This is a genomic window from Paenibacillus polysaccharolyticus (assembly GCF_023714295.1).
Lineage (GTDB): Bacteria > Bacillota > Bacilli > Paenibacillales > Paenibacillaceae > Paenibacillus > Paenibacillus polysaccharolyticus_A.
The window spans coordinates 461,372-922,744 of record NZ_JAMAUN010000001.1; the positions used below are offsets into that span (position 1 = coordinate 461,372).

At 45.4% G+C, this 461,373-nt stretch carries 449 protein-coding genes, 3 tRNA genes, 1 other RNA gene, 1 pseudogene and 1 riboswitch (2 of these 455 only partly in view); of the genes and pseudogenes, 366 read left to right on the forward strand and 88 right to left on the reverse strand.

The genetic code is table 11. From position 1 onward, the window contains the following. Nucleotides 1-897, forward strand: the 3' portion of a protein-coding gene (locus M3629_RS02240; protein ID WP_251502728.1) for a DRTGG domain-containing protein. Its footprint begins 438 nt before the window's first position; only the last 897 of its 1,335 coding nucleotides appear in the window; the start codon falls outside the window, past its left edge; it ends in the stop codon at nt 895-897. 283 nt (nt 898-1,180) lie between these two features. Here M3629_RS02240 and M3629_RS02245 read toward each other — a convergent pair whose 3' ends face one another. The 3 genes from M3629_RS02245 to M3629_RS02255 all read right to left on the reverse strand — a co-directional run bounded on the left by M3629_RS02245 (nt 1,181) and on the right by M3629_RS02255 (nt 2,432). Continuing rightward, nucleotides 1,181-1,501 carry a YtpI family protein gene (locus tag M3629_RS02245; RefSeq protein WP_251502729.1) on the reverse strand — a complete coding sequence of 107 codons (321 nt, stop codon included), beginning with the start codon at nt 1,499-1,501 and terminating at the stop codon, nt 1,181-1,183. A 92-nt stretch (nt 1,502-1,593) separates the two neighbouring features. Beyond that, nucleotides 1,594-2,082 carry a hypothetical protein gene (locus M3629_RS02250; protein WP_123067379.1) on the reverse strand — a complete coding sequence of 163 codons (489 nt, stop codon included), beginning with the start codon at nt 2,080-2,082 and terminating at the stop codon, nt 1,594-1,596. 20 nt (nt 2,083-2,102) lie between these two features. Next, complete coding sequence (locus M3629_RS02255; RefSeq protein ID WP_090920214.1) at nt 2,103-2,432, reverse strand: YtrH family sporulation protein; 330 nt, start codon at nt 2,430-2,432, stop codon at nt 2,103-2,105. 291 nt (nt 2,433-2,723) lie between these two features. Between M3629_RS02255 and M3629_RS02260 the strand changes: the two genes are divergently transcribed. From M3629_RS02260 to M3629_RS02295, 8 genes are all read left to right on the forward strand, one after another. Continuing rightward, a complete protein-coding gene (locus tag M3629_RS02260; protein WP_251502730.1) occupies nt 2,724-6,827 on the forward strand; it encodes a DNA polymerase III subunit alpha in 4,104 nt (1,367 codons plus the stop codon). A 508-nt stretch (nt 6,828-7,335) separates the two neighbouring features. After that, nucleotides 7,336-7,827, forward strand: a complete 492-nt coding sequence (locus M3629_RS02265) for a phosphatidylglycerophosphatase A family protein (RefSeq protein ID WP_251502731.1) — start codon at nt 7,336-7,338, stop codon at nt 7,825-7,827. A gap of 283 nt (nt 7,828-8,110) precedes the next feature. Beyond that, entirely contained in the window at nt 8,111-8,299 is a 189-nt protein-coding gene (locus M3629_RS02270) for a glutamate decarboxylase (RefSeq protein WP_090920220.1), read from the forward strand. A 339-nt stretch (nt 8,300-8,638) separates the two neighbouring features. Next, nucleotides 8,639-9,532 (forward strand): acetyl-CoA carboxylase, carboxyltransferase subunit beta, encoded by an 894-nt coding sequence (accD, locus tag M3629_RS02275; RefSeq protein ID WP_251502732.1) that lies wholly within the window; start codon nt 8,639-8,641, stop codon nt 9,530-9,532. Next, the gene (locus tag M3629_RS02280) at nt 9,533-10,636 is read left to right on the forward strand and encodes an acetyl-CoA carboxylase carboxyltransferase subunit alpha (protein WP_251502733.1); all 1,104 of its coding nucleotides are present in this window, start codon (nt 9,533-9,535) and stop codon (nt 10,634-10,636) included. Between the two features lie 107 nt (nt 10,637-10,743). After that, a complete protein-coding gene (gene pyk, locus M3629_RS02285; RefSeq protein WP_251502734.1) occupies nt 10,744-12,171 on the forward strand; it encodes a pyruvate kinase in 1,428 nt (475 codons plus the stop codon). Between the two features lie 102 nt (nt 12,172-12,273). Then, nucleotides 12,274-12,810, forward strand: coding sequence for an acyl-CoA thioesterase (locus M3629_RS02290; protein ID WP_435368190.1), 537 nt, complete (start codon nt 12,274-12,276; stop codon nt 12,808-12,810). A gap of 7 nt (nt 12,811-12,817) precedes the next feature. After that, nucleotides 12,818-13,216 (forward strand): FxsA family protein, encoded by a 399-nt coding sequence (locus M3629_RS02295; RefSeq protein WP_251502736.1) that lies wholly within the window; start codon nt 12,818-12,820, stop codon nt 13,214-13,216. A 108-nt stretch (nt 13,217-13,324) separates the two neighbouring features. Here the strand turns inward: M3629_RS02295 and ytvI are convergent, their stop codons facing one another. Then, nucleotides 13,325-14,443 carry a sporulation integral membrane protein YtvI gene (ytvI, locus tag M3629_RS02300; RefSeq protein ID WP_251502737.1) on the reverse strand — a complete coding sequence of 373 codons (1,119 nt, stop codon included), beginning with the start codon at nt 14,441-14,443 and terminating at the stop codon, nt 13,325-13,327. Nucleotides 14,444-14,938: 495 nt separating this feature from the next. Here ytvI and citZ point away from each other — a divergent pair, with 495 nt between their 5' ends. The 4 genes from citZ to M3629_RS02320 all read left to right on the forward strand — a co-directional run bounded on the left by citZ (nt 14,939) and on the right by M3629_RS02320 (nt 19,022). Beyond that, nucleotides 14,939-16,051 carry a citrate synthase gene (gene citZ, locus M3629_RS02305; RefSeq protein WP_251502738.1) on the forward strand — a complete coding sequence of 371 codons (1,113 nt, stop codon included), beginning with the start codon at nt 14,939-14,941 and terminating at the stop codon, nt 16,049-16,051. A 147-nt stretch (nt 16,052-16,198) separates the two neighbouring features. Then, complete coding sequence (gene icd, locus M3629_RS02310) at nt 16,199-17,491, forward strand: NADP-dependent isocitrate dehydrogenase (RefSeq protein ID WP_285888041.1); 1,293 nt, start codon at nt 16,199-16,201, stop codon at nt 17,489-17,491. Between the two features lie 28 nt (nt 17,492-17,519). Beyond that, nucleotides 17,520-18,461, forward strand: a complete 942-nt coding sequence (gene mdh / locus M3629_RS02315) for a malate dehydrogenase (protein ID WP_090920243.1) — start codon at nt 17,520-17,522, stop codon at nt 18,459-18,461. 135 nt (nt 18,462-18,596) lie between these two features. After that, complete coding sequence (locus tag M3629_RS02320; RefSeq protein WP_090920246.1) at nt 18,597-19,022, forward strand: hypothetical protein; 426 nt, start codon at nt 18,597-18,599, stop codon at nt 19,020-19,022. 276 nt (nt 19,023-19,298) lie between these two features. On the opposite strand, the gene M3629_RS02325 is transcribed toward M3629_RS02320, so the two are convergent. Then, complete coding sequence (locus tag M3629_RS02325; protein ID WP_251502739.1) at nt 19,299-20,858, reverse strand: histidine kinase N-terminal 7TM domain-containing diguanylate cyclase; 1,560 nt, start codon at nt 20,856-20,858, stop codon at nt 19,299-19,301. 420 nt (nt 20,859-21,278) lie between these two features. Here M3629_RS02325 and M3629_RS02330 point away from each other — a divergent pair, with 420 nt between their 5' ends. The 12 genes from M3629_RS02330 (at nt 21,279) to M3629_RS02385 (ending at nt 34,683) form a co-directional block, all read left to right on the forward strand. Next, nucleotides 21,279-22,151 carry an SDR family oxidoreductase gene (locus M3629_RS02330; protein WP_251502740.1) on the forward strand — a complete coding sequence of 291 codons (873 nt, stop codon included), beginning with the start codon at nt 21,279-21,281 and terminating at the stop codon, nt 22,149-22,151. Nucleotides 22,152-22,504: 353 nt separating this feature from the next. Beyond that, complete coding sequence (locus M3629_RS02335; RefSeq protein ID WP_154886735.1) at nt 22,505-22,849, forward strand: cupin domain-containing protein; 345 nt, start codon at nt 22,505-22,507, stop codon at nt 22,847-22,849. Nucleotides 22,850-23,014: 165 nt separating this feature from the next. Next, entirely contained in the window at nt 23,015-24,844 is a 1,830-nt protein-coding gene (gene pnpS / locus M3629_RS02340) for a two-component system histidine kinase PnpS (protein ID WP_154958178.1), read from the forward strand. Between the two features lie 141 nt (nt 24,845-24,985). Beyond that, complete coding sequence (locus tag M3629_RS02345) at nt 24,986-25,714, forward strand: response regulator transcription factor (RefSeq protein ID WP_090920260.1); 729 nt, start codon at nt 24,986-24,988, stop codon at nt 25,712-25,714. Nucleotides 25,715-25,864: 150 nt separating this feature from the next. Continuing rightward, nucleotides 25,865-27,061 (forward strand): methyl-accepting chemotaxis protein, encoded by a 1,197-nt coding sequence (locus M3629_RS02350; protein WP_251502741.1) that lies wholly within the window; start codon nt 25,865-25,867, stop codon nt 27,059-27,061. Nucleotides 27,062-27,313: 252 nt separating this feature from the next. After that, entirely contained in the window at nt 27,314-28,069 is a 756-nt protein-coding gene (pstB, locus tag M3629_RS02355; RefSeq protein ID WP_090920265.1) for a phosphate ABC transporter ATP-binding protein PstB, read from the forward strand. Between the two features lie 63 nt (nt 28,070-28,132). Further along, nucleotides 28,133-28,792 (forward strand): phosphate signaling complex protein PhoU, encoded by a 660-nt coding sequence (gene phoU / locus M3629_RS02360; RefSeq protein WP_251502742.1) that lies wholly within the window; start codon nt 28,133-28,135, stop codon nt 28,790-28,792. Nucleotides 28,793-29,039: 247 nt separating this feature from the next. Further along, a complete protein-coding gene (gene polA, locus M3629_RS02365) occupies nt 29,040-31,694 on the forward strand; it encodes a DNA polymerase I (protein WP_251502743.1) in 2,655 nt (884 codons plus the stop codon). A gap of 60 nt (nt 31,695-31,754) precedes the next feature. Next, nucleotides 31,755-32,582: a DNA-formamidopyrimidine glycosylase gene (mutM, locus tag M3629_RS02370; RefSeq protein WP_251502744.1), complete on the forward strand. Its 828-nt coding sequence runs from the start codon at nt 31,755-31,757 to the stop codon at nt 32,580-32,582. Between the two features lie 149 nt (nt 32,583-32,731). After that, nucleotides 32,732-33,496 carry a manganese efflux pump gene (locus M3629_RS02375; RefSeq protein ID WP_186809562.1) on the forward strand — a complete coding sequence of 255 codons (765 nt, stop codon included), beginning with the start codon at nt 32,732-32,734 and terminating at the stop codon, nt 33,494-33,496. A gap of 30 nt (nt 33,497-33,526) precedes the next feature. Next, complete coding sequence (gene coaE / locus M3629_RS02380) at nt 33,527-34,123, forward strand: dephospho-CoA kinase (protein WP_251502745.1); 597 nt, start codon at nt 33,527-33,529, stop codon at nt 34,121-34,123. After that, nucleotides 34,120-34,683, forward strand: coding sequence for a lytic transglycosylase domain-containing protein (locus M3629_RS02385; protein WP_090920282.1), 564 nt, complete (start codon nt 34,120-34,122; stop codon nt 34,681-34,683). The genes coaE and M3629_RS02385 overlap by 4 nt, the downstream gene beginning before the upstream one ends. Nucleotides 34,684-34,781: 98 nt before the next feature. On the opposite strand, the gene M3629_RS02390 is transcribed toward M3629_RS02385, so the two are convergent. Next, entirely contained in the window at nt 34,782-35,003 is a 222-nt protein-coding gene (locus M3629_RS02390) for an alpha/beta-type small acid-soluble spore protein (protein WP_017689472.1), read from the reverse strand. A 115-nt stretch (nt 35,004-35,118) separates the two neighbouring features. On the opposite strand from M3629_RS02390, the gene nrdR reads away from it, so the two are divergent. Beyond that, the gene (gene nrdR / locus M3629_RS02395; RefSeq protein ID WP_090920285.1) at nt 35,119-35,586 is read left to right on the forward strand and encodes a transcriptional regulator NrdR; all 468 of its coding nucleotides are present in this window, start codon (nt 35,119-35,121) and stop codon (nt 35,584-35,586) included. A 205-nt stretch (nt 35,587-35,791) separates the two neighbouring features. Further along, nucleotides 35,792-35,864: transfer RNA gene (locus M3629_RS02400), tRNA-Ala, on the forward strand. A 592-nt stretch (nt 35,865-36,456) separates the two neighbouring features. Here the strand turns inward: M3629_RS02400 and M3629_RS02405 are convergent. Together M3629_RS02405 and M3629_RS28590 are read right to left on the reverse strand one after the other, a co-directional pair. Continuing rightward, complete coding sequence (locus M3629_RS02405) at nt 36,457-36,615, reverse strand: hypothetical protein (RefSeq protein WP_251502746.1); 159 nt, start codon at nt 36,613-36,615, stop codon at nt 36,457-36,459. Between the two features lie 741 nt (nt 36,616-37,356). Then, the gene (locus tag M3629_RS28590) at nt 37,357-37,467 is read right to left on the reverse strand and encodes a putative holin-like toxin (protein ID WP_353056715.1); all 111 of its coding nucleotides are present in this window, start codon (nt 37,465-37,467) and stop codon (nt 37,357-37,359) included. Between the two features lie 800 nt (nt 37,468-38,267). Here M3629_RS28590 and M3629_RS02410 point away from each other — a divergent pair. The 4 genes from M3629_RS02410 (at nt 38,268) to M3629_RS02425 (ending at nt 46,140) form a co-directional block, all read left to right on the forward strand. After that, nucleotides 38,268-38,942: a hypothetical protein gene (locus M3629_RS02410; RefSeq protein WP_251502747.1), complete on the forward strand. Its 675-nt coding sequence runs from the start codon at nt 38,268-38,270 to the stop codon at nt 38,940-38,942. 592 nt (nt 38,943-39,534) lie between these two features. After that, nucleotides 39,535-44,250, forward strand: coding sequence for an AVAST type 4 anti-phage nuclease Avs4 (gene avs4, locus M3629_RS02415; RefSeq protein WP_251502748.1), 4,716 nt, complete (start codon nt 39,535-39,537; stop codon nt 44,248-44,250). A gap of 193 nt (nt 44,251-44,443) precedes the next feature. Further along, on the forward strand, nt 44,444-45,406 hold the full coding sequence (locus M3629_RS02420; protein ID WP_251502749.1) for a helix-turn-helix transcriptional regulator: 963 nt from the start codon (nt 44,444-44,446) through the stop codon (nt 45,404-45,406). A gap of 107 nt (nt 45,407-45,513) precedes the next feature. Continuing rightward, on the forward strand, nt 45,514-46,140 hold the full coding sequence (locus tag M3629_RS02425; RefSeq protein ID WP_154886718.1) for a type 1 glutamine amidotransferase family protein: 627 nt from the start codon (nt 45,514-45,516) through the stop codon (nt 46,138-46,140). A gap of 180 nt (nt 46,141-46,320) precedes the next feature. Here the strand turns inward: M3629_RS02425 and M3629_RS02430 are convergent, their stop codons facing one another. After that, a complete protein-coding gene (locus tag M3629_RS02430) occupies nt 46,321-49,962 on the reverse strand; it encodes an S-layer homology domain-containing protein (protein ID WP_251502750.1) in 3,642 nt (1,213 codons plus the stop codon). A gap of 400 nt (nt 49,963-50,362) precedes the next feature. On the opposite strand from M3629_RS02430, the gene M3629_RS02435 reads away from it, so the two are divergent. After that, complete coding sequence (locus M3629_RS02435; RefSeq protein WP_251502751.1) at nt 50,363-58,696, forward strand: immunoglobulin-like domain-containing protein; 8,334 nt, start codon at nt 50,363-50,365, stop codon at nt 58,694-58,696. Nucleotides 58,697-58,854: 158 nt separating this feature from the next. On the opposite strand, the gene M3629_RS02440 is transcribed toward M3629_RS02435, so the two are convergent. From M3629_RS02440 to M3629_RS02450, 3 genes are all read right to left on the reverse strand, one after another. Continuing rightward, complete coding sequence (locus M3629_RS02440; RefSeq protein ID WP_221786475.1) at nt 58,855-59,385, reverse strand: hypothetical protein; 531 nt, start codon at nt 59,383-59,385, stop codon at nt 58,855-58,857. A 169-nt stretch (nt 59,386-59,554) separates the two neighbouring features. Continuing rightward, on the reverse strand, nt 59,555-60,463 hold the full coding sequence (locus M3629_RS02445; RefSeq protein ID WP_251502752.1) for an FAD:protein FMN transferase: 909 nt from the start codon (nt 60,461-60,463) through the stop codon (nt 59,555-59,557). 42 nt (nt 60,464-60,505) lie between these two features. Beyond that, nucleotides 60,506-61,435, reverse strand: coding sequence for a LysR family transcriptional regulator (locus tag M3629_RS02450; protein ID WP_251502753.1), 930 nt, complete (start codon nt 61,433-61,435; stop codon nt 60,506-60,508). Between the two features lie 181 nt (nt 61,436-61,616). On the opposite strand from M3629_RS02450, the gene M3629_RS02455 reads away from it, so the two are divergent. The 8 genes from M3629_RS02455 (at nt 61,617) to M3629_RS02490 (ending at nt 72,069) form a co-directional block, all read left to right on the forward strand. After that, entirely contained in the window at nt 61,617-62,231 is a 615-nt protein-coding gene (locus M3629_RS02455) for an NADPH-dependent FMN reductase (RefSeq protein ID WP_251502754.1), read from the forward strand. Nucleotides 62,232-62,244: 13 nt separating this feature from the next. Next, nucleotides 62,245-64,695: a flavocytochrome c gene (locus M3629_RS02460; RefSeq protein ID WP_251502755.1), complete on the forward strand. Its 2,451-nt coding sequence runs from the start codon at nt 62,245-62,247 to the stop codon at nt 64,693-64,695. Between the two features lie 170 nt (nt 64,696-64,865). Further along, nucleotides 64,866-66,383, forward strand: coding sequence for a spore germination protein (locus tag M3629_RS02465; RefSeq protein ID WP_251502756.1), 1,518 nt, complete (start codon nt 64,866-64,868; stop codon nt 66,381-66,383). Continuing rightward, nucleotides 66,380-67,558, forward strand: a complete 1,179-nt coding sequence (locus tag M3629_RS02470) for a Ger(x)C family spore germination protein (protein ID WP_251502757.1) — start codon at nt 66,380-66,382, stop codon at nt 67,556-67,558. Before M3629_RS02465 ends, M3629_RS02470 begins: the two co-directional genes overlap by 4 nt. 16 nt (nt 67,559-67,574) lie before the next feature. Beyond that, a complete protein-coding gene (locus M3629_RS02475) occupies nt 67,575-68,699 on the forward strand; it encodes a GerAB/ArcD/ProY family transporter (RefSeq protein ID WP_251502758.1) in 1,125 nt (374 codons plus the stop codon). A 461-nt stretch (nt 68,700-69,160) separates the two neighbouring features. After that, nucleotides 69,161-69,970, forward strand: coding sequence for an alpha/beta hydrolase (locus M3629_RS02480; RefSeq protein WP_251504443.1), 810 nt, complete (start codon nt 69,161-69,163; stop codon nt 69,968-69,970). A 48-nt stretch (nt 69,971-70,018) separates the two neighbouring features. Next, nucleotides 70,019-70,537, forward strand: a complete 519-nt coding sequence (locus M3629_RS02485; RefSeq protein WP_090920366.1) for a MarR family winged helix-turn-helix transcriptional regulator — start codon at nt 70,019-70,021, stop codon at nt 70,535-70,537. Nucleotides 70,538-70,713: 176 nt separating this feature from the next. Next, nucleotides 70,714-72,069, forward strand: coding sequence for an FAD-binding oxidoreductase (locus M3629_RS02490; protein ID WP_251502759.1), 1,356 nt, complete (start codon nt 70,714-70,716; stop codon nt 72,067-72,069). A gap of 109 nt (nt 72,070-72,178) precedes the next feature. On the opposite strand, the gene M3629_RS02495 is transcribed toward M3629_RS02490, so the two are convergent. From M3629_RS02495 to M3629_RS02510, 4 genes are all read right to left on the reverse strand, one after another. Then, on the reverse strand, nt 72,179-73,579 hold the full coding sequence (locus M3629_RS02495; protein WP_251502760.1) for a prolyl oligopeptidase family serine peptidase: 1,401 nt from the start codon (nt 73,577-73,579) through the stop codon (nt 72,179-72,181). A 158-nt stretch (nt 73,580-73,737) separates the two neighbouring features. Next, nucleotides 73,738-74,034 carry a putative quinol monooxygenase gene (locus M3629_RS02500; RefSeq protein WP_251502761.1) on the reverse strand — a complete coding sequence of 99 codons (297 nt, stop codon included), beginning with the start codon at nt 74,032-74,034 and terminating at the stop codon, nt 73,738-73,740. Nucleotides 74,035-74,162: 128 nt separating this feature from the next. Continuing rightward, nucleotides 74,163-74,813 carry a nitroreductase family protein gene (locus M3629_RS02505; protein WP_090920378.1) on the reverse strand — a complete coding sequence of 217 codons (651 nt, stop codon included), beginning with the start codon at nt 74,811-74,813 and terminating at the stop codon, nt 74,163-74,165. A gap of 24 nt (nt 74,814-74,837) precedes the next feature. Next, a complete protein-coding gene (locus M3629_RS02510) occupies nt 74,838-75,257 on the reverse strand; it encodes a MarR family winged helix-turn-helix transcriptional regulator (protein ID WP_251502762.1) in 420 nt (139 codons plus the stop codon). Between the two features lie 452 nt (nt 75,258-75,709). Between M3629_RS02510 and M3629_RS02515 the strand changes: the two genes are divergently transcribed. From M3629_RS02515 to M3629_RS02540, 6 genes are all read left to right on the forward strand, one after another. Then, the gene (locus M3629_RS02515) at nt 75,710-77,284 is read left to right on the forward strand and encodes an AraC family transcriptional regulator (RefSeq protein ID WP_285888362.1); all 1,575 of its coding nucleotides are present in this window, start codon (nt 75,710-75,712) and stop codon (nt 77,282-77,284) included. A gap of 109 nt (nt 77,285-77,393) precedes the next feature. Continuing rightward, nucleotides 77,394-78,377 (forward strand): ABC transporter substrate-binding protein, encoded by a 984-nt coding sequence (locus M3629_RS02520; protein ID WP_251502764.1) that lies wholly within the window; start codon nt 77,394-77,396, stop codon nt 78,375-78,377. Further along, nucleotides 78,378-79,229 (forward strand): (2Fe-2S)-binding protein, encoded by an 852-nt coding sequence (locus M3629_RS02525; RefSeq protein ID WP_251502765.1) that lies wholly within the window; start codon nt 78,378-78,380, stop codon nt 79,227-79,229. It abuts the gene before it with no gap. A gap of 392 nt (nt 79,230-79,621) precedes the next feature. Continuing rightward, entirely contained in the window at nt 79,622-83,338 is a 3,717-nt protein-coding gene (locus M3629_RS28365) for a beta strand repeat-containing protein (protein WP_285888048.1), read from the forward strand. Nucleotides 83,339-83,709: 371 nt separating this feature from the next. Then, nucleotides 83,710-85,137, forward strand: coding sequence for an NAD(P)-binding domain-containing protein (locus tag M3629_RS02535; RefSeq protein ID WP_251502766.1), 1,428 nt, complete (start codon nt 83,710-83,712; stop codon nt 85,135-85,137). A 131-nt stretch (nt 85,138-85,268) separates the two neighbouring features. Then, nucleotides 85,269-85,775, forward strand: coding sequence for a hypothetical protein (locus tag M3629_RS02540; protein ID WP_251502767.1), 507 nt, complete (start codon nt 85,269-85,271; stop codon nt 85,773-85,775). Between the two features lie 87 nt (nt 85,776-85,862). Here M3629_RS02540 and M3629_RS02545 read toward each other — a convergent pair whose 3' ends face one another. Further along, on the reverse strand, nt 85,863-86,546 hold the full coding sequence (locus M3629_RS02545) for a G1 family glutamic endopeptidase (RefSeq protein ID WP_251502768.1): 684 nt from the start codon (nt 86,544-86,546) through the stop codon (nt 85,863-85,865). A 189-nt stretch (nt 86,547-86,735) separates the two neighbouring features. Here M3629_RS02545 and M3629_RS02550 point away from each other — a divergent pair, with 189 nt between their 5' ends. The 4 genes from M3629_RS02550 to M3629_RS02565 all read left to right on the forward strand — a co-directional run bounded on the left by M3629_RS02550 (nt 86,736) and on the right by M3629_RS02565 (nt 91,487). Beyond that, the gene (locus tag M3629_RS02550) at nt 86,736-87,482 is read left to right on the forward strand and encodes a DeoR/GlpR family DNA-binding transcription regulator (RefSeq protein ID WP_090920406.1); all 747 of its coding nucleotides are present in this window, start codon (nt 86,736-86,738) and stop codon (nt 87,480-87,482) included. A gap of 2 nt (nt 87,483-87,484) precedes the next feature. After that, entirely contained in the window at nt 87,485-88,396 is a 912-nt protein-coding gene (pfkB, locus tag M3629_RS02555; RefSeq protein ID WP_251502769.1) for a 1-phosphofructokinase, read from the forward strand. 76 nt (nt 88,397-88,472) lie between these two features. Continuing rightward, nucleotides 88,473-90,443: a PTS fructose transporter subunit IIABC gene (locus tag M3629_RS02560; protein ID WP_251502770.1), complete on the forward strand. Its 1,971-nt coding sequence runs from the start codon at nt 88,473-88,475 to the stop codon at nt 90,441-90,443. 255 nt (nt 90,444-90,698) lie between these two features. Next, nucleotides 90,699-91,487, forward strand: a complete 789-nt coding sequence (locus M3629_RS02565; RefSeq protein WP_251502771.1) for a class I SAM-dependent methyltransferase — start codon at nt 90,699-90,701, stop codon at nt 91,485-91,487. Nucleotides 91,488-91,667: 180 nt separating this feature from the next. Here the strand turns inward: M3629_RS02565 and M3629_RS02570 are convergent, their stop codons facing one another. The 3 genes from M3629_RS02570 to M3629_RS02580 form a co-directional block, all read right to left on the reverse strand. Continuing rightward, on the reverse strand, nt 91,668-92,807 hold the full coding sequence (locus tag M3629_RS02570; RefSeq protein ID WP_251502772.1) for a zinc-dependent alcohol dehydrogenase: 1,140 nt from the start codon (nt 92,805-92,807) through the stop codon (nt 91,668-91,670). An 80-nt stretch (nt 92,808-92,887) separates the two neighbouring features. Beyond that, nucleotides 92,888-94,051 carry an oxalate decarboxylase family bicupin gene (locus M3629_RS02575; RefSeq protein ID WP_154886651.1) on the reverse strand — a complete coding sequence of 388 codons (1,164 nt, stop codon included), beginning with the start codon at nt 94,049-94,051 and terminating at the stop codon, nt 92,888-92,890. A 178-nt stretch (nt 94,052-94,229) separates the two neighbouring features. Then, nucleotides 94,230-95,078 (reverse strand): SDR family NAD(P)-dependent oxidoreductase, encoded by an 849-nt coding sequence (locus M3629_RS02580; protein ID WP_251502773.1) that lies wholly within the window; start codon nt 95,076-95,078, stop codon nt 94,230-94,232. Nucleotides 95,079-95,212: 134 nt separating this feature from the next. Here M3629_RS02580 and M3629_RS02585 point away from each other — a divergent pair, with 134 nt between their 5' ends. The 4 genes from M3629_RS02585 (at nt 95,213) to M3629_RS02600 (ending at nt 99,209) form a co-directional block, all read left to right on the forward strand. Continuing rightward, nucleotides 95,213-95,650: a MerR family transcriptional regulator gene (locus M3629_RS02585; protein WP_251502774.1), complete on the forward strand. Its 438-nt coding sequence runs from the start codon at nt 95,213-95,215 to the stop codon at nt 95,648-95,650. Between the two features lie 62 nt (nt 95,651-95,712). Beyond that, a complete protein-coding gene (locus tag M3629_RS02590) occupies nt 95,713-96,621 on the forward strand; it encodes a LysR family transcriptional regulator (protein WP_251502775.1) in 909 nt (302 codons plus the stop codon). A gap of 64 nt (nt 96,622-96,685) precedes the next feature. Then, nucleotides 96,686-97,420 (forward strand): spermidine synthase, encoded by a 735-nt coding sequence (locus M3629_RS02595; RefSeq protein ID WP_251502776.1) that lies wholly within the window; start codon nt 96,686-96,688, stop codon nt 97,418-97,420. 166 nt (nt 97,421-97,586) lie between these two features. Continuing rightward, nucleotides 97,587-99,209: a sensor domain-containing diguanylate cyclase gene (locus tag M3629_RS02600; RefSeq protein WP_251502777.1), complete on the forward strand. Its 1,623-nt coding sequence runs from the start codon at nt 97,587-97,589 to the stop codon at nt 99,207-99,209. 71 nt (nt 99,210-99,280) lie between these two features. On the opposite strand, the gene M3629_RS02605 is transcribed toward M3629_RS02600, so the two are convergent. Next, a complete protein-coding gene (locus M3629_RS02605; protein ID WP_251502778.1) occupies nt 99,281-100,273 on the reverse strand; it encodes a Gfo/Idh/MocA family protein in 993 nt (330 codons plus the stop codon). 222 nt (nt 100,274-100,495) lie between these two features. Between M3629_RS02605 and M3629_RS02610 the strand changes: the two genes are divergently transcribed. Next, nucleotides 100,496-100,580 (forward strand) — tRNA-Leu (locus M3629_RS02610). A 65-nt stretch (nt 100,581-100,645) separates the two neighbouring features. Here M3629_RS02610 and M3629_RS02615 read toward each other — a convergent pair. Together M3629_RS02615 and M3629_RS02620 are read right to left on the reverse strand one after the other, a co-directional pair. Further along, nucleotides 100,646-100,837 carry a hypothetical protein gene (locus tag M3629_RS02615; protein WP_145329281.1) on the reverse strand — a complete coding sequence of 64 codons (192 nt, stop codon included), beginning with the start codon at nt 100,835-100,837 and terminating at the stop codon, nt 100,646-100,648. Between the two features lie 189 nt (nt 100,838-101,026). Next, a complete protein-coding gene (locus M3629_RS02620; RefSeq protein WP_090920440.1) occupies nt 101,027-101,623 on the reverse strand; it encodes a helix-turn-helix domain-containing protein in 597 nt (198 codons plus the stop codon). Between the two features lie 448 nt (nt 101,624-102,071). Here M3629_RS02620 and M3629_RS02625 point away from each other — a divergent pair. The 9 genes and pseudogenes from M3629_RS02625 to M3629_RS02665 all read left to right on the forward strand — a co-directional run. Then, a pseudogene (locus tag M3629_RS02625) lies at nt 102,072-102,464 on the forward strand (phage holin family protein); the annotation flags it as partial. 312 nt (nt 102,465-102,776) lie between these two features. Next, entirely contained in the window at nt 102,777-103,064 is a 288-nt protein-coding gene (locus tag M3629_RS02630; protein ID WP_251502779.1) for a Dabb family protein, read from the forward strand. A gap of 173 nt (nt 103,065-103,237) precedes the next feature. After that, on the forward strand, nt 103,238-103,693 hold the full coding sequence (locus M3629_RS02635; protein WP_251502780.1) for a DUF86 domain-containing protein: 456 nt from the start codon (nt 103,238-103,240) through the stop codon (nt 103,691-103,693). A gap of 17 nt (nt 103,694-103,710) precedes the next feature. Beyond that, the gene (locus M3629_RS02640) at nt 103,711-104,613 is read left to right on the forward strand and encodes a DUF4261 domain-containing protein (protein ID WP_251502781.1); all 903 of its coding nucleotides are present in this window, start codon (nt 103,711-103,713) and stop codon (nt 104,611-104,613) included. A gap of 183 nt (nt 104,614-104,796) precedes the next feature. After that, nucleotides 104,797-105,234, forward strand: coding sequence for a YtxH domain-containing protein (locus tag M3629_RS02645; RefSeq protein WP_251502782.1), 438 nt, complete (start codon nt 104,797-104,799; stop codon nt 105,232-105,234). 224 nt (nt 105,235-105,458) lie between these two features. After that, complete coding sequence (racE, locus tag M3629_RS02650) at nt 105,459-106,268, forward strand: glutamate racemase (protein ID WP_090920530.1); 810 nt, start codon at nt 105,459-105,461, stop codon at nt 106,266-106,268. Nucleotides 106,269-106,558: 290 nt separating this feature from the next. Continuing rightward, nucleotides 106,559-107,800 carry a M14 family metallopeptidase gene (locus M3629_RS02655; protein ID WP_435368166.1) on the forward strand — a complete coding sequence of 414 codons (1,242 nt, stop codon included), beginning with the start codon at nt 106,559-106,561 and terminating at the stop codon, nt 107,798-107,800. 320 nt (nt 107,801-108,120) lie between these two features. After that, on the forward strand, nt 108,121-108,423 hold the full coding sequence (locus tag M3629_RS02660; RefSeq protein WP_090920458.1) for a heme biosynthesis protein HemY: 303 nt from the start codon (nt 108,121-108,123) through the stop codon (nt 108,421-108,423). Nucleotides 108,424-108,444: 21 nt separating this feature from the next. Beyond that, nucleotides 108,445-108,666 carry a DUF1450 domain-containing protein gene (locus tag M3629_RS02665; RefSeq protein WP_090920463.1) on the forward strand — a complete coding sequence of 74 codons (222 nt, stop codon included), beginning with the start codon at nt 108,445-108,447 and terminating at the stop codon, nt 108,664-108,666. 54 nt (nt 108,667-108,720) lie between these two features. Here M3629_RS02665 and M3629_RS02670 read toward each other — a convergent pair whose 3' ends face one another. Beyond that, on the reverse strand, nt 108,721-109,167 hold the full coding sequence (locus tag M3629_RS02670; RefSeq protein WP_251502783.1) for a hypothetical protein: 447 nt from the start codon (nt 109,165-109,167) through the stop codon (nt 108,721-108,723). Nucleotides 109,168-109,326: 159 nt separating this feature from the next. Here M3629_RS02670 and M3629_RS02675 point away from each other — a divergent pair, with 159 nt between their 5' ends. Together M3629_RS02675 and M3629_RS02680 are read left to right on the forward strand one after the other, a co-directional pair. Then, on the forward strand, nt 109,327-109,608 hold the full coding sequence (locus M3629_RS02675) for a hypothetical protein (protein ID WP_221786508.1): 282 nt from the start codon (nt 109,327-109,329) through the stop codon (nt 109,606-109,608). Nucleotides 109,609-109,740: 132 nt separating this feature from the next. Beyond that, nucleotides 109,741-110,571: an aldo/keto reductase gene (locus M3629_RS02680; RefSeq protein WP_090920473.1), complete on the forward strand. Its 831-nt coding sequence runs from the start codon at nt 109,741-109,743 to the stop codon at nt 110,569-110,571. A 387-nt stretch (nt 110,572-110,958) separates the two neighbouring features. Here the strand turns inward: M3629_RS02680 and M3629_RS02685 are convergent, their stop codons facing one another. From M3629_RS02685 to M3629_RS02700, 4 genes are all read right to left on the reverse strand, one after another. After that, the gene (locus M3629_RS02685) at nt 110,959-111,693 is read right to left on the reverse strand and encodes a DsbA family oxidoreductase (protein ID WP_154958102.1); all 735 of its coding nucleotides are present in this window, start codon (nt 111,691-111,693) and stop codon (nt 110,959-110,961) included. Between the two features lie 88 nt (nt 111,694-111,781). Beyond that, on the reverse strand, nt 111,782-112,207 hold the full coding sequence (locus M3629_RS02690) for a cytidine deaminase (protein WP_251502784.1): 426 nt from the start codon (nt 112,205-112,207) through the stop codon (nt 111,782-111,784). Between the two features lie 60 nt (nt 112,208-112,267). Continuing rightward, nucleotides 112,268-114,310, reverse strand: a complete 2,043-nt coding sequence (locus M3629_RS02695) for an LTA synthase family protein (protein WP_251502785.1) — start codon at nt 114,308-114,310, stop codon at nt 112,268-112,270. Between the two features lie 269 nt (nt 114,311-114,579). Further along, nucleotides 114,580-115,731: a THUMP domain-containing class I SAM-dependent RNA methyltransferase gene (locus M3629_RS02700; protein WP_251502786.1), complete on the reverse strand. Its 1,152-nt coding sequence runs from the start codon at nt 115,729-115,731 to the stop codon at nt 114,580-114,582. A 296-nt stretch (nt 115,732-116,027) separates the two neighbouring features. Here M3629_RS02700 and M3629_RS02705 point away from each other — a divergent pair, with 296 nt between their 5' ends. Next, nucleotides 116,028-116,660, forward strand: a complete 633-nt coding sequence (locus tag M3629_RS02705) for an O-methyltransferase (RefSeq protein WP_251504482.1) — start codon at nt 116,028-116,030, stop codon at nt 116,658-116,660. Between the two features lie 40 nt (nt 116,661-116,700). Here the strand turns inward: M3629_RS02705 and M3629_RS02710 are convergent, their stop codons facing one another. Together M3629_RS02710 and M3629_RS02715 are read right to left on the reverse strand one after the other, a co-directional pair. Next, a complete protein-coding gene (locus M3629_RS02710; RefSeq protein WP_251502787.1) occupies nt 116,701-117,273 on the reverse strand; it encodes an imm11 family protein in 573 nt (190 codons plus the stop codon). A gap of 132 nt (nt 117,274-117,405) precedes the next feature. After that, nucleotides 117,406-118,617: an asparaginase gene (locus M3629_RS02715; RefSeq protein ID WP_251502788.1), complete on the reverse strand. Its 1,212-nt coding sequence runs from the start codon at nt 118,615-118,617 to the stop codon at nt 117,406-117,408. Nucleotides 118,618-119,036: 419 nt separating this feature from the next. Between M3629_RS02715 and M3629_RS02720 the strand changes: the two genes are divergently transcribed. Then, on the forward strand, nt 119,037-120,239 hold the full coding sequence (locus tag M3629_RS02720; RefSeq protein ID WP_251502789.1) for a cytochrome P450: 1,203 nt from the start codon (nt 119,037-119,039) through the stop codon (nt 120,237-120,239). A 68-nt stretch (nt 120,240-120,307) separates the two neighbouring features. Here the strand turns inward: M3629_RS02720 and M3629_RS02725 are convergent, their stop codons facing one another. Beyond that, nucleotides 120,308-121,528: an MFS transporter gene (locus M3629_RS02725; RefSeq protein WP_090924706.1), complete on the reverse strand. Its 1,221-nt coding sequence runs from the start codon at nt 121,526-121,528 to the stop codon at nt 120,308-120,310. A gap of 203 nt (nt 121,529-121,731) precedes the next feature. Here M3629_RS02725 and hemE point away from each other — a divergent pair, with 203 nt between their 5' ends. From hemE to M3629_RS02755, 6 genes are all read left to right on the forward strand, one after another. Next, on the forward strand, nt 121,732-122,796 hold the full coding sequence (gene hemE / locus M3629_RS02730; RefSeq protein WP_251502790.1) for a uroporphyrinogen decarboxylase: 1,065 nt from the start codon (nt 121,732-121,734) through the stop codon (nt 122,794-122,796). Beyond that, nucleotides 122,789-123,739 (forward strand): ferrochelatase, encoded by a 951-nt coding sequence (gene hemH, locus M3629_RS02735; protein ID WP_154960053.1) that lies wholly within the window; start codon nt 122,789-122,791, stop codon nt 123,737-123,739. Before hemE ends, hemH begins: the two co-directional genes overlap by 8 nt. Beyond that, complete coding sequence (hemY, locus tag M3629_RS02740) at nt 123,739-125,166, forward strand: protoporphyrinogen oxidase (RefSeq protein WP_154960054.1); 1,428 nt, start codon at nt 123,739-123,741, stop codon at nt 125,164-125,166. The genes hemH and hemY overlap by 1 nt, the downstream gene beginning before the upstream one ends. A 139-nt stretch (nt 125,167-125,305) precedes the next feature. Then, the gene (locus tag M3629_RS02745) at nt 125,306-126,709 is read left to right on the forward strand and encodes a CapA family protein (protein ID WP_251502791.1); all 1,404 of its coding nucleotides are present in this window, start codon (nt 125,306-125,308) and stop codon (nt 126,707-126,709) included. A 27-nt stretch (nt 126,710-126,736) separates the two neighbouring features. Then, nucleotides 126,737-127,489: a glycerophosphodiester phosphodiesterase gene (locus tag M3629_RS02750; RefSeq protein WP_251504485.1), complete on the forward strand. Its 753-nt coding sequence runs from the start codon at nt 126,737-126,739 to the stop codon at nt 127,487-127,489. A 75-nt stretch (nt 127,490-127,564) separates the two neighbouring features. Continuing rightward, on the forward strand, nt 127,565-128,197 hold the full coding sequence (locus M3629_RS02755; RefSeq protein WP_251502792.1) for a fumarylacetoacetate hydrolase family protein: 633 nt from the start codon (nt 127,565-127,567) through the stop codon (nt 128,195-128,197). A 148-nt stretch (nt 128,198-128,345) separates the two neighbouring features. Here M3629_RS02755 and M3629_RS02760 read toward each other — a convergent pair whose 3' ends face one another. After that, nucleotides 128,346-128,753 (reverse strand): hypothetical protein, encoded by a 408-nt coding sequence (locus M3629_RS02760; RefSeq protein WP_251502793.1) that lies wholly within the window; start codon nt 128,751-128,753, stop codon nt 128,346-128,348. A 235-nt stretch (nt 128,754-128,988) separates the two neighbouring features. Here M3629_RS02760 and M3629_RS02765 point away from each other — a divergent pair, with 235 nt between their 5' ends. The 4 genes from M3629_RS02765 (at nt 128,989) to M3629_RS02780 (ending at nt 133,550) form a co-directional block, all read left to right on the forward strand. Next, nucleotides 128,989-129,798 carry a DUF92 domain-containing protein gene (locus M3629_RS02765; RefSeq protein ID WP_251502794.1) on the forward strand — a complete coding sequence of 270 codons (810 nt, stop codon included), beginning with the start codon at nt 128,989-128,991 and terminating at the stop codon, nt 129,796-129,798. 14 nt (nt 129,799-129,812) lie between these two features. Continuing rightward, nucleotides 129,813-130,391 (forward strand): TetR/AcrR family transcriptional regulator, encoded by a 579-nt coding sequence (locus tag M3629_RS02770; protein WP_251502795.1) that lies wholly within the window; start codon nt 129,813-129,815, stop codon nt 130,389-130,391. Between the two features lie 81 nt (nt 130,392-130,472). After that, a complete protein-coding gene (locus M3629_RS02775; RefSeq protein WP_251502796.1) occupies nt 130,473-132,410 on the forward strand; it encodes an ABC-F family ATP-binding cassette domain-containing protein in 1,938 nt (645 codons plus the stop codon). 195 nt (nt 132,411-132,605) lie between these two features. After that, on the forward strand, nt 132,606-133,550 hold the full coding sequence (locus M3629_RS02780) for a hypothetical protein (RefSeq protein ID WP_251502797.1): 945 nt from the start codon (nt 132,606-132,608) through the stop codon (nt 133,548-133,550). A 174-nt stretch (nt 133,551-133,724) separates the two neighbouring features. On the opposite strand, the gene M3629_RS02785 is transcribed toward M3629_RS02780, so the two are convergent. From M3629_RS02785 to M3629_RS02805, 5 genes are all read right to left on the reverse strand, one after another. Continuing rightward, nucleotides 133,725-134,765: a M42 family metallopeptidase gene (locus M3629_RS02785; RefSeq protein WP_251502798.1), complete on the reverse strand. Its 1,041-nt coding sequence runs from the start codon at nt 134,763-134,765 to the stop codon at nt 133,725-133,727. Nucleotides 134,766-134,868: 103 nt separating this feature from the next. Then, on the reverse strand, nt 134,869-135,255 hold the full coding sequence (locus M3629_RS02790) for a LapA family protein (RefSeq protein ID WP_251502799.1): 387 nt from the start codon (nt 135,253-135,255) through the stop codon (nt 134,869-134,871). Between the two features lie 133 nt (nt 135,256-135,388). After that, nucleotides 135,389-137,179, reverse strand: coding sequence for an oligoendopeptidase F (gene pepF / locus M3629_RS02795; protein WP_251504488.1), 1,791 nt, complete (start codon nt 137,177-137,179; stop codon nt 135,389-135,391). A 258-nt stretch (nt 137,180-137,437) separates the two neighbouring features. Next, entirely contained in the window at nt 137,438-137,623 is a 186-nt protein-coding gene (locus M3629_RS02800) for a hypothetical protein (protein WP_090924720.1), read from the reverse strand. Between the two features lie 3 nt (nt 137,624-137,626). Continuing rightward, the gene (locus tag M3629_RS02805) at nt 137,627-137,860 is read right to left on the reverse strand and encodes a hypothetical protein (RefSeq protein WP_090924721.1); all 234 of its coding nucleotides are present in this window, start codon (nt 137,858-137,860) and stop codon (nt 137,627-137,629) included. A gap of 163 nt (nt 137,861-138,023) precedes the next feature. On the opposite strand from M3629_RS02805, the gene M3629_RS02810 reads away from it, so the two are divergent. Further along, nucleotides 138,024-138,221 carry a cold shock domain-containing protein gene (locus tag M3629_RS02810; RefSeq protein ID WP_056700251.1) on the forward strand — a complete coding sequence of 66 codons (198 nt, stop codon included), beginning with the start codon at nt 138,024-138,026 and terminating at the stop codon, nt 138,219-138,221. A gap of 110 nt (nt 138,222-138,331) precedes the next feature. Here the strand turns inward: M3629_RS02810 and M3629_RS02815 are convergent, their stop codons facing one another. Together M3629_RS02815 and M3629_RS02820 are read right to left on the reverse strand one after the other, a co-directional pair. After that, a complete protein-coding gene (locus M3629_RS02815; protein WP_251502800.1) occupies nt 138,332-139,504 on the reverse strand; it encodes an MFS transporter in 1,173 nt (390 codons plus the stop codon). 109 nt (nt 139,505-139,613) lie between these two features. Beyond that, a complete protein-coding gene (locus M3629_RS02820; protein WP_251502801.1) occupies nt 139,614-140,954 on the reverse strand; it encodes a multi antimicrobial extrusion protein MatE in 1,341 nt (446 codons plus the stop codon). A 180-nt stretch (nt 140,955-141,134) separates the two neighbouring features. Between M3629_RS02820 and M3629_RS02825 the strand changes: the two genes are divergently transcribed. Together M3629_RS02825 and pfkA are read left to right on the forward strand one after the other, a co-directional pair. Beyond that, nucleotides 141,135-142,214, forward strand: a complete 1,080-nt coding sequence (locus M3629_RS02825; RefSeq protein ID WP_251502802.1) for a tetraprenyl-beta-curcumene synthase family protein — start codon at nt 141,135-141,137, stop codon at nt 142,212-142,214. 53 nt (nt 142,215-142,267) lie between these two features. Next, nucleotides 142,268-143,239, forward strand: coding sequence for a 6-phosphofructokinase (gene pfkA / locus M3629_RS02830; RefSeq protein WP_123064288.1), 972 nt, complete (start codon nt 142,268-142,270; stop codon nt 143,237-143,239). 116 nt (nt 143,240-143,355) lie between these two features. On the opposite strand, the gene M3629_RS02835 is transcribed toward pfkA, so the two are convergent. The 4 genes from M3629_RS02835 to M3629_RS02850 all read right to left on the reverse strand — a co-directional run bounded on the left by M3629_RS02835 (nt 143,356) and on the right by M3629_RS02850 (nt 147,522). Next, nucleotides 143,356-144,705 (reverse strand): MATE family efflux transporter, encoded by a 1,350-nt coding sequence (locus tag M3629_RS02835; RefSeq protein WP_251504491.1) that lies wholly within the window; start codon nt 144,703-144,705, stop codon nt 143,356-143,358. A 280-nt stretch (nt 144,706-144,985) separates the two neighbouring features. Further along, entirely contained in the window at nt 144,986-146,176 is a 1,191-nt protein-coding gene (locus tag M3629_RS02840; RefSeq protein ID WP_251502803.1) for a putative glycoside hydrolase, read from the reverse strand. Between the two features lie 162 nt (nt 146,177-146,338). Beyond that, nucleotides 146,339-146,533, reverse strand: coding sequence for a hypothetical protein (locus tag M3629_RS02845; RefSeq protein WP_090924726.1), 195 nt, complete (start codon nt 146,531-146,533; stop codon nt 146,339-146,341). Nucleotides 146,534-146,700: 167 nt separating this feature from the next. Next, nucleotides 146,701-147,522: a YitT family protein gene (locus M3629_RS02850; RefSeq protein ID WP_145329385.1), complete on the reverse strand. Its 822-nt coding sequence runs from the start codon at nt 147,520-147,522 to the stop codon at nt 146,701-146,703. A 304-nt stretch (nt 147,523-147,826) separates the two neighbouring features. Here M3629_RS02850 and M3629_RS02855 point away from each other — a divergent pair, with 304 nt between their 5' ends. From M3629_RS02855 to M3629_RS02870, 4 genes are all read left to right on the forward strand, one after another. Further along, nucleotides 147,827-149,398, forward strand: coding sequence for a DEAD/DEAH box helicase (locus M3629_RS02855; RefSeq protein ID WP_251502804.1), 1,572 nt, complete (start codon nt 147,827-147,829; stop codon nt 149,396-149,398). A gap of 201 nt (nt 149,399-149,599) precedes the next feature. Further along, nucleotides 149,600-150,418: a YesL family protein gene (locus M3629_RS02860; protein ID WP_251502805.1), complete on the forward strand. Its 819-nt coding sequence runs from the start codon at nt 149,600-149,602 to the stop codon at nt 150,416-150,418. 51 nt (nt 150,419-150,469) lie between these two features. After that, nucleotides 150,470-150,660: non-coding RNA, 6S RNA (gene ssrS, locus M3629_RS02865), on the forward strand. Nucleotides 150,661-150,876: 216 nt separating this feature from the next. After that, a complete protein-coding gene (locus M3629_RS02870; protein WP_123064293.1) occupies nt 150,877-151,269 on the forward strand; it encodes a DUF1499 domain-containing protein in 393 nt (130 codons plus the stop codon). A 72-nt stretch (nt 151,270-151,341) separates the two neighbouring features. Here the strand turns inward: M3629_RS02870 and tpx are convergent, their stop codons facing one another. Next, a complete protein-coding gene (tpx, locus tag M3629_RS02875) occupies nt 151,342-151,860 on the reverse strand; it encodes a thiol peroxidase (RefSeq protein WP_251502806.1) in 519 nt (172 codons plus the stop codon). A 149-nt stretch (nt 151,861-152,009) separates the two neighbouring features. Between tpx and M3629_RS02880 the strand changes: the two genes are divergently transcribed. Both M3629_RS02880 and M3629_RS02885 read left to right on the forward strand, forming a co-directional pair. Then, nucleotides 152,010-152,636 carry a rhomboid family intramembrane serine protease gene (locus tag M3629_RS02880; RefSeq protein ID WP_251502807.1) on the forward strand — a complete coding sequence of 209 codons (627 nt, stop codon included), beginning with the start codon at nt 152,010-152,012 and terminating at the stop codon, nt 152,634-152,636. 72 nt (nt 152,637-152,708) lie between these two features. Further along, complete coding sequence (locus M3629_RS02885) at nt 152,709-153,620, forward strand: LysR family transcriptional regulator (RefSeq protein ID WP_145329400.1); 912 nt, start codon at nt 152,709-152,711, stop codon at nt 153,618-153,620. A 51-nt stretch (nt 153,621-153,671) separates the two neighbouring features. Here M3629_RS02885 and M3629_RS02890 read toward each other — a convergent pair whose 3' ends face one another. Then, complete coding sequence (locus tag M3629_RS02890; protein WP_251502808.1) at nt 153,672-154,352, reverse strand: zinc metallopeptidase; 681 nt, start codon at nt 154,350-154,352, stop codon at nt 153,672-153,674. 26 nt (nt 154,353-154,378) lie between these two features. Then, the gene (locus M3629_RS02895; RefSeq protein ID WP_251502809.1) at nt 154,379-154,807 is read right to left on the reverse strand and encodes a MerR family transcriptional regulator; all 429 of its coding nucleotides are present in this window, start codon (nt 154,805-154,807) and stop codon (nt 154,379-154,381) included. A 351-nt stretch (nt 154,808-155,158) separates the two neighbouring features. On the opposite strand from M3629_RS02895, the gene M3629_RS02900 reads away from it, so the two are divergent. Genes M3629_RS02900 through M3629_RS02910 form a run of 3 tightly spaced genes read left to right on the forward strand, consistent with a single transcriptional unit; the run spans nt 155,159 to nt 158,417 of the window. Further along, the gene (locus tag M3629_RS02900) at nt 155,159-156,556 is read left to right on the forward strand and encodes an ammonium transporter (RefSeq protein WP_251502810.1); all 1,398 of its coding nucleotides are present in this window, start codon (nt 155,159-155,161) and stop codon (nt 156,554-156,556) included. Nucleotides 156,557-156,597: 41 nt separating this feature from the next. Beyond that, on the forward strand, nt 156,598-157,683 hold the full coding sequence (locus tag M3629_RS02905) for a DUF294 nucleotidyltransferase-like domain-containing protein (protein ID WP_435368191.1): 1,086 nt from the start codon (nt 156,598-156,600) through the stop codon (nt 157,681-157,683). Further along, nucleotides 157,680-158,417 (forward strand): exonuclease domain-containing protein, encoded by a 738-nt coding sequence (locus M3629_RS02910; RefSeq protein WP_251502812.1) that lies wholly within the window; start codon nt 157,680-157,682, stop codon nt 158,415-158,417. Before M3629_RS02905 ends, M3629_RS02910 begins: the two co-directional genes overlap by 4 nt. Here the strand turns inward: M3629_RS02910 and M3629_RS02915 are convergent. Next, nucleotides 158,403-158,909, reverse strand: a complete 507-nt coding sequence (locus tag M3629_RS02915) for a Mov34/MPN/PAD-1 family protein (protein WP_251502813.1) — start codon at nt 158,907-158,909, stop codon at nt 158,403-158,405. The two genes, M3629_RS02910 and M3629_RS02915, sit on opposite strands and share 15 nt — an antisense overlap. Nucleotides 158,910-159,076: 167 nt before the next feature. On the opposite strand from M3629_RS02915, the gene M3629_RS02920 reads away from it, so the two are divergent. Continuing rightward, nucleotides 159,077-159,628, forward strand: coding sequence for a TlpA disulfide reductase family protein (locus tag M3629_RS02920; protein ID WP_251502814.1), 552 nt, complete (start codon nt 159,077-159,079; stop codon nt 159,626-159,628). 134 nt (nt 159,629-159,762) lie between these two features. On the opposite strand, the gene cimA is transcribed toward M3629_RS02920, so the two are convergent. Continuing rightward, nucleotides 159,763-161,382: a citramalate synthase gene (gene cimA / locus M3629_RS02925; protein WP_251502815.1), complete on the reverse strand. Its 1,620-nt coding sequence runs from the start codon at nt 161,380-161,382 to the stop codon at nt 159,763-159,765. A gap of 479 nt (nt 161,383-161,861) precedes the next feature. On the opposite strand from cimA, the gene M3629_RS02930 reads away from it, so the two are divergent. The 3 genes from M3629_RS02930 to M3629_RS02940 all read left to right on the forward strand — a co-directional run bounded on the left by M3629_RS02930 (nt 161,862) and on the right by M3629_RS02940 (nt 165,116). Further along, nucleotides 161,862-163,139: a DNA polymerase IV gene (locus tag M3629_RS02930; protein ID WP_251504494.1), complete on the forward strand. Its 1,278-nt coding sequence runs from the start codon at nt 161,862-161,864 to the stop codon at nt 163,137-163,139. Between the two features lie 120 nt (nt 163,140-163,259). Continuing rightward, the gene (locus M3629_RS02935) at nt 163,260-163,502 is read left to right on the forward strand and encodes a ferredoxin (RefSeq protein ID WP_251502816.1); all 243 of its coding nucleotides are present in this window, start codon (nt 163,260-163,262) and stop codon (nt 163,500-163,502) included. Between the two features lie 174 nt (nt 163,503-163,676). Then, on the forward strand, nt 163,677-165,116 hold the full coding sequence (locus M3629_RS02940) for a L,D-transpeptidase (protein ID WP_251502817.1): 1,440 nt from the start codon (nt 163,677-163,679) through the stop codon (nt 165,114-165,116). 86 nt (nt 165,117-165,202) lie between these two features. On the opposite strand, the gene M3629_RS02945 is transcribed toward M3629_RS02940, so the two are convergent. Further along, a complete protein-coding gene (locus M3629_RS02945; RefSeq protein ID WP_192895092.1) occupies nt 165,203-165,340 on the reverse strand; it encodes a hypothetical protein in 138 nt (45 codons plus the stop codon). Between the two features lie 253 nt (nt 165,341-165,593). Between M3629_RS02945 and M3629_RS02950 the strand changes: the two genes are divergently transcribed. From M3629_RS02950 to M3629_RS02960, 3 genes are all read left to right on the forward strand, one after another. Continuing rightward, nucleotides 165,594-166,691 carry a quinone-dependent dihydroorotate dehydrogenase gene (locus tag M3629_RS02950; protein ID WP_251502818.1) on the forward strand — a complete coding sequence of 366 codons (1,098 nt, stop codon included), beginning with the start codon at nt 165,594-165,596 and terminating at the stop codon, nt 166,689-166,691. 133 nt (nt 166,692-166,824) lie between these two features. After that, nucleotides 166,825-167,640 carry a GTP pyrophosphokinase gene (locus M3629_RS02955; protein WP_090924744.1) on the forward strand — a complete coding sequence of 272 codons (816 nt, stop codon included), beginning with the start codon at nt 166,825-166,827 and terminating at the stop codon, nt 167,638-167,640. Next, on the forward strand, nt 167,627-168,148 hold the full coding sequence (locus M3629_RS02960; protein WP_251502819.1) for a DUF309 domain-containing protein: 522 nt from the start codon (nt 167,627-167,629) through the stop codon (nt 168,146-168,148). Before M3629_RS02955 ends, M3629_RS02960 begins: the two co-directional genes overlap by 14 nt. A 110-nt stretch (nt 168,149-168,258) precedes the next feature. Here M3629_RS02960 and M3629_RS02965 read toward each other — a convergent pair whose 3' ends face one another. Next, complete coding sequence (locus M3629_RS02965; protein ID WP_251502820.1) at nt 168,259-168,807, reverse strand: thioredoxin family protein; 549 nt, start codon at nt 168,805-168,807, stop codon at nt 168,259-168,261. A 220-nt stretch (nt 168,808-169,027) separates the two neighbouring features. Between M3629_RS02965 and M3629_RS02970 the strand changes: the two genes are divergently transcribed. The 6 genes from M3629_RS02970 to M3629_RS02995 all read left to right on the forward strand — a co-directional run bounded on the left by M3629_RS02970 (nt 169,028) and on the right by M3629_RS02995 (nt 175,770). Further along, nucleotides 169,028-170,722, forward strand: a complete 1,695-nt coding sequence (locus M3629_RS02970; RefSeq protein ID WP_251502821.1) for an RsmB/NOP family class I SAM-dependent RNA methyltransferase — start codon at nt 169,028-169,030, stop codon at nt 170,720-170,722. Then, complete coding sequence (locus M3629_RS02975) at nt 170,719-171,480, forward strand: pseudouridine synthase (protein ID WP_251502822.1); 762 nt, start codon at nt 170,719-170,721, stop codon at nt 171,478-171,480. The genes M3629_RS02970 and M3629_RS02975 overlap by 4 nt, the downstream gene beginning before the upstream one ends. 22 nt (nt 171,481-171,502) lie before the next feature. Then, the gene (locus M3629_RS02980) at nt 171,503-172,306 is read left to right on the forward strand and encodes a Cof-type HAD-IIB family hydrolase (protein ID WP_251502823.1); all 804 of its coding nucleotides are present in this window, start codon (nt 171,503-171,505) and stop codon (nt 172,304-172,306) included. 130 nt (nt 172,307-172,436) lie between these two features. Next, entirely contained in the window at nt 172,437-173,525 is a 1,089-nt protein-coding gene (locus M3629_RS02985; protein ID WP_251502824.1) for a hypothetical protein, read from the forward strand. Between the two features lie 202 nt (nt 173,526-173,727). Then, nucleotides 173,728-174,276: a GNAT family N-acetyltransferase gene (locus M3629_RS02990; RefSeq protein WP_251502825.1), complete on the forward strand. Its 549-nt coding sequence runs from the start codon at nt 173,728-173,730 to the stop codon at nt 174,274-174,276. 369 nt (nt 174,277-174,645) lie between these two features. Next, the gene (locus M3629_RS02995) at nt 174,646-175,770 is read left to right on the forward strand and encodes a glycosyltransferase family 4 protein (RefSeq protein ID WP_251502826.1); all 1,125 of its coding nucleotides are present in this window, start codon (nt 174,646-174,648) and stop codon (nt 175,768-175,770) included. 68 nt (nt 175,771-175,838) lie between these two features. On the opposite strand, the gene catA is transcribed toward M3629_RS02995, so the two are convergent. Together catA and M3629_RS03005 are read right to left on the reverse strand one after the other, a co-directional pair. Beyond that, entirely contained in the window at nt 175,839-176,489 is a 651-nt protein-coding gene (catA, locus tag M3629_RS03000; protein ID WP_251502827.1) for a type A chloramphenicol O-acetyltransferase, read from the reverse strand. Nucleotides 176,490-176,636: 147 nt separating this feature from the next. Continuing rightward, entirely contained in the window at nt 176,637-177,695 is a 1,059-nt protein-coding gene (locus tag M3629_RS03005; protein WP_251502828.1) for a YkvI family membrane protein, read from the reverse strand. 204 nt (nt 177,696-177,899) lie between these two features. Here M3629_RS03005 and M3629_RS03010 point away from each other — a divergent pair, with 204 nt between their 5' ends. The 4 genes from M3629_RS03010 (at nt 177,900) to M3629_RS03025 (ending at nt 179,706) form a co-directional block, all read left to right on the forward strand. Further along, a complete protein-coding gene (locus tag M3629_RS03010; RefSeq protein ID WP_251502829.1) occupies nt 177,900-178,481 on the forward strand; it encodes a xanthine phosphoribosyltransferase in 582 nt (193 codons plus the stop codon). 98 nt (nt 178,482-178,579) lie between these two features. Beyond that, nucleotides 178,580-178,909: a hypothetical protein gene (locus M3629_RS03015; protein ID WP_110893402.1), complete on the forward strand. Its 330-nt coding sequence runs from the start codon at nt 178,580-178,582 to the stop codon at nt 178,907-178,909. Between the two features lie 116 nt (nt 178,910-179,025). Then, nucleotides 179,026-179,244, forward strand: coding sequence for a hypothetical protein (locus tag M3629_RS03020; RefSeq protein ID WP_251502830.1), 219 nt, complete (start codon nt 179,026-179,028; stop codon nt 179,242-179,244). Between the two features lie 132 nt (nt 179,245-179,376). After that, entirely contained in the window at nt 179,377-179,706 is a 330-nt protein-coding gene (locus M3629_RS03025; protein ID WP_123064515.1) for a carboxymuconolactone decarboxylase family protein, read from the forward strand. A gap of 100 nt (nt 179,707-179,806) precedes the next feature. Here the strand turns inward: M3629_RS03025 and M3629_RS03030 are convergent, their stop codons facing one another. Continuing rightward, complete coding sequence (locus M3629_RS03030; protein ID WP_251502831.1) at nt 179,807-180,271, reverse strand: C40 family peptidase; 465 nt, start codon at nt 180,269-180,271, stop codon at nt 179,807-179,809. Nucleotides 180,272-180,276: 5 nt separating this feature from the next. Continuing rightward, nucleotides 180,277-180,408, reverse strand: a riboswitch (cyclic di-AMP (ydaO/yuaA leader). 383 nt (nt 180,409-180,791) lie between these two features. On the opposite strand from M3629_RS03030, the gene pelA reads away from it, so the two are divergent. Together pelA and M3629_RS03040 are read left to right on the forward strand one after the other, a co-directional pair. Beyond that, nucleotides 180,792-181,745: a pectate lyase gene (gene pelA, locus M3629_RS03035; protein ID WP_251502832.1), complete on the forward strand. Its 954-nt coding sequence runs from the start codon at nt 180,792-180,794 to the stop codon at nt 181,743-181,745. 205 nt (nt 181,746-181,950) lie between these two features. Beyond that, nucleotides 181,951-182,035, forward strand: a tRNA-Leu gene (locus M3629_RS03040). A 125-nt stretch (nt 182,036-182,160) separates the two neighbouring features. Here the strand turns inward: M3629_RS03040 and M3629_RS03050 are convergent. Continuing rightward, nucleotides 182,161-183,846, reverse strand: a complete 1,686-nt coding sequence (locus tag M3629_RS03050) for a carbohydrate-binding protein (RefSeq protein WP_285888370.1) — start codon at nt 183,844-183,846, stop codon at nt 182,161-182,163. 629 nt (nt 183,847-184,475) lie between these two features. On the opposite strand from M3629_RS03050, the gene M3629_RS03055 reads away from it, so the two are divergent. Next, complete coding sequence (locus M3629_RS03055; protein ID WP_251502833.1) at nt 184,476-185,351, forward strand: divergent polysaccharide deacetylase family protein; 876 nt, start codon at nt 184,476-184,478, stop codon at nt 185,349-185,351. Here the strand turns inward: M3629_RS03055 and M3629_RS03060 are convergent. Then, entirely contained in the window at nt 185,326-186,075 is a 750-nt protein-coding gene (locus tag M3629_RS03060) for an N-acetylmuramoyl-L-alanine amidase family protein (RefSeq protein ID WP_251502834.1), read from the reverse strand. The genes M3629_RS03055 and M3629_RS03060 overlap by 26 nt on opposite strands. A gap of 192 nt (nt 186,076-186,267) precedes the next feature. Here M3629_RS03060 and M3629_RS03065 point away from each other — a divergent pair, with 192 nt between their 5' ends. Next, nucleotides 186,268-186,465: a YqzE family protein gene (locus tag M3629_RS03065; RefSeq protein ID WP_251502835.1), complete on the forward strand. Its 198-nt coding sequence runs from the start codon at nt 186,268-186,270 to the stop codon at nt 186,463-186,465. Between the two features lie 158 nt (nt 186,466-186,623). Here the strand turns inward: M3629_RS03065 and M3629_RS03070 are convergent, their stop codons facing one another. From M3629_RS03070 to M3629_RS03080, 3 genes are all read right to left on the reverse strand, one after another. Further along, entirely contained in the window at nt 186,624-187,577 is a 954-nt protein-coding gene (locus tag M3629_RS03070) for a hypothetical protein (RefSeq protein ID WP_251502836.1), read from the reverse strand. A gap of 129 nt (nt 187,578-187,706) precedes the next feature. Next, entirely contained in the window at nt 187,707-188,837 is a 1,131-nt protein-coding gene (locus M3629_RS03075) for a YqhG family protein (protein WP_251502837.1), read from the reverse strand. A gap of 5 nt (nt 188,838-188,842) precedes the next feature. Continuing rightward, entirely contained in the window at nt 188,843-190,603 is a 1,761-nt protein-coding gene (locus tag M3629_RS03080; RefSeq protein WP_251502838.1) for a DEAD/DEAH box helicase, read from the reverse strand. A 227-nt stretch (nt 190,604-190,830) separates the two neighbouring features. Here M3629_RS03080 and M3629_RS03085 point away from each other — a divergent pair, with 227 nt between their 5' ends. From M3629_RS03085 to M3629_RS03135, 11 genes are all read left to right on the forward strand, one after another. Further along, on the forward strand, nt 190,831-193,527 hold the full coding sequence (locus tag M3629_RS03085) for an adenosylcobalamin-dependent ribonucleoside-diphosphate reductase (protein ID WP_251502839.1): 2,697 nt from the start codon (nt 190,831-190,833) through the stop codon (nt 193,525-193,527). A 343-nt stretch (nt 193,528-193,870) separates the two neighbouring features. Next, nucleotides 193,871-194,047 carry a hypothetical protein gene (locus M3629_RS03090; RefSeq protein WP_167375840.1) on the forward strand — a complete coding sequence of 59 codons (177 nt, stop codon included), beginning with the start codon at nt 193,871-193,873 and terminating at the stop codon, nt 194,045-194,047. A gap of 23 nt (nt 194,048-194,070) precedes the next feature. After that, nucleotides 194,071-194,922: an ATP-binding cassette domain-containing protein gene (locus M3629_RS03095; protein WP_251504500.1), complete on the forward strand. Its 852-nt coding sequence runs from the start codon at nt 194,071-194,073 to the stop codon at nt 194,920-194,922. Then, a complete protein-coding gene (locus tag M3629_RS03100) occupies nt 194,919-195,635 on the forward strand; it encodes a hypothetical protein (RefSeq protein ID WP_251502840.1) in 717 nt (238 codons plus the stop codon). The genes M3629_RS03095 and M3629_RS03100 overlap by 4 nt, the downstream gene beginning before the upstream one ends. Before the next feature lie 493 nt (nt 195,636-196,128). Next, a complete protein-coding gene (locus tag M3629_RS03105) occupies nt 196,129-198,225 on the forward strand; it encodes an acyltransferase family protein (protein WP_251502841.1) in 2,097 nt (698 codons plus the stop codon). 294 nt (nt 198,226-198,519) lie between these two features. Then, nucleotides 198,520-199,833, forward strand: a complete 1,314-nt coding sequence (locus M3629_RS03110; RefSeq protein ID WP_251502842.1) for an extracellular solute-binding protein — start codon at nt 198,520-198,522, stop codon at nt 199,831-199,833. Between the two features lie 147 nt (nt 199,834-199,980). After that, a complete protein-coding gene (locus tag M3629_RS03115; RefSeq protein ID WP_251502843.1) occupies nt 199,981-200,862 on the forward strand; it encodes a carbohydrate ABC transporter permease in 882 nt (293 codons plus the stop codon). 15 nt (nt 200,863-200,877) lie between these two features. Continuing rightward, complete coding sequence (locus M3629_RS03120; protein WP_090924391.1) at nt 200,878-201,753, forward strand: carbohydrate ABC transporter permease; 876 nt, start codon at nt 200,878-200,880, stop codon at nt 201,751-201,753. Nucleotides 201,754-201,783: 30 nt separating this feature from the next. After that, entirely contained in the window at nt 201,784-203,601 is a 1,818-nt protein-coding gene (locus tag M3629_RS03125) for a sensor histidine kinase (RefSeq protein WP_251502844.1), read from the forward strand. Further along, the gene (locus tag M3629_RS03130; protein ID WP_154886498.1) at nt 203,598-205,199 is read left to right on the forward strand and encodes a helix-turn-helix domain-containing protein; all 1,602 of its coding nucleotides are present in this window, start codon (nt 203,598-203,600) and stop codon (nt 205,197-205,199) included. The genes M3629_RS03125 and M3629_RS03130 overlap by 4 nt, the downstream gene beginning before the upstream one ends. A 20-nt stretch (nt 205,200-205,219) precedes the next feature. Further along, entirely contained in the window at nt 205,220-207,799 is a 2,580-nt protein-coding gene (locus M3629_RS03135) for a beta-mannosidase (protein ID WP_251502845.1), read from the forward strand. A 106-nt stretch (nt 207,800-207,905) separates the two neighbouring features. Here the strand turns inward: M3629_RS03135 and M3629_RS03140 are convergent, their stop codons facing one another. Continuing rightward, nucleotides 207,906-209,036, reverse strand: coding sequence for an FAD-dependent monooxygenase (locus tag M3629_RS03140; RefSeq protein ID WP_251502846.1), 1,131 nt, complete (start codon nt 209,034-209,036; stop codon nt 207,906-207,908). A gap of 286 nt (nt 209,037-209,322) precedes the next feature. On the opposite strand from M3629_RS03140, the gene M3629_RS03145 reads away from it, so the two are divergent. After that, complete coding sequence (locus M3629_RS03145) at nt 209,323-209,805, forward strand: MarR family winged helix-turn-helix transcriptional regulator (RefSeq protein WP_090924395.1); 483 nt, start codon at nt 209,323-209,325, stop codon at nt 209,803-209,805. Nucleotides 209,806-209,900: 95 nt separating this feature from the next. On the opposite strand, the gene M3629_RS03150 is transcribed toward M3629_RS03145, so the two are convergent. Beyond that, nucleotides 209,901-210,200, reverse strand: a complete 300-nt coding sequence (locus tag M3629_RS03150; protein ID WP_251502847.1) for a hypothetical protein — start codon at nt 210,198-210,200, stop codon at nt 209,901-209,903. 208 nt (nt 210,201-210,408) lie between these two features. On the opposite strand from M3629_RS03150, the gene M3629_RS03155 reads away from it, so the two are divergent. From M3629_RS03155 to M3629_RS03170, 4 genes are all read left to right on the forward strand, one after another. Further along, nucleotides 210,409-212,439 carry a Na+/H+ antiporter gene (locus M3629_RS03155; protein WP_251502848.1) on the forward strand — a complete coding sequence of 677 codons (2,031 nt, stop codon included), beginning with the start codon at nt 210,409-210,411 and terminating at the stop codon, nt 212,437-212,439. Nucleotides 212,440-212,518: 79 nt separating this feature from the next. After that, nucleotides 212,519-213,310, forward strand: coding sequence for a polysaccharide deacetylase family protein (locus tag M3629_RS03160; RefSeq protein WP_251502849.1), 792 nt, complete (start codon nt 212,519-212,521; stop codon nt 213,308-213,310). Nucleotides 213,311-213,602: 292 nt separating this feature from the next. Further along, nucleotides 213,603-213,815, forward strand: a complete 213-nt coding sequence (locus M3629_RS03165) for a YwbE family protein (protein WP_251502850.1) — start codon at nt 213,603-213,605, stop codon at nt 213,813-213,815. After that, the gene (locus tag M3629_RS03170; protein ID WP_251502851.1) at nt 213,812-214,423 is read left to right on the forward strand and encodes a DUF4269 domain-containing protein; all 612 of its coding nucleotides are present in this window, start codon (nt 213,812-213,814) and stop codon (nt 214,421-214,423) included. Before M3629_RS03165 ends, M3629_RS03170 begins: the two co-directional genes overlap by 4 nt. On the opposite strand, the gene M3629_RS03175 is transcribed toward M3629_RS03170, so the two are convergent. Continuing rightward, nucleotides 214,416-215,831: a hypothetical protein gene (locus tag M3629_RS03175; RefSeq protein ID WP_251504504.1), complete on the reverse strand. Its 1,416-nt coding sequence runs from the start codon at nt 215,829-215,831 to the stop codon at nt 214,416-214,418. The genes M3629_RS03170 and M3629_RS03175 overlap by 8 nt on opposite strands. A gap of 515 nt (nt 215,832-216,346) precedes the next feature. Here M3629_RS03175 and M3629_RS03180 point away from each other — a divergent pair. The 20 genes from M3629_RS03180 to M3629_RS03275 all read left to right on the forward strand — a co-directional run bounded on the left by M3629_RS03180 (nt 216,347) and on the right by M3629_RS03275 (nt 245,972). Then, entirely contained in the window at nt 216,347-218,140 is a 1,794-nt protein-coding gene (locus tag M3629_RS03180) for a sensor histidine kinase (protein WP_154960103.1), read from the forward strand. Further along, on the forward strand, nt 218,115-219,728 hold the full coding sequence (locus M3629_RS03185; RefSeq protein WP_251502852.1) for a response regulator transcription factor: 1,614 nt from the start codon (nt 218,115-218,117) through the stop codon (nt 219,726-219,728). Before M3629_RS03180 ends, M3629_RS03185 begins: the two co-directional genes overlap by 26 nt. 181 nt (nt 219,729-219,909) lie before the next feature. Next, complete coding sequence (locus M3629_RS03190; RefSeq protein WP_186809556.1) at nt 219,910-220,896, forward strand: ABC transporter permease; 987 nt, start codon at nt 219,910-219,912, stop codon at nt 220,894-220,896. Nucleotides 220,897-220,913: 17 nt separating this feature from the next. After that, complete coding sequence (locus tag M3629_RS03195; protein ID WP_251502853.1) at nt 220,914-221,822, forward strand: carbohydrate ABC transporter permease; 909 nt, start codon at nt 220,914-220,916, stop codon at nt 221,820-221,822. Between the two features lie 143 nt (nt 221,823-221,965). Then, nucleotides 221,966-223,495: an ABC transporter substrate-binding protein gene (locus tag M3629_RS03200; protein ID WP_251502854.1), complete on the forward strand. Its 1,530-nt coding sequence runs from the start codon at nt 221,966-221,968 to the stop codon at nt 223,493-223,495. 175 nt (nt 223,496-223,670) lie between these two features. Then, nucleotides 223,671-224,369: a hypothetical protein gene (locus M3629_RS03205; RefSeq protein ID WP_251502855.1), complete on the forward strand. Its 699-nt coding sequence runs from the start codon at nt 223,671-223,673 to the stop codon at nt 224,367-224,369. A 506-nt stretch (nt 224,370-224,875) separates the two neighbouring features. Next, nucleotides 224,876-226,630, forward strand: a complete 1,755-nt coding sequence (locus tag M3629_RS03210) for a sensor histidine kinase (RefSeq protein ID WP_251502856.1) — start codon at nt 224,876-224,878, stop codon at nt 226,628-226,630. A gap of 27 nt (nt 226,631-226,657) precedes the next feature. Further along, a complete protein-coding gene (locus M3629_RS03215; protein ID WP_251502857.1) occupies nt 226,658-228,286 on the forward strand; it encodes a response regulator in 1,629 nt (542 codons plus the stop codon). A gap of 123 nt (nt 228,287-228,409) precedes the next feature. Next, nucleotides 228,410-230,101, forward strand: coding sequence for an extracellular solute-binding protein (locus tag M3629_RS03220; RefSeq protein WP_251502858.1), 1,692 nt, complete (start codon nt 228,410-228,412; stop codon nt 230,099-230,101). Nucleotides 230,102-230,385: 284 nt separating this feature from the next. Further along, nucleotides 230,386-231,276, forward strand: coding sequence for an ABC transporter permease (locus M3629_RS03225; protein ID WP_090924409.1), 891 nt, complete (start codon nt 230,386-230,388; stop codon nt 231,274-231,276). A 29-nt stretch (nt 231,277-231,305) separates the two neighbouring features. Further along, nucleotides 231,306-232,184, forward strand: a complete 879-nt coding sequence (locus M3629_RS03230) for a carbohydrate ABC transporter permease (protein WP_251502859.1) — start codon at nt 231,306-231,308, stop codon at nt 232,182-232,184. Nucleotides 232,185-232,216: 32 nt separating this feature from the next. Then, the gene (locus M3629_RS03235; protein WP_251502860.1) at nt 232,217-233,302 is read left to right on the forward strand and encodes a glycoside hydrolase family 53 protein; all 1,086 of its coding nucleotides are present in this window, start codon (nt 232,217-232,219) and stop codon (nt 233,300-233,302) included. 53 nt (nt 233,303-233,355) lie between these two features. Further along, on the forward strand, nt 233,356-235,428 hold the full coding sequence (locus tag M3629_RS03240; protein WP_285888078.1) for a beta-galactosidase: 2,073 nt from the start codon (nt 233,356-233,358) through the stop codon (nt 235,426-235,428). Between the two features lie 263 nt (nt 235,429-235,691). Then, nucleotides 235,692-237,131 carry an NAD-dependent malic enzyme gene (locus M3629_RS03245; protein WP_251502861.1) on the forward strand — a complete coding sequence of 480 codons (1,440 nt, stop codon included), beginning with the start codon at nt 235,692-235,694 and terminating at the stop codon, nt 237,129-237,131. Further along, nucleotides 237,131-237,796 carry an HD domain-containing protein gene (locus M3629_RS03250; RefSeq protein ID WP_251502862.1) on the forward strand — a complete coding sequence of 222 codons (666 nt, stop codon included), beginning with the start codon at nt 237,131-237,133 and terminating at the stop codon, nt 237,794-237,796. The genes M3629_RS03245 and M3629_RS03250 overlap by 1 nt, the downstream gene beginning before the upstream one ends. Before the next feature lie 309 nt (nt 237,797-238,105). Further along, complete coding sequence (locus M3629_RS03255) at nt 238,106-239,173, forward strand: FUSC family protein (protein ID WP_251502863.1); 1,068 nt, start codon at nt 238,106-238,108, stop codon at nt 239,171-239,173. Nucleotides 239,174-239,329: 156 nt separating this feature from the next. Then, nucleotides 239,330-239,791, forward strand: a complete 462-nt coding sequence (locus M3629_RS03260; RefSeq protein ID WP_251502864.1) for a pyridoxamine 5'-phosphate oxidase family protein — start codon at nt 239,330-239,332, stop codon at nt 239,789-239,791. A 271-nt stretch (nt 239,792-240,062) separates the two neighbouring features. Further along, nucleotides 240,063-242,438 carry an RNA polymerase recycling motor HelD gene (helD, locus tag M3629_RS03265; protein WP_251502865.1) on the forward strand — a complete coding sequence of 792 codons (2,376 nt, stop codon included), beginning with the start codon at nt 240,063-240,065 and terminating at the stop codon, nt 242,436-242,438. Between the two features lie 388 nt (nt 242,439-242,826). Next, nucleotides 242,827-244,629, forward strand: coding sequence for an adenine deaminase (locus M3629_RS03270; protein WP_251504510.1), 1,803 nt, complete (start codon nt 242,827-242,829; stop codon nt 244,627-244,629). Between the two features lie 413 nt (nt 244,630-245,042). Continuing rightward, nucleotides 245,043-245,972, forward strand: coding sequence for a hypothetical protein (locus tag M3629_RS03275; RefSeq protein WP_251502866.1), 930 nt, complete (start codon nt 245,043-245,045; stop codon nt 245,970-245,972). A 162-nt stretch (nt 245,973-246,134) separates the two neighbouring features. On the opposite strand, the gene M3629_RS03280 is transcribed toward M3629_RS03275, so the two are convergent. After that, nucleotides 246,135-247,070 carry an AraC family transcriptional regulator gene (locus M3629_RS03280; RefSeq protein WP_353056717.1) on the reverse strand — a complete coding sequence of 312 codons (936 nt, stop codon included), beginning with the start codon at nt 247,068-247,070 and terminating at the stop codon, nt 246,135-246,137. A 170-nt stretch (nt 247,071-247,240) separates the two neighbouring features. Between M3629_RS03280 and yicI the strand changes: the two genes are divergently transcribed. From yicI to M3629_RS03295, 3 genes are all read left to right on the forward strand, one after another. After that, a complete protein-coding gene (yicI, locus tag M3629_RS03285) occupies nt 247,241-249,559 on the forward strand; it encodes an alpha-xylosidase (RefSeq protein ID WP_251502867.1) in 2,319 nt (772 codons plus the stop codon). Nucleotides 249,560-249,675: 116 nt separating this feature from the next. Then, on the forward strand, nt 249,676-250,758 hold the full coding sequence (locus M3629_RS03290) for a phosphotransferase family protein (protein WP_251502868.1): 1,083 nt from the start codon (nt 249,676-249,678) through the stop codon (nt 250,756-250,758). Nucleotides 250,759-250,853: 95 nt separating this feature from the next. Then, on the forward strand, nt 250,854-252,233 hold the full coding sequence (locus tag M3629_RS03295) for an MFS transporter (RefSeq protein WP_251502869.1): 1,380 nt from the start codon (nt 250,854-250,856) through the stop codon (nt 252,231-252,233). 211 nt (nt 252,234-252,444) lie between these two features. Here M3629_RS03295 and M3629_RS03300 read toward each other — a convergent pair whose 3' ends face one another. Both M3629_RS03300 and M3629_RS03305 read right to left on the reverse strand, forming a co-directional pair. After that, complete coding sequence (locus tag M3629_RS03300; protein WP_251502870.1) at nt 252,445-253,791, reverse strand: MFS transporter; 1,347 nt, start codon at nt 253,789-253,791, stop codon at nt 252,445-252,447. A 29-nt stretch (nt 253,792-253,820) separates the two neighbouring features. Continuing rightward, nucleotides 253,821-254,243 (reverse strand): MarR family winged helix-turn-helix transcriptional regulator, encoded by a 423-nt coding sequence (locus M3629_RS03305; RefSeq protein WP_145329600.1) that lies wholly within the window; start codon nt 254,241-254,243, stop codon nt 253,821-253,823. Between the two features lie 210 nt (nt 254,244-254,453). Here M3629_RS03305 and M3629_RS03310 point away from each other — a divergent pair, with 210 nt between their 5' ends. Beyond that, entirely contained in the window at nt 254,454-254,927 is a 474-nt protein-coding gene (locus tag M3629_RS03310; RefSeq protein WP_251504518.1) for an RbsD/FucU family protein, read from the forward strand. A 10-nt stretch (nt 254,928-254,937) separates the two neighbouring features. Here the strand turns inward: M3629_RS03310 and M3629_RS03315 are convergent, their stop codons facing one another. From M3629_RS03315 to M3629_RS03330, 4 genes are read right to left on the reverse strand one after another with little or no spacing between them, the layout of a single operon-like run. Next, entirely contained in the window at nt 254,938-256,056 is a 1,119-nt protein-coding gene (locus tag M3629_RS03315; protein ID WP_251502871.1) for a GerAB/ArcD/ProY family transporter, read from the reverse strand. A gap of 17 nt (nt 256,057-256,073) precedes the next feature. Then, nucleotides 256,074-256,280 carry a hypothetical protein gene (locus M3629_RS03320; RefSeq protein ID WP_090924428.1) on the reverse strand — a complete coding sequence of 69 codons (207 nt, stop codon included), beginning with the start codon at nt 256,278-256,280 and terminating at the stop codon, nt 256,074-256,076. 48 nt (nt 256,281-256,328) lie between these two features. Further along, a complete protein-coding gene (locus tag M3629_RS03325) occupies nt 256,329-257,504 on the reverse strand; it encodes a Ger(x)C family spore germination protein (RefSeq protein ID WP_251502872.1) in 1,176 nt (391 codons plus the stop codon). Then, nucleotides 257,501-258,946, reverse strand: a complete 1,446-nt coding sequence (locus tag M3629_RS03330) for a spore germination protein (protein WP_251502873.1) — start codon at nt 258,944-258,946, stop codon at nt 257,501-257,503. Before M3629_RS03330 ends, M3629_RS03325 begins: the two co-directional genes overlap by 4 nt. A gap of 252 nt (nt 258,947-259,198) precedes the next feature. Between M3629_RS03330 and M3629_RS03335 the strand changes: the two genes are divergently transcribed. Together M3629_RS03335 and M3629_RS03340 are read left to right on the forward strand one after the other, a co-directional pair. Beyond that, entirely contained in the window at nt 259,199-259,708 is a 510-nt protein-coding gene (locus M3629_RS03335) for a GNAT family N-acetyltransferase (RefSeq protein WP_251502874.1), read from the forward strand. A gap of 53 nt (nt 259,709-259,761) precedes the next feature. Continuing rightward, entirely contained in the window at nt 259,762-260,382 is a 621-nt protein-coding gene (locus M3629_RS03340; protein ID WP_251502875.1) for a TraX family protein, read from the forward strand. 158 nt (nt 260,383-260,540) lie between these two features. On the opposite strand, the gene M3629_RS03345 is transcribed toward M3629_RS03340, so the two are convergent. Continuing rightward, the gene (locus M3629_RS03345) at nt 260,541-264,245 is read right to left on the reverse strand and encodes an amino acid adenylation domain-containing protein (protein ID WP_251502876.1); all 3,705 of its coding nucleotides are present in this window, start codon (nt 264,243-264,245) and stop codon (nt 260,541-260,543) included. 43 nt (nt 264,246-264,288) lie between these two features. Further along, the gene (locus tag M3629_RS03350; protein WP_251504521.1) at nt 264,289-266,034 is read right to left on the reverse strand and encodes a methyl-accepting chemotaxis protein; all 1,746 of its coding nucleotides are present in this window, start codon (nt 266,032-266,034) and stop codon (nt 264,289-264,291) included. 508 nt (nt 266,035-266,542) lie between these two features. On the opposite strand from M3629_RS03350, the gene rpiA reads away from it, so the two are divergent. From rpiA to M3629_RS03415, 13 genes are all read left to right on the forward strand, one after another. Continuing rightward, entirely contained in the window at nt 266,543-267,214 is a 672-nt protein-coding gene (gene rpiA, locus M3629_RS03355; protein WP_251502877.1) for a ribose-5-phosphate isomerase RpiA, read from the forward strand. A 34-nt stretch (nt 267,215-267,248) separates the two neighbouring features. Then, nucleotides 267,249-267,848 (forward strand): GNAT family N-acetyltransferase, encoded by a 600-nt coding sequence (locus tag M3629_RS03360; protein WP_090923940.1) that lies wholly within the window; start codon nt 267,249-267,251, stop codon nt 267,846-267,848. A 15-nt stretch (nt 267,849-267,863) separates the two neighbouring features. Continuing rightward, a complete protein-coding gene (locus tag M3629_RS03365; RefSeq protein ID WP_123064387.1) occupies nt 267,864-268,325 on the forward strand; it encodes a MarR family winged helix-turn-helix transcriptional regulator in 462 nt (153 codons plus the stop codon). Nucleotides 268,326-268,534: 209 nt separating this feature from the next. Next, nucleotides 268,535-269,623, forward strand: a complete 1,089-nt coding sequence (locus M3629_RS03370; protein WP_154983924.1) for a cobalamin B12-binding domain-containing protein — start codon at nt 268,535-268,537, stop codon at nt 269,621-269,623. Nucleotides 269,624-269,638: 15 nt separating this feature from the next. After that, a complete protein-coding gene (locus tag M3629_RS03375) occupies nt 269,639-271,402 on the forward strand; it encodes an ATP-binding protein (protein ID WP_251502878.1) in 1,764 nt (587 codons plus the stop codon). An 82-nt stretch (nt 271,403-271,484) separates the two neighbouring features. Beyond that, nucleotides 271,485-272,429: an alpha/beta hydrolase gene (locus M3629_RS03380; RefSeq protein WP_251502879.1), complete on the forward strand. Its 945-nt coding sequence runs from the start codon at nt 271,485-271,487 to the stop codon at nt 272,427-272,429. Between the two features lie 96 nt (nt 272,430-272,525). Beyond that, nucleotides 272,526-272,855, forward strand: coding sequence for a hypothetical protein (locus M3629_RS03385; protein ID WP_251502880.1), 330 nt, complete (start codon nt 272,526-272,528; stop codon nt 272,853-272,855). A gap of 42 nt (nt 272,856-272,897) precedes the next feature. Next, complete coding sequence (locus M3629_RS03390) at nt 272,898-273,611, forward strand: class I SAM-dependent methyltransferase (RefSeq protein ID WP_251502881.1); 714 nt, start codon at nt 272,898-272,900, stop codon at nt 273,609-273,611. 23 nt (nt 273,612-273,634) lie between these two features. Further along, nucleotides 273,635-274,072, forward strand: coding sequence for a GNAT family N-acetyltransferase (locus M3629_RS03395; RefSeq protein ID WP_251502882.1), 438 nt, complete (start codon nt 273,635-273,637; stop codon nt 274,070-274,072). 211 nt (nt 274,073-274,283) lie between these two features. Beyond that, nucleotides 274,284-274,739, forward strand: coding sequence for a MarR family winged helix-turn-helix transcriptional regulator (locus M3629_RS03400; RefSeq protein WP_154886426.1), 456 nt, complete (start codon nt 274,284-274,286; stop codon nt 274,737-274,739). Then, the gene (locus tag M3629_RS03405; RefSeq protein ID WP_251502883.1) at nt 274,739-277,906 is read left to right on the forward strand and encodes an MMPL family transporter; all 3,168 of its coding nucleotides are present in this window, start codon (nt 274,739-274,741) and stop codon (nt 277,904-277,906) included. The genes M3629_RS03400 and M3629_RS03405 overlap by 1 nt, the downstream gene beginning before the upstream one ends. Before the next feature lie 184 nt (nt 277,907-278,090). Further along, the gene (locus M3629_RS03410) at nt 278,091-278,753 is read left to right on the forward strand and encodes a GDSL-type esterase/lipase family protein (RefSeq protein ID WP_251502884.1); all 663 of its coding nucleotides are present in this window, start codon (nt 278,091-278,093) and stop codon (nt 278,751-278,753) included. Between the two features lie 86 nt (nt 278,754-278,839). Continuing rightward, a complete protein-coding gene (locus M3629_RS03415) occupies nt 278,840-279,955 on the forward strand; it encodes a phosphotransferase (RefSeq protein WP_251502885.1) in 1,116 nt (371 codons plus the stop codon). A 106-nt stretch (nt 279,956-280,061) separates the two neighbouring features. Here the strand turns inward: M3629_RS03415 and M3629_RS03420 are convergent, their stop codons facing one another. Next, on the reverse strand, nt 280,062-280,739 hold the full coding sequence (locus tag M3629_RS03420) for a tetratricopeptide repeat protein (protein ID WP_251502886.1): 678 nt from the start codon (nt 280,737-280,739) through the stop codon (nt 280,062-280,064). Nucleotides 280,740-280,842: 103 nt separating this feature from the next. Then, entirely contained in the window at nt 280,843-281,721 is an 879-nt protein-coding gene (locus M3629_RS03425) for an AraC family transcriptional regulator (protein WP_251502887.1), read from the reverse strand. Nucleotides 281,722-281,914: 193 nt separating this feature from the next. Between M3629_RS03425 and M3629_RS03430 the strand changes: the two genes are divergently transcribed. Further along, nucleotides 281,915-283,432, forward strand: a complete 1,518-nt coding sequence (locus M3629_RS03430; RefSeq protein ID WP_251502888.1) for a tagaturonate reductase — start codon at nt 281,915-281,917, stop codon at nt 283,430-283,432. Next, entirely contained in the window at nt 283,429-284,943 is a 1,515-nt protein-coding gene (locus M3629_RS03435) for a UxaA family hydrolase (protein WP_251502889.1), read from the forward strand. Before M3629_RS03430 ends, M3629_RS03435 begins: the two co-directional genes overlap by 4 nt. Before the next feature lie 128 nt (nt 284,944-285,071). Here M3629_RS03435 and M3629_RS03440 read toward each other — a convergent pair whose 3' ends face one another. Then, the gene (locus M3629_RS03440; protein ID WP_251502890.1) at nt 285,072-287,102 is read right to left on the reverse strand and encodes a beta-galactosidase; all 2,031 of its coding nucleotides are present in this window, start codon (nt 287,100-287,102) and stop codon (nt 285,072-285,074) included. 125 nt (nt 287,103-287,227) lie between these two features. Between M3629_RS03440 and M3629_RS03445 the strand changes: the two genes are divergently transcribed. From M3629_RS03445 to M3629_RS03515, 15 genes are all read left to right on the forward strand, one after another. After that, complete coding sequence (locus tag M3629_RS03445) at nt 287,228-288,061, forward strand: helix-turn-helix domain-containing protein (RefSeq protein WP_251502891.1); 834 nt, start codon at nt 287,228-287,230, stop codon at nt 288,059-288,061. Nucleotides 288,062-288,200: 139 nt separating this feature from the next. Beyond that, nucleotides 288,201-288,989, forward strand: a complete 789-nt coding sequence (locus tag M3629_RS03450; protein ID WP_251502892.1) for an alpha/beta hydrolase — start codon at nt 288,201-288,203, stop codon at nt 288,987-288,989. A 72-nt stretch (nt 288,990-289,061) separates the two neighbouring features. Continuing rightward, nucleotides 289,062-289,721, forward strand: a complete 660-nt coding sequence (locus M3629_RS03455) for an SGNH/GDSL hydrolase family protein (protein WP_090923924.1) — start codon at nt 289,062-289,064, stop codon at nt 289,719-289,721. A 14-nt stretch (nt 289,722-289,735) separates the two neighbouring features. Then, a complete protein-coding gene (locus tag M3629_RS03460; protein WP_251502893.1) occupies nt 289,736-290,617 on the forward strand; it encodes an SMP-30/gluconolactonase/LRE family protein in 882 nt (293 codons plus the stop codon). A 335-nt stretch (nt 290,618-290,952) separates the two neighbouring features. Then, nucleotides 290,953-294,027 (forward strand): X2-like carbohydrate binding domain-containing protein, encoded by a 3,075-nt coding sequence (locus M3629_RS03465; protein WP_251502894.1) that lies wholly within the window; start codon nt 290,953-290,955, stop codon nt 294,025-294,027. A 262-nt stretch (nt 294,028-294,289) separates the two neighbouring features. Continuing rightward, nucleotides 294,290-295,831 carry a response regulator transcription factor gene (locus M3629_RS03470; protein ID WP_251502895.1) on the forward strand — a complete coding sequence of 514 codons (1,542 nt, stop codon included), beginning with the start codon at nt 294,290-294,292 and terminating at the stop codon, nt 295,829-295,831. A 23-nt stretch (nt 295,832-295,854) separates the two neighbouring features. Then, nucleotides 295,855-297,624, forward strand: coding sequence for a cache domain-containing sensor histidine kinase (locus M3629_RS03475; RefSeq protein ID WP_251502896.1), 1,770 nt, complete (start codon nt 295,855-295,857; stop codon nt 297,622-297,624). Between the two features lie 330 nt (nt 297,625-297,954). Further along, nucleotides 297,955-299,250: an extracellular solute-binding protein gene (locus M3629_RS03480; RefSeq protein ID WP_251504524.1), complete on the forward strand. Its 1,296-nt coding sequence runs from the start codon at nt 297,955-297,957 to the stop codon at nt 299,248-299,250. Between the two features lie 130 nt (nt 299,251-299,380). After that, nucleotides 299,381-300,280, forward strand: a complete 900-nt coding sequence (locus M3629_RS03485; RefSeq protein ID WP_123064406.1) for a carbohydrate ABC transporter permease — start codon at nt 299,381-299,383, stop codon at nt 300,278-300,280. Continuing rightward, nucleotides 300,273-301,103, forward strand: a complete 831-nt coding sequence (locus tag M3629_RS03490; protein ID WP_251502897.1) for a carbohydrate ABC transporter permease — start codon at nt 300,273-300,275, stop codon at nt 301,101-301,103. Before M3629_RS03485 ends, M3629_RS03490 begins: the two co-directional genes overlap by 8 nt. Nucleotides 301,104-301,270: 167 nt before the next feature. Next, a complete protein-coding gene (locus tag M3629_RS03495; protein ID WP_251502898.1) occupies nt 301,271-304,321 on the forward strand; it encodes a glycoside hydrolase family 2 TIM barrel-domain containing protein in 3,051 nt (1,016 codons plus the stop codon). A gap of 235 nt (nt 304,322-304,556) precedes the next feature. Continuing rightward, nucleotides 304,557-304,862 carry a hypothetical protein gene (locus M3629_RS03500; protein ID WP_251502899.1) on the forward strand — a complete coding sequence of 102 codons (306 nt, stop codon included), beginning with the start codon at nt 304,557-304,559 and terminating at the stop codon, nt 304,860-304,862. 417 nt (nt 304,863-305,279) lie between these two features. Further along, nucleotides 305,280-305,714, forward strand: a complete 435-nt coding sequence (locus tag M3629_RS03505; RefSeq protein WP_251502900.1) for a hypothetical protein — start codon at nt 305,280-305,282, stop codon at nt 305,712-305,714. Nucleotides 305,715-305,994: 280 nt separating this feature from the next. Further along, complete coding sequence (locus M3629_RS03510; protein ID WP_251502901.1) at nt 305,995-306,276, forward strand: GyrI-like domain-containing protein; 282 nt, start codon at nt 305,995-305,997, stop codon at nt 306,274-306,276. 308 nt (nt 306,277-306,584) lie between these two features. Further along, nucleotides 306,585-306,905 carry a DUF3021 family protein gene (locus M3629_RS03515; RefSeq protein WP_353056718.1) on the forward strand — a complete coding sequence of 107 codons (321 nt, stop codon included), beginning with the start codon at nt 306,585-306,587 and terminating at the stop codon, nt 306,903-306,905. Between the two features lie 199 nt (nt 306,906-307,104). Here the strand turns inward: M3629_RS03515 and M3629_RS03520 are convergent, their stop codons facing one another. Continuing rightward, complete coding sequence (locus M3629_RS03520; RefSeq protein ID WP_251502902.1) at nt 307,105-308,343, reverse strand: tyrosine-type recombinase/integrase; 1,239 nt, start codon at nt 308,341-308,343, stop codon at nt 307,105-307,107. A 13-nt stretch (nt 308,344-308,356) separates the two neighbouring features. Next, nucleotides 308,357-309,292: a S24 family peptidase gene (locus M3629_RS03525; protein ID WP_251502903.1), complete on the reverse strand. Its 936-nt coding sequence runs from the start codon at nt 309,290-309,292 to the stop codon at nt 308,357-308,359. A 207-nt stretch (nt 309,293-309,499) separates the two neighbouring features. Between M3629_RS03525 and M3629_RS03530 the strand changes: the two genes are divergently transcribed. The 5 genes from M3629_RS03530 to M3629_RS03550 all read left to right on the forward strand — a co-directional run bounded on the left by M3629_RS03530 (nt 309,500) and on the right by M3629_RS03550 (nt 311,413). Further along, nucleotides 309,500-309,766, forward strand: coding sequence for an XRE family transcriptional regulator (locus M3629_RS03530; RefSeq protein WP_251502904.1), 267 nt, complete (start codon nt 309,500-309,502; stop codon nt 309,764-309,766). Between the two features lie 16 nt (nt 309,767-309,782). Beyond that, nucleotides 309,783-310,088 carry a helix-turn-helix domain-containing protein gene (locus M3629_RS03535; protein WP_251502905.1) on the forward strand — a complete coding sequence of 102 codons (306 nt, stop codon included), beginning with the start codon at nt 309,783-309,785 and terminating at the stop codon, nt 310,086-310,088. Between the two features lie 8 nt (nt 310,089-310,096). Continuing rightward, the gene (locus M3629_RS03540; RefSeq protein WP_251502906.1) at nt 310,097-310,852 is read left to right on the forward strand and encodes a BRO-N domain-containing protein; all 756 of its coding nucleotides are present in this window, start codon (nt 310,097-310,099) and stop codon (nt 310,850-310,852) included. A gap of 80 nt (nt 310,853-310,932) precedes the next feature. Then, nucleotides 310,933-311,094 carry a hypothetical protein gene (locus tag M3629_RS03545; protein WP_251502907.1) on the forward strand — a complete coding sequence of 54 codons (162 nt, stop codon included), beginning with the start codon at nt 310,933-310,935 and terminating at the stop codon, nt 311,092-311,094. Between the two features lie 13 nt (nt 311,095-311,107). Then, nucleotides 311,108-311,413 carry a hypothetical protein gene (locus M3629_RS03550; protein WP_251502908.1) on the forward strand — a complete coding sequence of 102 codons (306 nt, stop codon included), beginning with the start codon at nt 311,108-311,110 and terminating at the stop codon, nt 311,411-311,413. Here M3629_RS03550 and M3629_RS03555 read toward each other — a convergent pair. Next, entirely contained in the window at nt 311,406-311,648 is a 243-nt protein-coding gene (locus tag M3629_RS03555; protein WP_251502909.1) for a hypothetical protein, read from the reverse strand. The genes M3629_RS03550 and M3629_RS03555 overlap by 8 nt on opposite strands. A 98-nt stretch (nt 311,649-311,746) precedes the next feature. Here M3629_RS03555 and M3629_RS03560 point away from each other — a divergent pair, with 98 nt between their 5' ends. The 35 genes from M3629_RS03560 (at nt 311,747) to M3629_RS03725 (ending at nt 327,646) form a co-directional block, all read left to right on the forward strand. Then, on the forward strand, nt 311,747-311,896 hold the full coding sequence (locus M3629_RS03560) for a hypothetical protein (protein ID WP_251502910.1): 150 nt from the start codon (nt 311,747-311,749) through the stop codon (nt 311,894-311,896). Nucleotides 311,897-311,977: 81 nt separating this feature from the next. Further along, entirely contained in the window at nt 311,978-312,160 is a 183-nt protein-coding gene (locus tag M3629_RS03565) for a hypothetical protein (protein ID WP_251502911.1), read from the forward strand. Nucleotides 312,161-312,327: 167 nt separating this feature from the next. After that, nucleotides 312,328-312,534, forward strand: a complete 207-nt coding sequence (locus M3629_RS03570; protein WP_251502912.1) for a hypothetical protein — start codon at nt 312,328-312,330, stop codon at nt 312,532-312,534. A 59-nt stretch (nt 312,535-312,593) separates the two neighbouring features. Beyond that, nucleotides 312,594-313,154: a host-nuclease inhibitor Gam family protein gene (locus M3629_RS03575; RefSeq protein ID WP_251502913.1), complete on the forward strand. Its 561-nt coding sequence runs from the start codon at nt 312,594-312,596 to the stop codon at nt 313,152-313,154. A 2-nt stretch (nt 313,155-313,156) separates the two neighbouring features. After that, nucleotides 313,157-313,789 carry an ERF family protein gene (locus M3629_RS03580; RefSeq protein WP_251502914.1) on the forward strand — a complete coding sequence of 211 codons (633 nt, stop codon included), beginning with the start codon at nt 313,157-313,159 and terminating at the stop codon, nt 313,787-313,789. 2 nt (nt 313,790-313,791) lie between these two features. Continuing rightward, nucleotides 313,792-314,232 carry a single-stranded DNA-binding protein gene (gene ssb, locus M3629_RS03585; RefSeq protein ID WP_251502915.1) on the forward strand — a complete coding sequence of 147 codons (441 nt, stop codon included), beginning with the start codon at nt 313,792-313,794 and terminating at the stop codon, nt 314,230-314,232. Between the two features lie 20 nt (nt 314,233-314,252). Further along, a complete protein-coding gene (locus tag M3629_RS03590; RefSeq protein ID WP_251502916.1) occupies nt 314,253-314,579 on the forward strand; it encodes a hypothetical protein in 327 nt (108 codons plus the stop codon). Between the two features lie 11 nt (nt 314,580-314,590). Beyond that, nucleotides 314,591-314,932, forward strand: coding sequence for a hypothetical protein (locus M3629_RS03595; RefSeq protein WP_251502917.1), 342 nt, complete (start codon nt 314,591-314,593; stop codon nt 314,930-314,932). A 12-nt stretch (nt 314,933-314,944) separates the two neighbouring features. Beyond that, nucleotides 314,945-315,688 (forward strand): hypothetical protein, encoded by a 744-nt coding sequence (locus M3629_RS03600; protein WP_251502918.1) that lies wholly within the window; start codon nt 314,945-314,947, stop codon nt 315,686-315,688. Nucleotides 315,689-315,698: 10 nt separating this feature from the next. Then, complete coding sequence (locus M3629_RS03605; protein ID WP_251502919.1) at nt 315,699-316,064, forward strand: hypothetical protein; 366 nt, start codon at nt 315,699-315,701, stop codon at nt 316,062-316,064. Next, nucleotides 316,061-317,359, forward strand: a complete 1,299-nt coding sequence (gene dnaB / locus M3629_RS03610; protein ID WP_251502920.1) for a replicative DNA helicase — start codon at nt 316,061-316,063, stop codon at nt 317,357-317,359. Before M3629_RS03605 ends, dnaB begins: the two co-directional genes overlap by 4 nt. 12 nt (nt 317,360-317,371) lie before the next feature. Further along, nucleotides 317,372-317,518, forward strand: coding sequence for a hypothetical protein (locus M3629_RS03615; RefSeq protein ID WP_251502921.1), 147 nt, complete (start codon nt 317,372-317,374; stop codon nt 317,516-317,518). After that, nucleotides 317,496-317,771 (forward strand): helix-turn-helix domain containing protein, encoded by a 276-nt coding sequence (locus M3629_RS03620; RefSeq protein WP_251502922.1) that lies wholly within the window; start codon nt 317,496-317,498, stop codon nt 317,769-317,771. The genes M3629_RS03615 and M3629_RS03620 overlap by 23 nt, the downstream gene beginning before the upstream one ends. Further along, nucleotides 317,759-318,133, forward strand: coding sequence for a RusA family crossover junction endodeoxyribonuclease (locus M3629_RS03625; RefSeq protein WP_251502923.1), 375 nt, complete (start codon nt 317,759-317,761; stop codon nt 318,131-318,133). Before M3629_RS03620 ends, M3629_RS03625 begins: the two co-directional genes overlap by 13 nt. Nucleotides 318,134-318,154: 21 nt before the next feature. Further along, nucleotides 318,155-318,616, forward strand: a complete 462-nt coding sequence (locus tag M3629_RS03630; protein ID WP_251502924.1) for a hypothetical protein — start codon at nt 318,155-318,157, stop codon at nt 318,614-318,616. After that, nucleotides 318,613-319,068 carry a dUTP diphosphatase gene (gene dut, locus M3629_RS03635; protein ID WP_251502925.1) on the forward strand — a complete coding sequence of 152 codons (456 nt, stop codon included), beginning with the start codon at nt 318,613-318,615 and terminating at the stop codon, nt 319,066-319,068. Before M3629_RS03630 ends, dut begins: the two co-directional genes overlap by 4 nt. A 35-nt stretch (nt 319,069-319,103) precedes the next feature. Continuing rightward, nucleotides 319,104-319,250, forward strand: a complete 147-nt coding sequence (locus M3629_RS28595) for a zinc-finger domain-containing protein (protein ID WP_353056731.1) — start codon at nt 319,104-319,106, stop codon at nt 319,248-319,250. Nucleotides 319,251-319,448: 198 nt separating this feature from the next. After that, on the forward strand, nt 319,449-319,619 hold the full coding sequence (locus M3629_RS03640; RefSeq protein ID WP_251502926.1) for a hypothetical protein: 171 nt from the start codon (nt 319,449-319,451) through the stop codon (nt 319,617-319,619). Nucleotides 319,620-319,633: 14 nt separating this feature from the next. Continuing rightward, nucleotides 319,634-320,473, forward strand: a complete 840-nt coding sequence (locus tag M3629_RS03645) for a hypothetical protein (protein ID WP_251502927.1) — start codon at nt 319,634-319,636, stop codon at nt 320,471-320,473. A 112-nt stretch (nt 320,474-320,585) separates the two neighbouring features. Then, nucleotides 320,586-320,990, forward strand: coding sequence for a hypothetical protein (locus tag M3629_RS03650; protein ID WP_251502928.1), 405 nt, complete (start codon nt 320,586-320,588; stop codon nt 320,988-320,990). A 43-nt stretch (nt 320,991-321,033) separates the two neighbouring features. After that, on the forward strand, nt 321,034-321,336 hold the full coding sequence (locus M3629_RS03655; protein ID WP_251502929.1) for a hypothetical protein: 303 nt from the start codon (nt 321,034-321,036) through the stop codon (nt 321,334-321,336). A gap of 35 nt (nt 321,337-321,371) precedes the next feature. Further along, nucleotides 321,372-321,548: a hypothetical protein gene (locus tag M3629_RS03660; protein ID WP_251502930.1), complete on the forward strand. Its 177-nt coding sequence runs from the start codon at nt 321,372-321,374 to the stop codon at nt 321,546-321,548. Continuing rightward, on the forward strand, nt 321,545-321,895 hold the full coding sequence (locus M3629_RS03665) for a hypothetical protein (protein ID WP_251502931.1): 351 nt from the start codon (nt 321,545-321,547) through the stop codon (nt 321,893-321,895). The genes M3629_RS03660 and M3629_RS03665 overlap by 4 nt, the downstream gene beginning before the upstream one ends. Next, nucleotides 321,888-322,568, forward strand: coding sequence for a hypothetical protein (locus M3629_RS03670; protein ID WP_251502932.1), 681 nt, complete (start codon nt 321,888-321,890; stop codon nt 322,566-322,568). Before M3629_RS03665 ends, M3629_RS03670 begins: the two co-directional genes overlap by 8 nt. Nucleotides 322,569-322,760: 192 nt before the next feature. Beyond that, nucleotides 322,761-323,183: a BC1872 family protein gene (locus tag M3629_RS03675; RefSeq protein WP_251502933.1), complete on the forward strand. Its 423-nt coding sequence runs from the start codon at nt 322,761-322,763 to the stop codon at nt 323,181-323,183. 12 nt (nt 323,184-323,195) lie between these two features. Then, entirely contained in the window at nt 323,196-323,510 is a 315-nt protein-coding gene (locus M3629_RS03680; RefSeq protein ID WP_251502934.1) for a hypothetical protein, read from the forward strand. 86 nt (nt 323,511-323,596) lie between these two features. Next, nucleotides 323,597-323,911, forward strand: a complete 315-nt coding sequence (locus M3629_RS03685) for a hypothetical protein (RefSeq protein ID WP_251502935.1) — start codon at nt 323,597-323,599, stop codon at nt 323,909-323,911. A 150-nt stretch (nt 323,912-324,061) separates the two neighbouring features. After that, entirely contained in the window at nt 324,062-324,235 is a 174-nt protein-coding gene (locus tag M3629_RS03690) for a hypothetical protein (RefSeq protein WP_251502936.1), read from the forward strand. Continuing rightward, a complete protein-coding gene (locus M3629_RS03695) occupies nt 324,228-324,497 on the forward strand; it encodes a hypothetical protein (RefSeq protein WP_251502937.1) in 270 nt (89 codons plus the stop codon). Before M3629_RS03690 ends, M3629_RS03695 begins: the two co-directional genes overlap by 8 nt. 202 nt (nt 324,498-324,699) lie before the next feature. Continuing rightward, complete coding sequence (locus M3629_RS03700) at nt 324,700-325,143, forward strand: YopX family protein (RefSeq protein ID WP_251502938.1); 444 nt, start codon at nt 324,700-324,702, stop codon at nt 325,141-325,143. Then, nucleotides 325,140-325,424 (forward strand): hypothetical protein, encoded by a 285-nt coding sequence (locus tag M3629_RS03705; protein WP_251502939.1) that lies wholly within the window; start codon nt 325,140-325,142, stop codon nt 325,422-325,424. The genes M3629_RS03700 and M3629_RS03705 overlap by 4 nt, the downstream gene beginning before the upstream one ends. Then, entirely contained in the window at nt 325,421-326,215 is a 795-nt protein-coding gene (gene thyA, locus M3629_RS03710) for a thymidylate synthase (protein ID WP_251502940.1), read from the forward strand. Before M3629_RS03705 ends, thyA begins: the two co-directional genes overlap by 4 nt. A gap of 11 nt (nt 326,216-326,226) precedes the next feature. Beyond that, a complete protein-coding gene (locus M3629_RS03715; RefSeq protein WP_251502941.1) occupies nt 326,227-326,433 on the forward strand; it encodes a hypothetical protein in 207 nt (68 codons plus the stop codon). A 21-nt stretch (nt 326,434-326,454) separates the two neighbouring features. After that, nucleotides 326,455-326,976, forward strand: a complete 522-nt coding sequence (locus tag M3629_RS03720) for a sigma factor-like helix-turn-helix DNA-binding protein (protein ID WP_435368192.1) — start codon at nt 326,455-326,457, stop codon at nt 326,974-326,976. A 439-nt stretch (nt 326,977-327,415) separates the two neighbouring features. After that, on the forward strand, nt 327,416-327,646 hold the full coding sequence (locus M3629_RS03725; RefSeq protein WP_251502943.1) for a hypothetical protein: 231 nt from the start codon (nt 327,416-327,418) through the stop codon (nt 327,644-327,646). 84 nt (nt 327,647-327,730) lie between these two features. On the opposite strand, the gene M3629_RS03730 is transcribed toward M3629_RS03725, so the two are convergent. After that, on the reverse strand, nt 327,731-328,147 hold the full coding sequence (locus M3629_RS03730; protein ID WP_251502944.1) for a GIY-YIG nuclease family protein: 417 nt from the start codon (nt 328,145-328,147) through the stop codon (nt 327,731-327,733). Between the two features lie 215 nt (nt 328,148-328,362). Here M3629_RS03730 and M3629_RS03735 point away from each other — a divergent pair, with 215 nt between their 5' ends. The 42 genes from M3629_RS03735 to M3629_RS03935 all read left to right on the forward strand — a co-directional run bounded on the left by M3629_RS03735 (nt 328,363) and on the right by M3629_RS03935 (nt 355,262). Then, nucleotides 328,363-328,764, forward strand: a complete 402-nt coding sequence (locus tag M3629_RS03735; RefSeq protein WP_251502945.1) for a hypothetical protein — start codon at nt 328,363-328,365, stop codon at nt 328,762-328,764. Then, the gene (locus M3629_RS03740) at nt 328,765-329,760 is read left to right on the forward strand and encodes a hypothetical protein (protein ID WP_251502946.1); all 996 of its coding nucleotides are present in this window, start codon (nt 328,765-328,767) and stop codon (nt 329,758-329,760) included. Next, complete coding sequence (locus M3629_RS03745; RefSeq protein WP_251502947.1) at nt 329,757-330,431, forward strand: hypothetical protein; 675 nt, start codon at nt 329,757-329,759, stop codon at nt 330,429-330,431. Before M3629_RS03740 ends, M3629_RS03745 begins: the two co-directional genes overlap by 4 nt. Before the next feature lie 70 nt (nt 330,432-330,501). Then, entirely contained in the window at nt 330,502-330,942 is a 441-nt protein-coding gene (locus tag M3629_RS03750) for a hypothetical protein (RefSeq protein ID WP_251502948.1), read from the forward strand. Then, nucleotides 330,943-331,815: a collagen-like protein gene (locus M3629_RS03755; RefSeq protein WP_251502949.1), complete on the forward strand. Its 873-nt coding sequence runs from the start codon at nt 330,943-330,945 to the stop codon at nt 331,813-331,815. Nucleotides 331,816-331,940: 125 nt separating this feature from the next. Beyond that, complete coding sequence (locus tag M3629_RS03760; protein WP_251502950.1) at nt 331,941-332,135, forward strand: hypothetical protein; 195 nt, start codon at nt 331,941-331,943, stop codon at nt 332,133-332,135. Next, entirely contained in the window at nt 332,132-332,398 is a 267-nt protein-coding gene (locus tag M3629_RS03765; protein WP_251502951.1) for a hypothetical protein, read from the forward strand. The genes M3629_RS03760 and M3629_RS03765 overlap by 4 nt, the downstream gene beginning before the upstream one ends. Next, nucleotides 332,382-332,783 (forward strand): terminase small subunit, encoded by a 402-nt coding sequence (locus M3629_RS03770; RefSeq protein ID WP_251502952.1) that lies wholly within the window; start codon nt 332,382-332,384, stop codon nt 332,781-332,783. Before M3629_RS03765 ends, M3629_RS03770 begins: the two co-directional genes overlap by 17 nt. After that, nucleotides 332,770-334,029, forward strand: coding sequence for a PBSX family phage terminase large subunit (locus M3629_RS03775; RefSeq protein ID WP_251502953.1), 1,260 nt, complete (start codon nt 332,770-332,772; stop codon nt 334,027-334,029). The genes M3629_RS03770 and M3629_RS03775 overlap by 14 nt, the downstream gene beginning before the upstream one ends. A 20-nt stretch (nt 334,030-334,049) precedes the next feature. Then, entirely contained in the window at nt 334,050-335,513 is a 1,464-nt protein-coding gene (locus tag M3629_RS03780; protein ID WP_251502954.1) for a phage portal protein, read from the forward strand. Further along, nucleotides 335,510-336,628 (forward strand): minor capsid protein, encoded by a 1,119-nt coding sequence (locus M3629_RS03785; RefSeq protein ID WP_251502955.1) that lies wholly within the window; start codon nt 335,510-335,512, stop codon nt 336,626-336,628. The genes M3629_RS03780 and M3629_RS03785 overlap by 4 nt, the downstream gene beginning before the upstream one ends. A 10-nt stretch (nt 336,629-336,638) precedes the next feature. Next, the gene (locus M3629_RS03790) at nt 336,639-336,920 is read left to right on the forward strand and encodes a hypothetical protein (RefSeq protein WP_251502956.1); all 282 of its coding nucleotides are present in this window, start codon (nt 336,639-336,641) and stop codon (nt 336,918-336,920) included. 128 nt (nt 336,921-337,048) lie between these two features. Then, nucleotides 337,049-337,669: a phage scaffolding protein gene (locus tag M3629_RS03795; RefSeq protein ID WP_251502957.1), complete on the forward strand. Its 621-nt coding sequence runs from the start codon at nt 337,049-337,051 to the stop codon at nt 337,667-337,669. A 15-nt stretch (nt 337,670-337,684) separates the two neighbouring features. Further along, on the forward strand, nt 337,685-338,041 hold the full coding sequence (locus M3629_RS03800; protein WP_251502958.1) for a hypothetical protein: 357 nt from the start codon (nt 337,685-337,687) through the stop codon (nt 338,039-338,041). A 16-nt stretch (nt 338,042-338,057) separates the two neighbouring features. Then, nucleotides 338,058-339,101: a major capsid protein gene (locus M3629_RS03805; RefSeq protein WP_251502959.1), complete on the forward strand. Its 1,044-nt coding sequence runs from the start codon at nt 338,058-338,060 to the stop codon at nt 339,099-339,101. Between the two features lie 38 nt (nt 339,102-339,139). Then, nucleotides 339,140-339,445, forward strand: coding sequence for a hypothetical protein (locus tag M3629_RS03810; RefSeq protein WP_251502960.1), 306 nt, complete (start codon nt 339,140-339,142; stop codon nt 339,443-339,445). Beyond that, nucleotides 339,426-339,830: a DNA-packaging protein gene (locus tag M3629_RS03815; RefSeq protein WP_251502961.1), complete on the forward strand. Its 405-nt coding sequence runs from the start codon at nt 339,426-339,428 to the stop codon at nt 339,828-339,830. The genes M3629_RS03810 and M3629_RS03815 overlap by 20 nt, the downstream gene beginning before the upstream one ends. A gap of 1 nt (nt 339,831) precedes the next feature. After that, on the forward strand, nt 339,832-340,197 hold the full coding sequence (locus M3629_RS03820; protein ID WP_251502962.1) for an ABC transporter ATP-binding protein: 366 nt from the start codon (nt 339,832-339,834) through the stop codon (nt 340,195-340,197). Then, nucleotides 340,197-340,616, forward strand: a complete 420-nt coding sequence (locus M3629_RS03825) for an HK97 gp10 family phage protein (RefSeq protein WP_251502963.1) — start codon at nt 340,197-340,199, stop codon at nt 340,614-340,616. Before M3629_RS03820 ends, M3629_RS03825 begins: the two co-directional genes overlap by 1 nt. Nucleotides 340,617-340,620: 4 nt before the next feature. Beyond that, the gene (locus M3629_RS03830) at nt 340,621-341,052 is read left to right on the forward strand and encodes a phage tail terminator family protein (protein WP_251502964.1); all 432 of its coding nucleotides are present in this window, start codon (nt 340,621-340,623) and stop codon (nt 341,050-341,052) included. Next, nucleotides 341,049-341,252 (forward strand): hypothetical protein, encoded by a 204-nt coding sequence (locus M3629_RS03835; protein ID WP_251502965.1) that lies wholly within the window; start codon nt 341,049-341,051, stop codon nt 341,250-341,252. Before M3629_RS03830 ends, M3629_RS03835 begins: the two co-directional genes overlap by 4 nt. Beyond that, nucleotides 341,249-342,577, forward strand: coding sequence for a phage tail sheath C-terminal domain-containing protein (locus tag M3629_RS03840; RefSeq protein WP_353056719.1), 1,329 nt, complete (start codon nt 341,249-341,251; stop codon nt 342,575-342,577). Before M3629_RS03835 ends, M3629_RS03840 begins: the two co-directional genes overlap by 4 nt. A 12-nt stretch (nt 342,578-342,589) precedes the next feature. Further along, nucleotides 342,590-343,051: a phage tail tube protein gene (locus M3629_RS03845; protein WP_251502966.1), complete on the forward strand. Its 462-nt coding sequence runs from the start codon at nt 342,590-342,592 to the stop codon at nt 343,049-343,051. Between the two features lie 14 nt (nt 343,052-343,065). Then, nucleotides 343,066-343,473: a phage tail assembly chaperone gene (locus tag M3629_RS03850; RefSeq protein WP_251502967.1), complete on the forward strand. Its 408-nt coding sequence runs from the start codon at nt 343,066-343,068 to the stop codon at nt 343,471-343,473. A 230-nt stretch (nt 343,474-343,703) separates the two neighbouring features. After that, complete coding sequence (locus M3629_RS03855; protein ID WP_251502968.1) at nt 343,704-344,261, forward strand: hypothetical protein; 558 nt, start codon at nt 343,704-343,706, stop codon at nt 344,259-344,261. A gap of 60 nt (nt 344,262-344,321) precedes the next feature. Then, nucleotides 344,322-346,382, forward strand: coding sequence for a hypothetical protein (locus tag M3629_RS03860; protein WP_251502969.1), 2,061 nt, complete (start codon nt 344,322-344,324; stop codon nt 346,380-346,382). Next, nucleotides 346,372-347,043: a LysM peptidoglycan-binding domain-containing protein gene (locus tag M3629_RS03865; protein ID WP_251502970.1), complete on the forward strand. Its 672-nt coding sequence runs from the start codon at nt 346,372-346,374 to the stop codon at nt 347,041-347,043. Before M3629_RS03860 ends, M3629_RS03865 begins: the two co-directional genes overlap by 11 nt. A gap of 13 nt (nt 347,044-347,056) precedes the next feature. After that, a complete protein-coding gene (locus M3629_RS03870) occupies nt 347,057-348,022 on the forward strand; it encodes an XkdQ/YqbQ family protein (protein ID WP_251502971.1) in 966 nt (321 codons plus the stop codon). Then, nucleotides 348,022-348,282, forward strand: coding sequence for a DUF2577 domain-containing protein (locus M3629_RS03875; RefSeq protein WP_353056720.1), 261 nt, complete (start codon nt 348,022-348,024; stop codon nt 348,280-348,282). Before M3629_RS03870 ends, M3629_RS03875 begins: the two co-directional genes overlap by 1 nt. Next, nucleotides 348,279-348,680: a DUF2634 domain-containing protein gene (locus tag M3629_RS03880; RefSeq protein WP_251502972.1), complete on the forward strand. Its 402-nt coding sequence runs from the start codon at nt 348,279-348,281 to the stop codon at nt 348,678-348,680. Before M3629_RS03875 ends, M3629_RS03880 begins: the two co-directional genes overlap by 4 nt. Next, a complete protein-coding gene (locus tag M3629_RS03885) occupies nt 348,673-349,752 on the forward strand; it encodes a baseplate J/gp47 family protein (RefSeq protein ID WP_251502973.1) in 1,080 nt (359 codons plus the stop codon). The genes M3629_RS03880 and M3629_RS03885 overlap by 8 nt, the downstream gene beginning before the upstream one ends. After that, nucleotides 349,745-350,326, forward strand: a complete 582-nt coding sequence (locus M3629_RS03890) for a putative phage tail protein (RefSeq protein ID WP_251502974.1) — start codon at nt 349,745-349,747, stop codon at nt 350,324-350,326. The genes M3629_RS03885 and M3629_RS03890 overlap by 8 nt, the downstream gene beginning before the upstream one ends. Continuing rightward, nucleotides 350,323-350,610, forward strand: coding sequence for a ketopantoate hydroxymethyltransferase (locus M3629_RS03895; RefSeq protein WP_251502975.1), 288 nt, complete (start codon nt 350,323-350,325; stop codon nt 350,608-350,610). Before M3629_RS03890 ends, M3629_RS03895 begins: the two co-directional genes overlap by 4 nt. Continuing rightward, the gene (locus tag M3629_RS03900) at nt 350,610-350,873 is read left to right on the forward strand and encodes a phage tail protein (protein ID WP_251502976.1); all 264 of its coding nucleotides are present in this window, start codon (nt 350,610-350,612) and stop codon (nt 350,871-350,873) included. Before M3629_RS03895 ends, M3629_RS03900 begins: the two co-directional genes overlap by 1 nt. Then, on the forward strand, nt 350,874-351,182 hold the full coding sequence (locus tag M3629_RS03905) for a hypothetical protein (RefSeq protein ID WP_251502977.1): 309 nt from the start codon (nt 350,874-350,876) through the stop codon (nt 351,180-351,182). It abuts the gene before it with no gap. Then, nucleotides 351,182-351,616, forward strand: coding sequence for a hypothetical protein (locus M3629_RS03910; RefSeq protein ID WP_251502978.1), 435 nt, complete (start codon nt 351,182-351,184; stop codon nt 351,614-351,616). Before M3629_RS03905 ends, M3629_RS03910 begins: the two co-directional genes overlap by 1 nt. A gap of 212 nt (nt 351,617-351,828) precedes the next feature. Then, nucleotides 351,829-352,101, forward strand: a complete 273-nt coding sequence (locus M3629_RS28600; protein WP_353056732.1) for a ComEA family DNA-binding protein — start codon at nt 351,829-351,831, stop codon at nt 352,099-352,101. After that, nucleotides 352,101-352,466, forward strand: a complete 366-nt coding sequence (locus tag M3629_RS03915; protein WP_251502979.1) for a hypothetical protein — start codon at nt 352,101-352,103, stop codon at nt 352,464-352,466. Before M3629_RS28600 ends, M3629_RS03915 begins: the two co-directional genes overlap by 1 nt. Continuing rightward, on the forward strand, nt 352,467-353,144 hold the full coding sequence (locus M3629_RS03920; protein ID WP_251502980.1) for an N-acetylmuramoyl-L-alanine amidase: 678 nt from the start codon (nt 352,467-352,469) through the stop codon (nt 353,142-353,144). Nucleotides 353,145-353,146: 2 nt separating this feature from the next. Further along, nucleotides 353,147-353,425: a holin gene (locus tag M3629_RS03925; RefSeq protein ID WP_251502981.1), complete on the forward strand. Its 279-nt coding sequence runs from the start codon at nt 353,147-353,149 to the stop codon at nt 353,423-353,425. Between the two features lie 357 nt (nt 353,426-353,782). Further along, nucleotides 353,783-354,466 (forward strand): hypothetical protein, encoded by a 684-nt coding sequence (locus tag M3629_RS03930; protein WP_251502982.1) that lies wholly within the window; start codon nt 353,783-353,785, stop codon nt 354,464-354,466. A gap of 4 nt (nt 354,467-354,470) precedes the next feature. Continuing rightward, nucleotides 354,471-355,262 carry a hypothetical protein gene (locus tag M3629_RS03935; RefSeq protein WP_251502983.1) on the forward strand — a complete coding sequence of 264 codons (792 nt, stop codon included), beginning with the start codon at nt 354,471-354,473 and terminating at the stop codon, nt 355,260-355,262. A gap of 37 nt (nt 355,263-355,299) precedes the next feature. Here the strand turns inward: M3629_RS03935 and M3629_RS03940 are convergent, their stop codons facing one another. The 5 genes from M3629_RS03940 to M3629_RS28805 all read right to left on the reverse strand — a co-directional run bounded on the left by M3629_RS03940 (nt 355,300) and on the right by M3629_RS28805 (nt 357,399). Then, entirely contained in the window at nt 355,300-356,157 is an 858-nt protein-coding gene (locus M3629_RS03940; RefSeq protein ID WP_251502984.1) for an ATP-dependent DNA ligase, read from the reverse strand. Nucleotides 356,158-356,221: 64 nt separating this feature from the next. Then, the gene (locus tag M3629_RS03945; RefSeq protein WP_435368193.1) at nt 356,222-356,662 is read right to left on the reverse strand and encodes a NucA/NucB deoxyribonuclease domain-containing protein; all 441 of its coding nucleotides are present in this window, start codon (nt 356,660-356,662) and stop codon (nt 356,222-356,224) included. A 28-nt stretch (nt 356,663-356,690) separates the two neighbouring features. Further along, entirely contained in the window at nt 356,691-356,975 is a 285-nt protein-coding gene (locus M3629_RS03950) for a hypothetical protein (RefSeq protein ID WP_251502985.1), read from the reverse strand. Continuing rightward, nucleotides 356,972-357,130, reverse strand: coding sequence for a hypothetical protein (locus M3629_RS03955; RefSeq protein ID WP_251502986.1), 159 nt, complete (start codon nt 357,128-357,130; stop codon nt 356,972-356,974). The genes M3629_RS03950 and M3629_RS03955 overlap by 4 nt, the downstream gene beginning before the upstream one ends. 29 nt (nt 357,131-357,159) lie before the next feature. Beyond that, on the reverse strand, nt 357,160-357,399 hold the full coding sequence (locus M3629_RS28805) for a DUF7667 family protein (protein WP_251502987.1): 240 nt from the start codon (nt 357,397-357,399) through the stop codon (nt 357,160-357,162). A 124-nt stretch (nt 357,400-357,523) separates the two neighbouring features. On the opposite strand from M3629_RS28805, the gene M3629_RS03965 reads away from it, so the two are divergent. The 7 genes from M3629_RS03965 to M3629_RS03990 all read left to right on the forward strand — a co-directional run bounded on the left by M3629_RS03965 (nt 357,524) and on the right by M3629_RS03990 (nt 360,637). Next, a complete protein-coding gene (locus M3629_RS03965; protein WP_251502988.1) occupies nt 357,524-357,739 on the forward strand; it encodes a helix-turn-helix domain-containing protein in 216 nt (71 codons plus the stop codon). Between the two features lie 136 nt (nt 357,740-357,875). After that, nucleotides 357,876-358,163: a hypothetical protein gene (locus M3629_RS03970; protein ID WP_251502989.1), complete on the forward strand. Its 288-nt coding sequence runs from the start codon at nt 357,876-357,878 to the stop codon at nt 358,161-358,163. 12 nt (nt 358,164-358,175) lie between these two features. Continuing rightward, on the forward strand, nt 358,176-358,508 hold the full coding sequence (locus M3629_RS03975; RefSeq protein WP_251502990.1) for a YolD-like family protein: 333 nt from the start codon (nt 358,176-358,178) through the stop codon (nt 358,506-358,508). Between the two features lie 68 nt (nt 358,509-358,576). Then, nucleotides 358,577-359,284, forward strand: coding sequence for a hypothetical protein (locus M3629_RS03980; RefSeq protein ID WP_251502991.1), 708 nt, complete (start codon nt 358,577-358,579; stop codon nt 359,282-359,284). Continuing rightward, on the forward strand, nt 359,253-359,747 hold the full coding sequence (locus tag M3629_RS03985; RefSeq protein WP_251502992.1) for an accessory gene regulator B family protein: 495 nt from the start codon (nt 359,253-359,255) through the stop codon (nt 359,745-359,747). The genes M3629_RS03980 and M3629_RS03985 overlap by 32 nt, the downstream gene beginning before the upstream one ends. 4 nt (nt 359,748-359,751) lie before the next feature. Beyond that, nucleotides 359,752-359,883 carry a hypothetical protein gene (locus M3629_RS28370; RefSeq protein WP_285888117.1) on the forward strand — a complete coding sequence of 44 codons (132 nt, stop codon included), beginning with the start codon at nt 359,752-359,754 and terminating at the stop codon, nt 359,881-359,883. 4 nt (nt 359,884-359,887) lie between these two features. Continuing rightward, complete coding sequence (locus M3629_RS03990; RefSeq protein WP_251502993.1) at nt 359,888-360,637, forward strand: hypothetical protein; 750 nt, start codon at nt 359,888-359,890, stop codon at nt 360,635-360,637. Nucleotides 360,638-360,894: 257 nt separating this feature from the next. Here M3629_RS03990 and M3629_RS03995 read toward each other — a convergent pair whose 3' ends face one another. Continuing rightward, nucleotides 360,895-361,119 carry a helix-turn-helix domain-containing protein gene (locus M3629_RS03995; protein ID WP_353056721.1) on the reverse strand — a complete coding sequence of 75 codons (225 nt, stop codon included), beginning with the start codon at nt 361,117-361,119 and terminating at the stop codon, nt 360,895-360,897. Between the two features lie 613 nt (nt 361,120-361,732). Between M3629_RS03995 and rsmD the strand changes: the two genes are divergently transcribed. Together rsmD and coaD are read left to right on the forward strand one after the other, a co-directional pair. Continuing rightward, nucleotides 361,733-362,344 (forward strand): 16S rRNA (guanine(966)-N(2))-methyltransferase RsmD, encoded by a 612-nt coding sequence (gene rsmD / locus M3629_RS04000; protein WP_251502994.1) that lies wholly within the window; start codon nt 361,733-361,735, stop codon nt 362,342-362,344. 1 nt (nt 362,345) lies between these two features. Continuing rightward, the gene (coaD, locus tag M3629_RS04005) at nt 362,346-362,852 is read left to right on the forward strand and encodes a pantetheine-phosphate adenylyltransferase (RefSeq protein ID WP_251504537.1); all 507 of its coding nucleotides are present in this window, start codon (nt 362,346-362,348) and stop codon (nt 362,850-362,852) included. Here the strand turns inward: coaD and M3629_RS04010 are convergent. Further along, complete coding sequence (locus M3629_RS04010) at nt 362,830-364,164, reverse strand: nucleoside recognition domain-containing protein (protein ID WP_251502995.1); 1,335 nt, start codon at nt 364,162-364,164, stop codon at nt 362,830-362,832. The genes coaD and M3629_RS04010 overlap by 23 nt on opposite strands. 265 nt (nt 364,165-364,429) lie before the next feature. Between M3629_RS04010 and M3629_RS04015 the strand changes: the two genes are divergently transcribed. Then, entirely contained in the window at nt 364,430-365,470 is a 1,041-nt protein-coding gene (locus M3629_RS04015; protein ID WP_251502996.1) for a SepM family pheromone-processing serine protease, read from the forward strand. A gap of 315 nt (nt 365,471-365,785) precedes the next feature. Here the strand turns inward: M3629_RS04015 and M3629_RS04020 are convergent, their stop codons facing one another. Beyond that, nucleotides 365,786-367,030 carry a nucleotidyltransferase gene (locus tag M3629_RS04020; protein WP_251502997.1) on the reverse strand — a complete coding sequence of 415 codons (1,245 nt, stop codon included), beginning with the start codon at nt 367,028-367,030 and terminating at the stop codon, nt 365,786-365,788. A gap of 250 nt (nt 367,031-367,280) precedes the next feature. Next, nucleotides 367,281-368,516 carry an NO-inducible flavohemoprotein gene (gene hmpA, locus M3629_RS04025; protein WP_251502998.1) on the reverse strand — a complete coding sequence of 412 codons (1,236 nt, stop codon included), beginning with the start codon at nt 368,514-368,516 and terminating at the stop codon, nt 367,281-367,283. 510 nt (nt 368,517-369,026) lie between these two features. Here hmpA and M3629_RS04030 point away from each other — a divergent pair. The 19 genes from M3629_RS04030 (at nt 369,027) to trmD (ending at nt 387,056) form a co-directional block, all read left to right on the forward strand. Then, nucleotides 369,027-369,533, forward strand: coding sequence for a YceD family protein (locus tag M3629_RS04030; protein WP_251502999.1), 507 nt, complete (start codon nt 369,027-369,029; stop codon nt 369,531-369,533). 65 nt (nt 369,534-369,598) lie between these two features. After that, nucleotides 369,599-369,772, forward strand: coding sequence for a 50S ribosomal protein L32 (gene rpmF / locus M3629_RS04035; protein WP_090923906.1), 174 nt, complete (start codon nt 369,599-369,601; stop codon nt 369,770-369,772). Nucleotides 369,773-370,169: 397 nt separating this feature from the next. Beyond that, nucleotides 370,170-370,718, forward strand: coding sequence for a transcription factor FapR (gene fapR, locus M3629_RS04040; protein ID WP_240036837.1), 549 nt, complete (start codon nt 370,170-370,172; stop codon nt 370,716-370,718). Continuing rightward, nucleotides 370,715-371,710, forward strand: coding sequence for a phosphate acyltransferase PlsX (gene plsX / locus M3629_RS04045; protein WP_251503000.1), 996 nt, complete (start codon nt 370,715-370,717; stop codon nt 371,708-371,710). The genes fapR and plsX overlap by 4 nt, the downstream gene beginning before the upstream one ends. Nucleotides 371,711-371,718: 8 nt before the next feature. After that, nucleotides 371,719-372,708 carry a beta-ketoacyl-ACP synthase III gene (locus M3629_RS04050; RefSeq protein WP_251503001.1) on the forward strand — a complete coding sequence of 330 codons (990 nt, stop codon included), beginning with the start codon at nt 371,719-371,721 and terminating at the stop codon, nt 372,706-372,708. Between the two features lie 25 nt (nt 372,709-372,733). Continuing rightward, complete coding sequence (fabD, locus tag M3629_RS04055; RefSeq protein WP_251503002.1) at nt 372,734-373,672, forward strand: ACP S-malonyltransferase; 939 nt, start codon at nt 372,734-372,736, stop codon at nt 373,670-373,672. Between the two features lie 256 nt (nt 373,673-373,928). After that, nucleotides 373,929-374,678: a 3-oxoacyl-[acyl-carrier-protein] reductase gene (gene fabG / locus M3629_RS04060; RefSeq protein ID WP_251503003.1), complete on the forward strand. Its 750-nt coding sequence runs from the start codon at nt 373,929-373,931 to the stop codon at nt 374,676-374,678. Nucleotides 374,679-374,829: 151 nt separating this feature from the next. Further along, on the forward strand, nt 374,830-375,063 hold the full coding sequence (gene acpP, locus M3629_RS04065; protein ID WP_024630176.1) for an acyl carrier protein: 234 nt from the start codon (nt 374,830-374,832) through the stop codon (nt 375,061-375,063). Between the two features lie 174 nt (nt 375,064-375,237). Continuing rightward, nucleotides 375,238-376,476, forward strand: a complete 1,239-nt coding sequence (gene fabF / locus M3629_RS04070; protein WP_251503004.1) for a beta-ketoacyl-ACP synthase II — start codon at nt 375,238-375,240, stop codon at nt 376,474-376,476. Nucleotides 376,477-376,489: 13 nt separating this feature from the next. Continuing rightward, nucleotides 376,490-377,188 carry a ribonuclease III gene (gene rnc, locus M3629_RS04075; protein ID WP_090923901.1) on the forward strand — a complete coding sequence of 233 codons (699 nt, stop codon included), beginning with the start codon at nt 376,490-376,492 and terminating at the stop codon, nt 377,186-377,188. A gap of 189 nt (nt 377,189-377,377) precedes the next feature. Beyond that, on the forward strand, nt 377,378-380,947 hold the full coding sequence (smc, locus tag M3629_RS04080) for a chromosome segregation protein SMC (protein ID WP_251503005.1): 3,570 nt from the start codon (nt 377,378-377,380) through the stop codon (nt 380,945-380,947). Nucleotides 380,948-381,044: 97 nt separating this feature from the next. Continuing rightward, nucleotides 381,045-382,058 carry a signal recognition particle-docking protein FtsY gene (gene ftsY, locus M3629_RS04085; RefSeq protein WP_123064422.1) on the forward strand — a complete coding sequence of 338 codons (1,014 nt, stop codon included), beginning with the start codon at nt 381,045-381,047 and terminating at the stop codon, nt 382,056-382,058. A 136-nt stretch (nt 382,059-382,194) separates the two neighbouring features. Further along, nucleotides 382,195-382,842 (forward strand): PAQR family membrane homeostasis protein TrhA, encoded by a 648-nt coding sequence (gene trhA / locus M3629_RS04090; RefSeq protein ID WP_090923898.1) that lies wholly within the window; start codon nt 382,195-382,197, stop codon nt 382,840-382,842. A 269-nt stretch (nt 382,843-383,111) separates the two neighbouring features. Beyond that, nucleotides 383,112-383,462 (forward strand): putative DNA-binding protein, encoded by a 351-nt coding sequence (locus tag M3629_RS04095; protein ID WP_090923897.1) that lies wholly within the window; start codon nt 383,112-383,114, stop codon nt 383,460-383,462. 68 nt (nt 383,463-383,530) lie between these two features. Continuing rightward, the gene (ffh, locus tag M3629_RS04100) at nt 383,531-384,907 is read left to right on the forward strand and encodes a signal recognition particle protein (protein WP_251503006.1); all 1,377 of its coding nucleotides are present in this window, start codon (nt 383,531-383,533) and stop codon (nt 384,905-384,907) included. 54 nt (nt 384,908-384,961) lie between these two features. Then, the gene (rpsP, locus tag M3629_RS04105; protein ID WP_056700527.1) at nt 384,962-385,234 is read left to right on the forward strand and encodes a 30S ribosomal protein S16; all 273 of its coding nucleotides are present in this window, start codon (nt 384,962-384,964) and stop codon (nt 385,232-385,234) included. Nucleotides 385,235-385,257: 23 nt separating this feature from the next. Continuing rightward, a complete protein-coding gene (locus M3629_RS04110) occupies nt 385,258-385,488 on the forward strand; it encodes a KH domain-containing protein (RefSeq protein ID WP_123064426.1) in 231 nt (76 codons plus the stop codon). Nucleotides 385,489-385,780: 292 nt separating this feature from the next. After that, the gene (gene rimM, locus M3629_RS04115) at nt 385,781-386,293 is read left to right on the forward strand and encodes a ribosome maturation factor RimM (RefSeq protein ID WP_154886396.1); all 513 of its coding nucleotides are present in this window, start codon (nt 385,781-385,783) and stop codon (nt 386,291-386,293) included. Between the two features lies 1 nt (nt 386,294). Next, nucleotides 386,295-387,056, forward strand: coding sequence for a tRNA (guanosine(37)-N1)-methyltransferase TrmD (gene trmD / locus M3629_RS04120; protein ID WP_251503007.1), 762 nt, complete (start codon nt 386,295-386,297; stop codon nt 387,054-387,056). 88 nt (nt 387,057-387,144) lie between these two features. Here the strand turns inward: trmD and M3629_RS04125 are convergent, their stop codons facing one another. Continuing rightward, nucleotides 387,145-388,092, reverse strand: coding sequence for a polysaccharide deacetylase family protein (locus M3629_RS04125; protein WP_251503008.1), 948 nt, complete (start codon nt 388,090-388,092; stop codon nt 387,145-387,147). Nucleotides 388,093-388,495: 403 nt separating this feature from the next. On the opposite strand from M3629_RS04125, the gene rplS reads away from it, so the two are divergent. From rplS to M3629_RS04165, 8 genes are all read left to right on the forward strand, one after another. Further along, nucleotides 388,496-388,837 carry a 50S ribosomal protein L19 gene (gene rplS, locus M3629_RS04130; protein ID WP_024630190.1) on the forward strand — a complete coding sequence of 114 codons (342 nt, stop codon included), beginning with the start codon at nt 388,496-388,498 and terminating at the stop codon, nt 388,835-388,837. A 304-nt stretch (nt 388,838-389,141) separates the two neighbouring features. Next, nucleotides 389,142-389,762, forward strand: coding sequence for a signal peptidase I (lepB, locus tag M3629_RS04135; protein WP_251503009.1), 621 nt, complete (start codon nt 389,142-389,144; stop codon nt 389,760-389,762). A 37-nt stretch (nt 389,763-389,799) separates the two neighbouring features. Continuing rightward, complete coding sequence (ylqF, locus tag M3629_RS04140; RefSeq protein ID WP_090923891.1) at nt 389,800-390,663, forward strand: ribosome biogenesis GTPase YlqF; 864 nt, start codon at nt 389,800-389,802, stop codon at nt 390,661-390,663. A 413-nt stretch (nt 390,664-391,076) separates the two neighbouring features. Continuing rightward, a complete protein-coding gene (locus tag M3629_RS04145; protein ID WP_244159417.1) occupies nt 391,077-391,781 on the forward strand; it encodes a ribonuclease HII in 705 nt (234 codons plus the stop codon). 31 nt (nt 391,782-391,812) lie between these two features. Continuing rightward, nucleotides 391,813-393,918, forward strand: a complete 2,106-nt coding sequence (locus tag M3629_RS04150; RefSeq protein ID WP_251503010.1) for a DNA ligase — start codon at nt 391,813-391,815, stop codon at nt 393,916-393,918. Then, nucleotides 393,915-394,226 (forward strand): EscU/YscU/HrcU family type III secretion system export apparatus switch protein, encoded by a 312-nt coding sequence (locus tag M3629_RS04155; RefSeq protein WP_251503011.1) that lies wholly within the window; start codon nt 393,915-393,917, stop codon nt 394,224-394,226. The genes M3629_RS04150 and M3629_RS04155 overlap by 4 nt, the downstream gene beginning before the upstream one ends. Then, nucleotides 394,220-394,618, forward strand: a complete 399-nt coding sequence (locus M3629_RS04160; protein WP_251503012.1) for a YraN family protein — start codon at nt 394,220-394,222, stop codon at nt 394,616-394,618. Before M3629_RS04155 ends, M3629_RS04160 begins: the two co-directional genes overlap by 7 nt. Before the next feature lie 206 nt (nt 394,619-394,824). Further along, a complete protein-coding gene (locus M3629_RS04165; RefSeq protein WP_251503013.1) occupies nt 394,825-395,376 on the forward strand; it encodes a nitroreductase family protein in 552 nt (183 codons plus the stop codon). 272 nt (nt 395,377-395,648) lie between these two features. Here the strand turns inward: M3629_RS04165 and M3629_RS04170 are convergent, their stop codons facing one another. Further along, nucleotides 395,649-397,259 carry a YifB family Mg chelatase-like AAA ATPase gene (locus M3629_RS04170; RefSeq protein WP_251503014.1) on the reverse strand — a complete coding sequence of 537 codons (1,611 nt, stop codon included), beginning with the start codon at nt 397,257-397,259 and terminating at the stop codon, nt 395,649-395,651. A gap of 421 nt (nt 397,260-397,680) precedes the next feature. On the opposite strand from M3629_RS04170, the gene M3629_RS04175 reads away from it, so the two are divergent. The 64 genes from M3629_RS04175 to M3629_RS04490 all read left to right on the forward strand — a co-directional run. Further along, the gene (locus M3629_RS04175) at nt 397,681-398,136 is read left to right on the forward strand and encodes a MarR family winged helix-turn-helix transcriptional regulator (RefSeq protein WP_251503015.1); all 456 of its coding nucleotides are present in this window, start codon (nt 397,681-397,683) and stop codon (nt 398,134-398,136) included. A 250-nt stretch (nt 398,137-398,386) separates the two neighbouring features. Next, entirely contained in the window at nt 398,387-399,547 is a 1,161-nt protein-coding gene (gene sucC / locus M3629_RS04180) for an ADP-forming succinate--CoA ligase subunit beta (protein ID WP_145329739.1), read from the forward strand. Between the two features lie 63 nt (nt 399,548-399,610). Next, nucleotides 399,611-400,540 carry a succinate--CoA ligase subunit alpha gene (sucD, locus tag M3629_RS04185; RefSeq protein WP_251503016.1) on the forward strand — a complete coding sequence of 310 codons (930 nt, stop codon included), beginning with the start codon at nt 399,611-399,613 and terminating at the stop codon, nt 400,538-400,540. Between the two features lie 240 nt (nt 400,541-400,780). After that, a complete protein-coding gene (gene dprA, locus M3629_RS04190; RefSeq protein ID WP_251503017.1) occupies nt 400,781-401,911 on the forward strand; it encodes a DNA-processing protein DprA in 1,131 nt (376 codons plus the stop codon). 93 nt (nt 401,912-402,004) lie between these two features. After that, nucleotides 402,005-404,104: a type I DNA topoisomerase gene (gene topA / locus M3629_RS04195; RefSeq protein ID WP_251503018.1), complete on the forward strand. Its 2,100-nt coding sequence runs from the start codon at nt 402,005-402,007 to the stop codon at nt 404,102-404,104. Between the two features lie 17 nt (nt 404,105-404,121). Continuing rightward, on the forward strand, nt 404,122-405,465 hold the full coding sequence (gene trmFO, locus M3629_RS04200; RefSeq protein ID WP_373323193.1) for an FADH(2)-oxidizing methylenetetrahydrofolate--tRNA-(uracil(54)-C(5))-methyltransferase TrmFO: 1,344 nt from the start codon (nt 404,122-404,124) through the stop codon (nt 405,463-405,465). Between the two features lie 24 nt (nt 405,466-405,489). Next, nucleotides 405,490-406,032 (forward strand): ATP-dependent protease subunit HslV, encoded by a 543-nt coding sequence (hslV, locus tag M3629_RS04205; RefSeq protein WP_090923879.1) that lies wholly within the window; start codon nt 405,490-405,492, stop codon nt 406,030-406,032. Between the two features lie 116 nt (nt 406,033-406,148). After that, nucleotides 406,149-407,555 (forward strand): ATP-dependent protease ATPase subunit HslU, encoded by a 1,407-nt coding sequence (hslU, locus tag M3629_RS04210; RefSeq protein WP_251503019.1) that lies wholly within the window; start codon nt 406,149-406,151, stop codon nt 407,553-407,555. A gap of 1,003 nt (nt 407,556-408,558) precedes the next feature. Continuing rightward, nucleotides 408,559-408,966, forward strand: coding sequence for a flagellar basal body rod protein FlgB (flgB, locus tag M3629_RS04215; RefSeq protein ID WP_251503020.1), 408 nt, complete (start codon nt 408,559-408,561; stop codon nt 408,964-408,966). A 5-nt stretch (nt 408,967-408,971) separates the two neighbouring features. After that, nucleotides 408,972-409,424 (forward strand): flagellar basal body rod protein FlgC, encoded by a 453-nt coding sequence (flgC, locus tag M3629_RS04220; protein ID WP_251503021.1) that lies wholly within the window; start codon nt 408,972-408,974, stop codon nt 409,422-409,424. Nucleotides 409,425-409,479: 55 nt separating this feature from the next. Beyond that, nucleotides 409,480-409,794, forward strand: a complete 315-nt coding sequence (fliE, locus tag M3629_RS04225; protein WP_251503022.1) for a flagellar hook-basal body complex protein FliE — start codon at nt 409,480-409,482, stop codon at nt 409,792-409,794. Nucleotides 409,795-409,925: 131 nt separating this feature from the next. After that, nucleotides 409,926-411,512 carry a flagellar basal-body MS-ring/collar protein FliF gene (gene fliF, locus M3629_RS04230; RefSeq protein WP_251503023.1) on the forward strand — a complete coding sequence of 529 codons (1,587 nt, stop codon included), beginning with the start codon at nt 409,926-409,928 and terminating at the stop codon, nt 411,510-411,512. An 11-nt stretch (nt 411,513-411,523) separates the two neighbouring features. Beyond that, nucleotides 411,524-412,540, forward strand: coding sequence for a flagellar motor switch protein FliG (gene fliG, locus M3629_RS04235; protein ID WP_090923874.1), 1,017 nt, complete (start codon nt 411,524-411,526; stop codon nt 412,538-412,540). Next, on the forward strand, nt 412,533-413,390 hold the full coding sequence (locus tag M3629_RS04240; protein WP_251503024.1) for a FliH/SctL family protein: 858 nt from the start codon (nt 412,533-412,535) through the stop codon (nt 413,388-413,390). Before fliG ends, M3629_RS04240 begins: the two co-directional genes overlap by 8 nt. Then, nucleotides 413,377-414,696 carry a flagellar protein export ATPase FliI gene (gene fliI / locus M3629_RS04245; protein WP_251503025.1) on the forward strand — a complete coding sequence of 440 codons (1,320 nt, stop codon included), beginning with the start codon at nt 413,377-413,379 and terminating at the stop codon, nt 414,694-414,696. Before M3629_RS04240 ends, fliI begins: the two co-directional genes overlap by 14 nt. 10 nt (nt 414,697-414,706) lie before the next feature. After that, nucleotides 414,707-415,156 (forward strand): flagellar export protein FliJ, encoded by a 450-nt coding sequence (fliJ, locus tag M3629_RS04250; protein ID WP_251503026.1) that lies wholly within the window; start codon nt 414,707-414,709, stop codon nt 415,154-415,156. 43 nt (nt 415,157-415,199) lie between these two features. Continuing rightward, the gene (locus M3629_RS04255) at nt 415,200-416,138 is read left to right on the forward strand and encodes a MotE family protein (protein WP_251503027.1); all 939 of its coding nucleotides are present in this window, start codon (nt 415,200-415,202) and stop codon (nt 416,136-416,138) included. A 38-nt stretch (nt 416,139-416,176) separates the two neighbouring features. Beyond that, nucleotides 416,177-417,622 (forward strand): flagellar hook-length control protein FliK, encoded by a 1,446-nt coding sequence (locus M3629_RS04260; protein ID WP_251503028.1) that lies wholly within the window; start codon nt 416,177-416,179, stop codon nt 417,620-417,622. A 19-nt stretch (nt 417,623-417,641) separates the two neighbouring features. Further along, complete coding sequence (locus M3629_RS04265; RefSeq protein WP_251503029.1) at nt 417,642-418,202, forward strand: flagellar hook capping FlgD N-terminal domain-containing protein; 561 nt, start codon at nt 417,642-417,644, stop codon at nt 418,200-418,202. Then, a complete protein-coding gene (locus tag M3629_RS04270) occupies nt 418,199-418,582 on the forward strand; it encodes a TIGR02530 family flagellar biosynthesis protein (RefSeq protein ID WP_251503030.1) in 384 nt (127 codons plus the stop codon). Before M3629_RS04265 ends, M3629_RS04270 begins: the two co-directional genes overlap by 4 nt. Nucleotides 418,583-418,663: 81 nt before the next feature. Further along, entirely contained in the window at nt 418,664-419,479 is an 816-nt protein-coding gene (gene flgG, locus M3629_RS04275; protein ID WP_251503031.1) for a flagellar basal body rod protein FlgG, read from the forward strand. Between the two features lie 66 nt (nt 419,480-419,545). Further along, nucleotides 419,546-419,767, forward strand: a complete 222-nt coding sequence (locus M3629_RS04280) for a flagellar FlbD family protein (RefSeq protein ID WP_056700597.1) — start codon at nt 419,546-419,548, stop codon at nt 419,765-419,767. Continuing rightward, a complete protein-coding gene (locus tag M3629_RS04285) occupies nt 419,767-420,225 on the forward strand; it encodes a flagellar basal body-associated FliL family protein (RefSeq protein ID WP_251503032.1) in 459 nt (152 codons plus the stop codon). Before M3629_RS04280 ends, M3629_RS04285 begins: the two co-directional genes overlap by 1 nt. Before the next feature lie 39 nt (nt 420,226-420,264). Further along, nucleotides 420,265-421,263, forward strand: coding sequence for a flagellar motor switch protein FliM (gene fliM, locus M3629_RS04290; RefSeq protein WP_251503033.1), 999 nt, complete (start codon nt 420,265-420,267; stop codon nt 421,261-421,263). Beyond that, a complete protein-coding gene (gene fliY, locus M3629_RS04295) occupies nt 421,253-422,569 on the forward strand; it encodes a flagellar motor switch phosphatase FliY (RefSeq protein ID WP_251503034.1) in 1,317 nt (438 codons plus the stop codon). The genes fliM and fliY overlap by 11 nt, the downstream gene beginning before the upstream one ends. Nucleotides 422,570-422,597: 28 nt before the next feature. Then, nucleotides 422,598-422,963, forward strand: a complete 366-nt coding sequence (locus M3629_RS04300) for a response regulator (protein ID WP_090923862.1) — start codon at nt 422,598-422,600, stop codon at nt 422,961-422,963. An 11-nt stretch (nt 422,964-422,974) separates the two neighbouring features. Continuing rightward, nucleotides 422,975-423,511, forward strand: coding sequence for a flagellar biosynthetic protein FliO (locus tag M3629_RS04305; protein ID WP_251504540.1), 537 nt, complete (start codon nt 422,975-422,977; stop codon nt 423,509-423,511). Next, complete coding sequence (fliP, locus tag M3629_RS04310) at nt 423,508-424,263, forward strand: flagellar type III secretion system pore protein FliP (protein ID WP_123064459.1); 756 nt, start codon at nt 423,508-423,510, stop codon at nt 424,261-424,263. Before M3629_RS04305 ends, fliP begins: the two co-directional genes overlap by 4 nt. 25 nt (nt 424,264-424,288) lie before the next feature. After that, a complete protein-coding gene (gene fliQ, locus M3629_RS04315) occupies nt 424,289-424,558 on the forward strand; it encodes a flagellar biosynthesis protein FliQ (protein ID WP_251503035.1) in 270 nt (89 codons plus the stop codon). A 10-nt stretch (nt 424,559-424,568) separates the two neighbouring features. Next, nucleotides 424,569-425,357: a flagellar biosynthetic protein FliR gene (gene fliR, locus M3629_RS04320; protein ID WP_251503036.1), complete on the forward strand. Its 789-nt coding sequence runs from the start codon at nt 424,569-424,571 to the stop codon at nt 425,355-425,357. A 22-nt stretch (nt 425,358-425,379) separates the two neighbouring features. Further along, complete coding sequence (gene flhB / locus M3629_RS04325; protein ID WP_251503037.1) at nt 425,380-426,462, forward strand: flagellar biosynthesis protein FlhB; 1,083 nt, start codon at nt 425,380-425,382, stop codon at nt 426,460-426,462. 24 nt (nt 426,463-426,486) lie between these two features. Next, a complete protein-coding gene (flhA, locus tag M3629_RS04330; RefSeq protein WP_251503038.1) occupies nt 426,487-428,520 on the forward strand; it encodes a flagellar biosynthesis protein FlhA in 2,034 nt (677 codons plus the stop codon). Then, a complete protein-coding gene (gene flhF, locus M3629_RS04335; protein ID WP_251503039.1) occupies nt 428,517-429,881 on the forward strand; it encodes a flagellar biosynthesis protein FlhF in 1,365 nt (454 codons plus the stop codon). Before flhA ends, flhF begins: the two co-directional genes overlap by 4 nt. After that, nucleotides 429,878-430,765: a MinD/ParA family protein gene (locus M3629_RS04340; RefSeq protein WP_251503040.1), complete on the forward strand. Its 888-nt coding sequence runs from the start codon at nt 429,878-429,880 to the stop codon at nt 430,763-430,765. The genes flhF and M3629_RS04340 overlap by 4 nt, the downstream gene beginning before the upstream one ends. Nucleotides 430,766-430,797: 32 nt before the next feature. Next, complete coding sequence (locus tag M3629_RS04345; RefSeq protein WP_251503041.1) at nt 430,798-432,246, forward strand: chemotaxis protein CheB; 1,449 nt, start codon at nt 430,798-430,800, stop codon at nt 432,244-432,246. A 32-nt stretch (nt 432,247-432,278) separates the two neighbouring features. Next, entirely contained in the window at nt 432,279-434,351 is a 2,073-nt protein-coding gene (locus M3629_RS04350; protein ID WP_251503042.1) for a chemotaxis protein CheA, read from the forward strand. Nucleotides 434,352-434,393: 42 nt separating this feature from the next. Continuing rightward, a complete protein-coding gene (locus tag M3629_RS04355) occupies nt 434,394-434,855 on the forward strand; it encodes a chemotaxis protein CheW (protein ID WP_123064468.1) in 462 nt (153 codons plus the stop codon). Nucleotides 434,856-434,864: 9 nt separating this feature from the next. Continuing rightward, on the forward strand, nt 434,865-435,485 hold the full coding sequence (locus M3629_RS04360; RefSeq protein WP_251504543.1) for a chemotaxis protein CheC: 621 nt from the start codon (nt 434,865-434,867) through the stop codon (nt 435,483-435,485). Next, nucleotides 435,478-435,975, forward strand: a complete 498-nt coding sequence (locus M3629_RS04365) for a chemotaxis protein CheD (protein WP_090923851.1) — start codon at nt 435,478-435,480, stop codon at nt 435,973-435,975. The genes M3629_RS04360 and M3629_RS04365 overlap by 8 nt, the downstream gene beginning before the upstream one ends. Before the next feature lie 3 nt (nt 435,976-435,978). Then, nucleotides 435,979-436,416: a hypothetical protein gene (locus M3629_RS04370; RefSeq protein WP_251503043.1), complete on the forward strand. Its 438-nt coding sequence runs from the start codon at nt 435,979-435,981 to the stop codon at nt 436,414-436,416. Nucleotides 436,417-436,431: 15 nt separating this feature from the next. Then, complete coding sequence (locus M3629_RS04375; protein WP_123064471.1) at nt 436,432-437,220, forward strand: FliA/WhiG family RNA polymerase sigma factor; 789 nt, start codon at nt 436,432-436,434, stop codon at nt 437,218-437,220. 60 nt (nt 437,221-437,280) lie between these two features. After that, nucleotides 437,281-438,690 carry a DUF342 domain-containing protein gene (locus M3629_RS04380; RefSeq protein WP_251503044.1) on the forward strand — a complete coding sequence of 470 codons (1,410 nt, stop codon included), beginning with the start codon at nt 437,281-437,283 and terminating at the stop codon, nt 438,688-438,690. A gap of 51 nt (nt 438,691-438,741) precedes the next feature. Next, nucleotides 438,742-439,056: a hypothetical protein gene (locus M3629_RS04385; protein WP_251503045.1), complete on the forward strand. Its 315-nt coding sequence runs from the start codon at nt 438,742-438,744 to the stop codon at nt 439,054-439,056. 63 nt (nt 439,057-439,119) lie between these two features. After that, nucleotides 439,120-439,695, forward strand: a complete 576-nt coding sequence (locus M3629_RS04390) for a hypothetical protein (protein ID WP_251503046.1) — start codon at nt 439,120-439,122, stop codon at nt 439,693-439,695. Nucleotides 439,696-439,697: 2 nt separating this feature from the next. Then, complete coding sequence (locus M3629_RS04395; protein ID WP_251503047.1) at nt 439,698-440,324, forward strand: endolytic transglycosylase MltG; 627 nt, start codon at nt 439,698-439,700, stop codon at nt 440,322-440,324. A gap of 243 nt (nt 440,325-440,567) precedes the next feature. Then, on the forward strand, nt 440,568-441,266 hold the full coding sequence (rpsB, locus tag M3629_RS04400; RefSeq protein ID WP_024630243.1) for a 30S ribosomal protein S2: 699 nt from the start codon (nt 440,568-440,570) through the stop codon (nt 441,264-441,266). A gap of 117 nt (nt 441,267-441,383) precedes the next feature. Then, nucleotides 441,384-442,034, forward strand: a complete 651-nt coding sequence (gene tsf / locus M3629_RS04405) for a translation elongation factor Ts (RefSeq protein ID WP_056700641.1) — start codon at nt 441,384-441,386, stop codon at nt 442,032-442,034. A 231-nt stretch (nt 442,035-442,265) separates the two neighbouring features. Beyond that, entirely contained in the window at nt 442,266-442,994 is a 729-nt protein-coding gene (pyrH, locus tag M3629_RS04410) for a UMP kinase (RefSeq protein ID WP_090923844.1), read from the forward strand. Continuing rightward, the gene (gene frr, locus M3629_RS04415) at nt 442,994-443,548 is read left to right on the forward strand and encodes a ribosome recycling factor (protein ID WP_090923843.1); all 555 of its coding nucleotides are present in this window, start codon (nt 442,994-442,996) and stop codon (nt 443,546-443,548) included. Before pyrH ends, frr begins: the two co-directional genes overlap by 1 nt. A gap of 89 nt (nt 443,549-443,637) precedes the next feature. Next, entirely contained in the window at nt 443,638-444,405 is a 768-nt protein-coding gene (locus tag M3629_RS04420; RefSeq protein WP_251503048.1) for an isoprenyl transferase, read from the forward strand. Nucleotides 444,406-444,421: 16 nt separating this feature from the next. Next, a complete protein-coding gene (locus tag M3629_RS04425) occupies nt 444,422-445,216 on the forward strand; it encodes a phosphatidate cytidylyltransferase (protein ID WP_251503049.1) in 795 nt (264 codons plus the stop codon). Nucleotides 445,217-445,288: 72 nt separating this feature from the next. After that, nucleotides 445,289-446,428, forward strand: a complete 1,140-nt coding sequence (locus tag M3629_RS04430) for a 1-deoxy-D-xylulose-5-phosphate reductoisomerase (protein ID WP_251503050.1) — start codon at nt 445,289-445,291, stop codon at nt 446,426-446,428. 114 nt (nt 446,429-446,542) lie between these two features. Beyond that, nucleotides 446,543-447,814, forward strand: coding sequence for an RIP metalloprotease RseP (rseP, locus tag M3629_RS04435; RefSeq protein ID WP_251503051.1), 1,272 nt, complete (start codon nt 446,543-446,545; stop codon nt 447,812-447,814). A gap of 62 nt (nt 447,815-447,876) precedes the next feature. Further along, complete coding sequence (gene proS / locus M3629_RS04440) at nt 447,877-449,331, forward strand: proline--tRNA ligase (RefSeq protein ID WP_251503052.1); 1,455 nt, start codon at nt 447,877-447,879, stop codon at nt 449,329-449,331. 150 nt (nt 449,332-449,481) lie between these two features. After that, nucleotides 449,482-453,804: a PolC-type DNA polymerase III gene (locus M3629_RS04445; protein WP_251503053.1), complete on the forward strand. Its 4,323-nt coding sequence runs from the start codon at nt 449,482-449,484 to the stop codon at nt 453,802-453,804. Nucleotides 453,805-454,072: 268 nt separating this feature from the next. Next, nucleotides 454,073-454,534, forward strand: a complete 462-nt coding sequence (gene rimP / locus M3629_RS04450; protein WP_090923836.1) for a ribosome maturation factor RimP — start codon at nt 454,073-454,075, stop codon at nt 454,532-454,534. A 123-nt stretch (nt 454,535-454,657) separates the two neighbouring features. Continuing rightward, nucleotides 454,658-455,755, forward strand: a complete 1,098-nt coding sequence (gene nusA, locus M3629_RS04455; protein ID WP_090923835.1) for a transcription termination factor NusA — start codon at nt 454,658-454,660, stop codon at nt 455,753-455,755. Nucleotides 455,756-455,782: 27 nt separating this feature from the next. Continuing rightward, the gene (gene rnpM, locus M3629_RS04460; RefSeq protein ID WP_154983881.1) at nt 455,783-456,091 is read left to right on the forward strand and encodes an RNase P modulator RnpM; all 309 of its coding nucleotides are present in this window, start codon (nt 455,783-455,785) and stop codon (nt 456,089-456,091) included. Then, entirely contained in the window at nt 456,084-456,413 is a 330-nt protein-coding gene (locus M3629_RS04465; protein WP_186812280.1) for a L7Ae/L30e/S12e/Gadd45 family ribosomal protein, read from the forward strand. Before rnpM ends, M3629_RS04465 begins: the two co-directional genes overlap by 8 nt. Next, complete coding sequence (infB, locus tag M3629_RS04470) at nt 456,406-458,988, forward strand: translation initiation factor IF-2 (RefSeq protein WP_251503054.1); 2,583 nt, start codon at nt 456,406-456,408, stop codon at nt 458,986-458,988. Before M3629_RS04465 ends, infB begins: the two co-directional genes overlap by 8 nt. Before the next feature lie 25 nt (nt 458,989-459,013). Then, complete coding sequence (gene rbfA, locus M3629_RS04475) at nt 459,014-459,379, forward strand: 30S ribosome-binding factor RbfA (RefSeq protein ID WP_090923831.1); 366 nt, start codon at nt 459,014-459,016, stop codon at nt 459,377-459,379. 19 nt (nt 459,380-459,398) lie between these two features. Next, nucleotides 459,399-460,376, forward strand: a complete 978-nt coding sequence (locus M3629_RS04480; protein WP_251503055.1) for a DHH family phosphoesterase — start codon at nt 459,399-459,401, stop codon at nt 460,374-460,376. Beyond that, nucleotides 460,370-461,293 (forward strand): tRNA pseudouridine(55) synthase TruB, encoded by a 924-nt coding sequence (truB, locus tag M3629_RS04485; protein ID WP_251503056.1) that lies wholly within the window; start codon nt 460,370-460,372, stop codon nt 461,291-461,293. The genes M3629_RS04480 and truB overlap by 7 nt, the downstream gene beginning before the upstream one ends. 69 nt (nt 461,294-461,362) lie before the next feature. Continuing rightward, nucleotides 461,363-461,373 carry the 5' portion of a bifunctional riboflavin kinase/FAD synthetase gene (locus tag M3629_RS04490; RefSeq protein ID WP_435368173.1) on the forward strand. Its footprint extends 928 nt past the window's final position, so only the first 11 of its 939 coding nucleotides appear in the window; the start codon lies at nt 461,363-461,365; the stop codon falls past the right edge of the window.

Genomic DNA, 461,373 nt, shown 5'->3' on the forward strand with positions numbered 1-461,373 from the left:
ACGGGCGGTTTCGGTACGAGCAGGGATGTAAGAATTATGGCAGATGAACTGGGACTGCCGATTATTTCCTCCAGACATGACACCTTTACGGTGGCCTCGATGATTAACCGTGCGATCTTTGATCGGCTGATCAAGAAAAAAATCATGCTGGTGGAAGATATTATCGGCCAGAAACCTCGTCTGCAAGTGCTCAAAGTGACGAGTTCGGCTGCAGATTTTCATACGCTGGTGTCGGAGACAGGAGAGCACCGTTTTCCGGTTGTGGATGAATGGAACCGGGTCATCGGCATTGTGAGTCTGAAGGATGTGAGTGAACTACAAGCAGATCAAAGCATTGAAAAGTGCGTCGTTCGCCGTCCGATTACAGCATCGTTACAGACCTCCCTTGCTTCTGCTGCGCAGATTATGACCTGGGAAGGTATTGATTTCCTGCCTATCGTTGATCGAAACCGCAAGCTTATTGCTTCGGTTACACGCAAGGAAGTATTGCAAGCTATGCGTGATGCTCAGAAGCAGCCCCAGCTTGGCGAGACCTTCGATCATCTGATCTGGAACGGATTCGCGGAGGAACGTGGGGAGCAAAATGAACTGTTGTTCCACGGCTTCATTATTCCTCAGATGGCTACGGATTTAGGTACGATCTCGGAAGGCGTACTACTGAATGTGATGACACAGGCTGCTCGAAGAGCCGCGTGGGACGTCACAGGCAACGACCATGTGGTCGATAACGTAACGACGTATTTTGTCCGTCCGGTTCAGATTGAGGATCAGATTATGGTGCGTCCCATGATTCTGGAAACGAGCCGCAGAACATGCAAAATGGATATTGTCATTACCCGTGAGGGCAATGTAGTGTGCAAGGCCGTCATGACGTTGCAGTCCATAGATCATGCTTAGAATAAATGAATAAAACCTACTCAAACGATTGTCTGTAAACATATTCAGGCACATAAAAAGAGAGCGATAGCCCGGTCAGGGGAAAGAATGAGCCATTGTCTGCTATGCGGCATTGCACTTTGATATGTACGGATCAGTATGTACAGATCACAGCAATGCAGCAAAGTGCATACGGCCTACACGATTCGCCTCAAGATTGTTCGGGAGTGCTCTCTTTTTTTGCCGATATGTTTGTCCAAACCTGACTTGTACCGAAACGCTTCGGAATGTGTAATGTTTAAGCCTAAGCCGGCGTATTACTGGAATGCTGTTTACGTCTGGCGTAGTAACTGCGATTACGGATACCAGCAAACACATTGTAAGCTCCCATGATGAGGAAAAGCGCTTCCACAATGACAGATAGCGTAGAACCGGTAAAAACAAACATCAAGATCAGTGCGAGAATGATAAGCATGCAGCCCATCCAGATATTCGTCCAGGAGCGGTACAAACCGGCAACATGTTGGTCAGTCGTCCGGCGTGAACGAATGCTGTTCAGTGCAGAACAGATCATAGCGATGGCGAAGAGGGCGATTAGAATATACTTGAATACTTCGATCAACACGCAGAAGCAACTCCTTTTTTGAAAAACATAGACTGCCCTTATTGTAGCATGTGACTATGCAGACTTGGGCAGTTTTTTGCATTTTTCGGAGATTATGCCGGAACGTGCATGCGGATCTGTACCCAGACTTGTAAAACGCCTTCCATGACAAGCATCGTTTTGACCTGAACGGAATATTCTTTTTCTCTGACTTTATAAATTTTCTGATTAAGCATGATGCGTGTCATTTTGCTATATTCGTCGATGTTAAATACATCTCTTCCACGCAATACTTCAAGCTCATCCCCGAGTTTCTGTAACATCAGTTTTAGTGAGGCCTCATCCGGGCCTTTGTCCGATTCTTCGGCGCGAACTTTGATCTCTTTGATCACCGTTTGGCGCTTACTGTATTTTTTCAGCGTTTTTATATCCTCCTCGTTCTGGTGTAGTTGAAGTTGCAACTCCTGATTATTTAGCCACAGTTTGTTGTAACTGAGATGAAATACACCGTTATATACAACACATCCAGCGATCATTCCGAGCACAAATACGGCAGTCATACGCATCAACGGGCGGTAGCGGGAGAAGGGGGGGAGTCTCATACAGGGTCATCACGGGTCATCTAACCCCGGCCTCCGCCGCACACCCATTTCACCAGTTCGGTCCCCATATGTGCACCCATAAAGGCTGAGATCAGGTATAGGATTTGTTTTACTGCTGGTGACAGGTTGCCATCGAGAAAATTGCTCTCAATGACTCGCATCGGATCGATCGTACCGCCCACAGCGGCAGCGAGTGCCCAGATTTTGATTTTGCCAGAAATATCGAGCATCGTTTGTGTGGGAGGCTGAAGGGAAATGACAGCACCTATACCTCCAATCATCGCGCCGCCCAGCACGATTCCGAATGCAATAAAGAAGTCAAGAATGGCTTTGGATAAAAAAGTGCTCACCCACAACACCCCTTTCAGACCAGCAGCCTTCCGCCTGTTATGAGTCTGTGCAACAGGGGAAGCAGCTTGTACTTCTATTGTATGGGCGAGCCCCCTGACGTTATGATAAAATAGAATAATAAACTCTTTTATTTAGATAGGGAATTCAATTTTTTCGGGAACATTCATATAGGTGCATCATTACGCGGATTTCGATGATTCGGATTTTGCGCATTATAAAGTACACTACGGCGGCACACAGCATCAATGATGGGAGCTGCCACTGTAAGCGGGGAAAGGAAGTAAAAAGACATGAGTTCTTTTGTGCATTTGCATGTTCACAGTGAATATAGTTTGCTGGACGGCGCTGCGCGTATTCCGGATCTCGTGGATAAAGCCGCAGATCTGGGGATGACGACGCTTGCGCTGACCGATCATGGCGTCATGTATGGGGCTATCCCATTTTATAAAGCCTGCGTCGAACGGGGAATTAAACCAATTATAGGTTGCGAAGCATACATGACGGCAGGTTCTCGCAAAGAACGGGGAAGCCGGAAGGATCAACCGATATATCATTTGATTTTGCTGGCGAAAAACATGACCGGTTATCGGAACTTGATGAAGCTGTGTTCCATTGGACATCTCGAAGGCTTCCATTATAAACCGCGTATCGACATGGAGAGTTTGGCGGCACATCATGAGGGAATTATCTGTCTCAGCGCTTGTCTCGGCGGCGAAGTTCCCCAGCATCTGTTGCATGGACGTGAAGAAGAGGCGCGCCGTGCCGCGATACGTTACCAGAACATCTTTGGCTCCGACTTTTATCTGGAGTTACAGGATCACGGACTGGCTGAGCAAAAAAGAGTCAATCCGCAGCTGATCAAGCTCGCTGCTGAATTGGAAATTCAGCTTGTAGCAACGAATGATGCTCACTATCTATCCGAAGAGGATGCAGAACTGCAGGATGTCCTGATCTGTATCGGGACAGGTAAAACGGTAGAGGATGAGACTCGGTTGCGGATCGGATCGAACCAATTGTATTTGAAGAGCGGCGAGCAAATGGCTCGTCTGTTCCCCCATGTGCCGGAGGCTATCGCTAATACAGTCCGTATCGCCGATTCTTGCGAATTGAAGTTGGAATTTGGAAAATCCATTTTACCGGAATACCGTCCGTTGCCTGAAGGGGTGAGTCCATCTGCATATCTGCGTCAGTTATGTGAAGAGGGTATGAATGTCAGGTATGCAGATTCCGATCGGTGGAACGATACGGCGCTTCGTACAGAGCTGGAGCAACGGCTGGACTATGAGTTGCGCGTTATTGACAGCATGGGATTCTCGGATTATTTCCTGATCGTGTGGGATTTCATCGCTTATGCGCATAAGCAGGGAATTGTCACCGGACCGGGTCGGGGGTCGTCGGCAGGAAGCCTGGTGGCCTATACACTTCGTATTACGGATGTCGATCCGATGAAATATAACCTGCTCTTCGAGCGCTTTCTGAATCCTGAGCGGATATCCATGCCCGATATTGATATCGATTTCAGTGATGAACGTCGTGACGAGGTCATTGATTATGTGGCACAGAAATACGGCAAAGCTCATGTTGCCCAAATTATTACATTCGGAACCATGGCAGCCCGAGCTGCCGTCCGTGACGTTGGACGGGCGCTGAATGTGCCATATGGCGAAGTGGACAAGGCTGCGAAACTGATTCCTGCGCAGTTAGGCATCAACATTGAACGGGCAATGGAAGCTGCGCCGGAGCTGAAGGCATTGTATGAGACGAAACCCAAGACACGTGAGCTGCTCGATATGGCAATGAAGGTGGAAGGCATGCCGCGTCATGCTTCCACGCATGCTGCGGGTGTCGTCATTTCACGGGATCCGCTGACGGATGCCGTTCCATTACAGGAAGGAAGCGAAGGCACGGCCTTGACACAGTATTCCATGGAAAATCTGGAATCGATAGGTCTGCTTAAAATGGACTTTCTCGGCCTACGTACCCTTTCTATTATAGAACGCTGTCTGCGCTGGATTGGGGATCATGCGGAAGTTCCAGATTTCACACGAATTTCCGATGATGATTCCCTTACCTACGAGATGTTAGGCAGAGGGGATACGATGGGCGTATTCCAACTGGAATCCGCAGGTATGCGCCGGGTATTAAAAGAATTAAAGCCAAGTGTGTTTGAAGATATTATCTCCGTACTGGCCTTGTATCGTCCGGGTCCGATGGAGTTTATTTCAAAATATATTCAGGGCAAGCACGGGCAGATTGAAGTAGATTATCCCCATAGTGATTTGGAGCCGATTTTGAAAGATACGTACGGCATCATTGTATACCAGGAACAGATCATGCAGATTGCTTCGCGCATGGCCGGTTTTTCCTTGGGAGAAGCGGATTTGTTGCGCCGAGCCGTTTCCAAGAAAAAATGGGAAGTGCTCGATCTGGAACGAGGCCACTTTGTTCAAGGTAGCCTGAAACAGGGATATAGCGAAGCAGAAGCAGACCTCGTATACGATATGATTGTCAAATTCGCTAACTACGGCTTTCCACGCGCTCACGCAGCAGCGTACGGTGTGCTTGCGTTCCAAACGGCTTACTTGAAGGCGCACTATCCCGTGCATTTCATGGCTTCTATGTTAACCGCCGTTATGGGGAGCCATCGTAAGGTCGCAGAGTATGTAGTGGAATGCCGTCATATGCAGATTCATGTGCTGCCGCCGGATGTGAATGAAAGTGGTATTTTGTTTACGCCTGTTTTTGCTTCGTCTGCTGTGAAGGAGATGGGTGAATCAGGGCAATCGGTTGGTACGAAACAGGATAACCATAGTGAGCTTGCAGGTACAGGTGGACAACCCGAAAGACGTGAAGCTTCCGAAGACCGTGATGATGTTTCTTATGATAATTATGGAGAGCAACGGGAGTACGGAGAGGCACCTTTACCGGATGACCCCGGCCCTATGCCGGAGCATATCGAACATATAACGGAAATGGGGAGAAGTGGATACGGCGATGGTTGGCAGGCTGTATCCGCCAAGTCAGATTCGGAAGCATCCGGTCATCAGTTAGACCCGGGTCTGGTGAGAATAGCTGTATCGGATACTGTGCTTGGATCGGAACGGGTTCATGATAGGATGCAGGGCGCCGAGCATGCTCAGTCTGAGGATATGACGCACAACCGGAATCCCGATCAGGCGAATGGACAGATTCAGGAGAAGGTATCTGAATTAAGCGATGAGGACAGCGGAACAGTAACGATATGGTCTTCTGGAGCCATTCGTTTTGGGCTGGCTGCAGTGAAAAATGTCGGTACTCAAGCGATGGAAAGCATTATGGCAGTAAGACAGGAAAAACCGTTCGACAGTTTACTCGATTTTTGTCGCCGTGTTGACCTGAGAGTGTGCAACAAACGTGTTATTGAGTCACTGATTCAGGCTGGAGCATTTGACAGTCTGCCAGGACACCGTGCTCAATTGCTCGCAATGTTAGACGAGACTGTTGAAGCGGCTCTGAAATGGCGTAAAGAGCGTGAGGACTTGCAGATTCAGCTGTTTGACTTTGTGGAGACACCAAACTGGGAGATTGAATATCCGGAAATTCCGCCGTTCTCGGCAAGTCAACAGCTGGAACTGGAACGTGAACTGCTTGGTCTGTATCTGTCTGGTCATCCACTGGATGATTACGAAGATGTGCTCGCGTCGAGCGGGGCCGACCGGATCATGGAATTGACGGAAGCGGCTGACGATACGATGGCCGTTGCCGCAGGCATGGTGGTGTCCGTGAAGTCGATTACGACGAAACAGGGCAAGGCCATGGCGTTCATGGAGCTGGAAGACCAGGTCGAACGCTGCGAAGTGGTTCTCTTTCCCGAGGTATGGCGGCGAAGCCAGCAACATGTCGGGAAAGGTGAACTGCTCGTCGTGCGTGCCAAGGTGCAGCAGCAGGACGAGGGCTTTAAGCTGCTGGCCGAGGAGGTGTCGCCGTTGACACCGGCGGCACTGGAACAGCAGCTGCGCAGCCGCGACCGCCGCGGCAAGCCCGGCAGCGGCAGCGCTTCGCGCCCGGCGCAGGCGGCTTCGCCGCAGCGACCGGCGGGCGCGGGAGCCGCAGCCAGCGCACGCGCGGGCAGTGCAACGCCTGCGGCGGCGGGCGCGGCAGAGCAGGGCCGCGCGCCGCGTGGGGCCGAGCAGCGGGTGTTCGTGAAGCTCACCCCGCAGGCCGAGAAACCCGAGCTTCTGGCGCGCCTCAAAGAGCTGCTCCAGCAACACCCTGGCCCGGTAGCGACCGTACTTTTCTACGAGCAGCAACAGAAGCTGCTCGCCCTGAGCGACGCCTACCGGATCAAACCTTCACCGGCACTATTCTCCGAAATGGAGAAAATGCTTGGTGAAGGGACAGTCAAAATCAAATAAGGCTGAAGCAGGCTTTCCACCTTCAGCTTGGGATGTCCACCGTTTACAAGATCAAGAACGGTGGACATCCTTTTTTTCTATAACAGTTCGCTAATCATGTATCCCGTATGGTCAGCGTTAGTGTTCACCAATAGTCTTTGCGCGAACGTACACATTGCCAGCTGCCATGACAACGAGAACGGTTATTCCGGTGAAAAACGGCAAAATACGCCGGGAAATTCTATTTTATGAGGAATCGTGCCTGCTCCGTTTACCATGACTTCCGTCCTGAATTACAAACATCTCTAAAATGAAAATGAATGATGAGATAAGAACCTTTTTGAAATTTTTAGTCAAAGAACGCCAGATATACTTACATATGCTTGCCAATAGAAGATCGATGTGGCGTAACATCCGCTTGAGCGTGTACATTCGCACAATTTATGAACATTTTGGAAGTTCGCTGCATACACTTGAGAACACCGAAGAACCTTGAAGTTCTCGGGGGATTGATGCGGGAGGTCGAGATATGTCATATGAGATCGCGGAAGCTATGCTGGCCCGGCGAGGTGTACACATTGATGCTATCGCAGAAATTGTATATCGTTTGCAGAAAGGGTACCACCCGGAATTGACCATGGACGACTGTGTAACCAGCGTAAAATCCGTTTTGCAAAAAAGAGAGGTACAGTACACCCTGTATACTGGCATTGCGCTAGACGAACTGGCTGAAAAAAAGCTTCTGCCCCAACCGCTGCAAGCAATAATGGAAGCGGATGAGTCTCTCTATGGAGTGGACGAGACTCTGGCTTTAGGGATAACGCATGTGTATGGCATGATTGGTCTAACCAGTTTCGGCTATCTGGACAAGGAAAAAATAGGTGTGATTCATGATTTGAATGAACAAAAAACGGCAGTTCACGTGTTCCTGGATGATCTGGTTGCAGGTCTTGCTGCAGCCGCCTCCGCGCGGATCGCACACAAAAATATTAAAGCCAAGAAATACCCTTCCGACCTGTAAAATCCATTCATGCCAACGGAATGGCTATGGCTATCTATTCAACTTGTCCAATAGGATTAAGGGCGGCTTTGGCTGCCCTGGAAGGTTTTTGCCGAGTGGAAGAAGTCTGCGAATTATACCACATAACTATGACCATTTGGCTTGCCAAGCAGGGGGCAATGTCCCGAATCATCTGATTTTCTCCCGAAAGGTCTCTAACCCTTCCTTGCAGAAAAAAACGGAGGTATGGTATCATTAGTCCAATATACGGGCTCTGAACATTAGCTTAGGGGGCGGACATGGCATGTGGACGGTGATTTACATTGCGCCGACAGCAAAGGTTGCGGACAAAATCAAGACCAAGCTTTCGGAAGAAGGTTTTCTGGTACAGACCCGTCCCATCAGTTTATCCAAGCAGCAATATGAGATTCGCGTCCCTTCTGGGGAATTGGAAGAGGTTCAGGAAGTGTTGAATTCCATTCTGCATTCCTGATTCTCGATATCGAAGTGCCTTGGCAGATAACAAAAAGTACCACTGGTACATAAGGGACTGACCGCGGTAGCGGAAAGAGGAATCGACTTGCATGTGTGTAATGCTACTGTCCTTCCTTCTTTTTTTGTTAATCGGTTATTGCAGGTAACATCAATTGAGCGGAGAGCAGCCGTTGATTTTGCTTTGTATCAGAGGAATTTTGTTCTGAATTTTAGTTAAGGTATAAGTCTTTGCATGAGTTATAAGCGTAAGCGGTTCACCGCAGCATGCAGATCAAGCTGATTTTTACAGCGGACTGCAACCTGCGGCCATCAAATTATTGGCTGGAGAGGTGTAGTTGTGTTCAAAGATATATTCCAAAAGAAACGGAAGTACGCTACCATACCTTCCGAGCGTGCAATTCCAGGTGAACGTCAGGAAGCCGTCGAGCGTCCAAAACGTGAAATCCCTGAAGGACTAATGAACAAGTGCAGCAAGTGCGGCACCATTCAATATAGCAAAGAGCTGGAGAAAAACCTGAAAGTATGTCCTTCCTGCGGCTACCATATGCGTCTTAACGCTATGGAACGAATTGCAATGGTACTGGATGAAGAAGGTTTTGTTGAGCATGATGCCGATATGGTATCGGTTGATCCACTCGGTTTTCCAGGGTATAGCAACAAACTCGAACAGCAACGTCTGAAGTCTGGTTTGAAGGAAGCTGTCATTACAGGAGAAGGCACGATTGAAGGTCTGCCCGTTGTTGTCGCTGTGATGAGCTTTGATTTCTTCACAGGCAGCATGGGGTCCGTTGTCGGAGAGAAGATCACCCGTGCGGTTGAACATGCCATTGAGAAGAAGCTGCCTTTGGTTATATTCTCTACTTCAGGCGGTGCCCGGATGCAGGAGAGTATTCTGAGTCTGATGCAAATGGCTAAAACGAGTGCGGCTTTAGCACGCTTGGACGAGCAAGGCGGACTCTATATTTCCGTGATTACCGATCCGACGACAGGCGGGGTTTCGGCTAGTTTCGCGAGCCTTGGCGATATTATTATCGCTGAACCAGGTGCGGTATTTGGTTTTGCGGGCAGAATTGTTATTGAACAAACGATCCGTCAGAAGCTGCCGGACGATTTCCAGACCGCGGAATTCAACCTCCAGCATGGTCAGTTGGACATGGTTGTTCACCGGAAAGAACTTCGGGCAACCCTTGGCAAGCTGCTCGATATGCATAGTGAAAAGGGAGGGGTCTAAATGGCGGGAAGTTTGCCATATGAAGCGCCTCTGATTGAGATGCGCAAAAAAATTGAAGAACTCGTTCAGTTTGGACAGGAGAAGGGAATTGATTTCACCGAAGAGATCGCCCGTCTGGAAGAACGTTATCATAGACTAGAAGAAGAGATTTATACTGGCATAACGGCAGCGCAGAAGATGCACCTGGCTCGTCACCAGCAACGGCCAACCGCGCTCGACTTGATTCAGCTTATTTTTACCGATTTTACCGAATTGCATGGTGATCGTATGTTCGGCGACGACCTTGCGGTTGTTGGTGGACTGGCTAAGCTGAATGGACAGACCGTAACGGTACTTGGACAACAACGCGGGAAGGATACGAAGGATAACATCGCCCGCTTTTTTGGAAGTGCTCACCCGGAAGGTTTCCGTAAAGGACTACGCTTGATGAAGCAGGCTGACAAATTTGGTCGCCCGATTATTACGTTTGTTGATACTAAAGGAGCGTATCCGGGTAATACTGCAGAAGAGAGAGGTCAATCGGAAGCGATTGCTCGTAACTTGCTGGAGATGGCTAAACTCTCGGTTCCTGTTATTGTTGTTGTCATCGGCGAAGGTGGAAGCGGCGGTGCTCTAGCTATGGCTGTAGGTAACCGTGTGCTTATGCTCGAGCATGCCATCTATTCTGCAATTTCTCCTAATGGTGCGGCATCGATTCTATGGAAGGATGCATCCAAAGCAGATCAAGCCGCTGAAGCGATGAAAATTACGGCGAAAGACCTGCTCGAGATGGAAGTGATCGAAGAGATTATCCCTGAACCGCGCGGCGGAGCTCACCAGGATTATGATACAGCTGCAACAGCGATCTCCGAAGCTCTGGTTCGTCATTTGGATGAGATGAAAGGATGGAGTGCGGAGCAATTAAAGCAGGATCGCTATGAAAAATTCCGCAAAATCGGCTCAGTGACTTTCGAAGCACCAGCCTCTGCGGTAGAACCTACTGAAGAAAGAAAGTCTGCGGGTGAAGTTGAAGCAATTTCCGAGGCAGAATCTGTTCAGTTAGAAGCATCAGAACAGCCGCTGCAGGCAGAGCCTGTGAAAAATTTGTCGGGAAATGCAGAATGATGTGACGAAATTCCTATACAAATGATTAAAAGTATAGTAAATTTAATAGTTGGAAAAAGAAAAATAGAGATATAAAGTTAGACCTTTAAAATCGGAGGAAACCCAAAATGCGCAAAACGAAAATTGTATGTACGATTGGCCCATCCAGTGAATCCCTGGAGAATACGAAGAAACTGATTATGGCAGGCATGAACGTAGCCCGTCTGAACTTCTCCCACGGTGATTTCGATGAGCACGGCGGACGGATCAAAGCGATTCGCCAAGCATGTGAAGAGCTGAACAAGACTGTAGCAATCCTGCTGGACACCAAAGGACCGGAAATCCGCACAGGTAAACTGGAAGTTGAGCCTATTGAACTGGTTCAGGACGAGTACATTACTTTGACAACAGAAGAAATTCTGGGGACTAAAGATCGTCTCTCCATTACTTATGCAGATCTTCCTAAAGATGTTGAAGCGGGATCTACAATTCTGATCGACGACGGTCTGATCGGACTGACTGTGGTGGAAGTAGAAGGTACCGAGATCAAATGCCGTATCGTTAACGGCGGTACAATCAAAAGCAAAAAAGGCGTTAACGTTCCAGGCGTCGCGATCTCCCTACCGGGGATCACTGAAAAAGACGCTAATGATATCGTGTTTGGTATCGAGCAGGGTGTAGATTTCATCGCAGCTTCTTTCGTTCGTAAAGCAAGCGACGTGCTTGAAATTCGTGAATTGCTTGAAAAGCATAATGCAGGTCACATTCAAATTATCTCCAAAATTGAAAACCAACAAGGTGTTGACAACCTGGATGAAATTCTTGAAGTGTCTGACGGCTTGATGGTTGCTCGTGGAGACCTGGGTGTAGAAATCCCTGCGGAAGAAGTACCGCTGGTACAAAAACGCATGATCGAAAAATGTAATGTAGCAGGCAAACCGGTTATCACAGCTACACAAATGCTGGACTCCATGCAACGTAATCCGCGTCCAACTCGTGCGGAAGCAAGTGACGTAGCCAACGCAATCTTTGACGGCACAGATGCAATCATGTTGTCTGGTGAGACAGCTGCCGGTAAATACCCGGTAGAGTCCGTACTGACCATGTCCCGTATCGCAGAAAAAGCAGAATCTGCTCTGCCTTACCAAGAGTTGTACCTGAAACAACGTGTTGCACAACAAACAACGGTTACTGAAGCGATCAGTCAATCCGTTGCTCTGTCCGCTCAAGATTTGAACGCCAAAGCGATCATTACTTCGACGGAATCCGGACATACAGCACGTATGATCTCTAAATATCGTCCAGAAGCTCCAATCATCGCTGTAACGACAGAAGACAGAACTTCCCGTCGTCTGGCATTGGCATGGGGTGTAACTCCTGTTAAAGGCAGATTGGTTGATTCTACGGATGCTTTGTTTGAAAACGCAATTGAAGGTGGCGTAAAATCCGGTCTGGTTAAAGAAGGAGACCTGGTTGTGATTACAGCAGGTGTACCTCTGGGCCGCTCCGGTTCTACGAACCTGATTAAAGTAAGCCAAATTCCGAACAACGCTTAATTTTAGTACATGTTTGGGTTAGTAACACGAAAGAAGCAATGGGGCTTGATGTCCCGTTGCTTTTTTTCCATCTTCATGACACGATTCTGTAATTTGAAGCGTATGAATGGTAGAGCCAAGGAGGCTGAGAACGTGCAAAAGGAAAGTAATGGTAACTGGTATACTGCCCGTCTTCGTGTACGTTATCAGGAAAGCGACCAGATGGGGGTTGTCTATCATGCGAACTATTTGAACTGGTTTGAGATCGGTCGTACCGAGATGATTCGCCAAATGGGGTATACATATCGTAAAATGGAGGAACAGGGACTGCTACTTCCGGTAACTGGTCTGGATGTGAAGTATCACAAACCGGCACGGTACGATGATGAGATTATGATTTTTACACGAATTGCTGCCTTTAGCGGTTTGCGCTTGAATTATGAGTATGACATCAGACGCGTATCTGAAGTGCCTGATGCTTCACTTGCCGTAGGAGAGCGGGTCTGCTCACACGACGAATTACTTCCAGGTGAGCGACTGGTTACAGGCTCTACCCAGCACGTGTGGGTGAACGCAGACTGGAAGCCAGTTAGACTGGATAAAGCAGCCTCTGAGCTATATAGCGTGCTTGAAAAGGTGTGGCTTTCAGGAAAGGAGTAACGTATCAATGCGAAAATGGATGTGGGCTTTACTATTAATCATTCCGGTGATAGAGCTGTTTGGTTTCATTATGATGAGTGATTGGATCGGGGCCGGAAAAACATTACTTCTCATGATTCTCACGTCCTTGATTGGTATAGCGATGTTACAGTTTGAAGGGCGAAAGGTATTGATGGATGCCAAACAGGAGATGGAACGTGGCAAGGTGCCTGGGCGGAAAATGGTCGATGGTCTTTTTGTTTTTGTCGGCGGATTTCTGCTATTGATTCCCGGCTTTGTAACGGACCTAATTGGCTTTACGTTGGTATTTCCATTAACACGTCCGGTATATCGGCTGTTTTTCCTGGGCTGGCTGGAGAAAAAGATGAGAAATGGTAGCATTACATTTTATCGCCGTCCGAAGTAAGAAATGATCCAACAGCAATAGCGAAAAGTCTCCGCTTGTGCAGATAACTTCTGCGTTGGACGGAGACTTTTTTGCTTTTTCCACATTGAGCTAAAGTGTAAATCAGACTCATCGGACTCTGCCATTAATGATATAGGTCCTTAGGTCACGAAGCACATTGGCACGATTAAAGGCGTCGAGGATTACGAGACTCACGGGGCCGATAATGAGGCCTAGTACACCAAACAGCTTTAAACCAACAAACATGCCTACTAACGTTGCAAGTGGGTCTAACCCCACACTACTGGCGAGAACTTTCGGTTCAATGATCTGCCGGGCAATAAGCAGGATCAGATAGATTACACTAATACCAATGCCAAGATAAATATCCCCGTTCATGAACAAATACGCTGCCCAAGGCACCATGACCAGACCGACACCAAGATAGGGTAGCAGGTCGACCAGACCAATCAGGAGAGCGATCGTGAACGCTGACTTGACTTGAAGGATAAGTAGTCCAATCATGACGAACAGCGCTGTAATCGAGATCATGATCAGCTGTGCGCGTACATAACCAAAGAGGGCTTTTTTGAGATCATTCCAGATATCAGAGATCGGTTTACGAACCGCTGAAGGAACCCAGCCAGAGACTGTAATGCTATGACGCGTCCAGCCTTTACTAATGAAGAAAGTAGATAGCAGCACCACGATGAGAACCGCACCCATATTAGGCAGCGAGGTAAGCAGATTTAGAATCAGGTTGAAAAAACCAGTAACAAGGTCGCTTACTGCTGTTCCTACGGTCTCCGTTGTTTTGCTGATGTTGCTATTAATGGTTTCCTGATAGTTCGGATTTTCTTTGTAAAAATCGTTAATCTGCGCTATTAAGCTTTGGATCGTATCGTTCTGTGTCCATCGTACAAACGTTTCTTTGATTTCATCTACATGTAGATCAAAACTAGTGGTTAGTGAAATGACTTCTTTAACCATTCGAGTAACAGCCGCAGATAAAATTACAGCGATGGCTCCAAAATACAATAGGAGTGACAAGGTTACTGCTAGCCAGCGCGGAAAACGGAGCCTGTTCTGGAGCAACTTTACGAGCGGATTCATGGCATAAGCGATAATCCAAGCAATAACAAAAGGATATAACAGCGGGAATAATAGATATATGGCTACGGCGATCAGAAAGGTAGCTACAATGACCCATAGACCCCGAAGTAGACGTTTGAGAATGATTCGATCCAAGGTTCAACTCCCCTTTATTCAGTCAAGAGCTTATCTTATTAATATAGAGCAATCGTAAGTTTTTGAAACGCCAAAAAGAACAGTCTCCAACCGTGTGCCGGAATCCTGCTTAGCACATCGTCTGCCTAAAGTATGCCTGAGGTTTACAAATTATAGCAATAGATTTTGTGACTATATTTTTGTTTGATTTCGCTTATAACATGAATTGTTTAGTACACATTAAATGTCAATCTTGCTTGTGTAAAGGTTTTCAAAAATGCTTTATCACTCCGATAAATATGTTTGATGTGCGAATGAACTCTCATCATGTTCACATAAACGACAAAATCCAGTATGATGATATAAGTAAATACCGATTGACAGATAAGAAAACCGAATTTTGACAACTTAGGTCATTTTTAAAATGAAACGGTTTACAAAAGAGGTTAGGTGCACTTCGGCACTGATATGACTTAGAATGATTTCTGATTTCGCTTATTAAAGGAGAGATGTAATATGACAGCTACCAAAGGTCTGGAAGGCATCGTTGCAACAACCTCTTCGATCAGCTCTATTGTAGACGGTGTGCTTACATACCGTGGATACGATATCGATGATTTGGCTGAACATGCAAGTTTTGAAGAAGTTGCTTATTTGCTCTGGTTCGGCAAATTGCCAACAGCAGATGAATTGAAGTCACTTCGTAAAAGTCTGAGCGATTACGCGCCGATTCCAAACGAATTGATCGCCCAAATCAAGTTGTATCCAAAACACATCAGCACGATGGCAGCACTACGCTCTGCAGTCTCCGCTCTTGCGCTCTATGATGAGCAAGCCGACGAGATGACAGAGGCAGCAAACGAAAACAAAGCGGTGAAGTTGCAAGCGCAATTGCCAACCATTGTAGCGGCAATCTCACGTATTCGTAAGGGGCAAGAGCCTGTGACTCCAAAAGAAGGCGCTTCCATCGCTGAGAACTTTTTATACATGATGACTGGCGAAGAGCCGTCCGAAACGGCGGTAAAAGCACTTGATCAAGCGCTTGTTCTGCATGCAGATCACGAGCTGAATGCTTCGACGTTTGCTGCCCGCGTTACGGTAGCGACCCTGTCTGATATTTATTCAGGCGTAACTTCTGCGATCGGTGCACTCAAAGGCCCTCTGCATGGTGGCGCAAATGAAGCTGTCATGAAAATGCTGGACGAGATCGGTACACCGGATCGTCTGGAAGCGGCTATTCAGGAAAAACTGAATAACCGTGAGAAAATCATGGGCTTTGGACACCGCGTATACAAAAACGGTGACCCACGTGCGAAGCATTTGCAGAAGATGTCCAAAGAACTGGGTGAGATGAACAACGATACCCGTTTGTATGAGATGTCCGTGAAGATTGAAGAAATCGTGACCGGCCAAAAAGGTTTGAAGCCAAATGTCGATTTCTATTCCGCTTCCGTGTACACTCAACTGAAAATTGATCAGGAATTGTTCACACCGATCTTTGCGATCAGCCGTGTGTCCGGTTGGACAGCGCATATTCTGGAGCAACTTGCAGATAACCGCATTATCCGTCCGCGTGCCGAGTACACGGGCCCAACAGATCAGAAATACGTTTCCATCGATCTTCGCTAAACTTTAGCAAAAACAGTATAATCATATAGATGAGGCCAGGGGCTTGTGAATGCGAGGCTATACTGCCGAGTAGAGACAGCCCTTCCTTCCTGCAAAAATGTGGTATGCTTCATACTGTGAAACCAAAACTTAGGAGGAATTGTAATTATGAAATTGGAAAAATTTGCACTCCCAACTGAAGGCGAAAAAATTCAAATTGACAACGGTACGCTTCAAGTACCTAATAATCCAATCATTCCATTCATCGAAGGTGACGGTACAGGCCGTGACATCTGGAAAGCTTCTGTACGCGTTCTCGATGCAGCGGTAGAAAAAGCATATAACGGTACTAAAAAAATCGCTTGGTATGAAGTGTTTGCTGGTGAGAAAGCATTCAATACATACGGAGAGTGGTTGCCGAACGATACGCTCGAAGCGATTCGTGAGTACATCGTAGCCATCAAAGGACCACTGACTACGCCAATCGGCGGCGGTATCCGTTCCCTGAACGTGGCACTTCGTCAAGAACTTGACCTGTACACTTGCCTGCGTCCTGTACGTTATTTCAATGGTGTACCTTCCCCGGTTAAACGTCCTGAGCTGGTTGACATGGTTATTTTCCGTGAAAACACTGAGGATATCTATGCAGGGATCGAGTACGCTGAAGGTTCTGAAGAAGTGAAAAAAGTAATCCAGTTCCTGCAACAGGAAATGGGCGCTAACAAAATTCGTTTCCCTGAAACTTCCGGTATCGGAATCAAGCCGGTATCTTCCGAAGGTTCCAAACGTTTGGTTCGTGCAGCGGTTCAATACGCAATCGACCATAACCGTAAGAGTGTTACACTGGTACACAAAGGTAACATCATGAAGTTCACTGAAGGTGCCTTCAAAAACTGGGGTTATGAAGTAGCTGAAGAAGAATTCGGCGATAAAGTGTTCACTTGGGCACAATACGATGTAATCAAAGAAAAAGACGGTGCAGATGCAGCCAATGCAGCTCAAAAAGCGGCTGAGGATGCTGGCAAAATCATCGTAAAAGACGCAATTGCGGATATCGCTTTGCAACAAGTATTGACTCGTCCAGCTGAATTCGATGTAATCGCTACATTGAACCTGAACGGTGACTATCTGTCCGATGCTCTCGCAGCACAAGTTGGCGGAATTGGTATCGCACCTGGTGCGAACATCAACTACGTAACTGGACATGCCATCTTCGAAGCAACACATGGTACGGCACCTAAATACGCGGATAAAGATGTCGTGAACCCAGGTTCCGTAATCCTCTCCGGCGTAATGTTGCTTGAGCACCTGGGCTGGCAAGAAGCGGCTAACCTGATCTACAAAGGCATGGAAACATCCATCAACAATAAAACCGTAACCTATGACTTTGCACGTCTGATGGACGGTGCAACTGAAGTGAAATGTTCCGAATTCGCTGATCAAATCATTAGCAACCTGTAACAAAAACCTGTAAGGGGAGATGTGAATCGTGACTATTCAGCGCAAAAAAATCACAGTCGTTGGTGCCGGTTTTACCGGTGCCACAACTGCACTGATGCTTGCCCAGAAGGAACTCGGGGATGTTGTTCTGGTTGATATCCCTCAACTGGAGAATCCGACCAAGGGTAAAGCACTCGATCTGCTGGAGGCTAGCCCTGTGCAAGGGTTCGACAGTCATATCGTGGGAACTTCCAACTACGAGGATACAGCTGGTTCAGACATTGTGATCATTACAGCCGGAATTGCCCGCAAACCGGGCATGAGCCGTGACGATCTGGTGAATACGAATGCAGGTATTGTGAAGTCCGTGTGTGAAAATGTGAAAACATATTGCCCTGAGTCCATTGTCATTATTCTGAGCAACCCGGTAGATGCAATGACGTATGCAGCGTATCAGACACTCGGTTTTCCGAAAAACCGCGTGATCGGACAGTCGGGTGTTCTCGACACCGCCCGATACTGTACGTTCATTGCGCAGGAGTTAAATGTATCCGTAGAGGATGTGCGTGGCTTTGTGCTTGGCGGTCATGGCGACGATATGGTACCGCTCGTTCGTTATTCGAGTGTAGGCGGTATTCCAATCGATACCTTGATTCCAGCAGATCGCATTGATGCGATTGTGCAACGTACCCGTGTAGGCGGCGGTGAGATTGTTAACCTGCTAGGTAATGGCAGTGCATACTATGCTCCGGCAGCTTCACTGGTCCAGATGACGGAGGCCATTTTGAAGGACAAAAAACGCATTATTCCGGTTATTGCTTATCTTGAAGGTGAGTATGGATATCAGGATCTGTTCCTCGGTGTGCCAACCGTTCTGGGAGGCAACGGAATTGAGAAGATTTTCGAACTGGAGTTGACAGCCGAAGAAAAAGCGGCGCTTGATACGTCTGCCGATTCGGTGCGTAACGTCATTTCAATCGTTAATATTTAAGTTTTGAAGACTTTTTGAACATGAAAAGTGAGAAAACCTCCGTAAATACGGAGGTTTTCTTTTCTTTGGATAAGTTCCCCAGTATAATAAAATGTGATATACAGCACAGCGAATATGTTGAGGAGGATGAAAATTTTGACAATGATTATGTATTTGCTCCATATCGTCGGAGCACTGGCTATGGGATTTTATCTGATTTTGCCATTCGTGGTCGGTAAAATTCGCACATTGAGCTTGCCAGCACAGGAGGGAGCATTCGCGTCCCTTCGTTCCTTAAACAAAGTTGCACAGTATGCGCTTGTTATTCAGCTTCTTACAGGTGGCTATCTGATGACCAAGGGAGATTATTCCCACATCTGGATGGCTGTTGTCGTTGTAATTCTTCTCGCGATTGCAGCCATTGGCGGAATTATGGGTAAACCGTTACGTCTTGCCGCAGAAGGTGTTAAAAATAATAAGGATGTAACACCATACCAAAGCAAGATTCGTACGTTCAGCACGCTGCTTGCCGTGTTCTTGCTCATCATGGTGTACCTGATGGTGGACAGATCCATTTTCTAATAGGAGAATAAGAGGCTTCAGGGTCTAAAGTTGATTCTCAAACGATAACTATGAGTATAAGGTGAAGCGTTTGCACATGTTCAGGACAAGTGGTAGCGCTAAAAGCTATTGCTAATGAAACATGTACGCTTTTAACCATGTGGCGTGAGTAACGCCCGGTTTTATTGAATCAAACCGCACAGGTATACAAACAGACAGCCTACAAAGGCTGTCTGTTTGATTTGTGATCTTTTATTCTATGACTGCCGGGAACCTGAATAACCCCGCTACTCATCATTAGCTAACACTTGCACCATGAACTCGTACTGCATTTCGGCCGTTTCGTTTGGACTCATACAGGGCGTGATCGGCGTCTCGTAGCAAAGATTCCAGCGTATCCGACTCGCCACCGGTTTGGGACACACCAAAGCTGGCGGTGACCGGAATGGACTTGCCCTCTAGGTTGAGCGGTTGATTTAACAAAGCCATTCGCAGCTGTTCAGCAAGAGTATAAGCTTCCTGGAGTACCATGTTGGGCAAAGCGATAACGAATTCCTCTCCGCCGTAACGGGCGAATAACATTTCACTGTTTAAATAACGATTGCACACGGATACAACGTGAATGATGGCTTGGTCACCCGCATCATGGCCGTACGTGTCGTTGATACGCTTGAAATGGTCAATGTCAAACAGGATAAAAGAGACGGGGTGAAGATTAAGCCGGGCTTCTTGTAGGCATTCTCTTCCTTTGTTCAAAAATTGAGTCCGATTGTATATTTTGGTTAAACCATCGAAATAAGCTAGTTGTTTTAATTGTTCTTGTAAGAAACGTTGTTCGGTAATGTCGATTAGCATAATGAGAATACCGACAACTTGAGGATCTTTGTTAAATACATAAGACGTCCTGACTTGGTAACAGACGGTTTCTCCGTTTAATTGCCAGTATAAGTCGGTTTGCAGCCCTTCTCTTTCATATTCAACGGGAAAGGCCTCTCCTGCAAGACGAAGCCAGATGTCATTCAAGGGTTGTCCAACCATCGATGTTTCAATCTCAGGTAACATGAGTCTTAGGGATCTGTTGAAATCGACAAGACGATAGGAACTATCCAGCACGAGAACCCCTTCGCGCATACTTTCAAAAATGCTTTCTTTGGCGATCGGTACGATGGTTAACAGTCTGGAGGAGAGAATAGCCCAGATATACATAGCCGATGTAACACACATCAGTATGGGAACGGGGTCCAAGCCAAACGGAGTTACGCCAAGTAAGTATACGAATGCGGCAACCATCGGTATAATCTGTGAAACAATCAACGTAAGAAGTTGACGACGATACATCTTTTTGGTGTGACGCCATTGCCCAATTAGGATAAGGCCAGCACACAAAAGGCAGGAGAACGTAAATGCACCATGGACAACATACCATTGACCAATATCCATCGCCATGACGGGGACTGTGCTATCCTCACGTAACCATACTCTTTTGTAATAGAGATGATGCCAATCATTCGTAGCAACCAGAAAGACCGTAATGGAAGGAATGATAAATAAGGCTGATGTCAGCCATTTAGACAACTTTTTTCCGGTGTAATGAATCATGAGAAGCAGGCCAAGCGGCGCAGAGATCGGCATACCGATATACTGGACGATATTCCAGAACTTCATCTGTTCCAGTGTATTACTGGCGAGGCCAATGGCGTATCCGAAGGTATATACGGACAGGGAAGCCGTGTACAGGATAAAGATGTTGGCGTTTGGAAAATGGGCTCTTCTGAAGTACGTATACATACACAGAAACAGATTCAGCACGGCTGACGTGGTCACAAGTGTAATGTATGTAGTAATATGCGATTCCATGTTCAGATCTCCATGTCAAATTAGATTGTTGTCGTATTTAAACGAACGAGATGATGCTGCTAATCACGCTAGGTGACTGAAAAAAAAGATGAATATAATCTCCACACTGTACATTGTACATCAGCCATATCTGCTTAGGAACACTATTTGCATGATGAAACAGGTCAATTTCGAAAAAATTTCGAATATTCACAAATGCAGATGGTGACGAAATACAAAGTTTGGATTTCCATATATGTGGTAAATAAGGAATGACAGTAATTATGAGGGTTCGCATTGCTGTCCAGTAGAAGAATAATCTGGTCGGTTCATGCCATCCTACAGAATGAGACTTATGACGAATGAGAGACAAGGAAGCATGTTATTTGTGTCCAAGTCTTCTTAAAATCAAACATGTTCATTTTGAAAGGAGAAGGTACAATGTCAAGCACTACCCAGCAAAAACAACAAACGATGCCTGCACAACATCAGGATCAGCGTCCGGGGATTGAATCCAAGATGAATCCCAAGCCTGAATTCGAGAGGGCGCAGTATAAGGCAGCCGGCAAACTATTGGACAAAGTGGCTTTGATTACGGGAGGAGACAGCGGGATTGGACGGGCTGTTGCTGTGACCTATGCCAAGGAAGGCGCCGATGTGGCGATTGTATATTTGAGTGAGCATGAGGACGCCAAGGAAACGAAACGTCAGGTGGAGCAGGAAGGGCGCAAGTGTGTACTAATCGCAGGTGACATCGGAGATGTGAATTTTGCGAAGAAAAGCGTTCAACAAACAGTCGATGAACTTGGCAAACTCGACATTGTGGTTAACAATGCGGCTGAGCAACATCCGCAACAAAACCTGGAGGATATTACGCCAGAGCAACTGGAAAAAACGTTCCGTACCAACATCTTTGGTATGTTTTATGTTACACAGGCGGCTATGCCACATCTGAAACAAGGTAGCACCGTCATTAACACAACATCGATAACCGCTTATCGGGGAAGCCCGACGTTACTGGATTATTCGTCAACTAAAGGGGCAATTACATCCTTCACCCGTTCATTGTCGATGAATCTGATTGAGAAGGGGATTCGTGTGAACGCCGTAGCCCCTGGCCCAATCTGGACTCCCTTGATTCCTTCGACTTTCGATGAGCAAAAAGTAAGTGAATTCGGAGCCACGCAACCGATGAAACGTCCGGGTCAGCCGGATGAATTGGCTCCAGCCTACGTGTATCTTGCTTCCGATGACTCTTCTTATGTCAGCGGACAGGTGATGCATGTGAACGGCGGCGAAGTTGTTAACGGATAAGTGATGCACCGGGCAAATGGCATTGCGGAACGGGCGAGGATAGTCGCTGTATTGAGAAGAGAAAGACGGGACGCTAAAGCATAGTGGCGTCCCGTCTTTCTTTATATATTTTTTTCAAATAAGAAGAGGGTTCCGAACAGGGGAGGCAGGTTGAAGTCCTATCTATTGTAAGATGTGATTTACAAAAGTCTGTATCTGCGTTGATATATTTATGATACCTTATACAGGTCTGACTTTAAAGCAATGGGGTGAGTCAGAGGGGAAGAAGGCAGATTTATTGCTCATTTTACATGGAAAGATATCTCATTAGATGTGATATGATAAACCGGATAACATATTCGGGAGGCACTCATATGAAGATTAGCAAACAAGAGGCAGCGCATTATATATGGGGGACTCAGTGTGATGGTTGGCATCTGGTTCAGGGAGAGACACTTAGTGTGATTCATGAGCGAATGCCCGCAGGCACGACAGAAACAAGGCATGTACATGTGAAGAGTCGCCAATTCTTTTTTGTTCTTAGCGGTGAGGCTTGTATGGAGCTGAATGGAGAGACCTATGTGCTGGAAACACATGAAGGCATCGAAATCCCGCCGGGAGCACCCCATCAGATGCAAAATCGAAGTGCACAAGATGTGGAATTTCTAGTTATATCACATCCAACGACACGCGGTGACCGCAACGAACTAAATGGATAAATAATGGTTTGTTTTCATCATTTGAATTTACTCATTTACATATGAACGGTGAGGACAGAAAAAACCTGAAGATAACAGGGATTGGAAGGTTATTCTGTCATCAGAGTGGTTATGTAAATTGTCTTGTTGTTCAACGGACCAAAATATAACAGAAGGAAGAGATTAATGAGACCGTTTCGCATTCGCCTCGCTCTAATCATGATGGTACTCATTGGCGTATCCGTCATTGTAGCCGGATATACGATGGGCAGAGTTTTCAAGACTACTCATATCGCCGCACTGGAACAAACGATGGTGCGTGAAATTAATTTGTTAAAAGCGACATTCCCTTTTCATGACGCTTCCAATCCGACATCAGCGGAAACTCGGAAATATTACTCGGACCGAGCGCTGGAACTGGATCGTCTAACAGACTCGCGAGTAACTTTTATTAATAAAGACGGCATAGTCATTGGCGATTCCGAGAGCGATCCTGCAACAATGGATAATCACCTGAATCGCGAAGAGATCCGGACGGCTACGGAAGGAACTTTTGGACAGTCCATCCGATATAGTGCAACGTTAGGGCAGGACATGCTGTATGTCGCGCTGCCTGTTAATTCGGATCAAAGTGACATGATTGAAATGCCAAGTGGCAAATTCGACGGTTTTATTCGTCTGTCTATGAGTTTGCAAGCGGTGGATCAAGGACTCCAACGCGGATGGATGATTATGTTTGCTGCCCTGGGCCTGCTTTTTCTCATTGTGGCATTTGTCAGTTACCGGGTAGCTAGAGGTCTAACGTCGCCCATTGAGCATATTACCAAAGTGGCACACCGGATTACAAAGCTGGAGTATGATGCGCGAGTAAAAGTTACACGCAGGGACGAGATCGGCCAGCTGGGACTGGCGATTAACGGCATGGCAGATAGTCTGCAGTCCCAGCTCAAAACGATCCGAGACAATGAAGCATTGCTTCAAAGTGTGTTGGCGAATATGACGGGTGGGATCGTCATGATTGATGCAACGCAATCGATTGCACTGGTTAATCGGGAAGCGGAGCGTATGCTCGGCATTCAGGCCGTGAAGGTTACAGGAAGACCTTACACGGAACTCAAGCGGCATTACGAGCTGACACGCACGATTGAAGAGAGCGTTGCTAATCAGGAACGGATGCACGAAGAAGTAAGTGTATTTAACCCGGAAGAACGGTTGATAAGGCTGGATGGTGTACCGATGTCAGAAGACAATGGCGGATATCGGGGAATGTTATTCCTGCTACAGGATGTAACTGCGATTCGCAGATTGGAATCCATGCGTAGCGAATTTGTGGCCAATGTCTCGCATGAACTCAAGACACCTGTGGCAGCAGTGAAGGGATTTGCAGAAACCTTACTAAGCGGCGGTGTACAGGATAAGGAGACGGAACGTTCTTTCCTGCAGATTATTTATGATGAAGGTGATCGACTAAACCGCTTGATTGGAGATATTCTGGAGTTGTCCAAGATTGAATCGAAACGTGCACCGCTGGAATGTTCACCAGTTCATGTGCATTCCTTCTTCGAAATGGTGCTTGGAACTTTATCCAAGGTAGCGGAGAAAAAGCAGATTCGTCTGGAAATGAATGTACCGGAGGAACTGTATATTGAAGCGGATGAGGACAAAATGAAGCAGATTTTCATTAATCTGTTATCCAACGGCATTAACTATACACCTGAGGGTGGAAGGGTGAAACTCCAGGTGAAGATGGATCAGACGAGTGAGGAAGAGCAGGTGGTTTTCTCGGTGTCCGACACAGGAATTGGTATTCCCAAGAAGGATTTGCCGCGAATCTTTGAACGTTTCTACCGTGTAGACAAAGGCCGATCACGGAATTCGGGAGGAACAGGACTTGGACTCTCTATCGTTAAACACCTGGTGGAGCTTCATCATGGTAAATTGTCGGTCGAAAGTGAACTAGGGATGGGAAGCACCTTCCGGGTAATCCTGCCTTTAATTCAAGAAGAAGAAGTCTAGTTTTACTTTGGAAAGAAAAAGGTAGGCTTAGAGAAGCAAAATGTAAAATGAGCCATTTGCTTTACACAGCGTTAACAAATTAGTGCTATGATAGAAAAAGTGTTGTGGCAACAGACAACCTATGAAGAGAGAAGGGGTATCATGGCACAGCGTTTGCTGGTTATTGAAGATGAACCGACATTATCGAGATTACTTACGTATAACCTGACACAGGAAGGTTATGACGTAACGGCAGAGGATCATGGGTCAGCAGGATATGACCGGGCCTTGTCTCAGGATTTCGATTTGATTCTACTGGATCTGATGCTGCCAGGCATGAATGGTCTGGATATTTTGAACAAACTGCGTATTCAGGGAGTAAGCACTCCTGTCATTATTCTTACCGCCAAGAACGGTGAAGCCGAGGTTGTGCAAGGGCTGAAATCGGGTGCAGATGATTACATTACGAAACCGTTTGGTGTATCCGAGCTTTTGGCACGTGTAGATGCGGTACTCAGACGTTATTCGAATGGCGACGATTTACCGCAGCCTGAGGATAAAGACGGCTCACGTATTATTCTTGGTGAACTTGAAATTTATCCGTTGAAGTATGAAGTGACTCTGGGAGGGCAATCGATCAGCCTGCGTCCGAAGGAGTTCGAAGTCCTATTATATCTCGCTAAAAAACCTGGCGTGGTGCTCACCCGGGATGATCTGATGAATGCGGTCTGGGGTTTTGATTATATCGGAGGCCAGCGAACCGTAGATGTGCACGTCAGCTCATTACGTAAAAAGCTGGAACTTGACCCTGAATCCGTTCATATCGATTCCATCCGTGGCGTAGGTTATAAATTGGTTGTCAAAAGAAAAACTCCCCATCATTCTAGTTAAATGATCGGGGAGTTTTATTTTTACCTCCTTTTTACACAAAGGAAGATTTTTCTTCATTTATGGGGAGTAGGATGAGGTTATCCAAGTGATACTTTGTACCTAAAAACCCACCTTAGGGCGGAGCTAACACGTAAAGGAGAATGTGTAATTATGCCCATGTTGTTAGAAGCTAGACCTGAGAATCTGGATGTTAGTTTACAAAAAGGGGAAGAAACATCGTTCGTGCCTGAGTTGGAATCGGACGAATCAACAAGTGAAGTTCAGGAGGAACATGCCGTTTCTTTGACTGATTATTTCCGTCAGGTGCCTATAGCTAGGGGAGATACTACTTGCGGAGATGCTGCGGCGATGTTAAGTGATGGACTGGAGCATCCGTGTATTGTGCTCTGTGATGAACACATGAAACCGATAGGATTATTGATGCGTGAGAGCTTGTATCGTTTACTGAACGGAAGGTTTGCAGCGGACTTATTTTATCGTAAACCGATTATGAATGTAGCTAACGCATCACCGATTATTGTAGATATACATATGGAACCCGCAGCTATTATTGACGCCGCGCTTCGGCGGGACGAGGATCATTTTTATGACTGCCTGCTCGTAACGGAACAGGATCGCTTGCTTGGTGTACTCACGATCCGTGATGTGATGTCGCTTTCTCGTAAACTTCAGCAGAAGGCATCCGCAGATCGCATATGCACCGTGACGGAGAGTGGACAGGAAATTTCACGCATTCATGACGCTGTAACCAAACTGGTTCAAGCGGCGAATCAGACCGTACAGGAAGCAGGGCAAGTTATCCTCTTGTCCAATGAGGGAGAAGGGCGTCTGCGTCAAGTTGAGTCTTCCTACCTTCAGGTTCATGAGCATATGGGGGATCAGGGCAAACACGCAAGTCAGATGCTCGAATCCATCAAAACGGGTGCAGGCATGGCGCGTTCCATTCGAACGCTGGCGGATCAGAGCGGGCTTTTGGCACTGAATGCATCGATAGAGGCTGCGCATGCCGGAGAATACGGCCGGGGGTTCCAGATTGTTGCCGGAGAGATCCGGGCACTTGCCAAACAGACACGAGAAGTGGCTGGAAACATGACCGTATTGCTTCAGGATATTGAAAGTTTAACCCAGCAGACCGTATCCCTCATTCAGGCGAGTGGTACTGAAATCGATGAGAGTGCGCAGGTTGTGCAGGAAGGTGCGGCAGCGTTTGGGAAGTTAAATCATGCGGTAAAAGCTTTGTCCTGCATCGTGGAGACCATTGCTGCTGAAGGCGGGGAAGCTGGCAGGGTCGCAGAGAATATCCAGTTGAAGCTGAAGGCCATGATTACGGATCATTCCGAGCTATGAACTAAAGCACAACCGAGGCATAGCGTATAACGGAAATCGCGCAGATCAAAAAAGAGAGACCTGGGACGTTGAACTAACGGACTAGGTCTTCTTCAGGTGTTTTTACATTCCGTTAACATGAAGGTGGTACTGTTTTTACAATGTTACGTTAGGATATTAAAGATGACTGTGCTGATTGGTAGAGAATATGAACGCCGGTCTCAACGTAAAGGGAATCCGATGATCCCTGCAACGAAGGAGAAGTGAGCATCCATGAAAGACCTCATTCACATTGATGGACTTAATTTATACTATGATACGCATCACGCGCTTAAAAATATATCGATGGATCTGCCGGAGAAAACCGTCACAGCGTTTATCGGGCCGTCAGGCTGCGGTAAATCGACATTGCTCCGTACGTTGAACCGGATGAATGACATGATTCCGGGTGTTCGTGTGGAAGGACAAGTTATGCTGAACGGTTCGGATATTTACAGTAATGAAATTGAAGTGGAGACGCTGCGCAAACGGGTAGGAATGGTATTCCAACAGCCGAATCCTTTTCCAAAATCGATCTATGACAACGTGGCGTACGGACCACGTCTGCACGGCGTAACCCAAAAAGCAGAACTGGATAAACTCGTCGAACAGAGTCTGGTTCATGCGGCATTGTGGGATGAAGTGAAGGATGTGCTGAAAAAATCGGCGTTAAGCCTGTCTGGTGGACAGCAACAACGTCTGTGCATCGCACGTGCACTGGCTGTACAGCCGGATGTGTTGTTGATGGACGAAGCAACTTCGGCGCTGGACCCGATCTCCACGCTGAAAATCGAGGAATTGGTCAAAGAGTTGCATCATAAATATACCATCGTCATGGTTACGCACAACATGCATCAGGCCGCGCGAGTATCTGGACGAACGGTGTTTTTCCTGAATGGTGAAGTGGTGGAGGCAGCTGATACGGAGACGTTATTCTCCACACCGCAAGATTCCCGGACCGAGGACTATATATCCGGTCGGTTTGGTTAAGGCGAGCTGAACAGGATGATCCCGGCTTACCCGGAGATGATGGAGAAGGAGGACATGAAATCTATGATTCGCAGAAAAGAATTTGATCAAGAGCTGGAAGAACTGCGCTCCCTGCTGAAACAAATGGGGGAACATGTAGGAAATGCCTTGGACGGTGCGATTGAGAGTTTGCAGACATTGAATGTAGAGAAGGCTCAGGTCATCATTAAGAATGATGCGAATCTCAATGCCCTTGAGGACAAAATCATGGAGCTGGGCTCCAAGCTTATTATTACACAGCAGCCCGTTGCGAAGGATTTAAGACGTATTATCGTGGCCTTCAAAATCTCTAGTGACTTGGAGCGTATGGGCGATCTGGCCCTCGACGTGGCAAAGGTAACGATCCGTATGGAAGGTCAAGAGCTGATCAAGCCGCTGGTGGATATTCCACGTATGGCGGAAGTGGTGAAATCCATGATTGATGAGTCCATTGAGTCCTATTTGAAAGAAAATACCGATCTGGCCTATAAAATGGCACAAACCGATGATCAAGTCGATCAGTTGTACAGCAATATGATTCGTGACCTCTACACGTTAATGACTGAACATCCAACGAATGCATCTCAGGCTATGCTGCTCTTGATGGTTGGGCGTTACATTGAACGTATTGGTGACCATGCGACCAACATCGGTGAGAGCACGGTGTATCTGGTGACAGGTCAGCGTCCGGACCTGAACCAGTAAGTTGTTCCGGGCTAGCTCTGCTGCACAAGCGAGGAATATTAGACATACAAGATAAAATAATATGATCGAAATGGAGAACTTTCTTCCGGCTGGCCTGTGCACAGGCTGACTGGGAAGGAGGTTCTTTTTTTGCGGAAGAAATGTGGTGAAAAGGGGTGTGAAGTTTTTTTGATGTAGGTGGCAGGTATGGTATCATGAGAGTAGGTATGTAAGTACAGTCTGACCATATGATACGCGAGGTGCTGGAATGGACAAGTTTATTCTTATAGATGGAAATAGCATTATTTATCGGGCATTTTTTGCAATGCCACCCCTGACCAATTCGAAAGGTCTGCACACCAATGCGGTATACGGCTTTACGACGATGCTGCTTCGCTTGCTGGAAGAACACAAGCCTACACATGTGATGGTGGCGTTTGATGCGGGCAAAGTGACGTTCCGTCATGAAGGGTATCAGGAATACAAGGGTGGACGGGAAAAAACACCGCCGGAGTTGTCCGAGCAGTTTCCTTTGCTCAAAGAATTATTGCAAGGCCTCGGGATCGCGCAGTTTGAACTGGCTGGTTTCGAGGCGGATGATATTATCGGAACGCTGACCAAACGCGCGGATGATGCAGGCAGACAGGTTCTCGTTGTATCGGGTGACAAGGATATGTTGCAACTTGCTTCCGAGCATGTACATATCGGGCTGACGCGTAAAGGGGTTACGGAGATTGAACTGTACGACCCGGCTCAGATTAAGGAACGTTACGGTCTGACACCACTACAGATTATTGATCTGAAAGGTCTGATGGGCGATGCTTCCGATAATATTCCGGGTATTCCGGGTGTTGGGGAGAAAACGGCGCTGAAGCTGCTCCATCAGTTTGGGTCGGTGGAAGAGGTGCTGAACGGTACGGGTGAACTGAAAGGCAAGATGAAGGAAAAGATTGAAACCCATGCCGAAGATGCACGCATGAGCAAACAGCTGGCGACCATTCACCGTGAGGTTCCGCTCGAACAGACGTGGGATGATATGCAGTTTGATGGATTGAAAGAAGCGAGTGCAGGGCCTGCACTGGCTAAGCTGGAGTTTAAGTCATTGCTGGAGCGCTTGTCCTTTAGCGGTAGCGTGGCTTCCGAGCAAGAGGCTGTTCCAGCGGCTGAGGTTGAATCTACGATTGCAACAGAAGATAACATAGCTGATCTGATGGATATGTTGGATTCGATCGATGTGCTGCATGTGGAAACGCATGGTGACAATCCGCATCAGGCGAAGCTTGTTGGTCTTGCCGTAGGTGCCGGGGAGAAATATACGTTCATATCTCCGGAATTACTAAAGTCTGATGCGGCAACTCCTGTACGGGAATGGCTTGCAAGTGCCGATCAGCCGAAGCGTGGATATGATCTGCATCGTGTGGATTTGGCTTTGCATGCACATGGCATTGAATTCGCAGGTGCATCATTTGATGTGCAGCTTGCTGCTTATTTGCTTGACCCGACCGAGTCGAATCAGACAATCAGCGGGCTGACGTCCAAGTATGGGCTGCCTTCGCTGGTTGAAGACGATACCGTTCTGGGGAAAGGGGCTAAATACAAATTGCCTGATGCGGATGTTTTGGGCGATTTCCTATGCCGGAAAGCCGCTGCGCTGGCCGCGATTATCCCCCTTCAGGAACAAGCGCTGGAGAGCGATGAGATGAATTCACTGTTCCATGAGCTCGAAATGCCGTTATCTCGTATTCTCGCCGACATGGAGAAGCAGGGAATCAAGGCGAACACAGAAGACTTACAAGCCCTTGGTCGTGAATTTGAAGGACAGATCGGCAAGCTGATGGCCGAAATCTACAAGTTGTCCGGTACGGAGTTTAATCTGAACTCACCTAGACAACTCGGCGAGATTTTGTTTGACAAGCTGGGCCTGCCTGTCGTGAAGAAAACAAAAACAGGCTACTCCACCGACGCTGAAGTGCTGGAAAAGCTGGCTCCTTATAACGACGTGGTGCAGCATATTTTGCAATATCGCCAGCTTGCCAAGTTGCAATCCACTTATGTGGAAGGTTTGCTGAAAGAGATATCGGACCGGGATGGCAAGGTGCATACGTTCTATCGTCAAACCATTGCAGCAACAGGACGACTGAGTAGCCAGTTCCCGAACTTGCAGAACATTCCGATTCGTATGGAAGAAGGACGCAAAATTCGAAAAGTCTTTGTACCGTCCGAGCCGGGTTGGTCTATTCTCGCAGCCGACTACTCTCAGATTGAACTGCGTGTACTGGCACATATTTCAGATGATGAGCGTCTGAAGGAAGCTTTTGTACATGATATGGATATCCATACGAAGACTGCCTCCGATGTATTTGGCGTGAAGCCGGAGGATGTGGACAGCGATATGCGTCGTTCTGCGAAGGCGGTTAACTTCGGGATTGTATACGGCATCAGTGATTATGGTCTATCGCAAAACTTGAACATTACGCGCAAAGAAGCGGCACAGTTCATCGATCAGTATTTTGAAATATTCCAGGGTGTGCGCCGGTATATGGATGATATTGTGAAGGATGCACGCCGGGACGGTTATGTGAAAACGATGCTGGAACGCCGCCGTTATCTGCCCGAAATCAACGCGAGTAATTTTAATCTACGCTCCTTCGCGGAACGTACCGCGATGAACACACCGATCCAAGGTACTGCGGCTGATATCATTAAGCTGGCGATGGTACAGATGGACGAGGCGCTGCGCGAGCGTGAGCTTCAGAGTCGTATGTTACTTCAAGTACACGATGAGCTCGTGTTTGAAGTGCCGGCGGATGAACTGGAGCTGATGAAGGAGCTTGTGCCTTCGGTGATGGAAAAGGCGCTTCCGCTGTCGGTGCCGCTAAAAGCCGAAGTTAGCTTTGGTGAGAACTGGTATGAAGCAAAATAGATAAGAAAGGGTCCCGCTGAGCGTCATCTTCCGTTATAATATAAGGGAGGTGAGAACATCATGCCGGAACTACCGGAAGTCGAAACAGTCAGAAGAACGTTGAATCAACTTATTGTAGGTAAAACGATTGATTATGTTACCGTTAATTTGCCGCGGATTATTCAGCGGCCTGACGATATAGAAGCATTTGCATTGGAACTGGCAGGACATACCGTGATTGGTGTAGAGCGCCGGGGGAAGTTTTTACGGATTTTGCTGGACGGGCTTGTGCTGGTCTCCCATCTGCGGATGGAGGGACGTTATGGTGTGTACCATCAGCACGAAGAGGTGGAGAAACACACTCATGTCATCTTCCACTTCAATGATGGCACGGAATTGCGATACAAGGATGTTCGTCAGTTTGGAACGATGCATCTGTTCAGCGCAGGTGAAGAGCTGGTTTCGAAACCGCTCATGAAGCTTGGACTGGAACCACTGGATGAGGCTTTTACCGTGGACGCGTTCCGCGCTGCAGTGGGGAAACGTACGACCAAAATTAAAGCTGTATTGCTGAATCAGGCATATGTGGTTGGCATCGGGAATATTTATGTGGACGAGGCTCTCTTCCGTGCAGGCATACATCCCGAGACGATTGCGAGGACGCTGACCGAAGCACAGCTGAAGGTTTTGCATGAAGCCATTGTGGCTACGCTACAGGATGCCGTGAATGCAGGAGGTTCCTCGATCAAGTCATATGTTAATGGGCAAGGCGAGATGGGCATGTTCCAGCATCAGCTGAAAATTTATGGCCGTAAAGCCGAGCCTTGCCATACCTGCGGCACATTGATTGAAAAAAGTGTCGTTGGCGGACGTGGGACGCACTTTTGCCCGAATTGTCAACGACTTTGATCTCCCGAACCAGAACTGAATCAATGAAATGATGAAATCATAGCACCCTTGGATTCCTCCCTCCATATACTGATATGGCAGAAATAAGCGGGCATATACCCATACTGACATCATCAGTTGGCACGTACCGCACAGGGGAGGAATCCGGGGTGCTGCATCATTTTATTTCATTACTGGCGCTTGCTTTTGCAGTGAGTTTAGATGGTTTTGGAGTTGGAATTACATATGGACTTCGGAGGACCAAGATTCCGCTCTTATCCATTGCTATTATTTCGCTTTGTTCGGGATTGGTAATCGCGTTATCTATGCAGGTTGGTGTGCTCTTATCTCATGTTGTGTCCCCAGAAGTAGCTTCAATTGTGGGGGCTGTCATTCTCATTGTGATTGGTGCGTGGTCGCTTTTGCAACTGATCAGGCGGCGGGGCAAAGAACGTGAGGAAGCAGAGAGTGAATTGGTGCAGGAGAGATTGCTTCAAGAAAATGGAACAACGGAATCGGGGCTTTCATCCAGAAGCAAGAATCAATTAATGGTTCTGGAAGTGCAACCTTCGCCAACGGATGGTTCGGTGGAGCGCATGGTATTTACACTGGAATTGCGCAAGCTGGGTGTGGTTATTCAAATTTTGCGCAGCCCGTCCAAGGCGGACATGGATAACTCAGGCAGTATCTCCGCACAGGAAGCGATGTGGCTCGGAATTGCGCTGTCACTGGATGCCTTTGGTGCAGGTCTGGGTGCGGCATTGCTTGGATTCCCTACGCTGTGGACAGCACTGGTGATTGCTTTGTTTAGTGGGGCGTTTCTGTCACTTGGCATGAAGGTAGGATTACGGTTTGCAGCACAGCGCTGGATGCAGAAACTCTCAGTTCTGCCGGCCCTGCTGTTAATGATTATGGGAATATTCAAGTTGTTTTGAGGAGTAATAAAGCTGTTATGAGGTGAGACGATGAATATAGGCTTAACGGGCGGAATCGCAACAGGCAAAAGCAGTGTTTCCGCCTATCTGGCCAGTAAGGGAGCGCTGCTCATCGATGCAGATGTTATTGCCCGGGAAGTTATGTTGCCTGGGCATCCCGTTTTGGCTGCCGCTGTTCAGCGGTTTGGACAAGCTATCTTGAATGAGGACGGAACACTGAATCGGAAAAAGTTAGGGAGTATTGTTTTTCAGCACCCTGAGGAACGTAAAGCGCTTGAGGCCATCACTCATCCGGCGATCCGGAAGGAAATGCGTGAGAGAACGGCTGCATACGAATTGAAACATCCGGACAAGCTGGTGGTGTCGGATATTCCTTTGCTGTACGAGTCGGGCCTTGAGGAAGGTTTTTCGGAAGTTATGGTCGTATATGTACCTAGAGCAGTACAACTGGAGCGACTGATGAACCGGGATCAGATGACCCAGGCTGACGCCGAAGCACGCATTGCGGCTCAGATGGATATTGAACGCAAAAAAGAGCGGGCAGATATCGTTATTGATAACAGCGGATCATGGGCTCAGACGGAGAAGCAGCTTGAATTATTTTTAACGCATAAGGGTTTATTATGAAAATATTGCGTAAAAAACGTGTACTGCTGATCATGTTTGTTTCCTTTGTACTTGTGTTATTTCTAAATACGAACTGGATGGCCTGGTTTTATCCGATTGAATATAAGGAAGAGATTCGGGCGCAATCCCAAAGTTATGAGGTTGATCCGTTTCTGATCGCTTCGATTATCAGGGTGGAGACCAATTTCAAGACCAGTAAAGAATCCAAACGTGGTGCGATCGGACTGATGCAGCTCATGCCGGATACGGCGAACTGGATTCTGGAACAAGCCAAAATTCCGGATACTTCGCTGGAGGAATTGAAACATGAACCCGGGCGAAATATTCAACTGGGGACATGGTATCTGCGTAATCTGTCAGACCAGTTCGGTGGCAACGAAATTGTGATGATTGCCGCTTATAATGCAGGACCGGGGAAGGTCAGCAGCTGGTTGAAAAATGGTGTATGGGATGGCACGCTTGAAACGGTGAAGGATATTCCTTTTGGCGAGACACGCCACTATGTACAACGGGTTATTTACTATTATAATCAGTATGTGAAGATCTACGATACGTTCTAAAGCGATTGCTCGGAAAAAGATAAGGAGAAGCACTGAGCAGACCGGTAGTGTACCGGCCGCCCCATGCTCCTCTGTGTAACGTATTACGATGCAGATAATTATTGGTATTGACCTGCCAATTGCTGTTCTGCAATTGTTACCAGACGCTTCGTGATGTATCCACCGATCGAACCGTTCTCGTAAGAAGTCATGTTACCTTGGTACCCATCTTGTGGGATGCTGATTCCGAGTTCTTGAGCTACTTCATATTTCATTTGCTCCAGGGCTGCGGAAGCTTTAGTTACAACCAAGTTGTTGGAGTTACCGTTGCTTTGTGCCATTGCTGTTCACCTCCTCGCGGGTTGGTAAAAGTATTATGTGTCGCGAATGCGATTTTCATTACAAAATATGCTCAGGGAATATGTGGTAAAAAGTAAAAGTGGGAAGTGATCTAAGTTGAAATGTCCTTATTGTGGTTATTTAGGTACCAAAGTGTTGGACTCCAGACCAGCGAATGAATCGAAATCCATCCGCCGCCGTCGCGAATGCGAGCAGTGCGCGAGAAGATTTACGACCTTTGAAATGATCGAAGAAACCCCTTTGATCGTCATTAAGAAGGACGGCAGCAGGGAAGAGTTCAGCCGTGACAAAATTCTCCGTGGTTTGATCCGTGCGTGTGAGAAGCGTCCGGTCTCTGTAGAAACGCTGGAGATGATGGTATCTGAAGTGGAGAAGTCACTGCGTAACACAGCTGAAGCTGAAGTGGAGAGCCGCCAGATCGGCGAGCTGTTAATGGAGCAGCTGTTTCCGGTTGATGAAGTGGCGTACGTGCGATTTGCTTCTGTGTACCGCCAGTTCAAAGACATTAACATGTTCATGAAAGAACTGAAATCACTGCTGTCCAAAGAAGATCTGGAGGACTAATGTAGTGGGGGAAAAGGAGAAGAGCAATCCGGAGCTGCATCTGGTATATGCCATGCCGTGTGTGCCCGTAACATGAATGTTCTTCTCCATAGATTTCGGTGCTTCAGAAGGGTATTGACAGTCCAGAAGGGATTTTATATGATATAGAAGTCGCCTGTAAAAATTAGTTTTTAGCAGTGCTGGACAAGATGTAACATCATATCCTGGGGCCTTAGCTCAGCTGGGAGAGCGCATCGCTGGCAGCGATGAGGTCAGGGGTTCGATCCCCCTAGGCTCCATACTCGTAGAGAATCCGCTGATACAGCGGATTTTTTCGTTTGTCTAGACGTTGACTGTTACCGTGGACACCTCGCAGATATGCGCTCCACGCATCGCAGATATACGCGCCTAATCCCTCGTTTTCTTACCGTAATTATTATCGAAGGAGACGGTATGGAATGGATAAACGAAAAGGAAGAACAATTAAGAGCGAGCGCACATTGACGCGCTTACAACATTCGTTAGACTATTTGTTCAATTATTACTACCAGGCGAAGAAGTCAGAAGGGCGCGCGGAGAATACGTTAAAGACATACGTACAGAATTACAATTACTTTTGTGAATTTTTGGATGAGCGTAAGATCATTCGCGACATTCGGAATATCAACGTTGAAGTAGGACGTGATCACATAATTTGGTTACGCGATGAAAAGCGGAGATTTAGTGATAACTGTAACGTTCCGGAATCTGTTCGCACTGTGGGACTGCTTCCGAAATCAATTAACATACGCATTAAGATTTTCTTCGTTTATTTACCGCCGAGCGCTTCGCACGCATCTATTACATTCTTGAATGCCTTCTTTTCTGCACTCGTAATTTTGTGCGGTCATCTTAGTATTGTTGTCCGCTATAACGGAGTATGGCCTTGTCTGACGCGATAATTGTACGGATCATATCGAGATCATCCGCCGATGGAGTCACATCGTACCTTTCCCATATGCCTCCTACGTCGTAATCGCGGTCAACTCCAGAGAACCCTGGGGTGATCATATACTTATCGTTTCCAGACCGGAAAATGTATTGATGAAGAGCTAATCATCTGCGGCGTATTGTATTTTAAAACGTAAAAAGGGATCTTGACCTTCCTTGACTCCTATGTATAAGACGTTGTTAGTATTGACATACTTAGTTGTGGATTTGTCGTAATATTTACATAGTTGGACAGCGCCTTATTGATATTCGCTTCGCGCGTTTGTTCCGCTTTCTTGACTTCTGCGGCCTCCTTAGCGTTGGCTTCGTTTTGCTTTGCGTCAATCTTGGCGATTAGTTTTTTAACTTCATTGATTTCTTTGACGTCCGGGTAATCAAATATTAAGCTTTCTAAGACTTTCTTTGCGACTGTTCGTAACCATCTTTAATGTCTGTCTTTGCGCGCGCCAGTACAATAGCGGCATTTTCCTTCTTAATCTTCGATCGTTTCTAATTTTTGTTCTGCAATCGCTTGTTCCGCGGTGTTTACGACTGATTCAACGTCATTTTTGGTAGTCTGAGGTGCGGTTGTAGTTGCTGCGCATCCTGTCAGCAGTAACATTGCGAGTATAGTAGTCCATACTGGCTTCATTGCACGCCCCATTATAGGTAATATTGTCCGAATTATATTGGGTGTGTGGGAAGAACACAAGGAAAAAGACGCAGCCTGTTTTTGACTGCGCCGATGGTATTGCATGAATTGGCGGTAAAGGTTATGCTATTTAAGAATGATTGACACGGTAGCTACTCTTGGCGGGGGAGCTACCTCTTTTTTGCGTGTAAAAAGAAAATAACTGAAGTAATGAATGCCAACATTGCAAAAATTAATATTCCGAAGTTCAGCATTACATCAAGTGCTTCGTACGTGCTCATCTCATCACCACCTTTCTCGTAAATTAGTTTAACTGACCAATTTATATTCTGCTACAACTTTTAGTAGGGGGCTTATTTTTATTGACATTATCTAAAAAATATGGTATTAAAAAAGGCGGTTAACTGATTTAATTAAGTATATATCTGCTTAAACGCAGTGAATGAAATAATTATAGAAACTTTTTTGTTTTATTTTAAAATATTTTTAAAGTTTTTTTAATGCCATAGCTTCAAGACCTCCAATTCATTTCTAACCCTCAACACTTTTGTAGTATACATGGATAAAATTTTTCTTTCAAAGCGTAAATTAGGCGACTAAGTATTTTAACAACGATTGCTTACGATGCTCCAAGTTTGTTCAAATACTTCTTAAAGTTTTTAAAAATCTTTCTCCACTCAGCGAAGTGAGTTTATTTTTCCAAACATTTCAGCGATGTGCTAAACAGTCTCGAAGCAGTACGATCTTCTCGATGCTCTGAATTTCTTAGAATTTCATTCTAAGAATGATCTCGCTGATGAAAGGGGTCGAAAAAAGTGTCACATAAGCAGGGGATTTGCACCAATTTGTTGAAGTATTGAGAGGCGAAGGCACATCCACCCACAACGAAAGGACTGCGTCTAATAAATCCTCTAACCTCTGATACGCGCAAATGGACCGCACGCCTATCGTTATATTTATGGGCGCGGAGCTCGTTGGAAGCGGTGTGGATATAAAGGAGATGAGTTTTAAGATTAAGGGCGAGAAGTATTTGGGCAGAGTCTGTACGTTTAAAAATGCGAGATAAAGGGAGAAGGAACATTTGATAAACAAAGTTACAAAGTATTTATATATTGCTTTTTTGTCTTTAGCTAGTCTGTGTTTACTATGTCTACTTCTCGCACTGATTCGTCTTATTCTTCCGAAGGTCAGCTTAACAGATTGGGACCTTCTGGCTTTTACAGGGTCTATGATAGCTGCAGTAGTTACTTATATGGGTATCCGGGCTCCTATCCTATCGCAGCGTAAGGACCAGTTAATGACTCGTTATTCGTCAATTATTAAAGTACTGACTCTGTACTCTAAGAAGACACGCAGAATAATTTTCATGACCGAGTTTTACAATTCTCTCAAAGAGCACGAAATCACCAAGGAGAGATTACAGGAACAAGCCACTGTGATTAAGGAGTACATAGAAAATGTTTCTGATTTGTTTGCAGAAATTGTTAACGATGTAGACTTACTAACTTTTGAAAACATAGAGTTCAAGATAAGGTCTTTATATGGGTTTATCAATCACTACGAGGCTATTGATACTCACATACAAAACTATGATTCTGATAGCTTTTTCGTTTTTGATATAAAAGACTACCTTAAACAGTCAAAAGAGCTTGAGCAGTATTTAGTTGTTTACCAACAGAGTCTACTTGTTAAGTATAACGAGATCAGGAATAGATCAGTTTTCAGGCTAACGGACCCATTTAAGGATATAATTTAATCACAGAAATAACCGCAAACCCTACGTACGGACTGAGTTATTTCGCGTTCTCTCCGTCGATTCCTCTTGCAGAAGCCCCAACACGCTGACTCTACGGTAATTCCACGTGAAAAAGACGCAGTTTATAAGCCACGTCTAAAATTTTTGAAATGAATCAATTTTTAGAAGGAGCGGCTAGGATAAGCCCCAATTTTCTTCGAAGGTACTGATTACATTTTCATCCCATATTTCTATCCCAAACATTTCTTTATTAGAGATTTGTTCTATTTCTAAAGCATTATCTATGAAGGTATCGTACAATTGCTCTAACTCTGGATGCTCTCCAGCTATGGCTAACACAAAGTGAAAAGGAACACAGTATAAGAATACGGATTTCAGCTAACACAGAGTTTATATCTCTAAGTTCAATTTCATTTATTATTAAAAATTTGCTGTATGTTTCATCCTCGTTGAGAATATAGTACGCGTCAAAGTCGAATGGATACCCTAATTCTACTTCTGCTATGTTCCTTTTTCATAGACATTATTTATAATAGAAAGTAATTATTGGAATCATTATACTTGAACTAAAGACTATGATGGAGGGAATAATGTGATAACTAAACCGGATTGGAATATATTTAAAGCGAAGTTTAGTGAGAATCCGCAAAGTAATTTTGAATGGTTTTGTTACTTACTCTTTTGTGTTGAATTTAAATTGCCTTTAGGTATTTTTCGTTACAAGAATCAGTCCGGTATTGAAACTAATCCTATAATCCATGAAGACGAAGTGATTGGATGGCAGGCAAAATTTTATGAGACCACATTATCTTCGCACAAAGTTGATCTAATAGAGATGTTGAAAAAAAGCAAAGGTAGCTACCCCGATTTAACGAAGATTATCCTTTTTACTAACCAAGAATGGGGACAAGGGAAACTTCAAAGTGATTCTGAGGTAAAACTCGCGGTAGAGGAAGAAGCTGAAAAACAGGATATTCAAGTTGAGTGGAGAACAGCAAGTTATTTTGAATCCCCTTTTGTGACAATAGAAAATAATTTAATAACTCGTTACTTCTTCAGTCTACAGAAGAACATAATGGATACAATCACAGATATGAGGAGGCATACAGAGTCTTTACTGTTGGAGATCCAAACGTCAATTATTTTCAATGAGCACATTATAGAGCTGGATAGGAGCGAACTTCTGCAAAATCTGAATGCTGATTTGGAGCAAAACTCAATATTAGTCTTAAGTGGAGAAGGCGGGGTTGGAAAAACAGCAGTTATTAAAAAACTATACAGTGATTTTGGTAATAGTATCCCCTTCTATTTAATGAAAGCAAATGAGTTTGAAGTTGCCAACGTTGATTTATTATTTAGTAATACCAGTTTAAAGGATTTTATTGATGTTCATCACAATGATAGCAAGAAAATATTTGTAATAGACTCTGCTGAAAAGCTAATGGATTTAAATAATCATCATCCATTTAAAGAATTCCTTTCAGAAATACTTCAAGCTGAATGGAAGGTTATTTTTACTGCAAGAAGCCGATATTTGGTTGATCTGGATATTCATTTCATTGATCACTTCCAGTTAAGACCTTCTAGAATATATGTTAGTAAATTAAATCATGAGGAACTCGGATACTTAGCGGGAAATTATAATTTTGATCCTCCAAATGACTATAAATTGCTGGAGTTGATTACAAATCCATTTTATTTAAATGAGTATTTGAAATTTTATACTGAAGGCAGCAACATTGGATTTTTGAAATTCAAAGAACTCTTATGGAATAGAATAATTAAAAAAGCAAAGCCATCTAGGGAACAATCTTTCTTACAAATTGCGTTCAAAAGAGCAAACGAAAATCAATTCTTTCTGACATTGGATTCTAATGATATTAATATGGATGCTCTTGTTAATGAAGGAGTACTTGGTTATGAAGTGGCAGGATACTTTATTACTCATGATATCTATGAAGAATGGGCTTTAGAAAAAATAATAGAATCTGAGTTTACTAAAAAGGAAAGTAACATTAACTTTTTTGAAAAAATAGGTGATTCTTTTGCAATTCGTAGAAGCTTTAGAAACTGGATGTCAGAGAAGCTTTATCTTGAGAATGATTCTGTAAAAGAATTCATTGAAGAAATAATTGATGACGAGCAAGTAATCGGTTTTTGGAAGGATGAAGTAATGATTTCAGTATTACTTTGTGACTACTCCCAATATTTTTTTGGTTCGTTCAAGAGATTGTTTCTGGATAAAAATAAAGAATTATTGCAAAGAGTCTCTTTCTTGTTACGGATTTCTTGTAAAGAAGTAGACGATAGTTTTCCACAGATGGGCTCTAAGAATATCGATTTTTTATCTATTGAATATATCTTTACTAAACCGAAAGGGAATGGATGGAAAAGCCTGATTCAATTTGTATATGATAACTTGGACGAAATAGGATTAAAAAATGTTGGTTTTATATTACCTATTCTTCATGATTGGAATACAAAATTCAGGCAAGGAGATACTACGAGATTCTCAGGTCTAATCGCTCTTAAATATTATCAATTGATAATCCAAGAAAAAGTATGTATTTCTCGCAATGAGGATTTTAAAGATAAAATATTAGAAATAATTTTGTATGGTGCTGGAGAGCTTAAAGAAGAGTTAGCAAATATTTTTGATGAAGTATTAGCTAACAAGTTTAAAAATTATAGAGCACCTTACTATGATCTGAATGAAATGATACTGACTAAAACATTTGTGAATATTGAGGTTGTCAAAGCATTCCCAGAGTATGTGTTAAAACTAGGAAATTTGTTTTGGTTTCGTTCGAGTGAAAGAGATGACAGATTCCAATCGGATTTAGGTATTGAAGAAGATTTCGGGATTGATAAAAGGATAGATAATTATTTCCCAGCAAGCGCATACCAGACTCCAATATATTGGTTGTTAAAAACAGAATTTACTCAAACAATTAATTTTATTTTAGATTTTACTAATAGGGCAGTAGAATGTTTTGCGAAATCAGGACGAAATGAAGTTACAATTATCGAACTCCGTATAAGAGATTACAATAATGAACAGTTTTTTTGTGATAGGCTATGGAATGTTTACAGAGGAACTCAGGTCGCACCTTATGTTCTGGAATCAATGCATATGGCTTTGGAGAATGTATTTCTTGAGATGGCTAAAAATATAGATACTAAAGTATTGGAAGAATGGCTTTTTTATTTACTAGAAAACTCCAAATCATGCTCTATAACTGCAATTGTAGTAAGTATTGTTTTGGCATATCCGGAAAAAACATTTAATGTTGCAATCAATTTATTTAAAACTAAAGATTTATTTTTTTTAGATACACGTAGAATGGTTCTTGATCAATCTGCCAAATTTAATTATTCCATTGGATATGGATTAAACTATAGTTCTAAGCTTTATCAGGACGAACGTATTGAAACCTGTAATGCCAAGCATAGATCAAAGAGTCTCGAACATATTGCCCTTGAATATCAATTTTTCAGAACTGAAGGGATTGGTGAAGAGGAAGCAGAACAAAGACAAAATGCAATTTGGGATGTTTTAGATTCACACTACAAGGAATTATCTGAAGTATTAGTTGAAGATGAGTGTACAAAAACGTGGAGGCTTTATTTGGCGAGAATGGATAGAAGAAGAATGAGTCCTACTTTAGAGGAAAATGATGGAAATGTTATTATAAACTTTAATCCCGAATTAGAACCAGAGGTTCGTGATTATAGTGAAACTTCAATAAGGCAAAATTCTGAAAAGATGAAGTATACTTCGTTAAAGCTTTGGGCGCATTATAGAATTAAAAATGAAGATCAGTATAAGAAGTACATCAGTTATGAGGATGATCCTAAACTTGCACTTAAGGAAGTACGGGAGATTATTGGAGAGTTTGAACGGCTCTCTGAAACAGAGCATTATGAATATGAAGAATTCTTTCTAATGAATCATTCAATTCCTGCAGAGGCTTCTGCTGTGTTATTTAGGGATTTTCGTGATGTGCTTACTGATGAAGATAGGAATTTTTGTAAATTGATTATATTGGAAGCAGCCACTTCGTCGTTCAGAGAGGGCTACCAGTACCAGATTTCAGATGGAGTGGAATCTGCGATTTCAGTATTGCCTATACTTATGCAAGAATTTCCCAATGAAAAAGACGTTTTAAAATTTATTTTGTTAATGATACTTTTTGACCAGAATAGTATTGGTCAGTATGCTGACTTTTCAGACTTCTCCGTTAATGCAATTATAAAGGATTTGTGGGATTTGAGTTTCGAAGATGCCCACTCTATTTTAGTTGGGTATTTGTTTTTAGTACCCAAATATAATTCGGTTCGCGAAAAACTTCTTAAAGAAAGTCACAAACAAAATAGATATCGCCGTTTGAGTGAAAATGAAATAATTGAGATTTTGGCGTGTGATTTTGAAAATGATATAGAAAGAATTACAGCAAACAAAATTACGCTAAATGAACTGGAAGCAATTAACGAGTTAGATTTAAGCTACTTGATAACAGCTTTTCAATTAATCCCATTAGGAACTGATACTCCTGAACATATACAAATTGCACAAGATATAATATCTAAATTTGCAACAGAGGTAAAATCAGATAGAAGAGAGGATAGAATAGATTACTCTGTTAAACATGATTTTTTAGTCAAATTCTCAAACTTGGTTTTAGGCTCAGCTGAAACGCATATACCGTTGTATTTGAAGCCATTTATTGAAAATTTTAATAGCTCAAAGGTTTTCGCGGAACTGCTTGATCAGTTTATTATTGCTGAGGATACTCTTAATACTAAATATAATTTTTGGAAAGTATGGGATTATTTTTTTGGGAAAGTAGTTGGTATCGCTAAAAAGGGAGAAGAGTATTGGTATGCTGGTGATATAATAAAAAGCTACCTGTTCGCAAATGCCCCATGGAAAGAAACAGCAACGGAGTGGCGAACCTTTCGTGAAGAGGACAAAAGATTTTTTAAAGAAATCTGCAAAGAATTAGGCCACTGCCCCTCTACTTTATATGCACTGTCCAAGCTCTTAAATAGTATTGGCATCAACTACTTACTCCCAGGAGTAGTCTGGATTTCAGAAATGTTAAATAGAAATGAGGTGTTATGGAACTCAGAGTTAGATAAAAATACCATATTTTACCTAGAGTCTATCATGAAAAAATATATTTATAAACAAAGAGAAGACATAAGAAGAGGAAAGAAACAAAAGCAGGAGGTTTTAGTGATCTTGAATTTCTTGGTAGAAAAAGGTTCTGTCGTTGGCTATATGTTGAGGGAGAGAATTCTATAGGACAACACTTGTTCTTTGTTCTATAATCATATTTTTCATTGCCGCGGCGTACATTTCCTGGTCAGGAGTTCGATCCCCCTAGACCTCATAAGAATTTGATGAAAAACGGCAGAGATGTCGTTTTTTTTGTTTTTGTGAAAATCAATTGACGTATCTGGAATTCTTAATATGATGAAATGGAGGAGGATTGCTTATGCCAAAAAAAGATAATATGTTGGCCATTCTATGGATGTTGAATTCGGGAGAGAAATGGACTGCCAAACAAATATCCGAAAAGTTAGAAGTCAATATAAGAACCGTTTATCGGTACATTGATGCACTATGTTCTAGTGGAGTGCCCATCATATCCGACGCAGGCCATCATGGTGGATATAGTCTGCTGAATCATTTTATCAGAGCGCCTCTGCTATTTGATATGGAAGAAAAAAAGACACTTCTTCATGCTGCTGTTTTTGCAAAAGAAGCCGGATATCCATTGAGTGAGACATTAGAGAATGCGACAGCCAAGTTGAAAATGTATTCGAATGAGCAACAGGAGAGCACACTAAACCAACAATTATCTGGATTTGAAGTGATAAACCGCATGGCCAGCCCTTCGAGTCAGCTCGTATTAGCGGAATTGGAGCATGCTGTTGAAAAGGAAATCACTGTAGAGATAGATTACCGTACAAACCATGAAGAGATGCCAAAGAACAGGATGATAGATCCCTATGGGATCGTTTACTGGAACAATAAATGGCATACAGTTGCATTTTGCCACCGAAGAAATGAAATACGAAGTTTCCGGGTAGATCGGATTTTAATGATCAAGCGTACTCAACTAATCTTTACACGTCCTGAGGCTTTTTCTAGCCGTGACTTTTTTATGAAAAACCTGTTACCTGATCTTGTGGGGAAGGAAGGGTTAATTTCTTTAAAGATCGAAGGCAGGCAGGAAGCGTTAGACGAACTAAGCATGCATTGGTTTTTAGGCCATCATCTGCAAGAGCGAACATCTAATCAAGCCATCTTTTTATTTGAGGAAAAATCCATTCATAATTCTGTCCCTTATTTTCTTCTATCCTATGGTACATCCATTCGAATCATCGAACCCCAGCGTGTGAAAGACAGGCTTGTTGCTATTGCAGCAGAGTTAATGGAATATTATCAACAATAATAGCTTCACTGACAGCTGATGTCAGTGAAGCTATTTTATAATGAGATAGTCAGTGATTATCGATGCGTTGTAGTCCTTGATAGATAAGAAAAGGGGAGAAATTCAAAATGAAAAACACAGTATATCTTTATGTTTTTGACAGCATGTCCGATTGGGAGATAGGTTATTTAACTGCTGAGCTGAACTCAGGAAGATACTTTAGAAAGGGACTGGCTCCAGTACAAATCGTTACTGTTGGGCTCGAAAAGACTCCGGTAATTACAATGGGTGGGTTGAAAATAACACCTGATATTACAGTGGATGAGTGCAACATTACAAGCGTAGATGCATTGATTTTACCTGGGGGAAACACATGGACAGAGGATATTCACAGGCCCATATTAAAATTTGCCGAGATGTGTTTACAGGAAGGGATCGTAGTTGGAGCGATTTGCGGAGCTTCCATAGGACTTGCTCAAGCAGGCATGTTAGATTCCCGCTCGCATACAAGCAATGATCTGGCGTATCTTAAAATGATTTGTCCGTCTTACACAGGCGAAGAATATTACAAATTGGACGTTGCTGTTACGGATGGAAAACTGATCACCGCTTCCGGAGTAGCTCCACTTGAATTTTCTGTTCATGTTTTAGGAGCGCTAGATGTATTTTCTCCAGAAACATTAGATGCATGGTATCGTCTTAATAAAACGCATGAACCTCAATATTTCTACGCGTTAATGAATTCAATCCAATGACCGCTCCGTTCAAGAGAAACGCCATCACTTCGATGTGATGGCGTTTTTTGATGGATTGCTCCGTAAGTCTGTCTTCTTATCGGAAGTGAAAGAAAAGACGTGTTCTAAAATGGTCCTCTACAACGGAGGACTTTAGGTATGTTGCTTAGCCAGAAGGAGCGTATCATCCTGTACGCGCTTTCAATTATGCGAGTGTTCGATGAACCTTACAAAGAGAGTAGCTGCTTCGGAGCGGGTAGCAGTGGCTTTAGGAGCAAAGAGATTGTCCGAATTGCCTAATACAATACCGTTGCTCCGCATCACCTTAACGGCCTCCAATGCCCATGAGCTTATCTCATCCTCGTCGGTGAAGGACTTAGACTGGCTTTCAGGTATTTGATAGCCCTTGTACTGCATGTAGTTGTAAAGGATCACTAACATCTGCTCGCGAGTCATCTGAGAATTAGGGTCAAACAGATTGGCGTTTAAACCGTTGACTATGCCTTTTTCTGTCGCCCACTCGACTGCCGCCGTGTACCATTGTCCGTCCGTCACGTCGCTATAGCGGGAACTCCCATAGTCGGTATGTTTTACGTTCTCCAGATTGGCTAGTACCTGCACGAACATTGCACGTGTCATTCCGGTGCTAGGTGAGAACGATGTAGAAGTCGTGCCGTTGAAAAGGTTGTATGTGTAAGCGAAATTTACGTTACTGTAGAACCAGTCATCCATGGTGGTATCCCTAAAAGGATTGCCCGATCGCACGAGGAAGCCGAGTGAGGTGGTATCATCGAATGCAAGCACCGTAGCCTCACGGATGTTTAGCGACAAGCCGTTGTTTAAGTCGACTTTTGCTCCGTCCGGTCCTATCAATATGGTACCGTCGTCACGTATCTTTGATCCTTCATGGATGAGCAATTGATTGTCGTTTGGTAGGTTCACGTTGGCTACTTTGCCACCCACAGTGACCGTACCGTCTTTCTCGATTGTCGATCCACCAGAAATGATCACTGTGCCTTTGCTGCTAGGTAGCGTCACTTGGGCGATCTTGTCCGCCGGAATAGTCACCTTACCGTTAGAGTCTATCGTTGTACTCTCTGGTACCGTGATCTCGATCTCGCCTTTGGTTGAAATCTTGCCGCCACCGGGCAGGGTGGTAATTCCATTTTTGTCCGTGACAGCGGGTTTATCCTTCGGTGTATTCACAGTGTAGCTCGACCTTGATATTCCGTTATCTGTCCCGGTGCCCGTAATGTCGGAGTTGCTTGTGTTACCAATGTTGCTTGTATTACCGGTGTTGCCCGTACTGCCAGTATTACCGGAAGTTCCACCAGAACCAGGCACGGTAGGAGTTGTCGCCGCTGTTGGCATAGCCGTCACACTGATCTCAGCTCCATCGCCCTTCGCGTTCAACGCGATGATCTTGAAGCTGTAGCTTTGGCCGTTTGTCAGGTTATTGAAAGTATATTTGGTCTCCGCCGCATCCAATGTGACTGGCGGTAGGTTGCCATACCATACCTTATAGCCTAATATCGCGTTACCACCGTTGTCAGCAGGAGCAGACCAGCTCAAGGTGACCCGTCCGTCACCTACTGTCGCCTTGAGTCCACTCGGCGCACCGGGCGCAGCCGGTTTTCTTTGTGCGAACATCCAATCAAAGACATCTCTGTAGTCATTGTTCCAGGCCGGCAAGTTAGAGGATTGTGCCGTGGGAGCTATACTCCAAGTTCCCATCGTTATCTCGTTGTAGAGAACAGCCGCTTCAACTTCATGCGCTATATAATCCGCCAGAACAGGTGTGTTGGCAGGATTAGGTCTCAGATTAGGCTGATCAAATTGATTGTACGGCCACGTAAGTACCTCATTACTCTCAAAGCGGGAAGCTCTCGCGTTAATCATTTTTGGCATATTAGTATTGATGTAGTTATTGAGATTAGACTGGTAGCTACCAACATTATGAGCATTTAAAAACATCCAATAGGCCAGGTTGTTGTGAGCATCATTGGCGTTAGCGTTCGGTGAACCGCTTACCGGGGCCATCGGTGCGGCAGCAGCGAAGAAGCCGGGATAGCTGTTCACTAAGTTGTTCGTATACTGTCCGCCCCAGGAGAAGCCTGCTGCATAAACACGGTTAGGATCTACTTCGCCGCTAGCGATCAAGGCGTCAATGACCTTTTTAACATCCTGTGTGGATGGAACAGAAACGCCATTATAGGAAATATTCAGGATATGGCTGGCGTACTTTTCAGGATTCTGGGCCATTTTTTTCATTAGAGCGACGGAGCCGTTGGCAGATTTCATGGCCGCTTTTTGGTCCGCCGCAGCGTTTGTGCCGCCGCGTGACATGCCGTGGGTATACACATACAGCGGTAATCCTTTCATCACGTTACCATCTTCATCCTTGTGAAGGTAAAGCGAGCGATTGACTGAGTTATCCGCGAATGTTGTGAACTTATCAAGGATTGGATTCACAACTTTTTCCTGTTCAAAAACTACGTTTTGAAGCGGATTTCCTTCGGTCAGTACGATCTCACCCTTTGGGATGAGGGTGTAAATCTGTTTTGTAGAGTTACTGCTGCCATCCAGTGTTGTATTGCCGCCGCTTTGTGAATAAAACTCAGACTCAACGACGATGTAGCGGCCGCTCGCCAGTCCGTCCTGATAATCTGGCGAATTGCTTACCGGCCCCACATAGCCTCGAACCTTAGGTTCATCATTAGCATATACCCTTGTGATCTTGCGTGGTCCTTCTAAGGTAACCGCTTCACCATTCAGGGTAGTGTTCCTAGCCGATAAGGCGAACAAGTCCGGATTAAGCGCGGAGCCTAACGCCGTATTCCCCTCACCTAAGTCGATGATAACAGCCGTTGTGTACTCGCCACTGGCGAAGTTGTCATTCCATACGATAAAGGGGAGTATCCTCGCGTCCGGATCATTTTTGAATGTCACATGAATGATATGATCATCTTCAATATTCGTAAAGGTATAAGTGCCAGCAGAGGGTGTCACGATCTTGCCGTCAACCGTTACCGTATCCACAACTTTACCGGAATCGGGGGTAAAGGTTATTTCTTTGTCGGAGCCCCGATCCACTCTAAGCACCTCGCCGGGTGGGTTCGACATGATTGAGCCGCCTGGTCCGGCAGTTGCAGTGATTGTTAATCTAGTGTCCACTTCATTCGCCGGGATGAGCTGCAGGCTGTCTGTAAATGAGTCAGAGCTGGTATAAGCCGCGTCGGGAATTCCAAAAGAGGAAACGACTTCATAGCGGTCACCGCCGTTTTCTGTCGAGTTATTGATATAGACCTCGAAGGTAAGATTTCCCTCCTGTAAGTTCAAATCTCTTTTGGGTATTCTCATCTCCACGATATATCCGGTTTCCGTAATCTGGGTCCATGCAGCTCTGCCTGGAGCGGCCTGCCCTGAAAACACACCCGTCGCGCTGACACGCCATTGGTTCGAGCCACTGCTTCCATTACCAACATAAAACTCCAGACTGTCGTACCGGTGGTCTCCACCGGCTCCCTGATATAGATTACTGTCATTCACAACTACGCGGGTATACAGGAACTCGTGATCCCAAAGGATTCTGGCTGTGCCCGTGGCATGGGGTCTTGGGTCGGTGGGCACAGTGCTTTTGTTGATGTGATGCTCCATGGTTTGGCTCCAGAGGGGGTCGTTTGAACCAAGTTCGGGAGTACCAAAAATGGAGGTCTTTGTTTCATTCGCTTCTGCTGAGCTCTCAATGTTGTCACTGTCGGCAGCGTAGCTCGTAGGCATTAGCGAAGCCACCATTACCAAGCAACAAAGGAACGCGAGCATTTTTCTAAATCGTTTTGGCATAGATGCAATCCTCCTTATTTTTTGATCCGGTGCGCTCATGGTTTACTCGCATCCGTATTTGGAAGCGTTATCAAGTCGACATGCGCCCAACTATATATATTATGTTTATCCGGGGTTAAACCCTTTAATTTGAATGTAGAGTATATTTTGGAATAATAACGATTCCTTCGAGGTATAGGGACAACGTTTCAGTCCAAATCAAATTTCAAATTGAAATAAAAAAGTTCACGTTATTAACATGATAGTACATTGAATTGAAATATCGGAACACGTAATATGAAAAAATGTAAGCGTATTCATTTTGGGGTGATTCTCTAGTTTCATGAGTGAAGGGGTCTTGGTTTGAAAGCGAGCTATGGTTTTGTGTGCTTTTTGAATATTCAATGAGGGGAAGAATGCTATGCGAAAGCGAATGACAAACATCACTTTGGTTTTACTGCTGACCTTCAGCAGCTGTTTTAGTTGGGGTATGCCGTTTAACAATCAAGCTTCAGCTGACCCGATTACACCAAGGATGTTGGCGCATTATCCATTGCTTGAGGATGTATTGGATTCATCAGGCAATGGCAAGCATGGGACGGCTGTAGGCAACATTACGTATGACGATGGCCTTACTCTACCGGGAGGGACGGATAGTACTACGAACTACGTGCAACTTCCTACGGGCTTGTTTGATCATCAAGAAAACACAACGATCTCTGTATGGATCAAGAGTAACACTGGACGCGGGAACTACGCAGCCTTATTCTACGGTACGCCAGCAGCTGAAAATAAGTTGCCAACGAATTACTGGCTGTTTAATCCATCCAATCCAAGTGGTGAGTTTAAGTCCGTATTTACAGATCGCAACAATGTTGACCAGCCTTGGACGACGGAGTTAGGCGTATCAGGCCCTTCTACGTCACAGTACGAAGGTCAGTGGGTTCACTATACAACGGTCATCACAGAAGGCTCTATAACAGGTTACATTAATGGAGTAAGTATAGGCACTGTCGCCAAAGAGAAAACAACCGCAAGCTTTGGTACAGATTTGCAAGCTTACATCGGTCGCTCCAATTATTTAGCAGATGCTACTTTTGCCGGTAGCTTTCAAGATTTAAGAATTTACGGAGAGGCACTAAGTCGTGATGATATCGCTGAAGTATACCAACAATCGTTCGATGAAAAGCAAGTACAACAAAGCAAAAAAGAGCTAACGTTAGGTGATGTATCTGCCGTTACCGAATCACTTGAACTTCCTTCTACCAATACGTATGGCGCATCGATATCGTGGACTTCCAGTGATGAGAGTGCGATTAGTGCAGCGGGGGAAGTATTTTTACGAGAAATAGAGCAACAAGTGACGTTAACGGCAACCATTTCTTTAGGTGGAAGCCAAGCAACGAAGGCGTTTATCGTGACCTTGTTACCCGAGGATAGTTCTATTGAGCAGATCGACGTTAAAAGTGTTTCGCTCAATGAATCTACACTTCGTTTATCGGTGGGCGCCAGCGAGACACTACTGGCTACAATCTCACCTGCGAATGCAACGAATAAAAGAGTTATCTGGACATCTAGTGATTCCAGTGTAGCAAATGTCGATTCGGTGGGTAATGTTACAGCGGTTAGTGAAGGGACAGCTACCATTACGGTACAAACGGAGGATGGAGGCTATGTGGCTGAATCATCCATTACCATTACGGTTCAAGATAAGTCGCTAAATGATGATCTGATTCTTCATTACAACATGAAAACCACTGCAGAAGTAGATGGTCAACTCGTACTGAAGGATGTCGCCAACAAACAAGTTACATTTGATGGAATATTTAAAAATGCAAATAATGGACAATTCATTTCTAACCGTGAGGTTGGTTTTATTTCCTTCAATGGTGGAAGCTCTACATCGAATAGTGGATATGTTGAGATTCCTAAGGGCTCAAATGGAAGGGATCTATTGCAAGGTCTGAATGAGATTACCGTATCTTCCATCGTGAACTGGACGAATGATGGTACGAATCGCTGGATCTTCGGTTTGGGTACGGTGTTAACTCCAGAAACGAACAAATATTTTTTCGTAACCCCACGTCACGGTAGCGGATCAGGAAATATGATGGCTACAGGTATATCCAAAAATGGCTGGCCGAACGAAGCATTAGTCACAGGCAACGCAAACTCCAATCTGATCGCTGGACAGTGGAAGCATGTAACGGTGTCCTTCTCCGAAGCCAGCAACACGATCACATTATTTGTGGATGGAGTCAAGGTTGCTTCAGGTAATACGAAGGGACTCAAGCTGTCAGACATCATTAATCCAGATTCTACGTTCTCTGGATTTATCGGCAAGTCCATCTTCGCGAACGATCCATATCTTCAAGGAAGCATAGCTGATTTCCGAGTATATGACCGTGCGTTGACGGAGCAAGAAATGGGCGAGTTATATCAACAAGAAGCCGTAACTCACATCTCGAAAATACGTCAGCTTACTGTTGATGATGCAGCGAATCAACTTAGCATGGATCATTACTTGGACGAAGCAGATCAGAGTGCGGATAAGATAACGAAAAACGTTACTTTACCGACAAGCGGTAAAAACGGAGTGAGTATCACCTGGAGTTCCAGTCAGCCGACAGTTATTTCTAGCAGTGGTGCTGTACAACGTCCAAATGCTCAGTCAAGTGATGTTCAAGCAGAGCTAACGGCTACATTAACGTATCAAGGCGTGTCTACATCGGCTGTATTCCCTGTTACGATCTTGAAGCAATTTGATGACCAGCAGAAGGTTGATCTGGATGCTGAACAATTAGAGATCTACAATACAGATAATATTAAAGGCAACTTACGTCTTATGACTAAAGGTGTGCAAGGCTCCACTATTACGTGGACGTCTAGTAAACCTAATGTTGTTAAAGGAACGGCTGAAGCGGCTAGTAATACTACACAGCTAGGGTGGGTAAGCCGCCAAGCTACGGAGGTACCCGTTAAGTTAACAGCCACAATTACAAATGGCTCAGCTTCTAAAGAGCGTACGTTTGATCTTACCGTTAAAAAAGCAGCTGCGCCAGTACAGCTTGATGCGTACTTCTTTGCATACTTTACAGGTGAATATGAGGGTGGTGAAGAAATTTCCTTCGCTACGGCCGAAGATCCATTGTACTGGAAAGCGCTCAATAATGGGAAGTCGATCCTTCAATCGAATATGGGTGAAAAGGGACTTCGTGATCCATTCGTTATTCGTTCAGCAGAAGGTGATAAATTCTATATGCTGGCAACCGATTTGAAAATGGGTGAAAGTACGAATTTCGACCAGGCTCAAATTACGGGCAGTCATTACATGATGATCTGGGAGTCGGAGGATCTCGTCAACTGGAGCGAGCAACGAATGGTCAAGGTTGCTCCCAAGACAGGAGGAAATACGTGGGCACCAGAAGCGATCTATGATGCTGCAACCGGAGAGTATATCGTATTTTGGGCATCATCGATGAAAAATACAGAGACATACGGTGATTATAACGGGAGACCCGCAGGTCAGTACAATGTGATGTACTATGCAACAACACGAGATTTCTATAACTTTTCAGAGCCAAAGGTCATGATTGATGAGTCACTTCCAACCATTGATACGACGTTTATTGAGCATAACGATATGTTGTATCGATTTACCAAATCAGAAGTCAATACCAAAGTGTATGTGGAGAAAGCGCCAAATTTCTACTATGACAAGGACGGTATTGCTGCCAATGGCCTTCAATACGACGCTGTTCCGGGTACACGTGATAACAAACTTGGCTTGATCGGAAAAAATGGAAACAATGAAGGACAAACGATTTTTAAAGATATTCATCAAGACAAATGGTATTTATTCCTGGATTCATGGCCTTATCATGTACGATATACAACCGATTTGGATAGTAGCACGCAATATATAAACAATGTATTAAGCAGTGATCAATATGCACTTCCGCCAGGACCAAGGCACGGAACGGTGATTCCAATCTCACGTGCGGAGTATAATGCTTTGCAAGAGAAATATGCTTTGAAGGGACCCGCACCATCAACAGACCCGGTTGTACATTACTCATTCGATGCAAATACAGTGAATGGTACAACGTTGAACGACATTTCGGGAAACGGCCATCACGCAACACTGGTAGGTGGAGCAACGATTAATGAAGAGGATCACATCGGTAGAAAGGGCGCTTCGCTAGAGCTTAATGGATCTACGGGATATGTGAAACTGCCAGATAACCTGATTCAATCTTTGAATCTGAAGAAGGCTACGTTCTCTACATGGGTTCAAATGGACAAAAATCAAGCCAATCAGAGAATATTTGATTTTGCTTCCGAAACAGGCAGACAAGTTAACCGCAACACCATGTACTTGAGTACTCAAGGAGATACAGGTAGTCTGGAGTTCGCTGTCGTAACCCCTTTTACAGAAAAATTTAGCAATGACAGCACGAAACTCGGATCAGATTATAAATACGCATTGCGAAATACTGGACTATTACCAACGAAGACTTGGCAACATGTTGCCGTTACTATGGATGAATTTGAAGCAGTACTGTATGTGAATGGGAAAGAGGTTAAACGTAGCTCGACATTTAATGTTGAACCGAGAATGTTACTGCAAACAACGATGAATTACATTGGCAAATCCAGAAATAGTTCTGATCGTTTGTTTGTTGGTAAATTGGATGATTTCCGTATTTATAATCGTGCATTATCCGTTCAGGAGATTGCAGCATTAGCAGATGAAGACGTTACTCCTCCAGTAGAGCAGCCATCCGGAGCTGAGCTCATTCTGCACTACGATATGAATGATATCGATCGTGCGACTGCGACAGTAATTGACCAAGCCGGAAAATTCAACGGGAAATGGATGAATCCGTCTAAAGCAGAATGGATTCGTACAGATGATGCTGGTGTGCTGAGCTTTAACGGGGGCAGAACGGACTCCTATGTAGAACTGCCACAAGGAATTCTCGATGGATTAACGGATATCACGGTTTCATCGATTGTGAACTGGAGCGGTAAAAACGCTGCGGAGTGGTTGTATGCACTAGGAAGACCAAATAATAATACGCACTACACGTATTTCACACCACGTTATAATGCTAACGGTTTTGCCCGTCTAGGAATAGCAACGAATGCCTGGAATAATGAGTCTTCAACTTCTACCACGGGCTTGAAGAATAATGAATGGAAAGTAGTTACGACGGTTGTTTCAGGCAAGGATGGTACGCTAACCATTTATATAGATGGTGTTGCTGTTGCATCAGGCTCAACGAATGGAATGACGCTAGAACAAATAAAAAATACTTCAGGCAGCAGCGGATACATCGGTAAGTCATTTTATCCGGCTGATCCATACTTCGGCGGGTTAATTGCAGACTTCCAAATCTATAATGGTGCTATGACTGCGGCAGATATTACAACCCTTAAGGCTCGTGCGGATCAGAAAATTGCTTCAATGAAGGGCATGCTTGTATCGGCTGCGACAGAGAAATTAACAATTGATGAATTGCTTGCTTCGAATACATCCAAAGATGCGATTACAAGCGATGTAACCTTGCCCACTTCAGGTGCTTATGGCACAACAATAAGCTGGACAACGGATAAGAGCAATGTGATCTCAACTACAGGTGTCGTGACTAGACCAGATAACTCAACTGGTGATCAAGTTGTAACGTTAACAGCGGTATTTACAGATGGTACAGAGACAACGAACAAAACTTTTACGATGATGGTTAAAGCATTGCCGAGCGATGCCAATGCTGTAGATGAAGCAAAAGCGGCATTAGTTGTTCATAACATTCAGGATGTAAGAGGTCATCTCTCCTTACCGGCATCTGGATTATATGGATCAACGATTACTTGGACTTCGGCTCAACCAAACGTCCTTTCAAGGACTGGTGAAGTGCAACGTCCGATCCATGGTAGTGGAGATGTAGACGTGAAGCTTACAGCTACGGTTACCTTAAATTCAGCATCCACTACGAAGGAGTTTATTGCCAAGGTCAAGGAACGGCCTGCTGATGTAAAATATGCAGGATACTTCTTCACCTACTTCACTGGGGAAGGTACTTCAACTGGTGAGCAAGTTTATTTTGCACTAAGTAACGGTAATGATCCGTTGAACTGGCGAGAATTGAATGAGGGTAAACCTGTACTGACCTCTACCTTAGGGGAGAAGGGAGTACGTGATCCATTCATTATTCGTTCGCCTGAAGGCGACAAGTTCTACATGATCGCCACCGATCTCAAAATCAACGGTAATGGTAACTGGGGCAGAGCACAGACATGGGGCAGTCGTTCCATTATGGTGTGGGAATCGAATGATCTCGTCAACTGGACAGATCAACGCATGGTAGAGGTTGCACCGGAAGAAGCGGGTAATACCTGGGCACCAGAAATCATGTACGACAAGACAACAGGTGAATATATCGTATTTTGGGCATCAAGAATGTTTGATGATGCATCCCATACCGGTAACGCTTATCAACAAATGATGTATAGCAAGACAAGAGATTTCTATACGTTTACTGAACCGAAAGTATATTTGGATTATGGGTATTCCATCATTGATACCACAATGATTGAACATGATGGAAAAGTGTATCGTTTTACGAAGGATGAACGAGACAACGGAGTTACTGCTCCATTTGGCAAGATGATTTTCCAGGAGATGGGTGACTCGATCTTAGATCCAACCTTCAAGATGATTAATCAAGGTGTGGGTAACATGAAATGGGTTGAGGGGCCAACCATCTTCAAATCGAATACAGAAGAAAAGTGGTATTTATTCGTGGATGAGTTTGGTGGAAGAGGTTATATTCCATTCGAGACAACCAATCTTGCATCAGGCGAGTGGACATTATCTTCTATATACAACTTACCCGCTAGTCCGCGTCACGGAACGGTCATTCCGATTACACAAAGTGAGTATGATGCACTCAGTGGGAAGACGGTACCGGTTAGCGGAATTAGCTTGGACAAAACGACGTTGTCCATCGTAGAAGGTCAATCAGGGCAATTGACAGCTACGATCACACCGGCAAATGCAACGAAAAAGGCAGTAAAATGGAGCTCAAGTAATCCAGGTGTAGCGACTGTAAGTGCGACAGGTCGAGTAACAGCGGTGGCACCAGGAACAGCAAGCATTACAGTAACTACAGTAGATGGTGGTATATCATCCAGCGCTACAGTAACGGTGACACCACTGGTTGAACCGACTGCGCCAGGAGAAGTGACCGGAACAAGCGTAATAGCTGGTAATCAGAAGCTTACTTTGAAATGGAGTAATCCTGCAGAAAGCGATCTGGTCGCTATTAAGATTACAGGTCATGGAAATACAGAGTTTAAGACGGTAACGCTGAATCATGCGGCTAGCAGTTATGAAGTCACAGGACTTGCAAATGGCACGCGTTATGAATTCCGTATTACTACGATAAACGTAGCGGGGCAAGAATCCGCAGGGGTTGTGGTATCGGGAACACCACATGCACCAAGCAGTGGTAATGGAGATGGTGGCGGTAGTGGTAGTGTCGGTAACATCCCTGCACCTACAGTACCACCAGCTTCTACAGGTGGAAGTGAACCGGTGGTGATGGGCAACGGTCAGATAAACATTAAGCCAGTTGTTAATGAGAACGGTGCTTCTATAGTGAAGCTAAGTCCTGATACAGTGAAGCGTGCACTTGATCAAACGACAGGTGATAAGCTACAGGTACAACTTGAAGGAGATCAAAGCTTGAACGAGTTAAGCGTTGAGTTAGCGGTAGATCCCCGCTTAACAAGTGCAACTTCTAAGGTAGATCACATCGAGATTAACACAGGATCAGCAGTCGTAACGTTGGCTACCGAACGGCTTGGAGCAGAAACAAGCGCAGGGAAAACGTTAGGATTGTCGATCAAGAAAATAGCGGCTAATCAACTGCCAGTTGGTACACAAGTTAGGATGAATGGTGAGGTCGTATATGATATCAAGCTAACGATAGATGGTACGAAGCTTACGGCGTTTGATGGTAGAGATGATCTCGTGATTGCATTGCCATATACGCTGAAGGCTTCTGAGGATCCAAACAACATCATCGTATACGATGTAAAGGGCAACGGAGAGCTAAGAGTTGTGATGAATGGTAAATACAATGCAGGAACAGGTCAAGTAGAGTTCAAACCAACGGATCTAAGTAAGTATACGGTAGCGTATGTTGCAACGAGCTTTCAGGATGTGACCCAAGGCTGGGCGAAAGATGCGATCTCGGCATTGGGAGCAAGAGGAGTCGTAAAGGGTGTGGGCGATGGCGAGTTTAATCCGAAAGGTCAGGTGACAAGAGCAGAATTCATCACGATGCTGATGAATGTGTTGGAGTTATCGGATGAGAGCGAGGCGGCAAGCTTTAGTGATGTGAAACAAGGAGAATGGTACCATGGAAATATCGCAATCGCGCAGAAGCTGGGGATTGTGAACGGGAAACCAGATGGTAGTTTCGGAGTTCATGAGAAGATTACGCGTGAAGATATGGCCGTTATGGTATACAAGGCGATCCAATTGAAGCAACTAAAATTACAAGATCGTGAAGCTAGAGCTTTCAAGGATAAAGCAAACATCGCAAACTATGCGAAGCAAGCGGTAGAGATAATACAAAGAGCAGGCATCATAAACGGTATAGGTAACGATGAGTTTGCACCAAAGAAAACGGCTAACCGTGACGAAGCAGCCGTGATGATCTATAATTTATGGAGTTTGATGTAAGCTTGTTAAATATAGGGTATCTACGTGGACTCAAGACGAAGCGGTTAACCTACTAGGCTCCCAAATAAAAGGAACGCCATCACAATACGTGATGGCGTTTTTGATATAAAAATCGGGGAACTTAGAGTAGTGTACAAGTACCAACGAGTTTTCATCCCTTATTCGGAGGTACGCGCTTTTTGCCTTGTTTCAATTAAAGTGAATACTTCATCCATGTCGAGAGAAAACATATTGCTTTCATTTGTTACTGGCTGGAAGTAGAATTCAAGTTTTTCTTTGCTGAACTGGTTCTCCAGTTCTGTCCACTGTTCCGTAGATAATAAGAGATATGCTAACGTGTCGTTGCCTAAAGACTCCATAAACCATCGAATCTGATATCGGGGAGCAATCATTTCCTGCATCGCCCGAATCGCGCTGTCTCGATCAGTCCGATCATCGGCGAACGGAATTGTATGCTTTCGATCGTTCGAACTTAACACAATATCAACGCCTCTCGGCTTGTCGATGTCGATGATCTCACACTTGATCTGATCGGATTCCGGCAGTTGACCGTTGAAGTATTGGATGATGTCCCCCTCGTCTTCTCTCCAATCAATCCAGATTAATGGCTCGTGCTCAAAAAATTGTTCAACGACGTCTTCATCAGAAGAATGTTGCAAGACATGGATAATTGGTTGCAGCGTACTCATGATCATCCCATCCCTTATTCGAAGTTTATATATACTCTATATTATCTTATAGGGTGGGCAGGTCTGAATAGGGCAACGGACATACTTCTTTTCGGAGATTGGACGAATTCTAATCAAACGGTTACATGAGGATATTACGAAATGGAACTGGTTATCCCAGGCTTATTCATTAACTGGATAGTGGCTGGATTCTTCCCCGCAGACTTTCGGTGTAGGCCATCTCTCCATCGGTCGTAATCACGGCGGCTTCAATGTGCTCCATTCTGTTGACTTTATGAATAATGGAGGCCGCATCTAACCCGAATAATTCTGTCGTATAGATGTCACAATCGAGTGATCTATCCGCAATAATGGTCAAAGAAGCGACATTACTTACGATGGGATAACCTGTTTTGCTACTAAAGATATGATGGTACTGCTGTCCTTTCTTTTCTAAGACACGCTCGTATATGCCTGAGGTAACGACGGATTGCTCCCTGATACTGACGAGTGCTGCTGCATTGCCTCTGGGTAAAAAGGGATTCTGTATTCCCACATTCCAGTGACTCGAACCCGAAGGGGAGTCCCCATGAACAAGCACATTTCCGCCCATATCGACCATAGCTGAGATTACTCCGTTTTTCTTGAAAAAGGCCATCACCTGATCGGCAAAATAACCTTTAGCGATGGCTCCCAGGTCGATCTCCATCCCCTTTTTTAATAAATGTATGGTCTGGTGCTCATCATTGAGCTGTATATGTTCAGGCTTTAAGAGCGTCAGCACCTTCTTAATCTCTGCATCCTCTGGCACCTGTGCCTCGCGGAAACCGATTCTCCACAATTTGATCAACGGGCCAATCGCAATATTTAAAAAAGAATCTTCCTCCAGGCTATGTTCTTTGCCTATCTTGATGAGATCATACAGCTCCCTGTCGACTTGAAGCGGTTGGGAGGCGGCTTCTTGCTTCAGCATCGCGAGCTGTGAGTGATCACTGTTGGCGCTAAACACTTTCTCGTAACGGAACAGCATATTCTCTGCTTCCTGCGCGAGCTCTTCTGCATCCTCCCCCTCGATAAATAGAGAAATCTTAGTTCCCATGAGAGGGATCATTTTCGTAAAAGTATTTATGCGGATCTCCTCCTACACTGCACATTGTTGTCCATGATTCAGAAATGTATGGATAAGGTCATGATCCACACTAGACAGCTTTCTTTCGCTATGATGTGCTATAAAATAGTCCAGACTCATCTTATCAATCGGGATTGGGTAGATGTTGTATTCCGCAGGAGATTCGTCAATCCGGACACTTTCGGGAATGATTGTCAGGCCCATATTCTGTTTGGCAAGCTTCAACACCGTGTGAATTTCGTTGCTTTCCATCACGATATTGGGTTGTATCTTGTGCACGCTGAGTAGTTGGTCGATCTGTTTACGAACGGCAGATCCTTTGGACGTTAAAACGAGCTGTTGGCTCAGAATGGTAGGGATATCAAACGTACCCTCCGGGATGACGGCAACATTCTTCTGATATAGTTCACAGACGCGCGGAATAACAGCGCGGTAGCTGTGTTTGCCCCAACTAAACGCATTTAGATTTGGAGAAATACTGCTCGAATTTTGTCCAATCCAGAAGTCCAACTCAACATTTTGAATGCGTTTTTCATTTTTTTCAGGCAGATCCTCTACCAGATTAATCTTATAAGCAGGATGAAGCTTTAAAAATGCAGGTAAGAAAAGGGGTGTCAAATAGGAACCCAGGCTAGGCAGAATCCCAATTCGTAACACTTTGTTGCCGATATCCGAGGCATAGGAAATTTCCTTCATGAGTTTGGCATAACTATGTTCAAGCGAAGTTAAATATTGATAATAGATTTTTCCCTGTTCGGTTAATCGATACGGAAGCTTGTTGCGAGTGATCAGCTCACAATCCAACTGACTTTCGACTTTTTTGATGACCTTGGTCAGATAGGGTTGAGAAATATAAAGGGATTGGGCGGCTTTGCTAAAGTTACTGTATTTCAAAAGGCTGTCGATGTAACACAAAATATCCTGTGATTCTAATTTAGACATGTCACTCACCCTTTGTGAAAAAAATAACAAACTTTGAATTTGAGGTGATTATAACAAATTGGTTATCAAACTGCAATGAATAACTATTAGATCATTCCAGCTCTCGTATGTTAGAGTTATGCCGAAAGATCAAGTCTGACATTGACGAACATGATTTTCGAATGACAGAAAGGGGATTACCATGAATTATTTAGCTATCGTGGGTACCAATTCGGATGAATCAACGAACCGTACTCTGCTTCAATTTATGCAAAAGCATTTTGCAGATGAGGCTCAGATTGACTTGTTTGAAATTAAGGATCTACCTGCTTTTATTGAAAAAGATGAAATAGAAGATGCTGAAGTTGACATTCCAGAGAAGGTGCAGGACTTACTGGAGCAGATTTTTAACGCAAAGGGCGTCATTATTGCTACTCCGGAGTATGATCACGCGATCCCTGCTGTGCTCAAAAGTGCGCTGGAATGGATCAGTTATACTACTCAAACTTTGAAGGACAAACCTGTTCTGATCGTAGGTGCATCACACGGCTCACTAGGTTCTTCCAGAGCGCAGGCGCATCTGAGACAGATTTTGGATTCACCTGAGCTTGGTGCGAGATTAATGCCTAGTAGCGAGTTTCTTTTGGGAAAATCGCAGAGTGCATTTGATCATAGTGGCAGCCTGATCAGCGCAGAGAAAGTAGCGGAGCTTGAAGAGATTTTCAGGGAGTTTGTTTTGTTTACGGAGATCACGACGGAACTGTTGTCCAAAAGAACGTTGAAGCAAAAAACGAAAAAATTTTCCTGGCAAGAGTAGGAGGCCGACTACAATGAAAATCATAGCAATCGTAGGCACCAATGCAAAGAAATCGTATAATCGCAAGCTGCTTCAGTTCATGCAAAAACAATTTGAGTCCAGAGCAGCCATTGAAATTCTCGATATTACCGATGTGCCGATGTTTAATCAATCCGATAACCAGACGAACAGTGCCATTATACAATCGTTTAATGAGAAAATTATCGCAAGTGATGGCGTCATCATTGCAACTCCAGAATATAATCATTCCATCCCTTCATCCCTTAAGAGCCTGCTCGAATGGCTTAGCTTTGAAATCCATCCGCTGGCTGGGAAGCCCGTTATGATCATTGGAGCGTCACAGGGAACACAAGGTTCATCTCGTGCCCAGTTGCATCTTCGTCAAATTCTGGATGCACCGGGTGTTGAAGCTAATGTGATGCCAGGGTATGAGTTTTTGCTGGGGAGTGCACATAAAGCGTTTGACGAAGCAGGCAACCTGAATCATGAAGGAACGATTGATTTCTTGGAAGTATGTTTCCTGCGTTTCCTTCGTTTTGCCAAAATTTCTAATCAGTTGAATGAGGAAGAAGAGTTTACTTATAAACCGGGTGTGTATGAGGTCAATGCCATTGGTCACAGTGGGAATTTGCCGATGAAAGTGTCTTTTAGTGCAAACCGAATCGAGAGTATCGATATTGATGCAAAGGGGGAAACCGAGGGCATCGCCGATGTTGTTTTTGTAAGAATTCCGAATAAAATTATTGAAGGACAGACACTGAATGTGGATGCGCTCTCCGGTGCTTCTGAAACGAGCAATGCGGTCATCAACGGTGTTGCCAAAGCAGTTAAGCTTGCCGGCGTGAATCCGGATATTCTGAAAAGACGTGCAAAACCTGCCAGCAGCCAGATGAAAGATGATGAGGAATATACTTGTGACGTGGTCGTTGTAGGGGGAGGCGGCGCGGGTTTAAGTGCTGCTGCAACAGCTCTACAACACGGTGCAAGTGCGATTGTTCTGGAGAAATATCCAGCCGTAGGGGGCAACACGATCCGTTCGGGTGGTCCTGTTAATGCAGCTGATCCTCTATGGCAGCAACAGTTTAATGAAAATCCAGGTGAAAGACAGACCATTGAAAATTTATTAAGTACGGATGAGAGCTTAATTCATCCCGAATATATAGATGATTTCCAAGCTCTTAAAGAAGAGTTTACAGCATATCAGGAAAAGTTCGGAACACAAAAGGCTTATTTATTCGATTCCCCGCTACTTCACAGAATGCAAACGTATTTTGGGGGCAAACGAACGGATTTGAATGGCAATACGATCTATGGACAGTATGATTTGGTTAAAGTACTTACAGACCGTGCCCTGGAAAGTGTGCAATGGCTTGAAGATATCGGGGTCGAATATGATAAGAGCATCGTATTTGCTCCAGTGGGTGCCCTGTGGCGACGTGGTCATAAACCTGTCAAAAGTTATGGTTCTGCCTTTATCATCGCACTTAGCAAGTATGTAGAAGAAAATGGCGGTCAAATTATTACAGATAGTCCGGTTAAACAGCTCATCATCGAAGATGGAAAAATAGCAGGTGTTATTGCAACTGGAGTCAACGGACAGAAAATCACCGTTCATGCGAAAGCCGTTGTGCTTGCTAGTGGCGGTTTTGGTGCAAATACACAGATGCTCAAGGAGTATAACACGTACTGGAGCCACATCGATGATGATATCAAAACGACGAATTCCTATGCGATGACAGGGGATGGAATATCGCTTGGCAAGAGTGCAGGCGCGGCATTAACAGGCATGGGTTTCACACAAATGATGCCTGTAGCCGATCCGGAGACTGGCGAACTGTTCAGTGGACTGCAAGTACCGCCTGAGAACTTTGTCATTGTTAACAAAAAAGGCGAGCGTTTCGTTAATGAATTTTCTGGACGGGATGTCTTGACTAAAGCGGCCATCGAACAGGGAAGTTTATTTTATCTAATCGCTGACGACGAGATTAAGAAAACCGCAGCGAATACCAGCCAGGAGAAGATAGATCGGCAGGTTGAAGCGGGGACTCTGTTTAAAGCGGATACGATTGAAGAACTGGCAGTAAGAGTAGGGATGGACCCTCAGGTACTCAGAACGACAATTGATAAGTATAACTCTTATGTGGATGCGGGCTTTGATCCCGAATTCCATAAGGATACGTTTAGTTTAAAAGTAGAAAAAGCGCCATTTTACGCTACGCCTAGAAAACCTGCCGTTCACCATACGATGGGCGGGATCAAGATTGATACGGAAACCCGTGTATTGAATGAGAACGGCCAGCCGATTGCCCATCTATATGCTGCTGGAGAAGTGGCAGGGGGTATTCACGCAGGTAACCGTTTGGGCGGTAATGCCTTGACAGACATCTTTACGTTTGGACGAATTGCGGGTAAAACGGCTGTTGAAGAAATGAATCTTGTGGGCAATGTGAAAATAGAACGCTAGAGGTATAAATCCATCCGTAAACCACTTCATTTTGAAGTGGTTTATTTGCTGTTTTTTCACGCTAAAAGAATAAAAAATCCGATTGGGGAAAATATATCCTTACATTGAATTTTGCTACCAGGCTGTACATTGAACGAATAAACTATTTTTCCTATTTAAGGAGCGTTCAGATGGTCGACGTTTTGGATTACCGAACGATGCCCTTCAGCACCGTGCTTTCGGAGAATGTGGACATTGTTCAAACGATATACAACCATTCCACAGATATCAAAACCAGAACATTTCCGCTTGCGGGCAGCAGAGAAGGGTTTATGTTGTTTATTGACGGAATGGTCAATGAATCGTTGCTGGATTTGCATGTTTTGGCCCCGCTCTTACAAGCCCGCACGGACAAATCTCAGATTGACTTCGCATACATAGGTTCTATTGTGACCACAAGTCAGCTCACCATCGTGACAAGCTTTGAGGATTTGTTAAACCATATCGCTAACGGTTGTGTCGCATTGCTTGTAGATCAACTGCCGTTTGGTATTGCCATTGGGGTAGCTGGTTGGCAGAAAAGGGGCATTGAGGAGCCAGCAGCAGAATCGATTATTCGCGGGCCAAGGGAAGGTTTTACAGAGACACTCAGTGTAAACACTTCGATGCTACGCCGTAAAATTAAAGACCCTTCTCTAAAATTAGATCCGTTTCAGGTTGGGCGATATACAAAAACGTCGGTGCTTGTTGCTCATATTGACGGCATTGCTAGCCATGCATTAGTTGAAGAGGTTCACAGCCGCATCAAGAGGATTGATATTGACGGTGTGCTGGAAAGTGGTTATATCGAGGGATTGATCGAGGATCACCCCTATTCTCCGTTCCCGCAGATTCAGGTTACAGAGCGACCGGATGTAGTCAGCGCTTCTCTCCTTGAAGGAAAAATCGGCATTATGGTGGATGGCACACCATTCTGTCTCATTGCCCCGACGACTTTCTTTGCGATGTTACAATCACCGGAAGACTATTACCAACGTTATGTCATAAGCAGTTTCATTCGCTGGCTGCGATTTTTGTTCCTGATTATTTCGCTGGTGCTGCCTTCTCTTTACGTAGCCATTTTGACATTTCACCAGGAAATGGTGCCCACCTCATTGTTGCTTAGTATCGCGAAGTCACGGGAAGAGATTCCGTTTCCTGCGTTGATTGAAGCGTTGCTCATGGAGGTTTCCTTCGAGGCACTGCGAGAAGCTGGCGTACGTTTGCCCAAACAGGTCGGTTCCGCTGTCAGTATCGTTGGCGCGCTTGTTATTGGACAGGCAGCGACCTCTGCTGGTCTTGTTTCTTCCCCAATGGTTATGGTGGTTGCCATTACCGGTATCGCATCTTTTTTGCTGCCACAATATAGCGCGGGTATCGCTATTCGTCTGTTACGTTTTCCAATTATGTTTCTGTCAGGAATGTTTGGACTGCTCGGTCTGATGCTTGGCGTCATCGCCATCATTATTCATCTATGTTCCTTACGCTCGCTCGGTGTTCCCTATCTGCAGCCCCTTGCGCCAATGAAGTGGAGTGAAATGCTCGACAGCTTCATGGTGTCGCCAATATGGGCTAATCTCAAGAGACCAAGTTTGACAGGGCGAAAAAATGCAATTCGGCAACCCTCCAATAACCGTCCGGATCAAGAGGATGAAGGAGCCTCGCCATGAAGCCGTGGATGCGTTATTTTTGTCTAGTGTTGGTTGTTCTGTTATTCTTTCCACTGCTGGCTGGATGTTGGGATCGTAAGGAGATCAATGATCTTGCGCTTGTAACGGGTGTAGCCATTGATAAGGCAAGTGACAACTCGATTGAAGTGAGTATTCAGATTTTTATCCCTCAAGGTTCAACTCAAAGCAGTCAGTCTGGGGGAGAAGCAACGGGTGGAAGTGGCACAACGTTTGTGCAATCCGCTCAAGGTGTCAATATAGCAGATGCCCTGGCCCAATTGCAGATGAAGTTTTCGCGTAAAATTTTCTGGGGGCATTCCGAAGTCTATTTATTTGGTGCAGAAGAGGTAGAGCAGGGCTTAAAGGATGATTTAGACTTCCTCATGCGGGATTCCGAGCCGCGCGAACGCGCTTTTACTTTTGTCACCAAGGGAAAGGCCAGAGAAGTATTAGAAAAACATTCGATTCTGGAACGAAATACGTCTGAAGTTTTGCGTGAGATGGCCGTCAACAAAACGAGCATCAACTCGTCGATGGCACATTTAATGGAGATGCTGGAGGATGAGAGTAGAGCGGCTTTACTCCCTTGGGTCGAGATATTACAAGCTCCGGGACAAGATGACCCATCCAAAGGCATTGGTTACATTAACGGAACAGCGATCATGCACAACCATAAGTTGGTAGGTGTAGCGGATAACCGAATCACTCGTGGTATCTTGTGGGCGGTGGATGAGATGAATAATGCGATTATTACAATTCGACCCGAGCATTCGAAGGGAACCATATCGGTGCAACTGTTGAGAAATCGATCCAAGATTATACCGATGTACAAAAATGGAGAGTGGTCTATCAGAATTGATGTGAATTGCAAAAATCAGTTAATTCAGAACACAACAGAGACTAACATTGATCAGAGCATTGATAGCTTGGAGAATATTGAAAAACAGTTGGAGGAAAATATTGAAGAACGTATTCACCTGGCGATCCATGAAGCTAAAACCAAATATAAAGCAGATATTTTTAATTTTGCTGGTGCATTTCACCGTAAATATCCTCGTCTTTGGAAAAAACACGAGAAGGAATGGGACACTATTTTTCCAGAACTAAAAGTTACAGTAAATGCACAAGCGGATATTTTGCGTCCAGGCATGTTCAATACCCAACAGAAACAATAGGGAGAGGAGGGTCTTCATGTACAAGGAAAAAATCAGTGGTAATCAGGTTTTTTGGCTGATTTCCACGATGCAGATTGGTATGACCATCCTGCTTACGATTAATCCGTCCATTGCTGTTGCCAAGCAGGATGCCTGGATTTCCATATTACTCTCCAGTATGTTTTCCGTAGGACTTGCCTATGTGCTGACACGTATAAGCATTATGTATCCCAATGAGTCTCTTATCAGCTATGCACCTAAAATTATGGGCAAGTTTCTAGGGCATGTGATTATTTTGATCTATGTATTATATTGGTTTACAGTGCTAGGGATTATCTTGCGACAGTACGGCGATTTTATGATTGGTACCATCCTTCAATTGACGCCAGTCATCATCCCTATTATCGGCATGCTTATTGTTGCGGCTTATGTAACGTATGCGGGTATCGAGGTCTTGGCCAGATGCAGCGAGGTACTGGGCCCTCTCATCTTACTTGGTATTATGGTGCCCTTGCTCCTCAATATTTCCCAAATCCAACTTGATAACCTGCAACCGATTATTATGGACAATACGTTTTCCGTGTTGCTTAAGGGAGCATTGCCAACAGCCTCATTCCTAGGCGATAATATATTGCTCATGATGATTCTCCCCTTTGTGGCTGATCCACGAAAAGGGGTGAGGGGTGCTCTTTTAGGTTCTGTTGTAGCTGGTCTCTTCACGTTACTTTCAGCGATGCAATGTATTGCTATCTTTGGTTATTCTACGGCATCCAGACAGACCTATCCGTTTCTTAATCTGGTCCGTTTTATTTCCTTTGGTTTCCTGCAAAATCTCGATGCGATCGTCGTTGCGATCTGGATCATGGGGATTTTTATCAAGGTGTCTTTATATCTGTTTGCAGCATCTTACGGGACTGCCCAGTGGCTAGGGGTTAAACGTTGGCGGAGCTTCATCTTTATCGCATCTCCAATTGCCATCATACTATCTATGCTGCCACGGAACTTTGTGGATAGCTCTATTCTTTTTCCGAAGCTTGTAGCCGTACCGTTTAACCTGCCCGTTGTTTTTATTTTAATTCCACTGTTGTTATGGATTGTGGCAATGATTCGCAACAGGAAGAAAAAACATTCTCAGAAGCAACAACCTGAGGCAACAAGCTGAGCCCGAAATGAGAAGCCCCTGAAATAAACATCGAGATCATGCTGGGTGCTGTAGTGACTCCGATGAATTGCAGGGGATTTTTTAGGAAAATAAATTATGGTATAGCCTGTTCAGTAGCTGTAAGTGCCATTATTTTGCAAGCAAGCCCCGGAAGTGATCTTAAACAGAGGAAACTAACGGCGACTGTGCAGATAGCCAGTGTGAGATGAAGCCAAGTCGCATTGATCCACACAGGGAAAGCCAAGCTGATCGTTCCGAGTGCTAGAGAATAGCCCAGTATCATAACGGGTTCAATGAGTGAATTCACTCGTCGTCGTTGCAGGTCATAATGAGCATAAAAATTAATTGTAAACGCTTTAAAAATCCGTGGACAACGCTTCATAAGGATGGTATATTGTTTCTGTAAGAAACAAAATTATTTATAACGGACATAAAAATATGGGAAAAGGATGGGATACATGATGAGCATCATCGAAACAACACTTAAATCCTTTGACGGCACACAGCTTTATTTCAGCAAAAATTCAGTGGAGAATGCGAAAGCAGCCGTAGTCATTGTACACGGATTGGCAGAACATGCCAGCCGATATGATTATTTGACAGAGAAATTGAACGGCCGTGGTTTCAACGTATTTCGTTTTGACCATCGGGGTCATGCGAGATCGGAGGGCCAGCGCACATTTTACAGTGATTTTCATCATTTGATTGATGATGTTAATGCTGTAGTGGAGACGGCTTTGCAAGAGAGCGGAGATACGCCGCTGTATATTATTGGACATAGTATGGGCGGGTTTGCATCATCATCGTTTGGAACGAAGTATCCGGGAAAAGTAAAAGGCATTGTTTTGTCGGGAGCGCTTACTCGATTTAATACGAAAGTGGCTGGAGAACTGCCGATGGCTCTGCCAGCAGGCACATATTTTCCGAATGAACTTGGCAGCGGCGTGTGCAGCGTTCCTGAGGTTGTATCCGCTTACGCTAATGACCCGCTGGTAGAAAAGCAGATTTCCGTAGACTTGTTTAACAGTCTGGGGGATGGAGTAGAATGGCTGAAAGAACATGCGGAGCAATTCGTTGATCCGGTGCTTGTGTTACACGGAGCGAATGATGGGCTGGTTAGCGAAAAGGACTCCCGTGACTTCTACGGAGATATCGCTTCGACAGATAAAACGCTGAAAATCTATGCACATCTCATGCATGAAATTTTTAATGAAACGTCACGGGATGACGTGATTGAAGAAGCGATCTCATGGATTGAAAAACGAATCTGATTTCAGTAGAGTAGTAGAGAGAGAATTCGAAGAAGAAAGGGATTACGTATGAAATTAGATTGGATGGGTGACCATCGGGAGCTTGTCGAGAAAATCATCAAATACGGCAATGCTTACTCGAACACCTACAAGCTGCAACGAAGCTACGGAACAGATATGACATTCTCTGCAGCTCAGATTCAGACGCTTGAATACATTCTGGAAGCAGAGGATCAGGAAGAGAAGATGTCCGAGATGGCTGCTCGTTTGGGCGTTAGCCGCAGTACCTTTTCTAAAAATGTGAAAAATCTGACCGAAAAAGGACTGCTTGAAAAATATCATCTGAGTGGTAACCGCAAAGATATTTATGTCAAACCGTCAGCCAAAGGTCGAGAAGTATACACGAAGTACACCGCATTTGTTCGAGAGCTTTGTTTTGATGATATATTTAAGCTCGCAGATCAGATTACGGAAGCCGACAAAAAAAGCTTTATTCGTATCATGGATCTGTTCGCTGATGTGCTTGTCTGGTATGGTGAAAAAGAACAAGAACCGCGTAAACTCATTAAAATCGAGCCGGATAGTTGATGAAAATTACGAAATGATAATTAATTCCCTTACAGCGCGGTCTATAGGCTTTAAGGGGATTTTTTTGCGTATAGGACATTCTACAGCCCATGCCCTCCGCGAATGTCGTTCATACAGTATAAAATGCCTAATGCAGAAATGCTGTATAACGATGCTAAACGCAGGGAGTGGGATGTGTGAAAACCAACAGTAAAACAAAACTAACCGGACGTGTCATTTTTAAAGGGGACCCAGGGTATGAGGCAGCACGTAAAAACTGGGACCCGCATACCGACAGGTATCCTAAAGTCTTCGTTTTTGCTCAAAAAACGAAAGATGTCTCCAATGCCATCAAATGGGCTCGTGAGAACAACGTACCGATTCGGCCGCGAAGCGGAAGACATGCGCTTGAGGTTAATCTGTCACAGGTGAACGGCGGGATTGTCATTGATGTCAGTGATCTGAACACCATCAAGCTGAACAAAAAAACAGGAACCGTGGTTGTAGGAGCAGGTAATCGGGTTGGGCGAATTGCACATACACTCGCACGTCAGGGATTCATCGCTCCATTCGGGGATAGTCCAACCGTTGGTATAGGTGGTATTACGCTTGGGGGAGGGATCGGACCTCTTCAACGAACGATCGGTTTGATCAGTGATAATCTGCTCGAATTCGAGATGGTGGATGCCAACGGGAAAATCATTCGTGCGAGCAAAAAATGTAACGCAGATCTGTTCTGGGCATCGCAAGGTGGTGGAGGAGGAAACTTTGGAGTCTATACCCGTTACAAATTCAAAGTACGCCGGGCACCAGCTAGAGCCACAGTATATCGGATCACCTGGCCTTGGGCTCAGTTCGAGAAGGTACTCAAAGTATGGCAAAAGTGGGCACCTTCCGTTGATACCCGGCTGGGGAGTGAACTGTCCATAGGTCCCAAAAAAGGCGGCAATGTCAGTATGGAAGGTTTGTTTCTGGGTTCGAAATCCGAGGCATTGCGTTTGTTAAAGCCGATGACCAGCACGGGTACACCATCCCAGACGATCATACGTTCAGTGCCTTACACAGAGGCCGTTACTTTTCTTCTACCTCCAGATCCTGTACTTACTCAGAGGTACAGCAATCAATTTTCTTCCGGATTTGGACGAAAGCCGTTCCCGGATCGGGCGATCAAATCGATGCGAGCGTTTCTGGAAAATGTGGAAGGCGAATTCGCCGGATTCTTTTTCCTCAACTGGGGCGGAGCTGTCAGTCGTAAATCACCTACATCTACAGCATTCTACTGGCGTAAAGCCAAGTTCTATGTGGAATGGAACAGCTCCTGGACGAAACCGTCCCAGGCAGCCAAAAATATTGCCATTGTGCGTAACACACGCCAAAAATTACAGCCTTACATCGTCGGTTCCTACATTAATGTACCGGATCAAGGCATCAAACGCTCAGGTCCGGTGTACTACGGGGGGAACTACGCGAGATTACGCAGAGTCAAAGCCAAATACGATCCCCAAAATGTGTTCAACAACCCGCAAAGTATTCCTCCGGCACGTGGCCTATAGTTATATAAAAGGAAGCGGGATCGATCGAAATGGTCTAATCGAAAAAAAGGATGTAATAGAAAAGGAGCCGCTTGGTGCGGCTCCTGCGAAGTAGACAGGCACTGACCAGTTACTTTTTCTGGTTAGCCAGCCACTCCATAAGCGTTACGCTTTTACCTTTGATTTTCACAGGACTACCATTGAAGTCTTTGGAAATGTCATTGTTCAAAACAGGAATCCAGGACCAGTGTCCGTTGTACTCATATGACGTGTTATCACCGTTTCCTTTGGTGTATACCCCGCTCATATCCAGTACCTTATCAAAATAGGAGTAATGAGCATTTTTAGCTCCCGCAGCAATCAGGCGTTTGTAGGTAGCTGTTGACGTTTTCGACGTATCCACCGTCTGATCCGCTCCTGCAGCCGTGAACCAGATCGGAATATTTTTCAGTTTGGCAATATCCTGTTTGATCAACAAACGATCCTCGTACGCTTCTGCGGAAGGATAAGCGGCTGCAAAGTAATCCGGGTTCGCAAGTAGCATGTTCAGAGTCATAAATCCGCCATTGGAGCACCCACCAATGTAGATTCGGTCTGTATCAATGTCCGTAGCATGCTGTTTCACATATTGTTTGATCAACGCAGTTAACGATCTCGTATACATACTCTTTCCGTCTTTGGTATATTGCCCGGTTCCGTCATTCATCCAGAAGGTTGGAGTCTGGGGCACCAATACAGCGGCATCACCAAAATACTTCTGAATCGATTCATCGGCTAAAGCGGTCACTTTATTACCCAGCAGGGCAATTCGCGGATCCGTGCCTCCTTCACCGGCACCATGAAGCCAGATGACCAACGGTTTTTTCTTGCTGGTATCCGGCATATAGGAAGCGTACGTTAGATTAATCTGACCGAACTCGGAGTCCTTGTAACTGAATTTGCCGGAAGTATCAAACACGTCGACACCTTGTTCGATCATGGTATGCGGGGTGTCTGGCCTTGTAGTCAAATGCTCAACGGCATTGCCCATGGTATCTTGAAGGGATTTTTGCTGAACAATCGTATATTGAAGGTCAACATACTTATTGGTAAATGACTGCAGGTCAAACATAAACGGGCTTGCTGTCATTAGATCGGGATGGACTTTCATCTCCATCGTAATATATTGTCCTGTGGAGAGGGAGGTTTTATTGCCGTCTTTGTCCGAAAGATAAGCTCTCTCGATCGTTCTACTACTGCTGTCTGAGCCATCATACTTTTGCTGCGTTTGAAAATTAATCATTGGATAATTACGTTCCGCAAGAACCTTGAACGTGTCTTTGTTCAGTGTATTTCCTTGAATGGCTACGCCCGTATCCAGAATGATTTTGTAGATACCAGGACCCCAGTCATAACCTTTGGTTACAAGGGAATAGGAGAGAGGAGAGCGTGAATCGGTAGTATTGTTTGCGCTTACATTTGTGGATGCGAGAAGAGTGGAAGTTAAAGCCAGAGCCAGGAAACCTGAAAGTAGTCCTTTTTTCATTTTCATCAGCATATACCTCCGAAATATTATGTATGTCACCTATATCATTGTACCATTTCAGGAGGAACATGGGAATTGTTGCACCATTTCCTGCTGTTTAACATGCAAAAGAACCGCTTGAAAATCACCTCTGGGTGAGATCCAAACGGTTCCTTTTAGTTGTATTATTGTTTAACGGCTTCGCCGGCAAACACTTCAACGTTCATTGGTGCAGCCATGAATGCCGCAGCTTGTTGAACAAACGCTTGGAAGTGAGCACTAGAGTTGTGAGCAGCGGTTGCTGGCTCATCTTTCCACAGCTCGATCATCGTGTAGCTTTGCTCATGTTCTGTGCTTTTCACCAGATCATAGCTGATGTTGCCTTCCTCTTGACGTGTCGCAGCGATCAATTCTTTGGCAGCAGCCAGGAAAGCTTGTTCTTGAGCGGCTTGTACTTGCAAATGTGCGTGAATGATAATCATAGTTGTGACCTCCAGATAGTTGTATGTTTACAAATAGATTTAATTAATACAAGACAATAACGTTTCTGTGTTTCATCTTAAGAAGCAGTTTGAGCAATCTATAATAACACCTGTTAAACTTGCTTAGCTTAAGCCCAAGTTGTAATTGTATCTACAGGCAGACGGTATGATGGGTGACCTTCTTTTGCAGATTTACCGATCGAGATCAGCATAACCGGTTGATAACGGTCTTTATCCATGCCGAATGTTTCAGCGATTTGAGCTTTTTCGTATCCGCCAATTGGGTTTGTATCGTAACCGTGAGCACGTGCAGCCAGCATCAATTGCATGGAAGCCAGACCAGCATCGATCAGATTAACGTCACGCAGATCGGACGCAGGCATATTGTCGTAATAAGGTTTAACCACTTTAACTTGTTGTTCAGCGATTTCTTTTGGCATAAATCCATGCTCCACAGCTTTACCAAAAATCTCTTCCAAGTACTCGCCGTTTTTCATATCAATAAACACACCGATAACAGCAGCAGAAGTCAGCACTTGATTTTGGTTGAATTTTGCAAGTGGTGCGAGCTTTTCTTTTCCTTCAGGTGTATCAACAACAAGGAAACGCCAAGGTTGCATGTTTACGGAAGATGGAGCGCGAGAAGCTTCTGCCAAAATTTCAGTCATTTCTTCACGGCTGATTTTCACTTCTGGATCATACAATTTGACGGAACGACGACCGTACGTAATTTCGTTAAAATCATTTGTTTTTTGGAATTTGCTTTGTGTTGTAGACATGGAAATCTCTCCTCTATATATGGTTTAAAAATTGTTTTGCATACGTTCCAAGAAATCGGCCAGTGCCTGAATCTCATCTTCACTGAAACCATCCAGAATCTGATGGATATAATTGGTTTTCTCTGTTTTATATCCTTCAATTTGTTTGCGCCCATGATCCGTTAGACGAACAAAAGTTACCCGATTATCCTCAGGATTTTTACGTCTTGTAACCATCTGGTCCGCTTCAAGTTGTTTCAGGTGGCGTGTAATTGCTGCACTGTCGATGTTAATGATCTTCTGGAGCATGGATTGGTTGATCTCATCTACCTGATCCAGCTCGTGCAGAATTTCAAAACGAGAGGAACTGATCCCGGTACAGCGTTCGAACTTGGGACTGATTTTGTTCCCCAGCACATTCAGCAGGTTAATGATCTGCTCTTCTTTGGAAACCATACGTGTCATGACTAGACCTCCCGGGTGAATCCAATCAACAACGGCGTATGTTAACAAATAATTAAAGTTGCCAGTATACAATGCCATTGCTTCATGATTCTGTAGCTCTCTCAATCGTTGATGGATCAATAGTTGATATATCAATCATTGATGGCTCAATTAATATAACATGTCATAGATGAGAATGCAACAGGTTGAAAAAAAGAAAAAATGGATTTTTTTAAACGATTTTAACGTAGATGTTCATAAAAAGGAGAGGTTAATAATATAGGTTGTCCCTAAACGAATAATTTAACTCGGCATGAGTTTTGTTGAGAATTATTATCATTCAAACTATAATTAAATAAAAAAGTGTCGGATTTTGCTAATGAAAAGTAAATTACATAATTAATTTGGTGAGAAGTAGAGGCTTACCATATGGAAAGGGAGTTATCATGGAAAGGACTGACTGGATGAAAAGGATGGAGCAACTATATCTTTCTTCTGTTCACATCTGCCATTACGCGTGTATTTCAGGGGAACCACTGCACAGGATATGGAGAAGATTCACCGTATGCAGAGTAATGGATGGCAAAGGGACTTTGACAATTGATAACGTAATGCATACATTGTCCAGTGACGATTGGTTTGTGCTTAGTCCAGGCATGAACGTGGAGTTACAGACAGATATAGAAGCCCCTATCCGAGTTCAGCTCATTTTATTTTCCGGTGTTGAACTTGTCCGATCACACAATGTTTGGCACACGAAGCCATTTGATTTTCCTGTTACAGGCAAGCTTGAACTTTCATCCTATAGGCGAGATATTCAAGAAAGAATGGATCGATTAATGTATAGAAGCTTCACTGCAGCAGAATCAGACAACATAGGCAAGAAGTATCTTGTGCACGAGCTGCTAATTCAGTTGATGAATTCTGTTAAATCCTATGTTCAACCTCAGGTTGGAATGAACTTGGCCATAAATTATATGACAAATCACTATACGAAGGATATTCGAATGCATGACATGGCCCGCCTGGCAGGACTTAGTGTGAATCATTTTATAAGAACATTCAAACGTCAATTTGGGATGACACCGACGGACTATATACAGAAACAACGGATGACTAAGGCCAAACAGCTATTGTTTTCTACAGATAAGATCAAGATCATCGCGGAGAAGGTCGGATATAAGGACGAACACTATTTCAGCCGGGTGTTTAAGAAAAATGAAGGTGTAGCTCCAACATTGTATATGAAAAATAAAGTTAGCCGTATTGCAACATTATACTATGGGCTGGATGACGTTGTTCTAACCCTCGGGTTGAAACCTGTGTCTGCTTTATCTTATGTTCAGAGAGTGGCTCATCCTGCCCTGATGTCTGCTCATCCAGCAAGTTCTCCGCAAGGACTTATTCTGGACAGTTCCGGTCAGAACTATGATAAGTTGAGGGGATTGCAGCCGGATTTGATCATTACAAGTGATCGTATGGAGCCGAATGAATCTCTGCATCATATTGCTCCTACAGCAATCCTTAAACACACGAATCAAGTTGGCGAAAGCTTGCTGTATATGGCGGATATCATGGGACGGAATGAATATGCTATTCGCTGGATCGAACAGCATGCGAATTTAAGTCATGTTCTTCAAAAACGTATTCACTCCGAATGGGGGAAGCAGTCGGCAATGTTTATCCGCGTTTCCTCCGAATTCTATCGGATGTATGGATTGCATAATCAGACCGGTTCCTTGCTGTATGATGATATGGGATTACATATGCCAGAGAATTACCCAAGCGAACAGTGGGCTGTGGAGATGAACATCAATGATGTTCAGCTATACAACGCGGATCATCTATTTGTTATGGTGGATCCGACAGCAGAAGCGAGAACACAATTTCAACGTTTGTTAAAATCTGATGGATGGATAACATCCAAGGCTGTACAGGAAGGTCGTGTGTATGATGCAGGGGATATGTTCTTCCAAACGCTGGGTCCAACCGGGCGTGTAAGGGCTATGAAGTATGTGGCCAAGCAGCTTGGTGTTATCGTAGGGTGATATATTACACGTAAAGAGAGTGGAATAATCCATGGAAAGCTTGTTTGCTTTTTTCTACCATAATGATAATGATTATTATTATTAAGTAGAGAAGGGGAATTAAAACGAAATGCTAAGACAGAGAAGAGCCTATATGATCTTGTTGTCCCTGCTCATGCTCGTTCTAGTAGCATGTGGTAAGTCGACAACGGAAGCAACAGATGCAACATCTTCAAAACAGGCAACCACGGTGGAAGAGAAGAGCACACAAACAATTAAACACCTAAAGGGTACTTCGGTTGTACCCCAAAAAATAGAGCGTATGGTTGTGTTATCTGCTGCTTATATTGATCACATGCTTACCATTGGTGAGAAACCTGCTGGTGTTAATGTAGAAATACGCTACGGTGGAGATTACTTGCCTTATCTGGCAGATCAGCTTCAAGGGGTTCCAACGGTAGGTTCGGCAGATAGTCCCAATCTTGAAGCCATTGTTCAGATTGATCCGGATGTGATTGTAATTGAGAGTCGAACAGCTGAAAATTCATATGATCAGTTGGAGAAAATTGCTCCTACGATTGTATTAGGTGACGATTGGATGGATTACAACGGCGATACAGAGTATTGGACTCAAGATTTACTGACTATTGCTGGAATGTACAACAAGGTTGATCTGGCTAAAGAAAAAATCGCGGAAGTAGAGCAACAAGCGGATCAACTTAAAGCTAAAATAGAGCAATTGGATCAGAAAAAACTGGCTTACCTAAGAGTAAGGGAGAAGAACCTGCAGATTTATGCAGCAACAGGTCACCCAACCAACACGCTCTTGTATCATGATCTTGGGTTTGAACCTTCTGCAGTGACACCTGCAGAACAACGTGAGGATCTGTCTATGGAGAAGATAGCAGATATCGATGCCAATTATGTTGTGCTTGAAGCAGATCCCAATGCCCAGGATTATTTAAGTAAGATGAAAGAAAGCTCACTTTGGAAAAACGTCCCGGCTGTTGTAACTGGTCAGGTCTATCAAACCGATTCCTTCTGGTTGTTTAAAGGATGGGGAGCTATAGGACGAATCGAAATATTAAATGAAATTAAAGATATGATTCAATAGATGGTACTTTATTCAGGGAATGACCATGAACAGATGGTGGCTGTTTTGGAATCGTCTTTTGTGACGAGTATCCGTGGAGTAGATGAGACTCTCAAATATGCTTTTGGTGTCAGTGATTTGTTGCATGAAGAGAAGAGAGAACTGATACTGCAAGAACAAGCGATCCAACAAGGACTCGATCATGGCGGCACAGGAAGTGTGGCGGTAGGTACTCTATTTGCCAAGCGATATTCGGTATGGGTTATGGCTGTAATCGCAGCTTGCACTCTGTATGATACTCTTCTGAATATCAAGGATGATGTAGTCCGATTCGAAATGAATGGCACGGGCAGCATGCGCTATGAGACCCGGTTGGAAAGAAGTCTAGACAATGGTTCAGGACTGGGGCTTGGGGCAAATATAGCCCCAACTAGTGAGGTGTTGGCTCAGCGCAGGACAGAAATCAGTATGCTACGGGATCGTTTGCAGCTGCACCTGGGACGTATTTTCGAATCAGTTGCTGCGGCAACAGGAGCAAACACAAGGGTTATGCATGCACTGGTGGCACATAATGTACAACAATTGCTTACACGAGTGATCGAAGATCACGCGATATGGAAGACGGATAAGCGTCTTGAGCTCATTAAGCATGATGCACATGTATGGCTAGAGGAGTCAACCGATAATACATTTTCCACTCGGTTGCAACGCTTTGAACATCCGGAATGGGAGGGTCCTCCACTTTTGCTCCGCAGGTATTGCTGTCTGGCGTATCAAGTGGGTAGCGGCAGTTCTGCCCATGGCTATTGTAACACTTGTCCAAAACTAGATTCAGAATCGCGATGGCGCATGCTTTTGAAATCGGATGATTAAAAAACTTGGTTTATAAAAAATACAGTTACAGTCGGTGTATTTTACTCTCCGCAGGTAGCTGTTTTTTTACGTTAAGGGAAGGGCGCTCCAAATCCAAGGAATCCCTGTCAATTAGGCGGCTCACTTAGCCAGTCTTAGACATAAAGTATATAAATACAACAGCGGATAAGTACTTTTATGTAAGGGAGGGTTGTTTTGTGAGTGGTACATCTAAACAAGAGCGTAAGTTATCTTTAACTAACAGAGCACGGCGAAATGGTCAAAAGAAGTCAAAAGTAAGGTTGATGTTAGTAAAAAAAAGAAAATCTCATAGAAAAAATAAACATAAAGTTAAAAAGAAGAAAAGATGTGTCCCTCTTTATCTTAGGGGGCCGAGAGGCTTTCGAGGAAAGATGGGATTAAAAGGAGATAATGGAGCCACTGGTGTAACCGGACCGACTGGAGTTACAGGAGAAACAGGGGCAACAGGTGCTACCGGAGTTACTGGTGTGTCCGGAGCCACGGGAGAAACTGGCGTTACCGGGGTTACTGGGTTAGCCGGGGCCATGGGTGCGACCGGAACAACTGGAGTCACGGGAGAAACAGGGGTAACGGGTGTAACTGGGGTAACTGGAGTGACAGGTGCAACAGGAGAAGTCGGAGTAACGGGTGCGACGGGGCTGACTGGAGTCGATGGAGAGACTGGGGCAACAGGCGCTACTGGGGTTACTGGAGCGGCCGGAACCACGGGTGCGACCGGAATAACTGGGATCACGGGGGAAACTGGCGCAACAGGTGCAACTGGGGTAACTGGGGTGGCCGGAGCCACGGGTGCAACCGGACCGACTGGAGTAACAGGAGAGACTGGGGCGACGGGAATAACCGGGGTAACTGGGTTAGCCGGAGTCACGGGTGCAACCGGACCGGCTGGAGTTACAGGAGAGACGGGGGTAACAGGTCCAACCGGGATTAATGGATTGGCCGGAGTAACAGGAGCGACCGGACCAACTGGAGTTACAGGAGAAACTGGCGCAACAGGTGCAACGGGAATAACTGGTGTCACGGGAGAAACCGGTACAACAGGCGCAACTGGAGTAACTGGGTTAGCCGGAGCCACTGGTGCAACCGGAACGACTGGAGTTACGGGAGGGACTGGAGTAACGGGTGTGACGGGAACAACTGGAGTCACAGGAGAAATTGGTGCAACCGGAGCAACTGGGGTAACTGGAGAGGTCGGAGTCACGGGTGCGACCGGACCGACTGGAGTCACGGGAGAAACGGGTGCAACCGGAGCAACCGGAGTTACTGGGTTGGTCGGGGCCACGGGTACGACCGGACCGATTGGAGTCACGGGAGAAACGGGTGCAACCGGAGCAACCGGAGTTACTGGGGTGTCCGGGGCCACGGGTGTGACCGGACCGACTGGAGTCACGGGAGAAACGGGTTCAACAGGTGGAACTGGAGCCACTGGGTTGGCTGGGGTGACGGGTGCGACGGGCCCGACCGGAGTCACGGGAGAAACAGGTGTAACAGGAGTAACTGGAGCTACTGGAGAAGTCGGAGCCACGGGTGTGACGGGAACAACTGGAGTCACAGGAGAGACAGGGGTAACAGGCGCGACTGGGGTGGCCGGGTTAATGGGTACGACGGGACCGACTGGAGTCATGGGAGAAACGGGTTCAACAGGAGCAACCGGGGTCACTGGGTTGACTGGAGTTACGGGTGTGACAGGAACAACTGGAGTCACAGGAGAAACAGGTGTAACAGGAGTAACCGGAGCTACTGGAGAGATCGGAGCAACGGGTGCGACGGGAACAACTGGAGTCACAGGAGAAACTGGCCCAACAGGAGCAACTGGGGTAACTGGAGAGGTCGGAGTAACGGGTGCGACGGGAACAACTGGAGTCACAGGAGAAACTGGCCCAACAGGAGTAACCGGGGTCACTGGGGTGTCCGGAGCCACGGGTGCGACCGGACCGACTGGAGTCACGGGAGAAACGGGTGCAACAGGTGCAACCGGAGTTACTGGGTTGGTCGGGGCCACGGGTGTGACTGGATCGACTGGAGTCACAGGAGAAACTGGAGTAACAGGAGCAACCGGGGTAACTGGAGAGGTCGGAGCCACGGGTGCGACCGGACCGACTGGAGTCACAGGAGAGACAGGTGCAACAGGTGCTACCGGGGTCACTGGAGTAACCGGAGTCACGGGTGCGACGGGACCGACTGGAGTCACGGGAGAAACGGGTGCAACAGGTGCTACCGGGGTCACTGGAGTAACCGGAGTAACTGGGGTGTCCGGAGCCACGGGTGCGACCGGACCGACTGGAGTCACGGGAGAGACTGGTGCAACAGGTGCAACCGGGGTCACTGGGGTGACCGGGGCCACGGGTGCGACGGGAACAACTGGAGTCACAGGAGAAACTGGCCCAACAGGAGCAACTGGGGTAACTGGAGAGGTCGGAGTAACGGGTGCGACGGGAACAACGGGAGTCACAGGAGAAACTGGCCCAACAGGAGCAACCGGGGTCACTGGGGTGACCGGAGTTACGGGTGTGACAGGAACAACTGGAGTCACAGGAGAAACAGGTGTAACAGGAGTAACCGGAGCTACTGGAGTGGTCGGAGCCACGGGTGTGACAGGGTCGACTGGAGTCACGGGGGAAACGGGTGCAACAGGTGCAACCGGAGTAACTGGAGTGGCCGGAGTAGCGGGTGCGACGGGATCGACAGGATTCACGGGAGAGACTGGTGCAACAGGTGTAACCGGAGTTGCTGGGTTGGTCGGGGCCACGGGTGCGACCGGAACAACCGGAATAACTGGAGTGGCCGGAGTAACGGGTGCGACGGGATCGACAGGATTCACAGGAGAAACTGGCGCAACAGGAGTTACTGGAGCTACTGGAGCAACGGGCACGGCAGGAGTTACCGGAGCTACCGGTGCGACGGGCACGGCAGGAGTTACTGGAGCTACCGGAGCAACGGGCACGGCAGGAGTCACGGGAGAAACGGGTGCGACAGGCACGGCAGGAGTTACCGGAGCTACCGGTGCGACGGGCACGGCAGGAGTCACGGGAGAAACGGGTGCGACAGGCACGGCAGGAGTTACCGGAGCTACCGGTGCGACGGGCACGGCAGGAGTTACCGGAGCAACTGGTGCGACGGGCACGGCAGGAGTTACCGGAGCAACTGGTGCAACGGGCACGGCAGGAGTTACCGGAGCAACTGGTGCGACGGGCACGGCAGGAGTTACTGGAGCTACCGGAGCAACAGGCACGGCAGGAGTTACCGGAGCAACTGGTGCGACGGGCACGGCAGGAGTTACTGGAGCTACCGGAGCAACAGGCACGGCAGGAGTCACGGGAGCAACTGGTGCGACGGGCACGGCAGGAGTTACTGGAGCTACCGGAGCAACAGGCACGGCAGGAGTTACGGGAGCAACTGGTGCGACGGGCACGGCAGGAGTCACCGGAGCAACTGGTGCGACAGGCACGGCAGGAGTTACCGGAGCAACTGGTGCGACGGGCACGGCAGGAGTTACCGGAGCAACTGGTGCGATAGGCACAGCAGGAGTTACCGGAGCCACCGGAGCCACCGGAGCCACCGGAGCTACGGGTACAACAGGAGTCACCGGAGCGACTGGTCCTAATTTTGCAAGCGAAGGATTTTCGGCTTTTCTTGCCAATCTGACTACGTCTACAAGTACACAATTAACAAACTGGTCGACAGCCAGTCCGTTCTATAGTAGCCCCAACTTTAATGCAACAACAGGGAACTATACGATTCCAACGACAGGGAGATATTCAATTGAAGCCACAATTAACTATGCAACAACCGCGGCCATTGCTCTTTCTCTGGGTGCAGGAGTAAATCCGGCTTTTCTGGTTCAGAGAACATCGCCAACCGTCACAACATTAGTGAGTGGACTGTTGCCCGTTTTGAATGTAGCTGTTACGCTGCTCACCCTTAGAGCTGTGCTTGGTAGCAGTTCTGTTACATTGGCGGTGGAAGTGGCTTTAAATGCAGGTGACGTCATCGGGCTGTTCTATGCTGCGAACGGTCTGACCATTTCACTCAACATAGGTAGCGGTGCGACGAACGGGATTTTCTGGTCTGTTCATCAGATGACTTAGGCACGCCTATTCAAAATGTGATGTAAGAGGCAAATAGATAATTTGGCAAAGTACAATAAAGGGTAGTCATAGAAAAACAGGCTTGGAGCAGATCTGAGTCTGTCTTTTTGTATTCTCTCCCGTCATCTTCATTAAATAAAGAGTATCTTAGAGCAAATTTTAAACATAGTAATTTTCTTTAGTATGAGGAAACAAGTATATCCAACTTTTTTAGGTTGAATGACAATTACGTTTCTGTTAGCTTCCCCTACTGGATTTCAACTCATATAATAACGCTAATTCTATTCGGATATTGCAATGCAACCTGGAGATAAGTATGTATGAATGCAACGGAGCCTGTTCCAGATAGATCATGAAAGGGTTGGTGAAGTATGGGCCTCGAAGCTTTGAATGAACGTGTGAAGCATGATTTAGCGTATTTATGTTTTGGAGGTACCAGCTGGGTTCGTACAAGAGAGTACGCAGAGGGGCATGTCTATGATGTTGTTATTGTAGGCGGTGGACAGAGTGGCCTTGGGGCTGCATTTGGACTTTTGCGCGAACGGATCTCGAATATTCTGATCATCGACGAAAATGTGGAAGGGCAAGAAGGGCCATGGGAAACTTATGCACGTATGGTAACGCTGCGGACGCCGAAGCACCTTACTTCTATTGATTTAGGGATTCCATCGCTGACGTTTCGTGCATGGTGGGAGGCTCAGGAGGGAGTTGAGGGATGGCAGAAGATCGATAAAATTCCTCGCAGAGACTGGATGAATTATTTGCGTTGGTATCGGGAAATCCTGGACCTTCCAGTACAGAACGAAGTTAAGTTGAACCTCATTGAACCTGGGCAGGATGGAATTCATCGTCTACATGTAACCGAACAAGGAATTCGTGAAAAGCACATTTTGGCTCGGAAAGTTGTGCTTGCCACCGGTATTCAAGGAGGCGGCGAGTGGCATGTACCCTCACTAATCTCAGATCATCTGCCGCGAGAGTTATATGCCCATACTTCAGAAATGATAGATTTTGAACGGTTAAAAGGAAAAAAGGTTGCAGTGCTCGGCGGTGGAGCCTCAGCTTTTGATAATGCAAACCACGCGCTAGCCTCAAGTGTGGCTGAAGCTCATGTTTTTGTCAGACGTGAACAATTACCACGAGTCAATCCGATTCGCCAAATGGAACAATCCGGCATGATCGAGCGGTTTCACGCTTTACCTATAGCTGATAAGTATCAGGTGATATCTCACTTTTTCAAATTTAATCAGCCACCTACCAATGATACGTTCAACCGGGCCGCATCTTGGCCTGGGTTCGAGTTGCATCTGGACTCACCATGGTTAAGCGTGCAAGCTACGGATCAAGGAGCAAAGGTTGAAACGGCACATGGAAGTTATACGTTTGATTTTCTTATTGTAAGCACAGGTCTGCTCAGTGACCCCGCTCTACGCCCTGAACTGCAACTCGTAGAGCGGCACATAGCTCGCTGGCAAGATTGTTACGAAGCCCCGCTGGAAGTTCGGAATGCGCTACTTGATGCACACCCTTTTTTAAGCGCTGGATTTGCAATGACCAGTAAAAGTGAACAGGGAAAAGCGCTACTGCATGGTTTGTTTATATTTAATTATTCTGCTCTGGCTAGTTGTGGTCTCTCTGCTTCAGCGATATCGGGCACCAGAAGTGCCATCCCCAAACTGGTTGCAGGTATAGCCGATCAATTGTTCCTTGATGACCGGGAGGAGACACTTCGTGGGTTTTATGATTACAATGAGCTGGAATTTACGGAGACATGGGTGAAACGCCCAGTTCTTGGCTGAGGCAATCTTATAAAGTATTTCGTGCAGCAGGGATGCTGTACGTTTTTTTTGTTTTTTTACATTGTGACTTACACTCGGTGTCGATTTATTGTAAAATGTCGTTTGGATCATGTTAAAGGCAGGGATAACCAATGGAACAAAAGAAACAAATAAAACAAATGAATTATGAGCAATTCAGGGCTCATGTGAAAAAAGCATCACGTGTACGCAATGTACCTCTAACCAAAATTGTAGCTTTTCAAGAGAAGTTTATGAAAATTGAGGAAGTACAGTTCTATGATGTAGAGCAAAATTATATGAGTGTTCAAGCCTGTAACACGTTGTGGATGAATCTTGAGAACAAATCATTTCGCAATATGGTCTCTCAACCATTACAGGTCTATCGGCAGATGCCCAATCTTGGACGACTTTCTTTCGAGAATCTGATTCGTGAATTATATGATACCGCTGTACCCATCTTAATTGATTATAATCCAGATGAATATTACACCTTAGAACAGTTAATTGAGATTCTGGCAACGGATGAGGAGAAGCTGATCGAGCAACTGGAGATGGGAAGATTCAAGGGTGCTTTTATTAATGAAGAAGGTAAATGGCTCAAACCCAAGCCGGAAGTGGGAAGCGCGGAGTTATTGTAGAAAAGATCCGTATTATACTAAAACGTCAAAATCCTGCAGCACTGCCACCAGAAGCGGCGGTTGTTGCAGGATTTTTAATGACAAGCCTTAATGAGCACGACGAACTACAAATCCATCTCTGCAACAATTGGGAGATTCCGGTATCGATAAGACACGCTGGCCCTGAATCAGGATTCCTTTATCTCTGGTACAGAAGGCAGGAGGGCGGCCGTTCAGACGACAGTTACTGAAAGCAACTGGACTAAGACGAGACATGGAGGTAATAGAACCACCTACGGAGGGAGCCTCAACGATCCATTCGGCAGAGCTTTGAGGGCCTGTATATCGTTGAACGGTACGGTAAGTCCAGCCTTTAGTGAGGTTGGTCAAGGTAATACACCAGGAATGGCGAGTTAACTTCGTAATGATACCACGCATGCAGTCACCTGGGCTTACTGGGTTGGGAATCTTGGTTTCGGTTGCCGGGAGAATCTCCCACCAGGCATAATAGACGGGTTTCCTTTTTATCCAATCGTGGGCTGTTCCCGTCTGAATCAGATCTGTGTTCTCGAAGCCGTCAATGCCGATCCATGCAGAGGAATATGAATCGCGGGAGGAAGGCAGAACATAAGGTACAGTCCAATCAGCAGAAATCCGCCGATAGGGATGAGTTGTTTTTCTTTTTGCGTAACCGCTCCAATTGAAGGAAATCCAGCCCGAACGAAGGCGTGAGGATTCTTTGGTTGGATATAACACACAGGGTTTCCGTCGTTTGATCGTACGGACTGACATTGAAGTCATCACCTCTCCGTTGTAGGGACTAGGTTATCAGATGCGTGTTATGGACAATTGGATAGGGACACTTGGACAAGAAAATAAGTCGAACGATGAAAGTTTTTGAAGGTTTTTAAATTATTTTGAATGAAAATGATTGTTTTTTGCGTAATTTATGATACTATAGAAGCAGTTGGAGGAATGCATATGCTGACTGAAGAACGATATGCCGCAATTGTAGAACGCTTACATTTACAGGGCATTGTGAAGTTGCAAGAGCTTGTTGATGTGCTGGGTGTTTCTGAATCCACGATTAGAAGAGATTTGATCGATCTGGAAAGCCGTCAGATGCTCAAACGGATTCATGGTGGTGCTTCACTGGTGAATGAAAAGTCATTAGAACCAGGCATGGAGGAAAAAACGTTCAAAAACATTCAACAAAAGACAGTGATTGCCCGGCTGGCAGCGCAGGAAATCCAGAATGGGGAGTGCATTTATCTAGATGCCGGCACAACAACACTTGCTATGATCCCTTTTATAGAAGCCAGGGATGTAACCGTGGTCACCAATGGACTATCCCATGTGGAGGCGCTGGTAAGCAAACGAATTCGCAGTTACTTGCTGGGTGGCATGATGAAAATTCATACCAAAGCGGTGATCGGCAGCATCGCGCTGCAGAACATGGACAATTTCCGATTTGACAAGTGTTTTCTAGGAAGTAATGGAGTAGACCCAGAAATGGGGTATACAACTCCTGATCCAGAGGAAGCCTTGATTAAGAGGCGTGCACATCAATTGTCAGGGAAATCGTATGTGCTGGCTGATTCCAGCAAAATTGGGGATATAACTTTTGCCAAATTGTTTGATTTGGAGGAGGCCGATCTGATTACGGAGCGAATGCCTGAACATTGGCGTGCGGTAATCACCCAGAAAACTAAAATAATTGAGGGATAGCGATGATATATACGATAACACTCAATCCGTCCATTGATTACATCGTCGAAGTGGGCGATCTGAACCTTGGCGGACTTAACCGCATGAATCGGGATTTGAAATTACCTGGCGGTAAAGGCATTAACGTTTCCAGAATTCTGAATCAACTCGGTGCTGCGAACACAGCTATCGGATTTTTAGGTGGATTCACGGGACGTTTCATTAATGACAAGCTGCAGGAAGATGCAATTCAGACGGATTTTGTTACCATTGCAGATGATACTCGCATTAACATCAAGCTGAAGCATGGAGATGAGACAGAAATTAACGGTCTTGGACCAGTGATTCGAACAGAAGAGGCTGAGCAATTACTGAATAGACTGTCTTCTTTGCAAAAAGGAGATATCGTCATTCTCTCTGGCAGCGTTCCGCCGTCACTTGGTTCAGATTTCTATGATCGTCTCATTCATGTATGCAAGCAGACGGAAGCCGAGTTTGTTATTGATACAACAGGGCCTGCTCTGATGGAAGCACTCGTTCATCAGCCGCTGCTGGTGAAGCCGAACCATCATGAACTAGCTGAATTGTTTGGCGTAACCATCGAAACACGTGAGGAATTGGTTTCTTACGGACGTAAATTGCTCGAAGCAGGTGCCAAACATGTGTTGATCTCCATGGCTGGAGAAGGAGCATTGTTTATCACCGAGACGAATGTCTATCACGCAACTGTACCTAAAGGGACTGTAAAAAATTCCGTTGGTGCTGGTGACTCGATGATTGGCGGATTTGTTGGTACCTATGTGTTGCAAGGAGACTTGTTTGAAGCATTCCGTACAGGGGTAGCTTCTGGCAGTGCGACAGCTTTCTCAGATGACCTCGCTACACGTGAGTTTATTGACGAATTGCGTAATCAGGTGACGATTACAACGCTTTAATTACCTTAATTACCTTGAATAACTGATATAAGGCCTGCCATGTGCAGGCCGACCGAACTTAAGGGAGTGTTCCAAGATGAAAATCACTGACTTAATGATCCAGGAAACGATGATTATGGATCTGCAAGCAACAACCAAAGACGAGGCGATCGACGAACTGATTGCAAGTCTTAACCAGAGTGGACGTATTAATGATCCAGCATTGTTTAAAGAAATGATCTACAAAAGAGAAGCCGAGTCCAGCACTGGCATCGGCGGCGGTATTGCTATGCCACACGCAAAAACCAAAGCGGTCAATGAACCAACGGTCGTTTTTGCAAAAAGTAAACAGGGTTTGGACTTTGAATCGTTGGATGACGAGCCTGCTCAACTTTTCTTCATGATTGCGGCCCCAGAAGGCGCAGGCAATACACATCTCCGCACACTAGCGGCTCTTTCAAGGCTGTTGGTTGACAGCGATTTCATCGCTGAACTGATGAACACGAATACGCCGCAAGAAGTTAGCGCTTTATTTGATGCGAAACAAGCGGAAGCTGCGGAGAAGGAAGCTGCGAAAGAGAAAGCTAAAGCAGAGAAAGCGGCACAAGCATCCTCCACGGAAAGTGGTGCTAACAACGTGAGAAACAACTCCGGTGTCATTGTTGGAAACGCAAATACAGAAGAATTTGTTGTTGCTGTGACAGCTTGTCCAACAGGGATCGCCCATACGTTTATGGCGGAGGATGCTTTGAAGAAAAAAGCCCAAGAAATGGGCATCAACATTCGTGTTGAGACCAACGGTTCCGAAGGCGCACAAAACGTATTGACAGCTGATGAGATCGCTCGTGCCAAAGGGGTTATCATTGCAGCTGACAAAAACGTCGAGATGGCTCGTTTTGACGGTAAACCTGTGTTGCAAAGACCGGTAAGTGACGGTATTCGTAAATCCGAAGAACTGATCCGCAAGGCGGTTAACGGCGATGCACCAATCTATCGTAGCCAAGGTGGAAAAGCGAGCGATGAAGGTGCAGGCGATAGCAAGACAAGCGTGGGAAGCAAAATTTACAAAGATTTGATGAACGGGATTTCACACATGCTGCCATTCGTTGTCGGCGGTGGTATCCTGCTTGCGATCTCCTTCTTGTTTGAACAACTTGCAAGTCCTGACAATCCGATCGTGCAATTGCTGCAAACGATTGGTGGAGGAACAGGCGCGTTCCATTTCCTGATTCCTATACTTGCCGGATTTATTGCGATGAGTATTGGTGACCGCCCAGCCCTGATGCCTGGTATGGTTGGTGGATTGATGGCTGTAAACTCCAATGCCGGTTTCCTTGGTGGTCTAGCTGCCGGTTTCCTTGCGGGTTATGTTGTTATTGGATTGCGTAAAGCGCTGAAAGGTCTTCCAAAAGCGATTGATGGCTTGAAACCGATCCTGCTCTATCCGGTACTTGGTTTGCTGATTGTTGGTACGATTGCTTATTACATTTTTGATCCGGTTTTCGGAGCTCTAAACACCTGGCTTGTAGATGCACTGGGTAACCTGGGAACAGGTAACAAAGTATTGCTTGGTTTGTTGCTCGGCGGCATGATGGCGATTGATATGGGTGGTCCGTTTAACAAAGCGGCTTATACCTTTGCGATTGGTGTATTTACATCCAGCGGAAACACAGACGGGGCATGGATGGCAGCGGTTATGGCAGGCGGTATGGCTCCTCCACTGGCGATTGCCCTTGCAACAACGTTCTTCAAATCCAAATTCACGGAGCAAGAGCGCAAATCCGGTCTAACAAACTATGTACTCGGTCTTTCCTTTATTACAGAAGGTGCAATTCCATTTGCAGCGGCTGACCCACTTCGTGTACTGACCTCCTGTATTATTGGTTCTGCGGTAGCAGGTGGACTTACTCAGCTGTGGAGCATTAATGTTCCCGCTCCGCACGGTGGTGTCTTTGTAGCTCTCTTGGCTAACCACACCATTTTGTTCCTGCTCGCGGTTGTTATTGGTTCTGTCATCTCGGGTCTCATTCTGGGATTGTGGAAAAAATCACCTACACTTGTTAAATAATAAATAGGTTAATGTAAGTTCAGGTGAACTTGCTGTACCAATGGTGAAACGATTATCAACTCTAGGCATCTCTCCAGTGAAATTTTCATTGAAGGGATGCTTTTTTGTGTTTCTTGTTTCGTTTGGATAGGGGGTATGATATGATGATTCTAGATTAAATGAAACTTAGTTTCACTAAATGGAACAATAGAAGTGGCGAAAAGTAAAATCAATATTTATCTGAAGGAGATATGCAAAAGAAGAGGAGGAACGATCATGGAGAACGATCAGATCAAAAATCAGATGCGGAAGCAATTTTCTCAGAATGCCGAGCATTATGTCACAAGTGCAATTCATGCACAAGGTGAGGACCTCGCGCTACTCGTTGCATCATCTCAGGCGGCAGAACATATGAGTGTGCTGGATATAGCAACGGGTGGAGGACATGTCGCGAATGCGCTTGCTCCGCTGGTAAGTCGCGTGACAGCCCTCGATCTGACTGAAGGAATGTTAGAGGCGGCTGCACGTTTTATCCAGGGCAATGGTCATGAAAATGTGGATTTTGTAACGGGAGATGCTGAGCATATTCCTTTTCCGGACAATAGCTTTGATCTGGTGACCTGCCGAATTGCAGCACATCATTTTCCAGATGTATCCTCGTTTGTTTCCGAGGCTTATCGGGTGACCAAACCTGGTGGCCGATTATTGTTTATTGACAATGTGGCTCCCGAGCAGGATGAACTGGATCGTTTCTACAACGACATAGAGAAAAGGCGTGACCCAAGTCATGTTCGGGCATGGCGGAAAACAGAATGGATTGGACTTTTGGAACGTATGGGGTATCGGGTTGAAACGATGGTTTCTTTTGCAAAAAAATTTCATTTTGATGATTGGTGCACACGTGCATCCCTCTTTGGAGAAGGGCGGCTGGAGCTTGAAGCAAGAATGCTACATGCGACGGGAAAGGTGAGAAGTTATTTTAATATCGTGGAGAAAGAGCAGGATGAAATTCTCAGCTTTGAAGGAGAAAGTGTGTATATCCAGGCAATTAAGCGTGGAGTGTGAGAGGGGAAGAGGCACGGTTCATATCCTAAAGAATAAAGAAACTTCAAAAGCAAAAAGCAGACCTCTCTTGTAAGAGAAGCCTGCTTTTTATTTTTATTCCTGGTCTTGACGCCTTCATTGTATTGCCAAAAGAATGAGCCTGTAATGTAGTATCCATTACCGAAGCTTTCTTTCGTTCATTCAGGGTTTTAAAATAACCTTGGTGCATTCATCTTCGTGGTCATTAAATATCCGGTAAGCCTCGCTCGCGTTATCCAGTGATACACGGTGTGAGATAATCTCAGTTGGATCAAATTCACCGGCTGTAATTTTACGGAATAGTTCGGGCATATAATGAATAACAGGAGCTTGTCCCATTTTAATGTTGATGTTACGCTCAAACAGGTTTCCCAAAGGGAACATATTATAGGAGGAGCCATACACGCCTGTAAGCTGTAGTGTTCCAAACTTGCGCACGGCTTTCATGCCGATTTCGATGGCACTCAGCGCCCCGCCATGGAGTTTTAGCTTCTGACCGATCTCTTCCAGCATGGTCTTTTTGCCATCCATGCCAACACAGTCAATAACAACATCTGTTCCACCCTGAGTGATCTCGCGGATATGCTCACCCATATCATCATGCTCTTCAAAATTAAAAACCTCTACGTCATTCATACGTTTAGCCTTATCTAGTCGATAAGGCAGACGATCGACGGCAATAACCCGCTTGGCTCCTTTCATCCAGGCAAACTTTTGCGTCATTAGCCCAATAGGGCCACTGCCGAGTACGGTGACGGTATCCCCAGGATTGACGCCAGCATTTTCAACACTCCAGTATGCCGTCGGCAACACGTCGTAAAGGAACAATAATGCCTCGTCTTCCAGCTCACAGGATTCGGGAATGACAAATGGAGTGAAGTTGCCGTAAGGCACTCGTAGCAGCTCAGCCTGACCGCCTGGATGACCACCATATCGCTCGGTGAACCCGAAATAACCCCCGGTATGAATATCAGGATTTCCATTCGATTTGTCACATTGACTCTCCATATCGTGGTTACAGTAGAAGCATTGACCGCAAGCGATGTTAAAAGGCAGGACGACTCGATCCCCTTTTTTGACTCGCGTAACCTCAGGTCCGACCTCTTCCACAATGCCCATCGGTTCATGACCGATCACATAGTCTTTTGCAGCAGGTAGCGCGCCTTGATAGATATGCAAATCCGATCCACAGATCGCCGTTGAAGTAATACGAACGATAATGTCATCATGCTGTTGCAGTGCCGGATCTTCGACCTGTTTCACCTGAATGTCCTTGATGCCCTGAAACGTAACGGCTTTCATCTTCATATTCCTCCTTGGTCTATGTGGGGTTCTCTTCCTTTTACCCCATTTTCGTGCATATGATATAGGTTTATACTATTTTATACGACAGGCCACTTCACTTTCCGTAATGCATCCAGCAGTTCTGGAGGAGCATTCAGATTGTCTCGAACCAGATCACGCGGTGTTAGAGCCATCCATTGATTGAGAGAAACATCTTCAAACCGGTCACTTCGGAATATTTCCAAAAACCATAATGTGTCTTTTCCGGTATTTTGTATATAGTGCCCCATGGCAACGGGAACATACCCTACATCTCCGGCCCGGTAATCAAAGGTGCGTGCGATCCCATTGCCACCAAAGACGGTCATTCTGCCTTCACCCGTCAAATAGTACTGCCATTCATCGGCATTGGGGTGCCAGTGTAGCTCACGCATCGCCCCAGGTTTGATCTCGACTAGCGCTGCAGCGACTGTAGTGGAGATCGGAAAGTTGGTGGAATCAACGATGCGAACACTTCCTCCAGGTGTGATCAAAGGTTCCTGTGCAAGCAAACGATAGGTAAACGGAAGAGGAACGGTTCCGTAGGGGGATTGAACGCGCTGGCTTTCGAGTGAACCAGGTACATCATCTTGAAAAATATAAACCTGTTCCTTGGGCATCGATTGGAAGGCTGATTCAGGAACGCCAAAATTCAAGGATAGTACCTCTGGTGGCGTATGGGCAAACCAGTCTGAGATGGACAATGTATTCAGATCAGAGAAACTGCCATCATCGAATACCAATAAAAATTCACACCCGTTCTCCAACCCTTGAATCGAATGAGGAAGTCCTTTTGGGAAAAACCAAAGATCACCCGGACCGACATCAGCAATAAAATTTCGCCCGTTCTGATCCACAGAAGTGATCCGGGCTGTACCCCAGATCATATAAGCCCATTCAGATTGTTGATGCCAGTGCAGTTCGCGGACGCCGCCTGGAGTCAGGCTCATATTCACGCCGGCGAGCGTAGTGGCAACAGGCAGGTCACGTACCGTAATTTCACGTGACCAGCCGCCGTGATTGAGCTGCATATGGGTGTCAGAGAAGGACATCCTGAGGTTAGGTAACAAGCCATTATCTGTCTTAGGGGGGACAAGCATATCGGGATTTTGCTTGTCTCTTAACACATCTCTTGGTCCATAATCCGGGCCGCCTGCACCGTCGCTTCGAATAGGTTGGGGGATAATATACGGCTGAGCACTGGGTTGTTTTTCTTTACTCATTCTGATGTCTCCTTCCGATATCCGCTGCAATCCGCGTCATGTGGTTTACTCACCATGCTTACACCTATGAACGAAGGCTTGGAAAATATGAAGGACAAAGATAAAAAGACCTGACCTTATTCGGTCAAGTCTGGAATCAGACTTCTTCAGGGCGAGAGCGGTAAATTTCAAGCATGAATTAGGTATTCAGATAATTTTGCTCATAGATTTCATGCACACGTTGAAGTATGGTAGATCCTTGCTCATGAAAACGAAGGCGTGCTGCCTTATTATTAACCAGAAACGCACCAGAATCATGCTTCACGCTCCCGAGCACTGCGTTATGAAGCAGTGATGCACCTCGACTTGGATGAGAAAAGAATAATTTCATAACAGGTTTGATATAGAAGGGCAAACCGGATGTTTTGTTGCTTCTTAGCGTGTTGTTTCCACCCGGATCAACACTAAGAAGTCGAATGCCATCCGCCATAGCTTTGGATGCAGCCTCAGCTGTCCACAATGAGAGGGCGAGCTTGGACGCAGCGTAAGGACCAAAAAGCTTTTTGAAGGAAGCTGGCCGCTCCAACGTATCAAGGTCGAACGCTTTTAGCATGCGAAAAGCAGTCGAGGAGGTGTTCACAACGGTTTTCATCCTCCCTTGGCGGAGCGACTCATACAGCTCCCGATAAATGATATAAGGAACCACCGTCTGAAGCTCAAAATGCAACTCACGCCCCTGGTCGGAGTATTGGAGGGTAGAGGTGCTTCCGCCTGCATTGTTGAACAGGACGTCAATGGAATCCGTCTGTGATCGAATCTGGTCCAGCGCTGAGCGAAGGCTGGCATAATTCGTGAAATTGGCTTGAATGGATCGTAATTGACCTGAGCTTAATGCGGACTGAATTACACGATCATCTGCCGGGAACGCGGAGCGGTTAAGAGCGATAATCTCCCACTGATCCTTTAGAAGCTGTCTTGTTAGTTCCAGGCCAATTCCTGAAGATGAGCCGGTTATTACGGCTGTGTGAAGCGGATTTACTGGGTTCATTAAAATGACCTCCTCATGTGTTCGTGTCATTCTATAATTTGGAGTCGACTCCAAGTCAAGAGGGATATTTCAGGCTTGACTTGGAGCCAGCTCCAAGTTATATGATAGAGAGAAGTATGGGTATGGGAGGGCTAATGATGAGTGAGCAAAGTACGTTCTCCATTCATGAAACATCGGAGCGGTCGGGGTTATCCAAAGATACCATTCGTTATTATGAGAAGATTGGTCTGCTCCCCCGTGCGGAGCGTAAAGCAAGTAGCCACAGGGTCTATTCGGAACAGGACATCCAGACGATGAGTCTGATTACGTGTCTGAAGAAAACGGGCATGTCTCTTGAAGAGATGAAGCCATTTCTTCAGATGTCGCTGGAGTCGGATTTGAACGATTTCCCGGAGGAACGGAAGATGCTCGTCAATTATCAGAAAAAGGTAGAAGAGCAGATCACCTCTCTGCAGCAGGTCGTTGATTTTATTCAGAATAAGCTGGAGCAACGTAGTATGTTTCCTGAACGTTGTTCGCTGGAAGCAGAGAATCTAGTGACAGGAATCGCCCAAAAGAAAACTTTCTCTTGATGCAATATAACATGTGATGGAATATAAGATGTACGAGGGATATCGGAAAAAGGAGTCAAGTCATGACACTACAACAGCTTAAATATGTAATCGAGGTTGCCACACACGGATCGATGAACGAAGCCGCCAAACGGTTGTTTATCTCCCAGCCGAGCTTATCAAACGCGATCCGCGATCTGGAACAGGAGCTTCGTATTACCATTTTTGAACGGACCAATAAAGGCATTACTCTCTCCAAAGAAGGAGTGGAGTTTCTAAGTTATGCTCGTCAGGTTGTCGAACAAGCCGAACTGCTGGAGAATCGTTATCTGAATGCGAAGCCGTCTCCGCAGCACTTTTCGGTATCCACACAGCACTACGCTTTTGCGGTGAATGCATTTGTAAAGCTTGTCCAGCAGCATGGTCATGATGAATATGAACTTGCATTGCGGGAAACTAAAACGTATGAGATCATTCAGGATGTGAAAAGTCTTCGGAGTGAGATTGGCATTCTCTATCTGAACGAATTCAACGCCAAAGTCATCAATAAATTATTAAAGGATGCCGGACTTGTGTTTACAAGCCTGTTTACAGCGAAACCGCATATTTTCATCAGTGTGAACAATCCGCTTGCGAAGCAGGAGTCCGTGGCCATTGAACAGCTTCAGGATTATCCTTACCTGTCCTTTGACCAGGGGGAGTATAATTCTTTTCATTTTTCCGAAGAAATTCTGAGTACGTTATCTCATCCCAAAAGCATTCAGGTCAACGACCGGGCGACTTTATTTAATCTGCTTATCGGTTTGAACGGGTATACGATCTCGACCGGAGTGCTTAGCGCCGATCTGAACGGCAATGAAATTATTCCGGTTCCGCTTGAATGTGAAGAGTCCATTAATGTCGGGTGGATTTGTCATAAAAGCACGTCACTTTCCAATCTCGGTGTGGCTTATGTGCAGGCATTACACGAAGCGATTGGTTTGCAGGATTGAGTTCACGATTTCTTTGTAATATGGATTTCATAGGTTCAAAGGTTTATCTGAAGGGAGCAGGAAGTTGAGAGTACTTTACCGGAATAAAAGTGAGCAGCATGAATTGACGGTGTACGAGACGAAAAGGCTTTACGGGGAAAAAGGACATTTTCGCGTATTGCAGTTCTCTAATGATGCCGTACAGGGAGCGATCGATGTAGAGCAACCTTCCAGAATTGTTCTAGAGTACCCAAGGGCTATGTTACATCTGATGGAGCGAAATAATCCGCATTACAATCGCGTATTTGTCGTGGGGCAGGGTATTGGCACAATCCCTTCTTATTTGTCTGATCGACAAGTTAAGGTAGCGGAGTTGGATGCGGAGGTTGTGGAAATCAGTCAGCACTTTTTTGGATACAAAGGGTCGCCTGTCCTGGTGGGGGATGGACGAGAACTGCTGGAACGGGAGCAGGATGCGACGTACGATTATATCGTTATAGATGCATTTACGGCAACGGGCACACCAGAGCAGTTTACGAACCGTTCTTTTTTTAACATGGCAAAAGAGAAACTGTATGCAGGTGGTGCTGTGCTGCTTAATGTGTTTGGACGTTGTGGTAACGATCAGCTTGTCAACGCAATCTACACAACGCTTGGAATAGAATTCCCTTATGTACGTGCCTTTGCACTTCCGGCCGAGCCCAATGACGTTCAGAATCGCGTATTGATGGGAAGTCTTCGCCCAATTGATGTTCAGATGCGGTATATGGCGGGCTTTGTGGAGCAAAACCTGCAAGAGGGTTATATCATGGAAGGATAACTAGATGAGGAGGACTCGCAATTTTTCCCGGATGCATTATTTTGTCATAAATTCGTCAATCCTATAAATTCAAAGTTAAATATACGTCATTTCTTCATTGTTTCTTAACAACTTTATTATATGATGATATAGGTATGCTTTTTTATGAAAATCCGGGGGAAGCAAAATGATTGCAAATAAAAAAAAATCCAGATTGCGCAGAAAAGTAAAGAAGTTCAAAAAAGTCAGTCTGACCGCATTACTTGGTGGATTCGTTACAATCTCCGTATTGATGACGCTAACCATTATGGTGATTACCTCGTATACCACGCAGAAACAGTCTCTTATTAACAATACTCTTTCGGTTAACTATGCGAGTGCTGTACAGATGAGTCAAACGTTAAACTCCTTATTTGAATCCATGAAAAAAAGCTTGAAGTATGGAGCCGCACATTTTAAAAATGTCGATTTCGATGATAAGGAGAAACTGAACACTACGCTGGATCTCATCCATAATAGCAGTGATTATTTTAACGCTGTAGTCCTGGCAGACCCGATGGGGCTTGTGTTGTCAAGGTCACCGTATTCTCAGGCCAGTATTGGTACACATGTGAGCTCCGAGGCGGCCAAAGCGGCTATCAAATCCAAAGCCTCATACATATCAGATGCTTACGTGACACCGCGAACGAATCGTAGAATTGTTTTTCTCAGTGAACCAATTGTTGATCCAATGGGAAAATACAAAGGCATGATTAGTGGGAGTATCTATTTGCAGGAAAATAATATACTCGATTTGTCGTTTGGGAGTCAACTTAAAACCGACAACGGAACATACTTTTTTATAGTTGACCATAAGGGAACGCTGCTTTTTCATCCCAACGTCAGCCGAATTGGCAGAGATATTAGAGCCAATACAGTGGTGCAGAAACTGATCAAAAATCAGACGGGACAAGAGCAGTATACGAATTTGGATGGGGTTAATACGCTTGCCGGATATTACAAAGTTCCAGCAACCAACTGGGGAGTGGTTGTCGTATCTCCAACCCAAATCGTATATGATCAGTTAAACCGTCAGATCGGACTGTTGCTGCTATACATAGCGGTACCCTTTATATTGTTGACTCTAATTGTGTTAAGAGTTGCCCGGAAGCTGGTGCATCCGTTTGTATTCTTGGCTGATCTTGTGCAGCAAGTGGACAAAGGGCAGGTGGAGTTACCTGTCGTGAAGCCGCATTGGAACAGGGAAGCTGATCTGCTTACTCGAGCGGTGCTCGGGGCTATGACAAGTTTCAGAAACAAGACGGATCAGTTGGTGTATGATGCTAGAACGGACGTATTAACTGGTTTGAATAATCGCCGAACCTTTGAGGAAGTGATTCAGGCATGGACTCATGATGAGAATCCATTTGCGATCATTGTTCTCGATATAGACCGCTTCAAGTTAATTAATGATACCTATGGTCATTCGACCGGAGATGAGGTTCTGAAACAGATCGCGAAGTTGATTCAGATGTCTGTAAGGCCTGAGGATGTTTGTTTTCGGTTTGGCGGTGAAGAGTTTGTTGTACTGTTAAGGGATCACGATTCCAAGAAGGCGTATGAGATAGCCGAGCGCATTCGCATTTCAGTTGAAGAAAGTATATTGGCTGTTGATCGAACCGTTACGATATCTGCAGGCATTGCTGAGTTCCCAATGCATTCCCGCTCGGAAACGGAATTGTTTCATCTGGCAGATAATGCGCTCTATCTGGCCAAAGAAGAGGGACGCAATCGAACCGTCATCATTCAGACGGTGGAAAAAGCAAAATAGTAGCACAGAAGAACAGAGAAACGGAAGAATACGAACAGACCCTTATGAACAGGGTCTGTTTCTGTTTGTTTCTATATGAAAGATGACAGGATTCGGTCACATAAAGCCATTGTGCTAACATTATCGCGAGCGCTTGAGAGTGGAACGGCCCCCGTCTGGCAACAGGACATAAAGTGTCTCATTTCACCTACAAAGCCACGCAGATAGAGATCCCTATAAGCTCCAGACATTGGGGTGCCGGAAGGAGTATATAACGAATCGTGTTCTTCAAGAGACTTCCATGGAAGAAGATCCCCTTTATGAGATTCATGTATTGTAAGTTTGGTGATCTCATCGGCTAGAGCGAATCCATGCTCAAAAGTAACCAGCACACTTTCGCTTTCACGTGACCATGCACTCATCCCTGTAAAATAGGCACTGCCCGTGACACCTTCATCAAAAATCAAGGAAATACTCTGGTTCATATGTTTTCCATCTCTTACAGTCGTTCCTGTTACTTGCGTAGCTTCGCCAAACAAATAACGCATGAGATCCACCATATGTATGGCAGCAAGTTTCATAAACTGTTCTTCATTTTCACAAAAAGGCGTGCTATCTACAGCAAATTTCATCTGGAACGAGCGCACTTTACCGAGTGTTCTCTCATCAATGAGTGTCTTGAGTTTTTGATAGATCGGAGCATATCGTTTCATAAAACCGACCATGACCACAACAGCACCCTGATCTGCTGCTTGGGCCACCTTAGCGGCTTCTTCTGCAGTCCAGCCAAGTGGTTTGTCCACATAGACATGTTTACCTGCTTCAATGCATTCCAGCACAAGTTTGGTTTGATCCACTGGCTGAGCAACGACGACGACTCCGTCACAGGTTTCCTGCTTCAGCATCTGGCCGGCATGATCATAGGCTTGACCTGAACTGCCAAAGCGAAGCAGGGCCGCCCTAGATCGTTCAAGATTCCTTGTAGCCACCGCCTGAATGGTTGCACCCGCTTCGATCGCTGCGGGGTAAATATTCGTGGAGGCATGGAATCCGGCTCCGATAAAACATAGTTTTGAATTCAGCAAATGAAAGTCCCCTTCATTGGTATATGTGCTTTATGTCATTATAAGATTACTATTGATAAACATATGTGGTTTGAATTAGTGAGAAAAGGACATATGTCCCTCTAAGGGATTAAAAAAGTTGTTGCAATATAAAAATGTAACATGTATACTCTGAATTACGGTAAAACAAGGAATTGTTTCACCGGATATACTTTTCATCGATGATGAAGAGATACATAATATGCGGTCGTGGCGGAATTGGCAGACGCGCACGGTTCAGGTCCGTGTGGGCTAACCCCCCGTGGAGGTTCGAGTCCTCTCGACCGCATAACAAAAAGGTTTGTATGTTTCCCGATTGGGAAATGTACAAACCTTTTTTCGTTTGCTTTTTCCTTAATGCTCCTGAATCCGATTATACCAAATTTTACTGGTCAGCAGACCTGAGAGGATGCCGGCTAAACCGAATAGAGCAACACTGAGCATTAATTGAACGGGCGAGAAACGAAACAAAAACGCAATTCCACTACCAAAGGTGGTTCCAGCGAGAAAACCCAAGGCGACCCCCAGATGTTTGAATGACTTCATTGTATTCACCTGCTTCTAAAATAGAGTATGGAGTGGTCCATTTTTGTAATGCAATAATCCGCTCGCTACACAGTTTCATTTTGTGGTCTTTTCAGGTAAATTATGCATCGTTCATCGTTTTGGCGTATCCAACTAAAATAGGCTCTGGCCCCCAGGAGAGGGCGCAGAGCCTTTTGGCTGTTCGCTGTTTTATTGATTACGACGATCCTTAAGAATGACATCTGCGAACAGAATAGTTTTCGGGATGCGGAAAAATTGTTCCGCTTGTTCCTGAAACGCGGCAGAAGGCAGCGTTCCCTGATGCAGCCATTTGCGGAAAGTGCCGGGATGAACCCCGATCCAGTGGCTGACATCTGTCACCGACAAATCATGGACCATACACAGGCCTGTCAAAATACGGTTACTCACTGGAGAGCGGGTTACCGTCCGCTTCATAAAGCGGGAAGGCTCGGGTTGACAGATGACAGGACTGTTGCGCACGACCTCTTCATTAAAAAGAATATGTCGCGGGTAGCCAAGCAACTGACAAGTTTTGTCCAGATTGGTACTGCCGGGTATTCGCCCTTCATACACCCACGCGCTTACACTGCGTGAGGAGATCGAGAGGTCTTCAGCGAGCTGAGACAATTTAATATCGTTGGCCATCAGCACGGCAAGAAGAACACGATTGCGGATTTGACAGCGTGTCGGTTTGCGGAACCGTTTAACACGGACACCTTTTCCCAAATATTTACGGTTGATCAGAGACCACGCCTGGATGGAATGTTGTTCTGGTTGATTAGGCATATTTCCTCCGATTTTTTTAACCAAATACTACAATAAATAAAGGGGTACTTTCAAGTGCCGCAATTACTGGTTTGAAAACCGCTTGTGCGTCATTCTACATGAAAGAGGGAACTACGAACTAGACCTCTTGCGAAACACATCCTAGTATATTCCTAGATTACAATGATTCACTAAAAAAGATGGAATGAATTGTACGAGATTACAAATTAAATAGTTCTATTTACCCACTAATAGGTCTTTGGAACTTTTGTGTTATTTTTGTTGATTTCATGCTGTTTTTCCCCTGAACTCCTACTACATTTGTAAATCTGTTTTTGGTGTTCAAACCAAAAAAGTGCACAAATCTGAAATGATAAATCCGCATGTTCGACAAGACAGATGAACGGTCACAATCTCTCATTCTCACATATATTGTAGAGTACTCAAACCAAGAAAGAACAAGGGAGAGGTGAGGAACGTGAGCCCAGCGGTGAGTTCGGTTACTGCTATTTCGGGAGCGGTGGTGACGTTCGCTTTTGGCGGGTGGGATCAGCTGCTTAGTCTGCTTGCGATCGCTATGGCTATTGATTATGTTACGGGTCTGGCGGCGGCTGTGAGAACGGGAACGGGACTGAACAGTAACATTGGCTTCTGGGGACTTGCGCGTAAAGGGCTAATGCTGACCGTTGTTCTGCTTGCTCACCGTATTGATCTGATTATGGGAACCGATATTATCAAGGGAGGAGCTATTTATTTTTACTTGGTAAATGAGCTAATTTCGATAACAGAGAACTATGCCAAAATTGGGCTGCCATTACCTACCAAGCTGAGACAGGCTATCGCGGTACTTAAGAAACAGGAGGAACAAAGTAGTTTGCCTGACCGGGAATGGAACATGCCTCAGCCAACTTCTACTAGCCCTACCTCAGTAAATGAAGAGGTTCAAACCAAAAAAGATGTTCAAACTGTTCAGGGTGAGGATAAGGAGGCTGAGAATGAGGGAGTGTCATCGGATAAGTCGAAATCAACCAAGGATTAGCTTTAGATTTATTATTACTGTTCGGGAAACGCATACAAAGCATCCTTTCGTAATAGACGGTGATATGATATATTTTGGATACACGAAACATAGCTCATAGTTCTATTTATTAATTCAAACGAGGTGTTTACCCAGATGATTAAGCATATTGTCCTGTTCAAAATGAAAGATCGTTCCGCAGAAAGTATTGAGGCTGCTGCCCGAGTTCTGCGTAATCTCGAAGGTAAGATTGATGTTCTCATGTCGCTTGAGGTAGGTATCGATGTACTGCGTTCGGACAGATCGTTTGACATTTCATTGACGGCGGAATTCGCTTCGCTGGAAGATCTTCAAGCGTATCAAGTTCACCCGCTACATCAGGATGTTATCAAATATATGAATGAAGTCAGAGAACAATCCATTGCTGTTGACTATGTGATCTAAGGTTTTAGACATCTATTCTGGATTTGAAGGGGAATCTTCATGAGCGATTTAAGAGACGTTATGGAATTTCTATATATTTTTGTTGTGTTTCTGATCGCTTGCCCTGTCATGATCTTCTGGCTTAAGCGCAGAGGGAAACGAAATCGATAACTCACTGAACGGGAAGTGAATGAATGTATTATGTGAACAGGGAGCAGATCGCTCGCCGGCTTGACGCGATACCGGAAGTTACCGTAGGGCTCAGGCAGGTAGTGCAGGCCTGGGATGGAGGTCTGGTGTTGGGGATGGTGCAGGAACGCTGCCTGCATCTTGCCATTGAGATTGTGACTGACGTGGGAAGTTATCTCATTGATGGTTTCATTATGAGAGATGCGAGTAGTTACGATGATATAATTCAGATTAATTATGAAGAGAATGTTTTTGATGAATCAACGTACGGGATTTTGCGTCAGCTCGTTACGTTGCGTAAACCGCTTGTGCAAGATTATTACAGCTGGCAGCGAAACGTGTTGAATCCACTTAGCGCAGCCTTGCCGGATGTGCTGGAACAGTTCTCCGGCCAGGTAAGCGCTTATGTGGAAAAAGAACTTGGCCCTTTCCAGGGAAATGAAGGTCAATTGAAAGAGTAAGGAATGAGGGAAGTTGTATGGAGAAAGAGCCGAAAGGGACAGATCAAGGGAAACGCGAAAGCGATGAGATGTCTTCAGGTTTTCACCCCGTTTATATGGTGGAGTTCCTGTTTAATGACAAGCCAGATGTGAATCGGCATGTGTTACAGGAGGCGCTCATCCATCGAACGGGACAAGGGAGACTGGATGTAAAGCAGGAAGAGAAGGAACAGGGAACGCAGGAGATGATGGTGTTCTACCATATGGAACATAAGGTTTCCTTCCAGGAAGGTAGCATCCCCGCTCAGACTTGTTTTCTACCCGTACATGAAATTGTGGACCGTACGCGTTTTGCAGGGGCTTTGCAGCAAGCATGGCACTGGCCTGAAGCAGGACAAGCTATAGCTTCTGCCCGTTATTCCATTCGGATTCATGATATGTTTACTGCTGCCATGCCTCGTAAGCAGCGTCTGGACTTGTTTCAGAAAACGGTGCTGGCGGTGTTAGACACATTTAATTGTGATGCGCTTTACTGGTACGGCAGTGACAAACTGGTCGAATCCGAAGCTTATATACAATCTCAGGAACGTGAGGAGCATCTTTATGCGGCAATGAATGTGCGGATGTATCAAGCGGGAGGTACGGAGCAACAACGTGAACTGGTTATGGATACCGTAGGTTTATCCGCGCTTGGCGTGCCTGATGTGCAATGTCACTTTACTGGACTTGACCCCGATACGGTGGCTCAGACACTGCTCGGTGCTGCGTATTACATATTTGATCAGGGAGATGTGCTGCAGGATGGTCAGACCTTAGGCTCATCCGGTGGACAACGCTGGCGCTGTGAGCATCAGTCTGCTTTAATCGCACCAGGACGATATGTCGTAGATCTGAACCCTGGGGAAGAGCATGCTGTGCCCACGCCTCAGACAGTTCGGTAAAACAGGATGCCGGTGGGCATCTTAACCCAGAGAGGCATTTGTTCCGTTTTTTTAAATCCGGAGTGTCAGGTCAAGCCCGTCATGCTTATAATGCATTAACAGAGTAGGCATTGGCCCAGATGAACAGATCCTATCGTCGATTCATAAACCGATGTCTAATCCAATGAAAGGGAGAGATGGATCATGAAAGATTCGAACAAAAGCTTGTTGTGGGGGGCTTTAATCGGCTCCGTCGTTGGTTCGGTCACTGCACTGCTGCTTGCACCAAAATCAGGACGTGAATTGCGTCAGGATATTTCCGAGGGTGCTCGTCAAGTTACGGATAAAGGTCAAGAACTGGCTGTAAAAGTGGGAGAGCAAAGCTCACAGATCGTATCCAAAGTGAAGGAAACGGCGGATGTAGTTATTAAGGATATCCAGTCCTGGCGTTGTTCTTCGGATGGTAAAGAGATTCGGATTTCTGCTGCAATTGCAGATACGGAAAAAGCTCAGCCTGAGATTCGGGTTCAAGAGCAGGCTGATGATGCCGTGCAAACGCAAGGTTTGAAATTGGTGCCAACAGAGCAGGGGAACGAAAATACAGTCAATCTTACTGCCGATGAGTCCAAAGACGATAACTAAGTAATGTGGGTATAGCAGGCTTTCCCCAATTTGGTGGGAAGCCTGCTTTGTTGTGCGTTCATGCTCTGCATGACAACTGGACTCTTAACCTTATATTTGAACCCGGCGATGAAATCGGGTAAGATGTAGGTACCTTTTTGCCGGAAATTTCATAGGGTAGGTAGAAAGCTTTTTTTGATATGGCGTATCAGAATGAATTTAATGAAGAAGGAAGCGGTGTGTTCGTGCAGCAAGCTATTGCTATATTAGACTCCGGTGTAGGGGGATTGACCGTTGCGAAGGAAGTGATGCGTCAGCTCCCGCGGGAAAAGATCATTTATTTTGGGGACACTGCCCGGACACCGTACGGACCCCGTTCGTCCGAACAAGTGAAACAATTTACGGAGCAAATCGTTGATTTTTTGATCCAGTTTAATCCGAAAGTGATCGTGATCGCCTGTAATACGGCCACAGCCGCCGCACTGGAATATATCCGTACCAAGGTGGATGTTCCTGTCATTGGAGTGATCCATCCTGGTGCAAGGGCAGCCATTATGGCAACACGTACAGGCCGCATCGGTGTGATCGGGACTGTGGGTACGATCGGAAGTGGGGCGTATACGTCGGCACTCAAGCAGCTGTCTCCTTATGTCGATGTGGTCAGCCAGGCTTGTCCTGCACTGGTGCCGTTGGTGGAGAAAGGCGAATTTCGTTCCGAACACACAACGTATACGGTGGATCAAGCGCTCGGAGAAATTAAAAGAGAGCCTATTGACTGTCTGATTCTTGGTTGCACGCATTATCCGTTTCTGATGGATACCATTCAGGATGTCATGGGCCAGGATGTAAAGCTCATCAGCTCAGCTGATGAAACAGCGAGAGAAATCAGTACCATCTTATATGATAAACGTAAGCTGGCAAGCGGAGATGAAACGCCTGTGCATCAGTTTTTCTGTACTGGTGATCCGCGTATGTTCCAGAATATTACGAAACAATGGCTGGGAGAGCAAATTTCCAAGACACCTGTCGTCTGGCAGGTCACGCAGTTGTCGTAATCGCTGTCGGATGTATTAGTAATCATCATTATATGGAATAAAAATAGGACTAGTCTGAATTCATCTATGTAATTTTGCTTCAATGCCCGGACCTGTAAAGGTTCGGGCTTTTATTTTTTCTTAAGCACGCTACAATTCTGGTCTGCTCTGGTGGCTATAACATCCTAACATAGAATAGAAGTCTGCGAACGATGCCACATGACGGACAACCGTGCTCGCATACGATATTACAGATACGATAAGGCGAGAACCCCAGTAGGGAGAATTAGACCTGTGGAAGGGAGAACAACATGGAACTGCAATGGATTATCGTGAAAACAGGTGACACGTTACCGCGAATTGCTTCGGCATATCGTATGACTAGAGCATTGTTGTGTGCGCTTAACCCGGAAGCTGCAGCGCAGCCTTATCTGCTTGCGGGTCAGATGCTGCGCGTGTTGCCTGGAACCGGGCGCAGATATGCGGTTCCACCAGGAGAAACGGTGCAGGAAACGGCAGAACGTTTTGGGTTATCGGAAAACCAGCTTCGTGAGAGGAATCCCGAAATCTCCATGGTGAAGGATTGGGGTGGCTGCTGTATAAATATTCCTCAGGCTGGTGGGAAAACCATCGTGAACATTGAGGGTGAATATGGATATCGTGAATTGATCAGAGATATACAGCGATTGGAAGCGCGTTATCTCTGTGTAGAATCGGGGCAGATCGGTACAAGTGTGATGGGAAAAAAACTACCCTATGTGCGGATCGGGCAAGGCCCTCGTCATATCCATGTGAATGCATCGGTTCATGCCAATGAATGGTTAACCACGCCAGTTCTTATGAGGTTTATCGAAGAATACGCTGAGGCGTATTCCACGCATTCGCTGTGGCACAATTATGATCCGCAGCGCTGGATGCAGGAGACGACCTTATGGGCGGTGCCTATGGTGAACCCGGACGGAGTAGAGCTAGTTCAGGAAGGCGTAGTGAATCGTCATAAGTATGCTTCTGAATTACTTGCGTGGAATGGAGGACGACCACACTTTACACATTGGAAAGCGAACATCAGAGGTGTGGATCTTAATGATCAGTTTCCGGCTCACTGGGACGAAGAGGTTGCGCGCAGGAGTATTTCTTCGCCCGGACCGCGGGATTATGCGGGGAAGGCTCCACTGACGGAACCTGAGGCTCAGGCGCTTGCACAATGGACGCAGGAACATGCATTTTCCGCAGTTGTATCCTTGCACAGCCAAGGTCAAGAAATCTATTGGAATTATCGGGATCTGGAGCCGAGAGAGAGTGCACCGCTGTCGCGCAAGCTTGCCAAAGCGTCCGGATATAAAGCGGTAAAACTAGGTGGCAGTGATGCTGGTTATAAAGATTGGTTTATTCAAGCGTTTGGCAAGCCGGGCTTCACCGTAGAGGTGGGTCTGGGAGTGAATCCGCTACCTGTCGAGCAATTTGATGACATTTGCGTGGAAGTGGGCATGCTACTGGCAGAATTGTTATCCCATGGAGAGCGTGAAGCGGGTGCTTCGGGCCAGCATGCATGAAAATCCATTATTGTTCAAACGTATAACTGGAACGGGCGCCGAAGCGGCGCTCGTTTTTATCTTTTTAAATTAAATCGAAGCTCATGAACCCTGATTTTGATGAGTTGGTTTGTCAGCCGAGCTGAACGTAAGTATTTTGTGCTGGTGGAAAAGGTAACATTCTGAGGTCGCACTGAGGTCGTGTCGAAAATATGACTTCATGTCATTTTCGCATCAATGTTATTGCGATTAGCTGTAACTTTCTTTACAATAGATGCTGGAGTTTAAAATGAATGCTGAAATGGTTGAAACCAGCAATGATAATATAGGAGATGAATTGAATGAACTGCAAAATCACTCGTAACGCAGCGAAAGTGTTGAAGCTTGAACTGGACAAGCCGGAGAATGAAGGTAAACTATTGCGTGTTGTGATTACACATGCTCACGGCGACCATGCGCATTACGGACTTGACCTGGATACGCCAGGAGATAATGACACTGTAGTATCTACAGATAAAGGCATTGACGTTATTTTGGAAAATGGACAACCTATGCTCGATGGCGTAAAAATTGATTACCTCTACTTGCCACAAGAAGGATTTGTGATCACGAATCCATCCAAAGGCAACCACGGCGACCACTAAGGGAGCGAAGAAGGGGAAATCATGGCTAACGATATCCGCGTATGCGAAAAATGTAATCACATCCGATTGAAATCCATTGTGCCTAAGCTGGAGAAGATGGCTCCAGGCACAGAGATCAAGATCGGTTGTAAATCTTATTGCGGCCCATGTGCGAAGCGTGCTTTTGTTTTCATCAATGGCCGATACATCAGTGCTCCCACGGAAGAGGAAGTACTTACGAAGGTTTCCAAGTTCATCAAGTAACCGAATAGCTACCTGAAAAGGAGGGGCAGAAGCCTCTCCTTTTTGCGTTTTGTTTTAGCCCAAGTTTTGATGACGATCCTGATCCGAATGGAGCAGGAATATTCGGAAGGTGTTCTCCTGAATTTCGATGGCGATGCGAACCTCTGCTTTATTAAGAATATGCACATTGCCCATCCGCTCATCCTTCAGTTCCGTCCAACCAGCGTCATGCAACTTTTGAAAATAAGCTTCGGGTGGGTATAGTCCTTGTTCACCGCCGATGTGTTTCAGTTCATACGTTTCGCTTCGAGATTGCGTGGGGTGATCGGAATATGCTGCGGATTCAATGAGTCTAGCATTGGCAGGAACGGGAATATCCCTATGCAGTGCTGAAGAGACGTATCCTTTGATCTCATACGTGGAGTTTGTGAAGCGCTGTGTCCAAAACATAAAAAATAAGAGTAACAGAACGGATAGCAATGAAACGGTGAGGAGGCCTATACGAACCCCTTTTGTGCTCAACCAGCATTCCTCCTGTTGTTATTAATTTTAAAGTCTTTTGTTTTTTAACGTATCTTGCAAGCAAAAAGTTTGAACAAATTTTCAAAAAAAGAATAAGTCTTCTCTATGCAATCCATGCTAATGGGGTGACAGGAATATGATTCCGAGGAGGAATAACTCATGCCCAAGCGTTATGATTCCAGTTTGCAAGCGGGTACAACGGTATCTCAGGCGCAAAATGCGGTGAACAAGCTTCATTATGCTGTTTCCCAGGCCATGTCCCATCCGAATGCACAGACCATTGTGCAGGCAGAGCAGCGGCTGGCTCATACCGAGCAGGCGATGAAGCAAGCAGAGTTGTCACTGGGTGGACAGGGTTTCGAGTTAGCGCAGGAAATGTTCATTGAGGAGAAGCAGAGGTTACACTCGCTCCAGAATCAGCACAGGCAAGGGAAGAAATAAACTGTTCCTGTTACATCGTAACCTGCAGGCCGTGATGGTCTGCAGGTTTTTTTGGTTTTTTTCCAGCGCTTAAAATTCTGTCAGAAGGTTAATAGACCGAGAGCAGGCAAAAATCAATACGGGAGGTACAGGATGACTAAACATATTACAGATTGCACAATTCTGAACAACGGAGTGACAATGCCATGGCTTGGAATCGGGACTTATAAGGCAAAGGGTAAAGAAGTACAACAGGCGGTAGAGACCGCTCTGGAAGTAGGGTATCGCAGCATTGATACCGCGTCCGTTTATGGCAATGAGGAGGAAGTGGGACAAGCCATTGCGAGTAGTGGTGTAGCCCGTAATGAACTATTCGTAACGACGAAGCTCTGGAATGATGATCAAGGTTATGATTCGACGCTTAGAGCGTTTGAAACGAGTCAGAAGAAACTTGGTTTAAATGTCATTGACCTATATTTGATTCACTGGCCAGGCCGGGATCAATATAAAGAGACGTGGAGAGCTTTTGAACGTCTGTATAGCGAAGGAAGTGTGCGTGCAATCGGTGTGAGTAATTTTCAGGTACATCATCTGCGCGATCTTATAGATGAAGGCGGTACGGTGCCTGCGGTGAATCAGGTGGAACTACATCCGGGACTGATTCAGCAGGAACTGCAGGACTTCTGCGGGGCCCAAGGCATTCAACTTGAGGCATGGAGTCCCATCATGAAAGGGAAGTTAAATCAGGAATCTACCTTGAAGGGATTGGCTCAGAAGTACGGCAAAACACCGGCTCAGATTATTCTACGCTGGGATATCCAGAATCAGATTGTGACGATTCCCAAATCGGTGACACCTGAGCGGATTCGCGAGAACGCAGATATCTTTGATTTTGAACTGACACCAGATGAGTTGAGACAGATTGATGCGCTCGATTCGGACAAACGGACAGGACCACATCCGGATCAGCTATTCTGGGATTGAGGACGAAGCTCATTTTCCGGTTAAATAAGTATGAACGTTGGTGGGAGCTCCGGGGGGACGTTGGTGGAAGCTCCGGTGACGAATCGTTCTTTTGATCGCTGTTGTTTTTGAATTTCCTCGATTGAAATTTTTTAAAGGTTGAAATTCGAAAACAAAGGCGAACGCTCCGCTTCTACAGAATCGATTTCGCCCCCTCCGCAGCAACGTTGGACAGGAGAGTCACTGGAAAAGGAGCTTCGGAGTGCGAGGGCAGTGACAAAACGGAGGGCTTCGCTTCTCCGTTTTGTTCTGATTAGGTTGTTTGTTAGTGTGTAGAGGAGACGCTTGCAGTAAACATAAAAAAAGCAGCAAGGTCATGAGTATTTCCATGATCTGCTGCTTTTTATGTTAGTTAGAAGGTTTGTTCTGAGGAACCTCGCAACCTTCTTCTGTGCATACACCGTTACGATCTGATGCGGCATCGTTCGATTCAACAATGGTGAACGGGGAACGTTCATCCCATGCTTTTTGGAGAGCATCGAGGAAGACATCGTCGGGCTGTGCTCCGGAAACGGCAAATTTACGATCGAGAACGAAGAATGGAACACCTCGGATGCCGAGCTGTGCGCCTTCTGCCTGGTCGGCACGTACGTTCTCGGTATATTGGTCGCTAGACAGAACGGCAACGGCAGCTTCGCGATCCAAACCAACCTCCTGGGCGAGATCAGCGAGCACTTGAGGATCACCAACATGTTTACCTTCAATAAAGATGGCGTGGAACAAACGCTCACTCAGATCAAGGGCTTTACCTTGAGTATCTGCCCAGTGAGTCAGACGATGAGCGGCGAAGGAGTTTGTTGGGATCATGGCATCAATATTATATTCGAGCCCTGCTGTGCGAGCATTGGCATTCATCTGTGCATTCATCCCGCGAGCTTGTTCCTCACTGATATTGTACTTGGAAGTCAGATAATCTACATTCGTTTTTCCGCTGTTCACTTCTGCATTAGGATCAAGCTCAAAGCTTTTAAATTGCAACTTTACTTCATCCCGATGCGGGAATTTTTCCAGTACGTTTTCCAGACGGCGTTTACCGATATAACAGAAAGGGCACATGAAATCAGACCATACTTCAATATTCATTGGTTTAAAACCTCCATTATATTCCTAATTGAAACTATTATAGTTACAATTATAAAGTGACTTTCAATTTTTCGCAAGTTATTCGAATTTAATCGTTCGAGTAAGCTTTTGTCCAATGGTTTGGTTGAAGCTCATTTAATGTTTTAAAAATAAGCTGTCCGGACGGATCGTATATAGCTGCTTTGACGTCCCCTCCCCAATAAAAAAGGCGTTCCTGGCAGATTCCGCAAGGTGTAAGCACTTTGAATCCGGTATTTTCGTCATCGCGCGCTACACAGAGAGAGTGAGTTACCCGCTCATTTAATTTATGAGCTTCCAGATAAGCGCCTGTTTCCATGCAAAGATGCACCGCATCGTTGATGACCTCTGGAGCTACGCTGATGAGCAGAGAACCGGCGTCGGTATATACAGCGCCCGCCCCACCCCAACCTTGGGGGTACCGCTCTTTAACAAAATCGGTAGCAGCATCAAAGAGTTTTTGTTCAATTTCGTGTGCTTGGATGTTAGATGTCATAAGATGAGGCCCCTTTATAATAGAGTATGTCTAATATTTATTTCGTTTTTCTGTACCTGATTATTTTACCGAAGAACTCTCGGTTTCGTTTGCCGGACGTTCCTTCTCCTCACGGAATTGACGTATCAGATCGTAGGTAATGATCGTATCAGACACATGCAGACGTTTTGAGGCTGTTTCAAAACCAACCTTGCAGGCGTTAATATCCGTCTTTTCGTGAGTGGATTGGTCGTAACAGGCTCCGTTGGCATAAAGATAATCATCCGAGGGAATATAGAATACTTTACCGTCTGTAAACGAACCGTTGCGTAGCACTACCGTGCGTTCCGTGTCGTTGTACACATTGTTTCCCATGTGATAATAGGATTCATCCGATATCCCGAGCAAATGTAGCACCGATGGTGTAATATCCAGCTGCCCTGACGGTTTATCAAAGGTACCGGCTTCAGCTCCGTCAGGTAAATGTACCAGCAGTGGAACTTCGTTCATGATCTGTGCCATATCAAGGTCGTTTAGCCCACGGCCTAGAAACTTCTCATATTGAGCTTTGTCGGTAATCGAGTTGTCATGGTCACCGTAGAACATGAAGATAGTCTTGTCCCATAGTCCCCGATTCTTCAGATCCTCCACCATACCACCGAGTGCGGCATCTACATAGTGAACGGACTGCAGGTAGTTTCCGAACATGGTGCCCTGGAATTCACCCACATCCAGTTGCTGCTTCTCTTTAGGCAGAGAGGCGTAAGGGTGGTGGCTGCTAAGCGTGATGAGGAATGAATAAAAAGGTTCCTTCACCTCATTACTCATTTTCTCCACGGACTGCCGGAAAAAAGATACATCGGACAAAGACCAGCCAAGCGGGTCGTCTTCTATGAAATCATTTTTACTATAGAACTTGTCGTATTTCATATTCTGATACATCGTATATCGGTTCCAGAACCCGCTCTCGTAGGCGTGGAATACGTTGGTGCTATAGCCATGCTCCTTTAAAATGGAAGGTAACGAATCGTACATATGATCTGCGTATCGCACAAATGCTGAACCTACAGGAAGAGGGTGCAGAGAGATGTTGGCGCCGAAGTCGGCATCTGACGTTCTGCCCTGTCCAGTCTGGTGATAAAAGTGGCTGTAATACTGGCTTTCTTTCATCAGTTCATTGAAGTGGGGTGTGATTTCCTGCCCGCCAATGCTTTGTCCAATCATAAAATTCATAAAAGCTTCACCTTGCACGATAATGACGTTGCTATCTTTATATTTTCCGTATAAAGGCTGGTTGAGCTGTCCTGCATTCGACTTTTGTCGATCATCAAAATAAGCTTTAACTTGCTGAATATCGGCCGGATCGGCTTCGGGGCCGGAACCTATATTATTTTTGACATAAGAGTACGTATCATAGCCGTGAAAAGCGAGCAATCCGGTTACATTGTACATGGATACATTCCACCAATTGTTATCAAACAGCCCTTTAGCCCAGGTTTTGCTGTAATAATATATAGGGCCGGCGCCAAGACCCAATCCCAGAATGAGCGCTGTGGCACCTGCCAATAGACGGCGGCGGAGACGCTTTTTATGAGATATGGAGGAAGTGAAGGAGTAACTCCCGTTAGAACTGTTTGTGTACATCCCTGACGTTTGACCCGAGCGATAACGTCTACTGAACAGCATTAAGGCTGCACACGGAATAACAATGAATAAATCGGCAAAAAACCATATATCGCGGGCATAGATTAAAGTGGCAATGCTATCACCAAGTGCGTCTACCTGTCGTGCCTGTAAGAGCACAGGAATGGTAAGAAAATCCTGGAAGTAGCGATAATAGACCATATCCGCATAGATGAGTGCAGTAAGAAGTAAGTGAAGGATCGTAAGTGCAGCAATCATGCCCCTGCGAGGCAGCCACCAGACCCAGAAGGACAGAAGCAACAATGATCCAACCGCAATCACTTTGTCAAGCAGTCCCATGGTAATGTTATACGCGTGCAGATTGTGATGCAGGAACATCAGCTTAAGCAGGATCAGTATCGTGAAAATAACATATAGCGTCAATGGGTGACGCAGAAGCATGGGCGTTCTGGAACTTCGCATAGGCTGAGTGAAAACCATAATGTTTCCCCCTTTTTTATGTAGTTGTTCATGATTCGAGAAGCTATGGATTAAATATGTCGTTTATTTTGTTAACGGAATGTAAAAACAGGGCTTCATATATTATAGCGTGACCGCTTCGCATTTCAACTATGCTCATCATCATGCTCGCCTGTCATACAGCCTTTCTTATAAGGCAGGAAGTCTGCTTTTGTCGGCTGGCCGGTGATCAAACAAAAGAGAACCGCCCCAACCGTAAAGGTCAGAGCGGTTCTTAACCATAAGTGTCTTTAAGCTTGCGGTGTTTTGTTGCGCGGTGGAAATGGTCCCAAATATTGATAGTACTGGGTTTCGATCCGTCCATTGAACAGTTTGCGACGCTTGTCCGCTTTGTGTCCGAAATACTCTTCAAATGCTTTAGTAGAAGTGATGGCAAAAAACGACCATGTTGGCATATCCAGATAAGAGCGGCCGAGGGAACGGAGTAGCTTCTGCACTTCTTTTTCTTCACTCAGACGTTCGCCATAAGGTGGGTTGGTAATGATAACTCCATATTCTCCTTGAGGTCTGGCTCGGTGTGCTGGCAGCACGCTGACTTCGATATCTTTGGCAAAGCCCGCACTTTTGATCGCCGCTTGCGCAACCTCAATCGCTTCAGGGTCGATGTCGCTTCCTGAAATCTGCAGAGGCACATCATCACGCACGGCATCAAATGCCTCCTCACGTGCCTGTTCCCACAGTTCAGCAGGAATTACGTCCCAGTTCTCGGAGTTAAAAGTACGACGAAGTCCCGGTGCGATATTCCATCCAATCATGGCTGCTTCAATCAGCATGGTGCCAGAACCGCAGCATGGATCGTAGAACGGGCGGGAAACATTCCAGCGACTAAGCTGAATCAGAGCAGCTGCCAGTGTTTCTTTCAGTGGCGCTTCTGTAACCAGTTTGCGGTATCCGCGTTTATGAAGTCCTGGACCTGTTGTGTCCAGTGTAATCAGAGCGCGGTCATTCAACAAAATGACTTCGACCACATAACGCGCTCCATTTTCAGGGAACCATTCAGTGTGATGCGTCAGCTTCAGTTTTTCAACAATCGCCTTTTTGACAATACCTTGGGAAGCAGGCACACTGCTCAGCTGTGATTTCTGAGATCGCCCTTCAACCGGAAATTCACCGTTTGCGGGAATCCACTCTTCCCACGGCAGTGCTTTGGTGCCTTCAAACAATTCATCAAATGTGGTGGCAGGGAATTCGCCCATATTAACCAGCACACGGTCCGAACTTCTCAGCCACAGGTTACAGCGACAAATATCAATGTAATCTCCTGTGAAAAATACGCGGCCATTATCGACCTTGGCATCCTCATACCCTAACTGTTTCAGTTCGCGGGCTACAACGGCCTCAAGTCCCATCGCGGAGGTTGCAATCAATTGCAATCGAGCCATATGAATTCATTCAACTCCATTTCGAGCCGCAGCTGGCTTAAGCCTCTCGCGGCCAATATAGTAACGGTGCGGCCTTGCCGCTTTCCGTGAAAAAACTTAAAATGAGTAATGCGGTCTAACCCGCATACTTCAATGCAGATTATTCGTTTTTGTGTGTAGAGTACACTGCGTTGATACCAAACATTCATTATAAAACATTGGCATCCATATGAAAAGCTATCCAGGGTATTTTAGAGAAAGCCACCTGGGGGCATTGATATGGAAAGTAGTCCAAATGTGCAAGGAGGAACTTCGTGGTGAATTTGACCCCGGACGAATATGTAAATCAATTATTTCAAGAGGATGAGCTCCTGTTAAAAGTAAAAGAGGCCATTCGGGCAAATGGCATGCCGGAGGTTTCGGTGGCTGCGGCGTATGGACGCTTGCTGACCTTTCTGGCGAAAACTTCTAAAGCTGAGGCTGTGCTCGAAATCGGTGTGCTCGGCGGTTACAGCGGCATCTGCCTTGCTCGTGGGCTGAGCGAAGGGGGGAGTTTGACTTCCCTTGAGTTGAAAGAAGAATACGCGGCTATGGCTCGTGGACATCTGGAGGAAGGTGGGTTCGGCAGTCAAGTCGAGTACCGGATCGGGCCTGCGGCAAACAGTCTGGAGCAACTGGCACAGGAAGGGCGTACCTTTGATTTCTTCTTTATTGACGCAGATAAGGAAAACTATCCGGTTTATCTCGATTATGCAATTCGCCTTGCGCGTCCGGGTGCAGTCATTGTAGGTGACAACTGTTTCCTGCGCGGTCGCACGCTTAATCCGGACAAGCAAGGCCCGGCCGTGCTTGCTGTGCGTCGTTTCAACGAGCAGATGGCAAATGACCCACGTCTGGTTACAACCATGCTTCCGGACTATGACGGTTTGGCACTGGCTTGGGTGAAATAGGTCATTCGAAACTCCGTTGAAAGCTAATTTAAATGTCAAACTATATCGTAGCGACATGCAGTTTTAATGTATGCTTTTTGCATGTGTCGTACAATTCACTTGAGATGATCGGTTTCAGTAGTTGTACATGTGCCAGCATGAAGAAGTGGTGCCCGCCGATTTTGCCCGGATCAAGAACAAGTTTGGAAATCACTTTGACAAGTTTACGTGGTGGCTGGTGCACCGAAGCGGCAATGACCGCTTTTCGTCCGTATTCCGACCTTTCATAATCGAAGCAATCCACTTGTTTCAGGAGATGTGCGATCCAGTATGTCTTTTCAACGGGGCGGTCATTATGATAACGGACAACGGCGGGAATAAACTGCACGTTCGTTCCGGTTTCTTCCAACAGCGTTTTGAAAGCGTTCGATACAACACGGGTACCTGTAACGGTTTCGAAATAGTCTACCTTCAAGCTACGTACCGATGAAAAAAGTTCGACCTCGGCCTTTGTATCATCAGGCAACGGATAATCTATAGCCGAATAATTGGTATCCATTTCGGGAGTGAAGGTTGTACCTCCGCTGATGAATCCGGTACGGGGATACTGAGATTCGAGAAAATAGTAATCCATACGTGTTATGTTCCTTTCCGAATGTAAGCTATTATTCATTATAAAGGCTAGCAGGACGGGAAAAAAGGCCAAAGCAGGATGAACCTCTGCTTTGGCCTTTTCAATTACATCTGGCAATTATTTTTCACTGACTTATACTTCAGGGGTGCCGTATGTTTCAAACCATTTTTTAATCGTATCAAAATCATCGCTGAAAGACAGTCCGAGCATTAAAAGAATCCGTGCTTGCTGTGGACTGAGGTTATCCCCGGCAATAATACCTTTGCCACCTCCATACACGCTGCCTGAACCAGTTCGGGTTGTCGTGACGAAAATAACGCCTTCCTCAATAGCCTTCGTACGGGCTTGACCCATTGCCCTGGAAATTCCGCCTGCCCCTGTACCTGAGGTGACAATGCCTTTCACTCCACTCTTCACAAATCCTTCAATCGCTCCACCACCCGCTTCTTGATACGAGATGGCGATCTCAACTTTGGCAAGATCGGCTTTGGTAATTTTGCTAAGATCAAATGCAGGTTTCGCTGTGCCTTCCGGTTTCATCGCGCGAGCAGGAGCCCGGTAGATCCGGATATTCTCTTCATCAATATAACCCACAGCTCCAAGCATTGGGGTTTCAAAGGTATCTGTACGGTAGTCATTGGTCTTGGTTACCCCGCGTGCAAGCTGGATGGTATCATTCAGCATCAAGACGGTGCCGAAAGATTTCGTGCGACCGCTGCCAGCCAGCTTAATGGCATTGTAGAGGTTCGCCTGAGCATCAGAGCCGATTACTGTCCACGGTCGCATCGATCCCGTGATAATAACGGGTTTATCGCTTTGTACGGTCATATCAAGGAAATAAGCGATTTCCTCCATCGTATCTGTACCGGTTGTTACCACGACGCTGTCATACTGAGCTAACGCCTTATCTACCGTTTGAGACAAGTCGTACAAGTCTGACATTGTATAGGAGCCTGAACCGGAATTGCCGAATTGGAGTGTGCTCACATCCGCAATTTTCTGTTTGTCCGGCAAATCTTTGACCATATCAGCAATAAGAAGTGTACCCGCCTTATAGTTCTGGAAGCTGGTTGCGTCTTCCGATTGTCCTGCAATCGTTCCGCCTGTACCGATCACAAGCACATTAGGAAGTGTGGATTGTTTGGAAGCTTCAGGTACTGCGGGGATGGTGGTATTACGTGTAGGCGTGGCTGGGGAGCTCTGAACCGTGCCGACCGTACCTTTTACCTCTACTGTAGCTGCCTTAGCGGCATAAGTTCCGATCGGGGACAGAGATAGGGTTAATGCGGTAAATGCGGCGGTGCTCCATACGGCCCAAGGGCGAAGGTTAGATGTTTTTTTCATGCTGACACACTCCTTCAAGTGATTTTTGTGTGAGGTATTCTGTTTTTTTTATGTAAGTAGATTGAGATAATATTATTTAATGTTAGGTAATATAACAAACATGATATTATAATGAAATAACGCTTACAATCAATGATTTCATTAGATAAATAGATGTTTAATAGGGAAAATGGTTGAATTCAAATTTTGTGTTTCCCAAATTAAAAGATGAATGGTGAGACAATCAGAGAAGAAAATGTTATTTAGTGTCATTTAAATTAACACAAATGTTTTTCGACATTAGAAGGGTAGTTGGTAGCATACGTTGGGACGAGAGGCTTATTTATGCTGAAATAGTTGGAATCGCTATCCAGTTGTGGTTATAATGGATATGAATCTTATATGTAAATAAATATATATTATTGATTGGAGGAAACACGATGAAACAAGCGCCCCGAAAATATGCCAATTACATTCCTATTCGGGAATTGCACAACAAGGAGCGACAATTATCTCCCTTCCAGGTGTATGCAGAACTTCGTGAGAACACTCCAGTCCGATATGATGAGCATCGTGAATGCTGGGATGTGTTTCGGTACGAAGATGTGCAGTATGTGTTAAAAAATCCGAAGCTGTTCTCTTCTGAGCGTAACCGTGCCGGTACCAGCATGTTAACCACAGATCCACCGAAGCATAAACAACTTCGTGACTTGGTCAATCAGGCGTTTACGCCCAAGGCGATAGAAGCTCTTGCACCACGTATTCAGGACATTACGGATGAGTTGCTGGCTCCACACTTGTCGGGTGGAAGGATGAACCTGATCGATGATCTTGCAACGCCACTACCCGTCATCGTTATTGCAGAACTGATTGGTGTTCCGGCTACAGATCGGCGTGAATTCAAAGAGTGGTCTGATGTGCTAGTGAAGGGTGCACGTGATGATAGTGAAGAGGCTTTTCAAGAGTTGGAGAAGGAAAAGCTGAAGAATATCCAGGAGTTATATGCCTATTTCACAGACATTATGGAACAGCGTCGTTTAAAGCCTCAGGACGATCTTATCTCTTTGCTACTAGATGCGGAGATAGAGGGCGAGAAGTTAACGGAGGAAGAAGTCGTTAATTTTTGCATTCTCCTGCTGGCTGCCGGGAACGAGACAACGACCAATTTGATTGCAAATGCAGTGCGCATTCTCTCTGAACAACCCGAACTGCAAGAGGAGTTGCGTGAGCATCCCGACAAGGTGGCAAGTGCCGTAGAAGAGACGCTACGTTATTATCCGCCGATTGTAGCCATTGGACGTGTTGCGAGGGAAGATATAGAACTAAGAGACAAAGCGATCAAGGCAGGTCAACAGGTTATATCCTGGGTGGGGGCTGCTAATCGCGATAGTGAACAGTTTGAGCGTGCAGATGAGTTTGTGTCCGATCGTAAACCCAACAGACATATGGGATTCGGGTTCGGAATTCATTTTTGCTTGGGTGCGCCGCTGGCACGTTTGGAAGCAAGAGTTGTTCTTCATGCGCTGCTTCAACGTATGGAGCAGATACAGCTAGTTCCTGAAACGGCCTTGGAACCGATTCAAAGCGCTTTTGTATTTGGTGTGAAGGAATATCCGATTCAATTCAACGAACGACGAGTGTAATGGAAAAGCCGCTCTCAGGCCAGTCATGGCACTGAAGCGGCTTTTGCTGTTTATTTCCGTTAGAAAATTTAGGTTGTCTTCGATTCTTTAATGCGGACAGGTGTTTTGTAAAGTTTGAATCGGACCCATACCATATTGAGTAATAGTAGGCCGCCGGATACGATAAACAGGCCCTCAATACCGATGAAACCAGCGAGGAATCCGCCAATGACTGCGCCCAGCATATTACCGAGAGCAAGTGTGCTCGTGTTAAAGCTGAATGCCCGGCTGATCATACTATCTGGCGAATACCCCCTAATTAGCGCATTTACGCTTGGAAGCAAGCCGCCCATAAATATCCCCATCATAAAGCGAACAAGAATGAGTTGCCACACCGTTTGCACAAAAGCTTGCGGAATAAGCATGAGTCCGGTTCCGATCAGTGAAAAAGTGAGGACGCGGTGTGATCCGATCCGGTCACTGAGTTTTCCGAGTACCGGAGACATCGCCATATTGGATATCCCTGTAACTGCACCAACCATACCTGCCCAGAACGCCACGTCAACTGCGGTTCCATGCAGTTTTTGTACATATATAGGCAAGAGCGACATCGGACTGATCATCGCAAATTGCAACAGGAACGTCACAGCGAAGAGTGCAGGTAGCTGAGGTGATTTGCTGAGCTCCTTCAATCCGGATAATACCGATTGATCTGGCAATTTTGCAGCTTTTTCACGGTCAAACGTCTCTCTTACAAGGAACATTGCAAGCATAGAAGCTGCAAAGATGAGCCCGCCTGTAATGTAGAAAATAGGACGGAACCCCACCGCATCTGCAAGCAATCCGCCGATAAGTGGACCCAAGATCGTACCTGCCACCTGACCGGACTGGCTGATCCCCATCGCAAACCCCATACGATCCTTTGGGGTTGTGCCTGAGATCAGAGCGACAGCTGCAGGGTTGAAGCCGGAGATGGTTCCGTTCAGCAAGCGCAATAAGAGAAGTTGCCAAGGGTTTTGTACCAGACCCATCAATGCGATAACAACAGCCATACCGAAGCCCGAGCGAAGCAACATAATTTTTCGTCCGTATTTATCCGACAACTTGCCCCAGAGCGGCTGGAACAAAAACGAGGTGAGGAAATTGGCTGCAAAAATAAATCCGGCCCAAATTCCAATTTCGTGCTCACCTACAACGCCCAGATCTCTGGCAAGAAACAGCGACAGGAAAGGCGTGATCATGGTCATGCCTGCATTGACCAAAAATTGTCCAAACCAAAGCACAATGAGATTAACTTTCCACGTTTTCAAAGTGCTTTCACTTCCTTTCAAAGATTTTTCTGTAATTCTCAAAAAAAGCGATTCTTTTATTATATCACAAATGGCATATCCATGAGGGGTGTAACGAATGTCATAGTATTGTCACTTGGAACACATCCCCATATGGTTGTTACGGCTGTTTAAAAAGGGCATAATGGTAGTTATGAGTCCAAAAACTATTGGAGGCTTCTTACATGAGCTATAATGATCGACTGATTCGGGCTAGTTTCAAACAGCAAGTAGACCGTGTGCCGGTATGGTATATGCGTCAGGCTGGACGTTACGATCCTGAATATCGCAAAATTAAAGAAAAGTACTCCTTGCTTGAGATATGCCAGCAACCTGAATTGGCGGCTGAAGTTACACTCATGCCTGTACGTAAACTGGGTGTGGATGCGGCTATTTTGTACTCCGATATTATGAATCCGGTTGCTTCACTTGGCATTGATTTTGACATTGTGAAAAATATAGGTCCGGTAATTGATAACCCTATTCGTTCGGCTGCCGATGTAGATCGTCTTCGTCCCATCGACGTGGAAGGGGACTTGTCTCACATTCTGGAAACCATTCGCATTCTGGACAAGGAACTTGACGTTCCGCTAATTACATTTGCAGGGGCTCCGTTTACGATTGCAAGTTATCTGATTGAAGGTCAACCTTCCAAAGGATATATTCGAACCAAAACGATGATGTACAGTGAGCCGGAAGTGTGGCACAAACTGATGCAGAAGCTTGGTGATATGGTCATTACATATATTCGTGCTCATATCGCGAATGGCGGTAAGGCATTTCAGTTGTTTGACAGCTGGGTAGGGGCGCTCTCTCCCAAAGATTTCAAAACGTACGTGCTGCCAACGATTACTCGTATCTTTACCGAATTATCCGATTTGAATGTACCGAAAATCTATTTTCCTGGAGTGGCCTCGGGTGAGTTGTTGCCAACTCTGCGGGATTTGCAGGCGAATGTTATCGGACTGGACTGGAGAGTTTCCGTATCAGAAGGACGTAGGCGCTTGGGCGGTAAATTTGCGGTGCAGGGTAATCTGGATCCGTACATCCTGACTGCGCCAATGGAGTTAATTAAAGAACAGGCAAAAGTCATCATAGATGAAGGGATCAAGGACCCGGGTTATATTTTCAATCTGGGACATGGTTTGTTCCCTGAAGCTTCTCTTGATAAATTAAAAGAACTGACAGCATATATTCATGAATATTCAACAGAAGCTTTGAAGACGGGAGTGACGGTAAGTAATGACTAATACTGTAGGCGTACTGGTGATGTCATATGGCACACCTGAAAATATGGAGAGTGTTGAGGCGTATTATACGCATATCCGCAGAGGGCGTCCGCCTGAGCCGGAACAACTGAAAGAGCTGACAGATCGCTATGAAGCAATTGTTGGCGGTGTTTTCCCGCTACGTGAGAACACGGATAACCAGGTGAAAAACCTTCAGGAGACGTTGCAAAAGGATGAGCGGCGAGGCGAGGTCGAATTCCGCTGTTATCAAGGATTGAAACACGCTTATCCTTTTATTGAGGATGGTGTGGAACAGATGGCGAAAGATGGAATTCAGACCGCTATTGGCATTGTGCTTGCGCCTCATTTCTCCACCATGAGTGTGGGCAGTTACATCAAACGTGCACGAGAAAAAGCCGAAGAACTTGGTATCCAGATGTCCTTCATCGAAAGTTATCATTTGCATCCGAAGCTTATTCAGGCTCTTTCTACACGGGTAAGTGCCAAGCTTGATGCATTCGAGGAAGCGGGAGCGAAACGCGGAGATGTGAAGGTACTGTTTAGTGCTCACAGTTTGCCCGCCCGCATTGTTGACATGGGAGATCCTTATCCGAATCAATTGCTGGAAACTTCCGAGGCCATCGCTTCTCGAGTGGGGATTGGGAACTGGCAGTTCACTTGGCAAAGTGCTGGACGAACTGCTGAGCCTTGGCTCGGCCCAGACATCCTGGACACACTCCAGGAGCTTTCGCGCGAACAAGTGGAAGATGTACTTGTGGCTCCAATTGGCTTTGTTTCAGATCATCTGGAAGTGTTGTATGATCTCGACATTGAAGCCAAAGCGATTGCTAAAGAAATGGACATGCGATTGATGCGCATCGATTCGCTTAATAGTGACCCGTTGTACATGGAGACATTGAGCGACTCTATTATTAGCCAATGGCAGCAAGGGTCTGATAACTAATGGAAGACAAGAAAAGACGTATTGTTATTGTCGGCGGGGGCCTGACGGGCCTCAGCGCGGCATTTTATATCCGCAAGCATTACAGGGAAGCTGGTTTTGAACCTGTGATTACCTTGCTTGAGAAGAGTTCGTCTATGGGCGGCATGATCGAAACGTTGCATCGGGACGGATTTGTAATCGAGAAAGGCCCTGACTCTTTCCTGGCTCGCAAAACAGCGATGATTGATCTGGCAAAGGAACTGGAGATGGATCATGAACTCGTCAGCCAAAACCCGGAGTCGAAGAAAACATATATTATGCAGCGTGGTAAGCTTCATCCCATGCCAGCCGGTTTGGTGTTAGGTATCCCGACAGAACTGAAACCTTTTCTGAGAAGTGGGCTGGTCTCTCCGGCAGGCAAGTTGCGAGCACTGATGGATTTTATAATTCCGCCTAAACGTACAACAGAGGATGAATCTCTCGGTTATATGATTGAGCGCAGGCTTGGCCCGGAAGTGCTGGAAAACCTGACTGAGCCGCTTCTGGCGGGTATATATGCAGGAGATATGCGAAAGCTCAGCCTACAAGCAACCTTCCCGCAGTTCGGAGAGGTGGAGCGGGATTATGGCAGCTTAATCCGAGGCATGATGACAGGGCGTAAACCGACCGAGACACATACAGGCACCAAACGGAGTGCGTTTCTGAACTTTCGTCAGGGGTTGCAAAGCCTTGTGCATGCGCTTGTCCATGAGCTTCATGATGTGGATCAGCGTTTGAATACAGCCGCCCAATCCTTGGAGCGTGTGAATGCACAGAACGCCAGATATCGGGTTGAACTCGATAACGGACAATTTTTGGAAGCAGATGACGTTGTAATCACTGTGCCGACCTATGTGGCTTCTGGGCTTCTAAAACCGCATGTGGACACATCGGCGCTGGATGCAATCAATTATGTATCTGTTGCTAACGTCGTTCTGGCTTTTGAGAAAAAAGAAGTGGAACATGTCTTCGACGGTTCAGGGTTCCTGGTGCCACGAAAAGAGGGACGTAATATTACGGCCTGCACGTGGACATCTACCAAATGGTTGCATACCAGCCCGGACGACAAAGTCTTGCTTCGTTGTTATGTTGGCCGCTCTGGCGATGAACAGAATGTGGAACTTCCCGATGAGGCACTTACGGAGCTAGTCATGAAAGATCTGAGAGAAACGATGGGTATTGAAGCAACTCCGATCTTCTCCGAGATTACTAGATTGCGTAAATCGATGCCACAGTATCCTGTCGGCCATCTTCAGCATCTCGCTAACCTTCGTAAAGAGCTTGGAGAAAAAATTCCGGGTGTTTACATTGCAGGTGCTGGTTATGAGGGTGTTGGGTTACCGGACTGTATCAGACAAGCGAAAGAAATGTCTATACAGGCCTCCGCACAGCTGAGTTCGACGAACTAAGATTATGAATTATAGATCCGCCGTCTCCAATGTAGCAACATCTACAGAAGGGACGGCCTTTTTTATAGGGATGTACATCCAGAATATGCTTGATATAATGGTATGCATATGGATTTATTGTTAAGAAGAGGAGTTGCTTATGTATCCCCCAAGATCACAGCGAAGCTCAGAAAAGAAAAAAGTAAGACGTACCCGTAATACAAAAATCAGGATTGTAAATGTAATATTAATTGTAGCTATTGGTCTTATCGCCTTATATTACCTCTTGAACACACGTGAACAACAACCGTCCCAGCCTGCTAATTCAGAGGTCGTGCAACAGGAGCCGCCTTCAGGAGTGGACGATAAGGGTGGGGATGCATTGAACCAGCCCGAGTCTGATGCTGATTCAGCTGAAGCACCGGATAAAGATGCAGCTTCGGTAGATGGGAAGCCAAATGCAGAGCCAGATGATGATGTAGATAACTCGGGATCTGGTACCGATGAAACTTCGGGGGCAGGCGGTGATAAGCCGACAACGGGAACAAAACCTGCCACTACTGGAAAAGGAGCCTCGGGTAAGGCAGATAGCAATAAGGGAATCTCAACATCTGATTCATCCAAGGATGTCACCATTCATTTTGTCGGCGATATTCAATTTTCCGGAAAAGTTGCAGAATTGCTGGAGAAGAACGGATATGATTACCCCTTTGCCAAGCTTGGCTCTATGTTTCAGAATGACGATCTAACGATTGGTAATTTAGAGACCCCAGTGACCCATGGTGGTACGGGCGCTGCAGATAAAACCTATGTTTACAAATCCTCCCCTAAAGCGTTGCAAGCGATGTCTGCAGCGGGGTTTGACGCCGTTAATCTGGCAAACAATCACATTCTGGATCAAGGCGTGGAAGGGCTGGTCGATACGTTAACGTATCTTAATGATTACGGTATCGCACATGCTGGCGCGGGTATGAATGGTACCGAGGCTTATGAACCTGCCTATTTTGAGCGCAAAGGCATGAAAATTGCCTTGCTTGGGTTCAGTCGGGTTGTTCCTGTGGCTAGCTGGAAGGCAGACGGGAATCGGGCAGGCGTAGCGGAAGCGTATGACTCCACAAGAGCGATCTCAGCGATTCAGTCGGCCCGTAAGAAGGCTGATCTGGTTATCGTCGTTGCGCATTGGGGGGAAGAGCGTGTAAGTACCCCGAATGCCGATCAAACGAGGCTTGCGCACGAATTTGTGGATGCGGGTGCCGATCTGATTATTGGCGGTCATCCCCATGTTTTGCAAGGGCTTGAGTACTATAAAGGCAAATGGATTGCATATAGTACGGGGAATTTTATTTTTACGAAATCGACGAATGAAGAAACGTGGAAAACAGCTGTCTTTCAGGCGCGTTGCAATCGCGAAGCGATATGCAGTATGAAAGTGATACCGTATGAAGCGGCTCTTGGGCAGGCTGTGCCAATGCTTGATGAGGCGAACCGACTTCTGCTGGAGCAGATGGCTAAGATGTCATCGGGTATCCGAGTGAATGCAGATGGAACTGTAGTACCTAACTAAGTAGTGTATTGCTGAGGAGAGATGATGATGAACAATCTGTGTGTAGCCCATCGTGGCTTTTCTTCCATTGCACCAGAGAACACGATGGCCGCATTTAATACGGCGATGGAGAGACCGGAAGTCCAGTGGATGGAACTGGATGTGCAGTTATCCCGGGACGGCGTGCCTGTAGTGATCCACGATTTCACACTGGAGCGTACGACGAATGGTAAGGGGCGAGTAAAGGATACCGATTGGTCTGTTTTGAAACAACTGGATGCTGGGTCTTGGAAAGGTAAGAACTACACGGGGGAGCGCATACCTTCCCTGAGTGAACTCTTGGATCGTTCCTGTGGCAAAGTTCGATTAAACATCGAATTAAAAACACAAGGAGACATGTATCCGGGTCTGCCTGCAGCGGTGATTCACGAAATTAGAAAAAGACATATGCAGCATGATGTTGTCATCACATCGTTTGAGCCATCCGCATTGGTTGAAGTGAAAAAACTTGCGCCTGAATTAGAAACGGGTCTCATCATTGATGCTAAACCAGGAGACCTGCTCGCAGCGTTGAAACAAATGCATTGTACGTTCCTTTCCATCGGATACACCAATGTGGACAAAGCATTAATGAACGGGATGAATGCTGCGGGCATTCGAGTGATGGCATGGACAGTAGATGACAAGGCAAGTATGAAAAAGCTTGCTGCTGTCGACCCGGATATGATGATCTGTACGAATCGTCCTGATGTTTGGGAAGATGCGTTTCAGGAGACGAGTAGCCGCTTTTTCAGACCTTAATCATAAACCTGTAGTTGAACTAACAAACGATGCGATGAACGAATTAATGAATCCAGTAAAGGTGGTTGCAGCTCTATGTTGACGAATATTCGTAATGTGTATTGTGTAGGACGAAACTATAAGCTTCATGCGGAGGAACTGGGTAACGCCGTTCCGGATGAACCGATGATTTTTATGAAGCCTTCTCATGCGGTTGTGCCATTGAATGGAGAAAGTTTAGAATTGCCAGCTTCTAAAGGCGAAGTTCATTATGAGGCTGAATTGGTGGTTCGTATTGGCCACGATTACAAGCCGGGAGTGCAAGTTGATGAACTGGTCGATGCCTATGCGTTTGGAATTGATTTTACGTTGCGTGATGTTCAGACCGTGATTAAGAAAAAGGGACACCCGTGGACGGCTGCCAAAGGGTTTAAAAACTCTGCACCTATCACGCCTTTTCAGACATTTCCTGGAGCAGCAGCGCTTCTCGAAAAAGATTTCACCTTGACCAAGAATGGTGTTCAGGTTCAGCGAGGTAATATCATCAACATGATCTTCAGTTTACAGGATATTGTGGATTATGTAGGTCGTCATTATGGCCTCGGGCCGGGGGATATCATTTTCACAGGTACACCTGAAGGAGTAGGCGCTGCGCAGCCGGGAGATGTGCTTGAGCTGGCATGGGCCGATGAATCATTAGGAGCATGTACGATCAAGGCAGCGGAGTAATTGAATCAACGCTATAATCCATAAGGTTTATGCCACCGAGCGCAAACAGAATCAAACTAGATTCGTGTTAACAGGAGGAGCGTGATTATGCGCTCCTTTTTTGCGTTGCGCTGCCTTGAAGTTTTTATAGATTGAAATGAAACGGGAACTAGATATATGTTTTGTTTGCACTTTCTGTAATCAACTCTGCAATCTCCATGGACTGAAGCGCGTGCTGCTTAGAACTGATACTTCCACTGGCAAGGCGCTCATCTAGTTGTGACTGAAGCTGTTTGATCTGGATGCTAATGGCCTTGGCAAAATCACCTCCGCTATTCTCTGCGATCGTGCGCAGTGAATGTCCCTGATACAGCTTCTCTGCCAGTTCCTCTTCGGAAGCCTGGTTTAGTGCACCTAGCAGTTCATCTTCTTCGTTCTCATTGCTGTTCTCCAGGTCGACAATAGACCATTTGGGCTCGGGAATAGGAGAAATGGTGGATTTACTCCATGCGGATCCAGCGAAAGACATGGTAACAATCATAGTACCTAGTATAAAAACTCTTTTCATATTCATCATTGTATAGTCCTCGTTTCTGTAGTGTGTATGAACCGAATAGAAGTAGTTCAGTTAATCTTGTAGTTTGAGCTAGATCAATTGTAACTCGGAAACCTGAAGTAAAACTTAAAAATAAATAAGGTTTTGTCTAGCCGCATGTTCAGTTTCTGCTTTAGTGTCAAACCGTGGTATAATTAACATTCAAAAATATATAAACGTCATGTGAACGATATACATTTCACGTGCAGGAGAACTTATGGATTGGATTATTGGTGCTGTGTGCGCTTCTCTGGTCGCGGGGGCCGCTTATGCAAAGAAATCGCTAACCCTGTCGGGATGCCTCGCCGCAATTCTGATGGGTACGATATATTACGGGGCAGGTAATTTGTTCTGGTTTGGCACGCTACTGTTGTTTTTTATCACGTCAACGCTTCTCTCCAGGTTTCGCAAAGACCGTAAGCAGGAGATGGAGAAGTCTTATGCCAAGACAGGTAATCGTGATGCCGGGCAAGTGATGGCTAATGGCGGTATAGGCATGCTGTTATGTCTGGCCAATTGGATCATGCCGCATCCATCATTTTTGTATGCTTTTATCGGAGTTATGGCAACAGTCACCTCAGACACTTGGGCAACCGAAATCGGAAGTCTTAGTCGCAAGCCTCCTCGCTCAGTACTTACATGGAAGATATTAACCCCCGGAGCCTCGGGAGGCGTTTCCGTGTTAGGGAGTTCGGCTGCTGCGCTCGGCGGTATTGTCATTGGTGCCTTTGCATTTGTTTTTGCGTCGATTAGCGGGTTGGAACAAACAGGCTGGTTTGGCTGGACCTTGATTGGGTTGTTTGGTGGGCTAGCAGGAGCGTTCGCGGATTCCTATCTTGGTGCAACCGTGCAAAAGATGTATCGTTGCACAGTATGTGGCCGGGAGGTTGAAGTTCATGAACATTGTGGACAGCCTACAATACAGGCTCGGGGCTGGACTTGGATGAGTAATGATCTGGTCAATGTGCTTAGTTCTGTGATCGGTGCATGTATAGCTATAGGCTTAGGTAGTATTTTGGCGTTGTAAGGAGGGGATACAGGTTGAATACGGTACAAGGAGACAAATCGGAGGCCATTCTGGATGCAGCCTACGGCATATTTGGATCGAAAGGGTTCTATGAGACTAAAATGTCCGATATCGCCGATGAGGCTGGCATTGCGAAAGGCACGATTTATTTATATTTTAAAAGCAAGGAACAACTATTTGTAGCAGTATCCAAGCGGGATTGTAACAGCTTTATCAGTCGTTTGGAGTATGCATTGCAAGCGCACGAGAACACGGGTGACAAGCTTGGCGCGATCGCTAAGACACATCTGACCTATTATTACGAACGACGCAATCATACAAAGTTATTTTTTATGGCTCCTAATAATGACCCGGATTTAATGAAATTTATGAAAGCTTTTATGAACGAGTATATGAGCATGGTATGCAAAGTTCTCGAAAGTGCAGGTGTACCTGAGCCCGCACTGTTGGCCGAAGCGTATATCGGCATATTGGACCGGCTGAAGATGGATATTATGCTAAATCCAGAGTTCAATGAACAAGATTTGAACAAACGAATCGCTTTTGCAGCAGCGCTATTTTTGGACGGATGCCGTTCCTTTTTGCGAGTATAAGTAGGTATGCGGGATTGTGTGTGTAGATGAGCACAGCAGGATAGAGCATTTCAAATTATAGAGAAGTGTGGGTAACGGGCAATGAATATAATGACTGTAGAACAGGTTGCAAAAAGTTATGGCGAGAAGATTCTGTTTAAGGATGCTTCATTTGGTATGGCGGATCAGGATAAAATCGGTGTTGTTGGTGTAAACGGGACCGGTAAATCGACATTTTTGCGCGTTATTGCAGGTATGGAGCCTGCGGACGAAGGACAGATTTCCATCGGCAACGATGTACGCGTGCAGTTTCTGGCACAGAATCCGGATTTTAATCCGAGTAATACCGTACTGCAACAAGTGTTTGAAGGTGACGGTGCCGAGATGAGAACCGTGCGTGAGTATACGGAAACGATGGAGTTACTTGAATTAAACCCGTCAGATACTGCGCTGAATGAACGCCTGATGCGCCTGAACCAACAAATGGAGCAACTTCAGCTTTGGCAGATGGAGAGTGAAGCGAAGAGTATTTTATCCAAGCTGGGTATACAGCAGTTCGATGCACTTATGGGGACATTGTCAGGTGGACAACGAAAAAGGGTTGCGCTTGCTTCCGCGTTAATCCATCCTTGTGAATTGCTCATTCTTGATGAGCCTACGAACCATATCGATAATGATTCTGTTGTATGGCTGGAGCAGTATTTGCAGAAACGCCGTGGCGCATTACTTATGATCACGCATGATCGTTACTTCCTGGATCGAGTAGCCAATGTCATGCTGGAGCTTGATCACGGGCGTTTGTTCCGATATGAGGCGAATTATACACGGTTTCTGGAGCTGAAGGCTGAACGGGAAGAACGGGAGTCGGCCTCAGAACAAAAGCGCAAGAATCTGTTACGAACCGAACTTGCGTGGATTCGCCGCGGAGCTAAAGCACGGACTACAAAACAAAAAGCGAGAATTGATCGCTTCGAACAACTGAAAGATCAGCAGGGTGTCCAACGCTCGGGCTCTCTGGAAGTGTCTGTGGGTTCTACGCGTCTGGGGAAAAAGATACTGGAGATTGAACATCTCTCCAAATCGGTTGATAACCGCAAGCTGATCAACGATCTCAGCTACATTGCTGTGCCTGGCGACCGCGTAGGCATTGTAGGTCCGAATGGTAGTGGTAAGTCTACTTTACTACAGATGATTTCAGGTCGATTGCAACCGGACGCTGGAGTAGTTGTTCTCGGGCCAACCGTGAATCTGGGTTATTTTACTCAAGAACATCAGGAGATGGATGAAACGTTGCGCGTGATCGAATACATCAAGGAAGTGGCTGAAAATATAAAAACAGCAGATGGTTCATTGATCACCGCTTCACAGATGCTTGAACGCTTTTTATTCAACCCAACCTCCCAATGGACACCGATTGCCAGGTTGTCGGGCGGAGAGAAACGTCGTTTGTATCTGCTTCGCATTTTGATGGCTGCTCCGAATGTACTGCTACTGGATGAGCCGACTAATGACTTGGATATTCAGACACTTGCTGTGCTTGAAGATTATCTGGATGATTTTCCGGGCGTTGTGTTCGTTGTATCGCATGATCGTTACTTCCTTGATCGTACAGTAGACAAAGTGCTGGCGTTTGAGGGGAACGGCGCTGTACGTGTGCACGTAGGTGATTATAGTGAATATGCGGAATGGATGCTGAAAAATGCCGCTGGGAATCAAGAGAGCGGTGCGAGTGCAGCCAAGAAACAGGTCACTGAGAAAAGCGTTGAAGCTTCGACTCCGGTTACAACGCAGGCAAAACCTAAATTGAAATTTAGCTTCAAGGAACAGCGCGAATACGATCAAATTGACGAAAATATCGAAAAGGCTGAAGCAAACCTCGTCCGGATTAACAAGGAGATGGAAGCTGCCTTTAGCGATTCAGCGCGTCTGCAAGAGTTAATGGCAGAACAGGCTGAGGTAGAGCGTCACTTGGACGAATTGATGGAGCGCTGGACTGTACTTAACGAGCTAGCAGAGCAGATTGAGCAAAACAAATCTTAATTTGGTTGACGTAAGCAAACAACCCATACTATACCATACCAATGCCTTTCTTCATCAGGCGGCTTAGTGCCGCTTTGGAGAAGGCATTTTTGCTTTAAATAACATAGATGAATCCGGACGTTGAACATAAAAGATGAAACGTTACCCTTGTTTATTACGTTTTATTAGTAATGAATTCCATAGAAGGGAGAGAGCGTGAAATTGATCAATAATGAAATCAATGAACAACTCGCCATGCTTAAGGAAAAAGGAAGAATCTACGAAAAATGGGCGAACCGCCTTCATAAGCTCCAAGAGGAGGAGAAGCAGTGGGAAGCGAAAGTGGAACATTGCACCGTAGCTCTTCAGAAGGAACAGAAGGACGTGGATCGGCTGAACGGCATGAGCTTGGCCTCATTTTTTTATGATCTGATCGGCAAGAAGACGGAACGTTTGGAGAAAGAAGAGTTTGAACTGCTGGAGAGCAAGTCGGCTTATGATACAGCTTGCCGAATGTTACAGGATGTAGAAGAGCAACGGATTCAAGTTGAGCGAGAGCTTCAAAGGCAATCAAAATATCGGTTCTGGGAGAATGACTATAAGGTTTTATGGGGGGAGAAGGAACAACATTTGCTGAGTAAGGATGAAGAACTGCAACAATTGGCCGAAGAACGGGAACATCTGGCAAGTGAGTTGCAGGAGCTTAACGAAGCTCTGAGAGAAGGAGATTATCTGGTATATGCGCTTGAACGTGCAGAAAAAGCATTAGATTCAGCTGGAAACTGGGGCATCTATGACATGATGGGTGGAGGGGCGATCTCCACACATATCAAGCGTAGTCGTATGGATGATGCGCAAGTGGCTATTATAGATGCGGGTAAGCACCTACGTCGTTTTCAGAAAGAGTTGGAAGATGTAGAGATGGCCGTCAGCGCCGATTTAAATTTGGGTGGTTTGCTGTCTTTTGCGGACTATTTCTTTGATAACTTCTTTGTGGATTGGATGATTCAGGATAAAATTCGTAGTGCCGAGAAACAGGTCAAACATGGACTTAGCATGGTACGTCAAACAATACAGGTTTTACAAGCGGAGATTAAGGATCACGAAGCCCGGCTTCAGGTTCAGGAACGTCATTATCGCGAGTATGTGGAACAGGCCTGATTACAATCGTATGTGTAGCTGCATAGTGCCAAAATAATAAAGGACACAACCTTCACACGCTGTTCATGCGTTGAAAGAATGTGTCCTTTTTGATAATGAGGAAGGCAATGAACTGAATAACATCAAGTAAACAAAACCTAGGGTTTGAATTATTAAGAGAGCTTAACGTAATCCTTACTTCGTAGTAATATAAGCAGTAAGTAGCTTGGCTGTATTGATTACCGCGCTTTTGTGCGTGCGCTCCATAGAGTGAGAAGCGTGAACGCCAGGACCAATTAAAGCAGCACGAATATTGTTTCCTGCACGTAAGGCAGCACTGCCATCAGAACCATATTGGGGATAAATGTCTACTGCATAGTTCATGCCATCTTGTTTGGCTAGTTCAATGAGGCGGCTTGTCATATCGTAGTCATAAGGACCGGACGAGTCTTTTGCACAGATGGATACATCCGTTTCTTTACAGCTAAGATCATCACCCATGGCACCCATATCCACTGCGATCATTTCGCTGATTTCTGCCGGGATATATGCAGCTCCGTGTCCAACTTCTTCATAGTTTGAGATGAGCAGAGAAACGTTATGTACGGGCTTCCAGCCTTCACGATGAGCGGATTCAAGGATGCCAAACAGGGCAGCTACACTGGCTTTATCATCCAGATGGCGAGACTTGATGTAACCGCTTGGTGTAATGACAGCCCGGGCATCAAAGGAGATAAAGTCACCTACACTAATGCCTAGTTTTAATACATCCTCCTTGGAGGATACAACTTCATCAATACGGACTTCCATATGGTTTTCCGAACGTTCAAACGTACGGGCATCAGGGTATACGTGCACGGAAGGATGTAGAGAAAGAATCGTTCCCGTATAGACGTTGCCGTCTCTTGTGTGGATAGAGCAATACTCGTTCTCGATGCTATTCATCGTAAAGCCGCCAACAGAGGTCAGTTTTAACGTGCCATAAGAGGTGATGGACCGCACCATGGCACCGAGCGTGTCTACATGCGCACTTAAAGCAATGGTTCTGGAAGGATCTTCACCGGGCAGTGTGAGCATAGCTCCACCTTTGTTGTTCAGTTCACAGGAGATGTTCAGGGAACTCGCTTCCTTGCGAATCATCTCTATAATGTGGTGGGTGTATCCGCTTGGACTGGGTGTATCCAGTAATTTTTTCAAAAAAGACAGAACGTAAGATTCATCAATAGTAAAACCCATCTTTATTTTCCTCCTATTTCTCACAGGCGCAGGTCAAATAGAATACAGCCTGTCTGGATGAATGCATGTCCATTCCGATCTACCAGCAGGCTATTTCTGATTTTTACAACGTACCTGTATTGTTGCCTTTTGGCTGAGTCTCGATTGAATCGTTGTGTAACTGGTGATCGTGTTCGGATTCATCCGAGCGGATGGAATCCATGGTATCGTACGAAACGGATGTAGTAGTGCTTGCTACAGAAGCTTCCAATTCAGCTACGCGCACATGCAGGCGTTTATTCTCCCGCTGCAGTCGATACTGACGGTAAATCCCGTAAGAACCTACAATAATACCACCAATTAAAGTACAGCCTAAAATCAGCAAAATCAATGGAACCCGAACCGTATTAAACAGCAGGTTAACCTGAACAGAATCTACATTGATGACTGCGAAAATCCCTGTCAGCAGCGCAAAAACAAGACCTGCGATAAGTGCCCATTGCATTTTCATGATGTTGCCTCCTTGTTGTGAACCAATTGAGAACTAGAATGCATTACCCTTTTTCGAGCGTACTGCATCTCGCTTGATTATAAAATCCCTTGCCCGCCTGGGGCAAGGGATTAGATTACAGGGGATCGCCACCTTATTTGGTTAGCTGTTCCATCTGCTCGATCAATTCTTTAAATACACTCATCGCTTCGCGAATCGGCTGTGGTGTTGACATATCCACACCCGCTTTTTTCAAAATATTAATGGAGTAGTCACTACCGCCACTCTTCAGGAATCCGAGATAACGATCAACTGCAGGTTGTCCTTCTTCCAGAATTTGCTTCGAGAAGCTGGTCGCTGCCGAGAAACCTGTAGCGTATTTATACACATAGAAGCTGTTATAGAAATGGGGAATACGTGCCCATTCCATCTCGATATCTTTGTCAACGACCATGTTTTTGCCATGGTATTGTACATTGAGATCATAATAAATTTCTGACAGTAACTGTGGTGTAAGTGCTTCGCCTTGTTCAGCACGCTCATGAATTATTTTCTCGAACTCAGCGAACATGGTCTGACGGAATACCGTAGTCCGGAACTGATCTGCATAATACGTAAGTAAATACAGTTTTTCCTTCGGATCTGTTGATTTATTCAACATGTAGTCCATGAGCAGTGCTTCGTTTGTCGTTGAAGCTACTTCTGCAAGGAATATCGTATACTGTGCATCACGATAAGAAAGGGTTGTATCCGAATAGTATGAATGCAGCGCATGACCCATCTCGTGTGCCAGTGTGAACATGCTGTTCAGATTATCCTTATGGTTGAGGAGTACATACGGGTGAGTACCGTAAGCACCCCACGCATATGCACCTGAGCGTTTATTCTCATTTTCATATACATCAATCCAGCGATTATCATACCCAGCCTGAAGTGCCTCTGCATACTCCTTGCCGAGCGGAGCCAGACCTTCTTTGACTGTCTTTTTGGCTTCGTCATATGTGATGTCCATCTTGTATTCATCCACGAGTGGAGCGAATAGATCATACATATGCAGTTGGTCCACTCCAAGCAATTTTTTGCGGAGATCCATATAACGGTGTAAGAGTGGAAGACTTTCATGAATCGTGTCTACCAGATTGTTATAAACATCCGTTGGGATGTTGTCACCATACAGGTTCATTTCCATAACTGAAGGATACTTCCGCACGTTGGCATAAAACATATTTTTGGTTACGTTGGCATTCAGCGCTGCGGCAATCGTATTTTTTTGTTTCGCATAGGTTTCATATACTGCTTTGAAAGCACGTTCCCGAACTTCACGGTTTGGATTCTCCAAAAACTGAATGTAGCTACCATGTGTAAGTTCGACTTCTTTTCCGTTCTCATCTTGAATACGGGGAAACTTAAGATCCGCATTGTTCAGCATGCTGAAGATGGTCTGCGGTGCTTGAGACAGATTGCCGACCTGTGCAAGTAGTGCTTCTTCCGCTTGGCTTAGCACGTGGGCCTTTTCCCGTTTCATCTCTTCCAAGGTAAAGGTATATGCGGAGAGCTTCTCATTCTTAATAAGGGCGTCAAGCTCTGGATCCGGCAACGAAAGAATCTCAGGTGTGACAAAGGAAAGAGCTTCGCCTACCCGTACTCCGAGTTTCTGGGCTTTTTGAGAAAGGCTTTGATATGTAGGGTTAGCTGTGTCTTCATCCTGATGCATGCGGGCGTATACGAAAAGTCGTTCGAGTTTGAGTCCGATTTCGTCTTCAAATTCGAAGCTGGCTTTAAGTACGTCAGGCTGATTCAATTTACCTTGAAATTCGGAGGCCTTTTTCATCATAGAAGATACTTCTTCATACTCCTGATCCCAAGCCTTCTGATCGGCATATAAATCTTCCAGTTTCCATGTATGCTCGGCTGGCACCTCGGAACGTTTCAATAATTTACTCATGGGAATCCTCCTTTGATTATGTGCTGAAAATACGGGCATAGCCGCCTTCGTCTCCTGTGCAAGTGCAGCAGGAGACGAAGGAACCAGACTAAGAGCCAGAAGAACAGATAGCGATTTTTGATATTTCAATAGCCTTCCTCCTTACCATGCGAATAACTCAGAAAAATGAATTCCCGATAACTTCGTATAGTATGGCCTGGGCACAACCGAAATATTTGAGCGCCTTGAATCGCGTGTAAACACGTTCAGAATCTTGTATCAGGCTCCCATGTTAACGAGGTAATATACGATGAGGAAAAAGGCAAAACAAACGAGCAACGTAGCGATTAGCGCCATTCCTCTTCTTAGACGATCCGGGACGGAATTACGTCCTAAGATCAGCGCAAACCCCAGTGCGAAGGCAAGGATAATGAAGATAACAACATTGCCTGAATCAAGCTGCATCGATTAAACTCCCTTGAAGGCAGCCATTAGCGCACGCCATTCCTCTTCACGATTTTCAAAATCCTCTTTCGGAAAACGACGCTCGGCCCAATGCATTAAGGCAGGACGGCTAAGGAATGTGTGGCATTCTTCGCCCCATTCTTCTGATATTTCCCGCAGAACGAGATACTTGCCTTGGACTTCTACAGTCATCATATTCCACTTGTCTGTTTTGTATATTTCGTGTTTTTTTATCATAGGTAGTCTCCAAACTAACGGTTTTGGTAAAATGATACCGTACCCTACGATGCAAAGCAAATTTTTTCATCAATTATGGAAAAGATAAATTGCAAAATGGAAGCCCATACAGTATAATGAGGGTATTCGCCATAGATGGCGATATTTTTAGGAGGTTGTTCATTTGAAAGGTACAGTTAAATGGTTTAACGCAGAAAAAGGCTATGGCTTTATTTCAGTTGAAGGCGGCGAGGACGTATTCGTACATTTCTCCGCAATCCAAGGCGACGGCTTTAAAACATTGGAAGAAGGTCAAGCGGTAGAATTCGAAATCACTGATGGAAACCGTGGTCCTCAAGCAGCTAACGTTACTAAATTGTAAGATTTTTCCGTCTTACACGGACTTCTTATAAATGATCGATTATAGCTGAATATCACAAACACAAGCACAGTCCCCATTTGGAGACTGTGCTTTTTTTGGTTTTGCGGCGCTCAGGTGGAACGATGCGTTGTCGTGCGTAACAATTGAAAGCCGAAACCAATCAAGGCGGCCAATGCAAAGCTCATCGCAGTAAGATAGAACGTCTGACGTCCTGTAAGCTCTAATAACAAGCCACCCAAGGTGCCGCTTAATAGTCCAGAAGCGCTAGACCACACAATTGTAAATAACGCCATCCCTGTTGCTCGAAAATCATCAGGGACGAGTCGGGTTACATAACGAACCGCAGTGACATAAAAAATACCGAAAGTTACGCTATGCATCGTTTGAATTAGAACAACGGCTGCTGGTGTATGCGAGACAGACATGAATAATAATCGAATGGTATACATCAAGGCTGCTAAGGTAAGAAGTGGTAGTTCCTTATATTTGTTCCCGTATTTGCTTAGAAGTAAAAATATCGGGATCTCACTCACAGAAGAGATGAGCAAGGACCAGCCGATTAATCCTTCACTGGCACCTAAATCTTTGAGTGTGATTGTCAGAAAGGCTTCGTTCATTCGATGGCCCATAGCCAGCAGAAACACACAGCCGAAAAATGCAAGAACATCTCGGCGTTTCAGGATCGCCCACAGCCCGGATAAATCCATTCGGCTACTGCCACCCGACGGCTGATCCCGTAATTGGAAACTGATCAGTAATGTAATCGCTGCAAGGCTGATGCAGATCCACATCGTCCATTCGGAACCAAAAGAGCCAAGGACATAACCGATGCTAAGGGCAAAAAAGGCATATCCGATGGAGCCGAACACTCGAATGGACGTGAAATTTCGACCATATTTATTCGCCGTTGTAATTGCCATTGTATCTGACAGTGGATAGACCGGATAATAGAAAAAGTAAAATAGTGTTACAAGGACAAACACTTCGCCAAAACTTGATGCATTGGCAAGCAGGATCCCGGTAATTAACTGGCCACCGAGCAACAGGATCATAACCTTCCGCACAGTCTTGTATTTGTCACTCGCCATACTCCAGAACATATTGGAGAATACAGAGATGAGCGGTCCGATGCCATACAGGTAACCAATCTCGGCAGGACTGAAGCCAAGGTGGCTGAAGTAAAGCTGGAAGTACGATACTACGAGTGCGGTAGAACCAAAGATGGTGAACATTAAAGCCCGTAGCCAGTTCTGATCTGGCCGGGCCGTATGACTTAATTTCATGATGAGAGACTCCATTCTTAAATCTGATTCAGGTTATTCGTTAATTTCAATGACTACAATAAATTCGAAAATTTTGCTTCAGAAGTATAATAGGGATTTCCAAAGTGGATCACCTTTTCAGGGATGAAGATCCGCGAGATGGCGGTATGGACATCGTTGGTTCTTTTTGCGTGCGCCGGATGACCAGCCAGACAATAACAAGCTCAGCAAGCAAACCAAGGGATTGGGCGGCTGCACCGATCATGCCGTTCCACGCCGGGAAAATGCTTACAAGAATAAGCAATACTATAATTGTGCAAATCGCATTGGCGCTCTGTGAACGAAACATCGTTTTGGTCTGACCGCGAAGCAGAATGAGACCATTGCTGAAGTCCAGAAAAGGAGAGATCAGCGGAAATAACACAAAGGCGCGAAGTGTCCAGAGACTTTGCTCCAGCAGCTGGCCTTGAACGCTCATAATATTTTCGAGTACCCATGGACCTAAAGGCGTATACGCAATGGAGACAGTCATCGCGAACGGTATAAAACCGGTAACGAGCGCAAATTTCTTAACGAGTTTGGCATCGATCAGATAGAAGTTGAGCACGATCTGATGAATATAAGTAAAAAAGCTTAACATGAGCTGCATCAGACTGCTGGCAACAGCAAAAGAAGAGATGGCCAACGCGATTCCGGTTGTTTTACCGAGCACAATGTTAATGACAGGACCTATAAACAGGGCTACAAAACTGGATAAAAGCAGTGGTTTGTAAAAGCGATACACATCTCCCTTGCTCTCAACGAGATGATCCTTAAGCTTGGCAGGCATTTTTCGCATAATGTTTCTGCCTTCCAAGTAGCTAACCAGAGCTTCAATCATCATGCCCACAGCAAAGATGATAGCGCCTACACGACCACTGTTAATGGAGTCTGTATAGATGAAGTAGAGGGATAACCCATACATACCTGCTAACCTGAATACCATTCCGATCGTGAGCCATTTGGTTCGGTTGTTCGTGATGATAATGCCTTGATAAATATTCCGGATGACAGAAAAAATACTAACGTACATTAGGATCTCGTAAACGTCGATCACTTTGCTCAGCAGATCCGGGCTGACGCCGAACAAATATTTGAACACACCGGTACCAACGGGTGAGTACACAATAAGAAATCCGATGAGTAGCACGCAGGCCAGAAATATTTTGGTCACGAACGTAAGAGCCTGAAAAGAGAGGCGGTCACGTACCAGCGCTGAACAAGTTTGGCGCAGTAAGGTGGAGGGACGTTCCGTGAGGGTCAGCAAACTTCCCGCAATGGCATAACTTGCAATCACAGTCTCCGGATGAGCAGAGCGTGCAAGCGTGCTGTTGATAATGACGTGCGATATGGTAACTAGAGAGGCGGAGATGCCAAGTGGCACAAAAAAAGAAAATAACCGTCTCCACGAAAGTGGTTCACCTGACGACATGTCAACGACTCCTTTGATGGATAGAAATATGCATAGTATATCATAAAGCTTTGGACGGGGATGCGATTTTTTACGCGGTTTATGCGGTAGATCATTTGTACAATTAAGGGGATCATATTATAATAGGAATGGTTAAAATCGCTCTAATACGTATTCAACCAAAGTGGAGGCACATTTATTTTGAGCCAATCAAATCGAAAACGACATCAGTACCCGCGAGGACCGCTGGCATTGATGAGAGGGGTGTACAAATACACCATTCCGGAAACGCGTAAGGCATTGGATGGATGGCGTGCTCAGGCAGAGACAATTCCCAATGAGGAATTACGTACTCAAGCACTTGCCAGCCTAAGGGATAAGCAATTTCACTGTGAAGGTGGAACGGTCTATGCATTAGCGGATATGTCCAATAGACATATTCTTATTCCGCTAATCGTTTCGTATCAAACCATAAGTGATTATTTGGACAATCTGTGTGACCGCAGCACCTCGATGGACCCGGCTGATTTTCGCTTGCTCCATCAATCTATGCTTGATGCGGTAGATCCCGAGGCAACACCTGTCAATTATTATGCGCTCCGTGAGGATCAGGATGACGGTGGGTACCTTCGGAATCTGGTGACGACATGTCAGGAGCTCACTCGTCAGCTACCAGGATATGTGTCAGCCAAGCCCCAAATACAGGATCTGGCAGGCCTATACACGGACCTGCAGGTATATAAGCACATCAAACCGGAACTGAGAGAAACGGCTTTGCTCGAATGGTGGTCGGAGCATCGCCACCGCACACCTCAGTTTCGCTGGAACGAATTTGCCGCTGCTACGGGCTCTACTCTGGGTGTATTTATGCTGTTTCTCGCTGCAAGTGACGATCAGCTGACCGAAGAGCAGGCGGTATCGATCCACACTGCCTATTTCCCGCACGTATGCGCATTGCACATCATGCTCGATTATTTGATCGACCAGGATGAGGATCGTGCCGGAGGGGATCTCAACTTCTGCAATTATTATGAGAATGTAGAGATGATGCTGGATCGAATTGCTTTTATTGTGGAGATGGCTCGCAGTGATGTGCAGAAGATTCCGGGAACTTCTTTTCACCGGATGATTATTGAAGGACTGATAGCCATTTACCTGTCTGATCCCAAAGTCAGCGAACAGCATGAAGTTCGCGTCGTGTCCAAACGCTTGATGAAGAACAGTCCAATGACACGTGTGTTTTTCTTCATTTTCAGTCGGTGGATACGGAAGCATATGTAAGTCAGGTGTATTGTTGCGGAGCCTGAAGTGAAACTAGAGGAGGAAGAAACATCATGACAGCAGTAAAGAAAATCGCAGTGCTAACGAGCGGTGGCGATTCACAGGGGATGAACGCGGCTGTTCGTGCGGTTGTTCGCAGCGGACTATTTCACGGATTGGAAGTGTTCGGTATTCAGCGCGGATACCAAGGACTTTTGAACAATGACATTTTCCCGATGGATCTGCGCAGTGTTGGGGATATTATCCAGCGCGGGGGAACTGTTCTGCAATCTGCACGTTGTAAAGAGTTTTATACCGCTGAAGGCCAGCAAAAAGGAGCAGACATTTTGCGTGCACGCGGAATTGACGGTCTCATTGTTATTGGCGGAGACGGTTCATATCATGGTGCAAACAAACTGAGCAAGCTTGGCATTAATACGATGGGTTTGCCAGGTACCATTGACAATGACATCTCATTCACCGATTATACCATCGGATTTGATACATCCGTTAGCGTCGTGGTTGATGCGGTTAACAAATTGCGTGACACGATGTCTTCCCATGAACGTTCTTCGATCGTTGAGGTTATGGGCCGCCACTGTGGAGACATTGCGTTGCATGCCGGACTTGCTTCAGGAGCGGAGACGATCCTGGTGCCGGAAGTGCCCTTTGACATGGACGAAGTGGCTGAGCGTATGAAAGCTAACTTTGCACATGGCAAGCGTCACAGTATCATCATCGTAGCTGAAGGGGTAGGCAAGGGAGAAGACGTTGCCAAAGAATTGATGGAACGCTGCCCGACGTACGAGCCGCGTGTTACCGTTCTCGGACACATTCAACGTGGTGGTACGCCAACACCGTTTGACCGTAACCTTGCAAGTCGTCTTGGTGATTTCGCAGTGCGTAGCTTGATTGCAGGCGAGACGGATAAAGGCTGCGGACTTGTCAAAGGTGAGCTCGTTCTGACCGATATTGATAAAGTGGTAAACACTAAAAAAGCATTTGATATGGAAACGTATGAGCTTGCACAACGCTTGTCTCAATAATTCCTTATAACAAAAAAAAGAGCACTATCCGTACGATTCGGAGCTGTGCTCTTTTTTCTGTTTTTATGCTCTCCTTCTTTACACGAAGAAAAGCATGCGACGGGATAGCGGTTTACTTATACGCGAAGGGAAGCTTGCTTCTGTACCTTGAACAGTCTCCACAACAGCGCAGTGGCTCCCACTGCAAGCCCGGCAATGAGACCAATCCAATATCCAAATGCGCCAAGTGAAGTATAAGTTGCTGTGAGATAACCAACGGGCAGGCCGATAATCCAATACGCGACAAAGGTAATGATTAACGCAGGATTGACATCTTTGTATCCTCGCAATGCCCCTTGTGTGGGTGTAGCAATGGCATCTGAAATTTGGAAGAAAATCGCATAGATCAGAAAATGCTGCGTTAGTGTAATTACTTCCTGTTCATTGGAGTAAATTCTCGCAATCGGCTCTCCGAACACCAGCAAAATAATCGCTGTAATCAATGAAAGGGCAATAGCTCCCCCGATCCCGAGCAGACTATATTGTTTGGCGCCTTTCAACCGGCCAGCACCATTCTCAAAGCCGACCAGAATAGTGAGTGCCATACAGATGCTCACAGGTAACATATAGAGCGTGGAAGCAAAGTTCAGTGCTGCCTGATGGGCGGCTATCGTGACCGTATCGAATCGGCTCATCAGCAAGGTAACTGCAGCGAAGATAGACGTTTCAAAAAAAGTTGCAAACCCAATGGGAACCCCGATGACGAGGAGTTCCTTCCATTTGCTGAGCGAGATCCGTGACCATTGACGGAAAATAGCATACTGAGCGAATGGCTCCATACGATGCGCGAAAAACAGGCTGATCAGAAAAATAAGCCAATATGTACATGCTGTGGCCACACCTGCACCAACACCGCCTAATTGAGGGAAACCCCATCGCCCAAAAATGAGCAGATAGTTTAGCAAAATATTAACGGGCAGCGAAACGAGTGTGATGAGCATGGTAACCCGTGTCTGTCCAAGTGCATCCATAAAACTGCGCAGCACCGTATATCCGAACAGGGGCATAATGCCAAAAGCAAGCGCACACAGAAAATAAAATGCTACATTTGCAACATGCGGCTCCAAAGGCATCCCGTTTAATATGGGACTTAGAAGCAACGCGCCTGCCCCTAACACAATAAGGCCTACGGCAATGCCCAGGTAAAGAGCCTGAATGACGCTCCGCCCAATCTGATCATGCTGCCTAGAGCCGAGCAGGTGAGAAACAACAGGGGTTATTCCCATTAATATCCCGCTAAGTCCGGTCTGGACGGGCATCCATAAGCTTGTACCTATAGCAACGCCTGCGAGGTCAGCTGGTGAAAATTTGCCGGACATATTCGTATCGAAGAACGACATGGCCGAAAGCGCAATCTGAGTCGTAAAAATGGGCAAAAATATGATCAGGAACTGTTTGATTTTCTGTGGAAAACTCGATGTGTTCATATTCACTGAAGAGGCCTCACGATCTATATCGTTATCATGCTGATGTCACATCAGACAGCTATTAATTGTAGAGGATTTTTACGGATTTGAATAGTGCAAACGGGAGAAAGAAAGGGGCATGAAGCGGGAGCATAGTACCTTAACAAATATTCAAGATGTTAAAATACAAAAAAACCTCGCTCCCGCTATAAACGGGACGAGGCTCGAGATTATGGAGTTCATGACCAAATCTGCGGTCAGATGAGTTCGAACGAATAAAATTCAATAAGTGCAAATGAAGTTATTTGTATTGCACGCCAGGCGTGTAGCGGTTAGATGCATTCCATAGCAGATATTCATCCACTCTCATTTCTTTCATCGCCTTAATCTGATCTTCAACCTGTTTCTTGCCGTATTTGATATAATGTCCGCTACCCAGCCAGCTTGCCGTAAAGTCTTGAATCCATGGACGAATGACCGGTTTGAGTTCTTTGGTAGGGTCTAGCTTCTTATGTGTATCCTTCATGGAACCTTTAATTGTGGTATAAGGGTCTTTGTCAGGGTCTTTGACACCGTACCAGCCAGTAGAATAATGACTGGGATAGACCATAGGCGAGATGACGTCCACGTTTTCCGAAATTTTCACAAAATCCTGACCAATGCCTTCGGCTGCTGGGACAGAGGCTGCATACCCAAAAATATCTACCGAAACTCGTACACCAAGTGGGGCGAGCTCTTTGCGTGCATATTGCACAAATTCGGCGACAACGTCAACGCGTGATTGATCGGTTTGTGCATACTTCAATTTATCTGCACGTGTTTCAAATCCCTCGGGAAAGCGCACGTAGTCAAACTGGATTTCCTTGAAACCGAGCTTCGCCGCTTCTTTGGCAATTTCAATATTATATTCCCATACCTCTTTGCTGTAAGGATTCACGAAGCTGTCTCCTTTCCCGTTGGCCCATACAGAGCCGTCTTGATTACGGAAGGAAAGCTCGGGGTTCTTTTTGGCAAGAATGGTATCTTTGAATACAACGATACGCGCAATGGGATAAACCTGATGTTTTTCTAATCGTTTCATCAAGGCGTCGATATCCCGAATGAACGACTTTGCTTCACCCATTTTGTTCACTGCTTTGTTTTTCGTGGGGTAGGTAATGTATCCGAGATCATCCTTGATATCAATAACCATAGCATTCAGTTCGGTTTGATCTGTCAGTTCTAGCAATTGTGCCATTCTTGCACCACCAGCGCTGTACGCTGTGACATATATGCCTTTAACAACAGGAGCATCAGGTTGCGGGTCGACTTTGGCAGGGGGATTGTCAGCATCAATGACGACTTGTTCTTTTTGCGACTGAATAATGGCTGTGTTAAAACTACTACTTAACAAGGGTAGTTGACTATTGTTGCTAAGACCCAGATCCGGAGCTACCGATGTTCCGCCGAAACTTCCCAAGGCCATTGCGAACAAGGTCCAAAGTATGTTCATCCTTTTCCACTCCCTTTATGTACATTCCATACTTGAATTATACAGCAAAGCCTCCGAGCTTTTAACCATAATAATCCTTTTATGAAACATGTGGAAAAAATGAAAACCGCTCCCTGACTGAGGAATACCTCGTCAAGAAGCGGCGTAAACGCTCTGAAAAAATTATTGAATATACACATCATTCTGATGCTCACAAATACTGTACTGAATGATTTCCATTGCATCTCCCTGTTCCAGGATGCCCAGACCATCCCGGAGAACAATCAGTGAGTCGAGTTCATTCGGTTTTAAGAAAGGGAGCATTTCCGGGCACCATTTGTTGACAATTTCAAACAGTTTTACCGTTTCCGTATCCACAATAATCACCCTTTCCTACTCGAATTCCAAAATGGTAAGTCATTCGGCGCGAATCGGGAAAGCATATGGCTTTGTGAAAAGTAAAGGTCGGAACCTGCTTACAACATATTTAAGAGCGGTGCACCATTATTATACCACAAACTTGTGAATTGTTAACGGGCAGATAACTAACTGCGGCGGAATGAGCCCATAACGCCTACCGTTTCCACGATGTTAACAAATGCTTTTGGATCGGTTTCTTTGATAATGCGTTTGATCTCAACCAGTTCGTAACGGGTGGTCACAGTCATTAACATATCCTTTTCAATGTCCGTATATGCCCCTTGCGTTTTAATTTTTGTAACACCACGTGGACGGGTCAACAGTTTTTTTAGCATCGCTTCGGTTTCATTGGTGATGATGTAGAGCGTAACCTTAACGTGACTGATATGGATGAGATCCAGTACTTTACCTGTAACATAGATCGATACCATGGAGGCCAGAGCGATATTCCAGTTGTTGTTCAGGTAACCCGCTAACAAAATGATTGCTCCGTTCATCCCCGCCATGACAGTACCGATCGGGAAATCACGATTTCTGGTGAAAATGGAGCCGACAATATCGAGACCTCCAGTAGAGCCACCGACCCTAAAGGAGACACCGGTACCGATGCCGACCAGAACTCCGCCGAACACACAGCTTAGAAGTGGATCAGTCGCTACAGCAGAAACCGGCAGCAGTCCAATAAACCAGGAAGTGGCCGCTACCGATACAATACTCAATATAATGAAACGTCGTCCAAGAATAAACCAACCTGCAATGAGCAGAGGGATGTTAAGAACAAAATACATTATACTAAGATTCAAATTGGTAAAATAACCTAAAAGCATGGAAATACCGGATACTCCACCGCTCAGAAGCTGATGGGGTACCAAAAACCAGTTAAAGCCGCAAGCAATTGCTGCAGCACCCAAAATGATCACCAAAGAGTGCCAAATTATTTTGGGCAATTTAATCACCTCATTTTTATTTAAAACCAGATTGCTGGTAATCTTGAATAGTTTTATGATATAATGATTTGTGGATATTCTTGAGTAGGAAACTTTTCCCAAATCGAAAGCTAAAATTTGAAATGTTTCAAACACGTGATTGTAGTTTTAGTCTTATGTTGGGGACCCATTCATGGAATTATGTTCGTTCGTGAAAATAATTCGTCCCGTTGGGATACCCTATAAATATTAACGCTACTTAAGAATACAGACAACAAAGTGGATTGTCCACCATGTCCACCATATAAAAGGAGTATGAATAATTTTGACAAATTTAAATTTCTCAGATTTCAATCTTGAACCACTGGTGTTGCAAGCCATCACTGAGCTCGGGTTTGAAGAAGCAACACCGATTCAATCCAAATCGATTCCAATTGCGCTTGAAGGTAGAGATTTGATCGGTCAAGCTCAAACAGGTACGGGTAAAACCGCAGCATTCGGTATTCCGTTGATCAGCAAAATCTCCAAAACGGATGATAAAATCCGCGCCCTCATTATGGCACCTACACGTGAACTTGCGATTCAAGTCGCTGAAGAGATCGAAAAACTTACTCGCTTCAAAGGTCTGCGCTCCCTGCCAATCTACGGCGGACAAGATATCGTACGCCAGATTCGTGCATTGAAAAGAAAACCACAGATTATCATCGGTACGCCAGGACGTCTCCTTGACCACATCAACCGCAAAACAATCAAACTTGATGATGTACAAACTGTTGTATTGGACGAAGCAGATGAAATGCTCGACATGGGTTTCATGGAGGATATTCAATCCATCCTGAAACAAGTTCCAGACGACCGTCAAACGATGCTGTTCTCTGCAACAATGCCTCCTAACATTCAAAAATTGGCTCAACAATTCTTGACTAATCCAGAACACGTTTCTGTTATTCCTAAACAAGTCAGCGCTCCGTTGATTGATCAGGCTTATATCGAAGTACCAGAGCGTCAAAAATTCGAAGCGCTTAGCCGTTTGCTGGATATGGAATCTCCAGAACTGGCAATCGTGTTCGGACGTACCAAGCGTCGTGTCGACGAATTGGCTGAAGCTTTGCAAAAACGCGGATATTCCGCTGATGGTTTGCATGGCGACTTGTCTCAAAACCAACGTGATACGGTAATGCGTAAGTTCCGTGATGGCAGCATCGATGTACTCGTTGCAACAGACGTAGCAGCTCGCGGTCTCGACGTATCTGGCGTAACTCATGTTGTGAACTTTGACCTTCCGCAAGATCCGGAAAGTTATGTTCACCGTATTGGCCGTACAGGTCGTGCGGGTAAAGAGGGTGCGGCATGGTCTTTCGTAACTCCGCGTGAGATTGATCACTTGCACTTCATCGAGCGTGTAACGCGTCACCGTATTCCGCGTAAACCGCTGCCTACGATGGCAGAAGCGGTTGAAGGAAAACAACGTGTAACGGCTGAACGTCTCCTGGAGATTGTACAATCCGGTGAGCTGAACGAATACAAAGGTATTGCCATTCAAATGCTGGAGCAATATGATTCCGTGCAATTGTTGTCCGCAGCTTTGAAACTCCTGACAGGCGACAAAAAAGATGCTCAGGTTGATCTGACTCCTGAAGATCCGATCCGTGCTAAACGTCGTAGACCAGATGTTCGTTCTGGCGGACGCAAGCCATCAGGTTACAGCGGTAACCGTAGCGGTGGTGGCTATAACCGTGATCGCAACAGCAGTGGCGGTGGACGTGGCGGTTATAATCGTGACCGCAACAGCAGTGGTGGAAGTGGAAGCAGAGAAGGCGGCTACAACCGTGATCGCAAACCGCGTCCAAGCAACAATGAAGGACGTCGTCCGGCTAGAGACAACTCTTTTGAATAAGTAAAACATTTAATGAGGATGGGGCAGGAAGCTGCTCCATCTTTTTTGCTTTGTAAAAGTTCGTAAACTTTCCATTTATTAGAACGCTCAAGGTTGTCGGCAATCATCTTCTTTCGGGAAGTGCTGGCTTTTCCTATATATAATAAGGTATATTAATATTAGAATTTAGGTTAGACGCAAGGTGTGGAGGAGGAGAAATGTTTGGAATTTAAAGGAGCTATGGGCGGGCTTTACCGGCTGACAGAATGGATCACAAGACTGGCCGCAAGCAATCTCTTGTGGGCGATCTGTTCGTCACCGTTCTTGTTTTTCATGATTATGAAACTGCTCGTCATGCAGCAGAATCTCGCGAACGAATCATTACAAATGAACTGGGCTATTGCCATTGTGGCACCGCTTACACTGTTTCCGGCGACCTCGGCTTTGTTCACGGTTGTTCGTAAATGGAATATGGGAGATACGGATGTGCCGATCTTTCGTACATTCTTTACAGGTTACAAGGAAAACTACAAACAAAGTTTAATTGGGGGCATTTTTTACACACTACTGTTCGCGATCATGTATCTGGACTATACGGTCTATATGACGCAGTTCCGTAATATGCAACTGGTTGGCATAATTATGCTCGTGTTGTTGCTGCTATTGTTTGTATCCCTGTTTAATTTCTTTTCTATGGTTGTACATTACCATATGTCGATCGGCCTTATTATCAAAAATGCAGTCCTGTTAACGCTGATTCGACCTTTCCGTGTGTTCTCCACATTACTGGGAAGCGGGTTGTTGTTCTATTTCGGATTACGTTATCCGGTGCTGTTTATCTTTTTCATTATGAGCATCGTGGCTTGGTTTGCGTTCTTTAACTTCTACGCTACCTATAACAAAATGCAGGAGCAGATGCAAAAGATTCAATTGCAGAAAGAAGAAGAAGAGGCTGCTGCACTGGCTGAGAAATCAGCTGAAGAGAACGAACCACAAACTTCTGAACATTCTGATAATAAAGATTTAACACAGCAAAAATAAAACATGTCTGTATGGCATTTACTTTTTACACAGTTAGGGATATAATAATGGTACATCCTGCGATGTACGTTTCGGTTATTCGTTGTTTTGAACCAATGATGATGTCTTCGGGAGATTAATACAAAGTGTTGCTGAAAAGCCCTGTCTATACGACATGGGGACTTCAAACGCATTTTTGCAGTCACCCACCTGCCAAGCAGGTTCATAAGACAATGTAGCCGGACGGCATAGGCGGGTTTCTAATTTTACCATGTACAGCACCCTGACTTTTCCTTCTTACAAGGAAGCCGGGGTGTTTTTACGTTGGTTCAATGATTGATCCGATAGATTAATCGGTTCGGTTATTGCTTATCTGTGTATTTTTGATGTTAAATATAATGCTTTCCCTTTTGTTACTACTTGAACAATGTTACACTAGAATACATAATGGAACGGTTACACTCAAAGGAGGAAGGGTCTTGACCTTAAAGAGAACGCTCGTCGGTATCATCCGAAGTATGGAGGGGACCAGCGATCGAGCCAAGGATCCCAAACTAAAAACACGCTATTACAATTTATCCAAAGAAAAAGCCTGGGAAGAAGTATCTTCGACACTTAAAAAAATCCCGGGTTATAAAGTGCTGCATGAAGTGCACTCGGTAGGCGAGATTATACTGGAGAAACGCACGACGTTTGGTCGTACGATGGATATTACAGTTTCCATTATTTCCGTAAGTCCTGTACGAAGTGCGGTGGATATGTATTCTGCTTCCCGTGGTTCGCTGGGGGATCTAGGTTCCAACTATCGTACGATTATGCACTTGTTCTCCGTACTTGATAAGAAGCTCAGTAAGTATAAGGTGAATGAGTGAAATAAATGATGAAATAAAAAAGCGAGAGAAGGATGACCTTCCTCGCTTTTATTCTGCAATACGAAACTTGTTTTACAGCAAAGCTTTAACTGCAGCAATGGCTTGCTCGAAGTTAGGGGAGTCTGTCATTTCAGGCAGGTACTCCACATATGTAATTTTGTCTTCGGCATCTAGGACAAAAATTGAGCGCATATCCAGTTGGAATTCTTTGATCAGAACGCCATAGTTTACGCCGAAAGAGCGTGTTTTGTAGTCAGAGAGTGTCACTACGCGGTCAACACCTGCTGCACCACACCAACGTTCCTGTGCGAATGGAAGGTCTACGCTGATGGTCAGAACAACAACGTTCTCACCAAGATCAGCAGCTTCAACATTGAAGCGGCGAGTCTGAGCATCACATACGCCAGTGTCCAGGGAAGGAACAACGCTGATTAATTTAATCTTGCCTGCGAAGTCTTTCAGAGATGCATCTTCAATCAAGTTTTTGCTCACTGTGAAGTCAGGTGCTTGATCGCCCACTTTCAATTCAGGTCCGATCAATGTGATAGGGTTGCCTTTAAATGTGGCTGCGCCTTTACGTTCTTGTGTCATAAATAATGTTCCTCCTTATAAATTGGTGATCCGTGCCAAAATCCATTATAATCTTTTATGAAAGACGTTGTCCAATCCGGGCATGTATTATTGTGATGGATTCAAGAAATAGGTCTGATTTTAACAGGGTGGAGTGAAAGTGAAAATCTATGATATTTATCCGTTATGAAAATTGGAAAGATTATTTGAAGTTCTTCCCTTTGACGTCGTTTTTTTTAATTGCGAATGTTGTTATGTTTATCGTATTAACGCTTAATGGCGGGGCAAGAAGTGTTCCGGCGTTGTTTCATTTTGGAGCATTGATTAATGACGGCGCGTATGTGAACGAGTGGTGGCGTTATGTAACAGCGATGTTCCTTCATGGGGGTTTTGACCATCTGTTGTTCAACAGTTTTGCGCTCATTGTATTTGCTCCTCCTTTAGAGCGATTGCTTGGGTCTGCGAGATATGGCGTATTGTATCTAGCGGGAGGTGTAGTGGGGAACATTCTGGCCATTGCATGGTACAAATCGATTGGTGAGCTTACCATTTTGTTAGGGGCGTCTGGCGCGATCTATGCCGTCTATGGTGCGTTTCTCTACATAGCGCTGTTCCAACGGAACATAATGGATGAGACTTCTCGCAAAACGTTGTATACGTTGTTGCTGTTCGGTATCATTTTTTCCGTTGCGGTTGCAAACGTCAGCTGGATGGCGCATTTGGGTGGTTTACTCGGTGGATTCTTTATTTATGGTTTGATTATTCGTTTATGGAAACCTCGGATTTTCAGGAAATAGGTAGAACGTTCTCGAGATGGAATGTGCGGTGAACGATATAGTAGGGTATAACAGATTGGAGCGATCAGGCAAGTGGAATTAAGACAGTTGCATTATTTTCTGAAAGTTGCTCAAAAGGAACATGTTACACAGGCGGCGGAAGAGTTGCATGTGGCACAGTCTGCGGTCAGCAGGCAGATTCATCAGCTTGAAGAGGAGCTTGGTGTGGATCTTTTTATGCAAAAAGGTCGGAATCTGCAGTTAACTGCGGTAGGCCAGCTTTTTTGCAAACGGGTAGAAGGTATTTTGAAGGATCTCGACAAAGCTGTAGGTGAAGTGCATGAGTTTCTTGACCCAGAGCACGGGGAGATTCGGATCGGCTTCCCACATAGTCTGGGGATTCATCTTATTCCTTCGGTAGTGGCGGCTTTTCGTCAGAAGTATCCGAATGTGAAATTCAGATTTAAGCAGGGGATGTACCCGACATTGATCCGGGATGTGTTGTCAGCGGAAGTGGACCTTGCTTTCATTTCGCCGTTTCCGGAAAAGCATGATCAGGTTGCTGGCGATATTGTACTGACTGAGGAGTTACATGCCATCTTGCCGCCAAATCATCCGCTAGCGGGAGAAGAGACGATTGCACTGGAGCAGTTGAAGGATGATAAGTTTGTCTTGTTTAGCAAAGGTTACTCCCTGCGGCCAATTGTATGGCATGCCTGCCTGGAAGCCGGATTTACACCGAAAATTGCCTTTGAAGGCGAGGAGACGGATACGATTCGTGGTTTGGTAGCGGCAGGTATGGGTGTAAGTCTGTTGCCGGAAATGGCTTTATTCCAGACGAATCCCTTGCAACCTGCGCATGTGGCGATCTCTCAGCCGAAAGTAACCAGAACGATTGGATTGATTCACCGTGCAGATGATAAGCTGCCGCTCGTTGCTCAGTCTTTCCGCTCGTTCTTGCTTCATTATTTTGGTTTACAGCAAAACAATACCCCATCTGAATAACGGTGGGGTATTGTTTTTATTTATTTAACTTTTCATGAGTGGCTGAAACAATTAATCCCGGCTGTTAAAGATCCCGATGTAACGAATCAGTTCAAGTAAAGAGATCAAAGCAGCGGCCACATAAGTCAAAGCAGCGGCGTTCAACACTTTGGCTACGCCTTTTTCTTCTTCGTTACGGATATAACCTTCAGATACCATAATCTCACGTGCTCGATTGCTGGCATTGAATTCGACCGGCAATGTGATCAACTGAAAGGCAACAGTAACAGAGAAGAAGATAATACCAATTCCGACCAAATTCATCGCGTTAAAGAGGAAACCTGCGATCAACAGGAATGGTGCAAGTCCGGAGGCGAAGTTCACAATCGGAAAAATCCGGTGACGCAATGCGAGCATAGGGTAACTTTCCTTGTGCTGAATGGCGTGACCTACTTCGTGACATGCAACGGATAATGCCGAGATAGACTTTTCGTAGTACACAGGTTCTGACAAACGTACAACCCGATTGATCGGATCATAGTGGTCAGAGAGTGAGCCGCGAACTGGTTCAATCGGCACATCGTGCAGGCCGTTGGCGTCGAGCATGTGACGTGCTGCATCGTAACCGGTCATTCCGTTCTGGTTGGGTACTTCGGACCAGCGTCTAAAGGTGCCTTTAACGCGAAATTGCGCCCACAACGAGAGCAAAAAGGCGATGATAATCAATATGAACATACCGTTATTAAAACTCATATCCATTCCTCCGCTTTCATAATAAGCTACATCATGGTGTTTTCTAGCAAGATTTTTAATGCCTCCATTGTACCAGCACTTTTGGTGAGAAGCCCTGCCATCATCTTGCGTGCTTGTACAGGTTTCATCTCTCCTAGCAATGGTTTGAGTTCATTGACCTCTCGCTCGAGTTGCTGCACATGAAGTTCAAGTGTTGTCAGTTTGCTGGCTACTTGTTCTTCTGTGCTAACCAGACGCCACTTTTCAAGAGATTGTTTAATCTCTTCGAGACTATACTTCTCTTGTTTCATCTGTACAATACGTTCAAGTCTGGTTAAGGTTTCAACACTATAAAGACGATAATTTTTTTGGGTGCGTTCTTCGGGAGCGATTAACCCTAGCTTTGTGTAATAGTCAATTGTCCGTTCGCTTACACCAGCCGTTTTGGCGAGTTCGCCAATTCGAAAAAGTTTCATATCCCCAATGATATTCACCTCGCTTGCAAGTTCAAATGTAGGGAAATGTAGTTTCCACAAGCGCCTCAATGTACACGCCCAATTTTTCTTACTAATAAGTATGATACATGATCATGAACCATACAGTCAAACGTTATGCTTTGATTGATAGCTTGCTTTATTTCTATATCTATGTACTCAAAGCGTATGAATATGTACTTAAGTGCAAGAAAAATACGTAAGACTTTATTCCCATAAATATTTTTTGGAAATGATAAAAATACTCTTGTCAACTTTCCTTACTTCTGCTTATAATGACATTAAGAGTTTCACGATATGTAAATAAACATAACACAAGAGGGAGTGGGGCAAATGAGAAAGAAATGGTTGGTTTCAATGTTAGCAATGCTTACTTTACTGGCTTTTCCGGTGAGTGCATTCGCTGCTGCGGAGGGCCCGAGTAATATTGAACTTCAAAGCGGTCTGAACTCCGCATTTACGTTTCTGGCTGTAGTACTGGTGTTCTTTATGCAAGGAGGATTTGCACTCCTTGAAGCGGGTTCGACACGAATGAAAAATGCAGGGCACATTGCGGGTAAGACGATCCTGACATTGGGAATTTCAGTTATTGCATTCTGGGGACTTGGCTTTGGCCTAGGCTTCGGTAACGGTAACGGATTCTTCGGAACAACCGGTTTCTTCATGAGTGGAGATAACATGGCAGCTTCTTTTGAATCGCTCGCTTTCTCCGATGTTCCACTAACGATTAAATTTGTTTTCCACCTTGCATTTGCGGCTGTCTCCCTGGCTATTGCCTGCGGTGGTATGGCAGAACGTGCAAAGATGAGTGTATATATCGTGTTTGGTACACTGTATACCATTATTATGTATCCGGTTGTTGCTCACTGGGTATGGGGCGGTGGCTGGCTCGCAGAGCTGGGCATGCAAGACTTTGCGGGTTCAACGGTAGTTCACTTGACGGGTGCAACAGCAGCGTTGGTAGCTACCATCTTGCTGAAACCTCGTATCGGTAAATATAACAAAGACGGCAAACCTAACATCATTCCAGGTCACAACCAAGTGTATTCCGTACTCGGGGTCATTATCCTCTGGATCGGTTGGTTCGGTTTCAACCCAGGTAGTACGTTGTCTGCGATGGGTGAAGGATTCTTCGGTTATGTGGCACTCACTACAAACGTGGCTGCTGCTGCTGGTGGTGTTGCCGCACTGTTGATCTCCTGGGCAGTTCTCGGAAAATCAGATATTCCTAGCATGTTGAACGGGGTGCTTGCTGCACTCGTAGCGATTACTGGTGCTTGTGCTTTCGTAGAACCTTGGGCTGCACTAGTCATTGGTGCAATCGCAGGTATCATTACATTCTTCACGGCTCAATATTTCGATCGCAAAGGTATTGATGATCCGATCTATGCGTTCTCTGTACACGGTATCGCTGGGATGTGGGGTGCCATCTCCACCGGTTTGTTCGCAACACCTGAACTTGCTGAGAAAGTTGGCGTAGGTCAAGCGGGTCTGTTCTATGGCGGTGGATTCCACCAACTGGGTGTTCAATTGTTAGGTCTTGCTGGCGCATTTGCCTTCGTACTCGTCATGTCCTTCATTATTCTCGGCGGTATGAAAGCTGTAATGGGTATTCGTGTCACGGAAGAAGAAGAGACAATGGGGCTTGATCTTAGTGAACACGGAACGTATGGATATCCTGAACAAATGAAACAAGCAGAATCCAAATCAGGTGGTACATTCAGCTCCTGAGGTAAATCAAGATTGAAATTGCTTCAAGGAGGTTGGATATGATGGAACCTATCTCAATAACAAACCCTTCCTGGTCTTATCAAGGGATTGATGGTGCAACTTCTGAACATGAACTGCGCCAGGCACGTGTTATTTTACAGAGAGAACTCCAGAAGTCAATGTCCGCTTCCTTGTCGCTGGTCGAATGGTACGAGATGGTAAATGAACTGCATGACCGCATTGCACGGAAAGCAGTAGAGTTATGCATTCAGGGGATGGTAGAGGAGGGCTTCGGCCAGCCTCCCGTCCCCTATGCCTTTATCGTATTTGGAAGCTCCGGCAGGGAAGAGGCGACATTATGGAGTGATCAGGATAATGGCATGATTATCAGCGATGCTCCGCATGCAACAAAAGAAGAATATTTTATGGAACTGGGAAAACGTATTGCGGATCTATTAGAAGGTCTGGGCTATGCCAAATGTGAGGGCAAGGTGATGTGCTCGGAATCTCTCTGGCGGAAAACGCTGGCGGATTGGCAAAAGCAATTATTCGAATGGAGTTCCGACTTGAACTGGGAACCGGTGCGTAACCTGATCATCGCTTCCGATATGCGTTTTATTGCAGGGGAAGCTAATCTGGCAGAGGCTTGGCTTACAAACTTTTATGAACAGTTCCGACGGGTTCCAGAGCTCTCTGATGCAGTGTTACGTAATACGGTAAAACATAAGGCCACATTAAATATACTGGGTCGTGTCGTTACAGAACGATTTGGTGAACATGCGGGTGGTTTTGATGTCAAATATGGCGTATATATTCCGCTCGTTAACAGCGCCAGATTTCTCGCTTTGCAGCATGGAATTCAGGAATCGTCCACGTTAAAACGAATGGAGAGGTTGACTTCACTTGAGGCCATTCCTTTTCAGTTAACGGACACATGCCAGCGTGCTTTTACGTCTGCTTTGAAGCTACGTCGAAATACACCGGTTGTTATACGTGAGGATTTGCAGCAAAGCAGTGGTTTTTTGGATGAGAAGCAGATGAAGCAGAAGCAAATTCATTATGAATTGAGAGAGACGCTGGGGCTGGTTAAGCGAGTGCATCGTGCTTTGCAAAGACAGTTGCGTTTTGCAGAAAGGAGGCGTCCATGAGAGAGCCGGCAAGGGGCAGTTCAGGGTTTTGGAATTCGCTGCGTCAGGGAGGGGTTCCTTCCGCCATCGCTTCCATTATGGGAGCCCCTACGGCGCAACATATGGCGTTTATCCGTTCGATGATGAGGGAACAACGTAGACCGGAAGTATTGCATACACCTCTGGGCGAACTGGATGCTGTTGTGTTTGATCTGGAAACGACGGGGTTTTCTCCCCAGCATGGAGATGAGATTTTGTCCTTCGGTGCAGTGCGTCTTCGAGGTGGCGTTATTCTCGAAGAGGAACCGTTTTATACACTTGTTCAGTCAAAAACGGCGGTGCCAAAGCATATTACCGAACTCACCGGTATTACGCAACAGATGACAGAAGAGGCACCTACACTGCTTCAAGGATTGCATGATTTCATGTCCTTTGTGGGTGGGAACGTACTGGTAGCTCACGCGAGTGCGCATGACCGGGCTTTTCTCAATGCAGCGTTGTGGCGAACCTCCAAAGTTAGGTTGACTCATCGTTTAATTGATACGATGATGCTCGCTCGCTGGCTTGAACCCTCGAGACCTGGATACGGGCTTGATGAACTGCTTGAATCTAGAGGCATTCCAATCTATGGACGGCACCATGCGCTTGAAGATGCTAAAATGACGGCGCAGTTATGGTCTTGTTATCTCGAAGATATGCAACGCGAAAAGATAGAAACCTTAGGTGACCTCTACACCCGTTTAAGTCATGCGTAACGTTAATGGTACTAAGTTGTAGGGGGATAGCGAAAACGAAGACTCGCTACGTTGGTGGGTTTCATCCGATATAATCTGATAAGCGTTCAGGAGCATAGATGATTCGCATTCTTTTGGAGCTGAAATCGAAAGATCAGGTGAACCAATCAGATATGTGTCTATCATGCCCGCAAAATTCGGGAGGGCTTGCAGGTCCTCTTGCGAAGGAATGGGCAATGTACGCGGATGGGTATGGAAAATACCAACGATCGTAACGTCGGAGAAAAAACATTGAATCCATTCCGATTGATCCAATGAGAAGTGATGCAGCGGGTCAGGCGCTACGTTACGAATGGGCTGAAACCGACTGATTCGTATGCCGCCCGCTGCGGATTCACCCAGCACAACCCCGCAGGCTTCTTGCGGCAGCGAAAGGTGCATGTGCCTGGACATTTCACGTTCCACCGAGCGAGGAAGGGTTAAGGAATTTTGCTGCCCGTGAAGTGCTGCCATTTGTATTCACCCCTCTCTCTTTTGGCTCCTGCTTGATGCAGGAGTCCTTTTTTATTGTATTTTGTTCGGTGCAGATTGTAAAATTTTAAGGGAAAAGGGTACAATATGAGAAAGGATTGATGTGATCCCGTTGGATACAAATTGAATGAACAAGAGGGTGGCGAGTGATGAAACGTAACATATACATACTGCTTGGAGCTGTCCTGCTTATTGGCATAGCCCTGGCTCAGAATACGGATAGTGGTATTGCCGCTGTTTTTAAACAGGAGCAGCCCATGCCAACAGAGACGGGGCCGAAGGCTGGGTTGCTGGCACCGCCGTTTACGTTGACTGGACTCGATGGCAAGACGTATAGCGTAGGCGGGAGGAAAGAAAAGGCAACCTTCGTCAGTTTCTGGGCGTCATGGTGTGAACCTTGTAAACAAGAAGCTCCTGAACTGAACCATCTGGCTGAGAAATACCAAGATAAGCTGGATCTGTACGGTGTGAACGTTACTTCATACGATAAATTGAAGGATGCCAAAGCATTTGTGGACGAGTACAAGTTGACATTCCCGATTCCCCTGGATGAAAAAGGAACTGTCTATGCCCAGTATAACGGCGTTGCGTTTCCGACGAATGTTCTAATTGACTCCCGAGGCGTGATCCAGGAGATCGTACTTGGCATCCTGCCAGAAAAAGAGTTGGAGAAAAAAATTAAAAAGCTGATCGCAAACTAAAAGAAAAGATTTTTTGCTTATCGTTTTGTATTGAAAAAGCTTCTGCTACCATCGTTAATGGCTGCAGAAGCTTTCTTTATTTTCCGGGAAATAAGAAGACCGATTATATTATAATAATTGATTGATTTAGATTTTTAGTGATTGATCAGACCTGGCGTTGGCATCGAAAGGGATTCCGGCTCATCCGAGATATTTTCCTGGAGTAGAGCATACCGGAAACTGTGTACAAGTGCTTCCCAGCTGGCTTCGATGACGTTCTCGGATACCCCGACCGTGTTCCAAGTATTCTCTGTGTTTTTGGATTCGATCAATACACGAACTTTTGCGGCGGTAGCATCCTTTTCATCCAGTACACGAACTTTGTAGTCCGACAGGTGCATATGAGCAAGAGAAGGGAAGTACTGCACAAGTGCTTTCCGAAGTGCATTATCCAGTGCATTGACCGGGCCGTTTCCTTCTGCTGCGGTATAGACACTTGTTCCGGCAACATTCAGTTTGACAAAAGCTTCGGATACCACGGATTTGCCTGCCGTTTTCTCAACAAGCATTTTGAAAGATTCAAAGGTGAATAGTTCTTTCATATCTCCGTTCGCTTCACGAATCAACAATTCCAGCGATGCATCCGCGCCTTCGAATTGATAACCTTGATGCTCCAAGTCTTTGATTTTTTCGATGATCTGACGGGAGTTCGCACTGCTTGGATCAAATTCCAGTCCCATTTCCTGCGCTTTGGACACGATGTTGCTCTGTCCAGCTAGTTCGGAGACCAGCACACGCTGCTTATTGCCGACCAGTTCAGGCACGATATGCTCATAGGTCCGGGAATCCCGCAAGATGGCGGATACATGGATGCCGCCTTTATGAGCAAATGCGGCATTACCCACATAAGGTTGGTTAATAGGCATATTCACATTCGCAATTTCGCTGACATAACGCGCAACATTCGTGAGTTGTTTCATGGAATCCTCAGAGACGCATTCGTAACCCAATTTGAGCTGCAAGTTCGGAATGATGGAAGCGAGGTTCGCGTTACCGCAGCGCTCCCCATAACCATTCATTGTGCCTTGAACCTGAAGAGCCCCGGCTTGTACAGCACTAAGCGTGTTTGCAACCGCCAGCTCGCAGTCATTATGGGTGTGAATGCCAAGATGTGCTTGAGGCAACGTCCGATGCATGGTGGATACGATCTCGTGAACTTCATGTGGCATCGTTCCTCCGTTGGTGTCACACATGACGAGCCAGTCCGCCCCAGCCTCGTGGGCTTTGATCATCACGGCTTGTGCATACTCTGGGTTGTGTTTTAATCCATCAAAGAAATGCTCGGCATCAAAGATCACTTCCATGCCATTTTGTTTCAAATATGCGATGGAATCATAGATCATGGACAGATTTTCTTCAAGCGTAGTCTGCAAGGCGGTATGCACGTGGAAGTCCCATGATTTTCCGACCAGCGTTGCTGCCTGTGCCCCGGATTCAATCATACGTTTCAAATTGGCGTCCTCGCTGGCGATGCTACCTTTGCGGCGAGTGCTTCCGAATGCAACAACCTTAGCGTTTAGTTTCAATTCCTTGACTCTTTTGAAAAACTCAATGTCCTTGGTATTGCTACCGGGAATTCCGCCTTCAATATAGTGAGCACCCAGGTCATCCAGCTTTTTGGCAATTTTGAGTTTGTCATCTGCCGATAAACTGACACCCTCTCCTTGTGTGCCGTCACGTAAAGTCGTATCGAAGATGGAAATGGCCTTTGACATGAAGATCCTCCTTTAAGGTAAAGCGCTTTTTTTATAAGTTTTGTTGGTATGGTTGAGAAACGGGTAGGAACGTTAATGGATAAATCCTTCGATGTAGCAACGCTACACTGTGTTAAATTAGTTTGATGGATTTGTCCCAAACTCGTGAATTTGTATAATTAATTATTATAGCATCATTGTAGCCAAATGCTACATAGAATTCGCAGGATGACGTAAACAATTACGATTTAAATGTGAAAAAGGGTCCGGGATATAGGAAGGCGACCTATGTTATAATTTTACCGATGAAAGGTAGGGATTAATAATGACTATCGTATGGGAGAATGTAGTTATCGCAGTTATACCTCTGATTGTCATTGGTCTGGTTGTGAGGGCCGTATTCAAGAAACAAAAATAGACCTGGATGAAAATAAAGCGAACTCCCGGCCGGGAGGAGAGAAAGGGTGGGGGGCGTGAAGTCTTCAGACAACAATCCTCCAATGAATGTAAGTGAGTATTATCCAGCGGCTGGCAGAGTGATTCTGCATGTCGATATGAATGCCTTCTATTGCTCAGTACATGAAGCAGAGGAGCCGGAGCTATATAAAGGAAAAGCGACCGCTGTTGCTGGCAGCAGTGAGTTGCGTAAGGGTGTTATTGTCACTTGTTCATATACAGCCCGAAGCAGAGGGATTTCAACTGGAATGGTCGTTCATCAGGCGATGAAAAAATGTCCTGATCTGATTGTCATTCGTCCAGATTTTCACCTGTATCGTCAATATTCCAGGGCGTTTATGCAGATCGCGTATAGTTATACGCCATTGTTGGAAGCAACCTCAATTGATGAATGTTATCTGGATATTACGGGTTCCAAACAATTTGGTACACCTATTGAAATCGCCGAACAGATTCAGCAGAGGATCATGGAGGAGCTTGGCTTGCCTTGCTCCATAGGGATTGCGCCGAACAAGCTACTTGCCAAAATGGCTTCGGATCTGAAAAAACCAAGCGGCATATCGATTCTACGGATGAGAGATGTGCCTCGCATTTTATGGCATAGACCGTGTAACGAGATGTTTGGCATTGGGAAAAAGACGGCCGAAAAACTTAAAAAGCTGGGCATTGATACGATTGGCCAACTGGCTAAATCGGACGAAAAAATGCTGACAGACCTGTTTGGTGTGAATGGTACATGGCTCAAAAATTCGGCTAATGGCGTTCATCACTCTCCTGTCGTGGCTGAGCGGGAAGCGAATAAATCGATTGGGCATACAACGACACTGCCAGCCGATGTTTCTGAAGTGGGGGATGTCCACCGGGTGTTTCTCAACATCAGTGATCAGGTAGCCCGAAGATTACGCAAACACGAAATGCTCAGTCAAGGCATCCAGATTACGATTCGTACGCCTGACATGAAAACGATCACGAGGTCACGTATGATGGATATACCTACAGAGGATGCGGCGGTCATCTATCGTGAGGCCTGTCAACTTTTTGCAAAACACTGGGGAAATGGAAAGCCTGTACGAATGCTTGGTATTACGTTGCAGACATTGATTCCGCGAGAAGAGTCGGCTGTGCAGATGGATTTGTTTGAATATGAAGAAAAGCCAAAAAAGGAAAGTTTAATTCGGATTATGGATCAGCTTCGGGACAAATTTGGTGAGAATGCGGTGGTGACTGCAGGTATGCTCGGGGATGACCCTTCCGTATTGCTTCGTAACCATAAGGTAAGGGGAACGTCACTTCAAAAAGATAACTTGCAAAGTTTCGACTAAACAGGGATAATATAAAGTTGTGGTTGTTGCAATTTGATTTGTAATTATTCAAACTTTGGTTTAATATGATTTTAGATAAAAACACGGTTCGTGGTGAATCCTAGGAGGAGAGATTGTACAATGACTAAATATACTTGGGTTGAAAAAGACACTTGTATTGCATGTGGGGCTTGTGGAGCAACAGCTCCAGATATCTATGATTATGATGATGAAGGTCTGGCAGAAGTAATTTTTGATGGCGATGCCAACCAGGGAATCAAGGCAATCCCTGAAGATTTGTTTGACGATATGCAGGATGCATGTGATGGTTGCCCTACAGATTCCATTAAAGTAGCGGACGAGCCTTTCAATAAAGAAGGTTAAATTTTTTATTACAAGTACATCAAAGCACATTTTTTGTCGTAGAGACAGAAGGTGTGCTTTTTTATATGTGTATATTTATATGGTTAGTACCAAGTACTGAAGTCCTATGCATATTTTGACGCTGGATGCCGATATATAACTCTATAAGCTTACGCCGGAATAGTGGAGGATTAGATGCAAAATACGGATCTAAGGTCATATGTCAAGAAACATCCAGATAATAAAATGGCATGGTATTTGTTAGGCAAAGAGTACCTTGGCGAAGGACAGGAAGGAAAGGCCAATTATTGTTTTCAGCAAGCGGGCGAAGTGTATGAAGCTTTCGAGCGGAGTAAAGCCCCTGCTGACATATGGATGGACTATCAGGATAAGTTAGTAGAGATGTCTGAGCTTAAGGAGAAAAAGAAACGCAGACGCAAAATGTGGCTGACTCTGTTAATGCTACTACTCTTAGCGGGTTTACCGCCTGCAGATGCTCCTGGTGCCCATAAAGGAGCGACGGATGCCCTATCTGAAGCCTTGGAGTCGGAGGAGGACACACTACATACACTGCCTGCTAAAGAGCAACAAGGGGTGAGCCCAGCGTCCATAGAGCAGAACAATGTATTCACTGCGGCCGGATTTGGCAATGGAAATGATGGAGGAGCTGCTCTTGCTGCGGCCTGGTCTGGATCAGGTGAAGGAAAGAATACGACGGCTGTTCTCGGCATGCAGAGATCGGAGAAATGGTCTGTCTGGAAGCGGGACATGCCGGTCAAATATATTATGAAGACCAATGAAAAAGGCAAGCTCACGGCCCAAAGTTATGATGCAGAACAATGTAACTGTGAACCGCCTAAAGTATCCTCTAAGATCAAACGTATGGCATCCGCGTGGACGGCTAAACAGGAGACAGCGGCAGCGTTGTCGAGTGCAATTATTTCCTATCATAAACAGCACAAAGCCTGGCCAAAGAGTGTCACAGCACTCGCTCAACCGTTTCCTAACAATATTTTGGGGGGGACTTCAGCTGAAATGAGCGAGATGTTTCCGCAGCTGTTAGCCACTCATCAAGCCAAGGCTCAAGAGGGAAGTTCTAACGGTAATGAGAAACAACAGGCTGCTGAGTCGTCCAAGACGCCAAAGGCGCCGTTTGCTGATACCTTAGGAGGACAACCTTTTTTGGAGAAGCCGCTTGAGATTGTGATCGACAAAAGTAACCACAGGTTGGCACTCATCAGCGGGGACACGATCATTCGGATATATGAAGTGGGTCTGGGCGGAGACCGGACGCCTGAGGGTTCATATGTCATTACGGATAAAGTAGTTAATCCAAATGGTCACTCTAACGGAGAGTTCGGAAGTCGAGGCATGCAGCTCTCGAATACGAACTATGCCATCCACGGGACTAATGAGCCTGATAGCATCGGACTTGATGAGTCCCTTGGATGTGTGAGGATGAACAAAGCGGATGTGGAGGAGTTGTTCGCTCTTGCTCCGCAAGGAATTCCGGTGCACATTGGTAAAGATCTGCTCCCAGAGCTGACATCTGTGCCAAAAGCCGAACAACGGTATAAGAACAAACTTGTTCCTCAGCAGAACAATCCAAACAAAACATATCACTGGCTAAATTGACTCTGCAGCTCTCTGATATAATCGTGGAAATCCCGTTGATCTCAGAGATCACTATATGTAAGTTCGGTTAGTGCATGCTGAATTAACTACATATTGGCAATAATAATCAGAGCACCAATGATAACGATCAGACCGCCAACGCTGGCTGCTGTCCATATGATGGCTTTGCGATTGACCTCTTCTTTTTTTTGCTGCAATGCAGGTGGTTTACGTTTCTGAGCCATGGATTTTTTCCTCCTTTATAGGTATCGAACTGGTCTAGGGTAACCATGATTTCATTGTAAAGAATTCAGCCTGCTATTTCCAGTAGGTGGGTTGATTTCTTATACATAGATCATCTGATTTGAAATTTGTTTGTCTATGCGTAAATGACTTTCTTTTTGAAGGAGAAACGGCTAGACTTGTGTGTAGAGTTTTTTACATATAGGAGACGGGGAGCGGCCATATGGCGTACCGAACCAGAACGGAGTGAATGATTTGTTATACAAAAGTCTTGCTAAACCTTTATTATTCAAAATGGACCCTGAACAGGCCCATCATCTGATTATTGGTGGCCTAAGCGGTGTAGGCAGTGTTCGTCCAGTTCCATCCGGACTTCGTGTCATGTACGGTGTGCGTGAAACCCCTGATCTGGTAGTAGACATGTTCGGTTGTCATTTTCCTACACCGGTTGGTCTAGCTGCTGGTCTGGATAAAAATGGACAGGCTGTAACCGGCTTCTCTTCGATAGGATTCGGATTTATGGAGGTGGGAACGGTGACACCGCTCGCACAGTCTGGTAATGATCAGCCACGTCTATTCCGTTTGCCTCCAGATGAAGCGTTGGTGAACCGGATGGGCTTTAACAATCTGGGTGCAGAAGCGATGGCAGGCGAGCTTGCCCGTCTTCAAGAACGTCGTATCCCTGTAGCAGTCAACATTGGAAAAAATAAAGTCACTCCAAATGAGGAAGCTCATCTGGATTATGCGAAGTGTATACAGGCGTTGTATACTTATGCAGATCTGTTTGTGGTTAATATCAGTTCACCAAATACGCCGGATTTGCGTAATCTGCAACATGGGAATGAATTGAAAGAATTGCTCGCTGCGGTCATGGAAGAGATGAATCGTCAACAGGCCAAGGCTGGCGGAGCAACCAAATCTGTGCTTGTCAAAATAGCGCCTGACGTGAATGATCAGGAACTTGAATATATGGTCAGTACGATTGCAGCAAGTGGGGTGTCGGGTATTATTGCGACAAACACAACGATTAGCCGTGAGGGTCTCTCGCATCAGCATGCGAAGGAAACGGGCGGGCTCAGTGGCAAGCCGCTGCGTGAACGTTCAACGGAAATCATTCGTCAGGTGTACAGACAGACCGAAGGCAAGCTTCCCATCATCGGCTCAGGTGGTATTTTTACAAGTGAGGATGCCTATGAGAAAATTAAAGCCGGGGCAAGTCTGGTGGAAATCTATACAGCGTTGATCTATGAAGGACCAGAAGTAAACCGCAGAATCCATGCTGGACTGCGTGAATTACTGCGTAAGGACGGATATCATCATATTTCAGAGGCGGTTGGTGCAGACCACCGTTAAAGAGCAATATACCCCCAGAACACGAATAATAGAAGCATGGGAGAGTGTATAATGGATCGGGACTCTTCCCCCCGGCAAACATCATGTATAATGGATAAGAACAGGGGATGCTATAGAGACAGGAGGCTTAACGATGGACGGTAGAGACTGGGGTACATTTTTACTTCCTTATGAACAAGCGGTAGAGGAATTGAAGGTCAAATTCAAAACGATGCGGGCCGAATTGAAGAAACGGGAAGAATATGCCCCGATAGAATTCGTTACGGGCCGTGTTAAAAAAATCTCCAGCATTCTGGAAAAATCAAGACGTCTAAATGTGGCACTGGATGATGTGGAGACGGGCATAGAGGATATTGCAGGTATTCGCATTATGTGTCAGTTCGTAGACGATATTCGGCGGGTGGCCGAATACATCAGAGCACGGAAAGACTTAACGGTATTGATTGAAAAAGATTATATAACCAATTTCAAAGAAAGCGGTTATCGCAGTTTTCATATGATTATTGAGTATCCCGTGCAGACGGCCTTGGGACAGAAAAAAGTACTTGCCGAAATTCAGATCCGGACGCTTGCCATGAATTTCTGGGCAACAATAGAACATTCACTGAGCTATAAATACCGGGAAAGTCTGCCGGAGGATATGCGAGCGAGACTGAAGAAAACAGCAGAAGCTGCTTTTGTTCTAGATAACGAGATGTCAGCGATCCGGCTACAGATCCTGGAGGCACAGAAGGCATTCGAGGATGACTCTAATATTGTGTCAAGAACGCTCAGCATCATTCAACAGCTGTATTTCTATCACCTGGTTCATGAGGCCATTGAAGCACAGAGACGATTTAATGACTGCTGGGAACGGAATGATATGGAGGGGCTTAAGGTGCTGCTGGACGATGTGAAGGAACTTCTGAACAACGCCAGAAAGGGCGAAAATCCAGATGAGCAGTTATGAACCACTTTACATTGATTATTTGATTTATTTTAATCGGGATCGGGATTATTTCGAGTGTCATGAGGTACTTGAAGAATTGTGGTTGGAACAAGACCGAGATCCGCTATATAAAGGCCTGCTGCAAATCGCGGTGGGACTGTATCATTACAGAAATCGTAATTTTCGCGGCGGACGAATGATGCTACAGAGTTCACTCGACTTGCTGGAATCATATCCTGATATCATTCTTGGTATTCATCTGGGAGAACTGAAAACGGACGTGCGCAAAATTGTAAACGAATTACAAGATTATGATCCTGAAACACTTGAGTATCGTGATCTGACTATCCTGATTGAGGATAAGGCACTTATAGAGCAGATGCAGGACAGGTCGCTGGAGCTTAAACCTAATGTTCCGCAGAGGCGAAGTCCAACCCGGGGAAGAATTTACGAAGAGAAAATGAAGGCGCTACAGCAGACGGAGTTACATGAGCACGACGAGAACGCTAATCATCATGCCAATAATTAGGACCATACATCCTATGTCTTGTATAACAAGACACCCCGACGATTCCGGTACAGGAATGATCGGGGTGTTTTTGGTTTATTGAATTTAGTTTTACTTAAAGTTCTTTGAAGTTAGCTTTTACTTGGAGTTGCACTGCCTTTATACTTATCAAAAAATTGCTTGTAGTCGTCAAGGGTATAACCGTTGTCGCTTCCGTTCTCTTTCAAACCGCCAACCATGCGGTCTTTCTCAACGCCATCTTGGTAATAAACAAGTGTAGGTGTGAATTCAATGTTGTAATCGGTCCAGCCGGATTCGAATTCACGCAGGTTAAACTGTGGAAGCTTAATTCCTTCACTGTCGACCAGCGGCATTAACTGCGGTGTCGTTGCACGGCAGTGTGAGCAGTCGGAAGCGAAGAAATAAACAAAGAAGCTATCCTTGTTATCGATTCTGGCTTTCAGATCAGCCGGCAGAATGATTTGTTGATAGTTGGGATCTTTGAGCAACTCTCTTGTAGCCGGATTAAGCTTGGAAGCTGCAATGCCATAAGCGTTCTCTACAGTATCCATCTGTTTCTTGGATTGTTGGTTCACGAGAACCAGCGCAGCAATCATGACGACTAGTATGCCGAGGAAGATAAGGATTGTGGCGCTTTTCTTTTTCTTCTTGGTATTCATTGTTCATCCCCCATTTTTCATATCGAGATAAAATTTGCAACAAAAATGCAGGCTGGGATAATATGCATAAACAACCGAATTTTTGCTGATAAAACAATCTATTAGCATTATACTACATTACACGCTGTAGTGGAATACACATGATAGGATAGGCAAGCAAAATCAGGATATGATAACATAGAGCAATATGTCATTTTAACAGGATAGGATGAGTGGAACTATGGCCGTACAGCTGCCTTTGGACTTCGCAGAGCGAATGCAACGTTTGCTTGGCGCTGAATTTGAATCTTTTATACAATCGTATGAACAATCCCCGCATGCCGGGCTCCGCGTAAACACGCTTAAAATATCAATGGAACAATTTAAAGAGATGGCCCCGTTTGACTTAAGACCTATTCCGTGGTGCGAAACGGGTTTTTACGTGCCTCATGGGGTGAAGCCTGGCCTACATCCTTATTACCACGCGGGTCTTTATTATATTCAGGAACCGAGTGCAATGGCTCCTGTGGAGCAATTAAATGTACAGCCTGGAGATCGGGTGCTTGATTTGTGTGCTGCTCCTGGAGGGAAATCAACCCAGATCGCTGCCAAGTTGCAAGGTAAAGGAGTGCTTGTCACGAATGATATTCATGCAGAGCGTACCAAAGCACTTGCCAAAAACGTGGAGCTGTACGGCGTGAGAAATGCCGTTGTGCTGAATGAGTCACCTGAACGCATTGCAGATGCATTTCCTCATTATTTTGATAAAGTGTTGATCGATGCACCATGCTCAGGCGAGGGCATGTTCCGTAAAGATGAAGACATGGTGAAATCCTGGGAACATCATTCTGTGGAGAAATGTGTGCTGATGCAGCGCGATATTCTCGAAACAGCGGCACGGTTACTGGCTCCGGGAGGTACCATTGTATATTCGACCTGTACCTTTGCGCCAGAGGAAAACGAAGCGATGATTGCGGAGTTTTTGAACATGAATCGTGATTTCTCAGTTGTTCATATTGCTGAAACCGCTGGATTTGCCTCTGGACGTCCGGATTGGGTACGCGAGATGCTGCCGGAGCAGGCAGCGGAGACAGAAGAAGTGTTAGATCAAACGCGCGGAACAGCCCGATTGTGGCCTCACTTGTTAGAAGGAGAGGGACATTATGTTGCTGTGATTAAACACTCTGATGAATCTAATCTAGAGGTAGCTCAAGAGTTACATGAAAAAAAACATGGTGCTGGACAACGTGTGCCTGAGTCCGGATTGTTGCATGAACCGAGTGAAGATCGTTCCTTTTTACGATCGGCTTCGCTTCCTATGACCAAAGCCGATCGTAAAAAGGAACGTCTGTTACGGGTTGAATCCAGAGAAAGCAATGACAAAAGCATACGGGGCGGTAAACCCACTGCGAAACCCGGCAAGAAAGGGAAAGAGGCTGGTGGTCGCAAGTCTGAGCGGGGGCAAGGACGAGGGGCGGATTCCAGCTCCGTTGATCCATTAGCGGTCTACACTCAGTTTGTACATGAAAATTTGGAGCTGCCGCTTGAAGGTGAAACGGTATGTTACGGAGAGCGTGTATATCAGTCAGCTGTAGGTGCTGCCCGGCTGGAAGGCTTGAAAGTGATCCGCCCCGGTTGGTTTATGGGCACGGTTAAAAATGGGCGATTCGTGCCTTCCCATCCCCTAGCATGCGCTTTACGTGCATCGGAGGCACATCGGAGTGTACATCTGGCTACTGATAATGGAGAAGCAGTGAGGTACTTGAAAGGGGAAACGCTGAATGTAGAGCAAGGACGGCTTAACCTTTTAGAAGGAACAGCACCTAAAGGTTACGTGCTCGTATGCTTGGATGGATATGCGGCCGGCTGGGGCAAATGGTTAGATGGAGTGCTGAAGAATGAATACCCTGCAGGTTGGAGGTGGACATCGGTATGAGTGGGAAAGGCAAAAAAACGCAGCGATTGGATAAAATTTTAAGCCACATGGGTGTAGGTACGCGTAGCGAGCTTAAAAAAATGGTGAAGCAGGGACGTATTCATGTGGATGGCAAAACAGTGAAGGACAGTGGTGTCCAGGTCGATCCGGCAATAAACCTCATTGAAGCGGATGGTGAGCGGATTGTCTACCGGGAAATGATCTATCTGATGCTTCACAAACCGCCCGGTGTTGTATCTGCTACGGAAGATGCACGGGATAAAACGGTGCTGGATCTGTTGCGCAAGGAAGATCGTGTCTTTCAACCGTTCCCGGTAGGAAGGCTGGATAAGGATACGGAGGGACTTCTTATTTTGACCAATGATGGACCTCTTGCTCATGATCTGTTATCCCCTCGAAAACATGTACCCAAAACATATGAAGCACGGGTGCTCGGAAAAGTAGATGAAGAGGATGTACAGCGTTTCGCAGCTGGCGTTCAACTCGATGACGGGTATGAGACCATGCCGGCGGAGCTGACTGTGTTGGGATATGAAGAAACAGATGAAGGTATCGTATCGCTTATTTCGCTTATTATCCATGAAGGAAAGTTTCATCAGGTCAAACGCATGTTTCAGGCTGTGGACAAACGTGTCATCTACCTGAAACGTGTAGCCATGGGAGAATTGAAGCTGGACTCCGATTTGGTAATCGGGAGTTACCGCGAGTTAACTGCAGAAGAGCTGTCTTGTTTACGAAATAACAATGCAGCCAACTAAACACAGATGGGATGAGAGGCATATGACATACAAATTGATTGCACTGGATGTTGACGGAACCCTATTGAACGATCATCATGAGCTGACTAAATGGACACAAGAAACGTTGATTCAGGCCTCCCGCCAAGGGGCGGAGATTGTGCTCTGTTCAGGTCGCGGCCCGGCTAACACAATTCCTTTTATGAGACAGATGGGGCTGGATGGGTATGTGATCACACATAACGGTGCCGTTACTGCGCAAGTGGAGACACGTGAAGTTATTCATCAATTTGCTTTGGATACCCAGGGACTTGAACCTATTATGACGTACTGCCGTGAAAATGATGTGCATTTTGACATTAATACTGCCTTTGGTCTATATGTGGATCAACCCGAAGGGTTGGAGCTGCAGGTAAGGCAGATGTATTACAATTTCCTGGCTGAGCCCCTTAAACTACCCCGGTGGGCGGATATGACTGAACCTCTAGCGAAGTTTACAGCGTTTGGCCCTATCGAGCAGATGGACGCTGTCCAGCGCAAATGGGCGTCCTGGAATTTGCCTTATTACATGACACGCAGCGGTGACTTTTTCATTGATCTGATGCATCCCGAAGCTTCCAAAGGAACGGCGCTCAAAAGGCTCGCTGATTCCAAAGGCATCGCGTCTTCTGAGATTATGGCCATTGGTAACTATTTCAATGATATTACGATGCTCACTTTTGCCGGTAAAGGGATTGCGATGGATAACTCTCCAGAAGAGGTGAAAGCCGCATCCGATGAAGTGACCTTGTCCAACAATGATGAAGGGGTTGCGCACGCGATCCACAAGTATATTTTGTCCATATAAATCTTTCGCTGCTTTCTTACTTGATCTACGGAAAAGGCTCCATCATCTTTCGAAAATGTATAGTGCCTCATAAACTACTGTCTCTAGGGGTATCCTAAGAGAATACCGTTAGGAATGAGGAGGACTGGCAATGATACAGATCGATTTGACGACGGATCTGCGAACAGCAAGTGGTGAAGTGCAAGATATTATGTTGGATGGCAGATACACAGGTTCGCTGTTACTGATCTACAGAGAAGGAGAGCGTCTGTCAGGAAGCCTTCAACTTGAACAGGAGTCTCTAGAAGAGGCAGTAGAGCAGCTCATTATCGATAAGGTACATGCTTATGTACGTACACTTGCAGATGCGGTGGCGGCATCCTACTATGAAGTTTTGGTGAGCTGTGGCACGTTGCATTCCGTCCTGCAACCAGAGGAACGAAGTGAAGAGGCGTTATGGTCTTCTGGCGGAACAGCGGTCACGGAAGACGAACTGAATGATGGAGAGAGCCGATATGGTGGTCATTTGCCGGGCGAGGCAAATATCATTCCCGGATCTCGGGATGAGTCGTTTACATATGAAGACCAGGACCATCTGCTGGAAATGGAGATGATCAGTGCCGGTCGTAACTTATCTAGCTATATATTCATTGATGTTGAAGGAGAAGAAGTTGCCGAGGCAACGCTGAAACAGTATGGAGCCGATGCACAGGGAGAGATACACTGGTACGAACAACCTGATGACACGGTACAGGAAGCCGCGGCAGAATTGCTTGTACGGGAATTGGATGAGGAGATTATCGATACGATTACCATTCGGATATGGCATCAGGGGAACGAATTGCAGACGCTAGAATGGATACATCGTGATTTTTCCGAGGAGCTGGAGGAAGATGAAGAAGAGCATAACTCCCTTGATTCAATCAGGGATATGATGGAGCCGGAAGAGGCGGAAGAGGCATGTTATGTCATGCCCAGGAACAGGGATCGGGAGTTCAGAATCTATGATCTTTTCGTTCAGGAGCGCGGAGGTCTGCCAGTGGGTACAGCAACCATCGATACGTCACATTCTGATCTGACAGGTTATATGGATTACGATGTACCAGGCACAAGCGAACAGCGTAAAACCCTGGTAGAAGTGCTAATGAGGGAGCTAAACAGAGAGATTGAATTCGACTCATTACATCTCACCATGCTGTACAGGAATCAAATTATTGATGAAGCGAGAATGGATGGGTAAGAGGCGAAAGCCTTTTATCCATTTTTTTTGTCTTTATGCTTTTTGGTTTTGATTTTGACGGAAAAAAAAATTCCCGTTATTATTACGACTAGTTCTTATAATTAATGCAGTGCGATGGTATCGAATAGGAGCGACTTTTGGATTTGGACGTAGTTCAAACCAAGGGAAGCGAGCAGTCGAAACCGGAGCATATAGGAGGGGCATGATGACCTACACATTCACCATTCGTAACGAGTTCCTTAATGATGGCTTTCAAGCTGTTCAAGCACGGCCAGAGGACACGGAAGAGGTACTTTCATTGCTTATAGAGACGGCATCCTGGTTGAAAAGCAAAGGCTCTTCCCAATGGAATGCATTGCTACAAGGGGAAGATTCTCATAATACACCTGCGGCCATTCGGCGAGGGGACGTCTTTGTTTTCAAAAAAGAAGCACAGGTCGCTGGAATGGTCATTCTCATGCAGAAGCCAAGTCCATGGGATCTCAAACTGTGGGGAGACAAGGCCCACGCGGAAGATGGAGCGCTCTATCTACATCGGCTCGCCATACGAAGAAAATATGCTCGAACAGGTCTAGGGAAATCCATATTGGAATGGTCAAGCCGTGGCATACAGTACGAAAATAAATCTCTCGTACGATTGGATTGCGGGGCTGACAATGTCACGTTAAACACTTTTTATGCAGGACATGGATTTCGTTATGCAGGGGCTCGCGATGGATTCAGCATTTACGAAAAACCGGTCGAGGTGTAGAAAAAATTCGTGGTGGCTTGGTTAAGGAGATCATGAGGTCGAGATGGAAACGGTCGATCTTGTCCGCGGTTTTACTTATGTTAAAACTCATCCCTTGATGAAGAGGGATAAGTGAATCACAGCTTCTGCATGTGGAATGGATTGAATATGTTGTATATACGACTCCATAATTTAATGATCAATGGTGGATGTTCAAGCTTTTCTATGTCATAATAAAAAGTAATGATATGCAACTAAATGCATGAAAATACATTTTTCGTGTATAGAACGGAGCGGGAGACTGAAGAGTCGCTTTACTGAACATATGTTCTGATATATCATAAATAAACGTGGTAGAAGAGAAACGAACTGGAAAGGGGGATTATAACGTTGAAATTGCTACAGGCTTTATTCTTTCCTCCAGAGCAGCCCGGAGGAGTATCCTCTATGATTCCCTATATGCAAGAGAGGTTCGCGAGCCCAAGATGGGAGATGGATCTGTTCTCTTTGCCTAAACGCATTCGTAACAAAGGGCGGGAAGAAGTGACGTTTGAAACATTTGATTGGACCATCTACCAAGATAGTCCTGTGGTACAAAAATATGTTCAGACCTACCGTGACTATTTATGGTGGACCAGGCTTCGCATTCAGAAGTCCTACGATCTGATACATGCGCATCATCCTATCGCAGGGCTTGCCATGAAGTCTGTGTTCCCCGAAGTTCCACTCATACAGACCGTGCACTCCAGTTACGAGAGAGAACTTATCCTGAATGGCCGTATAGAGCCTGATGGGTTGGAGCATCAATTTTTGCAGGCCGTCTATGGAGAGCTTGAGCATCGTGCAGAGCGTCTGCTCACGGTATCCGATTCGTTTCGTCGATATTTGAGCCCGTATGTGAAACATCCAGACCGCATCGGTATTATTCCGAATGGTTTTGATGAGAAACGCTTTAAGCCGATTCCCCATGACAATGCCGTTCCACAACTGGTAACGGTCTGCCGTCTTGTTCCCGCCAAAGGACTAGACATTTTGTTTAAAGCCTGTGCGGAGCTAAAAAGCAGGGGACATGATTATGTGCTTCACATTATTGGAGATGGACCGATTCGTCCCGATTTGGAAGAACTGGCACAGCGATTGGGAATCTATAACGAAACGATTTTTTATGGATATACGTTGCATCCTGAAGAGTTTATGCCGTTCTTTGATGTGTTTGTACTGCCATCGCGTGCAGAAGCATTTGGTTCAGTGTTTGCCGAAGCAGCACTGAGCTGTCTGGCGCTTGTAGGCACCGATGTGGGGGGAATACCCGAACAGATCGAAGATGGGGTGAACGGATTGCTTGTACCGCCTGAAGATCCATCTTCTTTGGCTGATGCCTTGGAAAAGGTCATGCTGGACCCGGCATATCGCTACGAACTTGCCCGTTCCGCCTGTGAAAAAGCCAAAACATTTTACTCGCTGGGAAGATCGGTGAATGATTTGAAAAAAATGTACTTGCAATTTCAAGCATAAGACTGGGAAAGCAAACGTATGAAACAAGCCGCTGTAGTTCTACAGCGGCTTTTGTGTATTTAATCAATTTACAACAGCCAATCCTCTGGACTGCTTGCTAAATCCTGAACAGCATTGATGAACAATCCCGCGTGGTAACCATCACAAACCGAGTGATGAACCTGGAGTGATAATGGCATAAATATGGAATTACCTTTATGGATGAATCCGCCTGCCGTAATGATGGGAAGAAGGTAACGGTCATTATTGTTAATATTTAGGTTGAATCCAGTAAATGATGTCCAAGGAATCATCGAAAGAGAAAACACATTTTCAGGTATAGGTGTCTTGGGAAACAGCTGGCCTGAACGTTTATAATTTTCTACATCGGTAATGTAGGCGTCATAAAACGTATTGAAATCATTGGCCACTCGAGTCCAGATGGCAGAGAACGACTCAGATGAATGATCAAAGATCGTATAAAGTGGTTCCACCGTATCCCAATAACCCAAATCTCCATCTTTATTGTAACCCGTTCTAAAAGCAGGATATGAATTAATCACATTTGTAATTAAAAAGATAAACGCAGGATAGAATCGATATTCGTTTTGTTTGCTGAGTTGATACAGAGCCGTTATATCTATTTCTTTGGTTAAGCTGAATGAAGTATTTTGGTTCATATAGTGATGGAATATGTCAGTTCTTTTCCAAGTGTTAAAATCAATTTTATTGAAATTCATTAGATGTGCCTCCTAAATTTTATCTAAAACGAATTTAGGAGGCCATGTTGTCTGCTTTTTTCATCAGAACCCATCCTTATTAAGATTTACTTTGTATTGTACCATAATACGATCCATTCCAACGGCTTCAACCTGTTATTTTCACCCTCAATTCACATTATTCCGACCGCGAAACGAGCCCCAGCGATCTCTGATAAGCTTACCCGCCCAAAAGAGTGCCATACATCCGAAAATGGGATAAAGAACGGATAAAAGGGAGCTGAATCCGAATTGGCTAAACGAGTAACATAACATCATGATGACTAGTGTAATCAACCGGGGATGAACATCGATATGTTGTCTAAGTTGCAAAGTCATGCCGTAGATGTCGGCAACAAACGTTGTAAATATCTCCATGAAAATCAATGAGACATATACAGATTGCACTATCCATCCCAGTTGAAAAGCGATACTTCCCATCGGGATTTCAAACTGTACGATGCCTGGCATCTGGGCCGACATTGCAAAATGGGCTGCCATCAGCATAAAACCTACGCCAATCCCGCCTAGAATTCCGCCCCATTTTAATGTATTGCGATGACGAATCTGATTGCCTACAGGTACAAGTACCGCTTGAGCGAGCGCAAGGTTAAATGCGGTGTAAAGTAATGGGGAAATCCATACCTGAAACGGATTGCTATCTGTTGTGAGTGTGACAAAACGAAAGACACCCGGATGATGTAGCGTACTGAAAATCATAAGCAGGGACAGCAGAAGCATCATGGGCACCACAATACTGTTCATTTGCAGAATGGCCTGCATTCCGCGTCCCAGAAGAAGATATGTACCGATCAAAGTGATGATCAAACCTGTTTGGTAGTGTAAACCCAGATGTTCCATAAAGACAGAACCCGCCCCGGCAAGCATCACGCTGTTTACACCGATCAGAACAATAAGAGTAATCCATGTAATCCATTTGCCAGCTGTGTGACCAAATAGATGTTTGTTGAGATCTTCATAGGAACGTGAGCGGGTATCATGAGCAATAAGCATCATCTTGGTACCGAGCCAGACAAAGAGCATGGTGGACAAACCGATAGTGATGGTGGCCCACTTGCCATACTGGGTAAAAAACTGCAATATTTCCTGTCCTGTGGCAAAGCCGGCCCCGACAACAGTTCCGATGTATGTGAATGCAATCTGGAGCACCCGGAATACCTGTTTCATGCGTTTCCCCTTTCAGGTCCCGGGATTGGTTGGACATGCGGGCACCATAGTACAGGTTATGCTTGACCCATGAAAGTCATGACTGGAGGGTGAGCTAACGACGCTGAATGGTCAGGTTATCTGACTTAGGGTTGATTTCGCTTGAACTTGTAGCTGAATATATGATACTTTATACCTCATAGGATAGGCTTGGGAGGTCAAATCATGGACGTATTAAAACAACGAATTTTACAAGAAGGTGTCGTCATCTCGGATCAGGTATTGAAACTGGATGGTCTTCTGAACCATCAGATTGATCCTGCTTTAACGATGGAGATGGGACGGGAGTTTGCTGCTCGTTTTCGCGAGAGCGGAGTAACTCGGGTGATCACTGTTGAATCATCAGGGATTCCGGTTGCTTTTGCAGCAGCTCATGAACTGGGGGTACCTTTGGTATTTGCCCGCCGCAAAAAAACGCTTCTGGCCGATCCTGACGCCTACTGCGAACGCGTACCTTCTTTTACGAAAGGGATCGTAACGGACATCATGGTATCTCGCGAATACATTCATGAGAATGACCGCATTTTGTTCATTGATGATATTATTGCAAACGGAGATGCCGCACGTGGGGTAATTAAAATTATTGAGCGTTCCGGCGCAGAGCTAGTGGGATTTGGTGTTGTGGTGGAGAAGTGCTTCCAGGCTGGGGCCCGCACCATCCGTGAACAAGGGATTCCGGTAGAAGCTCTTGTGCGCATTCGCTCACTAAATAATGGCACCGTGCAATTCGACGATAATGAAATGTGATTTTTTGAAGGAAATTGGGCCTAATTTTTGAAGTATGACTTTGCATGGCCTTAGATTTCCTTTATAATGGGGTTATGTTAGGGAGAGGAGGCAACACCATGGGGAACCAACCGGCAACAGACCAATTTTTTATTGATAAGCTGGCGGAATCGAAAGTTCATTTTGAACGTGCCCTGGATTGTAAACATACGGAATTCGATGACCTTTATCCCTATATGATTGAACATCCTCAATTTTTCTGGTACAAACGCTATGTTGCCTGGTCAGAATTACTGACGATTGTAGGCTTGTGTGAAGAGTTGTCCTTCTCTTGGAAAGAACAATTTACACCGCACCAAGTGGAGTACCTTGAAGAACGTGTGATGTCCGCCAAAGTGCTTGATTTTTGGTTCGAGAAGAACGACAGCAAAGAGCACGCGCAGCGGTAACTTTCAGTCGGGATATCTTTCGAATGACATGACAGTCCAATACAGTCACGTGAGACCTAAATGACTTTTCATTTAGGTCTCTTTTTGTAAAGAAATTTGAATATAGGAGTCTAGATATGATTAGTGATACAGAGTTGGATGCCCTGCGATTGTCAGGGGAAAAGGTAAGGGTGGTACGTGATGAGCTCGAGTCTAACGATGTAACCGGCATCGTAGTAGCCTGGGATGATGAACAGGTGTTAATCCGGAGGCAGAATCGCCGTGTCGTGAAGCTGGATCGGTCATACCGTTATCAGTTGTTCAGTGAGCCTCGTCAAAGTCTTCTTAGCGATTAAAGTAAGGGTACTTTGAAAACAAAATGTTTGGAATTACCATCAAAATCAGGCATATTTGCGACACACGCGAGAGAAGATAGGTACAGTGGAAAAATTCGCTGTATTTACAGCCGAAAGGGTGTGCTGCAAGCCATGACATTGATGAATGATAAAGTTCATGCCTATAAGGATCAGATTGGCGCATTAAGTGATGTTCTGCCGGAAGTGGTGAAATCGTACCATGAATTTACGGGAGAATGCTTCCAGCCGGGTGTGCTCGATGCCAAAACAAAACAGTTAATAGCGCTAGGTATCGGTTTGTTTGCTAATAATGAAGTCTGTACGTTCTATCATGTAGAAGAGGCACGCTCCAAGGGTGCGACCGATCAGGAAATCATGGAGACCGTAGCTGTCGCAGGAGCTGTTGGGGGTGGGCATGCCTTGTCACAGGGAGCCATGAGGGTACAGAAGGCGTTGCATTAGATTCTACATTTTCACAGGGAAAAGGAGGTCCCCGATTAGAGGGACCTCCTTTTTATTGTTACTGCTTATGTCGAAGGGTGATGGACTACTAGATGTCTGCTTAGATTTTACCTAACATCTTGTTGTACATAAACTGACCTGTCACTCTTCTTGCTGTTACATAACGATCATTGAAATAAGGGTTGGACATCTTGGTGATGCTGACACCTTTGCTGCTTGAAGCATGCGCGAATTGACCTCCACCGATATATACTCCTGTATGGGAGATGCCTTTGCCGGTTGTGTTGAAGAAGACCAGATCTCCTGTACGAATGCTTGCTTTGGAGACAGGTGTGCCGGCTTTTGCTTGTTGCTGCGACGTTCGTGGCAATTCAATGCTGTATTTGTTAAAAAGATATCTCATAAACCCGGAACAATCGAAGCCGGCCATGGTTGTGCCGCCCCATTTGTACGGGATGCCTGTCATATTGTTAACCACCGTATTAATTGTGCTTGCCTCTGTGCTTGTTGCCCCGGATGTAAATAGTACAGCAGCTCCAAAAATGGAAATAATCAGTTTTTTCAAAATCAATGTTCTCCCTTCGATGCCTACGGAGTTAGCTAAGGGTTCGGTAGAAGGTTCCCTATATTTCCTATGTATAAGAATAATTCACCCAAAATGGTTCCCCCGTTTTCAATCCTGAAACTCGGCAAATGAATAATTAAGTTTTTGTAACTATTTGAAACTATATTGCATAAATGCGTAATTGTCAAACCCGTTTAAAGCACTTCATTTAGCCTCAATGTTAGCGGAATTCTCTTTTTTCGTCATAATAGTGTGTAAAAGAGGGAGGTAAAGATTACAAAAAAGTCATCAATGTTTCATCTCAAAAAGAAGTGGATAATAAACGAGTTTGTCAAGAGTTAAAAGGGTGATTCCTACATGTTAAATTAGTGAGAAGTTATGAGTTCTGTTGCATATATTGACAAAATTAAATTTTTTGCATATTATACACTTATTAAATACAAATTTTGTATTTAAATTGTTTTCATTGGAATTTATATGATCAAGGTAATTAAATTTTTGATTGGGAGAGTGTTGTCGAGTGAAGGCAAAAAAATTAATAACATTTGTACTGGCCTGTTCTATGGTATTCTCCGTAGCAGGAATGGCGGTCCTTCCTGTACCAACGGTATCGGCAGCTGATGCATCCGGCACAACGGCGAGTATGTCCGATATCTTAAAAAATCAGCGCCCGGATGGAGGCTGGAGAAAAGACTATAGTCAAACGTCAGGTGAATGGGCCAAATCAACGATCGATAACAAAGCTACATACTCGGAAATCAGAAGACTAGCAAGTGAATTCAAAAAAACAAATGATCCTCGATACTCTGCGGCAACGATCAAAGGCATCAATTTTTTGCTTAATATGCAGTACTCCAATGGCGGTTGGCCTCAAGTCTATCAAAGTTCCGGCTATCATAAACATATTACCTATAATGATGATGCGATGATTAATGTATTGTACATGCTGGATGAAGTCGCAGGACGTAAGGGGAACTTCTCCTTTATCGACAGTTCCCTCGCGAATCGCAGTAAAAATGCGGTTTCCAAAGGAGTTGATGCCATCCTGAATACCCAGGTGGTAACCGGCGGGAAGTTAACGGCTTGGGGACAACAGCATGACTCCAGTTCACTTAGACCTGCGGGAGCCAGAATCTATGAAGTGCCTTCATTAACGGCGGGTGAAAGTGTAAACATTGTGAAGTTTCTAAAGACCAGACCGGCTAATTCCAGAATCACTGCATCCATCAAAGGTGCCGAAGCCTGGTTTAATAAAGTTAAAATTACAGGATATCGGTATGAGAGAGCGAACGGGGACAGCCGAATTATTGCTGATTCCAGTGCATCACCGATCTGGGCGCGTTTTTACGAACTCGGCACAGACAAACCGATCTTTGTTGGACGTGATGGCGTCGTGAAATATAAGTTGAGTGATATTGAGAAGGAAAGAAGAGGGGGTTATGCATGGTACGGTAACTGGCCGTCCAAGCTGTAGAAAATGGTTTATTTAATCGAATCTTCTAGAAGTCCGTTGCTGACTGATAACTAAGCTTACTCTAAATCAAAACTCGTAGGTGCGAATCGGGTACATATCTGAATCGCACCTATTTGTTAACGTATAATCGTGTGTATTGACATGTTATATTACGCGTGGTATATTATTTCTTGTCGCCGATAATAATTGGAAAGACACAATATATGCGGTCGTGGCGGAATTGGCAGACGCGCACGGTTCAGGTCCGTGTGGGCTAACCCCCCGTGGAGGTTCGAGTCCTCTCGACCGCATCAGATAGAAAAGCCCCTTAGGTTATGCCTAAGGGGCTTTTCTATCTGATGCGGTATGCTGCAATATGGGAGCTTGGCTATTTTTTGCCCAGCTAAAGAAGAAAAAAGGCTTACAATCAGATGACTTATGATGCTGCAGTCACCGTAATGTTATCAATGTTTGGCCCCTCTGTGCCGGTTGTTACGATTCGGAGTGTATTTGTACCTGAATTCATAGGCACTTGAATTGTTTTTTCACCCCAAGTTGACCAGCTTCCTGTTTGAGTAAAGGGTTCATTACTGAGTACTTTGGTGCCATTAACATAAATATCTAGAGTCCGCGTACCACTCTCCAAAGCGTAACGAAACTTTACATTTTTGGTGCCTGTGATTGTGTTGTTGATATCATTCCATTGAATTGCGGAGCCTGTATAGGCATTGAAGTTAACATATCCAGAACCAGTGAAGCCCGGATAAAGTGTTTCAATGGTTGCATCCGTAAGGGTTGTTCCTGTTTCGGCCTCATATGTGGTGCCCGTGCCTACATTGCCGCCGCTGTTGCCGCCAGTAATATTAGCAACAAATGTTGTCACACTCTGTGCCGGGAGTTGAGCTGTGAATGCGCCATTGGAAACGTTAATTGGTGCAAGACTTGCCAGATTACGACTGCCGTCTGTTACATACGAAGATACAGTGGTGGCATTACCATTTTGTAACACAAAGCGTTGACTTTTTGCCGAAGTACTACGGTTAATTGCTACGACAACGACCTTGTTATCCCCCTTGTAAGCAGACACGAAAGTGTTTGTATCCGGGTTTTTGGAAGCATCTACTCTGACATAGCCTGGGCGAACGAATTTGGAGAAATGAGCCATGTTGTATCCACGTTTACTGATCGTGCCATCTTCCTTCATTGGTCCGTAAGATCTACGGATATACCACCATACATAGGCTTGGAAATCGCCTTCAACCATTGCATTGTGCATGTGGTAGGAGATGTCTAGTGCTTCTGGCCAGCGGTCAGCAGAATTGTTGTCACTGTTCGGGTAATACACTTCGGTCATCCAGAGCTCTTTGCCGGCTCCCTTTTGTTTGAACAGAGGATAGGCAAAATTGCTGAATTGTGTTCCATACAAATGTGCGCCCAGAATGTCCATGTTAGCAAGAGCTTGCGGATCATTCAGAATAGGGTCAGATATGTTTTTCAGGTATTGGAAGGATTCTGGAGCCATGACTTTGGTGCCTTGAATGCTCCCTGCATTTTCTTTCATGAAACGAAGAATCTCTTGCGGTGTCCACCAAGTCCATTCATGAGCATAGTCCGGCTCGTTTTGAACGGAAATGGCATACAGGTTCACGCCGTTATTTTTCATATAAGTTACAAAATCATTCAGATGTTGCGCGTAAGCAGCGTATTTGTCATACCGTAATCGTTTTGCATTAGGATCACCGTTTCGATTAAATGTTTCAACCATGCTACTTGGAGGATTCCAAGGAGATGCAAAAACGATAGCTCCCTTTTCAATCGCACGTTTGGCTGTAGCCAATTCACGGGACCAGTTATTCCGATCCGGGTCAACCCAGATGCGGAGCACGGAGAATCCCAGTTGGTTCTGACCATTCCCGAAAGCGGTTTCACGTTGTGCCGCAGTTAAGTCACCGATCCAAGCGGGATGGTTGATACCGCCAAAGCCACGAATGACTTGTTTTTCTGAGGCTAGGTTAATGTTGGCATCACTTGCTGCAGATACGTTTGTTGGAGTTAACATCAGCGGTAGAGCCGTTAAACAGGCTAACAAAAGATTGACTGATTTTTTAAATTTAAACTTCATCTTCAATGTGTTCACTCTCCTCAATATAAGTGACTTGCGAAAGCTTGGACAAGAAAAATAAATTCCTCGACTTAACTTCGAAAAGGAGGGCATCACATCCTCTCGATAGATTCGCTCTTAGAGAGAGCTTGACGAAAGAAAAGTTTCGTTTTGTAAATTCTACTATATTATTCCTTCAAAAAAAACCCGATATATTGCAGTTCTTTGTAATTTTTTATAATTTTGTGACAGTCCTGACCTGAGGACATGCGAATTATCGGATACGATGATGTGAAATTGTTTCTCTACCGAATTCAAGATTGAGGAGTGTTCGTCAGCCGGTAGAGGAGATGGCGGAAAGGAGCATCAGTCTGGTTGAGCGGGAAACAACATAGAAGGGTGCTTTCTAGGAAGTATACTTCTGTTTGAAATATATGTTAACCAGTTGGCACTGGGCATGCTTCGGAGCACGTTGTTCCCAAGGCAACTAGCAGTCAGCGTATTCGAACCGAGTATACTCTTAAGCTTGATCTGATGCAGGCTTTTTTTATGTTTTGAAAGTCCTAGAATGAATTGGGAAAGGGAGCCTACATAGAACTGCAGCTGAAATCAAACAATGAGAACACCAAGTTTAAAGGAGGCTGCAGGGTATGATACGTAATCAAGCGAAAAAAGCCTATTCTGTAAAAATGAGGTTTCAAATGCGGGTCTTTCTGAGTTTCATCATAGCTGTCATTGGATCAGGAGGAACCGAAGTTTCAACTACACCTGCCATGGCAGCGGAGCCGGCTTTATCATCATCTTCTCAGCTCAATCGAATGGCTATCATTATTGATGATGTGGGCAATGATATGAGGGGCACGGCGGAGATTCTCGATATGCCTGTGAAGCTGACGGTGGCTGTGATGCCTTTTTTGCAAACAACGAAAAAGGATGCAATCGCTGCTCATGAGAAAGGCATGGATGTGATTGTTCACATGCCGATGGAGCCCAAGAAGGGCAAACCGGAATGGCTTGGACCAGGGGCCATTACATCCAATCTAACGGATGAGCAGGTTCGCGAACGGGTTGAAAAGGCAATTGATGATGTACCCTATGCGATCGGCATGAACAATCATATGGGTTCTAAAATCACTTCGGATAAACGCATTATGTCCGTTGTACTGGATGTATGTCGGGAGCGTGGTCTCTTCTTTGTGGACAGCCGTACGAATTTTCGTTCCGTGGTTGGCGATCTAGCCATAACCAAAAACATGCCGCCTGTGGGGAATGACATTTTTTTGGATGACCAGAATTCAAAGTCACATATCCGTAAGCAGCTTGATCTGGCTGCTCAGCGTGCGGTTGAGAAGAAAAGCTGCGTTGTCATTGGCCATGTCGGTCATACAGGCATGAATACTTCTGCAGTGTTACGGGAGTCGGTCTCCCGTCTGCAGAATCAAGTTCAGTTTGTAGGAATTGGCGATATGGTGCGAGATGTATGGCACTGGCAGGCAGCACCTACACTACCGAAAGATAATAAATAATCCCATCCGCAATCGATTGGGCAATTCGCTTTTGTTCTGCCGGGTCACTGATTCTGGCCCGGTCGGATGCATTGCTTAAAAAACCTGTTTCCACAATGACTGCCGGATGCTTCACATAATTTAGCATGTAAAACGGTTTGCCCCAGACGACTTCACGGTTGGTTCCGCATAAGCGATTCATGGCATCCTGGATAGATTGTGCCAGCAGATAGCTGCGTCCCTCTTTTTGATGAAGTACTACAGGGCCATGTGTTGCTGAACGCGGGCTCCAGTTCGCATGAATGCTAACGACGATATCGGTACTGATTTCCTCACTAAGGCTTTTGCGCTGTGCAAGATCTCTGATGTGACGTGAGCGGCTGTTTAACCAACGGTTTTCATCACTAAGTGCGTAATCACCCAGACGGTTAATCATGACGGTGTAACCTTTGCCGCGAAGCAGTAAATATATCTTTTGACTGATCGCTAAATTGATGTTTTTTTCCTGAATACCTGCTTCGGTTGTTCCTCCGTCAATACCTCCGTGTCCAACATCCAGTAAGATAACCGGTGCCGCAAAAGCATGATGGCTTGAACGATAGGAATCACCATCGGTAATTGGCATGATGGATGACTGATTGGCATATGGATCAGGGCGAACTAGCCCGGAGGCGGAAGAGTGACCGGAAAGAGAATAAACCGTAATTAGCAAAGCTGTAGAAATCGTCAGCAGTAGCTTAAACATCGAAATACACACTCCCTCAGGATATAGTATTGAAACAAATAGCGAACCAGGATGGATACCTTTGGCATTAGACTGTGCATTTTAAAGCATTTCATACGTCTCTTGCACAAAAAATGTTTAGTTCAGTCACGTCTTGCGCACAATAGGGATAACGTTAGATCACGAACGTGCGGAAGAAGAGGAGGCTGTAAGATGGCTAAAAGTGATGAACTGGTTAAATACATTACACAGCGTGTGGTGCATTACATCGACACACCGAAGGATGAGCGCAAGGAACGGAGAGCACAAAGCAGAAGGAAAGAACCCTGGTCTATGAAATGGTTTGGCATGATTCCATTTGCGGTATCCTTATGGGTAGACAAAAAGAAAAAAAGATCAGAGAAGAGTTAAACCGATCAACAAAAAAGGTGAACACGGATGTCAATTCAAGAAGACGCAATCCTGTAGTAGGATGCGTCTTTTTTATGTTTTTTTGGAGTTTAGAACTGCGGATTTACGCGAATAGAAAGGGAAAAATCGTTTCTATTGTCCCAAGAAGTGGTGGTGTACTAAGGATTAGTCTTGTAGAAATGTCCATCATGCAAAAGCTTGTTCAAGGGAATGAAGCGTTGTGTGGAGTTAAAACCACCAAGACCAACGTAAAGATCAAACGTTGAACCTGCAATACTCCATATCTGGTATCCGCTTACTGGCAAAGGACCACCGTAGAACAGATTCCATTCTTCTGCTGAGAAGACAAGGGCTTCTCTATAGTTCTGCTGGAGCTGTTGCTTCACTTGAGAGGGTTGCAGAGGTTCAGATGTCAGCCAGGTTAGTTGAGATGAAGGGTCAAAAGCAGGCTGTAGAATAACAGGACTCGTCTGCAATCTTGTTGTATCAAGTATGGGTATCTGTTGTTGCAACTCCTTTAACTCGAAAAATTTCGTTCCAGAGCCAGTCTCTACACGTTCTAACTGATCAACTGGCAACAAGTCTCCATTGGATGCATCGATGTACATCGCGGGATGATTTACACGTTCCACTTTCCAATAAGCCAAAAGAGGAGGAGCATATAGAAGTGTAAGCTTTCCGCCTGAGATTTGTAATGTTTTTACATCCAAACCCTGTCGTTCCAGAGCCTGTCCTAGTAGTTCGTTGTTATACAGGGATTGTTCTCCCTGACCATACTCACTGAGAAGGAGCTGCCCTTGCGGAGTTGTGGAAATAATCATATATCCAACGGGCTTGTCCTGAATCCTGGCATGCACAAACCAGCCATGGTTACCTGGACCTAATGGATAATATTCAAGTTTCGCTACAAGCCAATCTGGATTGGAGGTACCGAGTGCGTTCACTTGCAGTTGCGCGAATTGCTCTACAGAAGCGGGTGCAAACCTGTTAGTTGGTGCCGCTGCATGAGCCGTCGGCCAGATGGAGAGAAGAGCAAAGCAGATGATCATGCTCAAGAAGACCGATAGGCAATGCCTGATATTTCGTCGTTTTGACCGGGGCCGTTTTTTCATCGTAAACACCTTCTTCCTGACTTCATTGTAAAGTATAGGGGATGCAAAGGGTGATGCAACCTGTCGGTTCAATGGTTATGAATAAACACTACTTTTGCCAGCATTTGCAGGAAAAGTAGTGTCTTCGTCTTATCTTAAGTGAAACATGCCGCTACTTATGGCAGTGACCTTCACCTTCGGCTCATATTGCCAGATCATCTCGGTTCGCCTGTTCTCATACTGCAGTTTCATCGCTTCACGATCTATGACCGCCTGTTTTGCTTTTTCTTGCTCAGGGTCTACATCATCTTGCGTCTGTTGTATGGTAGATTCGGCGGCCAGTTCCACGTCAGCTGGGACCGGTTCTAATATGCCGCGAACCCGATTAAGAACAGGACGAACCGTTTCATCTTCAGTAACCTCAGTAACCTCAGGCATGTCTTCTCGCAGTACGGCTTCATAGTAGGCGTCCACCACATCGAGTTCGAGTTGCAGGCGTTCTTTCGCTTTTTCCGCCCAGCTATAATCGAGTCTGCTTAAGTGAGCGGTGAGATGTGATTCGAGTGCAGCACCTGCATCAGCGAGCGAAATTTTCGGTGACTGGGCATGCATATTTTCAGCCAGTCTTGGACTGAGATCACGTCGGCTCAGCTTGTTGCCAAACTTTTCGATGATTTCACCCGATCGCAGTGAGATACCGAGAAAGTGTAATTCCTCCCGTTTCAGGTCACAAGCAAACTCGACTTTAAAACAAACCCCTAGCCAAGGTTCATACACAGCCGGAGATGTGGCCCTGATCTGGCGTTTGGCGGCTTGTTCAAACAGGTTTACGAAGGCGCCACCTTCGCGGGCTGCGGCAAATATCTGCTGTAATCTGCGGCTACCATACACAACATCTTCTCGCAGAATGCGTCCGGGACCAAGCTGCGGCACGGAAGGCGTGATGCCAAAATAACGTCCGAGTATCGTTTCTTTCGGAGCATCAGGCTTCGCTTCAGGTGGCGTTTGAACAGGCTGAGACGCTTTGGCCTTGGCTTCCGCCGCCTCAGTGATCTGCTGATAAGCTTCCGGGTCAAAAACAAAAGTAAATGACATGGTCTCAGGCTCCACCCCTACACGCTCCACAAATCCCCAGTAATACGGACGGTTCGTTAATGCCTTGTCTGCTTCAGGTGATAATTTAACCGTCACATGAGCAGGTGACCGCTCCATGATCTGGCAATCCAAAGCTTCCAGATAGGTTAGGACGTAAGCTTGGATCTCATGCGGTGACATTGTCATGGATATCAGTTGCCCCCTTTGTGAAGATCAAGTTTGGTGATTAAAGGCACCTCGTCAGCAACTTCGCGCTGAATTGTGTTCAGCGACTGTCCGAGGGTGTCCATTTTACGGCGAATATCTTCTTCGTTCTGCGATTCCAGCATAATTTTGTACAGACTCTTTTCGATCGATTCCTTTTTCTCCAGCCGTTCGAGAATGACATCCAGTCCACCGATGACCATCTCGAACATATTAATTTTTTCATGCAACAGATGCAGGATATGTTCCTCAATCGTACCTTTCGTAGACAGGTTGAAAATGTTAACGTCATTCTGCTGACCGAGCCGATGAACCCGGCCAATCCGCTGTTCTACCCGCATCGGGTTCCACGGTAGATCAAAGTTAATCATATGGTGACAGAATTGCAGGTTGATGCCTTCACCACCAGCTTCCGTTGCAATCATCGCCTGAACACGGCCACGGAAAAGATCCATCATCCAGTCCTTTTTGCCTCGATTCATCCCGCCCCGATAGGGAACAGCCGTTAGTCCGTTATTACGAAAATAGTTCAGCAGGTATTCTTGCGTCGCCCGGTATTCCGTGAAAATAATGACTTTCTCATTCATATCTCGAATCAGTTCCATCGTTTTTTCGGCTTTTGTATTCTCTTTGATCGCCTTGATATGAGCCACCAGTTCCCAGATTTTATCTCGCAGTGGGGAATCCAGCGGCAACTTTTTGGACAGATTCACGAGTGTTACAAACACAGCGTCCCGACTGCTACAAACTTCCCGTTGCAACGTAACGAGCGAAAGCATGCTGCTAAGGTTGCCGCCTGCTTCCTTGTATTGATCTTTGACAAACGAGGTTACCCCGTCATAGAGTGCTTGCTCTTCAGGCGAAAGTTGCAGATCCACATTAGAGACGTTGCGTTTTGTAAATTGCACGGGGCCTTCGCCACGCCTGTTACGGATCATGACTTTAGACAGCTCATCTTTGAGCTGCTCCTGATTTTTGGGTACACGTTTGTCGACGACAAAGTTGGCGGCAAAATCGCCCTGACGACCAAGCTGACCGGGTTTCAGCAGGTTGATCAGATTGAAAAGCTCGCTCATGTCGTTCTGTACAGGCGTAGCGGTGAGCAACAGGCAGTATTTTTTACGTAATTGCAGCATGAATTGATAATTGGTTGTTTTTTTGTTTTTAAGTTTATGCGCTTCGTCAATGATGATCATGTCATAGTCCATACTTAGTAACATATCTTTGTGCGGGTCTCTCTTGGCAGTGTCCATAGAAGCAACAACAACGTCATTTTGCCAGGAATAAGCCTTTTTCTGTGCAACTGCCGGGATGCCAAATTTGGAATTAAGTTCACGTACCCATTGCAATACCAGAGAAGCGGGGACAAGAATTAACACTTTAGATACAAGACCACGAACCATATATTCTTTCAAAATCAGGCCGGCTTCAATCGTTTTGCCCAGACCTACTTCGTCGGCGAGAATGGCTCGGCCTGACATTTCAAATAATACTTTGCGTGCCGTATCCATTTGGTGAGGAAGTGGGGTCAGATCTTGCAAATGTTTCAGACATTGAATTTCGTCAAAGTTCGGAATGAGATTCGTTTCTTCCGCCTGAATACCAAGTTGAAAGAGTCGGTAATCCCCCCAAGGACCGCCCTTGTCCAAACGAGATTCAAGCTGTTCCAGCCAGCTTCGATCAAACTCAAGAGGAACAGGTAAGTCAGCTACAGGTTGATTCATATGATGCGGATGTTTCCGGTTCATGATGCTTCCTCTCCGTTCTTGTGTTATTCGTAGGTAATAGTATGGACGAAGGAAGGCAAGTTCATAACCCGTTTCAGAGGATCTATGATATAGATCACATAGAAAATCAACATACAGTGTAATATAATGGTTATAAATCACTATATGTAGTATCTAGGCGTAAATTATTCTCAAAGACAGCACTTGATTTAAAATGAACGGTTTATTCGGGGAGGTTGATTGCAGAGATGGCATCCAACAATACAGGAACGAACCAACAAGTGAAGCATCATGAGAACAAACATAAGCTGGAAGGGCTCAGCGAGAAAATATTTCTGGATCGGTACGCATGGAAGGACGCCGACTCAAATCATGCAAAAGTCGGAGATGTTGTACTTGTATTAACGAAAGATGATCCCAAGTTTCCGGTGAAGGAAGTCGGTGAGATTGTTGAACGGCAGGCAGAACTAGTTAAAGTGCGGACACGTAGCGATACGATCATTGAGACCGATGTGGAAAAGTTGACACTTACGATAGAGAAAACACCGGAAGAGATGTGGGATCGTCTTGCCCGAGCGATGGGAGCTGTTGAATCGACACCTGAACAACAGGCTGTTTGGGAGAAGAAGTTTCGCTTGGTGCTGGATGACTGGAAACTGGTTCCTGGTGGACGTATTGCTGCTGGTGCAGGGGCCAGTGATGAGTTGACGCTGTTTAACTGTTATGTCATTCCTTCTCCGCAAGACAGCCGGGGCGGCATCATGAAGACGTTGACCGAAATGACTGAAATTATGGCTCGCGGCGGTGGCGTGGGTATCAATCTGTCATCCCTTCGTCCGCGGCGGGCTGTGGTGAAAGGTGTGAACGGCTCGTCCAGCGGATCGGTATCCTGGGGCGGTTTGTTCAGTTATACGACGGGGCTTATCGAACAAGGCGGTAGCCGCAGGGGTGCGCTGATGCTGATGATGAACGATTGGCACCCGGACGTGCTGGATTTTATTACGGTTAAACAAACGATGGGGCAAGTGACCAATGCCAATCTGTCGGTCTGCGTAAGCAATGCGTTCATGGAGGCTGTGAAGCAGGACGGTGATTGGGAGCTTGTTTTTCCCGATACGAGTGACCCGGACTATGATTCGGAGTGGGATGGGGATCTGGGCAAATGGAAAGCGTCAGGCCGTAACATTATTCCGTATCGTACCGTGAAAGCACGAGAAATATGGCATCCGATTATTGAATCCGCCTGGAAATCAGCCGAACCCGGTGTGGTTTTTATGGAGTATTACAACCAGATGTCCAACAGCTGGTATTTTAATCCGATCATTTGTACTAATCCTTGTGGGGAACAGGGCCTTCCAGGCTGGGGCGTATGTAACTTGTCAGCAATCAATCTGTCCAAATTCTATGATGAAACAAACCACGATGTGGCATGGGAAGAGCTGGCGGAAACGACGCGCATTTCGGCAAGATTTCTGGACAATGTGATTGACGCGACGCCGTATCATTTTGAAGAAAATCGATTAAATCAGCAGCGTGAACGCCGGGTGGGGCTAGGAACCATGGGACTTGCGGAGCTGATGATCAAACTGCGTATCCGTTATGGCAGTCTTGAATCGCTAGATTTTCTCAATAAACTGTATGGATTTATGGCAAAGGAAGCCTATCTCGCTTCAGCGGAGATTGCCGCGGAGAAGGGTGCGTTCCCGGCGTTTGAGGCAGAACCTTACTTACAAAGTGGATTTATGAAACAGATGATTGCGACGTACCCAGAGGTTGGAGAAGCGATCCGTGAAAAGGGAATTCGTAACGTGACGCTGATTACTCAGGCGCCTACAGGAAGTACCGGAACGATGGTGGGCACATCGACTGGCATTGAGCCGTATTTTGCTTTTAAGTATTTTCGCCAGAGCCGTCTTGGGTATGATGAACAGTTTGTGCCGATTGCCGAGGAGTGGCTGGAGCAACATCCTGGTGAGTCCCTACCGGATTATTATGTGACGGCGATGGATCTTTCGGCCGAAAATCATATTCGCGTGCAAGCTGCCATTCAGAAGTGGGTGGACAGTTCGATCTCAAAAACGGCAAACTGTCCGGCTGATTTTACGGTGCAGGATACGGCAGAACTGTATGAGCTAGCTTTTGATCTAGGTTGTAAAGGGGTAACGATCTATCGGGACGGCAGTAGAGATGTTCAAGTACTGTCTACTTCGAAGAAAGAAGACACCTCAGCTATTGAGGTGCAGAATGCGGATAAAGAGGAATTCAACAGTCTGGTAGCTGAGTCCGTTTCGGTAGCAAATCCGGTGTATGCAGAGCGAGAGTCCAGCTTGCCAGACTTGGGAGAACAGACTACGGGTGTGGTGGATAAACAATATAAACGCCGTCCACAAGTATTGCGCGGAGCAACGTATAAGATGCATACGCCGTTTGGCATGGCTTACATTACGATTAATGATCTGGACGGAACACCGGGGGAGATTTTCCTCAACGTAGGCAAGGCAGGCTCCGACGTGTTTGCGATGGCGGAGGCACTGGGCCGGGTGTGCTCTCTATTCTTGCGATATGGCGATCATGGCCATAAGGTGGAGTTGCTTATTAAACATCTGAAAGGCATCGGAGGTTCAGGAGCCATTGGTTTTGGAGCTAATCGTGTGGAATCCATTGCGGATGCCGTCGCGAAAGCGTTGGAAAGCCATGTTCAGATGAATGAGGATATTGGAGTGAAGAATCCGAACAGTGCTAAGCTTATGAACAGCAGCAACAATACAAAGGAAGTTCTGCTGAACACGCAGACACCGACCTCACAACTGGACGATGCTGGAGGTGAGGGGCAAAAGACTTCTATGCAATCTATCGACTTATGTCCTTCATGCGGCTCGGCGTCCTTGATCAATGTGGAAGGATGTAAGACATGCAGTAACTGCGGATACAGCAAGTGTAATTAGCTATTGCAGAACAAGTCTGGAGTAGATAGAGTATTGCTCTAATGAGCCTGAACAAGGATGTTCAACCTAAAAAGTGTACAGACGAAGTGCTGACATACCAGCACTTCGTTTTTTGTGTTGCTAGACTTCAATTGAACTGCCTAGACGTCGATAGGTCTCTTTAGTCAACAGTGTACATTGAATCTAGTTTCATCTGAATTATTTATTCATTAGACATCCCATTAATCTTAAATATGTTAAAATAAGGACGGTGTTCTTACAAATCCAGTTAAAAGAGGCACATATTCCGTTTAAATGAATGTTCATGTCAGGTTCTGGACGAAGGAAGGAGGTAGCATCTATCATGAATAAACATTGGAAAAAGTACTTGTTTTTGTTTGCTCTGATCGTGCCGATCTCAGTAGGTACCATTTTTACGCTCCCATATCACCATCGATATATTGCAGTAGCTCTATTTCCACCTCTATTTTGGATGCTCTACTATTCATGGATCACATTAGAAAGAAAACGGGATCGTTAGTAAAGGGTGGTGAAAAGGTGACAATGAAGGCGTTATTAACATTAAAAGAAGCTTCTAAGAAATACGGCGGCCGAGAAATTTTAACAGATGTATCGCTTGCGATTAGCCAAGGAGATTGCATTAGTATAAGAGGAAACAATGGTTCCGGGAAAAGTACGATGCTCCGAATGGTGGGTGGGTTAATTCCGTTAACGTCGGGTCAAAGGCTACTTGAACATACGAATCTAGTGATTGGATATACCCCTGATCGATTATCTAAACTAAGAATGACTTCGGCGGAGTATCTGACACACATGGGCAGAATATCAGGTATGACTAAGAAAGAATTGAAAAAACGTATCAAGGAGCTACATGAGTTGTTTTGTCTTGAACAAAGTGATCAGTTGAAGATGAGTCATTTCTCGAAAGGAATGTTGCAGAAAACAAATGTAATGCAAGCTATGATCAAGAGTCCGGATCTCCTAGTATTAGATGAACCTTTCTCAGGCTTGGATCAACAATCAACGGGGCATTTGCTTCATTCTCTGAAGAAGATTAAGGACGAAGGTACAGCGATTTTGGCAGCCGTGCACGATCCGTTATTAGCAAGTCAATTGGAAAGCAACACATACTGGATTCATCAAGGAAGACTGAGTAAGGAGAGTATACATACGTCTTCTGAGCAGAAGGTTGTATATTTTGAGCTGGAAGGCAGCATAGATTTAAGCGTTGTTGATGAGCTTCTTAAATTTTTCCCCGATATTACATATAAAAGAAGCGAAAATGGTTATATGGTCATGACTTTTATGTATAAAGATTATAGTCGCTTTTTACCCGAATTTATAAATAAAGGCGGAGAGATTGTTAGCTTAACAAGAAAGGAGTTAGGCTCATGATCTCATTATTGTCATATTTACATACCTGTTTTATGCGTTCTTATCGCTATGGTCCAGCTACTTTTGTGTTTTTTATGGGAATCATTTTCGTATATAGTGTCGTTCCGAATCCTGTGATGGCTAGTTATGCGTTTTCAACAACATTTATTTTTATTATCTCTGCTGTCCTATGTTATGCATTGATTGATATGGAAACGACAAATCAGGAATCGGTGACGGTATTACATTGTGGCAGTCTAGTAAAACTATATCTTGCGAAATTGTTGTATTGCTGGCTTTTTACCATTCCACTCGCTCTATATGCCATTTCGTTTCCAGCCATTTTTCAAAAGTTTGATCGGAATCCGACTGTTGAAGAGCTAGTCATGGCCCTGTTATATCATATGGTTTCATCTTGGCTGGGAGTTGCTTTAGCCTGTTGGTTTAGTTCTAAGTTTATTCGTTCTCGCGTCATGTCTTTTTTAATGTTGAGTGTGCTCATTGTTATTACACTTTCAGTAAAAGGTATAGAAAATGTGTTGCCAGAGGGATTCAAACCCATGACTTTTTTATTGCCTCCTCTAAGTAGTACTATAGATACGTTAGTTAATTATAATGCACAAAGTTTATTCAAGAAGTGTTGGGTAACAGTTGTAGCGCTCGGATATGGTGTAATTACAACAGGATTATTTGTTTTCATGATTCACAGACGTAAGCTGGATTCAATGCATTGATTCTCCTGTTCCACCTCTAGAGTCCTAGGAAGGAAGAAGCAATTATAAGCAAAACTTTCAATCCGCTCAGAGATCGGTTTATAATGGATAGTGGCTGCTGAGCAAGTCGGCAGCCTTTTTCTATTGAACAGGCTCAGGTAATTATGTCCAGTCGATGAAAAGCACTATATTAAACGTTAAATATAGAGTATGATTTTACAGCTGATTATGCTGCCATAGAAGGTTACAGTGGTTAAACGGGTTTGTAACTATTCTTGTAAATTATGAAGTTGTTCTCACGCGTATAATGCTAAACGTAATCGTGACTGCACGAGAAAATATAAATCCGATTGACAATCGATACAACTAAATCAATAGGCAATTCGTCTTCTTTATGTTGTAAATGAAAGATGGAAGGTGCAATACGTATGTTAATAACAACTAGAATGAGCCAGTGTAACAGGATGCCCCGATCTCGATGGATGTGGACTCGCAGTAACAAGGAGGGGCGCGCATGTCACAATCAGTGAAAAAAAAGAGGCATATGAACGGACTGGATGGCTTACGAGCCATCGCGGTACTTGGCGTGATTGCTTATCATTTAAATTTGGATTTCATTCCGGGCGGGCTGCTTGGTGTAGGTATATTTTTTGTTCTGTCAGGCTATCTGATTACCGATATTTTGTTATCCCAGTGGCGGGAACATGGGCGCATTGCGCTTGGAGATTTCTGGTTAAGGCGGTTTAGGCGCTTGTTGCCTGGCATGCTAACCATGACAGCGGTTGTGATGCTCTGGCTGTTATGTACAGACTCGTCCCGGCTTGCTTCACTCAAAGGGGATATCTTATCCGGTGTTACGTACATAAGTAATTGGTGGTATATCTTTCACCATGTTTCGTATTTTGAAAGTTTCGGTCCGCCATCACCTTTTGGACATTTCTGGTCACTGGCTGTTGAGGAGCAGTTTTATCTGCTTTGGCCGCTTCTGTTAATTGCAGCGATCGTTTTGTTCAAAAGAAAGGGATGGCTGGTCGTCTCCATTGTCGTTGCAGCTGAACTTTCAGCTGGCGCCATGGCCATCATGTACAACCCGGATTTGGACCCGAGCCGTGTATATTATGGAACAGATACCCGTGCATTTGCCTTGCTTGCCGGGGCAGCGTTAGCTGTAGTCTGGCCAAGCCGGAAGCTGTCTGGCACATTGCCTGCGATGAATCGGCTCGTATTGGACGGATCAGGAATTGCTGCCCTAGCGGTGCTAATCTATATGATGCTGAATACGAGCGAATACGACTCGTTCCTGTATCAGGGGGGCATGGTGATACAAGCGAATGCCGCAACCCTGCTGGTGGCAGTACTTGCCCATCCTTCGTCTTTGCTGGCAAGGATTATTGGGGCAAAGCCATTGCGCTGGATTGGTGAACGTTCGTATGGAATATATCTGTGGCATTATCCGATTATTGTTCTGACCAGTCCTGTTGTAAATACAGGGGGTGCACATCCTGTACGTATGTTGCTACAAGTCGTTGCAACGGTTGTACTTGCATCGATGTCGCTAAAATATATTGAAAACCCGATTCGTTATAACGGTTTTCGGGATTCCTTGTCAAAACTGTGGGGAAGAGGGCGTACCTCTTTCGTTCCCCGTCAGGTATGGTGGAAACGAACAGGCCTGCTGATGACGTTCCTGTTACTATGTTATGCCATATCGCAGACGGTACTGCCAGTAGCAGCCAATTCAGATTCACATTCGGTGTCCCTGTCTACGGTGTTCAATGGCGAAAAGTCTGCTGAAGAAAAGGGTCAGGACGTTGTACCCGTTACAACAAAACCTTCGGATTCCGGGGAAAAGAATCCATCTGTTCAGTCAGGTACGGAGTCGACGTCAGACGGGAAAACGAATGGGAGTCACAAGCCTGGAACTGCATCTACAGATGGGTCTAAATCGGCCAAGCCGGACGATTCATCCAGCGATAGCCGGGATCAAGGCAACTCACCATCTAATCCTGACAATAATCCTGCTTCCAATTCGTCTGATTCAGGAAACAAAGAAACCGACCCATCGGGTTCGAAACCAGATGAAGGCACAACCGATGCAACGCATTCAGGGGCAACGGATAAACCTGCGACACCTGTCACTAAGCATGGAAAAGTCCAATATACAATTATCGGAGATTCCGTTATTCTGGATGCCAAGCCTTATCTGGAGCAGAGCATATCCGGTGTGTACGTAGATGGCCATGTCGGCCGTCAGATGTGGCAGGCTGGAGATGTGCTGAGGGATTTGAAGCGTAACAAGCAAATGGGCAATCAGGTAGTACTTGAGCTTGGAACGAACGGTTCCTTTAATTCCAAAAATTTAAAGTCCGTACTTGATGGATTGAAGGATAAAACACGGGTTTATCTTGTCACGGTACGTGTGCCGCGTCCTTGGGAGCGAACGGTGAACAAGGCTCTGACGGATGCAGCCTCCAGTTACAGTAATGTTTCTCTTATTGATTGGAATCAGGCTAGTGAAGGGCATGACGAATATTTTGAAAAAGACGGGGTGCATCTGACCGCCGAAGGTTCTGAAGCTTTTGCGGCATTGGTGAAAAACAGTCTTCAATAACCGAACGATTAACATGTAGAATCCTTTAATACGAACTTATCCAGCTATTATATCTTTGAATCATGCAATACATGTTCAGCACATGGAGTATACGTCCAATTTTAAAGTCCCTCCCTGAGAGCAATGGGATTGAAGTTAGTCTTGACTTCATGACATTGTCCAGGGAGGGCTTTTTTTGATATGTAAACAGGGAACCGATATTATTCACCCCTGCATCCGTGGATCGTCACCTTACGTTATGATAGCGTTACCATTTACAATACAGATATTAAGTGCTCAAGGGGGAGTATAACGATGTGGAAAAAATGGTTTTCAGGCATAGCGGCACTAACCTTATTCGCCGTCATTTTGGCAGGGTGCTCAAGCGGTGATTCTTCCGAAGGTGGTAGCGGCAGTGACAAAGTCACCGTGACCATCTGGCATAACTGGACAGGGCAAGACGCTAAAGCGGTAGCGATGCGTAAAATTATTGAAGATTTCCGTACCGCGCATCCAGATATCGAAGTGGTGGATGAAGGCTTGCCTACGGACGGTCTCAAAACAAGGTTACGTACGGTTGCAGCAGCCAATGAGATGCCGGATCTCTTCGTGATGTGGCCGGATGCAATGACCAAGGAGTTTGTAAAAGGAGATCTGTTGCAGCCGATCAACGCAGATCTGGATGCGAAGCCGGAATGGAAAGAGAATTTTATTCCGAATGCACTGGATGGATACACAGTAGATGGAAATATTTATTCCGTTCCGATGAATCTGGCGCCCAGCTCTTTTATTTATTACAATGAGGCACTCTTCAAAGAGAATAACGTAAAGGTTCCTGAAACGTGGGCTGAATTGGAACAGGCGGTTGCTTCGTTTAACGAAAAAGGAATCATTCCGATGGCTCTCGGTAACAAAACGAACTGGGTTGCCCAGTCTACCATTTTCAGTACGCTGGCTGATCGGGTGACGGGTACAGACTGGTTTTTGAAAGCCGTAGCTCAGGATGGTGCAAGTTTCACTGATCCGCAATTTGTTGAAGCGCTGAAGAAAATGCAGGAGCTTGGAAACATGAAGGCTTTTCAAGACGGATTCAACAGTATTGATGAAACCCAGATGATGCAACTATATTTTCAAGGGAAAACGGCGATGGTCATGAACGGTGGGTGGGCGCTCGCCAACCTCGTTAACAATGCACCGGAAGAGGTGCTGAAAAATACACATATTACGATTTTGCCTCCTGTGGAGGGTGGCAAAGGTGAACCAAGAACGACATCAGGTGTCGTTGGAACGGGTCTTGGTGTCAGCAAAAAGCTGAGTGGTGCTCAAAAAGACGCCGCGATGGAGCTATTCTACGCCCTGGCCGGTCCGAATGGGCAAAAAGCTACGCTGGATAGCAGCACACTTGTCAGCTACAAGATTGATCTGGATAAGTCTAAAGCTCATCCGTTGTTTGTGGAGTTGTACGATCTGATGCAGGAAGTGAAAATTACGCCGGTATACGATTCCAAGCTAGGATCGGCTACGGTTGAGGTGATTAATAACGGACTTCAGGAACTGCTGATGGGCGGCAAAGCGGAAGATATTGCAGGCCGAATTCAAGCAGCACAAGCGAATGCGATGAAACAATAGGTCGTTCCCTGCTGAAGGATGTCGATTAACCTAAATAAAGTAAAGCACAGTTCATTCCCCTTCCCGGCAGGGGAGGGGTTTTTAGATAAGAGATTAACGTCCGTTACCGGACAGATTAGAAAGGCAATACGAGGGGAAGTGAAGCCATTGAACGCATTGCAAAGTCGGCGTTTTATTATGCTGGGGCTTGCTCCGGCGGTTATTATCTATGCTTTGTTTGTGTTTGTGCCTGTTGTGTGGTCTGCATATTACGGCTTTTTTAACTGGTCTGGCATTGGTGCATCGACATATATTGGCCTCAGCAACTATGTGGAGATCTGGAATGATGCGATCTTTTGGAGGGCTTTGAAAAATAATGTCATTTTTGTGCTGGCTTCGGTGTTTGGTCAGATTCCATTAGCACTCATGTTGGCAGTTATGTTACACAAAAGCAACCCGCTGCAGCGCTTTCTGCGCTCGGCCGTATTTCTGCCGATGGTGTTGTCAACCGTTGTCATCGGCATGATCTGGCAGTATATCTATCATCCACAGATTGGTATCTTGAATTTCCTGCTGGATGCACTAGGGCTGGAGAGCTGGAAGCTGCAATGGCTGTCCGATGCAAAGATCGCGATATTTTCTCTTGTGCCACCTTTGCTCTGGAGCTTTGTAGGACTTTATCTGATTATTTTTATCTCTGCTCTGCAGAACATCCCGGGTGAAATCCATGACGCAGCCAAAATAGATGGCGCATCTGGAGTACGCAAACTGGTTTCCATCTCTCTGCCGATGATTTGGGGCACGGTACAAGTTGCCATTATCTTATGTATTTCAGGCAGTCTGAAGTCTTTTGATCTGGTCTATATCATGACAAAAGGTGGACCAGCTCACGCAACGGAGTTGCTGGCTACGTATATGTATAACTCTACGTTTACAACGTACCGATATGGTTTTGGTAGTGCGATCTCTACAACGATTGTTCTGATTTCCTTGTTACTCATCGGAACAAGCCAGTGGGTGACCAGTCGGAAACGTAAAGAAAACGGATAGAAAGGAGGCACGCTCATGCGAACAACACCTGTGACGATATCAACACCACGAGGCCATGCAGGGCATTCCATTCGGCAGATTCGTAAAGGAATCTTTTGGACGCTGCTGACGGTCTATGGTATTTTAACATTGTATCCGTTTTATTGGCTTGTGATTAGTGCGTTCAAAACAAATGAGGATTTCTACAGCAGACCTTTTGGTCTACCGGCACACTGGAATGTGGCCAATTTTACAAATGCCTGGGAAAGTTCGAAGCTCGGAACGGCCTTTGGCAATTCACTAACCGTATCGATTGGCTCGCTGATCCTGACGCTGTTTATCGCGGCGCTGGCTTCATTCATACTGGCACGATTCCAGTTTCGCTGGAAAGGGCTCATTATGACGTTTTTCGTTGTAGGCATGCTCATTCCTATTCATAGTACACTTGTTCCGCTGTTTATTTTGATGAAACAGATGTCCTTGCTCAACACGTATTGGGCTTTGATCCTGCCGTATACTGCGTTTGCTTTGCCAACGGCAATCTTTGTGTTGACAGCTTATCTAGTCAGTATTCCGCGGGATATTGAAGAGGCCGCTTTTATGGATGGAACCGGACTTTGGGGACTTTTTACCCGGATCATGCTTCCCATGTCGCTTCCTGCACTGTCTACGGTGACCATTTTGAGTTTTTTACATGCGTGGAACGACTTTTCCTTTGCCCTTGTATTTATTAATAAAACAGGATTGAAAACGTTACCGCTTGCCATTGCAAACTTCGCAGATGGATATCAGACCGATTATGGTCTAACGCTTGCTGCCATGACCCTATCGGTTATTCCTACGATCATTGTCTATTTAATCTTTCAGGAACAGGTGATGAAGGGTATGACAGCAGGTGCAGTCAAAGGGTAAGCGAGGGGCGCATCCAAAGGAGGAACAGAGTTGGTTCGCTGGCTTACATCATCACTGCAACGAAAACTATCCGTGGTTGTCACAGCTTCGATGATTGTGCCACTTGTAGCGCTTGGACTATTTGCTTTCCTGTTCGCCTCACGCATTACGGAGGAAAAAACGAAGCTGTCCGGGATGGACACGTTGAAACAAGTGGAAGCGAATCTTCGTTATATGCTCCAGGATGCGGAGAATTTATCGATTTTCCTTATTGGAGAACGGGATATTCAGCAATATCTAAGCCGCGACGAGGATCATGAAGCCGATCGTTTGGATATTGTGGGCCGAATGACCAATCTGGCCGCATCCAAAAAGTACATTGCGAACATTGCCATTTATCCTGGACGCTTTGATGCTGCGTTGTCCACGGCCACTTGGTATGAACCGGACGGAGGTAGTTTGTTTTCCCCTTCTCTCCCTAGTGGAAACGCGGATAAAAGGTGGACGGGTGTATATCCCGTTCGCAATTATGCTGGAATTCAAAACGTCATTACGTTGATCAGGCCAATTCGCAGCATCCACAATTATCGTCCCATCGGCTGGCTTAGCATCAGTTTAAATGAAAATGCGATCTCTAAAGGATGGCCGGCGTTTGGACTGGGTAGAGGGGAAGGTAGCCTTGAAGTGATTGGCAACACAGGAGAGGTTCTGTCCTCCATGGATAAATCCCGGCTTGGGCTACATGTATCTGATCTCGAACCGGGACTGATTACGCGTATTCAGAAGGGGCATAGTGGGACGATTACTTATGGTGAGGAAGAAAGAAAACATACGGTCCTTTATTACCCTGAGGAACTGACGGGGTGGACGCTGGTTGGTATGGTTCCTTATGAGCACTACCGTTCAGAGAATAGTTACATTATCATTTTGACAGCAATTGCGGTTGCCTTGTCAGCGTTAATCAGCGGTGGTTTGGTCTGGTTCACGGTTCGCAGGGTTACGAGGCCGCTGCTTGTATTAACCAGACATTTGTCTCGAATTGATCCGAAGCGTCCCTTGCCGTTATTTCAAGCAGAAAGTGATGACGAGATTGGCAAGCTTGGGGAAAGTTATAATCTGCTTGGTGCACATATTGAATCGCTTAAGGAAGAGATCATTCGTGGGGAAGCTCGCAAAAAAGAAGCAGATCTGCGTGTACTCCAGGCTCAGATTAATCCTCATTTTCTGTATAACACGCTCTCCTCCATTCATTGGATCGCGCTGATGTCCAAAGAAAACCGGATCGCGGATATGGTAGAGGGACTAAGTGATTTTCTACGAATCAGTCTGAATAAGGGACAGGATTACTGCCCGGTTGCCCAGGAGATTGCGCATATCCGTCATTATGTACGGGTACAGTCGATTCGTTTTCCGGATCAATTCGTGCTGCATTATATTGTTGATCCTGCATTGGAGCAACGAATGATGTTAAAGCTTCTGCTACAGCCACTGGTGGAGAATGCGATGATTCACGGGATTCAACAGGCAGGAAACCAAGGCACGATAACGATTATGATTCAGAAGGATTCCGCGGTTGAGCGCATGAACATTTTGGTACTGGACGACGGTGCGGGCATGGAACTGGAGCAATTGGAGCAATTGCGGGCCAGTATTATCCCCGCGGATGAGAGTAACATGTTGCCGCAGGGCAGTCATTCCCAAGGGAAGCAACTGGGGCAGTCGTTGTCCGATGGAGGGTATGGTCTCCGTAATGTAAACGAAAGACTGTTTCTTCACTATGGGACGGATGCGTTACTTGAAATACACAGCAAAAAGGGTGGGGGCACCCGAATTTCGTTCTCCATTCCAATTCTGGAGGAATCGCCATGAGATTATTGATTGTGGACGACGAAGTCATCATTCGCACAGGGCTCGCGAGTGTGATCGCCTGGCATGAACTTGGCATTGAGATTCTTCCGCCAGCTGCTTCTGCCGAGGAGGCTTTAACTCGACTAGCGGAGGAACGCCCGCATATTTTGATGACTGATATTCGAATGAACGGCAAGTCGGGGCTGGAGCTAGCGGAAGAAGCACAGCATCTGCTTCCGGAGCTGGAGGTCATTATTTTATCTGGTTACGATGATTTCTCTTACGCCCAGCAAGCGATCCGTAATGGAGTCACAGACTATCTCTTAAAAACGAGCAAACCGGAAGAGATCATCAAAACGGTGTTGCAGGCCAAAGGAAGAATTACAGAACGATGGGCAGAGAAGTCCCGTGAGGGACAATTGTTACGTGAGAACCGGGAGAGGAAGTTTGCCAGATGGGTGATCGAAGGTCATACGAATTCGGGGAGTTGTCCATCCTTTCTCGCATTTGATGAGGAACATGCGCTCCCCGTTCAATCCATAGAGCAAGTTAGTGGCGACAAACGGCCTGTGAGCAGGCAAGTTGTTGTGATTGAGGCAGAGGGTTGGGGCCGCTCTTCCGATGCGCTGCTCCGGTTTGCAGTGCAGAATATGATTGAAGAAGTGCTCCCAGGAACGATTGCTCAGGTTGACAAACAATATATTGTCTGTGTTCTACCTGTGGCTTCCGAAAATGAAGTAAGCGTATACAGGATCAAGGAAGGCATAGATCGTATGGAGGCATGGTTGAAATGTTCACTTCGCGCTGTGCTTGGTGAACCTGTTAACCACTCTTCTGAGTTGCACCGTAGTTATCAAACGGCGTTGTTAGCTTTACAGTACCGTGGACTGCTGGATACCAAAGTGTGGCGATATCAAGAGGTTAACGGCAGGCGAGGTGGCAAAACGGTGTTGACACATGAGGAGGAGACTACCCTCGGTACGTTGCTCATGGACAATGATCCAGTCACACTTACAACATGGATACGTGAACTGATTACGAGGTTGATTGCAGAACCTGATGTCACACCAGGATCATATGTAGCTTGTCTACATTCGGTAATCATTGCAGGACACCGCTGGCTAGCGCGAACACTTCAAGCGATTGGAAGGGAACAACCCTCCAGGCTTGAGCCTTGGACTCCTGAAACCGACAAGAAACCGGCAGAGATCGGGGATGAATTGTTCCACCATTTATATGATGTGATGCAGGCATATCACAGTCGTATGGGACAAGGGCAGGCCGCACATGTGCAGAAAGCGATAGGTTATATTGAAAATGCACTGGCACAGGATATTAGCTTGCAGCAGGTGGCCGGGCAGGTTCATTTGCATCCAGGACATCTTAGTGAATTGTTTAAAAAAGAAATGGGTGTAACTTTTGGTGACTTTGTTACAGATATGAGGATCAGGCGGGCAATGGATATGCTCGTTGTGTCTCCGGCAAAGGTCAGTGAAATCGCAGCAATTAGCGGTTATGAGGATGTGAAGTATTTCAGCAGACTGTTCAAAAAGCATACAGGCAAAACACCGAGTGAATACCGGGAGCAGGCACTTGCATTTAAATCTTCAGGCAGCTAGACGGGAGGAGCAGGAGTACAATGGTCAACGTTTGTCGTACAAGTCAGGATTTATCAGGACAGTGGAAGATACAACATTACGAGGTTGGAGAAAAGCGAGCAATGGATGTTGCCGCTGCAGCGCTGGATGACCGATTCTGGATCGGGGCAACCGTGCCTGGTGATGTTCATGGGGCACTTGCAGAGCGCGGCATTATAGATCCGATTTATTTTGGACATAACGATGTCAAGAGTCGCTGGATCGAGCAGAAGGAGTGGTGGTATCGCACCACCTTTAATTTGGACGCGGGTGCATCTTCCGAGGAACGTATTGAACTTGTGTTTGAAGGCTTGGACACGTTTGCAACGGTATATGTCAATGGACATGAGGTTGGAAAAACCGCTAATATGCTGATGTCTCATACATTGGATGTGACCCGTCTGGTGCGAAGCGGCTGGAATGCGATTGCGGTACGCTTTGACCCGCTTCATCTTCATCATCGTGAGAAGGAGACGTTTGACTGGTCTTCGTATACGAAAGAGCGCCCGTGGCTGCGTAAAGCGGCTATGAATTTTGGCTGGGACTGGGGGCCGCGCATCGTTACGGTAGGGATCTGGGGAGCGGTTCGTCTGGAGCGCAGTACGATTGCCAAACTGCAACATGTGTATGCCCGAACCAACGCTGTAAGCAAGGAACAGGCTCAAGTACAAGTCACTGCAGAGGTACATTCTGTTTTATCTTTGCGTAGCCAGCAAGAACGGACACAACCAGTTGTGACCACTTGTGATATCCGTCTTCTGGATCAGCAAGGAGAGGTTGTAGCCAGCGCAATTTCTTTGCCTGTAAAACAGGGGAAGGCAGAGGTAACGTTAGATGTGGCTCATCCCTGCCTATGGTGGACTCATGATCTGGGGGAACCCTATCTGTACACACTTGAAGTTACGCTGTATGCAGATGATGTAGCAGTGGATCGGTACTGTCAGTCATATGGCATACGGACGATTGAGCTAGCTCTGCATAATGAGCAGGGAGAGAGCCGGTTTGCTTTTATTCTGAACGGGGTCAAAATCTACGCCAAGGGAGCAAACTGGATACCTGCCGATCAGCTGATTGGAATGATTCCGAATTCAAGGTACCGCGAGCTTGTGGAACTGGCTGTTGAAGCACATATGAACATGTTGCGTGTGTGGGCAGGCGGCATCTATGAGAAAGAAGCCTTTTACGACGAATGTGATCGGCAAGGGGTGCTCGTCTGGCAGGATTTTGCCTTTGCGAACGCCTTATTTCCGGATTTTAATCGTGACTTCATGCAAAATGTACAACAAGAGGTCGAGAATAACATACTTCGTTTACGTAATCGGGCTTCGCTGGCAATCTGGTGTGGCAATAATGAAATCGACTGGCTGTATGACATGAAAACAGCTAGTGGTGATATCACAAGTCCGTTCTACGGTGAACAGATTTACCATGAACTGATTCCTGAGGCGTTGGAGCGGCTTGATCCGTCCAGGCCGTACTGGCCTTCTTCACCTTATGGCGCAGATCATGGACAGGATGCGAATGACCCGGATACCGGAGATCGGCACAACTGGCAAGTGTGGCACGGTTCTGTATACCCGAGGAAACAGGGAGAAGTACCTGTGCTGGACTATAGCATTGAAGGAGTCACGTTCAAAAATTATAAAAAGGATCAAGCACTGTTCAGCAGTGAATTTGGCATGCATGCTTCAGCTAATCGGTATACGCTGGAGAAAAATATACCTGCCGGCCAGTTTTACTGGGGGAGTCCCGAAATGGCCTATCGGAATAAGGATACGAATCATCAGAAAGGTATTTTGCTGATGGAAGGGTACACGGGCATTCCACAAAATGTAGAGGAGTACATGAACTTCTCCATGTTGACCCAGGCAGAGGGTCTACGCTATGGCATTGAACATTTCAGGCGAATCAATGACCGTAACAGCGGTGCGCTGGTATGGCAGCTGAATGATAGCTGGCCGGGAACAAGCTGGTCGATGATCGATTATGAACTGCTGCCGAAGGCTTCCTTTTATTATGCCAAAACGTTCTTTCATCCTGTACTATTGTCGCTCGAGCATGAGCCAGGACATTCGCTTAACGTATGGGTAGTTAATGATACACAGGATGAAGTGGGAGGACAACTTCGACTGAATGTTTATGGTCTGACTGGAGAGCGACTGTACACTTCAGCATATGGAGTGAAGGTGCCCGCTCAGTCATCTAAGCAGATCACAGCTTTAGAGGAAGCCGAAGTGCTTGGAACCAAACGGGCGGAAGAAGTGATGGTGGAATTGCAAGCCGAAGGGTTTGTTGCACCCATGAATCGTTACTTTTTGCTTGATCCCAAAGATGTGATGTTACCGCACTCACGGCTCAGCGTTCATGTAAACGAGGAAGAACAATCCGTAACCGTTAATGCGAGTGTCGCCATTGCACGTATGGTGAAGCTGGAGTTGCCCGTTGGCCGGGTTCGATTCAGTGATAACTATTTTGATCTACTGCCAGGAGAGAGCCGCACAGTAACGCTACAGCATCCAGAGATGCAAGCTTTACCACTTAAAGAGCTGCGAGTAAGTGCGATGAATGCAAGTGAAGCTTGATTTAACCCAGAAAAACCTCCATTGGCGTGGAGGTTTTTTAGATTGAACGGAAAAATATATCACGAAAAAAGAAATCCGCTGATGTTGTGTATTCATGGATTCGCAATCAGCGAAAGGATTCATACCGTTGCTGAAAAGAGGACTCCATGTGCACTTGGCGTGCCAGTTGTTGCTGTACTTTGGAGCCACGAATGACCTGCAGTTGCTGTAGCACATCGGAAGATGTGAATTTATTCTGTGCCATCTGCATAAGCAGTTCGGCAAGAACATCGGCATCCTCAAGCGCAGCATTCAAGCCAAATGCTCCTGTAGGTGTCATCGTATGAGCAGCATCGCCAATGAGTACGACATTATCCTCCGCCCACTTGGAGCTATAACTGCTCTCTACAGACAGTAGCACAAAGTCACTCCAGTCCTTAATATGCGCAGCGACAGAATCCGCAAGACAGGGGAAAGCTGCTACCAGCTTGCCTACAAAAGGAGCAAAGGGTTGTTCACGCAACTTAGCATATCCTCCTTCGGGAATGTTCCATCCAATCTGTACATAACCGCCGTATTGTGAAAATAACGCGAGTTGTTGCCCATCCATACTTGCCATACGAACGGCAGGTTCCCATCCTGGTGGGGCAGGAATACGAGCCCATAACAGATCGTAGCCGTGTTTGCGAATCTCGGGTGCAAGGCCGGCATGTTTGCGTACCGCCGAATATCTACCGTCAGCTCCAATAACGACAGATGCTCTAATGGAGGCAGGAACACCATTTTGACGCACGTTAATGCCAACAACATGACCATCTTTGTCCCGAAGCAACCCGGTCATGACTGTACTGAAGCGCACCTGATATAACGGGCTTAGCGCTTCAGTCTGGGCCGTAATCGCTTCGAGGAGATGATCTTGTGGTACGTGAACGCCAACATGATGCTCCCCTTTGCTTGGATCGGGGTTAATGGTATGGATGATGTTTCCTTCTTCCCAATATTGAATCTGCTCTAGATGCAACAAGCCCTGCTCTTGAATATGGGAATATAATCCGTGTTTGTTCAAAATAGCTTCGCCGTCTGCATTCAGCAGTTCTCCACGGAATGATTTATGCAGATGAGGCTGTCGCTCAATGAGTAATGTAGAGATACCTTTCTGGTTAAGCAAATACGAAAGCAAGGCGCCTCCGGGCCCTGCCCCGACAATGCAGACATCCGTGTAGAGTGTATCGTTTGTCTGAGATTTCATCAATTTCATGTACATTATTCCCTTGCTATATAGTAGTGAAAATCTAGTAGTGGACGGAAGTTTACTTTATGATAACAGATTTATTTAAATCATTAAGTAACTAAAAGTAACTTAGTGGATATACGTTATTATAAACAAAGTGTTCTTTATATACAATAGGCCAAATTCAAATTTTTTATCAACATAAAGGGACGCAACCATTTTGCTCACTAGGCAACCTTTTTTTTCACAACCAAATGTGTGTAAATATGTTACAATATAAGGCAGGTTACAATGAAAGGCAGGAGGAACGGATATGAGCCCGAATACGGAGCGAAACTCGCAATTGGCAAACGTTGATCAATTGTTGGAGGCCTTCTTCAGATATAAAAATAAAGTATTGGATCAACAGCAAAAGTCAGAAACAAACTGCAAGCTGAATCCAACAAAAAGCCATATTTTGGGCATGATTTTACGTGAAAAACGCTGCATGGCAGTTGATGTTGCACGTCAGCTTAGTCTGTCCTCTGGAGCTACGACGATTGTACTTAATCAACTTGAAAGCGAAAATTTGATTCAACGTGAACGCAGCGAGGAAGATCGCAGAATCGTCTGGCTGTCCTTAACGGATGAGGGAGAGCAATTAGCCAGAACGTTGAATGCTAATCGTGGCCGCATGACATGGGAGCTGTTACAAGCGCTTACGGAGGAAGAACAGCAGTTAATGCTGGGCATGCTCAAAAAAATAGAAATGAAGCTGCTGGAAAATATGAAATCTTTCGAGCAGACCTATCGTTAATGTATATGACACCTGAAGACGTCAGTCCTCATGCATTCGTACCCGGTACCGGGTATGAATGCATGAGGACTGGCGTTTTGCGTGGTATAACAGAGCTATAGATGAAAGCGAGATACATGATCGTTTAAGCCTTCCTGTATAAGAATATCTTTCTGCCGGCTGCCCATTAAGTCAAAATGAGGGAAGGGCTGTCTTCGGTGAATATAACGCGGGTCTAACCCGTGTTCACGACACCATTGTTCCAGGCGATGAAGGTCTGCACAGCCCACTTTGGTGACACTGGTTATGCCGGGAAATCTGGAATCGATCCAGAAATGAGTGAGATAGGCGATTTCACCGCGAGCGACTCGTTCTTTCCAAGCTGCAAGTTCTTGCCGTTTAATCCCAAAAGCCATAGTTGAACGTTCCTTTCCGACTGAGTATGTCCTTAACATATTGTACATCTTATATATGAACTCAATCAAAATGTTTCGGCACGATGTGTATCAGCATGATTGAAGTGGGTAAATGAATATGAAAACTTTGTTATAAACATCAATGCTTTTGTTAAAATAAAGGCATCACGAACGATTCATGACTTATATAGCGGAAAGGGTTGTCATCATGGAACTATTCATTGCGGTACTTGCACTACTCGGACTGATCGGTCTATCTAACGTGTTGAACCGGTTTGTCCCTTTTATTCCCGTTCCGCTTATTCAGATTGCACTGGGAGTAGCTGTAGCCCTGCTACCAGCAGGTGTACATCTACCATTGAATCCGGAATTGTTTTTTGTGCTATTTATTGCGCCCTTATTGTATAACGATGGAAAAAGAACGCCAAGGAACGAACTATGGAATCTGCGAGCGCCGATTCTTTTGCTTGCACTGGGACTGGTATTTGTTACGGTTGCTGTTGCCGGATATGCCATACACTGGCTGATTCCGACCATTCCACTTCCTGCCGCATTTGCGCTTGCGGCCATTCTTTCTCCGACAGATGCAGTTGCTGTAGGTGCCATGGCCGGACGTGTACATCTGCCCAAAAGTATACATAGACTTCTTGAAGGAGAAGCATTAATGAATGATGCTTCGGGCCTGGTTGCATTTAAATTTGCTATCGCAGCTACGGTTACGGGTGTTTTCTCACTCACTCAAGCCACATTCAGTTTCATTATCATTGCCGTAGGAGGTCTGCTTGCTGGTGCGCTCATGTCTTTTTTGTTTATTCGGCTCGGGGTATGGATTCGCAGACTGGGCATGGAGGATGTAACGATTCATATGTTGCTTCAGATTCTGACTCCATTCGTCATCTACCTCGTGAGTGAAGAGATCGGGGTCTCAGGCATTCTGGCTGTGGTTGCAGGGGGGATCATTCATGCGATTGAGCGTGACCGGGCAGAATCGGTTCAGATTAAGATGCAAGTGGTGTCTGCGAGCACATGGTCTGTTATTTTATTTATATTGAATGGTCTGGTGTTTGTCATTCTCGGCGTGCAGGTTCCCGATGTGCTTAGTAAGATCTTTGTTAACGTATCATTCAATAACTTCGAGGTGCTGGGTTATGTACTGATCATCTCCGTTCTACTTGTGTTGTTACGTTTCTTGTGGATTTATCTGTTCTGGCAAGTCAATGAATGGCTACGTGCGAAGTCCGCTATTGGCAAACCACGCTTCAAGGAGATTACTATTCTCTCTCTATCGGGAGTAAGAGGTGCAGTGACACTGGCTGGAGCATTTTCGATTCCGTTTGTGCTTCAGGACGGCTCGCCTTTTCCCGAGCGTGATTTAATTATTTTTCTGGCGGCTGGTGTTATTTTGTTCTCTCTGATTGCGGCGAGCGCGTTGTTACCTGTGTTATCCAAGGAAGAGGGGAAATCCTCCGATGAAAATACACCTCAGAAATCTGAACGCAGAGCACAGGACATTATGCTGAATGCCGCTATTCGAGCAGTCAAGTCTGAAATGAACGATGAAAATAAAGCTGCCGCACTGGCCGTTGTGTCTGACCTGTCCAAATATATTAAACAGGCGACAGGGCAGTTTACAGCAGATAATCGTAAAGCAATGCAGAAGCAGGAAACAGCGATCAATCTAATTGCTACACGGGCTGAGCGCAAAGAGATTGAAGTGATGATGGATGAAAATGCCCTTGGGCCTGAAGCGGCTTTCAAATGTGATAACTGGCTGGATCGTAAGGAGATGATGCTCTCCAACCGGACGAACACTCAACTGCTGGCGTCGCTCAATGAGATTGGACGAATGCTGGGTCAACTGTTCACCAACCGTTCCAGCAAACCAGATCAGCCCTTTATGCTTGAAAATGCCGAACTGTTCCGCAAGGTGAAGCTACGTACCTCTCAGGCAGCAATCAAAGCCATCCGGGCACATATGAATGACTCCAATCGTGTGGCGGCTCTCGCGGTTATTTCCAAATATGAACGGGTGATCGCAAAGTTACGTGCGTGGAATCAGGATAAGACGACGGAAGATCCGTTTAATCAGGATAAACTGGAACTTCAGATGGTAGCTATTCAGGAGCAACGCAATACAATACAACAGCTATATGAGAACGGAGAGATTACACGCGATGTTGCAGCCAGATTACGTCGTTATATCAATGATGTAGAGGCAACAGCTCTTAAAAACGATTAATGGATTATTCATGAGTTCGCATGAATCGGGCAATGCTAACGGAGAGTTTGACGTATGAAATTCAAAGTGAGGATATGACATGAACCTGAAAGCTACCCGATTCATCGCATTGTTCATACTGACTGGAACAATCCTTGGCAGTTCGACAAGCTCGGCGTATGCCAAGCCAGTGCAGAAGAACCGTCAGTATTATGAAGAACGGGGAGAGATCGTATGGGAAGTCCCCACGCAGGACAAACTGATCGCTCTGACTTTTGATGATGGGCCAGACCCTGTTCAGACACCGCAGATTTTAGCTTTGCTCAAACAGTATCATGCGAAGGGAACTTTTTTTGTACTCGGCAAATGGGCAGAGAAATTTCCTGACATCGTCATGCAGGAGCAACGTGAAGGACATGAGATCGCAAATCATACATTTGCACACACGTATGCGGTTCGTTCAACAACAGCGGACAAGTACTTGAAAGACATGCAAGAGGCAGAAGCTTCGATTGTAAATGCTGGTGCGGAGCGCCCACTGTTGTTCAGACCTCCTGGGGGGTATTATAACGATATGGTGATTCAGGCGGCGAAGCAGAAGGGCTATACGATCGTATTATGGTCTTGGCGTCAGGATACTCGAGACTGGGCTCTACCTGGTGTATCAGCGATTACAAACAAAGTATTAAATAATGCTCGTAATGGAGACATCGTTTTGTTTCATGACAAAGTGGAAAGTAAATCCCATACGATTGATGCTCTTCGAATGATTTTGCCCAAACTGCAGGAACAGGGTTATCAATTTGTTACCGTATCTGAACTTCTTGCTGTGAAAGCTCGTGAAGCTGCCAAGGGCGGGGTGTCGTCCTCATTACCACGAAAGCATCCGTAGTGCAGGCGATTGAGACCGATTGAAAGATTCATCTGTAAAACCAGCTGCACCTAGAATATGTTGGAAAGTAAGATTTCTTTAGTAAGTTTAAGCTAATCACAGCCGCAATCAAGCTGAACCAATGATGCTTTGCGGCTGTTTGTCGTGAAGTTATTCATTGAACCTCGGTTTGGCGGGTATGCTGCAAATTGATTGGAAATAAGTCCTAGGCTTTTGTTTTACAATCGAAACGTCTACAATAGATAAAGTCTTTATATCAGACAGTATTATGTTAAAAGAGAAGGTGAACAAGTTGAATGGACAAAAGAGAGCTGACATCAGACCTGGTTTAGAGGTCGATATCGTACTGAAACAGGATCAATCCAGTGGCAAACTCACGAGAGGAATCGTTAAGGAGCTGTTAACCAAATCTCCTTCACATCCTCATGGAATCAAGGTGAGATTGACAAACGGTCAAGTGGGGCGAGTGAAACAAGTAATTTCTGCAGGAAATCATCCGCAATGAGTGTGAACGGGAGGCTGGATACGACCGAAAAAGTAATGACGCACCTGTCGGTTGGCCATCAACAGCAACAAGATGCTTACCGTGTGTTGCACGAGAGCGGACTACTTTTCATGCTTTCTGCCCACGCTGCGTTCCCTGCGGGGACGGTACCGATTGACGTGCATCTTCCTGATAGTGATCTGGACATCCTGTGTTATTCAGAAGATCTGAACGCTTTCCAAGTTAAGATGGCTAGGCAACTAGAGAGCATTGCGGTGAACGGAAGGACAGAGTGGACGTTCGGAGATCATGCCTCAGGTCAGAACGTATATGTCACATGTAAACTGACCTTGGGATTATGGCCTGTTGAAATATTTGCCCAAGCAACTCTTGTCGATCAGCAGAATGCCTACTTACATATGCAGGTAGAATGGAGTTTGTTGCAGTTATGGGGAGAGGCAGGGCAACGCGAGATCCGCAGACTTAAGCGAGCAGGTTGGAAAACAGAGCCTGCCTTCGCCCATGTACTAGGGTTAGAGGGTGATCCTTACATAGCAATGAGAGATCTAGCCAGCCTGCAGAAACCGGAGCTGTGGGACTTTGCCAGATCACGCGTCACATTTAAATGAGAAAGATCGCTACAATTGTAGTTACTGTTAATCCGATGATAACCGGTTTCAGATTACGCCTCGCAAGTTCAAACGGGCTGACCCCGCAAATTGCGGCAGCCGGAATTAATGCCCACGGAATCAACGTTCCGCCGCCAACCCAGATTGCGGCTACTTGGCCTAGTGCGGTAAGTACCGGAGCCGAGTTTGTCGTACCTGCAAACATGGCAGCAATGGAACCTACGAGGGAAATTCCCGAAAAACCAGAGCCATCCAGACCGGTTACAGCTCCAGTGACGGTCATCGTAATCGCCCCGACGGTTCCATTCATTGGTACAATCCCCGCAAATGCAACGCCAAGATCATTGACGATCCCGTGTGACCCTTCAGGAAGTGGATTCATAAATAACTCCGTAATGGCAGCATCCCCGAGATAAAAGAATGCGGCAATCGGAATGACCGGACCAAATACTTTGAATCCGAACTGGAATCCTTCAATAAGATAATTAGTCGTTTCCTCTGATCCGTTATGGCGGTGTGCGGCAATGGAAACAGCAATCAGAATAACGACGGCGGTTCCCCCGATTAGTGCCGTTGCATCCCCGCCCTGAAGGTTCAGCACAAACATCAGTACGACATCCAGTGCGAATAACAACGGAATGAGTATAGCGAATGTTTTTCTCAGACGAAGAGGCAATGTGGTAACTGGTGCAGACTCATTTGGTTCTGACTGTGACTCAGACGCCGGCTGCTGCCGTGGAGCAAACTCCTGTTCCTTCCATTTGGGGGTCTTCATTTCTTTGCGAAGCATCCAGAAGGCGGTAAGAGTAGATACCGTGCCCATGATTATGACGAGAGGAACACTGGCAACCATCACTGACGTAACAGGAAGACCAGCTGCGTCCGCAGTAAGTTTGGGAGCACCTTGGATAATGTAATCCCCTGACAAGGCAATGCCATGCCCAAACAGGTTCATTGCAATGGCGGCTCCAATCGGAGGTAAACCTACGCGAACCGCTACCGGCAAAAGTACTGCTCCAATCAAGGCTACTGCAGGAGATGGCCAAAAAAATAAAGATACGACCATCATGATAAGTCCAATGCCCCAGTATGCAGCTTGAGGCGTGCGAATAAATCGGGTGAGCGGTGTGACCATGATTTCATTAATACCTGTGCGAATCAGAACACGGCTCATCGCTACGATAATTGAGATGATAAAGATTGTACTTAACAATTCCTTCGTTGCATAGATAAAACTGTTAAAAACCCCGGTGACGGAGCCACTTAATGTTTCAGTTGCCAGCAGTCCGATGGTCATAATGCCTGCGACACAGATAATGGTTGTATCTTTGCGCCGAACCATGACAGCGATAATCAGGACAATAAATGCCAGATACACATAATGCAACGGGACAAGTTGAATATTCATCATGATGACAGCCTCCTGCATCCCTGGTCATCGATCCTGGGAGTGCTATATCCTATGCATGTCAGACCCGCATGTTCAAGGAGGTGGTGATTATCTAAGGATATGTCCTGCTTTTATAAATTGAACTATTTATTTACACAAAAACGGAGAGGACAGAAAAAACCTGGAAAAGCGGAGCGCTCGCCTTTATCACCGGATTTTCCCATTAATAAAAGGGAATCAAAAAATCTGGGGATAACAGCGATTGGAAGGTTATTCTGTCATTGGAGTGCCCCGGTGTAAACGTCTTTAGTTCAACTTATAGAGCAGGATTTTTTTTACATCCAGAGAATTATATGAGTGAAACGAGCAAACACACGACAGGGGCTATGACTATAGCAAGTCACGATAACACACATCAGCGGGTCACCGAACCTGATAGACAACGGCAAACCGAGGTGATTACAATATACATGCCATCTTCAGGTAGAAATTAGAAAAAATTCAGCCAGCCTGAATCAAAAGGACGTTAATGTATGAACTTGATCCGTTCATTACGCTTTAAATTTATTGTGGGACTTACGTTAATCATGCTACCGCTGTTTATGCTGTTGTACTATAACAATGTGTATGCCATGAAGGTCGTACGTGATAAGGTATCCCTCACCAATATGAATCATTTGGCCAAAAACGTGGAACAAAATGAGCGCGTATTACAGGAAACCAATCGATATTTATACAGCTTGGGTGAGCGTGACCCTGATATTATCTCGCTGTTTTTTCTTGAATACGGAAGCGGAGATTACATCATTGCCAAGCAGCGAATCATGAACAAGTTTATGACCGATATCGGTTTCTATAATCTTATCGATTCTTTTTATTTGTATGATGCGGTGAATGATGACCTGTTGCTGGCAACCGCGGGCAATTATGATATTAAAAAATCGGTGGTACAGCGCAATATGCCTGCACAGATGCGGCAGCTCGAAGGGGATATCCAAAGGCCGGAATGGAGCATCGTCCGTGGAGGATCATTTAATGCACTTGTGAAAACGGTACGTATCAATCAGCAGTTCTATGCTGGCGCACTGGTCGATATGAATGCGCTGAATGACACACAACAGTTTGCTGAATCAGGTGACAGAGGTGGAGCGGTGATCGTTACACCTGATGGCAGAGCATTATCTGATTCTACGTTAAATAAGGGGCAGATCAAGCTGGTCGGCGATCATTTGACCGATTTGGAGAGTCCGTATCAGGTCATCTCGGAGCCTGATAGCGCTGCTCGTCAGTATTTAATGGTGGGCATTCCCTCAGCCATGTCGGATATGAATTATATCGTCTTGTTGCCAGAGGAAGATATGATGCGTAACCTGCCGTTTTTCCAACAGATCATCAGGCTACTTCCGATCGGGGCGGCCGTTATTTTGATCACAGCACTTTTCTTCCTAAGACAGCTTCTCTTCCGTCCAATGAATGCGCTTATTCGGGGAATGAGAAGGGTTAGCCGAGGGGAACTCGATGTAACGCTGGAGGCACCGTCTTCGTCTGAACTGGAGTTTGTGACACGTAGCTTCAATCAGATGATTCAGGAAATTCAACATTTGAAGATTGATGTATATGAAGAGCAACTGCGTACGCGAGAGGCGGAGTTCAAGCAATTGCAGATGCAGATTAATCCTCACTTTTATCTGAATTCCCTGAATATTATTCATAGCCTCGCTTCCTTGCAAAAACATGAACTGGTGCAACAGATGGCTGGTCATCTGGCTGATTATTTCAGATCCAGCTTAAGGGCTGGCAAACGAGTGATCACGCTAAACGAAGAGATGGAGCACATTCGGCATTATCTTGAAATTCAGAAGTTAAGGTTCCCGAGCAAGCTGGATTTTGAACTGGATATCGATCCAGAGGTGGGACATGTTGTGCTTCCGCCGCTGACGATTCAGCCTTTTGTCGAAAATGCAATTATCCATGGTTTTCAACGCAGAATGCAGTCGTTTGTGATTCGGATTACCGCACGTCTGACGGAAACGTCCAGTAGTCAGGCCGAAGATGGTATGCTCCTGCTACAGATTGTGGACAACGGGGTCGGGTTCAAGCCCGTGCTACTAGAACAACTACAACGGGGAGAATATGCCAAAGATCCCGGGGGGCAACACATCGGGATATGGAATGTTGCACATCGGTTACTGGTGAAGTATGGTCCGGAGGCCGGGTTAACGTTTGAAAATAGGATAGACGGAGGCGCTGCAGTAAGCATTTATTTGCCTGCTCAGACCGAGGAGCAAGAAGGAGGAAATCATGCGGAACCTGTTGATCGTGGATGATGAAGTGTATGCCCTGCAAGCCATGCTGGAGGGAGTGGACTGGAATGCAGCCGGAATTGACCAGGTATTCGGTGCATGTGATGTGGAGGAAGCTCGGCAGGTCATCCGAACCCATGCTATCGACATTCTGATTTGCGACATCGAGATGCCTGGGGAAACCGGGCTCGACCTGCAGAGCTGGGTATTGAAGCATGACCCTGGCATTCTGACGATTTTTCTGACAGGTCATGCGCTCTTCGATTATGCCCAGACCGCCATCAAACTGAATAGTTTTGATTATCTGTTGAAACCTGCTCCCGCAGAACAACTGCTCAAAGTAGTTACAAGAGCATTGGAGAAGATTAGAGACGGAGAGCAACGCACACGAACGAACGAAGTTTACGAAACCGTATACAAACGCTGGAAAACCTATAAACCACTCCTGACGGAACGTTTCTGGAAGGACGCAGTATCTCAGCGAAGTGCACTTACTCCACAACGGCTGCAAAAACTTGCCGAACTGTACGGTGCAGAGATTGATCCCGAGGTGCGTGTACTGCCCATCGTGATCTCCGTTGAAGAGTGGGTACGTGAATTTAATCTGCGCGATGAAGAGGTACTGGAATATGCTCTACGCAATGCAGCGAGAGAAATATTACTCGGAGAGAAACCGGGTGAAGTGTTCCAGGATCACAGTGGCTTAAATATAGTGCTAGCCTATGAGCAAGATGATGTCATCCTTGCAGCTAGTGAAGCGGAGCAACGTTGTCAGCGTTACATTCAGGAGTGCGGTACATACTTCTACTGCCGGCTATCCTGTTATGTAGGTGCACCGGTAGCTGTAACCGAATTGCAGGGCATGTTGAATGAACTCATGGACATGGAGCGCCGCAACATTAAAGAGCTCGAAGAGGTTTTTGTGTATGATGAGCGGGATCGAGATCAGGAGGATCGATTTTTGCCTATCCCGTGGTTCTCGGAGCTGTCTATCCTTTTTGAAACCGGCAAGGTAGAAGATTTGCGTGAACGTGTGGATGAAATTTTTGATTTACTTGCTGCCCAGGATGGGTTATCTCCAGAGATGTTACGGCTTTATTATCATGCGATGTTGCACGTTGTCTATCCGCTTCTGCACCAGAAAAATGTATCCATCCGCAGCTTGTACCCCGGAGAACGGGAGCCGGAAGAAGCCGTAGTCACGAGGTCATTACAGCAGTTGAAACAATGGACTCTGGATCTTATAGATCGCGTCATTCCAATATTGTACCCGGATGATCAGAACCCGATGTCGATTGTAGATCAGTTATGTATCTATATTGAAAACCACATTGGAGAAGAACTGATGCGGGAGGAACTGGCTGCTTTTGCCGGATTTAACCCGGCTTATCTGTCCCGGTTGTTCCGTAAAGAGAAGGGAATGTCCCTGTCCGAATTCATTCTTCAGCGCAGAGTGGCCATGGCGAAAACGTTGTTATCCCAATCCACCGTCAAGGTAACGGATATTGCAGGTAAGGTCGGATACTATAATTACTCCCATTTTACGAAAATGTTCAAAAAATGCACCGGCATTACACCACAGGAGTTTCGCAAACAATCCAGAACCATGTAATCAGGCGCAGCATGCTGCGCTTTTTGTTTGTTTTTTATGGCATCAAAGTCATAATTTGATAACTGAATAGGTCACCACAGCAGATAGAGGACTTGATCGCCCCGCCGTATACTTGAACCACAGGAGGCGCACGGAGCTTCATCCTGAGGAAGAATTCAAGAGGAGTGAGGGAGAACACGTTATGAAGACACAACCCCAAGCGGGTAAGGGCGTACGGATATCGGAGATACCGGAAGGCACGGTTCGAAAGCGCAAATCCGTGTTGTACAATCTTGGCAAGTACAAGGTACTTTACCTGATGTTTTTGCCAGGCATTCTGTTTCTGCTGGTAAACAATTATATGCCGATGTTCGGCGTTCTGATCGCATTCAAAAATGTAAACTACGCGGATGGAATCTGGGGAAGCCCGTGGAGCGGGTGGGACAATTTTAAATACCTGTTCTCGACCAGCGATGCATGGGAAATTACGCGAAACACCCTTGCATACAACACCGTGTTTATTGCACTCAATCTTACTGTCGGTGTAGGTCTCGCCATTTTGCTTAACGAAGTTAAAAACAAAGCGATGTCCAAACTGTATCAGTCGCTGATGTTGTTACCTTATTTTCTGTCGATGATTGTGGTTAGTTATCTCGTTTTGGCTTTCCTTGGCAAGGACTCGGGATTCATGAACTCAACCATACTTCAAATGTTCGGAGGACAGCCAATTGACTGGTACTCGGAACCGAAGTATTGGCCGTACATCTTGCCGCTTGTGAATACGTGGAAAAATATCGGTTATTATGCCGTCATTTATCTGGCCGCTGTTGTGGGCATTGATGAAGAATATTATGAAGCGGCTGTGCTGGATGGTGCATCGAAGTGGCATCAGATTCGTTTTATCACCATTCCGTTTTTGATCCCGCTGATTGTTATTATGACCTTGCTTCAGATTGGCCGGATCTTCTATGCAGACTTCAGCTTGTTCTATCAGGTTCCGCTGGAATCAGGTGCGTTGTTCCCTGTAACCAACGTTCTTGATACGTATGTATATCGGACATTCCTCATTGGTGGAGACATCGGGATGTCATCTGCAGCAGGTCTATATCAAGCGATTGTCGGATTTGTACTGGTGCTGGTGTCCAACACCATCGTCAGACGGATCGACAAAGATAATGCACTATTTTGAGAGGAGGCAAGTCAGTTGTGAAAACACGTGATCCATTAGCTGTATCCAAGCGTTCTGCTGCTGTTATTCATTTCATGTTTTTATTCTATGCCATTGCCTGTATCGTGCCGATCATACTGGTCTTCGCCATCTCTTTCTCGGACGAAACAACGGTTATTGCGAATGGCTACAAGCTTATACCGGAGCAATTCAGCCTCACGGCCTATGAATTCCTCTTTAAAGATATGGATCAGATCATCCACTCGTATGGAATTTCTATCATTGTAACGGTTGTTGGTACGATTACGAGTGTTGCGCTGACCGCATTATATGCTTATCCACTATCACGAAGAGATCTGCCATACCGGGGCTGGTTCGCCTTTTTTATCTTCTTCACGATGTTGTTTAACGGTGGACTTGTTCCGTGGTATCTGGTTTATGTCAACGTGCTGGATTTGAAAAACTCGATTTTCGCTTTGATTTTGCCGTTGCTCTTATCACCGTTCTTTGTACTTGTCATGCGTACTTTCTTCGCGAATTCCATTCCCGTTTCGATTCTGGAATCAGCACGTATCGATGGAGCAGGTGAATTGAAAACGTTTTTGCGAATCGTACTGCCGCTTTCATTGCCGGTTATGGCAACCGTCGCGCTGTTTAGTACGCTGAATTACTGGAACGACTGGTATCTTAGTATGATTTTTATTTCGGATAACCGGACGATCAGCCTTCAGTACCTTATGTACCGGACGCTGCTCGATATTCAATATTTAACAACCAACTCTAATGTTTCTTCACAGATTTCATCGCAGGGCGGGATTCTCAATCTGCCAAACAAAACGCTGCAAATGGCAATGGCTGTCGTCGGTATCGGTCCAATCGTACTTGCGTATCCATTCTTCCAGCGTTATTTCATCAAAGGTCTGACGGTAGGTGCTGTGAAAGGATAACTCCGGCCGGTTAGGGAGTGAGTAGGGTCAACTGAAGATAGACGAAAGGGCATATACAGAAAGTTTGCCGTTTATGAGGAATTGGGGAAGAACGGTAAACGTGTGGAAGACAAGGGTCCATTATACGAACAGGAGGGGTTCAATTGGTTCAATCGTTAAAAGTATGGTCACGTATGACGGCAGCGGCCATGGCACTGGCATTGGTGCTTGCCGGTTGTTCGTCAGACAAGGGAAACTCTGCAACACCCGGTGCTGAGGGCAGTACGCCGAACACAAACACTGAAAAGTCTTATGAGGTTTCCTTGTTCTATCCGGGAACACCTCAGAAAGATGTCGCTCTTGTGGAAGCAGAAATTAACAAAAAGATGGAGCCCAAGATTGGGGCAACCATCAAAATTAATGCTGTGGACTGGGGACAGTGGGATAACAAGCTGAACCTGATGATCTCATCAGGAGAAAAAGCAGACATTATCTTTACCGCTGCTTGGCAAAATTACACGGTAAACGTGGCGAAGGGCGCATTCTTGCCGCTGAATGAACTGCTTGATAAATACGGTCAGGATATAAAGAAAAATCTGGACCCTGCCTTCCTGGAAGGTTCCCAGGTAGATGGCGTGAACTATGGTGTACCAACGAACAAGGAACTTGCTGCCACACGTGGCGTGCTGGTGCGTAAGGATCTAGCTGATAAATACAATTTGGATCTGACGGCAGTAAAAACATGGGCTGATTTGGAGCCACTGCTTAAAACAATCAAGGAAAACGAGCCAGCTGTGACTCCGTTCTATATGTCCAATACAAACGGTAACGGATTGCTCGAAAATCTCGACTGGGATTACCTCGGTGATGCCTCTGTACCTGGCGTGATCTCCAAAACAGCAGGGGAGACTACCGTGCTGAACGAGGTCGAAACACCGGAATTCAAAGAAGCAGCCGAACTTGCACGTAAATGGTATCAAGCGGGTTACATCAACAGTGATGCAGCTACGTCCAATGTATTCCCGAAAGATCAGGCGAAAGCCGGTAAAGCCTTCATGTGGACGGATGGTATGAAGCCAGGTAAAGACAAGGAAGAGGAAGGTTATGTAGGTCATCCGCTCACGCAAATTGAGATGACCAGTCCAACGATTACAACTGGGGATGCCTCTGGTGCGATGCTTGCGATCTCCCGTTCTTCCGAACAACCGGAGAAAGCAATGCAAGTCATTAACTTGTTACACTCTGACAAAGAAATTAACAATTTGCTCAACTTCGGTATTGAAGGCAAACACTATGTAAAAGTAGAAGGTCAAGAGAACATCATTAAGCTGCCTGACGGGGTAGATGCGAACAGTCGTACCTACAATCCAGGTGCACAATGGCAACTGGGTAACCAGTTCCTGAACTATCTGTGGGATAACGAAGATCCGCAGAAATGGGAGAAGTTCAAGGAGTTTAATGCGAAAGGCGTAAAATCTCCTGCTCTTGGTTTCACGTTTAACAGCCAGTCCGTTAAAAATGAAATTGCGGCTGTAAATAACGTCAATAAACAGTTTAAGCCGGGCATGACCTCGGGTGCTGTTGATCCGAATGAAATGATTCCGAAGTATTTGGAAAAATTAAAAGCAGCAGGCATCGATAAAATTATCGCTGCCAAACAAGAGCAACTGGATGCATTTTTGGCTCAAAAATAATAAAAGAGCTGTCCTGAGAGAGCGCATGATTCCATCATCCAATGCATCTCATCAGGCAGGGTTCCAAAAAGGGATGTTATCGGTAAAAACCGATAACTCCTTTTTTGTGTCTGGATCGTTAATCAAAAATAGGAAAAATATGATATAATAAGGTGGTTGATTAGGAGGTGATTTCGTGTCGAGAACCAGGCTTGTGTTCTCAGGGGGATTATTGCTGTTTGCCATCATCTTTACCTTTAAACATCATCTCGGTTTCTCCGTAGGGGATTCGCTGTTATTATCCATTGGTATTTCTCCTTATACCACATCCTATTTAAGTGGTGTACACATCACGATGTACTTCGGACTTGGTATGCTTGTCTGTGGATATTATCTTACGCGTAAAGCGATCATATGTACGTTTCCACTTGTGGCAAAAACGTTATGGATTGCTGTTCTGACCATCATATTCTGTTATTCATTTATGACAGACAAGTTGATGTATGTGGTGAAATGGGGAGCGACGGGCATGAATAGCATATCTTACATGCAGAATGACAGCTCATGCACCTATGATGTGTCATCCAATGGATACGCTTTGGCAACCTGTGAATTGACGCTGAAAAATTACAGTAACTCTGCGGTCGCTGTAATGGTTAAACCTGATTTGTATGGAAGCTATTCCAACCAGGATGATCCGCTGTCTGAATCTTTACAATCAATTCATTTAGAGGCGAGACCGATTCGGATTGAGCCGAGGAAGGCATTCACGGGTACACTTGAATTTACCGGTGTGGCGGAATGCCCGCTAGAAGTAAGAGGGAATTTGAAAGATATCGTATTGGATGTGGCAGTCGATGGGACAAATACGGTTTTTGATTATGACATTCCCTAGTTCGTGATAAACAGACTCTAGTTTCAAGTACATAACATATATAATGAATCACTTGCAGAAGGAAAACATAAAAAACAAGCTTTGCTTATACGAACGAACCGGCCACTGCCGGTTTTTTTCGTGTGCGGAAGTTGAATTTAGTGCTGATAAATTGGTTTTATCTCCTTTTTCATAGGGGGTTTAACGCTTAAAATGGATAGTGGGGCACTCTATTGATTTGGTTTGCCCGTGTGCAAGAAATAGATTGTAATTACAACCAATTTGATTACAATTAATGTCACGATATAAGTTAACTCTTTTTTACACGTTAACGGAGAGGACAGAAAAAACCTGGAGAGCGAAGCGGTCGCCTTTATCACCGGATTTCCCCTTTTATAAAAGGAATCAAAAAATCTGGGGATAACAGCGAATAGAAGGTTATTCTGTCATCGGAGTGGATTGTGTAAAATCGTTAGTTCCACTTCTATAGTAAAAGTAGAAAACAAATAAAGCGAGATGAAAATTCCATGTCATACCGGACAAATCTGTTTTCCAAGATGGTCATTTTAATCCTGATCATGCTTATTCCTGTTGTGCTCCTGTATTGGTATTCCAATCATAAAACAACAGCCGTACTAAGGGCTGAGCTTAACCGTTCAAACAGTAATCAACTTGAATTCTTCCAAAATCAAGTTAACACCCATATTGAGTTGTTATCTTCATGGCCCAACCTGCTGATTCATGACCCCGACATTGCCAGTTTTCGGCGGATATTTGCGGAGAGCCGTTATTTTGACCTGGATGCAATCAATCTCGTTAAGCGAATTCAGAACAAGCTGAGTATTCAGGAGAGTTCTTCTAACTGGGAGACCAAATTATATCTGTACTCTCCTTCGCTTGGCAGGGTGATCTCGGAACGGGATGCCCGTACTTATGACAAGCAAGCTTTAAAAGAAAGCCTCATCTCTGGCTGGGATGTGCACAAAATCGAGGATGGGGAGAATGATCGGTTCAAATTCAGCTGGATTACGGTGTCTCCTTATGGCATCGAGAATCCTGCGGAGAATGCAGAAACGATTATCAAACTTGAGTTCGACAGCGATAATATTCGGGATATGCTCGATAAATTCAAAGGCGACGGCAGACATGACCCGTTCTATTTTCGCGAAGAAACAGGGGTGATCTATAATCGGACATCAGATCGTACGTTAACCAATCAATTAATCAAAGAATTATCTAGCCATACATTGCAAGACGTAGAAAATCGCACGATCGTCATTGGAAATGAGCCATACATGGTCAACTCTGTGAAATCGAGTACAACCGGCTGGTATTTGGTCGATTACATGCCGCTTTCAGATATTTTGAAACCGATTCACCAGTCGAATCTGCTGTTTTATTCTGCCATGATCTGTCTTCTCCTTATGAGTTGTATTGCGGCTTACTTGTTATATGTGCAAGTTCAAGTACCAGTAAAGCAACTGATTCGCGGTTTCCAGCGATTGAAGCAAGAAGATTATTCGGTTCGCATCGAGCCCAAAGGCCGTAATGAGTTCAGTTATCTGTCTGAGCGTTTTAATTCAATGGTGGAAAAGATTCAGCAGTTGTTTGAGCATGTATATCTCGAGCAGATCCATGTCCGGGAAGCGCGTTTAAAGCAATTGCAATCACAGATTAACCCGCATTTCTTCTATAATTGTTTTTCGTTCATTACGAGTATGGCGAAGCTGAAGCGAGTCGATGCCGTTGTAGCGATGTCGCACAATCTGTCGAGGTATTACAGGTACACCACAAGACAGGAGAGGGATGTCGTTCCTTTATCTGAAGAGATTGATTTTGTGACTAACTATCTTGAAATTCAGCGTATGCGTATGGAACGTATCCACTATACGTTGGATCTACCAGAAGATATGTTGCGGATTGAAGTGCCTCCACTAATCGTACAACCCCTGGTTGAAAATGCGGTTATTCATGGTATTGAAGCGGATGCAGAAGCCGGTGAGATCCGAGTATCCGGTGAGCAACGAGATGGTACGCTGTTTTTGATTGTCGAAGATGACGGCCAAGGGATGACGCAAGAAAAACGAGAAGCGATGCTGATCAAACTTGCTGGTGCGATGGATCAGGAGATGGGCTGTGGATTGTGGAATGTGAATCAGAGGTTGCAACTCAGGTATGGAGGGAAGGGCGGCATCGAGCTCGCAGAATCCGAGCTTGGGGGATTGCGTGTGACCTTGTCATGGCCAGCAGAACAGCCAGCTCTACTGAAAGACGAAGAGTAAAAGAAAAGTGACTAGGGAGTGACTACATTGATTGATATATTGCTTGTGGATGATGAAACGTATGTAACGGAAAGTTTGGAGTTAACGATTCCTTGGGGGGAACTTGGAGTCACAACGGTTTTACGCGCGGCATCGGGCAAGGAAGCGCTGGGGATTATGGAAGAGAATGCAGTGGACATCGTCGTCACAGATATTCGTATGCCAGGTATGACAGGTCTTGATTTGATTTCGGAAGTAAACCGGCGCTGGCCTCATGTGCGCTGCATTCTGCTGACAGGTCACAGTGATTTTGAATATGCCAAAAAGGCAATTCAATTGCACGCAGCTGACTACATGTTGAAACCTGTTAACGATGATGAGTTTATGCAATCGGTATCTGCCGCGATCACCTCTTTGCGGGATGAATGGGATGAGTTCGACAAGTATCATCGCCTGCTGTACAGCCGTAAATCGGATTACAAGATTCTAAGAGAGAATCTTATGCATGACTTGCTGCTGGGTCGAGAAATTTCATCGAAAGCACTGCGTGAACAGTTAGAGCATTATGAGCTTCATATGGAGCCGGAACAACCTGCTGCGATGATGTTAATTCGTCTTGCAGGACGTTTTGCCTCCATGGATCAGCAGTCCATTGATTTAATGGATTTTGCTGTCGGAAATATCGCCGAGGAAGTGCTTGAGGAGACCTATCATGTCTGGTTCAGCCGTGGGCCGCATGATTGTTTGGTGATGTTTTTGCAGCATCGGAAACAGGTGGAAGAGTCTCAGCTGGTCAACAGCTCATTACGTAACGCTGCCGAGACCTTCCGGGAGCATGTGGTGCGTTACCTTCAAGGGGATTTGTCGATCGTTGTGATCCCGCCGTTTCCTTTTCAAGAACTCACCAACGTTTATCGAAAAAGCTTGGGTTCTCTTGTTCTTTCGGGACCGGAAGAGCACAAAATCATTTATATGGATATGGAAAATACCATAAACAAGCGCCCCGAAAATGATGCGGTGCAGGCTCTTGAAGAATTGTACAAGCCGCCGGTATTGCCACAGCTTCTGGAGACCAAACAATGGGAGACAGCAGCTGCAAAGTTGAATGCCGTTTTTGATGCGGCGGAGCAGGTTTCTTTGTCCAGAGAACATGTGTATGAGATGTACTTGTCGGTTACCAATGCTTTTATGTACATCGCCCACAAACAGGGACACTTGGTACACGAGATCGACCATGCGGGATTTGACTTGCTGCTTGCTCATCAGTTGATCCAATCTCCAGAGAAGCTAAGGCGCTGGGCCATGGATATGCTGGCGAAGCTGCAGGAGGAATTGTCCGATCAAGAGGGAGCACAGAGCCGCAGACATGTCATTAAACAGGTGCAGGAACTGGTGACCAGGGACACCGGGCAAGATCTTTCCGTTAAGATGATTGCAGATAGAGTATATCTACATCCGGTATACCTTTCAAAAATATATAAAGCAGAGACAGGCGAGGGTCTGGGAGATTATATGATTCGTATGCGTATGGAGCGGGCACTGTATTTGCTTAAAAATACGAATAAAAAAATATATGAGATCACGAGTGAACTTGGATATCAAAATCCGCAATATTTCAGCAAAATGTTCAAAAAACATTATGGGTTGACACCGAATGAATTCCGGGATCAGACATAAATACAACATCATTCGAGCATATAGGTTGGCAAAGGTGCAGAAATCTTGATTTCGTATCATAGGCGATGTACCTGCCCCGTCCTATAATGAAAGGGTAACCAAAACGATTTAAGGGGGAACAACATGAGAGCGCAATCAACGAAAAAGAGATTCTTGTCGCTTCTCGCTACAACGCTGTGTCTGACTGTCGTGCTTGCAGGATGTTCAGGCGGCAATGAAAGCAAAGAGAGTGCAGCACCAAGCTCCACGGGAGCTCAAAATGAATACAAGGAAAAGTATGATCCGGCAGTAACGATCACGACAGCATGGGGGATTGACCCGGAACTGAAATTTAAAAACGGCGAATCCATGGAAAATAACGTGGCTACCAAATGGGCGAAGGACAAATTTGGTATTGATATCAAATCCCTTTGGTCTGTGACGGATACGAACAGTGCATTCGCAACAAAATTGCGTTTGGCGATGTCTTCCGGTCAGGAAATGCCTGATATCGTTACGATTGGACAACCGGACAATCTGGTTGCTCAAGATTTGATTGACTCGGGTATGTATCAGGAAGTTGGACCGTTGTTCGATAAATATGCTTCAGACACATGGAAAAAAGCAATGGAACAAGATCCGAACGTGTGGAATCAATACAGCCGCGATGGCAAAAGAATGGGTATTCCCGTACTGGATTACGCGTACAACAACGATTACCTGCTCTGGATTCGTCAAGACTGGCTGGATAAGCTGAATCTGAAAGCACCAACAACCATTGATGAGTTGGAAGTGGTTATGGATGCATTCAAAAACAAAAATCCGGATGGTCTTGCGCCGGATAAAGTGACACCTCTGAGCATTGGTTTCAAAACATCGATGAACACATGGATGGGCGATCCATCCTGGGTCTTCGGCGCTTATGGTACTCTGCCTTCCCAATGGAATGTAGGTGCAGATGGCAAGTTGGAATACGGTTCCATTAACCCAGGCATGAAACAAGGATTGACGAAGCTGAATGAATGGCTGACCAAAGGATACATTCCTCAGGAAGCAGCGCTGTGGGATGAGAACAAAACGGCTGAGCCGGCAGTTGCAGGAACAGCAGGCATTATCCCAGGTCCTTACTGGATGAGTGGATGGCCGTTGATCGATACTGTGAAAAACGTACCAAGTGCCGTATGGAAGCCGATCGCAATCCCGGCAGGACCAGATGGTAAAGCGATGCGTCACGGAACACAGTTTGTTAACGGTGTGACACTGATCAAAAAAGATATGGCACATCCAGAAGCATTCTTCACATATCAGAACTACCTGTTTGACAACTATGCTGATCCGGCTCCAGGAAGCCCGTATGATAACGGTTTATTCGATGGATATGACTATCAATTGGATGCGAGCGGCAAACAGAAAAAACCGGATGAAATCGATGGTGGATATGTCAACGTCGTACGTTACCTGCTTGTTCGTGACGGCGCACGTATCCCAGATGCACAGATGAAAGCACTGATGAATCTGGCAGACGGCAAAGAACCGCAAACGAAGCTGGAAAAAGACGTAGCGGTGAACTATGGACCTGAAACACCAGCAGCGGCTAAAGTACTGCTCGAACAGAAAGATATTTCGTTCAAAAACATGTTCACAGGGCCTACTACCAAAACAATGAAGTCCAAGTTGGATTACCTCAACAAAATTGAGAACCAAACATTTAACGAAATTATCTATGGCAAAAGCTCGGTAGACGCGTTTGATACTTTTGTTCAAACATGGAAATCCGGTGGCGGTGATCAGATCACTCAAGAAGTAAACGAGTGGTATGACAGCGTAAAAAAATAATCGGCTATACGCGATGAAAATGTAAAGCCAAACATGACGCACAGACGACAGGAGTCTGTGCGTTTTTTTTCATTTTTTAACCGTGCAGAATGTATAAGAAACCCTATCAATCCGTGGCCAAACTACGTCAGAAGTCCCTCTTTTCAGTACATGTCCAAAGTAGTTGCTTTTGTGCCATTTATATTGCTTTTATGCGCTGTTTGGGGGTGATGGAAGGTTGATATAATTTGCTTATAGAGCCACTCAGGAGTACTTGAGTAGGAAGAATTACAGGGGGAGCAATCATGAGAACTTTAAAACGAACTTGGCCATTCCACGTAATGCTGCTGCCAGCCATCATCTTTCTGATTATTTTCAGTTATGTGCCTATGGGCGGAATCGTTATGGCATTCCAAGACTACAAACCATGGATGGGTATCAGCGGCTCGGATTGGGTCGGGCTTGATAACTTTAGATATTTATTTGAACGTGATGATAGTTTGCAGGTTATCTGGAATACCCTCATCATCGCGGTACTCAAGCTGATTTTTAATTTGTTTGTCCCGTTTGTGTTCGCCATTCTGCTCAATGAGGTTCGCAAGATGGCCATTCAGCGTACGATCCAGACGTTGGTATATCTGCCTCACTTCTTATCCTGGGTTATCCTGGGCGGAATCCTGCTTGATCTGTTGTCGACGGGAGGACTTGTAAACCGGGTGCTCGGCACATTTGGCCTTGGACCATACTTCTTCCTTGGGGATAACAGCTTGTTCCGACCAACGATTATTTTGACGGATGTGTGGAAGGAATTCGGGTATAACATGATTGTTTTCCTGGCTGCCCTCGCCGGCATTAACCCGGCGCTGTATGAAGCGGCAGAGATCGACGGAGCAAACCGCTGGAAGCAAACGCTCCACATTACGATTCCGTCACTTGTACCGATGTTGATGGTCGTTGGAACGTTGGCTTTGGGTAACGTACTCAATGCAGGATTCGATCAGATTTTCAACTTGTACAATCCGCTTGTATATCAATCAGGAGACATCATCGATACATTCGTATATCGCTCGGCGTTGGAAAATGGAGAGATGGGCTTTGCAACCGCAATTGGATTGTTCAAATCGGTCATTAGTATGGTTCTGATCCTCGTATCCTACAGCCTGGCCAAGAAATACGCCGGATACCGCATATTCTAATCGAATGAACAGAGAAGGAAGGGACTACGATGTATCATAAATCACCATCATATCGCATTTTCAATGTCATCAATATCAGTTTTCTTATTCTGATTGCTATTATGTGTATTGTGCCAATGATTCACGTACTGGCGGTATCGTTTAGTAACAAGGCTGCGGCAGATGCAAATCTGGTCAGTCTCTGGCCGGTAGGGTTCTCCCTCGAAGCCTATAAAAAAACAATGAATAATCCGATTTTCCTGAACTCGCTCTGGATTTCACTACTCCGTACCGTCATTGGTACAGGCATTACACTTCTGATCACCTTCCTGGCGGCATATCCGTTGTCCAAGGAAAATAGTGAGTTCAAAGGCAGAACGGTGTACTCTTGGATTTTTGTATTCAGTATGATTTTCAACGGCGGTTTGGTACCGTTCTACATGGTTATTCAAAAGATTGGTCTGATGGATTCCTTCTGGGTGCTGGTACTTCCGGGTGCAGTTAATACGTTCCTGGTCATCCTGATGCTTAACTTCTTCCGCGGCATTCCGAAAGAGCTGGAAGAGGCGGCATTGATCGACGGAGCGAATCATTTCAGAACCTTGTTCAGCATCTTCCTGCCGATCTCCATGCCTTCCATTGCAACGATTGCACTGTTCAGCATGGTGTTTCACTGGAATTCCTGGTTTGACGGTCTCTTGTACATGAACAATGCGAGAGATTATCCTTTGGCAACCTTCATGCAGACGGTCATTATCAAACGTGATATGAGTACGATGGCGATGAATCCGCAGGAAATGGCAACGATATCGCAAACGACGGTACGTGCGGCTCAAATTTTTATCGGAAGTGCGCCGATCCTTATTGTGTATCCATTCCTGCAACGTTTCTTTGTAAAAGGTATGACACTGGGCTCAGTAAAAGGCTGAGCCCCAATCCCTAATCACTGGAGGCTGATATTTTGAATTCATCAATCAATCAACCATTCGTTCTCGGCATGGATGTGTCATTTATGGACGAGATCGAACAGCATGGGGGAACATATTGTGATGTGGATGGCAAAGAAGAAGATCTGCTGACCATTCTCAAATTAAATGATACTAACGCAATCCGGCTTCGCATCTGGAATGATCCTGTCGGCGGTTACTGTAATCTGGAGCGCACGGTAGAAGTAGCGAAACGAATCAAGGCACAGGGATTACAGTTTCTGCTCGATTTCCATTATTCTGACCGCTGGGCCGATCCGGCGAATCAGTGGAAACCGAAAGCATGGGAGAACTTGTCTTATGAACAGCTTAAACTGGCAGTATGCACATATACGGCGGATGTGCTCCGTACATTGAAAGAACACGATGCTTTGCCGGATATGGTTCAGGTTGGTAATGAAATTACGCCAGGCATGTTATGGGATGATGGACGTGTCGGTGGTGAAGAACATGATACAGACGAACAGTGGCAACGTTTTGCAGGACTTGTGAAGTATGGCATTGCAGCGGTTAAATCCGTTGACCCTTCCATTCAAATCATGATTCATATTGACCGCGGCGGAGACAATGCCGAGAGCCGTAAATTCTATGATCGTTTTGAAGCGTTAGGTGTAGAATTTGACGTCATCGGTCTGTCTTATTACCCTTGGTGGCATGGAACACTGGACGCATTGCGTGACAATTTGAATGATCTGGCCAAACGCTACGGCAAACCAATCAACGTGGTTGAAACGGCATACCCGTGGACGCTTGAACAGCCCGAAGGCATCGAATGGATCATGAATCAGGAAGACATGTTGTTACCAGATTATCCTGCAACGGTAGAAGGGCAAACCCGATATTTGAAGGATATGTTACAGATTATTCGTGAAGTTCCCGGTGGTCTGGGTCACGGATTCTATTATTGGGAGCCTGCGTGGATTCCGAGTAAAGAGGAATGGTCTGTAGGGCACCCGAACAACTGGGGTAATCTGACGATGTTTGATTTTAAAGGCCGTAAGCTTGAATCATTTAAGGCGTTAACTGCGGAGCAAGAACTGAATGTTACCACATTCGTATAAGAAGATATGCAAAAGTAAACTATCGTAATTCAACAGCAAGGGAGTTTTCATAAATGACGTACAAATTTCCACCCGTAAGTTCCAAAGCCCCTCACATGCTGCATGGTGCTGACTATAATCCGGAGCAGTGGCTTCGTTATCCAGAGGTGCTGGAAGAGGACATTCGTTTGATGAAACTGGCGAAGTGTAATGTGATGTCCATCGGTATTTTCTCCTGGGTATCCCTAGAACCAGAAGAAGGTGTTTATACATTTGAATGGCTGGATCAGGTGCTGGATCGTTTTGCCGCGAACGGGATTTATGCATTCTTGGCCACACCAAGCGGTGCCAGACCGGCCTGGATGTCGGCAAAATATCCTGAAGTGTTGCGTGTCTCGGAGAATCGAGTTCGTAACCTGCATGGTTTCCGCCATAACCACTGCTACACCTCTCCAGTGTACCGGGAAAAAGTAACGGCGATGAACAGTAAGCTGGCGGAACGCTACTCGGATCACCCGGCTGTCATCGGCTGGCATATTTCGAATGAGTTTGGTGGGGATTGTCACTGTGACTACTGTCAGGAAGCTTTCCGCGGCTGGGTTCAAAACAAGTACAAAACACTGGAAGAATTGAATCATGCGTGGTGGACAACGTTCTGGAGTCATACGGTGACGGATTGGAGTCAAGTCGAATCTCCGGCACCACACGGCGAAACTCAGGTTCATGCAATGAACCTGGACTGGCGCCGCTTCGTAACGGATCAGACAGCGGATTTCATCGTTCATGAAACGAAGCCACTCAAGGCGAAAAATCCAAATCTGCCGGTAACGACGAATCTGATGGAATTTTACGGAGGCCTGAACTACTGGAAGTTTGCGGATATTCTTGATTTTCTCTCTTGGGACAGTTATCCAACATGGCATGATGCAGAGGACGATGCGAAACAGGCGTCGCGCATTGCGATGATGCATGATATTGTACGTTCCATTAAAGGTGGTCAGCCATTCTTGCTCATGGAGAGCACACCAAGCTCCACGAACTGGCAGGATGTAAGCAAGCTGAAACGCCCAGGCATGCATTTGTTGTCCTCCTTGCAAGCAGTAGCTCATGGATCAGATAGTGTTCAGTACTTCCAGTGGAGAAAAAGCCGCGGATCAAGCGAGAAGTTACACGGTGCGGTAGTAGACCATGTAGGCACAGAGCATACCCGAGTGTTCCAGGATGTGACCGATGTAGGTACAGCACTGCAAAGCATGGAGGATATTGTAGGAACTACGGTTCCTGCTGAAGTTGCGATTGTCTTTGATTGGGAGAACCGCTGGGCTGTGAACGACTCCCAAGGTCCGCGGAACATCGGAGTGAAATACGAGCAGACCGTAGAAGCTCACTACGAAGCGTTCTGGAAAAAGGGTGTGGCGGTCGATGTCATCGATATGGAAGCTGATCTATCCCGGTACAAAGTGTTAGTGGCACCGATGTTGTACCTCGTACGTGAAGGGGTAGGCGAACGGATTGAGAAGTTTGTAGAACAAGGCGGTACATTTGTCGCAACCTACTGGTCTGGCATTGTAAACGAGAATGACCTATGTTTCCTGGGTGGATTCCCTGGTCCGCTTCGTAAAACGCTCGGCATCTGGTCAGAAGAGATCGACGGATTACATGATCGTGAGCTTAATGGAATTATACCAGTGCAAGGCAATGAACTTGGCCTTACTACGGAGTATGATGCAATTGAGCTCTGTGACCTCATTCATCTGGAAGGTGCACAATCTCTTGCGGCGTATCGTTCGGATTTCTACGCTGGTCGTCCAGCTTTGACGGTGAACGAGCTTGGTTCAGGGAAAGCTTATTATATGGCTGCACGGATGAAAGCGCCGTTCTATGATGATTTTTACGGCAAGCTGATTGTAGATCTGGATCTGGAGCGAGGACTGAAATCGGACTTGGCTGAAGGGACTACTGCACATGTTCGTACGGACGGTGATGCTGATTATGTGTTTGTTCAGAATTACACCGAGCATGAGAAACAGATTCAGTTGGATGGTCCCTCGTATACCGATGTACTTAGTGGAGAAGCGGTTGAAGAGAGTCTGAACTTACAACCGTACGACGTTCGTGTATTGCGCAGAACGGCGAATCGTAAGTAAGTTTAACGTGGGATATGAATAGGGCAATCGGAAACATGATTCTCAGGTATGTCTTCCGATAAACGAACGGATGTTACACATAGAGAGAGATTAAAATGGATTGTCTTGAGCCTTCAAACAGGTGCCAAGACAATCCATTTTATTTTTCTCTTGTGGGACTTGAGGGCTTTTTTTGGACAATATAAAGGATAATCGTGTCCACGTAGCGAAGACAAACACGTAACTTGTCAACTTAAGACTTTCATTGTCTGGGAGGAATTGAAATGAATCAGAGAAATCTGGACGGCAACAGCATTATTATACGGCTGGAAATGACAACGAAAGATATCAAGTTTGGCGAAGTGGCTTCGGCCATCTCGGAAGCTGGGGGAGACATCATTGCCATTGACGTCATTTCGACCAATCAGGATGTCAGTGTACGCGACTTAACTGTTGCGGTCACCGACTCACAGGATAACAGCAAAATTATAGAAGCGGTGCGGCAGCTTAAAGGCGTATCCATCGTTAACGTATCGGATCGTACATTCCTGCTGCATCTCGGCGGAAAAATCGAAGTTACACCGAAGACACCGATTCACAACCGGGAAGATCTGTCGCGTGTGTACACACCGGATGTGGCTCGGGTGTGTTCGGCTATATCGGAGGAGCCGGGCAAAGCTTTTTCATTAACGATTAAACGTAATACGGTTGCAGTTGTTTCTGATGGTAGCGCAGTGCTTGGACTCGGCAATATTGGCCCTCGTGCGGCCATGCCGGTGATGGAAGGTAAGGCGATGCTGTTTAAACAGTTTGCAGGTGTGGATGCGTTCCCGATCTGTCTTGATACACAAGATACCGAAGAAATCATTCGCACCGTGAAAGCGATATCACCTGCGTTCGGCGGCATTAACCTCGAGGATATTTCTTCTCCGCGCTGTTTCGAGATCGAACGCCGGTTGAACGAAGAACTCGATATTCCGGTATTTCATGATGATCAGCACGGTACAGCGGTTGTATTATACGCAGGTCTGATCAATGCGCTTAAACTCGTTGGCAAGTCGATTGAAAATGTGAAAATTGTCGTGTGCGGCATTGGGGCAGCGGGTGTAGCTTGCAGCAATATTTTGTTATCTGCAGGTGCTAAGCGGCTTATCGGTGTGGATCGTGACGGAGCAATCGTGCGCACGAATACGTATGAGAACGAGGTATGGACCGAATATGCGGCACGTACTAATCCTGATCTGGAGACAGGTTCTCTGCGTGAAGTTATTCGAGATGCTGATGTATTTATTGGTTTATCGCGCGGCAATCTGTTAACGCGTGAGGATGTACAGACGATGGCAGACAATCCCATTGTATTTGCGATGGCAAACCCTGTACCTGAGATCATGCCTGCTCTAGTGGAAGATATTGTTGCAGTCATGGCGACAGGACGTTCGGATTATCCGAACCAGATTAATAACGTGCTTTGTTTCCCAGGCATGTTCAGAGCTGTTCTCGATTGCCGGGCAACGGAAATTAACGAAGAGATGAAACTGGCTGCTGCCCAGGCGATCGCCTCTTCCATCTCGGATGAAGAGCGTACACGTTATTATATTATCCCTAGTGTATTTAACGATAAGGTCGTCAAATCCATGCGCAGCCTTGTTATCGAGGCGGCAATTCGGACAGGTGTGGCGAGACGTGTACCTCGTGAGCAGGCGCGTGAAGGTGGAGAATCCTAATGACAACAGATTTATCCAATAAAGAGGCCATTCTACATGCTGCTCGTGCTTTTGTACAGGAAGAGTCGTCCAAACATTCCGATGGGCACGACTGGTCGCATATTGAGCGTGTGACTACACTAGCGGTCAGGTTAGCTGAGCACATGGGAGCAGATCCATTTGTATGCGAGCTAGCTGCACTACTGCATGATGTACCCGACGAGAAGCTCAACGACAGCTTGGAGGCCGGTATGGCAAAGCTGCACACTTGGCTGGACAACCAGGCACTAGATTTTGACACCCGTGAGTCGGTCGTGAACATTATCAGTACGATATCCTTCGCGGGTGGTCAAGGAGCGGCAGTCGACTCGCTGGAAGCACAAGTGGTGCAGGATGCAGACCGGCTTGATGCGCTAGGAGCGATTGGCATTGCACGTACGTTTGCCTTTTCCGGAGCCCGTGGGCGTGAAATGTATGATCCCTCCTTACCGCCCCGGGAACAGATGACCCGTGAGGAATATCGCAATGGGCGCAGCACGACGATCAATCATTTTTACGAAAAGTTATTCAAGCTCAAGGATCTAATGAATACGTCCTACGGCAAGGAACTGGCGCAGCGACGTCATGAGTATATGGTGCAGTTTGTGGAACAGTTCAAGCAGGAATGGGAAGGCACGGACGTATAAATGTATAGAAGGTCACCATAGGTCTTTAAAGGCTAAGTGGTGACTTTCTTTCTTAGATTAACCCTTACATAACTAAGGTTCAGGACAAAAGAAACGGGAAGGAAGGTTCTTCTGTCTTCGTAGTGGCGGTATAAATATTTTAAAAATGTGTCTATGACTTATGAGAATGAAGATGCAAAGCCTAAGCTCCCATGGTACAATAAATCGTTCTCCTGGACTCATTCGGGCAAAATAAGAAATATGGGGTAATAATGAACATGATGATCATCAAAAGTAAACGAACAGGTCGGGTAAAAGGAGGGGGATGCGATGTCATTTGGAGCACGTGTACTTAAGACAGGTATAGCGGTCACGCTGGCATTATATCTGAGCAGTCTGTTTCTGAATCCGCAATCTCCTGTGCCTGCCGCGATTGCGGCGATATTTGCCATGCAGCCTTCCATCTATCGTTCGTGGAAGTATTTCCTCGATCAGTTACAGACGACCACGCTGGGGGCAATTGTAGCTTTGCTAGGTGGTATGGTGCTGTCCAACGAGCCTATTGCCGTGGGCTTGATTATTGTGCTGGTTATCATGATCTGTCTTAAATTAAATATGGGTGAGACGGTTGGGCTGACATTAGTCACGGTGGTATCGATAATGGAAGCTTCAGGAGATTGGCACTTTGCCCTGAATCGCTTCTTGCTAACTCTTGTGGGTATTATATCTGCCTTCCTGATTAATATCTCCGTGTTTCCTCCTAAACCGAAGGTGCAGTTTGTGAAGCAGATTCAGAGTGTGTTTAATGGCATGTCACTGTTGCTTCGTACATCCATCTCTGATGAGATCAAAGAGGTTGTTTTCCGGGAAGAGAAAAGCAATCTAGGCGGATCGATCAAGTCTCTGTCTGACAAGTATCATCTGTTTGAAGAAGAGCAGAAGAAGATGAAACGTGCCAAATTTAGCGAGACCCGTCAAATGGTCGTATACAAACAAATGCTGTTAAGTTTGCAAAAAGGATACGATGTACTGGATTCGGTAGAACGCCATTACTTTCAGGCACAGCGAACACCGGAAATGGATTTGTTTTTTGATACCCATCTTGAACGGGTTATTAAATTTCATGAGCATGCCTTGCTCAAATTCGAAGACAAACTCAAACCTAATGGTGAAGAGGCCGCAGTGTTTATAACCGAGAATGATCATTTTATGGAACAGGCCATTACCCAGTTTGATGTCGATAAAGACGGCATGTTAAGGTTATCGATCGTGGCCGCAGCGATATACGATTACGGATATCAGCTGGAACGGTTGAATCGGTTGGCAGACCATGTGCACACTTCAAGTGAAGATAAAGATTCACATGACCATATGCTGAACTGGCTAAAATGGCCCTAGATGGCAAAATAAGATACAATATAGGCAAGATAAAGCCCGGACAGTAACGTCCGGGTTGTTTGGTCTATCGGTGAAAGCAAGTGACGTGAATCGATGAGAATCGATAGGAATCAATGGGGACGAGCATAACCATTATGAATGAACAGAGGGGTAGAAATGGAGATTAAGCAGTTGGATGCAGAACTCATGGAATGGTTAAGCGGAAGCGATTTGGAGAACAAACAGCATGAAGCGATGCAGTTGCTTACCGTAACTGAAGGACAGTGGTCTCATCTGGCGATGATCAGCATGGGAGAAATTATCGCTATAAGTCCTAGTTGCCTTCGGTTGGCGCTCTGGCAAGGGACACAAACGAGTATGAATATGATGGAAACGGGTAAGGCTACGTTAATTGCAGTGCATGGACAGCGTATATTGCATATTCCTCTTGAAGTCCGTTTACTTCCCGAACTCGTGGATACGATTCACCCGCGAGATCGGTATGAGTGTAACATCCTTCATATACGGATTGATCAGGCAACGTATGCAGACATCACGTCAGGCATTACGTTTCAGCTGAAAGATCAAACGGGGGCATTGGCACGCTGGACTTCAACTATTGATGACTTGAGAATGTAGAGGGAAATGCGCATGTGGGTAATACTGTGCGACGAGGTAAACCTCCCAGATCAATGAACAAAGCGACAAGAACTCAAGTGAACATAACAAAAAACGTCTCCGCTTGCATCGGGACGTTGTCACTGGTACAATATAAAATGGTTTTCAGAAAATTAGAATTAATTAACATAAAATTAAAATGTTTACTTTCTAATAATTATACCATTGCCTTTTCGGGCTTGTCAAATGGATATTCGAAGACACAATCCGGGGAAAGAGAGGCGCATAACATATGAGTAATGAGCAACAGTGGAACCAGGAACAGGAGCGGGTGAATACCGTGACTGATCAGATTGAGCGCAAAATCGCTACACTGGAGGAAGAGGTTGGCTCCTTCCGGGATGAAGTGGTCGGGATGCGTAAGGACTTCTGGGATGAAGTAACGATGAACTTTAGTGAAGCCGACGATGTCGGGGAAACGTCAACGAGTATGCGGCAACAATCGCAAGTTTTGTCCGATCGTGAACGAAGTCATCTGAATACAGCTGCGGCTTTGGATAAAATGAAACGACTGCATCATTCACCTTATTTCGGACGAATCGATTTCAAGGAGGATGGATACCCGGACTCGGAACGTATCTATCTGGGCATTGCATCCCTTCTGGATGAGAAGGAGGAGTCCTTCCTAATCTATGATTGGCGTGCACCGATCTCCAACCTGTATTATGATGGTGCGCCTGGACAGATCTCTTACCGTACCCCAAGCGGCGAGATTAGTGGAGAGATAGAAATGAAACGTCAATTCGTCATTCGGGATGGGCGCATCCGTTTCATGTTTGATACAGGGGTAACGATCGGAGACCAGTTGCTTCAGGCTGTGCTCAGCCGAACGTCTGATGCACAGATGAAGAGCATTGTGGCAACGATACAGAAGGAACAGAACCGGATCATTCGTAATGACCGGACACGTATGCTAATTGTGCAGGGCGCAGCCGGGAGCGGCAAAACCTCTGCCGCTCTCCAGCGAGTGGCTTATCTTCTCTATAAATACCGCGAGCATCTGCAAGCGGATCAGATGGTTCTTTTTTCGCCAAACCCGATGTTTAACAGTTATGTATCTACGGTACTTCCGGAGCTTGGGGAAGAGAATATGTTGCAGACGACGTTTCAGGAGTATCTGGAACGCCGTTTGGGACGGGAATATCAGCTTGAAGATCCATTTATCCAGCTTGAATATGTGCTCACAGGATCGGAGGAACCCGGTTACGATGCGCGAATGTCCAGTATACGGTTCAAGTCCTCTGCATCATTCCTGAAGGTGATTACTCGTTATAAGGAGAGCATGTTAACTGGAGGCATGAAATTCAAGCCGGTTCGTTTTCAGGGTAAGGCGATTGTGGATGCGCAAGCGATGGCAGAAAAATTTTACAGCTACGGTTCATCTGTCAAGCTAGTTAGCCGGCTGGAACTATTACGGGATTGGTTGCTGAAGGAACTCTCGACGTTTGGTAAAGGTGAACTGGGCGCACCGTGGGTTGATCAGCAGCTTGATCTGCTGGAACCGGAAGATTTACAACGCGCATACCAGCGCTTGAAACGCAAACAAAAGGGGAAATCCCATACGTTTGATGATTTTCAGCAGGAAAGAGAGATTCTGGCGAGAATGGTGGTCAGTGACCGACTGAAGCCTTTGCGCAAATGGATCAAATCATTGCGTTTTGTGGATATCCGTCAGTTGTATGCAAACTTGTTCGAGGATCAGGCGCAGATGGTTCGTCTGCTTGACAGAGAGCCTTTGCCTGCCCACTGGGAAGAAATTTCGACCATGACACTGCGCAGATTAAAGGTTCAGGAGCTGGCTTATGAGGACATCACGCCGTACCTGTATTTGCGCGAACTGTTACTGGGATTCCGTATTAATTCGAACATCCGCCATGTCATTATTGATGAAGCGCAGGATTATTCTGCCTTCCAGCTTGCATTTATGAAGAGACTCTTTCCACATGCGAAGATTACGGCTCTGGGTGACTTTAATCAGGCTATTTATGCACATTCTTCTGTACTTAGCGGAACCGGACCATTAAGTGATCTGTACGGGCCTGAGAATACGGAGGTTATTGTGCTGACACGCAGTTATCGCTCTACGATGGAGATTGTGGAATTTACGCGCGGCATGGTTCCTGGTGGGGAGGAGATCATCCCGTTTAACCGAAATGGTGAGAAACCTAAAGTCGTCGTGACTTCTGATCCAAAGCAGCATGTGCAGCAAATTACGGCAGATCTTCATCAGCTGATGCAGGAGGGGTATGAATCCGTAGCGGTCATCTGCAAGACGGCAGAAGAAAGCCAGGAAGTTCACGCCATACTCAGTAAAAACTTGAACACAGCTCCCAAGCTGATCAAAAAAACAACGCTGGCTTTCGAACAGGGCGTTCATGTGATCCCTGCTTATTTGGCGAAAGGTGTAGAGTTCGATGCTGTTTTAATTTATAACGGCTCCGCTGATGCCTATTCCCGGGAACAGGAACGCAAGTTGTTCTATACCGCCTGTACCCGGGCAATGCATTTACTGCATGTGTACTCTTTAGGAAAACCAAGTCCATTTATCACCTCACAGTCAGAAGAGTGGTATGAGATGAAAGATATCCCTGCAACTCGTGTGGAGTAAAAAGAGCACTAATCTCCAAGCGATATGTTGGGGTGAGTACTCTTTCAAGATGAGGTCAGCCAGACATGTCCTGGTTGGCCTTTTTTTGTGTATGCTATGAAGAGAAAGTTGCTAACAATAGTGACATGCACAGACATATCTTAGTTGTTATTGATAAATAAGGTGAAACTCCTTGTGCATGTATTCAATAGATGTAATTTTTCTTTACACATGAAGCTCAGGCTCATATAATCGTAACAATCTATTTTTTTCGAGCGTTGCATGATGATGGGGAAAAAATTCATTGTATGAGTAACAAAAACCTTTAATTTTGGGAGCAGGCAACGGAACAGGGAATCTAACGAAGGAGGCAGGTAATTTGAAAACAACAGCTTTTGAGCGGCCGCTGATGGCCGATTGTGTACCGGATCTGGTCGCTACAGCCCGAGGAGATATGAAGGCAACTTTGGTGATTCGGGGCGGTACTTTGGTAAACGTGATATCCGGGGAAATCCTGCCGGATATGTCTGTAGCTGTACAAGGAGCGAGAATTGCGTATGTTGGCAGAGATGTAAGTCATACCATTGGAGAACATACCCGAATTATTGAAGCACAGGGGAAGTATATTGCTCCGGGACTGTTAGACGGTCATTGCCATATTGAGAGCACGCAGATGAAAGTATCCGAGTTCGCAAGAGCTGTCCTGCCTTCCGGTACGACAGGTGGATTCTTCGATCCGCATGAAATTTCCAATGTGCTTGGGCTTAAAGGACTGCGGCTCATGCTCGATGAAGCACGTACCACACCGATGGCAGCCTATATGCAAGTAGCATCATGTGTACCTTCCACTCACCCAGGCCTGGAGACTACAGGAGCTTATATTGGGCCGGAAGAGGTAACCGAGGCGCTCTCATGGGGACCGGATATGATTGGCCTAGGTGAAGTCATGAACTTCCCGGGAGTGGTGTACGGGGATGAGACCATGATTGGGGAGATTCAGGCGACTCTGCGCGCTGGCAAAGTGGCAGATGGGCATTTTACTTGGGCCTCGGATGACTGGCGTCTACCTGTTTATGCGGCGAGCGGTGTGACTGGAGATCATGAGTGTGTTACGAAAGAAGACGTAGTGGAGCGCTTGCGGCTTGGGATGTATGCGAAGATGCGTCAGGGTTCTGCGTGGCATGATGTCGCCGAGACGATTAAAGCATGTACGGAGCTTGGACTCGATACTCGGCGAATGATGCTGGTGACCGATGATCGAAGCTCGGAATCTTTGCTGAAAGAGGGTCACATGGACTTTGTCGTTCGACTGGCCATTTCTCAGGGCGTGAAGCCCGTTACGGCATTCCAGATGGCTACGATTAATACGGCAGAACGTTTTGGTGTAGCGCGTGATATCGGAGCGGTGATTCCGGGTAACATGGCCGATATTATTTTGTTAGACGGACGCCTTGCAGATGTACGTGTAGGCACAACAATTGCAGCCGGGCAAGTCGTAGCGGAGAATGGTAAAATGACAGCCGTGTGGGATACGTTCACTTATCCAGAGGAAGCGCTCAATACAGTGAAGCTGGAAGCAAATATCCAGCCACAGGATTTGGAATTATCTGCACCCATTATCGAGGGTACTATAGGCGCACGCGTAATCCATGTGACGGAAAATCATGTGGAAACGAAGGAGAAGCATGTGCAAGTGAATGTGCAAGGTAGTAAGGTGGTTCTGCCTGCCGCAGGTGAGGTATGTAAGATCGCCGTGCTGGAACGCCACAAACAAACGGGAAATCGCGCAGTGGCATTGGTTGGCGGGATCGGGTTCGCTTCGCCAGCAGCTATAGCCATGACGGTAGCTCATGATAGCCATAATCTGTTGATCATCGGGAATGACGATGCACTTATGGCAGAGGCCGGTAATCGTGTCATTCGTATGCAGGGTGGTGTAGCTGTTGTAACAGATGCGGGTGTAACCGAGTTTCCTCTTCGGATTGCCGGTCTGATGTCGGTGGAACCCTTCGAAGTGGTAGCGGAACAATCGGCAGCAGTCAGTGAAGCACTGCAATCGGCAGGATGTACGTTGAACAATGCGTTTATGACTTTATCGCTACTCGCGCTGGTGGTTATTCCTGAACTGCGTTTGTCTGATATCGGGCTGGTACGTATCTCTGCAGAGGGCATTGAACGAGTCTCTTTGTTTGATGAACCGAATGTGGATTAAGAAGGTAAGCACAGGTAGAGCATTAAATGAGAGTATGTCGAGTATAAAATATCAATGTTTTATTGCAAGCCGCGCCGCCTTCGGGCGGTTTTTTGTTTTTTAAAGAAGAAAACGCTTCCTAGGTCTACAGAATCGAAGTGTCAAAAGGAAATATAGACTGAAGTCGTAAGTGAAATTCTGATTTTTACATACAACATTAAATTTCGTGACTTTTGGACTATATATTCAGAACTGTGAATTCCCGAAATAAGTTATATGATTCTTTCGTCGTGAGTCTTAAAGGTGATGTTGCGTATAAAAGCAGTTTAAATTCATGGAACTTCCGTAATGATGCAAAAAATGAATCCTAAACGACATCCTTTCACCCGGATTTATACGTAAGAGCTGCCATAACTTCAAGGGAGTGTACAAATATGAAAACCAAAAAAGAATTTCGTTTTATCCTGATGATGAGTTGTCTGGTACTGTGCTTAAGTACAGCCTGTTCTAACCGAGTGGATGCGGTAGGTTCGGTAGAACCGGTGGATAGTTATGCCACAATACATGGCAAGCTGGATCGGCCAGTGAGGGGGACGTGGGTGTGGGATACGACTCAAATCCGAAACAATGCGCAGGATATTTTAAGTTTTGCGAAGGCTAACAACATTAATACGATCTATCTACAGATGAACCGGGATATTAAACTCCCGGAATATAAGAACTTTATCCGGCTCGCACGGGCTCAAAATGTTGCTGTAGATGTCATGGACGGGCGTTCCGCTTGGGGACTGACGGAAAGCCGGGAACAGATTGCTTCTTTTATGGACTGGATTGAAACGTATCAGGCACAGGCGCTGGCTAATGAGAAATTTGCAGGCATTCATCTGGACATTGAACCTCATGTGCATCCGCAGTGGAAAATTAATCAAGCCAGCGTCATTACGCAGTGGCAGGGGAATGTGAATTATATTGTAGACCGTGCTGCGCGTATGAAGATGCCTGTGGCCGCTGATCTGCCGTTTTGGCTGGACAATTACAAAATTCCGGGTTCAACGATGGCCGTAAGCAGCTGGATGATCCGCAAATTTGATTCCATTACGATTATGGCTTATCGGGATACGGCGGCCGCCATCTACAATGTAGCAAAGGATGAACTTATCGATGCGGCCTCTGTAGGTAAGAAAATATCGATTGCGGTGGAAACGAAGCAAAGCAAGGAAGGCGACTTCATTACCTTTTACGAAGAAGGAGACGCCTACATGGAAGAACAGTTGAAGCTGGTAGAGAAAATGGCGAGTGTCCACACTTCCTTTAATGGTTTTTCCGTACATGAGTATTCTTCCTGGAAGACGTTAAGAAAGTAGAGCAGATATAGGGAGCTTGTCTTGACGGAATAGGCGTTAACGTAATGAAAAGGTGCTTGCAGCTTACTTGCTGTAGGCACCTTTTATTGATCTTATGCAGCATCAACCGATCCAGGAGAGCTCTTGGTGTAAAGCTATCGTTGCGATTGTGTTTTTCCTACATTAAACGATCTGAGTCTCTGTGAACGTAGCAGGCGCAAGTGTCATGTTTTTGGAAAACATTTTACGATACTGGGACGGGGTTGTGTTCTTATGTTTCTTAAAGGTGGTAATGAAATAACTCAGATGTTCGAATCCAACATCCATAGCGATATCTACAATTTTATGATCCGTATTCTCAAGCTGTAAGCACGCCTGCTGTACCCGATAATAATTAATGTAATCGACAGGGCTTTTCTGCACCATCTGTTTGAAAAAACGACAGAAATGCCCTTCGCTCATATTGGCTTCATTCGCAAGGTCTTTCAGCTTCAGCGGTTCAGGATAACGCTTGTGAATATAACCGAGCACTGATTTTAGACGCTCCATCTTATCCGGTGTGCCCCCGTTAACTGTACTTTTGATCGCAAGTACCTTCCGCTGTTCAAACATGCGAGCAAGCATGAGATAAAGATAGGCTTTCGTGGATATCTCACAGGTGTCTGTCCCATTGGCGTGATCTGCGAAGATGCGCCTCAGGTAGGCCAGAACTTCTGAACCCCAAGCTTCATCAGCTGTGATGTGATAGGGGAGCTGTATACTTTTTCGCAAAATAGGTCCAATAAACTTCTCCTGCACCGCATCAAACGTATGACTTCCAAGCAGATCTGAATGAAACACAGCGGAAGAAAATATACAAGGCTCATCGCCCATCAGATATCCTGCATGGATTTCCCCTCGATGAATAAAAACAGCCTCGCCGGCCTTCACCTCAACCCGGTTCATGTCAATTTGAAATACAGCAGAGCCTTGCGTCACCATCGTAAACTCCATCTCATCATGCCAGTGGCAATCCAGTATGCTGTCCCCATTCAATTGCTGAATGTCGGGGTATACACTGACCGGATACATGGCGTTGCCGTGAATTCGATCTTCCCGTAAATGTTCCCGTTCCATCATGGAACCTCCTTATGCATATAAATAGATGTAATCGTTTGCAAATTATTATAGGAATTCGTCAGAATTACGTTTGAAAATATCAAAATACTGATATAAATGATCAAAATCCAAGAAGAAAATCATCATTAATATCAATATCATTATAGTATAACCGAAGGAGGTAATCCAAGATGAAATTTACCGATGGCTACTGGCAGATCCGTGATGGATATCATGTTCAAAATCCGGCGGATATTCGAGATGTTGTACAAAAGGGTGCTTCCTTTACTGTATATGCAGCAACGAAACGCATTGAGCGCAAAGGCGATACACTGAACGGAACGTTGCTCAAAGCAACCTACAGCTCCCCGATGCCTGATGTTATTCGTGTGCAATTGAACCACCATAAGGGCAAAGTTAATCCAGGTCCCGAGTTTGCACTGAACACGCTGAATACCGATGTGCAAATTGCCCAGGATGAGAACGGTGCAGAGCTGAAAAGCGGAAATCTTCGTGTAACCGTGAACAAAACAAAAGGCTGGGATATCGGCTTCCATTATAATGAAAAACGCCTGACAGGAAGCGGCTGGAGAGGCCCGGCGTACATTGAGTCGGCATCAGAAGGTACGTTCTTCAGGGAACAACTGGAGCTGGGTGTGGGCGAGTATGTCTATGGCCTTGGTGAACGATTCACCCCGTTTGTGAAAAATGGCCAGGTTGTGGATATCTGGAATGAGGATGGCGGTACAAGCAGTGAACAGGCGTACAAGAACATTCCGTTTTATCTGTCGAACAAAGGATACGGTGTATTCGTCAATCATCCTGAGAAGGTATCCTACGAGATCGCTTCCGAGAATGTATCGAAAGTGCAGTTCAGTGTGCAGGGTGAGACGCTGGAATATTTCATTATCGGCGGTGCTAATCCGAAAGAGGTGCTGGATAACTACACTAAGCTCACAGGTAAACCGGCTCTGCCGCCGGCATGGACATTTGGTTTGTGGCTGACGACTTCGTTTACGACAGATTATGATGAAGCGACCGTTAATCATTTTGTTGATGGCATGGCTGAGCGTGATCTGCCACTATCCGTATTCCATTTCGACTGCTTTTGGATGAAGGAATATCAATGGTGTGATTTTGAATGGGACAAAGATATGTTCCCTGATCCGGAAGGCATGTTGAGACGGTTGAAGGACAAGGGACTCAAAATCTGTGCGTGGATTAACCCGTATATTGCCGAGAAATCCATTCTGTTCGATGAAGGTATGGAAAAAGGTTATCTTGTCAAGACGGCCGATGGCAGTGTATGGCAGTGGGATAAATGGCAGGCGGGCATGGGGCTGGTGGACTTCACGAACCCAGAGGCAACTGCATGGTACAAAGACAAGCTGAAAGGTTTGATTGACCAGGGCGTGGACTGCTTCAAGACCGACTTTGGCGAAAGAATTCCGACCGATGTTGTGTATTATGACGGTTCCGATCCGGTGAAAATGCACAACTATTATACCTTCTTATACAACAAAGCGGTATTTGACGTACTTGAAGAAAACCTGGGTAAAAACGAAGCCGCTCTGTTTGCCCGCTCAGCAACCGTAGGTGGTCAACAATTCCCCGTACATTGGGGTGGCGATTGCTCGTCCAACTATTCGTCCATGGCAGAATCCCTGCGCGGTGGATTGTCGCTCGGTCTTTCCGGGTTTGGCTTCTGGAGCCATGACATCAGCGGTTTTGAAGCGACAGCCGAGCCTGATGTATACAAACGTTGGGTACAGTTCGGGTTACTCTCTTCACACAGCCGCCTGCACGGTAACGAATCGTATCGTGTGCCTTGGTTGTTCGATGAAGAGGCTGTCGATGTTGTGCGTGACTTTACGAAGCTGAAGCTTAGTCTGATGCCGTACCTGTTTAATTCCGCGGTAGAGTCCTCTGTACAGGGATTGCCAATGATGCGGGCGATGGTGCTGGAATATCCAGATGATCCGACTTGTGCGACACTTGACTTACAGTACATGTTCGGAGATTCTATCCTGGTTGCACCGATCTTCAACAAAGAAGGTGACGTTCGTTATTACCTGCCAGAAGGTACATGGACCAATTATCTGACAGGGGTAAAAGTTCAAGGTGGGTGCTGGATCAGTGAAAATCATGACTTCAAAACACTGCCAATGATGATCAGACCGAACAGTTTGATCGCGGTAGGTGCGATGAACAGCAAGCCGGATTACGATTTTGCGGACAACGTATCTTTGCATTTGTTTGAACTTGCCGACGGGCAGACAGCGCAAGCGGTTGTTGTAAATCAAAGTGCTGAGCGTGAGTTGCAAGTGACCGTCACACGTAACGGTTCGAAGCTGGAAGTTCGTGCTGAAGGTGCAGGCAAGCCATGGAAAATCGTGCTTCGGGGCATTGATTCCGTATCCAACGTGGATGGCGGATCACAAGAAGCTGGCGAGCAAGGCATCATCGTAACGGCATCAACAGGTGCAAGCAAACTTACAATCGAGCTGTAACATGTTAGAATAGACCATAAAGGGACGGTGCCTGAAGGCGCCGTCTGTTTGTTTATTTATACGAAATAAATGGATAGTTCCTTCAAGGAGAGAACGGAAAGAGGGAGACATACAATATGGGACACCAACACCCAGATAACCAACAACATCCAAACCAACACCCAGATCAAAAACAACATTCGGGCTTACATTGCCCAATATCAGCAGAAGTTTTGCATGCACTGGTACATCGACATTTTGGAGATCACGTTGTCGTAAAGCAGTTCGGACTGCTGCAGGGTGGTCTGTTTAATACGACGTATCGCATCCAACTGGAGCATACGGCGATTACGGACGTCATTTTGCGCCTTGCACCAGAGGGTGTACAACCACTGCAACCAACGAACAAAAATCGTAAGCCGATAACCGAGTGTGATCCTTTATTTTCGTTTGAGCGCACAATGATGGCCGCGGAACCTGTAATCTATGAGCATTACCGCGTAGCTGGCATTCCCGCACCAGAAGTGCTGGCTTGTGATGACAGCGCTCAGGATGTTCCGCGAACCTATATGTTTATGGCGTTTATCCCAAGCGTGCAGCTTGATCATGCGTCTATCGAAGAGAAAGATAAAAATCATTTGTATACCCAATTAGGCATGTACACAGCCACTATGCATCGGATCGAAGGAGCATTATTCGGTTGGCCTCAGGCGGATGGCACGATTCGCGGATCGGAGCACTGGTCTGAGGTGTTGATAGCTATCGCTGATGAAACAAGCAAAAAAGCGGCCCTAGTAGGGTTTATGCCTGGCATAGGCGAAAAGATTACGGCAATCTTCAAGCAAAATAAAGCTCTTTTTGATCAAATTAAACAACCTGTGCTTGTCCATAATGATCTATGGGCAGCAAATGTGCTCGTGCACGGTAAACAAGGGGGAATGAGCATTGCCGCTGTTATTGATGGAGATCGCTCGATGTTCGCCGATCGGGAATACGAGGCCATCCTCAACACGGATTCTGCCGCATTTCACGCAGGTTACGGTCGTTCCCTTGAATCCTCACCAGAAGGGCAAGCACGCCGGCTTGCATATCGTCTATTGTCGTCTTACTTTAACGCCTACGTTCATCTGCATCAGGTAGACCAACCGGAAGATGGCCGAATATTTGAGGAGCGTACGTTGGATTTATTGGAAAAGTGGAAGATCGAACAATTCCGCTAATGGAACCTATCCATTTTGACATATGTTGAATAATCACCTCCAGATTAACCAACAATAACGCTGTTGTGTGTAGAATCTGCGAAGGTGGTTAGGGTATGTCTGATAAAAAGTGGGACCTCGTCGCACTTGCTTCTATCCCTGTCATTATGACATTGGGAAACTCCATGCTTATACCGATTTTGCCACAGATTGAACGGGAATTGAAGGTATCTTCATTCAAGGTCAGTATGCTAATTACGGTATATGCGGTAGTGGCCATTCTGCTGATTCCGCTAGCAGGATATTTATCGGATCGATTCGGCAGGAAGGCCGTTATTATTCCCAGTCTTGTCATTGCAGCAGCCGGAGGTGCTGTTGCAGGGGTTGCTGCTTGGTTCATGAGCGGTAATATCGCCTATTGGACGATTCTTGGGGGAAGGTTTTTACAGGGAGTGGGTGCAGCAGGCGCTTTTCCGATTGTCATCCCTCTTGTGGGGGACATGTTCAAGAATGAAGATGAGGTGAGCAAAAGTCTGGGCATCATCGAAACCTCCAACACCTTTGGCAAAGTGCTTAGTCCGATTCTAGGTGCGGCGCTGGCAGTATGGTTGTGGTATTCGCCGTTTCTGGCGATTCCTGTGCTTTGTCTTATTTCGCTAATTCTCGTCATATTTTTAGTGAAAACACCGAAGAGGAAAGAAAAACCGCCTACATTCTCGCAATTTGTTGCTTCCGTTCGTGACGTTCTCAAAGAAAAGGGACGCTGGCTGTACGCTTTGTTTGCCATCGGTGGAATTTGTATGTTTCTTATTTTTGGCGTCCTCTATTATCTTTCTGAGACGCTGGAGAGTGAGTTTGCACTCAAAGGTGTAGTCAAAGGGCTAGTTTTGGCTATTCCGCTGGCATCGTTATGTCTCGCTTCGTTTTTGGCAGGCAAGTGGATCGGGAAAAATAAATCACGCATGAAATGGCTCGGTTTTTCCGGACTAGCCTTGGTAACCGTATCACTGGGGATCATCGGCATGTTCGATAATATTTACGTTGTGGTGGGATTATTCACCCTAGGGAGTGCGGGGATCGGTGCTGCACTGCCATGTCTCGACACGTTGATTACAGAAGGTGTGGACAAAAAGCAACGTGGAACGATTACAGCCCTGTTTAGCAGTATGCGTTTTATCGGCGTATCGCTCGGCCCACCCGTTGTTTCTTTGTTGCTTGGTTCTCATCATTTTTTGCTTTTTGGTATTCTGGCTGCGTCAGGTGCTGTCGGAGGTCTGCTCACATTACTGGCGGTTAAACCAGAGAAAAAAGGCGAGCCTACTTCTGGCAGTGATGAGAAGCAAGATGATCAGGAGAAGCAGGACGAAGAAGAAAAGCACGGTAATAAAGAGAAGCAAGACGGTCAAGACAAGTTACGCAAAAGGCGTGTGCAAGAAAGTGAAACCGACCAAGGATACAGACCTTCGCCACTTCGCCGCAAAAAAAGTCCTTACTGACGGGTGGATGGAATACTCCCTTACGTTAAAGGGAAACCTGAAAACGCGTTTACGTCTCAGAAAGCAGCGTAGCTGCTTGCCAGATGTAAACGCGTTTTTTGTACTGACATCATCACAAGTGACGTTGTCAGTGTAGTTCTTTTTATGAACACCTGTGTTTCAGGTGAAGCTTCCAAGAAATACACATTGTAGAATCCAGCCTAATGAACTGTTAGTTCCTTTTATCAGGCTCTGCTTGTACATGATCCGTATCATGTGAAGCAGCACTATCCGTTGCCGTAATATGCGTATGGGATAACAGCGGATGTGTTTCAATCTGGAAGCTGCCACTTCGTTTACCCTGAATCAGATAGATCAGCAGGAACAATACCATAAATAAAACGGAGTAACGATACATTTCCGTATAACTTGTCAAGGAAGCGATAGCACCGAGCAGAAGCGCACCCGTAGCAATGCCAAAATCAAGTGTGTTCAAAAACATCCCGTTCGCCATCCCTCTCTGAGCAGGGGAGACGACCTGAATCATCCAGGTCTGTATGGATGATTGCATCGAGCCATATCCAATACCATAGATAAAAGCAGCCACAAACAGGATGGGCATCGTCGTTGCCCAGGAAAGCGTGACAAGTCCAAGCGCGATACATATTGCCCCAGGAATCAGTAAAGCTTTAGGACCTTTATTGTCGTAGATGCGACCGGCAAACGGTCTGACCATTAGAACAGCCAGTGCATTAAACAGGAAGAACAGCGCTGGATTAGCAAGATGAGCTTCTTTGCCATACAAAACGATAAACCCAACTAATCCCCCGTAGGTAATAGATAACAAACCGTTCAGTACACTTGGCAGGATCAGCTTCCGGTTAAAGGGCGCCTTTGCTTTGGAACCCGGTTTGGCTCCTGAAACAGTTGCAACATCGCGAGCTAATTGCTCATGTTGTGATGGCAGCGTCGCAGTAACCAGTGGCGCCTTTGTCTGGTTTGCTTTCTTCCGTGTCAGGCTGTAACTGAGTGGATAGATCACAGCGATCACTCCGGCAGTGCTGAGCATAAGGGTGACAAATCCAGCTCCTTGTAGCAAAGTGACGCCGATAATCGGCCCCATGGACATCGCAAGACTGGTGGACAATCCAAAGTAACCCATGCCTTCGCCCATTCGTTTGACGGGTACAATATCAGATGCCATGGTCGGAAATGCAGTACTGCTGAGCCCGAATCCAACACCGAACACCATACGGAGCAAAAGCAGAACAGCGATACCCGCAGCAAAATAATAGCCAAGCGTGGCAAGCAGGGCTACAGATAAGCCAATATAGATCATCGCATTACGGAACCCCTTTTCCAGCGCTTTCGCAGAATAGAGTCGTGCCGCAATAGCGCTTAATGCAAACAGGCAGGTGAATAGGCTGACTTGGAATGCATTGGCATGGAATCGATCCTGTACATACGAAGGTAATGGTGAAACGATCATGTGCAGTTGCAGGAATAATAGAAAATTACATAACATAAGTAAAATAAAATCGGTCGTCCATAATCGGACAGGTGCAGATTGGTCTTTCATGGTGACACATTCCCCCTGAGTTGTGATAGTTACAGATTGCGATTAATGAGGGAAAGAGTATGTTTAAATGCTTCCATCTGGTCATCGGGTATACCTTCAGCAAGTTTTTTATTCATTTCTCTTTCGATTGGGACAAGAACATCGATTAATGCTTTACCTTCTTTGGTAGGGTACAAAAGATACGCTCTCCGATCCTGGTCGCTCGTGCGGCGCTCGACCCAGCCTTTTTTCTCCAGTAAATCGATGATCCGTGCGGTGGTAGGCTGGTCTTTGAACACATACCCTGCCATTTCTTTCTGGTTCACGCCTTCTTTGCGCACCACATTAAAAAGAACAGAGAATTGCTCTGTAGTAATATCGTAGGGTTTGAATTGTGCGGCTAGAAGAGCAGCCGTTTTGCGGTGGGTGAGTCCGAGCATGAATCCAACAGATTGCTCCAAAGAATAATCCATGAATGGATGAACCTCGCTTCCGTAGAAAATATCTCTAAAATTCATATAGTTGTTATAACAACTATATGTGGAACAAGTACTTTTGTCAAAGGCAATTGTTGCGCCACAGGAGCAGAGCATAACGATGCAAAGCGTAAAAAATCCTGCTAGAATAAGGATGAAACGGCTTCCAAAGTAATAAAAAATTTGTTATGTAAGGAGCGTTTAATGATGCTGAAAAATATTCCTGCGATCCTTCCGCCTGAACTCCTCAAACTCATGTCCGAAATGGGACATGGGGATGAACTTGTGCTAACGGATGCGAACTTCCCTGCGGCCAGCCATGCTGAACGTATAGTACGCTGTGATGGCATGGGCACTGTGCAGCTATTGGAAGCTATATTACAGCTACTTCCGCTAGACACCTATGTAGAGCGGCCAGCCGCTGTCATGCAGGTGGTTAAAGGTGATCCGGTTATTCCGATCATCTGGGAAGAGTATCGGCGGTTAATTGAGGAATACGAGGATATGAGGGATGCACTCGAATACGAGGATCGTTTTGATTTTTATGATCGTGCCACCAAAGCATATGTCATTGTTGCAACGGGGGAACGTGCTCAATACGCGAACCTCATTTTGAAAAAGGGCGTTATTTTTCCGGAGCCAGAACCCGCTCAAGAGCGGATGAATTCAGAAACCTATTAAAATTATATCGTTATGGCGACGGAGCTGACGAGGCTTTCGTCGCTTTTTTACGATTGCCTGATCGGAGCCAGTAGACGGCAACATATACAATGGGCATGGATTCCACAAGCAGGGTGAAAGCCGGTATGGCGTAGGAGCGGATTGCAAGCTCGTAGGCAGCTGCATCTCGGGCATATTGCATCACAATGACGGCAGCCGTCCCAGCAATAACAAACGTGAGGGACTTGTGTTGCCGTACGCCGCTGATGCTGGATAGACAAACCGAGGAGACGTATAACAGAAAAGAGCTGCGTGTAAACATCGTTGTTGACCAGATGGCGATCAGAACAGGATCAAGATTGTCCAGAAAATCACCGTATCGTGCAAAACGAACCAATTCCAGTAAAGGGTACCTCAGACTCGCTGCCACATAAGGACCGAAATTCATCAGGATAAAGACCCAGAAGAACAGAATGAAGATGACAACAGTACACCCTGCCCACACCATGCTTGTAAACATGGGACGCCTGAATGCGACAGCAGGAGCGAGGAATAGAAACAGCATCCATTCAGAGAACCACGGCATAGTGGAGATAGAACCCATAAAAATTTCGGACCAGTCATGATGAGTTGCCATAGCTATCAAGATTTCCGGGTTACCTCCGCCTCCCACAGAGGGCATTAACAAGGATGAGGTGAGAAGCTGAACCAGAAATATGCCCTCAGATATAAAAACGATCGCTACCAGTCCTGAACGTGCTGTCAAACAAATACACAGAAGGGTAATGGAGGACGTTAGCCAGATCGGTGTCTGGGGCAAGTACATCGATTGCAAAAAGATAATGAAGTTCTCCACATCAATGGAGAGCAGATACAGACATAACAGCGCGATTAAACTGGTGAAAAAACGATGTATCATTTTGCCGACCACTTCTTCACCATAGGAGAGCCAAGCTCGGTCAGGGTAGAGCGAGCCCAAACGATACGTGAACATCAGAAGGATCAAACTAATAAGGAACCCACCAATGGTTGAAATCCAGCCTTGATATCCGCTCATTTTGAACAATCGCTGCAGAAGAAAAGCCACAGGCTCGGAGTACAGGTACACAAACATAAAACGGTATGCCTGTCCGGAGGTAAGGTGATTCACGGCTGTTTCCCCTTTCTTTATAACATGAGATGGTCAACCCATCCGAATAACAGCAACAGTACCTGATTGGGATTGGGCCAGGTCGGCCAAATCAATGCCAGTGTGTTCCAAGCGAGGAACAGCGTAAGTACGGCAAAATAGGATCGTTTTATGGATTTTTTACTCGTTTTAACAGCAGGCCAATCCAGTAAATATAGGCCCGCGAAGAGCAAGACAGCAAACACAAGATCAAACCTCCTTGAAAGAGCCCAGACAGCTGTACATTTTAGATTCTAGAAACTGGACTCTGAGCCGACAAACTGGATGTCGACAGCGGTATGCACATCAAACTGCAGTTCATTCTTAACATACTGGTTCCAGACAGGACGAAGTTTTTTCCAAGTTGCAGGATGTCTCCATTCAAGCCGATATCCGAGCGAAAGGATATCCGCCCCATGACGCTTCGCCTTATGCAACGCAGAAGTTAGGTATGCAGTAATCTGTTCATCGACGGCTTGTTCGATATCCTTAACACTGAGGACATCCTTTACTTTTAATACGGGAATCACGGAGATCAATTCAGCCTTCCCTGTAAGATGAATGGTGAAAAAAGGCTCGCCATTCCGGAGCTCAGCTTGTATCTTGGACTTCATATCAAACAGTGACATACTGGCCTTTTGTTTGCGTGTACGCACGGATAGTGTCAATGTATCCAGTTTCTCTGAAGCCCAGGCCACCCCGCGAGCTTCTTGCTCTGTCAGCGTATCAACCATATGCATCTGTCTGAAAACAGCCCCGCCAATCTGGCTGACCCATTTTCTACTTTCGCCTTCCTCGCTCGCCATAGGTTTCTTCTGGGATTCCAACATGGATGCGGCGAATCCTTGATTCATTTTGTCAGCGGCTAGGATGTTCAGCATCTGTGTCTTTAACAAATTTTCCTCGGTGGAAAACTCACGTAACACATCGCTGGGGGTTTCCTCAAAAACAGGTGTCAAATCGGAGATGTCTTTCGCTTTACCTTGGGCAACCATGGCGTAACTGCTTAGGTGGAAGAGCGGTTGTCGTGAAATCCAGGCCATCGTATCGTCAATCCCCCCGCGCGCATAATCTTGTCCAAAGACAATTACACGAGTATGTCCCCATGAAATTTTCCGCGTTAAATCCGTCTGAATTTTCTCGATGGCATCGGCAATGGTAGGTGCAGTCGCGGAAACCGATGCATAAGGAGCTTTACCTGTTCCGCTTCCTTCGGGAGACAGACGATTGGGGAGGGGCATGCTTAGCGTGACCTCGATCTCCCCTGGATTGTCTGTGGTATCAACAAACAGAGTGGTTATAAAGGTGCGTTCATTAATTTCTACTTTGGACCAGCACCCGGTGCAGACGATGCAAAACATGCAGATTAGTCCAAGTTTTAGTGACCACTGCTGGATATTCGTATCTTTCGTAGCTCTGATATTTCTCATGTCGTATCCTGCCGTGGTTCATTATCCGGTGTGTACGCCTGGGTTCTTTTTTTCATGCCGAACCAAGGGACGCGAATAAATGTATCTTTGAGATCTCGCAAGACGAAAGGAGCAAAGGGCTGCATATAGGGAACGCCGAACGAGCGAAGACTCACCATGTACCAGTAGATCAGGTAGACAGAGATGACCACCCCGAACAAACCAAGGGTACCGCCCATAAGCAACACTGGAAAACGCAGTAACCTGAAAGCTAGCCCGAGCTCGAAATGCGGAATGATAAACGAGGCGATGCCCGTAATCGAAACGATAATGACTAGAGGTGCAGAGACAATGCCCGCCTGAACAGCGGCCTGTCCCACCACGATTCCGCCAATAATGGACACCGTTTGCCCCAGTGGCTTTGGAATACGTATTCCGGCCTCCCGCAGCCCTTCAAACGTAATTTCCATCAGAAGTGCTTCAACCAGCGCCGGGAACGGGATATTCTCTCTAGCCGATGCAATGGTAATTAACAAGTTGGTGGGGATGATCTCCGGATGAAAAGTCGTGACCGCCACATAGGCTGAGGGTAGCAAGAAAGCGACGATGGCAAACAATAAACGAATCAGCCGAATAAACGTAGCGGAATGAAACCGCTGATAATAGTCCTCGGATGATTGCATCAGAGAGAAGAACGTAACCGGAATAAGCAGGGAGAAGGGAGTACCATCTTGCATTACAGCGATCCGTCCTTCAACCAAAGCGGCCGCAACCGAGTCGGGCCGTTCCGTATATTGATATTGTGGAAAAGGAGAGAGCGGATGATCTTCAAGGAATTCAGAGAGGTAACTCACGCCCAGACTACTATCCATGTTGATTTCACCTAGACTCGTCAATACATTTTCCAAAATATCAGGTTTGCACAGTCCTTGAATGTAGATTACATATACTTCAGTTTTTGTATATTTTCCGATGCTGAATTGAATCATCTTGAGATCAGGGTGTTTGATCTTGTGACGTAACAGCGACATGTTGACTTGGATATCTTCGATAAAAGCTTCTTGCGGGCCAACGACAACGACTTCATTGGTGGATTCGGGAACAGAACGTTTTTGATAACTAGGTATAGAAAAAACAAGCATGCTTGACATGCCTTCCAGCCACAGTGCAACATTCCCGGAAACAAGGTCATTCACAACAAGTTCCGCAGTATCCGCGAGCCTATTTTCAATTGAAAAAAAAGTCCCGCTTACGATCTGGCCGATTAAGTCGGAGTCGACCTCGGTTCGTACAGCCGCTTCAAGCAATGGTTTGACAATCGCTTCCCGTAGGACCTGGTTATCAATAATGGATTGAATGTAGAGCACGTTACAGGAAACGGGCCCAATCTGAAGTGGCTGGTACATCATATCGGATACACCGATAAGTCTGGACTGTACTTGCAAGAGCATGTTTTCTTTCATAGAGCTTTCCTCCTGACTGCAAGATGAAACAGCATCTGTCAGTGAACAACGATCACTATAGTTTGCAACAATTGGGTAGAAATATACTTTATGCCTGGCATGTTTCGGGAAAGGGGACATAAATGCAAACTTTACTCCTGTTGATGAATGGGGGAAAGGTATGATTTCTTTTACAATGAACTTAAGGAAGATTTGATTCGATGGATGTGTATCGTAAGCAAATGAATGAAGTGAAAGAGGGGAAAAAAGTACGTGGAAAATACAAAGAGAATGACAATTAAAATTAGACAAGCGACTTTAAATGATATTTCGGAAGTATCGAGGCTTTTTAATGAGTACCGCATATTTTATGGTCAACATTCGGATCTAGAGGCAGCGACCTTTTTCATTAAAGAACGAATGAGTAAGCAAGAATCAATGATTTTTGTTGCTGAGTGTAACGAAGGGAGAGAAGAAGGTTCAGTCGCAGACACAGTCATGGGTTTGGTACAGATTTATCCCAGTTATAGTTCCGTCTCGATGGGACCGATCTGGATTCTCAACGACCTGTTCGTGGACTCAACATATCGGCAGCAGGGGATAGCCCGAAAGCTGATGCAGGCCGTGATGAAGCAAGCGAAGAAACAGCAGATTCTTCGTATTGTACTTTCTACGGCGATCAGCAATCGGCAGGCACAAGCATTATATGAATCCGAAGGATATACACAGGATCAGAGCTTCATGTATTATGAATGTAACGTCGAGCGTGAACATGAATCCTGATTAAAATGCTATAGATCATCTGGTATTGTCGGGATGAGGAGGGATAACCAGATATGATGCAGTGGATTGCGATGATTACGATGTTGATAGATCATATCGGAGCTGTGTTTTTTCCACATGTGGTTGAACTGAGAATCATCGGTCGTATTGCTTTTCCAATCTATGCCTTTGCCGTATTTATCGGCTACAAGCATACACGTAATGTTCAGAAATACATATGGCGGTTATTCTGGATTGCAGTAATTTCCCAAGTTCCGTTTATGGCTGCGTTTAATCATTTTTCACTGAATGTGGTTTGGACCCTGTGGTCGGCACTGCTTGTTCTGCTGGCCCTAGATAAGCTTCCTTCGAAGCTGATTAGTATCCCGATTGCGATCGGGGCGGGATGGGTAATGGAATGGTCACATATGGATTATGGTATGTATGGCCTGCTTCTCGTGCTGTTATTCCGTTATTTCAAAGGGCCGGTGCTGCTTATGGCACATGTTATATTAAATGCCCTTTACCTGATGCTGCACCATAGTTTTCTGCAGATGTACAGCATACTGGCAACGCTGGGGATTGCTATTGCACAGTACTACCAGTCAGGTTTCCGTTTGAAAGGACCCCGGTGGATCTGGCGTTATTTCTATCCGGCTCATCTTGCGATCATTGCAATAATCCGCTGGCTATAGTTTTTGTGATGCAAAGATAGCGTATAAAGGGGAACGTTATGATGACGGGCTAGCCATTTTTGACTCATCTTTATGCAAAAAAGCCACTTATCGCCGTAACACGATAAAGTGGCTTTTGCTTTATTAATTTCTATAGATATCGTTATCCAACATATCGTTTAATCTGCAACCGTTGTTGTACCGTAATTCGGACGGATCGCTGCGGGGAAATAACCGATCTGAACTGCATAGTCCAGCATGGTATGAATGAAACGCTCATCGGTCTTGGCGCAGAAGATTCCAGCTGGTTCAACGTAAGCCGTTGTTACCGGCGATGCATACGCATATGCTGAATCCTTCGCACCGTCACCTTCCAACTGAGCGATCGCAAGTTGCAGAGCTTCCGGCTCTTTGGCAATGGTTGTATCAAACAGCCAGTGTTGATAGTCTTCAAACGGCATCGTTTCGACATCGTAACCTGCACGCTTCACGGCTTCTACCAAGGCATCATACCGGATCGGCTCCGGATTACAGATGTGGAACACACGTCCAGCCGTATCCTGACGTAAGGCCAGATGTACGATTGCTTCGCTGGCATAATTGATCGGGGTAAAGTCCATCAGCCAGTCCGCGGCAGGCGCTTTGCCCAGCAATAACATTGCTTTGATCATGCGGTAGATCGCGTTGCTATCGATATTGGTCTGAAAACGACCCGTACGAGAATCACATGTCAGGTTGCCTGCACGGTAGATACTGACTGGCACGCCTTCTTCTGCGGCGGTCATGAGTACTTTCTCCGCTTCGAGCTTACTGTCGGAGTAAACGTTGTCCACATGTAAATCTTCCGGGAAACGGTCATATTGCAATGTCGATTCCCATTGTCCACTGAGGGCCAGATCTTCGGGTATGCCCATCGTTGATATGTGATGGAACGAAGCCCCTTTTTTGTTACGTATCAGGTCTAACAGAGCAACTGTGCCTTCGACATTGGTTTTAGCGAACTGCGTCGCCTCCCCGAAATGACGAACATCAGCCGCGCAGTGAATGATACGGTCAATCCTTGACTCAAGCAACGATTGTTGCTCAGCGTCAAGACCCAGGCTCTTTTCCTCCAAATTCCCCTCAACAATCACAACACGATCTTCAAGCTGGTCAGCAAGTTGTTTGCCGAAATAACCTTGCATCACTTTGCTTAAACGTGCCATTGCTGTCGTGCCATCGCTTGGGCGACGAACAAGCGCGTAGATCCGTGCCGAAGACGTCACAATTAACTGTTGCAGTACATGTGAGCCCAGATAACCGGTTGCACCCGTCAATAGCACATGCTCAGGCTGAAGAATGTTCGGATATCCAAGCTGTGTAGACAGTTCCACCGGATGTTCGGAAAGTTGCGTGATGATGCCATTTGCAGTGGATGTCCGTTTCGCTGGTTCACGTTGCTCCGTTAAAAGTATGGCTCGGCGAGCAAGAGCACGAATTGTTTTTTCTGCAAAGAAATCAGCGATTTTCAGCTGCGGATAATGTGGTTTCAGAAGAACCAGTACATGGATGACTCGCAGGGAGTCGCCACCAATACTGAAGAAACTGTCTTCGACACCAAATTCTTCGTGTTGTAAAATCTCCTTCCAAGCATGGAAGAGTATAGATTCCGTTTCTGTCTCAGGCATCACGCGGTCTGGCTGATCGGTATGACGTTCAGCATGTGGCATGGACATCATGGCCTTGCGGTTGATTTTCCCTGTTGGTGCAATAGGCATCTCATCCAGCTGGCAAATCCATTTGGGTACGAAGTACGATGGTAGTTTCTCTGAAAGTGTTGCTTTGATATCCGTTACGGAAAGGGTGCTTCCATCTTTGGACGTAAAGTAACCCACGAGCATGTTTTGGCCGTCCGCTTCCTTCTTTGCAATAACGGCAACATCCTGGATCTGTTCCAGTCTGGCCAGATGATCTTCGATTTCACCGATTTCGATTCGGTGACCCCGAATTTTCAGCTGAGAGTCACTGCGTCCCACATATTCCAGTAATCCGGTATCCAGCATTTTGGCAATATCACCGGACTTGTAGATTTTCTCACCAATCGCAAACGGATTATCAATAAAGGATTGCTCTGTGCGCTCCGGCAGGTTCAAATACCCTTTGGCCAGTGCAGGAGTTGCGATATACACTTCTCCTGGTACGCCTACAGGGCATAGCTGGTGCTCTTCGTTGACAATGTATACTTTGTAATTATGAATAGGTCTGCCAATCGGAATATTAACAACGTGTCCCGGGACCTGTTCACTAATCCGGTGTGTCGTGGTGGCCACGGTGCATTCTGTTGGCCCATATACATTAACGATGTCAATCTGATTGCCAAATTTGCGTTGGAAAGCCCGAACCTGCTCCCCGTAGAGAGCTTCCCCAGCTACGGTGATGATACGCACTTTTTCCAGTTTGTGAAAGCCTTCATCTGACAGATAAGAGGCCAGTTGATTAAAGAAAATCGTTGGCAATATCGTAATAATGGTCGTCCCTGTTCTTTGGATTGCACTTGCAAACTCTTCAATAGATACTCGCTCTTCCGCCGATAACAGATAAAGCTCGGCTCCATAGAACAGAGCACCGATCGTATCCCATACGGATGCATCGAAGCTGTATGTGGCAAACTGCGTTAATACATCGCCAGGTTGAATGTCGCAGTCACGCTGTACAACACTGCCCAGATTGGTGACACCCCGATGAGCGATCAGTGCGCCTTTCGGTCTGCCAGTAGAGCCTGAAGTATAGATGACGTAAGCGAGATCATCAGGTTTGATATCCAGGTTCGGATTGCTGGCAGCAAATCCTGCAAGTCGTCCGTCCACGGAAAGAATGTGACGTACCGTAGAAATGCCGGAAAACAATGCTTTAGCTTGATCGAACGAGGCTTCTGTTGTCAGTACAAACGGAGAAGCCGTATCTTCGACAATGTAACTGTTCCGTTCTTGCGGATGTTCAGGATCAATCGGCACGTAGGCGCCGCCTGCTTTAAGAACACCGAGCAACGAGATAATCGTATCCAGGCTGCGATCCATAAAAATACTGACAAATTCACCTTGCTTTAATCCGTTGGATATTAACACGCGAGCAACCTGATTCGCGCGTTCATTTAATTCCCGGTACGTATAACTCGCTGAAAGTGAGGTAATCGCCGGAGAATTCGGGTATGCCGCAGCGACGGCTTCAAACCAGCCATGGATGGTCGGATGCGCTGGCTCAAGTACCGCGGTGTCATTCATTTCCCGATAGAGCAATCGGTCTGAAGCAGTCAGTATGTCTACTGCACCGATTGCTTTGTGATCATCACGCAAGAGAGCGAGAAGTAATGTTTGAAAATACTCCGCATATCGCAATATCGTTGATTCTTGTAACAACGAACGGTCATAAAACAGATCGAGAATCATCTCGTTCTGATCATAACGAACGTTCCAATTCATCACCTGAGGTGCCTGAGGCAATTGAACGCTGTTTAACATAAACATCGTCTCAGGATATCCTCCGGTCTGTTGTGTATAAGGAATCTGAAGTTGCTTCGTAATCTGTTCGAATAATTCACTGAAAGTTGTCTTGCCTTGAATCTCTAATGAAAGATAAGAAGCTGCCTGATCCGGAGCTAGTACGCCAATCGCAAGCTCCTCTTCAGCAGACAATCGGAATAACAAGGCTGCATAAGCTGAAAGGAATGCAGGGTACACCATCTGTTCCCCAAACTTCTGTTTAAGTTCACGACTCAATGACGCTTTCAATGTAATATGAGTAGACTCATAAGAGAATGTTTGCTGGCGACGTCCATAATCCAACGGAATCTGAAGAACAGGTAAGCCAGATTCCACGGAGTGGGAGAAAGATTGGTTTTCAATCACTTCAGGTATCCTCCTTGGTTGAAACCGAGTGTTAGTTATTTTTTTATTGTTGCTTGCTTACATTGAAATGAGAAATCAATTCCTGCAGTTCTTCAGACATATCATTGAGTCGAGTGGAGGAGTCTACCAGCGTAATCAGAGAAGCCTTCTGCTCGTCCACAGATACAGAGATCTTTTCACTGCTATCAGCTGTCTTGCTTACACTTGCAGACAAGTCATCCGCTGTTGCGGTCATCTCTTCTGTGCCCGCTGAGATTTCCTGGGTTGCACTTGAAACTTCCTGAATCTGATGGGATACCTTTTTCGCGGCTTCCAAGATCTCATCAAATAATCGACCGGTTTGATCCGCTACGGAGAGACCCGTATCTACTTCAGAAGTACCTTGTTCCATGGCTTGAACAGCTTGTTTAATACCAGCCTGGATCTCTTGAATCAATACGCCAACCTGACTGGTTGCCTGTTCAGACTGTTCAGCGAGCTTACGTACTTCGCCAGCAACTACTGCGAAACCTCTTCCTTCTTCCCCTACGCGAGCAGCCTCAATGGAAGCATTAAGGGCAAGCAGGTTGGTCTGACTGGATATGCCTGAGATGATGTTCAGGATATCGCCGATTTCCTGTGAACGGCTCTCTAGAACTTCGATTGCGGAAGCCGTATTTTTCACAGATTGCGTAATGAGGTTCATTTGCTCGGATACTTGACGAACTACAGTATTACCTTGTTGTGAACGACGCTCCATCTCATAGGCTTCGTCCGCGACACTTGCGGAACTACTTGCAATCGTTTGGATTACGGTAGCCATCTCGGACATTGCGCGTGCGCTATCACGGGTAGCCTGTTCTTGTGAACGGATGTTTGTACTAATGTGCACAACGTTACTGTTAATGGAGTCTGCATTTTCACTGTTGCGCTCAGAGACTTCGTAAAGTTCCTTCGCAGACTGGTTTACTTCCTGAGAGGTCATTTGCACTTTAACGATCGTGTCGTTGATACGGCGTACCATAACGTTGAATTTTTCGTTTACAAGTCCCAGATCGTCTTTTCCTGTCGGAATGTTGACATCCAAATTACCTCTGCTTACTTCATCGATTCCTTTGATCAGATGACGAATCGGAGAGAGGGTGTTTTTCACGACAAGATATTGAATAATGAGGAACAGAAGCAAGAACGCTACAAGAATAATAATGCCATTTAATAACAACGAATTCAGACCTTTTGGAACTGCACTGGCATCCGCATCCACAGCGAAGTAAGCAAAAATTTTGCCGTTGCTGTCTTTGATCGGATAAGCAATGGTTGTCCAGGTTCCGAAGTCATCGGAATAAAAGGTGGTGAACGTTGGACGATCGGTATTCAGCATCTCTTTCAAAGCATTGGCTACAACGACCGGTTGTTCGTACATATCGCCAATATTTACGTTGTCGCTCTGAAAAGCCTCTCTCAGGTTTGTTGGCATCGCAACAAGGGAAGTTAACCGTTTGTTGTCGCCGCCAAGTTCCACACCGAAGATATAGGCTTGTGCAATGTTAGGATAATATTTTTGCATTTCGTCAAAATAAGCTCTTAGTTTCGTCTGAGCAGTACCTTCGTAGCTACGCTCTGTGATTGCCGTTTGTACATCAGCCGCGTTAATATCTTGGGCCCACTTTTTCGTAATCTGTGCTACTTGTCCATGCAGTTGATCGACCAAAATCGTTCTTTGGAAGTAATAACTGCTTGCAATCAGTGCCACGCCAATAATGATAATGTTGGTAAATGAGAGCAATAGGTTTTTCGAGAAAAACGACATGTTTTTCCAACTCAATAATTTCACTAAACTCCACTCCTGATCTTCTGTAAATTAAGAATCTGTAAGATGCGCATTTGGAGCAAAAATTATTTCATTCTGTCATCTCCTTCTAAAAGGGAAAGTGCGACAATGGTCTTGGTTTTTAGCCACTATGCAAGACTTATGTACCTTTTGAAACAACTGTGTCTAATTATTAAAACACATCTATATCTATTATGTCGTGTATAATGTCGTTAAATTGAATAGTTTTGTTAAATCTTTTTTAATATTTTACGTACTTATGGACATATCTTTCTTTTTATAGGTAATTAGTACTGTTTATTTTTAAAAATTGCCATTTTTTAGTTTCATTCTGTATTCTATAACATAGCAAGGAAAATTACACCATTTATCATCAGGAAGTTCGTCTTAAACTGTACAGGAAGCTTGGATATACATCGGATGAGGTTTTATCTATAATAACTACATATGGTTTTATACAAATTAAAGAGCAGGCGGGGGTTAAATAATGAATCTGAAGCAGATTGCGGCGGAACATGCGGCAGCGTTCGTTGAAAATGGAATGAAGGTTGGTTTGGGTACAGGCTCAACCGCATATTATGCGATATGTCGAATTGGGGAGCGGGTTCGGGAAGGTCTGAACATTCAGGCAGTAGCTACCTCAGAGGCTTCAGACAAGCTAGCACGAGAATGGGGTATTCCGATTATTCCTTTTGACCAGATTGGACGACTAGATCTGACGATTGATGGGGCGGATGAAGTGGATCCGGATTTTAACCTGATCAAAGGCGGTGGCGGAGCTCTATTGCGTGAAAAAATAGTGGCAGCAAATAGCGATAAGCTGATCATTGTTGCTGACGGTAGCAAGGCTGTACAAAAACTGGGGAAATTCCCTTTACCGGTCGAGGTTGTACCCTTTGCATCGGAATGGACTTTTCAGGCGCTTGAGAACATGGGATGTCAGCCGGAGTGGCGGATGGATGGGCAAAAACAATACCTCACGGATAACGGAAATCTGATTGCAGACTGCCATCTGGGGGCCATTGCCGATGCTTCCGAACTTAACGTACAACTGAATATGTTACCAGGTGTCGTGGATAATGGACTATTTGTGAAGATGGCGGACGTTGTGATCATTGCCAAAGAAGACGGCAGTATCGACGAACTTCACCGTCCGTAACGAATTTGACGGAAAGTTGGTGTCATGATCTAGAATGAGAGAATTTCCCCTTAGAGATGATGAGCTTGTTCTTCGAATCGTGGAGCAAGATGACCTTACTGAACTATATGAGCTGATTTATAAGGATGACAATCCCGAATGGAAAAAGTGGGATGCACCTTATTATCCGCTGGAGCATGAGCCATACGAGCGTTTTGTGCAGCATACACTTGCACGGTTGGAAGCAGATCAAAAAGCAGGGCGGCCAGCATCCCTTCGAATCATTGAGGCAGACGGAGAAATCGTTGGAATGATCAGTTATTATATTGAAGATCCGTTATCGATGTGGCTTGAGATGGGAATTATCATCTACAAACCTTCTCGATGGGGGAGGGGGATCGGTACACGTTCACTTTATATGTGGTCAGGTCATTTATTTGAAAATCTGCCCATCGTGAGGGTTGGACTGACTACGTGGTCTGGTAATGAGCGAATGATGCAGGCTGCAACAAAGATCGGACTGCAAATCGAGGGGCGGATGCGGAAGTGCCGGCTCGTTCTTGGAGAGTATTATGATTCAATTCGGATGGGCATGCTCCGCGAGGAGTGGGAGCAGAAGCTATCCGGTGAAACGGACGGAAATGTATATAACTGATGGAGGATTATAGAAATGCTGAAAACGGAGGATAACCGGGAGTTGTCATTGCAATTGTTTGTGGTTCTTATTCGCGCATACAATTCAGTGACATCACGTTCCAATCGGGACATCCAAAGCCATGGACTCAATTCCACAGAATTCGGAGTACTTGACTTGTTATATCATAAAGGACCACAGGCTTTGCAAAAGATCGGTGAAAAAGTATTGATGTCTAGTGGCAATATTACGTATGTTGTTGACAAGTTACAAAACAAGAATTTGCTTTTTCGGCGTCCCTCCAAGGAGGATCGCCGGGTTATATATGCGGAATTGACGGAAGAAGGGAAACAGTTATTCACGCAAATATTTCCACAGCATCATCAAGTCATTATTGACATTCTGGAGGGGCTTGAACCATCCGAAAAAGTTGAGGCGATACGCCTACTGAAGAAACTAGGGCTTGCTGCAGAAGGCAAAACGGACCTGCGTATATAACGTGGATCCGTTTTTTTGTGTCTTCAACATACCTCGGATACTGGCTATATGGCTTGCGTATAGCTACATAATATAGGAAGATTGTTTTATATCATCGAAATGATATAGAACTCTTCATGTATACTAGATTAGTAGAGTTTCCTAAACGGAATGATATACATGATAAGATTTATGCGGCACAGGATGCAGGGCAAAGGAGGAATGCGTCGATGAGTCATCGGGAGGCCGGAGAACGTTTACTTCAAGATGCAGAAATCTTGGCTGAGAAAATAACCGAAATGCAGTATCGGTTGCAGCCCGACTTAATGGAACGTTTCGGTCCAATTGGAAAAATAAGAACCAAGCAGGACTCACAGTACAGTCTGAGCTATCTGGCAGAAAGTGTGCTTGTGAAAAGTCCCGGTTTGTTCACTCACTATATATCGTGGTTAAAAGTTCTGCTTGCCGGCTATCAGGTATCTGCGGAAGATCTGGAAATGAATCTTCAGTTGATTAAAGAGGCGTTAAATGAAGAAATCGAACAACCTCACCGTGAGTTTCTGTTGGAATATCTGGAGATGGGGATCGATGTAATGAAGCATATGGATACCCAGGCCAGCTTTATTCATGCATCCATGCCCTACGGGCTCGAAGCAAAGACGTATTTGCAACATTTGCTAGATAATAAACGCAAGGAAGCTTTCGAAATTGTAGAGTCAGAACTGAATGATGGGGCAACGATCCGCGATATGTATCGCTACATTTTTCAGCCTGTCCAATACGAGATCGGCCGGTTGTGGCAACGGGGACAGATTAGTGTTGGTCAGGAACACTTTTGCACAGCGGCAACACAATCATTTATTTCTCGTTTGTACTCCAGATGGCTGATTGGACCGAATAAGGGAAAAAAACTGGTTGCAGCCTGTGTGGGGAGTGAACAGCACGAGATTGGGTTACGCATGCTTACAGATGTATTCGAAATGGAAGGCTGGGATACGTATTATCTTGGAGCCAATGTTCCAAATGGAAGCATTGTGGAAGCAATCAAGCGACATGAGAGTGATGTAATAGCGATTTCGGTGACGATGACTTATCATCTTCATCTGGCTAAAGAGTTGATTGAGCGTATTCGTAACCATGCAGAAACGGCTCATGTCAAAGTGATGGTTGGCGGTTATCCGTTTAATATAGACAAAGAATTATGGCGAACAGTCGGTGCTGATGGTTATGCACCTGGAGCAGAAGAGGCTGTTGCTATCGCTGAACGTCTGCTTAATCATCCGGTGTCGCTTGACAATGTAAGTACGGCAAGTGAATAGGAAAGGGATGAAGGGATGCCGAATGACAATGAAGAGATACAAAGGCTTCGTAAAACGATTGAGCAATTATCCGACCAACTGATTCGAAGCAAGGAGCAAGAGGAACGCACTCTTTCAGCATTTTCTGATATGAATAATGAGCTTGTGACGCTTCAGAGGCAACTTTCCAAGAACAATGCGGGTCTTGAGTCAGCACGTCAGAAGGCTGTAGCATCTGACGAATCCAAAAGTGCCTTTATGGCGGTCATCAGCCACGACTTTCGGACACCGTTAAACGGAATATTGGGGATGACTGAGTTGTTAGCCTTATCGCCTTTATCCGAGGAGCAGAAGGAATCAGTAATTGTTATCCAGGAGGCAGCCAAGCTTTTGCTCAAATTAATTCAGGATCTTCTGGATTTTTCCAAGCTTGAAGCAGGTCAATTGCGTCTTGAACAAGGAGAGGTAAAGCTCCAAGAGATTATGGATTACATCTTGCGTCTGCTTAAGCCCCAGATCGATAAGAAAAGAAATCGCATGATCATGGATTGTGACTCAGAAGTCGCAGCCGTGCTTAAAGGAGATTCTACCCGAATTACACAAATACTGATTAACCTGATTCAGAACGCAAACAAATTCACTACCGATGGATCTGTTAAGGTGGAAGTTAAGCTTGTAAGGCAGCAGGCACGCACTCAGCTTGTACGCTTCGAGGTGCATGATACGGGAATTGGTATTTCAGAAGAAGATCAGATAAGTTTGTTCGAACCCTATATGCAGACAGAGCAGGGACGTTCGAAAGAGTATGAGGGTACAGGTCTTGGTTTATCGATCTGCAAGTCACTTGTTCAATTAATGAACGGAGAGATCGGAATCAGGAGTAAGGAAGGGGAAGGTTCTACTTTCTGGTTTGAGCTTGAACTTGGGCTACACATGGTGGAAAGCAAAAAGAGTGCCCAGTTAACGGTAGCTGATGAAACTTCGGATATTACAAATGATGCCAAAAACGATGTTGGTAGTGCAACGAAGAACAGCTCTAAGGATGCGCCTGAGCAAGATGCTCGCACCTTGCCCATTCTACTGGCTGATGATAATGTTATTAACCGTCAACTTGTTCAATTGCAACTCAAAAAGCTGGGTTTTACTGAACTCGAATGTGTATCCAGTGGGGAAGAGGCTGTAAATGCGTTTCGCGATAAAACATACAGTCTGATTTTGATGGATAGTATGATGCCCGTTATGGACGGGATTGAAGCAACACGCCAGATTCGTGCAATAGAGCAGAATGAGATGCGTCCATCGACGCCGATTATTGCAATGACTGGCAATGTAATGCAAAGTGAGAAGGACAGGTGTTATGCGGTTGGAATGAATGACTTTATCGGTAAGCCAGTTACCTTAGAGGTGCTCGACACAACCATACGGAAGTGGCACTCTGCATCGAAAGCTGCACAGATTCTGAATATGGACGTGGTCCGTGAGATTGCTGAATTAAATACGGATGGTAGCCAAACGTTGCTCAGTATGTTGCTGGACATGTACCGGGCGGAAACGCCAGGTAAAATTGAGGATTTGCGCAGACATGTTGTTTCAGCCGATCATAAGGCGGCGGCCGAGACTGCCCATGACTTGAAATCAGGAAGTCTAAGCCTCGGAATTAGTTATCTCTCAACGTTGTTCAGCCAGATTGAGAAATACGCAAAACAGGAACTAACCCATCAAGCAGAACCACTGCTTGATAAGCTACTTCCCGCGTACCAGGCCGCTTGCGGAGCGCTGCAGCAGGCTAATAAAAGTTGAAGCATGCTAGGTTATGACGGCATTATAATTGATTTAAATAAGGAGTCGCTTTAACTCATAGACTGAAATGGAGGATTTTTACATGATATTTTACGGGCTGGCGGCTCTCATCATCATCATAATAGCTCTGCTATGGGTTGGAGGACTATATTTCTTCAAGACAGCGATCCGTCGTACGCCTAAAACATTTTTGGCGGATAACCCCAATCTTAAGACGGAAGCGGACGATGAACTGATTAGCACGGTTGCTGATTTACAATGGCTTGATGCTCAGGATACCAAGACCGTTACCATCCAGTCTCAAGATGGATTGAGACTCTCCGGCATCTGGCTTTCATCAAAGAACAAGTCTGCAAGCACAGTTATTCTGGCTCATGGCTACTCGGGGAAAGGCAGAGAGATGGCGGGCTTCGCCCGATTTTACGCTGAAACCCTGGGTTATCACGTATTAATGCCGGATGATCGCGGACATGGTCAGAGTGAAGGTGAGATCATCGGATTTGGCTGGTTAGACCGAAAAGACTATGTGCAGTGGGTCGGCTGGGTATTGGAACACGTGGGGAAGCAATCAGACATTGTTCTGCATGGCATATCGATGGGCGGAGCTACTGTACTGATGACAGGTGGAGAAGAACTGCCGGATCAGGTCAGAGCCATCGTATCGGACTGTGCCTATACATCGGTTGAGGAAGAACTGACATTCCAATTGAAACAGTTGTACAAGCTACCGCCTTTTCCGTTCATTCCGGTGACCAGCTTGATTACAAGATGGAAAGCCGGATACTCATTTAAAGAAGCATCTGCACTGAAACAACTCGCCAAAGTTAACGTACCAGTCCTGTTCATCCATGGTGAGGCGGACACATTTGTGCCAACGGAAATGGTATATCGCTTGTACGAAGCCTGTAAGGCAGAGAAGGAACTGCTGACGATTCCTCGTGCAGGTCACGGAACGGCCTTTCAGGTTGATCGCGACAAATATAAAGCGGTGCTGGGAGCTTTTTTGCAGAAACATATGCCACTTTGAGATAACGGTTCACCTGATTTCCTAACTGTTGTTAAGCTCTTAGTTACAATTATCGATTGACTAGCCAGCGTAGAATCCACTTGGAGGGAGATAGATATGCCACGTTTTTCAAGAGAATGCTCCTATTGCCATCAACCTATGGGAGCAGATGAATTCAAATGTAAATCGTGCGGCAACATGGTAACGACGAAAACAGCCAAGCCAAATCAGCCATACATGATGGAGTATGAAGAATCTGTTCTGGATCGTTACTCAATGGTATTGCTCGTGATCATGACGATATTTTTTGCGCCCATTGCGATGACCGTTGGTGGAGTAATGTTGTTTAATGACTATGCTAGTAAACGGGATGCGGGGAAAATACTTGTCACGGCCAGTTTAATCATGATAGCAATCTATATGATTCTTTTCTTCGCTTTTAGGTGAACGTTACTGTAGAGGTCTAAATCCATTACAGGAGGTGCCAGAATGCGGGAAGAACAATTTGAGGCTGCCCGTCAAGCCGAAGCGGGATATCATTCTAACTTTTATAAAAACAATGAATTGTTTGAAGACGGAACATGGATGTCCAGACCCATGCCTATGGTGATGGAGATGTTGGAACGTTTGCTTGTTCATAAACAGGAATTACGTGTACTTGACCTGGGATGTGGTGTGGGCAGACATACGATTCCGATTGCACAACGTCTTGTAGATACAAACAGCGAGGTTATTGGCGTGGATCTGTTGGATGAAGCGGTAGACGGACTTCGCAAGTATGCGAAACAGTATGAGGTGGATCACATCGTTCAGGCCGAAAAAGCAGATGTTGAGCATTACCGGATTCAACCGAAAGCTTTCGACTTTATTGCGGCTTGTTCCTGTCTCGAACACACATCTAGCAAAGAGGCTTTTCTTGAAACAGTGGAACGATTAAAAGAGGAAACCCGGCTCGGAGGTATCCATTGTATTACGATGAGTACCAGTGTGGAAGAAAAAGAAATCCAGACAGGCCGTCAGATTGAGCCATTGATTGAATTGAACCTGCCGACATCCGAAGTCATTGCTTTACTGGAACAAGCCTACGAGGGCTGGAACATTCTGTTTCAGGAGCATGTAACCCAGACGATCCAAGAAGAGAAGTATGATGAACCGACAGAGTTTCGTTGCGAGTTGCTTCGGTTTGCTGTGCAGAAAGACTAAATACTTAATTGGAGGAAATTGTTTTGTTGAAAAATTTGAAGCCACGATTGCAGGAGCCGGAAGTCCAGGAGCTGCTCTCTTACGCTGTCTTTCCTGACCCGGATCAGGTTAATCAGGCGGTACAGCAGTATGTGACACAGAGTAATCTGTTTCTGACAGGATATGAGGATGAAGGACAGTTGGTCGGCCTAATTGGCTATGAACATACGGGAGCGAACGAAATTACCATTCGCCATATTGCGGTTCTGCCCGAGAACCGTTTCAAAAATTACGGGCGGGGTATGATTTCACAGCTTCTTGCAGAGTACAATCCAGATACTTTGATTGCGGAAACGGACCAGGAAGCGGTGGAGTTTTACCGAAACACGGGATTTGTCGTTTATAGTCTCGGTGAACTGTATCCAGGCGTGGAGAGATTCCGCTGTGTGCTTGAGAAAGAGGACGAAGAGCAGGAAGCTTAGCAAGGGATGTGCTTTAAAACGTTTTGCGTATAATATATATACGATTAAATCAGATAGGATATTTGGCTTGGCAAAAGTGCTGAGCCAGATGTCCTGTTTTTTTGTTTAAGGAGTAGGAAAAAAGTATTGCTTCACAACATAGTTTCATTATAGAATAGTTTTATTGATGAATAGTTCGTTATGTGAACTAGTTTTGAAAGGAGAAAAATATATGAACATCCCAGATGCCAAAAGTTTGGTGAATCGTTATCTGGATGCGTCTTTCCTGGTTAACAAGCGGTTTGATACCCAGATACGGGAAAAGGTAGGGCAAACGGTCACAACGGACCAGTTTTGTGCACTGCGCCTCATACATGAAAAACCTGCCTGCACCCCGTCGGATCTTGCGGAGCTCCTATGTGTAGGCAAGAGCAGCATTACGGCTCTGGTAACCAAGCTGGCTGATCGGAATCTGGTGCATCGTGCAGGGGATGAACGTGATCGTCGTGTTATCTATCTGACTCTGACCGAGGCTGGTCTTCAGATTTACAAGGAGACTGAGCTGGAGATTCAGAAGGTTCTTGAACCTTACTTGAAACATTTTACACCAGAAGCGGTCCAGAACTTTATTGAATCTTTTGAGAAGCTTGCAGCGTTACTAACACAAGAAGAAGGGCTGGAGAAGTAATGAGAGCAATTTTAAAAGGACGCTGGTGGATCATGGGGCTGTGGATTGTCGCCGCGGCTTTATTGATGTTTACCGCGCCAAACATGAGTGAGTTAATTCGGGAAAAAGGGCAATTCTCGGTTCCTGAGGGGTACTCTTCTACAAAAGCAGCTGCAATTCTGGATGAAGCTGCAGCTCAAAATGGAGAACAGAAAGGTACCTCGATCGCACTGGTATTTTATAATCCGGATGGTCTTGGTACAACAGGCAAACAAGAGGCGGAAAAGGCAGTTAAGTTACTCGAGGCCGATAAAGAAAAACTCGGCATCTTGTCTGTTCTGGACCCCTTCACACAGCCGGAACTGTCAGATAAGATGATCTCGAAGGATGGTACAACCATTCTGACTTCACTTTCGATTGAAATGGGTGACCGCACCGTAAAGGAAATGCGGAATGATCTGAATGGTGCGCTGAAATCAGTGAATGTGGAGCATTATATTACAGGTAAAGGTTTGATTGATGAAGATACGATTGAGAGTTCCCAAGAAGGACTCAAGAAATCGGAATACATTACGGTTGTCTTTATTTTACTTATTCTTTTTCTCGTATTCCGTTCATTCGTAGCTCCATTTGTACCGCTGTTGACGGTGGGTATCAGTTACATCGTATCCCAGCAGATTGTTGCTTTCCTGGTCGATGGGGTTAACTTCCCGCTCTCCACGTTCACACAGATCTTTATGGTTGCAGTCATGTTCGGAATCGGTACAGACTACTGCATTCTACTGATCAGCCGCTTCAAGGAAGAGCTAGCACACCATGAGAATACATGGGATGCCATTATTGCTACATATCGCACCGCAGGTAAAACGGTGTTTTTCTCAGCTCTAGCAGTGCTGGTTGGATTCGTGGCCATCGGTTTTGCACAGTTTTTGTTGTACCGTTCTGCGGTCGCGGTCGCTGTAGGGATTGCCGTGATGATGCTGGCACTCGTGACGATTGTGCCGTTCTTTATGGCTGTACTGGGCAGAAAGTTATTCTGGCCATCCAAAGGATCACTTGAACATGCCGAGAGCAAAATCTATGGGGCTGCGGGCAAATTCTCACTTAAACGTCCGTGGGCAGCTCTGCTGATTGTTGCCGCAGTTACGGTGCCTCTTTTGTTGACATATGATGGTAAATTATCATTCAACAGTCTGGATGAGATTGGTGACAAATACGATTCGGTCAAAGCTTTTAATATTATTTCAGATAGCTTCGGGCCAGGAGAATCCCTGCCAGGTCAGATCGTCATTCAAAATGACGAAACGATGGATAATGCCAAATATATGGCTGTGGCAGAGAAGATCAGCCGTGAAGTTGAGAAAGTTCCCGGGGTTGCTGGTGTTCGTAGTATGACACGTCCAACAGGCGATGAGATCAAAGATTTTGAAGTAACCAAACAGGTGGGTACACTATCGGATGGTCTGGGCGAGGGCAAGACAGGTCTGGATAAAATCAGCGATGGTCTTAGCAAAGCTAGTAATGAACTGAGCAAAAATGAACCACAGCTTAAAGAGGCAGCAAACGGAGCAGGTCAGCTAACCAAGGGAACAAGCCAGCTGCAATCCGGTATTACGCAGCTTAGCGACGGACTAAAGCGCATTGAAAAAGGGATTCGGGACGGATCGTCTGGTGCAGGGGATCTCAAAGCCGGACTTCAACAAGCCAAAACCAGTGCAGACCAGCTTGCCAAAGCGAATGATCAGTTGTTGCAAGCCTACCGTCAGGCAGGAGCAGGTGTTGCTGCACTGGGCGATGGAACGAAGGAACTGGAGCAGCAATTGACAGGTGTTTCAACAGCTTTGACGAGTCTTACAGCATCCTTCTCTGCTCTAGAGGAGCGATTCCCTGAATTGCAGCAAGATGCCGACTATCAACGCATCAAAGGCACGATTGGTCAAACCGGTTCAGGCACAGCGCAGCTTGCGCAAGGACTGTCCCAAATTCAGACGAATCTGAGTGCAGCGGCGGCTGGAATCAATCAAGCGAATGAAGGTTTTGCTTCCGCAGCGTCCGGACAGAAGGCTTTGGCCGATGGTCTGGGTCAGATTGTAACAGGTATTGGTCAACTGGAAACAGGATTGAAACAGGCTGCTGATGGTCAAGGTAAGGTGATCAAAGAAATCCCTTCTATCCAGAATGGTCTGGGTCAGCTTCAGGGAGGGCAAGAGAAGATCCAGAAGGGCTTCTCGGATCTCAGTGGTCAATTAACACAATTGACAGATGGCTTGAACCAAAGTGTGGATGGAATCAAGAAAGTATCAGGTGGCTTGGATTCTGCTCAGGATTATTTGACACAACTGCAAAATTCACCGGATTCGGATCTCGCAGGCTGGTACGTACCTGAAGAAGCCTTAAATAATAAGGACTTCAAAAAGGTATTCGATACGTATCTGTCCAAGGATCGCAAGACGATGACACTGGATGTTATTTTTGCAGAGAATCCGTATGGTACAGAAGCGATTGACCGTGTGCCGGATATCGAAGCGGCAGTGCATCGTGCAATTCAGGGCAGTGCGCTTGAAAAAGCCGATGTTGCCGTAGGCGGTGTAACCAGCACGTTTGCCGATTTGCAGTCGATCTCGAACAAAGACTACACACGTACCGTTATGCTGATGCTCGCAGGAACATTTATCATCTTGGTAATCCTGCTTCGTTCCGTCATCATGCCGATCTATCTCATTATTTCACTTCTGCTTGCGTACTTCACATCGATGGCACTTACGGAAGTGGTCTTTGTGAATATCATGGGTTATGCCGGAATCAGTTGGGTTACGCCATTCTTTGGATTCGTTATGCTGATTGCGCTTGGCGTTGATTACAGCATTTTCCTTATGGATCGATTTAACGAAAACAAAGGAATGAGAGTACAGGATGCAATGTTATACGCGATGAAAAACATGGGAACCGTCATCTTGTCCGCGGCGGTCATTCTAAGTGGAACTTTCGCGGCGATGTACCCGTCTGGGGTACTCTCGATGATGCAAATCGCTACCGTTGTGCTTAGTGGTCTAATTCTGTATTCTCTGTTATTCCTGCCATTCTTCGTACCTGTAATGGTGAAGATGTTCGGGCGGGCGAATTGGTGGCCGTTCCGTAACAAGGAACAGTCGGAATCTTCCGAATCGAATCATACCATTGGTATGTAATGATCCGGCATGTAATTATCGTTGATATTTAATATTTGAAAATGGAAGGAAGGCTCTGCCGCATCATGCGGCGGGGCTTTCTTTTTTTATAATACTCATCATGGACACAAAGATTGGTGTTTGCCTAAGGACACTATCCCGCGCTTTGCCGAATCGATCTTCATAGGATATAGGGAGTTCATGAATGATCAGGGAGATCAGTAGAGAGAGGGGCGGCGGGATGGTATATCGTTATGTAGCTATTGGGGATTCCTTGACGGTAGGTACGGGAGCATTGCTCGGAACCGGATTTGTTCCAATCTATCGCCGTATGGCGGAAATGAACCTACGTACATTTGTCTCTATGGACAATTTGGGTGTGAACGGACTAACATCGGAAGAACTTCAGCAGATGATTAACGGACATCCTCGGGTGCGTCAAGCGATACGTGAAGCGGATATGATTACGGTATCCATTGGTGGCAACGATCTGATCCGTACATTTAAAGCTAGCGGAGGTATTCCCAATGCCGGGAAAATGACACAAGTGCTCGGTGAAACACGTCATCATGTATCTCAGGTTATGCGACAAATTCGGCAGTTAAAAGGGGATCAGAAGTACTTTGTCCGTTCTATCGGATTGTACAACCCGTATCCACAATCAACCGAAGCTGCATACTGGGTGCGACAGTACAATTCTTATCTGAATGGTGCAGGTTCAGGTAACTATGCATGTGCTCAGGTGTACGACAAGTTTGAAGGACGTGAGCGCGAGTTGCTGTTCTGGGACAGAGTCCATCCTAACGCAAGGGGGTATCGGATCATCGCGGAACAGTTGAATCGAACGGGATATGTCCCTTTTGCTTGAAGACAGAGGAAGACTAGACCCGCCTTACAACTTCCGATATGATGAAAGAGTTCATTCAAATTATTGTAACAGAGGAGTTCAAATCGGTGTCTAACAAACAGCAAAATTCTCTTCTTCCAACGGAAAAGCAATTAATCTCGGAGGTGTTAGCCTTATACGGCATCAAATCGGAGTGGCAAGGTGAGCGCAGCAATGGAGGTATGAATAACTCTACTTTTGTGCTTTACACCCGTGATGCAGACTATGTTATGAGACAATACGAAACACATAATGATCAAGCGAAAATAGCATTTGAACATGCCGTGCTTACTGCACTTTCCAATACAGATTTTAAACTTCATTCGCCAACACCAGTCATCTCATTATCTAGTAGCAGCGTCGAGGACACGGATCGAGAATGGAAGGGAATGAACCATCCCAGTCAGGAGAATAGGCAGAGTTACCACATTGTACAAGATCATATCACGGGAATGTTTAAAATCGTGACTCTGTTTCATTTTCTGAAAGGCGTCAATCCGGTATGGGATTCCCCTGATCAATTGCTCCCTTTGGGTCGTGCGGCAGGACATCTCTCAACAGCGCTTGCCAAGCTTAAATTGGAACTTGAACCGGTATATCCGCCATATTACCGGATCGAAGAGGCTTATCCGCTGTGTTCGCCAGAACGTTTACTGGAAATGTGCGTTTCGCCGCCAGAAACGCTGGGGGCTTGTGCCAAGGAGCTAAGACAGTTGCAGGATGAACTGCCAGGTTTGTTCACAGCATTGCGTGGGATGGAGCAGCTTCCGCATCAAATCGTGCATGGTGATGTGAACGCATCCAATGTGTTGGTAGATATGGAAGGCAACATGAGTGCGATTCTTGATTTTGAGTTTGCTACCTGGGATCTACGGGTCATGGAGCTGGCGGTTCCGATGTCTGACATGCTGACCATGGACAAGAGCGAAGAATGGATGTGGCAGGCGCAGGCTAATCTGGTAAGGGGGTTTCAAGAAGAGGTTGAACTCACCGATGACGAACTGGAAGCAATTCCGAAGCTGATTTTGCTTCGAAGTCTGGACGTGGTGATGCATTTTATTAGCCGGATGCTGGAAGGAACGGATAAACCGGAGGTGGCTGCAGGACAAATTGTGAAACTCAAACAGCGAATGGACTGGATGGGGCGGAACGAGGATCAGTTAAGGCGATTGTTAACGAAATAACAGGTGTGAAAAAATAAGTGTGCTGGTTCTGCTATGGATACAGAGTAGAACCAGCACACTTTTCTTCTTTTATAGGATGCTTGCTGATATACGAGGGTGGTTCAATCTACAAAGCACGTTTGCGGAACCAACTGCGGACAGCCCAGCGCCGTTCCTGACGTTTTTTATATTTGGGCAAGGAACGATACACATTCAGGGATTGATCATATGCTTGTTTGGCATCTTCATTACGCCCTAGCGAACGGTATACCGAGCCAAGCAGATAAAAGGCTTCACTGGAGGAAGAATGGATTTCCTGAAACTGCTGCACATAATGAAGTGCTTTGTCACGATCCGAATCTTTGAAGGCTGTAGCCAGATTCAGATAGGGCTGTCCGTATTTGACTTTGGGGTTAATCTCAAGTGCATGCAAGATATGGCGCTCGCCTTCAGAGACCTTGCCAAGATACAGTTCAGTTGTACCCAAAGCTTCCCAGTACTCAGCAGACTGTTCGTAAGGGCGTTCCAGTTCAAGCAAAAAGGCATGTGCCTCACTGTATCGTTTGCGTTCAATGAGCAATCGGGCCAGTTCCAGCTTGGAGGATACTTCGTTAGGGCTCAGTGCTAGCTGTTGTTTCAATCTGGAAATGTTACGCAACCGTTTAAGGGGTTTGGTGAAGCTTGGAAATACGCCGACAAAACGACGATCCAGGAAATACAGGATGACAAGCAGAATCAGAACAGCGATGAACGGATTGCCAACGATCTGCCAGAGCAGGCCAAAAATAAGAAATTTAATAATCACAGGTTCAACTCCAGTAACAATATAATCGTGTTGCGCAAACCTTGAATATCATACCATATCCTCTCTTGGAATAATATGTGTGTGCATATCTCCGTTTCACATCCTAGCGATGTTGTACCATCGTTCTGCGATATGCAGCCGGTGTCGTGCCCGTCAGTTTCTTGAACTGTCTGTAAAAATGAGGCAAGCTATCAAATCCGCAAGCGTCTGCGACAGCAGCCATTGTTTCATCCCCATTCAGAAGATGCTCCTTGGCCATAATAACTCTGCGAGCGAGTACATAATCCGTTAGCGTCATTCCGGTGTAACGCTTGAATGCCCGGCTAAGATGGGCAGGAGACACGGCAGCTTGTTGTGCAAGTTCAGGTAAAGTTAATCGATTGCGCAGTTTAAGATCAATGCCAGACAGAATGGAGGACAGCCATGACGGAGCAGGTAGTGATGTTGTAGCGTGAGCAGGGCCATTAGCTGAATCCAGACGTTCAAGGAAAATAAGCAAGAGCTGCAGTCGAATCAGTGCGGCGTGAGAACTCAGATGATGATCGGAACGGAACTCGGCATGAATATCATCAATGAAGGCAGACACTTGTTCCTGCTCGGTATGGTTCAGATGTCTTTTGTATATTCGCCGTTTGCGGCAGCGTTCAAATGGGTGTAGCAAGGAGGAGGACATGCCTCCGGCCGTTGAAGCCAGTAACCCCGGACTGAAGAACAGTGCAGATGAGGTAACCGGATTACCTGCATCAGGCAACGCACGGTGCACGGTACTGCCCGGAATAAGAAATAAATCTCCCTCCTGCATATCTTCGAGACCCGTATCGATAAAAATACTTCCCTGTCCCCTATAGACATAGATAATTTCATGCCAGTCGTGCAGATGATCCGGTAATTCATTTTGCGGAGATTTCGTATCACTATAGACAAGGCGGAACGGTATGCCCGATTCGGTCTGAATGGTGGTGCGAACTGGTGAATGTTCCATTGGGACTCCTTTGGAGACAAATGTCTCAAATAAGATGTCAATTCTGATCAAAAAACAGTATATTTAACGCAATATAAGCAATTTAATTTCCTTTTATTGATGATACAATGAATTTAAAGCGTTTACAATAAAAGGATGCCAGCATTTGCTGTTCGCATTCTGAGTTCGCAAATAATCGGTGAGGTGAGTGTCCATGTCTGCAAGCACAAAGCGGCCAAGATTGAAGATGCATCTGCTCGGCAATGATAGTCAGCGCAAATGCAAAGAAATGATTGAACGTCCCGTCAAAGTTTTGCAGATCGGGGAAGGTAATTTTTTACGGGGATTCGCAGACTGGATGCTTCATGAGAGTGCTCGGCAAGGCAAGTTTCACGGCTCTGTAGCCGTGACACAACCTCGGCCCGGGGGCAAGGCCAAGCTGGAGCAGATTCGCGATCAGGATGGACTGTATACAATGATTACCCGTGGTCTCTCTGAGGGGAAACGTGTGGAACGTACGGAAATGGTTTCTGTCTTCTCCCAATTTATTAATCCATACGAGGAGTGGCAGACGTTTCTGGAACTTGCGGAGTTGCCTTCGCTTGAATTTGTAATCTCGAATACGACAGAATCCGGCTTGAAATATATTCAATCAGACTATATCCCAGGAGAGCCCGTTCAATCTTTTCCTGGTAAATTGACGGTTTTCTTGCATCAAAGATATGTACGTTTTGCTGGAGATCCATCGAGAGGACTCATTCACCTGCCATGTGAATTGCTGGAGGGGAATGGTGATGTTCTGCGAGAATGCGTGCTCCGTCATAGTGAAGATTTCGGATTCTCGGACAGCTTCCGCTCTTGGATCGAGCATCATAATCTATTCCTGAACAATCTGGTAGATCGTATTGTGACGGGTGCGCCAACTCAGGAAGAGGCAGATGCACTCACGGAACGCTGGGGTTATGAGGATCAACTGATTAATACGGCAGAGCCTTATCATTTCTGGGCGATTCAAGGCGAGGAGTCGCTGGACAAGCGCCTTCCGTTGAAACAAGCAGGGCTCAATGTGCACTGGGTTAAAGATTTGAAGCCATATCAGCTTCGGAAAGTGCGCATCCTGAACGGCTCACACACCCTGATGTCTTCTCTGGGCTTGCTTCGCGGTAAACAACATGTAAGAGAAACCATGGAAGATTCGCAGTTTAGTTCCTGGATTAGGCAAGCGGTGCTTGAAGAGATTGTGCCTGCCATGGATATGCCTGAGCTGGGATTGGAGCAATATGCGGAAGAAGTCTTTGAACGTTTCTTAAATCCATATATTGATCACAAGTTGCAGGACATTGCACTGAATACGGCCGGTAAATTCAAAGTACGTGTACTGCCAACCCTGCTCGCCTATGAACAGAGTCAAGGAAGCTGGCCTGAGCGGCTAATACAAGGTTTTGCCGGATTTCTCTATTTATATCGCCCATTGCAGACGCAGGAGGGTTACAAAGCGCAGCTTTTGAGCGGAGAAACGATTCCACTAAGAGATGACCCTGATGTACTGGCAGTTTTGGCTACTCATTGGGAAGGTTACGATCACTTGACCAGTGGAACGGCTGAACTGGAGAAAAGAGTTGCTGCGGTTCTCTCCAATGAGGTGATCTGGGGAGAGAATCTGGATGAAAAAGAAGGATTGCGGGAAGCACTCGTACATGAAATCAGTAAACTGGAAGGTGAAGGAAAATGAGTACAACAAGCACAGTCAACGACTGGATTGCGATCCAGCCTCAGGACGATGTCATCATAGCACTTCGCGATTATGTGAAGGGAGAGCGTATCGATCTGCCGGATGGTCACTCGTTCACATTGCTAGATGATGTACCTAAAGGGCACAAAATCGCTGTGCATGATCTTGCACAGGGAGCAGATGTGATGAAATATGGTTTTTCCATCGGGATCGCCCAGGAAGCAATTGCACAGGGGAGCTGGATACACAGCCATAACTTGAAGACAGGTCTGCATGGTTTGCTTGAATATGAATATCAGCCAGGACAACCGATGACGATAGACATGCCTCCTGAACATTTACGAACGTTCGATGGTTATTTGCGTCCGAACGGGGAAGCGGGAATTCGTAACGAAATCTGGATCGTCAATACAGTTGGATGCATTAACAAAGTGTGTGAAGCTCTTGCACGGATGGGGCAGTCCCAATTCGGTAGTCGGGTGGATGGTGTGTTTCATTTTCCGCATCCTTTCGGCTGTTCACAACTGGGGGACGACCTGAAATATACTCAACAGTTGCTGGCCTCACTGGTCGAGCATCCAAACGCTGGTGGTGTACTGGTCATTGGTTTAGGTTGTGAGAATAACCAGGTGGATCAGTTCCGTGAGTGCATCGCACCGGAGTATCGGGAGAAGGTACGTTTCCTCAAAGCGCAAGAGACCGACGATGAGTTGGAAGAAGGATTGCGTTTAATGGAAGAGCTGGTTGAGATTGCTGAGCAAGAGAAACGTCAGCCTCTGCCACTGAGCAAACTGAAAATTGGATTGAAATGCGGAGGCTCGGATGGCTTATCCGGCATTACAGCGAATCCGCTCGTAGGCGCTGTCGCGGATCTGCTCGTTGCTGCGGGTGGAACAGCTATTCTGACTGAGGTTCCGGAGATGTTTGGAGCGGAAACCATTCTGATGAACCGTGCGGCAGATGAACATGTCTTCAACGATTTGGTAGACCTTGTGAATGGTTTCAAGCAATATTTCGTGAATCATGGTCAAAATATCTACGAAAATCCTTCGCCGGGTAACAAAGCAGGCGGAATTACAACACTCGAAGAAAAATCACTCGGATGTACGCAAAAGGGAGGACGCTCCTCGGTTGTCGATGTGCTCCGTTACGGTAAACGGGTGACCAAAACGGGTCTAAACATTGTAGAGGCACCCGGCAATGACCTCGTTTCCGTGACAGCTTTATCTGCGGCAGGAGCACATATCGTGCTGTTTACGACAGGACGCGGCACACCGTTTGGCGGTCCGGTACCTACGGTCAAAATTGCAACGCAATCGGACCTGGCGAACCGTAAAAAGCACTGGATTGATTTTAATGCTGGTCAGCTGCTTGAAGGACAGACGTTGGAACAAGTCAAAGAACAATTATTCAGTCAGATTATTGATATTGCTTCAGGACGTGCGCAGACTCTTAGCGAACAGCATGGTTTCCGGGAGATCGCGATCTTCAAAGACGGAGTTATTCTCTAACCTCATCTACGTGTTGCAAAATAAAACAAGACAACAATCCGGCGAGTTGTAATAAACTGCCGGATTGTTTTTTATTTCGTTTCCAAGTCTTATGCACGCGTAGCGGTGCAACAATATAGATTATACCGCTACGTTGTGCGTTCTAAAATGTGCACGCCGCGGGCTTCAATACTAATCTCTCCAGTGTATTCCTTGCCTGTTAACAACTCACGGACCCTTGAATCACCGAGATCATATGACTGCGGGGAAGCATTGTGGTTCATGACAAAAAGATAAGTTAACCCGTCTTTCGTACGTGCGCTTACCTCTACACCTTGCGGGGTTTCGAGCAAAGGTTTAATATTTTTTTCGGCCGCAAGCTCTGCGAGTAAACCTTCGAGAAAAATGTTTTCCGGATCAGTGGCGACGTACCAGGCTTGCCCTTGACCAAAGGTATTACATGTAAGTGCAGGCATGCCTTGATAGAAGTCTTCACCGTACTCGGCAATCACTTCTGCACCTTCACTGTGAAGGAGGTCGCACAGCATACCGCATTCGTATACGCCTTCAAGTGCGCCCCATGTTTCCTTCAGAACGATGCTATTCTTCTGTTCGGGTAGGAGAGCATCAATCTCTTCGACCCAGATGCCAAGCAGGTTTCGAAGCTCACCGGGGTAACCGCCAGTGGTCACGAGATCATGCTCGTTAACAATTCCGCTAAAGAAGGTGGTCAGGAAGGTACCGCCGGCCGCAACGAACTGCTCCAATTTTGCAGCAAAGCCTGGTTTGACCATATAAAGCACAGGCGCAAGAAGCAGATCGTATGAGCTGATATCGCTGTCTACGCTTATAATGTCCACTTGAATGTTGCGGTGGAAAAATGCCGCGTAGTATTTGTGAATTTGCTCGACGTATTTCAAAGCCACCGTTGGCCCGCTTGATTTTTCAATTGCCCACCAGTTATCCCAATCGAATACAATCGCTACCTTGGACTGAACTCTGGCATCAAGCGTGGTGTCGCCGAGGATCTGCAGTTCCTTGCCGAGCTGTGCGACCTCTCTGAACACCCTTGTGTTTTCGTGTCCTGCATGTTCAATGACGGCACCATGGTATTTCTCGCATGCACCGATGGAACGGCGAAGCTGGAAGAACATCACGGTATCCGCGCCGTGTGCGACAGACTGATAACTCCATAGACGCATGACACCAGGGCGTTTCAGTGAGTTATACGGTTGCCAGTTCTGCTGACTGGGTGTCTGTTCCATTAGCATAAATGGCTGACCGTCTTTGAGACCGCGCATGAGATCATGAGCCATGGCAGTATAGCTGATTGGTGTCGCAAGACCGGGATAACTGTCCCAGGACACGATATCCATATATTTAGCCCATTTGAAATAGTCGATCTGTTTGAAAAATCCCATTAAATTCGTTGTAACGACGGAATCGGGAATATGCTTTTTAACGGCATTGTACTCCAGCAGATAACATTCGAGCATGCTGTCCGAGTTAAAACGGGAGTAGTCCAGTGAGATGCCTTGGAATGATGAACTGTTGTGACCCCAATGTTCACTCAGATTGCTTGGAAGCACAATCTCGTCCCAATCATAGAACGTATGGCCCCAAAAGTTGGTGTTCCATGCTTTATTGACCTGTTCTATGGTTTTATAACGTTTCTTGAGATATACACGGAATGCTTTTTCGCAGTTTTCACAATAACAATCCCCGCCATATTCATTGGAAATATGCCAGACAAGGACTGCGGGATGATCTTTGTATCGCTCGGCCAGTTTGTCTGCGATGATTTCGGAGTACTTCCGGTAGGTCGGACTGTTCGGGCAGGAGTTATGCCGTCCGCCAAATTTCCGTTTGCGTCCGTCCGCGTCTACGCGCAGGACATCGGGGTATTTTTTAGCCATCCATGCTGGGTGCGCGGCGGTACTTGTGGCAAGGCAGATATAAACCCCATTTTCGTACAAACGATCAATCAATTGATCCAGATATTCAAAATTATACGTCACCTCGTCAGGCTGAATTAGTGCCCAGGAAAAAACGTTAATCGTGGCCATATCAATGCCCGCCAGTTTAAACATGCGGAGGTCTTCCAGGTGGGTCTCATGATCCCATTGTTCAGGATTGTAATCGCCTCCATAAAACATTTTGGGTAATTTGCTGCTGATCAATGTGCTCACCTCTTGTATAAGAATAATCCTATACTATATGATACATATGACTTTTAAAATATAATAAAAGTGATGATGCATATAAGAATATGGAACTGGATTCTATTGTATTTAAGGAGGTTATCATGCTCATCTCACCGGGGCATCAGCGTTTTTTTATGACACCGCGGGATCAGCCGCTCCCACTATATATCGAGAGTATAGGCTATAACGGAAATCAGGAAAAAGTCTCCAGAACTGCGGGTTATCCGTATTATCACTGGCTGCAAACGGTCAAGGGAGCAGGAGAGTTCAAGCTGTCAGGGACTTCAGCAATTGTTGGCGAAACCTCGGGTATTTTGCTTCCCCCAAACCTGCCTCATGAATATGCTCGTGTTCAAAACGAGTGGGAGACCATTTATATTACATTTGGTGGTTCGCAGTGTGCCGCCATCGTAGATTCACTTGGGTTGGGTGAGGCCGATATTCGCCAGTGGGAGACAGATAGTCCACTAAACGATTATGGTCAGCATGTGCTGAGTTCGATCGGGAGTGATCAGGATTTATCCGGATTGGAAGCCTCGGCGGACATGTATCGTTTTTTGATTTTGCTGAAAAAACACGGAATGACCGGCAATCGCTCCTCCATCTCCCAAGCTGTAGCAAGACTTGCTCCGCTGCTTGCCTTTATGGAGGAACATTACGGCGACCCGGACATCGGGCTAGAACAAATGGCATGCATTATCGGAATCTCATCCAGGCATATGAATACGCTGTTTAAACAATCCTTCGGCATAACGGCCTACAGTTACTTCATTTTGCTTCGCATTCGTAAAGCCAAAGAAATGCTGACGGGCAGTATGGAACTTACGATCAAGGAGACTGCGGCACGGGCCGGGTTCCGGGATGCCAGTCATTTTGTTGCCACATTTCGCCGGATTGAAGGGGTCACACCTGAACAGTTTCGCAACTTGTACTAATTACGCCAAGGTTGAACAAAAAGATATGCAGAAGGGTATTGATGCTTCTTCCTGTTGCCGTTATGATGGTATCGAATCCTAGAATCGAAAACGATTAAACGAATCTATTCCATATACATGAGAGAGGATGAGTCCGATCATGAGTTCAATTATTCCTTTGTGGGAGCAGGCGGCCCCATACGCGGCTACAGGCCATGAAGACGAAATGCCACATCTGATTCCTTTTATTCAACCAGGTTCCGAGAGCGCTATCATTGTATGTCCAGGGGGCGGTTATGGCCATCTCGCTGACCATGAGGGCGCGCCCGTTGCTGAGTTGCTCAATCGTGCTGGCATTAGTGCTTTTGTGCTCAAATATCGAGTAGCACCGCACAGTCATCCGGCGCCTCTGGCGGATGGGCAACGTGCAATCCGTTATGTAAGAGCTCACGCGGAACACTACGGGATCAACCCGTCCAAAATCGCAGTACTTGGGTTTTCGGCAGGTGGCCATCTCACAGCAACATTGGGTACGCAGTACGATGATGGACAACCGGGCCATGAGGATCCGATTGAACAGGTAAGCTCTAGGCCGGACCGTGTCATTCTCTGTTATCCGGTTATCACGATGGAGTCTTATGGACATGAAGGCTCGCGTATCAACTTGCTAGGCGAGGATGCAACCGAAGAACAGGTTCAAGCATTCAGTGCAGAGCGACAGGTTAGAGCAGATGCTCCTGAAGCATTTATCTGGCATACGAGTGATGACCAGGCTGTACCCGTGGAGAACAGTTTACGGTATGCTTTGGCTTTGGGTGCACATGGGATTCCATATGATCTTCACATCTTTGAAAAAGGTCCACATGGGTTAGGACTGGCGGAGCATGATGCTACGGTTCGAGTGTGGTCTGATCTATGTCTCACTTGGCTTAAAAATCAAGGTTGGTGACGTCGGCAACGGCACAAACTCTATTTTGCCAGTGAACTAACGGATCAATATCCAGCAAAGGAGAACAACGCCATGAAATTGCAAAAGAATGACAGACTTCTTTTTATCGGGGATTCCATTACCGATTGCGGACGAGCACATCCTGTAGGTGAAGGAAGTTCAGGGCTGGGACATGGGTATGTGGCACAGGTGTATGCTTTATTGCGGTCTATTTATCCCGAACTGATGCTGAGATTGCAGAATGTGGGTAATAGTGGGAATACCGTTCGTGACTTGAAGCAACGCTGGCAACAGGATGTGCTTGATCTCAAACCGGACTGGCTCACAATTATGATCGGTATTAACGATGTGTGGCGGCAGTTCGATCACCCGCTGGCTGACTCACAGGTGTTTCTGGAGGAATACGAGGCAACATTGCGTGAGCTGGTCGCATCCGTGCGCCCGAATCTGAAAGGGCTTGTGCTTATGACCCCGTATTATCTGGAAGCGAACCCGGAAGATCCGATGCGGGCGACGATGGACATCTACGGAGAAGCGGTTCGCAGAGTAGCATCGGAATATGACGCGCTGTTTGTAGATACGCAGGCAGCATTTGCGCCACTGTGGGATCATTTTTATACATCGGTTCTCACACATGATCGAGTACACCCGGATGCTACGGGTCACATGGTACTTAGCAAAGCTTTTCTAGATGCGATTGGATTTGAATGGACGAGAAATACGAAATCCTAAGAAGGAGCGATAATATGAGTCATGTAACTGTAGTTGTGGATACACCAGCACAATTGGGAGAAGGACCAAGCTGGGATGCGGAAAATAGTCGTTTGTTATGGGTAGATATTGAAGGGTTTAAAGTACATGCATACGATCCCGAGACAGGTGAGGATCAGGCTTATGATGTGGGTGAACATGTCGGAGCGGTGGTGCCCTATCGTGGGGATGAAGTGATCGTTGCACTCCGAAGCGGCTTCTATACATATCATCTGCTCACGGGTGAGAAGCAAGCGATCGCGGACCCCGAGCAAGACAAATCTACCAATCGCTTCAATGATGGAAAATGTGATGCATACGGACGTTTTTGGGCCGGTACGATGAGCCTGAACAACGAACAAAAGGCTGGATCATTATATTGTCTGGAGGAAGGAAAGCCTGTACGCAATATGGTGCAACAAGTATCCACCTCTAACGGTCTGGGGTGGAGCCCGAATCGTGAGTTCATGTATTACATCGATACGCCGACACGTTCCGTGGATCGTTTTGATTTTGATCTGGCTTCGGGTACGATCTCCAATCGGACGAGTATCATCTCAGTGCCGGAAGACATGGGATTCCCGGATGGCATGACTGTGGATGCTGAAGGTATGCTGTGGGTTGCCCATTGGGGTGGAGGAAGAGTAACCCGCTGGAACCCGGAGACAGGGGAACTGTTACAGCATATCGAAGTGCCTGCAGATCAGGTGACTTCCTGTTGTTTTGGCGGCCCGGATCTCGAAGATTTATATATTACTACTGCACGTATAGGAATTAAGGAAGAGCGCTTGCAGGAAACGCCGCAAGCAGGTGCATTATTTGTCGTCAAGCCGGGTGTTAAAGGGCAGGAAACACATGTCTACGGACGAAAAGCGTAAGCAAAGTGAGCAGGAAAAATCATAATGGATTTAAAGATGCTGTGTGAACAGCATCTTTTTTTATTTTACCAGAGGATTACAATTTTTTTTTGAAAAGTGGATATTTACACAGAGGGGAAAAACGTTTTCTATCGAATGTTATTATTGAAAGAATTATCCATTTTGTGGCGGCGTTCGAAAAAAAATTGTAAGCGCTTAACCGCAAATTGAAGGGAGGTGGATCTCTTCTAAGGAAGAAGGTATGGATTCGTCTGATACGCCATCATCAGCAGGTAGACAGCGGGGATAGACCGAATTGCCAAAATGTACAAACGCGAAAAGAAGGAGTTGTTGAGATGAAAACGTGGATGAGCAAGTTCCGAATCCTGAGTTTAAGTGTGGTTATTGTTACGGCTTCACTGGGTGGTCTGGGGATGGCAGGAACTTCTGAGGCAGCGCCGAGTGAGGCCTACGAATGGAAAAGCGTCGTTACTGGCGGAGGCGGAGGTTTTATACCCGGCATCATCTTTAATGAATCTGAAAAGGACTTGATCTACGCACGCACGGATATAGGAGGAGCTTATCGCTGGAACCCGGTGGACAGTAGCTGGACTCCGCTTACTGACTTTGTAGGCTGGGACGACTGGAACAATAACGGGGTAGATGCACTCGCCTCCGACCCTGTTGATCCAGATCGGGTGTATATGGCTGTAGGGACGTATACGAACTCATGGGTGAAGGACAACGGATATATCTTCCGTTCCACTGATCGCGGAGATACGTGGGAGAAAACCGAGCTCCCCTTCAAGGTAGGGGGGAACATGCCTGGACGTTCCATGGGGGAGCGTCTGGTTGTTGACCCGAATGATAACAGCATTTTGTATTTCGGAGCCCGCAGTGGCAACGGGTTATGGAAAAGTACGGATTATGGGGTAACCTGGAGCGAAGTAACCAGTTTCCCGAATCCGGGTAACTATGTTGAAAACCCAGCCAACGAGTATACGAGTGACATTATAGGCTTGGCCTGGATCACCTTTGATGAAACGAGCGGCTCCGCGGGACAGGCTTCACAAACCATTTATGTCGGCGTAGCTGATAAAAGTGAAAGCATCTATCGCAGTACCAACGGCGGCTTGACCTGGACTGCTGTTCCCGGACAACCTACGGGTTATCTGCCTCATCATGGGAAAATGGACGTAGATGGAAGTTTGTATATTACCTACAGTAATGGTGCCGGGCCCTACGACGGAACGAAAGGGGATGTCTGGAAGCTAAACACAGCAACCGGAGTATGGAAGAACATCAGCCCAGTTCCGAGCAGCAGTTCGGATAACTATTATGGTTATGGCGGCTTGGCTATTGATGCACAGGAGCCTGGAACGATAATGGTCGCAACGCTGAATTCCTGGTGGCCTGATGCTATTCTGTTCCGTAGTAAAGATGGTGGAGATACCTGGACACGAATATGGGACTTTGAAGGGTATCCTGACCGAAAATTCAGATATACGCAGGATATTTCCGCGGCGCCTTGGTTAACCTTCGGTGTGAATCCTGCACCGCCGGAAATTTCGCCTAAGCTGGGCTGGATGATTGCTGCTCTGGAGATTGATCCGTTTGATTCCGACCGATTGATGTATGGAACGGGGGCAACCATCTACGGAACCAACAATCTGACGGATTGGGACGAGGATAAGAAGATTAACATTTCCGTTATGGCCAAAGGCATTGAAGAAACCAATGTTATGGATTTGATTAGCCCGCCAAGCGGAGCAAATCTGCTCAGTGCACTCGGTGACGTTGCCGGGTTCCGTCATGATGATCTGACCAAAGCTCCAGCAACGATGTTTACGAATCCGAATTATCCTTCAACGGAGAGTATTGATTTTGCCGAACTGAGCCCAAACACGATGGTACGGGTGGGGAAAGCAGATTACACAGTTGATCCCAACGCGAAGTCTATCGGCTTATCCAGCGACGGAGGAAAAACGTGGTATAAAGCAAGCGCAGAGCCGTCAGGTACTGCCGGAGGCGGAACCGTCGCCATCTCGGCGACAGGCAACCGTCTGATCTGGAGCACATCGGATCGCGGCGTATTCCACTCTGCCGGCGGTAATTCATGGACGGCAAGCACGGGCATACCCGTTGGAGCCAAAGTCATTTCCGACAGAGTCAACCCGAACAAGTTCTATGGTTTCGCTGCAGGGAAAATTTACGTCAGTGTTAATGGTGGAGCATCGTTCACTGTATCTCCAGCTACTGGGCTTCCTGCCTCAGGTAATTCAGACCTCGACGCTGTGCCAGGTGTGGAAGGAGAACTGTGGTTTGCTGGGGGCAATGAAGAAGAAGGGCCCTACGGCTTGTGGCACTCAACAGATTCTGGAGCGACCTTTACGAAGCTCGCCAATGTAGAAGAAGCGGACAGCATCGGTTTTGGTAAAGCAGCTCCTGGGCAAAGTGTTGTCGCTTTGTATGCCGTTGCACAGATTGATGGGACTCGCGGATTTTTCCGTTCTGATGATGGTGGCACGAACTGGGTGCGAATTAACGATGATCAGCATCAGTACGCCCGTGTGACCACAATTACAGGTGACCCACGTATTTATGGCAGAGTATATCTAGGTACCAACGGACGCGGAATACTCTATGCGGACCCGGTTAATGGCAATGGGGGCACACCTACAGTACCTAATTCGACCATCACCCCGGTAACGGCTCAATTTGATCTGAATGTGGATCATCAGGTCAATATTCCTGTCACGTTAACACTTAATGGAAATACACTGACCTCTATTCGGAACGGAAACGCGATACTTGTAGCCGGAACCGACTATACCGTTGCGGGTAATCAGGTTGTGCTGTCCAAAAACTATTTAGCCACATTGTCTAAAGGTGCAGCTGTGTTAACTTTTCAGTTCAGTGCAGGCAACCCTGCGGTGCTGAACCTGACCGTTAAGGATACAACTGTGGTCATCCCAGGTGGAACAATTCGTATCGAGATGTACAATGGAACAACGGCAGCTACGGGCAGTTCCATCACTCCCAAATTCAGATTGACCAATACCGGTACAACTCCACTCCAACTGTCCGATGTAAAAATTCGATATTACTATACGATTGACGGTAGTCAGCCTCAAAATTTCTTCTGCGATTGGGCTGCTGTGGGAAGTGCCAACGTTACCGGTACGTTTAGTTCCATTACTCCCGCATTGCCAGGAGCGGATCATGTGTTAGAGGTTGGATTCAAGTCAACTGCGGGAACGTTGAACGCAGGACAGAGCACGGAAATCCAGACTCGGTTTTCCAAAGACAATTGGACCAATTACACTCAAACGGATGATTACTCCTTTGAAGGAACGCATACCTCATATGCTGACTGGTCTAAAGTAACGGGATATGTTGCTGGTCAACTTGAATGGGGAATGGAGCCTTAACATTCGGTTCGTAAATGAATTGAGAAATAAAAATGAACAAGAAGTCTCAAGATGCCCGAGTAGGTCGTGGCGTTTTTGGGACTTCTTGTTTTGTCGAATTTTAGTGTAAAATATAAGTAGTTACCATTGCTTAAACATAGGATTTAAGATATAACAATATGTACGATTATTATAATGTTCATGTAACCGCTTCAATAACCAACATATAGAGAGTTAAACGGTATAGATATACAGCGATGGAAGAGACAGGGGGGTCGCGATCATGAACCGGTTGTGTAAGGTGCTGATTGTTGACGATGAATTTCTGGTTAGACAGGGTATTAAGCACCACATGAACTGGGAAGCTGAAGGATTTAATATTGTCGGAGAAGCCTCCAATGGCGAAGAAGGCTTGCAACAGGTGGCGTTGTTAAAACCGGATATTGTCATAACAGACATCGTGATGCCTGTTATGGACGGTGAAACTTTCGTTCGTACACTCAAAGCGGGTTATCCGCATATTGAGGTTATTGTGCTGAGCAGTTTCAGTGAATTTGAGTATGTTCGATCTACATTACAGCATGGAGCGGCAGATTACATATTGAAGCCCAAGCTGGATACGAATGAACTTCTGGAAGTACTAAGACGTACGGCGGGCAAAATACCGGAGCTTCAGTATGAGCCTTCCCATGATGGCTGGCGGCTTGGTCAATTAATGGAAAAAATGTTGTCCGGATTTACGCTAAACGAAGACAACGAAATGCCTGTTATTCGGGAAAACTTTCCGTTAGGTGCTTTTCGTTTGCTCGCATTTCAGGTGGCTGAAAGCAATTCGAAGAATCAGGATTATATACAAGTTGAAGTTGAGGTTCGAAAACGGATGCCGGAGATTGAGTGTGCCATTTTACCAGCTGATAGCCGATTGTCTGTTATGTTGCTGAACATGAAACCTGAGCAAGATGAAGCCATGGTTGAGCAGATTAGGGAATGTGCTACGGAAGCAGGGGCAGGACAGGAAGCTCCGGTGTGGGTGCTTAGTGAGAGATTTCATTCTTTTGAAAATATGGGAGATATCTACCGTGAGCGCCTGCTTAAATTAATGGAGTTTTGCTTCTATTATACGGATCGTGCGATTCTCATTGATGGCGAGCTTCCGCCGATGCATCCCGCAGGGTACCAATTCAACGTCAATATGTTTTTGCAACATGTAAAACGCAATCGAGTGGAAGCGGCCAAAGAATATTTACATGATCATGCAGCGACACTAGGGAGAGACTACATTGCTGATGTATTTGAAATCAAATCATTTCTGGGCAACTTGATCTTCAATGTCACGATTACATTGGCAGATATGGATGTGCAGTCATCGGAGCTTGAAGAGAGTAAGTATACGTATTTTAAAAATGTGGACGGGGCTTCGACGCTTACCGAAGTGATGCTGGTTCTGGATCAATTCATGACAGAGGTTCAAGAATGTGTCTCCGGTTCAGGAGGTAAACGAAGTGATCCGAATATGACCATGTTGCTCGATTACATGCATGCAAACTATGACCAGCCCTTGGGACTGTCCGAGGTGGCCAAACATTTTCATTTTAACCCGTCATACCTCTCCAGTTATTTCTCGTCACATAAAAAAGAAGGATTTAATGAATATCTAAACAAGATTCGCATTGAAAAAGCGGAGGAACTGTTGCGATCGGATGATGTCACGATATCGGAAATTAGTAGCATGGTAGGGTATTCAGATCACAGTTACTTCTGTAAAGTGTTCAAAAAATTCACGGGACTTTCTCCAAGTCGCTATCGGCGTAAATTTTGGGCTTAACTAGAAATGGATGAGATTAATTCATGAAAAAGTGGAAAAACGGCTTATCGCGTCTCGGATTATTTCCCAAGCTAATTCTGGTTATGGTTGTCAGTATTGTCCTGGTTTCGGTGCTTATATTGTGGACAACGATTCATATGTCAACCAAACTGTTTACAGAAACGTTCAGTATCACGAATTCGAAGGTGCTGAGCCAGATCAAAACGAATTTTGATGCGTTTAACGACTCCATCGCTGCGGTCACGAACAATGTGGCCCAAAGTGGGGCTATTCGAGGGTTTCTATCGGAAGGGAATGGGGATTCGGTAACCATGTCCAAATCGTACTATAGCATGCGCGAAACGATGAAGCGGGTTCAGTCCATCATTGATTTTTATGAAGTAGGTATTACAATTTCAGGTGTAAATGGACGAAGTTTTTCGACCAATCCTTCATACATCCAGAAAACAGCGGAAGAATTAAAACAGGACAAGATTACGAAGGCAGCGACCGAATCGCCCAGCCTTCTGATTTTCGACGACTATGAGGCCCGGAGCAAAGAGGGCACATTGCAAATGATCTCTGCGACCAAAGCGCTGTCCGATCGAACGCGAAGCAAAATTTATGGTACGGTGTATATCACGATGAGAGAAGAGTCATTCCGTCAGTTCTACGCCAATTTTACAAGCCGGGGTAATGATGTCGTCATCATGAATGAAAAAGGGGAGATCTTATCCTCTAACCGGGAAGATTGGATTGGCACGACTCAGTCTGAACTGTTATCTTATGCCGAAACCATAAATGAAACAGCACCTAAAAACATCAATGCACGAGTCATGGGGCAGGATAGCATCATATTGTCTGAATATTTACCATTTTATCGTTTGTATATGGTAAACATCGTTGATAAGGAATCTGCGATGGGACAGCTCATTGATATGAAAACGGTCGCGTTGATCTGTGCTGCGATTGTGTTTGCGGCTCTGTTGCTGGTATTCCTGATTACGAGTCAGATGACGAAGTCTTTGCGCAGACTGGTCAAACAGATGTCCAACATTACGAAGAGTGATCTGGATAACTATATCCCGATCAGCGGCAGTTATGAGAGCAGGCAGTTAGGTTATGCGTACAATTACATGCTGGATGAATTGCATGATTACGTGGATCAGCTTGTACAGACGCAACGTGAGCAACGTAATGCTGAGCTTGCAGCGCTTCAGAGCCAGATTAATCCTCACTTCCTGTATAACACCTTGGCTTCTGTTAAAGTTTTGGTACAGCAAGGAAACAAAGATCGGGCCGCCGAGACGATTAATGCACTGATTGGTTTGTTGCAAAATACGATCAGCGATGTCAGGGAAACGGTGACGGTAGAACAAGAAGTAGAAAACTTAAAAAACTATGTCTTCATTAATCATGTGCGTTACGGCGGACGGATTAAAGCGGCCTTTTATATAGCTCCGGACTGCACGCATTATCACGTCCCTAAGCTGGTGATTCAACCTTTTATTGAAAATGCCTTCTTCCATGGATTTATAAAAAAAGAAACGGGCACCATCCATGTGATGGTTTCCCGTGCCGGAGAGTCATTGATTTGTGAGATCATGGATAATGGGGATGGTATTGAAGGACTGAATATGGAGGGGGCATTGCCCAATCCGAAAAATAACCGTCAGCTATTCAGCGGTATAGGTATTCGAAACGTCCATGACCGAATTGAGCTTCTGTATGGCTCGCCTTACGGTGTGACGATTATGAGCACCGTTGGCGAGGGGACGAGAGTCACTGTAACGCTGCCACTGATTACGAGTTAAAAAGATTATAGACATTCCCCAATCCACGAACCCTTCATATCTGATACCCAGAGATGAGGGGTTTTTCATATGCAAAATGATGAACGAATTGCATAGTTGTAAAATGTTCAGCTCAAAATAGTACAAAATCAAAAGAAAGTACAAAAAACTAAATTATGTGCAATCGTTTTCTGTAAAGGTTTTCATTGTGGCAATAAGAAGACAAATCTGCACAAAATTTTTACTAACGAATGGAGAAATGGGAATGATAAGATGAATACATCGGAAGCAACCGCTTTCAGAAAACGCAAACAAATTTACAACAAAGAGGTCGAAGGGGAGTTGAATGGTTTGAAAAAAATGTGGGTATTGATGCTCGTAACGGTATTGCTGTTGTCCGCATGTTCATCCGGCGGTGGAGGTAAAGAAGCTGCTAGCGGTGGTGGCGAGAAAGCAAACGAAATTACGATCTGGGCTTGGGATAAAGCATTTAACGTAGCTGCTCTGGAGCAAGCTAAAGCTATTTATCAAAAAGAAAACCCTGATCTGAAAATCAACATCATTGAGAATGCTCAAGATGCGATCATTCAGAAGCTGAACACTGGATTGAACTCCGGAACAAGCAGTGGTCTTCCAAACGTAGTTCTGATTGAAGACTATCGTGCACAAAGTTTCCTGAGCGCTTATCCAGATGCGTTCAAGGATTTGTCTTCAACAATCAAAGCATCCGATTTTGCAGAGTATAAAATTGGACCTACTTCTTATGAAGGTAAACAATACGGTATTCCGTTTGACTCCGGCGTAGCTGGTTTGTACTACAGAACAGACCTGCTTGAGGAAGCAGGATATAAAGCTGCTGACTTGCAAGATATCACTTGGGATGATTACATCAAAATCGGTGAAGCTGTAAAAGCAAAAACGGGCAAAGAGCTTCTGTCCCTGGACCCGAATGACTTGGGTATCATCCGTATGATGATTCAAACTGCAGGTAAATGGTACACAGCAGAAGATGGTAAAACACCTGATCTGAACAACAACCCTGCATTGAAAGAAGCGTTCGAAACGTACAAAAAAATGATGGATGCTAACATTGTTAAATTGCACTCCGACTGGAGCCAATTCGTTGCCAATACTAATAACGGTGCTGTGGCAACAATTCCTACAGGTAACTGGTTCTCACCATCCGTTCGTCAAGAAGCTTCCCAATCCGGCAAATGGGCGGTAGCTCCAATGCCGAAAATGGCTGGTCAAGCAAACTCTGTACACGCATCCAACTTGGGCGGTAGCTCTTGGTACATCATGAATGATGTTCCTGGTGCAGATCAAGCGGCTGACTTTATGGCTAAAACTTTTGGTTCCGACAAAGAGTTGTATCAAGAATTGTTGACTAAAATCGGTGCAATCGGTACGTACACACCGGCTGTTGACGGCGAAGCATACAACAAACCAGACGAGTTCTTCGGTGGTCAAAAAATCTTCGCTGACTTCGCTAAATGGACTAAAGAAATTCCAAAAGTAAACTATGGTAGCAACACTTATGCAATCGAAGATATCTTGGTTGTTGAAATGCAAGCATACCTGAACGGTAAATCAATTGATGACGTTCTGAATGATGCACAAAAACAAGCTGAGGCACAATTAAACTAATATCCCAAGGTAACCTATAGAACCTAGGAAACAACGGAGCCGTCTCCCTTGTCTGGCGCAAGTCGAGCTGGACATGGCGAGAGGCTCTGTAGGTTCTAACCATGTTGCATGGAGAGAGAGGAGCCATACTGTGAAAGCCATAAATACAGGAGACAGTCTCCAAAAGAAAAATAATTTGACTGGATGGGCTTTTGTTTTGCTGGCTGTTGTCGGAATTGTAGCATTCTACTTCTATCCGATGATTCAAGCGCTGCTCTTATCATTCAAGTCAGGCAAAGGTGCCAACCTTGAGTTTTCAGGCTTAGCGAACTACAAAAGATTGCTTGTAGATACCACGTTCCGTACGGCATTATCCAACACGTTTATTTACTTAATCATTCAAGTGCCTTTAATGATCATTCTTGGATTGTTCATTTCCGTATTGTTGAATGACAGCACGCTGCGTTTCCGGAGCTTTTTCCGTACTGCAATTTTCTTGCCTTGTGTAACTTCACTTGTTGCATACTCGGTTGTATTCAAGTATTTGTTTGCACCGGATGGTATGGTAAACCAGGCTTTGATGGGTTTACACATTATCGGCACACCAATTCAATGGATTACTGACCCGTTCTGGGCTAAAATTACGATCATAATCGCCGTTACTTGGCGTTGGACCGGATATAACATGATTTTCTATCTGTCATCTTTGCAAAACATCGATCAATCAATCTATGAAGCAGCGAAGATTGACGGAGCCAATGCGTTCACTCAATTTTTCAAAATCACTGTACCATTGCTTAAACCGATCATTCTCTTTACGTCCATTACATCAACGATTGGTACACTGCAAATCTTTGATGAAATTATGAATATTACCAAAGGTGGCCCCGGTAACGCGACCATGTCGATCTCACAATACATCTACAACCTTTCGTTTAAATATTCACCGGATTTCGGTTATGCAGCAACCGTTTCGTATTCCATCGTAATTCTGATCATTATTTTGTCCATCATCCAGTTCAAAGTGGCAGGTGATAATAAAAATGGCTAAATCAAGAGCAAAACGCATTTTCACATATTTTTTCCTGTCCATCGTCGCTTTTATTTCCATCTTCCCATTTTTCTGGATGATCGTCAGCGCTACAAACCAATCGGTAGACGTAACTAGAGGCACTTTGCTGCCGGGCTCTGCATTGATTCAAAACATTAACAAACTGCTCGACGATTCGAATCTGATTCAGGCACTGGGCAATTCGGCTATTATCTCCATCGTGTCCACCGTTCTTGCTCTATTGATTGGTTCCATGGCGGGTTACGGGTTTGAAGTATATCGTACAAAATCCCGCGATATCGTGTTTAACATCCTGCTCATGTCGATGATGATCCCATTTGCAGCGATTATGATCCCGCTCTATCGGATGTTTGCAACCATTTCGAGCGTAGCACCGGCAATCGGTATTAATACGATGGCTTCGGTTATTATCCCGACCATCACAACAGCGTTCCTGATCTTCTTCTTCCGCCAGAACACCAAAATGTTCCCGAAAGATTTGCTGGAGGCTGGACGTATTGACGGTCTGAGCGAACTGGGGATTTTCTTGAAGATCTATATGCCTACGATGAAAACAACATACGCAGCAGCGGCGATCATTACATTCATGAGCAGCTGGAACAACTATCTCTGGCCACTCATCGTATTGCAAACGCCAGATCAGCAAACTATTCCGCTCCTGATCTCTAACCTGGGCGCAGGTTATGCTCCGGATTACGGGGTTATCATGACCGCTGTCGTTATTGCAACACTTCCAACTGCAATCGTGTTCTTCATCATGCAAAAACACTTTGTTGCAGGCATGGTTGGTTCCGTAAAATAAGCATAAGTGCATATCACGTCCGACTGGACGAATGCAGGAAAGAAGAGAGGGCGCCTGTACAGGCGCACCTCTATCTTTTTTGTATAGATTAAAAATCAGACGCTTCAGCGTAATTTTCAATAAACGCAAACTCATAACGAAATTCGTACTATAGAGGAGAGAGACCGATGAAAGCAACAAAGGCAGATATCAACTGGTTAGGTGACGTAAGTGTATATGAGGTAAACCGTCTTCATGCTTATTCCGATCACCGCTATTATCAAACGATGGAAGAGGCTATGGCTTCGGCCGAGATGGCACTTCGTTACGATCTGAATGGAACTTGGAAATTCAACTATTCGATTCGTCCGGATTGCCGTCCAGAACTATTTTATACGTCCGAGTACCCTAGCGAAGGCTGGGATGATATCGAAGTACCAGGACATATCCAACTTCAAGGTTACGGACAGATTCAATATGTGAACACGCAGTATCCATGGGATGGATTGAATGAACTTCGTCCGCCGGCTCTGCCGCAGGATAAAAATGCGGTGGGAAGCTACATTCGCACATTCCATCTGCCAACAGATTGGGAAGCGAATCCGGTATACATTTCGTTTCAAGGTGTGGAATCCGCATTTTATGTATGGCTGAACGGACAGTTCGTAGGGTACGGAGAAGACAGCTTCACACCATCTGACTTTGACCTGACACCGTTCCTTCAAGATGGAGAAAATAAACTGGCAGTTGAAGTGTATCAACGCAGCACAGGCAGCTGGTTAGAGGATCAGGACTTCTGGCGTTTCTCCGGTATATTCAGAGATGTGTATCTGTATACTGTTCCGGCTGCACACGTTCGTGATGTTCATGTTCGTACCGATTTGGATGCGTCGTATACAAACGGTACATTGGAACTGGATTTGAAACTAGAAGGAAAAGCAGCAGCAGGTGCAAGGATTGAAGCTGAGCTTTTGGACAAAGAGGGGAACTCGGTTAAACGTCTTGACGGCAATGTCGCGGACAACGGTCTTTTACAACTGCGTGAAGAAGTTGGCCAAGTTAATCTCTGGAGTGCAGAGATTCCGTATCTGTATCGTTTGTATATCCGTGTGTATGATGCTGCGGGCAATCTTGTGGAAGTTGTTCCTCAAGCCGTTGGTTTCCGTAAATTTGAAATGATCGACAAAGTAATGCACATTAATGGCAAGCGTATTGTGTTCAAAGGCGTAAACCGTCACGAGTTCAACCCGCGTCGCGGTCGTGCGATCACGAAGGAAGACATGCTGTGGGATGTGCGCACGATTAAACAAAACAATATGAACGCCGTTCGTACATCACATTACCCGAACCAAAGCCTGTGGTATGAACTGTGCGATGAGTACGGACTTTACGTGATTGATGAGATGAACCTGGAAACCCACGGTTCTTGGCAAAAGCTTGGCGCTGTTGAACCTTCTTGGGTAATCCCTGGCGATAAGCCGGAATGGCTTGACATTGTTATGGATCGAGCAATCTCGATGGTAGAACGTGACAAAAACCATCCGTCCATTCTGATCTGGTCCTGTGGTAACGAATCCCATGGTGGTGAAGTGATCTACAAAGTGTCCCAATACTTTAAATCGGCAGATCCGACACGGATGGTTCATTATGAAGGTGTGTTTCACGATCGCCGTTTCAATGACACAAGTGACATGGAATCCCGGATGTATGCGAAACCGGCTGACATCGAGGAGTTCCTGAACGATAACCCAACCAAACCATATATTAGTTGTGAATACATGCACGCGATGGGGAACTCCATTGGCGGTATGCATAAATACACGGAACTTGAAGACAAATACCCGATGTATCAAGGTGGTTTTATCTGGGATTACATCGATCAATCGATCTACAAAAAGGATCGTTACGGTAAAGAGTATCTGGCTTACGGCGGGGACTTTGGGGATCGTCCATCAGACTATTCGTTCTGCGGCAACGGGATTGTGCACGCAGATCGTAAAGTGACAGCTAAAATGCAGGAGGTTAAATTCCTGTATCAAAACATTAAACTGTCCCCAAGCCGTGACGGCGTTAAAATCGTGAACCAGAACCTGTTCGCAGACACTTCCGCGTATGAACTGGTGTACAGCCTAGAACGCGAAGGACATGTAGTATTGCAAGGTACACTTGATGTAAATGTCCCTGCGGAAAGTGAATCCGTAGTAGAACTTCCTTTGAATGCAAAGGCTCTTGAAGGTGGCGAATATGCTGTTAACGTGGCGTTTGTACTGAAAGAAGCAACGCTGTGGGGTGACAAAGGTGACGAAGTCGCATTTGGCCAGTTTATTTTCACACAAGAAGGTAGTCAAGCATCTGTTGTAACGGATAAAAACGTTGTAAGCGATATTCAGGTGGTTGAAGGTGACGTAAACATCGGTGTTCGCGTTGGTCAAACGCATGCGTTGTTCTCCAAGCAGTTTGGAACGCTCGTTTCCCTGAAGTTCTCCGGGCGTGAAACGATTGCGATCCCACCTGCACCACTGTTCTGGCGTGCAACGACAGACAATGATAAGGGTACAGCAATGGGCTTCGAGCTTGGTGCATGGTATGCTGCCAGCCTGTTGCCACGTTCTGTAGAATGGAAACATGAACAAAAATCGGATCAGTACCGGATTGAGTTCACCTATAAATTGAACATCTCGGCCGATGTAGAGGTGAAAGTGATCTATACTGTGCTTGCTGATGGAAGTGTACATGTGCATAACACGTACAAAGGTACCGAAGGATTGCCAAACTTGCCTATCCACGCACTGTCGTTCAGAACATCTCCGGATTATGAGAACGTGGAATGGCTGGCAATGGGACCAGAGGAAAACTATTCGGATCGCGCATTTGGCGCTCGTCTGGGTATCCATGGCCGTAAGGTTGCAGATACGATGGCTCCATATCTTGTACCGCAAGAGTCGGGTAACCGTACAGGGGTACGCTGGGCTAAGTTGACGGACAATGCAGGACGTGGTTTCAAAATCGAAGCCTCCGGTGCACCGGTTGAATTGAATGTGTCACCATATACAGCGTTTGAACTGGAGAATGCGCAGCATGTGTATGAGTTGCCACCAGTGCATTACACTGTCGTTACGGTAGCCGGTAAACAAATGGGTGTTGGCGGTGACGACAGCTGGGGTGCTCCGGTACATCCGGAATATCAAATTCCTTCCAATGGTGAACTGAGCTTTGAATTCGTTATCCGTTCACTGTAAGCAAGAAAGTATGTGGCAGGAACACCAAGTGCAGTTGCTACCCGTGTCAATGTAGCGGTAACTGACTCGAAGCATGAGTAACTAAAGGCAGAGGATCCCTGGACGGGGACCTCTGTTTTTTTATTTTTGGATACAAGAGTGGTGTAATTAATAACCCCTGAGATTACCCTTATTGAAACCGTTCTCGCTCCGTTTTCGTAGTGTAAAGAACAAAGAGACCGAGGAGGGGAACAGGATGAGCAGAAAAGCAAAAACAGGGGTGTGGGTGACAGTGATCGCCGTTCTGGGCATCATTGTTGGATCATTTATATGGTATTTCAATACGGCTTCAGGTGAACGCGCACTCAAAACGATGAGATCAAATAATGCTGGCGGTTTGGAACGTGTAGTGAAGGTATATAGTAATTCGGGTGAGCTGATTCAGACTTACGAAGGCAAGATTGACGTACAGGATACGGAGTATGGCAATAAAGTACTGTTTGATCTGAACGGGAAACGGATTGTGATCTACAATGCTACGATTGTGACGGAAGAGAAGTAAAGTGACAAGTACTCCGTTGATCCAGAGTACGTAGATTCAAGAGACATAATTCTACTTCTGTAGTAAAATTAAGGAAAAGTATGAGAGTTGAGTGATTCAGAATGATGATGTTAATCGTTGCTCTTTCCTTGCTGGGTATGTTAGCGTTCTATAGCTTAATTGCTTACGTCTTGATTCGCATCATTTCAAAAAAAACTTTTAAAGTGACGTTAACTAAATTAGAAATTATGGAGATTATTACTTGGCTTGCACTTATTTTTGTTGCTTTTTCTGCGACCCGATCAGGATCATCTTCTATGTTCTTGCCGTCTGTCTTACTTCTCATACCATTGATCAATATGCGAATCTCGAATCGAAAAGAATGAGAACGTGTTAAACAAGAACGTACTTGAGTTGTCGGGACAAGGAGGTTGTACTTTGATTCTAGACAAAACAACCGATACGTCAGGGCTGACACAAGTTGCTGACCTATCGGATGAATTGCAGCCTGTTTTCGATAAGGCCGCTGAAAAGTATGCTTCGTGTGATATTGAACTGTACTTTGTGTTCCGCTGTCTACCGGAAGATTACGGACGCAAATCAAGTACGAGATACGTAAAGGCAGAAAAGGTGATCTATTTCGATATGGCGGTTAGCGAAGACCGTTATAAGACCTGGAGCAAAAGTAAACAGCGACATGCATTAAGCCATGCGTTTTATACATTTGTGAGTGACAAGATGAAGAAGTATAAGATAGATCATCTGGATAGGGATGCTTTTATTGCAGATATGGCTGCGTGGCTTAAAGAAATTGGATGGTTGCAGACGGAAGAGGAAGCAGAGCTCAGTGAGATGGAAGAGAAGTATGAGTAGAAACGGGTGAGTTCAATCATTCTTAGAGTATCCTATAAAAAATAAGTTAAGTGTCAAATTAGCAGCATCTGGCCGACTGATTAGTCGTTTTTTTTAATAATAGACAAATCAGAGCATTTCTGAGCAAGAAGATTCTAGAGGTTTTTTTTGCACTGTAAAAGAAAGAAGATGAGAGATCCTGGAAATATTTAAACTGCTTCACCAATCGATTGATTATGTGGAACGACATCTTCATTTGCCAATGTAGATTGAAGATATTGCTCATGGTCAGATACTCAAGTTGTTAGAGAAACCGGATGGATTTACCATTGTCCATATACCTGATCAAACTTATGCTTTTTTTGACAGTCGAGGGACGATGTCAGATGATGTCGAGTTTGATTTAAGTATTCAGGATGTTTGGAAACGGATCTACACCGAGTGGTTCCCGTCAACGAGTTTTGAACAAGTGGAAGGACCCTGTATAGAAAAATATTACTGGGTTGATGATCGGCAGAAGGATTTCATCACTGAAGTATGGATTCCGGTTCGTAAAATTGCAGAGGACATTAAATCATTGTAAGCCGCAGTTAAAAGGTGATTTCTGTATTGCACAGGATTCATCTTTTTATGTTCCTATTGTTGATGTACCTGAATGGGCATGGTTAAATCAGGCTAACCTTCATTTTGATGAATAGTATGTCATTGATCACTGTATAAAGAAAAAAGATGGAAGATGCCTATCAATTTATCCAAAATACATCGGTCATAGCGTTGAGTTAAGTACTTTTTGTGTTAAGGTTCGATTCATGGGTTATTATCTATTTCTTTTGAGAAAGAAGGTTGGAAGTCTTGGTGATGAATGCACTATTGAGAGGTGGAATACCCTTCGTGATTATGAACGGTATCGCTCTGATCCTTTATTCTCAAGGAAAATATACTGACGCTAAAGGCACATTTGTTGCAAGTCTGATTGCTCTTTTTGTCGGTGCTGCAACTGTTATTTACAACATAGAACATTGGACTTTGGCGAAAAAAAGCGGTATCCATTTTATTGTAATGCTTGTAACTATTTATCCGATCCTAATGTTAAGTGGCTGGTTTACGATTAATTCTCTTTTCGATGCTTTTAAAGTATTCCTGATTTTTATTTTTGTTGGGATCATTTTATGGTCTGTACTTTACACGTTAACCCAATTTTTCTCTCGATAAATTGCTCAACAAAAAGAAGCCCTCTTTCGAGAGCTTCTTTTTCATGGGAGAGGACATTTTCGCACATTTTATAGTAGTGTGTATTTATAAAAACAGGCGTTTTATAAGGGTTTTTCAACATTATTCACTAGCTGTATTTCATACAATATGGCATGTATAATTGAATTTCGTCAACAATCCGTCAACAACTCGTCAACAATTACTTCTCTGCAGCCGATGGTTTAACCTTGCTCTTTTTGCTAAACAAACCTTCGAATTTTTCGGCAGCTGTTCTGTCAGCAGATTCGATGACATGACCATAGACGTTCATAGTGGTTCCTATTTTGGAGTGTCCAAGTCGGCTAGAGATAATCTTAGCATGCACTCCACTATTTATCAGAAGCGTCGCAGATGTGTGACGTAAATCGTGCAATCGGATGTACTTCAATCCGTATTGTTTGTTTCGTTTGTGAAATGCCATCCACTTTTCTGTTAGTTTATGGGGGTAGTAGGGAATTCCATTTTCATGAGCAAACAAAAACCTATGCTCTCCACCTAGCCAAGGCTCTTCACTGTTCAGCTGTTCTTTTTGGGAAAATTTCTTGAACTCCTCTAGTTTATTTAATACAACAGGTGGAATCACGACTTTTCTTTTTGAACCTTTATTTTTAGGATCTTTTATGACTGGTATGCCATCCTTAAATAACGGAATACTTTGTTTTATATCGATTACACCATTTTCAAAGTCAATATGTTTCCATTCGAGACCCAACAATTCAGCCCGCCGCATTCCGGTTGTAGTGGCTAAGTAGATTAATGTTTGGAAGAAAGGTTCTTCGGTTTCTAAAAGCTCGAATAACAATGAAACTTCGTCTTCGCTGTAAACCTCTACTTCTTTTTGTCTTTCTTTTGGTTTTTTAACACCTTCCATAGGATTTTCCTTAATCACTTTCCATTCTTTTGCTTTTATGAATATGCTTCGTAGAACACGAAAATTATATACGAGTGTAGCAGAACCTAGTTTTTTGCCTTCGCCTTTCGTATCGTGCTTTTCTTTTGGTGTGTTTGAAAGCTCATCCAAATAAGATTCAATATGGAGTGGCTTTATTTTGTTGATCTGCATATGTCCAAAGTAGGGCAAGATTCGTTTGTTTAGATGAAAGAGATAATTTAGTTGACTGGTTGATTCCAGGTGCTTCTCTAAAAATTTCTTTTTCCATTCTTCAACAAAGTTAGAGAACAACATCTTATCTAATCTTATATATACTCCAGATTCGACTTCTATTTTGAATTTCATCAATTCTTCATTCAAGTGATCCCTAAGTTTTTTCGGTGTTTTTAGTAAGGATTCTTCAACACGCACTGTTTTTGTATGTTTATCTCTTTTTCCTTTTGTGTCTTCTCCGACTTCAACAACCAGTAGGAATGATGCTTTTCCTCTTTTTTGAATACTAGCCATCTAATTTGCCTCCTTATGCCGGCCAGAATTTCACTTCAACAACTTTGCCGATTATTTCAACTTGATCTGCTGGAACCAATTGAGCTTCATAAGATGGGTTAGAGGGCAGAAGCATCACAACGTCATTTTGCCTTTTAACTCTCTTGAGTGTAGCCTTTTCTCCGTTTACAGAGACAACAGCAATTTCATGAGGATGGACTTCGTTTTGAACTGAAACAATAACTAAGTCTCCTTCGTGAATCCGATCCCCTGTCATGCTATCTCCTTTTACCTTCAGCGCGAATCCTTCCTTGCCTTTTAATAAACTTGGATCAACTAGGGTATATCCTTCGTTGTATTCAATTCTATCTAAGGGCTGCCCAGCTGCTATTTGACCCAATACAGGTATCTTCACCATAGCATTGGCTTTATAAGTAGATATTGACTCTGCAACTGTAGATTTATCATTTTCAAGTGAGTAAATTAATTTGTTGTATGTGTCTTTGTCTTTCGATTGCATATCATCAACAATGTCATTTAAGAAGTTATTCAGTTCTTCGTCATCTAAAGTTGCTAAGAACTCAGGAGAGTTAACGTAATCAACGGCTTCTTGGTGCTCTTCTTCAGACATACCATCCTCGCCTTCAAACTCAACTTTCAACGGCTTATTCACTAGGATGTACTTCAAGAAATTCTCATAGATTGACACTTTCCGTAAAGAAGACTTCACCTCTTCTGGAGCGCGATCAATGTAAGCGGCCATAACTAGTTTATCAGGGTTTCCCCCAGTCACTTCAGCTAATGCTCTATTTATTTCATCAGTAGCGGGGTATTTAGGATTGTTTCTTAATTTAGAAATATATGAACGATCAATCTTGATTCCTTTTTCTTTTTGAAGTTTTTCAGCAATTGCTGATAGGCTCAATCCACTTTTTTTAATATATTCATCAACTAATTTAGCGTAATCCATTTTTTATTTAGCATCCTCTCAAAAAAAATCATTTCCTATGTATGCATCTAATATTAACACACTGTTGAAGATTTATTCAACACTTTTTTGAAAAAATGATTATTTAGTCATTGACTTAAACGCAACAGGTTGATAATATCAATACATACCAAGTGTGACTAAATAATCAACACTTGAACAAAACATCAACACCGAGGGGGTGATGGTATGAATTATGCCCAACTTCTTAGTCTCAGCATACAGAAAGCGGATTTATCACTTGCTCAAATTTGCAGAAGACTTGAGAAAAAAGGATTTTATCTTGACAGAGGAACACTGAGCAAAATGAAAAACGGAAAGCTGCCACCAGCTAAAGATGATCTCAACATCTTATTGGCGGAAGTGCTTGATATTGACCCAAAAGACCTTCGTATTGCAGCAGCCAAGGAAACAATTCCAAAGCCTCTATACAAACTGATTAGGGAAGTTGGCTGAAAAAGGAGGCTATCAAGTGAAAACAGAGGAAATGGCAAAAAAATTTTTCACTGAAATAAGAGAACAAATTTTGACGGAGTTGAGAGCACAGATTGAGCAAGACATTCCAAAGATATTGGATCAAAAAAGACTGACAGTTAGTGAGGCGGCAAAATATCTTGGCGTTTCTGACTTTGCTCTATATGCAATGTGTAGGGAGGGAACAATACCTCATTACAAAATTGGAACTCGAAATTCAACTAAACCGGCAATAAGGTTCCGAATTGAAAAGTTAGATCAATGGATTGTGGAGCAAGAGAAATTGAACACACAGAAGGAGTGAAGAAAAAGATGAGTGAGGTCATCCCATTCCAATATAACAGCGAGGAAGTTAGAACGATAACTATTAATGGTGAAGCATGGTTTGTAGCCAAGGACGTGTGCGATGTTTTAGAAATCGCTAATGTTACACAGGCGATTAGTAGATTGGATGATGACGAACGGACTATGTTGAACATAGGTCGTCAAGGAGTAACAAATGTAGTCAATGAACCAGGTCTTTACTCACTGATCCTTGGAAGTCGCAAGCCAGAAGCTAAGCAGTTCAAACGATGGATAACCCATGAGGTCATTCCATCAATCCGAAAAACAGGCAGCTACAACTCAGAAATTGACCTTTCGAAACTCAGCCCTGAACTTCAAATGTTCAAAGCAACATTCGATGCTGTAGCAAAAGCGCAACTAGAAGCAACTGAAGCTAAACAGCAGATCGCTGAGGTTCAGAACAAAGTAACAACTATCCAAGAGACGATCTTACAACGTGATGACAACTGGAGAGCCAAAATGACCGGGATGCTTAACGGAGCAGCCGTAAAGTTTGGTGGTCATCAGGAAATCCGCAAGGAAAGCTACTCACGTCTCGAAGAACGCGCTCATTGCAAACTGAATATTCGTTTAGCTAACTTGAAAGAACGTCTCGAAGAGAGCGGAGCAACCAAGACCAAGGTGGATAAAGCAAACCGGTTAGACGTCATCGAATCAGATCCGAAACTGAAAGAGATTTACTCGATCATTGTCAAAGAGTTGTCCATCGGATCACTGATTTAGCTGTGTAACTTCGTTCATATGATTATCAATACGTTGTTACCAGATTCTAAGTTTCAAAATTAATTTACAGGAGGTTCACTATGCCAACACCTACAGAATCATTAACCGCAGCATTTTATAACTGCAAGGAACGTAATTGCACAAAGGAGCAGTTGGAAGGTTTCATCGCTCGGGCCAAGACACAGTTTGCTGGCAATGAAGGTATGCAGTCTATTATTGCACATTTGCAAGATCAAATTTGAGAGGGTGAATGAGATGGGGATTGTTAAAACATTGTTTGTACCGCAAGGTCAGAATTGCAAGATTGAGACAGGTAAAGAATTTTATGATTATCCAGGACCAGTGTCGGTTGTAGTTGCTAGTGGAAGTGAATCGGATAAAGAAGAATTGACTATGGATGAACGTTTCGACATGGTAGCTAAGGCAATCGAAGGTCTTAAGCATTATCAATGGTCACGGATTGTACAGAATATCGACATGATGTTTAGTCACCAAGCCGCCAGAGTTGAAATTGACGACTTGGAACTTTTGAAAGAAAACCTAAGAAACGAATTTAAGTAGAGACAATTTGTATGAACATTGGGTGTATACGATAATCAGCACATTTGTAGTGAATATTCACATAATCTTGCTGATACATGGTGTTTTCCTTTGCTCTTTTAAATGGGCTGTATATATCAGCATTCTCTTCCCACCAGATGAACGGAGAGGTTTTGTGCTTACCCATCTTGCAATCTGGATCATCAGTAAGATTGACCCAATTACCAACTAAGCATGCGTGTACTTGTGTAGCCATTGAATGTTTCACCCCCTTTCGTTGTGATTGGTGAGTCAGGACAACTACCAATATTCAACAAAAAGGAACAAAATCCTCTTCATAAGGAGCGACTAACAATGAGCAAAAAACACTACCTGATAAATGTGACTGGTTTTTTCAGACAGATGGAAGAACGGATGAAACTGGATTGTCGTCCTAACATTGCTGATCACGCAAAGAAACAGTATGAGAAGTACAATCGGCAGCTGGAGGCGTTACGCGGATGATGATACCAACATGGTTTTGGATCGTGTGGTCGTTGGCTGTGGTCATCGCAACAAAAATGGCACTGCAAGGAAGTGAAGACGATGGACAGATTTGAGCAAGGGGCGCCAGATCCACAGCATGCAGAAGTGGTCGATGATTGCTTAGGGTGTGGCGGCGAGATTTACCGTGGTCAAGAGGTTGTAAAGTACGGTGATGGATTATGTTGCAACTTCCGGTGTTTAGGCGTGGCAATGAATGCAGAGAAAACTACGGCAGGTGAATGACATGCAGATTCGCATCAAAGCAAGCGACAATTTCGAGGATCGTTTCGCACTCAGTTTATCAGGTGGGCAGTACAAGGATAGTCCTTATCCAATGTTCGTATTTCAAAACGAATTACAACGCAATCGTTACGATCAGATCAGACGACAACGGAGGGAGGAAAACGGAGATGGACCAACTCAAAAGGGCAATCCGGAAGCTAGAACAGCTTCAAGAAAATACCGCAGTTCACGGGAATTCCGCGTCTAGCATTATGAGAGAGACAGGGAACTTTCTGCAGCATGACCTGGACGAAGTTATTACACTGCTTCACGATCACAAATTGTCTATAGAAAGCAAAACGACTCCAAAGGCGGCAACCTCTGAAGTCGTGTAACGCTCTTATTAAAATCAATTTACGGTCAATATAACAAAATATTAGGAGGTTGTAAATAGATGAACCCATTAAACCCATTATTTCAAGCGGAACTGGATGAATTGGAACAGCAGGAACAAGAGGAACGCCAGGCGTTTAAGGTGGACAGTTTGGATTCTGCAAACTGGGTCATGCGGAAGTTGGTAGCTCTGGAGTCTAAGCGCAAGGAAGTTAATGGGCTTGCTGATGCTGAAGCATACCGCATTGAAGCTTATCGCAAGGCTGAACTTCATAAATTGCAACGTGATGAAGACTATTTCCGTGAACTGCTTGGTGTATATGCCAATGAGCAACGGGAGAAGGACCCTAAGTTCAAGTCTATTAAGACCCCATATGGTTCTGTGTCATTTAAGAAGCAACAACCTAAGTGGAATTACAACGATCAGGACTTGGTTAGCTGGCTGAATGAACGTGGATACGACCATCTTATCCGGGTGAAGTGGGAACCTAGCAAAACGGACATCAAGAAAGCTTTCACGGTGAATGAATCCGGTGTAGTCATTGATGCCAATGGTGAACCGGTTGAAGGTGTATATGTTGAATTCCGTGGTGATGAAGTCGTCATCAAACCGGAGGTGTAAGCATGATTTTTTCCGATTCTAATACAGCTATATCAAAAGCTTTGGTCGCTGCATGGGGTGCAATAGAAACGCCTAAGCACAACGCGAATGTTCGTGTGAAAACCAAAACAGGTCAAACGTATGAGTTTTCATATACGGATTTGGACGGAATCTTCGAGGCAATCAAAGAGGTATTTAAGGAAAACAAGATCGCAGTTATACAGGATGCTAAAACCATTCATGCGAGCCAAGGAACAATGGTGGCGGTAGATACACTGCTGTTGCACGAGTCCGGGGAATGGGTGAAATCTGATTCGCTGAGCGCTCCAGCAAAGGCAGAAATGCAAGATTTAGGCGGTCAGATCACATATATGAAACGTTATTCACTATCTGCTATTTTGGGCTTACCTACAGAGAAAGACGATGATGCAAACGGTGCTTCTGGAAATACAACAGAGTTCATAAATAATCCGCCCAAGAAACTTTCAGACGCTCAGGTCAAGCGATTATATGCTATCGCAAAGACCAGCGGTATAGATGCGGCTGATGTTAAACGGGCGATCATGAAAGATTACAACAAAACTCAGGCCGAAGACCTGACAAAAACAGAATATGACGAACTGTGCAGCCGCTTAGAGACGGCTGGGAAGGAGTAGTTATGCTGAACCGAGTTATCCTCGTTGGACGCCTTACACGCGATCCTGAATTACGTTACACCCCTGCAGGTGTTGCAGTTACCCAATTTACATTGGCGGTAGATAGACCATTCACGAGCCAAGGTGGAGAGCGTGAAGCGGATTTCATTCCTATTGTTACTTGGAGACAACTTGCTGAGACTTGCGCCAACTATACACGCAAAGGTCGTTTAGTGGCTGTAGAGGGACGGATTCAGATACGGAACTATGAAAACAATGAAGGGAAACGCGTATACGTGACAGAGGTGATTGCGGACAATGTGCGATTCTTGGAATCGGCAAACAACAACCGCCGTTCTCCAGAAGAAGAACATGACGAGCCAAAAAGATACCAAAATAGTCAAGATCCGTTTGCGGATGATGGTAAACCAATTGATTTAGACGACGACTCATTGCCTTTTTGATATAAAAATCGAGGTGAACTATGGAACTATTAACAATCACTACTGAAATACATGAAGCTTCTAAAAGGTTAAGCAATTCGGCTGATGCTCTCTTTCGACTAGGAAGAGAGAAGGCTGAAGCAGAGCGTGATTACCGTTCTATGTTAGCTCAGGAAATGTTACGTCTTAAAGCGGATGGGATGGCCGCTACGTTGATCGTTGATATAGCCAAAGGAAACGTTGCTGAATATTTATTTAAACGCGACTTTGCTGAAGCGACATTTAAAGCAGGTATTGAAGCTGCCGACGCAATCAAAGTCCAGGTATCCGCTCTACAGACCATACTCAAATATCAAACGGATATATAGAGGTGATTGATATGGGTTTCAAATTCTCACCTTACTCTAAACAGCAGCAGCTTAAAAACAATCGTATCAAGCCTACAGCTAAGCAGCGGGGAAAAATATCCAAAGAGGTATATAACGCAGCGCTGGAACGATCTGGAGGTTACTGTGAAAAGTGTGGGCTTAAGAAGCATCTGGAATGCGCTCACTTGATCCGAAGATGGAAAGTCGAAGTGAGTACAACGGTAAACGATGTAGCAATGCTATGCGGACCCAGTACGAATACAGGCACTTGTCATAACATTATTGACTATACACGTAAGGGGAAAGAGTGGGCGGAAGAGTACCGAGAGAAGTTATACAAAATGAATGGATAGCGTGGTGATAACATGGCTTGGTTGGAGAGTCATCAAACTCTTGGCCGGCATCGCAAGACAAAACGTTTGGCACGTAAGCTTGGAGTAACAGTACCTGAAGTTATCGGGCACCTCCACCTTTTGTGGTGGTGGGCCATGGATAACTTGCCAGATGGTTGCTTGTCGGAGTTAGAACCTGAAGACATTGCAGACGAGATGATGTGGACCGGCGATGCCCAATTACTTCTGGACAAAATGATTGAAGTTAATTTCATTGATGTGATAGACGGGAAACTTTATATCCATGATTGGCATGATTACATTGGTAAGTTGGTAGAAAAGCGCAAAAATGATGCGGACAGGAAACGGAAGTCACGCGGTAAACCCAAAGGAAGTCCAGCGGATGTCCAGCGGATGTCCGAAGGACGTGGCGTGGATGATCTGTGGGACGGCGCAGGTAACAGTACAGTACAGTACAGTACAGTACCAAGTAATACTACTACTACTGCTGATGAACTTGAAAAAATAGAGAAAGCATATAGTCAAATTCATGGTTGCTTTGGACTAAAACCGAAAGATTGGCCTTTAGTATCGAAGTTGGTTGATCAAGGAATTACATCCGATTTAATTATCGAAGTAATGACTGAACGACACAAAAAGAAGATTGAAGAAGGCGGCAAGGTAAATGGGTTCTCCTTTTATACAAATGCAATTCAAGAACGGCATGCACAGGGGAAGTCAACGGACAGATTGAGTTTCTTGGACGATATGGTTTAGGAGGTGCTTCATGGAACGACAGGATGCATTAAAACTGTTCAAAAAACTCGCATCCAGTTATCCAAGTTGGAAAGTGGATCGGGATATTGCGGAAAATTGGCTTGAAGAGTTGGAACAGGCGGATTCTGATAGCTGCTGGGCAAACGCAAAGGAACACATCAGGGAAAGCAAGTTTGCTCCATCCATCGCGGAGATTGTTAAACCGAATGCCAGGATAGCAGCAGAACGCGAGAAACAAAGGACGCGTGAAATGTTGGATGAACAGGATAGGTTGAGACAAACAGTTCCTGCGGAACCGCCTTGGAAACGCGAGGGAATCACTAAGGAAGAATGGATGCGCCGAACAATAGCAGAACACAAGGCGAAGAAGTCATGAGCTATTACAACTTAGAAGCTGAGCAATCCGTTCTCGGATCAATCATTAAACAACCAGATTTGATATATGAATCGTTGTTGTCTGAGGAAGAGTTTTTCAACGAGTCACATCAGATTATATTCTCGGCTATGGTAAAACTGCGGAGCAAAGAAATAGGAATTGATGTCGTCACCCTTTCGAACGAATTAAAGGACGGACTGAGTGATGTTGGTGGAGTTAGTTATCTGATCAAGCTCAGTGAGTCCGTGCCAAGTGTAAGCGACTTTGCAACACATGAACGCATAGTTAAAGATCGTTACCTTATGCGAAACGGCATGCAGGCTATTAAAGAAATATCGAGCAGTGGCATAAACGATCCAAAGGAACTTGCTGCTGAACTTATGGACCTCTCAGAATCGCTTGCCGACCAAAGCCGGAGCGCAGATGGTTTCAAACACATCAGCCAAGGGATTATGGAACACTCAGATGAGATCGACAGAAAGAAATACGAAGGTAAAGCATTTGGGGCCTCCACAGTAGGCAATGATCTGGATGAGATAACGGGTAAGTGGAAAAAACAGACGCTCAATATAGTCGCTGCAAGGCCCTCTGTGGGTAAAACAGCCTTCCTCCTTAACAATGCCGTTCGGAATGGTAAAGACGGCCTGACGGTCGCTATATTCAGTCTGGAGATGCCTGACATGCAACTCTACGACCGAATGATAGCAGCGGAGTGTAACATTGACGGTCATCGGGTGGAAAAAGGGCAGCTAGAGGATCATGAGTGGGAGAAATACACACTGGGATTATCCGAACTCTCGCAACTGGACATTTACATTGATGATCGACCGGGACTGTCAGTTCAAGAAATCAGATCTGCTGTACGGAAATTGAAAAAGAAATGCCCTGAACTCATTGTGTTCATAGACTACCTCCAATTGATAAAAGGCGGCAGTAAATACAGCAGTAAGAACCGTAACGAGGAAGTCGGCTTCATAAGCTCCAGTTTGAAGCAGATGGCCCGTGAGAACGATTGTCCTGTAGTTGCCTTGGCTCAGCTTAGTAGAACCGTAGAACAGCGTCAGGATAAGCGTCCGATGATGTCTGACCTGAGAGAGTCAGGAAACATTGAGCAGGACGCAGACACAATTACTTTTCTGTATCGGGATGACTATTACAACGCAGAGACAGAAAAGAAAAACATCATCGAAATGATTGTATCCAAGAATCGTAACGGTAGAACTGGTACAGCTGAAATGGTGAATATGAAGAATTACGGAAAATTCCTGAACTATGATCGTTCTCATATTATGTGATGAGGTGATGATATGAAGCTGATCCAGAATATGACCAATGATGAATTGATAGAGACAACCCAAAAATCGGAATTGGATTATGACATACGCATTGAAGCGTCAAAAGAATACCTGAAGCGAATGGGAGTGATTGCGGATGACTCTGACGCAAGCGGGTGACAAGAAGAAGGCAAAAGAAAGTGCTGCTAAATTAATGATAGCTTGTCAGGACATGAATTTCATTTGGCATATAACCCATGTCTATGAATTTCGGAGTATGTGGAAAGAAGGCTGCAGCATAACACAAATGGCTGAATATTTTGAAAGGCCGGCACTAGAAATTATCTTGCTGGCTGCGGATCAAGCAGACAAAGGCAAAATCGGTGATCGTCCAGGCGGCATGATGGGAGGTCTGCAGCAATGGAAAGGCTGATACTCAATGGAACTGCTCCAAGTGTGAATCATATGTACAATCACAGAATGGTCAAAAAGAAATTAATTAAAACAATGAAACCAGAAGCAAGAGCATGGTTTGATGAGGCTTCTTTGAGAGCCAGATTGTGGAGGAACAAAAACAAGTGGTCTACAGCTTCTGAGAAGGTCGTTGTAAGGCTTTGGTACTACTTCCCGGATGAACGTAGGCGCGACACACACAACACCTTAAAAGCACTCCTAGACGCTCTAGAGAGCGGAGGGATTTACGCAGATGATAAAACAGCATTACCACGAATAATGGATTACGAAGTGGATAAAAAGAATCCACGCATCGAGATTGAATTCGAGAAAGTCGTATAACAACGTATTGAGGTGATTAATATGGATTGGGACTACGATCTGACTGAAGAGGATTATCAAAAAGCTATATCAAACGGAATCCACCGAGAAAGAGCACGGGAAAGGTTCTACAACCTCGGGTGGGATAAAGAAAGGGCTATCACTGAACCAATCAATAAAAAAGCTGACAGATCTAGCTGGATCAAGATTGCCGCCGAAAACGGGATAACAAGAGCGGCATTTAACACTCGCTTACAAAGAGGATGGAGTGAAGAAAAGGCAGCAACAACACCTAAACAAAGCTTTGCATTTGCACAGAAAAAGAGACATCAAGAAATGCGGAAATATCCTTTGGAATGCCTGGAAGAGGCTGTTAAGAACGGAATAACTGAACAGACATTCAGACGTAGAGTGCGTGAAGGTTGGACATATGAACAGGCATCAACTATGAAGTCGTATCAAAGAAATCCTAAACCAAGCAGAAAAGAGATGATCAAGAAATGAACGTGAAAATAAAAAAGTTACATCCGGAAGCGAAAACACCTGTATATGCCAAACCGGGAGACTCGGGCTTTGATCTGGTCGCACTACAAGATGTGATTATCCCGGCAGGGGAGACGAGAAAGGTTTTAACGGGTCTTTCGTTTGAGATACCAGATGGATACGAGATGCAAATACGTCCACGATCTGGTCTGACACTTAATTCAAAGTTACGAGTGCAGTTGGGCACGATAGATTCCAGTTATCGCGGTGAGGTCGGGATAATCGTAGATCACATATTCAATGGCGGTGACTTGCAATCTATCTTTGGCAATGACACGGATATCTTGATTGAAAAAGGTATGAAGATAGCACAGGGAGTTATTGCACCGGTTGTGAGAGTTTCATTTGAGGAAGTTTCGGAGTTGAGCGAGAGTGAACGCGGTGACGGCGGATTTGGTCACACAGGCGTATGAGCAGATTGGATGTGTTGACAGAAATCAATTTGCTGATGAACCAGAAATGTAAAAGATGCAAGACTCATTATGAACTATCTAAAAAGCATGGCAGCAACTTTTCGAAAATAGATAACCACTGTAACCGCAATTGCGAGACAGGGCAGAAGATACAAGAAATCGGCAAGCAGCTAACCAAATGAACGGAGGTGCAGCATGCATAAGCCAGAACGATACGATCCCTACTTTTCGGATATCCCATGGGACATTATCAAGGACGAAAAAGGCAAGGTAATAGGCGAGGTATATCTAGTGTTTCCAAGGGATTTACCAGAGTGGATTAAGCCACGGAAAAAGGTACGGAGTTATCACCAATAAACCATCTAAGGGAGGATACACCCATGAGAAAAGTTCAGAAAAAAACATTCATAAACAAGTCTGATGAAGAAATCAATGAGTTCCTGAACAGTCTGCCAGCGGAAGATATCTTATCAACACACTTTGCAGTCTATGGTTACGAGAATGCAGCAGATGAGTGGACAACAATTTTCTATAAAGTGGACGTGGAGTGAGGGAGGATACACCCATGACTGAGATAAATGTCGGACTCTATGGAGGCAAAAGTATATTCGGAGGCAAGGAAACGCCACTTAGAGCCAGCATAGTTAGTTGTGAAATGTTCAACGAATGCTCGTACTACAAGGCTGGAACATGCTTAGCAGTGCTGTCTCCAAGTAGCGGGCGATGCAAGTTCGGAAAAGTCTCTACGGTCAATGGATACACCAGCCGCGCTCGTAAGTACAGTGATTTCCAAAGTAAGTGGAAGAGTCATGAGTCATACGGAAAGCTAAAGGATGCACCAACCAAATTAGGAGTAATCAATGAGGATGTAGTTTTTCCTTACAGCTTCATAACTCTAAAAGTTGAAAACGAAACTGTAACAGTTGATGGACCTGGATTCGCAGACAAGAATCAATTTATACCCAAAAATATGTTTAATGTAGAGCTTATTCATAAACTGTGTATCTACCGACCTCAAGCTTTTTTTGGTGGGACAATCCAAAGTTATAAAGACGAGGTGGTTCCCCTATTCCTCTCTCACCTTAAAGAAGTGATGCCTGAATTGTATGCAGAGTTTACAGAAAGATACCCACAGTTCAAAGAGATTGATTATGTCGGACGCAAAGCGTTGCTTAAGACAATAGCTCCCTCAAAAGTAGAATTCAGGTCAAAACGATACCCTAATTTAAACGAAACCTGGGATTGGGATGGCACTCACCTTACGTATCAAAGCGGATATGTCAGTAGATTCAAAGTGGCAGACGATTATGAAATTGTAGAAATCACCATAGAACCGAAGGATAACACAAAAATTATCATCACCAATAATGAACAAGTCACAGAGCGTACAGTGTTTTTGGATTAATGGGTGTTTGCCCACCGGGGATAACAGAGGAAGGGAGACAAGACACACTCCCGACCATACCAAAGAGGAAGGGAATACCCTCCCTTCCCACCACATAAAGGAGCGGATAGACATGATTAGATCATCAGCTATCAAACCAGGTATAACATTCATCGGCAGAAGCGGACTTATGAGAAGGGTTAACAAATTCAGCATTTGTGGCGCTAATGGACACGGTTGGGTCGGAGACGTGTTCTATACTCCAATCGATCGGAACGGCAAGGAAGGTAAGGAAAAATCGTGCTACTCAGGCGATTTTGCAAAATGGGCAGTACAAGAATTGAATCCACAAGAGCCGCTGCAGAAGGGTGACAAGGTTGTAATGCACACTTGCTATGAAGCCCGAAAAGAGAAGTATAAAGATAAAGTATGGACGGTTACTTCTAATCCATGGGACCTGTGCGGTTCGGAAGTTGTGAATTTGGAAGGATTTAGCGGCGGCTTTGCAACGGAGTATCTGAAAAAGGTAGAGGCTTAATAAATCAAGGTGGGTTTAGGCCCACCAAAGGAGAGATAACACAATGGATACACGAGATAAACAAGCAATATTGGATGTACTGAACAGTTTGGAAGTAGTGGAGAAACAAGGCGGTGAAGATTCATACATTTTGGTCAAAAACAATGTTGAAACCCGCAAAAAACTGATTTCTTTGGGCGTAAATCCAAAAGCAATAAATGACTATGGAGACAAAGAAACATTCTGCATATTGGCACTGGCATTCAACGAAGGATACGCAAATTTCTGGCATAAAGGTCTGTTGGTAAATTGGCCTCAGGAAGCGGTCGACCTGATTGAGGAAATGGAATCTGCATTACGATCGTGAGGCCATAGGGCCTCTTACCAAGGAGGGATATACAGATGCGTTACCTAAAATGTATCGCCCCATGTAGATGGTTCACCTGCGGTGAATTGTATCCAGTTATCAAGGAATTCCATGACAAGTACACGTTAATTGATGATACCGGAGAATGGCACATCATGTACAAAGATAGCATGATTTTCAAAACAAGTTTTGGGGAGGAAGAACAGTCATGAGACCTAAAAAAATGACGGATCATTATCTAACATATCAGTTGGCAGATTTAATGGGATATGAGTTTCACGAGTCCGAAACCGTTCCGCCTTTATTCTTAACGCGCCAAGCAGACGGGAGTTTAGATTTTTTTATACCATGCTCGGAATACAATCACGTCAATCCAATTCAGGACAAAGCATTGGAAACGGATCAGATTAGTTATCTGGCACACCTAATCTATGCCACAGGACACAGCTACAGTGAGGGTTTAACCTATGATACAGCCGAGTCTATGCTCAGAGCAACACCACGTCAGAGGGCTGAGGCAGCATATATGACACTCAAGGAGGCGTTAGGTCATGAGTAAGCAGGAAGAAATCAAACAAGCGTTGGCGGCAGCTACACCAGAATGGTTCGACAACGGGAATGAGATCGTTTCAAAGCAAAACCCCAAGGTAGGTATCGGCGGATTTTTGAAGGAAGAGGATAACCACTTGGCGGCCAAGGCTCCTGAATATATCGCTTATCTACTGGAGCAAGTGGAGCAGCAAACAGAGTTATGGGATTGCCCAGGATGTGGGTTCACCTATGCTGCTGAACATGAAGATATCGACCCGGTAACAGGCGAGGGGAACGGTAATCATACTTGCCCGGTCTGCGAGAATGTTGAACTTGAACGGGAAAACGAGCGGCTCCGCAAGGAGGTTGAAGAGGCTCGGAAGCCAAACATCAAAGAAATAAACAAGGTTAAAAAAATGGAATCGGAGCTGAACTCAGCACTCAATGTAAATCGCAAGTACCAGCTTGATCTACAGAGGTTGAGCAAGGAGCTTGAAGAGGCACGAAAGATCAGATTCCCACGGCAGGCTGATGGAAAGTATGGATGGACTATAGAATTTGGATATCTCGCAATAATGCAACAACTGATGGAATCTGGACCGTATCACCCGACGCTTGAAGAAATAGAAGCGGTATTGCTGACTTTAGAGCGTGTGGGTCAGGAAGGAGAGGGGAACCAAGATGAAGAGACATCCAGATGAAGTGAAACAAGAATGCCAGCGTGAAGAATGTAGTCGGGAAAGGTACGAGTTGATCCAGTCACCGATCGAGGGAGATAAACGTTTCGTTTGTCATAACTGTTGGAACTATCTTCACAAGCAAAAGCAAAATAAGTCTTTGAAATAAACTGGCGAGGTCCTTCGGGCCTCTCCCTACCAAGGAGGATATAACACATGACACAAACATTGACCCGGGAGCAAGTGACGAATGCTGAACCTGGAACAGATCTGAACGTAATGGTCGCTGAACATATCTTCGGTTGGCGGCGTATATCAGGCCCTACGCATGACTATGACGGCGTGGTTGAGCATGGCGAGGTGTTGGTTCCTCCCGAAATGAGTGAAGCACATGCTTATGCCATGATGCCGCCAAGAGGGAGTGTACAAATATCGTATTTTATCAACCGGAATTGGTCTGAAGACATATACAGAGCGTGGATGGTCATCAAACAGGTTGAAAAGGAATGGGCATGGGAAATGAAAATGTACAATGTAGCCTGTGAAGTGTATGTACGGATCGGCCGTAAAGATTATTCCAGCGAGAACGTATCTGAAGCAATCTGTAAAGCCGCGTTATTGGCTGTACTGGACATATAGGAGGGATAGACAATGAAACAAAAGTTAAAATCTTTAGACATTCATACGCTGTATGAAATCGATCAAAAGCGGTTGGCAATAGATTTGGGATGCCAATTACATCAATTACAGGCACGGGTTACAGTTGGCGGTTTGATTGAGGTGATTCGGCAATATCATCAAATTATTCTTTATACAGTAGATGAGTGTTGGTGCGTTCAGTTATTCGAACATGATGAAGCGACGAACGATGCGGAATCGTGCTGTTATGAAGATTCAGGAACAGAACTTATTGAATTACTCTACACAACAATGGAATGGATATACGACAGACTGAATGATAATTAGGCCGTCAGGCCATCGAGACGACCGAAATACTTAACGCAGTGGGGGCCGGATCAGGTCTGGTCTCCCCAAATAGGAGGATATACAAGATGGATAGAAACGATATGAACGTCATTTTCGATGTTACACCGGATAGCATCAGAGATTCTATGAAACTAATACCGCGTCTGGATCGAATGTTCGTGGTTGCTCCGTTCGCAGGTCAAGCATCCATTCACGCACCAGTAAAAACGGGGAAGTACAAAGGTTATCACCGCATAAAGTGTGAAATTTTGATTCCTGAAGATGACATTAAGGGCGATGGCATATTAGAGGACTTTGGAGCATTTGCAGTCCTGAGTGTGCCGAAAGCGCGAGTAGCGGATCATTTGAAGCGGGCTCCCAAGGAAGGAGCGGAACAATGAGTAAAGAGGTCTTCACATACGAATGCATGGAATGCGAAGAGTTTTTCAGTGTTATGGATCCAGAAGCGAGAGTCCAATATTGCCCGTATTGCGGAGCGGAAGAACCAAGTGATTATTCATACTCAAGAGTCAAGGAAGGAGCGGAACAACATGAATAGACAACAAATTGAAGACAAGACAAGTGAGTGGCTTGCGGCACTTAGGGATATGAAAGAGAACGGCGTCATTTCATCCGTCCAATACGATGCCCAGCAGCGGAACGTCAAGGCATGGTGGTATGACCGAAAAACGGAGCTTGAGGAAGGAGCGGATAAGCATGATTAAGTGGGACAATTACAACGTAGTATGCACGATGATGGGCAATATCGTCATAGCCAAAATGAAGAACAACAGCAAGTTCCCGGTTATAGCAGATAAGAGCGATGACAAGACGAGCGAGGTTATCCAAGCGGTTTATCGGCACATGCGCGGATCGTTTGAACAAATAAAGGCTGAAAACAGCGAAGTGAACTCAGTGGTTCTCACGTTCGGAGATGGAGGGCAATTGATATACAAGCCGGGTGGGGAAGGAGCGGATACAGAATGATAGAGTGGCGTAAATACAAACCGACAGACCGGAGCATACCAAGTCATGTTCCACACCTTATAACAGACGGCAGTAACACATGGATTGGCTATCACGGTAAAGTTGTTAACCGTTCAGAATACAGATGGTACGACGACAATGATCCTATGTGTTTGCCTATAACACACTACGCACCTATCAACCTACCTGGGGAGGAAGAAGCATGAGAGAGATCAAATTTGACGCAATCTACACGCCAACCGGAGAACACTTTGTGCCACACACTATTGATTTTAACAACAGAACAGTGATCGGAGATTGGGATGGGGAAGTGAAGGCATGGTGCCACTTCTCATTGGATGGGGAGTACGGAGATGTAATTCTGAGGCAGTACACCGGACTAAAGGACAAGAATGGAAAAGAGATATATGAGGGAGATATCCTGAAAGACGTTATCTCCCAAAACAAATCAGTACTCGTAAATACTATTATTTTTGAACATGGAGCATTTAAGCATCACTTTCATAATGAATGGACAGCCAAGCTTAGAGGAAGCGACAAGGTCTATATGTTCGGCAATACCTCTATAATATTCGAAGTCATCGGCAACATATACGAGAACGCAGATCAGTTCCCACACTTACTAGAGGGTAGGGATGAAGCATGAAGGATGACGAGAAGCGATTTTTGATAGACATCTACAACCGATGCCACAATGGATACCTAAAAAAAGACGGGATAAGCGTAAAAGACTTAGTCCAGGAAGAAGTGTTTTATATCAACCACAAGCGTGCTTATACGTTGCTTGAAAAGTGGTCACGTAAGGGTTGGTACGAATATGGAGTGAGCGTTCGGGTTGGGTGGTTGCAGCCGGAGGGAATAGCAAAAGCAAAAGAACTTATCGCGCAGGGTAGGGAGTCTATACCCAAGGAGGATACAAAGGGATGAAAAACTATCTAGAACTACTACAAGACATATTAGATAACGGCAAGCCCAAGGGTGATCGGACCGGCACAGGAACGTTATCTGTGTTCGGACGGCAGCTGAGATGGGATTTATCAGATGGATTTCCTCTTATAACAACGAAGAAGATACACCTGCCGTCTGTGGTGCATGAATTACTTTGGTTCCTGAGCGGAGATACCAATATCAAGTATCTGCAGGATAACAAAGTGAAAATATGGGATGACTGGGCGGACGAGAATGGAGACCTTGGACCGGTGTACGGTTCTCAATGGCGTACATGGGAAGCGCCTAACGGAGAAAAGGTTGATCAGATACAAGCGGTAATTGATTCTATCAAAAACAATCCGGACTCAAGGCGGCATCTTGTGTCTGCCTGGAATGTAGGAGTAATACACCAAATGAAACTGCCACCATGCCACTTTGCATTCCAGTTCTACGTGTCAGAAGGGAAGCTATCCTGCATGCTGACGATGCGTTCAGTGGATTCGTTCCTCGGCCTAGGTTTCAATATTTCCAGCTACGCATTACTGACACATATGATTGCACAGCAATGTGCTTTGGAAGTAGGAGAATTCATATGGTCTGGTGGAGATGTACACATTTACAACGATCATATGGATCAGGTCAAAGAGCAGTTGACACGCGAACCTTATCCACTTCCAAAACTGCACATCAAACGTAATCCTGAGAGCATCAACGATTACGTATACGAGGACTTTGAATTTATCGGGTATAAACATCACCCAGCTATCAAAGCCCCTGTATCGGTGTAAGGAGTGTTCATATGGACGAGATAAAAGTAAACGCCAAGACAGTGTGGGTCTGGACGGATCTGGCGCAACAGAAAAATCCAAATCATTCGAAGGCCGGCATACCGATTTGGCATCACTACCAGATTACGGCGCCTAAAAAGTGGTTAGATGACGGATTGATTATAGATTCAACAGATTTTGTGAAAGAAGGACAGACAACTATATTCGATTATATGTAAAAGGGGAGAAAAAGCATGGTTATGGCTCAGCTTAGTCCAGAATTAAGCGTCATTGATTTAGGAGAGGCCAGCGTACTCAATTATCAAAAGTCACGCAAAATAGCGGACAGAGCATATGATCGAGCTAAGGCAAGCGAGAATGAAGCCGATAAAAAGGTAATCTCGGGCATGGTATCAGATTGTGAATTTGTGATTGAGTGGTTAAGTACCGGAAGGCGTCCAGGTAACAAGAGAGGTATAGAGCGCAGGGCTGCGTATCAGCGAGAGAAATTGATGGACCCACTAAAGATGCAGGCATATGTCCAAAAAGGCAATGCGGGTAGCCCAAGCAACCTTAGTGACTGGGAAAGGTTCCAGATCGAGGATGCGCTGACGGGGTTGAGTGAGAGGGAACGAGAGTGCTATGTATTATCACGAGGCGAATGTTTCTCTTACAACGATATCGCAATGATGTTAGACATTAAAAAATCCAGTGTGAAGGAATATGTAGAGAGGGCACAGAGTAAAATATCCAAAAACCTGCAAAATAGCCTGTTTTTATAATATAAAGCATTTAAAAAGGTTGAATTTTGTCCTACTGAACGCCACCTATAGGTAGATAGTATATAAAATACTATCTCCATAGTTTTTTCCTATGTGTATCTATGGTGGAATTCAGGTCGCCCACCTAGATTATCAGGGATCTGAAGCTTGTCATAATCGCTTGAGGGTTACGCTCAGCTGCGTGGCTTGAGGTTATGAGGGGCAAATAGGGAATGCCGCATAGGTGTGGGACGACGCTTCCAGTCGTGGGCGGCACCAGCGATTGACCATGGGTTAGGTCGCTATGATGTGGTGGCGGAAGATAGACGCGGATAAGTCCGTTACGCAAACAAAGGGAGCAGGCGAATAGCCAAACAGCAAAGTTTGCATGCAAGGGTGTGAGTCCCTTGCCCACATCAACAATAACATCGTGTATAATAACCCCAAAGGAGGGAATGCGATGGAAAACATTGATTTAAGTCAATACCGAGTCAAAGAGGTAATTCAACCAGAAATTGAACGAGATGTATTGGATGATAGGATGGATCAAATATATCCAATAATGCAAGACCGAAGCATCCCGGAGAAAAATAAAGTACTGCTTCAACAAGAATACAATCAACTCATGGACAGGAAGGTCAAGAAAGTATTAAGCGGCCCACTGCCTACGATGGTGCTGGAAAGAAAATAAGAAAAGAGAGAGTGACGGTTAAACGCCGTTGCTTTTTTTTTATAAAAAAAGACCGATCATTAACTAATGACCGGCTGATATTTATCATTTTGATAAGTAAAGCAATAGACCGCGAATTCTTTCTTGCTTCTCTTTTTCTTCTTTTTCTTGATTTTTAATCATTGTACGAATCAGGTTACCAAGACTATCCTCTTGTAAGACTGATTTAAGAAGAATGTTGAATTTAGGGTTATAATTTTTTACTAAGTTTGATTCAATTGAATCTCTTTTTAATTTGTTGTTTTCGGTTAAATAGACGAAATTCATAATTTTACCTTTAAAGTGAGATTGCGAATCTTGCAAATGTTCGTTTATTCTCCGACGAAGGTTGTTAGATTGGCCGACATACAAAACGGAATATTTTCTCCCGCTAGGGTTGCTAAGCAACATGTAAACTCCACCAGTCTCAGGAGTGAAAACGTTGGACCAATCAGTAAAAATTTGCGGCGAAGAAAAGTTCATTTTTCCACCCCCTTTTTGAACAAGATGATTATACCATAATAAAACTATATATAGTATATATGTGTTTCTATTAAATATTATACACCGATATGTTGTATTTATACTCTTTATTAAATCACTTAAATTAGATGGTAAGAGTAGGCGTATTTTATGCGCTTGGTCGCTGGTTCGAGTCCAGCAGTGAGTATTAACCAAAAAATGAAAGGTGGCAGTGTATGTTATCAAGGTTTAGGAATGCAAAAACTAACCGTGACGTTACTGTCTCAGACGAGAAAAGACTACCAGTTGCGACAACAACGCCTGTAGACGTAGTGTTGGCGGATAAAGTATCAAACGCTGGATCGGCGGTTTATGCCGCAGAGGTAAGTAAAACGGTAACACTGGAATTTTCGGGTTCAACAGACACTGTTACGTCATCTCTAACATTTCAATTGAAGGGACCAAGTGGTAAGGGAATAGCGATTGAAGGTATTCGTTTGACCGCGCCTACAGACGTTGTGACATCTGGCAAGTTGGGTGAAGTGGTATCATTCTCGGTCCCAGCAGGATTTACACTTGTAATCAACTACACCAAGCCAAGTACAGGAACATTGTCCATTAAGGGTATGGTGGAGTAGATGAGTGATTTGTCTTCAGTTGCATTTTCGAAAGCAAAGAAAGCGAGTCGTGGAGTTCTGCCATATGGATTTGCTGAACAACAATCACGCAAAGGGTATATACCGCAGTTTGATAAAGTGAAGGGCGATCCAATATATACAGCTGCAATGGCCGGAACAAATTCAATGTATTGGTTCAGAGCCGTTAAGGTAGAGGGATTAATCGAAAATCCTAAAGGTAAATATTACGCAACGTTCTCTACGAACCATGATGCACGTGGAGGCATAGGGCTAGCTTATTCAGACGATCCCAAAGGTCCGTGGGTAAAACATGGTGAGGTATATGTGGATACTGTTGTTGGTAACTCAACGGAAACGCCGTTTGTGATATACAACGAAAAAGAGAAGCTATTCTTCATGTATTACCAGCAATCAGGTGCCGGAATAAATCAATCCACACTTTTAGCGACCTCTGTAGACATGTTGACATGGACGAGGGTTGGTATTGTGTTGGATAAACCTCCGGGATTCCCAGGTGATGGACATACTGGCTATTTCGCATGCTTTATTCTGGGTGATAAGTGGATAGGCTTCTCTATCATGGGCGGAGGAGACTTTGGTCGTAAGGCTATATGGTATTCAAACGATGGACGCGATTGGGTTGTTGATCCCCGGACGATGCTTGGCGGAAATGATGCCACACTGACAGCTGGAGAGAACTTTTCACGCTCTAATGCTGGAGTATTTGAATACCGAGGACGTTTGTGGTGGGCTGGTATGATGTCTGCTTATGCTTCAGGAGGAGTTACCACGGTGGCGAGGCCAGCAGTAGCGCTAATAAGCGAAAACATGCGTCAGCTGCTTCATAGACCTATGGACATTAACTTCCCTCCTCAATCCTGGGAGACAACAAATATGCAATCCATGATGGTATCTGTTATTGATGGCATAGTTTACATCTATTATGTAACAGATAAAAACGTTGGCGTTGCTTACAGTGTGGAGGTGGACCTATGATGCGTGGTGCTGACGGTTCGCTTATTCCATACGGTAAGGTGTACAAGGAACTCAAAGCGGACTTCCTGACAGGGGCATTACCAACTTGGTTAGAAACAGTTGGAACAGTGTCATATGAGCCATTGCCGGACAGAGGCACTATCACAGTCGCCACAGCAGCGACAGCAGGTAACTCGGCTGAACTTAAAACATCATCATTATTTGATACAACTAAAGTAACGGCAATCCAATTCACGTTGGAAGCATTACAACTTAACGGAAATATATCAGTTTCAGTTCAAGTAGGGATAAAAAGCGTGGACAGCAAGGCTGGGATTACATTCTTCCATAACGTTAACCAAGCTAAAGCGTTCATACGGGCTTATAAAGCAGACGGGACATACACGGACTATGAACAAAAGATGGCCCTGTTTACGGTAAACACAGCTGGTGATGAAGGACAGAACAGAAAGAACTTAACCCTAACGCTGCTTACAGGATTACATTGTCCGGTTGGGATGGAAAGGCCTGCTGCTTACTTGTCGGCTGATGACCAATTTGGTGGTCTGGCAGATCTGAGAGGTGTTTTTACTCATGGACAGGTTCAATGCATAGCGAAGATCACAACAAGCGTTGCTGAATCCAAATATATTAAGTGTTCTCAAGTAAAAGTAGGGCTATGGAGTAACTAACCGTAATCTAAACCCGAAAAGCCGAGAGGTGACGGTGAAGTAAGGTACACGGTATAAGGAGGCGGTAACTTTGGTATTACCCGTAGGAGGGAAAAGTGGAAAAGCTAATAGTCCGCAGCATCCTTTTTATGTGTTGATGGTTGGTGGTAGTGGCGAAAACGGAGAAGATCCAGCGGCTGAGATTATGGAGATGCTCAAAAGCAACTCTGTCAGAACAAGTGATTTGCCCCTAAGGATTGTAACGCAAACTCCGGACGGGCAGCCGGGATATGATTACGTGGATATGGAAGCTGGCATTGAGGGATTCATAACAGTTAATGGCGGCATGATATCCATCCGTAACATGAGCATGGATGAGACAATCTATTATGCTCCGGAATCAGGCAAAGGGGATAGAGGCATACCGTTGCTACCGCGTAACGCATCTCGAATTATGGTGTTCGATGAAAACGTATATATCTACGCCAAAGCTGATACCAGAGTGCATTACACCTTCTTGGAGGTGGTATAGATGCCTTTTGAAGAAGACTCGATGCCTGTGGGTCCAATGGGACCGCCCGGTCCGTCTGGCAATGATGGACCTCCGGGTAAAGATGGTAAGGATGGAAAAGATGGATTGCCCGGCATACAAGGACCAGAGGGGCCAAGGGGTGAACGAGGTCCAGCAGGAGACATGACACAAGAAGAACTTGAAGCGGCTATAGGCAACATGCCTGAGTTGAAAGGTGCTAAGGGTGATCAAGGGCCGCAAGGGATACAAGGATTGCCAGGACGAGACGGTAGAGATGGACAGGACGGTGCCAATGGTATCGGCCTTAATTTCCGTTGGGACGGGACTAACCTTGGAGTAAAGCGTGATGACCAAGCCGATTTTGATTATCGCGCTTTACAAGGTAGTCCAGGACAGCAAGGAGTAAAGGGTGATCCGGGAGAACAAGGACTAAGAGGTGAAGTTGGTCCACCCGGTCCGCAAGGTGTTGAAGGCAAGCAAGGTCCTAAAGGAGAGACGGGACAGACTGGACCGCAGGGTGTACAAGGACAGACAGGACCTAAAGGTGACCCGGGAGATAGCCGCATCAAGTTTGCTAAGACGATAGATGTCGCTGCGCAAACGACAGGATCGTTTACACTTCCAGTAATCAACTTAGGAACATTTGCAACTAGGCCGGTGGTATACACAGCCATTGAAGCGCTAAATGGTAGTTATGACGAACCAAGATGTGTTATCGGTGGTAATGCCACAAGCGGATGGACACTCACTGTAACGATCGTAAACCGCAAGACGAGCCTTGATATCAGCTTGGGTGCATTACTCAACATAAGCTTGTTAGGATCATCTATACCAGCTTTAAAGCTACATGTGATTGCTTGTGAGCCAGTATGATTGGGGGATGAAGAATGAGTTCTATTTTTATATTCTCCATCTTTCTGACAATCTCAATAATTATGGAAGTGCGGTCTAATCGAGACGAAGACTATTTTGATTGATATATAAAGGAGGTATAACCTATGAATCTAATCGAGACAGAAAAAATGATTTCAAATGGCATCAGACGTACAGAAGAAGAAGCAGAACAGTTTAACAGAGACTACGAAGCAGCTTCGCAACGTATTCGTGATACCAAATGCAAGATGAAGAGACATGAGTATCTGTTGCGAGACAGACGATTAGGTAAACCTCCAGATAGGAGTGATACAAGGTGAATGTGAATCGCAACCTTAAACTATTACTCCTGAAGTTAGGAATGCAAGGACATGATGTATCTTTAATACAAGAACAGCGTTATTCCAAGGAATATCGTAGTGTTTATTCACGATACAAACTAACTTTCTGGAAAGAAGGCACTAAGATTAACAAAAAGACTGGTGAAGAGAAGGAAGTGAGAATACCAGACACTTATGAATTTAATAGTGCCATTGATCTGTTGAAGTATATGGTGGTGAGAGCAAATGAAGGAGCAACATAAGGCGTTCGCAGACTATTACATTGAAACCATGAATGGTACTGAAAGCTACAAAAGGGCATATCCGAATTGCAAAAAGGATGCAACGGCTCGAGTAAATGCTAGCAAACTACTAGCAAACCCTAACATTCAGGAGTATATAAAAGAAATACTGGAATCAAAGGATGCTGAACGAATAGCCAACCAAGACGAGGTATTGATTTATCTTACTCAGGTTATGCGCGGTGAGGTCAAAGATCAGCTTGGGCTTGAAACTCCAGTTAAAGAGCGGAATAAGGCGGCTGAGTTGCTTGGTAAGCGATATGCGCTGTGGGTAGATAAGCAAGAGATAAACGCGTCCGTAACGCCTGTGTTTGTAGACGACATATCCGGTGATGGCAATGGCTAAAAAGCTATCAGAGTTCATCCCGAAGGCGTTTCATGACACATGGAAGGCTGCTATGGACCCCGATATCCTTAACGTTGTGGAAAAGGGTGGTCGTGGATCTGGTAAGTCATCGGTCAAAGCGCACATTGTTACACAATTATTGATGCGTTTCCCTGTGAATGCGGTAGGAATACGTTATATCGACAACACGATTGAACTTTCGATATTCGAACAGATGAAATGGGCCATCAATGAGCAGGAAGTGTCACACTTGTTCAGGATCACTAAGTCGCCAATGCGTATCACTTACATTCCTCGTGGTAATTACATGGCCTTCAGGGGCGCACAGAACCCGGAGCGGCTTAAATCACTCAAGGATTCAAAGTTTCCGTTTGCGATTGGTTGGATTGAGGAATTAGCCGAGTTCAAAACTGAAGAGGAAGTAACGACCATAACCAACTCCTTATTACGTGGAGAATTGGGCGATGGTCTTTTTTATAAGTTCTTCTTTACGTACAACCCGCCGAAACGTAAGCAATCGTGGGTGAACAAGAAATACGAGACTGTATTCCAGCCAGAGAATACGAGAGTACATCACTCAACGTACCTGGACAACCCGTTTATCTCCAAGGCATTCATAGCTGAGGCCGAAGCAACAAAGGAACGCAATGAACGGCGTTACAATTGGGAATATGGTGGTCAAGCGATAGGGAGTGGCGTTGTGCCATTTGATAATTTGAATTTCCGTAAGATCACGGATGATGAAATAAAAACGTTCGATAACATTCGACAAGGCAATGACTGGGGTTATGGTGTTGATCCGGTGGCATTTGTACGCTGGCACTATGACAAGACACGCCGCAAGATATACGCCTTGGATGAGGTGTATGGCGTTAAGTTATCGAACCGCGAACTGGCTGAGAGGATCAAGAAGAAAGGCTATGACACTCAGACAACTATCGCTGACAGCGCTGAGCCTAAATCGGTTGATGAAATGCGTCTGCAGCTTCAATGCCGGTTCAAGGGAGCGAAGAAAGGCCCTAACTCAGTAGAGTATGGCGAGAAGTGGTTGGATGACTTGGATGAGATTGTAATAGACCCAGCTCGTACACCGAACATCGCACGAGAGTTTGAGAACATTGATTACCAGACGGACTCAGATGGAAATCCACGGGCTAGATTGGATGACAAAGACAATCACACCATCGATGCTACGAGGTATGCGTTTGAGGATGATATGAGACAGCCTGGAATCTCGTTTGAGTAACAAAGGAAGGAGGTACTGAATTGAGTACAACGCAGGACATCATCAGAATGCTTAGCGAAAACGCACCTCTAACCAATAAAGAGATTGCTATTCAAGAAGTTTCAGAGTTTAAAAACAGCATAAAAAGAACGAATATGATACTTGGTCAAGCTTATTACGAGAACAAGAATCAAATTCTGGATAAGGTAAGAACTGTTATTGGCGAAGGCGGAGTAAGGACGGAAATAAACAATCTAGCCAACAACAAACTGATTCATGGTTTCTTGAAGAAGTTGGTTGACCAGAAGACGGGATACTTACTTTCTAAACCATTCAGCCTACAAACTGATGGGCCTGATGACTATCATGAGAGGCTGACGACATACTTTGATAAGAAATTTCAGAGGACGTTAAAGAATCTTGGTAAGAATGCTATAAATAAAGGTATCGCTTGGCTTCAAGTTTATTACTCCGAAGAGGGTTTGCTTTCGTTTAAGATCATACCCAGTGAAGAGATCGTTCCTTTGTGGAAAGACAATGCACATACGGAGTTGGATGCAATAATTAGGTTTTACGAAATTGTGTACTACGAAGGAAAAAAGAAGAATAAAGTCGAGGTTATTGAGTATTGGGATACTAAGGGTGTACTTCGATTCACACAAGACCCTAAAACGAATCAATACCTTGAGTTTGGGGAGTTAGAGAGTCATTTCCGGTATGTTGATAAAGAGAAGAATGATCATCCTTATAACTGGGATCGCGTCCCTTTCATACCTTGGAAATATAACGATGAAGAACAACCCTTAATCGCAATGATTAAATCACTTGTAGATGACTATGACAAACGGCTTTCTGAGAATGCTGACAACATAGAAGATATGCCAAGCAGTATATTGGTGTTGAAAAACTATGGAGACGGCAAATTGGAAGACGCACGACGTAATATTGCTCAGCTCCGAATGGTTCGCACAGAAGGAGATGGCGGTCTTGATACAATATCTATAGACATCGACACAACGGCCTTGATTAATCACATATCGGAAGTCAGAAAGAGTATTTATGAATTTGGCAGAGGGGTAGACACTCAGACTGATAAGTTTGGCAACAACCCTTCAGGAATCGGACTAAGGTCTTTATATCAAGATCTGGATTTGGATGCAAATACTATCGAAACGGAATTTCAGGATAGTTTTGAGCAACTGCTTTGGTTTGTGGATGAAGATATAAGCGCTCAAACTGGTGTGGATTATTCAGAATATGAAGTGACGTTGATTCTTAACCGCGACATTTTGATCAATGAGACGGAAGCTATTACCAATGTGAAAAATAGTGTCGGTTTGATTTCGGACGAAACAAATCGTGCTAATCACCCTTGGGTAACCGATCCATTGGAAGAAGAAAGACGTATAGAGAAGGAACAAAAAACAGCCATGGAGCAATTCGCTTCAGGGCAATTTGCGTTTGGTCAGCAGCAAGAACAGCCAGGCGGTGGTGAGGATGAATGAAGCCACAAACTTACTGGGAAAAGCGCACTGAGCAAGTTGTAAATCATCAGTATGCTAAAGCTGATGGATACCAAGCCAGGATAGCCAGAGAATATCAGTTTGCGACTAAATCAATTCTGAAGGATTTACGCGAGTGGTATTACAGATTCGCTAAGAATAATGAAATATCATACGCCGAAGCCCAGAAGTTGCTTAATTCAGACGAGTTGGAAGAGTTCAAGATGACTCTACAAGAGTTCACAGCGATGGCTAAAGGCAATCTGGATGGCACATGGACGAAGCAATTGGACAATGTGTACATTAAGACCCGTGTAAGCCGGATAGAAGCGCTTCTAATCCAACTTCAGCAGCAAGTCGAGGTATTGGCAGCTAATCAGCAAGCCGGATTCGCAGTGAACCTACACAACATTTACACCGATACCTATTACCGCAATATCTTTGAGATCCACAAGGGTTTGGGTGTAGGGCTTTCCTTTGCACAGGTTGATACAGCTACAGTACAACGGATCATTGCAATGCCTTGGCTGGGTAAAAACTATAGCTCACGTATTTGGGATGATCGAGACAAACTTGCCCGTGAACTTCAACGTACACTCACACAAGCAATCATTCGTGGTGATGGTATCGAGGAAATGACTCGTGTTATCTCTGCGCGAATGGAAGTTGGGCGTAGCGCGGCCGAGCGTTTGATTCGAACCGAGAGCGCTCATGTGATTGAAGAGGCGTCATTCGATGGGTATAAGGCGAGTGGATTGGTTGAGAAGTATAAGATACTTGCTACGCTGGACAAAAGAACATCTGAGATATGCCAAGGTATGGATGGCAAGGTGTTCCCGTTAAGCGAAAAGAAGGTGAATGTTACTTATCCGCCTTTCCATGCTAATTGCAGAACAACCACAACTGTTTACTTTGAAGATGATCCAATCAGCACCCGGGTAGCTCGAAACTCAGCAGGTAAGACAATCACCGTACCCGGCAGCATGACTTATTCGGAGTGGAAACAGGAATATGGTGTTGATATAAAAGAGGTCGAAGCCGTAGCGAAGAAGAGCAAGAAGAAACCTTCGCAGTCTGGTAGACAACTTGAGTTTACCGAATACGAAATTATTGATTAGGAGTGATAGCATGGCAGACAAACTTTACGAGAAACGAATTCAGGTACGGGCTATGCAGTTCGAAGGATATCCCTCTTCTGATCCGATGCATATTTACGATGTCAACATGTTTGTGCAAATACCAACCTCGTTGAGCTTTACCACTACGGGAATTGTACTTCGAATTATTTTCAGCGAAATGAATGTGCTTGAGGTGAGAGTTGGTGAATACATCGTCAAGGATGCAACTGGTAAGATCACGAAGATGACCAAAGCAGCGTTTGAAGCGGAATATACAGAAGTGACTGAATGACCAGACTGTGGCTAAATGTTGCAGTCTTTTATTGTGCCGTCCTTTTGGTATTGCGGACGTTAAAGAACAAGACATCACCGGACGCGACCGGGTTAACAAGCGAAGATGAATAATTGGAGGATAACAACGTGAACAAAGAACAATTTATCGCACTCGGATTGAGTGAGGAATTGGCTGAGAAGGCCGCTACAGCTTCAGCAGATGAGTTGAAAGGTTTTGTGCCAAAGGCTCGATTCGATGAAGTCAATGAGGCAAAGAAACAAGCAGAGGGTGGTATTGCTGAACGCGACAAGCAAATTTCTGATCTTGGCAAGACAGCCGGCCTGAGTGAAGAGTTCAAAAAGCAGATCGAGACGCTTCAAGGCGAGAACAAAGCGGCTAAGGAACAATATGAGGCGGACATGAAGGAACTACGTCTTAACACAGCATTGAAACTGTCCTTGAGCGGTCAGGTACACGATCCGGATATCGTGGCAGGGCTGTTGGACAAAACAAAAATTGAATTGAATGAGGATGGCAGTGTTAAAGCCGGACTCGAAGACCAAGTAAAGGCCCTGTCTGAGAGCAAGGCTTTTTTGTTTGTCCAAAAAGAGGATGGTAAGCCAGCATTTAAAGGCGCTAAGCCAGCTGAGGGAACACCTCCAGGTCAAGGCGGCAACGATAAGCCAAACTATGGCAAACAGGCAGCGCAAGCTAGAACAGTTGATTCCAAGTCTCTTAACGATGCAAGAGAATCATATTTCAAATAATGGAGGTACGACTATATGAAATACACACAAACAAGTTATGGCAACACAAAGAAAATCACTAAGTTCATTGATCACTATGTTAACCTCGCAATCACTGTAGACGACACAGGGGTCACGGCAAATGCAGAAGGCAAGAAAATCGTACCTGCTGGAACCATCATGGGTGGTGGCGTATTGGCGAGTGAAACGGTTAAGGCAACCGCAGTAAACGGTACAGGCTCAGAGGGCGTACTTTTCTATGATGTCGACGTTACTTACGGTCCGGCACCAGGCGCTCTGATGATTCATGGATTTGTTGATTTGGATAAGATCCCAGCAGCACCAACTGCCGATGCTCGTGCAGCACTGAAACAAATCACATTTTTGAAATAAGAGAGGATGAACATAAATGCCAACTATTTTTGATCTAGTAAAAGCCGAGGAAATCGCATCATATTATCAGGAGACAAATTCTAATCGTATCCCTTACTTAGGTGAAACGCTTTTCCCGCCAGACAAAAAGCAAGGGCTTGATCTGAGTTGGATTAAAGGCGCTGGTGGCTTGCCAGTATCGTTGATGCCGTCAGCATTCGATGCCAAAGCAACTATCCGTGACCGTATTGGTTTGGATCGCGTTGAAACTGAAATGCCATTCTTCCGTGAAGGTATGAACATTGGTGAGAAAGAACGTCAGGAATTATTCAAATTATTGGATACAAACAATTCTAATTACTATCAACCTTTGATTACTCGGATTTACGATGATCGTGCGACATTGGTAAGTGGTGCACAGGTTGTACCGGAGCGTATGCGTATGCAACTTTTGTCTACTGGTACTATTTCTATCGTTGCAAATCGTCAGAATTATACGTATGACTACAAGTTCAACCCCAACCACAAAGAAACGTTGCTTGGTGATGATCGGTGGAGCCAACCAGACTCAACGCCGGTTCAGGATATCCAACGTTGGTTAGACCTGATTGAGGATGAAACAGGCACGCGTCCTACTAGTGCGATTATGACAAGAAAGACATTCAACTATTTGATGGTTAATGCTAGTATTCGTCTGGATATGAATCCGATCGGCGGAACGAACATCATTTTGACAGATTCTATGTTGCGCCAGTATATTCAGGCAAAACTGGGCGTTAATATCGCTGTTTACAACAAACAGTACAAAGATGAAAGCGGAGCTTCTCGCTTGTTCTTCCCTGATGATGTTGTTACTTTTATCCCGGAAGGGAACTTGGGGACCACGTGGTACGGTACAACTCCAGAAGAGGCTGACTTGCAAAGTGGTGCGACTGACGCACAGGTGAGCATTGTTGAAACTGGTGTAGCCATCACAACAATCAAAGAACCACACCCGGTTAACGTAAATACCATTGTGTCCGAGATCGTGCTGCCATCGTTTGAGAACATGGACAACATCTTTATCGCAACAGTCAACTAAGCGGAGGGGCTTGCCTCTCCCTCTAAGGAGGGTAACACATGAAGGTTAAATTACTGAAAGGCATCAAATACAACAAACAGCCTTATAAAGCTGGTGAGGAAATCGAAGTTGAATTGAAAGATATCGCTGAGATGATTGCTAAAGGCGTTGTTTCTGAGGATACAGAGGTTCCTGTTGAAGACAAAACACCGGCAGAAACCGACATTAACAAAATGAAGGTTGACGAACTTAAGGAATATGCAGAGAAAAACGGTATCGACCTTGGGGAAGCAACAAAGAAAGAAGAAATCCTGAACGTTATCAAGGAAGCTGAGGCGGTAGCCAATGCAAATACTACGTCTTAAGGCTGAACGTGACCTAATCATCGCAGAGGTTAAGCGCCGGCTCAAACTGGATGTGAACGATACCGAACACGATTACCTCATTGGCACCTACGTTGATGAGGTCGGTTTGCGTATCATGAACTACTGCAATATCTCCGTTATCCCGGATGAACTCTCATATGTATGGGTGGCTATGGTAGCCAGTGCATTAAGCACGGAGCAAATCAATGTCCTGCGCCCTCCTGTTGCTCCTGTAGAGGCTTTTGAAGTCAAGATAGGAGATACATCTATCAAACCAGCATCAGCGGCTACAGCGGCACCTGCTACGCCTACGGTTGCGGTGATTGATGATGTCCTGAGAGATTATCAAGGTGAATTGAATGCGTTCCGTAGATTGAGGTGGTAGTATGATTCCTTATTATGCAAAGTATCGCCAGCGGTTGGAGACGACTTATGAAGATAGGGTAACGGTCATGCGGTATGGAGAGGTCGAATTACCGGGATCAGGAGAAATAGTTCTTGGTGAATACCCTGTCCACACGAATGTCCCTTGCCGCATATCCCAAAAGGCGCTCGGCGCAAACGATCAGATGGAGACGGTCAATAACATTGCCTATGAAACGAAAATGTTCATTTCTCCAGATGTGGAGATTAAGCAGGGAGACAAATGCAGTGTAACTCGTGGGTTTGTGACCAGAGATTACACATCAGGTGAACCATTCCTTTATCCCACTCATCAAGAAATCAGCTTGCAACGAGAGGATGAGGCCTGATGGCTAAACTCGGCAAGTTTGAATTTGGAGAAATTGAAAGATTGGCAAAGGGCATGAAGCAAGTTGTGGATAATCGTGTTATTGAACGCTGGATACGCGATTTGCTTCTTGAGCTTGCCTATCGAGCAGAGGGTAAGATAAAGCGAAAGACACCAGTTGATACAGGAGACCTGAGAAGAAGATGGACAGTCGGGAATGTGGAGCGCCGCGGGGATGCCTACGTTGTTGAAATAACCAACAACCTCGAATATGCCTCCTTTGTTGAATATGGTCACCGTACCGGCAAGGATCTGACCGGGTGGGTCGATGGTCGGTTTATGGCTACTATATCCATGAAAGAGATTGAGCGGATGTTGCCGGGATATATCGAAAAGAAGCAAGTTGAATTGCTTGAAAAAATAATGGGCGGAAAGGTGTGAAGCCGTGAGGGGAGTAACAATCAACATCATCCGTGACGGTGTGCTCTCAATCCTAACCCAAACCTTCCCAAACATCAAAAGGTATGGTGAAGAAATTAAACAAGGTTTTACGGAGCCTTGTTTTTTTGTGAAGTTACTTCCAGTGGAGCATACCAGAGAGTTAGGAAGAAGGTTCAGAAGGTATCACACTTTTGATATACATTACTTTCCGGCGGGTGACCGTAAGAACAATGCGGCTCATGACATGGCTGAGAAACTTTATGACCTATTCCGTTTCATCACAATTAACCAAGATCAGTACATGGTCACTGGTACCAATCACGAAGTAATAGATGGCGTGCTTCACTTCTTCTTCGATATCAATTTCATGGTGTGGGAAGAAGCGGCGAACGATCCGAAGATGAGGGCTTTAGCACAGGAGGGATGGCTCAAATGAGCAAAGCGGAAGAAACAAAAACTATTGCAAAAGCAGAAGCTGCAGTTTCGCGTTATTCGAAACAACAACTGATTGCTGCTAAGCGATTCGTGGCTGCCGACAAGGACATCCTTGCGGTTACGCTAGATAACAATACCACATACACGCTAGACGAAGCAAAACTGGCTGTACAGGCCTTTAAAGACAAGGAGGTTAAATGATGGCTGGAGGAACGTGGACAACACAGAACAAAGTCAGACCTGGTGTATACACCAACACAGTGAGTCAGTCGCGCCCCATCGGTTCAATCGGTGAGCGCGGTATTGTAGCTTTCCCTGCGCCGCTACCATGGGGGCCAACTGGGGTTATCAAAATCACAGCTGATGAATTCCAGGACAAGGCATTACCTTTGCTGGGTTACAGAGCGACAGATGATGCCATTCGTCATATTGCGGCGGCTATGGCTCATGCCAACACACTGCTGCTTTATGGATTGGGAAGACAAGGATCTGTTAAAGCAACTGCTACAGTTGGGAATTTAACGGCAACGGCTAAATACGGTGGTTTGCGCGGTAACGATCTTAAAGTGGTCATCCAGGAAAGTTTGGACGTGGCTGGAGCGTTTGATGTGTATACGTTACTGGATAATGAAGAACTTGATCGTCAGACTGCTGCAACTGTCTCTGGTCTGGTAGCCAACGATTATATTGATTGGAGCGGTACAGGTGCAATTACTGCAACAGCTGGGGCCAGCTTGACAGACGGAGCTGCTGGTACACTTACAGGCAATGAATACTCGGATGCGCTCACTGCATTTGAGGCAGAAGATTTCAATGTTCTTGGTATCCCGTCAGACGAAAGCACAGTTAAGCAGCTTACAGTGGCTTATACTAAGCGGTTGCGTAACGATGGGAAGAAGTTCACAACAATGGTTATCGGATACCCACAAGCGGATACAGAAGGTGTGACGAGCCTTAAAAATGGAATCATCACTGATGACGGCCTTACTGTTCCGGCTACGTCTCTCATTTGGGAAGTAGCAGCTATGGCAGCGGCTGCTCGTGTTAATCAATCACTTACCAACACTGACATACCGAATGCAATTGATGCATACCCAAAATACACGAATGCGGAAATAATCCAAGCCCTAAGTGATGGGGAGTTGGTTATCTCCATAAACCAAGGGCGTGTAGTGGTTGAACAGGATATTAACACATTGACCACCTTTACACTGGAGAAACGCAATGAATTCCGTAAAAATCGAGTACTGCGTGTACTCGATGGTATTGATAACGATCTGCAGCGTATTTTTGGTGAATTCTACCTTGGTAAAGTCAGCAACAACGCCAATGGACGTAACCTATTTAAGAAAGAGGCAATCAATTACCTTACAAACCTTCAAAACATTGAAGCTATCCAAAATTTTGATTCCCAAACGGATATCATCGTTGCGCCTGGTATTGATTCAGATGCAATCACCATCGATCTGTATATCCAACCGGTGGATAGCATCGAAAAAATCTACATGACGGTTACCGTCCGATAAGGAGGATTAAAAATGGCATTTTTCCTTGAGAAAGACGCAATTTCAGGCAAAATGGCAACAGCATTTGCTACGATCAACGGGCAAGTAGAGGAATTATTCTACGCCAAATCGATCGAGGCAACGATTGAAATGAATAAAATCGATGTTCCGGTTCTAGGAAAGACTAACGTGCCTCAACGTCCTGCTGGTTGGAGTGGTTCTGGAACACTGACTGTATATTATGTATCATCACTTTTCCGTCAAATGATCAGGAATTATGTGAAAACAGGTGAAGTTACTTACTTCGATTTACAGATCACCAATGAACAACCTGGTTCTGACGCAGGGAAACAGACAGCGGTGTTGCTTGGTTGTAATATCGACAGCATCATCGCAGCAAGGTTCGACGCAACAAGTGACGATATGCTGGACGAAGAAATGCCGTTCACATTTAATGACTACGATCTGCTCGACGAATTCAATCAATTATCCTAAGGAGGAACATATAAATGAGCTTACAAGAATTCCTGAACAACAATCCAGTTGACAATATCACCGCTGAGGTAGCCGTTTCCAAACGATTCACAGATAAAGATGGAAAGCTAATGTTGTTCAAAATTAAACCAATGACTGAACGAGAACATAATGAACTGGCTAAGAAATCAACCACCGTTAAATCCAGAGGCAAAACGGAAATAGATACTCGTAAGTTCAACGCATCTGTGGTGATCGATAATACTATTTATCCGAATTTTAAAGATGCGGAGAGTATTAAGGCCATGGGAGTAACTTCCCCTGAACAGTATTTAGGTAAAGTTCTGTTATCTGGTGAGGTGGCAAAGCTGGTTGATGAGATTTCTAAGTTATCCGGTTTTGATACTAGCATGGAAGACTTGGTTGAAGAGGCAAAAAACTAATTCAGGAGGGTGACGGTGATGCAAACTATGCATACTATGCCCTCCATGAATTTAATATTCTTCCTGGGGTGTTTATCAATTTACCTCGGGAAGAAAAAGCTTTTGTTATCGCGGCAATTAATGTGAGGATTGATAAGGAGAAAAAAGAAGCCGCTAAAATGAAACGCAAATGACAATTAATCCGTACGATATGGTAAGATAGGGAAAATTACCTATACGGAGGGGTTAATGTGGTAGTGGTTGGCTTTGTGATAATTATTGTTGTAATTCTCTTGTTGGCGTTTCTTGGATACTTAATATATATTTCTATAAAAAGTGCAGGTAAAAATAAGCTTGATCGGAAGAAGAGAGGTATCACAGCACAAAGTGCCCTTCAACATGTAGAGGGACTGCCTCTTAGCGATAAAACAATGTGCAAAGTTTCGGCAACCGAAGGTGGAATTTTGGTTGAAGGTGGAGGGTCAGAATTCACAATAAACTCATCTCAATTAAGAGCGGTTGAAGTTAAAACAGATGTGGAAATATCGAACATCGTCCATAGCAGCGCTGTTCAAGGTGTAGTTGGCGGATTAGTATTTGGTCCTATCGGTTTGGTTGTCGGGGCCAGAGCTAAAAATAAACAGGTCAAGAAGAATGAACATTTTTTAATCATAAATTACGTCAGTTCAAAGAATGAAATAGAAGCATTACTTTTCTCGGCTGGAGAAAATCCTTTAGCAGCTTTGAAAATTGCTGCAAAGACAAAACCAATGGTTTCCCTACAACCTCGGACAACAGTACAATTGTAAAATAATTATTATTAGCGCCCACAACGGGCGTTTTTTTATTGCCAAAAAGGATGTGATATATTGGCAACTGTAACAAGCACATTGAAGATGATGGATGCCATGACGGGGCCGCTGAAATCTGTTACGAGTTCGATGAACATGGTCATATCGTCAATGCAACAGATGCAGAGAGTTGCGAATAGCAACATGAATATAGACAAAACATTGGCAGCAGCAAAAAAACAATTAGCATCTGCAGAAGCTGATATTGCTAGTGCGATATCAAAATCAACTCAGGAACAGAACCACTTCAACAACTCTATGAAAGCAGGAGAACATCATGGGGAAGGGTTGCTATCCTCGGTAAAAGGAATTGTGGCAGCCTATTTATCATTAGGTGCTGCCAAGGGTTTGTTCGAAAAGACAATAGGGACAGCTGCTGATCAAAGGTATCTGCAGGATATGTTTTCTGCTCGAACAGGAAATGCTGATATCGGCGCTGCGATGTTCCAAGAATTCAGCAAGGAAGCGTTGCGTGTTGGTGCTGATGTAAGTGAATACCTTCAAGGTACGTTAGGTAACTTTAGTGTAACGATGAATACAGACAAGCTAAAGCAATTGAATCTACTCGCTAAACAATTGAGCGCATTTGATACCACAGGTCAAGGTATCGAAGGGGCTTTTTTCTCCCTTAAAGAAGCGTTGTCTGGGGACATTGTTTCCTTGTCTGAGCGCTTTAATATGTCCAAATCTCTAATCCGACAATTTGGTGTAGATCAATTGGGTAAGTCTGGTGACTTGGACGGGTTTATAGTTGCATTCAACAAACTACTTGATGCTCAAAACATGGGGCATGATGCATTTGAGCGGATGCTGGATAGCCCTATCAAGAAATTTGAAATTTTACAAAACAACATAGGACAAATGTTTTCTAATGCTGGACAGTCAGCTTTGCAAGCGTTACTGCCGTTAATTGATATGATGAACACTGCATTTCAAAGCGGCGCATTTGATCCCTTTTTCGAAGGCTTGTCTAATGGATTGACATGGGTAGCAAATGCAGCAGTTGAGACGTTCAACATCATAGGTCAGATTTACAACTTTTTCTCCACCAACTGGGGAACTATCCAGCCAATTATTCATGGCATAGCTGCTGCAATGGGGGTTTGGTATCTTGCTACAAAAGCCCAAGTAGCTATACAAATGGCCCAAAGCGTTTGGACAGGAATTACAACCGCTGCGATTTTCATCCAAACTGCCGCAACCACCGGCCTTGCTGGCGCTTGGACAATGTTGAATGCAGCAATGAAAGCAAATATTATCATAGCGATAATTGCGTTGGTGGCTGGTCTAGCAACATACATTTATCATTTATGGAAAACAAATGATGCGTTTGCCGCCGGCTTTATGCGGACGTGGAATGCCATTTTGAATTTTTTTAGTTCGATCCCTGCATATTTTTGGACGGTGGTAGAGGGTATCACCAAAGCTTTTAGTTGGATGGCTAAATCGGTTGGCGGTATATTCGATACGGTAATAAATAGCATCATAAGTGGGATAAACAGTGTGCTTGGTTTAATCAATTCCTTAACGGGTTCATCATACGAAATAGCGGCAAAATTCAGCTTTGAAAATATCGCAGACGATGCGTTGTCTTATGCTGGTGCTCAGAAGGATGCGGCATATTCAACAGCGGCTGCTAAAGCTGCTGAAAGAGAACAAGCTGTAGTTGATATGCTTAATAGCCGACAAGCTGAACGTGATGCCGCTTCAAAAGCTGCAGAAGCAACAAAGAACGCTGGCGGAGCAAAACCATTCGATTTCTCAGCATGGAACAAAGCCGCTGATGCCGCACGTACTCCTGTTGTAGATGACGGTAAAAAGAAAAACATCGGCAAAGTTGATAAAGTAGGTAAGATCGAGAAAGAGGTAGATATCTCTAGCGAAGATTTGAAGACAATGCGTGAACTTGCCGAGATGAAGAACATCCAAAACTTCGTATCACTTACTCCAACGATCCAAGTGACCACAGGAGACATAACCAATGGTACGGACATTGATACTATTATTAGCAATCTTGTGGATGTAATGAATAACGAAATCTCAACTCATGCCTCGGGGGTGTATGGCAATGGCAGATAAATACGGCATATACCTATCGTACAATAACCAACAGGAGGGGTTTGAGATACCGATCCTTCCTGGTGAGATTGAGATATCAAACGGCGGGAACAGTAGCAAGTATGATGTTTCGGCTCTTGGTGAAATCAACGTTATCAAAAGCCCACGACTTGCGGAATACAAATTTTCAAGCATATTCCCGGCCCATGATTTCCCGTTTGCTGCTGAGATTGTATTTGATCCAGGCTATTACAAAGACCTCATACTAAAATGGATGGAGACTAAGCGCCCCATCCGTTTTGTTTTTACCGGGTCTACATTTGATATCAATGTAGCAGCAAGCATTGAGTCATTTGATTGGAAAGAGGTAGCCGGTTCACCTGGTACAATTGAGTATTCATTATCACTCAAGGAATATGTTTTTTACAGGCCGCAGAAAATCGTGGTTAAGAAAAAAACAACTACGAACAAAAAGACAACAACAAGCAAAAAGAAGGCTCGAGCCAATGACAAGCAGAAGCCGAAAACATATAAACTGGCGTCAGGTGACACTCTTGCAAAAGTGGCTAAGAAGACATTGGGCGACAGTGGTCGTTGGAAAGAGATACAGAAATTGAATGGCATCAAGGATTCTGAATTAAAAAGCTTAAAAGTTGGACGCGTGCTTAAATTACCGTCATAAAGGGGAGGCGCCGATGGAAATCACGTTGGACAATAAAAACGGAAAACTGTGGGACTTAACTCCTGTGGCTTCGGGGATCAGTTGGAAAACGGTCCGCATCGGCGCCGGAGCTACATTTGAATTCACCCTAGTTACAGGAGGAATTTACCAAGACAAAGGTTTTGAGATCAATAATGGTGACGTAATTCGGGTGGTTGAGGGTAAGGGGCAAGTGTTTTATGGCTATGTGTTCGAAATCAGTGAGGGCATGGATGAAGCGGTCAAAGTGAAGGCTTACGATCAGATACGCTATCTCCAGGCTCAAGACACATATGTTTTTAAAAATACAACTGCGGATCAGGTCATTAAGAAAATTGCGAATGACTTCAAGCTTAAGACAGGATCGTTACCAGCTACGGGGTATACCATACCGTCCATGGTTGAGGATAATAAGAAACTACTTGATACGATATATAAAGCTTTGGATCTGACATTAATCAATTCAGGTCGGAACTTTGTGTTTTACGATGACTTCGGAAAATTGACCATACGTAACGTGGTGGATTGGAAATTGGATTTCGTTATTGGTGATAACAGCTTAATGACTGACTACGATCACAAGCGCAGCATAGACGGTGAGACGTACAATAAGATCAAGATTGTACAAAACAATAAAAAGACCGGGAAGAGAAATGTGTTTATTGCTCAGGATAGCGCCAACATCGCCAAATGGGGATTGTTACAATTGTACCAAGTGGCTGACGAAAAACTGAATGAAGCAAGAATTAATCAAAGCCTTAATCAGTTGGCTAAACTCCACAATCGAGAACAACGAAGTTTGACGGTGGAGGCTGTCGGTGATATACGTGTCCGGGCAGGTTGTTCCATCCCGATATTTATTGAACGTTTGAAGCTTAACGTGTATTTCTTGGTCGATGAGGTTTCGCACAGTTGGAGCGGTGTAGATCACAAGATGAAATTGAAACTGGTGGTGGTGTAATGGCGATGATTGATGTCATAAAACAGATCGCCACACAAGCGGTGGATGCCGCTAGTCCTGTTGCTATAATGTATGGTACTGTCTCGGGTACAAGTCCGTTAGAAATATTGGTGGATCAACGATTTAGTTTGCCCGAGGAACTCCTTATCGTAACAGAGACAGTATCGAAATATACCTTAGCTAGTGGTGATCAAATGTTATTGTTACGCATGCAGGGCGGTCAAAACTTTTTGGTCTTAGATAGGTTGGTGAGTACATGATACCAATTACAGAAGTGGCTACAGATGAAGAAATTGAAGAGGTCCAGGAACCGGGACTCACCTATTACATTGACCCGGTAAAGAAAAGAATAGTCGGGACAGCAGACGGCCTAGAAGCAGTGAAACAGGCCGTTTTTTTGATTCTGCAATCAGAGAGATTCGAATTTTTAATTTACAGCACAGACTACGGCACAGAGTCGGTGAGGCTGGTTGGTGCTTCTGCATCGATCATCCGATCGGAGTTGTCCCGTAGTATTCGTGATGCATTAACACAAGATGACCGGATATCGGATGTGGTTAATTTCCAAATCAACATCCAAGGAGATACAGCCGATATCCGATTTACGGTTGTAGCGATATACGGGAATTTTGAACAGGAGGTAACCCGGAATGTATGAGGATCAAACGTTTGAAAATATATTAGAACGGATGCTAGACCGGGTGCCTGATGACCTGGACAAGCGCGAAGGCAGTATGATTTACAATGCACTCGCTCCTGCGGCTTGGGAGTTGGCTGAGATGTACATTGAATTGGATACAAACATCAATCTTTCATACGCAGATACAGCCACAGGAGAGTTCCTTACAAGGCGTGCGGCTGAGTTTGGCGTTAACCGTGAGCCAGCAACGTTCGCACAGCGTAAGGGTCTGTTTTATGGTTCTGGTGACGTGTTGATTGATGTACCCATTGGTTCCCGTTACTCTCTTAATGATGTGATCTATACAGTCACGTCAAGAATAGGGCTGGGCACATTCATTTTGACAGCAGAGACGGCAGGTATCGTGGGTAATCAGGACTTTGGACCAATGTTGCCTGTCGATTATGTAGACGGGCTTGTACAGGCTGTATTGGATGAACTGATCAAACCGGGTGTAAATGAAGAGACAGACGATGCATTAAGAGCGCGCTACAGTACGGCTGTAAACGAACAGCCATTTGGTGGTAATGTCGCAGACTATAAGTTTAAGATAAGCGCCATAGACGGTGTGGGCGGTGTGAAGGTGTACCCAGCATGGCAGGGCGGAGGAACAGTGAAGGTGTCTATCATAGCATCCGGCTTTGTACCTCCATCGACAACACTTGTTAATGAAGTGCAAACTATGGTTGATCCAGTCACAAACAGCGGACAAGGATTGGGATTAGCTCCAATTGGACATCAAGTGACTGTTGTTGGAGTAACTACAGTCAGCATTAACGTATCTGCTACCTTGACCCTTGCTCCAGATGCAACAATTGGTCAGGTGCAGCAGGGTGTTGAGGATGCTATCAACGAATATTTGTTGCTATTGCGGCAAGGCTGGGCCAATGAATCAGGGATCATTGTACGGGTCGCGCAGCTTGAATCTCGCATCCTCACCGTACCGGGTGTAGTCGATGTGATGAACACTCAGGTTAACGGGTCTAGTTCCAATCTAACACTGACAGGCGACCAAATACCTGTGCTCGGGACGGTGACGCTAAATGAATAGACTGTTGGACTATTTGCCCGAAGTATTGCGAGAGATTGATGATTTCAAGGCGTTGACTGATGCTGAGGTTCCAGAATTGGATGCATTGTCAGATGCAATACAAAATTACATGGATGATCAGTTTGTCATGACAGCATCAGTTAATGGCATCAGGCGGAGGGAAAAGATATTAAAGATACAAGCAGACCCATCCACTGAACCTCTTGAGTTCAGACGTAGACGTATTATCAATCGGCAATCAACCAAACCACCTTTTACTATACGCTGGCTACAGGAACAACTGGATAGACTCATCGGACCCGGAATGGCTGTTGTATCGGTAGACGTGCAACAGTTTATTTTGTATGTCACGACAAATATCGAAAACGCCAATCTCTTTAAAGAGGTGCAATACACAGTAAGGTCCGTTAAACCAGCTAACTTGGTCTATCAACAAAATACATCGCTTAATCATCGTATTGGCATTGAACATACAACCAAGAAGCGAAATGTCGCTTGGAATTACAAACTTGATGGATCGTGGAAATTGGGAGAGAAGCCATTTGCCACGCTTGGACCGGAGGTGACGCTGTGATTGAGCAAGCATATTTAACGAGGATAGCGGATGTGGTGCAAACGGATATCGCTAAGGTTGTACTAAACGGTGTGTACGAGATTACAACATTCGAACAAAAAGCGGTAACGGATTCAACTGTAGCGTTAAATTACATCATCCCAGCATCGGCAGTATCGCTTGTAACTACAATTGAGATCAAACGGGCAGATAATTCACGCATCAGTTACAAGCCTGTGAACCTACCTGTAACATCAGATACACTCATGCTTGAAACTTTTGAAATAGAAGAGGTGACATCATAATGGCAAAGATAGATTGGAACTTAAACGATACAGTTCGTCCGGCAGACATGAACCAGATCGGCACAGAGATTAACCAATTGCGTACAGACGTGGATAACATCGAAGTACCCGATGGCACCACATTGCAAAAAGGTATTGTGCAATTATCCAACAGCACAAGCGGATCATCTCAAATGTTAGCCGCAACAGAAAAAGCAGTTAGTGATGCCCTGGCACAGGCTAAAGCTTATGTTGATCAAGAAAATCTATGGGGGGCGTTATAGATGGCGGTAGTGGCAAAAAGGCTAGGAAAAGGTACATTCGGTACAGCAAGCGCAACCCAATATACGGTGCCAGTAAGTACAACAACGCTCGTCAAAGCAATAACTTTATGCAACAAAACTGCATCCGATGCAACAGTAACATTGCTGTTTGGCGGAACGGAAGTTATCTATCAACATACTATCAAAGCTAGGGATACCGTCACAATCCCATTCTTGGATCAAATTATACAAGCCGGCGAAACGATTACAGGATTGGCTGGAACAGCGAATGCAATTAACTACTACATCAGTGGTAAAGAGGTGACGTAATGCCTGGAATTGATAGTTATTCACTAGACAACCTAAGTATAGATGGGTTTCAGGATGCAGGTAATTTTGTAGCAGGAACAACGGTGAATATTTATAACATGTCCATTTCACAACCAGTTAGAAACTCAACAACCCCAGTTCTTGCTCTGAGAGTTAAAATGACTATTGGAGGAACGATAAAAGTATATCCAACATTTAGAACAGGAGTAACGGGAATAAATTCTTATTGTAGGATTTATGTAAATGGTAATCCTTTTGGAACTACACGCAGTAGTTCAAACGCTTCATCAAGTACTACGTATAATGAGGACGTCACCATAAAGGCGGGCGACGAAATTCAAATATATCTTTGGAATGATCCAGGTGGCAATCCAGTTACTTTGAATGCATGCGCATTCACTGTTGAAAGATTCTATACTGAGAGTTCTATTTGAATTAAAGATTAACAATATATAGAGATAGGGGAGCGAGGGGATGAACTGGTTGGATGCCTTAGACAAGTGAGAAAAACATATTGCAATCAGACGTAACACGTCCAAAACGGAGCGTGTTTTTTTGTGCCAACATATAGAGTATCGGGGGATGGTGTGGCGTTGTGAATAGAGATAGATTTTACCGTGTCGTCATTGTGATCGTGCTATTCCTCATGTTTGTAGCCAGCTTGATAGCGGTGATACACGGTACTAGAGCAGACAACGTCAATAATATCAACATACAAGTATCTCAGTCAGATGACGTTATAAAGGTGGATATAAACAAGGGCAGTGTCAATGAGTTAAAGTCGCTGCCCGGTATTGGGGAAACATTAGCGAAGCGAATCATAGATAACAGACCTTATGGCAGCGTATATGACCTTATACGGGTCGATGGGATAGGGGCAAGGAAAATACAAGGACTCATCGGAAAGGTGGTGTGGTGATGGACGTGGTGGCTGTGTGGACGTTGTTTGCAGGTTTCCTCAAAACGGGGGCATGGATGCCCTTGGCAGTGCTGGCTATATCGGTGCTGATATGGATTATGATCCGAGATCAAAAGGAGCAGATAAAGGAGAGTCGCGAAGAGTCAAACAAGCGTGAACAGAAACTTAATGAACTGATTGACGCAAACAAGGCTGAAGCAAAGGAAAGAGAAGAACGATTAATGACCCACCTGGACAAGACAGAGCGGGTACAAGCAAGGATGGTGGCAACGCTTGAACGCATACAGACTCGTATGGAGTACATCGAACGAGCTGTGAATATTGATCCAAAAGTTATTGTTAAGGTCGAGAAGGAGGGCAAGTAAATGAACTACCGCAAAGATTATATCCCAATGAGTACGCCAAACAACAGGCGATCAGGCCGGAAAATGGTAGCGACAACTATTACCATCCACAACACCGGGAACGAAAAATCCACTGCAGCTAACGAACGCGCTTGGCTCACGAATCCCACTAACAACCGCCAAGCATCATTCCATATTGTAGTGGATGGCAAGGAAGCTATTGAATGTATACCTTTAAACGAAAACGCATGGCACGCTGGAGACGGATCTGGCCCGAAATCAGGGAACATGACCAGTATTGGTATTGAGATTTGCGAATCAGGAGACTATGCGAAGAACCTGGATAACGCCGTTAATTTGGTTGCATCTATGCTTATGGAACGAGGTTGGGGTGTAGGAAGACTGCGAAGACACTTTGATTGGTCAGGCAAAGTTTGTCCCCGTCTAATGTACGATGACGGTAAATGGACAGGGTGGGATCAGTTTAAAAAGTTGGTTGACCTGAAGTTAAGAGAGGGTGCAAATAAAGTGGAGAAAGTAACGGCAATTGTGAATGGAAAAGAGATCGAAGGCGCGGTGCTTATTGATGGAGTTACGCTTATACCTCTCAGAGCTGCTGGTGACAACATCAAAGACGCAAAAATTAACTGGGATCAAAAAACAAAGACTGCCACTCTTAACACACCAGGAGGTAAATAATTATGTGGAATGAAGAATTATGGACCAACGTCCTTTTGCTAGCAACAATCATTGCCGGAGTATCAACGGGTATTGTACAAGTCATTAAAAACTCATTCAACATCCCTGTTAACTGGCTGCCGATCATGAGTATTGCGTTTGGTATCATCATTGGTATTCTGTCTTATCCGTTTACTGATGCACCCTTAGTAATCCGTCTGTGGGCCGGAGCGCTGTCAGGCTTTGCGGGAACGGGTATTTTTGAGGCGGTGAAGAGTAGGGAAGGGAAAACAAAGGAATAATACTGTAGCGCAAGAGAAAAACACTAAAACTTCAACAAATTTGGGTTAACTAATTGTATAGTAGCGAGTAAAGAGAGAGTAACAAAGGACATTAAAGAGTAAATAGATAAAGCTGTGCAAAGATAAAACCACGCGGCCTTGTTCATTAATGATCCGGGCCGCAAATTAAAGACTTAAAACATACAATTTTCATCCCATCTATCAAGCTCACTATAGTTATTATTAGTTCATAATATTTACATATCATACATAATAAAAGTGTAAGGGGAGGTGGATTGACAGGTGGAATTGCCAGATGGTACATTTTAACTAGAGATCTAGATTTAAGGGTCTACATCGTTTTAGGGTGAGGAAGCTATGAAACTTGAGAAGATTTTCACAGAAATTAGATTTGAGCCATCTTTTTTATTTGAAGATGGGAGAACGAGAAACAATATTGTGAAGGATTTGAAAAGAAACTTCCCGCATTACGAGTACAATGAAGAACAGAAGGTCATAGCATTTGTCAACCATCAAAATAAAGTTAAATGCTTTATGTACAACGATAAAGTAATCGTTGACATTGATGAACCGAGAGATGTTACTCAATTTAAATCAATAGCTAGTGATACTATTCCGAAAGTTTTAACAGCATTCGAAATTGAACAAACCAGCAGAATTGGTATACGTGCACAATATCACGATGATTCAATAACGTCTGCGACCGAAACGAACAAAGCCATTGTAGAAAGGTTCTTCAACCTAAATGGCATCCAATTCATCAAACAAAGGATCAATGATGAAAACTTCAAACCAAATGCCGGATTTTCTTTCACAGTCAATCACGAGTTCCAAATGACCGTGAACGTAGGTGTTCATCAATCTGTGAGCGGAAAAATTGATGAACAAGGGAAGCTTCAAGTTACCGGCGTGGAAGCTACCAACCCAGTTTGTGATATGGACATGTTCTCAAACGTACCGAAAAAGCCAGACCAGATCAATGGCATGCTTCGATTTGCTTGTGAAGAAATACCGTTGACATTGAACAAAATATGGGGGTGAGACAATGGGAATGGTAATGAGTACGGAAACAGCAGAATATACTTTCCAAACAGCATTGCCTTTTACTCAAACCCCAACTATCGCTTCTAGAGATGATTCGAATGATGAAGTTTATTTCGAGACTAAACCTTTTTCGGATAAACTACTTCTGTGGAATACATACGGTAGCATGGAGTTATCAATTGTTGGCGGAACTGCGGATTTGAAGGAAGTGCGTGAGTTATTTTATATGCAAAAGGGTATAGTTTTAACTCCTAGAGTGAAATCTGAAGCGGAACCTTTTTTAAGAAAGGTAGGTGCTTTTGTTATGCCGATGGGAACACCAACTTTTGTTGAATTGTATGCAGAAGAAATGAAAGAGTCTGTTGACAAGCCGATATACAAAACGTTCTATGCTGGAACAATAGCGCTAATTGTTGCACTACTTGGAATTAAGCTTGCCAGTTTAGTTTTCGGACTCATAGTGGTGGCTATATTGGATCTAATTCTTGGACTTTTGCCAGGCAATGTGAAAAAAGGTACCGAAAAAGATCATACAATACAAGCTAAGTTTATGGGTCTTGTAACAAATATGATTGGTATTATTGCAGTGACAAAAGGTATGGAGTATCTAATCAATTTTTCTGATGTAGCAGTTTTATCTAAGTATGTTATGCCTTATCTACCTTATGTTGTTTCTGGGTGGGCGTTTTCGGTTTATTTTTCAAGGATCGTTAAATATATGGCGCGAGCGAACAGAACTAAAGTGCCTAAGGTGTTGACCGAAATTTTTAATCGAAAAGGTCCAAGTGCATGAAAAGACAAGAGCAGGAGGGATAACCTCACTGCTCTTTCTATATGATGAAATCTATAAACACAGGTATCCTCAACAAACCAGCTTTTGTCCAATTCCTCATCTTAACCTTTGCTCGTATCCGCGGTTCCAGGTATACATGATTCTTATCCTCGCCTGTAACCAACTGCTTGCACACTCCACGAAAAGCCTGTTTATGTTTCGGGCTTGGCCCATGCTCGATTACACCAGCCGGTCTTAATTTACCTGAAGCGTCTGGAACAGCAGCTAGCCATCCGAACTCAGCCTTTTTGTATCCCGTAATGAAAACATCTGTAAACGACCAATTAATTACCTTCAACCATTCCTTCGAACGTCTGCTGACGTACTGGCTGTCTTTGCGTTTTCCGACTACACCTTCCATACCCATAGCCTCTATTTGGACGTATAGTTCTTCTCCAGCGCCTTCTATATGTGGCACTATCCCAAAACTACTTGAGGGCAATGATAGTCCGTGCAGGATCGCTTTACGTTCCATGAGCGGCAGCTTACGCAGGTCGTGTCCCTTGTACTGGAGGATATCGAAAATAGCAAACGTGGCAGGTAGTGTCTTGGTAAGCTGCTGTACCTTACTGGCCTGCTTGGTATTGAACCGGCTCATGACACCCTCAAAGTCGTTTATCCCTGTCTCGGGATCGGTGCAAGCTACCTCGCCATCTAAGATGATGTCTGAATCAAAAGGTAACTGCAACTCCGGATACTGTCGGGTGCAGTCATTATTATGACGTGTGTATAACCGGACGCTGCCGGATTGTTGCGAATATATCAAGCGGTGACCGTCTACCTTCGGTTCGAAAATATAATCTGAATGGCTGAACGGCTTTGTTGCTGTTTCGAGTAACATAGGGCTAATAAACATAAAAAACACCTCAACCCAATTATAGCGTTATACTACAAAGGATTGAGGCGGTAAGTTATGGATTCTATTCGATTATAAATTCAACCACAGTACCATCCGGATACTCATCCAGTTTATTTCCTACCCAACTACCAGCACCGCGATTGTCCGATGGACTTATGTATTCGATATCCGCGCCTTCTCCACCCTCTGCACACATTGCCATAGGCCATTCATCCCGATCATATCCCTTCTTTGTCTCTACGCCTCTCAGTGACAGTTTACGGTTGTTTTCAGCTCCATCCCTATCAATGGTGCATGTGTTAGGGTGACCGCTTTGTATGGCGTCCTGGATGTGTTTGGCTGTCTCTGGATAGCGATCTGATGGGAATAATATCTGTACTGTTGAACTCTGTTCCTGTTGTGTTACAGGAGTAGATTCATCTGGTTTAACCTCAGTCGCTTTGTTACCCCAGTTTAAAATTGAAACTACTATGATGGCGGCGATAGCTATTGTTACAAGCATTTTCTTCAATTCTCTAACCTCCCATTTACTACTTCGGTATAACTTTAAAATACTCCTTCAACTGACGCTCCAAAAGGGTGTATTCACGTTTTGTGCGCCAGCTTCTTACAATGTACCTGTCCTCACCTGTAATGAGCGCAGGAGTTGTTTTCCAAGCTGTACAGCGATCACCTACACGATACCCATACTTATCAAAGTCCTTTATACATATTAATCGGATGGACTCAAAGTTTTGCTTACCTGTACCGGCACATGAATAACAAATGTATCCGGTAGAGAAGCGGCCGGAGCCGCCACAACGTTCGCATTTCATGCGGTTATCTCACAGCGCTTATTAGCTAACTTGTGCGCTCCACTTTCTGTTTTGCGTGTACCAACCAACTTAAATCCGTATTGCTCATTGTGACTAACAGAAGAATAATCATCGCAGACAATTACATCTGTTTTGTTTTCCATTACATAAAACATATTAATCCTCCTAGGTTAAAGCCCTTCGGCTAATAATTAACTTTACCTGTGATCTGCAGTTCTTCCATACGAGCACAGGTTTCATGCTGCCACTCTACGTCATCTGTCATCGATGCCAGCAGTGATTCATTTTGTAACCGAGCAAGAGTCCAACAGTGTTTAGCGTTTAGGGCCATGCATTGATCTAACTCAATTAGTTCGGAATCAGTTAACAAACGCTTCTTATTGAGTGACCACAGCTCAGCTATACGTGCATGATAAGGGAACATCTCATCGCCTCATGATAAACTTAGTTCGTCAATAAGGCAATGTTATCACGACTAATTTAGTTCGTCAATAACAAATTGATAAATTAAACGCGTCATGATATGATTGGTTCAAGGGGGCATGTCCGTGATTAAATCCAATCTAAAACATATACTTGATTCACAAGGGAATGATATCTCAATCCGCGAACTTGCTCGGGAACTGGACTGCCAGTTCGAAACGATACGTAGGTTCTATAATGACACTATGGAACGTTATCCCCGTGATCTTATAGACAAGCTGTGTAAGTATCTTAACGTCACACCTGGGCAACTGCTTGTTTATGTTCCCAGCAGTGAATAAAGCTGAATATATTGGGTATCATGATATTACTCTCTCTCCCATGAGTGCTACTATTCAATGCTCAGTCTACGGACTGGGTATTTTTACTGTTGCTAAAAGAACGTATGTTCTCATATAATATTCACGAGGTGATATCATGCTAACGGATTTTCAACGTAAAGTGCTTCGGATCTTATATAACTACAAAGGTGGACGCAGGAGATTACCAACATTGCATGAGATGACAGTTAAAACAGGCAAGCATAAACCCGATGTTATGGCGGCCCTAGAGGCTCTCATAGCCAATAGGTACATACATTGGGAAGATAAGTCGGATACAGCTAATATCATGATCCTGGAAGGCTGGGAGCGTGAGGAAGACAGGCCGCAGGTTGAACGTAAGCCACAAGGACCAACTAACACAGACTACTGGACTCAATACTAAGGAGGAATTACTATGGCAAGCAAATTGCATGCAAACGGAGTATATGAGGGATCACGGATGATATTGCCTGAGCATCGTGAAGCGTACTTGGCGGAGATGGAAGAACAGAAACGGCGCGGTAAACCTCAATTGGATGAGCAAGAGATACAGCGGATCGGGGAGGTATTGGTTCAATCGTATAAGACAAACTGTTCTGTTGACTTAGTGGTATTTAACCCATTTGAGGATGAGCCGGTCACTGGAGTTGTGGTTGGACTAGACAATCAAACTAATCGTGTCAAATTGATGTTAGATGATGATTTTAGGTGGATACAGTTAGCTGAAATAATGTCTGCAAATGTATGATTTTGGCTATGGAATTGCCGCAACCTCATATATAATTGGTAGTATAATTATTATGGGGGCCGAAGGAATTGAAAGATGCTGTAATATACTACTTTCTAGGCTATTTTGATGCGTTATCTTACATATTATTGTGTTTACAACTGTTTATGTTGCCAATAAAAGATAACTTCAAGAGAATAGCAATTTATGCTTTGTTCGTGACCAGTTTTTCATTTATGATGCGAATGGTTTTCAAACTGCCGGAGTTTGATTTAATGTTACAAAATGTGTTCTTAGTATTTTTCTTGCGATATGCAGTAGAAATTAAAACACATATATCCGCTTACGTCTCAAGTGTTGGGATGTTGACCTACATTTCCTTTCAACTCGTATTATTCTTTGTTTATTCAATCTCTGGAATAGTACCTATTGATGTAATCAACCACAATACAGGAGTGGCGGTGTTTCTAATTCAGATTCCGTCCATATTAATTGGATTTGCTTTGACCGGAATACTGGCTGTACTGAATAGAGGATTTACTTTTATCACTGCTCCACCGCATGACTTCTTGATTAAAGATGACTACACTAATTCGGAAAATAAGGTAATGATACTTGGTACAGTGATTTCTATTGTAACAATGGGTCTGACAGTGACACTGCTCTACATTGCCAATCCGCTTTGGTTGGCTATTACAGCATCAGTTGGGTTGCTACTCTCCATCTATTTATCCATAAGGAGTGATCGGCGGGATGCTATCAAGAATGTCAATGTTTATCGCTCAAACCATAAATAAGGCCGACCCAACAACCGATATAGAACTTATGGTTTACTCTCTTCAAAATAGACTAAATCAATTTTTCGCAATCACTATTGCTCTAGTCATATCTGCGTGGACTGGTCAGTGGTTAGGGATTGTATCTGCTTACCTGTTACTAATGCTTATACGCGGAAGATCTGGGGGACGCCACCTTCCTTCGTTAACATGGTGCTCGTTGGTATCTGGAATATTTATGGGCTTAGTTCCATTGATTAACTATAACGAAAAGGTGATCATCGTTATGACCGTAGTTTCGGTAATTACATTCTTGCTGTATGCCCCTAACTACTTCCATGAACGTAACGATGATGGAAGCGATCTGAAAAATAAAGTAATTGTTACTGGTATAGCTGCTAGCAATTTGTTTATTGAGTCCAGCCTAATGGCTACGATTTTAGTTGTACAAGCGATCACAATTATACCCTGGTCTAGGAGGTGAAGAAATGCACAACAAACTTTTGAGTATGGCGGGTAAATACCTTGAAGCAGATGCGAAAAACGAAGAAGCTAGAGGGAAAACTTTATTCGGTGCAGCGAAGTTGCCGGAATCATTAAAAGTTAAAAAAGAGAAGTAATCCTATGGATGAAAAACGTATTAAAGTGTTTGGGGTACCATCTTCTGAGGATAGAAGAGCTACTCCAAGCAATTTTTTTTATTACTGCACTGATATGCTTTATGTATCTACCTATAAGCCAAAAAAGAATTATAAGGTACCCCAAGTGTTTACAGCTCAAGACAGTTATGGACCAGTTTTGACAATGAAGCAATGCAAGGAAGGTCTACCTAAACATTTCGAGTCACTTGTTAATGGATCAATAGTTAACCTCAAGAAGGTTGCAGAAATCAAGAAGACGGATCTAGGGGCACAGTTTATATTTAACGTGGATATGGAGCCGATAGAAATATCAGAGTACGCATACGACAGTAAACCTTGGATAGAAATATTGCGATCAGCTCAAGAGGACCCAGAGGACGACAGGTGGCTTCCAGCAATAGAGTATAACGAAGGAAATGGACAAGGGGAAGGCAAACTCATTAGAATGCGGGATGTAGTGTGTATTGAATCTTGCGAGCCCAAGGCTAACTATTATGTACCACTATACAAGTGCGAGGATAAATATTATGTAGAGGCAATGACATTACAGTCCTACAAACCTCTGTTCCCTAAATTATTCCCCTTACTTAACACGAACCTTGTAAATATTGATCAGGTGGATAGCGCACAGGATCTGATATTTGATGTAGTGGTTAGATTTAAAAACTCACCTCTGACAACGAGTATGGCTCATAAATATAAGAAGCACTTTCCGGAGTTCTTCAAAAAATAAGGCCACTCCTGTGTGTGTTCAGGGATGGCCTTATCATATTACATTTCATATGTCAATGAAAAGTTAGCCTAGTAAAATCCGGTAATATTAATCGACATTCATCGACAAATTCCACTATTATCCTGTGGTAAGATAAATATGGTAAACAAGTCATATGATCATATGTAGTTGTTAAAAGAAAGGTGGGTTGTGATGCAAGTATGTTCAGAACATATATATTCCGAACTACTCCAAGGGAGTGCGGTAAAAACCGCAATTTACTTCAGTTCATACTCGTAGAATTTTTCCATGGGAATATCCAAAATTAGCGATGCCAGGATTAAGACCTCCACAGTCATGTCCTGTTCGCTATTGCAATAGTAAGATACCATGCGTGCGGATATACCGGTTCTACGAGCAAACTCAGCTTGAGTCATGTCGCGATGATCAAGCCAATGTTGAAGTAAACATCTCCCCAGGGAGATTTTCTTCACCTTTAACACCTGACATCAAATCATTTTTGTTACAGGGCACATTATAACACGATGACAAATTGCGGTAAACCGTAAATGCTAACAACAAGGGGCTGTGCTAATTGATCAATGCCAATAATGATCGTCATAATATCGTTACTTCATTAAAGACAATAATACAGTCAACAACATTAAACAATAAAGACATATATAAAGTGGAGAGAAGTGCAAAATTAACAGTAAGAATCAAGCTGAAATAATCACATTAAAATCCGTCAACAATCCGTCAACAACTATGGTATTTTAACGGTTTTATAAGAAAGTTAAAACCATAGAAACGTTGATACATAAAGGTTTATACAACAAAAAGAAGCCCTCTTTCGAGAGCTTCTTTTTCATGGGAGAGGAGAAACCGGACGAAGAGCTTATGGGGAAACGTAAGTCTTCTCCGCGGTTGTCTACGACACTTGTGATGTCGATAATTATAGAATGGCCCAAGGGTTTCCTTTTTATACATATTCGTCAACAATCCGTCAATAATTTTTTGTATAGGCATAAGCAGTGTTTTTCAAACCAAACCGGAGTGTGGTACGATAGCTTAAAGAATAAATATATGTACATAGAGAGAACAGGTGACGTATTCGTGAGAGTGGTATCTGGAAGTGCGAAGGGCAGGCCGCTGAAGGCTGTTCCCGGCACAGGTACGCGTCCAACCACTGATAAGGTGAAGGAAGCGTTGTTTAGCATGATTGGCCCTTATTTTGAGGGCGGAGCAGCATTGGATCTGTTTGCGGGCAGTGGAGGTCTCGGGATTGAGGCACTCAGCCGCGGCATGGACAAGGCTGTTTTTGTTGATCTGGAACCGAAAAGTATTGAAGTGATCCGCGCAAATCTGAAGGCCACGAAGCTGGAGGATCAGGCGGCTGTATATCGGAATGACGCGGGGCGGGCCCTCAAAGCGCTGGCCAAACGCAACACAATCTTTGATCTGGTGTTTCTCGATCCGCCCTATCGCATGAAGAACGGAAACGAGTTAATGTTAACGATGCACGAACTGGAACTGCTCACCCAGGGTGCAACCATCGTGTTGGAGTATGAATCCAAACATGAATACCCGGAGCAATTTGGCCCGTTTGAACAAATGCGCAAAGCAGTGTACGGTGAGACTGCGGTATCCATATACGAATATGTAGCTGATGCAGCAGAAGATGGGCAAGAAAGCCGCATCACAGAAGAGGAGGCTCCTCATGACTGAAATGATTCAGCGGCAGGAACGCATTGCCGTATATCCAGGTAGTTTTGATCCCGTAACGATGGGGCATCTCGACATTATCGCGAGAGCGTCGAAACAGTTCGACCGTGTCATCGTCGCTGTGTTGAACAATATGAGTAAAAATCCGCTGTTCACGGTAGAGGAGCGAAAAGAGTTAATCCTCACTGTAACCAGCCACCTGCCCAACGTGGAAGTGGATAGCTTCCGTGATCTGACGGCTAATTATGTACGGCAAAAGGAAGCGCAAGTTATCGTTCGCGGCATCCGCTCCGTAACCGATTTTGAATATGAGTTGCAACTCGCGTCGACCAACAGCAAGTTGAACCCGGATGCGGAAACGATTTTTATGATGACCAATCCGAAGTACTCCTACCTCAGTTCCAGTATCGTTAAAGAAATCGCCCACTATGATGGGGATGTAACGGATCTGGTGTCGCCTGAAGTTGAAGCTGCGCTTCGCCAGAAGATCAGCGAGAAAAAAGGCGGTTAATCCATAAGGTAAGGCCTGAGAGGCTAATCATTACCCCAAGAAGTAAAGCGAGACTTAGGGCTGCTACAGGGAGGCTATTCCAGATAAATTGCAATGTACTTATGGTGTCTGGAAATTGCAGAAACGGCCAGTAGAACAAAGAATCTGAGTGCTTTACCGCAGTGGTCTGCCATGTGGTCGATACTTCTGTGCTGTAACGGCTGAATGGTTCCCACAACCAGAGGGTAAGGATAAAGGCGGTTAACCCATGTCCTAATCGAACGATAATGAAAAAGAGCATGGAATGCAGTCCGGGGATGGCTGTTCTTAGCATCGACGAGACTTGTAGATGCGAGCATACGCCTCCCCAGCCAAGCGCACCTGCCAGGAATGCCATCAGTAGGGCGGGTGCATTTGCTGTTTTGCTAATGTGGTATGTACCCAGGTGAAGCTCCAGCACAGAAGGCCAAACTGCAACTGAAATACCGGGAGTCAGGTAGAGTGAGAGTAACCGGATGAATACTGCAAAAACGATGATGTATCCTCCAGTTAACATTAAAACCTGTACGGCCTGAGATACGGTGTCACCCAGTAATTTGCCAAAACCTCGTGCATCCCGGCTATGTGCTTCTCTAGCGGCGAGCAACATACGCGAACCGATGCGAAGTTTCTGAGAATTCTGAGCTAAGGGATGCAGTTGCTTCTTATTGGTCTCTGCTTGATTTTGGGCTGGTGAGAGAGAATGGACAGCTTTATTAGATGATATGGAGTCCGGTACAAGATTTTTTTTGCGGGATGCAGGAATAAAACGAATGGCAACGGCGGCTGCAATCCAGCCACTGATCCAGTGTATAATGAGGAGAAAATATCCGGCGGCAGGGTTATGAAGAAAAGCACCTCCAACAACAAGCAGAATCATCATAGGGTTGGCAAAATGAGCTGCCGCCGTAATAATAACCGCCTGTCTGGCGGTCATTTGTTGATCCTTGAGTAATCGAGATACGGCATCTACGGCGGTTGGAAAACCTCCACACATGCCCACAGCGAGAACGAACCCGGTATGGCCTGGCAGCCTAAACAAACGTCTCATCAGGGGCTCTAGCAGAACCCCCAAGGCGTGGGTAAAGCCAAACGCGGTCAGCATCTGGGATAACATTAGGAACGGCAGCAGGGCCGGAAAGACAATTTTCCACCAGATATCGAGTCCTTGAATGGATGCGTCGAACGCTTCTTTCGGAGATGCAACTATTGCAACAACCAGCATGAATGCACTGGTGCTCAGGAAGACGGTTCTTGCCAAACCGGGACTTCGAACCTCACTGGATACGGTCATCGTTTCACCTCATATCAATTAACGCCTCTCGGGCATTGGGATTACAGTGGACGGCCGAATCACGTTCGTAAACGGTTCGGCCTTGACCGGATAGACGGCGAATCGTACTGCGACCTATCCGGCCTGTACCATTGTATGCAGGAACAACAGGGTGTTAGACTTGGATTGTAATCATATGTAATAAGAATGAGCTAAATGAATTACACAAAGCAACTCTTGTGGAGTGGGTTCAGCTTGTATAGAGATAAGAACGGAGGCTCATGAGATGAATCGGTTCCGGAAAACAGGTGGTTTCAGAGCTTCGATCTACGTGATCGCGGTGGCTCTTATTGTTTATCTTACGGTGTACATGCCAACGCCATATATTATTTATAAACCTGGCAGTGCGGATGAAGTTAAACCCATGGTTACCGTGAAGGACGGTGACAAAGATGAAAAAGGCGTATTCATGATGACCACCGTGTCTGCAACGTATGCCAATTTATTTTTGCTAGGCACTTCGTATTTTGATAAAAATGCACAAGTGGATAAAAAGGAAGATCGTCTGCGTGGTAAAAGCGAGGCGGAATACTCCGCTGAACAGGTCTGGTTCATGAGTGATTCGCAATCCTCTGCCATGGAAGCGGCCTATGAGAAAGCGGACATTGCATACTCCATTGTGCCTGAAAACATCTTTGTGTTTGGTCTTTCGGAAAATCCCAAACCGGATGGAGATATTGAACCCGGAGATATTATTCTGGGTGTGAACGGTACAGCTACACCGGATAATACGGTGCTTGCCAAACAGCTGGAAGGAAAAAAAGCCGGGGATACGGTGGAGATGCAATTGGAGCGCGGCGGTGAAACGATTAGCCGGGATATCACGCTGGTTGAGGTGAAAGACAGCAAGACAGGCAAGATGCGTACTGGACTTGGGGTGATGATTGGTGCCGTGCAGAAGGTGAAGCCGGAAGACCCGAACAAACAAATCACATTTTCAAGCACGCAAGTGGGAGGTCCTTCTGCCGGGTTAATGTTCACGTTGGAGATTTATAATCAGTTGACTCCTGGTGATCTGACCAAGGGACATCGGATTGCTGGTACAGGTACGATTACGAAAGATGGTGTTGTAGGAGCCATTGGCGGTGTGCAACATAAAATAGTCGCTGCCGACCGTAAAAAGGCAGAAATCTTCTTTGTACCTAAAGACAACTACAAAGAAGCTGAGGCCAAAGCAAAAGAAATCAACACTCGAATGAAGCTTGTGCCCGTAAGCACACTCGATGATGCGTTAGCCTTCTTGAAAACTCTGTCTGTGAAGTCTTAAGTGAAATAAGAGTATCTTACTAGAAGATTGGACTTAGAAGAGCTTGGGCAGTGACCTCTTTTAAAATAAGAAGGTACGCTCGGAAAAACAGTTATAGGAGATTCATAAAAAAGAGCGAGAAAGCAATGAGAAAAAGGGATGTAAATTAAGTGTCCAGGTCAGGTTGAATAATACGATAAGTGTTATGCATTGGTAGGATACATGTGTAAGACGTTGCTTTTAAAAAATCGAAATGACAAAATCCCTTGTGATGACAGCCAAAGGCTGGGCACAGGGGATTTTTTGCTGGTTCTATAGTTTGTAGGGCGAGATGAGTCAGATTCTCACGGGTGATTCGTAGTAGTCGCTATACATTATGCGTGATATGTTGCGCGAATCCTGTTGGTCATGGGCAAGAGCATAGGCGGCTTGCGCCTGGATATCCAACTCCAGTTGAGCATGTTCAAACGTTGAGGGTTTCATTACAACAGGCAGGGTGGCTGTTTTTTTCATCTGTTTGAGCAGACTCTGGCCTGTTGAAGTAAAGCCGAGGACACGCAGATATCCGGGTCCGGTGGCTAATCGCTCTGGTGAACACTCTTCTTTTGTGTGGTTCAGGAGCAGGTGGGCGAGCATGCGCTGCAGTTTGGTGCGCGTGTAACGCCGAGTTTTGAGCGCGTTCAGGAGAGTTTCGACTGAAGGCTCGGGGAGCTGGGCGAGTGCACGTATGAGCCGGTGCTCCAGTCCTTCCGTGACTTCGGCGATACGTTCCAGCTCGGAGGCACGGCGGGTGGCCGCGATGTGCAGCAGCGGCTGGGCAAAGCGCTCCCAGTGCATGGGAGCGCGTCCTTCTTGCCATTCGCGATGCAGAATGGCAAGGGTTGCCGCCGGCACATATGGTGCGGCGGCTTTGGGCCCGTCCGCCAGCAGCAGGCGGCGGACAGCTGTGGCACTGGCGATCGCCCCCGGTCCGGGCGTCGCCTGATGATAGGCGGCACCGGTACGTGCCGCCGTCAAGGGCTGGATCGCGCTGCCTAGCCGTTGCAGCGCGATGAGGTAGTGCAGCCCAAGCGAATTGTTGGGCTGCTCCAGCAGTGCCGCGGCGTCGTGAGCATCGACGCCGCCGGGCGCCAGCGCTGCCGCCGCGCCTGCGTACGCGGCGGGGTAGCTGGCGCCTTCCCGCAGGCGGCGCGCGATATCCTCGCGCAGCCCTGCGGGCTCCACAGCCAGCACGCGCGCAATGCGCTGCAGGCTGTTGATGTCGCCGGACTCGCTGCCAAAGCAGAGCGAGTCCACAACTCCGGTGCGGTGCAGCAAGGATACCGCACCAAAGGCAAACCACTCCGCCGGTTGAACCGCATAGGCAACCGGCAGTTCAAGCACGAGATCGGCGCCAGCATGGAGCGCCATCTCGGTGCGTGCCCTTTTACCAACGATGGCGGGTTCGCCACGCTGGAGAAAAGGGCCGCTCATCACGGCAACAACGGCGTCTGCTTCGCTAAGCCGCCGCGATTCATTCAGATGATGCACATGTCCGTTGTGCAACGGGTTATATTCCACAATAACGCCTACAGCTTTCATGAGCGTTACTCCTTCCTGCCGCGTTGAAATCTCCCATTGGGTCGTTAATCACGCGGGTCATGACATTTTTACAATATGGGATAGCATAAATTAGTCTGTTCACCTGCAAAGTGCATTTTACCTCTTTCATCATAGAATAGAGCTGGCATTAGAGCAAATGATGAAAAAAGGCACAGAACCAGCATCCGCAGATGCAGCCTGTACCTGAAATATAGCTGTTATTATCTTTCTTTCCGACTGTATTTTATGCTCACACATTCTCCGTAGCAGGAGCAAGACTGGCTTTTGGCCCGAAAAATTCATAATGGATACGATCTTCTGCAACACCAATGGACAGAAGTTCTGCATATACCGAACGCATAAACGTGATAGAGCCGCACAGGTAATAGTTCGCATCCGGTTCTTGAATGACTTGACGAAGCCAAGCCTCATCCATGTATCCCCGTTTATAAGATAGCTCATTTTCCAGATCGGAATCGGCAGGGGAAGTATAACAATAGTGAGTGTTAAGATTAGAATGCTGTTGAGACAGTTGATTTACGTGATCGCGGAAGGCGTGCGAGAATCCATTCGGACTAGCGTGTAAAAAAGTGATTGGACGCTGATCATTCGATTCAATCAGCGTATTCAGCATGCTGATCATTGGCGTTAAACCAACGCCGCCGCTCACCAGTACAACAGGACGTGGATCTTCTGTATCTAATGTAAAATCACCGGCTGGGGCGGAGATTTCAACCAGGCTGCCTTCAGTGATATGGTTGTGAAGGTAATTGGAGATAACCCCTTCAGGACGGTCCAATCCACCGGATTCACGTTTTACGGATATACGATAATAGGGTTTGCCAGGTGCGTCGGAAAGGGTATACTGACGAATCTGAGTGAATTCTTGTCCTTCAGGCCGGATTCTAATGCTGATATATTGCCCTGGTTGATATGAAGATATAGACTTGCCATCTTCCGGCAACAAATAAAACGAAGTGATGACTTTGCTTTCTTGTACTTTTTTGGCAACTTTGAAGGTTCTGAAACCGTCCCATCCACCTGTTTGATTCGTAGCTTCGCTATACATTTCCTGCTCAATACCTATAAAGGCATCAGCAATCACTTGGTAGGCGTCTCCCCATGCCGTTAAGATTTCATCTGTTGCGGCATCACCCAGAACATCTTTGATGGCTTGCAGCAGATAAGTTCCAACAATAACGTATTGCTCGGGAACGATACCCAGACTGCGATGTTTGTGGGCAACCTGACGAACGGCAGGTATAATGGCAGCAAGGTTATCAATGTGTAGTGCCGCGGTGTAAACCATGTTGGCGAGTGCAGCTTGCTGACGGCCTTGTTTTTGATTTGCATGATTAAAAATGTTTAATAGCTCCGGGTGAGCCGCAAACATCGTTTGATAAAAGTGGCGTGTAATGGCTTCTCCATGAATTTCAAGTACGGGCACAGTAGATTTGATTACGTCAATCGTTTGTTGGCTTAACATGTAATTTCCCTCCCGATTTTCTTTTGAAATATCAATGATAGATTGTTATAAAGAAGGTTGTGAAGGTTGCTTTCTCATTGAATTTACAACAAGTATAGGCATCAGATTTAGCGACCTGTGTGACATAGATCACACCATTCGTTAACGATTGGTGACTGATGTAAGGAGTGGGTAGCATCAGATATAAGTAGGGGATTGAATTATAAGTCTAGATCCTATAGATGACTTGTAGTTATTATGGAGTAGGTCTATAATAGACCAGATGTGACGGTGTAATCGGAGTGATCGTTTTCCAGAAAGGGTGTAAAGTTAAAAGTGTTGACAAACCTCTTGGAAAATCGGTATAATGATTTTTGTTTGTTAAGTCAGTTTCATAAATCTTTTGTGAGGGACAGACAGCATACATACAGTCAGGAATGAACGCACATATTAGGATCGTCTTGTACTGTATACTGCCGCCATTCGTTAGACAACTATTTATGAAATTGGTTTCGTTTGGAGTGATAGAACATGATAATGCCATTTCGCAAAGTGGCAACCAGTGATCGCCCCCTGCGCTTTAACGAACAGTGGGATATCAAACATCTGGTTTCTAACCGACAAGATATCACAGCCGTTACCCCGCTGACTGCGGATTTGTCTGCAGAGATCAGAGAGGAGAACGTTGTGGATGTTCATGGCAAACTGACAGTAGGAGTGGACATGTTATGCTCCCGTTGTCTCAAGCCGTTAAGTGAACATTTTCATATTGATTTTCATGAGCAATTCAAGCAGGGAAAACAGCCAGAGGAATTATCTGAAGACGACGATACTCTCTATGTGGATGAGGATAGCGTTGATCTGAAAGGTTATGCCGAGGAAGCTTTCCTGCTGGATCTTCCGTTTGTACCGCTCTGTAGCGAGACATGCAAGGGACTTTGTCCTAAGTGTGGCCATGAGCTGAACGAAGGTGACTGCGGTTGTGATACCCAGGTTATCGATCCGCGGCTTGCAGGACTCAAGGATTTTTTTAAATGAGCTTGATTGAAAATCGAACGTAACAACTACCTGCAAAGGTTGATTTTGATAAGGAGGTGGGAATAATGGCAGTACCTCAACGGAGAACGTCCAAGACGCGTCGCGACAAACGTCGCACTCACTTTAAATTGGCTGTACCGGGCATGGTGAAATGTGAACAATGCGGCGAATTGAAGCTTGCTCACCACGTGTGCAAAGTGTGCGGAACGTACAAAGCAAGAGAGATCATCTCTCAATAATAGCTACACATCAAGCAACACTTCATTTCGATGAGGTGTTGCTTTTTTTGTAAGAAAAGCGAACGAATAAGCTTATTCAAGCGGAAATCTATGCTCGGTATATATGTGAATCTGCGCTTTGATGAAGTGATGTGAATTTGTTATACTAGCCTTTCTTTTTGACACAGGATGAGATATAATGTGGTTTAGTACCAGGTTCTAAGATTTGACGTTACATACAGATCATCATACACTTTTATTTTAGAAGCTCCCTGAATAAGCAGGGCTACAGCATATAAAGAACTAAGCTTTGGAAGAAAGAACTTAACCAAAAGGTAGGTTCTGAAAACGATACAGCGGGGGGGTGTCAGGCATCGAGCGTTTACCGAAGAGACAGAGGCAGCAGCAATTGACCAAAATGATAGACGAGAATCCGTTCGTGACAGATCAGGAGCTTACACGTCAATTGAAGGTAAGTATTCAGACGATCCGTCTTGACAGACTGGAACTTGGCATACCGGAGCTTCGGGAACGGATGAAACTGATGGCGGAGCGCTCGTATGATCAGGTGCGATCACTGCCCCTGCACGAGATTATCGGTGACATTGTGGATTTACAGCTGGACAAGAGCGGGATATCCTTATTTGAGATCAAAGAGGAACATGTTTTTTCAAGAACAGGTATTGCCCGCGGGCACTATGTCTTTGCACAAGCGAATTCACTTGCTGTCGCTGTCATTAATGATGAGATTGCGTTAACCGCTTCGGCAGATATACGTTTTGTTCGCTCTGTTCGTTTGGGAGAAAAGTGTATCGCCAAAGCTTATGTGAAATCTATTCCCGGTCAAAAGGGAAAGGCTAAAGTTGAAGTGTTCACCTATGTTGGTGAAGAAATGGTGTTCCAAGGTAATTTTGTGATCTATCATTCAGGTGGAGAAGACAGCAAAGAAGGAGGTCATTTGGAATGAAAATCGTCATTGATGCTATGGGCGGCGATAATGCCCCTGCGTCAACCGTAGAAGGGGCGGTTGCTGCTGCTACGGAATGGGCGGATACACAGATCGTCCTGGTTGGCGATGAAGCCAAGCTTGAACCTCTTTTAAGTCAGTCTGGAGCTAGACCGGCCAATTTGAGCGTTCGGCACGCTTCCGAAGTGATTGGTTCGGATGATGAACCGGTAAAGGCAGTAAGGCGCAAAAAGGATTCTTCCATGGTTGTGGCCGGACGTATGGTCAAAGAAAAGGAAGCCGATGCCATGATCTCGGCAGGGAATACCGGAGCGTTAATGACAGCCGGTTTGTTAGTTGTAGGCCGGATGGACGGAATTGAACGTCCTGCACTTGCCCCCATGATTCCTACGATGGATGATGTAGGTGTACTTGCGCTAGATCTCGGTGCAAATATGGATGCTAAACCTGAACATCTGGCACAATACGCGCTGATGGGGAGTTTGTATCGGCAAAAAGTACAAGGTATTGCATCGCCGAGAGTGGGATTGCTCAATGTGGGCACAGAGCCAGGCAAAGGGAATGAGCTGACCAAACATGCCTATCCGCTGCTGGAACAGCTGCCAATTCGTTTTGTAGGAAATGTAGAAGCACGTGATGTACTCACTGGCGCCTGTGATGTACTGGTATGTGACGGGTTTGCCGGCAACATTCTGTTGAAATCACTGGAAGGCGCGGCTGGAGCGATTTTCGGCCTGCTCAAAGAGAAGTTTACCTCATCCTTCAAAAATAAACTGGCTGCGGCGGTGCTCATGCCTGAATTGCGTGGGCTTAAGAGAAAGCTTGATTATACGGAGCACGGTGGTGCCCCATTACTAGGTTTGAGTGGACTCGTCGTCAAAAGCCATGGTTCCGCGGATGGCAATGCGATCAAAAATGCCGTGCGTCAGGCACGGATTGCCGTACAAAATCAATTGGTAGACAGCATATCTAAGGAAATTAGTGGGAAGTGAGTGACGATATGAATAATTTGCGCCCAGTAGGGATTATTGGTACAGGTAAATATGTGCCGGAGAAAATTTTGACAAACAGCGATTTGGAAAAAATGGTCGATACGAATGACGAGTGGATTGTCAGCCGTACAGGAATTAAGGAACGGCATATCGCTGCACCGGATCAAGCCACTTCTGATTTAGCTTTTGAAGCTGCAATAAAAGCGCTTGAGTCTGCTGGTATGACAGGCAGTGATCTGGATCTAATTATCGTTGCTACAATTACACCGGACTCCTCTTTCCCGTCGACAGCTTGCATTCTGCAAGATAAACTGGGTGCCAAGGGCGCTGCTGCATTTGATTTGTCTGCTGCTTGTTCCGGGTTTGTATACGGCCTTGCAACGGCAACCAGTTTCATTCAAAGCGGCATGTACAACAACGCGCTTGTTATTGGTGCAGATTGTTTGTCACGTATTACAGACTACACAGACCGCAACACTTGTGTTCTTTTCGGTGATGGAGCAGGAGCTGTCGTTGTTGGTGAAGTTCCGGAAGGCCGTGGTTTCAAAGCATTTGATCTCGGCGCAGAAGGTGCGGGGGGAAGCCTGCTTCAAATCGAGGGCGGTGGTTCACGCCTGCCGGCAAGTGCGGAAACGGTTGAGAACAAAAAGCATTATATCTATATGAACGGCCGTGAAGTGTTCAAATTTGCTGTTCGTGTCATGGGGACTGCAACGATTGAAGTCCTTCGCAAAGCTGGCATGGATCGTACGGATGTTGACCTGTTTGTTCCGCATCAGGCGAATGTACGCATTATTCAATCGGCTATGCAACGACTGGAACTTCCAGAGGAGAAAGTGGTTGTCAACGTAGACAAGTATGCGAACACGTCGGCAGCCTCCATTCCGCTTGCACTGGTTGAAGCTGCAGAAGAAGGCCGCATGAAAGCAGGAGATACTGTTTTGATGGTTGGTTTCGGCGGCGGTTTGACTTGGGGCGCATCCGTACTCGTATGGTAAACTAGACAGCTGGAGGATGAATGAAATGGGTAAAATCGCTTTTGTATTCCCTGGACAGGGATCACAAAAAGTAGGTATGGCCAAAGATGCATATGAGTCTGTACCTGCATCCGCGGAGGTTTTTCGCACAGCAGATGAAGCGCTGGGCTTCTCGCTGAGCAACCTGATCTTTGAAGGACCGGACACGGAGCTGAAACAGACATCCAATACACAGCCGGCGCTGCTCACCGCGAGTATTGCGCTGCTGGAGGCTTTCAAAGAAAAAGGAATTGAAGCGGACTACGCTGCCGGACATAGTCTGGGTGAGTACAGTGCATTAGTTGCTGCTGGTGTTATATCCTTTGAGGATGCTGTACAAATTGTACGAGTACGTGGGCAATATATGGAAGAAGCTGTACCGGAAGGGCAGGGCGCAATGGCTGCCGTACTGGGTGCAGAACGGGAAGCGCTGGGGGTGCTTTGCCGTGATGTATCCGAGAGTGGTCATGCGGTTGAACTGGCCAATATCAATTGTCCGGGACAAATCGTTATTTCGGGTGTAAAAGAGGGCGTAGCCGCCGTGTCAGAACGGGTGAAAGAGGCAGGTGGGAAACGCGCAATTGCACTTGAAGTAAGTGGCCCGTTTCACTCTTCATTGATGAAAAGTGCTGCTGATAGACTGGCCGATAAGCTGAGTACAGTGACGTTCTCACCTGCGAAGGTTCCTGTAGTTGCTAACGTTACCGCAAGACCTGTCGAAAATGGACAGTTTCAGAACTTGCTTACAACTCAGGTCTATTCTCCGGTTTTATGGGAAGACAGTGTGAGATGGCTGATTGAGCAAGGTGTGGATACGTTTGTTGAGATTGGTTCGGGCAATGTATTAACCGGTTTGATTAAAAAAACAGATAAAACCGTAAAATTATACAATGTAAACAGTCTTGTAACCTTGGAAGCAACTGCAGCTGATCTTAAAAATAATTAAATCACATAAGATGAACTATTTATTTACATTTTAACGGAGAGGACAGAAAAAACCTGGAAAAGCGAAGCTTAAAGCTTTCTGAAAGAAAGCTGCATCGGAAGCATATGCTTCGCCTTTATCACCGGATTTTTCCCTTTGAAGAAGGGAATTAGAAAATCTGGGGATAACAGCGATTGTAAGGTTATTCTGTCCTCGGAGTGCTAGTGTAAATAACTTAGGTCCAACTTGTGTAGATTCAGGGAGAGGAGGAATGGTTATGTCTAAACCGTTAGAAGGTAAAAATGCTATAGTGACCGGAGCATCCCGCGGAATTGGCCGTAGTATTGCACTTGCCCTGGCTGAAGCCGGAGCGAATGTTGCTGTAAATTATGCGGGCAGCCAGGCTGCGGCCGAGGAAGTAGCCGAGGAGATCCGTGCAAAAGGCGTTCAGGCGATTACGATTCAGGCCAATGTAGGTCAGATGGTTGAAGCGGAACAGATGGTGAAGACAGCGATTGAAGCATGGGGGAATGTCGATATTCTGGTGAATAACGCGGGAATTACCCGGGACAACCTCATCATGCGGATGAAAGAAGAAGAATTCGATCAAGTCATCGAAACGAATCTTAAAGGGGTGTTTAACTGTCTGAAGGCAGTAACACGTCCAATGATGAAGCAGCGTTCAGGACGAATTATTAACATCTCTTCTGTTGTAGGTGTTCTCGGAAATCCAGGACAAGCCAATTACGTGGCTGCTAAGGCAGGAGTTATCGGTTTAACGAAAGCTTCTGCCCGGGAATTGGCTTCCCGCGGAATTACGGTGAACTGTGTTGCACCAGGGTTCATTGAAACTGATATGACTAAGGAATTGTCTCAAGAGCTGGTCGATGGTATGCTTAGTGGCATTCCGTTGTCCCGTCTGGGACAGCCGGATGAAATTGCTGGTGTGGTTACATTCCTTGCATCAGAAGCTTCATCTTATATGACAGGTCAAACACTGCATGTCGATGGCGGCATGTACATGTAAATTTCCTGGGCTTTGAATCAAAGTCGGGGAACAGGCGCTGGACGATCCGAAATGCCGGAAAAAGGCCGGGTTCCCCGGCCGGGAGCCGCATATGTCTTCTATGGCATTTTGCCTGCGATTCTCGTATAATACCAAGGAGGAGGTGAACCGGATGTCCGATGTATTGGAGCGTGTAAAACGCATCGTCGTCGACCGCTTGGGCGCAGACGAAGCTGAAGTTACACTTGAAGCATCTTTCAAAGAAGATTTGGGTGCTGATTCTTTGGATGTAGTGGAATTGGTCATGGAATTGGAAGATGAATTCGATTTGGAAATCTCTGATGAAGATGCAGAAAAAATTACGACCGTAGGTGAAGTTGTAAACTACATACAATCTCATACCTAAAGTCAATTCAGTCCCGCTCCTGTTCTCGAACAGGCGGGACTTCTCATCATTCATTGGTTTTTCACATCCCGCAGACAAGGTGTTTGCCGATCTTTGGAGAGGCGTTCTATATTCCATTCTGCGGATATTCCCACAAAATACTTGCGTAATGCAGTCGATATAGAGGTGAGTCGGTTGAAACAAAGAGTTGTAATTACCGGAATGGGCGTAATGACATCGCTCGGAAAAGATTTAGAGACATTCTGGGGCAGTTTAATGGCAGGAAAGTCCGGAATTTCTCAGATTGAGGCATTTGACGTTAGTGAGTACACGACACAGATCGCAGCCGAGATCAAAGATTTCAACCCGGAAGAATATATGGATCGAAAAGATGCACGGAAGATGGATCGTTTTGTACAGTTCGCTGTGGCAGCTGGTTTCAAAGCAGTTGAAGATAGCGGTCTGAAAATCAATGAGAACATTGATGCAGAGCGTTTTGGTGTATCGATTGGTTCTGGTATCGGTGGATTGGGAACTTGGGAAGACCAGCACAATGCGCTTTTGCAAAAAGGCCCTAAACGTGTGAGTCCATTCTTCATTCCGATGATGATTTCGAATATGGCATCTGGACAGATGTCCATTTCACTTGGTGCCAAAGGGCCGAATATCAACGTTGTTACTGCTTGTGCAACAGGAACACACTCTATTGGAGATTCGTTCAAGTTGATTGCAAATGGTGATGCAGATGCCATGATCTGCGGCGGTGCTGAAGCAACCATTAGGCCAACAGGACTTGCAGGTTTCTGCGCGATGCGTGCGATGTCTACACGCAATGATGATCCTACGCAGGCAAGCCGTCCTTTTGATACAGGTCGTGACGGATTTGTTATGGGTGAAGGTGCTGGTATTTTGATTCTAGAATCCTTGGAACATGCTCAGGCTCGTGGCGCACGAATCTACGGTGAAGTAATCGGTTATGGTCTGACAGGTGATGCACACCATATGACAGAACCAGATCCAGACGGAGCAGCACGTTGTATGACGATGGCACTTCGCAATGCAGGCATTCAGCCGGAAGAAGTGGATTACATCAATGCACACGGAACTTCAACACCAGTGGGTGACCGTTCCGAAACGTTGGCCATTAAAAAGGCGTTTGGCGATCATGCGTACAAGCTTGCCGTAAGTTCCACCAAGTCCATGACAGGTCATATGCTTGGCGCTGCGGGCGGGGTAGAAGCAGTTATCTGCGGATTGTCCCTGACACATCAGACTCTGGCTCCAACGATCAACTTGGAAGATCAAGACCCTGAATGTGATCTGGATTACGTGCCTAACGTTCCACGTCAAACCAAAGTGAATGTAGCAATGTCCAATTCATTTGGATTTGGCGGTCACAACGCCACCATTATTCTCAAAAAATTTGAAGCATAAGGGGCTAGTTCGTTTGAGTGAAGATCTGAAGCAGTTACAACAAAAACTTCAAATCAAATTTGACAACAGGCAGCTTCTAAAACAAGCGTTTACCCATGCTTCTTACGTAAACGAACACCGATTCAGTCAGCATCAGGATAACGAACGTCTGGAGTTTCTGGGCGATGCTGTATTGGAGTTGACTGTATCGGAGTACTTGTATCATCTGTATCCTAACCGTCCGGAAGGAGAACTAACAAAGATGCGGGCATCCATTGTCTGTGAACCTTCCCTCGTCAAATTTGCTGAAGCGCTCAGTTTTGGACAATATGTACTTCTTGGAAAAGGTGAGGAATTAACCGGAGGACGTACACGTCCAGCTCTTCTGGCGGACGTGTTCGAGTCATTTATTGGTGCACTATACCTGGATCAGGGTCTTGAACCTGTGCGAGCATTTCTGGATCAGCATGTGTTTCCGTTAATCGTTGTTGGCAGCAAGCTGCAAATGAGTGATTACAAAACAGAGTTGCAGGAACTCACACAGCATCACAATATGGGAGCTCTGGAGTACCGGATCGTCGAAGAGCGGGGGCCAGCCCATGAACGTGAGTTTGTCTCAGAAGTCCATATGGGCCAAGAACGACTTGGCCGAGGTACAGGACGCTCCAAAAAAGAGGCGGAACAACAGGCAGCATCTGCGGCGCTTGAACGACTGAAGCTTCCGGAGGCCTGAATTGTACCAGGCAGCGCTTAGACAAACGAAGAGCAAAGAGCAGCCCGCGGGCCCGCCCCGGCGGAAGTAATCGGCCGGACTGCTTTTTGCTCTTTTTTTTGTAAAGAGACTCGTGAAGAATTTTCGAATCTTTAACGAAGCGCTGAAAGCAATAATTGAAATTTGCAGCAGGAGGTGACGAGAAGCCCTATGTTTCTGAAACGAATAGAATTGGGTGGATTCAAGTCATTCGCCGACAAAACGGAAATGGAATTTGTTCGTGGCATTACAGCAGTCGTAGGTCCGAACGGAAGCGGTAAAAGTAATATATCCGATGGAATCCGTTGGGTATTGGGTGAGCAAAGTGCGAAGTCACTGCGTGGCGGTAAAATGGAAGATATTATTTTTGCAGGCAGTGATGCGCGTAAAGCTGTCAACTACGGAGAGGTTTCCCTTACACTGGACAACGAAGATCATGCACTCGCTCTGGATTTCGGTGAAGTGACCGTAACCCGACGTGTTCATCGCAGCGGGGATAGTGAATATTTTATTAATAAACAATCCTGTCGTCTGAAAGATATAACCGAACTGTTCATGGATACGGGGATCGGTAAAGAGGCTTACTCAATTATTGGACAAGGACGAATTGAAGAGATTTTGAGTACTCGTTCCGAGGATCGCCGCGGTATTTTTGAAGAGGCTTCAGGAATCGTTAAATATAAGTCCCGCAAACGGGATGCAACGCGTAAACTGGATGAGACCGAACAGAATCTGTTACGTATTCACGATCTCGTTACTGAACTAGAAGATCAGATTGGTCCGTTGAAGGAACAGTCTGAGAAAGCCATGCACTATAAGCAGCTTCGTTCTGAACTCAAATCGAAGGAAATATCGATGTATGTGTATCAGATTGAACAGATTCATGCTTCGTGGAGCAAAGCGAGTGAACGCCTGGAGTCGCTAAAACACGAAGAAGTTGGATTGGCGGCGATTGTATCCACACATGATGCGAAGCTGGAGAATGATCGCAATGCACTGCGTCTGCTGGAAACGGAGACGGAAGAACTTCAGGCTGCTTTGCTGCAATTTAGTGAGGCAACAGAGAAAAGCGAAGGGCATGGAGAACTTCTTCGGGAACGTTCGCGTAATCTGCAAGCGAATCAAGAGCAACTGAGGGAAACGCTGGCGGTGAGCGAGGAGAGGCATCGGGAGCGTGAAGCTGAACTGATTGCCTTGCGGGAGAAGTTTGGCAAGCTTGAACTGGAACTGGCTGATGTAAAAAATCGTTTGTCTGAAGAAGAAGCTAAGCTTATCGGTGTTACCGGTGGAATAAGTCAGCAGCAGGAGGAGAGCCTCAAAGGGAACTTGCTCGAACTGATGAATCAGATGGCGCAGGCACGAAACGAAATACGGTATGTGGACCAGCAAAAAGAAACGCTGGAACGCAGAATGAACCGTGCATCAGAAGAATCCGGCAAATGGGAAGAACAGAAAGAGACGTTAGAAGGCCGTAAAGCAGAGATTCAGAAAAAAGTGGTTCGTTTAGGTAAGGAAATCAGCGAACTGCGCGGGGGTTATATTTCGGAAAGTGAACGGCTACAGTCTTTGCAAAAACTTTTGGAAGAGAGCCGTGGCACCGTACGTAAATGGGAGCAAAAGCGTGAGGCACAAGTGTCTCGCCGGGATACGATGAAAGAAATGCAGGATGATTTTGACGGCTTCATGCTGGGTGTAAAAGAAGTGCTCAAAGCTTCTCGAAAAGGGACGCTAAACGGAGTGCATGGTGCAGTAGCAGAACTCGTCAAAGTTCCCGAAAAGATCGAGCTTGCGGTAGAAACAGCGATGGGGGCCGCGCTACAGCACATCGTTATGGAGAACGAGGCCGTATCCAGACAGGCTATTGCTTTCTTGAAGCAACGGCAATTAGGACGTGCAACATTTCTTCCGCTGGATGTTATTCGTCCCCGTTCAATCGGTGCAGGTGAGCGCTCGATGGTTGAGGGAATGGACGGTTTTGTCGGCATCGGTGCTGAACTTGTACAGTATGATTCAAAATATGCCTCGATTATCGGCAGTTTGCTTGGAAATGTCATTATTGCAGAAACGCTTGAGTTCGCCAATAAAATTGCAGCACGTTGTCAGTATCGTTTCCGGGTTGTCACTCTCGAGGGGGATGTCGTCAACGCAGGCGGTTCCATGACAGGCGGCAGTCAGCACAAAAAAAATGGCAGCCTACTCAGCCGCAAGCGGCAGCTGGATCAGCTTGATCAGGATATTCTGGACACCGAGCAGCAGATTGTGAAGCTGCATCGCAGCGTGAACGATGTCAAAGCCCAACTAGAACAGTGTCAGGACAAGCTGGATCAGCTGCGTCAGTCTGGTGACGATACCCGAAATGCAGAGCAACAAGCCTCGATGGAGATGAAGCAGGTAGAACATGAACTGCGCCATGTATTGGAGCAAGTTGCTGTGGCAGGTCAGGAAAAGAGTGGATTCACCGAAGAGATCAAGGAGCTCGACAAATCCCGGATTGAAGCGGAGAAGAAACTTGAGCAGCTTGAGGAAGAGGAGAAAGCTACTCATCGTGCGATTCACGCAGCAGAGTTTGCCCGGAAGGCCAATGAGTCTGCCAAAGAAGAGCTGCAAACGCAGCTCACTGAACTAAAAGTACGGGAAGGTAAGCTGGATCAGGAACGCTTCTCAAATGAGGAACAACTCCGGAGATTGGAGCGCGAGGTCGATTCACTTGTAAAAGATCTGCGCCAGAATCGTACGTTGCTCGCATCGATGGAAGCGGATTTCAAGAAAACACAGAGTGAAAGTGTAAAACAGATAGAAGATTTGAACGAGTACAGGCTTAAAAAGGCACAGGCATCTCAAGAGCTGGACTTCAAACGTGCTGCGCGCAGTGAATTGTCGAAGAAGCTGGAGCTGGCTGAGAGTGAAACGAAGGAGCAGCGCACACAGCTCAAAGCCGTGGAAGAGCAGATGCGTCAAACTGAAATTTCCGTGAACCGTCTGGATGTAGAGCTGGAAAATATTTTGCGTAAGCTGACAGATGAATATGAGTTAGGCTATGAACTTGCCAAAGAGCGTTATCCAGTACCAGAAGATGTGGAGAGCACACAAGCAGAGGTACAGAAGTTAAAACGTGCGATATCGGCTCTTGGTGATGTCAATCTCGGAGCAATTGAAGAATTTCAGCGGGTGAATGAGCGGTACGAGTTCCTGAACGAACAGAAAAATGATTTGGTGGAAGCCAAAACGACACTGTATCAGGTCATTAAGGAAATGGAAGATGAAATGGCGAAGCGGTTCAAATTTACGTTTGATGCCATTCGCCGTGAATTCGGTACTGTATTCACGAAGCTGTTTGGCGGAGGACGTGCTGATTTGGTTCTGATGGACCCTGAGCGGCTCCTTGATACAGGCATTGATATCGTAGCCCAGCCACCGGGTAAGAAACTGCAAAATCTGCAACTGTTGTCGGGCGGAGAACGGGCCTTAACGGCGATGGCGTTGCTCTTTGCCATTCTGCACGTGAAACCTGTGCCATTCTGCGTATTGGACGAAGTTGAGGCTGCCCTGGATGAGGCGAACGTCGTTCGTTTCGCCCAATACTTGCGTGAGTTCTCTGAACAAACCCAATTTATTGTGGTTACGCACCGGAAAGGCACGATGGAAGAGGCAGATGTCTTATACGGAGTTACGATGGAAGAGGGCGGAGTATCCAAGCTTGTTTCGGTTAAACTGGATGATGAGGAAGCGGAAATCGCCTAATTGCATGGAGATTGCTGTGTGCTTCAAATAGGATTCATTTCATTTTACAAAATCATGACCATTTACGATTTAATTATCTACACGATGGAGGGGCTTTATGAGTTTCTTTAAAAAGCTACGGGACAGCATTGCAAGTAAAACGGAGTCGGTTACTAAACAGTTTAAGGATGGCCTGGAAAAGACACGCAAAGGGCTTGTGGAAAAAGTAACCGATCTGGTCATTCGCCGCAAAAAAATTGATGAGGAATTTTACGAGGAACTTGAAGAAATTCTGATCGGGGCAGACGTAGGCGTCAATACGGTCATGAATCTGATCGAAGACCTGCGCGCAGAAGTGAAGAAACGCAAAATTGAGGACGCGGCTGAGTTACAGCCGGTGTTGTCCGAGAAACTGACAGATTTGCTTCGTGGGGAACAAAACAATGAACTGAAAATGAATCCGGATGGCATTACGGTTATTTTGTTTGTTGGTGTGAACGGTGTTGGTAAAACAACAACGATTGGCAAGCTGGCGCATCGTTTCAAGCAGCAAGGGAAAAAAGTAATTATGGCCGCCGGAGATACGTTCCGCGCCGGAGCGATCGAGCAGCTTGAAGTATGGGGACAGCGTGCAGGCGTTGATGTGATCAAACAGCAATCCGGTTCTGATCCAGCTGCTGTGATGTACGATGCGGTGCAGGCAGCGAAACAGCGCGGAGCCGATGTGTTGTTATGTGATACGGCAGGCCGCTTGCAAAATAAAAGTAACCTGATGGACGAGCTGAACAAAATCTATCGTGTCATTCAGCGTGAGATTCCAAGTGCGCCACATGAAGTGTTGATGGTGCTGGATGCCACAACAGGGCAAAATGCGCTAAACCAGGCCAAACTTTTCGGAGAGAAAAGTGGGGTAACAGGTCTTGTGTTGACTAAGCTTGATGGAACAGCTAAAGGTGGTATTGTGGTTGCAATCCGCCAGGAGCTGGACCTGCCTGTGAAGCTGGTTGGTCTTGGAGAGAAGATTGATGATCTGCAGGAATTTGATTCTGAGCAGTTTGTTCACGCGTTGTTCGCAGGACTTATTCAGGAGCAACCAGCAGAGGGTGCCGAAGACGAGAATACACAATCTTGATCTTGGGTCTTTAAACGAATAATCATGTTCACCGTATTGCCGCTGCATCATGTGAGAGCTCACGTGTAATGTCATCGGCAATACGTGTATAATGAAAGGTAACTGACATTGTAATGGGTTAGAAAGGAAGGTTGATATGGCCAATACCTATACTTACTCCCGCCGTGAAGAGGTCGCGAATGCCGTGACACACGGAATTGGTGCTGCGCTTAGTGTAGCTGCATTAGTGTTGTTAATTGTATTCTCCAGTATGAAAGGCACAGCCTGGCATGTGGTGAGTTTTACAATCTATGGTATTACGATGCTGATGCTCTATACGAATTCAACGTTGGTGCATGCGCTCAAAGAGGGGAAGGCAAAAGACTTATTTGAGTTTTTTGACCACTCTTCCATCTATCTGTTTATTGCAGGCACCTATACACCGTTTTTATTTGTCGCAGTGCGCGGAACGCTGGGCTGGACGCTATTCGGTGTCATCTGGGGCATTGCACTGGCCGGAGTAATCTTCAAAGCTTTTTTCACCAAAAAATTTCTGTTTATGTCGACGATCTTCTATATCGCGATGGGATGGCTAATCGTTATAGCTTGGCAACCGCTTGTGTCAGCGATTCCCACAGGTGGGATTGTTCTATTGGTTGCAGGAGGCCTGATGTATACGCTGGGGACATTGTTCTATGTATGGAGAGGTTTCCCTTTTCACCACGCGATCTGGCATCTGTTTGTACTGGCAGGCAGTATTCTGCATTTTTTCGCGGTCTTAATCTATCTGACACCACTTCGTTAGAAGCGTTAAACGAATCGTCTCTTCTTTAGAGATGTTTCGTTTTTCTTTTTGGTTCCGGTTTGAAAGGCTTCTAGTTTGCTTTATTGAATGGACAGAAAATGAGGCTTTATAACGCCTAAAGAAGGCAGTTTTAAACTGTTCATGGCAGGCGTATCGTTTCTTTTTATTGTGACAAGTATTTTTGCTTGACATCCTGATTTGTTTTAGGTATTATTAGGAACGTTGCAAGAGTGTAAAGTGTTTTTCCTTGACGAAGGGAGTGCCCCGATATGAGTCAAGAAAATCGGCTTGAGAAAACAAACCGGATTAACTTGCTGTTTGCCTTTTACGAATCATTGTTGACAGAGAAGCAGCAAACATTTCTGAAATATTACTTTCATGATGATTTTTCACTTGGTGAAATTGCAGCCGAGTTTGAGATCAGCCGCCAGGCGGTATACGAACATATCAAGCGTGCTGAACAAGTGCTTGAAAACTATGAGAGCAAGCTTGGCTTGCTTGAGAAGTATGAAAGACGCAGCCGCTACCTTGAAGATTTACAACAAGCACTGGAACGCGCTGGCGTTACCGTGGATAACAACAAACCAATACACGATCTCGTTGCTTTGCTGGGAGAGTAACCATTGTTTTCAGTGAAGTGAGACGAATCAGTTTTAAAATGGAATTAAAGCATGAAGGAGGTGGGATCATGGCATTTGAAGGATTAACGACCCGATTGCAGAATGTGTTCAGCAAGCTGCGCGGCAAAGGCAAGGTGTCTGACGAAGACGTAGCCGAAGCGATGCGCGAAGTACGTCTGGCATTGCTTGAAGCGGATGTAAACTTCAAAGTGGTCAAGGAATTCATCGCCAAAGTGAAAGAGAAGGCTGTCGGCAAAGAAGTAATGGACAGCTTTACACCCGGAATGGTCATCATTGACATTGTTAACAAAGAATTAACAGAGTTAATGGGTGGAAGTCAAGCTAAGCTGGCGAAGGCAAACAAACCACCTACAGTGATCATGATGGTTGGTTTACAAGGTGCAGGTAAAACGACGACTTCCGGTAAACTGGCAAAAATGTTGCAAAAGCAAAATAGCAGACCTTTGCTGGTTGCGGGTGACATTTATCGTCCGGCTGCGATTAAGCAGTTACAAGTACTGGGAGAGCAGTTGAAGGCGCCAGTGTTCACCCTCGGTGATCAGACAAGCCCAGTGGAGATTGCTCGTCAAGGTTTGCAACATGCAAAAGATAACGGACATGATTATGTGATCGTGGATACAGCCGGACGTTTACATGTTGATGAAGAACTGATGGAAGAGTTGCGTCAGATTCACAGTGTAGTGAACCCGGATGAAGTATTACTCGTTGTCGATAGTATGACAGGTCAGGATGCCGTTAATGTGGCGGAACACTTTAATCAGCAGCTTGATCTGACAGGAGTCGTGCTAACCAAACTGGATGGCGATACACGTGGTGGTGCTGCACTGTCTGTCAAAGCAGTTACAGGCTGTCCAATCAAGTTTGCTTCACTCGGAGAAAAACTTGATGCACTGGAGCCGTTCCATCCGGAACGTATGGCTTCACGTATTCTTGGTATGGGTGACATGTTGTCCCTGATTGAAAAGGCACAGTCTAACATCGATACGGAGAAAGCGAAGGAAATGGAACGGAAGATGCGGAATGCAGAATTTACGTTCGAGGATTTCCTGGAGCAGATGGATCAGGTGAAAAAGCTTGGACCGATTGACCAGATCATGGATATGATTCCGGGTATGGGCAAGATGAAACAAGCGAAAGACCTGAAGGTCGATGATAAACAGATGGGCCGAATCGAAGCGATTGTCTATTCGATGACAACGGAAGAGAAACGTAACCCGGATATGATTAACCATAGCCGGCGGAAGCGGATCGCAACCGGTAGTGGGACGTCGCTCGCAGAGGTGAATCGTCTGATTAAGCAGTTTGATGAGATGCGTCGCATGATGAAGCAGTTCTCGGATATGATGGGTCCTAAGGGCGGCAAGAACAAAGCAATGAAGCAGTTGAAAGGTCTCGGCAAAGGGATGAAGTTTCCTTTTCGTTGATTGAACAATCGTTTACATGAGAACCAGATTTCATTGAAGGAGGTGAATTTTCAAATGGCAGTTCGTATTCGTCTGAAACGTATGGGTGCTCACAAAGCTCCTTTCTACCGCGTAGTGGTATCGGATTCCCGTTCCCCACGTGACGGTCGTTTTATCGAGGAGATCGGTTACTACAACCCGGTTGAACAACCGGCTGTTGTTAAGATCGATGAAGATAAAGCATTGCAATGGCTTCAAAACGGTGCGCAAGCATCCGACACTGTCCGCAACTTGCTCAGCAAAGCGGGCGTGATGAAGAAATTCCACGAGTCCAAATTATCTAAATAAGGTGCTGATTCGGAGGGTCATCTATGGAAGAATTAGTAAGCATAATTGCTAAGGCTTTGGTCGATCATCCGGATGATGTGGCGGTTCGGACGGTTGAGAAAGACCGGCTTGTCGTTTATGAGTTGACGGTTCATCCCGACGATGTCGGAAAGGTGATCGGAAAACAGGGACGAATCGCAAAATCTCTTCGTACGGTCGTCACATCAGCAGCAGTTAAGATGGATAAACGGGTCACCGTAGATATCATATCTTAAAGATATACGAAAGGGGGTTAGGATGCATGTCCTAGCCCCTTTTCGTGCATGCTGAACTTATCATTTAATTGTTTAATGGGAATTTAGGATTAAAATTAATTTGGAGATTACACTTTAACGGAGCGGGCAGAAAAAATCTGAAGAAACGAAGTGTTCGCCTTTAGCACCGGATATCAACCTTTTGATCATACATTCAAAATATCCGGGGATAACAGCGATCGGAAGATGTTTCTGACTGCGGAGTGTACGTGTAATCGGTTATCATTTTGATTGAATTTCGTAGGAGGATTGTATGGCAGAGTTTATGAATGTAGGGAAAGTTGTAAATACGCATGGAATTCGTGGCGAGTTAAAGATCATGCCTTTGACTGATTTTCCAGAAGTACGTTTTGCCAAGAATGCTGAATTATTTTTGTTTACCCCGGATAATCATCCGGTGCCAGTTACAGTGGAATCTGCGCGTCTGCATAAAAATATGTATATCGTTCGTCTGAAAGAATACGGCAACATTAACGAAGTGGAGAAGTTCAAAGGGGGGATAGCAAAAGTATCCAAAGAAAACCTTGCCGAACTTGAAGAAGGGGAGTATTACTTCCACCAAATCGTTGGATGTGCTGTCATTACGGAAGAGGGAGAATCGCTCGGAACGATTTCGGAAATTCTTACTCCAGGTGCAAATGATGTTTGGGTAGTCAAAACACCAGCTGGAAAAGAAGTGCTGATTCCGGTGATCGACGATGTTGTTCTGGATGTGGATGTAGAGCAGAAGCAGGTCAAGATTCACCTGATGGAAGGACTGCTGTAACATGAAGGTGGATGTATTAACGTTATTCCCGGAAATGTTCGATGGTGTGTTTGGCACAAGCATTCTGGGTAAAGCGCAGGCCAAGGGGCTTGTCTCGCTTGGGGCGACCAATTTCCGAAATTACGCAACCAATAAACATAACACCGTGGATGACGCACCATATGGCGGCGGTGGAGGTATGGTGCTCAAACCTGATCCGATTTTTGCTGCTGTAGAGGATGTTTTGCAACAGCGCGGAGAAGCTGCCGCCACAATGAAAGCGCCCCGGATTATTCTGATGTGTCCGCAAGGTGAGACATTTACACAGAAAAAGGCAGAAGAACTGGTTCAAGAAGATCATCTGATCTTTATCTGCGGTCATTACGAGGGGTATGATGAACGTATTCGTGAATTCCTGGTGACGGATGAACTATCTATAGGTGACTATGTGCTGACAGGCGGAGAAATACCTGCCATGGTGGCCATTGATAGCATTGTAAGGCTGATTCCGGGCGTATTAGGCAACGAGACAAGTGCAGTAACAGATTCATTCAGTACGGGGTTGCTTGAGTACCCTCATTACACCCGCCCCCCGGAATTTAGAGGCATGAAGGTGCCGGATATGCTCCTGTCTGGACATCATCTGAATATCGAGGCTTGGCGGAGAGAACAGTCACTGATCCGTACGTTAGAGCGTAGACCAGAACTGTTAGAATCGGCAGATTTGACCGAAAAAGAACGGAAATGGCTGAAGCAATACCGGGCTGAAAAAGATAAGACATAATAAAAAAACCGAGAGGACAGCTTAGACTGTGCTCATCGGCTTTTTTTGTTTTTACAGAGCGGAATGAATTTTATGAAAAATGACTTGCCTAGAACCGCTCACTAAGTCTGTTGGAACCCGTTCGAAGCAGGGTAGGCAGATCCGTATCATTTGTAACGGTTAAACGAGGTAAAATCATTGGTGAATCACCCGGACGAACAAAGCCGGGGATTACGGTGAAGCCCATGCGATACCCATGCTGCTGCAGCTTATAGATCATCTGTGCACTGAAATAGCCGTATGGATAGGCGATATAGGGTGTATCAATGCCGACATGTTTAATTTGTTCAATATCGTGATCGAGCAGGCTGGTATCGAGTGTAACAGGCAGATCGTCCCCACATACCATGTAGCCTTTATGATGCAGGTCAAAGGTGTGGCTGTTATACTCAAATACGTCGCTTCCTGCGGCCATCTCTTGCTTGGAGATATCGCTTTTTTTATTGGGGTCAAAAGCAACCGGTTTGGGCTGGATTCGGCTGCCTATCACGAATAGGGAAGCGTGAAAATGATATTTTTTGAGCACGGGATAAGCTAAGGTATAGTTGTTCTGGTATCCGTCATCAAAGGTGATGACAAATGATTTCTCAGGAAGCGAGATTTTACCATTAACATATTGTTCAAGCTGGGCTAGAGTCACGGTCCGGTATCCGTTATCATATAAATACTTCATGTTCTGTTCGAAAACATCCAAATCAATGATGGATTTATTTTTCGGTTCATGATTGTCAGACTTTGGCGTAACGTAATGATACATAAGGACGGGCACTTCGGAAGCCGTACCTTCTTTGACAACAAACTTTGTGCGATCCAGCTTGGGATGCAAGGAAAAGTCGGAGTGAAATAACGTAAACATTTTACGTTGTACGATATTCCAAGACGTGCATGCTTTATGAGATAATGCGTTGGTGGGATGATTGACAGCATAAGCGTATAATGTAACGGTGCATGTGAGCAAGGCAAATGCGGCTAACAATAATTTTCTGATGTGTTTCATGTCTCTCCTGGTTCTCCTTTAGCATTCATCTATTTCTTAAAATTCGTTACGCTGCTCCTGTAATGAGCTTTTAAGTATATGATAGACGATCTTCTATGTCGGAAAGTTACATTATTTTATCCATGATAGCGGTTGACTTTTTAAAAAATGAACCCAAACTTTTTACCTCCTTTGAGGAGGAGAGAAGTGGACATAACAATTGCGTACTACGGGCTGATGATAAAAATACTAATGAGCGTAAGATGATTCATTATAAATTTGTTTATTTTAGCTTGTGTTTTAATATGCTACGTGATACAATAATTCTGTTATGTGGAATACGGCGGTCCTCTATGGATAATGAAAGAGACAAGGTGATCTCTGGAAGAAGTATGAACGCCTGTACGGAAGGAGGGAGTCATAGATGAATATCGTTCAAGCGATTACACAAGAACAACTTCGCAAAGATATTCCGAGTTTTCGTCCTGGTGACACTTTGAAAGTGCACGTTAAGGTAATCGAGGGAACTCGTGAGCGTATCCAATTGTTCGAAGGTGTTGTGATTAAACGCCGTGGTGGTGGAATCAGTGAGACTTTTACAGTTCGTAAAATTTCTTACGGTGTAGGTGTGGAAAGAGCTTTCCCGCTTCATTCCCCAAAAATCGATAGAATCGAAGTGGCTCGCCGTGGTAAAGTGCGTCGTGCGAAGCTTTATTATCTTCGTGAACTACGCGGTAAAGCAGCGAGAATTAAAGAAATTCGTTAATATAACGGATACCGGGAAGGGCTTGGAGACAAGCCCTTTTCGTTTTTGTCCGGGAAAAGTTGAACCGGAGGTACACTTCCGAGTAAAATGGTATGGCGGATATGCGGCGTAAAGTCCGGGAGGATTGTGACATCAGTTATCCAAGGCATTTGAATTGTGGTTCAATGTATGGTTGTAATGCTTGGCTGCAAGAATTACATAACTGAGTTGAATATTTTGCCTTCTCTAGCCTAATTTAGAGAGGAAGCAAAAAGCGGAATGTATACTGCTATAATCATGTACTGTGAAGAGAGGAAGATCTTGAATGGAACAAGAAGTTCAACAGGACCAGGGCATACCTGCGGAAGAAAAAAATAATCGATCCAAAAAAGCGAAAAATGAAATTGTCGAGTGGCTGAAAGCCATTGTCATTGCACTTGTGCTGGTTATTCTGATTCGCTGGTTACTTTTTAAACCATTTGTGGTGGACGGGCCATCCATGCAACCGAATTTCTCGACAGGAGAACGTGTCATTGTCAATGAGATACTGTACGATATCCGCGAGCCAAAACGTGGTGAAGTGATCGTCTTCCATGTACCTTCCGAAGGACGGGATTTCATCAAACGTGTTATCGCAGTTGCGGGAGATACGGTTCAGGTTCAGGGAGACACCGTAACGGTAAATGGACAAAAGGTTAATGAGACTTATATCCAGGGTGCTATTGATGCGGCTGAAGCGAGTGGTGGAACGTATAACGTGAAGGATTTCCCGAACGAACAGTTCCCAGACGGCAAGGTGCCAGCGGGTCATGTGTTTGTTATGGGGGATAATCGACCAAACAGTACAGATAGCCGAATGATCGGTTATGTATCGCTGAAAGATATTATTGGCCGTGCTGATGTTATTTTCTGGCCTATTGGAGAAATTAAGTGGATTAACCACTAAAAAACTTAAAGTATGTATTAAATGAGGTGAAGACAAGGTGACGATACAATGGTTTCCAGGTCATATGACCCGAGCCAGACGCCAGATTCAGGACAAGTTGAAGCTCATTGACGTGGTCATCGAACTATTGGATGCCCGTCTGCCTGTCTCCAGCCGTAATCCGATGATTGACGAGATTTTGATGGATAAACCCCGCATGATTTTGCTCAATAAGTCGGATTTGGCGGATGCCAAAGTGACGCAAGAGTGGATTGAGTATTTTAAAAAAGAAGGCATTACAGCGTTCCCTGTGGATGCTTCAACAGGTACCAATGTCAAAGATATTCCTGCTCAGGCAAGACTTCTTCTAAAGGAGAAGATTGATCGTCAACTGGCTAAAGGCATTAATCCCCGAGCTGTTCGGGGTTTGATTGTCGGTATTCCTAACGTAGGAAAATCGACATTGATCAATCGTTTGGCTGGACGGAGCATTGCTGCAACGGGAGATCGTCCAGGTGTGACGAAAGGCCAGCAATGGATTAAAGTCGGCAAGGAAATGGAACTGCTGGACACCCCAGGTATTCTGTGGCCGAAATTTGAAGATCAAAATGTGGGTTACCGGCTTGCTGTGACGGGTGCGATCAAAGAAGAAATCCTGAATGCAGAAGATATCGCATTTTTCGGAATCAGTTATCTGATGCGTTATTATTGGGATGCGCTGGAAGAGAGATATGGTCTTCAGGAGTTCTCCAAAGATGCGGACGATTCGGACAGTGTTATTGCCATTATGGAGCAGGTTGGCCGAATTCGCGGTTGTGTCATCAGTGGTGGACGGATTGATCTGGAGAAAGCATCACGAGCGTTTCTGCGCGAATTACGAGCAGGCAAGATGGGGCGTTTCTCTATGGAAGCTCCTTACTGATCGAAAATATCCTTACAAGAGCCGAAAGAAGCGGCCGTTACCGGATTACCGGGAACGGCCTTTTTGTGTTTTAAAGGCTAAGGGGATATAAACCTAGCATGAATATGGTAAAAAAATGAAGTTAAGTGTGCTTGGTGGAATTGTTTGTTCTATATAGGAGGTGTCCTGAAATCATGCTATGATAAATGATGTTGAAAATTTGCAGAACATCAGTTTGTATGTATTCAATTTAACGCTAGAACAACCGATAAATGAAGACATCAGGATATTTTTTAAAATCATACTTTTAACACGAAACATTGTGCAGGAATACGATTAATCAGAACAAATATGCGATAGCCTACGTCTAATTAATTATATACATTACATGGGATTACACAGCTACATGAAACATGGGTGAGGAGATGAACAGAATGACAGCAAACCATGAAATGCCGGAGCTTGCATTGCCAGAACTGCAACGCAAACCGAAGAAAAAGAAAAAAGAAACTAGCGAACCTCGGGATCTTTTGGTGTATGAGCGGGAGTATTGGGGTAGCGGGTTTGAATATATCGCAGGAATTGATGAAGTGGGTCGAGGATGTTTGTTTGGGGATGTGGTTGCGGCGGCCGTGATCTTGCCTCAAGGGCTTATTTTGGAAGGGGTCAATGATTCTAAAAAGTTGTCAGAAAAGAAACGTGATACGTTATATGACATCATTATGGAGAACGCGCTGGCTGTAGGTGTAGGATATGCAGATGCGGAAACGATTGATCGTCTGAATATTAAACAGGCCGCCAGACTGGCCATGAAACGTGCGGTAGAGGCACTTGATGTAACACCTCATTACATGCTGGTGGACGCGGAAAAGGTGGACTTGAACATACCGCAGTTATCGATTATTAAAGGGGATGCAAATAGCCAATCGATCGCAGCGGCTTCTATTGTGGCCAAGGTAACGAGAGATCGGCTGTGCAAGGAAGAATGGGATACGTTATACCCGGAATACGGTCTGCCCGTACATAAAGGCTATGCAACTCAATTTCATCGGGAACAGATTATGGCACTCGGCGCAACACCGATGCATCGGCGAAGTTTTCTCGGTAATTTATTAGGTGAGCAGCATACGTTGTTTTAATTGAAAGGGAACGGAAAGGAGGGAGAACGAGTTGAATATCAGCTCTATGATTCGTGGTTTAATGGGAGACAGTAAGCCCGGAAACGCCAAGCCGCTCGAATTAAAAGAAGGTCAGGTCGTTCGTGGATCTGTCGTCAGTATATCGGATGATGGTGGAGAGGCTGTGCTCCAGATTCAAGGGGTGCAGGTGCGTGCCAAACTGGAGACACCGCTCCGTCCGGGTGAGACGACGCTTCTGCAGGTTCAACCTCCAGGTGAAAACGGCATAACGGTAATGAAACCTGTTGCTGGCTCGCTTGCAGAGCTGCCGCAGGCTTCACTGAATAACTTGTTGCAAGAGGTAGGTTTGGCGGATACCAAAGACAACCGGGAACTTCTTCTTGCCATGCAACGCAGTGGGCTTCCGTTGACCAAGGATAATATAGGCATGGTGCAAAACATGATGGCAGCGAAACCTGCACAAGTGTCTGTCGAGGAGTGGGTACAAGCGACGGGGATTGCTTTTCAACGGGGCCTGCCTGTTACGGGAGAAACGGTCAGAGGATTACATCAGACGGTGTTCGGGCCTCCTTTGCACCAGCTGTTAAGTGATCTTGCGGATCAACTGGAGTCGCTTTTGTCTAAAACGGAACCAGGTAAGCCGCTTCCTGGTGGGGAAGCAACTGGCTCGAAAGTGGGGTTGGCTACAGGACAGGCTGGAGCTTCTGCAACGTTTCCGAATGTAGCTGCTCAGCCAGAAGATGGCGCACCAGCGGTACATGCGAGCAGGCCGGGAGTTGGAACACCAGCAGCCTCTCCATTGGCATCACAATCGAATCAGGTTCAGAACACTCATGCGTCGAATACACCGGTAGCCGTAGCTGGCGTGGAAGGTGAAGCGGAAAGCACACAGCAGCAGGTTAAAGGTAACGTGCCGCCGAATGCAGGCCAGACGAATAGCGGAATGACAGGGGCCGAAGCTGTTGCGAAGGGTGTTGCCAGCCAAGCGGAAACGGCTGGCAAAGGGAATGCAGGTATTCCGGCGGGGACCGTAATACCTGGAGAGGGCCCGCCGCGCGCTGCGGATGCGGGCCAAGTTGTGAGCCGCCCGGGCACTCCGGGTGCGGCTGAAGTGGCGGCAAGCCGTGCAAGTGCGGGCCAGCCGGAAGGTGCGGCCGTTCGTACAGACGGCCGCGCAGACACGCCTGCTGCTGCGGCGATGCCGTCCGCAGCAGGGCAGGCCGCGCCAACAGCGCCTACGCCAGCACAGCTGGCGCCAAAGCTGCTGGCGCTGCTGGACGCGCTGCGCAGCGCGTCCACTGCCGCACCGGCACAGCCGGGTGCGGCAACACAAGCCGCCCCTGCTGCGCAGCAGGGCGGCCAAGCGGCTGCGGCTGCCGCCGGCTCGCCGCAGACCTTGCCAGCCGGCGCTGATGCGCAGCCGGCTGGCGGTGTTGCCGCCGCACCTACGGGAGCGGCGGCGCAAGCGCCTGTCACCCACGGAGGAGACCCGTGGGTGGGGCGCGTGCTGAAGCTGCTCGGTGCGGAGCACGAGCAGCAGGCCGTTCACGGCGCCGCGATGCAGCCGCGCGTGGGTGAGGCAGCGAGTCCGGCGAACACGGACACGCTCAAGGGTTTGCTGCTGCAGTTGGCCAGCAGCGACAGTGCCCCGGCGGCGCTTAAAGATGCCGCCAATCAAGCCATACAATACCTGACAGGTCAGCAGCTATTGCTTACAACCGATCGCGGTGCAACGTTTGCGCAAATGCATTGGTTTATCCCTATCACGGGTCCAGATGGTGAACAGACGGCTTCTGTGCAGATTCAATCACGCCGCGGTCAGCGCGGGGAATTAGATGCTTCGAATTGCCGCTTGCTGTTTGACTTGGATATGAGGAGTTTGGGACATACCCTTGTCGACGTACATGTGGTCAATAACATTGTCAGTTTGCGAGTACTTAATGATCGGGAAGAAATGGGAGTTTTGTTGGAGAGTGGACGTGAAATGATTCATCAATCACTCGACAAGCTTGGATATCAGTTATTGACCTTCAGGGCAGAACCTTGGCCAGCAGGGCAGGAGTCCGGCATGGAGCGCAAGATGACTGCAGCGAATTATAGCCCTGAGCGATACAAAGGGGTGGATTTCAAGGTATGAAAGAGGAATCGCCACAGCCGGACCTGTTATCAAAAAAAGCAGTTGCACTAAAATATGTTCCGGGAGAAAGTGAAGCGCCTGTTGTCGTAGCTAAAGGCCGCGGCAAAGTGGCAGAAGCCATACTGGACAAAGCCAAGGAAAACGGAGTACCTGTGCAGGAGGACGCGGCATTAGTTGAAGTGCTCTCCAAGCTGGATCTGGACGAACAGATCCCGACAGAATTGTATCAGTTGGTAGCAGAAGTGCTTACCTATGTTTATCGAGCTGATCGGCTTGCCTCAGGCCGAAGTGATAACGAATCATGGTAGAACGGGGATCAGGGCAGAAGCCTGGTGGCAAGCTGACTCGTCAGCAGAAGGGGAAAATCGGCGAGGAGGAAGCCTGCCGCTGTTTAAAAGAACAGGATTATGCTATCCTGCAACGAAACTGGCGTTGTCGTAGCGGAGAAGTCGATATTATTGCATTACGTGAAGATGTGTTGATTTTTGTTGAGGTGCGCAGCCGGAGTTACAATTCAGGATTCGGAACTCCGCAGGAGTCTGTTGATCAGCGCAAAATGCAGCAGGTTCGTTCAACGGCGGCGGTTTATTTGCAAATGACCGGAGAACAAACTCGACAGATTCGATTCGATGTCATTGCGGTGATGATGAACCATGCCGGAGAGATGATGTCCGTAAAGCATCTGGAAAATGCATTTTAGCTTGGAGTTAATTGATAAAAAGGATGAGCTTATAGACAAGTATAATGTCTAAGGTTCATCTTTTTCTATTTGATCCGGAGCTCCAATGAACAACCGAAGAGATCGCTAAGTTCTTCTTATCTGCCGTCCTTTGAATCTGTTCTACAGAGAGGTGTATAATGAAACTGCAACCTGGTGTGTACCATTTGGAGAAGGAGGCATGACCCATGAGTAAAACGACGAAGACAATAAACGAAGTCCGCCATGCGATCGAGAATCGCCGCACCGTCAAAAAATTCAAGAAAGATCCTGTCCCAACGGAGCAAATCATCGATTTGCTGGATACGGCCGTTTGGGCACCTAACCATAAATTGCGTGAGCCGTGGAGATTTGTGTTATTCAATGGCAAAGGGCGCAAAAAGCTCGCAGAGGCCATCGAAGCCGAGATGGGTGAGGATAACAAGTTTTCGGCGAGTGTACAACAGGTACCTGCTATTTTGCTTGTTGTGCTGGAGGAAGACCCGAGACAAGCGATTTGGGATGAGGATTTCTCTGCAGTCAGCGCCATGGTCCAGAACTTTATGCTCGCAGCATGGAGTGAAAATATAGGCACGTTTTGGGTGACCAAACCATTTTTATATGCACCTAAATTTCGAAAGCAACTAGGCATCAAGCCAGGAGAAAAGATTATTGGTATGATCTATATGGGATACCCCGATGTCATTCCAGCTGCTAAAGAGCGTACGTCTGCCAAGGATAAGCTAACGTTATTTGAATAAAAAGACTTCATTCAGGACCACATCATGTGGTCTTTTTTTATTTTGCAATAGAGATTTGGTGTCCAAAGAAAATAAAACATTACACTCATGGACACCAGTCTAATTCAAAGCGTATCCCAAAAAGGCAAGATGAAGAGCTGGACAACGCCTAAACTCCGGGCAATTGAACGGATCAGCCGCTTCGGAATAGCTCGGGATGTTTGCTTTACACTTTCAGTGATTTCGTACAAATGCGATGTGCGGATTAATATGGCTCAATTTTTGTATCCGTATCAAAATAAACTCAAGTCTAACTGCCGATATTGTATGGCTTCCGCCACATGGGCTGTCACAATCTCACCTTCATAATCCAGATCAGCGATGGTTTGTGCCATTTTCATAATTCGGTCATGGGCACGCATGCTCAGGTTCAGCGTCTGTATCGTTTGATCCAATAACAGCTCTGCTTCACGAGGTAGATGGATTGTTTTCCGTAAAAATGTGCCAGAGAGCTGACTGTTCCAGCGCACTGAACGGTTCGTGTACCGTTTGGCCTGAATGGAATGAGCCACCATCACTTTGGCTTGCATCTCGGCAGATGAAGGAGAAGTGCCAGCCATACGCCAATCTCCTGGTGGGGGAACTTCAACTTGGAGGTCGATACGATCCAGTAGTGGACCCGAAATTTTTGCCCTGTATGCTGCTACGCGGGCCGGGCTGCAGATACAACGCTGGTCCTCGGGCTGAGCGGATAAATATCCGCAGGGGCAGGGGTTCATCGAACAGGCCAGCATGAATTGAGCGGGAAAAGTGAACGCAGCTCTTGCCCTGCTGATCGTAACGGTCTGATCCTCTAGCGGCTGTCTTAGTACTTCAAGGACTTGACGCTGGAACTCCGGCAGTTCATCCAGAAACAAAATTCCCCGATGCGCGAGACTGACCTCGCCTGGCTTTGGAATGCCGCCACCCCCAATCAAGCCTGAGGTAGATATCGTATGATGAGGCGAGCGAAAAGGTCTGTCAGCGATCAGACCTTGAGGAGCTTCTTTTAGATGTCCTGCTGCACTTAACACTTTAGTTACTTCAAGTGCTTCTTCTTCCGACAAAGGGGGCAAAATCGTCGGTAGTCGTTTAATCAACATCGTTTTGCCTGTACCAGGCGGGCCAACCAGCATGATATTATGCATGCCCGCAGCGGCAATCATTAGTGCACGTTTGACATGATGCTGTCCAAGTACGTCACTATAGTCTTCGTGTGAAGAAGAAAACATTTTTCTATCTTCACTTAACCGTTCACTGGACATTCCAGAGATATAGAGGTGACTGTAGTCTCTTAAAATGATTGGCCCCGCACCCATTGTTCCCCCTGATGTGTTGCCATTTGAACCTTGGGGTGTAAGGGCATGATCAGGAGCGAGGTCCTTTAGATGCCGAAGTCCATAAATCCCGATTCCACGAATCAAACGTGCCTCCTCCACGTTCTCATAAGGAAGCAGAACAGAAGTGAAGCCTTGCCTTTTGGCTAGATCAACCATGGATAACATACCGGGTACAGGCCGGATTGAACCATCCAGTGCCAGTTCCCCGAGAACTAAAGTGCGTTCCTGCGGGGGAAGAACAAGCTGACCACTGGTCGTAAGTAAAGCAATGGCAATAGCAAGATCAAAGGAGGAGCCTTCCTTGCGCAGATCAGCTGGGGCCAGATTAATCGTAATGCGTTGTAAAGGATACTGATATCCGCAGTTTTTAATCGCCGCACGAACGCGTTCCACCGCCTCTCTGACCGCTGAATCCGGTAGTCCGATAATTGCAGTCAGAGGTAAACCATTAGATAAATCCGTTTCAACTTCAATTAACACACCGTCAATCCCATACAGACATGAGCTATACAACTTCCCGTACATAACAAAGAAACACCTCACTCGAATGGTAGGCTCCGCGCAGGGCGAGCCGGTCTCGAATTAAGGTGCTTCCTCAGCTTCTACTAGCATTTTATAGAAAAGGAATCAGAGCGTCAACCCGTTGTGAACAGTTATGTAACGAGTTTGTCCGAATCCTGATTGTTCAGATGAATTTTCTGATGATGCTCTATAGCATAAGTAGGTTAGTCGCCCCTTCTGGTAACCTGTAATTATATTTTATGCAACTTAATTTAACATGATTAAATAGGTAAGTGAAATAATTTGTGCTCAATTATTCTTTTTTTAATCTATTTTGTGATAAGATAGTAATGGGGAAACTAAATTCGCCGCAAATATAGGTGAAGCAGCATAATGAACCCAAGAATTGCAATTCAAAGTACATTAGGCAGGTGAGATAGACAACATGCAGACAGACCGTTTAAAGCTGGATAATCAATTATGCTTCGCCATATACGCTTGTTCACGTGAGATCACTAAATTGTACCAGCCCTATTTGGAGGTGCTTGGTGTAACTTACTCTCAATATCTAGTATTAATGGTATTGTGGGAACGGCAGGAATGTACGGTGAAGGAGATTGGTGAGGCCCTATACCTGGACTCAGGTACGCTGACGCCTCTTCTCAAACGTTTGCAATCAGCCGGATTCATCCATCGTGAGCGCTCTGCACAAGACGAACGTAAAGTGATGATTACACTAACCGATGCGGGACGTGAGCTTAAGAATAAAGCATTATCCATACCTGAAGCCATTCAGGGAGATGCTTGCTTGAACAGCACAGAATTCGAAACGTTGCTGGGACAGTTTAAGGGCTTGCTTGAGAAAGTTCATGAAACGAATATGAATGCCCCCAAAAAATAATAATAAAAGCCTCTATGTGAAGAAAAACCTTAGCCTGCTCGGTTGAGGTTTTTTTCCATATATATCCAAGCATTCACAAAAAGGGATCATATCCATATCAAAATGCTGTCTATTAACCATTACTTTTTTAAGGAAAGCGTTTTAAAAACATGTTACAATGAATTGGGTTTAAGTGAAAATAGTCAACATATGTCTTTTGTTCGTCTACCAGCCCGCCTTGTTGCAGTCATGTTGATAGGAGGATTCGAGAATGAATATCCATGAATATCAAGGAAAAGAAGTACTGAAACAGTATGGAGTTACCGTTCCAAACGGAAAGGTTGCTTATACAGTCGATGAAGCGGTTGCGGCCGCAGAGGCACTGGGCAGTCCGGTGACTGTTGTTAAAGCGCAAATTCACGCAGGGGGTCGGGGTAAAGCCGGCGGCGTGAAAGTAGCAAAAAGCACAGAGGAAGTTCGTGCCTATGCATCCGAAATTTTGGGCAAAGTATTAGTAACCCATCAGACAGGACCAGAAGGTAAAGAAGTAAAACGTCTTTTGATTGAAGAAGGATGCGATATCCGCAAAGAGTATTATGTGGGTGTTGTTGTCGATCGTGCTACAGGACGTGTAGTCATGATGGCTTCCGAAGAAGGCGGAACAGAGATCGAAGAAGTAGCTGAAGCTACACCTGAGAAAATTTTCAAAGAGGTTGTTGACCCTGCAATCGGATTGCAAGTGTTCCAGGCTCGCAAGCTGGCTTACAGCATTAAAATTCCGAATGAACTCGTGAATAAAGCTGTAAAGTTTATGCTCGCTTTGTACAAAGCATTTGTCGAAAAAGATTGCTCCATTGCCGAAATCAACCCGCTGGTTGTTACCGGAGATGGAAACGTTATCGCGCTGGATGCAAAACTGAATTTCGACTCCAACGCTCTCTTCCGTCACAAGGATATTCAAGAACTTCGTGATCTGGATGAGGAAGATGAAAAAGAAATCGAAGCTTCCAAATATGACCTCAGCTACATAGCGCTTGATGGCAACATCGGCTGTATGGTTAATGGTGCGGGGCTTGCGATGGCTACGATGGACATCATCAAATATTATGGCGGCGACCCGGCCAACTTCCTTGATGTTGGGGGCGGTGCTACCACGGAGAAAGTTACTGAAGCATTCAAAATTATTTTGTCTGATGCCAAAGTGGCTGGAATCTTTGTTAACATCTTCGGTGGTATCATGCGTTGTGATGTCATTGCCAATGGTGTTGTTGAAGCCGCGAAGCAGCTTGGCCTGACTAAACCGCTGGTTGTTCGTCTTGAAGGAACTAACGTGGAACTTGGCAAACGCATTCTGGGTGAATCCGGATTGAATATCGTTCCTGCTGATTCCATGGCCGATGGTGCACAGAAAATTGTTGCCCTCGTAAAATAAGTTCATTCCTTCGTACCGGAGCTGTCCGGGAATTGAAAAATAACCGTAAGGATGTGAAGCAACGTGAGTATTTTGATTGATAAAAATACAAAAGTCATTACGCAAGGCATTACGGGTTCAACGGGAATGTTCCACACGAAGGGCGCATTGGACTATGGAACCCAAATGGTAGGCGGTGTTACGCCAGGTAAAGGCGGAACCAATGTTGACATCACGCTGGAAGACGGTTCAGTAGTCAGCTTGCCGGTATTCAACACGGTGCAGGAAGCGAAGGAGGCTACTGGCGCAACAGCGAGCGTCATCTATGTTCCTCCTGCATTTGCAGCGGATTCCATTATGGAAGCTGTTGACGCAGAATTGGACCTGGTCATCTGTATTACGGAAGGTATTCCGGTACTGGATATGGTCAAAGTAGATCGTTTCATGGACGGAAAAAATACAGTATTGATTGGCCCTAACTGTCCAGGTGTTATCACACCGGGTGAGTGTAAGATCGGTATTATGCCTGGTTATATCCATATGCCAGGACATGTTGGCGTCGTTTCACGTAGTGGAACACTGACTTACGAGGCTGTTCATCAGCTCACAACTCGTGGCATTGGCCAATCTTCTGCGGTAGGTATCGGAGGAGACCCAGTTAAGGGCTTCGAGTTCATCGATATCTTGAAACGTTTCAATGAAGATCCACAGACACACGCTGTCATCATGATTGGTGAGATCGGTGGTACTGCGGAAGAGGATGCAGCAGAATGGGTGGCAGCTAACATGACTAAACCGGTGGTAGGATTCATCGGTGGTGTTACAGCGCCTCCAGGCAAACGTATGGGACATGCGGGGGCAATTATTTCTGGCGGTAAGGGTACAGCCAAAGAAAAAATTGCGAAGCTGGAATCATGCGGTATTAAAGTGGCTCCGACACCAGCCGAAATGGGATCCACTTTGGTAAGTGTGCTCGAAGAACGCGGTATTTTGAATTTGTGCACGACACATTAATCCTATTCCGTTATAATAGAAGAAACAGCACGGAAATGACTCATTTTCGGAGCGGTTGATTCAGGAGACGGTAAAGGTAAGCAACCTTTTGTCCTTTAAATAGGGCGAAGGGTTGCTTTTTTGCGTTTTTTTAGAAATGTAGAAGAGCCTTAAGGTGCAATTATTGCAAGCGCTTGCAATTTATCGTTGCTTATCACACAATATGAGGGGAGTTTTCTCTCCTTTATGGGAGGCAGAAACGTGGAAGATCGTTGGATTTTGTTTGGGCTCTATGAAATGGAAGGTATCGGGAAGAAAAGTATTGCGAAATTGATGACAGGTCAGCATTCGCTACAGGAACTGCTTTTTTATGAGGAAGGAGACTGGATTTCGGCCGGACTTAGAAGAGATCAAGCAGCTCGTTTGACAAGGGGGTTTAATGCAAACTGGATTGAGAGCAGAAGAGAACAGGTTTATGATCGTAGAATCGAGGTTATTACTTATCTGGATTCGAATTATCCTATATTAATGAAGGAAACCGTCCAGCCGCCTTGGGTGCTGTACGCTCGCGGAGACTCTAGGTTATTACATCAACCTTCGATTGCTATGGTAGGAACAAGGATGCCGACCGTTTATGGGCGTAAGGTGGGTGAAAAACTTGCGGAGCAATTGTCTGAAGCGGGATTAACCATTGTAAGTGGACTGGCCAGGGGCATAGATCGTGTGTGTCATGAAGCTGTATTACGAACAAATGGTAAAACGATTGCTGTTTTTGGCACAGGGGTAGATATGGTTTACCCACCTGAAAATACGAGCCTAGCAGAACAAATTGCGGAAACAGGTCTGCTTTTGTCAGAATACCCTTTGGGAACCAGAGCTCGTCAGGGGCTATTTCCTGAGCGAAATCGGATTATCGCAGGATTAACATTGGGAACGCTCGTTGTTGAAGCGGATATACGAAGTGGTTCACTCATTACCGCGGATGCAGCACTCGAGGCAGGCAGAGATGTGTTTGCGGTTCCAGGGCCTATTACCTCGCCGAAGAGTCGTGGGGCACATAATTTAATTCGTCAGGGTGCCAAATTAGTCACTTGTGCGGCTGATTTATTGGAAGAGTATCATTTGGACTTGCAAAATGCAGAACAACTTCCTTACAATAGAGGACGTTCGGCAGAAAAGGCGCGCTCTGGTGAGCAAGGTTTGTTTCCAGCAGTGGAGCTTTCTACAGACGAACAACGTATTGTCGTTTTACTTGAGCAGGAAGAGCGATCTTTGGATCAACTGATTGAGCAATTAGGTTGGGATTTTGGACATTTACATTCAGTTCTGTTATCTTTAATCATAAAAAAGCAGATTAGCCAATTACCAGGAACCAAATATGCTAGGGTATGACGATGCTGCAACCTGTGCAGTATGTGGAGTATATAATACGAAGTATGAAGTGAAGTACATGAACAGTTTCATGACTGAGAGGAGGATGAACCTATGGCGGATGCACTCGTAATCGTGGAGTCGCCCTCAAAGGCGAAGACGATTGGCAAATATTTAGGCAGCAAGTTCATCGTGAAAGCTTCAATGGGACATGTGCGCGATTTGCCAAAGAGTCAGATCGGCGTTGAGGTAGAGAACGATTTTAATCCGAAATATATTACGATCCGCGGCAAAGGTTCAGTATTGAAGGAACTTAAGGATGCGCGCAAAAAGGTAAAAAAAGTGTATCTCGCAGCTGACCCGGATCGCGAGGGTGAAGCCATTGCCTGGCATTTGGCACATGCACTTGAACTGGATGACACGGCTGATTGCCGAGTTGTATTCAATGAAATCACCAAACAAGCGGTTAAAGATGCGTTCAAAACGCCGCGTAAAATAAATATGGATTTGGTCAATGCGCAGCAAGCCAGACGAATTCTGGATCGGCTCGTTGGATACAAGATTAGTCCACTATTATGGAAGAAAGTGAAAAAAGGATTATCAGCAGGACGGGTTCAGTCCGTTGCCGTCAAAATTATTTTGGATCGCGAAAATGAAATTGACGAATTCGAACCGGAAGAGTACTGGAGCATTACAGCCAAACTAAGTGCAGATGGCAATCCGTTTGAAGCAAAGTTTCATAAGTTGAACGGTACGAAAACAGAGCTTGGCAGTGAAGCGGAAGTACAGGCGATTCTGAAACAGATCGAAGGCGCTGACTTTACGATCAAGGAAGTAAAAGAGAAGGAACGGACCCGTAACCCTTCTGCGCCATTTACGACAAGTTCACTGCAGCAGGAGGCGGCACGTAAACTTAATTTTAGGGCTTCCAAGACGATGTCGGTTGCACAGCAACTATATGAAGGCGTGGACCTTGGAAAAGAGGGCACAGTCGGTCTCATTACGTATATGCGTACAGACTCGACCCGTATCGCTGGCTCCGCACAGGAAGAAGCGAAAGAATACATCATTGGAAAGTATGGCGAGACGTTTGCACCAGAGAGCCCGCGGAATTATTCCAAAAAGGCTACTAACGCCCAGGACGCGCACGAAGCGATTCGTCCGACTTCCATTATGCGTGACCCAGATTCGATTAAATCGTTCATGAGTCGTGATCAGTTCCGCTTATATAAGTTGATTTGGGAACGTTTTGTAGCTAGTCAGATGTCTTCGGCTATTCTGGATACACTTTCGGTTGACATCGCTGCAGGAGATACAATCTTCCGTGCGGCGGGATCTAAGGTGCGCTTTCAAGGTTTCATGAAAGTGTACGTAGAAGGAAATGACGATGGTACAACCGAAGAAGACCGTTTGTTGCCTCCGCTCAAGAGTGGAGATGTGCTGGAGAAGCAGGAGATTGAGCCTAAACAACACTTTACGCAGCCGCCGCCACGTTATACCGAAGCGCGGTTGGTTAAAACCTTGGAAGAGCTGGGCATAGGCAGACCGAGTACATATGCGCCGACACTGGAGACCATTCAGAAACGCGGATATGTTGCGATCGAAGAGAAGAAATTTATGCCGACAGAGCTGGGAGAACTGGTCATTGAGCAGATGGAAGAATTTTTTCCGGAAATCCTGAATGTAGAGTTTACCGCTAATATGGAAGGGGATCTCGACCATGTAGAGGAAGGCTCTGAAGACTGGGTTAAAGTGTTGGCTGAATTCTATGAATCTTTCGAAAAACGGCTGGAGTTTGCCGAGGAAGAAATGAAAGAGATCGAGATCGAAGACGAGGTGTCGGATGAGATCTGTGAGAAATGTGGCAAGCCGCTCGTGTACAAACTGGGTCGTTTCGGAAAGTTCCTCGCATGCTCCGGGTTCCCTGACTGCCGTAATACGAAACCGATTATCAAAGACATCGGTGTAACTTGTCCGAAGTGTAAGGAAGGGCATGTCGTGGAACGCCGCAGTAAAAAAGGACGTATTTTCTACGGCTGTGACAAATATCCGGAATGTGATTTTGTATCATGGGATAGACCTTCCGCTAAACCTTGTCCGAGCTGTGGATCGTTAATGATTGAGAAGCGAAATAAAAAAGGAACAAGATTGCAATGTACTTCATGTGATCATCAGGAGCCGGTGGAAGAACCGGAAGATGAATCAACGGATTAGCATAATGATGGGGGTAAATGATTTTGACAAGTGAACAACAAGTTACGGTAATTGGAGCGGGACTGGCTGGATCAGAAGCGGCGTGGCAGATTGCCAGTCGCGGTGTGCGAGTGAAGTTATATGAGATGAGACCGGTAGTCAAAACGCCGGCTCATCATACGGATAAATTTGCAGAACTCGTCTGCAGTAACTCTCTGCGTGCCAATGGACTGGCGAATGCTGTTGGCGTTTTAAAAGAAGAGATGAGAATGTTGAATTCGCTCGTACTCGGGGCAGCTGATCGACATGCTGTTCCGGCAGGGGGAGCTCTGGCTGTTGATCGGGATGGTTTCTCGGGTGAGATCACATCAACATTGCATCAGCATCCGCTCATTGAAGTGGTGAACGAAGAATTAACTTCGTTACCAGAGGACGGGATAGTGGTTGTAGCGACCGGACCACTGACTTCGCCGGCATTGTCCGAGCAGATTAAAGCATTGATGGGCGAGGAGTACTTCTACTTTTATGATGCTGCTGCTCCGATTATTGAAAAAGATTCGATTGATATGAACAAGGTATACCTTGCCTCTCGTTATGATAAAGGAGAAGCGGCTTATCTCAACTGTCCAATGACAGAAGAAGAGTTTGAACTCTTTTATGAGGCTCTCATTACTGCAGAGGTTGCTCAGCTAAAAGAATTCGAAAAAGAAATCTATTTCGAAGGCTGCATGCCGATTGAAGTCATGATGAAACGGGGCAAACAAACAGCATTGTTTGGACCGATGAAGCCGGTAGGTTTGGTTAATCCGCATACGGGTGAATTGCCTCATGCTGTAGTACAGCTTAGACAGGACAACGCAGCGGGAACGTTGTATAACCTGGTAGGTTTCCAAACGCACTTGAAGTGGGGGGAACAGAAACGTGTCTTCTCTCTAATTCCGGGTCTTGAGAATGCTGAGTTTGTGCGCTACGGTGTCATGCACCGGAATACATTTATTAACTCACCGAAGCTACTGCGTCCAACATACCAATTCAAAGAGCGTCCTAATTTGTTCTTTGCTGGTCAAATGACAGGTGTAGAAGGATATGTTGAATCGGCTGCGTCGGGTCTCATTGCCGGCATGAATGCAGCTAAAGCAGCGTTAGGACAAGAACTTGTTGTACTTCCGGTAGAAACGACACTTGGCAGCATGGCCCAATATATTACAACAGCGGATTTCAAACACTTCCAGCCAATGAATGCTAACTTCGGTTTATTACCAAAATTGGAAACCAGAATCCGAAACAAAAAAGAAAAAAATGAAGCACTTGCAAACCGTGCCCTGGATGGCATTGCTAAGTTTATTGCTTCAGAAGGTCTAACCGTTCCGGAACGCGTATAAATTATTCGTGGGGGAGCTGATAACATGGATATGTCATTTCATGCGACGACGATCTGTGCTGTTCGTCATAATGGCAAAGCAGCGATTGCGGGCGATGGTCAGGTAACTATGGGCCAAAGTGTTGTAATGAAGAATACAGCTAAAAAAGTAAGACGTTTATATCGTGGACAGGTTGTTGCCGGATTTGCCGGTTCTGTGGCCGATGCGATTACACTGTTTGAAAAATTCGAAGGTAAACTTGAAGAACATCATGGGAATCTGCAGCGGGCTGCGGTTGAACTTGCGAAAGACTGGCGGCAAGACCGAATTCTTCGGAAACTTGAAGCTTTACTGATTGTGATGGACAAAACAGGTATGCTGCTTATTTCAGGTGGTGGCGAGATTATTGAGCCGGATGATGATATCATTGCGATCGGTTCAGGCGGTAATTTTGCTCTGTCTGCTGCACGTGCGCTGAAACGCCATGCTGGACAGATGGAGGCAAAAGATATCGCACGTGAGTCTCTTCAGGTGGCTTCTGAGTTGTGTGTATACACGAATAGTAATATTATCGTCGAAGAATTGTAGGAACAAAGAAATCTCCCGTACAGGAACAAGATGTTGCATCTGCTCCGGTTTACGTTAAGGAGATTCTTTGTTCTTGTGGCTCACTTGACGACAACATATTTGCAGGAGGGAAGCATATGAATTCTCAAGCTTTAACGCCAAGACAAATTGTTACGGAACTAGATAAATATATTGTAGGTCAAAAACAGGCGAAAAAATCAGTGGCAGTCGCGCTTCGTAATCGCTATAGACGCAGTCTGTTGCCGGAGCATACACAGGATGACATTGTACCTAAAAATATACTGATGATCGGACCTACAGGTGTCGGTAAAACGGAAATTGCACGCCGTCTTGCGAAACTGGTAGGGGCACCTTTTGTCAAAGTTGAAGCAACCAAGTTTACCGAAGTCGGGTATGTTGGACGTGATGTGGAATCGATGGTTCGTGATTTGATCGAAACATCCCTGCGTATGGTCAAGCTTGAGCGAACTGAAAAAGTGAAGGATAAAGCGGAAGAAGCTGCTAACGAGCGCATTGTACATATTTTGGCTCCTTCTCAGTCCAAAACTAAAAACCAGCGTAATCCGTTTGAAATGATCTTTGGGAACAACGCGAATGGAACTGCTTCTCAGGATCAGGATGAACTTGAACCCGATGCAGGTGTAGCGGAACGCCGTCGTAAAATCAAATTTGATTTGTTGTCTGGTAAATTGGAAGATGACATCATTGAGATCGATGTAGAGGACAATGCACCGAACATGATGGATATGTTTGCTGGCCAGGGTAATGATCAGATGGGTATGAACATGCAGGAGATGTTCGGCAGTTTGTTGCCGCGTCGCACGAAAAAACGTAAATTGGCCATCAAGGAAGCGCGTAAAGTACTTATTCAAGAAGAAGCGGGCAAATTAATTGATATGGATGATGTGACTCAAGAATCCATAAGACGTGCAGAGCAGACAGGCATTATTTTCATCGATGAAATTGACAAAGTAGCTAGTCAAGGTCGTGGGACTGGACCAGATGTGTCTCGCGAGGGGGTTCAGCGTGACATTCTGCCTATTGTCGAAGGATCAACGGTGATGACCAAGTATGGGCCCGTCAAAACGGATTATATTCTGTTTATGGCGGCTGGAGCATTCCACGTGGCTAAACCTTCAGATCTTATTCCAGAGCTCCAAGGACGCTTCCCTATTCGTGTAGAGTTAAACAGTCTTACCCTCGAGGAGTTTGTTTCTATTCTAACGGAACCTCAGAATGCGCTAACGAAGCAATATGTTGATTTGTTGCGCACAGAGAATATCGAGATCGAGTTCTCGGAAGAGGCAATTCGAGAGATTGCCAAGCTCGCAGAAGCTGTTAATCAAAACACAGAAAACATTGGGGCTCGCCGTCTGCATACTATATTGGAAAAGCTTCTTGAAGACTTGTCCTTCGAAGCTCCCGAGCTTACGTTGGAACGTATGGTGATTACACCAGAGTATGTTCGTGAAAAACTAAATGATATTGCAACTGATCGAGATTTAAGCCAGTATATCCTTTAAGTAAGAGCGAAGGGCACTAAACCTAGCTCGTATTATCAAGTGATATGATAGTTCTATAAAGTAAGACCAGGGTATGTACCAAAAACATTAGACATCTAACATAGCATGATCGTACCTAAGTAAAGATCATGCTGTGTTAGATGTCGTGTTTATGAGTACATACCCTTATTTTAATTACGGTCTAACCTTTTCTGATGATTAGACCGATAAAAGAGAGATGACAGTCATTTAGGTCAGAAAATAGGACTTGGGCCGCATGGATATGAATATAAAGGGTAGCGGATTAGTGGGTATTTCCAATTTTAAGCAACCATGTATTTCCATTAAAAGAATTTTAACTATTTAAATGTTAGCTGTTGTTAAGCAAATGAGTTGGAAAAGTTTGCGCAAATGCGCAAAACGTCGTATTGTGGAAATCAGAGAAGGCATCAATTATTATCCAAATATAAAATAGTAGTGACTTATACAATTGTTAAGAAAGTGTTGCGTCGAAAATGATAGATGTAATGAATTTCTATACATATAATGTGAAATAAAATGAAGCAGACTTCATGAAAATACAATGTACTATAAGCTCAAAACCTTAATATGACGGTAAAATATACTAAACTTAACAAATAGAAATGTTACAGAGGAACGGCACATCTAAATACAACCAAACTGAAATACACGCTGTAATAATGAGTTTTATCTTAAGAATGTTTAAGGGGATGTCTCAAGATTGTTAATACATTTTTGATTTGGGACTGAATATTTACGAAAAAAATCATATTTTGCAGAAAATACACAAAAAGCCCTCTCTTTAAGAAAAGATAGGGCTTTTTTCTTATTGTAATATATCCCAAACTCGAAGAAACTTATGTTATACGACAACATCAGAGTTAATTCTACTTAAGTCCTAGAAAACCGTGTAAACACGAATGTTTTTGTCGAAAAAACAACAGCAGTTTCGCGTGAAAAGATTCAATCTTTTTCCATATATACAAATGAGAGGAGGGATATTGTGAATCTTTTAAACGACATTAGCTTTAAAAGGTTGCAAGGTGCGCTCGATGCATCGAACTTGAGACAACGAACGATAGCTGATAACGTAGCGAACGCCGATACCCCGTATTTCAAGCGATCTGACGTTTCTTTCGAAGAAATGTTGCAAGATCAGATGAGCGGCGATTTGCCTGTTCTTAAAGGCAAAATAACGAACCCAAGGCATTTTGTCATAGGTCCTTCCTCTGCAGTACCAACACCAGTAGTTAATATGGACCAGTCCACTTCCATGAATAACAACCAGAATAATGTGGACGTTGATCGAGAGATGAGTCTTCTAGCGGATAACCAGTTGCGTTACAACGCTTATATCCAGCAAGTAAACGAACAAATTAAAATGATGCGAGTAGGCGTAGAAGGGAGATAACCACGTTGAACATTAGCAACAGTTTCGGAATCAGTGCCTCGGCTCTTACGGCTCAACGTTTGCGTATGGACGTCATTTCTTCCAATATTGCAAATGCAGAAACCACGCGCGCGAGCGTGTCGAATGGGGTTGCAGTTCCCTATAAGCGCAAAATGGTAGTACTTGAACCGAATAAACCATCCTTCAGTACGATGTTGCAAAATCAGATGCGTGGCGGGGGATCGGGCGATGGTGTCAGAGTAACCGAGATTAGGGAAGATCAGTCACCACTCAAACCGGTCTATGACCCGACTCATCCAGATGCAAACGCAGAAGGTTACGTGTTCATGCCTAATGTGGATATTGCAAAAGAAATGGTCGATATGATCTCGGCTTCACGTTCTTATGAGGCTAACGTTACTGCACTGAATTCAACCAAAGCGATGATTTCTAAAGCGTTAGAAATTGGAAAAGGTTAACTGTTGCATTCTTCGACAACCAACTAAAAAGAAGAGATAAAAGGGAGGGACATTTATGATTCAGAACAATATGTTTAACACTCAAGGAGTTCAGCCGTTGCAGATGAAGAGTGCAGCAACTGAAAATAAACCTTCTACACCAGCCGAAAGCATTCAGAGCTTCGGTACATACTTACAAAATGCACTGGGATCTGTCGCCGCACAGGAAACCCAGGCTCATGAAATGTCAAATCAATTTTTGGTAGGTAAAGCGAATGTTGATCAGGTGTTGATTGCTTCGGAACAAGCCCTGCTTAGTCTGCAACTTACCACTCAAGTACGTAACAAAGTGGTTGAGGCTTATCAAGAGGTTATGCGCACGCAACTATAAGAGTTCATTTGCGCCAATAGTAGCGCTGATCATTACGACAAGCAGCTGCGATGCTGCTCCTGACCAAAGCTAGGAGAACGCTCAGGCTTTTGTCAGGACAGACTAAGCAAAGTTTCGGATGGGGTGACAGAGTGAATGAGAGAATTGCCCAGTACAGGGACAAAGCATCACAGTACTGGAATAGCTTTAGCAAAAAGCAGAAAACATTATTTATTTCAACCTTCTTATTTCTGATTTTGGCAGCAGTGGTTCTCACGATGCAGTTATCCAAGACAGAATATGAAGTGGCGTTCACAGATTTAAATGCAAGTGATTCAGCTGGTGTAATCAATTATCTGAACTCATCTAATATCCCCTATAAACTTAGCGCGGACGGAAAAAGTATTTCTGTACCCAGTACAGATGTAGCGCTGACGAAAGTGAATATCGGATCTCAAGGTATCATACAGAATGGTTCCCTTGGTTATAAAGCGTTTGAAAGCTCATCTTCACCAATCGGCATGACAGATAAAGAATTTGATGTGAAATACAACAATGCGTTAAACGGAGAAGTTGAAAAGCTGCTCCAGCGCATGCAGGGGATTCAGGATGCCAAAGTTCTGGTTAACATGCCCAAGGATAATATCTTTGCAGGTTTGGAAGAGCAGGACAAAGCTTCGGCTTCCGTAGCATTGCAGTTTAAACCAGGGTATCGTCCGAATCAGGCAGCTGTAGATGGATACTTTAATTTGGTTAAAACAGCTGTTCCGAACCTGCCGATCGAGAACATTACGATCACAAACACGGATGAGGCTGAACTCATTCCTACGGCTCGTGGTGGCAGTGGCGGCTTGTCATCTGAAGTGCAGGAGAACATGGCGCTACAGAAAAAATTTGAGAGCGACGTACGAAACAACGTGAAGCAATTCCTCTCTCAAATTGTAGGCGAAGATAAGGTTAACGTGCTGGTAGCCTCCAAACTGAACTTTGATAAAGTAACCAGCAAAGAAAATACGGTTACACCCGTCGATCAAGAGAACATGAAGGGGATCGAGATCAGTGTTCAGCAAATCCAGAAGAGTTACACCGGTGGGGGAACCCCAACAGGCGGTGTAGCAGGAACTGGCCAACAGGACGTTCCGGGTTATCCTTCTTCGGATTCCAATAGCAATGCAAATTCAGAAGAATCATCTAGCACCATTAATTATGAAGTGAATCGAATTGCCAGAGATATCATTTCAAGCCCATATACTGTAAAAGATTTAACCATTAACGTGGCGGTCGAACCACCCGCAGGACAAACTGAATTGCAACAGCCTGTTCAAGATGCTATTGAAAATATTCTAGTTAATATCGTCCGAGCATCATTGGCAGACTCAGGCACAACGATAACTGACGCAGACCTCACAAAAAAAGTATCTGTTATGTCACAAGGGTTCGCAACAGCAGCAGATGCAAATACGGGCTTCCAGTTGACACCTGCAATGATGTGGGGTGGTGGAGCACTCATCGCGGTCTTGATCGCTGCGGTAGTGATGTTGTTAGTACGTCGTCGTCGTAAACAAAGTGAGATTCAAGAAGAGGAAGAAATTCCGCTTCCAGTAGCAACGGAGTTCCCGTCCATAACGTTGGACAGTGTGACGAACGAAAGTCAGGTGCGCAAACAATTGGAGAGTTTGGCCAAGAAAAAGCCAGACGAATTCGTCAATCTGCTGCGTACGTGGCTGGCTGACGAATAGAGGTGAACGCATTGGCAAAGGCAGGCAATGCCGGATTAACTGGCAGACAAAAAGCAGCAATATTATTAATTACATTAGGTCCGGAAGTGTCTGCTCAGATCTTTAAACATCTCCGTGATGAGGAGATTGAGCAGCTTACGTTGGAAATTGCCAACGTGCGTAAGGTTGATGCATCCGAAAAGGACATGATTATGTCCGAGTTTCATCAGATTTGTTTGGCACAGGAGTATATCTCTCAGGGCGGTATTACTTATGCGAAAGAAATTCTGGAAAAAGCACTCGGTTCATCCAAAGCGCTTGAAGTTATTAATCGTTTGACAGCTACACTGCAAGTTAGACCTTTTGATTTCGCACGCAAAGCTGATCCGAATCAGATTCTGAACTTTATTCAGAATGAAAGTCCACAAACGATTGCGCTTGTGTTGTCTTATCTGCAATTTGAGCAAGCAGCAGCCATTCTGTCTTCGCTTCCTCAGGAGAAACAAGCAGATGTTGCTCGTAGAGTAGCTGTAATGGACAGCACTTCACCAGAAGTTATTTCACAGGTGGAACGTGTGTTGGAACAAAAACTGTCTTCTACAGTGACACAGGATTACACAAATGCAGGCGGTATCGAATCCATCGTTCAGATTTTGAATGGTGTCGATCGGGGGACGGAACGTACCATTTTGGATTCCCTTGAGATTCAAGATCCCGAACTTGCAGAAGAGATCAAAAAACGGATGTTTGTTTTCGAAGACATTGTCAATGTGGACGATCGCTCCATTCAACGCATTATTCGGGATATCGACAATGCCGATCTGCAACTTGCACTCAAAGTCGCAAGCGAAGAAGTGCGTGAAGCAGTATTCCGTAATATGTCGAAACGGATGTCCGAAACATTCAAGGAAGAGATGGAATTCATGGGCCCTGTACGGCTACGTGATGTGGAGGAAGCTCAGACACGTATCGTAGGTACGATCCGCAGACTGGAAGAAGCCGGCGAGATCATTATCGCACGTGGTGGAGGAGATGATATCATTGTCTAATTTGATTAAATCTTTCCAGTATGTGCCGGTCGAAGACCATAAAAGGCTCGAAAATCATCACCATTATGGCGATGAAGGTGAGACTGGATCGGAAGAGGACGGCGGGGCAGTTTCTGAATCGGAAGTGCTTAAGGCTCGAGTCGATGAAGAGACAGAACGTCTCACTGCCGAGATGCTGGAAGATGCCAAGGAGTTTGCGGAAAAGCAGGTGCGTGATGCTTCAGAAGAAGCGGAGCGAATGCTTCAGGAAGCCCAAGAACAGATTGACCGCTGGTGGCAGGAACAACGAGAGCAGGATGAACACCTGACTGAAGCTCTCCGCGCTCAAGGTTTTCAGCAAGGGTTTGAAGAGGGACGAGCACAAGCTGAACGGGATCTCCAGGTGAAGATCGAAGAGATGATGAGAGAAGCGCAAGACGTGCTTCAGGAAGCGTATGTTGCCAAAGAACAGATTATTCAGGAAGCTGAACCGTTTCTTGTTGAACTTGCATGTGGCATCGCGGAGAAAGTGATAGATAGACAGCTTACGGTAGAGCCTGAACAAACGATTGAGCTGATACGTCAGAGTTTGTCCAGAAAGAGGGAGCAGGGGCAGATTACACTCTGTGTGGCGCCCGAACAGTTTTCTTTTGTACAAGCTGCGAGGGAGGAACTGGCTCTTTCCATTGATTCGCAGGCTGAGTTACAGATTTTGCCTGATGCTACGGTTAAAGATAAGGGCTGTGTTATCCGTTCTTCATTTGGAAGTGTTGATGCAAGGATTGATACACAGCTTGCCGAGATTAAAAAAGAACTGATCCGCATAGCACTTGAGGATGAGGAGCGAAGAAATCAACATGAAGGTTCTTAGTTCACAGCGTTATATGGAGCATCTGCGTCAATTTGATCCTGTGCGTATCAATGGAAAAGTAACTCAGGTCATTGGACTTATGGTGGAATCCGAAGGTCCTGATGCCAGTATTGGCGACGTATGTTACATCTATCCCGGCAAATCTGCCAAGCCGTTGCAGGCTGAAGTTGTTGGGTTTCGGGATAACAAGGTGTTGCTTATGCCACTTGGGGAACTTCAATCCATTGGTCCAGGCTGTGATGTGGTCGGGACCGGTAAACCTTTAGGTGTACAAGTAGGATCTGAATTGCTTGGTAAAGTGCTGGATGGACTCGGACAGCCGCTTGACGGTTCATTATTGCCATCTCGAATGCCGATGTACTCCACTTCCAATACCCCTGTTAACCCTATGGATAGACCGCGTGTGCTTGAAACAATGAGTGTAGGCGTGAGAGCTATCGACGGTTTACTTACTGTGGGAAAAGGGCAGCGTGTCGGTATATTTGCGGGTTCAGGTGTTGGGAAAAGTACATTGATGGGTATGATTGCCAGGAATACGGCTGCAGATGTGAATGTAATCGCACTTGTGGGTGAGCGTGGACGTGAGGTGCGTGACTTTATTGAACGAGATCTTGGTCCGGAAGGCCTGGAACGGTCAGTTGTAATCGTAGCAACATCGGATCAGCCTGCTCTGATTCGAATCAAGGGAGCTGTCATCGCGACGACGATTGCCGAGTATTTCAGAGATCGCGGCATGAACGTGATGTTAATGATGGATTCGGTGACTCGTTACGCCATGGCGCAGAGAGAAGTTGGTTTAGCTGTAGGAGAACCACCGGCAATGAGAGGTTATACTCCTTCCGTTTTTGCAAGTTTACCTAAATTGTTAGAACGTGCAGGGACAGGGCCAACAGGATCGATAACGGCTTTCTATACCGTACTTGTCGACGGGGATGACATGAACGAACCGATTGCAGACGCAGTCAGAGGCATATTGGACGGTCACATCGTGTTAAACCGTGCGATAGCGAATAAAGGCCATTTTCCGGCGATTGATGTGCTTGCAAGTATCAGCCGTGTCATGAAGGACATCGCTCCTGAAGAGCAGATTGAAGCGGTTAACAATATGAAACGTCTGATGGCTGTGTACAAGGAGTCGGAAGATTTGATCAATATCGGTGCCTATCAAAGGGGATCAAACGCAGCTATAGATGAGGCGATGGATCAGATTGATCATATCTGGAATTTTACGAAGCAGAAAGTGGATGAAAAGGTAACGTTGAGTGAAGTGCAGGAGCGTTTGATTCTTGAATTCGCAAGGAGATGAAGGGTGAGCGATGAAATTTCGATATCATTTCCAGAAGGTTGTTGACCTGAAAAGCAATGAAAAGACACAAGCAGAATGGATGTTATCCACAGCGATCGGTAAACTTCAGACGGAAGAAGAGCATTTGTTGCAATTGATTAATGATCGAAACAATCTGATGAACATTATTCAAGCAGCAACTGAAAATTGTGCTCCCGTATCCAGTTTGCAGGAAATGCAGCGATATGCATATCACCTTGACGAATGTATATCGCGTAAGAACAGTGATGTCGAGCATGCTCAGGTCAATGTGCAGCGGAATCAGAGCTTTCTGAATGGTAAAGTGATTGACGAAAAAGTGTGGCTTGGAGCGAGAGATAAGGCTAAAGGTAGATTTCAACAGGAGATGCTCCTCCGGGAACAGAACGATCTGGACGAGATGGCTACTGTACGCTTCGCCGCCAAATCCCGCGCGAACTGATGTGAGCCGGATGCGAAGTTGTCTCGTGAAGGAGGAATGAACGGTGGCTGTAAAAGACACTGATATCGAAAAAGAGTCCGGGAGTGGTTGGGAAAAGTTTCTCATGATTTCCATCCCGATTGTATTTACGGTGGTGCTCTTGGGTGTACTGCTTACTCTATTTAATGTAGATATTCGGAATAACGCGCTTGAACTTGCCAAAAAAATTCCTGTAGTCAAGAATTGGGTGCCTGATCCAGTGCTTGACCCTGAGAAGGAAAAGTTAGAGAAGAGTGAAAAGCAGGTTGAAAGTGCCGAAGCAACGATCGAAAAGCTGAAATCCCAGGTCACTGCGAAAGAAGCGGAACTAAAAGCGGCCAAAGATGCAGCTACTGCTGAGACGCAAAAAACGGCTGACCTGCAAAAAAAACTGGACGAGGCGAATAAGGCTGCTGAAACAGCTGCAACTGCTGAACCGGAAACCGAAAGTGATTATCAGAAGCAGATTAAAAGTCTGGCTAAAATGTACGCTGATATGAGTCCAAGTAAAGCTGCACCGATTTTGCAAAATATGACGAATGAAGAAATGGTGCTTATGTTGAACGCGATGCAGTCGACTGCCCGGACAAAGGTGCTGGAAAAGATGGATCCGAAGACAGCAGCGGATGTGACCATGCTGATGAAGGATGCGAAGCCTTCAGGCGATCTTGCCTTAGACGCATTGCAATCCCGATTGAAAAAGGAAACCGCAGCAGCGACTACGACAACATCAACCAATAGTAAGAATTTGGATAAAAACCAATTAAGCCAGACCTTTGCTTCTATGTCTGCGTCAAGCGGAGCCAAACTCTTGCTCGAAACCTATAAAATAAGCCCAGATAAAACACTGACTATACTCAATTCAGTCAATGATGCAACCCGATCGCAACTGCTGGAGAACATGTCAAAAGAAGATTCGGTTGAAACAGCGAAAGTATTGAATCGACTAATGGGCAATAAGTAACAACGCTAACCTTGACACATGGAGGGGAGGTGAAAAAAATGTCACTCGTATATCAAACGAACGCTGCAGCTTCATCCAAAACTTCTGGTTCAACACAGTCAACAGCAGCGCAGTCCAAAGGTTCAGCTTCAGAAACTGGCGGTGAGTTTTTACAGACGCTTGCACAATCATTGGCTGGTGGTGGCGGAACAAATGAAGGTACTAATGGTGCAACGAAGATCTCTGCTCCATTAATGTTTACTTTTGCTTCAAACAATGAGGGAAAAAACGCATCTATAACGGACACGCTAAATTCACTTTTTGTTGATACGGGATCGTCAAATTTAGTTGAAAAGCTTGGAAAATTATTTGGTGATCTTGACAAGTTAGATGAGGCGTTGGAAAATGATCCGACCTTGCTTGCAGGTCTTCAATCGTTGATCCAGCAATTGTACGCATTACTAAATAAAGATGCTGACGGTAATCAGCAAACTTCGTTAAGCGGTGTCACAGCCAATGCAGATCAAGCTGCTAAATCTGTGTCCGCGGTTGATCTTTCACAGCATCCTGCTGCAGTTCGTTTTGTACTACAGGACGTGTTGACACAGTTGGCAACGGCAGTTCTTAAACTAGATAGTAATGTAGTCAAACGGGCTCCCGAATTCCAACAGTTACTTCAGCAGTTGCAAAGTCAGTTGAAGGAAGTTGGAGTCGAAACGGATGGTAAAAAGGGTTGGTCCGATCTCAAATCGGTTCTGGATAGATTCTCAGCGATAAAGGATGGATCTGTTCAAACGCCTAGTACTACTCCGACTACGATGCCCAAAACAGAGACGATGACACCTCAGATGACCGTATCTTCAGGAGTGCAAGAATCAAAAGCAAGTTCAATGAACGTTAAAGCTGATTCTATCCCCGTTACTGATGCGGAGCCTGTAATTCATCAATCCAACATTATAACAGCTGGGGAGTTGTCCTTGCGAAGCTCGGGTACAGTCGTGAGCAAGCCCGCCGAGCCTGTCATGCAAGCAACGAATTTTGCAAAGGAAATGACACAATTTGTGGTGAGCAAGCTGGATATCGTGAATCAAAAGGGATTTTCTGAAGCCACAATCTCACTCCGTCCTGAGCATTTGGGAAAACTGGATGTACAGATTACGTTACAAAATGGACAATTGGTCGCCAGGTTCGTTACTGAACATGTCATGGCGAAAGACATGCTTGAACAACAGATGATGCAGCTTCGCTCCTCTCTGCAGTCTCAAGGCATTCAAGTAGAACGGCTCGAAGTCACTCAGAACAGTTCGTTCGGATCCGAAATGTATCAGGATGGCGGACGTCAACAAGGAAACCAATCTCAACAGCAGAGACGTTCCCGTGAGCGTGGAGAGCATACCGATGAAGCTGTGACAGCTGCCGGACTGCAGGAAGAGCTGCGCAACTGGCGTAGTGAGCAAGTGGAAGGTAACGAAATTCAGCGAGATTCATTTAGTGCAGAGGCTTAAATAGGGATGAGGTGAATATATGGCAAATGAAATTGTCTCTACAAATAATACATGGCCCAACTATGCAGCTGCCAATAGAGCAACAACAAGTGCTGCAACTAAAGAGCTTGGTAAGGACCAGTTTCTCAAAATTTTGATTACTCAGTTGAAGAATCAGGATCCGATGCAGCCGATGGAAGATAAAGAGTTTATCGCTCAAATGGCTCAATTTAGTTCAGTGGAGCAACTGGTAAACATCTCTACTCAGCTTAAAACGTTAAATCAGTCACTTGGGGCAGTGTCAGGCATGATTGGCATGGAAATCAGTTGGCTATCCTCGAATAAAACAGACAGTGGTACCCTTCGTCAGGGTATTGTAGATTCGATCATTGTGCGTGATGGCGTTCAATACGCGAAGGTAGGCAATGACGAAATCAAACTGGATGAGATCATTCAGGTGAACCGTGCAAAACAAGCTACAGAAGAGAATAAAGCGCCTGTTGAGAACGCTCAAAGTGATGCTATAAGTTCTAACGGTAGTGAATCGTCTGATGTAAAAGCTGAGCAAAGTGAAACCGAAGATCGAGAGCAAAGCGTATGAGTGAACGTATAACCGTTGGACAGTTATATACGGGTCCTGTTACTCCAAATATGCTTCGCAAACCTCAAACCGGAGAAAAACCTAGCACACCAACTAAACCTTTTGCTCAAGTATTGGAAGATAACCTGTTAAAACTTAGCAACCATGCAGCTAAGCGATTAGAGCAGCGTGGCATCGAGTTGAAAACCGAGCAAATGAAACAAATTGGTTCTGCACTGGACAAGGCTGCTGCCAAGGGAGCCAAAGAGTCTCTCATTTTGATGCAGGATATGGCCTTTATCGTTAATGTCAAAAATCGTACTGTTGTTACAGCGATGGATAGCGCAAGTATGAAAGACAATGTCTTTACTCAAATCGATAGTGCTGTAATCATTTCTTGACCGGCTGGCCCTTCTCGGGAGCCGGAATGCCGCTGACCGATTGATGCGGTAACCATTTTAAGGCTGGGAGGATTTTGTAAAATGTTGAAATCGATGTACTCAGGTGTTTCCGGGATGCGGGGTTTTCAAACCAAGCTTGATGTTATTGGTAATAATATTGCGAACGTAAATACGGTTGGGTTCAAGGGGAGCCGAGTCATGTTCAAAGATATTATGAGCCAGACAACTGCGGGTGTGACTGCGCCTGGCGATGCCAACGGCGGTGTGAACGCCAAACAGATCGGTCTCGGTGTTTCGGTAGGATCTATTGATACATTACATTTGGCGGGAAGCCCAATGACTACCAATAATCCAACCGACCTACGAATCAATGGAGATGGATTTTTCCTGGTGCGTTTGAGTGATGCACAAGATGTGCCTTACTTGACTCGTGCGGGTGATTTCCATGTTGATGCAGCCCGTAACCTGGTAACTTCTGACGGTTTGTTTGTAGTGGACGCTGGTGGTGCTAACATCACCATTCCTGATGATGCCGTATCGTTTACGATCGGTCAGGACGGTTTCATCAATCAGACGATGGCTGACGGAACGTCTCAAGCTGGAGCTCAACTTGGGATTGGTAAAGTCGTTAACCCTTCAGGTCTTGAAAAAATTGGGGGGAACCTATATCGCATGACGGTGAATGCCAATCCAGATGGTACTCTTGATCCATTAACAGCAAATAGTGCTGAAAATGGCACAGGTGCGATTATTGCAGGCCAACTCGAGATGTCTAACGTGGATCTAACGGGTGAATTCACAGAGATGATTGTGGCACAACGGGGATTCCAAGCCAACTCCAGAATTGTTACAACGTCCGATGACATACTTCAAGAAGTAGTTAACCTGAAACGTTAATAACTAATTGATGATTTTGAAGTGGTGGGGGAGCTTGCTCCTCCACTCTGATTGAGGGGGCTTAGCATGATTTCGGTTACGCGGTTAAATGGTTCTCCCATGTGGTTAAATGCGCTGATGGTAGAGATCGTGGAAGAGACGCCGGACACGTATATTACTCTGGTAACGGGAAAAAGGTTAATTGTGCTTGAAAAAGCCGATGAGGTGATTTCCAAGATCAAAGAATACAACCGTGAAATTGGAGTTCAGGCAGCCACGATTAAAGTGCAGCAAACGGAGGAGTCCTGATGAAAAAGATGATGCCCTGGATTGCAACAGCATTGCTTGCAATCACACTCATTGTGGTCGTAGTTTTTGTATTTATGCAAGGTCAAGGCAAGGGCGAGAAAACACATACAGCGGCAGCTGCTGAAGAAAAAAAACTAACTGCAGATGAAATTGTAGAGGTTTCATCTGAGCTTGGACAGATTAAGACCAATTTGGCTGATGGAGATCGTATTATTATGGTTAGCTTCTCTTTCAAGTTATCGGATAAGAAAGCTAAAGAAGACTTTGAGAAAATTAAAAGTATCACGGTTAAGCCAATCATTATTGAGGCACTTGCGGACACCAAGGCTGAGGCACTGAGTTCGGCTAAAGGTATGAAACAATTCAATGAGAGACTGACGACGCTAATTAATGAAGCATTACCCGAGCCGAACTTGAAAAGCACTAACGTTTCAGACATTGTTATAGCACCAATGTAATGAATAGAACAAGCTGTAGATCTGTAAGGGGGTGAAAACATGGTGGATGTATTATCACAAAACGAGATTGACGCCCTATTAGCAGCCCTTTCCTCTGGCGAAATGGACGCCGAGGAATTGAAAAAGGAAGAAACTCAGAAGAAAATCAGATCCTATGATTTTAAGCGAGCGGTTCGTTTTTCCAAGGATCACATTCGAAGCCTGACGCGTATTCATGAAAACTTTGCTCGTTTTCTCACCACTTATTTTTCGGCCCAGTTGCGGACGTTCGTTCAGATCAATGTCGTGCAGGTAGAACAGTTGCCTTATGACGAGTTTATTCGTTCTATTCCCAAGATGACGATTTTGAACATTTTCGAAGCAGAGCCATTACAGGGACGCATGGTAATGGAGGTTCACCCCAACGTGGGTTATGCCATGCTGGATCGTCTGCTTGGAGGAACGGGGAATGCTCCGACCAAAATTGCAAGCATGACGGAAATTGAGACGACAATTATGGAGCGCATATTCAGCCGAGCCTTTGAAAGTTTGCAGGAAGCTTGGAAGACGGTACTGGATATATCCCCAAGAATGGAAGCGTTGGAGACGAATCCGCAGTTTATGCAGATTGTATCTCCCAATGAGACCATTGCCTTGATCTCACTAAGCACCAAAATTGGTGATACCACGGGCATGATCAATTTGTGTATACCGCATGTCGTTCTTGAGCCTATTATGTCCCGGTTATCAACCCACCAGTGGTTTGTTTCGGAGAAGAAAACGAGGGCTCCGGAAGAATACGAAGCGTTGAGAGCGCGAGTGAATAAAGCCAAACTACCTGTCGTAGCCGAACTCGGTGAATCCAGAATTTCGATAGCGGAGTTTTTGGGATTGTCGGTTGGCGATGTCATTACGCTGAATAAACCGGTGGAAGAGGGGCTTTCCATTAAAGTTGGTGACAGGCTGAAGTATATCGGCAGTCCAGGAACCATTAAGGACCGTGTGGCTGTGCAAATAGATCAAATTGTCGCCGAAGGAGTTGAAGAATTTGACGAGTAAGGATTATTTATCCCAGGAAGAGATCGATGCTTTGCTCCGGCAATCGGAATCGATATCGAGTTCCGAACCCGCTCAGAAAACGGTGGATGATTTTCTTACGGAGCTGGAACAGGATGCCCTGGGCGAGATTGGTAACATCACTTTTGGCAGTGCTGCGACTGCGTTGTCCACATTATTAGGCCTTAAAGTGGATATTACAACACCTAAAGTATCAATCATTAGCCGAACACAGTTCGAAGAGGCATTTCCTAAACCACATGTTGCGGTTCATGTGAATTACGTTGACGGATTCGAGGGTATTAATTCACTGGTTATCAAGAAAAGAGATGCGCAAATTATCGCTGATCTAATGCTGGGTGGAGAAGGAAATCCGGCTGACGAAGATCTGAATGAAATTCACATCAGTGCAGTTCAAGAAGCAATGAACCAAATGATGGGATCTTCTGCTACATCGATGTCAACGATCTTTAACCGTTTTGTTAATATATCTCCACCGGGTATTGATATTCTCAACTTGGAAAGTGGAGAAGGTGTGACCAACCTCCCGCCAGATGAAACACTTATTCAAGTTTCGTTTCGTCTGTTAGTAGGGGATTTGATTGATTCGAATCTGATGCAACTGCTTCCTGTGCATTTCGCGAAAAATATGGTGGATATGCTGATAGGGGGAGCTCAGGAGTCGACATCTAGTGCACCCGTGGCTTCAACACCTGATCCGGCGCCGACACCACCACCGGTTGCGCCTCCTGCGCCAACGCCGCAACCAGCTATGGAGCAGCCGCCGGCGGCTCAGCAACAGATGCCTCCACATGCTCCACAACAGCCCGCTCAGGACTACAGCGGGTACGGACAAGCTCCGATGGGGATGCCTCAGGGCATGCCGCCACAGCAGCCATATGGCATGCCGCCGCAGCAACCATACAGTATGCCACCACAACCAGCTTACGGTGAGCCTCACCACTATGGCGGTGCACAAAATAGGAATGTGAATGTACAGCCTGTACAATTTGCTAATTTCCAAAATGGGGCTTATGGTCAGGTAGACGAGAACAATTTGAATTTATTGATGGACATTCCCCTTAAAGTCACCGTAGAATTAGGAAGGACCCAGAAGCAAATTAAAGATATATTGGAACTATCACAAGGTTCGATTGTCGAACTGGATAAGTTGGCTGGCGAGCCTGTCGATATCCTGGTCAATAACAAACTGATTGCCAAGGGAGAAGTTGTTGTCATTGACGAAAACTTTGGTGTTCGTGTTATAGATATCGTAAGCCAATGGGACCGGATACAGAAATTACAATAAGCACAATCTAGGGAGGATTTGAACCAACATGGCAAACCGAATTTTAGTCGTAGACGACGCTGCATTTATGAGAATGATGATCCGGGACATTTTGTCCAAAAATGGGTACGAAGTCGTAGGAGAAGCACCAGATGGTGCACAAGCCGTTGAGAAGTTCAAGGAACTTCGTCCGGATCTAATTACAATGGATATTACAATGCCTGAAATGGATGGTATTGCTGCTTTGAAAGAAATCAAAAAAATTGATGCTAATGCAAAAGTAATTATGTGTTCTGCAATGGGTCAACAAGCAATGGTTATTGATGCCATTCAAGCTGGAGCCAAAGATTTTATCGTTAAACCTTTCCAATCTGATCGGGTTATCGAAGCAATCAGCAAAACACTGGGAGCTTAAGAAACATGTTGATGGCTCAGGGAGGTACTCCAGAACCAGCTGGCGCGGGAATCAATTATTATCTACAGCTAGTATGGGTGATTGTTGTCCTGGCCGTCATCCTGGTTCTTATCGTCTACCTGATCCGATTCTTGAACAAACGAAATCAGCAATGGTTTCGAAGCGGAACTATTCGCATTCTGGGCGGAGTCGGACTAGGGCAAAACAAGTCACTGCAAATTTTAGAGATTGGCGGAAACGTTTATTTGATTGGTGTGGGCGAGAATATACAGTTGCTGGATAAGGTTTCGGATCTGGAAGAAGCACAGCGAATCATAGATTCCTTTGAACGGGATGCTATTTCACAGCAAGGAAGTCTTCCACCCCTCATAGCCAAGCTCGCTAAACGTCTTCGTAAAGAAGAGCCGCCTCGGGAAATGGAAATTGAGGACACTGCTTCTTTTCATGAGATGTTTGAATCCAAACTTCGGCAGATGCCAAACCGTAAAGAGAAGATGGAGAAGCTCCTGGATCAAGACAATACTACAGATCGGTCGAGGGATTCATGAAGAAAAAGATTTGGTTAGCGTGTTGTTTCATAGGACTTATCAGCCTGGCATCCGTTACGGTGGCTTTTGCCGAGCCGATTCCGAATATTGATATACAGATTGGAAACGGTGATGGCAGCACGCCAAGTACTAGTTCATTATCTATTATTCTATTGATTACGGTGCTTAGTATAGCCCCGGCATTGCTGGTACTGATGACTAGTTTTACCCGGATTGTAATTGTGCTTGGGTTTGTCCGAACTTCACTCGGAACCCAGCAGATGCCTCCGAATCAGGTGTTGGTCGGTCTTGCCCTTTTCCTTACACTTTTCATTATGTCTCCAACGTTGTCTTCCATTAATCAGGTTGCTTTGCAGCCTTATCTTAAAGGAGATTTGACACAAACGGAGGCGCTGGAAAAGGCAGCAGATCCGATTAAGAAATTTATGTTTACTCATACGCGTGAGAAGGATATCTTGCTGTTCATGAAATACAATCAGGCGGAACAGCCTAAATCGTATCAGGATATTCCTATCACGGTAATGGTACCGGCATATGCAATCAGTGAGCTCAAAACAGCTTTCCAGATGGGATTCATGATATTTATTCCTTTCCTGGTGATCGACATTGTTGTGGCGAGTACACTCATGGCCATGGGTATGATGATGCTTCCCCCGGTCATGATCTCATTACCTTTCAAAATACTGCTCTTTGTTCTGGTGGACGGGTGGTATCTGGTAGTCAAGTCACTGTTGCTGAGTTTTAATACTTGAACCGGAGCGTTAAAGGAGGACGGTCATGACTTCGGAGTTTATTATCGGTCTGGCCGGAAAAGCAGTATACACGTCATTGCTGGCCAGTGCACCTATGCTTATATTAGCTCTGGTTGTAGGACTTCTTATTAGTATTTTTCAAGCAACGACTCAAATTCAGGAGCAGACACTCGCTTTTGTACCTAAAATTATCGCCGTGTTGTTAGCGGTGCTTATGTTTGGGCCCTGGATCTTGAATATATTAATGGATTTCACATTCAACATACTCGATAATTTATACAGATACATAGGGTAGGCTTTAGCCGATGGAGACATTGCTGCAAAGTTTCCCTGTCGCTCTGCTTATGTTTTGTCGAATTGCCTCATTTTTTGTAACTGCACCTGTGTTTTCAGCTCGAAATGTGCCCGCTTCGTTCAAAGTGGGAATATCTGCATTTGTTACGCTGACAGTGTACATGAGCTTTGGTATTCATCAGACTGTTCCAACCGACGTAAGTTACATTCTGCTGGTTATCAGAGAAATCCTTATCGGTCTGCTTCTGGGATTTACAGCCTATCTTCTCATGACGGCAGTCCAGACGGCGGGAACATTTATTGATCTTCAGATTGGTTTTGGTATGGCTAATGTTTACGACCCTATGACTGGTGCATCTGCACCGCTCACAGGTAACCTGAAATATGCTTTCGCCATGCTACTCTTTTTGACAATGAATGGTCACCATTATCTGCTAGATGGCATTGTGTATAGTTACCGCTGGATTCCATTATCCAATCAATTTTATATCAGACTAGCCGATGGAAGTATAGCAGAGTTTTTGGTGAACACGTTAGGACAATCATTTATGTTGGCTTTCCAAATGGCAGCGCCAATTGTTGTAGCATTGTTTTTGACAGATGTAGGTTTAGGCTTTCTAGCCAAAACTGCTCCACAATTTAATGTTTTTGCTGTCGGACTGCCGCTTAAATTACTCGTTGGATTGGCCATTTTGCTTTTGCTCGTTCCTAGCTTTGGATTTATATTTAGTCAATTATTTGAAGCCATATTTAGATCCATGGAGAAATTACTAGGTACGATTGGGCAAAGACCTGGATGAGGGATTGGAGGGTAAGACTCACATGAAACTTCAACTCGACCTCCAGTTATTTTCCGGAGAGAAGACGGAAAAAGCTACTCCCAAGAAGAGAAGTGATGCCCGTAAAAAGGGACAGGTTGTCAAGAGCGCAGAAATTTCTGGAGCTTCCATTCTCTTGTTTACGTTTTTAATCCTCATGACTTTTAGTGATTTTTACAAAGAGCGAATTGTTCGATTGTTCACAGATATTTTCATGAACAGGCTGAGCATGGAAGTTAATAGTGAAAATGTTATGGCTTTGATGATGCGTTATGGAATAGAAGTTATGTTGTTACTCGCGCCTGTTTTGATTGTAGCTTATCTTGTAGCCTTGCTTGTGAATTATATGCAGGTTGGATTTCTGCTGATCGGTGAGGGATTGAAGCCAAAGCTTGAGAAGTTAGATCCGATTAAAGGCTTCAAAAATATATTCTCATTACGATCATTGGTTGAATTCGCTAAGTCAATCTTAAAAATGACAATTATCGGGTATTTGGTATACAGCACTATTATTCAATACAAGTCAGACATAGCTGCACTTTCTCATTTCTCGCTTGACGCAATTTTACACTTTGCGGCCTCAATTACTTTGAGCCTTGGGGTTAAGATTGCTGCCGCTCTGATGGTTTTGGCCATATTTGATTACATCTATCAAAAGTATGATAACGAAAAGAAACTGAGGATGTCTAAGCAAGATATCAAGGATGAGTATAAGAAAATGGAAGGCGATCCGCTGATCAAAGGCAAAATCCGGGAGCGTCAGCGTCGTATGGCTATGCAGCGTATGATGCAGGAAGTACCGAACGCAGATGTCATCATCACGAACCCGACACACTTTGCAGTAGCACTGAAGTACGAGGGGTCCGAGATGGAGGCTCCGCAAATTATTGCTAAAGGGCAGGATTATGTCGCTCTGCGCATTAAAGAAATTGCCAAAGAACACGGTGTGATTACGATGGAAAACAAACCACTGGCACGGGCATTGTTCCAGAGAGCTGAGATTGGTGACGCTATACCGGCCGATTTGTTTCAAGCTGTAGCCGAAGTGCTGGCTTATGTATATAAACTTAAGGGCAGAACGAAATAACAGGGATCGGAGGCCGTACATTCATTGAAAACAAAAGATTTAGCTATCCTTGCGGGTATTATCGGCATTGTGTTGATGATGATTCTTCCGATCCCGGCCTGGCTGCTCGATTTACTGCTTGTTATCAACATCTCAATTGCTTTGATGATTTTGCTTGTTGCCATGAACAGCAAAGAAGCGTTACAGTTTTCCATATTTCCGGCGTTGTTGCTGATTACTACGCTGTTTCGATTGGCACTCAATATCTCAACAACAAAGCTGATCCTTGGTACAGGGGATGCGGGAGCTGTTGTTGCTACTTTTGGTAGCTGGATAGCTGGCGGGCAGATAGCCATTGGATTTATCGTGTTTTTGATCCTGGTGGTCGTACAGTTTATCGTTATTACTAAAGGTTCCGAACGTGTAGCTGAAGTTGCAGCAAGGTTCACCCTCGATGCTATGCCTGGTAAACAAATGAGTATTGATGCGGACTTGAATGCTGGTTTAATTAATGAACAGCAAGCCCGTGAGCGCCGTTCCAAAATTGAACGTGAAGCCGACTTTTATGGAGCGATGGATGGTGCCAGCAAATTCGTAAAAGGGGATGCCATTGCAAGTATTATCATTCTCTTAATCAACCTAATCGGTGGATTTATTATCGGTATGACGGTACATGGTTACGATTTTGCAACATCACTTTCCACGTACTCGGTTCTGACCATAGGGGACGGATTGGTTAGCCAAATTCCTGCACTTCTTATTTCGACTGCTGCAGGGTTGATTGTTACCAGAGCCTCATCGGAAGGAAACTTGGCAGATGACATTACTGGCCAGTTGTTTACATATCCGATACTCATCTATATCGTAGCTTTTGTCATCGCAATGCTGGGATTCTTCACGCCGATTCACGTAATTACGACGCTACCGCTCGCAGGTGCTCTTGCTTTTGCCGCCTGGCGCATGCAGAATAATCTGAATATGAAACAGGAAGCAGAGGAGCAGTTGGAAGAAGAACAACAGATTGAAGAGGTCAGAAGTCCTGAAAGTGTCATTAATTTGCTTCAGGTGGATCCGATCGAATTCGAGTTTGGATATGGTTTGATTCCACTGGCTGACAATCAACAAGGCGGAGATTTACTTGATCGGATTATTATGATTCGAAGACAATGTGCGCTTGAATTGGGTCTGGTAGTACCAGTAATCCGTATTCGTGACAATATTCAATTAAGACCTAATGAGTATGTGATTAAAATTAAGGGTAATGCGGTTGGTGGCGGGGAACTGCTTCTGAACCATTATCTCGCGATGAGTCCTGGATATGATGAAGAGTCTGTAACAGGAATCGAAACTACAGAGCCGGCGTTTGGTTTACCTGCGCTATGGATTGATGAAGTGACTAAAGATCGGGCAGAATTAGCTGGATATACGGTAGTCGATCCACCATCGGTCGTTGCGACTCATCTGACAGAACTCATCAAGAAACATGCGCATGAACTGCTTGGAAGACAAGAAACGAAAGCGCTCGTGGATAACCTTAGGGAGAATTATGCTGCACTGGTGGATGAACTGATTCCTTCTGTTCTCTCGATCGGTGATGTACAAAAGGTATTAGCCAAGCTGCTACGAGAAAAAGTATCGATTCGAGATATGGTCACCATTTTTGAAACGCTTGCAGACTATGGAACTTATACGAAGGATCCAGATGTGTTGACGGAGTACGTTAGACAATCGTTATCTCGTCAGATTACACAACAATTCTCGCAAAAAGGCGAAACACTTCAAGTGATAACGGTTGGACCAGGGCTTGAGAAGAAAATAGCTGAGAGCGTGCAACAATCGGAGCAAGGAAGCTATCTTGCACTGGATCCAGTCTCTACTCAAAGTGTGTATCAAAAGCTGAGTGAACAAGTAAATCGTTTAATTCAATCGGGTCAACAGCCCATCGTGTTAACTTCTCCAACCATTCGAATGTATCTGCGTCAGGTGATTGAACGAACGATGCAGGATATTCCGGTGCTCTCCTATAGCGAGTTGGAGCCGAATGTTGAAATTCAAAGTATCGGGGTGGTGAACTTATGAGAGTAAAACAATACGTTGTTGAGACCATGCCCGAAGCTATGCTCCAAATTCGCAAAGACTTAGGAAGTGACGCCGTCATTCTGTCCACCAAAGAAATTAAGGTGGGCGGAGTGCTCGGGATGTTTCGGAAAAAACGTATCGAAGTGGTTGCTGCTGTAGATAAAGAACAGTCCAATCAGGTGAATGGTTCTTCTTTTAAGAAGGCACAAAATTCATTTACGCCTGTGCCTCGTTCGTTTGTACCTGAAGCTTATGCTCAAACCGCTCGTTCGTTTGAAGCTGGTTCAGATGACAGGGAAACTTTAGCGACGGTAGACCAAAAAGGGCAGGTGAAAACGGCGGCTGTTCCATCTGTATCCAAATCAAGTGGTATAGATGAAAAAATGGATTACGGCTCAGATTTTCTGAGCAGTGAGCATAAACCGCGACCGCAAGGGGCGGATTTTTCGGGTTCAACGCCTAGTGTTCAAGATCGTGGTTTGGATCAGCAACAGGACAAGCTGTTGAACGAGTTACATGACTTGAAGCAGATGATGACTAAGCTTTCGAAGCACGGTACCGTTGCGACAACAATTCCTGAAGAATTAAGGAAGAGCCAGGAAAAGCTTACGGACCAAGAAATTTGGCCGGAAGTATGGGAATCATGGTTTGAACCTATTGAGCAGGGTTTAGCCGAGGGCAAACTGCAAGATTCGGACGTCGAAGAGGCACTTCGGTTGGAGGTAGCGGCTTTTCTGAAGGACCGCATTCAAGAGGGTATTATGCCTAGCACTCGGATTGTATACGTGGCTGGACCTACAGGGGTCGGAAAAACAACAACGATTGCCAAGCTGGCTGCGGAGCAGATGTTTAAAAAGCAGCGCAAAGTTGGTTTTATTACTTCAGATACGTACCGGATCTCCGCAGTGGAACAGCTAAGAACCTATGCATCGATTTTGAACGTGCCGCTTGAAGTTGTGCAGTCACCGGGTGATACGCAACGTGCCATCTCACGGCTGGAAAACTGTGATTTGATCTTTATGGATACGGCAGGCAGGAACTATAGAAACGAATTGCTTGTCTCCGAACTGCAGAGCCTACTTGCTCCTGTTGAGAACAGTGAAACCTTTCTGGTGATGAGTATGACTGCGAAGAGCATGGATATGGTACAGATTACGGAGCATTTCAGTAAATATGGATTGGATAAAGTAATCTTTACCAAAATGGATGAAACGGGAACTTGCGGCCCGTTGTTTAATCTTCTTCATCGTTTTCCGCTCAAACTTGCTTATGTGGCAAACGGTCAGAATGTGCCCGATGATCTATTGAAGCCCGATGTGGATTGGTTGTCCAAGGCTTTATTGGGAGAAGAAAACCAATGATGGATCAGGCAGCATCACTCCGAAGTCTGGTCTCTGCGCCACTAGAGAGAGATGAGAGCAAAGGGAGTAGCCGTTCCTCCAAAATTATTACGGTAGCTAGTGGTAAAGGTGGGGTGGGCAAGTCCAATTTCACACTAAACTTTGCACTGACTCTTCATTCTATGGGTAAAAAAGTGCTGGTGTTTGATGCAGATATCGGTATGGCAAATATCGATGTTTTGATGGGAACTTCTTCTTCCTATAATCTGTATCATCTTTTATACCGACATAAAACTATAAGGGAAATCATACAACTTGGTGCTGATGGCCTGCCATATATTGCAGGAGGGTCGGGAATGAAGGAACTATTCTCCTTGTCTGAACGTGATCTGGAATTTTTCGCCAGTGAGGTAGAGGACATTGCTCAAGAGATGGATTACGTCATTTTCGACACTGGGGCTGGCCTTTCCAAGGAAAATATGAGATTCATCGGCGCTGCTGATGAATGCCTGATTGTAACTACTCCTGAACCGACTTCAATAACGGATGCTTATGCCTTAGTCAAAGTCATGCACGGTCAAGAGCAAGAAACTCCTTTTCGAATGATTGTAAACCGGGTTGAAGATGAAAGGGAGGCGGAGCGGGTAGCGGATAAAATTGCTGGAGTGGCGAGGAGGTTTTTGCAAACAGATATCCCGCTCTTAGGGTATATCTCAGAGGATGCTCAGGTTGTTACAGCGGTGAAGAAACAGATACCCTATCGATTAGCTTACCCTCATTGCAAGGCTTCTAAAGATATTCAAAAACTTGCCCTTCGATATCTGGCTGTACCTGCAGCTCCGGAATCCGGAACCTTATCAGGAATCAGGGGATTTATGAAAAAGTGGCTTAAACGAACAACATGATTTCTGAAAAAAGGAAACAGAGGTGACACAATATGGCGGTCTATCAAGTATTGGTTGTCGATGATTCCGCTTTTATGCGCAAAATTGTGACGGATTTAATTGAAGCGGACTCAGAGTTTAAGGTTACAGCCACTGCGTCAAACGGCAAGGAAGCCATCCAAAAAGCATTAGAATTGAAACCTGATATCATCACGATGGATGTCGAAATGCCAGAAATGAATGGACTGGATGCGCTAAAATCTATCATGGAGGACTCCTTCATTCCAGTTATTATGCTCTCTGGTATTAATGAACAAGGTATGAAAGAGACCATTATGGCTCTCGAAGCCGGCGCATTTGACTTTATTCGTAAGCCTTCTGTTGTGCATGATCAGGATATCGCTCAGGTTGGCAAAGCGTTGGTTGAACGAATGCGTGCTGCCATGCATGAAGTGAAACGAAAAGCTGAGCGTAAAGAATCGATCAAAAAAATCGAGGCTTCCCGTAGTACTGTGGTTCCTCCTGTAGCACAACCGGTGAAGAAGGATGAGGCAACGAAGGACATGGTTGAACCGCTTCAAAAAACAGCTCCGCCCATACTTGCAAAAAGCGAGCTTTCATTTGAAAAGCGTACTGCAGTCTCTCAAGCTAAAAAGCAACCTGGTGTCCCGCCTTCTCCTCCGAAATCGGAGCGTATGATTACGAAAAAAGATGGCTTAGGTAAGCCAGATCAATCTGCTCGTACGAAAACGGATATAGTAAGCAAGCCGCCTGTGAGTCCACTTCAAGCTCGCAAAGAGGTCAGATCGCCAGAGGTGCCCCGGCTCCAGACGAAACAGCCAGTTGCCAGTTCAGCGCCTGTTCCCGCAAAGGAGCCTGCTAAACTTAATACGGCTTTTAAAACTTCAGCGGGATCGGAAGGATCGTTCAACAAACTTGTTGCGATCGGCTCTTCAACTGGTGGGCCAAGGGCTCTCAAGACTTTACTTGAACAATTGCCTGCAGATTTGCCAGCCCCAGTCATTATTGTGCAGCATATGCCGCCTAATTTCACCCGTTCACTTGCACAACGGTTGAATACATTTAGCCCGCTTCATGTAGTTGAGGCAGAAGACGGCATGGTGCTTAAAAAGGGGATGGCTTATATCGCGCCTGGTGGTTTCCATTTGAGAGTTCACAAGGCAGCAGATGGAAGATTTATCTTGAAGCTGAGTGAGGATCAACAGGTAAATGGACACAGACCTTCAGTGGATACAATGTTTGAGTCGCTTCTGCCGTTTACATCTTTACAACGACATCTAGTTCTTTTGACAGGTATGGGGAGCGACGGGGCGCGTATGATGAAAAAATTATACGAGACTGGAGTCACATCAACGTTTGCCGAAAATGAAGAAACTTGTGTTGTCTATGGTATGCCGCGTTCAGCTGTAGAGCTGCAATGCGTGCGTCATCTTCTGCCCCTGCAGGAGATTGCGCCAAGACTTGTTCAAGCAGTGAAATAACGGAGTGTAACTTACGGAGGAGGTGCCTCACAATGGACATGAACCAATATTTATCCATGTTTATTGATGAGTCTAATGATCATCTACAATCTCTTAACGAAAACATGCTACAACTAGAAGCGAATCCGGAGGATCTGGGGATAGTACAGGTCATCTTCCGTTCAGCTCATACTCTCAAAGGTATGGCGGCAACCATGGGATTCGAGGATTTGGCTTCACTGACACATAAAATGGAAAATGTACTGGATATGGTTCGTAATGAAAAGTTGAAAATGCAGGATTACATTTTTGACACCATGTTCAAGAGTTTGGATGCTTTGGAGACTATGGTTCAGGATATTACCGGAGGCGGCGAAGGTAAAGCGGATGTCTCCTCCATTGTTGCTTCGCTTCAGGCTATTGAAAGTGGCGAATGGACAGGCGGCAGTGCTCCTGCTGCAAAAGCAGACAAGCAAACGAACTCCTCGATCTCCAATGCTGTAGAACTGGACGAATTCCAATATTCGGTTCTTGATCAGTCGATCGCAGAAGGTCACCGTGTATTCTACGTTGACGTCATTGTGAGTGAGCATAGTCAGTTAAAAGGTGTTCGGGCATACATGGTGTTTGACATGCTTGAACGTTCAGGTGAGGTCGTTAAGGCTTACCCTTCTGTTCAGGATATCGAGCAAGAGAAGTTTGAGCGCAGTTTCTCGTTGTATTACATAACGACTAAAGAGGCGCAAGAACTGGAAAAGGGCATTATGAGCATCTCGGAGATCGAGAGTGCCAAGTTGATTCAGCTGGATCAAGAAACGTTGCAGCAGATGACGAATCAGGTGGCTGCCGCAGTTGCGGTGGAAGAAGCACCAGCCCCAGTGATCAGTAAAGAAGCGCCTGCTGTAGATTCAAAGCCTCAAGAAGAAGGTAAAGCGGTTTCCACGAAAGCAGCAACGCCGAAACAGGCAGCGGCACCTTCACGCACAATTCGTGTTGACATTGAGCGTCTTGATGTATTGATGAACTTGTTCAGCGAATTATTGATCGACCGTTCACGTCTTGAACAATTAGCAAGTGAGACAGGCAATAACGATCTGTCGGATACTGTAGCCCACTTGAGCCGCGTGAGTACGGACTTGCAGAATATCGTACTGAAATTGCGGATGGTTCCTGTAGATACAGTCTTTAACCGCTTCCCACGAATGATTCGTGACTTGGCTAAGACATTGGATAAAAAGATCGATCTCGTCATTACAGGTGCTGAAACAGAACTGGACAGAACGGTTATTGATGAAATCGGAGATCCACTTGTGCATCTGTTACGTAATGCGGTTGACCATGGTGTTGAATCCATCTCGGAGCGTGTCGCAGCTGGAAAACCGGAAATGGGCACAGTTAATCTGCGAGCTTTCCACAGTGGTAACCACGTGTTTATTGAGATCGAAGACGATGGTAAAGGAATTTATCGTGACAAACTCCTGCAAACAGCGATCAAACGAGGCGTTGTGACGGAGGAACAAGGTGCAAAAATGAGCGATGATGAAGTCAATCAATTGTTGTTCGCTCCTGGATTCAGCACAGCTGATAAGATTTCGGATATTTCTGGCCGCGGAGTAGGTCTGGACGTTGTAAAATCAAAAATCACTTCGCTTGGCGGTAATGTAACGATTACATCAACTCCAGGCAAAGGTACGAATTTCTCCGTACAGCTTCCATTGACTCTGTCTATCATTGCTGCGATGCTTGTACGACTTGGTTCAGAGAAGTATGCAGTTCCATTGTCTTCGATCGTAGAGACCGCGATTGTACAGCGTGAGCAAGTTCGTAATATCCATGGCAATAAAATGATTACGTTCCGTGAGTCTTTGATTCCGTATCTGTCATTAAGCGAAGTTTTCGGAGTGCCGGATTTCAACGATGCGGATGAAAAAGAAACCGAGATTGTTGTGATTCGAAAAGGTGAGCGTCTGGCAGCTGTCGCTGTTGAGGAATTCATTGGTCAGAGCGAGATTGTTCTTAAATCTATGGGCACGTATCTTCCTGCGATCGAAGGAATCTCTGGTGCGACAATACTTGGAGATGGACAAGTGGCTCTGATTCTCGATCCAAACGCATTTATTAAATAAGCATGATGATGGAGTCTTAAATCGAATAGGGAGGTTTTTTACATGGAAGAAGAGTTGAAAGTCATCGTCTTTAAATTGGGAACCGAAGAGTATGGAATTGAGGTAGACAAGGTTCAGACTATTGAGCGCATGATGCCCATTACCCGCGTTCCCAAAACACTTTCCTTTGTAAAAGGAGTTATCAACCTGCGTGGTGTTGTTATTCCGGTTATTGATCTCCGCGGACGCTTCTCCCTTGCGGAAACGGAGTACACCGATCAAACACGGATCGTCATTGTTGGTGTTGACGATATGCAGGTTGGTTTTATCGTTGACTCAGCCAATGATGTTATTGACATCAAAAGCAGTTCGATCGATACTCCGCCTGAAGTGGTTGGCGGCGTGAAAGCGAGATATCTTCGTGGGGTTGCAAAATTGGAAGATGGCCGCTTGCTGATTATGCTCAACCTTAACGAAGTATTAAATAAAAGCGAGATTGTGCAGCTGGAAAGTGTTGAGGGCTAGCACGTGGAGATGTTTAACCGATTTGAGGGTTTCCAAATGGATGTGCTCAAAGAGGTCGGTAATATTGGAGCAGGCAACGCCGCTACGGCGTTGTCTCAACTCCTCAACAGACCGATTGATATGGGTGTACCCACCGTTCAGATGCTCCCATTTGAAGAGATTGCTGAAAAAGTGGGTGGCGATGAGCGTATTGTAGTCACAATATTTCTTCGTGTGGAAGGCGAAGCTCCTGGTAATCTTTTCTTTATGATGACACCAGAGGCTGCAAAATTGTTATTGAATCGTCTCGCTGGTTTTGAACTAAAAGAAGGCTTGGCGTTCACTGACATGGAACATTCAGCTCTATCTGAGATCGGTAACATTCTGGCTGGATCTTACTTGTCTTCTCTGGCCGATTTCACAAAGTTATCGATGTACCCAACGGTTCCGGGCTTGGCGATTGACATGGCGGGAGCTATCCTTAGTTATGGGTTGTTGCAATTTGGAGAGATGGGCGATGCGGCATTATTGATCGACACTTCTTTCTTTGAAGGTGAAGATCAAGTAGAAGGACAGTTTTTCCTCATCCCTGATCCACCTTCATTTGCAAAGATTTTTGAATCGCTAGGGGTGCCACTGGACTATGATTGAGGATAAGAGCATCGTTAAAGTCGGTATGGCGGATTTGAATATCGCTCAACTTCCTGGCGTAATCCGTACAACTGGCTTAGGTTCTTGTGTGGGGCTAACGATGTATGACCCACAGTTAAAACTTGCTGGAATGGCACATGTCATGCTCCCGAGCTCAGAGATTGCCAGGGAGGGTAATCTGAACACAGCCAAATACGCGGATACAGCATTGCCAGAATTGCTTGAGAAGATGCTGAAGATGGGTGCGTCTCAATCACGAATTGTATCTAAGATGGCCGGGGGTTCGCAGATGTTTGCATTCTCGGGTGCAGGAGATACCATGCGAATTGGACCGCGAAATGCAGATTCCTGTCGGGAAATGTTGGAACAGCTCAAAATTCCACTTTTGGGCGAAGATACAGGAGGAAATTACGGTCGAACTATCGAAATGAATTGTGAGACAGGACTTTTAACTATTCGTAGCGTACAAATGGGTGTAAAGGAATTATAATACATGATAGGAAACTACCGCATTAATCTTGGAGCAGGCATAGTCGGATTCGTTCTGACTTTTTTTGTAGCATTCAGCAGCAATGTGTTGATGACCAGTTTAATACGCGGATTAATTGGATTCGCAGCCTGGTATGTTCTTGCATATGGTCTGCGTTGGGGATTGGGGATATTGTTTAGTCCTTCTGTAAATGAAGCTGGTTATGCTTCAGAGGGTACTCAAGATCTAAGAGGTTCACAGGTGGACATCAAACTCGAAGATGATGGACAAGAGCTGAATGACTTGCTCAAGAACGGACAGGGCGACTCCGCGGGAGTTGATCATCCGCCATCTGAGACGAAAGCTCCAACGGGATTTTCCCCTTTGGATCCGCCTAAACTTGTCCGGACCAAGGAACCGGAGGAGTTGGCGCAGGCCGTTCGTCACCTGACAGACAAATAAGGAGGGTGAAAGCAATTGAACGAGCGTAAAGCTTCACATTTGAACCATTCAGATCTGTGGGAAAAGTGGAAAGAATATGGAGATCTTGAAGCAAAGAAAATGTTGATCGAAAAATATCTTCATATTGTTAACTATGTGTCAGGCCGTCTGGCTGTGGGATTACCCAAAAATGTTCCAAAAGATGACTTGGAAAGCAATGGGGTAATGGGTCTCATTGATGCATTGGAAAAATTCGATTATGAACGCGGTTTGCAATTCGAGACATACGCTTCATGGAGGGTTCGCGGAGCCATACTCGACGGATTGCGTCAGGGGGACTGGGTTCCCAGATCAGTACGTGAAAAAGCGAAACGGATTGAAGATGCCTACCAGCAATTGGAGCAGACCTATTTGCGTTCAGTCAGTGATGAAGAAATGAGTCAGTATCTGGACGTGTCAACCAAGGATTTTCAACATATGCTTCAGGAGGTGGCAGTTATGTCGCTCTGCTCGTTGGAAGATCCGATCCGGGAAGAAGAGTCAGAGACACGTCTGTCTTTAATGGTAGATGAAAAAGCCAAAAATCCGGATTATAAAGTCAATGAGTTTTATCTAAAAGAAGCGCTGGTCCAAGGGCTTGAGAAGCTGACAGTGAAAGAACGAACGGTGGTCTCTCTTTTATATTATGAGGACCTTTCTCTAAGTGAAATTGCAGAGGTTATGTCTCTTTCACCGTCTCGAATATCCCAATTACATTCCAAAGCCATATTGCGTCTTCGCGGCACACTGGATAAACAAAAAGATTTACTGATGCGTAAAGACTAGAGAGCAAAAGTTAACCACATGTATAGGGAGTGGACAGGCAACTAAGGAGGAAGATCTGCGTTGACACAACAGACTGTTATGGAAAAATCACTAAACGTTGTTTTATCCGATGATAAATGTATCGCTTATCTTGAATACTACAACGAAGAAGAAGGCTTTTCCTGTACCACGGAAGAGCTTGAACAATTTGTGGGTAGCAAGGGCATTAAACATGGTCTATTGCGAGAAGCATTATTAGTTTTTGTGAATAACCCGTCTGCCTACCTGAAAGACAAGTGCAAGATAGCCGAAGGCGTTTCTCCTGTGCAAGGGATCGATGGATATATTCAAGTTTTGATTGGTAAAGAAGATGATAGCGAGCAGCGGCCGCTTGAAGCAGAAGATGGAAAAGTGGATTACAAAGAGCTGATCCGATTAGACAATGTGCGCAGTGGTCAGATTATTGCAAAGCGTATTGATCCTGTGGACGGCATACCAGGCAAAGCAGTGACCGGTGAAGAGATCCCTTTTCGTTCCGGAAAAGAGGCCCGATTCAAAGTCGGAAAAAACGTTGTTGTCAGTCCTGACGGTTCTGCGATGTATGCAGCAATTGACGGCTTGGTGAGTAGAACAGATGGAAACAAACTTAACGTATTTCCAGTGTATGAAGTCAATGGTGATGTCGATTATAAGCATGGAAATATTGATTTTGTAGGTAACGTTGTAATCCGAGGCAATGTACTTACTGGCTTTAAGGTGAAAGCGGCAGGTGACATTCGTGTTGCCGGAGGTGTCGAAGGAGCAGAACTGGAGGCAGGCGGCTCTATCGAAATTACCGGTGGGATCATCGGTTACAACAAAGGTTTAATTCATGCCGGACATCATGTGAAATGCACATTCATACAAGAAGGCAATGTTGATGCGGGTGAAGATGTGCTCGTGTCCCAAAGTATTATGCACTCCAATGTCCGTGCGGGTCATGCTGTAATCTGTGCAGGAACAAAAGGACTTATCGTTGGCGGTTCAATACAGGCGGGAGAGCATGTATCTGCGCGTGTTGTAGGTAACACAATGTCTACAGTCACCTCGATTGAGGTTGGGGTGTTACCAAGACTCCGAAACGAAATGAATGAATTACGTAAGGAAATGAGAGAACAGATGGACTCCTTGGACAAAACCAAGAAAGCATTGACTCTTCTGGACCAACTAGCGGCAGCAGGACAACTAACGCCAGACAAGATGGCAATGAGAATCAAATTAAACTCAACTCAAAAATCAGCTCTTCATCAGACTGAAGAAATGAAAATGCGTATCTTGGAAATTGAAAAGGTACTTGAAGATACAAGTAGAGCTCGTGTTGATATTTTGAAGATGATCTACGGGGGCTCTAAAATAGTTATCGGCAGATATACGAAATTTATTAAAGATCCCGTCAGCCGAATGTCATTTCATTATCAGGACGGAGATATTACCATGGTGCCGTACGTTTAAAACCAGCAACAGCCTTTTGAGGAAATCCATTCGAAACCGTGAGGTGAGCGTATGAGTTTCAAAGCAGTGGAGTTGCAGATTGCGGTACCACGAACGAGTGAAGCGGGACGGTATCAAAGTGAAGCGCAGCAGAGACCGATCACCGACCAGAATCTGATCGCCAAACAGACGACTAGAGAAGCCAATGAAGCACGGCAGCGCAGTGAAGCCATGGCTGAGACATCACATACTTCGGTACGAGATGGTCATGCGGACGGGGGAGAACAGCATAGTGGGACTGATGGAGGGGAGACGATGGATGAGCAGGAACACTCCAAACCTGCCGAGCATCCCTACAAAGGTAAACATATCGATCTCTCTATGTAAAAGACTTCAAACATGCTCAAAGCTTGCGCCCGAGGGTGTTCGTAACAAAAGGAGAGAAGCAATTTGTCACCATGGATCATTATTGTCATACTAGGAGCTTGTGCAATTGCTTATGCATTCATTATGCCTCGAAAAGACAAAGTACAGCAGCCATCCCATCAGTTGGTGCAGGAGATGGAGTCCACGCTCGAACATTACATGACAGAGATTGAACAAGATAACGATGCTCTTATTCAACGTGTAGCTGAACTTAAAGGGGAAGCCACTGCAGCAGATCAGCGAATGCAGTCACAGCTTCAGGAATTGCAACAACGGCTTGACCAGCTGGAACAACAGAAGGTCAAGACCGCTGAACCCCATCCTGCAGAGATCATGATGGGCCAGAGATCAGAGGGCTTACAAGCACTAAGCCTCATGGACAGTGTTATGGCTGAAACGAATCAACCAATTGCATCAGCAGAAGATCTACAAGGTAATTCAGAAGAAGATCCCAAGCATGAATCGATTAAAGATCGTTACAAAGAGCTTTTTTGGCTACATGATAAAGGAAAGTCTATGGATGCTATTTCTAGACAAACAGGCATACAGCTTGGTGAGGTGCAATTAATACTGCAACTTGCAGAGCGGGAGGAGAGCTGACCATGGACAAGCGATCTTTGTGGATTGGTATTGGAAGTGGCATGATCACGGGAGCAATCTTGCTTCAACTAGCCACGGTGGGGCAAAAAGCCTTGTCTGATAGTAATCTGGAACCTGTACAACCTGACAACTGGACGAAAGAACAATTGGAAACAGCAGCAAAGAGTTTAGATATGAAACTGGTTGGTTCCCAAGACGAGTTGTATACGGAAGCAGAGTGGGTGTCAAAGAAAAAGCAGGAAAGCAGTCAGATGCAGGGAAAGTCGGCTGAAACACCAGAGCAAACTACCTCTGCTGCACAACCGACAGAACCAAAGCAGCCGCAGCAGCCAGAGTCCAGCAATGTTAAGGGACAAACACAGACAAATCAACCAAAGACAAATACGCCTGTGACGCCAACTAAATCTAATGGACCCGCTGTAACATTTAAGGTTCGTTCCGGAAATAGTTTGGCTATGGTTGCCGAAAATCTGAAAGAAGCCGGTATTGTGGACGATACACAAGCCTTTATCAAGGCAGGAAAGGCTCAAGGTATCAATAAAAAAATTCAAGTGGGCACATACTCTCTTGAAAAGGGTGAAAGTTTTAAGTCGATTATCGCCAAAATTACCAAAGAACCGTCAAGCTGAGCGTACATGCTCGGACTGGACGGTTCTTTTTGATGATAGGTGGATGATTTTTGCTATCATAAGGACAAAAAAATTAGATTCAGATAATGTTGCAACAGACTGACACTTATGATATATTAGATAACGGTGTTAAAACACACGCTGTGCTAATTTTGTTGAGGGTGCTTTCCTGATGGAGAGTCTTAGCGAAAAATGATGCTGGCGGAGGACACAATAAAAAACCATATTAGGAGGTGTGTGAAGATGGCAGTAATCTCCATGAAGCAGCTTCTCGAAGCTGGGGTACACTTCGGTCACCAGACTCGTCGTTGGAACCCAAAAATGGATCGTTATATCTTCACTGAAAGAAACGGAATTTATATCATCGATTTGCAAAAAACGGTGAAAAAAGTCGAAGAGGCTTACAACTTCGTTAAAGGAATCGCAGGCGAGAACGGTACTATTCTTTTCGTAGGTACTAAGAAACAAGCTCAAGATTCCGTTAAAGAAGAAGCTGAACGCGCTGGTCAATTCTACATTAACCAACGTTGGCTCGGCGGTACCCTGACTAACTTCTCTACTATTCAAAAACGTATTGATCGTTTGAAACAGTTGGAAGCTTGGGAAGAAGACGGTACTTTCGCTGTTCTGCCTAAAAAAGAAGTAATCTTGCTTCGCAAAGAAAAAGATCGTCTCGAGAAATTCTTGGGCGGTATTAAAAATATGAAAGGCCTGCCTAGCGCCTTGTTCATCATCGATCCGCGCAAAGAGCGTATCGCTGTTGCTGAAGCTCGCAAATTGGGTATCCCAATCGTTGGTATCGTTGATACTAACTGCGATCCAGACGAGATCGATTATGTTATCCCAGGTAATGACGACGCGATCCGCGCTGTTAAATTGCTGACAGGTAAAATGGCTGATGCCGTTATCGAAGCTAACCAAGGCGAAGAAACTTCCGCTTAATAGTTTTCGAACATAACATTCATGAATTAAATGAAAAGGGTGGTTGGTAGGTGGATAACCTCTCACTGCCCTTTTTTTAGAGTGTAAGTACAATACTTAATCTGGAGGGAATTTATAATGGCAGTTAATGCGAGTGCAGTAAAAGAACTTCGCGAAAGAACGGGCGCTGGTATGCTCGATTGTAAAAAAGCACTGGAAGAAGCAAACGGTGATGTAACGAAAGCAGCTGAATTGTTGCGTGAAAAAGGTCTTTCTGCAGCAGCAAGCAAAGCAGGCCGTGCAGCTACTGAAGGCGCTGTAGAATCTTACATCCACGCTGGCGGACGTATCGGTGTCTTGGTTGAAGTTAACTGCGAAACTGACTTCGTTGGTAAAACAGATCAATTTAAGGATTTCGTTAGAGACGTAGCTATGCAAATCGCTGCAGCTAATCCTAAATATGTTACACGCGAAGAAGTTCCTACAGATGAGTTGGAAAAAGAAAAAGAAATCTTGAAAGCTCAAGCTCTTAACGAAGGTAAACCAGAAAAAATCATTGAGAAAATGGTTGAAGGCCGTATCGGTAAATACTACGAAGAATATTGCCTGATGGAACAAACTTTTGTTAAAGATCCAGATAAAACAATTTCCCAATTGTTGAATGAAAAAATCAGCCAAATTGGTGAAAACATCTCCATCCGTCGTTTCGTTCGTTACGAACTGGGTGAAGGTTTGGAGAAAAAAGTGGATAACTTCGTAGAAGAAGTTATGTCCCAAGTTAACAAATAAGACGTTATCAAGCCGACAATGCAGGATTGATTTTCGAAGATATAAGAATGATGAAACTTCGAAGCGTAAACTCCCTTATATCTCAGGAAAACAATGACTGAACGGCAATTTGTTTTTCCTAAAAGAGCGGAACACTTCTGTGTTCCTTTCTTTTTAAGCAGGAGTCCATGCGCGAGAAGTTTTGTTGGTTGGACACTGGAAGGTGTTCAATTCAAAGTGGAGGGTGAACAATTGGAACAGCCAGTATTTAAACGTGTTGTCTTAAAGGTGAGCGGAGAGTCTCTTTCCGGTCAAAACGGCTATGGCATTGATGCAGTAACGATCTCATCCATTGCCCAGCAGGTAAAAGATGTAGTTGCGCTTGGCGTACAGGTTGCGATTGTATGCGGCGGAGGAAACATCTGGCGCGGTATTGCTGGCAGTGAAAACGGGATTGATCGTGCAACTGCGGACTATATGGGTATGCTCGCGACGGTGATGAACTCTCTGGCGCTGCAAGACGCACTTGAACAGATTGAAGTGCCAACTCGTGTGCAGACATCAATTGCTATGCAGCAGATTGCTGAGCCGTACATTCGTCGTAAAGCCATTCGTCATCTGGAGAAAGGCCGTGTCGTTATTTTTGCAGCAGGTACAGGTAATCCGTTCTTCTCCACGGATACAACAGCAGCACTGCGCGCAGCGGAGATTGAAGCAGAAGTGATCTTGATGGCCAAGAATAAAGTGGATGGTGTCTATTCGGCAGATCCATTCAAAGACAGCACAGCTGAAAAGTTTGAGCAGTTGACATACCTGGATGTACTTAACAAAAACCTTGGCGTAATGGATTCAACGGCGTCCTCGCTCTGCATGGATAACAACATTCCGTTGATTGTATTCAACATTACTGAACAAGGTAACATCAAACGTGTTGTTCTGGGCGAGCGTATCGGAACAATCGTTAAAGGGAGTGTAGATTAATGCCACAAGCAGTTAAACAACATGCTGAAGAGCGTATGGAAAAAGCGATTCAGGCATTGCGCCGTGACCTAGCTACGTTGCGTGCAGGCCGTGCAACGCCTGCTCTTCTGGATCGTGTGCAAGTCGAGTATTATGGTGCAATGACACCTCTGAACCAATTGGCAAATATCAGTACACCGGATTCCCGGACATTGATGATTCAGCCTTGGGACAAATCAGCGATGAGTGATATCGAACGTGCGATTATGAAATCAGACCTGGGTCTGACCCCGGCTAACGATGGCAGTATGATTCGTCTCGCTATTCCGCCGCTGACGGAAGAGCGTAGAGCTGAGCTTGTCAAACTAACCAAAAAGTTTGGCGAAGAAGGTAAAGTTGCGATTCGTAACATTCGCCGTGATGCGAATGATGATATTAAGAAGATGGAAAAGTCCGAGATTTCCGAAGATGAATCCCGGAGACATCAGGACGACATTCAAAAGTCGACTGATAAATTTATCGCTGAAGTCGATAAGGTACTTGCTGCCAAAGAAAAAGAAATCATGGAAGTGTAAGACAAGCGCAGCCCCTCCAATACGGTGGGGTTTTGTCTCTTTTTCCAAGCTTCAGATGAAGAAACTTCAGGGATTTTGGAGGAACAGGAATGATCAAACGGGTTCGGTCGTGGTGGAATGGGGCTGACAAGCAGGAAACGCTGACTATATCCGAGGATAATATCCCGCAGCACGTCGCCATCATCATGGACGGCAATGGACGATGGGCCAAACGTTTGGGTCTCCCGCGTATAGCTGGACACCAGAACGGCATGAAGGCAGTTAAACGTGCAACCATCGCGGCGGATGAACTGGGCATCAAATATCTGACGATGTACGCTTTTTCGACAGAAAACTGGACGCGTCCAAAAGAAGAAGTGGATTTTCTGATGAGACTTCCGCAAGAATTTTTGGCTATTGAGTTAGAAGAACTGATCGAAAAAAATGTACGAATCCGTATGATGGGACATGAGGAACATCTGCCTTCCCATACGGTTAATGCTTTACGGGAAGCCATTCGTCTTACGGAACATAACACTGGTCTGGTGTTAAACTTTGCGATGAACTATGGAAGCCGCCGGGAAATGACGGAATGTGTGAAAGACATTGCTCTGCAGGTGAAGTCGGGGGAACTGGCTGCAGAAGACATCACACCTGAACTTATTGACAAACATATGCTGACCGCAGATATGCCAGATCCGGATTTGTTGATTCGAACGAGTGGAGAACTGCGACTAAGCAATTTTATGTTATGGCAGCTTGCATATAGCGAATTATGGTTTACGGATATATACTGGCCCGAATTTGGCAAACAGCATCTGCTTGAAGCAGTAGCCGAATATCAGCGCAGAACAAGGCGTTACGGCGGTTTGAAATAGATGGAGGATGAAGCCGTTGAAACAGCGATTAACGACTGGAATTATTGCAGGTGTGTTGTTTTTGGGTTTTTGTATGCTTGGCGGACCTTGGTATCACGGGTTGGTCTTGCTTATGGCTCTCATCGGTTATTATGAGTTTGTAAAAATGACCGGGGTGGCGCCTTCTTCAGGTGTAGCCCTAATCGGATATGCTGGAATTGTTTCTATGGTATTTCCTTGGGAAATGGTATGGGATGTAAGACCGTTATCTTTGTTTCAAATTGCGTGGATCATTATGCTTATTTTGATGACCGCCTCGGTTGTCACTAAGAACAGACTGCCGATTAACACAATTGCTATGCTTTTTATCGGCGTTTTGTATATTGGGACGGGATTTTATTACATCGCAGAATCTAGACATTTACATCATGGTTTATTCTGGACGTTCCTTCTATTAGGGTCAATCTGGGCAAGTGATGCCGGAGCATATTTTGTGGGCAAATGGATTGGGAAAAATAAACTTTGGCCTTCGATCAGTCCGAACAAAACCGTCGAAGGGGCACTCGGCGGCATTGTCATTGCGATTGCTACCGCGGTGGTGTTTGCCCTGGTATCAGACGGCTTACTCTCCTGGCAGAGAGCAATTCTAATCGGGATTGCTAGTGCAGTAGTGGGACAGATGGGGGACTTGATCCAGTCAGCCTACAAACGCGTTTACAACATTAAGGATTCAGGCAATCTTCTTCCTGGGCATGGTGGTATTCTGGATCGGTGCGACAGCTGGATTGTGGTGTTTCCATTTGTACATATACTGATGCTACTGCCTTACTAGAAGAAGACAGCTTCAAGATGACTAAGGTGGCTCGCCCACAAGCATCGGATTCGTTAGAGGTGAGGTGCAGCAATGAAAAGAATAGCGATTCTCGGTTCGACAGGGTCGATTGGGACACAGACATTGGATGTTGTTGACATGCATCCAGAACACTTTCAAGTGGAAGCACTAGCTGCAGGGGGCAATACAGATTTACTGATCGAACAGGCTAGACGTTATCAGCCAAAAAAGGTTTCGGTAGGCTCAAAAGAGTTAGCTGATAAAATCTCTCCACATATGCCGGTAGGCACGAAAGTGTATTACGGTTCGGAAGGCCTCATAGAGATTGCAGCGGGAACCGATGCAGACACCGTTGTTACGGCTGTCGTAGGAAGTGTCGGACTGGAGTCTACGCTTGCGGCGATTGAGTCTGGAAAACAGATTGGACTTGCCAACAAGGAGACCTTGGTTACCGCGGGGCACATCGTTACAGAGAGAGCTGCTGCCAAAGGCGTTTCGATTTTGCCTGTAGACAGTGAGCATTCGGCTATTTTCCAGTGTTTAAATGGAGAGAATCGTTCCAGTGTGGCAGGAATTACCCTGACAGCGTCAGGTGGTTCGTTTCGACATCTTACACGAGAGCAACTACAACAGGTGACTGTAGAGGATGCACTTAAGCATCCAAACTGGTCAATGGGCTCAAAAATCACGATTGATTCCGCAACGATGGTTAACAAAGGCCTTGAAGTCATTGAGGCACATTGGTTGTTTGGTCTTGACTATGAGCAGATTAATGTACTACTTCATCCCGAAAGCATCATTCATTCCTACGTGGAATTTGAAGACACAAGTATCATTGCGCAGCTTGGTACTCCGGATATGCGCGTCCCCATTCAATATGCTTTAACCTATCCTGACCGTATGCCTTCTCCGGCCAAACGATTGTCTCTTGCCCAAGTTGGACAACTTCATTTTAGGGAGATGGATATGGAACGTTTCCCGTGTTTAAGAATGGCTTATGAATGTGGTAAAATGGGAGGGACTGCAACGACGGCTTTTAATGCAGCCAACGAGGTTGCTGTAGCACGTTTCTTGCGGAAAGAGATTTCATTCCTTAAAATAGAAGATATCATTGCTTCTGTGCTGGAAGCGCACCGGAATGTGGACAATCCTGATCTGGAACAAATTGCTGCCTGTGATCAGGATAGCCGCAAGCTTGCGTCCTTGCTGTAATCTCTTTTTTTCGAGACCAATGGAAAGAAGCGATTCTCTTGTGCGGCATTAGAGAATAATGATAGTCTAGAGGGACAGACTGCGGTACGTGCCGTGAAGGAGGATGGATAGGGATTGGAAACCATACAAGTGGTATTTCTAACGGTGCTCATGTTCTTTGTCATCGTAACGGTGCATGAATGGGGGCATTATTATTTTGCCAAGCGCGCCGGCATTCTTGTACGGGAATTTGCGATCGGTTTTGGTCCCAAATTATTCTCATATAAAAGAAATGAGACGCAGTTCACCCTGCGCTTGCTGCCTTTTGGCGGATATGCACGGATGGCGGGAGAAGACCCGGAACTGATTGAAATCCAGGAAGGACAGACCATAGCGGTACGAACTGTGGACGATCAGGTCAAAATGATCTATCTGGATCAACTGGATAACCGTAAAAATGTAATTCGCGGAGAAGTGATCTCCATTGATATGGAGAACGCGCTTAAGTTACAACTGGATGTAGATGGTGAATTGCAGCATTACGTAATTCATCCGCAAGCGATGTTGATCAGCCGTGGCAAACAGACTCAGATTGCTCCTAAAGATCGGCAGTTTGGCAGCAAAACGGTGGCTCAACGCGCCTTGGCTATTTTTGCAGGCCCACTCATGAACTTTATTCTTGCTTTTGTTCTGTTCGCTGTTTATGCATTGATGGCAGGTGTACCGGTTGAAAATCCGAAAAATCTGCAGATTGGCGAAGTGTTTAAAGGCGGGGCAGCGGATCAGGCCAATTTGCAAAAAGGTGATATTATCGAAACCATTAATGGTACCGTGATCGGTATAGATTCGAAAAAAATGGTGACGATGATTGCCGAATCCAAAGACAAGCCGATGGAATGGACCCTGCGCCGGGGTAGCGAGACATTTAACGTTACGATCACACCTCGTGCGGTAGAAGGTCAGGAAGGCGGGAAGGTTGGCATTGCGCCTGTTTTGCCTACACGTTCTGTTGGATTTGTAGAAATGTTTAAGTTCTCTGGCTTAGCTATGGTGGATACGACCAAGGTTATCTTTGAAGGGTTCAGACATTTGATTAATCAGTTTAGCATGGATGACATTGGTGGACCCGTGCGGACGTTTGAGGTTACTGGTCAAATTGCCAAGCAAGGTATTGAGCAATTAACAAGATGGGCAGCCATTTTAAGCCTATATTTGGGAATCTTTAATTTGCTCCCGATTCCTGCGCTGGACGGCAGTCGTCTCGTTTTCCTTGGAATCGAAGCGTTGCGTGGACGTCCGGTTGATCCTAACCGGGAAGGCATGGTGCATTTTGTTGGGTTCGCAATGCTCTTTGTGTTAATGCTGGCAGTAACATATAATGATATACTACGTTTAATTAACGGATAATTACGGTTTGACTATGTGCTGAGTATTCAGTAGTAGTCGTTATGGGAGGACGCAGGAGTCATATGTCAAAGGAAAACGATAAACAGTTTGTGACAGAAATTACACCACAGGGTGAAGATTTCTCTCGCTGGTACATTGATGTTATTAAAAAAGCGGATCTGATGGACTACTCACCAGTTCGTGGCTGTATTGTATTTAAACCAGACGGTTTCGAAATTTGGGAGCACATTAAAGATGAGATGGATCGCCGCTTCCGTGAAACGGGTCACCGCAACGCATACTTCCCAATGTTCATTCCCGAAAGCTTTTTCCAAAAGGAAAAAGAGCACGTAGAAGGATTTAACCCCGAATTGCCTTGGGTAACCGAAGCAGGCGGAGAAAAGCTCGAGGAACGTTTGGCGATCCGGCCCACTTCCGAGACCATTATTGGACATATGTACTCCAAATGGATTCAGTCCTATCGTGATCTGCCAGTATTGATTAACCAATGGGCTAACGTGGTTCGTTGGGAAAAGAGAACGTTGCCGTTCCTTCGCACGAGTGAGTTCCTGTGGCAAGAGGGACATACAGCGCATGAGACAGAAGAAGAAGCTCGCGAAGAAACGATGAAAATGCTTGAAATCTACCGTGAAGTAGTCGAAGAATACCTTGCCATTCCGGTTATTACGGGGCAGAAGACCAAATCCGAGAAGTTTGCCGGGGCAGTGGATACGTTCTCGATTGAAGCCATGATGAAAGATGGACGTGCCGTACAGGCAGGTACTTCTCACTACATGGGAACTAATTTTGCCAAAGCCTTTGAGATTCAATATTTGAGCCGTAATAACGTTTTGGAACTTGCGCATACCACTTCATGGGGTACAAGTACACGTTTGATCGGAGCTTTGATTATGGTTCACGGGGATGACCGCGGTCTTGTATTGCCGCCTAAAGTGGCACCAACTCAAGTGGTAATGATCCCGATTGGACCACCAAAAACACGTGATGCCGTTGTAGGTCGTGCGGATGAACTGTTCGCTGAACTGAAAAAGGCTGGTATCCGTGTGAAAATGGATGATCGCAGTGACGTTCGTCCAGGCTGGAAGTTTAACGAGTATGAGATGCGCGGTGTACCGATCCGTTTGGAGATTGGCCCTCGTGACATGGAAAATGGCGTATGCGTGCTTGTCTCTCGGATCACTGGAGAGAAGAAAGTGGTTGAGCAAGCGAACCTCGTTGAAGAAATTCAAACGATGTTGACACAAGTTCAGTCGGATATGCTTGAACGTGCACGTACATTTATGTCAGACAACTTCTACTCCGTAGACACACTGGATGAGATGAAAGAACTGATGGAAAACAAACGCGGATTTACATTGGCTGGCTGGTGTGGATCGGAAGCATGTGAAGATAAAGTAAGAGAAGTCACAGGTGCGACTAGCCGGAACATCCCGTTCCAGCCTGCGGAAGAAAAGCATACATGCCTGGCTTGCGGTGAAAAAGCGCAGCACACTGTTGTGTTTGCAAGAGCATACTAATCATAATGGCTTGATAAAGAGGACCTATTCGCTGGTTTAGTAATGAATGAAGAGCTTCTGTCAGATAAAATGGATCGGTGCGGGTTCGGATCGGGGACATTTTTGAATACAGAAGCTTTTCATGTTTTAAGGGGGCACAGGAGGAACACGATGAGTGGATTTGAGGAGAAGAGAAAACGGTTTGAGTTGTTGATGAAACAGGCAGAACTTCCGGCAGGTTTGACTGATCCTTACTTCCTGGATGGGTGGATTGAACAGGTCGAAACCAATCGCACGAATCGCGAATGGCATATCCAGATTGCTAAGGACACACTGGTGCCTGCACCGATCTATCGAACGTTCAGTCTGCATATTCAGGAGAAGTTGAATCACATTGCCAAAATTACATTTGCTTTTAAATATACAGACAAAGTACTGTCTAACGATATCGTAAATGAGTATTGGAACTTGTTTCTGGAATGGGTTACTCGTGAGATTCCGTCTGTAAATGGATGGATGAATCGGGCGACAGTGGAATGTGAAGACGATCTGCTGCAGCTAACGATGAGTGATTCCACGTCCATGGAGCTCGCTCGCAAAAAGCAGATTGACCAAGCTATTACCAGATTCTACGAGAAGTATTTTCACTTGCCACTGCGTATAAAAATGCAGGTAGGCGAAGCGGGAAGCAACAAAGAGGCAATGGAGCAATTCCAAGCGCAGAAGAAAGTAGAAGAACGACAGGTAATCGAAAAAATGATGAGTGAAGTCATCGAGACCGAACTGCCGGAAGAAGAAGATCAAGGTGATGTGCGGTTGCAGATGGGCTATGAGATCAAAGAGCCTGCTGTTCCGATGCAAGAAGTTCAGGATGAGGAGAAGAAAATTACACTTCAGGGAACGATCTTTGGTCTAGACCGCAAGGAACTGCGGAATGGAAATACGTTATTTACCTTCTACCTGACAGATTTTACGGATTCAATGCAAATGAAGATGTTTGCTAAAACCAAAGAAGATGTCAAAATTCTCAGCTTGCTGGCGAATGGGAAATGGGTGAAAGTTCGCGGACGCGTAGAGTACGACCGATTTATGCAAATTCCTGAACTCGCTATGATTCCTTCGGATCTGACTGAAATCAAGGCGCCGCCATCCCGGAAGGATACAGCAGAGGAGAAACGTGTAGAATTCCATTTACACTCCACGATGAGCACGATGGATGCCGTAACGTCTATTGACAAATATGTCAAAACAGCTGCTGATTGGGGACATAAGGCCATTGCCGTAACGGACCACGGTGGTGTTCAGGTTTATCCGGAAGCATCCAAGGCAGCCAAGAAAAATGGGATTAAAATGATCTACGGCCTTGAAGCCAATGTGGTGAATGACTCTGTAGCTGTTGTCCTGAATCCACAACCAATGGATCTGAAAACGGCCACGTATATCGTTTTTGACATCGAGACCACGGGACTTTCAGTGACGCAGAACAAAATCATTGAGATTGCCGCTGTCAAAGTTCAAGAGGGGAAAGAGGTGGATCGGTTTGCTACCTTTGTCAACCCGCATGAACGAATCCCATACAACATTCAACAGTTAACCAACATTACAGATGAGATGGTAAAAGATGCACCAGAACTTGAACCGGTTATTCGTGATTTCGTTGCCTTTGCAGGGGATGGTATACTAGTCGCGCATAATGCACGGTTTGACATGGGTTTTATCCAGGCATCTCTTAAAAATCTGGATATGCCCGAGCTACCAAATCCGGTGCTTGATACCCTAGAACTGGCTCGTCTTCTATATCCAAAAATGAAAAATCACCGGTTGAATACACTGGCTGATAAATATAAAGTTGCACTGGAAAGCCATCACCGGGCGATCGATGATACGATTGCTTTGGCAGGGATCTTGAATGGACTCATCAATGATGCAGCTCAATTAAAAGGTCTGACGATGCTGGATCGTTTGAATGATTTCGTTGGGGTAGATCTGTCGAATACACGTCCTTTCCACTGCGGAATTTACGCGTTGAATGATGTAGGCAAGAAAAATCTGTATAAGCTGGTTTCCCTCTCACATACCGAGTACTTCAAACGTGTTGCATGTATACCGAAGTCCAAGCTCGTAAGCTTGCGCGAAGGATTAGTTGTCATATCAGGGTGTGAAAAAGGAGAATTCTTCGAAGCCGTCCTTAACAAATCTGTGGAAGAGGCTGAGGAAATCGCCGAGTTTTATGACATTCTGGAGATTCAACCTCTGACCATGTACATGCATTTGGTGGACAAAGGACTTGTGGCTACGCCAGAAGAGTTAAAACTTGCGGTTCGTAAAGTCGTAGATATCGGCGCCAAATTGAATAAACCTGTCATTGCTACAGGTAATGTTCATTACTTGGAGCCGCGAGATAAAATTTATCGGGATATTACGATTCATGGGATTACCGGATTCAGTCCGCTTAAAGACCAGCGCAAACCGGATGCTCACTTCAGAACGACAGCCGAAATGCTGGAGGAATTCCAGTTCCTTGGACAGGATAAAGCGTATGAAGTTGTGGTTACCAATACAATAGAGCTAGCCGATCGTTTTGAGGAGATCAAACTCTTCCCGGACAAACTCTTTACGCCGATTTTGGAAGGCGCGGAGGAGGAAATCCGTAACACCTGTTACAATACGGCCAAATCGATCTATGGTGAAGACCTGCCGGAAGTCATTATTGCTCGTTTGGAAAAAGAATTGCAGCCAATCATCAAATACGGATTTTCTGCCAACTATCTGATCTCGGAACGTCTCGTTAAAAAATCAAATCAAGATGGTTATCTTGTAGGTTCGCGTGGATCGGTGGGTTCGTCCGTCGTAGCAACGTTCCTGGGCATCTCAGAAGTTAATCCCCTTCCTGCACATTATATCTGCGTGAACCCTAAATGTAAGCACAGCGAATGGTTCCTTGACGGTAGTGTACCGAGTGGATTTGACTTGCCAGACAAACCATGTCCTGATTGTGGTGGGAAACTCAAAGGGGAAGGACAGGATATTCCGTTTGAAACTTTCCTTGGGTTTAAAGGGGATAAAGTCCCCGATATCGATTTGAACTTCTCGGGGGATTATCAGCCCCATGCCCATAACTACACGAAAGTGCTGTTTAGTGAGAAAAGTGTGTTCCGTGCGGGTACGATCGGAACGGTCGCTGAAAAAACGGCGTTTGGTTTTGCGAAGAAATACGAAGAACAACATCAAAAGAAATGGCGCGGCGCCGAGCTGAATCGTCTGGCATCCGGCTGTACCGGTGTAAAGCGAAGCACGGGACAGCATCCCGGCGGAATCGTCGTTGTACCGGATTATATTGAGGTGGAAGATGTCACACCTGTCCAGTATCCGGCAGATGATGTTACAGCAGAGTGGAAAACAACCCATTTTGACTATCACGCATTTGAAGAAAACCTGTTGAAGCTTGATATTCTGGGACATGATGATCCGACGATGATGCGTATGCTGCAGGATCTTACGGGCGTTGATCCAACAACGATTCCGATGAATGATCCCAAAGTAATGAGCATGTTCAACTCCACGGATGCCCTTGGCGTAACCCCGGAGCAGATTCGCTCCCCTGTTGCGACATTCGGTGTGCCAGAGATGGGTACGAAATTCGTGCGTCAGATGCTTGTCGAATCTCAGCCGTCGTCTTTTGCCGATTTGTTGCAGATTTCGGGGCTTTCTCACGGGACTGGCGTATGGCTTGGCAATGCGCAGGATCTGATCAAGAACGGCACATGTAACATCAAAACGGTAATTGGCTGTCGGGATGATATCATGTTGTTTCTGATCTATAAGGCGGGAATGGATGCGAGTCTGGCCTTTAAGATTACAGAGAGTGTTCGTAAAGGACGTGGACTTCCACAGGAATGGATTGACGAGATGAAAAACTGCAAGGTACCGCAATGGTACATTGACTCCTGTCTCAAAATCCAGTACATGTTCCCGAAAGCCCACGCGGCTGCATACGTTATTTCGGCGGTACGTACAGCATTTTTCAAGCTGTATCATCCGATTGAATATTACGCGACATACTTTACCGTTCGTGCAGACGAGCTGGATATCGAGCTGGTGTGTCAAGGATATGACGCCATCTATCGCAAAATCGTAGAGATTGAACAGCTAGGGTTCCAGGCGCCGCCGAAAGAGAAAAACAGCCTTCCTGTTCTTGAAATGGCACTGGAGATGGCGGCCCGAGGCTTTTCGCTTAAACCGATTGATCTGTACCGCTCGGAAGCGACCAAATTCATCGTGGACGAGAAGTCTCTGATTCCTCCTTTCTCTGCACTGGCAGGTATTGGGGATAACGCGGCTCGTAACATTGCAGCGGCCCGCGAGCATGGGGAATTTCTGTCCATTGAGGATTTCCAGCAGAAGTCCAAAGCAACCAAAACGATTGTGGAGCTGCTAACCAATATGGGATGTTTCCGTGGTTTGCCGGAAAGCAATCAGCTGTCCTTGTTCTAGAATGCAGAAAATGAGCAGTATAACTCCATTCGTTATGTCCAGAAGGCATACGCTTCGATTTTTCCTTCATTAGTGTGGTTGCTATGCAAAGGTAGGTTACTTGTCACTATTACCAGACTATGTTATAATTTTTGAAGTGAACGAGATAGTACGAATTTCTGAAGAGTGGGGAAACCCACTCTTTAGTCTTTGGTATACAAGAATCTTGGGTATTTAATCATCTGCCAGCGATTATCGTTGGTGTGACCTAAGTTGGAGGTTATCGGTTTTGAGCACAACGAATATTAAATCTACCGTGGAAGAAATGATCCAACCCTACTTGAACGAACAAGGCTTCGAGCTGGTTGACATCGAATACGTCAAAGAAGGCAGCAACTGGTTTTTACGGGTGTATGTCGACAAAGAGGGTGGAATCGACATCGACGATTGTGTCTTGATCAGCGAAAAGCTGAGCGCCAAGTTGGATGAGAACGATCCGATCCCATCTGTCTATTTCCTTGAAGTGTCTTCTCCCGGTGCGGAGCGTCCACTGAAAAAAGCGGAGGATGTTGCCAAAGCCGTAGGCAAAAACGTATTTGTTACAACCTACGAGCCGGTGAATAAATTAAAGGAATTCGAAGGCAAGCTGCTTTCCTTTGATAATGGGGAGCTTGTGATTGAAGCAGGCAAGAAGCAGCATACCATTTCTTATGAAAAGGTTGCCAGTGCGCGCTTGGCCATTTTGTTTTAAAGTGCCTTGTTCACTTGATTAATGAAAAAGACACATCTCACGATAACGGCAAGGTGCTCACAAGTTTCGAGCCTTCGCCGTTTTACGTATGGGATGCCATGTTTGAAAGGGGGATCAACATTCATGAGTATGGATTTTATTGAAGCAATGAATGAATTGGAACGGGAAAAAGGGATCAGCAAGGATGTGCTGTTTGAAGCGATCGAGGCTGCACTTATCTCCAGTTACAAGCGTAATTTTAACACGGCGCAGAACGTACGTGTTGACATGAACCGTAATACGGGGGTAATTCGCGTATATGCCCGCAAACTGATCGTGGAAGAAGTCCTGGATTCACGCACTGAGATTTCATTGCCTGCTGCACGGGAAATCAATCCACACTTCCAGCTGGAAGATATTGCGGAGATTGAAGTTACGCCGCGCGACTTTGGACGTATCGCCGCGCAAACGGCCAAACAGGTCGTAACTCAGCGGATTCGTGAAGCAGAACGTGGCCTGATCTACAATGCTTTCGTGGATAAGGAAGAAGATATCGTTACGGGAGTAGTGCAACGTCAGGATCTGCGCAATATCTACATCGATCTGGGCAAAATCGAAGCGGCACTGCCACTTACTGAATTAATGCCGAACGAGAAGTTTGTTCACGGTGATCGCATTAAGGCGTACATCACGAAGGTCGAGAATACGACTAAAGGGCCGCAAATCATTTTATCACGTACACATCCAGGTCTTTTGAAGCGACTCTTTGAACTGGAAGTACCTGAGATTTTTGACGGTGTGGTTGAAATTCGTTCGGTTGCCCGTGAAGCCGGATTCCGCTCCAAAATTGCAGTGCATTCTCGCAACGAGGAAGTTGATCCGGTTGGATCTTGTGTAGGTCCAAAAGGGATGCGCGTGCAGACCATTGTGGGTGAGCTGCGCGGTGAGAAAATCGACATCGTTCGTTACTCCGAACAAGTGGACGAATATGTGGCAAATGCTCTGAGTCCTTCCAAAGTTTTGGAAGTTCACGTGTTCGAGGAGGAAAAGATGGCTCGGGTGATCGTTCCTGACTATCAACTGTCCCTTGCCATCGGCATCAAAGGTCAAAATGCTCGATTGGCAGCCAAATTAACAGGCTGGAAGATCGACATTAAGAGCGAGAGCCAGGCGGAGCAGGAATTCGGCAGAGAAAAAGATTCTTCTTCGGAAATGCATCAGGATTCCGTCTCCGTCGATTAAAGGAAAGCACGGAGGGGGCGCTGACGTATGAAACCTAAAAAAGTGCCGCTACGCAAATGTGTGGCATGCCAAGAAATGATGCCCAAAAAACAACTGATTCGCATCGTTAAAACGCCTGAGGACGAAGTGCTGATTGATTTGACCGGTAAAAAGTCCGGACGAGGCGCATATCTGTGTGGCAAAGAGTCTTGTTTCAAGCTTGCACTCAAAAATCGGGCGCTTGATCGTGCACTGAAGAGTAAAGTTTCACCAGAAATCTATGAACAACTCGCTGCCGATTTTGTTGCAGTTGAGGATGAATTCATTGCGGCACAGGAGCGTGATGAGGATGAGTGATACGAAAGTGTTGTCTTACCTCGGTCTATCCATGCGCGCTGGTAAATTGCTCACAGGTGATGAGATTGTGCACAAGGCGATCCGTTCGGGCGAAGCCAAGATGGTTATTGTCGCAGGCGACGCCTCGGCGAACACACAAAAGAAATTTCGCGACAAATGTGGTACTTACAAGGTTCCGCTTCTTATCGGATTGGATCGTGACCGTATCGGGTCAAGCATCGGTAAAGACACGCGGGTGGTTCTTGCAGTCACAGACCTTGGGTTTGCAAAAATGATCTCCAAGCAAGTCGGTATAATGTCGGAGGTGGAGTATATTGAGTAAACAGGAAAACAAGGAAAAATTGCGAGTTTATGAATATGCGAAGTCCCTTAACATGAGCAGTAAAGAAATTATAACCATTCTTAAAAAGCTGGACATTCCCGTTAACAACCATATGAGTGTGATGGAGAATGGTTCAGTCGGTAAGGTGGAACAATTTTTTAAAGATATTAAATCCACTGCCGCTTCTAAACAAGGTGGCGAAGCCAAGTCTGTTGCGACTTCGGCTGTACGCAGTGACAAACCAGTGGACAGCAACAAGCCGGGCGGCGGAGTGAACACGCCGAATAACAGTACAACAGCCGGTAGTCCCGTACAAACAAAAATACAACAGGAAAAGCAGGTAGGTATGAACAATAGACCAAATTCCAACAATAACAATGGCACTCAAAGACCAAGCGGCCAAGACAGCCGTAACAGAACAAATTCTTCTTCCCAAGGTTCAAGCCAAGGAGGACAAACAGGGAATCGTCCAAGACCAGCTTCAAGCGGTCAAGGAAACACAGCTTCCCGCCCGCAAGGGTCCGGACAACGTCCGAACAATAGCGGTGGTCCAGGCAGATCTGCAGGACCGAACACCGGTGGTAACTCTGGCAATAACGCTAACCGTACTGGTGGCCAAGGTCAGGGACAAGGTGGCCAGCGCAGAGGTGGTCAAGGCAACTCCGGTAATAATAACAGCGGCAATCGTTCCAACAGTGGTGGCGGTGGCGGCGGACGTCGTTTCGATGATAACCGTGGCGGCAACTTCCGTAATAACCGTGGTGGAAAAAACAACCGTAACAGAAATCAGCAGCAATATGTGCAACGTGAGAAGATCGATAACACGCCGAAGAAAATCATCGTTCGCGGTGATATGACGGTTGGTGAAACAGCAAAACTTCTTCACAAAGATGCTTCTGAAGTTATTAAAAAGCTGATTGGTATGGGTGTTATGGCAACCATTAACCAAGAGCTTGATATCGATACCATTCTCCTCCTTGCAGGTGAATTCGGTGTTGAAGTTGAAGTGAAGATTGTGCTTGAAGACGATCGTTTCGAAACGGTGGAAGAGAATGATGATCCGGCAGATCTTCAATCCCGTCCTCCGGTTGTAACGATCATGGGTCACGTCGATCATGGTAAAACAACATTGCTTGATGCCATTCGTTCTACGAATGTGACTGGCGGCGAAGCGGGCGGAATCACGCAGCATATCGGTGCATATCAAGTTGAGATTAACCACAAGAAAATTACGTTCTTGGATACTCCGGGTCACGAAGCATTTACAGCAATGCGTGCGCGTGGAGCACAAGTTACGGATATGACGATTATTGTAGTTGCTGCCGATGACGGTGTTATGCCACAAACGGTTGAAGCGATTAACCATGCTAAAGCAGCAGGTTTGCCAATCATCGTAGCGGTTAACAAAATTGATAAGCCGGGCGCTGATCCTGACAAAGTAAAACAGGAACTGACCAACTATGAACTCGTTCCGGAAGAGTGGGGCGGAGATACGATCTTTGTAAACGTATCTGCGAAACAAAGAATGGGTCTGGAAGGTTTGCTTGAAATGATTCTGCTCGTTGCAGAAGTAAATGAATACAAAGCAAATCCGGATAAACGTGCCCGGGGCACGGTCATTGAGGCTGAGCTTGATAAAGGACGTGGACCAGTTGCACGTATCCTTGTACAGCATGGTACACTGAAAGTCGGAGATGCGTTCGTAGCGGGTAACTGTTTTGGTCGTGTACGTGCAATGGTCAATGATAAAGGCCGTCGTCTGAAAGAAGCAGGACCTTCTACACCGGTAGAAATCACAGGATTAACTGAAGTGCCAGGAGCAGGAGATCCGTTCATGGTGTTCGAAGATGAGCGTAAAGCTCGTTCCATCGCTGACAAACGTGCGATTACGCAACGTGAATCCGATCTGGGTACGAACACACGTGTAACTCTGGATGATCTGTTCCAGCACATCAAAGATGGCGAGATCAAAGATTTGAACGTGATCATTAAAGGTGACGTGCAAGGTTCGGTTGAAGCGTTGAAAGGTTCCCTTGCGAAGATCGAAGTTGAAGGTGTACGCGTGAAGATCATTCATAGCGGTGCTGGCGCGATCACGGAATCCGACATCATTTTGGCTGCGGCTTCCAATGCCATCGTGATCGGTTTCAACGTTCGTCCTGAAAACCAGGCAAAAATCACTGCGGATCAAGAGCAAGTAGACATTCGTCTGCACCGCGTCATCTACAGTGTTATCGAAGAGATTGAACAAGCAATGAAAGGTATGCTTGATCCGATCTACAAAGAAAAAGTGATTGGCCATGCTGAAGTACGGAATACCTTCTCCATCAGTAAAGTGGGTACCATTGCGGGTTGTATGGTTACCTCTGGCAAAATCACTCGTTCTGCGGAAGCTCGCCTGATTCGTGATGGTATTGTCCTTTACGAAGGTAAGCTGGATTCCCTGAAACGCTTTAAAGATGATGCCAAAGAAGTGGCTCAAGGTTACGAGTGTGGTATCACATTGGATAAATACAACGATCTCAAGGAAGGCGATGTAATCGAAGCCTTCATCATGGAGACCGTACAACGATAAGCAAGGAAGTTTGAGGTGAACAACAATGGCTAAGATTCGTACAGGTAGAGTGGGCGAGCAGATCAAGAAAGAATTGAGTCTGCTCATCCAGTCAGAACTGAAAGATCCACGCATCGGTTTTATTACCGTGACAGGAGTTGAAGTAACTGGCGACTTGTCGCAAGCCAAAGTTTATCTGAGTGTCTTCGGTGAACAGGAGCAAAAGGATAACTCGCTTAAAGCACTTGCGAAAGCAAATGGCTTTTTGCGCACGGAGCTGGGCAAACGTATCCGGTTCCGTCATGTTCCCGAGTTGATATTCAAGATTGACGAATCAATTGCATATGGTAGCCGGATTGAAAAGCTGCTTGGCGATATTGGTTCCGACAACGATAAAAACGAATCCCAGTAACAGAATAGAGGAGACGGCAATGCACACTTATGAACAGGCGCTCCAGGCAGGAAAACAATTCTTGCTGGAGCATGACGATTACCTGGTCGTGTCGCATGTACAGCCGGACGGTGACGCAGTCAGCTCGACGGTAACGATGGGCTGGCTGCTGTCATGTCTGGGAAAGACATTCACAATGATTAATGAGGGTGAAATCCCGTCACGCATGCGTTTTTTGTATCATGCGGATGCCATTGTGAACATGACCGAACAACCACCGGAGCGTAAGTATAAAGCGATCATTTGTGTTGATTGTGCAGACTTCGCCAGAGTGGGGCTCACACGTCAATATTTCGAGGAAGACGCAGTTATTTTAAATATCGATCATCATCCTACGAATAACGGATATGGTACAGTGAACATCATTAAATCCGATGCAGCAGCTACGGCCGAAATTCTGTTTGAATTGCTCGAACTCTTCGATATTACATGGGATAAGGATATAGCTACGGCAGTATATACAGGTATGCTGACGGATACAGGTGGATTCCGTTATGCGAATACAAGTCCCAATGTGATGGCTGTTGCTTCCCGTTTACTGGAGCATGGTGTCGATGGGCCTTATTTGGCACAAACGCTGCTTGAAGAGGTTACTCTTCCGCAGATCCGCATCTTGAACAAGGCACTGTCATCCTTGCAAATGTCAGAAGACGGTAGAGTTGCATGGGTTGTTATTACACCAGACGATATGCAGGAGTGCGGGGCAGCGAACGAAGATCTGGAAGGGATTGTGAACTATACCCGTAACATTCGTGGGGTAGAAGTAGGTATCTTTTTCAAAGTGATCAACGATAATGCCGTTAAAGCTTCCTTGCGCTCTGCCGGTAAAATAGATGTTGCAGCACTGGCACAAACTTTTGGTGGCGGTGGACATGTTCTCGCAGCCGGATGCAGACTGGAAGGCAAGGTTGAAGAAAGCGTGGAAAAAGTGTTGAAGCAGGTGAATACACAATGGTAAAACCGTTTGAAGGTATTCTCCCGGTATACAAACCAGCGGGATTTACTTCCCATGATGTTGTAGCCAAAATGCGTCGGATTTTGAAAATGAAGCGCATCGGTCACACGGGCACGCTCGATCCGCAGGTAACCGGAGTTCTTCCGTTATGCCTTGGACGAGCGACACGTGTGGTGGAGTATATGCAGGAGCTTCCCAAGGAATATCTGGCTACACTAAGGCTGGGACTTGCTACTGACACCGAGGATCTGACGGGTGAAGTTATTGAACGTTCGGAATCCCCTGTAGAAGTAACTCAGGATCAGGTGGATGAGGTATTAAAGCAGTTTTTGGGTACCATTTCACAGGTTCCACCGATGTATTCGGCAGTAAAGGTGGATGGAAAACGGCTATATGAGCTTGCCCGCGAGGGTAAAACCGTAGAACGCAAGAGTCGTGAAGTCACCATCTATGAGCTTGAGCTTATCGGGATCGAAACCCAAGATGGCACAACGGATATATCGTTCCGCGCCTTGTGCTCAAAAGGGACGTATATTCGCACATTGTGTGTAGACATCGGTCGTAAACTTGGGTTTCCGTCTACCATGGTTAAGCTGGAACGCACCATTTCTGCTGGTATCTCGGCAGATCATTGTCTTCGTATCGAAGACGTGGAACAGCGTATGAACGATGGCACTCTCTCTGAAGCATTGATTCCCGTAGATGAAGCGATCTCTTCCATTCCGGCCCATAAAGTTGGAGAGGAACAGACGAAGGGTGCTCTGCAGGGCCAAAAGCTGTCAGCACGTTTACTGGAGCCACCTGTGGACAAGCCAGGGCTACTGCGTCTATATGCTCAAGATGGAACGTTTCTGGGTGTTTTTGAACGGGATGAATTGAAACCCACCGTGAGGGCTGTTAAAGTCTTCTTACCGGAATAAAGAGGCAACGGCTTGGCGTGATGACGAGGTTCAAGCTTGGCCTATCAAGTGAAATGCAGGTGAATGATTGTGAAAACCGT

Excerpts from the sequence above, each read along its gene's own strand:
- M3629_RS02250 (WP_123067379.1), bottom strand. The coding sequence starts at position 2,082 with ATGAGACTCCCCCCCTTCTCCCGCTACCGCCCGTTGATGCGTATGACT.
- M3629_RS02260 (WP_251502730.1), top strand. The coding sequence starts at position 2,724 with ATGAGTTCTTTTGTGCATTTGCATGTTCACAGTGAATATAGTTTGCTG.
- M3629_RS02265 (WP_251502731.1), top strand. The coding sequence starts at position 7,336 with ATGTCATATGAGATCGCGGAAGCTATGCTGGCCCGGCGAGGTGTACAC.
- M3629_RS02270 (WP_090920220.1), top strand. The coding sequence starts at position 8,111 with ATGTGGACGGTGATTTACATTGCGCCGACAGCAAAGGTTGCGGACAAA.
- M3629_RS02280 (WP_251502733.1), top strand. The coding sequence starts at position 9,533 with ATGGCGGGAAGTTTGCCATATGAAGCGCCTCTGATTGAGATGCGCAAA.
- pyk (WP_251502734.1), top strand. The coding sequence starts at position 10,744 with ATGCGCAAAACGAAAATTGTATGTACGATTGGCCCATCCAGTGAATCC.
- M3629_RS02290 (WP_435368190.1), top strand. The coding sequence starts at position 12,274 with ATGAATGGTAGAGCCAAGGAGGCTGAGAACGTGCAAAAGGAAAGTAAT.
- M3629_RS02295 (WP_251502736.1), top strand. The coding sequence starts at position 12,818 with ATGCGAAAATGGATGTGGGCTTTACTATTAATCATTCCGGTGATAGAG.
- citZ (WP_251502738.1), top strand. The coding sequence starts at position 14,939 with ATGACAGCTACCAAAGGTCTGGAAGGCATCGTTGCAACAACCTCTTCG.
- icd (WP_285888041.1), top strand. The coding sequence starts at position 16,199 with ATGAAATTGGAAAAATTTGCACTCCCAACTGAAGGCGAAAAAATTCAA.
- M3629_RS02325 (WP_251502739.1), bottom strand. The coding sequence starts at position 20,858 with ATGGAATCGCATATTACTACATACATTACACTTGTGACCACGTCAGCC.
- M3629_RS02330 (WP_251502740.1), top strand. The coding sequence starts at position 21,279 with ATGTCAAGCACTACCCAGCAAAAACAACAAACGATGCCTGCACAACAT.
- M3629_RS02335 (WP_154886735.1), top strand. The coding sequence starts at position 22,505 with ATGAAGATTAGCAAACAAGAGGCAGCGCATTATATATGGGGGACTCAG.
- pnpS (WP_154958178.1), top strand. The coding sequence starts at position 23,015 with ATGAGACCGTTTCGCATTCGCCTCGCTCTAATCATGATGGTACTCATT.
- M3629_RS02345 (WP_090920260.1), top strand. The coding sequence starts at position 24,986 with ATGGCACAGCGTTTGCTGGTTATTGAAGATGAACCGACATTATCGAGA.
- M3629_RS02350 (WP_251502741.1), top strand. The coding sequence starts at position 25,865 with ATGCCCATGTTGTTAGAAGCTAGACCTGAGAATCTGGATGTTAGTTTA.
- pstB (WP_090920265.1), top strand. The coding sequence starts at position 27,314 with ATGAAAGACCTCATTCACATTGATGGACTTAATTTATACTATGATACG.
- phoU (WP_251502742.1), top strand. The coding sequence starts at position 28,133 with ATGATTCGCAGAAAAGAATTTGATCAAGAGCTGGAAGAACTGCGCTCC.
- polA (WP_251502743.1), top strand. The coding sequence starts at position 29,040 with ATGGACAAGTTTATTCTTATAGATGGAAATAGCATTATTTATCGGGCA.
- mutM (WP_251502744.1), top strand. The coding sequence starts at position 31,755 with ATGCCGGAACTACCGGAAGTCGAAACAGTCAGAAGAACGTTGAATCAA.
- coaE (WP_251502745.1), top strand. The coding sequence starts at position 33,527 with ATGAATATAGGCTTAACGGGCGGAATCGCAACAGGCAAAAGCAGTGTT.
- M3629_RS02385 (WP_090920282.1), top strand. The coding sequence starts at position 34,120 with ATGAAAATATTGCGTAAAAAACGTGTACTGCTGATCATGTTTGTTTCC.
- M3629_RS02390 (WP_017689472.1), bottom strand. The coding sequence starts at position 35,003 with ATGGCACAAAGCAACGGTAACTCCAACAACTTGGTTGTAACTAAAGCT.
- M3629_RS02405 (WP_251502746.1), bottom strand. The coding sequence starts at position 36,615 with ATGATCACCCCAGGGTTCTCTGGAGTTGACCGCGATTACGACGTAGGA.
- M3629_RS28590 (WP_353056715.1), bottom strand. The coding sequence starts at position 37,467 with ATGAGCACGTACGAAGCACTTGATGTAATGCTGAACTTCGGAATATTA.
- M3629_RS02420 (WP_251502749.1), top strand. The coding sequence starts at position 44,444 with ATGCCAAAAAAAGATAATATGTTGGCCATTCTATGGATGTTGAATTCG.
- M3629_RS02425 (WP_154886718.1), top strand. The coding sequence starts at position 45,514 with ATGAAAAACACAGTATATCTTTATGTTTTTGACAGCATGTCCGATTGG.
- M3629_RS02430 (WP_251502750.1), bottom strand. The coding sequence starts at position 49,962 with ATGCCAAAACGATTTAGAAAAATGCTCGCGTTCCTTTGTTGCTTGGTA.
- M3629_RS02435 (WP_251502751.1), top strand. The coding sequence starts at position 50,363 with ATGCGAAAGCGAATGACAAACATCACTTTGGTTTTACTGCTGACCTTC.
- M3629_RS02440 (WP_221786475.1), bottom strand. The coding sequence starts at position 59,385 with ATGAGTACGCTGCAACCAATTATCCATGTCTTGCAACATTCTTCTGAT.
- M3629_RS02445 (WP_251502752.1), bottom strand. The coding sequence starts at position 60,463 with ATGGGAACTAAGATTTCTCTATTTATCGAGGGGGAGGATGCAGAAGAG.
- M3629_RS02450 (WP_251502753.1), bottom strand. The coding sequence starts at position 61,435 with ATGTCTAAATTAGAATCACAGGATATTTTGTGTTACATCGACAGCCTT.
- M3629_RS02455 (WP_251502754.1), top strand. The coding sequence starts at position 61,617 with ATGAATTATTTAGCTATCGTGGGTACCAATTCGGATGAATCAACGAAC.
- M3629_RS02460 (WP_251502755.1), top strand. The coding sequence starts at position 62,245 with ATGAAAATCATAGCAATCGTAGGCACCAATGCAAAGAAATCGTATAAT.
- M3629_RS02465 (WP_251502756.1), top strand. The coding sequence starts at position 64,866 with ATGGTCGACGTTTTGGATTACCGAACGATGCCCTTCAGCACCGTGCTT.
- M3629_RS02470 (WP_251502757.1), top strand. The coding sequence starts at position 66,380 with ATGAAGCCGTGGATGCGTTATTTTTGTCTAGTGTTGGTTGTTCTGTTA.
- M3629_RS02475 (WP_251502758.1), top strand. The coding sequence starts at position 67,575 with ATGTACAAGGAAAAAATCAGTGGTAATCAGGTTTTTTGGCTGATTTCC.
- M3629_RS02480 (WP_251504443.1), top strand. The coding sequence starts at position 69,161 with ATGAGCATCATCGAAACAACACTTAAATCCTTTGACGGCACACAGCTT.
- M3629_RS02485 (WP_090920366.1), top strand. The coding sequence starts at position 70,019 with ATGAAATTAGATTGGATGGGTGACCATCGGGAGCTTGTCGAGAAAATC.
- M3629_RS02495 (WP_251502760.1), bottom strand. The coding sequence starts at position 73,579 with ATGAAAATGAAAAAAGGACTACTTTCAGGTTTCCTGGCTCTGGCTTTA.
- M3629_RS02500 (WP_251502761.1), bottom strand. The coding sequence starts at position 74,034 with ATGATTATCATTCACGCACATTTGCAAGTACAAGCCGCTCAAGAACAA.
- M3629_RS02505 (WP_090920378.1), bottom strand. The coding sequence starts at position 74,813 with ATGTCTACAACACAAAGCAAATTCCAAAAAACAAATGATTTTAACGAA.
- M3629_RS02510 (WP_251502762.1), bottom strand. The coding sequence starts at position 75,257 with ATGACACGTATGGTTTCCAAAGAAGAGCAGATCATTAACCTGCTGAAT.
- M3629_RS02515 (WP_285888362.1), top strand. The coding sequence starts at position 75,710 with ATGGAGCAACTATATCTTTCTTCTGTTCACATCTGCCATTACGCGTGT.
- M3629_RS02520 (WP_251502764.1), top strand. The coding sequence starts at position 77,394 with ATGCTAAGACAGAGAAGAGCCTATATGATCTTGTTGTCCCTGCTCATG.
- M3629_RS02525 (WP_251502765.1), top strand. The coding sequence starts at position 78,378 with ATGGTACTTTATTCAGGGAATGACCATGAACAGATGGTGGCTGTTTTG.
- M3629_RS28365 (WP_285888048.1), top strand. The coding sequence starts at position 79,622 with ATGGGATTAAAAGGAGATAATGGAGCCACTGGTGTAACCGGACCGACT.
- M3629_RS02535 (WP_251502766.1), top strand. The coding sequence starts at position 83,710 with ATGGGCCTCGAAGCTTTGAATGAACGTGTGAAGCATGATTTAGCGTAT.
- M3629_RS02540 (WP_251502767.1), top strand. The coding sequence starts at position 85,269 with ATGGAACAAAAGAAACAAATAAAACAAATGAATTATGAGCAATTCAGG.
- M3629_RS02545 (WP_251502768.1), bottom strand. The coding sequence starts at position 86,546 with ATGTCAGTCCGTACGATCAAACGACGGAAACCCTGTGTGTTATATCCA.
- M3629_RS02550 (WP_090920406.1), top strand. The coding sequence starts at position 86,736 with ATGCTGACTGAAGAACGATATGCCGCAATTGTAGAACGCTTACATTTA.
- pfkB (WP_251502769.1), top strand. The coding sequence starts at position 87,485 with ATGATATATACGATAACACTCAATCCGTCCATTGATTACATCGTCGAA.
- M3629_RS02560 (WP_251502770.1), top strand. The coding sequence starts at position 88,473 with ATGAAAATCACTGACTTAATGATCCAGGAAACGATGATTATGGATCTG.
- M3629_RS02565 (WP_251502771.1), top strand. The coding sequence starts at position 90,699 with ATGGAGAACGATCAGATCAAAAATCAGATGCGGAAGCAATTTTCTCAG.
- M3629_RS02570 (WP_251502772.1), bottom strand. The coding sequence starts at position 92,807 with ATGAAAGCCGTTACGTTTCAGGGCATCAAGGACATTCAGGTGAAACAG.
- M3629_RS02575 (WP_154886651.1), bottom strand. The coding sequence starts at position 94,051 with ATGAGTAAAGAAAAACAACCCAGTGCTCAGCCGTATATTATCCCCCAA.
- M3629_RS02580 (WP_251502773.1), bottom strand. The coding sequence starts at position 95,078 with ATGAACCCAGTAAATCCGCTTCACACAGCCGTAATAACCGGCTCATCT.
- M3629_RS02585 (WP_251502774.1), top strand. The coding sequence starts at position 95,213 with ATGATGAGTGAGCAAAGTACGTTCTCCATTCATGAAACATCGGAGCGG.
- M3629_RS02590 (WP_251502775.1), top strand. The coding sequence starts at position 95,713 with ATGACACTACAACAGCTTAAATATGTAATCGAGGTTGCCACACACGGA.
- M3629_RS02600 (WP_251502777.1), top strand. The coding sequence starts at position 97,587 with ATGATTGCAAATAAAAAAAAATCCAGATTGCGCAGAAAAGTAAAGAAG.
- M3629_RS02615 (WP_145329281.1), bottom strand. The coding sequence starts at position 100,837 with ATGAAGTCATTCAAACATCTGGGGGTCGCCTTGGGTTTTCTCGCTGGA.
- M3629_RS02620 (WP_090920440.1), bottom strand. The coding sequence starts at position 101,623 with ATGCCTAATCAACCAGAACAACATTCCATCCAGGCGTGGTCTCTGATC.
- M3629_RS02630 (WP_251502779.1), top strand. The coding sequence starts at position 102,777 with ATGATTAAGCATATTGTCCTGTTCAAAATGAAAGATCGTTCCGCAGAA.
- M3629_RS02635 (WP_251502780.1), top strand. The coding sequence starts at position 103,238 with ATGTATTATGTGAACAGGGAGCAGATCGCTCGCCGGCTTGACGCGATA.
- M3629_RS02640 (WP_251502781.1), top strand. The coding sequence starts at position 103,711 with ATGGAGAAAGAGCCGAAAGGGACAGATCAAGGGAAACGCGAAAGCGAT.
- M3629_RS02645 (WP_251502782.1), top strand. The coding sequence starts at position 104,797 with ATGAAAGATTCGAACAAAAGCTTGTTGTGGGGGGCTTTAATCGGCTCC.
- M3629_RS02655 (WP_435368166.1), top strand. The coding sequence starts at position 106,559 with ATGGAACTGCAATGGATTATCGTGAAAACAGGTGACACGTTACCGCGA.
- M3629_RS02660 (WP_090920458.1), top strand. The coding sequence starts at position 108,121 with ATGAACTGCAAAATCACTCGTAACGCAGCGAAAGTGTTGAAGCTTGAA.
- M3629_RS02665 (WP_090920463.1), top strand. The coding sequence starts at position 108,445 with ATGGCTAACGATATCCGCGTATGCGAAAAATGTAATCACATCCGATTG.
- M3629_RS02675 (WP_221786508.1), top strand. The coding sequence starts at position 109,327 with ATGCCCAAGCGTTATGATTCCAGTTTGCAAGCGGGTACAACGGTATCT.
- M3629_RS02680 (WP_090920473.1), top strand. The coding sequence starts at position 109,741 with ATGACTAAACATATTACAGATTGCACAATTCTGAACAACGGAGTGACA.
- M3629_RS02685 (WP_154958102.1), bottom strand. The coding sequence starts at position 111,693 with ATGAATATTGAAGTATGGTCTGATTTCATGTGCCCTTTCTGTTATATC.
- M3629_RS02690 (WP_251502784.1), bottom strand. The coding sequence starts at position 112,207 with ATGACATCTAACATCCAAGCACACGAAATTGAACAAAAACTCTTTGAT.
- M3629_RS02695 (WP_251502785.1), bottom strand. The coding sequence starts at position 114,310 with ATGGTTTTCACTCAGCCTATGCGAAGTTCCAGAACGCCCATGCTTCTG.
- M3629_RS02700 (WP_251502786.1), bottom strand. The coding sequence starts at position 115,731 with ATGGCTCGATTGCAATTGATTGCAACCTCCGCGATGGGACTTGAGGCC.
- M3629_RS02710 (WP_251502787.1), bottom strand. The coding sequence starts at position 117,273 with ATGGATTACTATTTTCTCGAATCTCAGTATCCCCGTACCGGATTCATC.
- M3629_RS02715 (WP_251502788.1), bottom strand. The coding sequence starts at position 118,617 with ATGAAAAAAACATCTAACCTTCGCCCTTGGGCCGTATGGAGCACCGCC.
- M3629_RS02720 (WP_251502789.1), top strand. The coding sequence starts at position 119,037 with ATGAAACAAGCGCCCCGAAAATATGCCAATTACATTCCTATTCGGGAA.
- hemE (WP_251502790.1), top strand. The coding sequence starts at position 121,732 with ATGAGCTATAATGATCGACTGATTCGGGCTAGTTTCAAACAGCAAGTA.
- hemH (WP_154960053.1), top strand. The coding sequence starts at position 122,789 with ATGACTAATACTGTAGGCGTACTGGTGATGTCATATGGCACACCTGAA.
- hemY (WP_154960054.1), top strand. The coding sequence starts at position 123,739 with ATGGAAGACAAGAAAAGACGTATTGTTATTGTCGGCGGGGGCCTGACG.
- M3629_RS02745 (WP_251502791.1), top strand. The coding sequence starts at position 125,306 with ATGTATCCCCCAAGATCACAGCGAAGCTCAGAAAAGAAAAAAGTAAGA.
- M3629_RS02750 (WP_251504485.1), top strand. The coding sequence starts at position 126,737 with ATGAACAATCTGTGTGTAGCCCATCGTGGCTTTTCTTCCATTGCACCA.
- M3629_RS02755 (WP_251502792.1), top strand. The coding sequence starts at position 127,565 with ATGTTGACGAATATTCGTAATGTGTATTGTGTAGGACGAAACTATAAG.
- M3629_RS02760 (WP_251502793.1), bottom strand. The coding sequence starts at position 128,753 with ATGATGAATATGAAAAGAGTTTTTATACTAGGTACTATGATTGTTACC.
- M3629_RS02765 (WP_251502794.1), top strand. The coding sequence starts at position 128,989 with ATGGATTGGATTATTGGTGCTGTGTGCGCTTCTCTGGTCGCGGGGGCC.
- M3629_RS02775 (WP_251502796.1), top strand. The coding sequence starts at position 130,473 with ATGAATATAATGACTGTAGAACAGGTTGCAAAAAGTTATGGCGAGAAG.
- M3629_RS02785 (WP_251502798.1), bottom strand. The coding sequence starts at position 134,765 with ATGGGTTTTACTATTGATGAATCTTACGTTCTGTCTTTTTTGAAAAAA.
- M3629_RS02790 (WP_251502799.1), bottom strand. The coding sequence starts at position 135,255 with ATGAAAATGCAATGGGCACTTATCGCAGGTCTTGTTTTTGCGCTGCTG.
- pepF (WP_251504488.1), bottom strand. The coding sequence starts at position 137,179 with ATGAGTAAATTATTGAAACGTTCCGAGGTGCCAGCCGAGCATACATGG.
- M3629_RS02800 (WP_090924720.1), bottom strand. The coding sequence starts at position 137,623 with ATGCAGCTTGATTCAGGCAATGTTGTTATCTTCATTATCCTTGCCTTC.
- M3629_RS02805 (WP_090924721.1), bottom strand. The coding sequence starts at position 137,860 with ATGATAAAAAAACACGAAATATACAAAACAGACAAGTGGAATATGATG.
- M3629_RS02815 (WP_251502800.1), bottom strand. The coding sequence starts at position 139,504 with ATGAAATTAAGTCATACGGCCCGGCCAGATCAGAACTGGCTACGGGCT.
- M3629_RS02820 (WP_251502801.1), bottom strand. The coding sequence starts at position 140,954 with ATGTCGTCAGGTGAACCACTTTCGTGGAGACGGTTATTTTCTTTTTTT.
- pfkA (WP_123064288.1), top strand. The coding sequence starts at position 142,268 with ATGACAGCAGTAAAGAAAATCGCAGTGCTAACGAGCGGTGGCGATTCA.
- M3629_RS02835 (WP_251504491.1), bottom strand. The coding sequence starts at position 144,705 with ATGAACACATCGAGTTTTCCACAGAAAATCAAACAGTTCCTGATCATA.
- M3629_RS02840 (WP_251502803.1), bottom strand. The coding sequence starts at position 146,176 with ATGAACATACTTTGGACCTTGTTCGCAATGGCCTTGGGAAGTTTCGGC.
- tpx (WP_251502806.1), bottom strand. The coding sequence starts at position 151,860 with ATGACACAAGAACGTAAAGGCGCAGCCACATTTAAAGGCAACCCTATC.
- M3629_RS02880 (WP_251502807.1), top strand. The coding sequence starts at position 152,010 with ATGATATTTATCCGTTATGAAAATTGGAAAGATTATTTGAAGTTCTTC.
- M3629_RS02890 (WP_251502808.1), bottom strand. The coding sequence starts at position 154,352 with ATGAGTTTTAATAACGGTATGTTCATATTGATTATCATCGCCTTTTTG.
- M3629_RS02895 (WP_251502809.1), bottom strand. The coding sequence starts at position 154,807 with ATGAAACTTTTTCGAATTGGCGAACTCGCCAAAACGGCTGGTGTAAGC.
- M3629_RS02900 (WP_251502810.1), top strand. The coding sequence starts at position 155,159 with ATGAGAAAGAAATGGTTGGTTTCAATGTTAGCAATGCTTACTTTACTG.
- M3629_RS02905 (WP_435368191.1), top strand. The coding sequence starts at position 156,598 with ATGGAACCTATCTCAATAACAAACCCTTCCTGGTCTTATCAAGGGATT.
- M3629_RS02910 (WP_251502812.1), top strand. The coding sequence starts at position 157,680 with ATGAGAGAGCCGGCAAGGGGCAGTTCAGGGTTTTGGAATTCGCTGCGT.
- M3629_RS02915 (WP_251502813.1), bottom strand. The coding sequence starts at position 158,909 with ATGGCAGCACTTCACGGGCAGCAAAATTCCTTAACCCTTCCTCGCTCG.
- M3629_RS02920 (WP_251502814.1), top strand. The coding sequence starts at position 159,077 with ATGAAACGTAACATATACATACTGCTTGGAGCTGTCCTGCTTATTGGC.
- cimA (WP_251502815.1), bottom strand. The coding sequence starts at position 161,382 with ATGTCAAAGGCCATTTCCATCTTCGATACGACTTTACGTGACGGCACA.
- M3629_RS02930 (WP_251504494.1), top strand. The coding sequence starts at position 161,862 with ATGAATGTAAGTGAGTATTATCCAGCGGCTGGCAGAGTGATTCTGCAT.
- M3629_RS02935 (WP_251502816.1), top strand. The coding sequence starts at position 163,260 with ATGACTAAATATACTTGGGTTGAAAAAGACACTTGTATTGCATGTGGG.
- M3629_RS02940 (WP_251502817.1), top strand. The coding sequence starts at position 163,677 with ATGCAAAATACGGATCTAAGGTCATATGTCAAGAAACATCCAGATAAT.
- M3629_RS02945 (WP_192895092.1), bottom strand. The coding sequence starts at position 165,340 with ATGGCTCAGAAACGTAAACCACCTGCATTGCAGCAAAAAAAAGAAGAG.
- M3629_RS02955 (WP_090924744.1), top strand. The coding sequence starts at position 166,825 with ATGGACGGTAGAGACTGGGGTACATTTTTACTTCCTTATGAACAAGCG.
- M3629_RS02960 (WP_251502819.1), top strand. The coding sequence starts at position 167,627 with ATGAGCAGTTATGAACCACTTTACATTGATTATTTGATTTATTTTAAT.
- M3629_RS02965 (WP_251502820.1), bottom strand. The coding sequence starts at position 168,807 with ATGAATACCAAGAAGAAAAAGAAAAGCGCCACAATCCTTATCTTCCTC.
- M3629_RS02970 (WP_251502821.1), top strand. The coding sequence starts at position 169,028 with ATGGCCGTACAGCTGCCTTTGGACTTCGCAGAGCGAATGCAACGTTTG.
- M3629_RS02975 (WP_251502822.1), top strand. The coding sequence starts at position 170,719 with ATGAGTGGGAAAGGCAAAAAAACGCAGCGATTGGATAAAATTTTAAGC.
- M3629_RS02980 (WP_251502823.1), top strand. The coding sequence starts at position 171,503 with ATGACATACAAATTGATTGCACTGGATGTTGACGGAACCCTATTGAAC.
- M3629_RS02985 (WP_251502824.1), top strand. The coding sequence starts at position 172,437 with ATGATACAGATCGATTTGACGACGGATCTGCGAACAGCAAGTGGTGAA.
- M3629_RS02990 (WP_251502825.1), top strand. The coding sequence starts at position 173,728 with ATGATGACCTACACATTCACCATTCGTAACGAGTTCCTTAATGATGGC.
- catA (WP_251502827.1), bottom strand. The coding sequence starts at position 176,489 with ATGAATTTCAATAAAATTGATTTTAACACTTGGAAAAGAACTGACATA.
- M3629_RS03005 (WP_251502828.1), bottom strand. The coding sequence starts at position 177,695 with ATGAAACAGGTATTCCGGGTGCTCCAGATTGCATTCACATACATCGGA.
- M3629_RS03010 (WP_251502829.1), top strand. The coding sequence starts at position 177,900 with ATGGACGTATTAAAACAACGAATTTTACAAGAAGGTGTCGTCATCTCG.
- M3629_RS03015 (WP_110893402.1), top strand. The coding sequence starts at position 178,580 with ATGGGGAACCAACCGGCAACAGACCAATTTTTTATTGATAAGCTGGCG.
- M3629_RS03020 (WP_251502830.1), top strand. The coding sequence starts at position 179,026 with ATGATTAGTGATACAGAGTTGGATGCCCTGCGATTGTCAGGGGAAAAG.
- M3629_RS03025 (WP_123064515.1), top strand. The coding sequence starts at position 179,377 with ATGACATTGATGAATGATAAAGTTCATGCCTATAAGGATCAGATTGGC.
- M3629_RS03050 (WP_285888370.1), bottom strand. The coding sequence starts at position 183,846 with ATGAAGTTTAAATTTAAAAAATCAGTCAATCTTTTGTTAGCCTGTTTA.
- M3629_RS03055 (WP_251502833.1), top strand. The coding sequence starts at position 184,476 with ATGATACGTAATCAAGCGAAAAAAGCCTATTCTGTAAAAATGAGGTTT.
- M3629_RS03060 (WP_251502834.1), bottom strand. The coding sequence starts at position 186,075 with ATGTTTAAGCTACTGCTGACGATTTCTACAGCTTTGCTAATTACGGTT.
- M3629_RS03065 (WP_251502835.1), top strand. The coding sequence starts at position 186,268 with ATGGCTAAAAGTGATGAACTGGTTAAATACATTACACAGCGTGTGGTG.
- M3629_RS03070 (WP_251502836.1), bottom strand. The coding sequence starts at position 187,577 with ATGAAAAAACGGCCCCGGTCAAAACGACGAAATATCAGGCATTGCCTA.
- M3629_RS03075 (WP_251502837.1), bottom strand. The coding sequence starts at position 188,837 with ATGACAATGTCACCGCATGAGATCCAAGCTTACGTCCTAACCTATCTG.
- M3629_RS03080 (WP_251502838.1), bottom strand. The coding sequence starts at position 190,603 with ATGAACCGGAAACATCCGCATCATATGAATCAACCTGTAGCTGACTTA.
- M3629_RS03085 (WP_251502839.1), top strand. The coding sequence starts at position 190,831 with ATGGCATCCAACAATACAGGAACGAACCAACAAGTGAAGCATCATGAG.
- M3629_RS03090 (WP_167375840.1), top strand. The coding sequence starts at position 193,871 with ATGAATAAACATTGGAAAAAGTACTTGTTTTTGTTTGCTCTGATCGTG.
- M3629_RS03095 (WP_251504500.1), top strand. The coding sequence starts at position 194,071 with ATGAAGGCGTTATTAACATTAAAAGAAGCTTCTAAGAAATACGGCGGC.
- M3629_RS03100 (WP_251502840.1), top strand. The coding sequence starts at position 194,919 with ATGATCTCATTATTGTCATATTTACATACCTGTTTTATGCGTTCTTAT.
- M3629_RS03105 (WP_251502841.1), top strand. The coding sequence starts at position 196,129 with ATGTCACAATCAGTGAAAAAAAAGAGGCATATGAACGGACTGGATGGC.
- M3629_RS03110 (WP_251502842.1), top strand. The coding sequence starts at position 198,520 with ATGTGGAAAAAATGGTTTTCAGGCATAGCGGCACTAACCTTATTCGCC.
- M3629_RS03120 (WP_090924391.1), top strand. The coding sequence starts at position 200,878 with ATGCGAACAACACCTGTGACGATATCAACACCACGAGGCCATGCAGGG.
- M3629_RS03130 (WP_154886498.1), top strand. The coding sequence starts at position 203,598 with ATGAGATTATTGATTGTGGACGACGAAGTCATCATTCGCACAGGGCTC.
- M3629_RS03135 (WP_251502845.1), top strand. The coding sequence starts at position 205,220 with ATGGTCAACGTTTGTCGTACAAGTCAGGATTTATCAGGACAGTGGAAG.
- M3629_RS03140 (WP_251502846.1), bottom strand. The coding sequence starts at position 209,036 with ATGAAATTGATGAAATCTCAGACAAACGATACACTCTACACGGATGTC.
- M3629_RS03145 (WP_090924395.1), top strand. The coding sequence starts at position 209,323 with ATGAGCCCGAATACGGAGCGAAACTCGCAATTGGCAAACGTTGATCAA.
- M3629_RS03150 (WP_251502847.1), bottom strand. The coding sequence starts at position 210,200 with ATGGCTTTTGGGATTAAACGGCAAGAACTTGCAGCTTGGAAAGAACGA.
- M3629_RS03155 (WP_251502848.1), top strand. The coding sequence starts at position 210,409 with ATGGAACTATTCATTGCGGTACTTGCACTACTCGGACTGATCGGTCTA.
- M3629_RS03160 (WP_251502849.1), top strand. The coding sequence starts at position 212,519 with ATGAACCTGAAAGCTACCCGATTCATCGCATTGTTCATACTGACTGGA.
- M3629_RS03170 (WP_251502851.1), top strand. The coding sequence starts at position 213,812 with ATGAGTGTGAACGGGAGGCTGGATACGACCGAAAAAGTAATGACGCAC.
- M3629_RS03175 (WP_251504504.1), bottom strand. The coding sequence starts at position 215,831 with ATGAATATTCAACTTGTCCCGTTGCATTATGTGTATCTGGCATTTATT.
- M3629_RS03180 (WP_154960103.1), top strand. The coding sequence starts at position 216,347 with ATGAACTTGATCCGTTCATTACGCTTTAAATTTATTGTGGGACTTACG.
- M3629_RS03185 (WP_251502852.1), top strand. The coding sequence starts at position 218,115 with ATGCGGAACCTGTTGATCGTGGATGATGAAGTGTATGCCCTGCAAGCC.
- M3629_RS03190 (WP_186809556.1), top strand. The coding sequence starts at position 219,910 with ATGAAGACACAACCCCAAGCGGGTAAGGGCGTACGGATATCGGAGATA.
- M3629_RS03210 (WP_251502856.1), top strand. The coding sequence starts at position 224,876 with ATGTCATACCGGACAAATCTGTTTTCCAAGATGGTCATTTTAATCCTG.
- M3629_RS03220 (WP_251502858.1), top strand. The coding sequence starts at position 228,410 with ATGAGAGCGCAATCAACGAAAAAGAGATTCTTGTCGCTTCTCGCTACA.
- M3629_RS03225 (WP_090924409.1), top strand. The coding sequence starts at position 230,386 with ATGAGAACTTTAAAACGAACTTGGCCATTCCACGTAATGCTGCTGCCA.
- M3629_RS03230 (WP_251502859.1), top strand. The coding sequence starts at position 231,306 with ATGTATCATAAATCACCATCATATCGCATTTTCAATGTCATCAATATC.
- M3629_RS03240 (WP_285888078.1), top strand. The coding sequence starts at position 233,356 with ATGACGTACAAATTTCCACCCGTAAGTTCCAAAGCCCCTCACATGCTG.
- M3629_RS03245 (WP_251502861.1), top strand. The coding sequence starts at position 235,692 with ATGAATCAGAGAAATCTGGACGGCAACAGCATTATTATACGGCTGGAA.
- M3629_RS03250 (WP_251502862.1), top strand. The coding sequence starts at position 237,131 with ATGACAACAGATTTATCCAATAAAGAGGCCATTCTACATGCTGCTCGT.
- M3629_RS03255 (WP_251502863.1), top strand. The coding sequence starts at position 238,106 with ATGTCATTTGGAGCACGTGTACTTAAGACAGGTATAGCGGTCACGCTG.
- M3629_RS03260 (WP_251502864.1), top strand. The coding sequence starts at position 239,330 with ATGGAGATTAAGCAGTTGGATGCAGAACTCATGGAATGGTTAAGCGGA.
- helD (WP_251502865.1), top strand. The coding sequence starts at position 240,063 with ATGAGTAATGAGCAACAGTGGAACCAGGAACAGGAGCGGGTGAATACC.
- M3629_RS03270 (WP_251504510.1), top strand. The coding sequence starts at position 242,827 with ATGGCCGATTGTGTACCGGATCTGGTCGCTACAGCCCGAGGAGATATG.
- M3629_RS03275 (WP_251502866.1), top strand. The coding sequence starts at position 245,043 with ATGAAAACCAAAAAAGAATTTCGTTTTATCCTGATGATGAGTTGTCTG.
- M3629_RS03280 (WP_353056717.1), bottom strand. The coding sequence starts at position 247,070 with ATGATGGAACGGGAACATTTACGGGAAGATCGAATTCACGGCAACGCC.
- yicI (WP_251502867.1), top strand. The coding sequence starts at position 247,241 with ATGAAATTTACCGATGGCTACTGGCAGATCCGTGATGGATATCATGTT.
- M3629_RS03290 (WP_251502868.1), top strand. The coding sequence starts at position 249,676 with ATGGGACACCAACACCCAGATAACCAACAACATCCAAACCAACACCCA.
- M3629_RS03295 (WP_251502869.1), top strand. The coding sequence starts at position 250,854 with ATGTCTGATAAAAAGTGGGACCTCGTCGCACTTGCTTCTATCCCTGTC.
- M3629_RS03300 (WP_251502870.1), bottom strand. The coding sequence starts at position 253,791 with ATGAAAGACCAATCTGCACCTGTCCGATTATGGACGACCGATTTTATT.
- M3629_RS03305 (WP_145329600.1), bottom strand. The coding sequence starts at position 254,243 with ATGGATTATTCTTTGGAGCAATCTGTTGGATTCATGCTCGGACTCACC.
- M3629_RS03310 (WP_251504518.1), top strand. The coding sequence starts at position 254,454 with ATGCTGAAAAATATTCCTGCGATCCTTCCGCCTGAACTCCTCAAACTC.
- M3629_RS03325 (WP_251502872.1), bottom strand. The coding sequence starts at position 257,504 with ATGAGAAATATCAGAGCTACGAAAGATACGAATATCCAGCAGTGGTCA.
- M3629_RS03330 (WP_251502873.1), bottom strand. The coding sequence starts at position 258,946 with ATGAAAGAAAACATGCTCTTGCAAGTACAGTCCAGACTTATCGGTGTA.
- M3629_RS03340 (WP_251502875.1), top strand. The coding sequence starts at position 259,762 with ATGATGCAGTGGATTGCGATGATTACGATGTTGATAGATCATATCGGA.
- M3629_RS03350 (WP_251504521.1), bottom strand. The coding sequence starts at position 266,034 with ATGTCGTTTTTCTCGAAAAACCTATTGCTCTCATTTACCAACATTATC.
- rpiA (WP_251502877.1), top strand. The coding sequence starts at position 266,543 with ATGAATCTGAAGCAGATTGCGGCGGAACATGCGGCAGCGTTCGTTGAA.
- M3629_RS03360 (WP_090923940.1), top strand. The coding sequence starts at position 267,249 with ATGAGAGAATTTCCCCTTAGAGATGATGAGCTTGTTCTTCGAATCGTG.
- M3629_RS03365 (WP_123064387.1), top strand. The coding sequence starts at position 267,864 with ATGCTGAAAACGGAGGATAACCGGGAGTTGTCATTGCAATTGTTTGTG.
- M3629_RS03370 (WP_154983924.1), top strand. The coding sequence starts at position 268,535 with ATGAGTCATCGGGAGGCCGGAGAACGTTTACTTCAAGATGCAGAAATC.
- M3629_RS03375 (WP_251502878.1), top strand. The coding sequence starts at position 269,639 with ATGCCGAATGACAATGAAGAGATACAAAGGCTTCGTAAAACGATTGAG.
- M3629_RS03380 (WP_251502879.1), top strand. The coding sequence starts at position 271,485 with ATGATATTTTACGGGCTGGCGGCTCTCATCATCATCATAATAGCTCTG.
- M3629_RS03385 (WP_251502880.1), top strand. The coding sequence starts at position 272,526 with ATGCCACGTTTTTCAAGAGAATGCTCCTATTGCCATCAACCTATGGGA.
- M3629_RS03390 (WP_251502881.1), top strand. The coding sequence starts at position 272,898 with ATGCGGGAAGAACAATTTGAGGCTGCCCGTCAAGCCGAAGCGGGATAT.
- M3629_RS03400 (WP_154886426.1), top strand. The coding sequence starts at position 274,284 with ATGAACATCCCAGATGCCAAAAGTTTGGTGAATCGTTATCTGGATGCG.
- M3629_RS03405 (WP_251502883.1), top strand. The coding sequence starts at position 274,739 with ATGAGAGCAATTTTAAAAGGACGCTGGTGGATCATGGGGCTGTGGATT.
- M3629_RS03410 (WP_251502884.1), top strand. The coding sequence starts at position 278,091 with ATGATCAGGGAGATCAGTAGAGAGAGGGGCGGCGGGATGGTATATCGT.
- M3629_RS03425 (WP_251502887.1), bottom strand. The coding sequence starts at position 281,721 with ATGGAACATTCACCAGTTCGCACCACCATTCAGACCGAATCGGGCATA.
- M3629_RS03430 (WP_251502888.1), top strand. The coding sequence starts at position 281,915 with ATGTCTGCAAGCACAAAGCGGCCAAGATTGAAGATGCATCTGCTCGGC.
- M3629_RS03435 (WP_251502889.1), top strand. The coding sequence starts at position 283,429 with ATGAGTACAACAAGCACAGTCAACGACTGGATTGCGATCCAGCCTCAG.
- M3629_RS03445 (WP_251502891.1), top strand. The coding sequence starts at position 287,228 with ATGCTCATCTCACCGGGGCATCAGCGTTTTTTTATGACACCGCGGGAT.
- M3629_RS03450 (WP_251502892.1), top strand. The coding sequence starts at position 288,201 with ATGAGTTCAATTATTCCTTTGTGGGAGCAGGCGGCCCCATACGCGGCT.
- M3629_RS03455 (WP_090923924.1), top strand. The coding sequence starts at position 289,062 with ATGAAATTGCAAAAGAATGACAGACTTCTTTTTATCGGGGATTCCATT.
- M3629_RS03460 (WP_251502893.1), top strand. The coding sequence starts at position 289,736 with ATGAGTCATGTAACTGTAGTTGTGGATACACCAGCACAATTGGGAGAA.
- M3629_RS03465 (WP_251502894.1), top strand. The coding sequence starts at position 290,953 with ATGAAAACGTGGATGAGCAAGTTCCGAATCCTGAGTTTAAGTGTGGTT.
- M3629_RS03470 (WP_251502895.1), top strand. The coding sequence starts at position 294,290 with ATGAACCGGTTGTGTAAGGTGCTGATTGTTGACGATGAATTTCTGGTT.
- M3629_RS03475 (WP_251502896.1), top strand. The coding sequence starts at position 295,855 with ATGAAAAAGTGGAAAAACGGCTTATCGCGTCTCGGATTATTTCCCAAG.
- M3629_RS03490 (WP_251502897.1), top strand. The coding sequence starts at position 300,273 with ATGGCTAAATCAAGAGCAAAACGCATTTTCACATATTTTTTCCTGTCC.
- M3629_RS03495 (WP_251502898.1), top strand. The coding sequence starts at position 301,271 with ATGAAAGCAACAAAGGCAGATATCAACTGGTTAGGTGACGTAAGTGTA.
- M3629_RS03500 (WP_251502899.1), top strand. The coding sequence starts at position 304,557 with ATGAGCAGAAAAGCAAAAACAGGGGTGTGGGTGACAGTGATCGCCGTT.
- M3629_RS03520 (WP_251502902.1), bottom strand. The coding sequence starts at position 308,343 with ATGGCTAGTATTCAAAAAAGAGGAAAAGCATCATTCCTACTGGTTGTT.
- M3629_RS03525 (WP_251502903.1), bottom strand. The coding sequence starts at position 309,292 with ATGGATTACGCTAAATTAGTTGATGAATATATTAAAAAAAGTGGATTG.
- M3629_RS03530 (WP_251502904.1), top strand. The coding sequence starts at position 309,500 with ATGAATTATGCCCAACTTCTTAGTCTCAGCATACAGAAAGCGGATTTA.
- M3629_RS03540 (WP_251502906.1), top strand. The coding sequence starts at position 310,097 with ATGAGTGAGGTCATCCCATTCCAATATAACAGCGAGGAAGTTAGAACG.
- M3629_RS03545 (WP_251502907.1), top strand. The coding sequence starts at position 310,933 with ATGCCAACACCTACAGAATCATTAACCGCAGCATTTTATAACTGCAAG.
- M3629_RS03550 (WP_251502908.1), top strand. The coding sequence starts at position 311,108 with ATGGGGATTGTTAAAACATTGTTTGTACCGCAAGGTCAGAATTGCAAG.
- M3629_RS03555 (WP_251502909.1), bottom strand. The coding sequence starts at position 311,648 with ATGGCTACACAAGTACACGCATGCTTAGTTGGTAATTGGGTCAATCTT.
- M3629_RS03560 (WP_251502910.1), top strand. The coding sequence starts at position 311,747 with ATGAGCAAAAAACACTACCTGATAAATGTGACTGGTTTTTTCAGACAG.
- M3629_RS03565 (WP_251502911.1), top strand. The coding sequence starts at position 311,978 with ATGGACAGATTTGAGCAAGGGGCGCCAGATCCACAGCATGCAGAAGTG.
- M3629_RS03570 (WP_251502912.1), top strand. The coding sequence starts at position 312,328 with ATGGACCAACTCAAAAGGGCAATCCGGAAGCTAGAACAGCTTCAAGAA.
- M3629_RS03575 (WP_251502913.1), top strand. The coding sequence starts at position 312,594 with ATGAACCCATTAAACCCATTATTTCAAGCGGAACTGGATGAATTGGAA.
- M3629_RS03580 (WP_251502914.1), top strand. The coding sequence starts at position 313,157 with ATGATTTTTTCCGATTCTAATACAGCTATATCAAAAGCTTTGGTCGCT.
- ssb (WP_251502915.1), top strand. The coding sequence starts at position 313,792 with ATGCTGAACCGAGTTATCCTCGTTGGACGCCTTACACGCGATCCTGAA.
- M3629_RS03590 (WP_251502916.1), top strand. The coding sequence starts at position 314,253 with ATGGAACTATTAACAATCACTACTGAAATACATGAAGCTTCTAAAAGG.
- M3629_RS03595 (WP_251502917.1), top strand. The coding sequence starts at position 314,591 with ATGGGTTTCAAATTCTCACCTTACTCTAAACAGCAGCAGCTTAAAAAC.
- M3629_RS03600 (WP_251502918.1), top strand. The coding sequence starts at position 314,945 with ATGGCTTGGTTGGAGAGTCATCAAACTCTTGGCCGGCATCGCAAGACA.
- M3629_RS03605 (WP_251502919.1), top strand. The coding sequence starts at position 315,699 with ATGGAACGACAGGATGCATTAAAACTGTTCAAAAAACTCGCATCCAGT.
- dnaB (WP_251502920.1), top strand. The coding sequence starts at position 316,061 with ATGAGCTATTACAACTTAGAAGCTGAGCAATCCGTTCTCGGATCAATC.
- M3629_RS03615 (WP_251502921.1), top strand. The coding sequence starts at position 317,372 with ATGAAGCTGATCCAGAATATGACCAATGATGAATTGATAGAGACAACC.
- M3629_RS03620 (WP_251502922.1), top strand. The coding sequence starts at position 317,496 with ATGACTCTGACGCAAGCGGGTGACAAGAAGAAGGCAAAAGAAAGTGCT.
- M3629_RS03625 (WP_251502923.1), top strand. The coding sequence starts at position 317,759 with ATGGAAAGGCTGATACTCAATGGAACTGCTCCAAGTGTGAATCATATG.
- M3629_RS03630 (WP_251502924.1), top strand. The coding sequence starts at position 318,155 with ATGGATTGGGACTACGATCTGACTGAAGAGGATTATCAAAAAGCTATA.
- dut (WP_251502925.1), top strand. The coding sequence starts at position 318,613 with ATGAACGTGAAAATAAAAAAGTTACATCCGGAAGCGAAAACACCTGTA.
- M3629_RS28595 (WP_353056731.1), top strand. The coding sequence starts at position 319,104 with ATGAACCAGAAATGTAAAAGATGCAAGACTCATTATGAACTATCTAAA.
- M3629_RS03640 (WP_251502926.1), top strand. The coding sequence starts at position 319,449 with ATGAGAAAAGTTCAGAAAAAAACATTCATAAACAAGTCTGATGAAGAA.
- M3629_RS03645 (WP_251502927.1), top strand. The coding sequence starts at position 319,634 with ATGACTGAGATAAATGTCGGACTCTATGGAGGCAAAAGTATATTCGGA.
- M3629_RS03650 (WP_251502928.1), top strand. The coding sequence starts at position 320,586 with ATGATTAGATCATCAGCTATCAAACCAGGTATAACATTCATCGGCAGA.
- M3629_RS03655 (WP_251502929.1), top strand. The coding sequence starts at position 321,034 with ATGGATACACGAGATAAACAAGCAATATTGGATGTACTGAACAGTTTG.
- M3629_RS03660 (WP_251502930.1), top strand. The coding sequence starts at position 321,372 with ATGCGTTACCTAAAATGTATCGCCCCATGTAGATGGTTCACCTGCGGT.
- M3629_RS03665 (WP_251502931.1), top strand. The coding sequence starts at position 321,545 with ATGAGACCTAAAAAAATGACGGATCATTATCTAACATATCAGTTGGCA.
- M3629_RS03670 (WP_251502932.1), top strand. The coding sequence starts at position 321,888 with ATGAGTAAGCAGGAAGAAATCAAACAAGCGTTGGCGGCAGCTACACCA.
- M3629_RS03675 (WP_251502933.1), top strand. The coding sequence starts at position 322,761 with ATGACACAAACATTGACCCGGGAGCAAGTGACGAATGCTGAACCTGGA.
- M3629_RS03680 (WP_251502934.1), top strand. The coding sequence starts at position 323,196 with ATGAAACAAAAGTTAAAATCTTTAGACATTCATACGCTGTATGAAATC.
- M3629_RS03685 (WP_251502935.1), top strand. The coding sequence starts at position 323,597 with ATGGATAGAAACGATATGAACGTCATTTTCGATGTTACACCGGATAGC.
- M3629_RS03690 (WP_251502936.1), top strand. The coding sequence starts at position 324,062 with ATGAATAGACAACAAATTGAAGACAAGACAAGTGAGTGGCTTGCGGCA.
- M3629_RS03695 (WP_251502937.1), top strand. The coding sequence starts at position 324,228 with ATGATTAAGTGGGACAATTACAACGTAGTATGCACGATGATGGGCAAT.
- M3629_RS03700 (WP_251502938.1), top strand. The coding sequence starts at position 324,700 with ATGAGAGAGATCAAATTTGACGCAATCTACACGCCAACCGGAGAACAC.
- M3629_RS03705 (WP_251502939.1), top strand. The coding sequence starts at position 325,140 with ATGAAGGATGACGAGAAGCGATTTTTGATAGACATCTACAACCGATGC.
- thyA (WP_251502940.1), top strand. The coding sequence starts at position 325,421 with ATGAAAAACTATCTAGAACTACTACAAGACATATTAGATAACGGCAAG.
- M3629_RS03715 (WP_251502941.1), top strand. The coding sequence starts at position 326,227 with ATGGACGAGATAAAAGTAAACGCCAAGACAGTGTGGGTCTGGACGGAT.
- M3629_RS03720 (WP_435368192.1), top strand. The coding sequence starts at position 326,455 with ATGGCTCAGCTTAGTCCAGAATTAAGCGTCATTGATTTAGGAGAGGCC.
- M3629_RS03725 (WP_251502943.1), top strand. The coding sequence starts at position 327,416 with ATGGAAAACATTGATTTAAGTCAATACCGAGTCAAAGAGGTAATTCAA.
- M3629_RS03730 (WP_251502944.1), bottom strand. The coding sequence starts at position 328,147 with ATGAACTTTTCTTCGCCGCAAATTTTTACTGATTGGTCCAACGTTTTC.
- M3629_RS03735 (WP_251502945.1), top strand. The coding sequence starts at position 328,363 with ATGTTATCAAGGTTTAGGAATGCAAAAACTAACCGTGACGTTACTGTC.
- M3629_RS03740 (WP_251502946.1), top strand. The coding sequence starts at position 328,765 with ATGAGTGATTTGTCTTCAGTTGCATTTTCGAAAGCAAAGAAAGCGAGT.
- M3629_RS03745 (WP_251502947.1), top strand. The coding sequence starts at position 329,757 with ATGATGCGTGGTGCTGACGGTTCGCTTATTCCATACGGTAAGGTGTAC.
- M3629_RS03755 (WP_251502949.1), top strand. The coding sequence starts at position 330,943 with ATGCCTTTTGAAGAAGACTCGATGCCTGTGGGTCCAATGGGACCGCCC.
- M3629_RS03760 (WP_251502950.1), top strand. The coding sequence starts at position 331,941 with ATGAATCTAATCGAGACAGAAAAAATGATTTCAAATGGCATCAGACGT.
- M3629_RS03770 (WP_251502952.1), top strand. The coding sequence starts at position 332,382 with ATGAAGGAGCAACATAAGGCGTTCGCAGACTATTACATTGAAACCATG.
- M3629_RS03775 (WP_251502953.1), top strand. The coding sequence starts at position 332,770 with ATGGCAATGGCTAAAAAGCTATCAGAGTTCATCCCGAAGGCGTTTCAT.
- M3629_RS03785 (WP_251502955.1), top strand. The coding sequence starts at position 335,510 with ATGAAGCCACAAACTTACTGGGAAAAGCGCACTGAGCAAGTTGTAAAT.
- M3629_RS03790 (WP_251502956.1), top strand. The coding sequence starts at position 336,639 with ATGGCAGACAAACTTTACGAGAAACGAATTCAGGTACGGGCTATGCAG.
- M3629_RS03800 (WP_251502958.1), top strand. The coding sequence starts at position 337,685 with ATGAAATACACACAAACAAGTTATGGCAACACAAAGAAAATCACTAAG.
- M3629_RS03805 (WP_251502959.1), top strand. The coding sequence starts at position 338,058 with ATGCCAACTATTTTTGATCTAGTAAAAGCCGAGGAAATCGCATCATAT.
- M3629_RS03810 (WP_251502960.1), top strand. The coding sequence starts at position 339,140 with ATGAAGGTTAAATTACTGAAAGGCATCAAATACAACAAACAGCCTTAT.
- M3629_RS03815 (WP_251502961.1), top strand. The coding sequence starts at position 339,426 with ATGCAAATACTACGTCTTAAGGCTGAACGTGACCTAATCATCGCAGAG.
- M3629_RS03820 (WP_251502962.1), top strand. The coding sequence starts at position 339,832 with ATGATTCCTTATTATGCAAAGTATCGCCAGCGGTTGGAGACGACTTAT.
- M3629_RS03825 (WP_251502963.1), top strand. The coding sequence starts at position 340,197 with ATGGCTAAACTCGGCAAGTTTGAATTTGGAGAAATTGAAAGATTGGCA.
- M3629_RS03835 (WP_251502965.1), top strand. The coding sequence starts at position 341,049 with ATGAGCAAAGCGGAAGAAACAAAAACTATTGCAAAAGCAGAAGCTGCA.
- M3629_RS03840 (WP_353056719.1), top strand. The coding sequence starts at position 341,249 with ATGATGGCTGGAGGAACGTGGACAACACAGAACAAAGTCAGACCTGGT.
- M3629_RS03845 (WP_251502966.1), top strand. The coding sequence starts at position 342,590 with ATGGCATTTTTCCTTGAGAAAGACGCAATTTCAGGCAAAATGGCAACA.
- M3629_RS03850 (WP_251502967.1), top strand. The coding sequence starts at position 343,066 with ATGAGCTTACAAGAATTCCTGAACAACAATCCAGTTGACAATATCACC.
- M3629_RS03865 (WP_251502970.1), top strand. The coding sequence starts at position 346,372 with ATGGCAGATAAATACGGCATATACCTATCGTACAATAACCAACAGGAG.
- M3629_RS03870 (WP_251502971.1), top strand. The coding sequence starts at position 347,057 with ATGGAAATCACGTTGGACAATAAAAACGGAAAACTGTGGGACTTAACT.
- M3629_RS03875 (WP_353056720.1), top strand. The coding sequence starts at position 348,022 with ATGGCGATGATTGATGTCATAAAACAGATCGCCACACAAGCGGTGGAT.
- M3629_RS03880 (WP_251502972.1), top strand. The coding sequence starts at position 348,279 with ATGATACCAATTACAGAAGTGGCTACAGATGAAGAAATTGAAGAGGTC.
- M3629_RS03885 (WP_251502973.1), top strand. The coding sequence starts at position 348,673 with ATGTATGAGGATCAAACGTTTGAAAATATATTAGAACGGATGCTAGAC.
- M3629_RS03890 (WP_251502974.1), top strand. The coding sequence starts at position 349,745 with ATGAATAGACTGTTGGACTATTTGCCCGAAGTATTGCGAGAGATTGAT.
- M3629_RS03900 (WP_251502976.1), top strand. The coding sequence starts at position 350,610 with ATGGCAAAGATAGATTGGAACTTAAACGATACAGTTCGTCCGGCAGAC.
- M3629_RS03905 (WP_251502977.1), top strand. The coding sequence starts at position 350,874 with ATGGCGGTAGTGGCAAAAAGGCTAGGAAAAGGTACATTCGGTACAGCA.
- M3629_RS03910 (WP_251502978.1), top strand. The coding sequence starts at position 351,182 with ATGCCTGGAATTGATAGTTATTCACTAGACAACCTAAGTATAGATGGG.
- M3629_RS28600 (WP_353056732.1), top strand. The coding sequence starts at position 351,829 with ATGTTTGTAGCCAGCTTGATAGCGGTGATACACGGTACTAGAGCAGAC.
- M3629_RS03915 (WP_251502979.1), top strand. The coding sequence starts at position 352,101 with ATGGACGTGGTGGCTGTGTGGACGTTGTTTGCAGGTTTCCTCAAAACG.
- M3629_RS03920 (WP_251502980.1), top strand. The coding sequence starts at position 352,467 with ATGAACTACCGCAAAGATTATATCCCAATGAGTACGCCAAACAACAGG.
- M3629_RS03925 (WP_251502981.1), top strand. The coding sequence starts at position 353,147 with ATGTGGAATGAAGAATTATGGACCAACGTCCTTTTGCTAGCAACAATC.
- M3629_RS03930 (WP_251502982.1), top strand. The coding sequence starts at position 353,783 with ATGAAACTTGAGAAGATTTTCACAGAAATTAGATTTGAGCCATCTTTT.
- M3629_RS03935 (WP_251502983.1), top strand. The coding sequence starts at position 354,471 with ATGGGAATGGTAATGAGTACGGAAACAGCAGAATATACTTTCCAAACA.
- M3629_RS03940 (WP_251502984.1), bottom strand. The coding sequence starts at position 356,157 with ATGTTTATTAGCCCTATGTTACTCGAAACAGCAACAAAGCCGTTCAGC.
- M3629_RS03945 (WP_435368193.1), bottom strand. The coding sequence starts at position 356,662 with ATGCTTGTAACAATAGCTATCGCCGCCATCATAGTAGTTTCAATTTTA.
- M3629_RS03950 (WP_251502985.1), bottom strand. The coding sequence starts at position 356,975 with ATGAAATGCGAACGTTGTGGCGGCTCCGGCCGCTTCTCTACCGGATAC.
- M3629_RS03955 (WP_251502986.1), bottom strand. The coding sequence starts at position 357,130 with ATGTTTTATGTAATGGAAAACAAAACAGATGTAATTGTCTGCGATGAT.
- M3629_RS28805 (WP_251502987.1), bottom strand. The coding sequence starts at position 357,399 with ATGTTCCCTTATCATGCACGTATAGCTGAGCTGTGGTCACTCAATAAG.
- M3629_RS03970 (WP_251502989.1), top strand. The coding sequence starts at position 357,876 with ATGCTAACGGATTTTCAACGTAAAGTGCTTCGGATCTTATATAACTAC.
- M3629_RS03975 (WP_251502990.1), top strand. The coding sequence starts at position 358,176 with ATGGCAAGCAAATTGCATGCAAACGGAGTATATGAGGGATCACGGATG.
- M3629_RS03985 (WP_251502992.1), top strand. The coding sequence starts at position 359,253 with ATGTCAATGTTTATCGCTCAAACCATAAATAAGGCCGACCCAACAACC.
- M3629_RS28370 (WP_285888117.1), top strand. The coding sequence starts at position 359,752 with ATGCACAACAAACTTTTGAGTATGGCGGGTAAATACCTTGAAGCAGAT.
- M3629_RS03990 (WP_251502993.1), top strand. The coding sequence starts at position 359,888 with ATGGATGAAAAACGTATTAAAGTGTTTGGGGTACCATCTTCTGAGGAT.
- coaD (WP_251504537.1), top strand. The coding sequence starts at position 362,346 with ATGATTCAGCGGCAGGAACGCATTGCCGTATATCCAGGTAGTTTTGAT.
- M3629_RS04010 (WP_251502995.1), bottom strand. The coding sequence starts at position 364,164 with ATGACCGTATCCAGTGAGGTTCGAAGTCCCGGTTTGGCAAGAACCGTC.
- M3629_RS04015 (WP_251502996.1), top strand. The coding sequence starts at position 364,430 with ATGAATCGGTTCCGGAAAACAGGTGGTTTCAGAGCTTCGATCTACGTG.
- M3629_RS04020 (WP_251502997.1), bottom strand. The coding sequence starts at position 367,030 with ATGAAAGCTGTAGGCGTTATTGTGGAATATAACCCGTTGCACAACGGA.
- hmpA (WP_251502998.1), bottom strand. The coding sequence starts at position 368,516 with ATGTTAAGCCAACAAACGATTGACGTAATCAAATCTACTGTGCCCGTA.
- M3629_RS04030 (WP_251502999.1), top strand. The coding sequence starts at position 369,027 with ATGATAATGCCATTTCGCAAAGTGGCAACCAGTGATCGCCCCCTGCGC.
- rpmF (WP_090923906.1), top strand. The coding sequence starts at position 369,599 with ATGGCAGTACCTCAACGGAGAACGTCCAAGACGCGTCGCGACAAACGT.
- fapR (WP_240036837.1), top strand. The coding sequence starts at position 370,170 with ATGATAGACGAGAATCCGTTCGTGACAGATCAGGAGCTTACACGTCAA.
- plsX (WP_251503000.1), top strand. The coding sequence starts at position 370,715 with ATGAAAATCGTCATTGATGCTATGGGCGGCGATAATGCCCCTGCGTCA.
- M3629_RS04050 (WP_251503001.1), top strand. The coding sequence starts at position 371,719 with ATGAATAATTTGCGCCCAGTAGGGATTATTGGTACAGGTAAATATGTG.
- fabD (WP_251503002.1), top strand. The coding sequence starts at position 372,734 with ATGGGTAAAATCGCTTTTGTATTCCCTGGACAGGGATCACAAAAAGTA.
- fabG (WP_251503003.1), top strand. The coding sequence starts at position 373,929 with ATGTCTAAACCGTTAGAAGGTAAAAATGCTATAGTGACCGGAGCATCC.
- acpP (WP_024630176.1), top strand. The coding sequence starts at position 374,830 with ATGTCCGATGTATTGGAGCGTGTAAAACGCATCGTCGTCGACCGCTTG.
- smc (WP_251503005.1), top strand. The coding sequence starts at position 377,378 with ATGTTTCTGAAACGAATAGAATTGGGTGGATTCAAGTCATTCGCCGAC.
- ftsY (WP_123064422.1), top strand. The coding sequence starts at position 381,045 with ATGAGTTTCTTTAAAAAGCTACGGGACAGCATTGCAAGTAAAACGGAG.
- trhA (WP_090923898.1), top strand. The coding sequence starts at position 382,195 with ATGGCCAATACCTATACTTACTCCCGCCGTGAAGAGGTCGCGAATGCC.
- M3629_RS04095 (WP_090923897.1), top strand. The coding sequence starts at position 383,112 with ATGAGTCAAGAAAATCGGCTTGAGAAAACAAACCGGATTAACTTGCTG.
- ffh (WP_251503006.1), top strand. The coding sequence starts at position 383,531 with ATGGCATTTGAAGGATTAACGACCCGATTGCAGAATGTGTTCAGCAAG.
- rpsP (WP_056700527.1), top strand. The coding sequence starts at position 384,962 with ATGGCAGTTCGTATTCGTCTGAAACGTATGGGTGCTCACAAAGCTCCT.
- M3629_RS04110 (WP_123064426.1), top strand. The coding sequence starts at position 385,258 with ATGGAAGAATTAGTAAGCATAATTGCTAAGGCTTTGGTCGATCATCCG.
- rimM (WP_154886396.1), top strand. The coding sequence starts at position 385,781 with ATGGCAGAGTTTATGAATGTAGGGAAAGTTGTAAATACGCATGGAATT.
- trmD (WP_251503007.1), top strand. The coding sequence starts at position 386,295 with ATGAAGGTGGATGTATTAACGTTATTCCCGGAAATGTTCGATGGTGTG.
- M3629_RS04125 (WP_251503008.1), bottom strand. The coding sequence starts at position 388,092 with ATGAAACACATCAGAAAATTATTGTTAGCCGCATTTGCCTTGCTCACA.
- rplS (WP_024630190.1), top strand. The coding sequence starts at position 388,496 with ATGAATATCGTTCAAGCGATTACACAAGAACAACTTCGCAAAGATATT.
- lepB (WP_251503009.1), top strand. The coding sequence starts at position 389,142 with ATGGAACAAGAAGTTCAACAGGACCAGGGCATACCTGCGGAAGAAAAA.
- M3629_RS04145 (WP_244159417.1), top strand. The coding sequence starts at position 391,077 with ATGACAGCAAACCATGAAATGCCGGAGCTTGCATTGCCAGAACTGCAA.
- M3629_RS04155 (WP_251503011.1), top strand. The coding sequence starts at position 393,915 with ATGAAAGAGGAATCGCCACAGCCGGACCTGTTATCAAAAAAAGCAGTT.
- M3629_RS04160 (WP_251503012.1), top strand. The coding sequence starts at position 394,220 with ATGGTAGAACGGGGATCAGGGCAGAAGCCTGGTGGCAAGCTGACTCGT.
- M3629_RS04165 (WP_251503013.1), top strand. The coding sequence starts at position 394,825 with ATGAGTAAAACGACGAAGACAATAAACGAAGTCCGCCATGCGATCGAG.
- M3629_RS04170 (WP_251503014.1), bottom strand. The coding sequence starts at position 397,259 with ATGTACGGGAAGTTGTATAGCTCATGTCTGTATGGGATTGACGGTGTG.
- M3629_RS04175 (WP_251503015.1), top strand. The coding sequence starts at position 397,681 with ATGCAGACAGACCGTTTAAAGCTGGATAATCAATTATGCTTCGCCATA.
- sucC (WP_145329739.1), top strand. The coding sequence starts at position 398,387 with ATGAATATCCATGAATATCAAGGAAAAGAAGTACTGAAACAGTATGGA.
- topA (WP_251503018.1), top strand. The coding sequence starts at position 402,005 with ATGGCGGATGCACTCGTAATCGTGGAGTCGCCCTCAAAGGCGAAGACG.
- trmFO (WP_373323193.1), top strand. The coding sequence starts at position 404,122 with ATGATTTTGACAAGTGAACAACAAGTTACGGTAATTGGAGCGGGACTG.
- hslV (WP_090923879.1), top strand. The coding sequence starts at position 405,490 with ATGGATATGTCATTTCATGCGACGACGATCTGTGCTGTTCGTCATAAT.
- hslU (WP_251503019.1), top strand. The coding sequence starts at position 406,149 with ATGAATTCTCAAGCTTTAACGCCAAGACAAATTGTTACGGAACTAGAT.
- fliE (WP_251503022.1), top strand. The coding sequence starts at position 409,480 with ATGATTCAGAACAATATGTTTAACACTCAAGGAGTTCAGCCGTTGCAG.
- fliI (WP_251503025.1), top strand. The coding sequence starts at position 413,377 with ATGAAGGTTCTTAGTTCACAGCGTTATATGGAGCATCTGCGTCAATTT.
- fliJ (WP_251503026.1), top strand. The coding sequence starts at position 414,707 with ATGAAATTTCGATATCATTTCCAGAAGGTTGTTGACCTGAAAAGCAAT.
- M3629_RS04260 (WP_251503028.1), top strand. The coding sequence starts at position 416,177 with ATGTCACTCGTATATCAAACGAACGCTGCAGCTTCATCCAAAACTTCT.
- M3629_RS04265 (WP_251503029.1), top strand. The coding sequence starts at position 417,642 with ATGGCAAATGAAATTGTCTCTACAAATAATACATGGCCCAACTATGCA.
- M3629_RS04270 (WP_251503030.1), top strand. The coding sequence starts at position 418,199 with ATGAGTGAACGTATAACCGTTGGACAGTTATATACGGGTCCTGTTACT.
- flgG (WP_251503031.1), top strand. The coding sequence starts at position 418,664 with ATGTTGAAATCGATGTACTCAGGTGTTTCCGGGATGCGGGGTTTTCAA.
- M3629_RS04280 (WP_056700597.1), top strand. The coding sequence starts at position 419,546 with ATGATTTCGGTTACGCGGTTAAATGGTTCTCCCATGTGGTTAAATGCG.
- M3629_RS04285 (WP_251503032.1), top strand. The coding sequence starts at position 419,767 with ATGAAAAAGATGATGCCCTGGATTGCAACAGCATTGCTTGCAATCACA.
- fliM (WP_251503033.1), top strand. The coding sequence starts at position 420,265 with ATGGTGGATGTATTATCACAAAACGAGATTGACGCCCTATTAGCAGCC.
- M3629_RS04300 (WP_090923862.1), top strand. The coding sequence starts at position 422,598 with ATGGCAAACCGAATTTTAGTCGTAGACGACGCTGCATTTATGAGAATG.
- M3629_RS04305 (WP_251504540.1), top strand. The coding sequence starts at position 422,975 with ATGGCTCAGGGAGGTACTCCAGAACCAGCTGGCGCGGGAATCAATTAT.
- fliP (WP_123064459.1), top strand. The coding sequence starts at position 423,508 with ATGAAGAAAAAGATTTGGTTAGCGTGTTGTTTCATAGGACTTATCAGC.
- fliQ (WP_251503035.1), top strand. The coding sequence starts at position 424,289 with ATGACTTCGGAGTTTATTATCGGTCTGGCCGGAAAAGCAGTATACACG.
- fliR (WP_251503036.1), top strand. The coding sequence starts at position 424,569 with ATGGAGACATTGCTGCAAAGTTTCCCTGTCGCTCTGCTTATGTTTTGT.
- flhB (WP_251503037.1), top strand. The coding sequence starts at position 425,380 with ATGAAACTTCAACTCGACCTCCAGTTATTTTCCGGAGAGAAGACGGAA.
- flhF (WP_251503039.1), top strand. The coding sequence starts at position 428,517 with ATGAGAGTAAAACAATACGTTGTTGAGACCATGCCCGAAGCTATGCTC.
- M3629_RS04340 (WP_251503040.1), top strand. The coding sequence starts at position 429,878 with ATGATGGATCAGGCAGCATCACTCCGAAGTCTGGTCTCTGCGCCACTA.
- M3629_RS04345 (WP_251503041.1), top strand. The coding sequence starts at position 430,798 with ATGGCGGTCTATCAAGTATTGGTTGTCGATGATTCCGCTTTTATGCGC.
- M3629_RS04350 (WP_251503042.1), top strand. The coding sequence starts at position 432,279 with ATGGACATGAACCAATATTTATCCATGTTTATTGATGAGTCTAATGAT.
- M3629_RS04355 (WP_123064468.1), top strand. The coding sequence starts at position 434,394 with ATGGAAGAAGAGTTGAAAGTCATCGTCTTTAAATTGGGAACCGAAGAG.
- M3629_RS04360 (WP_251504543.1), top strand. The coding sequence starts at position 434,865 with ATGTTTAACCGATTTGAGGGTTTCCAAATGGATGTGCTCAAAGAGGTC.
- M3629_RS04365 (WP_090923851.1), top strand. The coding sequence starts at position 435,478 with ATGATTGAGGATAAGAGCATCGTTAAAGTCGGTATGGCGGATTTGAAT.
- M3629_RS04370 (WP_251503043.1), top strand. The coding sequence starts at position 435,979 with ATGATAGGAAACTACCGCATTAATCTTGGAGCAGGCATAGTCGGATTC.
- M3629_RS04385 (WP_251503045.1), top strand. The coding sequence starts at position 438,742 with ATGAGTTTCAAAGCAGTGGAGTTGCAGATTGCGGTACCACGAACGAGT.
- M3629_RS04395 (WP_251503047.1), top strand. The coding sequence starts at position 439,698 with ATGGACAAGCGATCTTTGTGGATTGGTATTGGAAGTGGCATGATCACG.
- rpsB (WP_024630243.1), top strand. The coding sequence starts at position 440,568 with ATGGCAGTAATCTCCATGAAGCAGCTTCTCGAAGCTGGGGTACACTTC.
- tsf (WP_056700641.1), top strand. The coding sequence starts at position 441,384 with ATGGCAGTTAATGCGAGTGCAGTAAAAGAACTTCGCGAAAGAACGGGC.
- frr (WP_090923843.1), top strand. The coding sequence starts at position 442,994 with ATGCCACAAGCAGTTAAACAACATGCTGAAGAGCGTATGGAAAAAGCG.
- M3629_RS04420 (WP_251503048.1), top strand. The coding sequence starts at position 443,638 with ATGATCAAACGGGTTCGGTCGTGGTGGAATGGGGCTGACAAGCAGGAA.
- M3629_RS04430 (WP_251503050.1), top strand. The coding sequence starts at position 445,289 with ATGAAAAGAATAGCGATTCTCGGTTCGACAGGGTCGATTGGGACACAG.
- proS (WP_251503052.1), top strand. The coding sequence starts at position 447,877 with ATGTCAAAGGAAAACGATAAACAGTTTGTGACAGAAATTACACCACAG.
- M3629_RS04445 (WP_251503053.1), top strand. The coding sequence starts at position 449,482 with ATGAGTGGATTTGAGGAGAAGAGAAAACGGTTTGAGTTGTTGATGAAA.
- nusA (WP_090923835.1), top strand. The coding sequence starts at position 454,658 with ATGAGTATGGATTTTATTGAAGCAATGAATGAATTGGAACGGGAAAAA.
- rnpM (WP_154983881.1), top strand. The coding sequence starts at position 455,783 with ATGAAACCTAAAAAAGTGCCGCTACGCAAATGTGTGGCATGCCAAGAA.
- M3629_RS04465 (WP_186812280.1), top strand. The coding sequence starts at position 456,084 with ATGAGTGATACGAAAGTGTTGTCTTACCTCGGTCTATCCATGCGCGCT.
- rbfA (WP_090923831.1), top strand. The coding sequence starts at position 459,014 with ATGGCTAAGATTCGTACAGGTAGAGTGGGCGAGCAGATCAAGAAAGAA.
- M3629_RS04480 (WP_251503055.1), top strand. The coding sequence starts at position 459,399 with ATGCACACTTATGAACAGGCGCTCCAGGCAGGAAAACAATTCTTGCTG.
- truB (WP_251503056.1), top strand. The coding sequence starts at position 460,370 with ATGGTAAAACCGTTTGAAGGTATTCTCCCGGTATACAAACCAGCGGGA.